422 protein-coding genes, 3 tRNA genes, 3 rRNA genes and 2 pseudogenes (2 of these 430 only partly in view) are annotated in these 461373 nt (G+C 73.2%); 150 read left to right on the plus strand and 280 right to left on the minus strand.

The features are described from left to right. Positions 1-130, minus strand: the start of a protein-coding gene (locus ABDB74_RS14075; protein WP_346619300.1) for an alanyl-tRNA editing protein. The gene continues 611 nt to the left of window position 1, outside the view; 130 of the gene's 741 nt are visible here — the first part of the coding sequence; it begins with the start codon at positions 128-130; its stop codon lies off the left edge, out of view. A 189-nt stretch (positions 131-319) separates the two neighbouring features. Here ABDB74_RS14075 and ABDB74_RS14080 point away from each other — a divergent pair, with 189 nt between their 5' ends. Further along, positions 320-940 (plus strand): hypothetical protein, encoded by a 621-nt coding sequence (locus ABDB74_RS14080; protein WP_346619301.1) that lies wholly within the window; start codon positions 320-322, stop codon positions 938-940. A 118-nt stretch (positions 941-1058) separates the two neighbouring features. On the opposite strand, the gene ABDB74_RS14085 is transcribed toward ABDB74_RS14080, so the two are convergent. Genes ABDB74_RS14085 through ABDB74_RS14100 form a run of 4 tightly spaced genes read right to left on the minus strand, consistent with a single transcriptional unit; the run spans position 1059 to position 4398 of the window. Further along, positions 1059-1832, minus strand: a complete 774-nt coding sequence (locus tag ABDB74_RS14085; RefSeq protein ID WP_346619302.1) for a fumarylacetoacetate hydrolase family protein — start codon at positions 1830-1832, stop codon at positions 1059-1061. After that, positions 1832-2620, minus strand: a complete 789-nt coding sequence (locus tag ABDB74_RS14090) for an SDR family oxidoreductase (protein WP_346619303.1) — start codon at positions 2618-2620, stop codon at positions 1832-1834. Before ABDB74_RS14090 ends, ABDB74_RS14085 begins: the two co-directional genes overlap by 1 nt. Before the next feature lie 3 nt (positions 2621-2623). Beyond that, positions 2624-3478: a fumarylacetoacetate hydrolase family protein gene (locus tag ABDB74_RS14095; RefSeq protein WP_346619305.1), complete on the minus strand. Its 855-nt coding sequence runs from the start codon at positions 3476-3478 to the stop codon at positions 2624-2626. 32 nt (positions 3479-3510) lie between these two features. Next, positions 3511-4398, minus strand: coding sequence for a dihydrodipicolinate synthase family protein (locus tag ABDB74_RS14100; RefSeq protein ID WP_346619306.1), 888 nt, complete (start codon positions 4396-4398; stop codon positions 3511-3513). 138 nt (positions 4399-4536) lie between these two features. Here ABDB74_RS14100 and lhgO point away from each other — a divergent pair, with 138 nt between their 5' ends. Both lhgO and ABDB74_RS14110 read left to right on the plus strand, forming a co-directional pair. Then, positions 4537-5760, plus strand: coding sequence for an L-2-hydroxyglutarate oxidase (lhgO, locus tag ABDB74_RS14105; RefSeq protein WP_346619307.1), 1224 nt, complete (start codon positions 4537-4539; stop codon positions 5758-5760). A gap of 67 nt (positions 5761-5827) precedes the next feature. After that, complete coding sequence (locus ABDB74_RS14110; RefSeq protein ID WP_346619308.1) at positions 5828-7057, plus strand: MFS transporter; 1230 nt, start codon at positions 5828-5830, stop codon at positions 7055-7057. A gap of 50 nt (positions 7058-7107) precedes the next feature. Here ABDB74_RS14110 and ABDB74_RS14115 read toward each other — a convergent pair whose 3' ends face one another. The 5 genes from ABDB74_RS14115 to ABDB74_RS14135 all read right to left on the minus strand — a co-directional run bounded on the left by ABDB74_RS14115 (position 7108) and on the right by ABDB74_RS14135 (position 14529). Continuing rightward, positions 7108-8280, minus strand: coding sequence for an MFS transporter (locus ABDB74_RS14115; protein WP_346619309.1), 1173 nt, complete (start codon positions 8278-8280; stop codon positions 7108-7110). A gap of 78 nt (positions 8281-8358) precedes the next feature. Further along, positions 8359-10539: an Ldh family oxidoreductase gene (locus ABDB74_RS14120; protein ID WP_346619310.1), complete on the minus strand. Its 2181-nt coding sequence runs from the start codon at positions 10537-10539 to the stop codon at positions 8359-8361. 107 nt (positions 10540-10646) lie between these two features. Continuing rightward, a complete protein-coding gene (locus tag ABDB74_RS14125) occupies positions 10647-12926 on the minus strand; it encodes a TRAP transporter fused permease subunit (protein ID WP_346619311.1) in 2280 nt (759 codons plus the stop codon). Then, complete coding sequence (locus ABDB74_RS14130; protein ID WP_346619312.1) at positions 12926-13435, minus strand: hypothetical protein; 510 nt, start codon at positions 13433-13435, stop codon at positions 12926-12928. The genes ABDB74_RS14125 and ABDB74_RS14130 overlap by 1 nt, the downstream gene beginning before the upstream one ends. 80 nt (positions 13436-13515) lie before the next feature. Further along, positions 13516-14529, minus strand: coding sequence for a TAXI family TRAP transporter solute-binding subunit (locus ABDB74_RS14135; protein WP_346619313.1), 1014 nt, complete (start codon positions 14527-14529; stop codon positions 13516-13518). A gap of 208 nt (positions 14530-14737) precedes the next feature. Between ABDB74_RS14135 and ABDB74_RS14140 the strand changes: the two genes are divergently transcribed. The 3 genes from ABDB74_RS14140 (at position 14738) to ABDB74_RS14150 (ending at position 17542) form a co-directional block, all read left to right on the plus strand. Beyond that, positions 14738-15457 carry a GntR family transcriptional regulator gene (locus ABDB74_RS14140; protein ID WP_346619314.1) on the plus strand — a complete coding sequence of 240 codons (720 nt, stop codon included), beginning with the start codon at positions 14738-14740 and terminating at the stop codon, positions 15455-15457. 35 nt (positions 15458-15492) lie between these two features. Continuing rightward, positions 15493-16251, plus strand: a complete 759-nt coding sequence (locus tag ABDB74_RS14145) for an SDR family NAD(P)-dependent oxidoreductase (protein WP_346619315.1) — start codon at positions 15493-15495, stop codon at positions 16249-16251. Positions 16252-16321: 70 nt separating this feature from the next. Then, positions 16322-17542 carry an MFS transporter gene (locus tag ABDB74_RS14150; protein ID WP_346619316.1) on the plus strand — a complete coding sequence of 407 codons (1221 nt, stop codon included), beginning with the start codon at positions 16322-16324 and terminating at the stop codon, positions 17540-17542. 21 nt (positions 17543-17563) lie between these two features. Here ABDB74_RS14150 and ABDB74_RS14155 read toward each other — a convergent pair whose 3' ends face one another. The 5 genes from ABDB74_RS14155 to ABDB74_RS14175 all read right to left on the minus strand — a co-directional run bounded on the left by ABDB74_RS14155 (position 17564) and on the right by ABDB74_RS14175 (position 23453). Then, complete coding sequence (locus ABDB74_RS14155) at positions 17564-18634, minus strand: acyl-CoA dehydrogenase family protein (RefSeq protein WP_346619317.1); 1071 nt, start codon at positions 18632-18634, stop codon at positions 17564-17566. 151 nt (positions 18635-18785) lie between these two features. Next, positions 18786-19946 carry an acyl-CoA dehydrogenase family protein gene (locus ABDB74_RS14160; protein ID WP_346619319.1) on the minus strand — a complete coding sequence of 387 codons (1161 nt, stop codon included), beginning with the start codon at positions 19944-19946 and terminating at the stop codon, positions 18786-18788. An 84-nt stretch (positions 19947-20030) separates the two neighbouring features. After that, complete coding sequence (locus ABDB74_RS14165) at positions 20031-20324, minus strand: hypothetical protein (protein ID WP_346619320.1); 294 nt, start codon at positions 20322-20324, stop codon at positions 20031-20033. A gap of 58 nt (positions 20325-20382) precedes the next feature. After that, positions 20383-22656, minus strand: a complete 2274-nt coding sequence (locus ABDB74_RS14170; protein WP_346619321.1) for a SpoIIE family protein phosphatase — start codon at positions 22654-22656, stop codon at positions 20383-20385. Continuing rightward, complete coding sequence (locus ABDB74_RS14175) at positions 22653-23453, minus strand: alpha/beta hydrolase (RefSeq protein ID WP_346619322.1); 801 nt, start codon at positions 23451-23453, stop codon at positions 22653-22655. Before ABDB74_RS14175 ends, ABDB74_RS14170 begins: the two co-directional genes overlap by 4 nt. A gap of 244 nt (positions 23454-23697) precedes the next feature. Here ABDB74_RS14175 and ABDB74_RS14180 point away from each other — a divergent pair, with 244 nt between their 5' ends. Beyond that, entirely contained in the window at positions 23698-24453 is a 756-nt protein-coding gene (locus ABDB74_RS14180) for a hemerythrin domain-containing protein (RefSeq protein WP_346619323.1), read from the plus strand. Between the two features lie 255 nt (positions 24454-24708). On the opposite strand, the gene ABDB74_RS20730 is transcribed toward ABDB74_RS14180, so the two are convergent. After that, entirely contained in the window at positions 24709-24816 is a 108-nt protein-coding gene (locus tag ABDB74_RS20730) for a DUF6191 domain-containing protein (protein WP_407062174.1), read from the minus strand. 335 nt (positions 24817-25151) lie between these two features. Here ABDB74_RS20730 and ABDB74_RS14185 point away from each other — a divergent pair, with 335 nt between their 5' ends. After that, positions 25152-27473: a helicase gene (locus ABDB74_RS14185; RefSeq protein WP_346619324.1), complete on the plus strand. Its 2322-nt coding sequence runs from the start codon at positions 25152-25154 to the stop codon at positions 27471-27473. A 67-nt stretch (positions 27474-27540) separates the two neighbouring features. Here ABDB74_RS14185 and ABDB74_RS14190 read toward each other — a convergent pair whose 3' ends face one another. Genes ABDB74_RS14190 through ABDB74_RS14200 form a run of 3 tightly spaced genes read right to left on the minus strand, consistent with a single transcriptional unit; the run spans position 27541 to position 31139 of the window. Continuing rightward, a complete protein-coding gene (locus tag ABDB74_RS14190; protein WP_346619325.1) occupies positions 27541-28770 on the minus strand; it encodes a cytochrome P450 in 1230 nt (409 codons plus the stop codon). Between the two features lie 40 nt (positions 28771-28810). Beyond that, positions 28811-30418: an SIR2 family protein gene (locus tag ABDB74_RS14195; protein ID WP_346619326.1), complete on the minus strand. Its 1608-nt coding sequence runs from the start codon at positions 30416-30418 to the stop codon at positions 28811-28813. Between the two features lie 58 nt (positions 30419-30476). Next, the gene (locus ABDB74_RS14200) at positions 30477-31139 is read right to left on the minus strand and encodes a hypothetical protein (protein ID WP_346619328.1); all 663 of its coding nucleotides are present in this window, start codon (positions 31137-31139) and stop codon (positions 30477-30479) included. 114 nt (positions 31140-31253) lie between these two features. On the opposite strand from ABDB74_RS14200, the gene ABDB74_RS14205 reads away from it, so the two are divergent. Next, positions 31254-32108 (plus strand): DUF1206 domain-containing protein, encoded by an 855-nt coding sequence (locus ABDB74_RS14205; protein ID WP_346619329.1) that lies wholly within the window; start codon positions 31254-31256, stop codon positions 32106-32108. A gap of 8 nt (positions 32109-32116) precedes the next feature. Next, a complete protein-coding gene (locus ABDB74_RS14210; RefSeq protein WP_346619331.1) occupies positions 32117-32983 on the plus strand; it encodes a DUF1206 domain-containing protein in 867 nt (288 codons plus the stop codon). Here the strand turns inward: ABDB74_RS14210 and ABDB74_RS14215 are convergent. The 3 genes from ABDB74_RS14215 to ABDB74_RS14225 all read right to left on the minus strand — a co-directional run bounded on the left by ABDB74_RS14215 (position 32980) and on the right by ABDB74_RS14225 (position 35513). Beyond that, a complete protein-coding gene (locus ABDB74_RS14215; RefSeq protein WP_346619332.1) occupies positions 32980-33747 on the minus strand; it encodes an SDR family oxidoreductase in 768 nt (255 codons plus the stop codon). The two genes, ABDB74_RS14210 and ABDB74_RS14215, sit on opposite strands and share 4 nt — an antisense overlap. 90 nt (positions 33748-33837) lie before the next feature. Continuing rightward, positions 33838-35073 (minus strand): acetyl-CoA C-acetyltransferase, encoded by a 1236-nt coding sequence (locus ABDB74_RS14220; protein WP_346619333.1) that lies wholly within the window; start codon positions 35071-35073, stop codon positions 33838-33840. A gap of 92 nt (positions 35074-35165) precedes the next feature. Next, complete coding sequence (locus tag ABDB74_RS14225; RefSeq protein ID WP_346619335.1) at positions 35166-35513, minus strand: STAS domain-containing protein; 348 nt, start codon at positions 35511-35513, stop codon at positions 35166-35168. A gap of 256 nt (positions 35514-35769) precedes the next feature. Here ABDB74_RS14225 and ABDB74_RS14230 point away from each other — a divergent pair, with 256 nt between their 5' ends. Both ABDB74_RS14230 and ABDB74_RS14235 read left to right on the plus strand, forming a co-directional pair. Next, complete coding sequence (locus tag ABDB74_RS14230; protein ID WP_346619337.1) at positions 35770-36159, plus strand: hypothetical protein; 390 nt, start codon at positions 35770-35772, stop codon at positions 36157-36159. A gap of 230 nt (positions 36160-36389) precedes the next feature. After that, a complete protein-coding gene (locus ABDB74_RS14235; protein ID WP_346619338.1) occupies positions 36390-36752 on the plus strand; it encodes a hypothetical protein in 363 nt (120 codons plus the stop codon). Positions 36753-36766: 14 nt separating this feature from the next. On the opposite strand, the gene ABDB74_RS14240 is transcribed toward ABDB74_RS14235, so the two are convergent. Beyond that, positions 36767-39751, minus strand: a complete 2985-nt coding sequence (locus ABDB74_RS14240) for a sacsin N-terminal ATP-binding-like domain-containing protein (RefSeq protein ID WP_346619339.1) — start codon at positions 39749-39751, stop codon at positions 36767-36769. Positions 39752-39885: 134 nt separating this feature from the next. Between ABDB74_RS14240 and ABDB74_RS14245 the strand changes: the two genes are divergently transcribed. After that, a complete protein-coding gene (locus tag ABDB74_RS14245; protein ID WP_346619340.1) occupies positions 39886-40314 on the plus strand; it encodes an ATP-binding protein in 429 nt (142 codons plus the stop codon). A 9-nt stretch (positions 40315-40323) separates the two neighbouring features. On the opposite strand, the gene ABDB74_RS14250 is transcribed toward ABDB74_RS14245, so the two are convergent. Further along, complete coding sequence (locus tag ABDB74_RS14250; protein ID WP_346619341.1) at positions 40324-40863, minus strand: hypothetical protein; 540 nt, start codon at positions 40861-40863, stop codon at positions 40324-40326. A 93-nt stretch (positions 40864-40956) separates the two neighbouring features. Here ABDB74_RS14250 and ABDB74_RS14255 point away from each other — a divergent pair, with 93 nt between their 5' ends. From ABDB74_RS14255 to ABDB74_RS14265, 3 genes are all read left to right on the plus strand, one after another. Next, positions 40957-42504 (plus strand): aldehyde dehydrogenase family protein, encoded by a 1548-nt coding sequence (locus ABDB74_RS14255; protein WP_346619342.1) that lies wholly within the window; start codon positions 40957-40959, stop codon positions 42502-42504. After that, on the plus strand, positions 42501-44126 hold the full coding sequence (locus tag ABDB74_RS14260) for a GMC family oxidoreductase N-terminal domain-containing protein (RefSeq protein WP_346619343.1): 1626 nt from the start codon (positions 42501-42503) through the stop codon (positions 44124-44126). The genes ABDB74_RS14255 and ABDB74_RS14260 overlap by 4 nt, the downstream gene beginning before the upstream one ends. A 361-nt stretch (positions 44127-44487) precedes the next feature. After that, positions 44488-46080 carry a DEAD/DEAH box helicase gene (locus ABDB74_RS14265; protein WP_346619344.1) on the plus strand — a complete coding sequence of 531 codons (1593 nt, stop codon included), beginning with the start codon at positions 44488-44490 and terminating at the stop codon, positions 46078-46080. A gap of 122 nt (positions 46081-46202) precedes the next feature. Here ABDB74_RS14265 and ABDB74_RS14270 read toward each other — a convergent pair whose 3' ends face one another. The 6 genes from ABDB74_RS14270 to ABDB74_RS14295 all read right to left on the minus strand — a co-directional run bounded on the left by ABDB74_RS14270 (position 46203) and on the right by ABDB74_RS14295 (position 53991). Beyond that, the gene (locus tag ABDB74_RS14270) at positions 46203-47210 is read right to left on the minus strand and encodes a sugar phosphate isomerase/epimerase family protein (RefSeq protein WP_346619345.1); all 1008 of its coding nucleotides are present in this window, start codon (positions 47208-47210) and stop codon (positions 46203-46205) included. Between the two features lie 25 nt (positions 47211-47235). Beyond that, entirely contained in the window at positions 47236-48405 is a 1170-nt protein-coding gene (locus ABDB74_RS14275) for a Gfo/Idh/MocA family oxidoreductase (RefSeq protein ID WP_346619346.1), read from the minus strand. Positions 48406-48469: 64 nt separating this feature from the next. Then, entirely contained in the window at positions 48470-49498 is a 1029-nt protein-coding gene (locus ABDB74_RS14280) for a substrate-binding domain-containing protein (RefSeq protein ID WP_346619348.1), read from the minus strand. A gap of 109 nt (positions 49499-49607) precedes the next feature. After that, positions 49608-50801, minus strand: coding sequence for an ABC transporter permease (locus ABDB74_RS14285; RefSeq protein WP_346619349.1), 1194 nt, complete (start codon positions 50799-50801; stop codon positions 49608-49610). Beyond that, positions 50798-52396: a sugar ABC transporter ATP-binding protein gene (locus tag ABDB74_RS14290; protein WP_346619351.1), complete on the minus strand. Its 1599-nt coding sequence runs from the start codon at positions 52394-52396 to the stop codon at positions 50798-50800. The genes ABDB74_RS14285 and ABDB74_RS14290 overlap by 4 nt, the downstream gene beginning before the upstream one ends. A gap of 431 nt (positions 52397-52827) precedes the next feature. After that, complete coding sequence (locus tag ABDB74_RS14295) at positions 52828-53991, minus strand: ROK family protein (RefSeq protein ID WP_346619352.1); 1164 nt, start codon at positions 53989-53991, stop codon at positions 52828-52830. A 151-nt stretch (positions 53992-54142) separates the two neighbouring features. Between ABDB74_RS14295 and ABDB74_RS14300 the strand changes: the two genes are divergently transcribed. From ABDB74_RS14300 to ABDB74_RS14310, 3 genes are all read left to right on the plus strand, one after another. Beyond that, positions 54143-54646, plus strand: coding sequence for a hypothetical protein (locus ABDB74_RS14300; protein ID WP_346619354.1), 504 nt, complete (start codon positions 54143-54145; stop codon positions 54644-54646). A 243-nt stretch (positions 54647-54889) separates the two neighbouring features. Beyond that, positions 54890-55390: a cupredoxin domain-containing protein gene (locus ABDB74_RS14305; RefSeq protein ID WP_346619355.1), complete on the plus strand. Its 501-nt coding sequence runs from the start codon at positions 54890-54892 to the stop codon at positions 55388-55390. Beyond that, positions 55390-55803: a hypothetical protein gene (locus ABDB74_RS14310; protein WP_346619357.1), complete on the plus strand. Its 414-nt coding sequence runs from the start codon at positions 55390-55392 to the stop codon at positions 55801-55803. Before ABDB74_RS14305 ends, ABDB74_RS14310 begins: the two co-directional genes overlap by 1 nt. Before the next feature lie 49 nt (positions 55804-55852). Here ABDB74_RS14310 and xylA read toward each other — a convergent pair whose 3' ends face one another. Next, entirely contained in the window at positions 55853-57016 is a 1164-nt protein-coding gene (xylA, locus tag ABDB74_RS14315) for a xylose isomerase (RefSeq protein ID WP_346619358.1), read from the minus strand. A gap of 91 nt (positions 57017-57107) precedes the next feature. Then, a complete protein-coding gene (locus ABDB74_RS14320; protein ID WP_346619359.1) occupies positions 57108-58385 on the minus strand; it encodes an ROK family transcriptional regulator in 1278 nt (425 codons plus the stop codon). A gap of 259 nt (positions 58386-58644) precedes the next feature. On the opposite strand from ABDB74_RS14320, the gene ABDB74_RS14325 reads away from it, so the two are divergent. After that, positions 58645-60063 (plus strand): FGGY-family carbohydrate kinase, encoded by a 1419-nt coding sequence (locus ABDB74_RS14325; protein ID WP_346619360.1) that lies wholly within the window; start codon positions 58645-58647, stop codon positions 60061-60063. Between the two features lie 23 nt (positions 60064-60086). Here ABDB74_RS14325 and ABDB74_RS14330 read toward each other — a convergent pair whose 3' ends face one another. Continuing rightward, on the minus strand, positions 60087-60791 hold the full coding sequence (locus ABDB74_RS14330; RefSeq protein WP_346619361.1) for an alpha/beta fold hydrolase: 705 nt from the start codon (positions 60789-60791) through the stop codon (positions 60087-60089). Between the two features lie 54 nt (positions 60792-60845). Between ABDB74_RS14330 and ABDB74_RS14335 the strand changes: the two genes are divergently transcribed. Together ABDB74_RS14335 and ABDB74_RS14340 are read left to right on the plus strand one after the other, a co-directional pair. Continuing rightward, on the plus strand, positions 60846-62273 hold the full coding sequence (locus ABDB74_RS14335) for an NAD(P)/FAD-dependent oxidoreductase (protein ID WP_346619362.1): 1428 nt from the start codon (positions 60846-60848) through the stop codon (positions 62271-62273). A 73-nt stretch (positions 62274-62346) separates the two neighbouring features. Beyond that, positions 62347-63669 (plus strand): DUF2254 domain-containing protein, encoded by a 1323-nt coding sequence (locus tag ABDB74_RS14340; RefSeq protein WP_346619363.1) that lies wholly within the window; start codon positions 62347-62349, stop codon positions 63667-63669. Between the two features lie 9 nt (positions 63670-63678). On the opposite strand, the gene ABDB74_RS14345 is transcribed toward ABDB74_RS14340, so the two are convergent. Genes ABDB74_RS14345 through ABDB74_RS14355 form a run of 3 tightly spaced genes read right to left on the minus strand, consistent with a single transcriptional unit; the run spans position 63679 to position 66771 of the window. Then, positions 63679-64350, minus strand: coding sequence for a phospholipase (locus tag ABDB74_RS14345; protein WP_346619365.1), 672 nt, complete (start codon positions 64348-64350; stop codon positions 63679-63681). Positions 64351-64352: 2 nt separating this feature from the next. Beyond that, positions 64353-65648 carry an erythromycin esterase family protein gene (locus ABDB74_RS14350; RefSeq protein WP_346619366.1) on the minus strand — a complete coding sequence of 432 codons (1296 nt, stop codon included), beginning with the start codon at positions 65646-65648 and terminating at the stop codon, positions 64353-64355. Then, entirely contained in the window at positions 65641-66771 is a 1131-nt protein-coding gene (locus ABDB74_RS14355; protein WP_346619368.1) for a glutamate--cysteine ligase, read from the minus strand. The genes ABDB74_RS14350 and ABDB74_RS14355 overlap by 8 nt, the downstream gene beginning before the upstream one ends. A 232-nt stretch (positions 66772-67003) precedes the next feature. On the opposite strand from ABDB74_RS14355, the gene ABDB74_RS14360 reads away from it, so the two are divergent. Further along, positions 67004-67930 (plus strand): GGDEF domain-containing protein, encoded by a 927-nt coding sequence (locus ABDB74_RS14360; protein ID WP_346619369.1) that lies wholly within the window; start codon positions 67004-67006, stop codon positions 67928-67930. 22 nt (positions 67931-67952) lie between these two features. On the opposite strand, the gene ABDB74_RS14365 is transcribed toward ABDB74_RS14360, so the two are convergent. Next, the gene (locus ABDB74_RS14365) at positions 67953-68756 is read right to left on the minus strand and encodes an SDR family oxidoreductase (protein ID WP_346619370.1); all 804 of its coding nucleotides are present in this window, start codon (positions 68754-68756) and stop codon (positions 67953-67955) included. An 86-nt stretch (positions 68757-68842) separates the two neighbouring features. Here ABDB74_RS14365 and ABDB74_RS14370 point away from each other — a divergent pair, with 86 nt between their 5' ends. Next, the gene (locus ABDB74_RS14370; protein ID WP_346619372.1) at positions 68843-69475 is read left to right on the plus strand and encodes a CAP domain-containing protein; all 633 of its coding nucleotides are present in this window, start codon (positions 68843-68845) and stop codon (positions 69473-69475) included. 10 nt (positions 69476-69485) lie between these two features. Continuing rightward, on the plus strand, positions 69486-70400 hold the full coding sequence (locus ABDB74_RS14375; RefSeq protein WP_346619374.1) for a YhjD/YihY/BrkB family envelope integrity protein: 915 nt from the start codon (positions 69486-69488) through the stop codon (positions 70398-70400). On the opposite strand, the gene ABDB74_RS14380 is transcribed toward ABDB74_RS14375, so the two are convergent. Beyond that, entirely contained in the window at positions 70345-71334 is a 990-nt protein-coding gene (locus ABDB74_RS14380; RefSeq protein WP_346619375.1) for a YafY family protein, read from the minus strand. The genes ABDB74_RS14375 and ABDB74_RS14380 overlap by 56 nt on opposite strands. Positions 71335-71426: 92 nt before the next feature. Between ABDB74_RS14380 and ABDB74_RS14385 the strand changes: the two genes are divergently transcribed. Then, positions 71427-71948, plus strand: coding sequence for a DinB family protein (locus ABDB74_RS14385; protein ID WP_346619377.1), 522 nt, complete (start codon positions 71427-71429; stop codon positions 71946-71948). A 1-nt stretch (position 71949) separates the two neighbouring features. Here the strand turns inward: ABDB74_RS14385 and ABDB74_RS14390 are convergent, their stop codons facing one another. Both ABDB74_RS14390 and ABDB74_RS14395 read right to left on the minus strand, forming a co-directional pair. Next, positions 71950-72873 (minus strand): hypothetical protein, encoded by a 924-nt coding sequence (locus ABDB74_RS14390; protein WP_346619378.1) that lies wholly within the window; start codon positions 72871-72873, stop codon positions 71950-71952. A gap of 79 nt (positions 72874-72952) precedes the next feature. Further along, positions 72953-73420 (minus strand): ArsI/CadI family heavy metal resistance metalloenzyme, encoded by a 468-nt coding sequence (locus tag ABDB74_RS14395; RefSeq protein ID WP_346619379.1) that lies wholly within the window; start codon positions 73418-73420, stop codon positions 72953-72955. A gap of 134 nt (positions 73421-73554) precedes the next feature. Here ABDB74_RS14395 and ABDB74_RS14400 point away from each other — a divergent pair, with 134 nt between their 5' ends. From ABDB74_RS14400 to ABDB74_RS14410, 3 genes are read left to right on the plus strand one after another with little or no spacing between them, the layout of a single operon-like run. Then, positions 73555-73893 (plus strand): metalloregulator ArsR/SmtB family transcription factor, encoded by a 339-nt coding sequence (locus tag ABDB74_RS14400; protein WP_346619381.1) that lies wholly within the window; start codon positions 73555-73557, stop codon positions 73891-73893. Then, positions 73890-75014: an ACR3 family arsenite efflux transporter gene (gene arsB, locus ABDB74_RS14405; RefSeq protein WP_346619383.1), complete on the plus strand. Its 1125-nt coding sequence runs from the start codon at positions 73890-73892 to the stop codon at positions 75012-75014. The genes ABDB74_RS14400 and arsB overlap by 4 nt, the downstream gene beginning before the upstream one ends. After that, positions 75011-75418, plus strand: coding sequence for an arsenate reductase ArsC (locus ABDB74_RS14410; protein WP_346619385.1), 408 nt, complete (start codon positions 75011-75013; stop codon positions 75416-75418). The genes arsB and ABDB74_RS14410 overlap by 4 nt, the downstream gene beginning before the upstream one ends. Here ABDB74_RS14410 and ABDB74_RS14415 read toward each other — a convergent pair. The 4 genes from ABDB74_RS14415 to ABDB74_RS14430 all read right to left on the minus strand — a co-directional run bounded on the left by ABDB74_RS14415 (position 75402) and on the right by ABDB74_RS14430 (position 78372). Further along, on the minus strand, positions 75402-75953 hold the full coding sequence (locus ABDB74_RS14415) for a DUF4334 domain-containing protein (protein ID WP_346619387.1): 552 nt from the start codon (positions 75951-75953) through the stop codon (positions 75402-75404). The genes ABDB74_RS14410 and ABDB74_RS14415 overlap by 17 nt on opposite strands. Further along, a complete protein-coding gene (locus ABDB74_RS14420) occupies positions 75950-76159 on the minus strand; it encodes a DUF4177 domain-containing protein (RefSeq protein ID WP_346619388.1) in 210 nt (69 codons plus the stop codon). The genes ABDB74_RS14415 and ABDB74_RS14420 overlap by 4 nt, the downstream gene beginning before the upstream one ends. A gap of 96 nt (positions 76160-76255) precedes the next feature. Further along, positions 76256-77188 carry a cyclase family protein gene (locus tag ABDB74_RS14425; protein WP_346619389.1) on the minus strand — a complete coding sequence of 311 codons (933 nt, stop codon included), beginning with the start codon at positions 77186-77188 and terminating at the stop codon, positions 76256-76258. Further along, complete coding sequence (locus ABDB74_RS14430; RefSeq protein WP_346619390.1) at positions 77185-78372, minus strand: glycerate kinase; 1188 nt, start codon at positions 78370-78372, stop codon at positions 77185-77187. Before ABDB74_RS14430 ends, ABDB74_RS14425 begins: the two co-directional genes overlap by 4 nt. 81 nt (positions 78373-78453) lie before the next feature. On the opposite strand from ABDB74_RS14430, the gene ABDB74_RS14435 reads away from it, so the two are divergent. The 13 genes from ABDB74_RS14435 (at position 78454) to ABDB74_RS14495 (ending at position 89865) form a co-directional block, all read left to right on the plus strand. Beyond that, positions 78454-79380 (plus strand): 3-keto-5-aminohexanoate cleavage protein, encoded by a 927-nt coding sequence (locus tag ABDB74_RS14435; RefSeq protein WP_346619391.1) that lies wholly within the window; start codon positions 78454-78456, stop codon positions 79378-79380. Positions 79381-79414: 34 nt separating this feature from the next. Continuing rightward, positions 79415-80125 (plus strand): GntR family transcriptional regulator, encoded by a 711-nt coding sequence (locus ABDB74_RS14440; protein WP_346619393.1) that lies wholly within the window; start codon positions 79415-79417, stop codon positions 80123-80125. Between the two features lie 178 nt (positions 80126-80303). Continuing rightward, positions 80304-81359, plus strand: a complete 1056-nt coding sequence (locus ABDB74_RS14445; RefSeq protein WP_346619395.1) for an alcohol dehydrogenase catalytic domain-containing protein — start codon at positions 80304-80306, stop codon at positions 81357-81359. Positions 81360-81387: 28 nt separating this feature from the next. After that, entirely contained in the window at positions 81388-82242 is an 855-nt protein-coding gene (locus ABDB74_RS14450; protein ID WP_346619397.1) for a xanthine dehydrogenase family protein subunit M, read from the plus strand. Then, positions 82239-82739: a (2Fe-2S)-binding protein gene (locus ABDB74_RS14455; RefSeq protein ID WP_346619399.1), complete on the plus strand. Its 501-nt coding sequence runs from the start codon at positions 82239-82241 to the stop codon at positions 82737-82739. Before ABDB74_RS14450 ends, ABDB74_RS14455 begins: the two co-directional genes overlap by 4 nt. Beyond that, positions 82736-85060 (plus strand): xanthine dehydrogenase family protein molybdopterin-binding subunit, encoded by a 2325-nt coding sequence (locus ABDB74_RS14460; RefSeq protein ID WP_346619401.1) that lies wholly within the window; start codon positions 82736-82738, stop codon positions 85058-85060. Before ABDB74_RS14455 ends, ABDB74_RS14460 begins: the two co-directional genes overlap by 4 nt. Positions 85061-85150: 90 nt before the next feature. Next, on the plus strand, positions 85151-86431 hold the full coding sequence (locus ABDB74_RS14465; RefSeq protein WP_346619402.1) for a Tm-1-like ATP-binding domain-containing protein: 1281 nt from the start codon (positions 85151-85153) through the stop codon (positions 86429-86431). Between the two features lie 80 nt (positions 86432-86511). Further along, the gene (locus ABDB74_RS14470; protein ID WP_346619404.1) at positions 86512-87168 is read left to right on the plus strand and encodes a histidine phosphatase family protein; all 657 of its coding nucleotides are present in this window, start codon (positions 86512-86514) and stop codon (positions 87166-87168) included. A 236-nt stretch (positions 87169-87404) separates the two neighbouring features. Beyond that, entirely contained in the window at positions 87405-88277 is an 873-nt protein-coding gene (locus ABDB74_RS14475; RefSeq protein WP_346619406.1) for an MBL fold metallo-hydrolase, read from the plus strand. 63 nt (positions 88278-88340) lie between these two features. Continuing rightward, positions 88341-89141, plus strand: coding sequence for an SDR family oxidoreductase (locus ABDB74_RS14480; protein ID WP_346619408.1), 801 nt, complete (start codon positions 88341-88343; stop codon positions 89139-89141). 121 nt (positions 89142-89262) lie between these two features. Then, a complete protein-coding gene (locus ABDB74_RS14485; protein WP_346619409.1) occupies positions 89263-89400 on the plus strand; it encodes an alcohol dehydrogenase catalytic domain-containing protein in 138 nt (45 codons plus the stop codon). A gap of 64 nt (positions 89401-89464) precedes the next feature. Then, the gene (locus ABDB74_RS14490) at positions 89465-89635 is read left to right on the plus strand and encodes a hypothetical protein (protein ID WP_346619410.1); all 171 of its coding nucleotides are present in this window, start codon (positions 89465-89467) and stop codon (positions 89633-89635) included. Further along, complete coding sequence (locus tag ABDB74_RS14495) at positions 89632-89865, plus strand: hypothetical protein (protein WP_346619411.1); 234 nt, start codon at positions 89632-89634, stop codon at positions 89863-89865. The genes ABDB74_RS14490 and ABDB74_RS14495 overlap by 4 nt, the downstream gene beginning before the upstream one ends. A gap of 19 nt (positions 89866-89884) precedes the next feature. On the opposite strand, the gene ABDB74_RS14500 is transcribed toward ABDB74_RS14495, so the two are convergent. The 3 genes from ABDB74_RS14500 to ABDB74_RS14510 form a co-directional block, all read right to left on the minus strand. Beyond that, on the minus strand, positions 89885-91009 hold the full coding sequence (locus tag ABDB74_RS14500; protein WP_346619412.1) for a transaldolase family protein: 1125 nt from the start codon (positions 91007-91009) through the stop codon (positions 89885-89887). Positions 91010-91032: 23 nt separating this feature from the next. Further along, positions 91033-92523 (minus strand): CoA-acylating methylmalonate-semialdehyde dehydrogenase, encoded by a 1491-nt coding sequence (locus ABDB74_RS14505; RefSeq protein ID WP_346619414.1) that lies wholly within the window; start codon positions 92521-92523, stop codon positions 91033-91035. 72 nt (positions 92524-92595) lie between these two features. Continuing rightward, positions 92596-93354, minus strand: coding sequence for a GntR family transcriptional regulator (locus tag ABDB74_RS14510; protein WP_346619415.1), 759 nt, complete (start codon positions 93352-93354; stop codon positions 92596-92598). A 401-nt stretch (positions 93355-93755) separates the two neighbouring features. Here ABDB74_RS14510 and ABDB74_RS14515 point away from each other — a divergent pair, with 401 nt between their 5' ends. Genes ABDB74_RS14515 through ABDB74_RS14535 form a run of 5 tightly spaced genes read left to right on the plus strand, consistent with a single transcriptional unit; the run spans position 93756 to position 98435 of the window. After that, the gene (locus tag ABDB74_RS14515) at positions 93756-94625 is read left to right on the plus strand and encodes a branched-chain amino acid ABC transporter permease (protein WP_346619416.1); all 870 of its coding nucleotides are present in this window, start codon (positions 93756-93758) and stop codon (positions 94623-94625) included. Between the two features lie 3 nt (positions 94626-94628). Continuing rightward, a complete protein-coding gene (locus tag ABDB74_RS14520) occupies positions 94629-95558 on the plus strand; it encodes a branched-chain amino acid ABC transporter permease (protein ID WP_346619417.1) in 930 nt (309 codons plus the stop codon). Further along, positions 95555-96364, plus strand: a complete 810-nt coding sequence (locus tag ABDB74_RS14525; protein WP_346619419.1) for an ATP-binding cassette domain-containing protein — start codon at positions 95555-95557, stop codon at positions 96362-96364. The genes ABDB74_RS14520 and ABDB74_RS14525 overlap by 4 nt, the downstream gene beginning before the upstream one ends. After that, entirely contained in the window at positions 96357-97049 is a 693-nt protein-coding gene (locus ABDB74_RS14530; protein WP_346619420.1) for an ABC transporter ATP-binding protein, read from the plus strand. Before ABDB74_RS14525 ends, ABDB74_RS14530 begins: the two co-directional genes overlap by 8 nt. 51 nt (positions 97050-97100) lie before the next feature. Beyond that, positions 97101-98435, plus strand: a complete 1335-nt coding sequence (locus ABDB74_RS14535) for an ABC transporter substrate-binding protein (RefSeq protein WP_346619421.1) — start codon at positions 97101-97103, stop codon at positions 98433-98435. A gap of 126 nt (positions 98436-98561) precedes the next feature. Here ABDB74_RS14535 and ABDB74_RS14540 read toward each other — a convergent pair whose 3' ends face one another. Continuing rightward, positions 98562-99224 (minus strand): GntR family transcriptional regulator, encoded by a 663-nt coding sequence (locus ABDB74_RS14540; RefSeq protein ID WP_346619422.1) that lies wholly within the window; start codon positions 99222-99224, stop codon positions 98562-98564. A 313-nt stretch (positions 99225-99537) separates the two neighbouring features. Between ABDB74_RS14540 and ABDB74_RS14545 the strand changes: the two genes are divergently transcribed. The 6 genes from ABDB74_RS14545 to ABDB74_RS14570 all read left to right on the plus strand — a co-directional run bounded on the left by ABDB74_RS14545 (position 99538) and on the right by ABDB74_RS14570 (position 105998). Beyond that, the gene (locus tag ABDB74_RS14545; RefSeq protein ID WP_346619424.1) at positions 99538-101301 is read left to right on the plus strand and encodes a PEP-utilizing enzyme; all 1764 of its coding nucleotides are present in this window, start codon (positions 99538-99540) and stop codon (positions 101299-101301) included. 8 nt (positions 101302-101309) lie between these two features. Then, positions 101310-102182, plus strand: coding sequence for a PEP/pyruvate-binding domain-containing protein (locus ABDB74_RS14550; protein ID WP_346619425.1), 873 nt, complete (start codon positions 101310-101312; stop codon positions 102180-102182). A gap of 8 nt (positions 102183-102190) precedes the next feature. Continuing rightward, positions 102191-103048 carry a fumarylacetoacetate hydrolase family protein gene (locus ABDB74_RS14555; RefSeq protein WP_346619427.1) on the plus strand — a complete coding sequence of 286 codons (858 nt, stop codon included), beginning with the start codon at positions 102191-102193 and terminating at the stop codon, positions 103046-103048. 1 nt (position 103049) lies between these two features. Further along, positions 103050-103343: a putative quinol monooxygenase gene (locus ABDB74_RS14560; protein ID WP_346619428.1), complete on the plus strand. Its 294-nt coding sequence runs from the start codon at positions 103050-103052 to the stop codon at positions 103341-103343. Beyond that, a complete protein-coding gene (locus ABDB74_RS14565) occupies positions 103336-104745 on the plus strand; it encodes an NAD-dependent succinate-semialdehyde dehydrogenase (protein WP_346619430.1) in 1410 nt (469 codons plus the stop codon). The genes ABDB74_RS14560 and ABDB74_RS14565 overlap by 8 nt, the downstream gene beginning before the upstream one ends. A gap of 425 nt (positions 104746-105170) precedes the next feature. After that, positions 105171-105998, plus strand: coding sequence for a phosphoenolpyruvate hydrolase family protein (locus ABDB74_RS14570; RefSeq protein ID WP_346619432.1), 828 nt, complete (start codon positions 105171-105173; stop codon positions 105996-105998). 258 nt (positions 105999-106256) lie between these two features. On the opposite strand, the gene ABDB74_RS14575 is transcribed toward ABDB74_RS14570, so the two are convergent. Continuing rightward, entirely contained in the window at positions 106257-108383 is a 2127-nt protein-coding gene (locus tag ABDB74_RS14575; protein WP_346619433.1) for a glycosyltransferase, read from the minus strand. Between the two features lie 96 nt (positions 108384-108479). Then, positions 108480-109511 (minus strand): L-glyceraldehyde 3-phosphate reductase, encoded by a 1032-nt coding sequence (gene mgrA, locus ABDB74_RS14580; RefSeq protein WP_346619434.1) that lies wholly within the window; start codon positions 109509-109511, stop codon positions 108480-108482. 122 nt (positions 109512-109633) lie between these two features. Here mgrA and ABDB74_RS14585 point away from each other — a divergent pair, with 122 nt between their 5' ends. After that, positions 109634-109792 carry a hypothetical protein gene (locus ABDB74_RS14585; protein WP_346619436.1) on the plus strand — a complete coding sequence of 53 codons (159 nt, stop codon included), beginning with the start codon at positions 109634-109636 and terminating at the stop codon, positions 109790-109792. A 9-nt stretch (positions 109793-109801) separates the two neighbouring features. On the opposite strand, the gene ABDB74_RS14590 is transcribed toward ABDB74_RS14585, so the two are convergent. Then, entirely contained in the window at positions 109802-110035 is a 234-nt protein-coding gene (locus ABDB74_RS14590; RefSeq protein ID WP_346619438.1) for a hypothetical protein, read from the minus strand. Between the two features lie 186 nt (positions 110036-110221). Then, on the minus strand, positions 110222-111004 hold the full coding sequence (gene nagB, locus ABDB74_RS14595; RefSeq protein WP_346619439.1) for a glucosamine-6-phosphate deaminase: 783 nt from the start codon (positions 111002-111004) through the stop codon (positions 110222-110224). Between the two features lie 86 nt (positions 111005-111090). Between nagB and ABDB74_RS14600 the strand changes: the two genes are divergently transcribed. Beyond that, positions 111091-112263 carry a glycosyl hydrolase gene (locus ABDB74_RS14600; protein ID WP_346619441.1) on the plus strand — a complete coding sequence of 391 codons (1173 nt, stop codon included), beginning with the start codon at positions 111091-111093 and terminating at the stop codon, positions 112261-112263. 55 nt (positions 112264-112318) lie between these two features. Here ABDB74_RS14600 and ABDB74_RS14605 read toward each other — a convergent pair whose 3' ends face one another. From ABDB74_RS14605 to aztB, 4 genes are all read right to left on the minus strand, one after another. Continuing rightward, on the minus strand, positions 112319-113014 hold the full coding sequence (locus ABDB74_RS14605; protein WP_346619442.1) for a hypothetical protein: 696 nt from the start codon (positions 113012-113014) through the stop codon (positions 112319-112321). A gap of 582 nt (positions 113015-113596) precedes the next feature. Continuing rightward, a complete protein-coding gene (aztC, locus tag ABDB74_RS14610; RefSeq protein WP_346619443.1) occupies positions 113597-114505 on the minus strand; it encodes a zinc ABC transporter substrate-binding protein AztC in 909 nt (302 codons plus the stop codon). Further along, positions 114502-115728: a hypothetical protein gene (locus tag ABDB74_RS14615; protein ID WP_346619445.1), complete on the minus strand. Its 1227-nt coding sequence runs from the start codon at positions 115726-115728 to the stop codon at positions 114502-114504. The genes aztC and ABDB74_RS14615 overlap by 4 nt, the downstream gene beginning before the upstream one ends. Then, positions 115671-116588 carry a zinc ABC transporter permease AztB gene (gene aztB, locus ABDB74_RS14620; protein WP_346619446.1) on the minus strand — a complete coding sequence of 306 codons (918 nt, stop codon included), beginning with the start codon at positions 116586-116588 and terminating at the stop codon, positions 115671-115673. The genes ABDB74_RS14615 and aztB overlap by 58 nt, the downstream gene beginning before the upstream one ends. A gap of 50 nt (positions 116589-116638) precedes the next feature. On the opposite strand from aztB, the gene aztA reads away from it, so the two are divergent. Beyond that, positions 116639-117298, plus strand: coding sequence for a zinc ABC transporter ATP-binding protein AztA (gene aztA, locus ABDB74_RS14625; RefSeq protein WP_346619447.1), 660 nt, complete (start codon positions 116639-116641; stop codon positions 117296-117298). A 78-nt stretch (positions 117299-117376) separates the two neighbouring features. Here aztA and ABDB74_RS14630 read toward each other — a convergent pair whose 3' ends face one another. The 6 genes from ABDB74_RS14630 to ABDB74_RS14655 all read right to left on the minus strand — a co-directional run bounded on the left by ABDB74_RS14630 (position 117377) and on the right by ABDB74_RS14655 (position 124269). Beyond that, positions 117377-118237 carry a DUF817 domain-containing protein gene (locus ABDB74_RS14630; RefSeq protein WP_346619448.1) on the minus strand — a complete coding sequence of 287 codons (861 nt, stop codon included), beginning with the start codon at positions 118235-118237 and terminating at the stop codon, positions 117377-117379. Positions 118238-118355: 118 nt separating this feature from the next. Then, complete coding sequence (locus tag ABDB74_RS14635; protein ID WP_346619449.1) at positions 118356-118934, minus strand: MBL fold metallo-hydrolase; 579 nt, start codon at positions 118932-118934, stop codon at positions 118356-118358. 223 nt (positions 118935-119157) lie between these two features. Further along, positions 119158-122037, minus strand: a complete 2880-nt coding sequence (locus ABDB74_RS14640) for a vitamin B12-dependent ribonucleotide reductase (RefSeq protein ID WP_346619450.1) — start codon at positions 122035-122037, stop codon at positions 119158-119160. Positions 122038-122181: 144 nt separating this feature from the next. Further along, a complete protein-coding gene (gene nrdR / locus ABDB74_RS14645) occupies positions 122182-122736 on the minus strand; it encodes a transcriptional regulator NrdR (RefSeq protein ID WP_346619452.1) in 555 nt (184 codons plus the stop codon). A 389-nt stretch (positions 122737-123125) separates the two neighbouring features. Beyond that, positions 123126-123890: a hypothetical protein gene (locus tag ABDB74_RS14650; protein WP_346619453.1), complete on the minus strand. Its 765-nt coding sequence runs from the start codon at positions 123888-123890 to the stop codon at positions 123126-123128. 130 nt (positions 123891-124020) lie between these two features. Next, entirely contained in the window at positions 124021-124269 is a 249-nt protein-coding gene (locus ABDB74_RS14655; RefSeq protein ID WP_346619454.1) for a LysM peptidoglycan-binding domain-containing protein, read from the minus strand. Positions 124270-124735: 466 nt separating this feature from the next. On the opposite strand from ABDB74_RS14655, the gene lexA reads away from it, so the two are divergent. Beyond that, a complete protein-coding gene (gene lexA / locus ABDB74_RS14660) occupies positions 124736-125500 on the plus strand; it encodes a transcriptional repressor LexA (RefSeq protein WP_346619456.1) in 765 nt (254 codons plus the stop codon). An 82-nt stretch (positions 125501-125582) separates the two neighbouring features. Here lexA and ABDB74_RS14665 read toward each other — a convergent pair whose 3' ends face one another. The 5 genes from ABDB74_RS14665 to ABDB74_RS14685 are packed head-to-tail and all read right to left on the minus strand — an operon-like array spanning position 125583 to position 131829. Then, the gene (locus ABDB74_RS14665; RefSeq protein ID WP_346619457.1) at positions 125583-126371 is read right to left on the minus strand and encodes an enoyl-CoA hydratase/isomerase family protein; all 789 of its coding nucleotides are present in this window, start codon (positions 126369-126371) and stop codon (positions 125583-125585) included. Next, entirely contained in the window at positions 126368-128194 is a 1827-nt protein-coding gene (locus ABDB74_RS14670; protein WP_346619458.1) for an iron ABC transporter permease, read from the minus strand. The genes ABDB74_RS14665 and ABDB74_RS14670 overlap by 4 nt, the downstream gene beginning before the upstream one ends. Positions 128195-128240: 46 nt before the next feature. Beyond that, positions 128241-129404: an extracellular solute-binding protein gene (locus ABDB74_RS14675; protein ID WP_346619460.1), complete on the minus strand. Its 1164-nt coding sequence runs from the start codon at positions 129402-129404 to the stop codon at positions 128241-128243. Next, positions 129401-130552, minus strand: coding sequence for an ABC transporter ATP-binding protein (locus tag ABDB74_RS14680; RefSeq protein ID WP_346619461.1), 1152 nt, complete (start codon positions 130550-130552; stop codon positions 129401-129403). The genes ABDB74_RS14675 and ABDB74_RS14680 overlap by 4 nt, the downstream gene beginning before the upstream one ends. After that, positions 130549-131829 (minus strand): CoA transferase, encoded by a 1281-nt coding sequence (locus ABDB74_RS14685; RefSeq protein ID WP_346619462.1) that lies wholly within the window; start codon positions 131827-131829, stop codon positions 130549-130551. Before ABDB74_RS14685 ends, ABDB74_RS14680 begins: the two co-directional genes overlap by 4 nt. Before the next feature lie 114 nt (positions 131830-131943). Between ABDB74_RS14685 and ABDB74_RS14690 the strand changes: the two genes are divergently transcribed. Then, on the plus strand, positions 131944-132699 hold the full coding sequence (locus ABDB74_RS14690) for an IclR family transcriptional regulator (protein ID WP_346619463.1): 756 nt from the start codon (positions 131944-131946) through the stop codon (positions 132697-132699). 14 nt (positions 132700-132713) lie between these two features. On the opposite strand, the gene ABDB74_RS14695 is transcribed toward ABDB74_RS14690, so the two are convergent. The 3 genes from ABDB74_RS14695 to hflX are packed head-to-tail and all read right to left on the minus strand — an operon-like array spanning position 132714 to position 135988. Next, positions 132714-133772 carry a hypothetical protein gene (locus tag ABDB74_RS14695; RefSeq protein ID WP_346619464.1) on the minus strand — a complete coding sequence of 353 codons (1059 nt, stop codon included), beginning with the start codon at positions 133770-133772 and terminating at the stop codon, positions 132714-132716. Beyond that, positions 133744-134466, minus strand: a complete 723-nt coding sequence (locus ABDB74_RS14700) for a phosphatase PAP2 family protein (protein WP_346619466.1) — start codon at positions 134464-134466, stop codon at positions 133744-133746. The genes ABDB74_RS14695 and ABDB74_RS14700 overlap by 29 nt, the downstream gene beginning before the upstream one ends. 58 nt (positions 134467-134524) lie before the next feature. Beyond that, on the minus strand, positions 134525-135988 hold the full coding sequence (gene hflX / locus ABDB74_RS14705; protein ID WP_346619468.1) for a GTPase HflX: 1464 nt from the start codon (positions 135986-135988) through the stop codon (positions 134525-134527). Positions 135989-136132: 144 nt separating this feature from the next. Here hflX and ABDB74_RS14710 point away from each other — a divergent pair, with 144 nt between their 5' ends. Then, on the plus strand, positions 136133-136339 hold the full coding sequence (locus ABDB74_RS14710) for a hypothetical protein (protein WP_346619469.1): 207 nt from the start codon (positions 136133-136135) through the stop codon (positions 136337-136339). Positions 136340-136343: 4 nt separating this feature from the next. On the opposite strand, the gene dapF is transcribed toward ABDB74_RS14710, so the two are convergent. From dapF to ABDB74_RS14725, 3 genes are all read right to left on the minus strand, one after another. Then, entirely contained in the window at positions 136344-137216 is an 873-nt protein-coding gene (gene dapF / locus ABDB74_RS14715) for a diaminopimelate epimerase (protein ID WP_346619471.1), read from the minus strand. Beyond that, positions 137213-138136: a tRNA (adenosine(37)-N6)-dimethylallyltransferase MiaA gene (miaA, locus tag ABDB74_RS14720; protein WP_407062175.1), complete on the minus strand. Its 924-nt coding sequence runs from the start codon at positions 138134-138136 to the stop codon at positions 137213-137215. Before miaA ends, dapF begins: the two co-directional genes overlap by 4 nt. A gap of 152 nt (positions 138137-138288) precedes the next feature. Continuing rightward, the gene (locus ABDB74_RS14725) at positions 138289-139014 is read right to left on the minus strand and encodes a hypothetical protein (protein WP_346619475.1); all 726 of its coding nucleotides are present in this window, start codon (positions 139012-139014) and stop codon (positions 138289-138291) included. Positions 139015-139054: 40 nt separating this feature from the next. On the opposite strand from ABDB74_RS14725, the gene ABDB74_RS14730 reads away from it, so the two are divergent. Further along, entirely contained in the window at positions 139055-140641 is a 1587-nt protein-coding gene (locus tag ABDB74_RS14730) for a DUF349 domain-containing protein (protein ID WP_346619477.1), read from the plus strand. Positions 140642-140716: 75 nt separating this feature from the next. Here the strand turns inward: ABDB74_RS14730 and miaB are convergent, their stop codons facing one another. Then, a complete protein-coding gene (miaB, locus tag ABDB74_RS14735; RefSeq protein WP_346619478.1) occupies positions 140717-142198 on the minus strand; it encodes a tRNA (N6-isopentenyl adenosine(37)-C2)-methylthiotransferase MiaB in 1482 nt (493 codons plus the stop codon). A gap of 90 nt (positions 142199-142288) precedes the next feature. On the opposite strand from miaB, the gene ABDB74_RS14740 reads away from it, so the two are divergent. The 5 genes from ABDB74_RS14740 (at position 142289) to ABDB74_RS14760 (ending at position 146296) form a co-directional block, all read left to right on the plus strand. Then, positions 142289-143044: an amino acid ABC transporter ATP-binding protein gene (locus ABDB74_RS14740; protein WP_346619479.1), complete on the plus strand. Its 756-nt coding sequence runs from the start codon at positions 142289-142291 to the stop codon at positions 143042-143044. Between the two features lie 34 nt (positions 143045-143078). After that, positions 143079-143975: a glutamate ABC transporter substrate-binding protein gene (locus tag ABDB74_RS14745; protein WP_346619480.1), complete on the plus strand. Its 897-nt coding sequence runs from the start codon at positions 143079-143081 to the stop codon at positions 143973-143975. A 100-nt stretch (positions 143976-144075) separates the two neighbouring features. After that, the gene (locus tag ABDB74_RS14750; protein WP_346619481.1) at positions 144076-144726 is read left to right on the plus strand and encodes an amino acid ABC transporter permease; all 651 of its coding nucleotides are present in this window, start codon (positions 144076-144078) and stop codon (positions 144724-144726) included. Continuing rightward, a complete protein-coding gene (locus ABDB74_RS14755) occupies positions 144723-145622 on the plus strand; it encodes an amino acid ABC transporter permease (RefSeq protein WP_346619483.1) in 900 nt (299 codons plus the stop codon). Before ABDB74_RS14750 ends, ABDB74_RS14755 begins: the two co-directional genes overlap by 4 nt. A gap of 71 nt (positions 145623-145693) precedes the next feature. Beyond that, positions 145694-146296 carry a hypothetical protein gene (locus ABDB74_RS14760; RefSeq protein WP_346619484.1) on the plus strand — a complete coding sequence of 201 codons (603 nt, stop codon included), beginning with the start codon at positions 145694-145696 and terminating at the stop codon, positions 146294-146296. A 77-nt stretch (positions 146297-146373) separates the two neighbouring features. On the opposite strand, the gene ABDB74_RS14765 is transcribed toward ABDB74_RS14760, so the two are convergent. The 4 genes from ABDB74_RS14765 to ABDB74_RS14780 all read right to left on the minus strand — a co-directional run bounded on the left by ABDB74_RS14765 (position 146374) and on the right by ABDB74_RS14780 (position 149870). After that, positions 146374-146880: a regulatory protein RecX gene (locus ABDB74_RS14765; RefSeq protein WP_346619485.1), complete on the minus strand. Its 507-nt coding sequence runs from the start codon at positions 146878-146880 to the stop codon at positions 146374-146376. A 151-nt stretch (positions 146881-147031) separates the two neighbouring features. Further along, positions 147032-148069 (minus strand): recombinase RecA, encoded by a 1038-nt coding sequence (gene recA / locus ABDB74_RS14770; protein WP_346619486.1) that lies wholly within the window; start codon positions 148067-148069, stop codon positions 147032-147034. A 176-nt stretch (positions 148070-148245) separates the two neighbouring features. Further along, a complete protein-coding gene (locus tag ABDB74_RS14775) occupies positions 148246-148440 on the minus strand; it encodes a DUF3046 domain-containing protein (protein ID WP_346619488.1) in 195 nt (64 codons plus the stop codon). A gap of 146 nt (positions 148441-148586) precedes the next feature. Next, entirely contained in the window at positions 148587-149870 is a 1284-nt protein-coding gene (locus tag ABDB74_RS14780; protein WP_346623891.1) for an MFS transporter, read from the minus strand. Positions 149871-149968: 98 nt separating this feature from the next. Here ABDB74_RS14780 and ABDB74_RS14785 point away from each other — a divergent pair, with 98 nt between their 5' ends. Next, entirely contained in the window at positions 149969-154576 is a 4608-nt protein-coding gene (locus ABDB74_RS14785) for an ATP-dependent helicase (RefSeq protein WP_346619489.1), read from the plus strand. A gap of 25 nt (positions 154577-154601) precedes the next feature. On the opposite strand, the gene ABDB74_RS14790 is transcribed toward ABDB74_RS14785, so the two are convergent. Beyond that, on the minus strand, positions 154602-155186 hold the full coding sequence (locus ABDB74_RS14790) for an antibiotic biosynthesis monooxygenase (protein WP_346619490.1): 585 nt from the start codon (positions 155184-155186) through the stop codon (positions 154602-154604). Between the two features lie 103 nt (positions 155187-155289). Here ABDB74_RS14790 and ABDB74_RS14795 point away from each other — a divergent pair, with 103 nt between their 5' ends. Further along, positions 155290-156147, plus strand: a complete 858-nt coding sequence (locus tag ABDB74_RS14795) for a DNA-formamidopyrimidine glycosylase family protein (protein ID WP_346619492.1) — start codon at positions 155290-155292, stop codon at positions 156145-156147. 3 nt (positions 156148-156150) lie between these two features. Here the strand turns inward: ABDB74_RS14795 and ABDB74_RS14800 are convergent, their stop codons facing one another. Further along, complete coding sequence (locus tag ABDB74_RS14800) at positions 156151-156987, minus strand: PspA/IM30 family protein (RefSeq protein WP_346619493.1); 837 nt, start codon at positions 156985-156987, stop codon at positions 156151-156153. 118 nt (positions 156988-157105) lie between these two features. Here ABDB74_RS14800 and ABDB74_RS14805 point away from each other — a divergent pair, with 118 nt between their 5' ends. Together ABDB74_RS14805 and ABDB74_RS14810 are read left to right on the plus strand one after the other, a co-directional pair. Next, complete coding sequence (locus ABDB74_RS14805; RefSeq protein WP_346619495.1) at positions 157106-158119, plus strand: PfkB family carbohydrate kinase; 1014 nt, start codon at positions 157106-157108, stop codon at positions 158117-158119. After that, on the plus strand, positions 158116-158601 hold the full coding sequence (locus tag ABDB74_RS14810; protein WP_346619497.1) for a GNAT family N-acetyltransferase: 486 nt from the start codon (positions 158116-158118) through the stop codon (positions 158599-158601). The genes ABDB74_RS14805 and ABDB74_RS14810 overlap by 4 nt, the downstream gene beginning before the upstream one ends. Here ABDB74_RS14810 and ABDB74_RS14815 read toward each other — a convergent pair. The 5 genes from ABDB74_RS14815 to ABDB74_RS14835 all read right to left on the minus strand — a co-directional run bounded on the left by ABDB74_RS14815 (position 158576) and on the right by ABDB74_RS14835 (position 164428). Then, complete coding sequence (locus tag ABDB74_RS14815) at positions 158576-159085, minus strand: helix-turn-helix domain-containing protein (protein WP_346619499.1); 510 nt, start codon at positions 159083-159085, stop codon at positions 158576-158578. The two genes, ABDB74_RS14810 and ABDB74_RS14815, sit on opposite strands and share 26 nt — an antisense overlap. Before the next feature lie 22 nt (positions 159086-159107). Then, complete coding sequence (locus ABDB74_RS14820; RefSeq protein ID WP_346619500.1) at positions 159108-159506, minus strand: helix-turn-helix transcriptional regulator; 399 nt, start codon at positions 159504-159506, stop codon at positions 159108-159110. A gap of 210 nt (positions 159507-159716) precedes the next feature. Then, positions 159717-160382, minus strand: coding sequence for a CDP-diacylglycerol--glycerol-3-phosphate 3-phosphatidyltransferase (gene pgsA / locus ABDB74_RS14825; RefSeq protein WP_346619501.1), 666 nt, complete (start codon positions 160380-160382; stop codon positions 159717-159719). A gap of 5 nt (positions 160383-160387) precedes the next feature. Then, the gene (rimO, locus tag ABDB74_RS14830) at positions 160388-161836 is read right to left on the minus strand and encodes a 30S ribosomal protein S12 methylthiotransferase RimO (RefSeq protein WP_346619502.1); all 1449 of its coding nucleotides are present in this window, start codon (positions 161834-161836) and stop codon (positions 160388-160390) included. A 75-nt stretch (positions 161837-161911) separates the two neighbouring features. Continuing rightward, complete coding sequence (locus ABDB74_RS14835) at positions 161912-164428, minus strand: DNA translocase FtsK 4TM domain-containing protein (protein ID WP_346619503.1); 2517 nt, start codon at positions 164426-164428, stop codon at positions 161912-161914. A 92-nt stretch (positions 164429-164520) separates the two neighbouring features. On the opposite strand from ABDB74_RS14835, the gene ABDB74_RS14840 reads away from it, so the two are divergent. Beyond that, a complete protein-coding gene (locus tag ABDB74_RS14840; protein WP_346619505.1) occupies positions 164521-166461 on the plus strand; it encodes a S9 family peptidase in 1941 nt (646 codons plus the stop codon). Next, positions 166458-166991, plus strand: coding sequence for a GNAT family N-acetyltransferase (locus tag ABDB74_RS14845; RefSeq protein WP_346619507.1), 534 nt, complete (start codon positions 166458-166460; stop codon positions 166989-166991). Before ABDB74_RS14840 ends, ABDB74_RS14845 begins: the two co-directional genes overlap by 4 nt. Here ABDB74_RS14845 and ABDB74_RS14850 read toward each other — a convergent pair. From ABDB74_RS14850 to thyX, 5 genes are all read right to left on the minus strand, one after another. Further along, the gene (locus tag ABDB74_RS14850; RefSeq protein WP_346619508.1) at positions 166966-168666 is read right to left on the minus strand and encodes a ribonuclease J; all 1701 of its coding nucleotides are present in this window, start codon (positions 168664-168666) and stop codon (positions 166966-166968) included. The two genes, ABDB74_RS14845 and ABDB74_RS14850, sit on opposite strands and share 26 nt — an antisense overlap. Continuing rightward, positions 168663-169559 carry a 4-hydroxy-tetrahydrodipicolinate synthase gene (gene dapA, locus ABDB74_RS14855; RefSeq protein ID WP_346619509.1) on the minus strand — a complete coding sequence of 299 codons (897 nt, stop codon included), beginning with the start codon at positions 169557-169559 and terminating at the stop codon, positions 168663-168665. Before dapA ends, ABDB74_RS14850 begins: the two co-directional genes overlap by 4 nt. Positions 169560-169569: 10 nt before the next feature. Further along, positions 169570-170127, minus strand: coding sequence for a dihydrofolate reductase (locus tag ABDB74_RS14860; RefSeq protein ID WP_346619511.1), 558 nt, complete (start codon positions 170125-170127; stop codon positions 169570-169572). Beyond that, on the minus strand, positions 170124-170930 hold the full coding sequence (locus ABDB74_RS14865) for a thymidylate synthase (protein ID WP_346619512.1): 807 nt from the start codon (positions 170928-170930) through the stop codon (positions 170124-170126). The genes ABDB74_RS14860 and ABDB74_RS14865 overlap by 4 nt, the downstream gene beginning before the upstream one ends. Positions 170931-171007: 77 nt before the next feature. Then, a complete protein-coding gene (gene thyX / locus ABDB74_RS14870; RefSeq protein WP_346619514.1) occupies positions 171008-171760 on the minus strand; it encodes an FAD-dependent thymidylate synthase in 753 nt (250 codons plus the stop codon). A 40-nt stretch (positions 171761-171800) separates the two neighbouring features. Here thyX and ABDB74_RS14875 point away from each other — a divergent pair, with 40 nt between their 5' ends. Further along, complete coding sequence (locus tag ABDB74_RS14875) at positions 171801-172232, plus strand: DUF1232 domain-containing protein (RefSeq protein WP_346619515.1); 432 nt, start codon at positions 171801-171803, stop codon at positions 172230-172232. On the opposite strand, the gene ABDB74_RS14880 is transcribed toward ABDB74_RS14875, so the two are convergent. Further along, positions 172195-173418, minus strand: coding sequence for a DNA glycosylase AlkZ-like family protein (locus tag ABDB74_RS14880; protein ID WP_346619516.1), 1224 nt, complete (start codon positions 173416-173418; stop codon positions 172195-172197). The genes ABDB74_RS14875 and ABDB74_RS14880 overlap by 38 nt on opposite strands. 58 nt (positions 173419-173476) lie before the next feature. Between ABDB74_RS14880 and ABDB74_RS14885 the strand changes: the two genes are divergently transcribed. Together ABDB74_RS14885 and ABDB74_RS14890 are read left to right on the plus strand one after the other, a co-directional pair. After that, on the plus strand, positions 173477-174049 hold the full coding sequence (locus ABDB74_RS14885; RefSeq protein WP_346619518.1) for a GNAT family N-acetyltransferase: 573 nt from the start codon (positions 173477-173479) through the stop codon (positions 174047-174049). After that, positions 174046-174711, plus strand: a complete 666-nt coding sequence (locus ABDB74_RS14890; RefSeq protein WP_346619519.1) for a DUF2461 domain-containing protein — start codon at positions 174046-174048, stop codon at positions 174709-174711. Before ABDB74_RS14885 ends, ABDB74_RS14890 begins: the two co-directional genes overlap by 4 nt. 211 nt (positions 174712-174922) lie before the next feature. Here the strand turns inward: ABDB74_RS14890 and rrf are convergent. From rrf to ABDB74_RS14945, 11 genes are all read right to left on the minus strand, one after another. Next, a 5S ribosomal RNA gene (gene rrf / locus ABDB74_RS14895) occupies positions 174923-175039 on the minus strand. A 108-nt stretch (positions 175040-175147) separates the two neighbouring features. Beyond that, a 23S ribosomal RNA gene (locus ABDB74_RS14900) occupies positions 175148-178275 on the minus strand. 460 nt (positions 178276-178735) lie between these two features. Further along, positions 178736-180256: ribosomal RNA gene (locus ABDB74_RS14905) — 16S ribosomal RNA — on the minus strand. Together the 16S, 23S and 5S rRNA genes form the textbook arrangement of a ribosomal RNA operon. A 399-nt stretch (positions 180257-180655) precedes the next feature. Next, the gene (gene dapB / locus ABDB74_RS14910; RefSeq protein ID WP_346619520.1) at positions 180656-181450 is read right to left on the minus strand and encodes a 4-hydroxy-tetrahydrodipicolinate reductase; all 795 of its coding nucleotides are present in this window, start codon (positions 181448-181450) and stop codon (positions 180656-180658) included. A gap of 48 nt (positions 181451-181498) precedes the next feature. Beyond that, entirely contained in the window at positions 181499-181846 is a 348-nt protein-coding gene (locus ABDB74_RS14915) for a VanZ family protein (RefSeq protein ID WP_346619521.1), read from the minus strand. A 7-nt stretch (positions 181847-181853) separates the two neighbouring features. Further along, positions 181854-183215: a pitrilysin family protein gene (locus tag ABDB74_RS14920; RefSeq protein WP_346619522.1), complete on the minus strand. Its 1362-nt coding sequence runs from the start codon at positions 183213-183215 to the stop codon at positions 181854-181856. Further along, on the minus strand, positions 183212-185491 hold the full coding sequence (locus ABDB74_RS14925) for a polyribonucleotide nucleotidyltransferase (RefSeq protein ID WP_346619524.1): 2280 nt from the start codon (positions 185489-185491) through the stop codon (positions 183212-183214). The genes ABDB74_RS14920 and ABDB74_RS14925 overlap by 4 nt, the downstream gene beginning before the upstream one ends. 279 nt (positions 185492-185770) lie before the next feature. Next, entirely contained in the window at positions 185771-186040 is a 270-nt protein-coding gene (gene rpsO / locus ABDB74_RS14930) for a 30S ribosomal protein S15 (protein ID WP_346619525.1), read from the minus strand. Positions 186041-186300: 260 nt separating this feature from the next. Beyond that, on the minus strand, positions 186301-187263 hold the full coding sequence (locus ABDB74_RS14935; protein ID WP_346619526.1) for a bifunctional riboflavin kinase/FAD synthetase: 963 nt from the start codon (positions 187261-187263) through the stop codon (positions 186301-186303). Between the two features lie 20 nt (positions 187264-187283). Then, positions 187284-188423, minus strand: a complete 1140-nt coding sequence (locus tag ABDB74_RS14940; protein WP_346619527.1) for a branched-chain amino acid aminotransferase — start codon at positions 188421-188423, stop codon at positions 187284-187286. A 104-nt stretch (positions 188424-188527) separates the two neighbouring features. Next, positions 188528-188866: an antibiotic biosynthesis monooxygenase gene (locus ABDB74_RS14945; protein ID WP_346619528.1), complete on the minus strand. Its 339-nt coding sequence runs from the start codon at positions 188864-188866 to the stop codon at positions 188528-188530. A 57-nt stretch (positions 188867-188923) separates the two neighbouring features. Between ABDB74_RS14945 and larB the strand changes: the two genes are divergently transcribed. Beyond that, positions 188924-189598 carry a nickel pincer cofactor biosynthesis protein LarB gene (gene larB, locus ABDB74_RS14950; protein WP_346619529.1) on the plus strand — a complete coding sequence of 225 codons (675 nt, stop codon included), beginning with the start codon at positions 188924-188926 and terminating at the stop codon, positions 189596-189598. An 11-nt stretch (positions 189599-189609) separates the two neighbouring features. Here the strand turns inward: larB and truB are convergent, their stop codons facing one another. The 11 genes and pseudogenes from truB to rimP all read right to left on the minus strand — a co-directional run bounded on the left by truB (position 189610) and on the right by rimP (position 199320). Continuing rightward, positions 189610-190527, minus strand: coding sequence for a tRNA pseudouridine(55) synthase TruB (gene truB, locus ABDB74_RS14955; RefSeq protein ID WP_346619530.1), 918 nt, complete (start codon positions 190525-190527; stop codon positions 189610-189612). Then, positions 190524-191807: an MATE family efflux transporter gene (locus ABDB74_RS14960; protein ID WP_346619531.1), complete on the minus strand. Its 1284-nt coding sequence runs from the start codon at positions 191805-191807 to the stop codon at positions 190524-190526. The genes truB and ABDB74_RS14960 overlap by 4 nt, the downstream gene beginning before the upstream one ends. Positions 191808-191852: 45 nt before the next feature. Continuing rightward, positions 191853-192875 carry a bifunctional oligoribonuclease/PAP phosphatase NrnA gene (locus ABDB74_RS14965; RefSeq protein ID WP_346619532.1) on the minus strand — a complete coding sequence of 341 codons (1023 nt, stop codon included), beginning with the start codon at positions 192873-192875 and terminating at the stop codon, positions 191853-191855. Then, entirely contained in the window at positions 192872-193114 is a 243-nt protein-coding gene (locus ABDB74_RS14970) for a hypothetical protein (protein ID WP_346619533.1), read from the minus strand. The genes ABDB74_RS14965 and ABDB74_RS14970 overlap by 4 nt, the downstream gene beginning before the upstream one ends. Next, on the minus strand, positions 193111-193641 hold the full coding sequence (gene rbfA, locus ABDB74_RS14975; RefSeq protein ID WP_346619534.1) for a 30S ribosome-binding factor RbfA: 531 nt from the start codon (positions 193639-193641) through the stop codon (positions 193111-193113). The genes ABDB74_RS14970 and rbfA overlap by 4 nt, the downstream gene beginning before the upstream one ends. Positions 193642-193727: 86 nt before the next feature. Beyond that, positions 193728-194024 (minus strand): DUF503 domain-containing protein, encoded by a 297-nt coding sequence (locus ABDB74_RS14980; RefSeq protein WP_346619536.1) that lies wholly within the window; start codon positions 194022-194024, stop codon positions 193728-193730. 88 nt (positions 194025-194112) lie between these two features. Beyond that, positions 194113-195948, minus strand: a complete 1836-nt coding sequence (infB, locus tag ABDB74_RS14985) for a translation initiation factor IF-2 (RefSeq protein WP_346623893.1) — start codon at positions 195946-195948, stop codon at positions 194113-194115. A 948-nt stretch (positions 195949-196896) separates the two neighbouring features. Next, a pseudogene (locus tag ABDB74_RS14990) lies at positions 196897-197043 on the minus strand (translation initiation factor IF-2 N-terminal domain-containing protein); the annotation flags it as partial. Positions 197044-197129: 86 nt separating this feature from the next. Continuing rightward, on the minus strand, positions 197130-197492 hold the full coding sequence (locus ABDB74_RS14995) for a YlxR family protein (RefSeq protein ID WP_346619537.1): 363 nt from the start codon (positions 197490-197492) through the stop codon (positions 197130-197132). 8 nt (positions 197493-197500) lie between these two features. Then, entirely contained in the window at positions 197501-198652 is a 1152-nt protein-coding gene (gene nusA, locus ABDB74_RS15000) for a transcription termination factor NusA (RefSeq protein ID WP_346619538.1), read from the minus strand. Next, positions 198649-199320 (minus strand): ribosome maturation factor RimP, encoded by a 672-nt coding sequence (gene rimP / locus ABDB74_RS15005; RefSeq protein WP_346619539.1) that lies wholly within the window; start codon positions 199318-199320, stop codon positions 198649-198651. Before rimP ends, nusA begins: the two co-directional genes overlap by 4 nt. 278 nt (positions 199321-199598) lie before the next feature. On the opposite strand from rimP, the gene ABDB74_RS15010 reads away from it, so the two are divergent. Both ABDB74_RS15010 and ABDB74_RS15015 read left to right on the plus strand, forming a co-directional pair. After that, positions 199599-200087 (plus strand): hypothetical protein, encoded by a 489-nt coding sequence (locus ABDB74_RS15010; protein WP_346619540.1) that lies wholly within the window; start codon positions 199599-199601, stop codon positions 200085-200087. A 12-nt stretch (positions 200088-200099) separates the two neighbouring features. Next, on the plus strand, positions 200100-200549 hold the full coding sequence (locus ABDB74_RS15015; RefSeq protein ID WP_346619541.1) for a ferritin-like domain-containing protein: 450 nt from the start codon (positions 200100-200102) through the stop codon (positions 200547-200549). Between the two features lie 12 nt (positions 200550-200561). On the opposite strand, the gene ABDB74_RS15020 is transcribed toward ABDB74_RS15015, so the two are convergent. The 4 genes from ABDB74_RS15020 to ABDB74_RS15035 form a co-directional block, all read right to left on the minus strand. Next, a complete protein-coding gene (locus ABDB74_RS15020; protein ID WP_346619542.1) occupies positions 200562-202454 on the minus strand; it encodes a penicillin-binding transpeptidase domain-containing protein in 1893 nt (630 codons plus the stop codon). A gap of 30 nt (positions 202455-202484) precedes the next feature. Then, complete coding sequence (locus tag ABDB74_RS15025; protein WP_346619543.1) at positions 202485-203336, minus strand: GNAT family N-acetyltransferase; 852 nt, start codon at positions 203334-203336, stop codon at positions 202485-202487. Positions 203337-203352: 16 nt separating this feature from the next. Beyond that, complete coding sequence (gene ispG / locus ABDB74_RS15030) at positions 203353-204513, minus strand: flavodoxin-dependent (E)-4-hydroxy-3-methylbut-2-enyl-diphosphate synthase (RefSeq protein WP_346619544.1); 1161 nt, start codon at positions 204511-204513, stop codon at positions 203353-203355. Between the two features lie 74 nt (positions 204514-204587). Next, on the minus strand, positions 204588-205526 hold the full coding sequence (locus ABDB74_RS15035; protein ID WP_346619545.1) for a LysR family transcriptional regulator: 939 nt from the start codon (positions 205524-205526) through the stop codon (positions 204588-204590). 36 nt (positions 205527-205562) lie between these two features. Here ABDB74_RS15035 and ABDB74_RS15040 point away from each other — a divergent pair, with 36 nt between their 5' ends. Continuing rightward, positions 205563-206507 (plus strand): EamA family transporter, encoded by a 945-nt coding sequence (locus ABDB74_RS15040; RefSeq protein WP_346619546.1) that lies wholly within the window; start codon positions 205563-205565, stop codon positions 206505-206507. On the opposite strand, the gene ABDB74_RS15045 is transcribed toward ABDB74_RS15040, so the two are convergent. After that, positions 206491-207861, minus strand: coding sequence for a site-2 protease family protein (locus ABDB74_RS15045; RefSeq protein WP_346623895.1), 1371 nt, complete (start codon positions 207859-207861; stop codon positions 206491-206493). The two genes, ABDB74_RS15040 and ABDB74_RS15045, sit on opposite strands and share 17 nt — an antisense overlap. Before the next feature lies 1 nt (position 207862). Then, on the minus strand, positions 207863-209059 hold the full coding sequence (gene dxr, locus ABDB74_RS15050; protein WP_346619547.1) for a 1-deoxy-D-xylulose-5-phosphate reductoisomerase: 1197 nt from the start codon (positions 209057-209059) through the stop codon (positions 207863-207865). Between the two features lie 151 nt (positions 209060-209210). Between dxr and ABDB74_RS15055 the strand changes: the two genes are divergently transcribed. After that, complete coding sequence (locus tag ABDB74_RS15055) at positions 209211-209540, plus strand: DUF2631 domain-containing protein (RefSeq protein ID WP_346619549.1); 330 nt, start codon at positions 209211-209213, stop codon at positions 209538-209540. Positions 209541-209604: 64 nt separating this feature from the next. On the opposite strand, the gene ABDB74_RS15060 is transcribed toward ABDB74_RS15055, so the two are convergent. Both ABDB74_RS15060 and rlmN read right to left on the minus strand, forming a co-directional pair. Then, positions 209605-210324, minus strand: a complete 720-nt coding sequence (locus ABDB74_RS15060) for a VIT1/CCC1 transporter family protein (RefSeq protein WP_346619550.1) — start codon at positions 210322-210324, stop codon at positions 209605-209607. Continuing rightward, complete coding sequence (rlmN, locus tag ABDB74_RS15065) at positions 210321-211499, minus strand: 23S rRNA (adenine(2503)-C(2))-methyltransferase RlmN (protein WP_346619551.1); 1179 nt, start codon at positions 211497-211499, stop codon at positions 210321-210323. Before rlmN ends, ABDB74_RS15060 begins: the two co-directional genes overlap by 4 nt. Positions 211500-211531: 32 nt before the next feature. On the opposite strand from rlmN, the gene ABDB74_RS15070 reads away from it, so the two are divergent. Next, positions 211532-212185 (plus strand): RNA methyltransferase, encoded by a 654-nt coding sequence (locus ABDB74_RS15070; protein ID WP_346619553.1) that lies wholly within the window; start codon positions 211532-211534, stop codon positions 212183-212185. On the opposite strand, the gene ABDB74_RS15075 is transcribed toward ABDB74_RS15070, so the two are convergent. Further along, on the minus strand, positions 212154-212558 hold the full coding sequence (locus ABDB74_RS15075; RefSeq protein WP_346619554.1) for a hypothetical protein: 405 nt from the start codon (positions 212556-212558) through the stop codon (positions 212154-212156). The genes ABDB74_RS15070 and ABDB74_RS15075 overlap by 32 nt on opposite strands. A gap of 138 nt (positions 212559-212696) precedes the next feature. Here ABDB74_RS15075 and ABDB74_RS15080 point away from each other — a divergent pair, with 138 nt between their 5' ends. From ABDB74_RS15080 to ABDB74_RS15095, 4 genes are read left to right on the plus strand one after another with little or no spacing between them, the layout of a single operon-like run. Further along, a complete protein-coding gene (locus tag ABDB74_RS15080) occupies positions 212697-213851 on the plus strand; it encodes a sensor histidine kinase (protein ID WP_346619555.1) in 1155 nt (384 codons plus the stop codon). Beyond that, a complete protein-coding gene (locus tag ABDB74_RS15085; protein WP_346619557.1) occupies positions 213848-214507 on the plus strand; it encodes a response regulator transcription factor in 660 nt (219 codons plus the stop codon). Before ABDB74_RS15080 ends, ABDB74_RS15085 begins: the two co-directional genes overlap by 4 nt. A 23-nt stretch (positions 214508-214530) precedes the next feature. Beyond that, entirely contained in the window at positions 214531-215301 is a 771-nt protein-coding gene (locus tag ABDB74_RS15090) for a UDP-galactose-lipid carrier transferase (protein WP_346619558.1), read from the plus strand. 48 nt (positions 215302-215349) lie between these two features. Next, complete coding sequence (locus tag ABDB74_RS15095) at positions 215350-216447, plus strand: GNAT family N-acetyltransferase (protein ID WP_346619559.1); 1098 nt, start codon at positions 215350-215352, stop codon at positions 216445-216447. Position 216448: 1 nt separating this feature from the next. On the opposite strand, the gene ABDB74_RS15100 is transcribed toward ABDB74_RS15095, so the two are convergent. The 5 genes from ABDB74_RS15100 to rpsB form a co-directional block, all read right to left on the minus strand. After that, positions 216449-217606 carry a phosphatidate cytidylyltransferase gene (locus ABDB74_RS15100; RefSeq protein ID WP_346619560.1) on the minus strand — a complete coding sequence of 386 codons (1158 nt, stop codon included), beginning with the start codon at positions 217604-217606 and terminating at the stop codon, positions 216449-216451. A gap of 22 nt (positions 217607-217628) precedes the next feature. Continuing rightward, positions 217629-218186 (minus strand): ribosome recycling factor, encoded by a 558-nt coding sequence (gene frr / locus ABDB74_RS15105; protein WP_346619562.1) that lies wholly within the window; start codon positions 218184-218186, stop codon positions 217629-217631. 84 nt (positions 218187-218270) lie between these two features. Then, positions 218271-219032, minus strand: a complete 762-nt coding sequence (gene pyrH, locus ABDB74_RS15110; RefSeq protein ID WP_346623897.1) for a UMP kinase — start codon at positions 219030-219032, stop codon at positions 218271-218273. Between the two features lie 163 nt (positions 219033-219195). Further along, positions 219196-220011 (minus strand): translation elongation factor Ts, encoded by an 816-nt coding sequence (gene tsf, locus ABDB74_RS15115; RefSeq protein ID WP_346619563.1) that lies wholly within the window; start codon positions 220009-220011, stop codon positions 219196-219198. 93 nt (positions 220012-220104) lie between these two features. Then, positions 220105-221097, minus strand: a complete 993-nt coding sequence (gene rpsB / locus ABDB74_RS15120) for a 30S ribosomal protein S2 (RefSeq protein WP_346619564.1) — start codon at positions 221095-221097, stop codon at positions 220105-220107. 298 nt (positions 221098-221395) lie between these two features. Here rpsB and ABDB74_RS15125 point away from each other — a divergent pair, with 298 nt between their 5' ends. Continuing rightward, positions 221396-221926 (plus strand): M23 family metallopeptidase, encoded by a 531-nt coding sequence (locus ABDB74_RS15125; RefSeq protein ID WP_346619565.1) that lies wholly within the window; start codon positions 221396-221398, stop codon positions 221924-221926. A gap of 51 nt (positions 221927-221977) precedes the next feature. Here the strand turns inward: ABDB74_RS15125 and ABDB74_RS15130 are convergent, their stop codons facing one another. From ABDB74_RS15130 to ABDB74_RS15155, 6 genes are all read right to left on the minus strand, one after another. Continuing rightward, positions 221978-222391 carry a hypothetical protein gene (locus ABDB74_RS15130; RefSeq protein ID WP_346619567.1) on the minus strand — a complete coding sequence of 138 codons (414 nt, stop codon included), beginning with the start codon at positions 222389-222391 and terminating at the stop codon, positions 221978-221980. A 355-nt stretch (positions 222392-222746) separates the two neighbouring features. Beyond that, entirely contained in the window at positions 222747-223313 is a 567-nt protein-coding gene (locus ABDB74_RS15135; RefSeq protein WP_346619568.1) for a DUF1643 domain-containing protein, read from the minus strand. A gap of 272 nt (positions 223314-223585) precedes the next feature. Then, positions 223586-224386 (minus strand): RNA polymerase sigma factor WhiG, encoded by an 801-nt coding sequence (gene whiG / locus ABDB74_RS15140; RefSeq protein ID WP_346619570.1) that lies wholly within the window; start codon positions 224384-224386, stop codon positions 223586-223588. A gap of 92 nt (positions 224387-224478) precedes the next feature. Beyond that, positions 224479-225417, minus strand: a complete 939-nt coding sequence (locus ABDB74_RS15145) for a tyrosine recombinase XerC (RefSeq protein ID WP_346619572.1) — start codon at positions 225415-225417, stop codon at positions 224479-224481. A gap of 31 nt (positions 225418-225448) precedes the next feature. Continuing rightward, a complete protein-coding gene (gene dprA / locus ABDB74_RS15150; protein WP_346619573.1) occupies positions 225449-226696 on the minus strand; it encodes a DNA-processing protein DprA in 1248 nt (415 codons plus the stop codon). Next, positions 226693-227451, minus strand: a complete 759-nt coding sequence (locus tag ABDB74_RS15155; RefSeq protein ID WP_346619575.1) for an ATP-binding protein — start codon at positions 227449-227451, stop codon at positions 226693-226695. Before ABDB74_RS15155 ends, dprA begins: the two co-directional genes overlap by 4 nt. Positions 227452-227464: 13 nt before the next feature. Between ABDB74_RS15155 and ABDB74_RS15160 the strand changes: the two genes are divergently transcribed. The 4 genes from ABDB74_RS15160 (at position 227465) to ABDB74_RS15175 (ending at position 235566) form a co-directional block, all read left to right on the plus strand. Beyond that, positions 227465-227806, plus strand: coding sequence for a CU044_2847 family protein (locus ABDB74_RS15160; RefSeq protein WP_346619576.1), 342 nt, complete (start codon positions 227465-227467; stop codon positions 227804-227806). A gap of 58 nt (positions 227807-227864) precedes the next feature. Beyond that, a complete protein-coding gene (locus tag ABDB74_RS15165) occupies positions 227865-232163 on the plus strand; it encodes a tetratricopeptide repeat protein (protein WP_346619577.1) in 4299 nt (1432 codons plus the stop codon). A gap of 138 nt (positions 232164-232301) precedes the next feature. Then, a complete protein-coding gene (locus tag ABDB74_RS15170) occupies positions 232302-232592 on the plus strand; it encodes a trypco2 family protein (protein WP_346619579.1) in 291 nt (96 codons plus the stop codon). 43 nt (positions 232593-232635) lie between these two features. Then, positions 232636-235566, plus strand: coding sequence for a tetratricopeptide repeat-containing serine protease family protein (locus ABDB74_RS15175; protein ID WP_346619580.1), 2931 nt, complete (start codon positions 232636-232638; stop codon positions 235564-235566). A 163-nt stretch (positions 235567-235729) separates the two neighbouring features. Here the strand turns inward: ABDB74_RS15175 and ABDB74_RS15180 are convergent, their stop codons facing one another. Next, the gene (locus tag ABDB74_RS15180) at positions 235730-236062 is read right to left on the minus strand and encodes a hypothetical protein (RefSeq protein ID WP_346619581.1); all 333 of its coding nucleotides are present in this window, start codon (positions 236060-236062) and stop codon (positions 235730-235732) included. 454 nt (positions 236063-236516) lie between these two features. Here ABDB74_RS15180 and ABDB74_RS15185 point away from each other — a divergent pair, with 454 nt between their 5' ends. The 8 genes from ABDB74_RS15185 (at position 236517) to ABDB74_RS15220 (ending at position 251900) form a co-directional block, all read left to right on the plus strand. Then, positions 236517-236828 carry a trypco2 family protein gene (locus ABDB74_RS15185; RefSeq protein ID WP_346619582.1) on the plus strand — a complete coding sequence of 104 codons (312 nt, stop codon included), beginning with the start codon at positions 236517-236519 and terminating at the stop codon, positions 236826-236828. A gap of 44 nt (positions 236829-236872) precedes the next feature. Further along, positions 236873-241480 (plus strand): tetratricopeptide repeat protein, encoded by a 4608-nt coding sequence (locus ABDB74_RS15190; protein WP_346619583.1) that lies wholly within the window; start codon positions 236873-236875, stop codon positions 241478-241480. A gap of 140 nt (positions 241481-241620) precedes the next feature. After that, complete coding sequence (locus tag ABDB74_RS15195) at positions 241621-241911, plus strand: trypco2 family protein (RefSeq protein ID WP_346619584.1); 291 nt, start codon at positions 241621-241623, stop codon at positions 241909-241911. Positions 241912-241955: 44 nt separating this feature from the next. Beyond that, positions 241956-244940, plus strand: coding sequence for a tetratricopeptide repeat protein (locus ABDB74_RS15200; RefSeq protein WP_346619585.1), 2985 nt, complete (start codon positions 241956-241958; stop codon positions 244938-244940). A gap of 17 nt (positions 244941-244957) precedes the next feature. Beyond that, positions 244958-245854 carry a tetratricopeptide repeat protein gene (locus tag ABDB74_RS20735; protein ID WP_407062176.1) on the plus strand — a complete coding sequence of 299 codons (897 nt, stop codon included), beginning with the start codon at positions 244958-244960 and terminating at the stop codon, positions 245852-245854. 312 nt (positions 245855-246166) lie between these two features. Then, positions 246167-250483 carry an AAA family ATPase gene (locus ABDB74_RS15210; protein WP_346619588.1) on the plus strand — a complete coding sequence of 1439 codons (4317 nt, stop codon included), beginning with the start codon at positions 246167-246169 and terminating at the stop codon, positions 250481-250483. Next, a complete protein-coding gene (locus ABDB74_RS15215; RefSeq protein WP_346619589.1) occupies positions 250473-251018 on the plus strand; it encodes a hypothetical protein in 546 nt (181 codons plus the stop codon). Before ABDB74_RS15210 ends, ABDB74_RS15215 begins: the two co-directional genes overlap by 11 nt. A gap of 300 nt (positions 251019-251318) precedes the next feature. Beyond that, positions 251319-251900 carry an NADase-type glycan-binding domain-containing protein gene (locus ABDB74_RS15220; RefSeq protein WP_346619590.1) on the plus strand — a complete coding sequence of 194 codons (582 nt, stop codon included), beginning with the start codon at positions 251319-251321 and terminating at the stop codon, positions 251898-251900. A 127-nt stretch (positions 251901-252027) separates the two neighbouring features. On the opposite strand, the gene ABDB74_RS15225 is transcribed toward ABDB74_RS15220, so the two are convergent. The 5 genes and pseudogenes from ABDB74_RS15225 to ABDB74_RS15240 all read right to left on the minus strand — a co-directional run bounded on the left by ABDB74_RS15225 (position 252028) and on the right by ABDB74_RS15240 (position 257601). Continuing rightward, positions 252028-252636, minus strand: coding sequence for a hypothetical protein (locus ABDB74_RS15225; RefSeq protein ID WP_346619591.1), 609 nt, complete (start codon positions 252634-252636; stop codon positions 252028-252030). 117 nt (positions 252637-252753) lie between these two features. Further along, positions 252754-252969, minus strand: a pseudogene (locus tag ABDB74_RS20740) (J domain-containing protein); the annotation flags it as partial. A 564-nt stretch (positions 252970-253533) separates the two neighbouring features. Beyond that, positions 253534-254490 (minus strand): hypothetical protein, encoded by a 957-nt coding sequence (locus tag ABDB74_RS15230; protein WP_346619593.1) that lies wholly within the window; start codon positions 254488-254490, stop codon positions 253534-253536. 5 nt (positions 254491-254495) lie between these two features. Then, complete coding sequence (locus ABDB74_RS15235; protein WP_346619594.1) at positions 254496-255251, minus strand: hypothetical protein; 756 nt, start codon at positions 255249-255251, stop codon at positions 254496-254498. Between the two features lie 214 nt (positions 255252-255465). Beyond that, complete coding sequence (locus ABDB74_RS15240) at positions 255466-257601, minus strand: hypothetical protein (RefSeq protein WP_346619596.1); 2136 nt, start codon at positions 257599-257601, stop codon at positions 255466-255468. Positions 257602-258123: 522 nt separating this feature from the next. On the opposite strand from ABDB74_RS15240, the gene ABDB74_RS15245 reads away from it, so the two are divergent. Continuing rightward, positions 258124-258375 carry a hypothetical protein gene (locus tag ABDB74_RS15245; protein WP_346619597.1) on the plus strand — a complete coding sequence of 84 codons (252 nt, stop codon included), beginning with the start codon at positions 258124-258126 and terminating at the stop codon, positions 258373-258375. A 72-nt stretch (positions 258376-258447) separates the two neighbouring features. Here ABDB74_RS15245 and ABDB74_RS15250 read toward each other — a convergent pair whose 3' ends face one another. The 3 genes from ABDB74_RS15250 to ABDB74_RS15260 all read right to left on the minus strand — a co-directional run bounded on the left by ABDB74_RS15250 (position 258448) and on the right by ABDB74_RS15260 (position 260911). Continuing rightward, on the minus strand, positions 258448-258879 hold the full coding sequence (locus ABDB74_RS15250; RefSeq protein WP_346619599.1) for a hypothetical protein: 432 nt from the start codon (positions 258877-258879) through the stop codon (positions 258448-258450). A 316-nt stretch (positions 258880-259195) separates the two neighbouring features. Beyond that, positions 259196-259726 (minus strand): hypothetical protein, encoded by a 531-nt coding sequence (locus tag ABDB74_RS15255; RefSeq protein WP_346619600.1) that lies wholly within the window; start codon positions 259724-259726, stop codon positions 259196-259198. A gap of 228 nt (positions 259727-259954) precedes the next feature. After that, positions 259955-260911 (minus strand): hypothetical protein, encoded by a 957-nt coding sequence (locus tag ABDB74_RS15260; protein ID WP_346619602.1) that lies wholly within the window; start codon positions 260909-260911, stop codon positions 259955-259957. Positions 260912-261011: 100 nt separating this feature from the next. Here ABDB74_RS15260 and ABDB74_RS15265 point away from each other — a divergent pair, with 100 nt between their 5' ends. Beyond that, complete coding sequence (locus ABDB74_RS15265) at positions 261012-261371, plus strand: Yae1 family protein (RefSeq protein ID WP_346619604.1); 360 nt, start codon at positions 261012-261014, stop codon at positions 261369-261371. Positions 261372-261834: 463 nt separating this feature from the next. Here ABDB74_RS15265 and ABDB74_RS15270 read toward each other — a convergent pair whose 3' ends face one another. The 10 genes from ABDB74_RS15270 to ABDB74_RS15315 form a co-directional block, all read right to left on the minus strand. Beyond that, positions 261835-262461 carry a hypothetical protein gene (locus tag ABDB74_RS15270; protein ID WP_346619606.1) on the minus strand — a complete coding sequence of 209 codons (627 nt, stop codon included), beginning with the start codon at positions 262459-262461 and terminating at the stop codon, positions 261835-261837. Between the two features lie 327 nt (positions 262462-262788). After that, positions 262789-263316 carry a hypothetical protein gene (locus tag ABDB74_RS15275; RefSeq protein WP_346619608.1) on the minus strand — a complete coding sequence of 176 codons (528 nt, stop codon included), beginning with the start codon at positions 263314-263316 and terminating at the stop codon, positions 262789-262791. Between the two features lie 270 nt (positions 263317-263586). Further along, positions 263587-264321 carry a hypothetical protein gene (locus tag ABDB74_RS15280; protein ID WP_346619610.1) on the minus strand — a complete coding sequence of 245 codons (735 nt, stop codon included), beginning with the start codon at positions 264319-264321 and terminating at the stop codon, positions 263587-263589. A gap of 193 nt (positions 264322-264514) precedes the next feature. Then, the gene (locus tag ABDB74_RS15285) at positions 264515-264757 is read right to left on the minus strand and encodes a hypothetical protein (protein WP_346619611.1); all 243 of its coding nucleotides are present in this window, start codon (positions 264755-264757) and stop codon (positions 264515-264517) included. Then, positions 264754-264963, minus strand: a complete 210-nt coding sequence (locus tag ABDB74_RS15290; RefSeq protein WP_346619613.1) for a hypothetical protein — start codon at positions 264961-264963, stop codon at positions 264754-264756. The genes ABDB74_RS15285 and ABDB74_RS15290 overlap by 4 nt, the downstream gene beginning before the upstream one ends. 427 nt (positions 264964-265390) lie before the next feature. Continuing rightward, entirely contained in the window at positions 265391-266266 is an 876-nt protein-coding gene (locus ABDB74_RS15295; RefSeq protein WP_346619614.1) for a hypothetical protein, read from the minus strand. Positions 266267-267266: 1000 nt separating this feature from the next. Continuing rightward, positions 267267-268757 (minus strand): DUF1524 domain-containing protein, encoded by a 1491-nt coding sequence (locus ABDB74_RS15300; protein ID WP_346619616.1) that lies wholly within the window; start codon positions 268755-268757, stop codon positions 267267-267269. A gap of 223 nt (positions 268758-268980) precedes the next feature. Continuing rightward, a complete protein-coding gene (locus ABDB74_RS15305) occupies positions 268981-269142 on the minus strand; it encodes a helix-turn-helix domain-containing protein (RefSeq protein WP_346619618.1) in 162 nt (53 codons plus the stop codon). Positions 269143-269346: 204 nt separating this feature from the next. Then, on the minus strand, positions 269347-269556 hold the full coding sequence (locus ABDB74_RS15310) for a hypothetical protein (RefSeq protein ID WP_346619620.1): 210 nt from the start codon (positions 269554-269556) through the stop codon (positions 269347-269349). A 639-nt stretch (positions 269557-270195) separates the two neighbouring features. After that, positions 270196-272058 (minus strand): recombinase family protein, encoded by a 1863-nt coding sequence (locus ABDB74_RS15315; protein ID WP_346619622.1) that lies wholly within the window; start codon positions 272056-272058, stop codon positions 270196-270198. 207 nt (positions 272059-272265) lie between these two features. Here ABDB74_RS15315 and ABDB74_RS15320 point away from each other — a divergent pair, with 207 nt between their 5' ends. Beyond that, on the plus strand, positions 272266-272391 hold the full coding sequence (locus ABDB74_RS15320) for a hypothetical protein (protein ID WP_346619623.1): 126 nt from the start codon (positions 272266-272268) through the stop codon (positions 272389-272391). 78 nt (positions 272392-272469) lie between these two features. Here ABDB74_RS15320 and ABDB74_RS15325 read toward each other — a convergent pair whose 3' ends face one another. The 10 genes from ABDB74_RS15325 to ABDB74_RS15370 form a co-directional block, all read right to left on the minus strand. Then, positions 272470-272880 (minus strand): hypothetical protein, encoded by a 411-nt coding sequence (locus ABDB74_RS15325; protein ID WP_346619624.1) that lies wholly within the window; start codon positions 272878-272880, stop codon positions 272470-272472. Beyond that, entirely contained in the window at positions 272877-273353 is a 477-nt protein-coding gene (locus ABDB74_RS15330) for a hypothetical protein (protein WP_346619625.1), read from the minus strand. The genes ABDB74_RS15325 and ABDB74_RS15330 overlap by 4 nt, the downstream gene beginning before the upstream one ends. A gap of 611 nt (positions 273354-273964) precedes the next feature. Then, positions 273965-276046 (minus strand): recombinase family protein, encoded by a 2082-nt coding sequence (locus tag ABDB74_RS15335; RefSeq protein WP_346619626.1) that lies wholly within the window; start codon positions 276044-276046, stop codon positions 273965-273967. After that, complete coding sequence (locus ABDB74_RS15340; RefSeq protein ID WP_346619627.1) at positions 276043-276774, minus strand: recombinase family protein; 732 nt, start codon at positions 276772-276774, stop codon at positions 276043-276045. Before ABDB74_RS15340 ends, ABDB74_RS15335 begins: the two co-directional genes overlap by 4 nt. Before the next feature lie 226 nt (positions 276775-277000). Further along, on the minus strand, positions 277001-278662 hold the full coding sequence (locus tag ABDB74_RS15345; RefSeq protein WP_346619628.1) for a hypothetical protein: 1662 nt from the start codon (positions 278660-278662) through the stop codon (positions 277001-277003). Between the two features lie 122 nt (positions 278663-278784). Further along, positions 278785-279039 carry a helix-turn-helix domain containing protein gene (locus ABDB74_RS15350; protein ID WP_346619629.1) on the minus strand — a complete coding sequence of 85 codons (255 nt, stop codon included), beginning with the start codon at positions 279037-279039 and terminating at the stop codon, positions 278785-278787. A gap of 34 nt (positions 279040-279073) precedes the next feature. Next, a complete protein-coding gene (locus tag ABDB74_RS15355; RefSeq protein ID WP_346619630.1) occupies positions 279074-279982 on the minus strand; it encodes a DUF732 domain-containing protein in 909 nt (302 codons plus the stop codon). Between the two features lie 281 nt (positions 279983-280263). Continuing rightward, a complete protein-coding gene (locus ABDB74_RS15360; protein ID WP_346619631.1) occupies positions 280264-280527 on the minus strand; it encodes a hypothetical protein in 264 nt (87 codons plus the stop codon). Positions 280528-280714: 187 nt separating this feature from the next. Further along, positions 280715-281254 carry a hypothetical protein gene (locus ABDB74_RS15365; protein ID WP_346619632.1) on the minus strand — a complete coding sequence of 180 codons (540 nt, stop codon included), beginning with the start codon at positions 281252-281254 and terminating at the stop codon, positions 280715-280717. Further along, complete coding sequence (locus tag ABDB74_RS15370; RefSeq protein ID WP_346619633.1) at positions 281251-282669, minus strand: hypothetical protein; 1419 nt, start codon at positions 282667-282669, stop codon at positions 281251-281253. The genes ABDB74_RS15365 and ABDB74_RS15370 overlap by 4 nt, the downstream gene beginning before the upstream one ends. A gap of 515 nt (positions 282670-283184) precedes the next feature. Between ABDB74_RS15370 and ABDB74_RS15375 the strand changes: the two genes are divergently transcribed. After that, on the plus strand, positions 283185-283631 hold the full coding sequence (locus tag ABDB74_RS15375) for a hypothetical protein (RefSeq protein WP_346619634.1): 447 nt from the start codon (positions 283185-283187) through the stop codon (positions 283629-283631). Between the two features lie 104 nt (positions 283632-283735). On the opposite strand, the gene ABDB74_RS15380 is transcribed toward ABDB74_RS15375, so the two are convergent. The 4 genes from ABDB74_RS15380 to ABDB74_RS15395 all read right to left on the minus strand — a co-directional run bounded on the left by ABDB74_RS15380 (position 283736) and on the right by ABDB74_RS15395 (position 285490). Then, a complete protein-coding gene (locus ABDB74_RS15380; RefSeq protein WP_346619635.1) occupies positions 283736-283945 on the minus strand; it encodes a hypothetical protein in 210 nt (69 codons plus the stop codon). 141 nt (positions 283946-284086) lie between these two features. Beyond that, positions 284087-284422, minus strand: coding sequence for a MucR family transcriptional regulator (locus ABDB74_RS15385; RefSeq protein ID WP_346619636.1), 336 nt, complete (start codon positions 284420-284422; stop codon positions 284087-284089). 127 nt (positions 284423-284549) lie between these two features. After that, positions 284550-285149, minus strand: a complete 600-nt coding sequence (locus ABDB74_RS15390; protein WP_346619637.1) for a hypothetical protein — start codon at positions 285147-285149, stop codon at positions 284550-284552. A 143-nt stretch (positions 285150-285292) separates the two neighbouring features. After that, a complete protein-coding gene (locus ABDB74_RS15395; RefSeq protein ID WP_346619638.1) occupies positions 285293-285490 on the minus strand; it encodes a hypothetical protein in 198 nt (65 codons plus the stop codon). A 374-nt stretch (positions 285491-285864) separates the two neighbouring features. On the opposite strand from ABDB74_RS15395, the gene ABDB74_RS15400 reads away from it, so the two are divergent. Together ABDB74_RS15400 and ABDB74_RS15405 are read left to right on the plus strand one after the other, a co-directional pair. Beyond that, entirely contained in the window at positions 285865-286680 is an 816-nt protein-coding gene (locus ABDB74_RS15400; RefSeq protein ID WP_346619639.1) for a hypothetical protein, read from the plus strand. A gap of 837 nt (positions 286681-287517) precedes the next feature. Then, positions 287518-288432: a hypothetical protein gene (locus tag ABDB74_RS15405; RefSeq protein WP_346619640.1), complete on the plus strand. Its 915-nt coding sequence runs from the start codon at positions 287518-287520 to the stop codon at positions 288430-288432. Between the two features lie 105 nt (positions 288433-288537). Here the strand turns inward: ABDB74_RS15405 and ABDB74_RS15410 are convergent, their stop codons facing one another. From ABDB74_RS15410 to ABDB74_RS15420, 3 genes are all read right to left on the minus strand, one after another. Beyond that, positions 288538-289302 (minus strand): hypothetical protein, encoded by a 765-nt coding sequence (locus ABDB74_RS15410; RefSeq protein WP_346619641.1) that lies wholly within the window; start codon positions 289300-289302, stop codon positions 288538-288540. A gap of 310 nt (positions 289303-289612) precedes the next feature. Beyond that, positions 289613-290491 (minus strand): PIN domain-containing protein, encoded by an 879-nt coding sequence (locus ABDB74_RS15415; RefSeq protein WP_346619642.1) that lies wholly within the window; start codon positions 290489-290491, stop codon positions 289613-289615. Between the two features lie 147 nt (positions 290492-290638). Further along, positions 290639-291628 (minus strand): hypothetical protein, encoded by a 990-nt coding sequence (locus ABDB74_RS15420; RefSeq protein ID WP_346619643.1) that lies wholly within the window; start codon positions 291626-291628, stop codon positions 290639-290641. 590 nt (positions 291629-292218) lie between these two features. Between ABDB74_RS15420 and ABDB74_RS15425 the strand changes: the two genes are divergently transcribed. Next, positions 292219-294096: a hypothetical protein gene (locus ABDB74_RS15425; RefSeq protein WP_346619644.1), complete on the plus strand. Its 1878-nt coding sequence runs from the start codon at positions 292219-292221 to the stop codon at positions 294094-294096. 168 nt (positions 294097-294264) lie between these two features. Here the strand turns inward: ABDB74_RS15425 and ABDB74_RS15430 are convergent, their stop codons facing one another. The 4 genes from ABDB74_RS15430 to ABDB74_RS15445 form a co-directional block, all read right to left on the minus strand. Further along, positions 294265-294840, minus strand: a complete 576-nt coding sequence (locus ABDB74_RS15430) for a hypothetical protein (RefSeq protein WP_346619645.1) — start codon at positions 294838-294840, stop codon at positions 294265-294267. A 286-nt stretch (positions 294841-295126) separates the two neighbouring features. Further along, complete coding sequence (locus tag ABDB74_RS15435; RefSeq protein WP_346619646.1) at positions 295127-298054, minus strand: DUF499 domain-containing protein; 2928 nt, start codon at positions 298052-298054, stop codon at positions 295127-295129. Next, positions 298051-300828: a hypothetical protein gene (locus ABDB74_RS15440; protein ID WP_346619647.1), complete on the minus strand. Its 2778-nt coding sequence runs from the start codon at positions 300826-300828 to the stop codon at positions 298051-298053. The genes ABDB74_RS15435 and ABDB74_RS15440 overlap by 4 nt, the downstream gene beginning before the upstream one ends. Next, on the minus strand, positions 300825-304046 hold the full coding sequence (locus ABDB74_RS15445) for a helicase-related protein (protein ID WP_346623899.1): 3222 nt from the start codon (positions 304044-304046) through the stop codon (positions 300825-300827). The genes ABDB74_RS15440 and ABDB74_RS15445 overlap by 4 nt, the downstream gene beginning before the upstream one ends. Positions 304047-304557: 511 nt before the next feature. Here ABDB74_RS15445 and ABDB74_RS15450 point away from each other — a divergent pair. Both ABDB74_RS15450 and ABDB74_RS15455 read left to right on the plus strand, forming a co-directional pair. Next, entirely contained in the window at positions 304558-305856 is a 1299-nt protein-coding gene (locus ABDB74_RS15450; RefSeq protein ID WP_346619648.1) for a hypothetical protein, read from the plus strand. A gap of 369 nt (positions 305857-306225) precedes the next feature. Continuing rightward, positions 306226-306789, plus strand: a complete 564-nt coding sequence (locus ABDB74_RS15455; protein ID WP_346619649.1) for a hypothetical protein — start codon at positions 306226-306228, stop codon at positions 306787-306789. A 208-nt stretch (positions 306790-306997) separates the two neighbouring features. On the opposite strand, the gene ABDB74_RS15460 is transcribed toward ABDB74_RS15455, so the two are convergent. The 16 genes from ABDB74_RS15460 to ABDB74_RS15535 all read right to left on the minus strand — a co-directional run bounded on the left by ABDB74_RS15460 (position 306998) and on the right by ABDB74_RS15535 (position 319525). Beyond that, a complete protein-coding gene (locus ABDB74_RS15460) occupies positions 306998-308527 on the minus strand; it encodes an alpha/beta fold hydrolase (protein ID WP_346619650.1) in 1530 nt (509 codons plus the stop codon). Positions 308528-308559: 32 nt separating this feature from the next. Beyond that, on the minus strand, positions 308560-308898 hold the full coding sequence (locus ABDB74_RS15465; RefSeq protein WP_346619651.1) for a hypothetical protein: 339 nt from the start codon (positions 308896-308898) through the stop codon (positions 308560-308562). 737 nt (positions 308899-309635) lie between these two features. Beyond that, positions 309636-310556: an ATP-binding protein gene (locus ABDB74_RS15470; RefSeq protein ID WP_346619652.1), complete on the minus strand. Its 921-nt coding sequence runs from the start codon at positions 310554-310556 to the stop codon at positions 309636-309638. Next, positions 310553-310921, minus strand: coding sequence for a YraN family protein (locus ABDB74_RS15475; protein WP_346619653.1), 369 nt, complete (start codon positions 310919-310921; stop codon positions 310553-310555). The genes ABDB74_RS15470 and ABDB74_RS15475 overlap by 4 nt, the downstream gene beginning before the upstream one ends. Positions 310922-311005: 84 nt before the next feature. Then, positions 311006-311326 (minus strand): DUF2469 domain-containing protein, encoded by a 321-nt coding sequence (locus ABDB74_RS15480; protein WP_029432918.1) that lies wholly within the window; start codon positions 311324-311326, stop codon positions 311006-311008. Beyond that, on the minus strand, positions 311323-312111 hold the full coding sequence (locus tag ABDB74_RS15485; RefSeq protein ID WP_346619654.1) for a ribonuclease HII: 789 nt from the start codon (positions 312109-312111) through the stop codon (positions 311323-311325). The genes ABDB74_RS15480 and ABDB74_RS15485 overlap by 4 nt, the downstream gene beginning before the upstream one ends. Positions 312112-312231: 120 nt before the next feature. Then, positions 312232-312942 (minus strand): response regulator transcription factor, encoded by a 711-nt coding sequence (locus ABDB74_RS15490; protein WP_346619655.1) that lies wholly within the window; start codon positions 312940-312942, stop codon positions 312232-312234. A gap of 159 nt (positions 312943-313101) precedes the next feature. Then, on the minus strand, positions 313102-314055 hold the full coding sequence (gene lepB / locus ABDB74_RS15495) for a signal peptidase I (RefSeq protein WP_346619656.1): 954 nt from the start codon (positions 314053-314055) through the stop codon (positions 313102-313104). Between the two features lie 79 nt (positions 314056-314134). After that, entirely contained in the window at positions 314135-314491 is a 357-nt protein-coding gene (gene rplS / locus ABDB74_RS15500) for a 50S ribosomal protein L19 (protein WP_346619657.1), read from the minus strand. Between the two features lie 175 nt (positions 314492-314666). Next, complete coding sequence (locus tag ABDB74_RS15505) at positions 314667-315167, minus strand: NUDIX domain-containing protein (protein ID WP_346619658.1); 501 nt, start codon at positions 315165-315167, stop codon at positions 314667-314669. Then, on the minus strand, positions 315160-315903 hold the full coding sequence (gene trmD, locus ABDB74_RS15510) for a tRNA (guanosine(37)-N1)-methyltransferase TrmD (protein ID WP_346619659.1): 744 nt from the start codon (positions 315901-315903) through the stop codon (positions 315160-315162). The genes ABDB74_RS15505 and trmD overlap by 8 nt, the downstream gene beginning before the upstream one ends. Beyond that, positions 315900-316442 carry a ribosome maturation factor RimM gene (gene rimM, locus ABDB74_RS15515; RefSeq protein ID WP_346619660.1) on the minus strand — a complete coding sequence of 181 codons (543 nt, stop codon included), beginning with the start codon at positions 316440-316442 and terminating at the stop codon, positions 315900-315902. The genes trmD and rimM overlap by 4 nt, the downstream gene beginning before the upstream one ends. Before the next feature lie 25 nt (positions 316443-316467). Then, complete coding sequence (locus ABDB74_RS15520; protein ID WP_113799223.1) at positions 316468-316704, minus strand: RNA-binding protein; 237 nt, start codon at positions 316702-316704, stop codon at positions 316468-316470. 3 nt (positions 316705-316707) lie between these two features. After that, positions 316708-317190: a 30S ribosomal protein S16 gene (gene rpsP, locus ABDB74_RS15525; protein ID WP_346619661.1), complete on the minus strand. Its 483-nt coding sequence runs from the start codon at positions 317188-317190 to the stop codon at positions 316708-316710. Between the two features lie 222 nt (positions 317191-317412). Beyond that, positions 317413-317772: a ribonuclease E inhibitor RraB gene (locus ABDB74_RS15530; protein WP_346619662.1), complete on the minus strand. Its 360-nt coding sequence runs from the start codon at positions 317770-317772 to the stop codon at positions 317413-317415. A 4-nt stretch (positions 317773-317776) separates the two neighbouring features. Then, positions 317777-319525 (minus strand): proline--tRNA ligase, encoded by a 1749-nt coding sequence (locus ABDB74_RS15535; protein ID WP_346619663.1) that lies wholly within the window; start codon positions 319523-319525, stop codon positions 317777-317779. A gap of 202 nt (positions 319526-319727) precedes the next feature. Here ABDB74_RS15535 and ABDB74_RS15540 point away from each other — a divergent pair, with 202 nt between their 5' ends. Continuing rightward, the gene (locus ABDB74_RS15540) at positions 319728-321260 is read left to right on the plus strand and encodes an LCP family protein (protein WP_346619664.1); all 1533 of its coding nucleotides are present in this window, start codon (positions 319728-319730) and stop codon (positions 321258-321260) included. A gap of 28 nt (positions 321261-321288) precedes the next feature. On the opposite strand, the gene ABDB74_RS15545 is transcribed toward ABDB74_RS15540, so the two are convergent. From ABDB74_RS15545 to ABDB74_RS15570, 6 genes are all read right to left on the minus strand, one after another. After that, the gene (locus ABDB74_RS15545; protein ID WP_346619665.1) at positions 321289-322377 is read right to left on the minus strand and encodes an amidohydrolase family protein; all 1089 of its coding nucleotides are present in this window, start codon (positions 322375-322377) and stop codon (positions 321289-321291) included. Then, positions 322374-323948 carry a signal recognition particle protein gene (ffh, locus tag ABDB74_RS15550; RefSeq protein WP_346619666.1) on the minus strand — a complete coding sequence of 525 codons (1575 nt, stop codon included), beginning with the start codon at positions 323946-323948 and terminating at the stop codon, positions 322374-322376. The genes ABDB74_RS15545 and ffh overlap by 4 nt, the downstream gene beginning before the upstream one ends. Positions 323949-324025: 77 nt before the next feature. Beyond that, the gene (locus ABDB74_RS15555; RefSeq protein WP_346619667.1) at positions 324026-324217 is read right to left on the minus strand and encodes a hypothetical protein; all 192 of its coding nucleotides are present in this window, start codon (positions 324215-324217) and stop codon (positions 324026-324028) included. Positions 324218-324300: 83 nt separating this feature from the next. Beyond that, positions 324301-326667, minus strand: coding sequence for a [protein-PII] uridylyltransferase (locus tag ABDB74_RS15560; protein WP_346619668.1), 2367 nt, complete (start codon positions 326665-326667; stop codon positions 324301-324303). Positions 326668-326778: 111 nt separating this feature from the next. Continuing rightward, the gene (locus tag ABDB74_RS15565; protein ID WP_346619669.1) at positions 326779-327117 is read right to left on the minus strand and encodes a P-II family nitrogen regulator; all 339 of its coding nucleotides are present in this window, start codon (positions 327115-327117) and stop codon (positions 326779-326781) included. Beyond that, complete coding sequence (locus tag ABDB74_RS15570) at positions 327114-328448, minus strand: ammonium transporter (protein ID WP_346619670.1); 1335 nt, start codon at positions 328446-328448, stop codon at positions 327114-327116. The genes ABDB74_RS15565 and ABDB74_RS15570 overlap by 4 nt, the downstream gene beginning before the upstream one ends. Positions 328449-328711: 263 nt before the next feature. On the opposite strand from ABDB74_RS15570, the gene ABDB74_RS15575 reads away from it, so the two are divergent. Genes ABDB74_RS15575 through ABDB74_RS15590 form a run of 4 tightly spaced genes read left to right on the plus strand, consistent with a single transcriptional unit; the run spans position 328712 to position 331251 of the window. Further along, positions 328712-329416, plus strand: a complete 705-nt coding sequence (locus ABDB74_RS15575) for an energy-coupling factor ABC transporter permease (protein WP_346619671.1) — start codon at positions 328712-328714, stop codon at positions 329414-329416. Then, the gene (locus tag ABDB74_RS15580) at positions 329413-329724 is read left to right on the plus strand and encodes a PDGLE domain-containing protein (RefSeq protein WP_346619672.1); all 312 of its coding nucleotides are present in this window, start codon (positions 329413-329415) and stop codon (positions 329722-329724) included. The genes ABDB74_RS15575 and ABDB74_RS15580 overlap by 4 nt, the downstream gene beginning before the upstream one ends. Position 329725: 1 nt before the next feature. Further along, a complete protein-coding gene (gene cbiQ, locus ABDB74_RS15585) occupies positions 329726-330508 on the plus strand; it encodes a cobalt ECF transporter T component CbiQ (RefSeq protein ID WP_346619673.1) in 783 nt (260 codons plus the stop codon). Next, entirely contained in the window at positions 330505-331251 is a 747-nt protein-coding gene (locus tag ABDB74_RS15590; RefSeq protein ID WP_346619674.1) for an ABC transporter ATP-binding protein, read from the plus strand. The genes cbiQ and ABDB74_RS15590 overlap by 4 nt, the downstream gene beginning before the upstream one ends. A 22-nt stretch (positions 331252-331273) precedes the next feature. Here the strand turns inward: ABDB74_RS15590 and ftsY are convergent, their stop codons facing one another. After that, entirely contained in the window at positions 331274-332473 is a 1200-nt protein-coding gene (gene ftsY / locus ABDB74_RS15595) for a signal recognition particle-docking protein FtsY (protein ID WP_346619675.1), read from the minus strand. 83 nt (positions 332474-332556) lie between these two features. On the opposite strand from ftsY, the gene ABDB74_RS15600 reads away from it, so the two are divergent. Both ABDB74_RS15600 and ABDB74_RS15605 read left to right on the plus strand, forming a co-directional pair. Beyond that, positions 332557-334236: an alkaline phosphatase D family protein gene (locus ABDB74_RS15600; RefSeq protein WP_346619676.1), complete on the plus strand. Its 1680-nt coding sequence runs from the start codon at positions 332557-332559 to the stop codon at positions 334234-334236. A 12-nt stretch (positions 334237-334248) separates the two neighbouring features. Continuing rightward, positions 334249-335049: an endonuclease/exonuclease/phosphatase family protein gene (locus ABDB74_RS15605; RefSeq protein WP_346619677.1), complete on the plus strand. Its 801-nt coding sequence runs from the start codon at positions 334249-334251 to the stop codon at positions 335047-335049. Positions 335050-335121: 72 nt separating this feature from the next. Here the strand turns inward: ABDB74_RS15605 and smc are convergent, their stop codons facing one another. From smc to ABDB74_RS15665, 12 genes are all read right to left on the minus strand, one after another. Continuing rightward, complete coding sequence (smc, locus tag ABDB74_RS15610) at positions 335122-338688, minus strand: chromosome segregation protein SMC (RefSeq protein ID WP_346619678.1); 3567 nt, start codon at positions 338686-338688, stop codon at positions 335122-335124. Between the two features lie 76 nt (positions 338689-338764). Then, positions 338765-338956, minus strand: a complete 192-nt coding sequence (locus ABDB74_RS15615) for a hypothetical protein (RefSeq protein ID WP_346619679.1) — start codon at positions 338954-338956, stop codon at positions 338765-338767. Positions 338957-339105: 149 nt separating this feature from the next. Continuing rightward, positions 339106-339375 carry an acylphosphatase gene (locus tag ABDB74_RS15620; RefSeq protein WP_346619680.1) on the minus strand — a complete coding sequence of 90 codons (270 nt, stop codon included), beginning with the start codon at positions 339373-339375 and terminating at the stop codon, positions 339106-339108. Then, positions 339372-340247, minus strand: a complete 876-nt coding sequence (mutM, locus tag ABDB74_RS15625) for a bifunctional DNA-formamidopyrimidine glycosylase/DNA-(apurinic or apyrimidinic site) lyase (RefSeq protein ID WP_346619681.1) — start codon at positions 340245-340247, stop codon at positions 339372-339374. The genes ABDB74_RS15620 and mutM overlap by 4 nt, the downstream gene beginning before the upstream one ends. Positions 340248-340250: 3 nt before the next feature. Then, a complete protein-coding gene (gene rnc / locus ABDB74_RS15630; protein WP_346619682.1) occupies positions 340251-341036 on the minus strand; it encodes a ribonuclease III in 786 nt (261 codons plus the stop codon). A 20-nt stretch (positions 341037-341056) separates the two neighbouring features. Beyond that, positions 341057-341236 carry a 50S ribosomal protein L32 gene (gene rpmF / locus ABDB74_RS15635; RefSeq protein ID WP_014377519.1) on the minus strand — a complete coding sequence of 60 codons (180 nt, stop codon included), beginning with the start codon at positions 341234-341236 and terminating at the stop codon, positions 341057-341059. A 2-nt stretch (positions 341237-341238) separates the two neighbouring features. Continuing rightward, complete coding sequence (locus ABDB74_RS15640) at positions 341239-341865, minus strand: DUF177 domain-containing protein (RefSeq protein ID WP_346619683.1); 627 nt, start codon at positions 341863-341865, stop codon at positions 341239-341241. A 116-nt stretch (positions 341866-341981) separates the two neighbouring features. Next, positions 341982-342662 (minus strand): hypothetical protein, encoded by a 681-nt coding sequence (locus ABDB74_RS15645; protein ID WP_346619684.1) that lies wholly within the window; start codon positions 342660-342662, stop codon positions 341982-341984. Continuing rightward, positions 342659-343144, minus strand: coding sequence for a pantetheine-phosphate adenylyltransferase (gene coaD, locus ABDB74_RS15650; RefSeq protein ID WP_346619685.1), 486 nt, complete (start codon positions 343142-343144; stop codon positions 342659-342661). Before coaD ends, ABDB74_RS15645 begins: the two co-directional genes overlap by 4 nt. Then, positions 343141-343695, minus strand: coding sequence for a 16S rRNA (guanine(966)-N(2))-methyltransferase RsmD (gene rsmD / locus ABDB74_RS15655; RefSeq protein ID WP_346619686.1), 555 nt, complete (start codon positions 343693-343695; stop codon positions 343141-343143). Before rsmD ends, coaD begins: the two co-directional genes overlap by 4 nt. Continuing rightward, positions 343692-345896 carry an ATP-dependent DNA helicase RecG gene (recG, locus tag ABDB74_RS15660; protein WP_346619687.1) on the minus strand — a complete coding sequence of 735 codons (2205 nt, stop codon included), beginning with the start codon at positions 345894-345896 and terminating at the stop codon, positions 343692-343694. The genes rsmD and recG overlap by 4 nt, the downstream gene beginning before the upstream one ends. Before the next feature lie 2 nt (positions 345897-345898). Beyond that, complete coding sequence (locus ABDB74_RS15665) at positions 345899-347503, minus strand: DAK2 domain-containing protein (RefSeq protein ID WP_346619688.1); 1605 nt, start codon at positions 347501-347503, stop codon at positions 345899-345901. 186 nt (positions 347504-347689) lie between these two features. Here ABDB74_RS15665 and rpmB point away from each other — a divergent pair, with 186 nt between their 5' ends. Together rpmB and ABDB74_RS15675 are read left to right on the plus strand one after the other, a co-directional pair. Continuing rightward, positions 347690-347881 carry a 50S ribosomal protein L28 gene (gene rpmB, locus ABDB74_RS15670; RefSeq protein ID WP_346619689.1) on the plus strand — a complete coding sequence of 64 codons (192 nt, stop codon included), beginning with the start codon at positions 347690-347692 and terminating at the stop codon, positions 347879-347881. 419 nt (positions 347882-348300) lie between these two features. Next, positions 348301-349632, plus strand: a complete 1332-nt coding sequence (locus tag ABDB74_RS15675; protein ID WP_346619690.1) for a trypsin-like serine protease — start codon at positions 348301-348303, stop codon at positions 349630-349632. A gap of 819 nt (positions 349633-350451) precedes the next feature. Here ABDB74_RS15675 and ABDB74_RS15680 read toward each other — a convergent pair. From ABDB74_RS15680 to ABDB74_RS15695, 4 genes are read right to left on the minus strand one after another with little or no spacing between them, the layout of a single operon-like run. After that, complete coding sequence (locus ABDB74_RS15680) at positions 350452-350682, minus strand: hypothetical protein (protein ID WP_346619691.1); 231 nt, start codon at positions 350680-350682, stop codon at positions 350452-350454. Positions 350683-350711: 29 nt separating this feature from the next. Beyond that, positions 350712-351332 carry a cytidylate kinase-like family protein gene (locus ABDB74_RS15685; protein WP_346619692.1) on the minus strand — a complete coding sequence of 207 codons (621 nt, stop codon included), beginning with the start codon at positions 351330-351332 and terminating at the stop codon, positions 350712-350714. Beyond that, entirely contained in the window at positions 351329-351859 is a 531-nt protein-coding gene (locus ABDB74_RS15690) for a GNAT family N-acetyltransferase (RefSeq protein WP_346619693.1), read from the minus strand. Before ABDB74_RS15690 ends, ABDB74_RS15685 begins: the two co-directional genes overlap by 4 nt. After that, positions 351843-352883, minus strand: a complete 1041-nt coding sequence (locus tag ABDB74_RS15695) for a thiamine-phosphate kinase (RefSeq protein WP_346619694.1) — start codon at positions 352881-352883, stop codon at positions 351843-351845. The genes ABDB74_RS15690 and ABDB74_RS15695 overlap by 17 nt, the downstream gene beginning before the upstream one ends. 92 nt (positions 352884-352975) lie before the next feature. On the opposite strand from ABDB74_RS15695, the gene ABDB74_RS15700 reads away from it, so the two are divergent. Both ABDB74_RS15700 and ABDB74_RS15705 read left to right on the plus strand, forming a co-directional pair. Beyond that, positions 352976-353209, plus strand: coding sequence for an Lrp/AsnC ligand binding domain-containing protein (locus ABDB74_RS15700; protein ID WP_113834507.1), 234 nt, complete (start codon positions 352976-352978; stop codon positions 353207-353209). Positions 353210-353220: 11 nt separating this feature from the next. After that, positions 353221-353781: a DUF3515 domain-containing protein gene (locus ABDB74_RS15705; RefSeq protein WP_346619695.1), complete on the plus strand. Its 561-nt coding sequence runs from the start codon at positions 353221-353223 to the stop codon at positions 353779-353781. 26 nt (positions 353782-353807) lie between these two features. Here the strand turns inward: ABDB74_RS15705 and ABDB74_RS15710 are convergent, their stop codons facing one another. Beyond that, positions 353808-354488, minus strand: a complete 681-nt coding sequence (locus ABDB74_RS15710) for a hypothetical protein (RefSeq protein ID WP_346619696.1) — start codon at positions 354486-354488, stop codon at positions 353808-353810. Next, positions 354485-355621 (minus strand): D-alanine--D-alanine ligase family protein, encoded by a 1137-nt coding sequence (locus ABDB74_RS15715; protein WP_346619697.1) that lies wholly within the window; start codon positions 355619-355621, stop codon positions 354485-354487. Before ABDB74_RS15715 ends, ABDB74_RS15710 begins: the two co-directional genes overlap by 4 nt. Positions 355622-355718: 97 nt before the next feature. Between ABDB74_RS15715 and ABDB74_RS15720 the strand changes: the two genes are divergently transcribed. After that, entirely contained in the window at positions 355719-356519 is an 801-nt protein-coding gene (locus ABDB74_RS15720) for a CDP-alcohol phosphatidyltransferase family protein (RefSeq protein ID WP_346619698.1), read from the plus strand. On the opposite strand, the gene ABDB74_RS15725 is transcribed toward ABDB74_RS15720, so the two are convergent. The 3 genes from ABDB74_RS15725 to ABDB74_RS15735 form a co-directional block, all read right to left on the minus strand. Next, entirely contained in the window at positions 356490-357626 is a 1137-nt protein-coding gene (locus tag ABDB74_RS15725; RefSeq protein WP_346619699.1) for a cystathionine gamma-lyase, read from the minus strand. The genes ABDB74_RS15720 and ABDB74_RS15725 overlap by 30 nt on opposite strands. Positions 357627-357775: 149 nt before the next feature. After that, positions 357776-358771 carry an NAD(P)H-dependent glycerol-3-phosphate dehydrogenase gene (locus tag ABDB74_RS15730; protein WP_346619700.1) on the minus strand — a complete coding sequence of 332 codons (996 nt, stop codon included), beginning with the start codon at positions 358769-358771 and terminating at the stop codon, positions 357776-357778. Then, positions 358768-359604 (minus strand): lysophospholipid acyltransferase family protein, encoded by an 837-nt coding sequence (locus ABDB74_RS15735; RefSeq protein WP_346619701.1) that lies wholly within the window; start codon positions 359602-359604, stop codon positions 358768-358770. The genes ABDB74_RS15730 and ABDB74_RS15735 overlap by 4 nt, the downstream gene beginning before the upstream one ends. 113 nt (positions 359605-359717) lie before the next feature. Between ABDB74_RS15735 and cofC the strand changes: the two genes are divergently transcribed. Genes cofC through ABDB74_RS15750 form a run of 3 tightly spaced genes read left to right on the plus strand, consistent with a single transcriptional unit; the run spans position 359718 to position 363355 of the window. Beyond that, a complete protein-coding gene (cofC, locus tag ABDB74_RS15740) occupies positions 359718-360362 on the plus strand; it encodes a 2-phospho-L-lactate guanylyltransferase (protein WP_346619702.1) in 645 nt (214 codons plus the stop codon). A gap of 4 nt (positions 360363-360366) precedes the next feature. Continuing rightward, a complete protein-coding gene (locus tag ABDB74_RS15745; protein WP_346619703.1) occupies positions 360367-362442 on the plus strand; it encodes an RNA degradosome polyphosphate kinase in 2076 nt (691 codons plus the stop codon). Next, entirely contained in the window at positions 362426-363355 is a 930-nt protein-coding gene (locus ABDB74_RS15750) for an NUDIX hydrolase (protein WP_346619704.1), read from the plus strand. Before ABDB74_RS15745 ends, ABDB74_RS15750 begins: the two co-directional genes overlap by 17 nt. Positions 363356-363375: 20 nt before the next feature. On the opposite strand, the gene leuD is transcribed toward ABDB74_RS15750, so the two are convergent. Both leuD and leuC read right to left on the minus strand, forming a co-directional pair. Further along, positions 363376-363999, minus strand: coding sequence for a 3-isopropylmalate dehydratase small subunit (leuD, locus tag ABDB74_RS15755; protein ID WP_346619705.1), 624 nt, complete (start codon positions 363997-363999; stop codon positions 363376-363378). Positions 364000-364002: 3 nt separating this feature from the next. Continuing rightward, positions 364003-365409 (minus strand): 3-isopropylmalate dehydratase large subunit, encoded by a 1407-nt coding sequence (leuC, locus tag ABDB74_RS15760; RefSeq protein ID WP_346619706.1) that lies wholly within the window; start codon positions 365407-365409, stop codon positions 364003-364005. A gap of 73 nt (positions 365410-365482) precedes the next feature. On the opposite strand from leuC, the gene ABDB74_RS15765 reads away from it, so the two are divergent. Next, the gene (locus tag ABDB74_RS15765) at positions 365483-366184 is read left to right on the plus strand and encodes an IclR family transcriptional regulator (RefSeq protein ID WP_346619707.1); all 702 of its coding nucleotides are present in this window, start codon (positions 365483-365485) and stop codon (positions 366182-366184) included. Positions 366185-366232: 48 nt separating this feature from the next. Further along, positions 366233-367333 (plus strand): sulfite oxidase, encoded by a 1101-nt coding sequence (locus ABDB74_RS15770; RefSeq protein ID WP_346619708.1) that lies wholly within the window; start codon positions 366233-366235, stop codon positions 367331-367333. Between the two features lie 49 nt (positions 367334-367382). Here ABDB74_RS15770 and ABDB74_RS15775 read toward each other — a convergent pair. The 6 genes from ABDB74_RS15775 to ABDB74_RS15800 all read right to left on the minus strand — a co-directional run bounded on the left by ABDB74_RS15775 (position 367383) and on the right by ABDB74_RS15800 (position 371310). Next, positions 367383-367455: transfer RNA gene (locus ABDB74_RS15775), tRNA-Glu, on the minus strand. Positions 367456-367566: 111 nt separating this feature from the next. Further along, a tRNA-Glu gene (locus ABDB74_RS15780) sits at positions 367567-367639 on the minus strand. A 44-nt stretch (positions 367640-367683) separates the two neighbouring features. Next, positions 367684-367755 (minus strand) — tRNA-Gln (locus ABDB74_RS15785). Positions 367756-367832: 77 nt separating this feature from the next. Then, on the minus strand, positions 367833-369005 hold the full coding sequence (locus tag ABDB74_RS15790; RefSeq protein WP_346619709.1) for a type II CAAX prenyl endopeptidase Rce1 family protein: 1173 nt from the start codon (positions 369003-369005) through the stop codon (positions 367833-367835). Continuing rightward, entirely contained in the window at positions 369002-370501 is a 1500-nt protein-coding gene (gltX, locus tag ABDB74_RS15795) for a glutamate--tRNA ligase (protein WP_346619710.1), read from the minus strand. Before gltX ends, ABDB74_RS15790 begins: the two co-directional genes overlap by 4 nt. Continuing rightward, the gene (locus ABDB74_RS15800) at positions 370498-371310 is read right to left on the minus strand and encodes a fumarylacetoacetate hydrolase family protein (RefSeq protein WP_346619711.1); all 813 of its coding nucleotides are present in this window, start codon (positions 371308-371310) and stop codon (positions 370498-370500) included. Before ABDB74_RS15800 ends, gltX begins: the two co-directional genes overlap by 4 nt. A 54-nt stretch (positions 371311-371364) precedes the next feature. Here ABDB74_RS15800 and ABDB74_RS15805 point away from each other — a divergent pair, with 54 nt between their 5' ends. From ABDB74_RS15805 to ABDB74_RS15815, 3 genes are all read left to right on the plus strand, one after another. Next, positions 371365-371745 carry a VOC family protein gene (locus ABDB74_RS15805; protein ID WP_346619712.1) on the plus strand — a complete coding sequence of 127 codons (381 nt, stop codon included), beginning with the start codon at positions 371365-371367 and terminating at the stop codon, positions 371743-371745. Between the two features lie 224 nt (positions 371746-371969). Continuing rightward, the gene (locus ABDB74_RS15810) at positions 371970-372296 is read left to right on the plus strand and encodes a putative quinol monooxygenase (protein WP_346619713.1); all 327 of its coding nucleotides are present in this window, start codon (positions 371970-371972) and stop codon (positions 372294-372296) included. Positions 372297-372300: 4 nt separating this feature from the next. After that, positions 372301-373038 (plus strand): glutamine amidotransferase, encoded by a 738-nt coding sequence (locus ABDB74_RS15815; protein ID WP_346619714.1) that lies wholly within the window; start codon positions 372301-372303, stop codon positions 373036-373038. 10 nt (positions 373039-373048) lie between these two features. Here the strand turns inward: ABDB74_RS15815 and ABDB74_RS15820 are convergent, their stop codons facing one another. From ABDB74_RS15820 to serA, 4 genes are all read right to left on the minus strand, one after another. Then, complete coding sequence (locus ABDB74_RS15820; protein ID WP_346619715.1) at positions 373049-373570, minus strand: hypothetical protein; 522 nt, start codon at positions 373568-373570, stop codon at positions 373049-373051. Between the two features lie 42 nt (positions 373571-373612). After that, positions 373613-375199, minus strand: coding sequence for a citramalate synthase (gene cimA / locus ABDB74_RS15825; protein ID WP_346619716.1), 1587 nt, complete (start codon positions 375197-375199; stop codon positions 373613-373615). A gap of 240 nt (positions 375200-375439) precedes the next feature. Then, positions 375440-376462, minus strand: coding sequence for a 3-isopropylmalate dehydrogenase (locus ABDB74_RS15830; protein WP_346619717.1), 1023 nt, complete (start codon positions 376460-376462; stop codon positions 375440-375442). 16 nt (positions 376463-376478) lie between these two features. Continuing rightward, positions 376479-378080 (minus strand): phosphoglycerate dehydrogenase, encoded by a 1602-nt coding sequence (serA, locus tag ABDB74_RS15835; RefSeq protein WP_346619718.1) that lies wholly within the window; start codon positions 378078-378080, stop codon positions 376479-376481. 156 nt (positions 378081-378236) lie between these two features. Here serA and ABDB74_RS15840 point away from each other — a divergent pair, with 156 nt between their 5' ends. Both ABDB74_RS15840 and ABDB74_RS15845 read left to right on the plus strand, forming a co-directional pair. Beyond that, a complete protein-coding gene (locus ABDB74_RS15840; protein WP_346619719.1) occupies positions 378237-378920 on the plus strand; it encodes a hypothetical protein in 684 nt (227 codons plus the stop codon). Positions 378921-379046: 126 nt separating this feature from the next. Beyond that, positions 379047-379748 carry a hypothetical protein gene (locus ABDB74_RS15845; protein WP_346619720.1) on the plus strand — a complete coding sequence of 234 codons (702 nt, stop codon included), beginning with the start codon at positions 379047-379049 and terminating at the stop codon, positions 379746-379748. A 63-nt stretch (positions 379749-379811) separates the two neighbouring features. Here ABDB74_RS15845 and ilvC read toward each other — a convergent pair whose 3' ends face one another. The 4 genes from ilvC to ilvD form a co-directional block, all read right to left on the minus strand. After that, the gene (ilvC, locus tag ABDB74_RS15850) at positions 379812-380840 is read right to left on the minus strand and encodes a ketol-acid reductoisomerase (RefSeq protein WP_346619721.1); all 1029 of its coding nucleotides are present in this window, start codon (positions 380838-380840) and stop codon (positions 379812-379814) included. A 44-nt stretch (positions 380841-380884) separates the two neighbouring features. Next, positions 380885-381415 carry an acetolactate synthase small subunit gene (ilvN, locus tag ABDB74_RS15855; protein WP_346619722.1) on the minus strand — a complete coding sequence of 177 codons (531 nt, stop codon included), beginning with the start codon at positions 381413-381415 and terminating at the stop codon, positions 380885-380887. 13 nt (positions 381416-381428) lie between these two features. Continuing rightward, positions 381429-383312 (minus strand): acetolactate synthase large subunit, encoded by a 1884-nt coding sequence (locus ABDB74_RS15860; protein ID WP_346619723.1) that lies wholly within the window; start codon positions 383310-383312, stop codon positions 381429-381431. A gap of 305 nt (positions 383313-383617) precedes the next feature. Beyond that, the gene (ilvD, locus tag ABDB74_RS15865; RefSeq protein ID WP_346619724.1) at positions 383618-385342 is read right to left on the minus strand and encodes a dihydroxy-acid dehydratase; all 1725 of its coding nucleotides are present in this window, start codon (positions 385340-385342) and stop codon (positions 383618-383620) included. Between the two features lie 65 nt (positions 385343-385407). On the opposite strand from ilvD, the gene ABDB74_RS15870 reads away from it, so the two are divergent. Next, complete coding sequence (locus tag ABDB74_RS15870; protein ID WP_346619725.1) at positions 385408-385821, plus strand: PH domain-containing protein; 414 nt, start codon at positions 385408-385410, stop codon at positions 385819-385821. Here ABDB74_RS15870 and ABDB74_RS15875 read toward each other — a convergent pair. Further along, positions 385799-386746 (minus strand): 2-hydroxyacid dehydrogenase, encoded by a 948-nt coding sequence (locus tag ABDB74_RS15875; RefSeq protein WP_346619726.1) that lies wholly within the window; start codon positions 386744-386746, stop codon positions 385799-385801. The genes ABDB74_RS15870 and ABDB74_RS15875 overlap by 23 nt on opposite strands. A 74-nt stretch (positions 386747-386820) precedes the next feature. Here ABDB74_RS15875 and ABDB74_RS15880 point away from each other — a divergent pair, with 74 nt between their 5' ends. After that, positions 386821-387951, plus strand: a complete 1131-nt coding sequence (locus tag ABDB74_RS15880; RefSeq protein ID WP_346619727.1) for a PQQ-dependent sugar dehydrogenase — start codon at positions 386821-386823, stop codon at positions 387949-387951. Between the two features lie 14 nt (positions 387952-387965). Here ABDB74_RS15880 and ABDB74_RS15885 read toward each other — a convergent pair whose 3' ends face one another. From ABDB74_RS15885 to gatC, 5 genes are read right to left on the minus strand one after another with little or no spacing between them, the layout of a single operon-like run. Continuing rightward, positions 387966-388508: a GNAT family N-acetyltransferase gene (locus ABDB74_RS15885; RefSeq protein ID WP_346619728.1), complete on the minus strand. Its 543-nt coding sequence runs from the start codon at positions 388506-388508 to the stop codon at positions 387966-387968. A gap of 10 nt (positions 388509-388518) precedes the next feature. After that, positions 388519-390021 (minus strand): Asp-tRNA(Asn)/Glu-tRNA(Gln) amidotransferase subunit GatB, encoded by a 1503-nt coding sequence (gatB, locus tag ABDB74_RS15890; RefSeq protein WP_346619729.1) that lies wholly within the window; start codon positions 390019-390021, stop codon positions 388519-388521. Further along, positions 390018-390215, minus strand: a complete 198-nt coding sequence (locus tag ABDB74_RS15895) for a hypothetical protein (RefSeq protein ID WP_346619730.1) — start codon at positions 390213-390215, stop codon at positions 390018-390020. Before ABDB74_RS15895 ends, gatB begins: the two co-directional genes overlap by 4 nt. Beyond that, a complete protein-coding gene (gatA, locus tag ABDB74_RS15900) occupies positions 390212-391738 on the minus strand; it encodes an Asp-tRNA(Asn)/Glu-tRNA(Gln) amidotransferase subunit GatA (protein ID WP_346619731.1) in 1527 nt (508 codons plus the stop codon). Before gatA ends, ABDB74_RS15895 begins: the two co-directional genes overlap by 4 nt. Next, positions 391735-392052, minus strand: a complete 318-nt coding sequence (gene gatC / locus ABDB74_RS15905; protein WP_346619732.1) for an Asp-tRNA(Asn)/Glu-tRNA(Gln) amidotransferase subunit GatC — start codon at positions 392050-392052, stop codon at positions 391735-391737. Before gatC ends, gatA begins: the two co-directional genes overlap by 4 nt. 167 nt (positions 392053-392219) lie before the next feature. Here gatC and ABDB74_RS15910 point away from each other — a divergent pair, with 167 nt between their 5' ends. Continuing rightward, positions 392220-392900 (plus strand): ACT domain-containing protein, encoded by a 681-nt coding sequence (locus ABDB74_RS15910; protein ID WP_346619733.1) that lies wholly within the window; start codon positions 392220-392222, stop codon positions 392898-392900. A 91-nt stretch (positions 392901-392991) separates the two neighbouring features. Here ABDB74_RS15910 and ligA read toward each other — a convergent pair whose 3' ends face one another. The 8 genes from ligA to ABDB74_RS15950 form a co-directional block, all read right to left on the minus strand. After that, positions 392992-395151 (minus strand): NAD-dependent DNA ligase LigA, encoded by a 2160-nt coding sequence (ligA, locus tag ABDB74_RS15915; RefSeq protein WP_346619734.1) that lies wholly within the window; start codon positions 395149-395151, stop codon positions 392992-392994. Positions 395152-395251: 100 nt separating this feature from the next. Beyond that, positions 395252-396298, minus strand: coding sequence for a methionine synthase (locus ABDB74_RS15920; protein WP_346619735.1), 1047 nt, complete (start codon positions 396296-396298; stop codon positions 395252-395254). Between the two features lie 35 nt (positions 396299-396333). Beyond that, a complete protein-coding gene (locus ABDB74_RS15925) occupies positions 396334-398199 on the minus strand; it encodes a bifunctional metallophosphatase/5'-nucleotidase (protein ID WP_346619736.1) in 1866 nt (621 codons plus the stop codon). 86 nt (positions 398200-398285) lie between these two features. Then, entirely contained in the window at positions 398286-399359 is a 1074-nt protein-coding gene (gene mnmA, locus ABDB74_RS15930) for a tRNA 2-thiouridine(34) synthase MnmA (protein ID WP_346619737.1), read from the minus strand. A gap of 76 nt (positions 399360-399435) precedes the next feature. Next, positions 399436-400641, minus strand: coding sequence for a cysteine desulfurase family protein (locus ABDB74_RS15935; RefSeq protein WP_346619738.1), 1206 nt, complete (start codon positions 400639-400641; stop codon positions 399436-399438). Then, a complete protein-coding gene (locus ABDB74_RS15940) occupies positions 400638-401207 on the minus strand; it encodes a hypothetical protein (protein WP_346619739.1) in 570 nt (189 codons plus the stop codon). Before ABDB74_RS15940 ends, ABDB74_RS15935 begins: the two co-directional genes overlap by 4 nt. After that, on the minus strand, positions 401180-402037 hold the full coding sequence (locus ABDB74_RS15945; protein ID WP_346619740.1) for an MFS transporter: 858 nt from the start codon (positions 402035-402037) through the stop codon (positions 401180-401182). Before ABDB74_RS15945 ends, ABDB74_RS15940 begins: the two co-directional genes overlap by 28 nt. Before the next feature lie 56 nt (positions 402038-402093). Beyond that, positions 402094-402786, minus strand: coding sequence for a hypothetical protein (locus ABDB74_RS15950; RefSeq protein ID WP_346619741.1), 693 nt, complete (start codon positions 402784-402786; stop codon positions 402094-402096). 160 nt (positions 402787-402946) lie between these two features. Between ABDB74_RS15950 and ABDB74_RS15955 the strand changes: the two genes are divergently transcribed. Both ABDB74_RS15955 and ABDB74_RS15960 read left to right on the plus strand, forming a co-directional pair. Then, entirely contained in the window at positions 402947-404305 is a 1359-nt protein-coding gene (locus ABDB74_RS15955) for a histidine kinase (RefSeq protein WP_346619742.1), read from the plus strand. Continuing rightward, on the plus strand, positions 404302-404976 hold the full coding sequence (locus tag ABDB74_RS15960; protein WP_346619743.1) for a response regulator transcription factor: 675 nt from the start codon (positions 404302-404304) through the stop codon (positions 404974-404976). Before ABDB74_RS15955 ends, ABDB74_RS15960 begins: the two co-directional genes overlap by 4 nt. A gap of 60 nt (positions 404977-405036) precedes the next feature. On the opposite strand, the gene ABDB74_RS15965 is transcribed toward ABDB74_RS15960, so the two are convergent. From ABDB74_RS15965 to ABDB74_RS16015, 11 genes are all read right to left on the minus strand, one after another. Continuing rightward, the gene (locus tag ABDB74_RS15965) at positions 405037-405999 is read right to left on the minus strand and encodes an electron transfer flavoprotein subunit alpha/FixB family protein (RefSeq protein WP_346619744.1); all 963 of its coding nucleotides are present in this window, start codon (positions 405997-405999) and stop codon (positions 405037-405039) included. Positions 406000-406033: 34 nt separating this feature from the next. Next, positions 406034-406813, minus strand: coding sequence for an electron transfer flavoprotein subunit beta/FixA family protein (locus ABDB74_RS15970; protein ID WP_346619745.1), 780 nt, complete (start codon positions 406811-406813; stop codon positions 406034-406036). Between the two features lie 117 nt (positions 406814-406930). Further along, complete coding sequence (locus ABDB74_RS15975) at positions 406931-408055, minus strand: PLP-dependent cysteine synthase family protein (RefSeq protein WP_346619746.1); 1125 nt, start codon at positions 408053-408055, stop codon at positions 406931-406933. A gap of 58 nt (positions 408056-408113) precedes the next feature. Further along, positions 408114-408281 carry an RGCVC family protein gene (locus ABDB74_RS15980; RefSeq protein WP_346619747.1) on the minus strand — a complete coding sequence of 56 codons (168 nt, stop codon included), beginning with the start codon at positions 408279-408281 and terminating at the stop codon, positions 408114-408116. A 104-nt stretch (positions 408282-408385) separates the two neighbouring features. Then, positions 408386-409501 (minus strand): ABC transporter ATP-binding protein, encoded by a 1116-nt coding sequence (locus tag ABDB74_RS15985; RefSeq protein ID WP_346619748.1) that lies wholly within the window; start codon positions 409499-409501, stop codon positions 408386-408388. Continuing rightward, positions 409498-410391 (minus strand): ABC transporter permease, encoded by an 894-nt coding sequence (locus ABDB74_RS15990; protein WP_346623901.1) that lies wholly within the window; start codon positions 410389-410391, stop codon positions 409498-409500. The genes ABDB74_RS15985 and ABDB74_RS15990 overlap by 4 nt, the downstream gene beginning before the upstream one ends. Continuing rightward, the gene (locus ABDB74_RS15995) at positions 410388-411239 is read right to left on the minus strand and encodes an ABC transporter permease subunit (RefSeq protein WP_346619749.1); all 852 of its coding nucleotides are present in this window, start codon (positions 411237-411239) and stop codon (positions 410388-410390) included. Before ABDB74_RS15995 ends, ABDB74_RS15990 begins: the two co-directional genes overlap by 4 nt. 59 nt (positions 411240-411298) lie before the next feature. After that, positions 411299-412450, minus strand: a complete 1152-nt coding sequence (locus ABDB74_RS16000) for an extracellular solute-binding protein (RefSeq protein WP_346619750.1) — start codon at positions 412448-412450, stop codon at positions 411299-411301. Positions 412451-412596: 146 nt separating this feature from the next. Then, positions 412597-413382, minus strand: a complete 786-nt coding sequence (locus ABDB74_RS16005; RefSeq protein ID WP_346619751.1) for an enoyl-CoA hydratase-related protein — start codon at positions 413380-413382, stop codon at positions 412597-412599. An 83-nt stretch (positions 413383-413465) separates the two neighbouring features. Further along, positions 413466-413816 (minus strand): VOC family protein, encoded by a 351-nt coding sequence (locus tag ABDB74_RS16010; RefSeq protein WP_346619752.1) that lies wholly within the window; start codon positions 413814-413816, stop codon positions 413466-413468. Between the two features lie 28 nt (positions 413817-413844). Then, positions 413845-414651, minus strand: coding sequence for an ABC transporter ATP-binding protein (locus ABDB74_RS16015; protein ID WP_346619753.1), 807 nt, complete (start codon positions 414649-414651; stop codon positions 413845-413847). Positions 414652-414721: 70 nt separating this feature from the next. Here ABDB74_RS16015 and glgX point away from each other — a divergent pair, with 70 nt between their 5' ends. Beyond that, positions 414722-416872 carry a glycogen debranching protein GlgX gene (gene glgX / locus ABDB74_RS16020; RefSeq protein ID WP_346619754.1) on the plus strand — a complete coding sequence of 717 codons (2151 nt, stop codon included), beginning with the start codon at positions 414722-414724 and terminating at the stop codon, positions 416870-416872. Positions 416873-417137: 265 nt separating this feature from the next. Then, positions 417138-417659: a hypothetical protein gene (locus tag ABDB74_RS16025; RefSeq protein ID WP_346619755.1), complete on the plus strand. Its 522-nt coding sequence runs from the start codon at positions 417138-417140 to the stop codon at positions 417657-417659. Positions 417660-417981: 322 nt separating this feature from the next. Here ABDB74_RS16025 and ABDB74_RS16030 read toward each other — a convergent pair whose 3' ends face one another. Both ABDB74_RS16030 and glgP read right to left on the minus strand, forming a co-directional pair. Then, on the minus strand, positions 417982-418932 hold the full coding sequence (locus ABDB74_RS16030; RefSeq protein ID WP_346619756.1) for an FHA domain-containing protein: 951 nt from the start codon (positions 418930-418932) through the stop codon (positions 417982-417984). Between the two features lie 229 nt (positions 418933-419161). Next, the gene (gene glgP / locus ABDB74_RS16035; protein ID WP_346619757.1) at positions 419162-421711 is read right to left on the minus strand and encodes an alpha-glucan family phosphorylase; all 2550 of its coding nucleotides are present in this window, start codon (positions 421709-421711) and stop codon (positions 419162-419164) included. A 160-nt stretch (positions 421712-421871) separates the two neighbouring features. Between glgP and ABDB74_RS16040 the strand changes: the two genes are divergently transcribed. The 5 genes from ABDB74_RS16040 to ABDB74_RS16060 all read left to right on the plus strand — a co-directional run bounded on the left by ABDB74_RS16040 (position 421872) and on the right by ABDB74_RS16060 (position 431608). Further along, the gene (locus ABDB74_RS16040) at positions 421872-423905 is read left to right on the plus strand and encodes an alpha-1,4-glucan--maltose-1-phosphate maltosyltransferase (RefSeq protein WP_346619758.1); all 2034 of its coding nucleotides are present in this window, start codon (positions 421872-421874) and stop codon (positions 423903-423905) included. Between the two features lie 50 nt (positions 423906-423955). Continuing rightward, the gene (treS, locus tag ABDB74_RS16045; protein ID WP_346619759.1) at positions 423956-425776 is read left to right on the plus strand and encodes a maltose alpha-D-glucosyltransferase; all 1821 of its coding nucleotides are present in this window, start codon (positions 423956-423958) and stop codon (positions 425774-425776) included. Next, entirely contained in the window at positions 425773-427155 is a 1383-nt protein-coding gene (locus ABDB74_RS16050) for a maltokinase N-terminal cap-like domain-containing protein (protein WP_346619760.1), read from the plus strand. The genes treS and ABDB74_RS16050 overlap by 4 nt, the downstream gene beginning before the upstream one ends. A gap of 64 nt (positions 427156-427219) precedes the next feature. Then, the gene (glgB, locus tag ABDB74_RS16055; RefSeq protein ID WP_346619761.1) at positions 427220-430084 is read left to right on the plus strand and encodes a 1,4-alpha-glucan branching protein GlgB; all 2865 of its coding nucleotides are present in this window, start codon (positions 427220-427222) and stop codon (positions 430082-430084) included. Between the two features lie 129 nt (positions 430085-430213). Further along, complete coding sequence (locus tag ABDB74_RS16060) at positions 430214-431608, plus strand: neutral zinc metallopeptidase (protein WP_346619762.1); 1395 nt, start codon at positions 430214-430216, stop codon at positions 431606-431608. Between the two features lie 7 nt (positions 431609-431615). On the opposite strand, the gene ABDB74_RS16065 is transcribed toward ABDB74_RS16060, so the two are convergent. From ABDB74_RS16065 to ABDB74_RS16080, 4 genes are all read right to left on the minus strand, one after another. Further along, positions 431616-432581: a tetratricopeptide repeat protein gene (locus ABDB74_RS16065; protein WP_346619763.1), complete on the minus strand. Its 966-nt coding sequence runs from the start codon at positions 432579-432581 to the stop codon at positions 431616-431618. A 43-nt stretch (positions 432582-432624) separates the two neighbouring features. Beyond that, positions 432625-432810: a hypothetical protein gene (locus ABDB74_RS16070; protein WP_346619764.1), complete on the minus strand. Its 186-nt coding sequence runs from the start codon at positions 432808-432810 to the stop codon at positions 432625-432627. A gap of 61 nt (positions 432811-432871) precedes the next feature. Beyond that, positions 432872-434551, minus strand: coding sequence for a methylmalonyl-CoA mutase family protein (locus ABDB74_RS16075; protein WP_346619765.1), 1680 nt, complete (start codon positions 434549-434551; stop codon positions 432872-432874). Positions 434552-434590: 39 nt separating this feature from the next. Further along, positions 434591-435109, minus strand: a complete 519-nt coding sequence (locus ABDB74_RS16080) for a MarR family transcriptional regulator (RefSeq protein WP_346619766.1) — start codon at positions 435107-435109, stop codon at positions 434591-434593. 146 nt (positions 435110-435255) lie between these two features. On the opposite strand from ABDB74_RS16080, the gene ABDB74_RS16085 reads away from it, so the two are divergent. Further along, entirely contained in the window at positions 435256-436131 is an 876-nt protein-coding gene (locus ABDB74_RS16085) for a hypothetical protein (protein ID WP_346619767.1), read from the plus strand. A 76-nt stretch (positions 436132-436207) separates the two neighbouring features. On the opposite strand, the gene ABDB74_RS16090 is transcribed toward ABDB74_RS16085, so the two are convergent. The 3 genes from ABDB74_RS16090 to ABDB74_RS16100 form a co-directional block, all read right to left on the minus strand. Next, positions 436208-437665, minus strand: coding sequence for an NAD(P)/FAD-dependent oxidoreductase (locus ABDB74_RS16090; RefSeq protein WP_346619768.1), 1458 nt, complete (start codon positions 437663-437665; stop codon positions 436208-436210). Positions 437666-437726: 61 nt separating this feature from the next. Beyond that, on the minus strand, positions 437727-438674 hold the full coding sequence (gene meaB / locus ABDB74_RS16095; RefSeq protein ID WP_346619769.1) for a methylmalonyl Co-A mutase-associated GTPase MeaB: 948 nt from the start codon (positions 438672-438674) through the stop codon (positions 437727-437729). 80 nt (positions 438675-438754) lie between these two features. Further along, positions 438755-439945: an acetyl-CoA C-acetyltransferase gene (locus tag ABDB74_RS16100; RefSeq protein WP_346619770.1), complete on the minus strand. Its 1191-nt coding sequence runs from the start codon at positions 439943-439945 to the stop codon at positions 438755-438757. A 201-nt stretch (positions 439946-440146) separates the two neighbouring features. On the opposite strand from ABDB74_RS16100, the gene mce reads away from it, so the two are divergent. The 4 genes from mce to ABDB74_RS16120 all read left to right on the plus strand — a co-directional run bounded on the left by mce (position 440147) and on the right by ABDB74_RS16120 (position 444751). After that, a complete protein-coding gene (gene mce, locus ABDB74_RS16105; RefSeq protein ID WP_346619771.1) occupies positions 440147-440632 on the plus strand; it encodes a methylmalonyl-CoA epimerase in 486 nt (161 codons plus the stop codon). 117 nt (positions 440633-440749) lie between these two features. After that, the gene (gene ccrA, locus ABDB74_RS16110) at positions 440750-442081 is read left to right on the plus strand and encodes a crotonyl-CoA carboxylase/reductase (RefSeq protein ID WP_346619772.1); all 1332 of its coding nucleotides are present in this window, start codon (positions 440750-440752) and stop codon (positions 442079-442081) included. 166 nt (positions 442082-442247) lie between these two features. Continuing rightward, complete coding sequence (locus tag ABDB74_RS16115) at positions 442248-443429, plus strand: hypothetical protein (protein WP_346619773.1); 1182 nt, start codon at positions 442248-442250, stop codon at positions 443427-443429. Between the two features lie 83 nt (positions 443430-443512). Continuing rightward, positions 443513-444751 (plus strand): DUF4397 domain-containing protein, encoded by a 1239-nt coding sequence (locus tag ABDB74_RS16120; RefSeq protein WP_346619774.1) that lies wholly within the window; start codon positions 443513-443515, stop codon positions 444749-444751. An 18-nt stretch (positions 444752-444769) separates the two neighbouring features. Here ABDB74_RS16120 and ABDB74_RS16125 read toward each other — a convergent pair whose 3' ends face one another. The 3 genes from ABDB74_RS16125 to nucS all read right to left on the minus strand — a co-directional run bounded on the left by ABDB74_RS16125 (position 444770) and on the right by nucS (position 447618). Beyond that, entirely contained in the window at positions 444770-445075 is a 306-nt protein-coding gene (locus tag ABDB74_RS16125) for a hypothetical protein (protein ID WP_346619775.1), read from the minus strand. Between the two features lie 3 nt (positions 445076-445078). Next, positions 445079-446860 (minus strand): 3-hydroxybutyryl-CoA dehydrogenase, encoded by a 1782-nt coding sequence (locus ABDB74_RS16130; protein WP_346619776.1) that lies wholly within the window; start codon positions 446858-446860, stop codon positions 445079-445081. 86 nt (positions 446861-446946) lie between these two features. Continuing rightward, positions 446947-447618: an endonuclease NucS gene (gene nucS / locus ABDB74_RS16135; RefSeq protein ID WP_346619777.1), complete on the minus strand. Its 672-nt coding sequence runs from the start codon at positions 447616-447618 to the stop codon at positions 446947-446949. Between the two features lie 110 nt (positions 447619-447728). On the opposite strand from nucS, the gene ABDB74_RS16140 reads away from it, so the two are divergent. Further along, the gene (locus ABDB74_RS16140; RefSeq protein ID WP_346619778.1) at positions 447729-448949 is read left to right on the plus strand and encodes an EAL domain-containing protein; all 1221 of its coding nucleotides are present in this window, start codon (positions 447729-447731) and stop codon (positions 448947-448949) included. A 42-nt stretch (positions 448950-448991) separates the two neighbouring features. After that, on the plus strand, positions 448992-449912 hold the full coding sequence (locus tag ABDB74_RS16145) for a hypothetical protein (RefSeq protein ID WP_346619779.1): 921 nt from the start codon (positions 448992-448994) through the stop codon (positions 449910-449912). 41 nt (positions 449913-449953) lie between these two features. Here ABDB74_RS16145 and ABDB74_RS16150 read toward each other — a convergent pair whose 3' ends face one another. Together ABDB74_RS16150 and ABDB74_RS16155 are read right to left on the minus strand one after the other, a co-directional pair. Next, positions 449954-451300, minus strand: coding sequence for a dicarboxylate/amino acid:cation symporter (locus tag ABDB74_RS16150; protein WP_346619780.1), 1347 nt, complete (start codon positions 451298-451300; stop codon positions 449954-449956). Positions 451301-451488: 188 nt separating this feature from the next. Beyond that, a complete protein-coding gene (locus ABDB74_RS16155) occupies positions 451489-452262 on the minus strand; it encodes an enoyl-CoA hydratase-related protein (RefSeq protein WP_346619781.1) in 774 nt (257 codons plus the stop codon). A 71-nt stretch (positions 452263-452333) separates the two neighbouring features. Here ABDB74_RS16155 and ABDB74_RS16160 point away from each other — a divergent pair, with 71 nt between their 5' ends. Beyond that, positions 452334-453128, plus strand: coding sequence for a DUF2071 domain-containing protein (locus tag ABDB74_RS16160; protein ID WP_346619782.1), 795 nt, complete (start codon positions 452334-452336; stop codon positions 453126-453128). On the opposite strand, the gene ABDB74_RS16165 is transcribed toward ABDB74_RS16160, so the two are convergent. Beyond that, the gene (locus ABDB74_RS16165; protein ID WP_346619783.1) at positions 453058-455076 is read right to left on the minus strand and encodes a protein meaA; all 2019 of its coding nucleotides are present in this window, start codon (positions 455074-455076) and stop codon (positions 453058-453060) included. The two genes, ABDB74_RS16160 and ABDB74_RS16165, sit on opposite strands and share 71 nt — an antisense overlap. Before the next feature lie 94 nt (positions 455077-455170). Between ABDB74_RS16165 and ABDB74_RS16170 the strand changes: the two genes are divergently transcribed. Then, on the plus strand, positions 455171-455497 hold the full coding sequence (locus tag ABDB74_RS16170) for a hypothetical protein (protein WP_346619784.1): 327 nt from the start codon (positions 455171-455173) through the stop codon (positions 455495-455497). Between the two features lies 1 nt (position 455498). Here the strand turns inward: ABDB74_RS16170 and murA are convergent, their stop codons facing one another. Beyond that, positions 455499-456779, minus strand: a complete 1281-nt coding sequence (gene murA / locus ABDB74_RS16175; RefSeq protein ID WP_346619785.1) for a UDP-N-acetylglucosamine 1-carboxyvinyltransferase — start codon at positions 456777-456779, stop codon at positions 455499-455501. Positions 456780-456849: 70 nt separating this feature from the next. On the opposite strand from murA, the gene ABDB74_RS16180 reads away from it, so the two are divergent. After that, complete coding sequence (locus tag ABDB74_RS16180; protein WP_346619786.1) at positions 456850-457461, plus strand: cob(I)yrinic acid a,c-diamide adenosyltransferase; 612 nt, start codon at positions 456850-456852, stop codon at positions 457459-457461. Positions 457462-457485: 24 nt separating this feature from the next. Here the strand turns inward: ABDB74_RS16180 and ABDB74_RS16185 are convergent, their stop codons facing one another. From ABDB74_RS16185 to atpA, 6 genes are all read right to left on the minus strand, one after another. Beyond that, positions 457486-457887 (minus strand): DUF2550 domain-containing protein, encoded by a 402-nt coding sequence (locus ABDB74_RS16185; protein ID WP_346619787.1) that lies wholly within the window; start codon positions 457885-457887, stop codon positions 457486-457488. Positions 457888-457918: 31 nt separating this feature from the next. After that, complete coding sequence (locus ABDB74_RS16190; RefSeq protein WP_346619788.1) at positions 457919-458305, minus strand: F0F1 ATP synthase subunit epsilon; 387 nt, start codon at positions 458303-458305, stop codon at positions 457919-457921. Between the two features lie 166 nt (positions 458306-458471). Beyond that, entirely contained in the window at positions 458472-458747 is a 276-nt protein-coding gene (locus tag ABDB74_RS16195) for a hypothetical protein (protein ID WP_346619789.1), read from the minus strand. Between the two features lie 99 nt (positions 458748-458846). Further along, positions 458847-460289: a F0F1 ATP synthase subunit beta gene (atpD, locus tag ABDB74_RS16200; protein ID WP_346619790.1), complete on the minus strand. Its 1443-nt coding sequence runs from the start codon at positions 460287-460289 to the stop codon at positions 458847-458849. A gap of 49 nt (positions 460290-460338) precedes the next feature. After that, complete coding sequence (locus ABDB74_RS16205) at positions 460339-461310, minus strand: F0F1 ATP synthase subunit gamma (protein WP_346619791.1); 972 nt, start codon at positions 461308-461310, stop codon at positions 460339-460341. A gap of 3 nt (positions 461311-461313) precedes the next feature. After that, positions 461314-461373 carry the 3' portion of a F0F1 ATP synthase subunit alpha gene (gene atpA, locus ABDB74_RS16210; protein WP_346619792.1) on the minus strand. It continues 1578 nt past the right edge of the window, so only the last 60 of its 1638 coding nucleotides appear in the window; its start codon lies beyond the right edge, outside the window; the stop codon is at positions 461314-461316.

The following is a 461373-nucleotide window of genomic DNA, read 5'->3' on the forward strand; positions in this document are numbered from 1 at the left end:
AGGCCGACCTGTCGAGCACGATGCCCTGCTCCGGCTCGACGGCCAGCACGGTCGCGTTCCATTCCCGGACGGTGGGGTCGGCGAGATCGAGGCGGTGGGTGTGCCCGTGATGGCCGGTCGCGGTGGTCACGTCCGCATGGTGCCGCCCGGACCCGTTCCCGTGACAGGGCCTCTGCGCGGAAGTGGACCGAGATCGGCTGCGCTGCGACCAGACGGAACGGGCACGTCCGGAACTGTTCCCAAGTGCCGTCGACGGGAGGACAGTGGGCAGGACGGCGACGCCGTCCGGTGCTCGCCTGCTCGCGAGAGGAACGGTCGCATGTACGCGCGCTCCACCACCATCGCCGGCACCCCGGCCAACGTCGAGCGGGGCATCCTCTACGTCCGCGACCGGGTGCTCCCCGCCGTCCTCGGCATGGACGGGTTCGTCGGGCTGTCCATGCTCGCCGACCGGCACTCGGGCCGGTGCATCGTCACCAGCGCCTGGGAGGACACCGCCGCCCTGCACCGCAGCGCCCGCGAGGTGAAGGCGATGCGTGCCCGCACGTCCGACATCCTCGGTGGGCCGGCGGTGGTCGACGAGTGGTCGATCGCCGTCCTGCACCGGTTCCGCCCCACGGGCGACGGAGCCTGCGCCCGGGTCACCTGGACCCAGGGCCGCCCCGAACGGCTGGACCGGATGATCGACGCCTTCGGGGTCAGCATCGTGCCGCGGCTGGTCGACCTCCCGGGCTTCTGCTCGGTCAGCATGCTCGTCGACCCCGCCGACGGCCGCGCCACGACCGCCGTCACCTACGCCAGCCGGGACCAGATGCACGAGGCCCTGGACCGCGCCTCCGAGCTCCGGCACGAGTTCACCCGGCACATGGGCACCCGCGTCGTCGAGGTGGCGACCTTCGACCTGGTGGTCGCCCAGCTGCGCGTCCCCGAGACCGTCTGACCGCGGGTTCGGCCAGCCTCCCTCGCAGCGGGCGCCGACCCGAGCGGCAGCACCGACACGGTCACGGGCGGTGATCGATGCCGACCCGGCCGGGCCGCCGGGTCCCGCCGCGTCCGCGTCAGCCGGCGATGCGGGTGCGCAGCGTGCCGATGCCCTCGATGGTCACCGCGATCTCGTCGCCGCGCTGCAGCGAGCCCACCCCGGCCGGGGTGCCGGTCAGCACGACGTCGCCGGGCAACAGGGTCATCGCCTGGCTGACCCAGGAGACGCACGCCGCGACGTCGCGCAGCATGTCGGCGGTCGTGCCGTCCTGGCGCAGCTCGCCGTTGACCGTCGACCGCAGCGACAGCCCCGAGGGGTCGAGCTCGGTCTCCACCCACGGGCCCAGCGGGCAGGAGCCGTCGAAGCCCTTGCCGCGGGTCCACTGCCCCTCGGACTTCTGGATGTCGCGCATGGTGAGGTCGTTGGCCACCGTGTAGCCGAGGACGACGCCGGCGACGTCCTCGGCCGGGACGGCCACGCACCGCCGCCCGATGACGACGGCGAGCTCCCCCTCGTAGTGCAGGTCCGAGGTGAGCGCCGGGTACGGGACCTCGGCGTCCGGCCCGACCACCGCGGTGGAGGGCTTGAGGAACACGATCGGGATCGCGGGAACCTCGTTGCCGAGCTCCTTGGCGTGCTCGGCGTAGTTGCGCCCGAGCGCGACCACCTTGCTCGGCTCGACCGGAGCCAGCAGCGTGACCCTGGCCAGCGGGGTGCGCTCCTCGGTCCGCCGGACGCCGTCGAACGGCGGGCCTTCGAGCCGGACGACGACGGCGTCCTCGCCGTCGCCCTCGACGAGGCCGTAGGAGGGCGTGCTGCTGCCGGCGTCGGTGTAGCGGACCAGGCGCATCAGATGGCCTTGACCATGCCGCCGTCGACCAGCAGGTGCTGCCCGGTCAGGTAGGTGTTGGCGCCCGAGGCGACGAAGGCGACGACCTTGCCGAACTCCTCCGCGGTGCCGTAGCGACCCAGCGGGATCGTCTTCTCGCTCAGCTTCCGGGCCTCCTCCACCGAGATGCCCGACTTCTCCGCACGCGCGGCGTCCAGCCCGGCCACGCGGTCGGTGGCGATCCGGCCGGGGCCGACCACGTTGATCAGCACGCCCTCGGGGGCGAACTCGGTCGCCAGGCTCTTCGACAGCCCGAGCAGAGCCACCCGGTAGGTGTTGGAGAGCAGCAGGTTGTCGATCGGCTGCTTGATCGACGACGACGCGATCGTGACGATCCGGCCCCACTGCTGCTGCCGCATGTGCGGCAGCACGCCGCGGAACAACCGCACGGTGCTCATCAGGTTGAGCTCGAAGGCCTCTGCCCACGCGGCGTCGTCGAGGGCGTCGAAGCCCCCGGGGCGCGGGCCGCCCGCGTTGTTGACCAGCACGTCGACCCCACCGAGCTTCTGCTCGGTCTCCGCCAGCAGCCGGGCCAGGCCGCCGGCGTCGGAGACGTCGGCCGGGCAGTGCTCCACCTGGGCGCCGGTGGCGTCGGCGATCTCCGCGGCGGTCCGGGCCAGCTGCTCCGCACCGCGGCTGGAGATCATCACGCGGGCACCCTCGGCGGCCAGCTGGGTGGCGGTCGCCCGGCCCAGACCCTTGCTGGCCGCGGTGACGAGCGCGACCTTGCCGGTCAGATCCAGGTCCATCAATCACTCCACGGGGTTCGAGAGGTCACGGAAGCCGACGATCGAGCAGCCGGCGGTGTCGCCCGGCCGGATGTGCACGGCGCCGGGGGTGCCGGTCGAGATGATGTCGCCCGGCAGCAGGGTCATGACCCGCGAGTGGAAGGCCACCAGCCACCACGGGCGGAAGGTCATGTTCGAGACGACGTTGCGCCGGTGCACCGCGCCGTTGTGTATCGTCGAGACCTCGAGCGCGTCGACGTCGGGCACCTCGTCCACGGTGACCAGCTCGGGACCGAAGCTGAAGAACGTGTCGAAGCTCTTCGACCGGGTGAGGTACCGCGGGTTCTTCTCGAGGATGTCCTCGGCGGTCATGTCGACGACCGTGGTGAACCCGGCGACGACCGAGGCGGCGTCGGCCTCGTCGACGTCCTTGCACTCCGTGCCGATGACGAGCCCGAGCTCGCCCTCGGCCGTGGTCCGCTGCGACTGGGGCGGGATCCGGATCGCGTCACCGGGGCCGATGATCGCGGTGTCGGGCTTCAGGAAGCTGGCCGGCTCGGTCGACGGCGCCTTCTCCGACAGGTCGGCCGCGTGCTCGACGTAGTTCAGCCCGATCCCCCAGATCTTGCGGGGACGCCGGTAGAGCGGCGCGTGCACCAGCCGGTCCTGCGGGATGGCGAGGTCGTCGAGCAGCCCGGCCGGGGCGCCGCCCACCCACTGGCGCAGCGCCTCCACCTCCCCCTTCTCCAGCAGCTCCTGCACCGTGCCCGACCAGGTGGTGCCCAGCGCCTCGTTCACCGCCGTGAGCAGTACGGCGCCGGATGGGCGGACCAGCGCCGCCGGTTCGGCACCGTCGATCCGCAGGGACGTCAGTCGCACAGGGGGCTCCTAGCTCTCGGGGGAACGGCCGCTCAGAGTCCGACGGCGGTGATCAGGTCGTCGAGCTCGGCGAGGGTGAGGTCGTCGACCGGCGGGGCCGGGAAACGGGCGTGCGGCGAGCTGATGGCTCCCCGCCGGGCGAACACCTGCTTGCGGATCGTGACACCACCGACGCCGAGCTGCGCCTCGTAGCGGATCAGCGGCAGGTGCCGGAAGAAGTAGGCCTGCGCCTCCGCCCGCTGCCCGGCGACGAACTTCTCGTAGGTGCCCACCAGGACCTGCGGAAACCCGAACCCGGTCATGATCCCGTCGGCTCCGCGCAGCAGCTCCTCGTAGAGGTACACGCCGCCGAGCCCGCCGAAGATGCCCACCGGCGAGCGCACCGCGTTCCGCACCGCGGTGATCTTCGGCAGGGTCGGCGTCTCCTCGAGCTTGAGGTACCGGCAGCCCTCGATCTCGTCGAGCAGCCGGACCAGGAAGGGGGCGGGCATGGTCACGCCGGTGTTGACCGGCTCGTCCTGCACGACCACCGGCACCGACACCGCCTCGGCCACCCGGCGGAAGTGCTCGAAGACCAGGTCGAGGTTCCTGGTGTTCTCGGGCGGGGCCAGCATCACCGCGGCGGCTCCGGCGTCCTCCGCCCGGCGCGCGTAGTCCAGCGCCATGCGGGTCGCGCGGGCCGAGACCCCGGCCACGACCGGCGCCCGCCCTGCGGTCGCCTGCACATAGCGCCGCAGCACCCGCTCCCGCTCGTCGTCGAGGAGCTTGGCGGCCTCGCCCATGATGCCGAGGATGGTGAGGCCGTGCGCCCCCGCGCCCAGGTAGTCCTCGACGAGGGTGTCGATGCTGCCCTCGTCGACCTCCCCGTCGTCGGTGAACGGCGTCAGCGTGATGGGCAGCACACCCCGGAGGGTGCTCACCGCCGGACACCCCGTGCGAACGTCCGGACGACCCGGCTGCGACACTCGGTGACTGGGATCACAAGCACACCGTAGCGGCTGCCGTCACCGTCTCCCCGGTCCGGCCCGGACCGTCGCGGGGAGCACGATCGGAGGACGATGACCGCCTCGCGCTTCGCCGTCGTCGGCGGCGGCATCATCGGTGCCGCGGTGGCGCGCCGGCTGCTCCAGCTGCGGCCCGACGCCCGGGTGACGCTGCTGGAGAAGGAGGACCGGCTGGCCGCCCACCAGACCGGCCGCAACAGCGGCGTGGTGCACGCCGGCCTGTACTACGAACCCGGCTCGCTCAAGGCCCTGCTCTGCCGCCGTGGGGTCGGCCTGCTGCGGGAGTTCTGCGCCGAGAAGGGCCTGGGCTACCAGGAGATCGGCAAGGTGCTGGTCGCCCTCGACGCCGCCGAGCGGTCCCGGCTGGACGCCATCGCCGAGCGGGCCCGCGCCAACGGCGTCCCCGGCATCCGAATCATCGACCGGGCCGAGCTGCACGAGCTCGAGCCGCACGTCACCGGGATCGCTGGCCTGCACTCCCCCACCACCGCGATCGTCGACTACGCCGGGATCACCCGGGCGCTGGCCGGCGACGCCGAGGCGTCCGGGGCCACGATCCGCACCGGGTTCGCCGTCTCCGGGCTGCGGCACACCACCGGCGGGCCGGCCGAGGAGGTCGTCGTGCAGGGGGCCACCGGCGAGGAGCTCGTCGTCGACCAGGTGGTGCTCTGCGCCGGCCTGCAGGTCGACCGGCTGGCCGAGCTCGCCGGCGACGTCCCGGCCCCCCGCATCGTGCCCTTCCGCGGTGAGTACTTCGCCCTGGTCCCGGAGAAGCGAGCCCTGGTCAACGGCCTCGTGTACCCGGTCCCCGACCCGCGCTACCCGTTCCTCGGCGTGCACCTGACTCCGCGGTTCGACGGCGAGGTGCTCGTCGGACCGAACGCCGTGCTGGCCCTGGCGCGGGAGGGCTACCGCAAGCGCGACGTCAGCCCCCGGGAGCTGGCCGAGATCGTCCGCTACGCCGGCTTCCGGAGATTCGCCGCCCAGCACTGGAGGACCGGCATCGCCGAGATGCGCGGGTCGCTGAGCAAGCGCACCTTCACCGCCGCCGCCCAGCGCTACGTCCCCGAGCTCACCGTCGCCGACCTGGTCCCCGCCACGGCCGGGATCCGGGCGCAGGCCCTGGGGTCCGACGGCAGCCTGGTCGACGACTTCCGCATCACCCGCACCGGGGCCGTCGTCGCGGTCCGCAACGCCCCCTCCCCCGCCGCGACGTCCTCCCTGGCGATCGCCGAGCGCATCGTCGACGACCTCCTCGACCGCGGCCGGGAGCCGTGACCGGAGCCGCTGCCCGCCGGGCGCGCCCCGGGCGCCGTTCTGCCGATCCGCCGCGGGACTGACAGCCGTGCGCCCGCCTCCGGGGGCCCGGCGCCCGGCGACCTCCCGCGCCGCCGCCACCGCGGCCGTCAGCGTCACGACGGTCGGGGTGCTGCCGCCGTACATGGTCGGCGTGCTGTGGGTGCAGGTGCGCGAGGACCTGGGCTTCGGCCCCTCGCTGCTCGGCGTCCTGGTGGCCTGCTTCTTCCTCGTCTCCGGGCTGGCGTCGCTGACCGCCGGCATGGTGGTGCGGCGTTTCGGCACCTCACCGGTGGTGCGGCTGTCCGCGCTCCTGGCCGCCGCCGCCATGCTGCTCATCGCCGTGGCCGCCCAACACACCCCGGTGCTCGTCGGGGCGCTGCTGGTCGCCGGCTGGGGCAACGGCGTCGGGCAGCCGGCGAGCAACGACCTGATCGCCCGGGCGGTGACACCGGACCGCCACGGGCTGGCCTACGGCACGAAGCAGGCGGCGATCCCGCTGGCGACCATGCTCGCCGGCGCCGCCGTCCCGCTGGTGGCCATCCCGCTGGGCTGGCGGCCGGCGTTCGTCATCGGGGCTGGCCTGGCCCTGCTGGTGATGCTGACCGTCCCCGCCGGCAACCGGCTGCCACCCCGGGGGGCCGCCGCCGCGTCGGAGGCCGCCGGCCCCTTCCGCCGCGCCGCGCTCGTCGTGCTCGCCTGCGGGCTGATGCTCGGTGCGGCCACCGGCAACTCGCTCGGCGCGTTCTTCGTCGCCACCGCCGTGGACTCCGGCATCTCCCCCGGCACGGCCGGGCTGCTCGCCGCGGTGGCCAGCGCCACCGGCGCGACGGCCCGGATCGCGCTGGGCTGGCTGGCCGACCGGGTGCGCACCCGCTGGCTGCTGGTCGTCGCCGCCCAGATGGCCATCGGGGGCCTCTCCTACGCGCTGCTGGGCACGGGGGTCGAGGTCCTCGTCGCCGTCGGCGCGGTGATCGGCTACTGCACCGGCTGGGCGTGGGCCGGGCTGTCCACCTACTCCGTGGCCCGGATGCACCCCGGCATGGCGGCCCGCGCCACCTCGATCACCCAGGGCGGGATGGGCGCCGGGGCGGCGCTGGGGCCCCTGCTCTTCGGCGTCCTCGTCGCCGCGACGTCGTACGCGGTCGCCTGGTACGCCACGGCGGCGGTCTCGGTGGTCGCGGGAGCGGTGATCGTCCAGGGCCGCCGGATGCTGATGCGGGACCGGCCCGGTCTGGTGGCCGCGCAGGAGCTGCGGCGGCGGTCCCGGCACGCCTGATCGCGTCCACGGCGGCAGCGGTCGCCCCGGTTCCCGGTCAGACGCCGGTGTCAGGTGGGCGCCTGCAGGCCCTCGTCCTGCGCCGGCGCACGGCGGCGGAGGCCGGCCACCGGCAGCCCGCGCGAGCGGCGGACCATGCGGCGGCTGAGCCGGATCGTGACGGCGGCGAGCAGGCTGAGCACCGCGGCGGTCAGCCAGGCGGCGGTGTAGGAGGACGTCTGCGCGACCACGCCGAAGAGCAGCGGTCCGCCGGCTGCGCCCAGGGACAGGCCGGTCTGCACGAACCCGGTCACCGAGGCGGCGGCGGCCCGGTTGTCGCGGATCACGGCGAAGTGGAACAGGCCCGTCCAGGCCCAGCCCAGGCCGTAGGCCATCGCCGCCCCGAGGACGAACAGCACCGTCTGCCCGGTGGCCAGGAAGCCGTAGCCGAGGGCGCCGCCGGTGAGTAGGTTGGCGATGAACAGGTAGCGGCTCCGGTCGGGGTGCCGGTCGGCCAGCCACCCGAAGCCGATCCGGTTTCCCAGCCCCAGCACCGAGCAGGCGGCGACCAGCAGTCCGGCACGGCCGGGCGTTACGCCCGCCGCCACCGCGGAGTCGACGAGGAAGACCCCGGTGGACGTCGCGGAGGCCGCGCCGAGGAACCCGCCGAGGGTCAGGACCAGCAGCCCGCCGCGCGGCAGGCCCTTGTCCGGCGCGCCGGTCTCCGCGGTCCGGGGCCCGGGCCGCGCGTCCCGCCCGCCGACTGCCGCCGCGACGAGCAGCAGCACCGCGAGCGCGACCGCCGCGGCGACCGCCCAGCGCCATCCGAGGACCAGCGCGACGCCGGGCACCGCCAGCCCGCCGAGCAGGGTGGCCGCCGGGATCGCCGACTGCTTGATGCCGAAGGCCAGCCCGAGCCGGTGCTCGGTCACCAGCTCGGAGATGCCCAGGTTGGCCGAGGGCTGGGCGACCGCGTTGCCCAGCCCGCCGATCGCCAGGCCGGCCATCAACCAGCCGGCCGACGAGGCGGTGCCGATGGTGACCAGCGCGCCGATCGCCAGCACCGCGGCCAGCACCGCGCCCCTGCGCGCCCCGAGCCGCTGCACCAGCCGGCCGCCCGCCCGCGCGCACGCGCCGGAGACGGCGAACAGCGTCGCCGCCGCCAGGCCGAACAGCCCTAGGCCCACCTCGAGGTCGGCGCGGATCTGCACCGCCAGTGCGCCGACGAGGAAGGCCGGCAGCACCCCCAGGACGGAGACGGCGCCGGCCTGCAGGATCGGGCGGGCCGACGCCGGGGCTCCGGCTCCGGGGGGGCGGTCCGGTCACCGAGCGGGCGCATCCAGCGGCCGGCCGACCCGCTCCCCCAGCTGCCGCAGGGCCGCGTGGGTCTCGGCGTCCAGCGGCACGCCCTCCACCCGTCGGAGGGCCCGCTCGGCCGCCGCCCGCTGGCCGGGTGTCCGTACCGGCAGCCCGGGGTCGACCGGGGTGAGCGCACGCAGTTCGCCGAGCAGCCGCTGGGTCTCGGCCTGCATGCGCGCCGGGTCTCCGAGCCGTGCCGGGTCCAGGACGACGACCAGGTGGCTGGTCCGGGGCGGGCCGGACGCGGCGCGGGCGGTCAGGTTGCCGACACCCGGACCGAACGGCCCTCCGGCGAGCACGGCCGTGAGGAGCTCGACCAGCAGCGCCAGGCCGTAGCCCTTGTGGCTGGAGTGCTCCCGGTCGCTGCCCAGGGGCAGGAGCGGACCCTTGCCCGGATAGACCGCGCCCGGGTCGGTGGTCGGTCGCCCCTCGGCCGTCAGCCCCCAGCCCAGCGGGATCCGCGTGCCCAGGCGCAGCGCGATCTCGAACTTGCCGCCGGCGACCGCCGACGTCGCCATGTCGAAGACCATGGGTTCCTCGCCGGTCACCGGCATGCCCAGCGCCAACGGGTTCGTTCCGAAGTAGGGGCGGGCCGATCCGGTGGGCGCGACGATCGGCCCGGTGTTGGTCGCGGCGATGGCCACCAGGCCCTGTCGTGCCGCGTCGTGGACGTAGGAGCCGCTCGCCCCGTGGTGGCTGCTGTCCCGCACGTTCACCCAGCCCAGACCGAGCCGTCGCGCCCGCTCCACCGCCTCCCGCAGCGCCACCGCGGTGACCGGGTGGCCGAGCAGGCCGTGCCCGTCGACCAGCGCGACCGCGCCACCGTCGGAGTGCACCGTCGGTTCCGCGTCGGCGGTGATCGCCCCACTGCCGATCATCGCGACGTAGGCGGGCAGGCGGGCGATGCCGTGCGAGTCGATGCCGGACAGGTCGGCGTAGGCGAGCACGTGGGCGACCTCCCGGGCGTGGGTCTGCCGCACGCCCACCGCCTCGAGCACGTCCACCGTCCACACGCGCAGGTCGTCGGCCGGCACGCGGACGGCCGGCTCCGCGACCGCGTCGACGGCCCCGACGCCGGCCGGCTCGGCGCCGAAGGCAGCGAGGACGGCGTCGGCGACGTCGCGTGTCCCGGCGGCGGCCACACCATCGGGCGCGAGGTCGTAGGTCCACGGCCCGTGGCGGAGCACCGTCGCCGTGGCCGTCCGCAGCCGGTCCCCGAGCGCTCGGGTCTCGGCGAAGTGCTGCAGCAGCGCGACCAGCGCGAGGTAGCCGCCGAGCGGATTCACCTGGTCGCGACCCGTGCGCCGCGGGGCCGAACCGTGGGCCGGCTCGAACAGGCCCCGGCAGCGCCCCCGCACCGGTTCCCCTGGATGGATGGCGGCGGATCCGCACAGCGCCGGGGAGCCGGCACGGCCGGCCGCGAGATCGCTGAGGATGTCACCGAGCAGCCCCTCGGTGACGATCACGTCCGGCACGGCACCGCCCGCTGCGAGCTCGAAGGCCGCGCGGTCGACGAAGCGGTGCTCGACCGGCACGCCGCGCCGGCCGGCGACCTCGGTGGCGACCTCCCGCCACAACCGCCCGGTCGCGTACAGGTTGGCCTTGTCCACCGAGACCAGGCGGCCACCGCCGCGTCGCTGCAGCCGGTCGATGCCCAGCCCGACCACCTCGGCGATCCGCTCACGGGTCAGCCGGAGGACGTCGGCCGCCTCGCCGCCGTCCTCGGCGTAGGTCCGGTCGCCCGGCCCGGTGCCGTAGGAACCGCCGAGCAGGTTGCGGACGACGGTGAGGTCGGCACCCTCCCCCATCGGGATGTCCCGGACCGAGATCCGCAGGTCGTACCGCTCGCGCAGCCGGTGCAGCGCCACCTCCGGCCGGAGGCAGACCTCGGCCGGCACCCCGGGGTCCTCGCCGACCGCGCCGAGGAGGATCGCGTCGGCCGCGTCGCAGGCGGCGAGGGTCTCCTCGGGGAGGACCTCCCCCGTGGCGGCCGCGGCGCGCGCGCCGACCGGCCAGGGGCCGGTCACCTCGAGGACCCCCCGCTCGGCGAGCTGCCGGAGCAGTCGCGAGGGACCGTCGAGCACCTCCTCCCCGATACCGTCGCCGGGGAGGAGCGCGACGCGGATCACCGCTGCACCGGCCACCGGCCGACCGTGGTCGTGACCACCCCGGCGTCCGGCTCCCCCACCGACCGTCCGCGATCGGCGACCCCGGGAATCACGACGGTCACCGCGGGAGGGCTCGGCTCATGTCAGCGCTCCCCCGGGGTGTCCGTGCCGGTCGTGCTCGTGGGTGCGGCGGTGGTCGCTCCCGACGCGGCCGGTGCGTCGGGCGCCTGCGGAGCCTGCTCGGCATCGCCCTCACCGCCGGGCAGCACCGCGCCGAGCGGGCCGCCCACGGAGTGGCCGGCGCGCCTGCGCATCAGCAGGTGCACCACGGTCCCGGCGAGGGCGAGGGCGAGGCCGATGCCGATCCACAGCGGCTCCATGACCAGCAGCGCGACAGCCGCGCCCAGGAACAGCACCCGCTCGGCCCAGCCGGCCGGGCCGATCAGCCACTTGCCGGTGACCACGGCGAGCGCGCCCACCGCGAGCGAGGAGGCGACGAACGCGATGGCGACCGTGGCGGCACCGCCCTCGAAGAGCAGGCCGACCCCGTTCGGCGACAGCACGAAGATGAACGGCACCAGGAAGGCCGGCAGCGTGTACTTCCAGGTGAGCCACATGGTGGGCACCGGCTTGCCGCCGGTGATCGCGGCCGCGGCGAACGGCGAGAGCGCCGTCGGCGGCGACACCTCGCTGAGCACGGCGTAGTAGAAGATGAACATCGCCGCGGCGAAGGGCTCGACGCCCACCTGCTGGAGAGCCGGCGAGATGATCACGAACGAGATGATGAAGCTCGCCGTGACCGGTACGGCCAGGCCGAGCAGGACGACGACGATGGCCGAGAACAGCGCGGTCAGCACCAGGCTGCCGCCGGAGAAGTCGACGATGATGCCCGCGAGCCGCAGCGCCAGACCGGTGAGGGTCATGACGCCGACGATGATCCCGGCGACCGCCATGACGGGGATGACCGAGAGAGCACCGACCGCGCCCTGGCCCAGCGCGTGCCAGATCCGCTTCGGCGTCATCCAGTGCTCGCGGTCCAGCCAGCTCAGCAGGAAGGCCAGCGCGGTCGCGTACACGACGGCGCGGAAGGGCGTGTAGCCCAGGGCCAGGAAGAAGACGATGGCGGCCAGCGAGCTGAAGTGGTACCCGAACCGGAGGAGCAGCCGCCACGCCGACTTGTCCTCCACCTCCACCTGGTGCGTGCCGTGCCGGCGGGCGTCGAACTCGATCGCCAGGATGATCCCGAGGTAGTACAGGATCGTCGGGATGGTCGCCCAGATCAGCACCTCCAGGTAGGAGACGTTGAGCAGCTCGGCGATGATGAACGCCGCGGCGCCGAGGGTGGGCGGCGACATGATGGCGCCGATACCGGCTGCGGCGAGCACACCGCCGCCGGCCTCCGACGAGTAGCCGGCCTTGCGCAGCAGCGGCCAGCCGAAGCCACCGAGGGTCACCGTCGTGGCCACGCCGGAGCCCGACACCGTGCCGAGCAGGAAGCCTGACAGCGTCACCGTGCGGCCGGGACCGGCCGCCGACTGGCCGAAGGCGGCGAACGACAGGTCGATGAAGAACTTCGTCGCGCCGGAGGCCGCCAGCACCGCCCCGTAGATGGTGAACAGGATGATGTAGGTCGCGGCGACGTCGAGCGGGACGCCGAAGATGCCCTGGGTCCCCATGACGTTGTGCCCGATCAGCCGCGTCCACTGGAAGTCCGCGGTGGTGAACGGGCTCGGCATCGACGATCCGAAGTACGCCATGGCCAGGAACCCGAGCACCACGAGCGGGACCAGCAGCCCCACCGTGCGCCGGGCCGCCTCCAGCACCAGCAGCACGAGCAGGGTGCCCATGATGAGGTCGGTGTCGGTCGGGACGATGGCCCGGCGGAAGAAGCCCTGCCAGTCCCAGACCATGTAGAGGCCCGGCACGAGCGAGGCCAGGGCGAGGACCCAGTCGAGGATGTTCGGGTGGTCGGCCTTGCCCTGGAGCTTCTCCTTGTCCGACCGGCCCCAGCCGCGGTAGGTCAGGAAGGTCAGGAACAACCCGACGCTGAGGAACAGCGGGAGGTACACCTGCCGGGGCATGGGGTTGAACACCCAGTAGAGGGCGAAGAGGGACAGCCCGACGCCCACGACCGCGACGACGTGGCCGGGGATGCCGGTGAGGTGCCGGGCCGGCTTCTCCGCCTCGAACTCGGCGAGCAGGGCCTCCTCGTCGATGCGGTCGGGATCCACGTCCCGGTCCCCGCCGGGGCCCTTGTCGATGGTCGAGGCGTCCTCGACCCCCGACCGCGCGCCCCGGCTGGCCGGCGCGGCCCCCGGGACGTCGTCCGGAGCCGTGCCGGGTTCGCCGGCCACCTTGGTCGCGCCCCCGCCGTGGGCCGGTTCCGGCCCGGACTGCCGGTGGGTGAGCCGTCGGAGCTTCATCAGCTCTCCTCGATGTCGAGTATCACGGAGGGGTCTTCGGTGACGACGCGCTGCCAGATCGGGACCGGGTCGGCTCCGGGCACGAACAGTGTGCGCTCGCCGAGGTCGGTAGCGGCGATGTGGAGATCGGTGAACACGGCCGGTCGGCTCGGGTCGGGGTCGACCACGAACGGGAGCCGGTCGCCCGGTGGTGACGGCCGCGGCGCGCCCGGGACGGCGTAGTACTCCTCGAGGACGGCGACCTGCTCCGCGGCCAGCTCCACCAGCTCGAAGCGGCCGTCCGGGAGAACCCGGTACCGCTCCTCGGCGAGCGTCCGGTAGATGCTGTTGCGGTACCCGACGGCGAACGTGTCGCCGTCGAGCGGGACCCGCGCGATCAGGTCACCCTCCGGCCCGCGCACGGTGACGAACTGCTCGCCCTCCCCCTGCGTGGCCACCGCCACGACGCCGCCCGCCACAGCGACCCCCGCCAGCACGGCGAGGACCGCGATCAGCAGGCGGCGGCGCACGATCAGCGGGCGGGACGCCCCGCGGCTGCCGGGGCCGGACGACGGTCCGGCGCCCGGCAGCACGAGGGCTCGGGAGGGGGTCAGTCGACCGAGTCGAAGTACGTCTGCGCGCCCGGGCACGTCTCGATGAACTCGATCTCGTCGGCGGTCTCCGCGTCCAGCTCCTCGGCCGCGGGGTGCACGGTGAGCAGCTGCTCCTCGTTCTCGAAGATGGTGCGCGTGATGGTCTCCTGGAGGGCCTCGTCCATGTCGGTCCGGACCACGAGGATGTTCGGCGACACGACGGTGGACACCGCTTCGTCCTGGCCCTCGTACGTGCCGGCCGGGATCTCCTCGGCGAAGTAGTAGTCGCCGTACTGCTCGGCGAGCTCCTCGGCGTACTGGCCGGTCGGGATGAGCACCAGGTCACTGGTGCTCGCGAGGTCGACGATCGCACCGGTCGGCAGACCGCCGGACCAGGCGCCCGCGTCCACCGTGCCGTCCTGGATGGCGGCGACCGTCTCGGCGACACCCAGCTGGACCCGCTCGATGTCGGCCTGCGGGTCGACACCGGCGGCCTCCATGGTCCGGTCGGCGATGACCTCGGAGGCCGAGCCGACGGCGCCGGGCGAGACGCGCTTGCCCGCCAGGTCCTCGATCGAGGTGATGCCGGTGTCGGCCGTCGTGAAGAAGTGGGTGAAGTTGTTGTACGTGTTGCCCAGCGAGCAGACGGCCAGCGGCTCGCTGAACGTGTTCTCCCCGTTCGCGGCGTCGGACACGACGTCGCCGACGGCCAGGGCCATCTGCGCCTGATCGGTGTCGAGCAGCTGCATGTTGTCGACCGATGCGTTGGTCTCCTGGACGGTGACCGTGAGGCCGGGGATCTCGGAGCTCAGGAGGTTGGCCATGCCACCGCCGTAGGGGTAGTAGACCCCGCCGGTCCCACCGGTGGCGAACGTCAGCTGCTCGTTGAACTCCTGGGCGGCGTCGCCACCGGCGGCCGGCTCCTCGGCGTCGTCGCCACCGCAGGCGGTGAGCACGAGGGTCGAGGCGACTCCCAGGGAGAGCAGCAGGCGGGAGCGCTTGCCGGGGTTCGTGCCGAGGGTGGTGGACATCAGTGGCCTTCCTGTGGAGTGCCGACACGGCCGGGCCGGAGAGCCGGCGGCGGGAACGCCGCGGGACGGCCGACCCGCAGCCGGTGAGGCGTGTGCCTGGGCTGTAGGGCAGGTCACAGAAGTGAACCAGGCCACAAAAACGCCTGTCTACTGTTTACAGTGTCACGGGACGGTGACGTTTTCCCACGTGCGCGGGAGGTGCGGTCCGGTGCTGGAGGAACGACCCATCGCGACGCTGCCACTGCGCGAGCACGTGTACGAGCGGCTGCAGGAACTGCTGATCAGCCGCAGCCTGGCGCCCGGCGACCACCTGGTCGAGGAGCGGCTGGCCTCGCAGCTCGGGGTGAGCCGGGGACCGGTCCGGGAAGCGCTGCAGCGCCTGCACCGGGACGGCTGGATCACGATCCGCCCGCGGCACGGGGCCTTCGTGAACCGCCCCACGGTGCAGGAGGTGCACGAGTTCTTCGAGGCCCGGGAGCTCGTGGAGCGCGAGGCGACGCACCTGGCCGCCGAGCGCTGCACCCCCGCGGACGCCGCGCGGCTGCTGGAGATCTGCGACCAGGCCGATGCCGACTGGGCGCGCGGCGTCCCGGCCCAGCAGATGGCCGCCCACACCTCCCGCTTCCACCGCGCCGTCCTGGAGAGCGCCCGCAACCACATCCTGCTGGAGTTCGGCGAGCGGCTCTCCCACCGCAGCCGCTGGTTCTTCGCTCCCCTGGTGTCCGTGAACGCGCCGCGCGCCTGGACGGAGCACCGCCGCGTGGCCGAGCTCATCGCCGCCGGGGAGGCCGACCGCGCCGCCGAGGCGATGCACAGCCACATCGCGCTGTCCCGCGACTCCTACCTCGACATCCATCCCGACGGCGACACCTACGAGGGCTCCGGTCCGGCCCCTCCGTCCGCCCGGGCACTGGGCTCCGGCCGGTGACCACCCCCGGCAGCCCCGAGCGGAGGCAGCGACCCATGGCCCCATGCCCCGTCGTCCTGGTCACCGGCGCATCGAGCGGAATCGGCCGCGCCTGCGTCGATGCCTTCCTCGCGCAGGGGGCGCGCGTCGTCGCCGCCGCCCGCCGCACCGACCGGCTGGAGGAGCTGGCGGCGCGGCACGACGGCGCCGTGCTCCCCCTGGCGCTCGACGTCCGCGACCGGGACGCGGTGAACACCGCGCTCGGGTCGCTGCCCGAGGAGTTCTCGCCGATCGACGTGCTGGTCAACAACGCCGGGCTCGCCCGTGGCCGGACCCCCCTGCACGAGGACGACCCGGACGACTGGGACCAGATGCTCGACACCAACGTGCGTGGCCTGCTCAACGTGTCGGGAGCGGTGCTCCCCGGCATGGTCGAGCGCGGCTCGGGGCACGTCATCAACGTCGGGTCGAACGCCGGCCGCGAGGTCTACCCCGGCGGCACGGTCTACTGCGCGACCAAGGCCGCGGTCGAGCGGATCACCCGCGGCATGCGGATGGACGTCCTCGGCAGCGGCGTCAAGGTCAGCGAGGTCGACCCGGGGATGGTCGAGACCGAGTTCTCCGTCGTCCGCTTCCACGGCGACCGGCAGGCGGCCGACGCCGTCTACGAGGGCGTGACCCCGCTGGCGGCCCAGGACATCGCGAACGTCGTCACCTGGATCGCCGGGCAGCCGCCGCACGTGGTGATCGCCGACGTCCTCGTCTACCCGCTGGACCAGGCGGGCTCGGGGAAGATCGCCCGCAGGAAGGGATGACCGTCCGCTGACGGCCGGGACAGGCACCGGCACGGGAACCGGGCGACGGCGGGACTTCCCGGGCTGGCGCATGGTCTGGGCGCTCTCGGTCACCGAGACCGTCTCCTACGGCGTCCTGTACTACTCCTTCGCCGTCTTCCTCGTGCCGATGCGCGAGGAACTCGGCGCCTCGACCGCGCAGCTCTCCGGTGCGCTCACCCTCGCCCTCGCCCTGACCGGCATCGGCGGGGTGGTGGTGGGCCGGTGGCTGGACCGCTCCGGGCCCCGGTGGATCATGACCGCCGGCAGTCTGCTCGGCGCGGCATCGGTCCTGGCGTGGTCGCGGGCCGACGACCTCGTCGAGCTCTACCTGGCCTTCGCGGGCATCGGGCTGGCCAGCGCCGCGGTGCTCTACGAGCCGGCGTACGCGGTGATCAACACCTGGTTCCGCCGCGACCGGCCGAAGGCGCTGCTGACGCTGACGGTGGTGGCGGGGTTCGCCTCGACGGTCTTCCTGCCCACGTCCCAGTTCCTCATCGACGTGCTCGGCTGGCGGCCGGCACTGGTGGTGCTCGCCGCGGTCGTCGCGGCGTGCGCCGTGCCGCACGCGCTGCTGCTGCGCCGCTCACCGGCCGACCTGGGCCTGGAGCCCGACGGCCGTCCGGACCCCGCGCCGCCGACGTCCGGGACCGGCGTCGGTGCACCGGTCCCCGGGGCCGTCCCCGGCCACGCCCCCTACCGGGGTGCCGGCGCGGCCTGGCGACTGCCCGCGGTGCGCTGGCTGACCCTGGCGACGGCGTTGCAGATGGTGGCGAACGCCGTGGTCGCGGTCTTCCTGGTGGCCTATCTGCTCGAGGCCGGGGCGCCACCCGGGCTCGCCGCGCTGGCGGCCGGAGCGCTCGGAGCGCTCTCGGTGACCGGTCGGGTGCTGCTCACGGTTCTCGCGACGCGGCTCCGCATCGGGACCGTCACCGCCGCGATGGTCGCCGGGCAGGGCCTCGCGGTGGGGCTGCTGTTCCTGCTCCCCCAGCCTGCGGCCACCGTCGTGTTCGTGCTCCTGTTCGGTGTGGGCTTCGGCGTCCTCAACATCGCGCGTCCGGCGCTGCTCGGGCAGTACGTGCCGGGGGCGGTGTTCGCGACGGTGTCCGGGCAGCAGGCCCTGGCCGGCCAGTTCGGCCGGGTCGTGGCACGGCTCGCCGGTGGCGCGTTGATCACCACCTCCGGCTACGGCGCCGGGTTCGCCGCGGTCGCCGGCTGCGCGCTCGCCGCCGCGGTCCTCCTGGTGCTCTCCGAACGGGCCGCCCGCAGCTGACGCGCCCGGGCCGACCGGCGCTCAGACCACCCGGGTGAGCGCCGGCCAGAGCCCGTCCGGGCCGTCGGCGAGCAGACCGGAGGCCAGCACCCGCGACCACACCAGCTCGCTGCCCGCCTCGTCCCGCCACGACCACAGCCGGCGGGTGAGGTGGTGCAGCTTGTGCTCCTGCGTGAAGCCGATCGCGCCGTGCACCTGGTGCGCCAGCCTGGCGACGACCTCCACCGCGGCGCCCGCCCGCACCTTCGCCGCCGCGGCAGCGAGAACGACGTTCCCGCCCCGGTCCAGGGCCTGGACGGCGGCGTCGGTCAGCGCCGTCACGGCGGTCACCTCGCCGGCCATCTCGGCCAGCTCCATCTGGATCGCCTGGAACTTGCCGAGCGGACGGCCGAACTGCTGCCGCTCCCCCGCGTACTGCACCGTCCACGCCAGCACCTGCTCCAGCGCCGCGGCCAGCTGCACCGCCCGCGCCAGCGCGTACCGCGCCCGTAGCTCGCCCGCACGGGTCTCGCTCAACAGCGCCCCGCTGGCCGCGGCCTGCTCCAGCACCAGCGAGCCGCGCGGCTCGCCGGCCAGGTTGTAGGCGTCGGACGCCGGGAGCGACGAGACGTCGACCAGCGCCAGGACCGCACCCTCGATCCCGCCCGGGGCGGGCGCCAGGACGACGACGCGCGAGGCCACCCCCGCCCACGCGACGTCGGGGACGGTGCCGGTCAGCGTGAACCGCCCCGGGCCGTCGCCGTCGTCGACCGGGTGGACGGTCACCGCGTCGGCGATCGCGAACGTCGTCGGCTCCTCCGGCGAGGGCAGGTCGAGGTCCGCGGCCAGGAGAGCCGGCCCGGCCACCAGCAGCTGCTCGGCCACCGGCACCGCGCCGGCGCCCGCGGCGAGCGTCCGGACGATCGCCACCGCGTCGGCCAGCTCACCGCCGGAGCCGCCGGCCTCCTCGGGCAGCCCGACACCGGTCAGCCCGGCGTCGGCCAGGGCCGACCACAGGCCCGCGTCCCAGCGCCGGTCGGCGGTCAGCGCGAACGGCTCGAATCCGGTGAGGATGTCCCGGACGGTCTCGACCACCAGGTCCTGGTCGGACATCAGCCCTGTCCCCCGCTCGACTCCACGCTCGTTCCGCTCCTCGCTCGTACGTCAAGGCCGCCTCCGCGGTCGGTCCGCTCCTCGCTCGTTCCTCGCTGCGATGCTCCTGCCCTGTCGGCGGCCGCCTCGCTGCGATGCTCGCTCGCTGTCGTCATCGCAGCCCCAGTCCACGAGCGACGATCCCGCGCAGGATCTCGTTGGTACCGCCCCGCAACGTGTAGCCCGGCGCGTGCAGCTGCGCCTCGGCCAGCGCCCGCGCAAGCGGATCGGGCGAGTCGAGCGAAGGCGTCACGTCGACCACCTTCCGGATCTCCTCGATGACGTCGCCCTCGAACGACGTCCCGACGTCCTTGACCAGCGCGGCCGGGATGTTCGGCAGCTCACCGCGGTCCAGCGCGGCGGCGATCCGCAGCGACATCTGCCGCAGCGCCAGCACCCGCGCCGAGATCCGCCCGAGCACCGCCAGCTGCGCCGGGTCGCCCGAGTCGGCGACTCGACGTCCGAACTCGGCGACGAGCGGATACGTCGACAGGAACCGCTCCGGCCCCGACCGCTCGAAGGCCAGCTCCGCGGTCACCTGGTGCCAGCCGTTGCCCTCCTCGCCCAGCAGCATGTCGCCCGGGACGACGACGTCCTCGAACACCACCTCGTTGAAGTGGTGCCCGCCGTCGAGGATGCGGATCGGGTTGATCGTGATACCCGGCAGCGACAGGTCGATCAGCAGCTGCGACATGCCGGCGTGCCGGTGCGCAGGGTCCGACGGCGCGGTGCGCACCAGCACGATCCCGTAGTGGGAGTGGTGCGCGTTCGACGTCCACACCTTCGCGCCGTTGACCACCCAGTCGCCGTCGGCGTTGCGGACGGCCTTCGTGCGGATCGAGGCGAGGTCCGAGCCCGAGTCGGGCTCGCTCATCCCGATGACGAAGAAGCACTCCCCCGCGACGATGCGCGGCAGGATCTCCTGCCGCTGCTTCTCGGTGCCGTAGGTGAGGAGGTTCGGCCCGGACTGCCGGTCGGCGATCCAGTGCGCGGCCACCGGGGCGCCGGCGGCGAGCAGCTCCTCGGTGACGGCGTAGCGCTCCATCGCCGAGCGCTCGTGGCCGCCGTACTTCTTGGGCCACGTCATCCCGAGCCAGCCGCGCTCGCCCAGCTTCCTGGAGAACACGGGGTCGACGCCGGACAGCCAGGTGTCCACGTGCGTCTCGAAGGTGCCGGCGGCGAGCTCGGCGGCGAGGAACTCGCGGACCTCCGCCCGCACCTGCTCGGCTGCTTCCGACCGCGGCGCGGGCGCCAGCGTCAACGCGTTGCTCATGCGACTCCCCTGTGTGGCGGTGCTCACCGCCGTTGTACAGGGCGTCCGGGGAGCCCGTGCCGCCGGGCTCCCGGACGGCCGAGCTCAGCTGTCCGCGTCGTTCTCCTCCGACGGGCCGCGGGTGAGCTGGCGCAGCTCGTCGGCGACCGTCCCCAGCGACGTCAGCGCTCCGGACACCAGCCGGCGCACCCCGTGGATGTCCAGGCCCAGCGTCGCACCCATCCCGGACCCGCCCTCCAGCCCGCTGAGCTCGCCGTCGGCGGGCGCCCGCCGGGCCAGGTCCGGCGACCAGCGCATCGCGTCGCCCGACATCGACCAGTCACCCGTGGCGCCGTCGATCGCCTCGGTGATCGGGTTCCCGCGAGCCGATGTGTCCATGACCGCCTCCCAACCGGAGTTCCTCCCATGGTGACCCCTCGCGGCGCCATCCGGAAGGTCAGACCCGGCTGAGCACCAGCAGCGCAATGTCGTCGGCCCGGTGCTCCCCGGTCAGCTCGGCCAGCAGCCGGTCGCACAGCTCCTCGGGCCCGGCGGGCAGTGCACGGGCCGCCACTTCCCGCAGCCGGTCCAGCCCCGTGTCGATGTCGGCCCCCCGGCTCTCCACCAGCCCGTCGGTGAACAGGACCAGCGTCGACCCCGCCGGCAGCACACCGGCCCACTCCTGCGCCGGCGCCGGTGGTGCGCCCAGCATCCGCGTCGGCCGCACCGGCAGGTACTCCGCCGACCCCTCGGAGCACAGCAGCGGCGGCAGGTGCCCGGCCGACGCGATCCGCAGCTCCCCCGATGCCGGGTCCAGCGTGGCGAACAGCGCCGTCGCCATCCGCTGCAGCTCGTACAGCGCCCAGCTGCGGTGCAGCCGGTCGACCAGCGCCCCCGGTCGCTGCTGGTCGACCAGCAGCGCCCGGTAGACGCTTCGCAGCTGGCCCATCGTCGCCGCGGCCGTGATGTCGTGGCCGACCACGTCACCGACCGCGAGCGCCACCCGGTCGTCCGGCAGCCGGACGACGTCGTAGAAGTCCCCGCCGACGTCGACCCCCTGCGTCGCCGCCGCGTACCGCACCGCCATCACCAGCCCCGGAACCTCCGGGGGCGAGGGCGGCAGCAGGCTCGCCTGGAGGGTGTGCGACGTCCGTTCCTCGAACTCGAACCGCTGCGCCTTGTCCACCACCTGCGACAGCTGCAGCGCGAGCTGCTCGGCCATCTCGACGTCGGCCGCGGTCAGCGGCGGGCGGCGCCGGTCGGCACCGAAGGTCACCACGCCCAGCCGCCGGCCCTCCACGATCAGCGGCACGCTGACCAGCCCGACGAGCTCCAGCCGGCGGGCGGCCTCCCGGTGCTCCTCGTCGAGGGTGATCGCGTCGAGCACCGCCTGGCCCCCGTCGGCCTCCCGGATCCACTGCGTCCGCCCCTCGCGCAGCGCCCGCAGGCCGACGTGCACCGGTGAGCGCTCGGGCGCCTGCTCCTCGCGCAACCGGTCGATCAACGGCTGCCGGGACGGGTCCCGGTGCCGTGCCACCGGGCGGGCCATCCCGTGCTCGGTCACCAGGTCGATCACGCACACGTCGGCCAGCCTCGACACCGCCAGCCCGGCCAGCCGCTCCACCGTGTCGGTCACGTCGGCCGCATCGGCCATCAGCCGGGCGGCCTCCAGCAGGAACGCCGCCCGCTCCCCCTGCAGCCGGGTCTGCTCGTACAGCCGGACCCGCTCGAGCGCCTGCCCGGCCTGTCGGCCCAGCGTCCAGAGCAGGTCGACCTCCGCCGGCGTCAGCGGCCGGTGCTCACCGGGCTCCTCGAGGCTGATCAGGTCACCGCGCTTGGGGCCGCCCCGCGCGAGCACGAGCACGCCCAGCCGCTTGCTGTCGGCCGACACCGGCACGATCACCAGGTCGGAGAGCTCGTCGGCGGACATCGCCGCCGCGAGTTCTGGCTGGTCGGCCCGCAGCCGGGCGTCGTGCACGATCGAGCGCAGCCCCTGGGCCAGCTCCAGCGCCAGGCGGCTGCCGGCCGCCTCCCGCAGGCGGCGCAGGAGGCGCACCGACAACCCGTCGGAGCGCACCGGGCGCAGGGCAGGCAGCCCGTGCGGGTCGCCGGCCTCGCCCTCGACCAGCACGAGCGCCGCGCCGCGGGCCTTCAGCGCCGCCCGCCCGCGCTGCACGATCACCGTTGCCACGTCCTCGGGCGTCATCGCGGCGGCCAGGTCGAACACGACCTTCTGCACCGTGCGCGACCGGGCCTCCGAGTCCTCGGCCAGCCGCTGCGCGGCGAGCAGCTCCCGCTCGTAGCGGCGGCGCGCGGTCGCCTCGAACAGCGTCGCGCGCACCAGCAGCGGCGACCCGTCGTCGTCGCGGACCTCGACGGCGTTGAGCAGGCAGGGCAGCAGCGAGCCGTCGACCCGCGTGATGTCGATGGCGATCTCCCGCACCGCGCCCTGCATCCGCAGCAACGGCACCAGATGGGTCTCGTAGAAGACCCGGCCGCCGACGGTGAGCAGGTCCTGGAACCGGGTGCCCAGGAGGTCGGCGGGCGGCCGGCCGGTCCAGGCGGAGAACGTCCGGTTGGCCTTGACCAGCCGGCCGTCGGGCAGCGTCGACAGGTAGCCCATCGGCGCGTTCTCGTACAGGTCGGCCGGGTCCTCCTCCAGCAGCCGGTCCAGTTGCGTCGCCGGGTCCCGGCCGCCCCCGGGGTCGGTTCCGCCGCCCCCGCCGGTCACGGCGTCAGGAACGCACGGATGGCGGCGATCGTCTCCTCCGGCGCGGACAGTTGCGGCACGTGCCCGGTCGCCCGCATGCGCACCAGCACGCTCCCGGCGATCTGCTCGTGCACGAACTGACCGACCGAGTCGGGGGCGATGGCGTCGGTGCTGCACTGCAGCACCAGGGTGGGCACCTCGACGCCGGCGAGGTCGGCCCGGTTGTCCGACAGGAAGGTCACCCGCGCGAACTGCCGGGCGATGTGCGGCGCGGTCCGGCAGAAGCTGTTGGTGAGCTCGTCGGCCAGCTCCGGCCGCTCGGGATTGCCCATGATCACCGGGGCCATCTGCGCCGACCAGCCCAGGTGGTTGCTGTCCAGCGCGTCCAGCAGGCCGATGATGTCCCCGCGGCTGAACCCGCCCACGTAGTCGACGTCGTCGATGTACCGCGGGTTGGGCCCGATCATCACCAGCGCGCCGAACAGCTCGGGAGCCCGGTGGTAGGCCAGCAGCCCGATCATCGCGCTCACCGAGTGGCCCACCAGCACGACGTCGGTCAGCGCCAGTTCCCGGAGGATCTCCACGAGGTCGGACGCGTACCCGTCGAGGGAGTCGTACTTGTCGGGGTCGTAGGCCGACAGGTCCGACTGCCCCGACCCGACGTGGTCGAACAGCACCACGCGGTGGTCGACGGCGAACTCGGGGACGACCAGACGCCACAGCGTCTGGTCGCAGCCGAAGCCGTGCACGAAGACCATCGGCCGCCCGTCCGGCACACCGATGACGCTGACCCGATTGCGCGCCACGACGCTGCCCACGGAGCCGACCGTAGTGGACCCCGCGCCCGCTGTCGCCGCCCCCCGTGATGCCGTCGGGCCCGCTCCGCACCACGGCTCACCGTGGGTCACGCAGGCGCGACGGACCGCCGCGCGTCGCCGGACCGCGCTCGCGCACGCCGGGGAGCGGCCCGGAAACCACTGTCGCGCCGTCCGCGGCCGCCCCTACCCTGCGACGCGTCCGGACCCCGGACCACCGGCCGAACCACCGAACGAGGCGCGCGCCATGACCACCGCCACGGCCCTCCCCACCATCCGCGCCGTCCCGCTGTCCGTGCGCACGGACAGCCCGCCGGCCCCCACCTCGGCGCCGCCCGGCCGCGCGGCGACCTACCAGCGAGTGCTGCACCAGCTGGCCCGCCGCGAGCTCGGCACCCTGGCCGACGTCGCCACCTGGGCGCCCGACGGCGAGTGCGCCCGCACCGGCACGCTCACCTGCCACGCCGCGCTGCTGGCCCGGGTGCTGCTGCACCACCACGCCGTCGAGCGGGAGTCGGTGTGGCCGGCGCTGCTCCGGGCGGTACCCGCCGGCTCCCGGCCCGCCGCCGAGGCCGCCGTCGCCAGCTGGACCGTCTCCTGCACCCGCATCGACGCCGCGCTCCGCGACCTCGACACGCTCGCCCGCCAGTGGTCGGTGAGCGGCACCGCCCGTGCCCGGGACGGCTTCGCCCGTGCCTGCCGCAGGCTCGCCGACGACGTCGACGCGCAGACCGCCGAGGAGGAGGCCACGCTGCTCCCCCTGCTCGACGCGCACCTCACCGACGCCGACTGGGCGGCGATCATCCGCACCGCCCGGTGCGGTCTCTCCGGCCGCCAGCAGCTGCTCGTGCTGGGCCTGGCACTGGAGGACTGCTGCGCCGGTGACCGCGCCCGGTTGCTGCGCGGGACCCGCCGCTCCACCCGGCTGGCCTGGTGGCTCCACGGCCGGCGGCGGTACCGCGCGTCGGTGGTGCGGTTGCGCGGCGCCCCGCCGGCGCGCTGAGGAGCTCCTCGCGCCCGGCGGTCACCAGCCGGCGGTCAGTAGCGGGACGTCCCGCAGTCGCGGCAGCGCTTGCGCGCGGCCGTCACCATCACGTGGCAGTTGTCGCAGACCCAGGTGGTCCGTTCCTTCGTCGCGGTGCTCATGGCCGCCTCCCCTCGTCAGACACGTCCACGACGGTAGGAAACCGCTGTGACGAGGAGGTGTCCGGAGAGTTGCGCTTGGACGCCAACTAATTCGCCCCGCGGCGCCCGCGGGCTACGGCCGGTCGATCCGGACGGTGCCGCGCCCGAGGTCCACCCCGAAGGGCGGATCGCCGTCCTGCACGTCGTCGCGCACGATGTCCCGCGCGCGCTGCTGCTCCAGACGCCGCGAACGGGCCCCGCAGCGCGGCCCACGGCAGCAGCACGATCGTGCTCGCGGCGTACGTCGTCCGGCGCAGGACGTGCCAGGCGCTGGCGACCAGCCCGACGTCGGTGACCCGCACGCGGGGGTTGCCGGTCAGGCCCCAACCCACCCGGTCCAGCCCGGTCCGGTCGCGGGCGTCGGCAGGTCGATGCCCGGGGTCTGCGTCACAGGGCCGGACCACAGTGCGCGCGGCACGGTGCGCGGACACCCCCGACGTGCGCAGAATGGGCAGTTGCCGCGAAGGCGCCGGCCGAGGCGCTGTGCACCACCATTCCAGTAGAGAGCGATGTGCGTTGTCGACAGCTCGACCGGCGGAGTCCCTCGACGCCGAGATCACGGCGGAACAGACCTACGTCACCGGCCTCCACCAGCGGCTCGACGAGGTGCGGGCGCGCACCGTGATGCGGCTCGAGGAGGCGCTGGCCACCGTCCCGCACAACCCGCAGGCGATCGGTGAGCGGGAGGCCGCCGTCGAGCTGCACTCCCAGCGGATCGTCGCGCTCGACGCCGCCGACAGCGGGCTGTGCTTCGGCCGGCTCGACCGGCACGACAGCGAGGTGGCGCGCTACGTCGGCCGGATCGGCCTCAACGCCGACGACGGCCGCGAGGAGCCGCTGCTCGTCGACTGGCGTGCCCCGGCCGCGCAGCCGTTCTACACCGCCACCCCGCTGCACGACCTGGGCGTCCGGCGCCGCCGGCACATCCGCACCCGCGGCCGCACCGTCGTGGGCGTCACCGACGAGACCCTCGACCTCACCGATCCGGACCTGGCCCAGCGCTCCGGGCTGGCCGGCGAGTCGGTCCTGCTGGCGGCGCTCAACGCCACCCGCACCGGCCGGATGAACGACATCGTCCGCACCATCCAGGCCGAGCAGGACCGCATCATCCGCGCCGACCACCGCGGCGTCCTCGTCGTCCAGGGCGGCCCGGGGACCGGGAAGACCGCCGTCGCGCTGCACCGCGCCGCCTACCTGCTCTACACGCACCGGGAGCGGCTGGCCCGCAGCGGCCTGCTCATCGTCGGCCCCTCCCCCACGTTCCTCTCCTACATCGCCGACGTGCTGCCCTCCCTCGGCGAGACCGGGGTGGTGCTCGCCGACCTCGGCGGCCTCCGCCCCGGCCTGCAGGCGCACGCGCCCGAGCGCCCCGAGGTGGCCGTGGTCAAGGGTCGGGCGGCGATGGTCGACGTCGTCACCGCGGCGGTCCGCGACCGGCAGGCCGTCCTCGACAAGCCGGCCGTGCTCACCATCGACGGCACCGCGCTGCGCGTCACCAAGGCCGACGCCGCCCGCGCCCGCTCCCGTGCCCGGTCCGTCTCCCGGGTGCACAACGAGGCCCGGCCGGCCTTCGCCCGCGCCCTCGTCGACGTGGTCGCCCGCAAGTACGCCGACAAGCTCGGCGAGAACGTCCTCGGCGTGGCCAACCTCCTCGGCGAGGGCGACGTCGCCGCGCTGCGCCGTGAGGTGACGGCCGAGCCCGCCGTCCACGCGCTGATCGACCGGCTCTGGCCCCGGCTCACCGCCGAGCGGCTGCTGCGCGACCTGTTCTCGTCGCCGCGGCGGCTCGAGGCGGCGACCCGCGGCTGGGCCGACGCCGACCGCGCACTCCTCCTCCGCCCGGCCGACGCCCCCTGGACCCCCGCCGACGTGCCGCTGCTCGAGGAGGCCGACGAGCTGCTCGGCGTCGACGACAGCGCCGAGCGCACCGCCGCGCGCCGCGAACGGCAGCGCCGGCTGCGGCACGCCCAGGAGACCCTCGACCTGCTGCACGGGTCGCGCTCCACCGACTGGGAGACCGAGGAGGATTCCGAGGAGCTGTCGGCCGGGGACCTGCTCGACGCCGAGGGCCTGGCCGAGCGGCAGGAGGTCACCGACCACCGGTCGACGTCGCAGCGCGCGGCCGCCGACCGCACCTGGACCTACGGGCACGTGATCGTCGACGAGGCGCAGGAGCTGTCGGCCATGGCCTGGCGGGTGCTGCTCCGCCGCTGCCCCACCCGTTCGATGACGCTGGTCGGGGACGTCGCCCAGACCGGCTCGGCCGCCGGCGCCTCGAGCTGGGCCGAGGTGCTCGAACCGCTCCTGGGCCCCCGGGGCGGCTCCTCCTGGCGCATGGAGCAGCTGACCGTCAACTACCGCACCCCGGCCGAGATCATGGAGGTCGCCGCCGACGTGCTCCTCGCCGGCGGGGCGGGCACGTCGGCCGCCCGGTCGGTGCGCTCCACCGGCGACGAGCCGTGGGCCAGGCAGGTGACCGAGGAGCAGCTGATCGCCGCCGTCGCCGATGCGGCCGCGGACCTGGATGCGGCCGAGGGCACCCTCGCCGTCGTCGTCCCGCGCAGCCGGGTCGACGCGGTCACCGCGGCCGTGCGGGCGGCCGTCCCGTCGGCGTCGGCCGACGGCGACCTCACCGCCGGCCCCGTGGTGCTCACCCCCGAGGGCAGCAAGGGCCTGGAGTTCGACTCCGTGCTCGTCGCCGACCCCGCCGGGATCCTGGTCGAGGGGGTGCGCGGCCACAACGACCTCTACGTCGCCCTCACCCGCGCCACCCAGCGGCTGGGCGTCGTCCACCCCGGTGAGCTGCCGGACGAGCTCAAGCGGCTCGACCGGCGCTGAGGGGTTCCCGGGAGGTCTGTCTCCGCCCACCGGGGGTGGGCAGAGACAGACCTCCGGCGGATCGCCGTCAGGCGCTGTCGCGCACCCGGAGGACGACGCCGCTCCTCGGCCTCGCCGGGATGCGGTGCAGGGCGATCGTCAGGTCCTGCTCCGGCACCTCGTAGTCCAGCCGGGCGAGCTTCCCGGCCAGTGCCGACAGCAGCGCGACGGTGATCTGCTCGCCGGGACAACGGTGGTTGGTGCGCGGGTCACCGCCGCCCTGGGGCACCAGCTCGAACTCGCCGATCTTCCGGTCGAGGAACCGCTCCGGGCGGAAGGCGTACGGCTCCTCCCACAGAACGGGGTCGTGGTTCTGCCCGTAGAGATCGAGCAGCACCATGGCGTTCTCCGGGATCCGCCGCCCGTCGAACTCGACCTCCCGCGGCGCCCGCCCGCCGATGAACGGGGCGAACGGGTAGAACCGCCGCACCTCGTGCGCCCACGCCTCGGCGAACGCCGGCTCGCCGGAGGCCAGCCGGTCGCGGTGGCCCGGCCACCGGATCAGCGCGTGCCCCGAGAACGCCAGGAACCAGGCGACCGCCGTGGTCGGCCGGATGATGTTGAGCAGCTCGACGGCCGCCACGTGCGGGGCCAGCTGCGTCCCGTCGGCGTCCCGGTGCCGGGCGACGACGTCGACCGCCGAGCCCGGCGGCACCGAGGCCACCCCGCTGCGCACGTCGCGGACGAGCTGCGCCAGCCACCTCTCGCGGCGGCCCCGTGCCCGCCGCGCCCGGAAGTGCCGCGGCCCGCCGGTGGCGAACCCGTCGACCATGGCGACCAGGTCACGCGCCAGGTCGGCCACCTCGTCGTCGCGCACCGGGATCCCCGCCCAGCGCGTGACCGAGCCGGCGATCACCCGGCTCGCCTCGTCGAAGACGACGATCCGCGGCCGGCGGGCCCACCCCGCGGCCGCGTCGTCCCAGGCCGCGGCCGCCTGCTCCACCAGGGAGGCGATGCCGTCCTCCCGCATGAGCAGCGCCACGAACATGGCCTTGCGCACCCGGTGCATCTCGCCGTCGAGGGTGTGCACCGCGCCCTTGCCGAACAACGTGCCCTGCACCGGCTCGGGGATGGCGTGCGACCGGCGCACGTGGTCCTCGTCGTAGAGGAACCGGGCGGCGTCCGGGCCCTCGAGGCCGTACGCCGGCATGCCGCCGAGCCGGGTCGCCACCGACCGCCCGCCGGCTCTCCGCCGCTCGTCGGGCAGCCAGGCATAACCCTTTCCGAGCAACTTCAGGCCGTTCTCGAGTCGAGGCATGGGCACCTGCCTGCCCAGCGCCCCGGCCCGGCAATCACGCTCACCCGGGCCGCTGCTCCTGCGTCCGGTCGTCGCGCTCCGCGGTGGCGGCGTCGGGCGGCGGGGCGTCGATGTCGGCGGCCGAGGTGCCGTGGCCGAGCCGGCGCAGCAGCCCCGCCACCTCCAGGGCGGCGGCCGAGGACGCGTCGTCGGAGAGCGCGTCGGCCACGGTGCGCAGCGCCTCGGCCAGCGCCCGCTCCTCGTCGTTGAGCATCCCGCGGTAGGCCGGGTCCAGCAAGTAGCCGGTGGGCGGGGTGGAGAGGCAGCCGATCAGGTCCAGCAGCACCTCCAGCCGGCGTGCGGCCTCGGCCGGCGAGTCGTCCGCCGCGCTCATCGCCACCGTCTCGACGTCCTGCTCCCACAGCCGCGCCCGGGCCCGGTCCTCCCGCAGCGTCAGCACCGTCCCGGTGCGCCGGGCCGTGCCGGAGCCCTGGGTCTGCAGCGCCATGCGCACCTGGTGGGCGATGCGGACCAGGTCGTCGTCGAGCATCGAGGTGCCCACGAACAGCACGTGCCGGGTGAGCAGCAGCGAGTGCAGCACCCCGGCCAGCGCGGCACCGGTGCTGCCGAAGCGCAGGTACTCCTCCCGCGTCAGCACCACGCTCTCCGGATGGGCGGCGTCGCCGTGCAGCTTGAGCAGCCAGGGCCGCCCCGGCTCGGCCTCCTCGTAGGGCAGCACCGTCACGCGACGGCCGATGTCGCCGGCGGCCAGCTCCACCAGCGGGTCGTAGTTCGTGGTCACGAACTCCTGCACGGGGAGGTCGGCGATCAGCGCGTGCGCCAGCGCGTAGGACCCGGGGCCGAACCGCTCGGTGACGAACGCCTCCAGCTGCTCGGGCCCCAGCTCGCGGGCCAGCAGCGCGGCGGAGTCCAGCGGTGGCAGCCGCGCGAGCCCCGCCCGCAGGTCGCCGTCCAGCCCGGAACGGGTGGCCAGCTCCTCGACGAGCTGCTCCCAGGTGGGCAGCCCCGCCGCCGCGCTCACCCCCGCGCCGATGAACAGGGCCAGCTGCCCGCGGCGGGCCCGCTCGCCCAACTGCCCGGCCAGCTCCCCCAGGCGCGCCGGCAGGTCCCAGCCGCCCTCCTGCCCGCGCCGCACCCGCTGGGCGGCGGCCAGGTCGCTCGGCCCACGCAGCACCAGGGCGACGTCGAAGCCGTGCTCCCCGGCGGCCTCCCGCAGCACCGGCAGCAGCTCCCGCAGCAGGGCCCCGCGCTCGCCCGCCGCCCCGCCCCAGCCGGTGCCCAGCGCCGGCAGCCCGACCAGCCGGCGCGCGCGCCCGTGCACCGGATCGGGGACGTCGCGGCGGGCGACGGCGGCCAGCGCCTCCCGCGCGCCGTCGAGCAGCCAGGGCAGCCCCCGCCCGCCGTCGTCGACGGTGTCGACCAGCCAGGTCCGCCGGGGGCCGTGGCCGGGCACCTCGAGCACCCGCTCGTCCCCGGCCCACGACATCCCGACGCAGTCGCCGTCGGGCTGGCGGTCGGTGATCAGCTCCTCGGGCAGCAGCGGACGCCAGCTGCGGGTCACCCGCAGCGAGCGGTCGGTGGGTACCAGGACGTCGTCACAGGCCAGCCGGGTCAGGTCGGCGCCGACGACGAACACGTGACCGCTCACCCACCGCCCTTACCCGGAGTCGGGCGGGTATGCCCGGGGCGCGGCCGGGGAAGGCGGCTCAGGAGCCGCAGCCCCCCGCACCGCAGGCGCAGCCGCCGCATCCGGCAGGCGCCGCGGGCACCGGAGCGGAGGCGGCGGCGCGCAGGCTCACCGCCCCGATCAGCAGCGGCACCGCCAGGCCGGCGACGCCGATGGCGGCCACCACGGTCGCCAGCTCGGCGGCACGGTCCCAGTCCTGGGCGATCCCGGTGACGACGAGCAGTCCGGTGACCAGCACCGACCACACCAGCAGCGCCAGGCCGATGCGCCGGGTGGGGCCGCCGCGGGACAGCAGCGCCGCGGAGACCGCGAGCAGCACGACCGGCGCGCCGACCAGCAGCACCGTGGCCGACAGCGCCGCCGACGCGACCGCCACCACGAGCCCCACCGCGCCGACCGCCACGGCGACCGTGCCCAGGGTGCGGGCGCGCCGGGCCAGTTCACCGTCGACGACGCCCGTGCGGGCGCCGCTCAGGAGCACCGCGCCGCGGAGCGCCAGGAACAGCCCCAGCGACCCGAGCAGCAGCCGGGCGCCGATGCCGGTCCACACGACCGCGACCACGGCGACCACGATCATCACGATGCCCAGGGCCAGCCAGCGGGGCCACGTCCGCCGGGCCACCTCCGGGCTCGCCGTACCCGCAGTGCCGGCCGTCAGGATTCCGGTTCCACCGTTCGCCACGGCACCAGTCTCCCTCACCGGCGCCACCGCCCGGGGAGGCACCGGACCGGCGGTCGTGCCACGCTGATCATCTCCGCGCTCCACGCGGCGGGAACGAGTCAGGAGGGCACCGGGATGAGCATGCGGAACAACGCCCGGTCGGCCGAGGGAACGGCACGACGGGCCGCCGACAGCGACGGTCTGGAGCACCTGGCCCGGGTCGGGTTGATCGCCTACGGGCTGGTCCACGTGCTCATCGCCTGGCTGGCGCTCCAGCTGGCGTGGGGTGTCGGCGGAGCCCAGCAGGCCGACCAGACCGGGGCGCTGGCGACCCTCGCCCAGCAGCCGCTGGGCGAGCCGCTGCTCTGGGTGCTCGCGGTGGGGCTGCTCGCGCTGGCGTTGTGGCAGGCCGCCGAGATCCTCCGCTGGCGGCACGGCTGGACGGCGTCGGGGAAGGCCCGCACCACGGCCCTGGAGCGGTCGGGCAAGGCCGTCGCCAAGACCGTCGTCTACCTGGCGCTGGCCGTCCTGGCGTTCCGCTTCGCCAGCGGCGGTGGGCAGAGCGGCGGTTCCAGCAGCCCGCAGCAGACCACCGCCGGTGTCTTCGGCTGGCCGGGCGGGCGGTGGCTGGTCGGCGCCATCGGGCTGGTCGTCGTCGGGGTCGGCGCCTACCACGTCTACAAGGGCGTCTCGAAGCGGTTCCTCAAGGAGATCGACCTCACCGACTGCTCCCCCGCCGCCACGAAGACGGTGACCCGGCTGGGTCAGGTCGGGTTCCCCGCCAAGGGCGTCTCCCTCGCGCTGGTCGGCGGGCTGCTGGTCTGGGCCGCGATCACGTTCGACGCGGCCAGGGCCGACGGCCTCGACGGCGCGCTCCACTTGGTGCTCGACGCCCCAGCCGGCCGGCTGCTGCTGACGCTGATCGCCGTCGGCATCGCGGCGTTCGGCGTCTTCTGCTTCGTCCGCGCCCGCTACCCCGAGCGGACCTGACGCCGCCGGTGCCGCCCGCCCGCTCCCTGACCGGCCGGGTCCACGACCTCGTCGACCGGATCCGCCGGGTCACCGACCACCCGGTCCTCACCCACCTGGCGCGCGCCGGCCTGGTCGCCTACGGGGCGATGCACCTGCTCATCGCCGTCCTCGCCGGGCGCATCGCCCTCGGGCTGCGCGGCGCGGACGCCGACCAGACCGGCGCGCTCCTCACCGTCGGGGCCGGGCCAGGCGGCCGGGTGCTGCTGTGGGCGATCGGGCTGGGCATGCTGTCGCTGGCCGTCTGGCAGGCCGCCGAGGTGCTGCTCTGGTGGCACGGCCTGCTCGACGGCGAGCACCGGATCCGCACCGCCGTCGTCTGCGCCAAGTGCCTGGCCAAGGGCGCGGTGTACGGCTTCCTGGGCATCACGGCGCTGCTGTTCGCCGTCGGCCTGGAGTACCAGGCCGACGAGCGGCTGCGCGAGCTCACCGAGGAGACGCTGCTGATCCCCGGTGGAGCGGCCTTCGTGGGGGCGGCCGCGGCGGGGGTGATGGCGGTCGGGATCTACACGTTCGTGCGCGGCTGCACCGGCGGGTTCATGCGGGACATCGACCTGCCCGCGGCCCCGGACAGGTGGGAGCCGGTCATCGAGGGGCTGGGACGGGTCGGCTACCTGGCGAAGGGCATCGCGTTCGGGCTGGTCGGCGTCCTGCTGGGGCGGGCCGCCACCTCCGCGGACGTCGCCACCGCCACCGGTCTGGACGGCGCGATGCGGGCGATCGCCGGGGTGGCGGCCGGGCCGTGGCTGCTCGCCGGGACCGCGGCCGGGTTCGGCGCGTTCGGGGTCTACGCCCTCGCCCGCGCGCGGTACCCGGACCGCGACCCGTCGAGCTAGTTCCGGGGACCGCCGGCGACGTAGACGACCTGGCCGGAGACGAAGCCCGCACCCTCGCTGCAGAAGAAGGAGACCGTGTGCGCGATGTCCTCCGGCACCCCGGCGCGCGCCACCGGGATCGCCGCCGCACGCTTCGCCACGTACGGCTCCCACTCCTCGCCGATCCGCGCCGCCGTCGCCTTGGTCATGTCGGTGACGATGAACCCCGGCGCGATGGCGTTGGCGGTGACGCCGAACTTGCCCAGCTCGACGGCGACGGTCTTGGTGAAGCCCTGCAGACCGGCCTTCGCGGTGGCGTAGTTCGCCTGGCCGCGGTTGCCCAGCGCGGAGGTGCTCGACAGGTTGACGATCCGGCCCCACTTGGCGTCGATCATGTGCTTCTGGGCGGCGCGGGTCATGAGGAACGAGCCGCGCAGGTGCACGTGCATGACGATGTCCCAGTCGGCGTCGCTCATCTTGAACAGCATGTTGTCGCGGGTGACGCCGGCGTTGTTCACCAGCACCACCGGGGGGCCCAGCTCCGCGGCGATCCGGTCGACCGCCGTCTGCACCTGCTCGGCGTCGCCGACGTCGGCCCCGACGGCCAGCGCCCGGCCGCCGGCGGCCTCGATCGCCTCGACGGTGCCGCGGGCGTCGTCCTCCTTCAGGTCGATCACCGCGACGGCGAAGCCGTCGGCGGCCAGCCGCTGCGCGGTGGCGGCACCGATGCCGCGGGCGGCACCCGTGACGATCGCGACGCGGGGGTTACCAGTGGGCTCGGACATGCAGAACTCCTCTGAGTGGTGGGGACGGCTCCGGCCCCGACCGGACGATCATCGCGAGCGTGCGCGCGGGACGCGGGACGGGGTCCTCCGTCAGACCCGCTCGAACAGCGCGGCGAGGCCCTGGCCGCCGCCGATGCACATCGTCTCCAGCCCGTAGCGGGCACCGCGGCGGTCCATCTCGCGCAGCAGCGTGGCGAGGATGCGGCCACCGGTCGCGCCCACCGGGTGGCCCAGCGAGATGCCCGAGCCGTTGACGTTGGTGCGCTCCCAGTCGGAGTCGGTGAAGCCCCACTCCTTGGCGACGGCGAGCACCTGGCTGGCGAAGGCCTCGTTGAGCTCGATGAGGTCGACGTCGGCGAGCTCCACGCCGGCCAGCGCCAGCGCCTTCGCCGTCGCGGGCACCGGGCCGATCCCCATCGTCTTCGGCGGCACGCCGCCCACGCCGAAGGACACCAGCCGGGCCAGCGGGCGCAGTCCCAGCTCGGCGGCCTTCTCCGGGTGGGTGACGATCGCGACGGCGGCGCCGTCGTTCTGGCCGGAGGCGTTGCCGGCGGTGACCGTCGCGTCGGGGTCGTTCTTGCCCAGGATGGGGCGCAGCTTGGCGAGGGTCTCGACCGAGGAGTCGGGGCGGATGTGCTCGTCGCGGTCGACGACGGTCTCGCCCTTCCGGTGCTTCACCGTCACCGGGACGATCTCGTCGGCGAACCTGCCCGCGTCGGTGGCGGCGGCGGCGCGCTGGTGGCTGCGGACGGCGTACTCGTCCTGCTCCTCGCGGCCGATCCCGTACTCCCGCCGGACGTTCTCCGCGGTCTCCAGCATCCCGCCGGGCACCGGGTGGTTCTGGCCGCCGGCGGTGACCCGGCCGCGGGCCAGCCCGTCCTCCAGCAGCACGCCGGGCCCGGGCTTGACGCCCCAGCGCATGGCGGTCGAGTAGAAGGGCGCGTTGCTCATCGACTCGGCGCCACCGGCCAGGACGACGTCGGAGGCGCCGGACTGCACCTGCATCGCCGCGTAGATGACCGCCTGCAGGCCGGAGCCGCACCGCCGGTCGACCTGCAGACCGGAGGCGGTGACCGGCAGGCCGGCGTCGAGGGCGGCGACCCGGCCGAGGGCCGGGGCGTCCATCGTCGGGTAGCAGTGGCCGAGCAGCACGTCGTCCACCGACTCCGGCGGCAGGCCGGTGCGCTCCATCAGCGCCCGGATCACCGTGGCCGCGAGCTCCTGGACGGGGACGTCGCGCAGCGAGCCCCCGAATCCGCCGACCGGCGTCCGCAGGGGCTCGCAGATGACCGCATCCCGCACGTGGTCCTCCTCGTTGGTCCGCATCCGGCGCGCGTCGGGCCGGCTCGACGCCCCGAGTCTGCCCGGCGGGCGCTCGTCGCGCGCCCCCGGCCCCGTCCGGCGGTGCGCGGCACGGGTCAGGAGGCGGCGGTCTCGACCCGCTCGGCGCCGAGCATGTGCCACAGCCCGGTGATCTCCAGGGGCCGGATGACCGCGCGGGTGGCGGCCAGGACGCGCAGCTTCACGTCGGCCGCCGCCGCGCGGCGGTGGACGGCGGCCAGGGCGCAGAGCCCGGCCGAGTCCAGGAACGTCACGGCGGTCAGGTCGACGACGATCTCCCGCGGCCCGGCCTCGAGCAGCCCCTCGAGCGCGGCGCGCACCTGCGGCGCGGAGGTGGAGTCGATCTCGCCGGTCGCGGCGAGCCGCGGCCCGGCCGGCGGACCGAGGACCTGCAGCGTGACCAACGAGTCGGAAGAGGGTTCCACGGAAGCGCCGGAGCGGTCGAGGGAGGATGCGGTCACGGGGTGCCTCTCGGGCGGGTACCGGACCAGTGAGCCTGAGCCGCGTGCGACGCGACGACCATCACTGGGATGGCGGCTGCTGTTGAACCGCACGTCCGACGGTAGGCACCGGCGCGCCCGAATGCAAGGGACCGCTGGTCACGGGCGAGCCAGGGGCGGACCGGTCGGGCTGTGAACGAGCTCTCCCCGGCGATGTCCCGGGGCCACGGATACTGGGCGGGTGACCGAGTCGCGCCCGTCGTCCCGCCGCCTGTCCCCGCTGCTGCTCGTGGTGGTCCTGGCGGGGGTGGCCGTCACCGTGGGGGCCTTCGCGGTGCTCGACTGGGTGGCCGCGACCGGCGTCGCCGCCGTCGTCCTCACCGCCGTGGCCATGGTGGTGGCGGGCTGGAACTGGGAGTCGCACGCGACCTTCGAGGAGCGCGAGCTCGCCCGCGCCCGCCGGCGCGCCCGGAAGTGGGACCGCAACGCCGGCGCGCGCGCCCGGGACCGCGCGCGGTGGGAGGCCCACCAGGCGCGCAAGGCCGCGCAGGCACGCGCCACCGGCTCGCCGGGCAGCACCTCGGGCAGCACCGCGTCGGGGACGGCCGGCGCGCCGGACGCCGGCCGGTAAACCGCTCGACGCCTCGGGGCGGCGTCCCTACGGTGACCGGCATGCGGAACTTCGTGCGGCTGCGCTCCCTCTGAGCCCCCGCTCCCCCTCGAGCTGAACCGCCGCGGCGCGGCCCGTGCTGCCGCCCGCCGTCCGCGCCCGACCCGGGCGCCGCTCCCCCTCCGTCCGGCCGATCCGGTGCCGCGCGCACCCCCCGGACGCTCCGTGCCGACCTCCCGTGGAGGTACCTCGTGTCACGTCCTGCCCTGCCCGCTCCTGCCACCGAGGCGCGCACCGCCCTGCCCGACCCCGAGCGCGCCGCGTTCGACCGGCTGGCCGCCGCCGTCCTGGCCCGTCCGTCGGCGCCGCTCGGTGCGGTCCTGCGCGCCCAGCTGCCCGGCCCGGCCGGGGTCCGCTGGCTGCGCCAGGAGGCCCTGCCCCCCACCACCCGGGCCGGTGCCCTCACCGCGGCGCAGTGGGGATCGCTGTACCACTGCTGGGCGGCGACGGCCCCCGTGCCGGCCCCCGGCCCGGCGGGCGGCCGGGCCGGCGGCCGCACCTCGCCGCACGGGCACGCGCCGGGGGCCATGGCCGCACCCCGCTGGGGTTCGTGACCGCCCCGGCCCGGTCAGTCCCCGACCGCGTCCTCCGCCGCCAGGTCGTCGACGCGGTCGGGGTCGGCGAACGCCTCCGCGAGCGCCTGGCGCATCGACCACCGCTGCGCCCGCCACGCCAGGGCGCGGCCGAGCGCGGCCGGTGTGCCGTCGACGTGGTCGACGTCGTCCGCCGGCCACCACGCCACCCGCCGGCCGGCGACGGTCAGCGCGTCGTGCACCGCCACCTCGCCGGTCAGCGCCGCACGGCCCAGCCGGGCGGCGGCCAGCCGCGCGCCGGGCAGCTCGGCCCAGCGCACCCGGCGGGCGGGCGAGCTGGTGACCTCCCCCCGCACCAGCTCGCCGGCCAGCGGGAGGTCCAGCAGATCGGCCACCGGCCCCGGTGCGCCACCGGCCGGCACGACCGGCAGGTCCAGCAGCGGGAGCAGGTGCGGGGCGTCCAGGACCACCGCCCGGTCCACCACCCGGTCCGGCGCCACCCGCACCCGCGCCGGCGGGTCGGCGTCCACCCCGTCCAGGGCGACGGCCAGCCGGGCGTGGACGCGGGACAGCACGTCCGGCCGCACCGTCCGGGCCGGGTCGCCCAGCCGGTCGAGGAGGTCGAGGGCGGCATCGGGGTCGGCGAGGACGTCGTCGATCGTGGCCGGCGGGCGCAGCAGGCCCAGCAGCGGCTCCCCCACGTCGGCGGGGTCGTAGAGCCCGGCCAGCTCGGTGCTGCCCGGGTGCGCCAGCCGGCCGGGCCGGCGGCCCCCCAGCACCGGGTGGGTCAGCAGCCACCAGCGCAGGTGCCCCGGTACCCGGACCCCGTCGACGACGACGTCGGCCCACGCCTCCGCCGGCGCGAGGGCCAGCAGGCGCAGCGCTCCCGGCCAGTCGGCGACCAGGTCGAGGTCACGGACGGCGACCAGCGGCGGCCACCGCGACGGCGGTCCGGGTGGCAGCCGGTCCAGGACGGCGTCGGCCCACTCCTCGGCGCCGTCGACGTCGAGGTCGTCCGGGTCCTCGGCCCGCACCAGCGCGAACCCGTCGAGCACCCCGACGGCGCGCAGCGCGTCGGCGTCGGCGTGGGCGGCGAACTCCGGGTCGAGCGTGCCCAGGGCCCCGTCCTCCAGCACCGCGGCCAGCGGCGACCCCGGCAGCACCAGCTCCCCCGCCGGCGCGAATCCGCCGTCGGCGTCGGGGAGGGCGAGCTCGGCCAGCCACGGCAGCTCCCCGGCGGTGTCCGGCGCGGACGCCGCCAGCGCGAGCACGGCGTCGGCCAGGTCGCGGGGGTCCGGTGCGCCGGCGAAGCCGTCCTCGGCCGCGTCCAGGGACTCCTCGACCGCGGCCCGCACCGCCGGGTCGGCCAGGACCGCCGCCGCGGTCGCCGGCCGCGCCCCGAGCCGCTCCAGCAGCCGGCGCGCCGCAGGCGGCTCCACCGCCGCCGGATCGGCCAGCCGCAGCGGCAGCGCACCCAGCCGGCCCACCGGCAGTCCGGGCTCGGGCAGCAGCACCCCGGCCGGACCGTGCGCCGTCCGGCCGTCGGCGAGCGGCACCGGCAGCGCGGCCAGCTCCTCCCGGTCGGCGTCGGCGAAGGCGGCGTAGAGCCGCGCCCACCAGCCGGCCGGGCGGGCCACACCGCGCACCGCCTCCACGGCCTCCCCCAGCCCGGCCCGCCGGACACCGAGGGCGGTCAGCGCCGCGACGTCCCCGCGCCGGGACCACTCCGCCGGCAGCAGCCCCGGCAGCACCCCGGTCAGCGCCGCCACCCGCTCCTCGGTGGCGTCCTCGAGCGCCACCGCGCGCGCAGGCGGCTGCACGGCCCCGGGCTCCCCGGCGACGGGCAGCCAGGCGGCCTCCCGCAGCCGGTCCAGCGCCGCGGCCGAGAGCGCGGCGTCCAGCTCGGCGCCGGCCAGGCCGACCCGGGGCACCAGGCCCAGCAGCGCCGGATCGGCCGGCAGCTGCCCGACGAGGTCGGCGAGGGCGCCGGCGGCGGCGGCCACCAGGAGGTCGGTGACCGGCCCGGGCAGCACGTGCCGGCGGTCGGGGCCGAGCGGGAACGGTGCGACGAGCCGCACCGGGACCGAGAGCGGCTCGTCGCTCGGCGTCGGTGCGTGCACGACCTGGCGGCCGGTCAGCGGCACGGGGCGGCCGGCCTCGTCCAGCGACACCGCCCAGGTGAGCCTCCACGCCCGGCGGTCGCGCTCCTCCACGGGGCGGTCCGCCAGCAGCTCGGTGGCCAGCTCCCCGGCCCGCTGCGCCACCGCCCACCGGGTGACGGCGCCGTCCTCGGCCAGCGACACCTCCGGCGGCGCGCCCTCGCGTCCCAGCGCACGCCGCTGCCCGTCGACGACCACCTCGACGGACGCGAGTCCCGGCAGCGCCAGCAGCAGCTCGGCCGACAGCACCCGCAGCGCCGACGCGACCGACTCCCGGGCGCCCGGACGCAGCGGCAGCACCACCTCGGTGTCGAATCCCGCGGGCGGGGCACCGTCGGCCGGCCACGGCAGCCGCAGCACCGGCACGGCGCCGTCCCGGCGGGCGAGCTCGTCGGCGAGGGCGGCCACCGCGGCCACCTCCGTCCGGGTGGCGGTCGCACCGAACCGCACGCCCCCGGTGCGGGAGAGCACCGCCGGGTCGTCGGACACGGCGAGGACGGCGGCGAAGCCGACCCCGAACCGGCCGACCGAACCGGCCTCGTCCCGCTTGGCCGACGCCCGCAGCGTGGCCAGCCCGACCACCCCCGCGGCGTCGAGCGGCGCACCGGTGTTGGCCGCGCGCAGCGTGTCCCCGGCCAGCTCCAGCCGCAGCCGGCCGGGCACGCCGGCGCGGGTGGCGGCGTCGGCGGCGTTCTGCGCGAGCTCCACCAGCACCCGGTCGCGGTAGCCCCCGCGGACCAGGTCCTCCTCGGCGTTGGCGTCCTCCCGGAACCGGGCCGGGGAGGCGGTCCAGGCCTCGAGCACCCGGCGCCGCAGCGCGGCGGTGGCGAAGGGATCCCCTCCGGCGGTGCGGTCGGCCATGCGCCCGGACCCTAGGGCGCCGGCGGGGCGACGCCCCTTCCGGGTGAGGGCGAGGATTCGGCCCCGCACGGAACGGGCAGGGTGCCGCCAGGAACGGGCCGGCCTCCAGCCGGCGACGAGAGGCGGTAGCGGTGGTGGCGCTCTGGCAGTCCGCGCGCCCGCCCTCCAGCTACACCCGGGTGTGGCGCCAGGAGCTGACCTCGCTGGCCGAGCTCGCCGCCCTGCGCGCCCGGCTGCGCGCCTCCATGACCGGCAGCCCGACCGTCGCGCAGCCCGAGCGCGACCACTGGTCCGAGCGGCTGGTGCTCATCGCCGACGAGCTCACCTCCAACGCGCTGCGCCACGGCGGTGCGCCCGTCGAAACGGTCCTCGGCCGCGACGGCGACGCGTGGGTGTTCGCCGTCCGCGACTCGGCGCCCGACGTGCCACCCGTGCCGGCGCAGGGCCGGGATCCGAGCCACGGCGGCTTCGGGCTCTACCTCGTGGCCGACCTCTCCGTGGCGCACGGCTGGTACGCCGAGCCGGGCGCGAAGACCGCCTGGGCCGTGGTGGGCGGCGCCTGACCCGGCGGGTCAGCCCCCGCCCTCGGTGCAGAGCTCACCGGAGATGCAGACCGGCGGGTCGTACGGCGGTTCCTCGACGTCGTCGGAGCGGCCGTCCAGGTCGGTCGTGACCTCGTCCACGTGGCCGTCGGACCACATGGCCGACCCGAAGTCGGTGCCGGCGGGGCACTGCACGGGTTCGCTGGTCACGCTGCCGCGGTCGCCGCCGCCCTCGCCGGTCTCGACGGTGACCCGCACGCAGGCGCCCACGGAGGCGTCCTCGTACTCGGGGATGAACCCGCTGGTGCGGTGGACCGACACCCCGATCGCCTCGACGAGCACGATCCGGCCGCCCTCGGCCGTCGACTCGACCGCGTAGCCGTACGGGTCGAGGCGGTCCAGGGCATCCCGGCCGGTGCTGTACGGATCGAGGGAACGGGTGTGCAGGTAGTGCTCGTGGCGCGAGACGAGGCGCTCCTGGAGACGGTCGTGGGCGTCCTCCTGCACCGACTGCGAGCAGCCGGTGAGCACCACGGCCGCCAGCGCCGCACCCCCGAGCCGCCGTCGCACCGCGGCAGCATGGCAGACGCCGGACCGGACCGTCTCGGATCAGCCCCGACCGCGCCTGGCCCGGGGGGGTTACCAGTGGGTAACCTCCGTCACATGTCGCTCAGCGAAGAGGTGGACAGCGCCACCGGGGTCACCGCCGGCACGGTCGACCGGCACGCCACCACGGAGACCTTCGAGTCGACGGCCCCGGCCACCGGCGCGGTCGTCGGCGTGTTCCCCGTGCACGACGCGACCGCCGTCGGCGAGACCGTCGCGCGGGCGCGCGCCGCCGCCGGGCAGTGGGCCGCCCTGGGCTTCGACGGTCGCAAGCAGCGGCTCGCGGCCTACCGGGGCTACCTCGCCCGCCGCATGCACGAGCTGGCCGACCTCGTGCACCGGGAGAACGGCAAGCCGCACGCCGACGCGATCCTCGAGATCACCCTCGCCGTCGACCACCTGGCGTGGGCGGCCGGGCACGCGCGCAAGACCCTCGGCCCCCGCCGCGTCGCCGCCGGCATGCTCGCGGCCAACCACGCCGCCTACCTCGAGTACCAGCCCATGGGCGTCGTCGGCGTCATCGGGCCGTGGAACTACCCGGTGTTCACGCCGATGGGCTCGATCGCCTACGCGCTGGCCGCGGGCAACGCCGTCGTCTTCAAGCCCTCGGAGTTCACCCCTGCGGTCGGGGCGTGGCTGGCCGCCGCCTGGCGGGCCGCCGTCCCCGACGCCGCGGACGCCTTCCAGGTGGTCACCGGCTTCGGCGAGACCGGCGCCGCGCTGTGCCGCGTGCCCGTGGACAAGCTCGCCTTCACCGGATCGGCCGCCACCGGCAGGAAGGTGATGGCCGCGTGCGCCGAGACCCTCACCCCCGTGCTCATGGAGCTCGGCGGCAAGGACGCGATGATCGTCGACGACGACGCCGACGTGGTCGCCGCCGCCGACGCCGCCGTCTGGGGCGCGATGAGCAACGGCGGCCAGACGTGCATCGGGATCGAGCGGGTGTACGCGACCGCGCCGGTGTACGACCGGTTCGTCGCCGAGGTCACCGCGCAGGTGCAGCGGCTGCGCCCCGGCTCCGACGACGCGGCCACCTACGGCCCGATGACCATGCCGTCGCAGATCGACGTCGTCCGGCGGCACGTGTCCGACGCCGCGGGCGCGGGCGCCCGCGTGGTCACCGGCGGCCCGGACACGTCCCCCGGCGAGCGCTACGTGGCACCGACCGTGCTGCTCGACGTCCCCGAGTCCTCTGCGGCGGTGCGGGAGGAGACGTTCGGCCCGACGCTCACCATCACGAAGGTGCGCGACGCCGAGGAGGCGCTCGAGCGGGCCAACGACACCACGTACGGCCTGGCCGGGGCGGTGTTCTCGAAGTCCAGGGACCGCGCCATGGACCTCGCGCGACGGATGCGCAGCGGCATGACGTCGGTGAACTCGGTGCTCACCTTCGCGTCGGTGCCGGCCCTGCCCTTCGGCGGCGTCGGGGACAGCGGCTTCGGCCGCATCCACGGCGAGGACGGGCTCAAGGAGTTCACCCGCTCCAAGGCCATCACCCGCCAGCGCGTGCCGCTGCCGGTCAACCTGATGAGCTTCGGCCGGCCGGCCGGCGCCGCCGACGCGCTCGCCCGCGTCATGGGCATGGTCCACGGCCGACACCGGTGAGCGGGCGCCCCGAGGTACAGGAGGAGCACGACGTCGTCGTCGTCGGCGCGGGGTCGGCCGGCTGCGCGCTGGCCGGCCGGCTGAGCGAGGACCCGTCGCTGCGCGTGCTGCTGCTGGAGGCCGGCGGCTCGGACAAGCTGCTCGAGGTCCAGGTGCCGGCCGGGATGTACAAGGTCTGGCGCACCCGGCGCGACTGGAACTACACGACCGAGGAGCAGCCCGGGCTCGGCGGACGGAAGCTGTTCTGGCCGCGCGGGAAGCTGCTCGGCGGCTCGTCGTCGATCAACGCGATGATCTACATCCGCGGTGCGCGCGCCGACTACGACGAGTGGGCCGGGCTGACCGGCGACCCGTCCTGGTCCTACGACCAGGTCCTCCCGCTGTTCAAGCGAATGGAGGACAACTCCCGCGGCGCCGACGAGTGGCACGGCGTGGGCGGTCCGCTGCGGGTCGAGGACCTGCGCTCCGCGCACCCGTGGACGACGGCGGTCGTCGAGGCGGCGGTCGCCACCGGCCACCCGCGCAACGACGACTTCAACGGCGCCGCGCAGGAAGGCGTCGGGCCGTACCAGGTGACGCAGAAGCGGGGCCGCCGCTGGTCGTCGGCCGACGCCTACCTGCACCCGGCGATGCGGCGGCCCAACCTGACCGTGCGCACCGGCGCCCTGACCACCCGGGTGCTCGTCGAGGGCGGCCGGGCCACCGGCGTGGAGTTCCGCTGCGCCGGGACGCTGCACACCGTCCGCGCGACCCGCGAGGTGGTGCTCTCCGGCGGCGCGGTCAACTCCCCGCAACTGCTGATGCTCTCGGGCATCGGGCCGGCCGACCACCTGCGCGAGGTGGGCGTCGACGTCGTCCACGACCTGCCCGGGGTGGGCGGCGGCCTGCAGGACCACCCGCTGGTGCCGGTGGTCTGGAACGTCCGCTCGGGGAAGTCGCTGCTGCGCGGGGAGTCCCCGTCGGGCTACGCGCGCTGGTTCGGCGCCCGCCGCGGCCCCCTCACCTCCTCCATGGCCGAGGCGGGGCTGTTCACCCGGTCGAGCCCGGAGCTCGCCGAGCCGGACCTGCAACTGCACTTCCTGCCGGTGAAGTTCTGGAAGCAGGCGGAGGTCGACCCCGACGTCGACGCGTTCACCGCCGCCGTCGTGCTGGTGGACGTGCACTCGCGCGGCACGGTCCGGCTGCGGTCGGCCGATCCGGCCTGGGCGCCGGCGATCGACGCCGGCTACCTCACCGACGACCGCGACCTCGAGGCGCTGGTGTCCGGGGTGCAGCAGGCCCGCGAGATCGCCGGGGCCGCGCCGCTGGCGGACGTGCTGGCCGAGGAGTGGTCTCCGGGCGGGACCGTGCACGGCCGGGATGCCCTGCGCCGGTCGGTCCGGGACACCCTCGAGTCGCTCTACCACCCGGTGTCCTCGTGCCGGATGGGCACCGACGAGCACGCCGTCGTCGACCCGCAGCTGCGGGTGCGCGGCATCGAGGGCCTGCGGGTGGTCGACGCCTCGGTGATGCCGACGCTGGTGCGCGGCAACACCAACGCGCCGACGATCATGATCGCCGAGCGGGCCGCCGACCTGATCCTCGGCCGCTCCCCCGCGGCCCAGCTCACCGCCGCCGGCTGACGCTCACCTCACAGGCATAGGAGGCTTTGCCTACGGATCGAGGCCCCGAACCGTAGGTAGAGCCTCCTATGCCTGGGGTGCGCGGCGATCTCCCGTTCACCCGATGTGACCTGACACTCCCTCCCGGTGGGACCACGCGGCGGCCATCTCTGGTTGAGTGGTGTGTACCGGCGCCGCCCTCGCTCATCCGGAGCGGCAGGAATCGACGTCGGGCTGAGGCTGCGCCACCTTGGTGCGCCCGGCTGACCGACGTCTCGCCGACGATGCGAGCCCGCCCTGCCCCCGTGCAGACTCGCCGGCGCTCGCGCTCGCCGAGGTGGTCGTGCGGCCACTCGAGCGTCGAAGGACTCCATTGACCTCCATGCAGAACACCCCCGCCCCCTCCGGTAGCTCCCCCACCCCCCCGGGCCCCCGCCGTCGTCGTGGTGGCCGCGGCCGCGGCACCCGCCCGGCCGGCGAGCAGCAGAACCAGAGCCGTCCGGCGCCCGCGGTGCCGGCCCCGGTCGTCGTCCCGGTCGGCGCGGACGCCACCGTGCTCCCCACCGACACGACCTTCGCCGCCCTCGGCGTCCCCGCACCGATGGTCGAGGTGCTGGAGACCAGCGGCATCACCGCGCCGTTCCCCATCCAGGTCGCGACTCTGCCCGACAGCCTCGCCGGCCGTGACGTGCTCGGCCGCGGGCGTACCGGCTCGGGCAAGACGCTGGCCTTCAGCATCCCGCTCGTCGCCCGGCTCGCCGCCTCCGACACCCGCCGCCAGCCCCGCCGTCCCCGTGCGCTCGTGCTGGTCCCGACCCGCGAGCTGGCCAACCAGGTCTTCGCCGTCGTCGACCCGCTGGCCCGCGCGCTGGGCATGTCCGCCACCACGATCTTCGGCGGGGTCGGCCAGAACCCGCAGGTGCAGGCGCTGGCCAAGGGCGTCGACATCGTCATCGCCTGCCCCGGCCGGCTCGAGGACCTGATCCAGCAGGGTCACTGCGACCTCGGCTCGATCGAGGTGACGATCCTCGACGAGGCCGACCACATGGCCGACCTGGGCTTCCTGCCCGGCGTGAAGCGGATCATGGACCGGACGCCGAAGGTCGGTCAGCGGATGCTCTTCTCCGCCACCCTGGACAACGGCGTCGACGTGCTGGTCAAGCGGTACCTTAGCAACCCGACCACGCACTCGGTCGACCCCGCGGTGGCGCCGGTCAGCACCATGACCCACCACGTCTTCCACGTGCAGACCGCGGACAAGGGCGAGGTCGTGCGGCAGCTGGCCTCCGGCCTGGGCCGCAGCGTGCTGTTCACCCGCACCAAGCACCAGGCCAAGAAGCTCGCCAAGCAGCTCACCGCCCAGGGCATCCCCGCGGTGGACCTGCACGGCAACCTGAGCCAGAACGCCCGCGAGCGCAACCTCGAGGCGTTCAGCAACGGCTCCACCCGGGTGCTGTGCGCCACCGACATCGCCGCGCGTGGCATCCACGTCGACGACGTCGCGCTGGTCGTGCACGTCGACCCGCCGACCGAGCACAAGGCCTACCTGCACCGCTCCGGCCGCACCGCGCGCGCCGGCGCCGGCGGCATCGTCGTCACCATCACCACGCCGGACATGGTCGGCGAGGTGCGCACGCTCACCCGCCAGGCCGGCATCAGCCCGACGGTCAGCCAGGTCCGCCCCGGCTCCGCCGAGATCGCGGAGCTCGCCGGTCCGGCGGCGCCGTTCGTCGAGCCGGCGCCGGCCCCCGAGCCGCAGCCGCAGGGGCAGGGCGGCGGTCGTCGTCGCGGAGGCTCCGGTCGCGGGTCGGCGGGCGCGGGCTCCCCCAAGGCCGCGTCCTCGGGCGGGTCCCGCGGGGCTTCCGGCTCCGGGCGTCCGTCCGGCCCGGCGCGCACCCGGGCCGAGCTGGCGGCCCGCGCGGGCTCGTCGTCGGCGGCCTCGTTCAGCGCCCGGTCGCGCCGCGGCGGCCGCTGACCAGTACCACCCGCACCGGGAGGCTTCCTCCCGCACCGTCGAGCGTCCTCCTCACCGCACACCGTGAGGGAGGACGCTCGACGATCAGGTGACCTGATCCCGGCGTCGGGGCCGGGGATCGGTCAGTTGCCGCTGGCGAAGGCCGAGTCGAACGCGCCGGCCGGCGGGTCGAAGGCCAGCCGGCGGACGAAGGCCAGCGCATCGGGCGCGCCGAGGAGCCGGTCCATCCCGGCGTCCTCCCACTCCACCGAGATCGGCCCGTCGTAGCCGATGGTGTTGAGCATCCGGAAGCAGGCCTCCCACGGGACGTCGCCGTGGCCGGTGGAGACGAAGTCCCAGCCGCGCCGCGGATCGGCCCACGGCAGGTGCGAGCCCATCCGGCCGTTGCGGCCGTTGCCCACCTGCTTCTTCGCGTCCTTGCAGTCGACGTGGTAGATCCGGTCCTTGAAGTCCCAGAGGAAGCCGACCGGGTCCAGGTCCTGCCACACGAAGTGCGACGGGTCCCAGTTCAGCCCGAACGCCTCGCGGTGCCCGATCGCCTCCAGGGCGCGCACCGTCGTCCAGTAGTCGTAGGCGATCTCCGACGGGTGCACCTCGTGCGCGAACCGCACACCCACCTCGTCGAAGACGTCCAGGATCGGGTTCCACCGGTCGGCGAAGTCGCGGTACCCGTCCTCGATCATCGACTCGGGCACCGGCGGGAACATCGCCACCGTCTTCCAGATCTTGGACCCGGTGAACCCGACGACGACGTCGACGCCGAGCTTGGCCGCCGCGCGGGCGGTCAGCTTCATCTCCTCCGCGGCCCGCTGCCGCACGCCCTCGGGGTCGCCGTCGCCCCAGACGCGCGGGTGCACCATGCCGCGGTGCCGCTCGTCGATCGGGTCGTCGCAGACGGCCTGGCCGTTGAGGTGGTTGGAGATCGCGAAGACCTTCAGGCCGTGCTTCTCCAGCAGGGCCAGGCGGTCCTGCACGTAGGAGTCGTCGTTCGCGGCGCGCTCGACGTCGAGGTGGTCGCCCCAGCAGGCGATCTCCAGGCCGTCGTAGCCCCACCCGGAGGCCAGCCGGCACATCTCCTCGAAGGGCAGGTCGGCCCACTGGCCGGTGAACAGCGTGACGGGACGGGGCATCAGGCGTCTCCTCGCAGGTGAGTGGTCATGAGGGGATCTCGGTCCAGGTGGAGCGGCCCGCGGCGCTGCGCTCGACGGCGTCGAGCACCCGCTGGACCTGCAGGCCGTCGGCGAACGACGGCTCCGGGTCCTGGGCCTTCCCGATCGCGGTCACCAGGTCGACGACCTGGTGGGTGAAGCCGTGCTCGTAGCCCAGGCCGTGCCCGGCCGGCCACCACGCGGCGACGTAGGGGTGCTCGGGCTCGGTGACGATGATCCGCCGGAAGCCGGCGGTCTCGGCCGGCTCGGTGCCGTCGAAGAACTGCAGGACGTTCATGTCCTCGAAGTCGAAGGCCAGGCTGCCGGCCGAGCCGTTGATCTCGATGCGGATGCCGTTCTTGCGGCCGAGGGCGAACCGGGTCGCCTCGAACACGCCGAGCGCTCCCCCGGCGAACCGGCCGAGGAAGACCGCGGCGTCGTCCACGGTGACCTGCCCGGTCTCCGAGCCGCCGACCCCGCCCAGCTTCCCGGTCTCGGTCGCCAGCGGGCGCTCGGTCACGAACGTCTCCAGCGTCGCGCTGACCCCGGTGAGCGCCTGGCCGGTGATGAACTGGGTCAGGTCGACGACGTGCGCGCCGATGTCGCCGAGCGCGCCGGAGCCGGCCTTCTCCTTCTCCAGCCGCCACGACATGGGCGCGGCCGGGTCGGCGATCCAGTCCTGCAGGTACTGGGCGCGCACGTGCCGGATCTCCCCGAGCCGGCCGTCGGCGACGAGCTTCCGGGCCAGCCCGATGGCGGGCACCCGCCGGTAGGTGAAGCCGACCATCGACCGCACCCCGCGGGTGGCGGCCTTCGCGGCGGCCTCGGCCATCGCCTCGGCCTCGGCCACGGTGTTGGCCAGCGGCTTCTCGCAGAGCACGTGCTTGCCGGCCTCGAGCGCGGCGATCGCGATCTCGGCGTGGGTGTTGCCGGGAGTGCAGACGTCGACCAGGTCGACGTCGTCGCGCTCGACGACCCGTCGCCAGTCGGTCTCGGTGCTCGACCAGCCGAGCCGGTCGGCGGCGTCGGCGACCTTGGCGGCGTCCCGTCCGGCCAGCACGGTCAGTTCGGGCCGCAGCGGGAGGTCGAAGAAGTGGGGGGCGGTGCGCCACGCGTGCGAGTGCGCGGCGCCCATGAAGGCGTAGCCGATCAGGCCGACGCCGAGGGTGCGGGTCATCTGCTTCTCCCAGCGGGGGTGGAGCAGCGGGGGAACGTGCTCGCTCCCCCGCTGCCCCGTCGGATCAGGACTCGAACGCGCGGTCGATGTACTCGTCGACGTTCTCCGCCGTGACGACCGGCGCGTTGAGCACGATCTCGCGCGGGACCTCGGGCGAGACCAGGTCCGACATCGACTTGCCCTGCGCGACCAGGCGGGCCAGGCGGATGCCGTCGGCGGCCTGGGTGTGCGGGTAGATGACGGTCGCCTGCAGCACGGAGTCACCGGACTGGATCTCGCGCATGGCGTTCGCCGAGCCGGCGCCACCGACCATGACGAACTCGTCGCGGCCGGCGTTCTCGATCGCGGCCAGGACGCCGACACCCTGGTCGTCGTCGTGGTTCCAGAGGGCGTCGATCTGGGGCGCGGCCTGCAGCAGGTTGGCCGCGGCCTCCTCGCCGCCCTCGACGGTGAAGTCCGCCGCGACCCGGTTGTCGACGTCGAGGCCGCAGTCGGACAGCGCGTCCGCGAAGCCCTGGCTGCGGTCCTGGGTCAGGGGCAGCGAGTCGATGCCGGCGATCTCGGCGACGACCGCGTCGGGGTTGTCGCCGACCTGCTCGCAGATGTACGTGCCGGCGGAGACGCCCATGCCGTAGTTGTCGCCCAGCACGGTGGCGCGGGCCGCGAACGGGCTGTTGAACTCCCGGTCCACGTTGATGACCGGGATGCCGGCCTCCATCGCCTGCAGCGCGACCGGCGTCATCGCGGCGCCGTCGAAGGGCAGCAGCACGATCGCGTCGACGCCCTCGTTGATGAAGGTCTCGACCTGGCTGATCTGGGTGCTGACGTCGTTGGTGCCCTCGGCGACGATCAGGTCGATGTCCTCGTAGTTCTCGGCCTCGGCCCGGGCGGCCTCGGTGATGCCGGCCATCCAGCCGTGGTCGGCGGCCGGGGCCGAGAAGCCGATCCGGACGGTCTCGCCGGTCTCGTCGTTGGAGCTGGCCGCGTTGGCGCCGGCGCCACCGCCGCCGCCCGAGCCCGAGCCCTCCGGCTCGTTGCTGGTGCAGCCGGCGACGAGCACGCCGGCGCCGGCCAGTGCGACCGCGGTGGACATCAGGCGACGGTAGGGGCGCTGCCTCGCTGCAGACATGTTTCTCTCCTCGGGGTGCCTTCTCCGGCGGGTCGCCGGCAGGTGAAGGTGGGTGGGACGGGTGGTGGGCTGGTCAGGGGGTGGGGCCGGCGCCGGGCCGGTCTCCGCCAGGGGCGCCGGGCACGCTCGAGCCGCCGGACACCGCGCCCGCCGGGGTGCCCCCGGCGACCGGTCCGCCGGATGACGACTCGCCGGATCTGGAACGGGTCAGCCAGCCGAAACCGCCACCTCGCCCCTCGGCCAGCCGCGACTGCAGCAGGACGGCGAGCACGATGATCAGGCCCTGGGCGACGGCCTGGGCGGAGCTGGACAGGTTGTTGAGCACGAAGACGTTGCCCAGCGTGATGAGGATCAGCACGCCGAGGACGGTGCCGACGATCGTGCCCCGGCCACCGACGAGCAGGGTGCCGCCGATGACGACGGCGGCGATCGCCTGGAGCTCCATCAACGTGCCGTGGGTCGAGCTGCCGGTCGTCGTCCGCGCCATGAGCATCACCGCGGCGATGCCGCAGGTGACGCCGGAGAGCACGTACAGCTTCAGGGTGTGCCACTGCACGCGGATGCCGGCCAGGCGGGCCGCCTCGGCGTTGCCGCCGACGGCGAAGGTGTGCCGGCCGAAGGTGGTGCGGTTCAGCAGGATCCAGCCGCCGACCGACACCAGCGCCCAGATGATCACCAGCCCCGGGACGCCGAAGACGTCGCCGCCGAAGAACTCGCGGAAGCCGCGGTCCTGCACGATCTGGGTCCGGCGGTTGGCGATGATCTCGGCCAGGCCGCGGGCGGAGACGAGCATGGCGAGGGTGGCGATGAAGGCCACCAGTCGTCCGTAGGCGATGACGATGCCGTTGATCAGTCCCGCCCCGGCGCCCACGGCGATCGCGGTGAACACCATGACGATCCAGTGGAAGTCCTCGGCCATCTGCTGGGTGGCCAGCGTGGTCGCCCAGATCGACGACAGGGCGACCAGCGCGCCCACCGACAGGTCGATGCCGCCGCCGATGATCACGAACGTCATGCCGATGCTGACCACGCCGACGACGGCGGCCAGCCGCAGGATCGTGAGGACGTTGTCGATGTCGACGAAGCGGTCAGGGGCGGTGACAGCCCCGACGATGCAGAGGAGGCCCAGGGCCACGACCAGGCCCAGGAGACGCCCGGCCGGTCCGGCCATGAAGCCGGGCCCCTTGCCGGTCGCGCCCTCCGGCGCGCGGTCCTTCGCCGGCGCGGGCGCGCCCGCTCCCCCGGTAGTCGCGGTGCTGCCGGTCATGCCACGTCCCCTTCGTGCTGCTGTGCGGTGGGCTGCTGCCGGTCGCCGCGGTGACACGGGCCGACCGTTCCCTCCATGACGAGGTCGAGCACGGCGTGCTCGTCGAGCGTGTCGGCCGGTTGCTCGGCGACGACGGATCCGTCGGAGATCACCAGCACCCGGTCGGCGAGGCCGAGGACCTCCGGGATCTCGCTGGAGACCACGACGACGGCGACGCCGCGATCGGCCAGCTCGCGGATCAGCGCGTAGATCTCCGAGCGGGCGCCGACGTCCACGCCGCGGGTCGGCTCGTCGAGGAGCAGCACCCGGCAGTCGCGCAGCAGCCAGCGGGCGAGCACGACCTTCTGCTGGTTGCCGCCCGACAGCGTCCGCACCTCTCGGTCCACGTCGGCCGGACGGACGTCGAGGGCCTGGACCTGCTCGCGCGCGGCGTCCTTCTCGGCGCTGCCGGAGAGGAAGCCGCCGCGGGCGAAGCGGGCCAGGCTCGCGATGCTGATGTTGCGGTAGACGGCGTCGCCGAGGAGCAGCGCCTGGCTCTTGCGCTCCTCCGGGGCCAGCCCCACCCCGGCGGACACGGCGGCGGCGACGCTGCCCGGGCGCAGCCGCTGCCCGTCCACGGAGACGGTCCCGCTGGTGGCGCGGCGCGCGCCGTAGATGGTCTCCAGGATCTCCGACCGCCCGGAGCCGACGAGGCCGGCGAGGCCGACCACCTCGCCCGGCGCCACGTCGAACGAGACGCCGCGGAACTTCCCGCGCAGTCCCAGGCCCCGCACCGACAGCAGCGGCTCCGCCGCCTCGATCGCGCGGCGATCGGGGAAGACGTACTCGATGTCGCGGCCGGTCATCAGCTCGATCACCTGGCGGGTGGAGGTGTCCTGCACCGGCAGCCCGGTGGCCACCGTGCGCCCGTCCTTGAGCACGGTGATCCGGTCGCCGACCTCGCGGATCTCCTCCAGCCGGTGCGAGATGTAGACGACCGCGACACCGTCGCGGGTGAGGTCCCGGATGACCTCGAACAGGTGCTGGACCTCTTCGTTGTCCAGGACGGCCGAGGGCTCGTCCATGACGATCAGCTTCGCGTCCTGGGACAGCGCGCGCGCGATGCTGACCATCTGCTGCGCCGCCGCGGGCAGCGAGCCCACCTCGGCGGTGGGCCGGATCTCCGGGTGGCCCAGGCGGGTGAGCAGCTCCCCGGCGGCCTCGTTCGCCGGCGCCGGGCGGGCCAGCCCGAACCGCGTGCGCTCGCGCCCGAGGAAGATGTTGTCGGCCACGGTGAGGCCGGCGACCAGGTCGAGCTCCTGGTAGATGGTGGCGATCCCCTGCTTCATCGCCGCCTGCGGGTTGGTCAGCGCGACCGGCTCGCCCCGCCACTCGATCCGGCCGGCGTCGGGCTGGTGCGCCCCGGCCAGGACCTTGATCAGCGTCGACTTGCCGGCGCCGTTCTGGCCGAGGAGGCAGTGCACCTCGCCCGCGCGGACGTCGAGGTCGACGCCGTCCAGGGCCCGCACGCCGGGGAACGTCTTGACGATGCCGTGCATCTCGAGCAGCGGACCACCACTGCCCGCCCCGCCCTGCCCCACCGGCGCACCGGCCACCGCGCCCACCTCCGGAACTTTCGCTCACCGTTGACCATTAGTCCGCTGAGGCAGCAACATATGGGGGCCGTCACACTCGGGTCAAGGGAGGGCGCGGCAGTTACCGAACCGCAACCAAGCCGCCCGAGCCGGCGCGATCCCCACATCGGGGAAACGGGGCCCTGGCCGTGCCGCCAGACATCCACGTCCCCGGAGCAGGGGTCGCAGCGGGCCGTCGTCGGCCCGGTCGCGCGCATCCCGCGCGGGACGCCGTCAGGTGCGCCGGAACGGGTGGGTCACACCGCTCGGGCCGGGCCCGACGTCGCGGTGGAAGCGGTCGTGCAGCTCGTCGGGTGACGCGCACCCGGAAGGGTCCGCGCAGGGGCGACCGACCCGCTCCTCGCGAGCGGGGAACGGCTCCTGGTCGCGGTGCGGTCCGGAGGACCGCAGAGTCATCTCGCGAGGGCCTGGACCGAGTCCTCGTCCAGGAACTCCTCGATGGCCATGAGGGCGGCGCCGACCCGGCCGGAGAGATCGGGGGCCTCGCTGACCGTGATCTCCAGCGTCCGGGCGGCCAGCGGCATGGAGCGCCGGTAGACGGCCTCGCGGATCCCCGCGAGCAGCGGGACGCCGGCCTGCGCGACGCCACCGGTCATGACGATGCGGTGCGGGTTGAAGAAGTTGACCAGCGCCGCGAGCACCGTGCCGATGGTCCGGCCCGCCGCGCGCACCAGCTCCAGCGCGACGCCGTTGCCCTCCGCGGCCAGCCGCACCACCTCGCGGACGGTGTCGACCGGCAGCCCCGCGGCGACGGCGTCGCGGAGCAGGGCCCCCCCGCCCGCGACCGCCTCCAGGCAGTTCTCCTGCCCGCACCGGCACACCACGGTCCGCCCGTCGGGCTGGGCGACGTGGATGTGCCCGATGTCGCCGGCGCTGCCCTGCGCCCCGCGGTAGACCCGGCCGTCGACGATGACCCCGCAGCCGATGCCCGTGCCGACCTTCACCACGAGCACGTCCTGCACCGAGCCGGCGACGCCCATCTCCCCCAGCGCCATCACGTTCACGTCGTTGTCGACGTACACGGGGCAGTCGTAGCGACCGAACGCACTGGGAACCGGGTAGTCGTGCCAGCCCGGCATGATCGGCGGGTGGGACGGGCGGCCGGTCGAGAACTCCACCGGCCCCGGCACGCCGACGCCCACGGCGCACACGTCGGCCGGGGTGAGCCCGACCTCGGCCAGCACCTGCTGGGCCAGCCGGTCGACCTCGGCCAGCACCTGGCCGGGGCCGTCGGCGATGTCGATCGGGTGGCCGACGGTGCCCAGGATCTGCGCCGAGAGGTCGGTGACCGCGACGTCGACGCTGGTGACCCCGAGGTCGACGGCGAGCACGCACCCGGCCCGGCTGTTGAACTGCAGCAGCGTCGGCGGGCGACCGCCGGTGCTCCAGCCGCGGCCCCCCTCCTCCAGGAGGTTCGCGGCGATCAGCTGGTCGACCCGCGCGCTGATCGTGTTGCGCGACGCCCCGGTCAGCGCCACGAGGTCGGCGCGGCTGCGCGCACGGCCGGTCCGCACGTGGCGCAGCAGCACGCCGGCCGAGGCTGAGGTGGACGGCACGCCGTCATAGTGACACGGGTGGGACGCCGCCCCGGGTGCCGGCGACCAGGTACCGCCTTGCTCATGCGGTTGGCCGCCCGCGCACGGGGCACTGCTGCGGAACACGCTGGTTGAGCACTGCACCAGCCCCGACGACCAGAGAGGTGCTCCCATGGGCCTGCCCATCACCCTGTCCGAGATCGCGCCCCGGATCTCCGCCGGCGCATTCATCCTCAACAGCGGCCTCGGCAAGCGCGCGGCCGACGAGGAGGCGGCGGCCGGCATGCACGGCTTCGCCGCCGGCACCTATCCCTTCCTCGGCAAGATGCAGCCGCAGCAGTTCGCCAAGGCGCTGTCCACGTCGGAGATCGTCATCGGCGCCGCGCTGCTGACGCCGTTCGTCCCGACCGCCGTGGCCGGCGCCGCGCTGACCGCGTTCTCCGGCGGGCTGCTGGGCCTCTACCTGAAGACGCCGGGCATGCGGAAGGAAGGCAGCCTCGCGCCCACCGAGCAGGGGCTGTCCATCGCGAAGGACAGCTGGCTGCTCGGCATCGGCATCGGTCTGCTCGTGCGCGGCACGGTCGACCGTGAGCCGCGCCGGGTGCGCAAGGCGGCGAAGACCCTGGACAAGGCGAACAAGCGGGCGGCGAAGGCGCGCAAGCGCCTCGACGGCTGACCGGGACGGGGCCCGCCCTCGCCCGGCGCCCACGAGAAGGAACTCCTCTCCCGGTGGATGCCGAGGCGCTCGACACGGTCGTGCCGTGGTGCGCACGGCGGACCGGTGGGGGCGGGACCCATCCGGAAGGCCGCACGGGGACGAACGTCTGACGTACCGGGGTGGCGGCGCACGGCCGGCTCCCCGTGCGAGCGGGCGCCGTGTGCAACCGAGCGGACGGCTCCGCCGATCCGAGGAGAGCCCATGTCCCGCCTGCTCCGCACACCGGGCGCCAGTCGCCGGGCCGCCGCCGCCCTGCTCTTCGCCGGCACCCTCGCCGCCGTCTCGGCGTGCGGGGGCGGCACGGACCCCGGCACGAACGGGGCCGCCCCCACGGCGACCGAGGAACCGACCACCGAGGCTCCGGCCACCAGGGCGCCGTCGACGGGCTCGCCCTCCGCCGCGCCGACCGACTCCGAACGGGCCGTCCGCACGATCTCCGCGACGGAGGAGGAGTTCAGCATCTCCGTCGACGAGCGGAGCGTGCCCGCCGGCAGCTACGAGATCGAGGTCGTGAACGCCGGCAGCGCCAGCCACGACCTGGTCGTCGAGCGCGACGGCGAGGACGTCGCCGCCACCGAGATCCTGAGCCCGGGCGACTCCGCCACCCTGACGGTCGATCTCGAGCCCGGTGAGTACGTCTTCTACTGCAGCGTCGGCACCCACCGCTCCCTGGGCATGGAGATCACCATCGAGGTGACCTGATGACCGAGGTGACGACGCCGGCACGGTCCCGGCCCGCCCTCACCTGGGGGCTGCGGGTCACCGGTGCGGTGCTGCTCGCGGCGATGGGCTGGCTGCACCTGGACCTGTGGGGCGACGGCTACCGGACCATCGACGTCATCGGTCCGGCGTTCCTGCTCAACGGCATCGCCGGGCTCGGCCTGGCGGTCCTCCTGCTGGCGGCGCCCCGGCGGCTGCTCACCTGGGCCGCAGCCCTCGGGGCACTGGTCGCGGCCGGCACCCTGGCGGCGCTGCTGCTCGCCACCACGGTGGGGCTGTTCGGCTTCGTCGAGACGACGGCGGCGCCGCTGTGGTGGGAGACGTTCTGGATCGAGGCCGGTGCGGTCGTCGTCCTCGTCGTGCTGGCCGTCGTCGCGCGCCGCCGGTCGGTCTGAGCGGGGTGGGAGGGCCTGTGGAACCGGCCCTCCCACCCCGCCCGGCGGCTCAGCGGACGCCGAGCAGGTGCTCCATGGCCAGCTGGTCGAGCCGCTCGAACTGCAGCCCGCGCGCCCCGAGGGCCACCGGGTCGTGCGCCTCACCGCGAAGGGCGTCGAGGCTCTCGCCCTCGGCCAGCGTCGGCACGGCCAGCTCGCCGACCCGGGCGGCCTCCAGCGCCTCGGCGACCTCGGGGTCGGCCCGGAACGCCTGCACCTTCTCCCGGAGGATCAGGTAGTTCCGCATGCAGGCGCGCGCGGTCTCCCACACGCCGTCCATGTCCTCGGTCCGCGGCGGCTTGTAGTCGAAGTGCAGGTAGCCGTCGTAGGCCTTCCCCGACCCCGACCCGAGCAGCGTGTCGACGGTCCAGAACGCCCCGCGCAGGTTGCCGGCGCCGAAGCGCAGGTCCTGGTCGAAGCGCGGGCCGTGCTGGCCGTTGAGGTCGACGTGGAAGAGCTTGTCGTGCCACAGCGCCTGGCCGATGCCCATGGCGAAGTTCAGCCCGGCCATCTCCTCGTGCCCGACCTCGGGGTTGAGGCCGACGCGGTCGGGCTCCTCGAGCTCGTTGATGAAGGCGATGGCGTGCCCGATGGTCGGCAGCAGGATGTCGCCGCGCGGCTCGTTCGGCTTGGGCTCGAGGGCGAACCGGATGTCGTAGCCCTTCTCCCGCACGTAGGAGCAGAGCAGGTCCAGGCCCTCCTTGTACCGGTCGAGCGCGGCCGCGACGTCCTTGGTGCCGCCGGACTCCGCACCCTCGCGGCCGCCCCACAGCACGTAGGTCTTCGCGCCCAGCTCGGCGGCCAGGTCGATGTTGCGCAGCACCTTGGCGATCGCGTACCGGCGGACGGCGCGGTCGTTGGCGGTGAAGCCGCCGTCCTTGAACACCGGGGCGCCGAAGAGGTTGGTGGTCGCCATCTCGACGCCCATGCCGGTCTCGGCGAGCGCCTTCTTGAACCGCTCGAGGGTGGACTCGCGGGTGGCCTCGTCGGGCACCAGGTCGTCGTCGTGGAAGGTCACGGCCGCGGCGCCGAGCTCGGCGAGCCGGTGCACGGCCTCCACCGGGTCCAGCACCGGCCGGACGGGGCCGCCGAAGACGTCGACGCCCTGCCAGCCCACGGTCCAGAGCCCGAAGCTGAACTTGTCGTCCCTGGTGGGGGTGAAGCGATCGGTCATGAGGGGATCTCCGTCCGGGTGGATCGATGGCGGGCAGTGCGTACGGCGGTGGTGCGGGAGGTGCGGGCCCGGCCGGCGACCGGCAGGCCGGTCACCGGGCGCCCGCGGGCGTGAGCTCCGGGACGGGCACCAGGGTCGGGTCGTCGAAGACCGACTCGAGCGCCTCGTGGGCGCCGCCGCGGACGGCGGCGGTGAAGCCGAGCGTGGAGAGCGCGACGCGGGCCCCGGCGACGTCGGGCCCCAGGACCCGGGCCTCGAGCTCGGCGAGCAGCGGCTCCATGAGGAACCGGCCCAGCACGGCGAAATAGCCGCCCAGGAGGACCACCCGCGGGTTGAACAGGTTGATGAGCACGGCGGCGCCCGTCCCGAGCCCGGTGCCGACCTGCCGCAGCGCGGCGAGGGTCCGCTCGTCGCCGGCCTCGGCTCGGCGGGCCACCTCGGCCAGGCGGTCCTCCAGGTCGCGCGCCGGGTCGTGCACCGGGTCGCCGGGGTCCGCGGCGGCGCGCAGCAGCGCGGCCAGGCCGACGAGGGTCTCCCAGCAGCCGCGCCGCCCGCAGCCGCACACGAGGTCGGGGTCGCCCAGCGAGGTGTGGCCCACCTCGCCGGAGAGCCCACCGGCCCCCCGGAGCAGCCGGCCGGCGACGATCACGCCACCGCCGACGCCGACCTCACCGGTGAGGTAGACCAGGTCGGGGGTGCGCGCCTCGGCACCCATGGCCCACTCGGCGATCGCGGAGAGGTTGGCATCGTTCTCGACCCGGATCGGGAAGTCGGCGTCGAGCCGGGCGTGCAGCCCGTCGAGGACCGCGACATCGCGCCAGCCGATGTTGGGAGCCAGCGTGACGACGCCGTCGACGCTGCGGACCAGGCCGGCGACCGCCACGGTCAGCCCGATCACGCGCGCCCCCCGGGCCGCGGACGCGGCGACGGCGTCGCGCACGAGCCCGGCGACGGCGTCGAGGGTCCGCTCGGCGCCCAGGGCGGGGATGTCGAGGCCGAGCCGCTGCTCGAAGAGCACCTCCCCGCGCAGGTCGAGCACGAGCGCGGCGGCGTAGTCGACGTTCAGCTCGACACCGATGCCGCAGACGCAGGCCCCGTCGAGGTGCACGGTCAGCCCGGGCCGCCCGACCGAACCGGCCCGGTCGACGTCCCCGGTGCTGACCAGGCGCCGCTCGGAGAGCTCGGCCACGAGGCTGGAGACGGTCGCCTTGTTGAGGCCGGTCTCCTGGGCGATCCGCGCTCGGGAGCGGGGTCCGTGGTCGCGGAGATGGCGCAGCACGAGGCCGAGATTGGTCCGGCGCACCGTGGCCTGGTCGGCCGGGGCGCGGCGATCCGAGGATCCGTCGTACACCGGCGGCTGCTCGCCCATCCCCACCTCCCCGGACACGTCCTCGGTATTCGTCGGTTGCACAAACAAATTAGGGGTGGGAGTCGCACAGGTCAAGCCGGCACGTCGCGGCGTCGTGAGCGCGTCACCGGCCGCCCCGCACGGCCCCTCGCCCGGCGTGCGCCCCCGGGGCCGCCTAAGGTGCCGTTCCCATGAGGTCCCTGTCGCCGCGGCCCCGTCCGCGCATCCTCGCCGCCACCCCCGCCGGCACCGGCACCGGCACGCGCCGGGGGCCGGTCCGATGACGCTCGTCGCGGGCGTCGACACCTCGACGCAGGCGTGCAAGGTCGTGGTCCGGGACGCCGACACTGGTGAGCTGGTCCGGTCCGGCCGGGCACCGCACCCGCCGGGGACCGAGGTGGCCCCGCAGGCTTGGGAGGAGGCGTTCCGCGCGGCAGCCGCCGAGGCAGGAGGGCTCGACGACGTGGCGGCACTGGCCGTCGGGGGCCAGCAGCACGGGATGGTCTGCCTCGACGACCGCGGCGAGGTCGTCCGCGACGCGCTGCTGTGGAACGACGTCCGGTCGGCCCCGGCGGCCGAGGATCTGATCGGTGAGCTCGGCGACGGCGACGCGGCGGCCGGCCGCCGGGCATGGGCCGAGGCGGTGGGCCTGGTGCCGGTCGCGTCCTTCACCGCGACGAAGCTGCGCTGGCTGGCCGACGCCGAGCCGCGCAACGCCGACCGCACCGCCGCCGTCTGCCTGCCGCACGACTGGCTGACCTGGCGGATCTCCGCCGATCGCGACCTCGGCACGCTCGTGACCGACCGCGGCGACGCCAGCGGCACCGCCTACTGGTCGGCGCGTACCGGCGAGTACCGGCTCGACCTGCTCGAACGAGCCATGCGCGGCCGCCGGCCCGCCGTTCCGCGCGTGGCCGGCCCCGCCGAGCGGGTCGGCGCGCTCGCCGGGTCCGGCGCCGCCCTGGGCCCGGGGACCGGCGACAACGCCGCGGCGGCCCTCGGCCTGGCCGCCCGGCCGGGCGACGTCGTCGTCTCCATCGGCACGTCCGGGGTCGTCTCCGCGGTGACGCCCACGGCCGTCGCCGACGTCAGCGGCACCGTCGCCGGCTTCGCCGACGCCACCGGCAACCACCTCCCGCTGGTCGCCACGCTGAACGCCGCCCGGGTGCTCGACGCCGCCGCCGCACTGCTGGGCGTGGACCACGCGACGCTGTCGGAGCTCGCCCTGTCGGCGCCCTCGGGCGCGGACGGGCTGGTCCTCGTGCCCTACCTGGAGGGTGAGCGGACGCCGAACCTGCCCGACGCCACCGGCTCGGTGCACGGGCTGACGCTGCGCACCTCGACGCCCGCGCACTGGGCGCGCGCCGCCGTGGAGGGCCTGCTCTGCGGGCTCGCCGACGGGATCGAGGCCGTCGTCGCCCAGGGCGTGACCGTCGAGCGGGTGCTGCTGGTGGGCGGTGCCGCCCGCTCCCCTGCCGTGCAGCAGCTGGCTCCGGGCATCTTCGGCCGCCCCGTCCTCGTGCCGCCGCCGGGCGAGTACGTGGCCGACGGCGCGGCCCGGCAGGCGGCCTGGGTGCTCTCCGGCGCCGGCGCCCCGCCGGAGTGGCCGCAGCCGGGCCTGGCGGAGTTCGACGGATCTCCGGCCCTCTCCGTGCGGGAGCGCTACGCGGAGGTGCGCGGCCGCACCGACGGCCAGTAGCGGGACCGCCTGCGCCTCCCTGCTCAGAGCGAGCGGACCACGGCGGCGACCGCGGCGGGGTGCGTCTGCACGGTCATGTGCGCCGCACCGGCTAGCGTCACCAGCCGGCCCTGCGGCGCGGCCGCCACGACCCGCTCCGCCCAGTCCGCCGGGCACAGGGCGTCGCGGGTGCCGCGGAGCACGACCACGGGCGCCGGCACGCCGGCCAGCCGGCGGTCGATCCGGTCCGGCGAGGCGGTCCGCCAGAGCGCGGCCATGGCCCGTGGCCCGGTGTGCAGCCACTGCCGCACGATCAGCGGCACCTGCCACCAGGGCTCGGCGAGCGCCGTCCGGAGCCACCGCCAGGCCAGCACCCGGAACCGGCGCATGCGGGGGTCGGTCGTCGGCCCGCACAGCACCAGGCCGGCCACCCGCGGGTCCGCGGCGGCCGCGGTCACCACCTGGCAGCTCTGCGAGTGCCCGACCAGCACCACCGGGCCCTCGGGCAGGGCGGCCCGCAGCCGCCCGGCGAGCTCGTCGACCGACGGGACCGCCGCCGCCTGCCCCATCCCGGGCAGCACGACCACCGCGCCCGGAAGTTCCTCGCGCAACCTGCGCGACGAACGTTCATCCAGCCCCAGACCGGGAACGAGAACGACCGAGACCGAAGGCGACACCCCGACGGGTCTACCGGCCCGGCCGCGGCTCCGCGAACGCAGCCGGGAGCAGGCACGCAGCGTGTCCTGCATCTCACAGGGGGCACCCCGGAGCGGCACGGGCCGAAGTGGGAGGATGGAAACATCATGACGACATCACCAGCGCAGGCGCCCGCCCAGACAGACCCTTCCAGCGGGCGGCCGCGCGTCGTCATCGTCGGCTCCGGCTTCGGCGGCCTGTTCGCCGCGCGTGCGCTGGGCAAGGCGCCGGTGGACATCACCCTGATCGCCAAGACGGGCCAGCACCTGTTCCAGCCGCTGCTCTACCAGGTGGCCACCGGCATCCTGTCCGAGGGCGAGATCGCCCCGGCCACCCGCGAGATCCTGCGCCGACAGAAGAACGCCCGGGTGATCCTCGGCGAGGTCACCGAGATCGACGTGGCCGCCCGCACGGTCAGCTCCGAGATCCTCGGCCGGAAGACGGTGCACCCGTACGACGAGCTGATCGTGGCGGCGGGCGCCGGCCAGTCGTACTTCGGCAACGACCAGTTCGCCGAGTTCGCACCCGGCATGAAGAGCATCGACGACGCCCTCGAGCTGCGCGGCCGGATCTTCGGCGCCTTCGAGCTGGCCGAGATCGCCACGGACCCTGCCGAGGTCGACCGGCTGCTCACCTTCGTCGTCGTCGGGGCGGGCCCGACCGGCGTGGAGATGGCCGGCCAGATCGCCGAGCTGGCCCGCCGCACGCTGCGCCGCGACTTCCGCAACATCAACCCGACCGGCGCGCGCGTGATCCTGCTGGACGCGGCTCCCGCGGTGCTGCCCTCGTTCGGCAAGAAGCTCGGCGAGCGGGCCCGGCGGCAGCTCAACGACATCGGCGTCGAGGTGCAGCTGGGCGCCATGGTCACCGGCGTCGACGCCGACGGCCTCGAGGTGAAGGACACCGACGGCCAGGTCCGCCGGATCCAGGCCGCCACGAAGATCTGGGCCGCCGGCGTGCAGGCCAGCGAGCTGGGCCGGATCCTGGGCGAGCAGACCGGCGCCGAGGTCGACCGCGCCGGGCGCATCTCGGTCGAGCCCGACCTGACCCTTCCCGGGCACCCCGAGATCCACGTGGTCGGCGACATGATGGCGCTGGGCAAGCTCCCCGGCGTCGCCCAGGTGGCCATCCAGGGCGGGCGCTACGCCGCGAAGGCGATCGAGCGGCGGGCCGCCGGCAAGCCGGTGCAGGAGCCGTTCGAGTACCACGACAAGGGCTCGATGGCGACCATCTCTCGCTTCTCGGCCGTCGCCGACATCGGGAAGTTCAAGTTCAGCGGGTTCATCGCCTGGGTGCTGTGGCTGGTCGTGCACCTCATGTACATCGTGGGCTTCAAGAGCCGCGTCACCACGGTGCTGCACTGGATGGTCAGCTTCCTCGGCCGTGGCCGGTCGGAGCGGGTGGCCACCCAGCAGCAGGTCTACGGCCGGCTGGCCCTCGAGCAGCTCGGCCCGAACTGGGAGGTCTCCAAGACCGGCGGGCCGAAGAACACCGACCCCGAGAACGAGGACATCACCCAGCGGGACTCCGCCTGATCGACCCGCGCCCGGCCGGGTGAAATTCCGCCCGGCCGGTGCCTATCCGCCCAGGGACGGGTAGGCGGCTCCTGTGGCAGGGCGACGGGGTCAGGAAAGTGCAGCGCGCTCGCAGGCGCCCCTCTGGCTGTGGCCGGCGGTGGCCGCCGCGGTCGCGGCCGCGGCGGGCTGGGCCCTCGGCATGGTGGAACCCCGCGGCGGATTCCTCGCGGCCCTGTGGCCGGCCGACACCAGCGCTGCCGCCACGCTCCTGCAACTGGTGGCCACGGCCGCGGTCACCATCACGACCCTGACGTTCAGCATCACCATCGTGGCGCTGCAACTGGCCTCCCAGCAGTTCTCGCCCCGGCTGCTGCGCGACTTCGTCCGCGACGGGGTCACCAAGCAGGTCCTGTCCGTCCTGACCGCGACCTTCGTCTTCGCCATCTCCGGTCTGCGCGGGGTGAACAGCTCTCAGCCGGTGCCCACGCTGGTGTGCCTGGTCGCCGCGCTGCTCGGCGTCACCTCCGTCGGCGCGCTGCTGTCCTTCATCAGCCACATGGTGCGCATGCTGCGGGTCGACACCATGATGACCCGGGTCCACGACGACGCCCGGCGGGCCATCGAGACGTTCTACGGTCCGCACACCGGCCACGGGCAGCGGTCCCCCGACGAGCTGGACCTGGACACGGTCGCCGGGCGGCTGGTGACGGCATCCCGCAGCGGGTTCGTCGAGGTGGTCGACACCGACACCCTCGTGGACGCCGCCCGCAGCCACGACGCCGTCGTCCGCGTCGAGGTCCGCCCCGGTGACCTGGTGACCGTGGGAACCCCGGTCGCCACCGTCTGGTCGGCGGGCGAGGAGATCGACGACGCCGTCCGGACAGCGGTGGTGCTGAACAACGAGCGCACGATCGACCAGGACGCAGGCTTCGGGTTCCGACAGCTCGAGGACATCGCGGTGAAGGCCATGTCCCCGAGCATCAACGACCCGGTCACCGCCGCGACGGCCATCGGCCACATGGGCGATCTGCTCGTCCGGCTCACCAGCCGGCACCTCGGACCCACCCTGCACGACGACGAGGACGGCGTCGGGCGGGCGATCGTCCCCGATCGGGACATGCGGTACTACCTCGACCTGTCCTGCGGGCAGGTCGCCCGCTTCGGCGGGAGCGAACCCACGCTGGTCACCGCGCTGCTCCGGATGCTCCGGGACGTGGGGGTCGCCTGCCGGGACGACGAGCAGCGGGCCGAGGTCGCCCGGGCCGCCGAGCTGGTCGCCGGGGAGCACTCCCCGGAGTGGAGCCCGACGGACACCGTGACCGTCCGGCTCCATCGCGACCAGGTCACCGCGGCTCTCGAGGGTCGGCTCGTCGACGCGTTCGCCGACCGCGCCGGCGAGACCCGCTCCATGTGAGGGGCCCGATCACTCTCGGCCCAGCCACCACTCCAGGGCCGTCACCACACCCTCGGGGCGCACGACGTGGCCGCCGTCGAACTCGTCGTAGGTGACGTCGTAGCGGGAGCTCGCGAAGGCTGCCGCCAGCCGTCGACCGCACCGCTCGACCGGCAGCACCCGGTCACCGATCCCGTGGGTGATCCAGATCCGCGGCTGCCCCACCCGCGCCGGCGGGTCGGCGAAGCCCGGGGAGAAGGCGAGCACGGCGTCGAACAGGTCGCCGTTGGCCGGGCCGAGCGACAGGGCGTAGGAGGCGCCGTCGGAGAACCCGCCGACGGCACAGCGGCCGACCGGTGCCCGCTCGGCGACCTGCGCGAGGGCGGCGTCGAGGACGGCGACGTCCCGGCCGAGCCGCCCGGCGAGCAGGTCCCAGGTCGCCGAGCCGGACTGCGGAGCCAGCACCAGCACCCCCCGGTCGACGACCGTGCGCCCCAGCGCCGCCAGGCTCTGTGCCGGGTTCCCGCCCGCACCGTGGAAGAAGACCAGCAGGGGCCGCGGCACGGGCTCGCCCGGGGGGACGGCGAGCAGGACCTCCGCTCCCCCGCCCAGATCGAGTTCGTGGATCCCCGCCGGCCACGGCTCCCCCGGGGCCGCCTGCACCGGCCGGCTGTCGAGGCGGCCGTCGGCGTGCGCCGGCACGGTCACTCCCCGTATGCGGCGACGGGCACGTGCTCGTCGGCACGTTCGAGGTGCAGCGGCTGCAACGGCCTGGTGTCGTCCAGGTACAGGAACGCGTCGTAGCGCTCCCCCAGCACGGTCGGCACGTAGTTGCCCCACTTCTCCCGCGACGGCCGGTAGACCACGCCGATCGCCCGGTGGTCCAGCCGGGTCCGCAGCCACCCCGGCTGCCGGACGCGGGGGAAGACGAGGAGCGCGTCCTCGCCCAGTGCCTCGTGCAGCCGGGCCTCGAGGCTGCCCGGCCGGGCCGGGGGCACGGCCATGCGCTCCATCTGCGCGCCCCACTCGCGGCCGGCGACCACGCCGCCGCGGTATCCCCCGAAGCCGACGAGGACGACGTGGTCGGTGCCGTGGCGCTCGCGCAGCAGCTGACCGACGTTGGTCATGCCGTGGGCGGCCATGTCGGTGGCGCGGGCATCGCCGATGTGGGTGTTGTGCTCCCACACGACCGCCTTGGGTCCGGCATGGTCGAGCAACCGGTCGAGGGTGTCGACCATGTGCTCGTCGCGGACGTTCCACGACTCGGCGGAGCCCCGCACCATGGCGCGGTAGTAGCGCTCGGCGTCGACGACCACCGCGGCGTTCTGCTCGGCGGCGAAGCGCCCCTCCGCGTCGAGGTCCGACTCCCCGTCCCCGCGCCGCTCGCACAGCGAGCGCAGCAGGTCCACGGCTTCCTGCTCGCAGGAGTCCGGGGCGAAGCGGCTGGCGAAGGCGTACTCCGCGCCGTCCTCACCGAACGGCTCGAAGCAGGCCAGCGCCTGCTTGGCCTGCTCGACGTGCCCGGGCTCGTGCTCGGCCAGCCAGTCCACCAGTGCGTGCATCGAGTCCCACAGGCTGTAGACGTCGATGCCGTAGAAGCCGACCCGGTCGTCCTCCGGGCGGGCGGTGTTGTGGTCCCGCAGCCAGCGGCAGAACTCGACGACCTCGTCGTTGGCCCACATCCAGGTCGGCCAGCGGGTGAAGGCGTCGAGTGCGTCGCGCGGGTCCTCGGCGGCGCCGGGCCGCAGCTGCACGCTGCGGCCGACCCGGTAGCAGTCGGGCCAGTCGCCCTCGACCGCGACGAACCCGAACCCCTTCTCCTCGATCAGCCGCCGGGTGAGGGCCGCCCGCCAGGCGTAGTACTCGTGCGTTCCGTGGCTGGCCTCCCCGATCGCCACGATCCGGGCGTCGCCGATCCGGTCCAGCAGCGGGTCGAGGTCCTCCGGGGTGCGCAGCGGTGTCGCCAGGGCCTGGATCTGGTCGTGCATCGGGTCAGGCATCGGGGCTCCCCTCTCTCACGATCGCGGCGGTCACCTGCCGCAGATCACCGGTCCGCCGCCAGACGGCACGCTGGCGCACGGCCGAGGTACCCCGGCCGAGCAGCCGGTGCACAAGACTCCGCACCTCGTCCTCCTCGTCCCGGTCGGCGAGGTCGTCCGCGAGCTCGTCGAGCAGGCCGTCGACGGCGGTGCGCGCGTCGACGACCGCTCCGGCCACGGGGTCGACCAGCTGCCCGGTGAGGCCGTCGCGGGCGGCCCGCCACCGGGCCGCCCGCAGCAGCTCGGGGCGGACGACCGGGACCGGCTCGTCGCGCCCGGCGCGGGCGGCGAGCACCCGCACCAGCGAGCGGACCAGCGCGGCGTGCAGGACGGCGTCGTCGAGGTCGGTGCAGACGTCGGCCAGCCGGAACTCCACGGTCGGCAGGTGCGACGAGGGCCGCAGGTCCCAGTACAGGTGGGAGGCGTCGGCGACGACGCCGCAGGCGACCAGGCCGTCGACGAGCTCCCGGAACCGGGCCGCCGAGCCGAGCGGTTCGGGCGCCCCCGTGTTCGGCCAGCGCCCCCACCACAGCGTCCGGTAGCTCTCGTAGCCGGTGTCGGCGCGGTCGTGGAACGGCGAGCTTCCGGTCATCGCGAGGAGCAGCGGCAGGTAGGGGCGGGCGCGGTCGAGCACGGCGACGGCGGTGTCGAGATCCGGGACGCCGACGTGCACGTGGCAGCCGGTGATGTCCTGCCGGGCCGCCAGGCCGGCCCACCGCTGCACCATCGCCTCGTACCGCGGCGCCGGGGTGAGCACCTGCTGCCGCCACCCGGCCGAGGGGTGGGTCGACGCCGCGAGGAGGGCGACGCCCGCGCCGGCGGCGGCGGCGTGCGCCTGGGCCCGGGTGGCCGCCAGCTCCGCCCGCAGCTCGCCCAGCGTGCGGCAGATGCCGGTGGCCGTCTCCAGCTGGGTCGTGCTGATCTCGGGGTGGACCCGTTCACCGAACTCGTGCCGGAGCACGGCGTCGGCGAGGCCCGGGCTGGGGGTGAGCTCGAAGGTCTCCGGGTCGACGAGGTGGAACTCCTCCTCCACGCCGACGGTGGCACCCGCGGCGGCCGGGGGACGACCGGTGGTGGACTGCACGCGCGCTCCTGTCCAGGACGCGGCGCCGAGACGTGCGGCGCTGCGCGAGGCCCCGGGCACCGGAGGTCGGCTGCGATCCAGCCGCACCGGGCACGGTACGGCCGGGACACCACGCCCGCACCCGGGCCGGGGGCCCCATGCGCGACCCACCCCGACCGGGCCGCACGGGTCCCCGGTGTCCCGGCCGAGGTGTGCGACGAGCAGGATGGGCGGCGACAGGAGGTGGGCCACGGTGTACTCGGGGCAGCGGACGCCCACGTCGCTCCTGGCGGCGCTCTACGCCATCTGCGGGGTGCTGTGCTGGATCGGCGCTGCCCTGCCCATGCACCCGGAGACCCCGGTCCGTCTGCTGTGGGCGCTCGGTGCCGTCGGACTCGGCGCCGGCGCGGGGCTGTGGTGGGGCGCAGCCCGACTGCGCCCCTGGGTGCTGCACGTCGCGCTCGCGCTCGTCTCGGTCCTCGTCGGCGTGCTCGCCTGGCGCTCGGCCACGGCCGTGGGCGTGATCGGGCTGGGCCCGGTGCAGATCTCCGTCGGGCTGTACGCCGCGCACTTCTTCTCCCTTCCCGCAGCCCGGCTGCACGCCGCCTTCGCGGTGCTGTGCGCGGGCCTCGGCGCCTGGGCCGCCGCACCGTCGGGCTTCCTGGCACCCTGGATCGCCCTCGCGGTGTCGGTCGCCGCGCTGACCGAGGCGCAGGGCCGGCTGGCGCGACGGCTGCGGACGGCGGCCGGCACCGATCCGCTCACCGGCATCGCCAACCGGAGGGCGTGGGAGGAGCAGGCCGCCCGGCACCTGGCCCGCGCCGCCCGCAGCGGCGAGCCGCTGAGCTTCGCGATCCTCGACCTCGACGACTTCAAGGAGGTCAACGACCGCGACGGCCACAGCGCCGGCGACGACCTCCTCCGCGAACTCACGGCGACCTGGAGCCGCCGGCTGCGGAAGGCCGACCTGCTCGGCCGCTACGGCGGCGACGAGTTCGTCCTGCTGCTGCCGGCGACCGACGACGACGGCGCACGTCAGGTGATGGACCAGCTCGACGCCACGCACCCGTTCACCTGGACCGTCGGGCTGGCCACGGCCCGTCCCGGCGACACGCTCGACACGGTGCTGGCCCGCGCCGACGCGCAGCTGTACCGGAGGAAGCGCGGCCGCATCTCCTGAGCGCCGGTTCCACCGCGACCGTTCAGCCGCGCCGCCAGTCGTCGCTGTCGAGGTGGGAGCCGGCCATGGGCCCCATCCGCAGCATCCCGCCGTCGACGGCCCAGGACGCACCGGTGACGTAGCCGGCGGCCGGCGAGGCCAGGAAGGCGACGACGGCCGCGACCTCGCGGGCGTCGCCCGGCCGGCGCAGCGGGACGCCGGGCCGGTCGTGCCTCGGCGCCGTCGGGTCCTCGTCCTCCTGCCCGGTCATGGGGGTGGCGATCTCGCCCGGCGCGACCGCGTTGACGGTGATCCCGTGCTCGGCCAGCTCCAGGGCGGCGACCTGGGTGAGGAGCCCGAGGCCACCCTTGGCTGCGCAGTAGCCGGCCGCGCCCACCCGCGGAGCGTGCTCGTGCACGCTGGTGATGTTCACGATCCGCCCGCCGGTCCCGGCGGCGACCATGCGCCGGGCGGCGCGCTGGAGGCACAGGAACGCCCCGTCGAGGTCGGTGGCCAGCACCTCGCGCCAGGTGTCGTAGTCCAGTTCCAGCAGCGGGGTCATGTGCCCGGTGCCCGCGTCGTTGACCAGCACGTCGACGCGACCGAGCGACTCGGCCAGCTCGTCGACCACGTCGGCGGCGCCGGGCAGCCGGGTCAGGTCGAGGTGGCGGACCTCGGCGCGACGGCCCAGGGCGCGCACCTGCTCGGCGGTGGCCTCCCCGGCGTGGGCGTCGCGGTACCAGGTGATCCCCACGTCACAGCCCTGCTCGGCGAGGGCCACGGCGACGGCCCGCCCGATGCCGGACTCGGAGCCGGTGACGATCGCGACGCGTGGAGGGCCGGCCATGGCCCCACGCTAGGTCGGTGGGCCGGCGTGCGCAGCGCCACGCGAAAGCTCGTCTGCCCGGCCGGAACCTGGGTACCCGGACGATCATGACCGGCTCCAGGAAGACGTCCCGCGCACTCGTCGGCATGCTCTCCGCCCTCTTCCTCACCACGACCGGCTGCGTGGTCATGGACACCTCGGGCGGGCCGGTCGGCTCGGCGACCGGCCCCGCGCCCCAGTCCCCGCCCGGTGACGCCCCGGACGCGGGTGCCGAGGAACGGATGGCCCGCGCGATCTTCGACCGGGTCAACGACGAGCGGCGCGAGCGCGGCATCGAGCCCGTGGAGTGGAACGACCAGCTGGCCGAGGTGGCCCGAGAGTGGAGCACCGCCATGGCCGAGAACGAGCAGCTGGAGCACCAGGACGTCCGCGAGGTGCTCGGCCGGGACGAGCTCGAGGGCTTCGCGGGCCTGGGCGAGAACATCTTCACCTCCTCCGGCCCGGTACCCATCGGTGTCGCGCACGTGGGGTGGATGCGCTCGGACGGCCACCGGGTGAACGTGCTCAACCCTGGCTGGAACCGCCTCGGGGTCGGGGTGCACTGCGCGCCGGACGGATCGGTGTGGGCGGTGCAGGAGTTCGGGCGGACGGTGGATGCCGACCGACCGCCGCTGAGCGAGGAGCCACCGCCGGCCGAGCCGATCGCCCGCCCGGAGGAGGACGGTCCCTCCTGCGAATGACGGGCCGCCCGTGACCACGTCGGGGAACGACCGCGAGGATGCGCCGGCCCTCGCCCGGCGCCTCGCGGCCGCGCAGGAGCGGGTCCGGTACCTCAGGCGCCGGCTGGCGCAGCGGTACGACCGGGTACCCCGCCCGGTGCGCCGGTTCGTCGGTTGGCTGCGCAGCCCGGAGTTCGTGACGACCAGTTCCAGCCTGGCGTTCTACGCGATGGTGTCGCTGCCGCCGATGGTGCTGCTCGGCTTCTGGATCGCCGGATTGTTCGTGGATCGGGCGAGCCTCGCCGACCTCGGCGCCGAGGTGGGCAGCCAGGCCCCGGAGAGCCTGCCCGTCGCCGACATCCTGAATGCCCTCATCGACGTCGCCGCCCGGACCGGGCCCGTCGCGGCGGTGGCGGCGATCTGGCCCGCCACCACCTACGGGGCCGCGCTCGCCCGCGGGTTCAGCGCGATCGCGCCGCAGTCCGAGCGGCGCATCCGCGGGTGGCGGGGGCGGCTGCTGGCGCTGGCGATCGTGGCGGCGCTCCCCTTCGCCATCTTCTCCGGACTGGCCGCCGTGTACTTCGTGCCGCGGCTGCTCGGAGGCGGGATCTGGCTACGACTGGCCCTGGGCCTGGGCACGTTCCTGGTGCTCGGCCTGGCCATCGCGCTGATCTACGAGCTGTACCAGTTGCGGGACACCCGCTGGACCGACGTCGCGGTGGGCGCGGCGACCGCGACCGGGCTGGTCGCGCTCACGACGGCCGGGTACCTCGTCTACCTCGAGTTCGCCGATTTCACCGAGCGCTACGGCGCCACCGCGCTGGCCACCGCCGTGCTGCTCGGCCTCTGGCTGCTGCTGGGCAACGCCGCGCTGCTCACCGGCTACCGGGTCATGTCGCGGCGGGCATACCGGCGGTCGGGGCGGCGTCCTCCGCAGCCCGGCTGAACCGCCGCCCCCACTCCCCCAGCAGGTCGCGCAGCTCCGGTCGGGAGACGACGGTGCACTCCGCGCCGACGACGCCGATCGCCAGGGCGGGCCAGCTCAGGTCGTCGGCCGCCATCCGGATCCGGCAGGCATGCTCCCCGTCGTCCTCCACGGTGGCCCACGCCCCGATCCGCTCCCGCACCGGCCCGGCCGGGGCGGCGATCCGGACCTCGACGGCGTACCAGCGGCCCCGGGGACCCATGCCCGCCCGCACGAAGGCCTCGGCGTCCTCGGCCGGTAGCTGCCGGGGGGCGAAGCGCACTCCGGTCGTCGTCGGATCGGCCAGCCGATCGAGGCGGAAGCTGCGCCAGGCCCCCCGCGCGGTGTCGTAGGCGACCAGGTACCAGCGACGGCCCAGCGCCACCAGGGCGACGGGCTCGACCAGGCGGTCGCTGTGCACGCCCGCGCTGTCGGTGTATCCGAAGGTGAGCCGCTCGGTGTCGCGGCAGGCGTGGGCAACGGTGGTCAGCACGCCGGGATCGACCGTCGGGCCCGTGGCCCAGGCCGCCGTGGTGGTCACGGCCCGGAGCGCATCCGCCCGGCGCCGCAGCCTCGCCGGGAGCACCTGCACGACCTTGGTGAGGGCGCGCAGCGACGCCTCGCCCATGCCGGCGACCGCCGACTGGGCGGCCGACTGCAGGCCGACGGTGAGGGCGACCGCCTCGTCGTCGTCGAGCACGAGCGGGGGGAGCACGGCCCCCCGGGCGAGGCGGTAGCCGCCGTCGACGCCCGGCTGCGCCTCGACGGGGTAACCGATCTCCCGCAGCCGTTCGACGTCGCGGCGCAGCGTGCGGACCGACACCCCGAGGCGGGCCGCCAGCTCGGCCCCCGACCAGTGCCGGCGGCTCTGCATCAGCGAGAGCAGGCGCAGCGTCCGGCTCCCGGTGTCGGCCACGCGGACAAATCCTTCCCTATCGCGGCCAGAACCTGGCACCGATGGTGCCTAGCGTCGGTACCGACCGGATCGGCACGACGGAAGGCAGCACGATGACCGACACGACCACCCTCACCGCGGAGCGCGCCGACCTGCTGGAGACCCTGGCGGTCCACCGGAGCTTCCTGCGGCACACCGTCCAGGGCCTCACCGACGAGCAGGCGCGGCAGCGGACGACCGCGAGCGAGCTGACCCTCGGCGGGCTGATCAAGCACGTCGCCGGTACCGAGGAGGCGTGGGCCCACTTCGTCGTGGGCGGCCCGCAGGCGATGGCGGGGCCGGACGACGCGGCGCAGGCCGAGGCGTGGGGCGAGGGGTTCCGCATGGGCCCGGACGAGACGCTCGCGGGCGTGCTGGCGCGCTACGAGGAGGTCGCGCGGCGGACCGACGAGCTGGTGCGGACGCTGCCCGACCTCGACGCCGCCCACCCGCTGCCCGCGGCGCCGTGGTTCGAGCCGGGCGCGGTCCGGTCCGCCCGGCGGGTGTTCCTGCACATCGTGGCCGAGACCGCCCAGCACGCCGGGCACGCGGACATCCTGCGGGAGTCCCTGGACGGGCAGAAGACGATGGGCTGAGTCACCCGCCGGCCGCGAGCGCATCGACGCGCGCCACGGCCGCGTCGCGGGCGGCAGCCGCATCGGCCGCCTCGCGCTCGGCCGTCCGGCGCCGGCGCTGCGCGCGCGACAGGTCGTCGGCGACCCCGCCCGCCTCCTCCTCCACCCGGGCGAGCTCCGCCGCCAGCTCGTCGACCCGGGCCTGGAGCTCGGCGCGGCGGGCGTCGAGCCGGTCGGCCGTACCGCGCGCCTGCTCGGCCGCGGCGGCCGCCTCCTCCGCGACCGCCGCCGCCTCCTCGGCAGCGCTGCGGGCCTCGGCGAGCTCCCGGAGCCGGCGCTCCTCGGCCTCCCGCCGTCGTCGCTCCTCCTCCCGCCGCCGGCGCTCGGCGGCCGACTCGCCGCGGGGGCGGGCGGGGCGGGCCGGCGCCGGCTCGGCTGCCGGAGGGCGCACCAGGCGGAGGTCCGCCCGGGCCGGGGTGCCCATGCCGCTGTAGGACATCGCAGACGTGAGCCGGCCGGTGAGCAGCGCCTCCCCCGCCCCTGGGTCGGTCATCGCCGCGCGGAGGGTCTCCTCCACCTGCGCGGCGATCGTCGAGCTGACCGCGTGCCCGCGTTCGCGGGCCAGGGCCGACGCCTGGCGGGTGAGCGCGGTGAGCAGCTGGGCGCGCTGCCGGTTGAGCGCCTTGAGCTCGTCGCCGGCGAGGTTCTGCTGGGCGTCGCGGAGCAGGCCGCCGAGCTCGACCAGGCCCTCGATCTCCTCGCGGTGGCCGTGGACCAGCAGGTTGCACACCCAGGCGGGGGTCGACGGCTTGGGCAGCGCGCCGATCGCCTTGGCCAGCGCCTTGTCGCCGTCCGCCTTCGCCTCGTTCTGCCGGGCGGTGCGGACGGCGACGAACTCCTCCGGCGCGACCTCGTAGAGTTCGTCGGCCACCTCGTCGAGTTCCACCACACCTCCTCGAGTGCTACGGACTCGTGGTCATCAGCCCCTGATCACCACGAGTTCGTAGCACTCGGCGTTCCGCTGGTCAGCAGCAGGCGGCGGCCGGCTGCTCCTCGGTGCGGCAGCAACTGCGGTCACCGGCGACGGCGGAGAGCTCGGCGTCGGTCTGCCCCTCGAGGTCGGGACGGGCGTCGGCCTTGACGGTGTAGACCTCCCACGGCTCGCCGCCGGGTCCGGTCACCCAGACCTTGTCCTGGACGGCGTAGCAGCAGGTGGTGTCCTCCTCCGGCCGGGTCGCCAGGCCGGCGTCGGCCAGCCGGCCGGTGGCCGCGGTGACCTCGTCGGTGCACGACACCTCCACGCCGAGGTGGTCCATCCGGGTCGGCTCGCCGGCCGAGCCCTCGAGCAGGACCAGCTTCAGCGGGGGCTCGGCGATGGCGAAGTTGGCGTAGCCCGGCCGGCGCTTGCCCGGGGTGGCGTCGAACAGCCGGGAGTAGAAGTCGACGGCGGCGTCGAGGTCGGCGACGCGGAGGGCGAGCTGGACACGGGACACGAGGGCCTCCTGAGAGATCGAGACATCGACGGTCATCGATGTGCAAAGCAGAATGAACACCTGACATCGATGCTTGTCAATACGATGCTCGTCGTTATGATCGACGCCGAAGTCCTACGGCGAGGAGAGACCGCATGAGCGACCCCGGCCTGGCGTGCTGCACGCCGCTGTCCGGCACGGCGATGAGCACCGAGCAGGCCGAGCAGATCGCGCCCCTGCTCAAGGCGCTGGCCGATCCCGTCCGGCTGCGGCTGATCAGCCTGATCGCGTCGAGCCAGGGCGGGGAGGCCTGCGTCTGCGACCTGAACGACGCCTTCGACCTCACCCAGGCCACGATCAGCCACCACCTGAAGGTGCTGCACTCGGCTGGGTTGCTCGACCGCGAGAAGCGGGGGGTGTGGGTCTACTACGCCGTCCGCCCGGCCGCGCTCGCCGCCGTCGCCACGCTCTTCACCCAGGCGGTCCCGGCGTGAGCGACGCGATCCGCGAGACCGCCCGGCCCGACGTCCCGGCCGATGCCCCGGTCCTGCAGAAGCTCTCCACCCTCGACCGGTTCCTGCCGGTCTGGATCGTCGCGGCGATGGCCCTCGGCCTGGGGCTGGGCCGGCTCGTCCCCGGCCTGGACGACGCGCTGGACGCGGTGCGGGTCGGCGACGTCAGCCTGCCGATCGCGATCGGGCTGCTGCTGATGATGTACCCGGTCCTGGCCAAGGTCCGGTACTCCGAGATCGACCGGGTCACCGGCGACCGGAAGCTCCTGGCCGCCAGCCTGGTGCTCAACTGGGTGCTCGGCCCGGCGCTGATGTTCGCGCTGGCCTGGCTGCTGCTGCCCGACCTGCCCGAGTACCGCACCGGCCTGATCATCGTCGGCCTGGCCCGCTGCATCGCGATGGTCCTGATCTGGAACGACCTGTCCTGCGGCGACCGCGAGGCCGCCGCCGTCCTGGTCGCGATCAACTCGGTCTTCCAGATCATCGCCTTCGCCGCGCTGGGCTGGTTCTACCTGCAGGTGCTGCCCGGATGGCTCGGCCTGTCGACGACGTCGGCGGAGTTCAGTGTCTGGGCGATCGTCGTCTCGGTCCTGGTGTTCCTGGGCATCCCGCTCGTCGCCGGCTTCCTCACCCGCACGCTGGGCGAGCGCCGCAAGGGCCGCGCCTGGTACGAGGAGCGGTTCCTCCCGCGCATCGGCCCGGTCGCCCTCTACGGGCTGCTGTTCACCATCGTGATGCTCTTCGCCCTGCAGGGTGACGCGATCACCTCCCAGCCCTGGGACGTCGCCCGCATCGCACTGCCGCTCCTGGCCTACTTCTTCCTGATGTTTGGCGGCTCCTTCCTGCTCGGCATGCAGCTGGGCCTCGGCTACGCGAAGACGGCGACGCTCGCGTTCACCGCGGCCGGCAACAACTTCGAGCTCGCCATCGCCGTGGCCATCGGCACCTTCGGCGTCACCAGCGGGCAGGCCCTCGCCGGCGTCGTCGGCCCGCTGATCGAGGTCCCCGTCCTCGTGGCGCTGGTCTACGTCTCGCTGTGGGCCGCCCGCCGCTGGTTCCCCGGCGACCCCACCGTCCCCGCCTCGATCCGGAGCGCCCGATGATCCCCAGTGTCCTGTTCGTCTGCGTGCACAACGCCGGCCGGTCCCAGATGGCCGCCGGCTGGCTGCGGCACCTCGGCGGCGACGGGGTCGAGGTCCGCTCGGCCGGCTCGATGCCGGGTGACCAGGTGAACCCGGCCGCCGTCGAGGCGATGGCCGAGGTCGGCATCGACATCTCCGACCAGCGGCCGAAGGTGCTCACGACCGATGCGGTGGAGGCCTCCGACGTGGTCATCACCATGGGGTGCGGCGACGCCTGCCCGATCTTCCCCGGCAAGCGCTACCTGGACTGGCAGCTGGAGGACCCGGCCGGCAAGGGCGTCGAGTCGGTGCGGCCGATCCGCGACGAGATCGAGCGCCGCATCCGCGGGCTGCTCGACGAGCTGGGGGTCAGCTCTCCCGCCTGAGCAGGAAGAGGAACGGGTCGGGCAGGCCGCGCAGGTCCATGAGGCCGAGCACGGTGCGGCCGTCCACCCGCCGGAAGACGTCGATGATCGGCAGCGCGTCGTAGACCATCGCGGCCGTGACGACGCCGCGGTGCTCGACCGCCCGCAGCCGGGCCTTCGGCCTGGTCGTGGTGAGCAGCGGGCGGACGGCGCGGAACGCCGCCCGCGCCGCCCGGGAGTGCGCGAGGCCGGGGAGGTCGCGCAGCACCCGGACCGGGATCGGCGCCGGGTCGACCGGGCGCGGGCCCGACCGGGTGCCGAACAGCAGCGGGTGCGCCGTCTCGGCGTCGACGAACTCCTTGCCGTACCAGCCGTAGGACTCCAGCAGCCCGTCCAGCGGTGAGCCGGTGGGCACCCCGCTCCCCCGCCAGCGGCCGGTCATCTCGTCGACGGCCACCGGCCGGGCATCGTCGAACAGCCCGAGCGCCTCGTCGCGGGAGATGCCCCCGGCGGCCCGCGCCAGCACCTGGTCGCTGCTCGTCGATCCCGGGTTCATGCCACCGGGCGCTCGAAGGTGACCAGCACGCCCTCGACCCCGCCCGGACCGATGCGGCCCCTGACCTCGACGGAGGTGATCGCCTTGAGCTGCCAGCCCTTGCGGGCGTGGTCGTTGAGCACCTTCTCCAGCTTGCCGCCGGACATCTTGCCGCCGATCAGCCCCTCCCGGAGCTCCTCGACCTTGTACTCATAACGCGCTGCCATCCCGCTGCTCCGTCCGTCGTCGCCGGTGGTGCAGATCAGCCTGCCAAGGTCGAGGACTGCCGTCGACCCCGGCGGCTGACCCACGCACCGGAGCTCTCAGACGATGGCGACGGGATCGAGCATCGACCCGGTGGTGCCCTCGATCTTCAGCGGCAGGGCGACGAAGAGGAACTCGTACACCCGCTCGCGGGAGATCTCCTCGAGGTAGAGGGACTCGAAGAGGTAGATGGCGTTCTCGATGAGCAGCAGCGTGTGCACCGGCTGCGGATTGGCCGGCGTGCCCGGGTCGGGGGCAGGCTGGACCTCGAAGGTCTCCGTGTCGCTGCCCGCCGCGACCACCCCTTGCTCCAGCAGCCAGCGCGCAGCGCTGATGTCGGGGCCGGCCGTGACGTGACGGGCCAGGCCCTCCGGGTCGGGCCACTGGCTCAGGTAGCCGGACCGGATGAGGACGACGTCCCCCGCACGGACGGTCACGCCCTGGTGCTCGGCCACGGCCCGCAGCTCGTCGGCACCCACGGGGTCGTGCGCCGGGAGGGCCTCGATGCCTCGGAACGCCGGCACGTCGAGGAGCACGCCACGGGTGATGAACGGTGGCAGCTTGGCGCCGTCACCGAGCTTCGGCCCGCGGTCCCCGAGGTGCTCCCGCGCGTTGCCCCCGCCGTACCAGTGATCGTCGTCACCGATGGTCATGTGGGCGAGCGCGTCGACGTGCGCGCCACTGTGGGACGTACCGCTCACCGTCTCGGCCATGTAGCCGAGGCTGACCTCGTTCCGCGGCCCCCACGGCTGCTCGCCGTCGCCGCGCAGGCCGACGGGGGTGCGATACATGCTGACCTGGAAGGGCGGGTGGGAGCCGAACAGCGGCATACCGGTGTAGCGGGGCAGCGCCAGGGAGTAGGTGGTCCCGCGGGTCGGCAGGGCCAGCGCCGCGAGCAGGTCCTCCGGCCGCTGTCGCGCGGCGGGGCCGCGCTCCGGGTCGACGGGTGCGGTCGGGTGGACGGGTGCGGTGGGGTCGGCCTCGGGCGTCACGGGATCGGGGTCCTCTCAGGTCGGTCGCGCAGCCAGGCGGCTGCGATCCGTTCGGCGGTGGTCTCGAGCAGGTCGGCCGCGTGCCGCATGCTCCGCTGGGGGTCTGGTTCGAGCTCGGTCAGGGTGTGGACGTCGTCGATGCCGAGCTCGCGCAGCCGGTCGAGCCTGACGGTGCTGCGGCCGGCGACGGCGACGACACGGGCACCGGCCCTCGCTGCGGCGGCGGCCACGCCGATCGGCCCCTTGCCGTACAGGCTCTGCTCGTCCAGCGAGCCCTCGCCCACGATCACCAGGTCGGCGCCGGCGACCGCGCGGGCGAAGCCGCTCAAGTCCAGCAGCGTGTCGATGCCCGATCGCACCTCGGCGCCCAACAGCGACGCGGCCCCGAAACCGAGGCCGCCGGCGGCGCCCGCCCCCGGAAGGTGCCGCACGTCGCGGCCGGTGGCGGCGGCCACCACGTCCGCCCACCGGGCCAACGCCCGGTCCAGCAGCGCGACGGTCTCCGCGGTCGCACCCTTCTGCGGGCCGTACACCGCGGCCGCGCCGGAGGGACCGAGCAGGGGGTTGTCGACGTCGCAGGCCACCACGACGGTCGCGTCCACCAGGCGCCGGTCCAGGTCGTCGAGGTCGAGCCGCACGACGTCCAGCAGGGCGGCCCCACCCCTGGGCGGCGCCTGCCCGGACGCCGTCCAGGCCCGTGCACCGAGCGCCGCCACCATGCCCGCTCCGCCGTCGCTCGTGGCGCTGCCACCGACGGCGAGCACGATGCGGCGGGCTCCCCGGTCCAGCGCGTCCCGGACGAGCTCCCCGACGCCGTAGGTGGAGGCCGTCCGGGCGGTGCGGTCGTCCGGCGCCCCACCGGGCAGCCGGCCGAGACCCGCGACCGCGGCCATCTCGACGAGAGCGGTGCCCCCGCGCAGTGCATACGTCGCCGTGACGAGCCGCCCCGTGGGGCCGCTCACCTCTCGGGACACCGGCCGGAACCCGTGCGGGAGGACCATCTCGACCGAGCCCTCCCCGCCGTCGGCGATCGGGTGCTCGGCCACTCGGGCGCCCGGAAGTCGCCGGCGGAGACCCCGAGCGAGGGCAGCAGCGGCGCCGGCGGCGGTCAGCGAGCCCTTGAACTTGTCGGGAGCCACCACGATCAGCGGGGAGTCCGGGACCACGGGACAGGTGGCGGACACGTTCTGCTCCCTCCGTGTTCCCAAGCGACGCCGGGTGACGCTACGCTCGATAATCGAGAACCATCCTAGGGGGAGGGCCCCATGGCGACACAAGCAACATCGGCGATCATCACCTGCGCCCCGACGGGCGCGATCCACACGCCGACCATGTCCCCGGCCCTGCCGGTGACGCCGGAGCAGATCGCCGAAGCGGCGCTCGGTGCCGCGTCGGCCGGCGCGGCGATCGTGCACCTGCACGTGCGCGATCCGCAGGACGGCCATCCGGTGCAGGACCCGGGACTGTTCAAGGAGGTCCTGGCGATCGTCAAGGACCGCTCCGACGTGGTCATCAACCTCACCACCGGCGGCAGCCCGCAGATGACGGTCGACGAGCGCATCGCACCCGCCGTCGAACTGGCCCCCGAGCTGGCCTCGCTGAACATGGGCTCGATGAACTTCGGCCTCTTCCCGATGCTGGACCGTTACCCCTCCTTCCAGCACGAGTGGGAGCGCCGGCACCTGGCGAACAAGGACGTCGTCTTCAAGAACACCTACGCCGACATCGAGCGGATCCTGAAGCTCTGCGGCGACCAGGGCACCCGGTTCGAGTTCGAGTGCTACGACACCGCACACCTGTATAACCTCGCGAACATGCTCGATCGCGGGCTGGTGCGACCACCGCTGTTCGTCCAGACTGTCTTCGGCCTCCTCGGCGGCACGGGCAACGACTTCGAGGACCTCGCGCACATGCGGCGGACGGCCCAGCGGCTGTTCGGGACCGAATGGGAGTGGTCGGTCCTCGGTGCCGGATCCGGGCAGATGCGCCTCGGCACGATCGCCCTGTCCCTCGGCGGGAACGCCAGGGTCGGGCTCGAGGACTCCCTGTGGGACGGTCCCGGCACGCTGGCCGAGTCCAACGCCGCCCAGGTGGAGCGGATCACCGCCATCGCACGTCTGCTCCATCGCGACGTCGCCTCTCCGAATGAGGCGCGGCGACGCCTCGACCTGCGAGACTCGACGGCCCGATGAGGGTCGTCCGAGAACAGCGGGACAGGATGGTGGGATGAGCCAGAGCGAAACGAGCTCCGACTTCGGTGGCGAGCTGCTCTCGGCGACCGTGAAGCGCCTGGTCCTGGATCGCATCGTCCAGGGGCACTACCAGCCCGGCGAGCGGATCGTGGAGTTCAAGCTGGCCAAGGAGCTGGGACTGAGCCAGTCCCCCGTACGCGAAGGGCTCCGCGAGCTCGCCGCCGTCGGCATCGTCACCATCCACCCGCGCCGCGGCGCCCGCGTGCGCCTCCCCAGCGCCAAGGAACTGGCCGACGTCAGCCTGGTGCGCGCCGAGATCGACGCGCTGGCCGCCCGCCTGGCGGCCGACCGCATCTCCGACGGCAGACTCGACGTCCTCCAGGGGCTGATCGAGGACATGCTCACGCGACTGGACGCCGGGGACTTCTCCGGCGTCACCGATGCCGACGTCCGCTTCCACCACCTCATCGCCGAGGCATCGGAGAACCACGCCCTCGTGCGGGCCTTCGAGCAGCTGGCTCCGTTCGCCCGGACCTTCATCACCCTGACCCTGCCCGACGTGGACGTCCGGGAGATCGTGCTGCAGCACCGTCCGATCCTGGACGCGCTGCGGGCGCGGGACGCCGGGCGCGCGGCGGAGTCCGCCCGGGCCCACCAGCTCTCGGTCAGTGACCTCCTGCAGACCCACTTCCCCGCCGCGCTCGGCGACCCGGCCCAGTCACAGGAGAGCACCGTCCGCACCTGATCGCCCTCCGCCCGGCGGAGGCGCAGACGCGTCCAGTGCCACTGTCGATTATCGAGAGACCTTGACGGCACACCACCGTAGCCCCTAGTTTCGATAATCGGTGATGTACCTCACGCCATCGCGCTGCGTGCACCGACCGACCGCCGGGGCCACCCACGATGCACCTGGAGAACCACGAATGACCGAGACGATGCAAGCCCTGGTGGTCCTGGAGCCCGACGTCCTGGAGATCCAGCAAAAGCCCGTTCCCGAACCAGGGCCCAACGAGGTCCTCGCCCGGGTACGGGCGACCTCGATCTGCGGCACCGACGCGCACCTGATCCGTGGCGACTACCCCGGTTTCTGGCCGCCGGCATTCCCCTTCACCCCGGGCCACGAGTGGGCCGGCGAGATCGTGGCGCTCGGTCCGGGAGCCGAGGCCTTCGGCTGGCAGGTCGGCGACCGCGTCGCCGGCACCAGCCACAACGCCTGCGGCGCCTGCCAGAAGTGCGTCGAAGGCCAGTACAACCTCTGCGAGAACTACGGGAAGCCCGGGCTGCACGCGCAGTACGGGCACAACGTCCAGGGCGTCGATGCCACCTACGCCGTCCACAACGTGAAGTGCATCTTCCGGCTCCCCGACGAGGTCTCCTTCGACGAGGGCGCGGTCGTCGACCCGGCGAGCATCGCCCTGCACGTGGCCCGCCGCGGCAACATCAAGCCCGGGGACACTGTCGTGGTCACCGGCGCCGGGGCGATCGGCCTGCTGGCCGGCGACGCGGCCTTCATCTGCGGCGCCGCCCGGGTGGTCGTGGCCGGCCGCGGCCAGCGCCTGGAGAAGGCGGCGGCAATGGGCTTCGAGACGGTCGACACCAATGCCGGGGACCCGGTGGCCGCGGTTCGGGAGCTGACCGGCGGACTGGGCGCCGACGTCGTCCTCGAGTGCGCCGGCGTGCCGGACACCCTCACCTGGGCCATGGCGATGCTGCGGCGGGGCGGCCGCTGCGCCATGGTCGGCATCCCGACCGAGGACGTCGCGCTGCGCATGCAGGCCCTCGTGCTCGATGAGCTGGAACTGGTCGGCTCGCGCGCCTCGGCCGGCGAGATGCGCCGGGTGATGCCCTTCGTGGCCAACGGCCGGATGCGGGTCGGGGAGCTGATCACGCACAGCTTCCCGCTCGCGGAGTACGAGCAGGCGCTCACCGTCTTCAACGACCGATCCAGCGGAGCCATCAAGATCATCATCCACCCCTGACCGGTCGACCCCGGAAAGGACGGCGACGATGCCGAAGTACTACCGGCCGACCACCCGAGCCGACGCGCTCGCCGCGCTCGCCGAGGGCGGTGAGCGCGCACGGCCCCTCGTGGGCGGCACCGACCTCCTGGTCGGGCTGCGGCACCACACCGTCGAGCCGGACCTGCTCGTCGACCTCAAGGCCGTGACCGACCTGCCCGGACCGGTCGTCGTCACCGACGACGGGGTGCAGTTCGGCGCTACCTGCACCCTCGGCGAGCTGGTCGCCCATCCCGTGGTGCGGGAGTGGTATCCGGCGCTGGTCGAGGCGTCGGTCACCGTCGGCTCCGTGGCCATCCGCAACCGGGCCAGTCTCGTCGCGAACTCGTGCAACGCCTCGCCCGCGGCCGACACCGCTCCCCCGCTGCTCGTGCACGGGGCACGCGTGACGATCGCCTCGCTGGACGGGGACCGCAGCGCCTCGCTGGACGAATTCTTCCTCGGCCCGCGGCGGACGCTCTGCGGACCCGGCGAGCTGGTGACCCGGATCGAGCTGCCCCGGCCCGGACCAGGTGCGGGATCGGCCTTCCGCCGACTCACCCGGCGGCGGGGCGTCGACCTCGCCACGGTCAGCGTGGCCGCCGGGGTCGGCCCGGACGGCGGGCTGGTGCTGGGAATGGGCGCGGTCGGACCGCGGCCGCTGCGCACCGAGGTGCCGGGCCCGGTCGACCTGGCCGACGACGCCGCCCTCGAGGAAGCCGTCGACCGGCTGGTGTCGGTCGCCACCCCGATCTCCGACGTCCGGGGCAGCCGCGAGTACCGGCTCGCGACGCTCCGCGTCCTCACCCGGCGCGCGATCCTCGCCGCGGCGGCCCGACGCAACCCCAGGGAGATGGCGTCATGACCACCAACGACCACGTCGTCGATGACGAGCTGCAGACCGTCACGCTGACCCTGAACGGCAAGGCGCGGACGGTCGCCGTCCCCGCGCACCGCACACTGCTCGACGGACTCCGCGAGGAGGCCGGGCTGCCGGGCACCAAGAGCTGCTGCGCCGAGGGAGAGTGCGGTGCGTGCACCGTGCTGCTCGACGGCAAGGCGGTGAACTCCTGCCTCGTCCTGTGCGTCGAGGCCGAGGGGCACGAGGTCACCACCGTCGAGGGGCTCTCCGCCGACGGGCTGACCGACCTGCAGGAGGAGTTCCTCAACGCCGGCGCCGTGCAGTGCGGCTTCTGCATCCCGGGACAGGTCGTCTCCGCGGAGTACCTGCTGCGGAACAACCCGTCCCCCGACGAGGCGGAGATCCGCGAGGCGCTGTCGGGCAACCTGTGCCGCTGCGCCGGCTACCAGCGCATCGTGGCCGCGGTACAGGCCACCGCCGTCCGGAGGGCGGCGCAGTGACCACGGCCCCGGAGCGAGCCATCCAGCAGCGGGACGAGCTCGGCCTGCCGTCGGATCTCCACCCGCACGGGCAGGTCGGCCGGCCGGTCCTCCGGTACGGCGGCGGCGACCGGACGTCCGGCGCCCAGCAGTTCGTCGCCGACCTGCGGTTCCCCGGCGCGCTCCAGGTCGCCCTGGTGACGGTGCCGGTCGGCTGCGCCGACGTGCTCGGCATCGACACCACGGCCGCCCGGTCCGTCCCCGGCGTCGTCGACGTGGTGACCGCGGCGGAGCTGCCCTCCCCCGTGCCGCGGTTCGGCGTCTCGCACACCGACCGCCCGCTGCTCGCGGACGGCCGGGTCAATTACCACGGCGAACCCGTCGCGGCGGTGCTCGCCGAGACCCTCGACGCCGCCCAGGCAGCCGCGCGCGCCGTGGTCGTCGACTACCGGGAGCTGCCGGGCGCCTACTCGCTCGACGCCGCTCTGGCTCCCGACGCGCACCTCGTCCAGGCCCCCGCAATCCGCCCGGGGGATGCCCTCGCCGACACCAACGTGCTCGAGGAGGCGCACTACGCCTGGGGCGACATCGCGGCGGAAGAGGCGCGCGCCGACGTCGTCGTCGAGAACACCTACACGTTCCCCATGGTCACGCACTTCCCGATCGAGCCGGGCGGCACCGTCGTCGTCCCGACCGACCAGGGCGGCCTGGACGTCTACTCCCCCGTGCAGCACCCCTACCTGCTGCAGCGCACCATCGCCTCGGTCATGGGGTTGCCACTGAACCAGGTGCGCGTCTTCGCGCCCGACCCCGGTGGCGGCTTCGGCGGCAAGCAGAACCCCAAGCTCGAGCCGCTGATCGCCTTCCTCGCGCTGCGCACCCGGCGGACCTGCCGGATCGTGCTGTCGCTGGAGGAGACCTTCCAGAGCATGCGGCGCGCCGGCTGCCGGATGACCGCCCGCACCGGCTTCACCTCCGACGGTGAGCTCACCTTCCACCGCGTGGAGGCCGACTTCCAGATCGGCGCCTACGCCGACGTGGCCCCGCGCGTCATGGGCAAGGGCAGCTACGTCGCGGCCGGGCCCTACCGCATCCCGGGGGTGCGGATCGACGCCCGCGCCGTCATGACCAACACGACGCCGAGTACCGCCTTCCGCGGCTTCGGCAGCCCGCAGGTCTCCTGGGCGTTGGAGTCGCAACTCGACGCCGGCGCCCGGGAGCTGGGCCTCGACGGCCTGGAGATCCGGCGACGCAACCTGGTCGCCAAGGGTGAGGCGTTCGTGCGCGGCGAATCCGCCGCCGCGGCCGACGGCGAGTGGCACCAGAGCCTGGAGAAGGCCGCCGAGCTGATCGGCTGGGGGACGCCGCTGCCGCCGAACCGCGGCCGTGGCATCGCGGTGGGCATCAAGCCCGGCGCGACCTCAGGTCTGTCGCAGAGCCTCGTGCGCCTGCTGTGCGACGGCAGCGCGATCGTCTACGCGGGCACCTCCGACATGGGCCAGGGCGCGCGCACGCTGTGGCAGCAGATCGTCGCGGACGAGCTCGGCGCGCGGCTGGACCAGGTGACCGTGGTCAGTGGCGACACCGGCACGGTGCCGTTCGACCTGCAGACGTCAGCGAGCCGGTCGACGGTTTTCATGGGCTCGGCCGTGCTCGAGGCCTGCCAGGACGTGCGTCGGCGGGTGCTGGAGCTGTACGCCGATTCGACGGGCGTGGCCGCCGGCGAGCTCGAGGAGAAGCCGGGCGTGCTCGTCACCCCCGACGGCGAGGTGAGCCTGCCCGAGGCGGCCCGCCAGGCACTCGGGTCGCTGCGCGGCGAGTTCATCGGCCAGGGAACCCGGCGGCTGCGCGGCAAGAGCACGCACCCGCTCGGCGGCGACGCGGCCTTCTACGAGTTCAACGCCACCGCGATCGAGGTGGAGGTCGACCGCGAGACCGGCGAGCTGCTGCTCACCCGGCACGTCACGGTCAGCGACGTCGGCACCGAGCTCAACCCGCTGCAGGTGGTCTCCCAGGACGAGGGCGCGGCGATCATGGGGCTGGGCCACAGCCAGATGGAGCAGCTGCTGCTCGACGAGCACGGCCGGATCCGCAACCTCGGGGCACTGGACTACCGGATCCCCACGTTCAAGGACGTCCCGCTCGAGCTGACCAGCGCCGCCGTGGAGAACCACGACGGCCCGGGCCCGTACGGCTCGAAGGGCATCAGCGAAGGCGCCCTGCTGTGCACCGCCGGCGCGCTCGGCGCCGCGGTCACCGACGCCACCGGCGTCGTCATCCGCGACCTCCCGCTCACCCCCGAGCGGGTGTGGACGGCGCTCCAGGACGCCGCCACCGACTGACCCCGTCGCCCGGAGGGGCGAGGACGGCGGACCCCGAGGGGTGACCGCCGACGGCACCACCGACCTGTTCCCCGTCACAAAGGAGTGGCCATGTCCCGCAAGCCCGTCGTCTGTCTCGCCGGCACCCTTGACACCAAGGGAACCGAGTACTCCTTCGTGCGAGACGAACTGCTCGCCAGCGACGTCGACGTCCTCGTCGTCGACTGCGGCGTCCTCGGTGACCCCTATTTCTCCCCGGACATCCCCGCCTCCGAGGTGGCGTCCCGCGCCGGCGTGGACCTGGACACCTTCGCCGCCGGCGTCGAAGGCGGCGCCGGTGGCCGCAGCGTGGCCGTCGGGAAGATGAGCGAGGGCCTGCGTGCCGTCCTGACCGACCTGTGCGCCGAAGGGAGGATCGACGCGGTCCTCGGGCTCGGTGGCACGGGGGGCACCGATCTGCTCGGCGGTGCGCTGCAGCACCTGGGCATCGGCGTGCCGAAGCTCATCGTGAGCACGATGGCGTCCAACAACACCCGGCCCTACGTCGGGCACTCCGACATGATGATGATGAACGCCGTCACCGACATCGCCGGGCTGAACCGCATCTCCAAGCTGGTGCTCAGCAACGCCGCGCACGCCGCCGCCGGGATGGCCCGCGGGTACGAGGCCACCAAGGCACAGGCCGATGCCAGCAAGCCGCTCATCGCCATCTCGATGTTCGGCGTCACCACCCCGGGCGTCATGCGCATCCGGGAGCAGCTGGAGGAGAACGGCTTCGAGGTCGTGACCTTCCACGCGGTCGGCGAGGGCGCCGGCATGGAGCACCTGATCGACACCGGTGCCATCGACGGCCTGATCGACTACACGCTGCCCGAGATCATCAACCACTGGAACAAGGGCATCTTCGACCCGGGCTGCGAGCGGATGGAGGCGGCCGTCCGCACCGGGATCCCGCTGGTGGTCGTGCCAGGCGCGGCCGAGTGCTTCAACTTCGGCGCGCGGAACACGATCCCGGCCGAGTTCGACACCGAAGAGCGCAACATCATCATCCACAACCCCAACATCACGTCCCTGCTGGCGACCCCGGACGAGATGCGCCGGCTCGGCGAGTACATCGCCGACCACGTCAACCAGGCACCCGGTCCGAAGGCGGTCGCGCTGCCGCTGAACGGCCTGGACAACTACTTCAAGGAGGGCAGCCAGTGGCACGGCGTGGACGTCTCGCCGCTGCTGGACGCCATCCGCGCCACTCTGGACCCCTCCGTCGAACTGATCGAGATGGAGAACAACGTCAACGACACGGCGTTCGCCGACGCGGTCTTCCAGCTGTTCACCAAGCAGTGGGAGTCCCGCCGGGGCATCCCGGTCGCCACCGCGACGACCGCCGGCTGAGCCCACGCCCGTCCCGCGCCGGGACGCCGCCCCGGAGGGGTGGCGTCCCGGCGTGCCCGTTCCCCGACCCGGAGGCATCCATGACCCAGCGCCTGTTCCTGCTCCGCCACGGTGAGGTCACCTCGCACCGCGGTGACGTCCCCGTGACCGAGGAAGGGCTGCAGACCGCCACCGAGGTGGGCCGGCGGCTCGCCCGCGGTGCCGAGGGGCCGATCCGGGTGATCAGCGGCGAGACCCGCCGCACCCGCGACACGGCGGCCGCGGTGGCGCGGGGTGCACGGGAGGCGGGCGCCGAGGTGCTCGAGGACGGCGTCGCCTTCGCGCTGCGCAACCCCGACCTCTACCTCGCCGGCGTCCGCGTCGACATGGTGAGCAGCGAGGAGGCGTTCGCAGCCCAGATCCCTGGCTTCACCGAAGCCGACGTCGCCAAGGTGACGTTCTTCGCCGAATGGCTCACCGCCCCCGACCGCGTGGGCTGGTGGGTGCGGCACCCCGAGCCGCCCGGGGACGACGCGGCGGCGGTCGCCGCCCGGATCCGCACCTTCGCCGGGAGCCTCGCCGACCGCGCGGACGATACGGCCTTCACCGTGGCCGTCACCCACTCCCCCGTCCTGCGCGCCTGCGGGCTCGAGGTCGCCGGCTCCGACATCGGTGAGCCGGCCTGGCTCGCCGGTCTCGAGGCGGAGATCGCCGCCGACCGCTCGGTGACGCTGCGGGTGCTGACCGAAGCGCCCTGAGCGGCCTGCTCGGACCCCTACGAGAGCCCGGCGCGCGGAGCGGACGACTGCCGCACGCCGGGCCCTCGCGCGTCGCGTGGGACCACGGGGCGACACTCCGGAGCCCATTGACAGACCACGGATCGAGAATCGATTATAGGTACTACCGGTCAGCGCCGACCAGGCGGCAGCTCCTGCTGCACCGGTGAGGTGGCGCCGGGGACGGCCCGGTCGCCGGTGCTCAGGGAGGTTCCGTCGTGCAGCGCGTGACGCCCCATGTCTTCACGTCCACCGAGATCCGTGGCTGCAACCCCAGCTACGTCGTGACGTCGGCGGGTGTGGTGGTCGTCGACACCCCGCAGCTGCCGACGAAGGCCCTGGCGATGCGCCGGGCCGCCGAGGAGCACGGCCCCATCCGGTTCGTGGTCAACACCGAGCACCACGTCGACCACATCTTCGGCAACTACTGGTTCAAGGGTGCTGGCGAGGTCGTCCACCACCAGGGCGTCGCCGACAACTTCATGGTGGTCACGCCCGACCTGGACCCGTTCGCCTACGCGCTCGAGGCCATCCCGACCGACGACCCCGACGCAGCCGGCATCGTCCCCGACCGCGACACCTACTACGAGGACCCGAATGCCGGCGACCTCGTCTTCACCGGCGACCTCGAGATGAGGGTCGGTTCCACGACGTTCCACCTGATCCACACTCCCGGTCACACCCCCGGGCAGGTCGCCGTCTACGTCCCCGACGAGCGGGTCGTGTTCACCGGCGACACGGTGTTCTCCGAGTGCCAGACCTGGCTCATGACGTCGGACGTCGACCAGTGGGTCGGCGCGCTGGACGTGATCGCCTCCCTCGACGTCGACACCGTGGTTCCCGGCCACGGCCCGGTGACCACGCCGGCCTACCTGGCCACCCAGCGCTCGGTACTGCTCGAGTGGACCAGCGCCGTCGCCGAGGCGGTGGCCAAGGGCTGGTCGCGCGAGGAGACGATCCAGCGGATCGACTTCCGGGAGAAGTTCGGCCCGGTCGACGTCGGGCAGGGCTACATGATGGACCACATCCAGACGCTGAACGCGGCCTCGCTCTGGGACAAGTTCACCGCCAAGCGCGCCCCCGTCCGCTGACGGGCCCCCACCCGCCCGATCGCTGCCCGCACCCCACCCGCCCCACCGGAGGCCCCGCACGCCATGAACCAGGTCAGCATCGACGAACTGCAGCGCTTCACCCTCGCCGACCGCGTCGCTGTCGTGGCCGGCGGTTCCGGCGGGGTGGGGGTCCGGACGTGCGGCGCCCTGGCGGCCGTCGGCGCGAAGGTCGCCATCATCGGCCGCTCCCAGGAGCGGCTGGCCGAGGCCCGCGAGGCCGTCGAGAAGGCCGGCGGCGAGGCGCTGGTCGTGACCGGCGACATGGCGGACAAGGCGGCCGCCGACGACGCGATCCAGCAGACCCTCGACGCCTTCGGGCGCGTCGACATCCTGGTGAACGGCATCGGTGGCGGGGCCGGGACCGCGCTCTACGCCGCCGAGGAATACCCGAAGGCGGAGTGGGACCGGATCCTCGACCTCAACCTCACGACTGCGCTGCTGGTCTCGCAGGCGGCGGCGCGGGCGATGATCGCCGGTGGCCGCGGCGGCTCCGTGCTCAACATCAGCTCGGTACGCGGCCAGCTCGGCATCGACGCCGGCTACTCCGCCTACGTCGCCGCGAAGGGCGCGATGGACGCCGTCACGCGCCAGCACGCCACCGAGTGGGCCAAGCACGGCATCCGGGTGAACGCGATCTCGCCGACGTTCGTCCGCACCGAGCAGGCGGCCACGCTCCTCGCCGCCCCCGGCTTCTACGACAACCTGGTCAGTCGTATCCCGCTGCGGCGGATCGCCGAGACCGACGACCTCGTCGGCGCGCTGCTGTTCTTCTGCTCCGACGCCTCGTCGTTCGTCACCGGGCAGATCCTGACCCTGGACGGCGGACTCACGGCCACCCAGTGACCGCCGGCCACCGTGCGACCTGAGCATTCGCGCGGGAGCCGGGCGGGTCGTTCTCCGTCGAGACGGTCGAGCTCGCCACCCTCCGGTCGGACGAGATCCTCGTCGACGTCATCGCGGCGGCATGTGCCACACCGATCTGCTCGTGCGGAACTCCCGGCCGGAGTCGCTGCCGGCCGTCCTGGGCCACGAGAGCGCCGGGATCGTCCGGGAGGCCGGCAGCGAGTCCGCGACCTCTCCCCCGGCGACGAGGCGGTCCTGAGCTTCCCGTCCACCGTCGGGCGTCCCGTCTTGCCCTGGGCGCCGACGTCGGCGCGACCCACCTGGTGAATCCCACGGACGTGGACCCGGTCGAGGCCGTCCGCGACGCCACCGGCGGCCGCGGGGCGGACATCGGGTTCGAGACGACCGGTGTGCCGCAGGTCCTGACGACGGCGGTGCGTCGCGGGACCCGCTGGGCACCTGCGCCCACGTCGGCACGGCTGCGCCCGGCGTGACCGGTGGCATCCCCCTGCTCGAGGCCGTGACGAAGGGCCTGACCGTGCGGTGGGTGCTGCGGAGCGACGGCCCCCCGAGTCGGACCATTCCCCGCCTCCGGGAGCTGCACCGACACGGGCTGCGGCCCTTCGACCCGCTCATCACCACCTACCCGTTGGCGGAGAGCGACCGGGCGACCGCCGACACGGGGACGGGCGAGGTGGTGGAGCCGGTCCTGCTCGTGCAGTAGGGGTCGAGAGCGCCGGCTCCTACTTCCCCGGATCCGGCAGCAGGACATCGCGGACGACGGCCTCCAGGTCGGTGCAGGCGACCAGGAACTGGCGCAGCGTCTTGCGGGTGGCCCCGAAGTCCTGGAATTCGCCGACCGCCATGCCGTCGGGGTCGTAGGCCCGCCGGAACTCGGGGAACCGCCCGTACAGGGCGTCCAGGACCTCGTCCGCGACCGGCTCGTCGATGCGCGGCACGGGATCGATCCCGCTGGCGTTGAGCCGGACCTGCCACTCGAACGGTGGCGAGATGACGACGTCGCCGCCGACGAGCTGGCTCCAGTGCATGTGGTTGCGGAAGGCGGCCGACAGCAGCCGGGTCCGGAAGCCCCGCTCGGTGAAGATCTCGTAGGCGCGCTTGAACACCGCGACGCCGGCCCACTCGAGCACGCCCGGGTCGACCGTGACGACGTCGCGGGCCGCGACCGTCTTCATCCAGTCGTCGAGCCGGCCGACCATGAGCGTGCAGACCGGGCCCATCGCGCTGACGTCGTGCCCCTCGGCCTCCCGTCGCTGCAGGCCGCGGTCGATCGCCTCGGCGACGGCGACCGCCTGCGGCACGGTGAAGGACACCGTCGCGTTGATGCTCACGCCGCGGTAGGTGGCCTCCTCCATCGCGCGGATGCCCACCTCGGTGGCCGGGATCTTCACGATGACGTTGGGGGCGAGCGCGTCGAAGTCGACCGCCTGCGCCGCCAGCGCCGTGCTGTCCCGGTACAGCCGTGGATCGGTCTGGACCGACAGCCGGCCGTTGCGGCCGCGGTGCTCGGTGAAGGCATCGGTCAGCAGGGCCGCGGCCTCGACCGAGAGCTCCTTCACCATGGCCCAGCCGATCTCGGACTCCGACGCGGAGGGGTGCTCGTCGGCGTACGCGCGGATGCGCTGCTGCCAGCGGGGCAGGTCGCCCTTCAGGGCGGCGAGCGCGATGACCGGGTTGCAGGTGGCACCCACCGCCCCCCAGCCGATCGCCGCCGACAGCTCGGCCGGGGTCGCCGAGTCGTTCCACAACCGGGTCGGGGTCTCCCGCGCCATCCGCAGGAGGGGCGGCACTGTTGCGGCTGCCCCCTCTCCCGGGGTCGTCGTCGCCAGGGTTGCCACGTTCGTCATTCCCGTTCCTCGTCTCAGCCGGCTCAGCGGGCGGTGGGCATGTCGAACGAGGCGTCCCGTTCGAGTTCGGGCCACCGCTGGGTGACGACCTTGGCCCGCGTGTAGAACCGGACACCGTCGGGGCCGTGCACGTGGTGCTCGCCGAAGAGGCTGTTCTTCCACCCGCCGAAGGAGTGGTAGGCCATGGGCACCGGCACCGGCACGTTGACGCCGATCATCCCTACCGTGACCCCGCGGACGAACTTCCGCGCCGCTCCGCCGTGCGAGGTGAAGACCGCCGTCCCGTTCCCGTAGGGGTTGGCGTTGATGAGGTCGATCGCGTCGTCGACGGAATCCGCCCGGAGCACCGACAGCACCGGCCCGAAGATCTCCTCCCGGTAGACCGCCATGTCCGGCTGCACGTGGTCGACCAGCGTGGGGCCGACGAAAAAGCCGTTCTCGTGCCCGGGCACGACCAGGTCGCGGCCGTCCACGACGACCTTCGCGCCATCCTTCTCGCCGGCGGTGATCAGCGAGACGATCCGCTCCTTGGACGCCTCAGTGACGATCGGCCCCATGTCGCTGCCCGGCTCCCGGCCGGGGCCGACCCGCACGGCCCGGCTACGCCGGTCGAGGACGTCGATGAGCTCGTCGCCGACCGAGCCGACGGCGATGGTCGCCGAGATCGCCATGCACCGCTCCCCCGCCGAGCCGTACGCCGCCGCGGCGAGGTGGTCGGAGGCGAACTCCAGATCGGCGTCGGGCAGCACGATCGCGTGGTTCTTCGCGCCGCCGAGCGCTTGCACACGCTTGCCGGCGCGGGTGCCGCGCTCGTGCACGTACTGCGCGATCGGAGTGGAGCCGACGAACGAGACCGCGGCGACGCCGGGGTGGTCCAGCAGCGCGTCGACGGCGACCTTGTCGCCCTGCACGACGTTGAAGACCCCCGGTGGCAACCCGGCCTCCGCCCACATCTCCGCGAGGAGCAGCGACGCGGAGGGGTCGCGCTCGCTGGGCTTGAGGACGAAGGTGTTCCCGCAGGCGATCGCCACGGGGAACATCCACATGGGCACCATCGCCGGGAAGTTGAACGGCGTGATGCCGGCGACGACGCCCAGCGGCTGCCGGAAGCTGTAGCTGTCCACGCCGGTGGAGACCTGGTCGGAGTACTCACCCTTGAGCAACTGCGGGATGCCGCAGGCGAATTCCACGACCTCCAGGCCCCGCTGCACCTCCCCCGCTGCGTCGGAGAGGACCTTGCCGTGCTCGTCGGTGATGGCCGCCGCCACCTCGTCCCGCCGGCGACGCACGATCTCGCGGAAGGCGAAGAGGATCCCCGTGCGTCGCGAGAGCGACGACTCCGACCATTCCTCGAAGGCGGCCGAGGCCGCGGCGACCGCGCGGTCGACGTCACCCTGCCCGGCCAGAAGTACCTCGGCCCGCTGCTCGCCCGTCGCCGGGTCGAACACGGGGGCGACGCGGGTGGACCCGCCTCGGGTCTGCGTGCCGTCGATCCAGTGCTGGATGGTCCTCACGGGGTCTCCCTCGTCATCGGGGTGTGCCGGGCAGGAGCTGCCCGCCGCCGACCGTCGGCCGGTGGGGTGGAGTCAGGACGTCCCGGTCGCCCGGGATTCCGCACCGTGGACCTGCTGCTCGGCGACCTCGGCCAGGTGCCCGGCCAGCCGCTCGCGGACCTGGTCGAAGTGGATCTCGATCGTGCGCACGACGCCCTCGGCGTCACGGCGGCCGATCGCCTCGAGGATCGGGTCGTGCAACGAGCACGTCCAGCGCGGATCCGAGTGGGGGCCGAGCAGGGTGATGTAGGTGCGCGACAGCGGCTCCAGCGAGCGCCAGACGCGCAGCAGGGTGCGATTGCCGGAGATCTGCATGATCTTCTCGTGCAGGCTGGCGTCCATGATCGCCAGCGCCCGCCCGTCGCCGGCATCTGCCGCCCGGTGCATGTCCTCCCCGATGGAGAGCAGGGCGGCGACATCGGCGTCGGTCAAGTTCGCCATGGCCAGCCGGGCGCCGAGCACCTCGATCGTCGAGCGGACGACGTAGGCCTCGAGCAGCTCCTCCGTGTCCAGCCGCCGCACGCGGGCACCGCGGAACGGGGTGATCTCGATCAGCCCGAGCGCTTCCAGCCCGCGCAGGGCCTCGCGCACCGGCGCCTGGCTCGTACCGAACTCCTTGGCAACCGCGGTCTCCACGATCCGTGAATCGGGCGGGTAGGAGCCGTCGAGGATGCCCTCGAGCAGGCGTTCCTTGACCTGATCGGCGAGGACGCTGCGCGTGAGGGCGTCGGGGCCGGACATGGCCACCTCCAGTGTTCGGATCGAGATGAGCGCGGCCGGTGCCGGCTCCACCTCTCCGTGATCTCGGCACGCCGACCGGTCCCGGCCGCCCAGGACCTCGCTCGACATGCCACAGCGCGGGCTGACGGACGCCCGACACCATGCCAGGAGTTCTCCGATAATCGATCACACCGTAGGAGGGTGCTGCCGGGCGAGTCAAGCGGCCGACGACGGCGAGAGGGTCGGATCCCGACCGGGCGGCCCAGGCGACCGCCCGTCCACGACCGTGCCGGTCCGGCGACCGTGTCCTTACCGAAACATCCGGCCCTTGTGGCGCCCCTCACACGCCAGCTATGGTCCCGCACTATCGATTATCGAACGCAGTTCGATCGGACGAGGAGCGCGATGCGACCGGACGGAAGCCAGCCACGTCCCCTGCGCCGGGGGCGCGTCGGACGAAGGGCGGGCTGAACATGGACACCCTGGTGATCGGCCTGATCGAGGCCGCACCGCTGATCCTCGCGGCGATCGGCTTCACGTTGATCTACTACCTCAACGGCTTCATCAACGTGGCCTACGCCGAGACGGTCACCTCGGGCGCCTACTTCGCGATCCTGCTGAACAGGATCCTGGGGCTGAACTTCTACGCCGCGATCGTCCCGGCCGCACTGCTGGCCGGCGCGCTCAGCGCGCTGACGTACGTGCTGGTCTTCCGCCCCGCCCTCCGGCGCGGTGTGGGCAGGATCGAGATGATCGTCCTCTCGGTCGGGCTGTCCTTCCTCCTGCGGCATGCCGTGCGGCTGGTCTTCGGGGTCGACCTCTACCTGTTCGACATCACCGACCCGGCCTACCTCTCGGTGTTCGGGACCGGCATCACGAGCGTGCAGATCTGGGCGATGGCCCTGGCCGTCCTCGTCGCCGTCGGGGCCTACCTGCTCACGTACAAGACCACCTACGGCCAGCAGATCCGCGGGCTGGCCAGCAACGCCGACCTGGCAGCCGCCAGCGGGATCGACCCGACCAAGACCTCGGTCCTGGTCTGGTTCGTCTCCGGCGTCGCCGGCGGGCTGGCCGGGATCTTCATCGGCGTCTTCTCGTTCGTCGACTACACGCTCGGCTGGAACCTCATCCTGATCATCATCATGGTCACGATCATCGGCGGGATCGGCAGCGTCCGCGGGGCCCTGATCGCCGGAGCGGCCACGGGGATCATCACCGCCGTCCTCACCACCCTGTCCGACCCGCTCTACGCACAGGTGCTCCTCCTGCTGCTGTTCATCGCGGTGCTGCGATTCCGAGGGTTCGCCGCCCAATCCGCCAAGACGCTGATGGCGAGGAGCTGACCCGTGAATGCACTCGTCTTCCCCCTCCAGGGGCTGACCATCGTCGTCTGCCTTGCCGCGCTGCTGCACCTGCAGTTCGGACGCACCGGCATCGTCAACTTCGGTGTGGTCGGCTTCTCCGGCCTCGGGATGTACACGACCGGGATCCTGGTGGTGAACTACGCGGTCCCCTTCGGCCTGGCCCTGCTGATCGCCACCGCGCTCACCGGAGTCGTCGCGTTCCTGCTCGGTCTCCTCATCCTCAACCTGGACAACGAGGCGGTCCTGGTAGCGACCCTGGCCTTCTCGACCATCGTGCTGTACCTGGTGACGACCGAGTCCTGGCTGACCCAGGGCGTCGTGGGGCTGGGCACGGTGCCGCGCCCGTTCGAGGTGGGCGACACGGCCACCAGCCAGCTGGTCTTCCTGCTCGTGCTCGTAGCACTGGCGGCCGCCCTGCTGCTCTACGCCGCCCGGCTGCAGCACGCGCCGTACGGCCGGCTGCTGTTCAGCATCCAGGACAACGAGACCCTCAGCCGGAGCCTCGGCAAGCCGACCTTCCGGCACAAGCTCGTGTTCTTCACGGTGACCTGCGCGGCGATGGGCGCGATCGGCGCCCTCGACGCGTCGGTCAACCAGTTCCTGGTCCCCCGGCTGCTGACGGCGGACCTGACGTTCGTCGTGTGGATCGCGCTGGTCCTGGGCGGCCGCAAGCGGGTCCTCGGCCCGGTCCTGGGGACACTGCTCACCGTTGGCCTCTTCGACATCGTGATCGAGCAGTACGTCGACGTCCCGCGCGAGTTCGCGCAGCAGCTGCCGAACGTCCAGCTGATGCTCTTCGGCCTCACGCTGATGCTCGTGATCTTGTTCCGCCCCCAAGGGCTCCTGGGCGAGAGACGAAGGAAGGCCCAGGGCAACCCCCAGGTCGAAAGCCGAAAGAAGGTCAAGGCATGACCGGCGCGACTTCTACGACGAGGGCCGCCGGCACCCCCACCGGCGGACAGAAGAGCCTGCACCTGCACGACGTGCACAAGCACTACGGCGGACGGACGGTCGTCGACATCGCCGACCTCGTGCTCGGCGCCCACGGCATCGAGGGGCTGATCGGACCCAACGGTGCCGGCAAGACCACCCTCATGAAGCTGATCACCAACGTGGTCTCCCCCGACCGCGGGCACATCGAGTACCACCACCCCGGCGGCACGGTGGTGCTCACGAAGCACAGCCCCGACGCAATCGCCCGCATGGGCGTGGTCAAGACCAACCAGGTCATCCAGGACTTCGAGAGCCTCACGATCCGCGAATCGTTGCTGCTGTCCCTCGCGGGGGCGGAGCAGGAGAAGTTCTGGAAGATCGGCCGGGACAAGGGCTTCCTGCGGCGCGCCGACGAGGAGATCGACGAGTACCTCGACCTCTTCCATTTCCAGGACCCGGACGGCAAGGCGGGATCGGCCGGCGAGAAGAAGCTGCTCGACATTCTTCGCTGCCTGCTGCTCAAGCCCCGTTACCTCCTGATGGACGAGCCGACCGCCGGGCTGCCCCAGGAAGAGACGGACAAGGTCATGGAGATCATGCGGAAGAAGACCCGGGAGACGGACCTGTCGATCCTGATCATCGAGCACGACCTGGACCTCATCTGGGAGACGTGCCAATTCGTGCACTTCATGGCAGAGGGAGAGATCCTCCTGCAGGGAACACCGAGCGAAGTGCGTAGCAATGCCACCGTGGCGGAGAAGTACCTCGGGGCCAGCCATGCTTGAGTGCTCCGAGCTGCAGAGCGGATACGGCGACGTCACCGTCCTCAAGGGCATCAGCTTCTCCCTGGAACACGAGATCTTCGCCGTGCTCGGCGCGAACGGCGCCGGCAAGAGCACGCTGCTGAAGACCCTGGCGCGGCTGCTGCCCATCACGGGAGGCTCCCTGCGGTTCGACGGCACGGACGTGACCTCCCGCCAGCCGCACCGCCTCGCGGCGGCGGGTCTGGCCTACGTGCCGCAAGAGGCCAACGTGTTCCCGGACCTCACCGTCGCCGAGAACCTCTCGATCGGCGGGCTGATCGGCAAGCGGACGAAGGCGGAGCGGCTCGAGGAGCTGTTCGACCTCTTCCCGGCTCTGTCCGCCCGGATGCGTCAGCGCGCCGGGACGCTCAGCGGCGGCGAGGCCCAGATGGTGGCCGTCGGACGAGCGCTCATGCAGGACCCGAAGCTGATCCTGCTGGACGAGCCGACCGCGGGGCTGTCCCCCAAGTACGCCGACGCCCTCTTCTCGATGATCGAGAAAGTGCACCGCGACAAGGGCCTCAGCGTGGTGCTCGCCGAGCAGAACGCCTCGAAGACGTTGGCCATAGCCGGCCGGGCGATGGTCCTCAATCTCGGGGAGGTGTTCGCCATCGACCGCGCCGCCAATCTCGACACCGATTCGCTCCGCGAGGGATACCGCCTGTAGCGGTTCTCCCGTCAGCAGGACATCCCTATCCCGCCCCACCTGGAGGCAGTCATGAAGAACACCGCACGATTCCGCGGCGCCAAGGCGCTGACCGTCGGCATGTCGATCCTGCTCGCGTCCGCGTGCGCCTCCGGCTCCGCGGGCTCCGACAACGAAGCCGGCGCCGGTGCCGGCGGCGGCGGCGGCGGCGAGTGCGCCGAGGGGGACGGCCCCATCACCGTCGGCCACCTGAACTACTACACCGGCCCCTTCTCCGACGTCGGCCCCTTCTTCGAGGCCGCCGTCGATCTCGCGGTCGAGAACATCAACGAGAACCCGCCGCTGGACCGGGAGCTCGAGGTGATCCACGACGACATCGGCACGGTCGGCGAGGCGCAGGTGGCCCGCAACTTCCTGCAGCGGGAGGACGTCGACATCCTGCTCGACCCGGCGCACGAGTACTCGTCGTACCGAGAGTTCGCCCGGGACTACGTCGCCGAGAACGACCAGCCGCTCATGCCGTCGCTCCACGGGGGGTCGATCCCGGCCGACATCGGCGGTACCGCGGAGGAGCCGATCTTCCGCGGGCAGGCGATGGACACCGCTCAGGCGATCGCCGGCGTGCTCCAGGCCCGGGAGGCCGGCGCGGAGACCGTGGCGGTCGTGGCGACCCAGATCGCCGGCAGCCAGCTGCAGAAGGATGCGGCGGTGGCCGCGGCCGAGGAGATCGGCCTCGAGGTGGTCCAGGTCATCGACGTGCAGCCCGAGCAGCCGAACTACCGCAGCACGATCAGCACGATCGCCAGTGCCGACCCCGACGCGCTCCTGCTGTTCAGCCAGGCGGAGGACGGCGGGACGATGGTGAAGCAGGCGGCGGAGGCCGGCCTGTCCCTGACCATCATCGGCTCGACCGAGTGGCTGCAGGAGGCGTTCGCCCAGGCCGCCACCCAGAGCGCCCTGGACCAGCACGAGGCGGTCTGGATCGCGGGCCTCGGCACTACGGACTCCCCGGCTTGGGACGCCTGGCAGGAGATGTGGGAGAGCTCCGACGCCACGGAGTTCGCCGATGCGTCCAACTCCTACGCCTACGGCTACTACGACCTGCTGAACGTGACGGCACTGGCCATCGAGGCGGCCGGCAGCGTGTGCGCCAGCGACTGGGTCGAGGCGATGCCGGAGGTGACGGAGGGCGGCACCGAGGTGCACACCTACGAGGAGGGCATCCAGGCGCTGCGCGACGGCGAGGACATCGACTACAACGGCGTGAGCGGTGAGTACGAGTACACCGACACCGGGGTCGTCGGCAGCCTCTTCGGCGTCTACGAATGGGCAGGCGACTCCCTGGAGCAGGTGACCACGGTGGACGAGTCCGAGGTCCTCGAGCTCGACACGACGGTCAGCCAGTAAGGCGGCTGCGGGGTGCCCACCGACCTGCCGGGCCGGTGAGCATTCCGCGCCACGACAGCGGTACCGGGCGCCGTTCCCTGGGGACGGCGCCCGGTACCGTCGTCGGCCGGGAAGCCGGGCGGCGGCTCAGGTGCCGGCGCGGCCCAGGTGACCGACCACCGAGGCGCCGAAGAACTCAATGTGGGCGCGCATCTCCTTGCCGAGCAGCTCGGGATCCCGGAACTCGACGGCCTGCAGGACCGGCCGGTGCAGCTCGGCGATCGCGTGCAGGTCGGAGCGTCCTGTGAGCGCACTGACCAGGCTGCGGGCCTCCACGCGCAGCGAGCGCCAGACGTCGAGCAGCACCTGGTTGCCCGACGCCTCGACGATGATCTCGTGGAATCGGGTGTCGTGGACCATCAGCGCGTGCAGGTCGCCGGCCGCCGCGGCGCGGCGCATCCCGGCGAGCTCCTCGCCGAGCAGCGCGAGCCCCTCCTCGGTGATCCGCGGCGCAGCCTCGCGCCCGGCCACCTCCTCGAGTGCCGCCCGCACCGGGTAGATCTGGACGAGCTCCTCGCTGCTCACCTCGCGGACCCGCGCCCCGCGGTGCGGCTGCGACTCGACGAATCGCATGGCCTCGAGATCCCGCAGCGCCTCGCGGACGGGGGCCTGGCTCACCCCGAACTCCGCGGCGACGGCGCTCTCGACGATGCGCTCCCCCGGTCCGTAGGTCCCGTCGAGGATGCGCTCGACGATGCGTTCCTTGATGGCGTCACGAAGCAGCGCGGTGCGTCGAGGCGCCCGAGGCATGCGTTCACCCCTCATCGATGAGCAGCTCTGCAACTGCTCTGCTATCGATAGTTAGCGACGCCGATCTGCGGGATGTCAAGCGGGGAGCCGAGGCCTACGGGCACCACAACCCCCGCGGTGGTGCCCGGCGGAGATCTCCGGAGCCGGAGGGGTTGACGGGTCTCACATCACTCTGCTTGATTATCGATTGTTTCAGGTGAGGCACGCCACACGTTCCGGAGAACGGATCCCCGGATCGGCACGACGGCGGCCGACCGCCGACGTCCGACACACGACATCCGACATCGCACCAGCAACTCACGACGGAGTGGGCATGAGTGACGAGCAGGTCCTGGCGACCTTCTACGGGGACGACGACTTCCCGGTGCAGTGGGAGGAGGGCCAGCGGGAGCTCTTCTGGGTGCACGACGACCTGCACATCCCGAACCCGATCTCCCCCATGTACGCCGACATCGGCGGCTGGTGGCTCAAGTGCGACTACATGTTCCGCCGCTTCGGGACTCCGTTCGCCGCCGACTGGATCGCCAAGATCGTCAACGGCTACGTCTACACCGCGGCCATCCCCGCCACGCCGGGCCTGTCGGCGGAGGCGTCCGAGTACGGCACCCGGTACACCCCGCGCGTTCCGCTGGACCCGCAGGACCCCGCGGAGCTGGGCGCCTACATGGGGTGGACGCTCCCCTACTACGCGGAGAACTTCCTGGACTGGTGGCGCGACCGGCTGCGGCCGGAGATGGAGCAGAACTTCGTCCGGTTCGACGAGTACGACTACGACGGCGCTAGCCTGGTCGAGCTGGCGATCCTGCTCGAGGACGCCATCGACATGCACGACCGGCACTGGTCGATCCACTGGGTGCTCAACTTCGCCCAGTTCTCCTCGACCATGGCGCTCAACGCTGCAGTCGCCGCGGCCAGGGGCGAGGGTGACCACTCCTCGCTCATGGGCCGGCTGCAGAGCTCGACGGAGAACCGCAACTGGGACTCCATCGAGGAGCTGTGGAAGATCAAGGAGGGGGTGAAGAAGGAGCAGGGTGAGGTCGCCCGTGCCTTCGAGCGCCCCACGGCCGGTGACGTCCTCCGCGCCCTGCAGGGCACCGACGCCGGCCGCGCCTTCATCGCCGAGCACATCGAGCCGTACCAGAGGACGTTCGGCTTCAAGTCGATGTACGCCCACGAGTTCTCGTTCAGGACCTGGCGGGAGGACCCCACTCCGATCGTCGAGGCGATCCGGGGCTACCTCGAGAGCGACTACGACTACCCGGCCGAGCTGCAGGCCGTCGCCGACGACCTGGAGAAGGCCAAGGCCGAGGTGCTCGACGGCGTCGAGGAGGGACCGGCGCGCGAGGAGCTGGAGCGGGCGCTCGAGCTCAGCCTGCGGATGAACCCGCTGACGCCCGACCACCACTTCTACATCGACCAGGGCACCAACGCCCGGGTGCGGCTGGTGCTCGTCGCGATCGGCCGCAAGCTCGCCGCCGAAGACCGGCTCGACGATGCCGAGGACGTCATGTACCTCAAGTACAACGAGCTGCGCCGCCTCATGGCCGGCAGCAACTCCTTCGACGCCAAGGAGCTCGTCGGCGACCGCCGCGACGCCCGCGAGGACGCCTACGAGGTCCGGCCGCGCGACTGGATCGGCACCGCCACCGAGGAGTCGGTCGGCTTCCCGTACTGGTCGCTGTGGGCCTTCCCCGACAAGCTCAACCGGCCCGCCCCGTCGCACGAGGGCGAGATCCCCGGCCTGCCCGCGTCGGCCGGCGTGGTCGAGGGCACCGCACGCGTCGTCCTCTCCGCCGAGCAGTTCGGCGAGGTGGAGTCCGACGAGATCGTGGTGTGCCGCATGACCAGCCCCTCCTGGGTCGTGCTCTTCACCAAGATCGCCGGCCTGGTGACCGACGCCGGTGGCATGGCCTCGCACCCCGCCGTCGTCTCCCGCGAGTTCGGGATCCCGGCCGTCGTCGGCACCTCCGACGCCACGCGCCGGATCAAGACCGGCGACCGCGTCCGAGTCAACGGCTCCACCGGCCGCGTCGAGATCGTCGGCGACGTCCGGATCACGCCGGCGCAGGCGCTCTGACGGAACCGATGACCGCCACTCTCAACACCCCGACCGAGGAGACCGCCGTGCCGACGCCCGACGCTCCGCTGGTGCTGCCGTTCAGCGACGCCCGTTGCCAAGTGGTCGAGCTGACCGGCGGCAAGGGCGCCAGCCTCGCGACCATGACCGCCGAGGAGCTGCCCGTCCCGCCGGGCTTCGTCATCACGTCAGCGGCCTTCGCCGCTGCGGTCGACGAGGACTCCCTGCGGGATGCCATGCGCAGCAAGGACGTGGAGGCCGCCCGTGCGCTCGTCGCCGCGGCGCAGCCGCCCCGCGAGCTGATCGAGCAGGCCTTCGCGGAGCTCGAGGGGCTGGTCGCCGTCCGCTCGTCGGCGTGCGCCGAGGACTCCGACGGCGCCAGCTACGCCGGGCAGCAGGAGACCTTCCTCAACACCGACGGCCTCGATGCGGTGCTGCACAACGTCGTCGAGTGCTGGCTGTCGTTCTTCACCGACCGGGCGGTCTTCTACCGCAAGGAGAAGGGGTCCCTGGAGGACGTCGCCATGGCGGTCGTCGTCCAGCAGATGGTGGACAGCCAGAAGTCCGGCGTCATGTTCACCGTCGACCCGGTGCACGGCCGCAAGGACCGCATGGTCGTCGAGGCCGCGCGCGGCCTCGGCGAGGCCGTGGTCTCCGGGGAGACCACCCCCGACAACTACACGCTCTCCCGTGACGGGGTCGTGAAGAAGTCGAAAGTCGTGGACGCCGAACCGGTTCTCACCGACGACGAGTGCGCCGCGCTGGCCCGGATGGGGCAGCAGTTGGCACAGCTACACGGTTGTCCGCAGGACATCGAGTGGGCGTTCGACGCCGGCGGTGATCTCTACCTCCTGCAGTCCCGTCCGATCACGACGATCTAGTGAGGTTCGTGACCTACACGTCGGCCGGCGTCGCCTCCCGGGTGGGCCGGCTCGACGGCGACACGGTGCTCGACGTCGGGTTCGACGGCGACATGGTGGCGTTCATCGAGGCCGGTGCCCCGCTCGCGGACGGGCGGGCGGTCCCGGGCGCACGGCTGCTCGCGCCGCTGGTCCCCCGCTCCTTCCGCGACTTCCTCGCCTTCGAGGGGCACCTGACCAACGCCTACCGGAACCTGGGCCGCGAGGTGCCGCCCGAGTGGTACGAGGTGCCGGTCTTCTACCGGAGCATGGGGACGACGGTCACCGGGCCGGACACCGTGCTGCCGTGGCCGTCCTACAGCCGGCAGCTCGACCACGAGCTGGAGCTCGCCGCGGTGATCGGCCGCCCGTGCCGGGACGTGGCGCCTGCGGACGCGCTCGACTGCGTCTTCGGGTACACGATCTGGAACGACATGTCCGCCAGGGACGTCCAGCGCCGCGAGCTGCCGGTCGGCATGGGCCCGGCCAAGGCCAAGGAGTGGGACGGGTCCAACGTCCTCGGCCCCTGCATCGTGACCCCGGACGAGATCGACCTCGCCACCCTCGAGCTCGAGGTCCGGGTCAACGGCGAGCGGTGGGGCGGGGACCGGGTCTCGGCCATGCACCACTCGTTCGGTGACCTCATCGCCTACGCCGCCCAGGACCAGACCCTGCTCCCCGGAGAGGTGCTCGGCTCGGGCACCGCGACCGGTGGCTCCGGTCTCGAGCTGGACCGCTGGATCCAGCCGGGGGACGTGATCGAGATGGAGGCCGGCCCGATCGGCATCCTGCGCAACACCGTCGGACCACCCAATGCCGTCCCAACCAACGAACGGAAGGACAACTGACATGGCGTTCGTCGTCGCGGCCACCTGGAAGGCCAAGCCCGGGGAGGGCGAGCGGGTCACCGAGGTGATCAAGAAGATGACCCCGCTGTCCCGAGCCGAGCCGGGCAACGTCTTCTACCAGGCCCAGGTCGACCCGGAGGAGCCGGAGACGTTCTTCCTTTACGAGCAGTACACCGACGCCCAGGCCTACGAGGACCACAAGAACACGCCGCACTTCCAGGAGAACGTCTTCGGCTACATCCTCGAGTACCTGGTCGAGCGCAGCGTGAAGACCTACGAAACCATCGATGCCTGAGGTCACCACGGTCGACCCGGCCACCGGGCAGCCGCTCGCCACGTACCCGGCTGCGGACGTGGGTGCGGCGCTCGCGGTCCTCGCCTCCGTGCACGCCGCCCAGCCGGCGTGGGCCGCGCGGTCGGTCGAGGAGCGTGCCGGCCTGGTGCGGGCCATCGGCGCGCAGCTGCGTACGCAGGCCGACGACCTCGCCGTGCTCATGACCGCCGAGATGGGCAAGCCGATCGGGGAGGCCAGAGCGGAGGTCGAGAAGTCCGCCACCGCCTGCGACTACTACGCCGACCACGGGCCGGGCTTCCTCGCCGACCGGCCCGTGGACACCGGCGCACAGCGCAGTTGGGTGGCGCACGAGCCGCTCGGCGTCGTGCTGGCTGTGATGCCGTGGAACTTCCCGTTGTGGCAGGTGCTGCGCTTCGCCGCCCCGACGCTGCTGGCCGGCAACACGGCGATCCTCAAGCACTCCCCCAACGTGACCGGCTGCGCGCTGGCGGCCGAGCGGTTGTTCCGCGACGCCGGTCTGCCCGAACAGGTCTTCCGCAGCATCGTGGTCGCGGAGCCCGACGTCCCGAAGGTCACCCGGGCCCTGATCGAGGACGACCGGATCGGGGCGGTGAGCCTCACCGGCAGCGAGCGGGCCGGAGCGGCGGTGGCCGCCACGGCCGGCGGGGCCATCAAGAAGACCCTGCTGGAGCTGGGTGGCTCGGATCCCTTCGTGGTGCTGGCCGACGCCGACCTCGACCTGGCCGTCGCCGGGGCGGTGCGGAGCCGGTTCCTCAACAGCGGGCAGAGCTGTCTCGCGGCCAAGCGCTTCGTGGTGCACCGGGACGTCGCCGGCGAGTTCAGCCGGCGCTTCGCCGCCGCCGTGGCGGAGCTCCGGGTCGGCGATCCGCGCGACGAGGCGACGACCATCGGGCCCGTGGCGCGGGCCGACCTGCGCGACGGCCTGGAGCAGCAGGTGCGCGCGTCGGTGTCGGCGGGCGCGACCGTGCTCACCGGTGGCCGCCCGATCGAGGGCCCGGGTACCTTCTTCGCACCCACCGTGCTCGGCGACGTCACCTGCGACATGCCGGTCATGGCCGAGGAGACGTTCGGCCCGGTCGCGGCCGTGATGCCGGTGGGTGACGACGACGCGGCGGTCCGGGTCGCGAACGCCACCAGGTACGGGCTCGGCGCCAGCGTCTGGAGCCGCGACCCGGAGTACGCGCTCGCCGTAGGCAGGCGGATCACCTCCGGCGCGCTCTTCGTCAACACCGTGGTCGCCTCCGACCCCCGGCTGCCGTTCGGGGGGACGAAGCGCAGCGGCTACGGCCGGGAACTCGGCGAGGCGGGAGCGCTGGAGTTCACCAACAGCAGGACGTACGTCGTCGACGGTGGTGTGCCGCAGGGGCCGGCCACCGAGTGACTCACCGACCTCGGTTCCGGGATCCTGCGAGGCCCGGGGAGCCGGAACCAGGGCGAGGAGCGCCGGACGGGACGGTGCGCAGAGCGCTCACCCGTCGGCGGCGACGGCCGACGTGCGCACGAGCTCCCGGGTCAGCAGCACCGGCAGCGACAGCGGTTCCGCGGCGATCTCGCCCGCGTCCATCCCTCCTGCCGCGGGGCCGGAGCTCCGCGGCAGGAGAGATGGATGCATCAGCGCGTGACCCCGGGCAGATCAACCGTGCGCGAGGATGGCAGCCGCCTCATGGCGCAGCCTTGCCGTACGTTGTCCATGCCGGTCGTGGCCCGGCACGGGATCGACGTGCGCCCCCATCGACGGCCCCGGCCTCGACGCCGCGATGGCTGCAGGCCGCCATGACCCCATCGCCAACCGTAAGGAGAGCTGACGTGGACCGCAGCACCGCACTCGCCCGTTTCGCCGCCCAGATCGCTGCCGGCCGGCCGATCATCGGCGGCGGAGCCGGAACCGGGATCTCGGCGAAGTCCGCAGAGGCCGGCGGTATCGACCTGCTGATCATCTACAACTCGGGGCGGTTCCGGATGGCCGGCCGCGGGTCGCTGGCCGGCCTCATGGCCTACGGCGACGCCAACGCCATCGTCGTGGAGATGGCCGGCGAGGTACTGCCGATCGTCCAGGACACCCCTGTCCTGGCCGGGGTCAACGGCACCGATCCGTTCCGGCTGATGGGGCCGTTCCTCGACGACCTCAAGCGCCTGGGGTTCACCGGTGTGCAGAACTTCCCGACCGTGGGCCTCATCGACGGAGTCTTCCGGGCCAACCTCGAGGAGACCGGCATGAGCTTCGACCTGGAGGTCGACATGATCCGCCTCGCCCACGAGAAGGACTTGCTCACCGCGCCGTACGTGTTCGACGAGGAGCAGGCCCGGGACATGGCGGCCGCCGGCGCCGACATCCTCGTCCCCCACCTGGGATTGACGACCAAGGGTTCGATCGGCGCAGCCACCGCACTCACCCTCGACGAATCCGTCGCGCGGGTACAGGCGATGGCCGACGCCGCCAAACGGGTCAACCCCGACGTCTTGTGCCTCTGTCACGGTGGCCCCATCGCCGAGCCCGACGACGCCGCCTACATCCTGCAGCGCACCGAGGGCGTGGTCGGCTTCTTCGGTGCGTCCTCGATAGAACGGCTGCCTACGGAGATCGCCATCCGTAACCAGGCCGAGGCATTCAAAGCCATTGACATCGCCCTCTGATCCCGAGGAGCGCTCCTCGTGGACGCGTTGAACGGACGGTGCGCACACGGCCTTCTGTCCGCACCGGCGGGTGGCTGAAGTGTCGCCGCCGCCTGTGCGTCAGTTGACGTGAAGCTCGTCCTGTAGTCGGACCTCCCGCTGCACGGGGCGAGACCGGGTGATCACGATGACGCTGACCACGGCAGGCCTCCCGCTGCGCCGGTGACCGGCGATGGAAGGTGAGCCTCGTCGCCGGGTTCCGGACGGCGAACCGTGTGCTCAGCCCTCCGCACCGGCGAGCGTGGGCTCGAGCTCCGGCGTCAGGCGCGGGATCGGCCGGGTGTCCTGGAGGCCGGGAGCGCGGCCGGCGGAGGAGACGAACGGGCTGCGCACGGCGGCCGCGACCGCATCCGGGTGGACCTGCGCGGCCAGGGTCCGGCCCCCGGCGGCGACGGGCTCGGGCACGGCCAGCGGGGTGACCTCGACGGCGGCCCACCGGGCGGCACCGGCGCCGAACGCGGTCGCCGACAGCGCGGCCAGGGCGGCCCACTGCCGGCCGACGAACTGCACCCGGTGGACGTCGTCCTTCCGGGACCGGACGGTGGCCCGGAAGACGACGTGGGCCGCGCGGTCGGGGACCCGGATGGCGAGCTCCACCTCCGCGCCGATGGCGGCGCCGGTCCCCCGGACCCGCACCTGCGCGCCGCCGAGGGAGACGTCGATCAGCCGCGCCGGGGCGCCGTCGACCATCGCCGGCAGCATGGCCGGGAACCGGTGTCCGTCGCGGCGCTCGGCCGAGAAGCGGGGGTCGCGGATCCGCCGGATGCCGGCCAGCACGAAGCCGAGGGTGATCCCGACCCAGAAGACGGGGACCAGCGTGGTGCCGCCGGCCCGGTGCTGCGTCGGCGTCCAGCCGGCGACGCTCGCCGCCGTGTACAGCAGGCTGCCGGCCAGGACGGCGGCGAGCACGATCAGCAGGGCAGGCACCCGGGCGCGGGTGCGGGCGTCGCCGGTGCGGCCCTTCGCGGTGACCGCGAACCGGCCGGTGCCGCGCAGGACCAGTGACAGGGTGGCCGCCAGGTTCGACGGCAGCCGGACGACCTCGAACAGCAGGGAGAACCACGCCGGGGCGAAGCCGCGGGACAGCAGCGTCAGGGCGACCTGCTGCAGCAGGAACGGGATGCCGGCCATGAGCGCGAACTGCAGCGGCCGCGCCTCCACCGGGAACAGCCCGGTGACCAGCACCAGGACCGGCACCAGCGCCAGCCCCAGCGTGCGCCAGGAGTCGAACCACGCCGAGAGCGAGTAGAGGTAGCCGAGCCGCTGGCGCAGCGTGAGGCCGGTGGCGGTGAGCGGGTTGTCGTGCCGCAGCACCTGCATGGCACCCCGGCCCCACCGCCGGCGCTGGGCGTAGAAGGCGTCCGGACTGCCGGCCGCCAGGCCCCGGGCGAGCACCTCGTTGTGGTACGCGCTGCGCCAGCCGGCGCGGTGCAGCTTCATGGTGGTGTGGAAGTCCTCGGTGAGCGACTCGGTCGCCACTCCGCCCACCGCCCGCAGCGCATCGGCGCGCAGGACGGCGTTGGTGCCGCACCAGAAGGCCGCCCCCGCGTGGTGCTTCCCCGCCTGGATGACCCGGTAGAACAGCGACTCCTCGTGCAGGTCCACGCCCGGGCGGAGGTGCTCGAAGGAGGTGGTGTTGTAGAAGTGCTGCGGCGTCTGGACCAGCGCCAGCCGCTCGTCGGCGAAGTAGGGCACCGTGCGGGTGAGGAACTCCGGGTCGGGCACGTGGTCGGCGTCGAACACCGCCACCAGGTCGGTGCGCACGAGCGCCAGCGCGTGGTTGAGGTTGCCCGCCTTGGCGTGGTCGTGCTCCGGGCGGCTGACGTAGCGCGCCCCCAGCGCGGTCACCATCTCCTCGACCTCTAGCCGGTCGCCGTCGTCGAGCACCCACGTCTCGTGCTCGCCCTCCATGGCCAGGCAGGCGGCGACCGTGGGCAGCAGCACGTCGAGGTGCTCGTTGTAGGTGGCGACGAGCACGGTCACCGACGGCGGCGGGCCCGGGCGCGGGGGTGGCACGGTGGCCGGGGCGACGTTCCACGTCGTCATCACGAAGAGGACCAGCGCGACCCCGCCGTACAGCTCGAGGGCGAGGAACGGCAGCCCGATCCACAGCGCCGACCCGTCCGGCAGCGTCGCGAGCACCCGCCAGCCGAGGTAGCCGGCGGTGGCCAGGACCGCGGTGATCGCCACCGTCCGCACCACCGCGAGCCGGACGGGGCCGTCGGGCGCGGGGACGGCGTCCCGCGAGCCGGTGGGCCGGCCCAGCCCCGCCGTGGCGTAGCCCGCGTCGGCACGCCCCGCCGCAGGCAGGACGCCGCCGGGACGGGAGGCGCGATCGGTGCTCACCCCCGAGGCATCGACAGCCGGGGCCGGGCGGCACATCCCCCCTCGGGGTGAGACGCCTGCTGCTCACCCCCGGACCGCGGGCGCCCCGGGACCGGGTCAGGCGGTGCGCGGGCCCTCCCACAGGTCGATGCCGCTGTCGACGGCGTGCTGGTCGATCGCCGCCAGCTCGTCGTCGGTGAACTCCAGGTTCGCCAGCGCCCCGACGTTCTGCTCCAGCTGCCCGACGCTGCTGGCCCCCACGAGCACGGTGGTCACGCGCTCGTCCCGCAGCGCCCAGGCCAGCGCCATCTGCGCCAGGCTCTGGCCGCGCCCCCGCGCGATGTCGTCCAGCGCGCGGACGTGCCCGAGCGCCTCGTCGGTGAGGAAGTCCGGCGACAGCGACTTGCCCTGGCTGGCCCGAGACCCCTCGGGGACGCCGCCGAGGTACTTGTCGGTGAGCATGCCCTGGGCCAGCGGCGAGAAGGCGATGCAGCCGGCGCCGACGTCGGTGAGGGTGTCCAGCAACCCGTCCCGCTCGATCCAGCGGTTGAGCATCGAGTACGACGGCTGGTGGATCAGCAGCGGCGTCCCGAGGTCGGCGAGGATCCGCGCCGCCTCCGCGGTGTCCTCCGGCGAGTAGGAGGAGATGCCGGCGTAGAGGGCCTTGCCGGAGCGGACGGCGCTGTCGAGAGCGCCCATCGTCTCCTCGAGCGGCGTCGTCGGGTCGGGGCGGTGGGAGTAGAAGATGTCGACGTGGTCGAGCCGCATCCGGCGCAGCGACTGGTCCAGGCTCGAGAGCAGGTACTTCCGCGAGCCGCCGCCCTGGCCGTACGGACCGGGCCACATGTCGTAGCCGGCCTTGGTGGAGAGGACGAGCTCGTCCCGGTACGGCCGGAAGTCGTCGTCGAGGTGCCGGCCGAAGTTGGTCTCCGCCGAGCCGTAGGGCGGGCCGTAGTTGTTGGCCAGGTCGATGTGCGTGATGCCCAGGTCGAAGGCCCGGCGGAGGATGTCGCGCTGCCGGTCGAACGGGACGTCGTCACCGAAGTTGTGCCAGAGCCCGAGGCTGATCACCGGCAGGTCCAGGCCGCTGCGGCCGGTGCGCCGGTAGGCCATCGAGTCGTAGCGGTCGTCGGCAGCGGAGTAGGGCATCACTGCATCCTGTCCGACCGCCCGCTCCCCCGCTCACCGGTTCCCACGTCGAGGGGTCTGCCCGGCGGGGCCGGGGCCCCTAGGCTGGGCGGGTCGATGCCACCTCACCCCAGGAGTGCCCCGTGCTGCTGCGCCTGATCGGACTCCTGCTCGTCGTCTGGCTGGCGCTGGCGGTCATCGGGGCGCTGATCGAGGGGTTGTTCTGGCTCCTGGTCCTCGGCGTCCTGCTCTTCCTGGGCACCGCCGCCTACGGCTGGCTGAAGGGCAACAGCAAGGTCTGACCAGGCCGGTCAGTCCCCGTCGACGTCGCCGCCCGCCCCGTCGGCGTAGGGCTGCGGATCCGGGCGCCAGTCCGCCGGGGGTGGATCCGGCACCGGCTGCGCCGCCACCTGGTCGGCCGGCCCGACGCGGACGCCGGCCTCCAGGGCGTCCAGCCCCATCGCGTAGCGGTTCTCCGTCATGGCCTGACCCTGCACCCCGGCGGCCGGGCCGTCCAGACCGGCCCGCGCCGCGTGGTCAGTCACCGCCCCGACGCCCCTGGGCGTCGGGGCACCGTCAGTCCGGTGTGCTCGCCAGGACCAGCGCCGGCTCCGCGCCGGACGGGTGCACACCGGCGGCTACCCGGCACCCGGGCACGGGCCCCAGGGAGTCCAGCGTCCGGATCCCGGCCGGGTCGCCGACCACCCGCGACGGCTCCTACGCCCGAGAGCCTAGGGCGCCGGGCCCGCCGGCCGGTGGGCGTGCATGTAGCGGTAGTAGTCGGCCAGGCGCAACCGGCCGGCCGCCGCCTCATCGACGAGGACCGTGGCCCGCGGGTGCAGTTGCAGCACCGAGGCCGGGCACATGCTGGTCAGGGGTCCCTCCACCGCTGCGGCCACGGCGACGGCCTTGACCACGCCCTGGGCCACCAGGAGCAGGCGCCGCGCCTCCAGGATGGTCGCCAGCCCCTGCGTCAGGCAGTGCACGGGCACCTCGTCCGGCGTCCCGAAGAACCGGGCGTTGTCCGCGCGCGTGCGGGGCGCCAGCGTGGTGACCCGGGTCCGGGACGCGAACGACGACGTCGGCTCGTTGAACCCGATGTGGCCGTTCGCCCCGATGCCGAGGACCTGCACGTCGATGCCGCCGGCCGCGCCGATCGCCCGTTCGTAGGCGTCTGCGGCGGCGTGCAGGTCTGGTGCCCGCCCGTCCGGGACGTGCACGCGCCCGGGAGCCAGCCCCAGCGGCTCGGTGACGGTCCGCCGGATGACCGACGCGTAGCTCTCCGGGTGCTCCGGCGGGATGCCGACGTACTCGTCCAGCGCGAACCCGCTGACGCCCGAGAGGTCCAGCTCCCCCTCGGCCACCCGCCGGGCGAGCTCCGCGTAGAGCCCCAGCGGCGACGAGCCGGTCGCCAGTCCGATGACGGCGTCCCGGCGCCGGCGCACGACGTCGGCGACCCGCTGCGCCGCGACCCGGGCGACCTCGTCGGGGCCGGGGAGGATGACGATCTCCACGGGGCAGGGTCCCACGCACTGGCCCTCCCGGGTGAGCCGCCGGGCGGTCGGCTGCAGCCGGCCGCCCGGGAGCCGATGGAGCAGGAGTGCGACGACGACTGCTCGCCCTGACGCTGGGCACACTGCTGGGCACCCTGCTCGGCGCCACGGCCTGCGGCACCGACGGCGGTCGGACCGACCCCGCGGCCGACGCCGCGTGCCCGGCCGCGCAGGTCACCCGTCCCGGCGCCGGCGACGGGATCTACCTGGGCGTGAACCTCGACTGGGGCGCCCAGACCCTCGCCGAGTACGGCACCGCTCTCGGCTCCCGCCCGGCCGTCGCCGTCTCCTTCACCGACTTCCCGCTGTCGGCGACCGACGTGCGCAACCTCGACGGCGCGGTCGAGCAGGTGGGCGCCGACGGCGGCCTGCTGCTGCTTACCCTCGAGCCGCGGGGCGGCCTGGCCGCGGTCACCGACGAGGCGGCCGGCGAGCTCGCCGCACGACTGGCCGGCTACAACGCCCGCGGCGTGCCCGTCGTCGTCCGCTTCGCCCACGAGATGAACGGCTCCTGGTACGCCTGGGGCCAGCAGCCGGCCGCCTACGTCGAGGCGTTCCGCCGGATCGCCGCCGCCGTCCACGCCGGCGCGCCCGGCTCGGCCACCATGTGGGCGCCCAACTACGGGGGCGGCTATCCGTTCACCGGCGGTGCGCACGCCGCCGCCGGGGCGGACGTCGCGGCGCTGGACACCGACGGCGACGGCGCGCTGACCGGGACCGACGACCCCTACGCGCCCTACTGGCCGGGCGAGGACGCCGTCGACTGGGTCGGGATGTCGCTCTACCACTGGGGCGACGCCCACCCGTGGGGCGACAACGAGGTGCCCGAGCCGGGCAAGTTCGTCGCCCAGCTGACCGGCACCTACGCCGGCCGGGGCGGCGACGACCGCGCCATCCCCGACTTCTACGCCGGGTACGCGGAGCGGTACGGCAGACCGCCGGCCATCCCGGAGACGGCGGCGTTCTTCGCGCCCGGGGCCGGCGGCGCCGACGAGCTGGCCGTCAAGCAGGCGTGGTGGCAGCAGCTGCTCGCCCCGGACCTGCACGACCGGCTGCCCCGCCTGGCGATGGTCAACTGGTTCGAGTGGTCGAAGCTCGAGCCGGAGGTCGGCGGCGTCGTGGACTGGCGGGCCGCCGGGTCACCGGAGGTGCGGACCGCGTTCCGGGCCGATCTGCCCGACTGGGCGCTCTGGGCCGGCGGCGCTCCCGCCTGCGCATGACGTCGCAGTGGCCCCCACCGCGCCGCGGAGGGGGCCACTGCCGTGCCCGGAGAGGTCAGCCGGTGACCACGGCGATCTCGTTGGGGGTGGCGTCGAGCCGGCCGGTCGCCAGCACCGCCCCGCTGGCCAGGTCGAGCGCGTGGACGGCGTTCGCGGCGGGCTCGGTCACGTAGGCGACCCCGTCCAGGACCGTGATCGCCGGGTGCGGGTCCTGCCACTCGGCCGGCCCCTCCCACGGGTCGATCACCGGGTGGCTGGCCAGCAGCTCACCGCTCTGCTCGTCGACGACGTGCACGGCGCCGTCGCTGCCCAGCAGGACCGCCTCGTCGCCCGGCCCGCGAGCCAGGTCGCGGAAGGTGTACCCGACGCCCTCGGGCAGGGAGACGACCTCCAGCGTGCCGGCCGCGGTGTCGACCAGCACGAACTGCGACAGGAGGTAGCCCTCGGAGTCGGGGTCGGCGTTGTAGTCGCCGAGCGCGACGGGCGAGGTCCCGGTGGTGAAGACGTTGCCGGTGCGGCCGTACTCGTCGGGGGCCTCGAGCTTGGTGAAGGCCCCGTCGTGGACCAGGACGCCGTCGGTGCACCCGAAGACCGCCACCTCCCCGGCGACGGTGCCCTCCCCGTGCACGCCCGGGCAGTTCTCGGCGCGAGCCACCTCGGCGCCCTCGGGGTCGAGCACGCGCACGCCGGTGCGGCTCTCGGAGTCCCCGAGGGTGGAGAGCAGGCTGCCGTCCTCGAGCTCGATGGCCACGCCGTGATGCGCGGCCCCGGACTCCCAGACTCGGTCTCCGGGAGCCCGTCGGCGTCCAGGAGCGCCGCCGTCTCGAAGGAGGTGATGTCGCCGGTGCCGTCGTCGAAGAGCACGGTGCGGTCACCGTGGACGACGACGTGGCCCGCGGCGTCGGCCGCGACGACGTCGTCGGTCAGGACCGGCTCGGCGGCGTAGGACTCTCCCCCGTCGGTCCACACACCGGTGTCGAGCACCCGGAAGCCCTCGTCGGTGGTCACGAGCACGTGCCGGCCGTCACCGGCGGCGTTGACCCGGGTGAAGCCGTCGATGGGGAGGTCGCCCACCACCTCGAGCATCGTGGCGCCCAGGACGAGCAGGCCGCCGTCGTAGGTGAGGGTCAGCCGCGGCTGGGCGTCGGCGACGGTGCGGGCCGACGCGGCTGCGGGGTCGACCTCCGGGTCGGCCCCGGCCGACGAGCCGGCGGAGCACCCGCTGAGGAGGAGGACGGCGGCACCCAGACCGGCGGTGCCGACCGAGAGGGGCGTGCGGGAGTGGTCATGCCAAGAAGACTAGTGGGAATGATTCTCATTCCGATCCGCGGGGTCACCGCAGCCCCCGCGCGATGTCCTCGGTGTTGGCGCGCATCATCGCCAGGTAGGAGTCGGCGCCCTCGCCGGCCGGGCTGAGCGACTCGGTGAACAGCGGCGTCACGGAGACGTCGACGCCGGCCTGCTCGGCCAGGACCCGGGCAAGCCGGTCGGGCTGCGCGGAGTCGACGAAGATCGTCCGCACCCCGGCCTCCCGGATGCTCGACGCCAGCTCGTCCAGGTCGCCGGCGCTGGGGGCGGCCAGGGTCGTGCCGCTGGGGATCACCGCGCCCACCACGGTGAAGCCGAAGCGGTCGGCCAGGTAGCCGAACACGTGGTGGTTGGTCACCAGGTTGCGCCGCTCCTCGGGGACCAGGGCGAACTGCTCGGCCATCCAGCCGTCGAGCTCCCGGAGCTCGTCCTGGTACCGCGCGACGTCCGCCGCCAGCTCGTCCGCGTCCACGCCGCGGACGTGCTCGGCCAGCGCCTGGCCCAGGGCATCGGTCACCGCCAGCATCCGCGTCGGATCGGTCCAGAAGTGCGGATCGACCCCGGAGGCGTCCTCGCCGACCCAGTCGAGGACCTCCACCGCCTCCCCCGCCTCGACGACGGGGACGCCGTCGGCGCGGGCCGCCTCGACCTGCGTGGCCAGCCCCTCCTCCAGGCCGAGTCCGTTGGCGACCAGCAGGTCCGCGGTGCGCATGCGGGCCACCTCCTGGGCGGAGACCTGGAACGAGTGCGGGTCGGCGCCGGTCGGCATCAGGACCATCACCTCCGCCTGGTCCCCGACCAGCTCCCCCACGACGTCGCCCAGGATGTCGGTGGTGACGACGACCAGCGGCTGGTCCGAGGCGTCGGCGCGGCAGCCGGCCAGCGAACCCGCGGCGACCACGAGGGCGGCGAGCCACCCCGCGACCCGCCTCATCGCCCGGTCTCCGCGAGGAAGGCCGGGGGCACGGCGGTGTCGAAGGTCCGGGCGATGCGGGCACCGTCGGCGTAGTCCACCTCGTGCACGACACCGGCCGAGGGCACGTTGACGTAGGCCCGGTCGGCGTCCACCTCGAGGGTCACGGCGGCCGGTTCGTCGGGAGCCGCGACCAGCACGTCGGTCGTCGCCGTGCCGCCGGTGGCCGGTTCGATCACGACCAGCCGCCCGGTGACGTCCAGGCCGAGGACACGGTCGCGCTCGTCGTCGGCGGCGACGGCCCGGACCAGCGGCGTCGGCGTCCCGACCAGCTGCCAGCTGCGGGCGCGGGTGTCCAGCAGCCACACCCCGCGCTCCCCGGCGACCGCGGCGAGGACCGGCCGCCCGGGCCGCTGGGCGAACGCCGTCGCCCGGTCACCGGCCGCCACCGGCTCCGGGTACGGGATGCGCTCGAAGGCGACGGCACCGTCCGCCTCGGTCGCCAGGACCGCGCCGTCGGCACAGGAGACGACGACGCCGACGAGGGTGGCGGCCCCGCCGCGCACGTCCTCGCAGGGAGCCTCCACGCCGTCCACCGGCTCTCCCGCGGCGTCCAGGACGGCCACCCGGTCGGGGCCGGTGGCGATCAGCGAGTCGCCCAGCGGCAGCAGGACCCCGTCGTGCGGCGTCACCTCGGTGGTGGCGAGCCGGTCGATCCGCCCCTGCCCGAGCGCCGCCCGGTCGAGCACGACCCCGGCGCCGGTGTCGGCCGAGAACAGCGTGGTGACGCGCTCCGAGGAGGCGACCCGGACGGCGCCGTCCCAGTCGAGGGCGCCCACGACACGCGGCTGCGCCCGGTAGTAGTGCGCGTGGTCGCCGTGGTCGACGGTCCAGGTGCCGGTGTCGACGACGGTCAGCTCGCCGGCGGGGTCGGAGGCCACGAAGAGGAACCGTCCGTCGCCGGCCACCGCCGCCGCGGGGCCCACCGACCCGACGGCGATCGTCTCCCCGGTCAGGAGGTCGAGGGCGTGCACCTGCCCGGAGGTGTCCAGATAGCTCAGCCGCAGCTGTGGCTCGGCCAGCTCCTCGGCACCGGCGACGTCGCCGTGCCCGCCGGTCTGCGCCGCGGCCGGCGACGTCTCCGTCGCGCAGGCGGGAAGGAGGAGAGCGGGGCCGGCGAGCGCGGTCAGTGCTGCTCGGCGCGCGCGCCGACGCGATGGACGGGCGCGGGTGGTGCGGGGCACGAGGTCCTCCAGAGGTGGGTGCGGACGGATGCGGACCGGACGGCCAGCGGGGTGGCGATCGCGCGCGCGGCCGCCGAGACGGCGACCAGGGCGACGGCACAGCCGGCGATCGAGGCACCGCCGGCGGTGCCGGCGTGCCACGAGAGGAGGGACCCGGCCAGGACGGCGGCGACCCCGAAGGCCGCGCCGAGGGCCATGGTCGGCGGAACCCGGTGGGTCCACTGGCGGGCGGCCGCGGCGGGCGCCAGCAGCAGCGCGACCACGAGCAGCGTGCCCAGGGCCTGGAAGGACGCCACGACGGCGGCGGTCACGAGCAGCACCATGAGCGCGTGCGCCGCCCGCGGCCGGAGGCCGAGCGTGGCGGCGGTGCGGGCATCGAACGCCAGGGCGACGAAGGCCCGGTGCAGCACGGCGCAGGCCGCGACGATGACCACCAGGGCCGCGGCCAGCAGCACGAGCTCGGCCTGCCGGATCGCGAGGACGTCGCCGAAGAGGATCGAGGTGACGTCGGTGGCGAACGATCGCGAGCGGGAGACGATGACGACGCCGAGCGACAGCATGTCCACGAACAGCAGGCCGGTGGCGGTGTCGTGCGACAGCCGGGCCCGCCGGGCGACGACGCCGACGCCGACGCTCATGGCCCCGGCGCTCACCGCGGCACCCAGGACGATCGGCCATCCCGCGAGGGCCGCGATCGCCACCCCGGGCAGCATCCCGTGCGCCACCGTCTCGCCGAGGAACGCCAGCCCGCGGATCACCACCCAGGTGCCGACGACCGCGCAGATGACCGCCGCGAGGCTCCCGCCGAGCACTGCCCGCTGCATGAACGCGACCGACATCGGGTCGGTGAACCAGGCCATGGACCCGGACCCTACATGGGAATGATTATCGGTACCGCTACGGTGGAGGGGTGGCCGTCCGCACCGTGCACCTCCAGTCGCTGACCGTGCGGCGGGAGGCGGCGCTCGTCCTGGACGGCGTCGACGCCGTCCTCCCGGCGGGGTCGACCACCGCCCTCGTCGGCGCGAACGGATCGGGGAAGTCGACCCTGCTCGACGCGCTGGCCGGAGTGCTGGCACCGGCCGGTGGATCGATCACCGGGCTCGAGCAGGCCACGGTCGCCTACATCCCCCAGCACAGCACCGTTCCCGACGACCTCCCCGTCACCGTGGGCGAGACCGTGGCCATGGGGCGGTGGCGGGAGCGCGGACTGCTCGGCCGGCTGCGCGCGAGCGACCGGGCGGTCGTGGACGAGTGCGTGCAGCGGATGGGCCTGGGCGACCTGGTTCGGGTGCCACTGGCCAGGCTCTCCGGCGGTCAGCGTCAGCGCGCCCTCGTCGCCCAGGGGCTGGCCTGCCGCGCGGACGTGCTGCTCGTCGACGAGCCCACCGCGAACGTGGACGGGACGACCCGCGGGGCCCTGCTCGACGCCCTCGCCGCGGAAGCAGCCCGCGGCGCCGTCGTCCTGCACGCCACGCACGACGCCGTCGCCGTCGAGCGCGCCGACCAGGTCCTGGCGCTGCGGGCCGGTCGGCTGCACCGTCGACCCGGGACGGCGACCGTCCGATAGCCGCCCGGACAGCTCACCCGGCGCACTCCCCGGTCGCCGCTGCCACCGGCAGTCCCCGCAGGCGACGCGGATTCCGCGTCAGCGCAGCGCGGAACTCGCGCCTGGAACGCCGACCGCCGCATCGCGCGGTGGCGAGGGTGGCTCGGCCGGCGCCTCGTAGGCGCGGAAGACCGTGCGGTCGCCGGGCCGGCCGTACAGCTGCCCCTCCCGCGCCTTGACCGCAGCGACCAGCACGATGCTGACCACGACGAGCAGCGACCACGACCCCAGCTTGGCCGCGTGGACCAGCGTCCAGACCGACTCCTGCGACGGGTACTGCCAGGCGCGCAGCAGCGTGGCGAGATTCTCGGCCAGCCAGAGGAAGAAGCCGATGAGGACGAAGGAGAGCGCGAGCGGCATCGCGTAGCGGCGCCGGCCGACGGTGAAGTGCACCCCCGTGCGCCAGGTGACGGCCAGCAGCAGCAGGGCCAGCGGCAGCCGCACGTCCCGGATCACGTGCGAGGTGAAGAAGTTCAGGTAGATCAGCGCGGCGACGCCGGCAGTCGACCAGGTTCGGTAGTTGGTGATCCGCAGGTCGAACCGGCGCCAGGCCTGGCAGACGTAGCTGCCGACCGCGGCGTACATGAATCCGCTGTAGAGCGGTACGCCGCCGATCGTCGCGAGACCGGTGTCCGGATAGGACCAGGAGCCCTGGGCGACCTTGAACAGCTCCAGCACCAGGCCGACGAGGTGGAAGCCGAAGATGACCGCGACCTCGCGGCCGGTCTCCCAGCGGACCAGCCAGAGCACCAGCGTGACGCCGAGCGACCAGATCAGCAGGGCGTCCGCGGGGTCGATCGGCAGCGACACGACCCGGACCAGCGCCAGCCCGACGAAGAAGAGGACGGCGAACAGGCAGCACTGCGCCTCGATCCAGGCGAACCGCAGCAGCTGCCTCACCGGGTGGAGGCTAGGTCGTGGCGGCGGCCGGTGGGGTTCTCCGCCCCGCGCGCGTGTCCGGGCGGCCGCCCGCTCGAGCCGGGCGGACGCGGCCGGCCCCGGTCGTCGACGCCGTCGTTCAGCGAGGCGTGGCGGGGCCCGGACGGAACGGGGCGCCATGGGCGCAGACCACCAGGGTGGCCAGGTCCAGCACCCGCTCGCGTTGCTGCCTCAGCTCGTCCCGGTCGTGGCTGTAGGGGTCGTCGGCCGGCCCCTCCTCGGTCCACCAGAGGTGCGTGAGGGCCACGACGTCGTCGGGGGTGCCGACGAGCGTGGTGATGTCCTGCGGGGTGTGCCCGGGCGTGGCGAGCAGCCGGATGCTCGGGGTGAGCTGCGTGCCCTCGGCGGCCCGACGGGTGAACCTGTCCCCCTCGATGACCGACTGGAAGTCGTGCACCGGCACCACCGGGAAGAGGGCGACGTTGAGCGTGTGGTCCAGGTGGTGGTGGCTGACCACGACGTCGGTCACGTCCTCGGGACGGACGCCGAGCTCGCGCAGCGGGGCAAGGATGAGGTCCCGGTCGGCCACCATGCCCGGATCGACGACGACCACCCGGTCCGCGTCCCGGACGAGGCTGACCGTGCCGGCCACGTGCGGCATGCGCACGTAGCCCTCGACGAGGACGTCCAGGCGGGCGGTGCGCGACAGCTCGACCATGCGGCGGACGGTAACAACCGGAGCGGCCGAGATGCGCGCCGCTGATGTCCGTTCCGAGCGCGCTGCTCGGAACGCCCGCCGCTCGACCCGTCGGGCTCCTGCGCCGCCACGGACGTCAATGCGAGAGTTCCGCTTCGACGACACAGGGGTGCGGGACCAGCACGTGGTCCCGCACCCCTGTCGTCCGTCCGCGGGTCTCCTGTCGCCTACAGGAGATCCGACCTCAGCTGCAGCCGCTGGTGGAGCCGCAGCCCTCGCAGACGTAGCAGCTGCCGGCCGGGCGCATCTTCGTGCCGCAGGTCATGCACAGCGGCGCGTCGGTGGCGGTGCCGGTGACCAGCTCGAGCAGCTCGGCCGAGGAGTGGGCCTCCTTGACCGACTTCGGGCCCTCCGGGGTGACCTTCTCCTCCACCTTGGCGGTCTCGATCGGTGCGGAGCCGCGCAGCTGCTCCAGGTCGACCTCCTCCTCCTGCACGGCCGGGGTCGAGGCCGACGAGCCGTAGCCCGACACCTGCGCCGCCCGCTCCTCGGCGGTGAAGATGCCGAGGCTGGCCCGCTTCTCCACCGGCAGGTGGTCCAGCGCCAGCCGCCGGAAGATGTAGTCCATCACCGACTGGGCGATCCGGATGTCCGGGTCGTCGGTCATGCCGGCCGGCTCGAAGCGCATGTTGGTGAACTTCTGGATGTAGGTCTCCAGCGGCACACCGTGCTGCAGCGCCAGGGAGATGCCGATCGAGAAGGCATCCATCACACCGGCCAGGGTCGAGCCCTGCTTGCCCAGCTTGAGGAAGACCTCACCGAGGCTGCCGTCCTCGTACATCCCGGCGGTCATGTAGCCCTCGGCGCCGGCGACGCTGAACGAGGTGGTGACGCTCGTCCGCTTCTTCGGCAGCCGCTTGCGCACCGGGTGCGACAGGGCGGTGGGAGCGGCGGCCTCGGCCGGCGTCTCCGCCTTGGTGCCGTCGTTCTTGCCCTTGCCCCCGGACAGCGGCTGGCCGACCTTGCAATTGTCGCGGTAGATGGCCAGCGCCTTGAGGCCCATCTTCCAGCCCTGGAAGTAGATGGTCTCGACGTCCTCGACGGTCGCCGTCTCCGGCATGTTGACCGTCTTGCTGATCGCGCCGGAGATGAACGGCTGCACCGCGGCCATCATCCGCACGTGGCCCATCGGGGAGATGGCCCGCTCGCCCATGGCGCAGTCGAAGACCTCGTAGTGCTCCGGCCGCAGGCTCGGGGCGTCGACGACGTGGCCGTGCTCGGCGATGTACTCGACGATCGCCTCGATCTGCTCCTCCTGGTAGCCCAGGCTGCGCAGCGCCCGCGGCACCGTCTGGTTGACGATCTGCATGGAGCCGCCGCCGACCAGCTTCTTGAACTTGACCAGCGAGAAGTCCGGCTCGATGCCGGTCGTGTCGCAGTCCATCATGAAGCCGATGGTGCCGGTGGGCGCGAGCACCGAGGCCTGGGCGTTGCGCCAGCCGTTGTCGGCGCCGATGTCCAGGCACTCCTGCCACTGCGCGGTGGCGGCCTTCAGCACGTCGGCGTCGTCGGCGCCGACCGGGCGGATGGCGTCGTTCGCGGCGGCGTGCTTGCGCATCACGCGGGCGTGGGCGTCGGCGTTGCGTGCGAAGCCGTCGTACGGGCCCACGGTGCCGGCGAGCTCGGCCGAGCGACGGTAGGCGGTGCCGGTCATCAGCGAGGTGATCGCCGCGGCGAGGCTCTGGCCACCGCGCGAGTCGTAGGCGTGGCCGGTGGCCATGAGCAGCGCGCCGAGGTTGGCGTAGCCGATGCCCAGCTGGCGGTAGGCGCGGGTCGTCTCACCGATCGGGTCGGTCGGGAAGTCGGCGAAGCAGATCGAGATGTCCATCGCGGTGATGACCAGCTCGACGGCCTTCACGAAGTTCTTCGAGTCGAAGGTGCCGTCGTCCTTCAGGAACTTCATGAGGTTCAGCGACGCCAGGTTGCACGAGCTGTTGTCCAGGCTCATGTACTCCGAGCACGGGTTGGACGCGTTGATGCGGCCGGTCTCGGGGTTGGTGTGCCAGTCGTTGATCGTGTCGTCGTACTGGATGCCCGGGTCGGCACACTCCCAGGCGGCCTTGGTGACCTTGCGGAACAGCGCCTTGGCGTCGACAGTCTCGATGACCGACCCGTCGAGCCGCGCCCGGAGGCCGAACTCGTCGCCCTCCTCCACCGCACGCATGAACTCGTCCGAGACGCGGACGGAGTTGTTGGCGTTCTGGTACTGGACGCTGGTGATGTCCTTGCCGCCGAGGTCCATGTCGTAGCCGGCGTCGCGCAGCGCGCGGATCTTGTCCTCCTCGCGCGCCTTGGTCTCGATGAACTCCTCGATGTCGGGGTGGTCGATGTCGAGGACGACCATCTTCGCGGCGCGACGGGTGGCGCCACCGGACTTGATGGTGCCGGCGGAGGCGTCGGCGCCGCGCATGAAGCTGACCGGGCCGGAGGCGGTGCCGCCGGAGGAGAGCAGCTCCTTGGAGGAGCGGATGCGGGAGAGGTTGAGGCCGGCACCGGAGCCGCCCTTGAAGATCAGGCCCTCCTCGCGGTACCAGTTCAGGATCGAGTCCATCTCGTCGTCGACGGCGAGGATGAAGCAGGCGCTGACCTGCTGCGGCGCGCTGGTGCCGACGTTGAACCAGACGGGGCTGTTGAAGCTGAAGTACTGGTGCAGCAGCATCCAGGCGAGCTCGTGCTCGAAGATCTCCGCGTCACCCTCGGTGGCGAAGTAGCCGTGCTCCCGGCCGGCCGCGCCGTAGGTGAGGACCACCCGGTCGATGAGCTGGCGCAGGCTGGTCTCCCGCTGCGGGGTGCCGACCGCCCCTCGGAAGTACTTCGTGGTGACGATGTTGGTGGCGTTGACGCTCCACTCCGCGGGGAACTCCACACCGCGCTGCTCGAAGTTGATCGAACCGTCGCGCCAGTTGGTCATGACGACGTCGCGGCGCTCCCAGGTCACCTCGTCGTACGGGTGCACACCGGCGGTGGTGAAGACGCGCTTGATCTTGAGGCCCTTGCCCCGGCTGGGCGCCTTCGCGCTGCGGCGGGTGCGGGCGCCGGCCAGGCGGTCGTCGGTCTCGGTCATGGTGTGGAGCTCTCCCTGGTCGTGTGTCGCATGGTGCTTCGCGGGGCTGCGCGGTGGTGCTGCGCGGTGGCGGATCGGGGGCTGGGGAAGAGCCGCGATCGGTAGCTGCTCGAACTGCTGTCTATCGGGCGGCACTGACAGTTCTCAGGTGCCGCCGGCACCGGTGTCCGGTGCGGGTTGACCCCTGCCGCCACCCCGCCGGCGAGCCGGCGGGTCGGGCTGCATGCCCGGCAGTGGTGGGGTTCCCGCGACCAGGTGCCGGGCGCGGAGCTCGGTGATCTCTTTCTCGAAGTCCTCGAGGGAGGTGAAGGCCCGGTACACGCTGGCGAACCGCAGGTACGCGACCTCGTCGAGCTCGCGCAGCGGCCGCAGGATGGCCAGGCCGACCTCGTGGCTGGGCACCTCCGCCGCCCCGGTGGCGCGGACGGCGTCCTCCACCTGCTGGGCGAGCAGCTTGAGCTGGTCCTCGTCGACCGGCCGACCCTGGCAGGCCCGCCGGACACCGGCGACCACCTTGCTGCGGTTGAACGGCTCGCTGACGCCGTTCCTCTTGACGACGGCGAGCACGGCCTCCTCGACGGTGGTGAACCGCCGCCCGCACGTCGGGCAGGAACGACGACGCCGGGTGGTGGCGCCCTCATCGGCCTCGCGGGAGTCGATGACCCGGCTGTCGGGGTTGTGGCAGAACGGGCAGCGCACGGTGGTTCACCTCCCTCCCGATCGGACCGCGTCCGGGCGTCGTCCGCCGGCCACCTGTGGACCTCCCTGGGGACATCCGGTGGATGCCACGGGGAGAACCTGAGGATCGGCCTGTGGACGGGCTTACAACTCTGTAACTACTAGATGTAGGGGAACCCTAGGCCGGGCTCCACAAGATGTGCAAGTGATCGTTTCCTCGGCGTGTTCCGCCCCGACACTGCCGTGCGCACGCGGAACAGCGGCCCCCACCAGTCACACGACACGCCGCGGGACGCGCCGATGCGCGCGCACCCGCCCGTCCGCCGGACCCGCGGATCCGGCGGGCGGCGACGGACGCCGACGCCGCCGGGCACCTGGCGCGTCCGGCGGCCGAGGGGGCGACGCGACGGTCAGACGCCGCGCAGGGAGCCGTCCAGCCGGGGCCGGCGGGAGTGCGGGATGCGGTCGCCGAGCCGCATCGGCCGGGTGAGCAGGTGGGCGTCCAGGCCGGCCGGGGGTGCCCACCGGCGAACGTCCGACGACACCTCGTCCGCCGGCGCCCGCCGCGCAGCGGGAACGGAGCACGCCACCGTCTGCGGGGACCCGGAGACCTGATCGGGCATCGCCCCGGGAGCCGCGTCGACGACAGCGGGCAGCATCCCCGTGTCCGCCGCCCGGTGCCGCCCGGCGTCCACCACGGGCGCGCGGTGCCGCCCCGGCGCCGGGACGGGGACCGAAGCCGCGGACGCGGCCTGCACGTCGACATCCTCCGGCGCTCTCCGGCGCCCGCCGGAGCGGGTGCGAGCGGACGACCCGCCGTGGTCGCGGATCATCGAAGAGCCCGTCGTCGTCTCGGCGCCGACCACGACCTCGCCGGCCCGGAGCGCGGACACCGCCTGCGCCGCCGCCATCTCCTGGGTCACGCGCCGCCGCGCCGACCGGGTGGCCGCCGGCGCCGGGGACTGCGGCTCGGGCAGCCGGAGGGTCGTCAGGTCGGTCCACGCCGCCTCCTCGACACCGCCCACGACGACCCGCACCCACATCTGGCAGGCCCCGGCGCCGTCGTGCCGCCACCCCAGCAGCTCGCCGGCCCACCAGGTACCGGCCTGGAAGACCTCCACGGCCTGGGGCCGACTGGTGAAGACCGCGGCGCGGTTGTCCATGACGCTCGACACCGCACGACCGTATGCGGCCGCCGAGCACGCACCGTGAACGTGCCCACACGGAGGGTTGACGAAGTCGCCGGCCGGCCCTTGTGAACCTCGTGCCGTGGCGAGCCGCCGCCCGACCGCCGCGCTGGACGCCTCAGGGCAGTGCCAGCACCTGACCGGGCACGAGGTCCGCGCTGCGCAGACCGTTCAGCGTCTGGATCTCGTCCACGACCTCACGGACGTCACGGTCGCCCGCCACACCTCCGGCGATGGACCACAGCGTGTCACCGGACTCGACGACCACGCTGGCCGTGCCCATCAGCTCGAGCCCGTCCCCTCCGCCGCCCATGACCGCCTCGCCGAGCGCGACCAGCCCCACCACGAGCGCGACGGCCAGGACCACGACCAGCCGGCGACCCCGCGCGGTCAGCCGGAGCGGCGGCGGCGCGATGCCCGGCCGGCCATCGTGGCGGCTCGGGCCTCTCGGCGCGACGGCCGGGGCGGCGGCACCATCCCGGACGGGGGCCCGCCGCCCGGGCGCCACGGCGTACGCCTCCGGCACGGGTGGCAGCACCCGGAGGTGACGCGCCGGTGGCGCCTCGACCGCAACCCGCCCCTCGGACACTCCGCCCACCGACCGCACCGCACTGCCCGTCATCGCACTTCCGCCTCTCACCTGGCCGGCGCCCGCCCACCCGAACGTGTGTTCGATTCGAACGCCTGTCCGATGTCTACCCGATGCCACCGACAGATGGGGGGCGACACGACATGGCTTCGAACACCTGTTTGAACTGGGCGGGGATCGGCGCTACGGTCGACGTCGAGGACGAGGTCGGAACGGCTGCGCGAGCAGCCGGCGAGGAGGAGACGTGACGGAGTCGAGCGGGACGTCCGGCGGCCGGCGGGCGCGCGGCGGCACCCAGGACGGGGCCGAGGCCTCGGCGACTGTCCGGACCTTTCCCGACCGGAGCGCGGACGGTGACGGCCTGACCCAGCGTCAGCGGCGCGTCCTGGAGGTCATCCGCGACTCGATCGAGCGCCGCGGCTACCCACCTTCGGTCCGGGAGATCGGCGAGGCGGTCGGCCTCTCCTCGGCCTCGTCGGTCGCCCACCAGCTGTCGGTGCTGCAGAAGAAGGGCTGGCTGCGGCGGGATCCGAACCGGCCGCGCGCTCTCGACGTGCGCCTGCCGGGCGATGCCGGCCGCACCGCCTCGGCCGTCGCCGAGCCTCCGATGGTCAGCGAGGGCGAGCGGGCCGCCGCCCCGGCCTACGTCCCGCTGGTCGGTCGCATCGCCGCGGGTGGCCCGGTGCTGGCCGAGCAGGCGGTCGAGGACGTCTTCCCGCTCCCCCGCGAGCTGGTCGGCGAGGGCACCGTGTTCATGCTGAAGGTCGCCGGTGACTCGATGGTGGAGGCGGCCATCTGCGACGGCGACTGGGTCGTCGTGCGGCAGCAGCCGACCGCCGAGAACGGCGAGATCGTGGCCGCGATGATCGACGGCGAGGCCACGGTGAAGACCTACAAGCGCCGTGACGGCCACGTGTGGCTGCTCCCGCACAACCCGGCCTACGAGCCGATCCCCGGTGACGAGGCGACGATCCTCGGCCGCGTGGTCTCGGTCCTGCGCCGGGTCTGACACGGAACCCACGTCGGGGCCCGGCCTCCGGTGGCCGGGCCCCGACGTGGGCGGTGAAGCGGACGGCTCAGCCGGCGCCCCCTCAGCGTCGCTGGTAGTCGCCGTCGCGCTTCTCGAAGAAGGCCTGCAACGCCTCCTGGTGGTCCTCGGTCCGGAACATCTCCAGGAACCGCTTGGTCTGGAGCGCCTGTCCCTGGGTGAAGTCCATCTCGAACGCTCCGGTGACCGCTTCCTTCGTGGCCTCCACCGACAGCGGCGCACGGGTGGCGATCCGCTGCGCTTTCGCCAGCGCGGCGGTCATGAGGTCGCCCGGCTCGTGGACCTCCGTCACCAGGCCCCAGTTGAGCGCCTGCTGGGCGGAGTAGCGGGCCCCGGTCAGCAGGATCTCCTTTGCCGGGCCGAGTCCGATCACACGGGGCAGGCGCCAGAAGCTGACGATGAGGCCGACGTTCACGCCCGCCGCGACGAAGAAGGCCTCGGTGGACGCGATCCGGATGTCGCAGCAGAGCGAGAACTCCAGCCCACCGCCGATCGTGGCCCCGTTGATGGCCGCGATCACCGGGGCTCGGAAGTTCTGCACCCCATTGAGGACCCGGCTGAACTCGGCCAGGTAGTCGCTGAGTTGCTCGTCGCTCATGGACTGGTCCTCGCCCAGGTGCGCACCGGCGGTGAAGGCCCGGCCTTCTCCGGTGATCACCAGGCAACGGACCTGCTCGTCGGCGTCCAGGATGTCCAGCGCCTTCATGAAGGACCGCCGGCTCTCCCAGCTGAAGGTGTTGGACGGGGGGCTGTCCAGGGTGAGGACAGCGATGTGCGGGGTCTCGTAGCGAAGGTGGACGCCGGTGCCGACATCGGTCGTGGTCACTGTCATGCTGCTTCCTCCGGTGGGGTGTTGAGTGCGACGGACGGGGACCGGCGGGACCGCCGGGTGGACGTGCCGGGCTTGCGGTCGAGCAGTCGCATCGCGATCACGGTCACCACGATGTTGATCAGCAGGATCACCACGGAGAGCGCACCCACGCGCTGGTAGAGCGACTCACTGGCCAGGTTGTAGAGCACCGTGGCCACCGTGGGATTCGCGCCGGTGTAGAGGAACACCGACATCTCCAGCTCCCGGAAGAGCAGGACGAAGTTGAGCATGCCCGCGGCCAGCAGGGAGGGCCGCAGCAACGGCACCGTGATCCGCCGCCAGGTGCGCGCCCAGGACGCTCCCAGGCTCCGGGACGCCTCTTCGACCTCCGCGCCGATCTGGCCCATCCCGGCGTGCACGTAAGCGAAGGTCAACGGCAGGGCGCTGCCGGCATAGGCGATCAACAGGATGGTGAGCGTCCCACCCAGTCCGAACGGCTGACCCGCGTAGGCGATGATCAGACCGATGCCGAGCACCGCCCCGGGGAAGGCCAGGGGCGCGGCCATGGCTCCGATGATGGCTGCGTTGCTCCGGGCCTTGGTGCGGTGCACCAGCCACGAGGCCAGCAGCGCGACGGCGAGTGCGAGGACCGTCCCGCCGAGCGCCAGGACGAAGCTGTTGCCCATCGCGGCAGCGATCAGCGGCCGGCTGAACACCGCCTCGTAGTTGCCGGTGAGGGTGAAGTTGTCCCACCCCAGGGGCCGGCCGAGGGCTTCGCGGAAGGAGGTGACCAGCAGGACGCCGAAGGGCAGCACGAGGCTCAGGAGCACCACCAGCGAGCAGAACCCCAGGGCGAGGAAGCGGGCGCCGCCCAGGTGCGTCACGTCCTGCCGCCCCGGCTTGCCTCCGATGACGGTGAACTTCTTCCCCCCGAGCAGCTTGCGCTGGAGGATCAAGAGCACGGCGATGATCACCAGGATCGGGACGGAGATGACCGCGGCGGCCTCGATCCGGGGCGGGAACTGCATGAGGCTCAGCAGCACCGTCGGGATGGTCTGGAAGCCGGTGGGAGCGCCGAGGATGGCGACCGGCCCGAAGATCACCGCGGCGCTGACGAACACCAGGATCGATCCGGCGATCAGCGACGGGAGGATGACCGGGAAGGTCACCGTGCGCAGTACCCGGGCACGGGACGCCCCCAGGCTCGCCGCAGCCTGCTCGAGCGCCGGGTCGATGCCGTCCAGCGCGGCCGATACCGGCAGGAACACCAGGGGGTAGAGGAAGAGCGAGAGAACGAAGATGATCCCCCACGGCGTGAAGATGTCGAAGGGCGCTTCCTCGAGGCCGAAGAGCGACATCAACGCGGTGTTCAGCATCCCGTTGCGCGGCCCGAGCAGCAGAACCCAGCCCAGCGCAGCGATGAAGCTCGGTGCGGCGAAGGTGAGGACCGCGCTGCCTCGGAAGAACCGACGGAACGGCATGTCGGTGCGCACGGCCAGCCAGGCCACCGGCAGGCCCAGCAGCAGGCTCCCGAACACGGTTCCGACCGCGATCCACAGCGAGTTGAAGACGCCCTCCATCAGGCGCGGCTCGCTGCCCAGGAGGCCGTAGTTCTCCAGGGTGAGCCCGCCGTCGTCGGCGATGAAGCTCTGCCCGAACACCTGGGCGATCGGGTAGCCGACCAGGGCCAGGATGGCGGCGACCCAGACCAGCCGCATCGCCCGCTCGAAACCGGTACCCCTCCGGCGGTTCGCGCCGCCGCCGGCCGGGGGCCCGGGGGTCGCCCCCTCCGCCTCCGTGTCGGGTGTCGACACGGAGGCGGAGGACGAACTGGTCAACGCCACGGGGAGATCTCCTCAGTGCGTTCGCGCGCCGTCAGGGTCGCGGTGGTCACCGACCGAACAGCTCGGCGAAGCGGGCCACCACCTCGTCCCCCCGGGAAGCGATCTCCTCGAGGTCGGCCGGGAGCAGAGTGACGTCCGACAGGTCGGCGCCCTCGGCAGGCTGCGGCCCGTTCTCGAGGACGCTGCGGCCGCCGAGCTCGGTCAGCGCGGTCTGGAAGTCCTCGCTCAGGTGGTACTGCACCAGCAGCTCGGCCGCGTTGGGGTGCGGAGCATCGGCAAGCATGGCGACTTCGCTGGTGAACGTCGGGACACCGTCCTCCATGAAGGCGATGGCCAGTGGCTCCCCCTCGGCCGCCGTGCTGATGACCGCGGACTCGATGGCCGGGATGCCGAGGTCCGCCTCCCCGGTCAGCACCAGCTGCGCCAGCGCCAGGCTGCTGTCGGTGACTATCACGTTCCGCTGAGAGAGCTGTTCCATCCACTCGTCACCGAGCTCTCCGGAGAGAGTCGTGTAGAAGGACAGCGCAGTGCCCGACGCCCCCGGGTCGGCGCTGACGATGGTCCCGTAGTCCCCGCTCGCCAGTTCTTCCCACGTCGTAGGCAGGTCCGCGGCGTCGGTGTTGGCGGAGTTGTACATCAACCCGAGGGGCACCAGGCTGTAGGGGACCTGCGGAGTCTCCGGATCGTCGAGGCCGTCGATGATCTCGTCCGCATTCGGCACGTTGGCGTCGGCGATGACACCTTCCTCGGCCCACTGCATCATCGTCTCGGGGTCGGTCAGACTGACGACGTCGGCGTTCAGCGATCCGCTGGCGAGCTCGGCCGCGATCGAGTTCGCGACCGCGCCGGAGTCCTCGCGGGTGAAGGTCAGCTGGATGCCGAAAAGTTCCTGCATCCGCTCCTGGAGGAGTTCGACGCCCGGCCGGGTGTGGCCGCCGCCGTAGAGGACCACGCCGCCCTCTTCCTGCGCCGCGGTGATCAGTTCCTGGCTGATGCCCTCGATCTCCGCGGTCGTGGAGTCACTACCCGATCCGGAGGTGGCCTCCGATCCGTTGCCGCAGGCCGCGACGAGGAGGGCGACGGCCGGGACGGCGAGACAGGTGCTCAGGGGACGGCGGGGAGAGCGGGATGCGAACACGGTGCCTTCTTCCGGGGTGAGGTGGAACGAGTGGTCGAGGGGATCGGCGGACGCGGGAACGGGTGAGGTCATGCCGCGGACCGTCCGACCGGCGTAGCACCGGCCGACGTGACCGGTGCCCCGCGCGGGCCGTCGTCCGGGACGTCGTCGAGCAGCGCCACTGCCGCGCCGTCGACCTCCAGGGCGACGTCCTGCCCGACCTCGAAGCGGCCGGCGCCGGGACCGGTCGCCTTCACGGGCGCGGCGTGACCCGGCACCTGGAGCGTGTACGACACGTGGTCACCGAAGAAGAGAGCCTCCGTGACACGGGCGGTCGGAGAGCGCCCGTCGGCCGGGAGCAGCCGGATGTCCACCGGGCGGACGGAGGCGGCGACCTGAGCGCCCGCCTGCAGCGACAGGCCGGAGGGGCGCCCGACGTCCACCGTCCCGCCGGTGGGCAGCTCCAGCCGCAGGATGTCAGCGGTCGGGGCCGCGCACACCGTCGCGGTCACCACGTTCGTGGCACCCAGGGCCCGGGCCACGAAGCTGTTGCGCGGCCGGCTGTACACCTCTTCCGGTGGGCCGCTCTGGACGATGCGACCCGCGTTCATCACGACCAGGCGATCGGCGAGGGACAACGCCTCGGCCTGGTCGTGGGTGACGTACACCATCGTCACGCCCAGGGAACGCTGGATGCGCTTGATCTCCGAGCGCATCTCCTCGCGCAGCCGGGTGTCCAGGTTGGACAGCGGCTCGTCCAGCAGGAGGAGCGCGGGGTCGTTGACCAGTGCCCGGGCGAGGGCGACCCGCTGCTGCTGGCCGCCGGACAGCTGGTGGGCGTAGCGGTCACCCATCCCGTCCAGCTGCACCATGGCCAGGGCCTCGTCGACCCGGCGACGAACGTCCTCGCGCCCCGCCTTCGCCGTCGTGGGGCCGTAGGCCACGTTCTCGTGCACGCTGAGGTGCGGCCAAAGGGCGTAGCTCTGGAAGACCACCGACATCTTGCGGCGCTCCGGCGGGACGAACACCTTGGGCCCGACCAGCGTGCGCTCCCGCAGCCGGATCTCCCCGGCGTCGGGGCGTTCAAAGCCGGCGATCATGCGCAGGCACGTGGTCTTGCCGCAGCCGCTGGGGCCGAGCAGGACGACCGCCTCACCCTCCACGATCGAGAGGTCGACGCCGTCGACGACCGGGGCCGCTCCGAAGCTCTTGGTGAGCCCGGACAACACGAGGTGGGTCACGCCGGGACCTCCGTCGGCTCGAAGGGCTGCGGGCCGTCCCCTGGCATCGGCCCGGGACGGTCGTCGGACGTGGTCAGGAGCACCCCCGCGGCGAAGAGTTCGTCGATCTCCTCAGGCGTCATGCCTGCTTCCGCGAGCACCTCGTGCGTGTGCTGCCCGAGAAGGGGGGCGGGCCGGCGGATGGCGGAGGGGGTGCCCGAGAGCTTCACCGGTGCACCGATGTGCCGGACCGTGCCCATGCGGGGATGCACCGTCTCGACGACCATGTCGCGGGCCTGCACGTGCGGATCGGCGTAGACCTGCTCGATGTCGTGGAGCGGTCCGCTGGGCACGCCTGCGGCGTGCAGGATTTCTAGCCACTCGCCGGTGGAGCGGCGCCGCAACCGCGACGCCAGCTCCCCGGCCAGTTCGATCCGGTGCTTCATCCGGCCGGGGTTGTCGGTGAACCGCGGATCGTCGACCAGCGCCGAGGCGTCGAGCGCCGCGCACAACCGCTCCCAGTTCCGCTGGTTGGCCGCTCCGATGGCGACCCACCCGTCCGCGGTCGGCAGCGCCTCGTAAGGAGCCGAGAGCCGGTGTGCCGAGCCCATGGGCCGGGCCACCTCGCCCAACCCGAAGAACATCGCCGTCTCCCAGACGGTGTAGGCGATGCCCGCCTCCAGGAGTGACGTGTCGACGAACTGCCCCTCCCCCGTCCTGAGCCGGTGGATGTAGGCGGAGAGCACTCCGTAGGCGCCGAAGACGCCGGCGTTGAGGTCGCAGATCGGCACGCCGACCTTCACCGGTGGGCGTCCGGACTCGCCCGTCATGCTCATCAGCCCGCTCATCGCCTGTGCCACGAGGTCGTAGCCACCCCGGCCGGCGTAGGGCCCGGTGGCGCCGAAGCCGGAGATCGAGCAGTAGACGAGCGCCGGGTTCTCCGCCCGCAGGGCCTCGTGCCCGAGACCGAGCCGCTCGAGCAGCCCAGGGCGGAAGTTCTCCACGAGGACGTCGGCATCCCTGGCGAGCCGTCGCACGACCGCGGCCCCTCGGGGGTCCTTGAGGTCGACGGCGAGGCCGCGCTTGTTCCGGTTCATCGCGTTGAAGGCCGGGGAGTGCTCCACGTCCGGGCCCCGTGACATCCGGCGGGTGTCGTCCCCGCCGTCCGGGCGCTCGATCTTGATGACGTCGGCCCCCATGTCCGCCAGCAGCATCGAGCAGTACGCCCCCGCCATGACCTGCGTGAGATCGAGGACCCGTACGCCCGACAGGGCGCTCGGCCGGACCGGATGTGTCACGTGGCGGTCTCCAAGTCTGTTGACGCTTCGTGCCACTCTGTGGCACGCTTTGCCGCAAGATGGCACGCTGTGGTGGCGGCCACACTAGGGCCGCGAGAAAGTGACGTCAACCACATGAGATCCGTCTCCGTCGCCCTGGCCGTGCTCGAGGCGGTGTCGGAGCACCAGCCCGTCGGGGTCAGCGAACTCTCCCGCGCCATGCAGCTGCCGAAGTCCACGACCCAGCGGATGCTGCTGACGCTCGGCGAGCTGGGCTGGATCCGGGCCAGCGCGGAAGAACCGACCCGGTGGTCGCTCACCGCCAAGGCGCAGGCCATCGGGTCGCGACACCGGAACGACCAGGAGATCCGGCGCGTGGCGCTACCGGCCATGCACAGGCTCGCCGCGGCGACCGGGGAGACCGTGCACCTGTCGGTGCCGGAGGAGCGGCGGATAGTGCTGGTGGACAAGATCGAGGGGGCTCACCCGGTGCGGACGCACACCTCGATCGGGAACGGCGCCCCCATCCACACGACGGCTTCGGGCAAAGCCGTGCTCGCCGCCATGCCGGAGTCGCAGGCGGCGGCGCTGCTGCGCGCAGCCCCCCTGGAGGCACTGACCCCCCACACCGACACCGACGCCGACACACTGCTCCGCGAGCTCTCGCGGGTGCGCCGCCAGGGCTACGCGGTGTCCGTGGGGACCCGCCATCCCGAGATCGCAGCGGTGGGCGCGGCGATCCTCGACCGTGGGGGGAAGCCGGTGGCGACGCTCAGCCTCTCGCTGCCCGTCCACCGGCTCCCTCGGCGCCTGTGGCCCGTGTTCGGCGAACAGGTGACCCACGCCGCGGAGGAGTGCAGCCGGCAGCTCGGCTGGCAACCCGGTCCGTGACCGCCGTCGTCAGGTCAGGATCGCCGGCGCAGCAGCCCCCCGACCCCGACCACGACGGTGGCGATGACGGCGGCCAGGAGCGCGGCTGCGATCGGCGACGCCTGCGACTCGACCAGATCGGCGAAGGCCGGAGCCGGCTCCCCGGAGGGCGTGGCCGTCGGAGCCGCCGCTGACGCCGGCAGCGGGACCACCGTGACGTCGCTGGGGAGCCCTTCACTGGCCACCACGAGTCCCCCGCCGTCCTCGGTGAAGCTGATCGCCTCACCCTGCGGCGACTCCGGAAGGGCGACGCGAACCGGTTCGCCGGCCAGCGCGCCGGGCACGTCCGACCCCGCCAGCGACCACACGTACGCGTCGGTGTAGGTGCGCAACGCGATCGCGCTGCCGTCGCCCGCGACCGCCCCGCCGGTGATCATCAGCTGTCCGGCCCGCCCCACTGGGCCGCCCGGCGTACCGGTGAGCGTCACGTTCACGGTGCCGACCCGTTCGGTACCGACCGTGCCGCCGTCGACGAGCGGACCGGCGGGCCGGTACACCCCGCTGGATCCCAGCACCTCCTTGGTGACCAGGTACGGGGTCCCGTCCGGCGCCATGAGCAGGGCCTCGGCGTCGTGGGCCCCGTCGGGATAGGTCAGCCGGTACAGCGCCGATCCCCCGCCGGGACGCAGCACGTGCAGTGCGACGGTGCTGCGCTCACCGTTGTTGTCGCCGGTGTCGGCGATCCACACGGCTCCGTGCGGGCCGACGGCCAGGTCCTCGGGGTCGAAGGGATCGACCGGGGTTGTCTGGACGTCCACCACGGCGCATCCGCCGTCCAGCCCGTGGACGGTGACCTGGTCGCCGCCGTCGTTGAGGGCGAGCATCTGCTCCCCGACCACGACGAGCCCGGACAGCTCGGCCAGACGCGGATCGGTGATCGAGCAGCGGACCGTGGGCGCGGCCGCAGCCGGCGCCGTCTCCTCGGCCGTCGCGGGCACCGGCGCGGCGGCGACGACGGCGCCGCAGAGCACGGCCACCACGGTGAGCCGGCGCGCGCGGGCGCGGCTATGCGACCGGTCGATCAGCGCGCGCACGTACGTAGCGTGACAGAACAGCTGCGTCCAGTGCATGAACCACGCCCAGCAGCAGGATGCCGACGGCTCCTCCGACGACGGCGTCGGTGACCCAGTGGAAGTCAAGCGACACCATCGCCACGCCGGTGGCGACCGGCCCGGCGACGCTCAGCCACCAGAAGGTGCGCTGCACCGCCGGGGGCAGGCCGTACTCGACCGCCTGCCACCGGGCGACCCCCCACATCAGGACCGCGTTCGCCACGTGCCCCGAGGGGAACGATGCGCCGTCGGCGTGGAACAGGTAGGACCCGGGGAACGCCGGCGCGGTCCGGCCGATGCCGTGCTTGATCGCGTACACGCCCGCCGTCAGGAGGGCGACGGCGAGCGCGACGCGGGCCACGGGGAGCCAGGTCCCACGCCGCCAGAGCAGGTAGCCGACCAGCACGGTCAGCACGACGAGGATCGTGACCCGCCCGCCCAACTGGGTGATCACCCAGACCACCGGGTAGGCCGGCGACTCCTTCAGGCCCCAGTCGCTGACGATCTCGGAGACCCGCAGGTCCATCCGCTCCAGCCGCCCGCGGCTCAGCAGGTCGGCGGTGACCAGGCAGCCGAGCACCAGGGCGGCGACGATCAGCCACCACGGAGGCCGGCCGACGGAGACGACGGGCGGGGAACCGGGCAGACCGGTCTCCCGCACCGCGCCCCTCGTCACGCTGCCACCGTACCGGGCCGTGACCGGACCGTGATCTACCCGCGCGGTGGACGGCCGGTCAGGCGGCGCCGACGGCGAACTCCTCCAGTGCCGCGGCGAGCGCGCCGTCCACCCGCGCGGTCAGGCGCGTGCCGTCACCCTCGTGCTGCTCGCTGAGGACCTCGCCGTCGCGATGCACCCGGGCCACCAGGTCACCGCGGTCGTAGGGCACCAGCACGTCGACGTCGACGTCCGGGTGCGGCAGCCGCTCGGCGACCAGCCGGCGCAGGGCATCCATCCCGGCCCCGGTCCGGGCGGACACCCAGAGCGCACCGGGCAGGGCCTGGCGGAGCGTGAGGATGTCCTCCTCGCTCATCGCGTCGACCTTGTTGACGACGATGACCTCGGGGACCGCCGATGCGTCGATCTCGTTCAGGACGACGTGGACGGCGTCGATCTGGCCCAGCGGGTCGGGGTCGGAGCCGTCGACGACGTGCAGCAGCAGGTCGGCCGCGGCGACCTCCTCCAGCGTGGACCGGAACGCGTCCACGAGCTGGTGCGGCAGGTGGCGCACGAAGCCGACGGTGTCCGTCAGCGTGTACTCCCGGCCGTCCGGCGACTCCGCCCGGCGGACCGTCGGGTCCAGGGTGGCGAACAGCGCGTTCTCCACGAGCACGCCGGCGCCGGTGAGCTGGTTGAGCAGGCTGGACTTGCCCGCGTTGGTGTACCCGGCGATGGCGACGCTGGGCACCGCGTTGCGGCCGCGGCTGGACCGCTGGGTGGCGCGCGCGGTGGCCATGCCGGCGATCTCGCGGCGCAGCTTGCTGACCCGGGCGCGGATGCGGCGGCGGTCGGTCTCGATCTTCGTCTCACCGGGACCACGGGTACCGATACCGCCACCGCCGGCGACCCGGCCACCGGCCTGCCGGGACAGCGACTCACCCCAGCCGCGCAGGCGCGGCAGCATGTACTGCATCTGCGCCAGCTCGACCTGGGCCTTGCCCTCCCGGCTGGTGGCGTGCTGGGCGAAGATGTCGAGGATCAGGGCCGTCCGGTCGACGACCTTGACCTTGAGCACCTTCTCCAACTGGTTGAGCTGGCCCGGGGTCAGTTCACCGTCGCAGATCACGGTGTCGGCGCCGGTGGCGGCGACGACGTCGCGGATCTCGTTGGCCTTGCCCGAGCCCACGTAGGTGGCCGCGTCGGGCTTGTCCCGCCGCTGGCTGACGGCTTCGAGCACCTGCGAACCGGCCGTCTCGGCGAGCGCGGCCAGCTCGGCCAGTGAGCGGTCGGCGTCGGCCTGGGTGCCCTCGGTCCAGACACCGACGAGCACCACGCGCTCGAGGCGCAGCTGCCGGTACTCGACCTCGGTGATGTCGGCGAGCTCGGTGGACAGCCCCGCGACGCGACGGAGGGCGCCACGCGCCTCGAGCGCGTACGAACCGGTGGTGTCGTCGGCCTCGTCCCACTGCCCGGCGGGCGCGGGGCGGGTGTCGAGGTCGGGCTGCTCGTCGAGCGGCATGGCGTCGGGGGCGGTCGTCATCGGGTCCAGCGTGGCACGGTCGTGCGTGGAAGGCACCTGAGTTGTCATCACCGGGTACAACGCATCCACCGTCCGGATGCATCCCGGTCGCCGGCAGGGGTAGGGGCTCGACGACGAGCCCCCTAGCGCGACGAGGAGAAGCCGATGACCGAGAACGGATCGACCCGCCTGGGTGCCGACAGTGAACTGGACGATCCCGGCCGGGACCCGAAGGGCATCGCCGGCCCGCCGCGGAACCCGATGGGCGGGGGTGCGGACCAGGACAGCGGACGGGGCGAGCCACCCACGCCTCCGGCCACCGGCGACGACGACGCGATGGTCCCCATGCCGCCCGACGACGACCGCCGCTGACGTCTCAGGCCGGGAGCCACTCCGGGCACAGGGTGCCGGCGGAGACCAGCACCGCCGGACCGCTGAGCACGGTCGTCCCGGAGGTCACCTGCACCGACAGACGACCCCCGGGGACGTCGACGACGACGGTGCCCTCCGTCGCGCCCGTGGCCTCCAGAGCCGTGTACGCCGCGGCGCACGCGCCGGTGCCGCAGGACCGGGTCTCCCCCACGCCGCGCTCGGAGACGCGCAGCCGCACGTGCGCCCCCGGCCGCACCACGTTGATCAGCTCGACGTTGACGCCGTCCGGGAACAGGTCCACGTCGAACTCCGGGGCTCCCCCGAGGTCGAGGGAGTCGACCGGTACGTCGGTGAGGCAGGCCAGGTGCGGGTTGCCCATCGAGACGGCGCGCCCGCCGAACACCGCACCGGCCAGCCGCGCCTCGCCCGTGCCGAACGGGCGGGCCGGGCCCATGTCCACCCAGTAGCCGCCGTCGGCGTCGGCCCCGACGCGACGGGGCCCGCCACGGGTGCCCACGAGGACGCCGTCGGCGCAGGCCGAGCGGTCGACCAGCCCCTCGCTGACCAGCGCGTGCAGGAACAGCCGGATGCCGTTGCCGCACATCTCCGCGTAGGAGCCGTCGGCGTTGCGGTGGTCCATGAACCACTCGCAGCGGTCGAGGTACTCCCCGAGCACCGCCGGCGCATCCTCGACGTGCCGGCTCCGCACCAGCCGGAGGACGCCGTCCCCGCCCAGGCCGGCCCGGCGCTCGCAGAGCCGCCGCACCATGGCCTCGTCCAGGCGGTCCCCGGGCCAGACGGTGCCGTCGGGGTCGGGCAACACCACGAAGTCGTTCTCGGTGCCGTGCCCGATCAGCACGCGGGGCGAGGAGGTCACCGCCCGATCGTACGGCCGGTGATCAGCGCCGCGGCGGCGTCCGCGAGGTCGGGACGGGCGGCGTCCAGCCACGTCGTCGCGGCGTCCCGGCGGAACCACGAGCGCTGCCGGCGGACGAACCGGCGCGTGATGGTGACGGTCCGCTCGCGGGCCTCGTCGGCCGAGAGCACCCCGTCGAACTGGGCGAGCACCTGGGCGTAGCCGAGTGCGCGCGAGGCGGTCGGGCCCTCGCGGAGGCCGTCGGCCGCCAGCGCCGCCACCTCGTCGACGAAGCCGGCGGCCCACATCCGGTCGACGCGGACGGCGACCCGCTGGTCGAGTTCGGCCGGGTCCCGGTCCAGCCCGACGGTGACCGCCGGGTAGTGCGGCCGCGGTTCGGGCAGCTGGGCCCGGAACGGGCCACCGGTCAGCTCGATGACCTCCAGCGCACGCACGATCCGGCGTCCGTTGCTGGGCAGGACGGCCGCGGCCGCGGCCGGGTCGAGCGCCGCCAGGCGGGCGTGCAGCTGCGCCGCGCCGACCGCGGCGAGCTCCTCCTCGAGCCGGCTGCGGATGGCCGGATCGGTGCCGGGGAAGTCCAGCTCGTCGAGGACCGCCCGGACGTAGAGGCCCGAGCCGCCGACGAGCAGCGGCACCACCCCGGCGGCCCGCAGCCGGTCGATCTCGGCCCGCGCCCGCAGGCGGTACTCGGCGACCGACGCCGGTTCCCGCACGTGCCACAGGTCCAGCAGGTGGTGCGGCACTCCCCCGCGCTCGGCCGCATCGGGCTTGGCCGTGCCGATGTCCATGCCCCGGTACAGCTGCATGGAGTCGGCGTTGACCACCTCGCCGCCCAGCCGCTGGGCGAGCGTCACGGCCAGCGCCGTCTTCCCGGTGGCCGTCGGCCCGACGACGGCGACCACGGGCGGCGGCCCGCTCAGGTCCACCGGCCCGCTCCCGCGGGGCCCTCCGCTCCTCGCTCGTTCCTCGCTGCGATGCTCACGCCCCTGTCCGCTCAGGTCCACCGGTTCGCTCCCGCGGGGCCCTCCGCTCCTCGCTCGTTCCTCGCTGCGATGCTCACGCCCCTGTCCGCTCACGCGACCACCCAGTCGGCCACCGGGTACCCGACCCCGAACGGTGCGGCGTCGTGGTGCAGCCGCGCGGTCACGTGCCGGCCCGCGAAGGCGGCGCCCAGCGCCCGCCAGACCGGGACGCCGGCGGCCAGCAGCCGCTCGCCCTCCACGGCATCGAGCGCGGCCAGCGCCGCGGCGTCCCCGGTGGCCAGCGCGGCGCTGACGGCGGCGTCGAAGGGTCCGGCCGCCTCGTCCAGGTACCCGGGGGCCTTGACGGTCCGCCGGGCGGACCCGTCCCCCATCGCCAGGACGCCCACCGGCGCGGGCAGGTCGCGCAGCAGCTGCCCGAGGTCGTCGGGTCCCACGCCCACCCGGGCGCCGGGGAAGGACGCCTCCTCGAGCAGCCAGGCGCCCACCGCGTGCGCCGCCGGGAGCCGACGGCCACCGGGCCGCAGCCGGCCGTCGAACGGCAGGTCCACGTCCACGCCGAACCCGCGCAGGTCCCCGCCGTCGCCGGGCCCGAACCGCTCACCCGGAGCGGCTCCGGGACCGACGACGACCACCACCTCCGGGGCCGCTCCCAGCAGCGCGGTCACCGCATCGGCGCAGGCCGAGCGCAGGGTCAGCGTCTCCGGCGCCGGCCGGCCCTCGACCGCCGGCAGGAGCAGCGGCGGGCACGGGCAGAAGGCGACGGCGGCGGACGGACGGGAGGTCCGGGCCGGAAGGTCACCGGGCGGGATGGTCACAGCAGCAGTGTCGCCGATCCGACGTGGAAGACTGCCGGTCGTGTCGAGCACGGACAACCCCGGCAACGGGGTGCAGCAGGCCGCTCCGCCGATTGCGGAGACCCCCGAGACGACCGCCCCGGAGGCGGCGCAGGAGACCGGCAGCCCCGACGCGGTGACTCCCGCGGCGGGCACGCCGGAGGCGCCGACCCCTGCGGATGCGGCCCTGCCCGACCCCACGGGCGCCGCGCCGGAGCCCGCGCCCGCGGAGGAACCGGCGCCCCCCGCGAAGCCGGCGGCCGCGGGGGAACCGGCGGCCACCCCGGAGTCGTCGACCGCGGCGGCACCGGCGGCCACCCCGGAGTCGTCGACCGTGTCCGAGCCGGCACCGGCTCCGGCCCCGGTGCCGGCGGCCCCGCCGGTCGAGCGGGTGGTCAGCGACCCCGCGCAGTGGGGTCGGGTCGACGAGGACGGCACCGTCTACGTGCGCACCGCCGAGGGCGAGCGGGTCGTGGGCTCCTGGCAGGCCGGCGACGCCGAGGCGGGCCTGGCCCACTACGGCCGCCGGTACGACGACCTGGCCACCGAGGTGTCGCTGCTCGAAGCGCGGCTGAAGGCGCACACCGGCAACCCGGGCGAGATCAAGGCCAAGGCCCAGGAGCTGGCCGGGTCGATCCCCGACGCGGCGGCCGTCGGTGACCTGGCGGGGCTCGCCGCCCGGGCCCGGGCCATGGTGGAGGTCGCCGAGACCGCGGCCGCCGCCTACCGCGCCGAGAAGGCCGCCGCACGGGCGGCACAGGTCGCCCGCAAGGAGGCGCTGGCCGCCGAGGCCGAGCAGATCGCCGCCGAGTCGACGTCCTGGAAGGCCGCCGGCGAGCGCCTCAAGACGATCGTCGAGGAGTGGAAGACGATCCGCGGCATCGACCGGAAGACCGACGACGCGCTGTGGACCCGGTTCGCCGCGGCCCGGGATGCCTTCGGCCGCCGCCGCGGCGCCCACTTCGCCCAGCTGGACGCCCAGCGCGGCGAGGCCCGGGCGGCCAAGCAGGAGCTGATCAAGGAGGCGCAGCGGCTCTCGACGTCGACCGAGTGGGGCCCGACCAGCGCAGCCATGCGCTCGCTGATGGACCGCTGGAAGGCGGTCCCGCGCACCGGCCGGGACGGCGACGACGACCTGTGGAAGGAGTTCCGCGCCGCCCAGGACGTCTTCTTCAACGCGCGGGCCGAGCAGGACAAGGCGCGGGACGCCGAGCAGGCGGCCAATCAGCGCGCCAAGGAGGAGCTGCTCGCCGAGGCCGAGCAGCTGGACCCGTCCAAGGACCTGCGCGGCGCGCAGAACGCGCTCCGCAAGATCCAGGAGCGCTACGACGCCATCGGGCACGTGCCTCGTGCGGTGATGCGCTCCCTCGAGGACCGCATGCAGGCGGTGGAGCAGAAGGTCCGCGGGGCGGCCGACTCCGGCCGGGCCCGCACCGCGCCGGAGAACCCGATGGTGACCTCGATGCGCGCCGCCGTCACCAAGGCCGAGGAGCAGCTGGCCAAGGCCGAGGCCGCGGGCGACCAGCGCCGCATCGCCGAGGCGCAGGCCAACCTCGCCACCCGGCGCGAGTGGCTCGCCGAGGCAGAGAAGAGTGCCGGCCGCCGCTAGCCCCGCACCGGGCATAGGAGGCTATGCCTACGGTCTGCTGCGCAGATCCGTAGGCATAGCTTCCTATGCCGTGGCTCAGCAGCCGGTGGAGAGCACCGGGAGCGGGTCGGGGACGCCGATCCTCGGCATCCCGAGCGAGACGCCGGGCGTGACCGGCCGGGTGCCCGCTTCGGACGCATCGCCGGCGCGGGTCCGCCGGTGCGACAGCAGCGCCCCGTCGGCGACCAGGTGGTGTGGCGCGGCCTCGGTGACCACCGTCTCGACGACATCGCCGGGCCGGACGCCGTCGGCCGCCGTGAAGTGCACGAGCCGGCCGTCGCGGGCCCGGCCGGAGAGCCGGCCGCGCGCGGCGTCCTTGCTGCCCTCCCCCGCTGCGACCAGCAGCTCGACCCGCCGGCCGATCAGCTTCCGGTTCTCGTCCCAGCTGATCTGGTCCTGCAGCGCGGTCAGCCGCAGGTACCGCTCCTGGACGACGTCCTTGGGCAGCTGGCCGTCCATCTCCGCCGCCGGGGTGCCCGGGCGCTTGGAGTACTGGAAGGTGAAGGCGCTGGCGAAGCGGGCCTGCCGGACGACCTCCAGCGTCTGCTGGAAGTCCTCCTCCGTCTCGCCCGGGAAACCGACGATGATGTCGGTGGTGATCGCGGCGTCGGGCATGGCGGCGCGAACCCGCTCGATGATGCCCAGGTAGCGGTCCTGGCGGTAGCCGCGGCGCATCCGGCGCAGCACGTCGTCCGACCCGCTCTGCAGCGGCATGTGCAGCTGGTGGCAGACCGCCGGCGTCTCGGCCATCGCCTCGATGACGTCGTCGGTGAACTCCCGCGGGTGCGGGCTGGTGAACCGGATCCGCTCCAGGCCGTCGATGCGGCCGGCGGCCCGGAGCAGGTCGGCGAAGGCGCCGCGGTCGCGGAACTCCACCCCGTAGGCGTTGACGTTCTGCCCGAGCAGGGTCACCTCGAGCACGCCCTGGTCGACCAGCGCCTGCACCTCGGCCAGGATCTCGCCCGGCCGGCGGTCCTTCTCCTTGCCGCGCAGCGCCGGGACGATGCAGAACGTGCACGTGTTGTTGCAGCCGACGCTGATCGAGACCCAGCCGGAGTAGGCGGAGTCGCGCTTGGCCGGCAGCGTGGACGGGAAGACCTCGAGGGACTCGACGATCTCGACCTGGGCCTCGGCGTTGTGCCGGGCCCGGTCGAGCAGGGCCGGCAGCGACCCGACGTTGTGCGTGCCGAAGACGACGTCGACCCAGGGCGCGCGCTTGACGATCTCACCGCGGTCCTTCTGCGCCAGGCAGCCACCGACGGCGATCTGCATGCCGGGGTGGGCGTCCTTCACCGGGCGCAGGTGGCCGAGGTTGCCGTAGAGGCGGTTGTCGGCGTTCTCCCGCACCGCGCACGTGTTGAGGACGACGACGTCGGCGTCGCCGTCCTCGGCCGCGGCGGTGTAGCCGGCCGCTTCCAGCAGGCCGGAGAGGCGCTCGGAGTCGTGCACGTTCATCTGGCAGCCGTACGTGCGCACGCGGTACGTGCGCGGAGCGGGGCCCTGGGTTGCGCTGTTCATGACAGTTCAGAGGGTACGGCCCGCGTTCGTTACGGATCCGTGATCGCCGCGATCACTCCACGTGTCCCCGGCGCCCTTAGGGTCCCCAGGGTGACCAGCCGTCCGAACGGAGAGCCTCTCGTCCGCCTGTCCGGCGTCAACAAGTGGTTCGGCGAACTGCACGTCCTGCAGGACATCGATCTGGACATCGCCCGCGGCGAGGTGCTCGTCGTCATCGGCCCGTCCGGGTCGGGCAAGTCGACGCTGTGCCGCGCGATCAACCGACTCGAGCCGATCGAGAAGGGCGAGATCATGATCGACGGCGAGCGGCTGCCCGAGGAGGGCAAGCAGCTCGCCCGCCTGCGCGCGGACGTCGGCATGGTGTTCCAGAGCTTCAACCTGTTCGCGCACAAGACGATCCTCGAGAACGTCACCCTCGGCCCGGTCAAGGTCCGCAAGAAGTCCAAGGCCGACGCCGAGAAGCGTGCCCGCGAGCTGCTCGAGCGGGTGGGCGTCAGCGCCCAGGCCGACAAGTACCCGGCGCAGCTCTCCGGTGGTCAGCAGCAGCGGGTCGCGATCGCTCGAGCGCTGGCCATGGACCCGAAGGTCATGCTCTTCGACGAGCCGACCTCGGCGCTGGACCCCGAGATGATCAACGAGGTTCTCGACGTCATGATCGGCCTCGCCCGGGACGGGATGACGATGGTCGTCGTCACCCACGAGATGGGTTTCGCCCGCAAGGCGGGCAACCGGGTCGTCTTCATGGACGGCGGCCGGATCGTCGAGACGGCGGAGCCCGAGACCTTCTTCACCGCCCCGAAGTCGGAGCGGGCCAAGGACTTCCTGTCCAAGATCCTCACCCACTGACCGCACCCAGCACCCCCCGCGAGAGGACCCAGCTATGAGCTTTCGACGCACAGCCCTGGTCGCCGGCGTGACCATCGCCTCCCTGACCCTCGCCGCCTGCGGCGGTGACGGCGGCGACGACACCGCCGCCCCTGCGCCCGATGTCGCCGAGTCTCCCGAGTTCGAGCCCGGCACGGCCATGGCCGAGATCGCGGAGGCCGGGACGATCCGCGTGGGCACGAAGTTCGACCAGCCGGGCTTCGGGCTGGAGAACCTCCAGGGCGAGCTCGAGGGCTTCGACGTCGAGGTCGCCAAGATCATCGCGGCGGAGCTGGGCATCGCCCCCGAGGACATCGAGTGGGTGGAGACCCCCTCCGCGGTGCGCGAGGAGGTGCTCGAGGGCGACGAGGTGGACATGGTCGTGGCCACCTACACGATCAACGAACAGCGCGACGAGCGGATCGACTTCGCCGGCCCCTACTACGAGGCCGGCCAGCAGATCATGGTGGCCGCGGACAACGACACCATCACCGGGCCGGAGTCCTTCACCGAGAACCCTGACGCCACGGTGTGCACCGTGACGGGCTCGACGCCGTCGGAGCAGATCCGGCCCTACCTGGCCGACCCCGGCAGCCAGCTGGTGCTCTTCGACGAGTACTCGCAGTGCGCCGACGCACTGCGCACCGGACAGGTCGACGCGGTGACCACCGACAACGTCATCCTGCTGGGCTTCGTCTCCGAGTCCGACGGCGCCTTCAAGCTCGTCGGCGAGCAGTTCACCGAGGAGCCGTACGGCATCGGCATCCAGCAGGGCGAGACCGCCTTCTGCGAGTTCATCCACGAGACGCTGCGCGAGAACGAGGACGCCTACGTGGCGGCGTGGGAGGCGACGGCGGGTCAGGTCGAGGGCACCGAGACGCCCGAGCTGCCCGAGTTCGACGAGTGCGACTGACCGGCTGAGCACCTGAGCCTCCGCGACCGGCCGGCCCGCTGGCCGGCCGGTCGCGGCCTGCAGTGTCCGAGTCATCCGCACCGACAGCGAGGGAGCACACGTGGACCCGGTCCTAGAGAATCTCGACTCCTACGTCGCCGGGTTCCTGGTCTCGCTGAGCATCATCCTGTGGTCCCTGCTCGGCTCACTGCTGCTGGGCCTGCTGATCGCGGCGTGCCGCGTCTCCCCCGTGCCGCCGTTGCGCGCCTTCGGATCGTTCTGGGTGACGACGTTCCGCAACACGCCCTTGTCGGTCGTCCTCTTCGCCTGCGCCTTCGGGCTGCCCGAGATCGGCATCAACCGTTCGTTCTTCTTCTTCGGTGTGCTCGGGCTGGTGCTGTACACCTCGGCCTTCGTCAGCGAGGCGGTGCGCTCGGGCATCAACTCCGTCTCGGCGGGCCAGGCGGAGGCGGCCCGGTCGATCGGTCTCAGCTTCGGCCAGGGGCTGCGGTACGTCGTCCTCCCCCAGGCCCTCCGCACCGTGGTCCCGCCCCTGGGCAGCGTGATCATCGCCATGTTCAAGAACTCTGCCGTGGTCGGCGCCTTCGGCGTCGGCGGGGACCTGTGGAGCACCGGCCAGACCCTGGTCAGCGCCCGCGGCTACGAGACCCTCCCCATCTTCATCGGTGTCGCGATCGGCTTCCTCCTCATCACGCTCCCCGCGGGAGCCGTCCTGCAGGTCATCGAGCGGAAGGTGGCGATCGCCCGATGAGCCAGCAGGACACGGTCCTCTACGACGCCCAGGGCCCCAAGGCCCGCCGGCGGACGGCGATCGGTACGGCGGTGGCCGTGCTGGCGCTCATCGGCCTCGCCGTGGTCGTCATCCTGCGGCTCGCCGAGCAGAACCAGTTCTCCATGGAGAGGTGGGGTCCGCTCATCAACCCCGCCGACGAGAACTTCGCGACCGTGTGGGGCCTCTTCGGTGAGGGGATCAGGAACACCCTCATCGCGGCGGTCATCGCGATGACCCTGTCGATCGTGCTGGGGACGTTGATCGCCGTCGCGCGGCTGTCGCTGGGCCGGGCCGGGCGCATCCCGCTCGTCGGGTTCGTCGAGCTGTTCCGCGGGCTGCCGGTCATCATCCTGGTGTACTTCGGCGTCCGTGTGCTGCCCGACGTGGGCGTGGACCTGCGCGACTGGCCGGGCGGGCAGGTGCTCTGGGGGCTGGTCATCGGCCTGACGGCCTACAACATGGTCATCTTCGCCGAGGTGCTGCGCGCCGGGGTGGCCTCGCTGCCCCGCGGCCAGCGCGAAGGTGCCCTGGCGACCGGGCTGACCAACGGCCAGACGATGCGGATCATCCTCCTGCCGCAGGCGTTCCGGGTCATGCTGCCGGCGATCATCAGCCAGCTCGTGGTCGTCCTCAAGGACACCTCGCTGGTCACGTTCATCGCCAACTACGACGAGCTGCTCAGCCAGGGCGAGAGTATCCGCCGCAACCTCGACAACCCGATCCAGACGTTCGTCGTCGTCGCGCTGATCTACATAGCGATCAACTACGCGCTCGGCCGGCTGGCTCAGTACGTCCAGGCGCGGCAGGCGCGAGCGGCTCGACCGGCGGAGAAGGCGACCGAGGGCGCCCCGGTCCCCGTCCGCGACGGCGCCTGATCTCTTCGCGGGGCATCCCGCCTGACCCACTCGTCCCACCTGGGCGCGTTGCATCGTCACGGCGCGAATCAATGGCGAGACTCATCGTCACGATGGAGACGATGCACGCGGTGGGGCGCCGCAACCTGCCCCCGGTCCCCCGGGCGGCCGTCGAGACGATCACGCCCGCTGCGGTCGAGGTCGAGGTCCCCGTCGCCGCGCAGCAGGCCGCACCGGATGCAGTCGAGACCGCCGCTGCCACCGAGCCCGATGCGGAGATCGAGGCCGCTGTCATCCCTGACGCGGGCGCTGATGAGGCCGTTCCGGTCGCGGTCGACGCCACGGCGCGGATCGACGCCGGCCAGGCCTTCGTCGCCCGCCTGCGCGCCGCCGCGCCGGCCTTCGCCGAGGCGGCGGGAGCCGTGAGCGCCGTCGTCCGCGAGGCCGTCCCGCCTGCCCGGCACCGCCGCTCGTGCTGCCGGGTGGTGTTCCGCTACGCCGACGGCAGCGAGGCCGACCTGACGTTCGTCGGGGAGCGCCGCCGCCCCGGCGCATCCGCGGAGGAGAGCCTCGACGCGGAGATCACCCGGTGGCTGTCCGACGGCCAGCTGCGGGACCCGGCCTGGTTGGTCCCCGACCCCGAGGCGCCCGACGGCACCGCGGTCGACGTGACCGCCTGGCTCGCCACCGGCTGACGCCCTGACGACGACAGGGGCCCGATCCGGATCTCCGGACCGGGCCCCTGTCGTCGTGGCCGAGAGCGCCGCGGCGCTCAGGGCAGCATGCTCTCCTCGTCGAACTCCGGGAGGTCGTCGGCATCCCCGGCGAGGTCCGCCTCGTCCAGGACCTCCCGCACGACCGCCGCGGCCAGCCCCCCGTTGTAGCCCTTCCGGGCCAGCATGCCGATCAGCCGGCGGGTGGCGGTGGCCCGATCCAGCCGCCGCATGGCACCGACGCGCCGGGCCACGAGCCGGCGGGCCGCCTCGCGCTCGTCGTCGTCGTCCACCGTCTCCACCGCCGCGGCGGCGACCTCGGGGTCGACGCCCTTGGCCCGCAGCTCGGCGCTGAGCGCCCGCCGGGCCAGCCCGCGGCCGGCCTGCCGGCTGCTCACCCAGGCCCGGGCGAAGGACGCGTCGTCGATCAGCCCGACCTCGGTGAACCGGTCGAGGACGGCCTCGGCCGCCGCCTCCGGGACATCCCGCGAGGCGAGGAGGTCAGCCAACTGCTGCCGCGTCTTGGGCGTGCCGGTCAGCGCCCGCAGGCAGATTGAGCGGGCCACCTGTTCGGGGTCGGCCTGCTCGTCCTCGGAGGATCCGGGGGCGACGTCCGGGGTCAGGGAATCGTCGCCACCCGGAGTTCGGGACCGCCGGCCGCCCCGGAACCCTCCCGGGGCGCGCCGTCGGTTCGGTGACCGGTCGTCCACCGGCTGATCAGAAGTCGGGGGCGTCGACCGGCGCCGGGGCGTCCAGCGTCGGGCCGATGCCCAGCTTCTCCTTGACCTTCTTCTCGATCTCGTCGGCGAGGTCGGGGTTGTCCTTCAGGAAGTTGCGGACGTTCTCCTTGCCCTGGCCGAGCTGGTCGCCCTCGTAGGTGTACCAAGCTCCGGACTTCTTCACGATGCCCTGCTCGACACCGGCGTCGACGATGCCGCCCTCGCGGCTGAAGCCCTGACCCCAGAGGATGTCGAGCTCCGCCTGCTTGAACGGCGCGGCGACCTTGTTCTTGACGACCTTGATGCGGGTTCGGCTGCCGATCGCGTCGGTGCCCTGCTTGAGGGTCTCGATACGGCGGACGTCGAGGCGCACCGACGAGTAGAACTTCAGCGCCCGGCCACCGGTGGTGACCTCGGGCGAGCCGTAGACGACGCCGACCTTCTCGCGCAGCTGGTTGATGAAGATCGCCGTCGTGCCCGAGTTGCTCAGCGCACCGGTGATCTTCCGCAGCGCCTGGCTCATCAGGCGGGCCTGCAGACCCACGTGGCTGTCACCCATCTCGCCCTCGATCTCGGCACGGGGCACGAGGGCCGCGACGGAGTCGATGACGATGATGTCGAGCGCGCCGGAGCGGATCAGCATGTCCGCGATCTCCAGCGCCTGCTCACCGGTGTCGGGCTGGCTGACCAGGAGGGCGTCGGTGTCCACACCGATCGCGCGGGCGTACTCCGGGTCGAGCGCGTGCTCGGCGTCGATGAAGGCGGCGATGCCGCCGTTGGCCTGGGCGTTGGCCACCGCGTGCAGCGCGACCGTGGTCTTACCGGAGGACTCCGGCCCGTAGACCTCGATGACGCGGCCGCGGGGAAGGCCACCGATGCCCAGCGCGATGTCCAGCGCGATCGAGCCGGTCGGGATGACCTTGATGGCCACCTCGGGGCTGTCACCCAGCCGCATGACCGAGCCCTTGCCGAACTGCTTGTCGATCTGGGCGAGGGCCATGTCGAGGGCCTTGTCGCGGTCAAGTGTTGCTGGCATGGTGCGTCACCTTCGGTTCGCGAGAAGCGGGTCGGGACCGACGCTAGGGCGAGGCACCGACAGTTTTCGGGTTCCGGGGCGGACTGTGGAGGACCGACCGCCCTGTGGACGCCACACTAGGCCGAACAGGTGTTCGACTGCCAGGCCGACACGCCGACCCGGCCGTGGGCGTCGTCTCAGCGTTCCTTGACCGGCACGTCGAAGTCCTCGCAGATCGCGAGCCACACCTTGCGCACCGGCACTCCCGCGTCGATGGCCTCGACGGCGCTGCGGCCGCCCAGGGCCGAGAAGACGTGGTCGCGCGCCACGCTCTGGGCGCGCATGGACCCGAACTGACCGTCGAGCCGGGACCAGAACTCCTGCAGGCGCACGCCCCGACGCTAACCCGGCGACGGTCCGCGGCGCCGCCGACCGCCCTAGGCTGGGGGCATGATTCCCGGCACGGGCTCGCAGACCCTCGACGTGGTCCTGGAGATCGGCATCGTGCTCGCGCTCATCGTGACCATCGTGCTGCTGATCAGGAACTACCGGGGCCGCTGACCCGGGCCGTCGACCGCGCGACGGAGAACCACACCACAGCGAGCGGGACCAGCAGCACCGCCGAGACCGCCGCGACCAGACCGAAGCCGCCCCAGGCCAGCAGCGGCCCACCGACCACCCCGGCCAGCGCCGCGCCGAGCCCCATGAGCAGGTCGGTGCCGCCCTGCGCCGTCGGCCGGAGGTCCGCCCCGACCGACTCGGTGACCAGGCTGGATCCGGCGATCAGGCCGCAGGACCAGCCCAGGCCGAGCAGCAGCAGCCCGGCGCCGAGCTGCATCGAGTCGGCCGGCGCCGCCGTCCCGGCCACCGCCGCCGCGGCCAGGAGGAGCAGGCCACCGAGGGCGACGACGGCCGGGGCGCCGACGCGGTCGGCGAGCATCCCCACCAGGGGCGAGAAGAGGTACATGCCCGCCACGTGGACGCTGATGACCAGGCCGACGAGCCGCAGCACGGTGCCCTCGGCCCCACCGGCGTGCCCCATGTGCACCGGGGTCATCACCATGACGCCGACCATGACCGAGTGGGCGACCACCACCGCGGTGAGGCCCAGGCGCCCGCCGGGGGTGGCCCACACGACCCGCAGCGCCGCCCACGCGGCCCGGCGCGCCCGTGGCCGCCGCTCAACGCCCCCGAGCCGGCGGGCGAGCAGAAGCGGATCCGGTCGCAGCAGGAGCAGGAAGCCCACCGCGACGACGGCGAACACCACCGCCGACAGGACGAACACCCCGCCCAGCGCGGGCAGGCCGAGCGCCGTGCCCAGCCGGGCCCCCACAGGGGCCAGGTTGGGCCCGGCCACGGAGCCGATCGTGGTGGCCCACACGACCAGCGAGAGCGCCCGGCCGCGGTGCTGCGGCTCCGCGAGGTCGGCGGCGGCGTACCGGGACTGCAGGCCGCAGGCGGTGGAGGCGCCGAACAGGAACAGCCCCACCAGCAGCAGCGTGAGGGAGGAGACCGTGGCCGCGCCGACGGTGATCGCCGCCCCGGCGACGCTGATCCCGTATCCGATGCTCAGCCCGGTACGCCGGCCGGCGGAGTCGCTGATCCGGGCCAGGGGCACGGCGAGGACGGCGGCACCGAGGACGCCGGCGGTCTGACCCAGCCCCGAGGCGCTGTCGGTGCCGGCGACGTCGCGGGCGAGCAGCCCACCGGCGGTGATGCCGACGGTGACCCCCAGCCCGGCGAGCGCCACGCCGCCGCTGAGGACGCCCACCGTCCGGCGCTGCACCCGTCCGACGTCGACCCCGGCCGTGGCCTGCTGCATCGACGCCACGTGCGCTCCCGTCTCCCGGGCGGGTGGTCCCCGCGTGCCGGCGCTCCGCCGGCCAGCGAAGTGTCGTACACCGCGGGGACACTGTGGTCGTGCCCGACCACCCGTTCGCCGACCGTACGGAGGATCACGGCGCGCTGGGCCGGTTCTCCGAGCCCACCCGGGCCTGGTTCACCGGCGCGTTCGAACAGCCCACCGCCGCCCAGGACGGCGCCTGGCGGGCGATCAGCAGCGGGGAGCACGCCCTCGTCGTCGCGCCCACCGGTTCCGGCAAGACCCTCGCCGCCTTCCTCTGGTCGCTCGACCGGCTGGCCGCCACTCCCCCGGCCGACGAGCGCACCCGCTGCCGCGTCCTCTACGTCTCGCCGCTGAAGGCGCTGGCCGTCGACGTCGAGCGCAACCTGCGCGCCCCGCTGGCCGGCATCGGCCAGGCCGCTGCCCGGCTGGGGTCGGCCCGCCCGGAGATCCGCGTGGGCATCCGCTCGGGCGACACCCCGGCCGACGAGCGGCGCACCTTCGCCCGCCGCCCGCCCGACATCCTCATCACCACACCGGAGTCGCTGTTCCTCCTGCTGACCAGCGCCCCGCGGGAGGCGCTGCGCGGGGTCGAGACGGTCATCGTCGACGAGGTGCACGCGGTCACCGACTCCAAGCGCGGCGCACACCTGGCCGTCTCCCTCGACCGGCTCGACGAACTGCTCGACCGGCCCGCCCAGCGGATCGGCCTGTCGGCCACGGTCTGCCCGATCGAGGAGGTCGCCACCTTCCTGGCCGGCGGCCGGCCCGTGCAGGTGGTCGCCCCCGGGTCGACCAAGCAGTGGGACCTCTCGGTGGTCGTCCCGATCGAGGACATGAGCGAGCTGGGGCAGCCGACCGGCGAGCTGGAGGGGTCCGCGGCCGGGAGCCAGCCGCGGAACTCCATCTGGCCGGCGGTCGAGGAACGGGTGCTCGACCTGGTGCAGGCGCACCGCAGCACGATCGTCTTCGCCAACTCCCGCCGGCTGGCCGAGCGGCTGACCAGCCGGCTCAACGAGCTCGCGTACGAGCGGGCCACCGGCGAGACCGTCCCGCCGGGCACGAACGCCGCCGCACTGATGGCCCAGGCCGGCTCGGGCGGCGGCGTCCCCGAGGGGGTGCAGCCGGTGGCGGCCGCCCACCACGGGTCGGTCTCCCGCGAGCAGCGGGCGATCGTCGAGGAGGCGCTGAAGTCCGGCCGGCTGCCCGCCGTGGTCGCGACCTCCAGCCTGGAGCTCGGCATCGACATGGGCGCGGTCGACCTCGTCGTCCAGGTCGAGGCCCCACCCACGGTCGCCAGCGGCCTGCAGCGGGTCGGCCGGGCCGGGCACCAGGTGGGCGCGGTCAGCCGCGGGGTGCTCTTCCCGAAGTACCGCGGCGACCTGGTCCAGTGCGCGCTGGTCGCCGAGCGGATGAAGGCCGGCGCCATCGAGTCCATCCGCTACCTGCGCAACCCGCTCGACGTGCTCGCCCAGCAGATCGTCGCGATCGTCTCCGAGCGCCCGCGCACCGTGGACGAGGTCGGTGCGCTGGTGCGGCGGTCGGCGACGTTCTCCTCGCTGCCCGAATCGGCGCTGCACGCCGTCCTCGACATGCTGGCCGGGCGCTACCCCTCCGACGCGTTCGCCGAGCTGCGCCCGCGGCTGACCTGGGACCGGGTCACCGACACCCTGACCGCCCGCGCCGGCGCGCAGCGGCTGGCGGTCACCAGCGGCGGCACCATCCCCGACCGCGGGCTGTTCGGCGTCTTCATCGTCGGCGCCGAGGGCACCGGCGGGCGGCGGGTCGGCGAGCTCGACGAGGAGATGGTCTACGAGTCGCGGACGGGCGACGTCTTCCTGCTCGGCTCCTCATCCTGGCGGATCGAGGAGATCACCCACGACCGGGTGCTGGTCACCCCGGCGCCGGGCCAGCCGGGGAAGATGCCGTTCTGGCACGGCGACGCCCCCGGCCGGCCGCTCGAGCTCGGCCGGGCGCTGGGCGCCTTCCTCCGCGAGGTGGGCTCCGCGACGCCGGAGGCCGGCCTGGAGCGCGCCCGCGCCGCCGGCCTGGACGAGTGGGGCGCGGCCAACCTCGCCGCCTACCTGGCCGAGCAGAAGGCGGCCACCGGCCACCTCCCCGACGACCGCACGCTGCTGGTCGAGCGCTTCCGCGACGAGCTCGGCGACTGGCGGCTGGTGGTCCACTCCCCCTTCGGCGCGCAGGTCAACGCGCCCTGGGCGCTGGTGCTCGCCGCCCGGCTGCGCGAGCGCCACGGCGTCGACGTCTCGGCCATGCACTCCGACGACGGCATCGTGCTGCGGCTGCCCGACACCACCGGCGAGCCGCCCGAGGCCGACCTCGCCGTCCTCGACCCCGACGACGTCGAGCGCGAGGTGACGACGGAGGTCGGCAGCTCCGCGCTGTTCGCCAGCCGGTTCCGCGAGTGCGCGGCCCGCGCGCTGCTGCTCCCCCGGCGCGATCCCCGCCGCCGCACCCCGCTGTGGCAGCAGCGCCAGCGGGCCGCCCAGCTGCTGTCGGTCGCGAGCGAGTTCTCCTCGTTCCCCGTCACGCTCGAGGCCGCCCGCGAGGTGCTGCAGGACGTCTACGACGTGCCGGGCCTGATCGAGCTGATGCGGGACGTCCGCGCCCGCCGGGTGCGCCTGGTGGACGTGCAGACCGAGACGGCGTCGCCGTTCGCGCAGTCGCTGCTGTTCGGCTACGTCGGGCAGTTCCTCTACGAGGGCGACGCCCCGCTGGCCGAGCGGCGGGCGCAGGCGCTGGCCCTCGACACCGGGCTCCTGGCCGAGCTGCTCGGGCGGTCCGAGCTGCGGGAGCTGCTCGACGCCGACGCGATGACCGAGATCGAGGCGGAGCTGCAGCGGCTGCCCGAGCAACGCCATCCACGGGACGTCGACGGCGCCGGCGACCTGCTGCGCGTCGTCGGCGACCTCACCGCCGCCGAGGCCGCCCGGCGCGGGGTCGCGCAGCCGTGGCTCGACCAGCTGGTCGCCGCCCGGCGTGCGCTGGTCGTGCGCATCGCCGGCGAGGAGCGGTACGTCGCCATCGAGGACGCCGGCCGGCTGCGCGACGCACTCGGCACGGCGCTGCCGGTGGGGGTGCCGGAGGTCTTCACCGAGCCCGTGGCCGACCCGCTGGGCGACCTGGTCGGCCGGTACGCCCGCACCCACGGCCCGTTCCAGCCCGCGGAGGCCGCCACCCGGCTGGGGCTGGGCGTCGCGGTCGTCACCGCGACGGTGCAGCGCCTCACCGCGATCGGCCGGCTGGTCAGCGGCGAGTTCCGCCCCGGTGGCAGCGGCCAGGAGTGGTGCGACGCCGACGTGCTGCGCTCGATCCGGCGTCGGAGCCTGGCGAAGCTGCGCCAGGAGGTCGAGCCGGTCCCGATCGGCACGCTGGCCCGGTTCACGCCCTCCTGGCAGTCGGTCGGCAGCCGGCTGCGCGGGGCCGACGGCGTCCTCGCCGTCGTCGAGCAGCTGGCCGGTGCGCTGGTGCCCGCCAGCGCGCTGGAGTCCCTGGTGCTGCCGGCCCGGGTCCGCGACTACTCGCCCGCGATGCTCGACGAGCTGACCAGCGCCGGGGAGGTGCTGTGGGCCGGCGCCGGCGGCCTGCCCGGCGGGGACGGCTGGCTCAGCCTGGTGCCCGCCGACCTGGCCCCGCTGCTGCTGCCCGAGCAACTGGAGATCGCCGGCGAGGGTCAGCCGCTGCTTGACCTGCTCGCCGGTGGGCAGGCCATGTTCTTCCGCGGGCTCTCCGACGCCGTCGGCGCCACCGACGACGCCGCGCTGGCCGACCTCGTGTGGGACCTGGTGTGGGCGGGCGCTCTCACCAACGACACCCTCGCCCCGCTGCGCACCCGCCTGGGCGGGGGTGGCACGCACAAGCGGGCCGCCGCGCCGCGGATGACCCGAAGCCGGTACGGGCGCCCGCGCGTGGGCCGGGCCGCCATGCCCACCCGCACCGGGCCGCTCACCGTCGCCGGGCGCTGGTCGCGGTTGCCCGGCCGGGAGGCCAACGCCACCCGGCGCGGCACCGCCCGCGCCGAGGCGCTGCTGGAGCGGCACGGGGTCCTGACCCGCGGGGCGGTGCAGGCCGAGCAGGTCACCGGCGGCTTCTCCGCCGTCTACCCGGTGCTGCGCGCGTTCGAGGAGAACGGGCGGGCGCGGCGCGGCTACTTCGTCGAGACCCTCGGCGCGGCGCAGTTCGGCACCCCGGGCTCGGTCGACCGGCTGCGCAGCTTCGCCTCCCCCGACCGGGTGCCGGCGGGCGCGGTCGTCCTCGCGGCGACCGATCCGGCCAACGTCTACGGCGCCGCCCTGCCGTGGCCGGAGCGCACGGTGGCGGCCGACGGCGATGCGGTCGATCTCGGCGAGGGCACCGGCAGCGCGCGGAAGGCGGCCGGGCACCGCGCGGGCCGCAAGGCCGGCGCGCTCGTCGTCCTGGTCGACGGCGAGCTCGTCCTCTACGTGGAGCGCGGCGGGAAGACCCTGCTGTCCTGGACCGAGGACGAGCAACTGCTCAAGGAGGCGGCGACCGCGCTGTCGGGCGCGGTCTCCGCGGGGGCGCTGGGCCGGATGGTGGTGCAGAAGGCCGACGGCGCGTCGGTGCACGAGTCGACACCGCTGTCGGAGGCGTTGCAGGCCGCCGGGTTCACCGCCACCCCGCGTGGCCTGCGGCTGCGCGGTTGAGCGCCCGCGCACAGCGCTCCGCCGGTCAGTCCCGGGAGGGGTGCAGCCAGCGGGCGAACAGCCGCGTGAGCGTCGGCATGACCACGTGGCCGAGCAGCAGCACGACGACGCAGGCCGACAGCAGCAACCGCAGCCCGACCGGCCACCCCGACAGGTGCGGCGCCACGAGCAGCTGGAACAGCGAGGTGATCGCGAGGACGGCGGCGATGGTCAGCACCGTCGAACGCCAGCGCGGGCCGGGCTTCCCCGGACGGGTGAAGAAGCTGTCGAGCCCCGAGACGCGCGCGTAGCGCTCCTCGTCGACCATCTCCTCGAGCTGCGCCAGCGCCCGGGAGCGCTCCGTCGACCGCTCCCAGCGGGCCAGCGAGTCGGCGTCGCTGAAGCGGTAGACCAGGTGGTACTCGGCGCTTCCGGGGCCGGGACGCAGGAGGGTGGCGCCGAGGTTGCCGGGGAACCGGGCAGCGACCTGCAGGACGTCGGCCGCCCACTGCTCGAACGCGGCCCGCCGATCGGCGCGGACGACGCGGGCCACCGTCACGGTGACCGGTTCGGAAGTCGGCTCGACCGTGACGCTCTGGCCGGCCAGCCGGGCACGGATCCGATCGGTCACCTGCACGTCCGGTGCAGCACGTCGAGGCCCGGGCAGCTTCCCGCCTGTCGGTGGTCTCACACCATCGGAGCAGGGCCGGCCGCCGGCGGGGATCATGGGGGCCGTGCCCGAGGGAGACACCGTCTGGCTGGCGGCCGAACGCATGCGGACGGCGCTGGCCGGGGCGACGCTGCGCCGAGGCGAGTTCCGGCTGCCCCAGCTCGCCGCGCTGGACCTGACCGGCGCCACGGTCACCGAGGTGGTCCCCCGCGGCAAGCACCTGCTGGTCCGCCTCGCCGACGGGCACACGCTGCGCACCCACTTCCGGATGGACGGCAGCTGGCACATCTACCGGCCCGGGACCCGCTGGCGCGGTGGGGCCGCCCACGACGTCCGGATCGTCCTGGCCACCGACGAGTGGGAGTGCGTCGGCTACCGGCTGCACGACGTCGAGTTCGTGCCGACGTCGGAGGAGGAGCGGCTCGTCGGTCACCTGGGTCCGGACGTCCTCGGACCGGACTGGGACCTCGACGAGGCGCTGCGGCGGCTGCGCGCGCAGCCGGACGAGCAGGTGGGGGTGGCGATCCTCGACCAGCGGAATCTCGCGGGGATCGGCAATCTCTACAAGGTCGAGTCGCTCTTCCTGGCCGGGGTGCACCCCTGGGCGCGCGTGGCCGACGTCGACGACCGGCTGCAGCCCCTCGTGGAGCGGGCACGCACCCTCATGCTGGCCAACCGCCACCACCCCGAGCAGAGCACCACCGGCGATCTGCGCCGCGGCCACGACCACTGGGTCGCCGGCCGGAAGGGACGCCCGTGCCGGCGTTGCGGGACGGCGATCCTGCTCGGCGAGCAGGGCCCACCGACGCAGGAGCGGGTCACCTGGTGGTGCCCGCGCTGCCAGGCGGCCCGCTCCCCCATCGACCCGCAGGCCCGCACCGGGGAGCCGGGCCGCCCGCAGCCGGTGACCCTCTACCGGTAGCGGTCAGGCCTGCTCGGGCCGCTCGGCCGGCTGCGCCTGTGGCTGCTCCGCGCCCTCGGGCTGCGGCGCGCCCTGCTCGATCGCACCCGCGGCGGTCGTGCCCTCGACGGCCGGTGCGCCACCGCCCATCGAGGCGCGGATCTGGTCCAGGCGCGAGGCGCCGGCGACGTCGAGCGTAGCCTTCTGCACCTCGAGCATCCGCCCCTCCACGGAGCTCTGCGCCAGCTCCGCCTGACCCAGCGCGTTGGCGTAGCGGGCCTCGATCTTGTCCCGCACCTCGCCCAGCGAGGGCGTGTTGCCCGGCGCGGAGAGCTCGTTGACCTGCTTCATCGAGGCGGCGACGTGCTCCTGCATCTTGGCCTGCTCGAGCTGGCTCATCAGCTTGGTGCGCTCGGCGAGGGTCGTCTGCAGCCGCATCCGCGACTGCTCCACCGCGCCGCGCGCCTGCTCGGCGGCCTGCAGGGCCTCGTCGTGGCTGCGCTTGAGGTCCTCCATCGACTGCTCGGCGGCCACGAGCTGGGTGGCGAACGCCTGCGCGGCCTGCTCGTACTCGGTGGCCTTGGCCGCGTCCCCCTTGCCCCGCGTCTGGTCGGCCAGCATGAGTGCCTGACGGGCGGAGGCCTGCAGCTTCTCGACCTCGCCCATCTGCCGGCTCAGCCGCATCTCCAGCTGCCGCTGGTTGCCCAGCACCGCGGCGGCCTGGTTGGCCAGCGACTGGTGCCGCGTCTGCTCGGCCTCGATCGCCTGTGCGATCTGGATCTTGGGATCGGCCCGCTGGTCGATCTGGGCGTTGGCCGATGCGGTGAGGTACTTCCACAGCTTCACGAACGGATTGGGCATGGGGTCCTCCTGCTCCGGCGTGGCCGCCGGCCCGGTGATGCTCGTCGGAGCCATCGTCCCAGGTGATCACCGTCCGGAGCCAACGCGGGCCGCGCGGCCCGCGGCTAGGGTTCCCCGCGTGCCGCCCGCCAACCCCGTCCTCTGCGTCCTCGGCGAGCTGGTCGTCGACCTCCTGCCGGTGCCCGAGGCCGGCGCAGGCCCCGAGGGGACGGCGCCGCAGTACGTCGCCCGCCCCGGGGGCAACGCCCTGAACGTCGCCGTGGCCGCCGGTCGGCTGGGCGCGCCGGTCCACCTGCTCGCCCGCCTGGGCACCGGGCCGCTGGCCCCCCACCTGCGCCGGCACGCCGAGCTCGCCGGCGTGGACACCACCGGCTTCGTGGCGGCCGCCGAGCCGGTCAGCCTCGCCGTCGTCGGCCTGGACGCCGACGGCTCGCCCCAGTACGGCTTCCACGTCCTGGGCGCCGCGGACTGGCAGTGGACCGACGACGAGCTGGCCGCTGCCCTGCCCGCCGCGGTGGGCGCCCTGCACGTCGGCTCCATCTCCAGCTGGACCGAGCCGGGCAGCGCCGCCATCGCCCACCTCGTGGCGCGGCTCTCCGGCACCGCGCTCATCAGCGTCGACCCAAACATCCGCCCGATGCTGGCCGACGGGCCCGTCGGGGCCTCCCTCGGCAACGACCGCGCGGGGGTCACCCGGCGCCTGGTCGAGCTGGTCGCGCACGCCGACCTGGTCAAGCTCAGCGCCGAGGACCTCGCCTGGCTCGAACCGGAGACCACCGACCTGGACGAGGCCGCCCGCCGCTGGGCCGCGCGCGGGCCCGCGCTGGTCGTGCTCACCGACGGCGGTGCGCCGCTGCGGATCGCCCGTCCCGGCCGGCCGGTGCTGCACCGGGAGAGCCCGCGGGTCGACGTCGTCGACACCGTGGGCGCCGGTGACTCGCTCGCCGCGGGTCTGCTGACCGGGCTGCTCGACGCCGGCATCACCACCCGGGCGTCGCTGGAGGCCGCATCGGACGAGGAGCTGCTGGCCCTGGCCGACGACGCGGCCCTCGTCGCGGCGCTGAACTGCACGCGGGTCGGCGCCGATCCGCCGACCCGGGACGAGCTCGCCGCCGCCCGGGAACGCCGGTGAGCGACGGGCTCCGGCTGGTCGGCTTCGAGGAGCTCTCGGCCGGTGCGCTGCGCGGCCGGCTGCTCGCCCGCCGGGCGGAGTTCTGGGCCGGCTCCCCGCTCGCCGACGACGACGTGCTGGCCCTGCACGACCCGGTGTTCTTCCACCAGCTCGGCGGGTTCGGCGCCCTCGCGCTCACGCCGGACGACGAGGACGCCGGTTACCTGCTCGGGGTGGTCAGCGCCGACCGGCTCGCCGTGGTGCAGGCCGTCGCGGTGCGCCCGGACCGGCGTGGCGCCGGCGTCGCGACCCAGCTGCTCGAGCGCTTCGCCGGCCTGGCCGCCGGGGTGGGCGCGCGGGTGGTCCAGGCGGTGGCCCGCCCCGATGACGCGGCCGCCGCCGCGCTGGCCGCGCGCCTCGGGGCGCACGCCGCCCCCTCACCCGGGCACGCCGGGCCGGGCGCCGACCGGGTCGTCTTCACGCGGGGCCTGCCGCTGCGCTGACCGGCCGGGCTCCCGGAGCCAGGGCGGCGGCCAGCAGCTCGGCCTGGCGACGGCGCGCGGTCGTGCGACCGGGCTGCAGGACCAACCCGAGCAGCCAGCGAGCGGTCAGCTCCGCGCCGTCCTCGTCGAGGTCGAGGACGTCCGCCAGCCGGCCGGTCGCTCCCGCCCAGCGGTCGGGGTCCAGGGTCAGCCGCCCGGGCTCGTCCTCGGCCAGCCGCCGCAGCACCGGATGGGTGGCCAGCTCGTCGGCGAGCGCGGCCAGGGCATCCGCCCGGGGACGGTCCCCGGCGAGGCCGATCAGCCGCTCGGTCTCGGCGACCAGCAGCGCCCACGCGACGTCGTCCTTGGTGCGGAAGTAGTTGTACAGCGTCCCCTTGGCGACGCCGGCCTCGGCGGCGATCGAGGCCATCGTGCTGCGCCGCAGCCCCTGCGCCGCGAACGCGCGGGCGGCAGCCCCCACCAGCTCGGCACGGGTGCGGTTCACGGCTCGACGCGGGCCGGGGACCTCAGGCGGCGAGCGAGACCGCGTCGCTGCGCCGGGACCCGCGCTCCTGCTGCCCGGCGCCCACGAGGGCCAGGGCCGGCTCCGCGGCCGCGTCGGTCTGGGCGGCCGCCGCGGCGCTCTCCAGCGCCGGCGCCTCGCCGGTGGCGCCGAGCGGGCGGACGCCGGCGGTCGCACCACGCAGTTCGAGGCTCACCTCGGCGAGCAGGTCGGCCAGCTCCACCTCGAGGGCGTCGCAGATGGAGGCCAGCAGCTCGGAGGAGGCCTCCTTCTGCCCGCGCTCGACCTCGGAGAGGTAACCGAGGCTGACCCGGGCGGCACCGGAGACGTCGCGCAACGTGCGGTGCTGACGCAGCCGGTGGCCGCGCAGGGTGTTCCCGAGCTGGGTCCGCAGCAGCGTCATGGCCGTCTCCTGTCCTGCGAGCGGGGAAGCGGCGGTGCCGTCCGGCACCGTGCGCTCACGGTACGCGGCGAGTGCGCCGCCAGCCCGCCGACGGGCCCGAGTCCGCTCATGGCGTAACGCAGGCAGCGGGGCCGGCGTTCCCGTGACCGGTGGTCCCGAGCCCGGACCGCCGGAGCCCGAGCAACCCGTCCCGCTCCACCATCGCCGGGATCAGGCGGCGGTGTCGGTGCGGGTGCCGGTGCTCGGCCCGGCCGTGCGGCGGGCCGCGGCGGCTCGCATGGCGCGGGCGCTGGTCTGCCGGAGCGTGATGGCCCGGTAGACGTAGTCCAGCCCGCTGAGCACCGTGAGCACCACCGCCGCGGCCATGACCCACCAGCGGGTCGTGGCCAGCGCACCGGTCAGCGGGAGGATGTAGAGCCCGATGGCCAGGGACTGGACGACGGTCTTGGCCTTGCCGCCCCGGCTGGCCGCGATGACCCCGTGCCGGATCACCCAGAACCGCAGCAGGGTGACGCCGACCTCCCGCACGAGGATCACCGCCGTCACCCACCACGGCAGCAGCGCGAGCACCGAGAGCCCGATGAGCGCGGTGCCGGTGAGCGCCTTGTCCGCGATCGGGTCGGCGAGCTTGCCGAACTCGGTGACCTGGCCGGTGCGCCGCGCGATGAGGCCGTCGTAGCGATCGGTGATGATGGCCAGGCCGAAGACGAGCGTGGCCCAGTAGCGGTTCGCGTGGTCCTGCGCGCCGTCCTGCACGAGCAGCACGGCGAAGACCGGGACGAGGGCCAGCCGCAGCACGGTGAGCGCGTTGGGCAGGTTGACCACCTTGACCGACTGCGGCGGTGTCGCTGCCGGGTCCGGGGCCACGTCGGTCACCGAGGTCACCGCCCGGCCGGGAGGAGGACGCGGGCCACCAGGTCGATGCCCTCGGTGCCGACCACCTCGGCGTGCACGAGCCGGCCGGCGACCGCGTCGGCCGGCACCCCGGTGACGGTCGTGGTGCCGTCGGCATCGGGATCCTGGTGCGCGGCATGACCGAGCCACGTCCCGGGCCCGTCCTCGCCGGAGAGGTCCTCGCTGAGCAGCACCTCGACCCGTTCGCCGATCCGGTCCTCGGCGCGCTGGGCGGTGAGCTCCTCGACCAGGTCGGTGATCCGCCGGACGCGGGCGTCGATCTCGGGCTGGTCGAGCTTGCCGGGCAGCCGCATCGCCTCGGTGCCCTCCTCGTCGGAGTAGCCGAACACACCGACCGCGTCCAGGCGGCCCTCGGTGAGGAAACGTTCGAGCTCGGCGACGTCCGCCTCCGTCTCCCCCGGGAAGCCGAGGATGACGTTGGTGCGGAATCCCGCGCCCGGAGCCAGGCTACGGGCCCGCTCGATGGTCCGCAGGAAGTCCTCCGTGCCGCCGAACCGGCGCATGCGGCGCAGCAGCGTCGGCGACGAGTGCTGGAAGGACAGGTCGAAGTACGGAGCCACCCCGTCGGTACCCGCGATGATCTCCAGCAGGCCGGGCCGCAGCTCCGCCGGCTGGAGGTAGGCCACCCGCACCCGGACGATGCCCTCGACGGCCGCCAGCCGGGGCAGCAGCTTCTCCAGGGACCGGAGGTCGCCGAGGTCCTTGCCGTAGGAGGTGGAGTTCTCGCTGACCAGCACCAGTTCGGTGACGCCCTGGGCGGCCAGCCAGGTGGCCTCGGACAGAACCTCCTCCGGCGGCCGCGAGACGAAGGCACCGCGGAAGGTGGGGATCGCGCAGAAGGCGCAGCGCCGGTCGCAGCCCGACGCCAGCTTCAGCGCCGCCGACGGGCCCGACGCGAGCCGACGACGGCGCAGCCAGTCGTGGCCGGGGATCGCCGGTGCGGCGCCGTCCTCCCGCACCCTCCCCCCGGCGCCGGCCAGCACGGCCGAGCGCTCGACGGGGCTGATCGGGAGCAGCGTCCGCCGGTCCCGCGGGGTGTGCGGCACCAGGGGGCGGCCGGTCAGGACGTCGTCGAGCCGGCCCCCGATCTCGGCGTAGTCGTCGAAGCCGAGCACGGTGGCCTCCGGCAGCGCACCGGCCAGCTCGGCCCCGTACCGCTCCGCCATGCAACCGACGGCGACGACCGAGGCCCCGGAGTCGGTGGCCGCGAGGATCGCGTCCACCGAGTCCTTCTTCGCGCTCTCGATGAAGCCGCAGGTGTTGACCAGGACGGCGTCGGCACCCTCGGCGTCCTCGACGAGTTCGTAGCCCTCGGCGGCCAGCCGGCCGGCCAGCTCCTCCGAGTCGACCTCGTTGCGGGCGCATCCGAGGGTCACCACGGCCACGGTCCGGGCAGGGCTGGGCGCGGCTGTCACCCGGCCATCGTAGTCGCCTGAGCGGCCACGCCCACCTCGGACGGGGGTGATCCCGCACGTATCCCGTACCGCCGGCTAGCCCTCACCACCGCGCAGGGTGAACAGCGTCGCCTCGAGCTCGTCGGGCTTGACGAGCACGTCGCGGGCCTTGGAGCCCTCCGACGGCCCGACGATCCCGCGGCTCTCCATCAGGTCCATGAGGCGGCCGGCCTTGGCGAACCCGACGCGCAGCTTGCGCTGCAGCATCGACGTCGACCCGAACTGGCTGGTGACGATGAGCTCGACCGCCTGCACCAGCAGGTCGAGGTCGCCGCCGATGTCCTCGTCGATCTCCTTCTTCTCGCCGGCCCCGCCCGCGGAGAAGACCTCCTCGCGGTACTCCGGCTCGGCCTGCCGCTTGGTGAACTCGACGACCGCCTCGATCTCGGCGTCGGTGACGAACGCGCCCTGGACGCGGATCGGCTTGCCCGCGCCGATGGGCATGAACAGGGCGTCACCCATGCCGATGAGCTTCTCGGCGCCCGGCTGGTCGAGGATGACCCGGCTGTCGGTGAGGCTGGAGGTCGAGAAGGCCAGCCGCGAGGGCACGTTGGCCTTGATCAGGCCGGTGACGACGTCGACCGACGGGCGCTGCGTCGCCAGGATCAGGTGGATCCCGGCGGCGCGGGCCTTCTGGGTGATCCGGACGATGTGCTCCTCGACGTCGCGGGGAGCCACCATCATCAGGTCGGCGAGCTCGTCGACGATCGCCAGGATGTACGGGTAGGGCCGGTACACCCGCTCGCTGCCGGGCGGCGCGGTGATCTCGCCCTTCTCGACCTTCTTGTTGAAGTCGTCGATGTGCCGGACGCCGGTGGACTTCATGTCCTGGTAGCGCTGCTCCATCTCCTCGACCAGCCAGGCCAGCGCGGTGGCGGCCTTCTTGGGGTCGGTGATGATCGGCGTGATCAGGTGCGGGATGCCGTCGTAGGGCGTCAGCTCGACCATCTTCGGGTCGACCAGGATCATCCGCAGCTGGTCCGGCGTCGCCCGCAGCAGCAGCGAGGTCAGGATCGAGTTGACGCAGCTGGACTTACCGGCACCGGTGGCACCGGCCACCAGCAGGTGCGGCATCTTGGCCAGGTTCGCGCAGACGAACCCGCCCTCGATGTCCTTACCGAGGCCGACCAGCATCGGGTGCGGGTCCTGCTTGGCCGCCTGCGAGCGCAGCACGTCGCCGAGGCTGACCTTCTCGCGGTCGGTGTTCGGCACCTCGATGCCGACGGCGGACTTGCCGGGGATCGGCGCCAGGATGCGGATGTTGTCGTTGGCCACCGCGTAGGCCATGTTGCGGGTCAGCGCGGTGATCTTCTCGACCTTCACGCCCTGGCCGAGCTCGACCTCGTAGCGGGTGACCGTCGGTCCCCGGGTGAAACCGGTGACGGCGGCGTCGATGCTGAACTGGTCCAGGACCCCGCTGATCGCGGCGATCGCGACGTCGTTGGCCTTGGACCGCGCCCGCGGCGGGTCGCCCGGCCGCAGCGTGGACAGCGAGGGAAGCACGTAGTCGCCCTCGACCGGCTGGATGGACAGCTGCTCCGGCTCGGTGATGGGCGGGAGGTCCTCCGGCGGGGAGGTGCGGTCCTCGACCGGCCGCCGCACCGTCGGCACCGGCGGCACCGGCGGCAACGGCGCCAGCTCGGTGTGCTCCGGCTCGGTGGTGCGGGTGGCCTCGGGCGCATCGGCGTACGCGCCGTGGTCGATCGGGCCGGTGGTGAGCAGGTCCTCCGACAGGGAGCGGCGGCGGGAGCGCCGGCCGACCGGGGCCTCCTCCGGCTCCTCGTCGTCCTCGTCGTCGTACCCGTCGTCGTAGTCGTCGCGGCCGAGCAACCGGTCGGTGAACTCGCGCAGCCGCTCGGGGATCTGGTGCACCGGCGTCGCGGTGATCACCAGGAGGCCGAAGAAGGCCAGCAGGCCCAGGAGGACCACCGCGACGACCACACCGATGCCGGCGGCCAGCGGCGTGCCGACGGCCCAGCCGACGAGCCCCCCCGAGCCGGGCCGCCCCTGCTGCGGATCGGCCGGCGTGCCGAGGAGGTGCGCGATGCCCAGCACGGAGGCGACCGCGCACAGCCAGCCGATGGCCAGCCGGCCGCGGGCCTCCGGGCGGGGGCCGCGCCGCAGCAGCCGCAGGGCGGCGAAGAAGAGGACGACGGGCAGCACCATCACCAGCGAGCCGACGATCCAGCGGACGCCCTCGGTGAGCGCCGCCCCGACCGGGCCGATCCCGTTGCTCCAGGCGGCGGCGCCCAGCACGATCGCCAGGCCGAGGACGGCGAGACCGACCCCGTCCCTGCGGTGCTCGGGCGCGAGCGGCTCGGCCTGCTCCGGCTTCGCGACCGACCGGGCGAGCCCTCCCGCGCCGCGGGCGAGCAGGTTCCAGCCGCCGCTGGCGATGCGCCAGAAACCGGGGCCGGCGGGAGCCTTCTTCTTGGCCGGCGGACGGCGGTTCGGGGCCCCCTTGGCGGCGGGCCGCTTCTTGCTCGCCGCCGTCGAACCCGATCGGCTGCGGGTCGGGGCCGGCCGGCGGGTCGACGTGCTGCGGGCAGGCATGCGTCAGACGGTAAGCCCGGAGAGGGCCGCGGACGGGCAGGCCGGGCGTCGTGTCCCCCCGCGCGGCCCCCGCATCTCATAACGTCACACGCATGAGGACCCCGCTCCCCCACGGCAGCTGGCCCACCCCGATCACCTCCGAGCTGGTCGTCCGCACGGCCGCGCGGCTCGGCGAGGTCATGGTGGACGGCGACGAGGTCTGGTGGTCCGAGGCCCGCCCCGACGAGGGCGGGCGCTCGGTGATCGTGCGCCGCTCCGCCGACGGCACCGTGGCCGACGCGCTGCCCGCACCGTGGAACGCGCGGACCCGCGTGCACGAGTACGGCGGCGGCGCGTGGACGGTCTCCGACGGCACGCTGTGGTTCACCGAGTTCTCCGACCAGCGGCTGTACCGGCTGGATCCCGGCGCCGGCTCCCCGGTCCCGGTCACGCCCGAACCGGAGCTCCCGTCCGGTGTCCGGTACGCCGACCTGACGGTGGTCCCGGAGGGCGTGCTGGCCGTGCGGGAGACCCACACCGCGTCGGGCGCCGCGGCGGACGTGGTGAACGAGACCGTGCGCGTGGGCCCCGACGGCGCGACCGAGGTGCTCGTCTCCGGACCGGATTTCGTCTCCGACCCCCGGCCGGCGCCGGACGGCGTCACGCTCGCGTGGCTGCAGTGGGACCACCCGGAGATGCCGTGGGACGCCGCCCAGCTCCTCGTCCGCGCCGCCGACGGGTCGCACCACGTGCTGGCCGGGGGTCCCGGCGAGGCCGTCGTCCAGCCCGAGTGGGGTGCCGACCTCGCGCTGTGGTGGCTGAGCGACCGGACCGACGTCTGGTCGCTGTACCGCAAGCGGCCGCACGCCGAGCCCGAGCTGGTGCTCGACGTGGGCACCGACATCGCCGGCCCGCAGTGGCAGTTCGGGCAGAGCCGGTACGCGCTGCTCGGCGACGGACGGGCCGTGGTGGCCTACCCCCGGGACGGGCTCGACCGGCTCGCGGTGCTCGAGGCCGACGGTGCGGTCCGCGAGCTCGACCTGCCCTACGCCGCCTACGCCCAGCTGCGGGCGCACGGCACCGCGGTGGTGTGCGTGGCCGGCGGTCCGGACGCCGAGCCGGTGGTGCTCCAGGTGGACGTCGACGGCGGGGAGGCGCAGGTCCTGCGCCCGGCGCGGGACCTCGGCCTGGACCCCGCCTGGTTCTCCCGTCCCGAGCAGGTCACGTTCCCCACCGAGGACCGCGGCACCGGCATCGGCGTCGCGCACGCGCTCGTGTACCCGCCGACGAACCCGGAGGCGACCGCCCCGGAGGGCTCCCTCCCGCCGCTCCTGGTCGTGGTGCACGGCGGGCCGACGTCGGCCGCGACGCCGGTGCTCGCCCTCGGCGTCCAGTACTGGACCTCGCGCGGCTTCTGCGTCGCCGACGTCGACTACCGCGGCTCCACCGGGTACGGCCGCCGCTACCGGGAGGCGCTGCAGGGCCGGTGGGGCGTGGTCGACCTCGACGACGTCGTCGCCTGCGCCCGGTTCCTCGCCGACGCCGGGCGGGTTGACCCCGACCGGTTGGCCATCCGCGGTGGCTCGGCCGGCGGCTACACGACGCTGGCGACGCTGGCCATGCGCCCGGGCGTGTTCACCGCCGGCGCCAGCCACTACGGCGTCGCCGACCTCGCGGCGCTGGCCGCCGAGACGCACAAGTTCGAGTCGCGCTACCTCGACGGGCTCGTCGCCCCGTGGCCGGAGGGCGCCGACGTCTACGCCGACCGCTCCCCGATCACCCACGTCGACACCCTCGACACCCCGCTGGCGGTGTTCCAGGGCGAGGAGGACGCCGTCGTCCCGCCGTCGCAGGCGGAGGCGATCGTCGCGGCGCTGCGCGACAAGGGCGTGCCGCACGCCTACCTGCTGTTCCCCGGCGAGCAGCACGGCTTCCGCAAGGCGGCGAACATCCGCGCGGCGCTGGACGGCGAGCTGTCCTTCTACGCCCAGGTGTGGGGCTTCGACCTGCCGTCCGAGGAGGGCATCGCGCCGATCGCGGTGGTGCGGGGATGACCGGCGTCGTCCGGGAGGCCCGGCACGACGACCTGAGCGCCCTCCGGGACGTCGAGCGCGCCGCCGGACACCTGTTCGCCCGGCTCGGGATGGACCTGGTGGCCGACGACGAACCGCCCTCGCTGGAGACGCTGCGGGAGTACGCCGACGGCGGTCGGGCCTGGGTCCGCACCGACGACTTGGACCGGCCGGTGGCCTACCTCCTCGCGGCCGAGGTCGACGGCTGCGCCCACCTGGAACAGGTCAGCGTGCACCCGGACCACGCCGGCCGCCGTCTGGGCCAGGAACTCCTGTCGCGCCTGGAGCAGTGGGCGAGGGGGCGGCACCTGCCGGCGATCACGCTCACCACGTACACCGACGTCCCCTGGAACGGCCCGTACTACCAGCGGCTGGGCTTCCGCGTCCTGACCGACGCCGAGCTGTCTCCCGGCCTGCGGCGGGTCCGCCGCGCGGAGGCCGACCACGGCCTGGACCGCTGGCCACGCGCGGCCATGCGACGAGAGGTCAGACCTCCAGCACCGTCGGGATGATCATCGGGCGACGGCGGTGCTTGTCCGACACCCACTTGCCGACCGTGCGCCGGATGATCTGGGAGAGCCGGTGGGCGTCGGCGCCGTCGTCGGACAACGCCCGCTTGAGGTTCTCCTCGACCAGCGCGAGGACCTCGTCGAACGCCGCCGGGTCGTCGGAGAACCCCCGGGTGGACAGGTGCACCGGCCGCACGATCGTCCGGGTCGACGGCTCGACCACCACGGTGAGCGCCACGAAGCCCTCGTCGCCGAGGATCCGCCGTGCCTGCAGCGACTCCTCGCCGACGTCACCGACGTTGAGCCCGTCGACGTAGACGTCGCCGATGGGCACGCTGCCCACGATCGAGGCCTTGCCGTCGACCAGGTCCACGACGACGCCGTCCTCGGCCAGGAGGATCCGGTCGGTGGCCATGCCCGTCTCCTCGGCGAGCTTGGCGTGCGCCCGCAGGTGCCGCCACTCCCCGTGCACCGGCATGAGGTACTTCGGCTTCGCCACGTTGAGCAGCGTGCGCAGCTCACCGGCCGGGGCGTGCCCGGAGACGTGCACCCGCGCGGTCTCCTTGTGCACCACGGTGGCCCCGCGCCGGGCCAGCCCGTTGATCACCTTGTAGACGGCGGTCTCGTTGCCCGGCACCAGCGACGACGCGAGGACGACGGTGTCGCCGGCCTCGATGGTGACGTGGTGGTGGTCGCCGCGGGCCATGCGACCGAGCGCCGAGAGCGGCTCGCCCTGCGAACCGGTGCTCACCAGCACCACCTGCTCCGGCGGCATCGCGGCGGCGTCGTCGAGCGAGACCATGAGGCCCGGCGCCACCCGGAGCAGCCCGAGGTCGCGGGCCACCCCCATGTTGCGGATCATCGAACGGCCGACCAACGCGACCTTGCGGCCGTGCTTCTCGGCGCAGTCGAGCACCTGCTGGATCCGGTGGACGTGGCTGGCGAAGCTGGAGACGATCAGCCGCTGCGAGGCGCGGGCGAACACGTCGTCCAGCACCGGCCCGATGCTCCGCTCCGGGGTGACGAAGCCGGGCACCTCGGCGTTGGTCGAGTCCGACAGCAGCAGGTCGATGCCCTCGACACCCAGCCGGGCGAACGCCCCCAGGTCGGTGAGCACGCCGTCGAGCGGCAGCTGGTCCATCTTGAAGTCGCCGGTGTGCACCAGCACGCCGGCCGGGGTGTGCACGGCGACGGCGAGCGCGTCCGGGATCGAGTGGTTCACCGAGATGAACTCGCAGTGGAACGGCCCGGCGAGGTGGTCGTCGCCGGCGGCGACCTCGACCAGCGTCGGGTCCAGCCGGTGCTCGCGCAGCTTGGCGGCCACCAGGGCGAGGGTGAACCGCGAGCCGACCAGCGGGATGTCCCCGCGGAGCCGGAGCAGGTACGGGAGGGCACCGATGTGGTCCTCGTGCCCGTGCGTGAGGACGACGGCGGCGATGTCGTCGAGGCGGTGCTCGATCACGCCGAAGTCGGGGAGGATCAGGTCGACGCCGGGCTGCTCGGCCTCCGGGAAGAGGACGCCGCAGTCGATGACCAGCAGCGATCCGTCGAACTCCAGGACGGCCATGTTGCGGCCGATCTCGCCGAGCCCACCGAGCGCCATCACCCGCAGGCCGCCCTCGGCCAGCGGCGGGGGCGCCTTCAGGTCGAGGTGGGGTTGGGTGACCTGACCACTCACAGGGAAACGCCTCCAGCGGCGAGGTCGGCGCGCAGCTGCGCGATCTGTTCGGGGGTGGCGTCGACCAGTGGTGGCCGGACGGGTCCGGCCGGCAGGCCGAGCGCGTTGAGCGCAGCCTTCACCGTGATGACGCCCTGGGTGCGGAAGATGCCGGTGTAAACCGGGAGCAGGCTCTGGTTGATCGCCCGGGCGGTGGCGAGGTCGCCGGCCTCGACGGCCGCGATCAGCTCGGCCAGCCGGTGGCCGACGAGGTGGCCGACGACGCTGACCACGCCCACGCCACCCAACGCCAGGATCGGCAGGTTCAGCATGTCCTCGCCGCTGTAGTAGACGAGGTCGGTGCGGGCCAGCGTCCAGGCGATCGCGCCCAGGTCGGCCTTGGCGTCCTTGACCGCGACGATCCGCGGGTGCTCGGCCGCCCGCACGAGGGTCTCGACCTCGATGGGCATCCCGGTGCGCACGGGGATGTCGTAGAGCATCACCGGCAGGTCGGTGCTGTCGGCGATCGAGGTGAAGTGCCGGAGCAGCCCGGCCTGCGGTGGCCGGTTGTAGTACGGGGTCACGACCAGCAGCCCGTCGACCCCGAGGCGCTCGGCCGCGCGGGCCTTGTCGATGGAGTGCGCGGTGTCGTAGGTGCCGACGCCGGCGAGGATCGTGGCCCGGTCGCCCACGGCGTCGAGCACGACCTCGAGCACGGCGTGCTGCTCGGCGTCGCTGATGGTGGGCGACTCCCCCGTCGTGCCGAAGACGACCAGGCCGTCGTTGCCGCCCCGGTCGACCAGGTGCGCGGCCAGCTGCTGCGCGCCGGAGAGGTCGATCGAGCCGTCCTCGGCCAGCGGGGTGACCATGGCCGTCAGGACGCGCCCGAACGGCCGGGCGGGGTCGGTGGTCATGACGCCGAATCTACCGAGCCGTGCCAGCGGACCCGGTCCCGCCCACGGCAGGGCGCCGGTATTCCGACAGCGCGTAGCGCAGCCCCGCCGGCGCCGACTCCGACCAGCCCTCGGCCGGGGTGCGTGCCGTCCGGGTCCAGCCGTCCAGCGACGGGGCCCAGGTGTCCCCCGGGACGGCGGTGTCGACGTCGGTGACCACGAGCCGGTCGGCGTGCGGCAGGAATGCCGCGTACACCGCTCCCCCGCCGATCACCCAGCAGGAGCCGTGCTCGGCGAGCACCTGCTCGACGGAGCCGGCCCGCCGCGCCCCCTCGGCCGACCAGGTCGGGTCCGACGTGAGGACGACGTTGACCCGGCCCGGCAGCGGGCGGAAGCGCTCGGGCAGCGACTCCCAGGTGCGCCGGCCCATCACCACCGTGGCCCCGGTGGTGAGCCGGCGGAAGAGCGCCAGGTCCTCGGGCAGGTGCCAGGGCAGGCCGCCTCCGGCGCCGATCACGCCGTTCCGGGCCTGGGCCCAGATGAGCGCGATCCCGCTGTGGCCGTCCGGCGAGCTCGACGGCTGCGTCACACCGCCACGGCTGCCCGGATCGCGGGGTGGTGGCGGTAGTCCCGGAGGGCGAAGTCCTCGTAGGCGTGGTCGAACAGCGACGGCGCCGGCGCCAGTTCCAGCGTCGGGAAGGGCAGCACCTCACGGGAGAGCTGTTCGGTCACCTGCGCGACGTGGTTGCTGTAGATGTGGCAGTCGCCGCCCACCCAGATGAAGTCGCCGGGCTCGAGACCGACCTGCGCGGCCACCATGCGGGTCAGCAGCGCGTAGCTGGCGATGTTGAACGGCACCCCGAGGAACATGTCGGCGCTGCGCTGGTACAGCTGGCAGGAGAGCCTGCCGTCGGCGACGTAGAACTGGAACAGCGCGTGGCAGGGTGCCAGGGCCATCTCCGGCAGGGCGCCGACGTTCCACGCCGAGACGATCATGCGGCGGGAGTCCGGGTCCGACCGCAGCGTGTCCAGCAGGGCGGAGATCTGGTCGATCTGCTGCCCGTCGGGCGTCGGCCACGAACGCCACTGCACCCCGTACACCGGGCCCAGCTCGCCGTCGGCGGAGGCCCACTCGTCCCAGATCGTGACGCCGTGCTCGCGCAGCCAGCCGACGTTGCTGTCGCCGCGCAGGAACCACAGCAGCTCGACGGCGACCGACTTGAAGTGCACCTTCTTGGTCGTCACCAGCGGGAAGCTCTCCGACAGGTCGTACCGGAGCCGCTCGCCGAACAGGCTGACCGTGCCCGTCCCGGTGCGGTCCTGCTTCGGCGTCCCCTGCTCGAGGATGCGTCGCAGGAGGTCCTCGTACTGGGTGTCGATCGGTGCTGCCACGCGCCCGAGGGTACGACGGCCCGGGGACGGTTCCGGAGGCCCTGCGGCCACCGGGACCAGAGGTGCGCGCGAGGCGCTCAGCCCTCGGCGACGAACGGGCTGGCCGCGACCTCCGTGCCGTCGGCCAGGGCGCTGATCCGGAAGTCGCCGAACACGTTGCCGGCCACGCGCTGCAGCTCGCGCAGGCAGGCGATCGCCACTTCCCGGATCTCCACGTCGGCGTGCTCGCTCGCCCGCATGGCGACGAAGTGCCGCCAGGCGCGGTAGTTCCCGGTGACGACGATGCGGGTCTCGGTGGCGTTGGGCAGCACCGAGCGCGCCGCCTGCCGGGCCTGCTTGCGCCGCAGGGTGGCGTTCGGCACGTCGGCGAGGCGCTCCTCCAGCCCGTCGAGGAGCTCGTCGTAGGCGGCCCGGGCGGCGTCGGTCGCGGCGAGGAACCGCCGGTGCAGCTCCGGGTCCGCGGCGATGACCGCCGGCTCGACGACGGCGGCGTCCCGCTCGGGCACGTAGCGCTGGGACAGCTGGCTGTAGGAGAAGTGCCGGTGGCGGACCAGCTCGTGGGTGAGCGACCGGGAGACGCCGGCGAGGTACATGCTCACCGTGCCGTGCTCGAGCACCGCGAGGTGGCCGACCTCGAGGATGTGCCGCAGGTAGCCGGCGTTGGTCGCCGTGGCCGGGACCGTCCTGCCCCACGACTCGTAGCAGGCGCGACCGGCGAACTCGGCCAGCGCCTGACCGCCGTCGGCGTCGGTCTCCCAGGGCACGTCCGCCGGAGGGGTGAACTGCGTCTGCGCGATGACCTGGACCCGCAGCGGCGCGATCGGTGGCACGGGTCGAGCCTACGGCCGGCGGCCCGGCAGACTGGGCGGCGTGGAGTGGCTGCGCGTGCTGATCGCCGTCGCCGGCGGCCTCCTGCTGCTCTGGCTGCTGATGCTGGCGGTCCTGTGGCGGGCCCGCCCCGACGGGCTGACGGCGCGGGACGCGCTGCGGTTGCTGCCCGACCTGGTGCGCCTGGTGCGCCGGCTGGCCGCCGACCGGTCGCTCCCGCGCGGGGTGCGGGTGCGGTTGTGGCTCCTGCTGGCGTACCTGCTCTCCCCGGTGGACCTGGTGCCCGACGTCGTGCCGGTGCTGGGCTACGCCGACGACGTGGTCGTCGCCGCCTGGGCGCTGCGCGCGGTGGTCCGCCGCGCCGGCGACGAGGCCCTCGTCCGGCACTGGCCCGGGGAGGCGGCCGGGCTGGCCGTGGTGCGCCGCCTGGCCGGGCTCAGCCCGCGAACGGAGGGCCTCCCACCGCACGGCTGAGCTCGGGGGCGAGGTCGCCCCGCTCGACGACGACGACGTCGTCGAGCGCCATCCAGCGGGCCATGTCCCGCAGCTCCGCGGACAGTGCCGCGGCCACCTCGGGGCGCTCGATCCCCTCCTCGCCGTGCGCGGCCTGCACGCGAAGCACACCGGCCCGGCGGTCGGCCTTGAGGTCGACGCGGGCGACCAGCCGGTCACCGAGGAGGAAGGGCAGCACGTAGTAGCCGTGCACCCGCCTGACCGCCGGGGTGTAGATCTCCAGCCGGTAGCGGAAGCCGAAGATCCGCTCCACCCGCGGGCGCTCCCAGATCAGGGAGTCGAAGGGGCTGAGCAGCGCACGGGCCCGGATCCACCGGGGACGGCGGGCCTCGGGGTCGAGCCAGCCGGGACGGTTCCAGCCGACGACCTCGACGGGCAGCAGCTCACCGGCGTCCGCCAGCTCGGTGATCGCCGTCCGCGCGTCGGCGGGGCTCAGCCGGAAGTAGTCGCGCAGGTCGGTCTCGGTGGCCACCCCCAGCGCCCGGGCGGCGGTGCGGACCAGCTCCCGGACGGCGTCGCCCCGGGCGGGGGTGGGGGCGTGCAGGACGTCGGCCGGCAGCACCCGCTCGGGCAGGTCGTACACGCGCTCGAAGCCGGCCGTGCGCGCGGTGGCGGTGAGCGCGCCGGTGAAGAACAGGTACTCCAGCGCCGCCTTGCCGGCGTGCCAGTTCCACATGCTCCCCGGCCGGTTGGGCCGCTCCTCCTGGAGCTGGCTGGCCTTGAGCGGGCCGTCGGTGCGCACCCGTTCCAGCAGCGCCGCCACGAACTCCGGCCGCTCCCGCTGCACCCGGGTCATCGAGCCCCATGCCTCCTGCTCGGCCGCGGCCATGCGCCAGCGCAGGAACGGGTGCAGGCGCACCGGCAGGAACGAGGCCTCGTGCGCCCAGTACTCGAACAGGTCGTGCCGCCGGTTGGACAGGTCGTCGAGCGCCGCCCGTGGATAGGGGCCGAGCCGGCTGAACGCCGGCAGGTAGTGCGAGCGGGACAGCACGTTGACCGAGTCGATCTGCACGACGGCCAGCCGGTCGGTGAGCCGGCGCAGCTGCCGGGTGCCGACGGCGGTGTCCGGCCGCGGCTCGGCGAAACCCTGGGCGGCCAGGGCGATGCGCCTGGCCAGCGCGGCCGGCAACCGTTCGACGCTGCTCACGTCGGCAGATACTGCCCGCCGGGTACGACGCCCGCGGGCGCGGCCCTACGCTGCCCCGGTGACGTCGGATCTCCCATTCCCCCGCCTCACGGGCTCGGCCGAGGTGTCGGTCCGCCCGGCGCGCCCGGACGATGCCGTCGCCGTCGCGCGCGTCCAGGGGACGACGTGGCGGACGGCGTACCGCGCCGTCCTGCCCGCCGCCGTGCTCGACGCCTGGGACGACGAACAGGTGCAGAGCACCTGGCGCGCGGCGATCTCCGCACCTCCCTCACCCGCTCACCGGGTGCTGGTGGCCGTCGAGGCCGACACGGTCGTCGGCTTCGCCGCCGTCGTCCCCACGGGCGAGGACGCGGGCACCGCCGAGCTGGCAACGCTGCTGGTCGAGCCGCGCTGGGGGCGCCGCGGGCACGGCAGTCGGTTGCTGGCGGCGGTCACCGACCTCGCGGCCATCGACGCGACCCGCCGGCTGGAGGTCTGGCTGCCGGAATCGGACCAGGCGTCCGCGGCCTTCTTCGAGTCTGCGGGGTGGGTGCCCGACGGCTGGGCGCGCACGCTCGACACCGGCGACGCACCGCTGCGCGAGCTCCGATGGCACACGCTGCTGGAGGACGAGGAGGACCCGACACCGTGACCTTCACCGGCTTCCCGGACGACGGGCTGGTCTTCTACGAGGGGCTCGAGGCCGACAACAGCAAGACCTACTGGACCGCCCACCGGGACGCGTACGACATCTGCGTCCGAACCCCCATGCTCGCCCTGCTGGACGAGCTGGCCGCCGAGTTCGGCCCGGGCAAGGTCTTCCGCCCGTACCGCGACGTGCGGTTCAGCCACGACAAGACGCCGTACAAGACCCACCAGGGCGCCGTGGTGAACCCCGAGGGCCGCGGGGCGGGCGCCTGGTACGTGCAGATCTCCGCCGACGGCCTGCTGATCTCCGGTGGCACCTGGCGGCTCGAGTCGGACCAGATCGGGCGGTACCGCCGCGCCGTGGCCGACCCCGTGCAGGGTCCCCGGCTGGAGGCAGAGGTCGAGCGCCTGCGCGCGACCGGCTGGGAGATCCAGGGCGACCGTCTCGTACGGGTGCCGGCCGGCTACTCCGCGGACGACGACCGGCTCGAGCTCCTGAAGCACAAGGCGCTGCACGCCACCCGCCACTGGGAGCCCGACGACTGGCTGCACACGCGGGAGACCCTGGACCGCGTCCGCGCCGGGTGGCGCGACCTGCAGCAGCTCAACGCGTGGTTCGCCGACAACGTCGGGGCGACGACGAAGGAACCACGCCCCCGCCGCTGACCACGGCACTCACCACCCCGCACTCGGACGGCGCCGTGCGCTCATGACGCCGCCGGGAACGGCGGACGACAATGCTCCGCCGCGCTCACCGGTCCCGGGCGCACGCCGACGGACGCGCACGGCGGAGCGCGGGCATGGCGCTGGTGCGACCGGGTCCGGGCATGCCGCAAGGGGCCCCAGCACGGATGCTGGGGCCCCTTCGGGAATGGTTGTCCGGCGGCGTCCTACTCTCCCACCCCGTCTCCAGGGCAGTACCATCGGCGCTGAAAGGCTTAGCTTCCGGGTTCGGAATGTGACCGGGCGTTTCCCTCTCGCCATGGCCGCCGTAACTCTGTGAACATGTACGAACCGGCTGGTTCGTGCGTTCAGAACCGCACAGTGGACGCGTGACATCTTGTTATCCGAGCTCGTTCACAGCACCAGAAGGTAGGTGTGTGTGGTCAAGCCCTCGGCCTATTAGTACCGGTCAGCTCCACACCTTGCGGTGCTTCCACTTCCGGCCTATCAACCCGCTGGTCTGGGCGGGGGCCTTACCCGGTTGACCCGGTGAGAGACCTCATCTTGAAGCGAGCTTCCCGCTTAGATGCTTTCAGCGGTTATCCCTGCCGAACGTAGCTAACCAGCAGTGCACCTGGCGGTACAACTGGCACACCAGAGGTTCGTCCGTCCCGGTCCTCTCGTACTAGGGACAGCTCTTCTCAAGTCTCTTACGCGCACGGCGGATAGGGACCGAACTGTCTCACGACGTTCTAAACCCAGCTCGCGTACCGCTTTAATGGGCGAACAGCCCAACCCTTGGGACCTACTCCAGCCCCAGGATGCGACGAGCCGACATCGAGGTGCCAAACCATCCCGTCGATATGGACTCTTGGGGAAGATCAGCCTGTTATCCCCGGGGTACCTTTTATCCGTTGAGCGACACCGCTTCCACATGCCGGTGCCGGGTCACTAGTCCCAGCTTTCGCTCCTGCTCGACCCGTCGGTCTCGCAGTCAAGCTCCCTTGTGCACTTGCACTCGACACCTGATTGCCAACCAGGCTGAGGGAACCTTTGGGCGCCTCCGTTACATTTTGGGAGGCAACCGCCCCAGTTAAACTACCCACCTGACACTGTCCCTGATCCGGATCACGGACCGAGGTTAGACATCCAATTCGACCAGAGTGGTATTTCAACGGCGACTCCACGAACACTGGCGTGCCCGCTTCGCAGTCTCCCACCTATCCTACACAAGCCGAACCGAACACCAATATCAAGCTATAGTAAAGGTCCCGGGGTCTTTCCGTCCTGCCGCGCGTAACGAGCATCTTTACTCGTAGTGCAATTTCGCCGAGCCTGTGGTTGAGACAGCTGAGAAGTCGTTACGCCATTCGTGCAGGTCGGAACTTACCCGACAAGGAATTTCGCTACCTTAGGATGGTTATAGTTACCACCGCCGTTTACTGGCGCTTGAGTTCTGAGCTTCGCGCCCGAAGGCACTAACCCGTCCCCTTAACGTTCCAGCACCGGGCAGGCGTCAGTCCGTATACATCGTCTTACGACTTCGCACGGACCTGTGTTTTTAGTAAACAGTCGCTTCTCACTGGTCTCTGCGGCCACCCACCGCTGCCCACCGCAAGGGTGTTGACAGTAGATGGCCCCCCTTCTCCCGAAGTTACGGGGGCATTTTGCCGAGTTCCTTAACCACAGTTCGCTCGATCGCCTCGGTATTCTCTACCTGACCACCTGAGTTGGTTTGGGGTACGGGCCGCTCGGAACTCGCTAGAGGCTTTTCTCGGCAGCATAGGATCATCCAATTCGCCTCATTCGGCTATGCGTCGGGCCTCACCCTGTATGTCCGACGGATTTACCTATCGGACGGGCCACACCCTTGCCCCGGTACTACCACTCACCGGTAGGACTACCTTCCTGCGTCACCCCATCGCTTGCCTACTACCAGTCCGGGTCCCCAGCTAGTCCGGATTGCCCACAAGTGGGCGCACCGGCGTCGGTGGGTTAGCATCGCTGGGTTCAGCATGGGCGTTCCTTCGCGGGTACGGGAATATCAACCCGTTGTCCATCGACTACGCCTGTCGGCCTCGCCTTAGGTCCCGACTCACCCTGGGCGGATTAGCCTGGCCCAGGAACCCTTGGTCTTCCGGCGGGGGAGGTTCTCACTCCCCTCTCGCTACTCATGCCTGCATTCTCACTCGTGTGGCGTCCACGGCTGGATCACTCCGCCGCTTCCACCGCCACACGACGCTCCCCTACCCATCCACACACCTGGCCGGCACCCCAAAAGGTGTCGGCGGGCTAACGTGTGAATGCCACGGCTTCGGCGGTGTGCTTGAGCCCCGCTACATTGTCGGCGCGGAACCACTTGACCAGTGAGCTATTACGCACTCTTTCAAGGGTGGCTGCTTCTAAGCCAACCTCCTGGTTGTCTCTGCGATCCCACATCCTTTTCCACTTAGCACACGCTTAGGGGCCTTAGCCGATGATCTGGGCTGTTTCCCTCTCGACTACGAACCTTATCGCCCGCAGTCTCACTGCCACGCTCTCACTTACCGGCATTCGGAGTTTGGTTGACGTCAGTAACCTTGTGGGGCCCATCGGCCATCCAGTGCTCTACCTCCGGCAAGAAACACGTGACGCTGCACCTAAATGCATTTCGGGGAGAACCAGCTATCACCGAGTTTGATTGGCCTTTCACCCCTACCCACAGCTCATCCCCCAGGTTTTCAACCCTGGTGGGTTCGGTCCTCCACGCGGTCTTACCCGCGCTTCAACCTGGCCATGGGTAGATCACTCGGCTTCGGGTCTAGGGCACGCGACTCAATCGCCCTGTTCGGACTCGCTTTCGCTACGGCTACCCCACACGGGTTAACCTCGCCACGTACCGCTAACTCGCAGGCTCATTCTTCAAAAGGCACGCAATCACCCCTCCACCGAAGTGGATAAGGCTCTCACGGCTTGTAGGCACACGGTTTCAGGTACTATTTCACTCCCCTCCCGGGGTACTTTTCACCTTTCCCTCACGGTACTAGTCCGCTATCGGTCACCAGGGAGTATTCAGGCTTAGCGGGTGGTCCCGCCAGATTCACACCGAATTTCACGGGCTCGGTGCTACTTGGGAGCAAGCTCGGGAGAGACTGAGTTTTCGTGTACGGGGCTCTCACCCTCTACGGCGACCCCTTCCAGAGGCCTTCCACTAACACAAGTCTTTTATGACTCCCTGCACCCCCGGCAGGAGGTGCTGAACTGTCCCACGACCCCGACCACACAACGCCTGCCGGCTATCACATGCGATCGGTTTAGCCTCATCCGCTTTCGCTCGCCACTACTCACGGAATCACTGTTGTTTTCTCTTCCTGTGGGTACTGAGATGTTTCACTTCCCCACGTTCCCTCCACACGCCCTATGTGTTCAGGCGCGGGTCACACCACATGACTGGTGCGGGGTTCCCCCATTCGGAAATCCTCGGATCAACGCTCGGTTGACAGCTCCCCGAGGCTTATCGCAGCCTCCTACGTCCTTCATCGGCTCCTGGTGCCCAGGCATCCACCGTGTGCCCTTAACAACTTGGCCACACAAAAATCCCGCTCCTCGCCCCCGGAAGGAAACAAGAAACGGGCCTACAAACTGAAACTCTGCTTCAGAGTCAGAAGATGCTCGCGTCCACTGTGCAGTTCTCAACGTACGACCAGCCACCCCCCACACCGTCCCGCCAGACCCGCCACCCCCACAGGGGCGACGACGGTACGAGAACCAGGAGGCCCTGACACAAGAGACCGGTTCCCCGCTCCCTCAGGACCCAACAGCGTGCCTACGAACCGACCAACCCCCACCACCCCGTTCCCCACCACACACCCCCCAAGAGGAGCGCGCGGCCGTACTAGGAGCAGCACCAGGCTGCCGGCCGAACTGGTCAGCGTTCCACCCTCGAGCACCACCCCGAACACCCGTGACCCACCAGGACTGGTGAACCATCACGGTCCGAGCGCGGCTCTGGACCACACCCACGAGGGGCGCGGCCAGTGCTCCTTAGAAAGGAGGTGATCCAGCCGCACCTTCCGGTACGGCTACCTTGTTACGACTTCGTCCCAATCGCCGATCCCGCCTTCGACGGCTCCCTCCCACAAGGGGTTGGGCCACCGGCTTCGGGCGTTACCGACTTTCGTGACGTGACGGGCGGTGTGTACAAGGCCCGGGAACGTATTCACCGCAGCGTTGCTGATCTGCGATTACTAGCGACTCCAACTTCATGGGGTCGAGTTGCAGACCCCAATCCGAACTGAGACCGGCTTTTTGGGATTCGCTCCACCTCGCGGTATCGCAGCCCTTTGTACCGGCCATTGTAGCATGTTTGCAGCCCTAGACATAAGGGGCATGATGATTTGACGTCATCCCCACCTTCCTCCGAGTTGACCCCGGCAGTCTCCTATGAGTCCCCGACATTACTCGCTGGCAACATAGGACGAGGGTTGCGCTCGTTGCGGGACTTAACCCAACATCTCACGACACGAGCTGACGACAACCATGCACCACCTGTGCACGGCCCTTACGGACCCCCCATCTCTGGAGGATTTCCGTGCATGTCAAGCCTAGGTAAGGTTCTTCGCGTTGCATCGAATTAAGCAACATGCTCCGCCGCTTGTGCGGGCCCCCGTCAATTCCTTTGAGTTTTAGCCTTGCGGCCGTACTCCCCAGGCGGGGCGCTTAATGCGTTAGCTGCGGCACGGAGACCGTGGAATGGCCCCCACACCTAGCGCCCAACGTTTACGGCGTGGACTACCAGGGTATCTAATCCTGTTCGCTCCCCACGCTTTCGCTCCTCAGCGTCAGTAGTTGCCCAGAGACCCGCCTTCGCCACCGGTGTTCCTCCTGATATCTGCGCATTTCACCGCTACACCAGGAATTCCAGTCTCCCCTGCAACACTCAAGTCCGCCCGTATCGACTGCAGGCCCGAGGTTGAGCCTCGGGATTTCACAGCCGACGCGACGAACCGCCTACGAGCTCTTTACGCCCAATAATTCCGGACAACGCTTGCACCCTACGTATTACCGCGGCTGCTGGCACGTAGTTGGCCGGTGCTTCTTCTGCAGGTACCGTCACTCTCGCTTCGTCCCTGCTGAAAGAGGTTTACAACCCGAAGGCCGTCATCCCCCACGCGGCGTCGCTGCGTCAGGCTTTCGCCCATTGCGCAATATTCCCCACTGCTGCCTCCCGTAGGAGTCTGGGCCGTGTCTCAGTCCCAGTGTGGCCGGTCACCCTCTCAGGCCGGCTACCCGTCGTCGCCTTGGTAGGCCACTACCCCACCAACAAGCTGATAGGCCGCGGGCCCATCCCTGGCCGATAAATCTTTCCACCACCAGACCATGCGGTCAGCGGTCACATCCGGTATTAGCCCCAATTTCTTGGAGTTATCCCAGAGCCAGGGGCAGGTTGCCCACGTGTTACTCACCCGTTCGCCACTGATCCCCCCGCAAGCGAGGTTCACCGTTCGACTTGCATGTGTTAAGCACGCCGCCAGCGTTCGTCCTGAGCCAGGATCAAACTCTCCGTAGATGATTTGATCACAGCTGAGAACCGCGAGCTGACACTCGCGATATCAATCAACCAAAGGAATCCCTGCCACAACCACAAGAGCCATGGCACGGGGTATTACTTGGCACTGACTTTCGGCACGCTGTTGAGTTCTCAAGGAGCGGACGCGCAGGAAGTAGACCCTCGCGGGCTTCGTCCCTGGCTGGATGTCCAACTCTACGCCGGTTTCCAGAGGCCCGCTAGAGGGGCCATCCGGTCCGGCGGCCCTCCCGGGCCGCGCGGCGCAAAGAGAAAGTTACGCGGCGGTGAAGACCGTGTCAAACCCGGGGGTCGTGACGCGCGCCACGCGGCCCGCGTCCGGGGTGGACCTCTCGGGAGACCCGTGCTGGACCTGCGGGTGCTGCTCGGCGCGGGATCCGCTCACAGCCCCAGGAAGCTCTCGATCCCCACCGTGAGACCCGGGCGGCGTCCGATCTCCCGGACGGCCAGGAGGACGCCGGGCATGAAGGAGGCCCGGTCGAACGAGTCGTGCCGCAGGGTGAGGCTCTCCCCCGCCGCACCGAGGAGCACCTCCTGGTGGGCGACCAGCCCGGTCAGCCGCACGGCGTGCACGGGCACCCCTTCGACGTCGGCGCCCCGGGCCCCCGGCAGCTGGTCGGAGGTGGCGTCGGGCGCGGGCGGCAGGCCGGCGGCGCGACGGGCGGCTGCGACCAGGCGGGCGGTACGCAACGCGGTCCCCGAGGGAGCGTCGACCTTGTTGGGGTGGTGCAGCTCCACGATCTCCACCGAGGGGAAGAAGCGGGCCGCCTCCCGGGCGAAGCGCATGAGCAGGATCGCGCCGATGCCGAAGTTGGGCGCGATCACGACGCCCAGGTCGGGCTTCGGCTCCAACCACTCCGCGACGGTGGCCAGCCGGGCCTCGTCGAAGCCGGTGGTCCCGACCACGCAGTGGATGTTGTTGTCGATGCAGAACCGGATGTTGTCCATGACCACGTCGGGCCGGGTGAAGTCGACGACCACCTGGGCCCCGGCGTCGGCCACGTTGAACAGCCAGTCGCCGTCGTCGACCATCGCCACCAGCTCGAGGTCCTCGGCGTCGTTGACCGCCTTGACCACCTCCGTGCCCATGCGGCCACGGGCGCCGAGCACCCCCACGGGGATCAGGGCGGGGTCGCGGTCGGCAGTGGGCTGCTGGTCGGCGTCGCTGGTGGTCACCCGGTCAGGTTTCCCGGCCCGCGTCGCGGACGCAAGACAGCGGACGGGTCACCGCTTCCGTCGGGTGGCCCAGGCCCACGCCAGCGAGCCGACGAGGACCCCCACGACGTCGGCGATCAGGTCGGCCGGCGACGCCGATCGCGCCAGCGGGGTCAGGCCCTGCACCAGTTCACTGGCGACGGCGTAGAGCACCAGCCCCGCCGCCACCGGCGTACCGCGCCCCCCGGCCCACCGGGCGCTGATCGCCAGACCGGCGAACAGGAGCAGGTGCACGACCTTGTCGACCCCCGCCGGGGCGGACGGCACGTCGGACGCGGGAGCGAAGAGCACCACCACCGACACGAGCAGGACCAGCGCCAGGACGACGCGGGACAAGGTCCCGCCGACGGCGCCCACGGTCCCCTCAGAGACGATCGAGGTCGGACTCGCGGTAGGGGCCGACCACCGCCAGGCACATCTCCTGGCCGAACAGCCCGCCCGCGACGGAGCGCACCTGCGACTCCTCCACGGCGTCGATCCGGGCCAGCACGTCGCGCACCGGCACGTACTCGCCGTAGGAGAGTTCGCTCTTGCCCAGCCGGCTCATCCGGGAGCCGGTGTCCTCGAGGCCGAGGACGAGCCCGCCCCGGAGCTGGCCACGGGCCCGCGCCACCTCCTCGGCGGTCAGCCCGTCGGCGGCGACCCGGTCGAGCTCCTCCCGGACCAGCCGCAGCACCTCGGGGACCCGCTTCTTCGAGCAGCCGGCGTAGACGGAGAAGGCCCCCGCACCCGCGTAGTGGCTCAGCGCCGAGCCGACGCTGTAGACCAGCCCGCGCTTCTCGCGGATCTCCTGGAACAGCCGTGAGCTCATCCCTCCACCCACGGCGGTGTCGAGGACGGCGGCCACGTACCGGCGGTCGTCCAGCCGGCCCATCGCCGGCGTGCCGAGCAGCAGGTGCGTCTGCTCGGTGCGCCGGGAGATCAAGCCGGCCGGGCTCGCCGGGCGGGTCAGCTCGACGTCCCCGGTGCGCAGCGGGGCAGGGCGCGCCGATCCGGTGAGCCGGTCCCCGAACGCGGCGGTGACCAGGTCGAGCACCTGCTGGTGGTCCACCCGCCCGGCCGCCGTCACCACGATGGACGGCACCGCATAGCGGGACCGGTACCAGCCGTCGACGTCGTCGCGGGTGAGCCCCTCGATCGACTCGACGGTGCCCAGCACCGAGCGCCCCAGCGGGGTGTCGCCGAAGAGGGTCTCGGCGAACAGGTCGTGGACGGCGTCGGCGGGCTCGTCGTCGCGCATGGCGATCTCCTCCAGCACCACCGTGCGCTCGGACTCGAGATCGGCCGCGGTGTTCGTCGCGTCGGTGACCAGGTCCGCCAGCAGCGTCACGGCCAGGGGCAGGTCGCTGGCGAGCACGTTCGCGTAGTAGCAGGTGTGCTCCTTCGCGGTGAACGCGTTCATCTCACCGCCGACCGCGTCCATGGCCGTCGCGATCTCCAGCGCACCGCGGGAGGAGGTCCCCTTGAACAGGAGGTGCTCGAGGAAGTGCGACGACCCGGCAACCGCCGGCGTCTCGTCCCGCGAGCCCACGCCCACCCAGATGCCGAGCGTCGCCGACAGCACGCCCGGCATCGTCTCGGTCAGGACCCGCAGGCCCCCCGGCAGCTCGGTGCGTTCCACCCGGCCGCCGACCTCGTCGAGGTCGAGCAGCGCGGTCGTCCCTACGGGAACCGGGGCGGGTGCCTGCGCACCCGCCCCGGCCCGGATCAGATCAGTCGTGATCACTCACCTGCAGGAGCGGCCTCGGCCGGAGCCTCGGCGTCGGCGCCCTCGGCGGCGGAGTCCCCGCCGTCGGCGGCGACCGGCGCGAGGCTGATCTTGCCGCGGGCGTCGATGTCGGTGATCTCGACCTGCATCTTGTCGCCGACGTTCGCGACGTCCTCGACCTTGTTGATCCGCTTCCCGCCACCGAGCTTGCTGATGTGCACGAGGCCGTCCTTGCCCGGGAGCAGGGACACGAAGGCGCCGAACGGCGTGGTCTTGACGACCGTGCCGAGGAAGCGCTCGCCGACCTTGGGCATCTGCGGGTTGGCGATGGCGTTGATCCGGTCCACCGCGGCCTGCGCCGAGGGGCCGTCGGAGGCGCCGACGTAGATGGTGCCGTCGTCCTCGATGGTGATGTCCGCGCCGGTCTCGTCCTGGATCGCGTTGATCATCTGGCCCTTGGGGCCGATGACCGCGCCGATCTTGTCGACCGGGATGCGCACCGTGGTCACCCGCGGGGCGTAGGGGCTCATCTCGTCGGGGCCGTCGATGGCCTCGCCCATGACGTCGAGGATGTGCAGCCGGGCCGCGCGGGCCTGGGTCAGCGCACCGGCGAGGACGTCGGAGGGGATCCCGTCGAGCTTCGTGTCCAGCTGGAGGGCCGTGACGAAGTCCTTCGTGCCGGCGACCTTGAAGTCCATGTCACCGAAGGCGTCCTCGGCCCCGAGGATGTCGGTCAGCGCGACGTACTCGGTCTTGCCGTCGACCTCGTCGGAGACCAGGCCCATGGCGATGCCGGCCACCGGGGCGCGCAGCGGCACACCGGCGTTGAGCAGCGCCAGCGTGGAGGCGCAGACCGAGCCCATGGACGTCGAGCCGTTGGAGCCCAGCGCCTCGGACACCTGCCGGATCGCGTAGGGGAACTCCTCGCGGTCGGGGAGCACCGGCAGCAGCGCCCGCTCGGCGAGCGCACCGTGGCCGATCTCGCGCCGCTTGGGCGAGCCCACGCGGCCGGTCTCGCCGGTCGAGTACGGCGGGAAGTTGTAGTTGTGCATGTAGCGCTTGCGGTTGTCCGGCGACAGCGTGTCCAGCTGCTGCTCCATCCGGAGCATGTTCAGCGTGGTGATCCCCAGGATCTGGGTCTCGCCCCGCTCGAACAGCGCCGAGCCGTGCACGCGGGGCACGACCTCGACCTCGGCCGAGAGCGGCCGGATGTCGGTGAGGCCACGACCGTCGATGCGGACCTTGTCGCGCAGGATCCGCTGCCGGACGACCTTCTTCGTCAGCGCGCGGAAGGCACCGGAGATCTCCTTCTCGCGGCCCTCGAACTGGCCCGCGAGCGCGGCCTTGACCTCGTCCTTGAGCGCGTCGGTGGCGTCCTCGCGCTCCTGCTTGCCGGCGATCTGCTGCGCCTGGGCGAGCTTGTCGCCGACCTGCGCCTCGACCGCGGCGTAGACGTCGTCCTGGTAGTCCAGGAACCGCGGGAACTCGGCCACCGGCTTGGCGGCCTTCTCGGCGAGCGCCGACTGCGCGTCGCACAGCGCCTTGATGAACGGCTTGGCGGCCTCGAGGCCCTGGGCCACGACCTCCTCGGTCGGCGCGGGGGCGCCGCCGGCGACCAGCGCGATCGTCTTCTCGGTGGCCTCGGCCTCGACCATCATGATTGCGACGTCGCCGTCGGGCAGCACCCGGCCGGCCACGACCATGTCGAAGACGGCGTCCTCGAGCTCGGCGTGCGTCGGGAAACCGATCCACTGACCGTCGATGAGCGCGACGCGGCAGCCGCCGACCGGGCCGGAGAACGGCAGGCCCGACAGCTGGGTGGACGCGGACGCCCCGTTGATCGCGAGGACGTCGTACAGGTGGGCCGGGTCCAGCGACATGACGGTGATGACGACCTGGACCTCGTTGCGCAGCCCCTTGGCGAAGGTCGGGCGCAGCGGGCGATCGATCAGCCGGCAGGTGAGGATGGCGTCCTCGGACGGCCGGCCCTCGCGACGGAAGAACGAGCCGGGGATGCGCCCGGCGGCGTACATCCGCTCCTCGACGTCGACGGTCAGCGGGAAGAAGTCGAACTGCTCCTTGGGCTGGCGGCCGGCCGTGGTGGCCGACAGCAGCATGGTGTCGCCCATGGTGACGACGACGGAGCCGGCGGCCTGGCGCGCGAGCCGGCCGGTCTCGAAGGTGATGCTGCGGCTGCCGTGGGTGCCGTTGTCGATGACGGCGGTGGCGGTGGTGACCCCGTCCTCGGGGTCGAACTCGGCGGCGATGGGGCCGCTGGTGGTGGGTGCGGACACGTTGTCCTTCTCTCGTCTGGTCGCGCCCGGCCCCTTGCCGGGTGCGACTTCCTCTTGCGGCGATGCACGCCGTCGTACGTCCGGGGCGACCGGTCTTCGATCGAAGCCCTCGGGCTCTCCGGTTCCCCGATGAAGGGGAACCGATGCGTCCCGGAGGCCACTACCGAGGACCGGCCCTCTCGCGGAGTGCGCCGGGCGGGCAGGCCGTGGCCCGTGCGGCGGGTGCCGCACGAGAGAGGGGACCGTCCCGGTGTGACCCGGGATGGTCCCCTCGACGTGCTATCGGCGCAGGCCGAGCCGCTCGATCAGCGAGCGGTACCGGTTGATGTCGGTCTTCGCCAGGTAGTTCAGCAGCCGGCGGCGCCGGCCGACCAGCAGCAGCAGCCCGCGGCGGCTGTGGTGGTCGTGCTTGTGCATCTTCAGGTGCTCGGTCAGGTCGCTGATCCGGCGGGTCAGCATCGCGACCTGCACCTCGGGCGAACCGGTGTCCCTCTCGACCGTCGCGTAGTCGGTCATGATCTGCTGCTTGAGCGCGCTGTCGAGCGCCATGGTTCGCCTCCTGGGCGGATCTCGTGTGGCCCCCGGTCTGACTCACGAGGGCAGGTCTCACACACGTCGGTCGCCCGACGTCGGGTATCACACTACCTGCCCTCCGGGCAGGACCGCGGCCAGGTGCCGTCCCGGCCCGCGCTGAGCGCGCCCCGTCTCGCGTCGGGGAGCATCCGGCCCCCGCTCTTCGAGACCCGCTTCGCGGGGCTGGCCCCCGCCGTTCCCGGGGGGGACCTCCGGTCCCCCGCTCGGCACGGCGCTCAGGCGATCCCGAGCACCTGGCGGGTGTCGGCGACGTCCTGGGCCATCGCGGCGAGCAGGCCGTCGACGTCGGCGAAGGCGGCCATCGGCCGCAGCCGACGGGCGAACTCCACGCCGACGTGCTCCCCGTAGAGATCGCCGTCGTAGTCGAGGACGAAGGCCTCCACCGTGCGCCGGCTGCCCTGGAAGGTCGGGTTCGTGCCGACCGAGATCGCGGCCGGCAACCGTTCCCGGCTGGCGCCGCTGCGCGGGTCGCGGGTGACCAGGTGCCCGGCGTAGACACCGTCGGCGGGGATCGCGGTGTAGGCCGGGGTCTCCACGTTGGCGGTCGGGTACCCGAGTTCCCGGCCGCGGCGGTCGCCACGGACGACGACGCCGTCGACCCGGTGCGGGCGTCCCAGCGCCCGGGCGGCGGGGACCATGTCACCGGCGGCGACGCAGGCCCGGATGTAGGTCGAGGAGATGGTGACTTCGCCGTCCTCCGACGAGTCCTGTGCCAGGGGGACGCCCTCGACGGCGAAACCGAACCGGCGGCCCTCCTCGGTGAGGCTGGCGACCGTCCCGGCGGCGCGGTGGCCGTAGGTGAAGTTCTCCCCCACCACCACCTGCGCCGCGTGCAGCCGCTCCACCAGCACGGTGTGGGTGAAGGTCTCGGGCGGCAGCTTCATGAACTCGGCGGTGAACGGCAGCACGCACATCGCGTCCACCCCGAGGTCGGCGACCAGCTCGGCCTTCCGGTCCAGCGAGGTGAGGATCGCCGGGTGGGAGCCCGGCCGCACCACCTCGGCCGGGTGCGGGTCGAAGGTGAGCAGCAGGCACGGACGGCGCATCGCCCGCGCCCGCGCCACGGCCGCCCCGATCAGTGTCTGGTGACCGCGGTGGACGCCGTCGTACATCCCGACGGTGACCACCGTCCGGCCGAGATCACCGGGGGTGGCCTCCAACCCCCGCCAGCGCAGCACGCGACCCGCTCCCGCCCCGGTCAGGAGACCCGGTGCAGCCAGCCGTGGGTGTCGGCCACCCGCCCGTGCTGGATGTCGAGCAGGGCCTCGCGCAGCCGCATCGTCAGCGGCCCCGGCGTCCCGTCGCCCACGGTGAAGTCCCCGGTGCGGGCCTTGACCTCGCCGACGGGGGTGATGACGGCCGCGGTTCCGCAGGCGAACGTCTCGCTGACCGAGCCGTCGGCCACCCCGCTGCGCCACTCCTCGACGCTGACCTTCCGTTCGCTCACCCGGTGGCCCAGGTCGCGCGCCAGGGCGATCAGCGAGTCGCGGGTGATGCCCGGCAGCAGCGTGCCGGTGAGCTCGGGGGTGACCAGCTCGGCGTCGTCGCCGGAGCCGAGGACGAAGAACAGGTTCATCCCGCCCATCTCCTCGACGTACTTCTTCTCCACCGCGTCGAGCCAGACGACCTGGTCGCAGCCGGCGTCGATCGCCTGCTCCTGGGCCAGCAGGCTGGCGGCGTAGTTGCCGGCGCACTTCACGTCGCCGGTGCCGCCGGGCGCGGCCCGGATGTAGTCCTCGGAGAGGTAGACCGAGACCGGCTGGACCCCGCGCGGGAAGTAGGCGCCGGCCGGGCTGGCGATGACGAGGAAGAGGTACTCGTGGGCCGGCCGGACACCGAGGAAGGCCTCGCTGGCCAGTTGGTACGGGCGCAGGTACAGCGTCTGGTCGGGACCGGTGGGCACCCAGTCGCGGTCGGCGTCGACCAGGGCGTCGACGGCGGAGAGGAAGGCCGACTCGGGCACCGGCGGCATCGCCAGCCGCTTGGCGCCGCGCACGAAGCGGGCGGCGTTGGCCTCGGGCCGGAACGTGGCCACGCTGCCGTCGGGCTGGGCGTAGGCCTTGAGCCCCTCGAAGATCGACTGCGCGTAGTGCAGCGCGGCGGTACCCGGGTCCATCTGCAGTGGCCCGTACTGGGTCAGCCGGGCGTCGTACCAGCCTTCGCCGACCCGGTAGCGGGCCACGAACATGTGGTCGGTGAAGTAGCGGCCGAAGCCCGGGTCGGCCAGCAGCTCCTCGCGCTCCGTGGTGGAGCGGCGGCGCACGTCCTCCACGACCACCGGCACGCCCTCGGTGAAGAACCGGGAGGAGGTACGGCTGTCGGCGAGCGTGTCGGTCATGGCTCCCACCTGGGCGTGCTGCGTCATGGCGCCGGTTCGGCGGCGCACCGGACCGGCACCGGCCCCACGGGGGTGTGGGACCGGCGCCGTCACAGTAGCCCCGGTCAGGCCTGGTGCTCCTGGTTGGCCTTCGGCCCGGCGTACTCGAGCACCTCGTAGGTCCAGACGTGAGCCGAGTGCGGAGCGGCGGAGGCCAGGGTGTCACCGCCCCCGTCGTGGGCGCGGTCGAAGTCCTGGCTCGACTGCCATGCCTCGTAGGCCTCGACGTTGCTCCACCGGGTGTAGACCAGGTACTGGTCGGTGCCCTCCACCGGGCGGAGCAGCTCGAACCACTCGAACCCCGGCGTGCTCTCGACGGCTCCGGCCCGCCCGCGGAAGCGCTCCTCGAAGCGTTCCTGCTTGTCCTGCGGCACGGTGATCGCGTTGATCTTGACGACGCTCATGGCCCTCACCTTCCCGGGGCGCGCGGCGGTCAACCGCGGGTGCGGCACCCTGGGGGCGTGACGTCCGACCGCACCGTCGACCTCGGCTTCGCCCGCCTCGACGTCGACCGCGCCGCCCGCACCGGCACACCGGAGGTGGTGTACGCCGCCGGCAAGACCCCGGCGCAGACGGTGGCCTGCCTGGCCGGCCTGCTCGAGGGCGGGGCGGGTAGCGCCTGGGCCACCCGGGTGGACGGCGACACGGCCACGGCCATCCGCGACAGGTGGCCCGACGCGGTGATCGACGAGGAGGCGCGCTGCGCCGTCGTGGGGGCGTTGCCAGAGCCGGTCGGCGAGGTCCTCGTGCTCACCGCCGGGACGTCGGACGGGCCGGTGGCCGCCGAGGTCGCCGCCACGCTGGCCGCCTGCGGGGTCGGTTGCCGGCGGGTGGACGACGTCGGCGTGGCCGGCGTCCACCGGGTCCTCGCCGTCGCCCCCGACCTGGCCGCGGCCGACGCGGTCGTGGTCGTCGCGGGGATGGACGGCGCCCTGCCGAGCGTGGTGGCGGGGCTGACCGACCGGCTGGTCGTCGCCGTGCCCACCTCGGTCGGCTACGGCGCCGCGTTCGGGGGGCTGGCCGCGCTGCTCACCATGCTCACCGCCTGCGCCCCCGGCGTCCTCGTGGTCAACATCGATAACGGCTTCGGCGCCGGCGTGGCGGCCGCGCGGATCGCACGCTCCGCCCAGCGGTAGCCGGCGCCGGCTCAGCCGGGCGGGAAGCCCACCGCGACCCGCGCCGTCCTCCCGGCGTCCTCGACGAGGGCCGCGAGGCGGCCGTCGGGGCCGATGGCGGCGTGCAGGCCGTCGGCGCCCGTCGCCGGGATCCGCTGGCCGTAGCCGAGCGCCCGCGTCTCCTCGGCGGTGAGGACCCGCTCGGGGAAGACCAGCCGCGCCGCCTCGGTGAGCCCCAGAAATCCTGGTCCGCCGCCGGCGACGAGGGAGGCCGCGGCGTCCTCGACCACGCCGGCCTGCGCCACGGTGAACGGCCCGGAGGCGGTCCGGCGCAGCGCGGTGAGGTGCCCGCCGACGCCGAGCGCGGCGCCGGCGTCGCGCGCGATCGCGCGGATGTAGGTACCGGCGGTGCAGTCGACGGTGACGTCGACGTCGACCAGCTCGGGGGTCGGTCGGGTGATCCGGTGCACCTCGAGCCGGTGCACGGTGACCGAGCGGGCGGCGAGCTCCACCGTCTCGCCGGCACGCACCCGGTCGTAGGAGCGGCGGCCGTCGACCTTCACCGCGCTGACCGCGGAGGGGACCTGCTGCAGCGGACCGGTCTGCGCGGCCAGCGCCGACCGGACGGCGTCGTCACCGACGTGCGTGGCCGACGTCGTGGCCAGCACCTCGCCCTCGCGGTCGTCGGTCACGGTGGACTGGCCGAGGCGGATCGTGGCCTCGTAGGTCTTGTCGTGCCCGCCGACGTGGCCGAGCAGCCGGGTGGCCGCCCCGACGCCCAGGACCAGCAGCCCGGTGGCCATCGGGTCGAGCGTGCCGGCGTGGCCGACCTTGCGGACCGACAGCGCGCGGCGGGCGCGGGCGACGACGTCGTGCGAGGTCATGCCCCCCGCCTTGTCCACCAGGAGCAGACCGGGCGGGACGTCGGCGTCGGGGCGCTTGGGGCTCACGCGTCTACCGTCTCAGGCGCGCCGAGCCAGCGGTCCCCCGCCACCCGGACCAGCACCCCGACCAGGCGCAGCACGATGAACAGCGTCAGCCCGGTCCAGATCCCGGCGAGGCCCCAGCCCAGCGGCGCCGACAGCAAGGACAGCGGCAGGAACCCCACCAGGGCGGCGCCGATGGTGAGCGTCCGCAGGTACCCGACGTCACCGGCGCCCATGAGCACGCCGTCGAGCGCGAAGACGACGCCCGCCAGCGGCTGGAACCCGGCCAGGAACCACCAGACGACTCCGGCCTGGGCGAGCACCGCCGGGTCGTCGGTGAACAGCGGTGGCAGCACGTCCCGCAGCGTTAGGAGGACGAGGGCGACGAGGCAGCCGGTGCCCAGTCCCCAGAGCGTCACCCGGCGGGCGGTCGCCCGGGCGTGGCCGGGTCGGCGCGCGCCGAGCGCGTGGCCGACCAGGGTCTGCGCGGCGATGGCGTAGGCGTCGAGCACCAGGGCCAGGAAGAAGAACAGCTGCAGGGCGATCTGGTGGGCGCCCAGGGCCGCCGTCCCGGCGCGCGCGGCGACCCCGGCGGCGACCAGGAACGACAGCTGCAGGACCGCCGCCCGCAGCAGCAGGTCCCGGCCGATGACCAGCTGGCGGACGATCGCCACCGGGCGCGCCCGCCAGGCGGCCCCCTCGCGCAGCAGCGCGCGCACGAACAGCGCCGCGGTGAGCCCCTGCCCGGCCACGTTGGCCACGGCCGAGCCGACCAGCCCGAGCCCGACCGGGTGCACCAGCACCGGGCACAGGACGAGGCTGAGGGCGCTGCCGGCGAGGACGTAGCGGACCGGGCGGCGCAGCTCCTGGACCCCGCGCAGCCAGCCGTTGCCGGCCAGGGAGATCAGCAGGAGCGGAGCGCCCAGGGAGGCGACCCGGAGCCACCGCTCCCCCGCCTCGGCGACGGGCCCGGCGCCGCCCGCGAGCACGCGCGTGAGCGGCCCGGCCAGCAGCTGGAACAGGACCAGCACGAGCAGGCCCAGCGCGACCGCCAACCACGTCGCCTGCACGCCCTCGGTGACCGCGCCCTGCCGGTCGCCCGCCCCTGCCCGGCGGGCGGCCCGCGCGGTGGTGCCGTAGGCCAGGAAGTTCAGCAGGGCCGCGGCCCACGCCAGGAGGCCGCCGCCGACGGCGAGCCCGCCGAGCGCGACCGTGCCGAGGTTGCCGATGACCGCGGTGTCCACCAGGAGGTACAGCGGCTCGGCCGCCAGCACCACGAGCGCCGGCAGCGCCAGGGACAGCACGGACGGACCGCGCCGAGGGGCAGGAACGGCCATCTCTCCCCCGGGTCAGCGGAGGGCGAGCTGTGCCCGGAGCGCCGCGATCGTCTTCTCGCGGTCGAGGCAGGAGGTGTAGCCGGCGGCGGCACGGTGGCCGCCGCCACCGAGGGCCATGGCCACCTGGGCGACGTCGGTCGCCCCGCGGGAGCGCAACGACACCGACCACGAGCCGTCGTCCTGGCCCTTCAGCACGCAGGCGACGTCGGCCTCCTGGGTCGACCGGACGACGTCGACCAGCGCCTCGAGCTGCTCACCGGGCAGGCCGTGCTCGCCGGCCTCGGCGGTGCTCGACCAGGTCCAGACCAGACCGGCGCCCACCTCGGCCTCCAGCACGGCCCGCCCGGTGACGACCGAGAGCAGGCCGAGCCAGCCGAACGGGGCGGTGTCGAACAGCCGCCGGCTGATCGCGGCGTGGTCGATGCCGGTGCTGAGGAGGCGCGCTGCCAGCGCGTGCGTCTCGGGCCGGGTGCTGCCGAAGCGGAAGGACCCGGTGTCGGCCGCGAGGCCGGCGTAGAGGCAGGTGGCCAGCGTGGGGTCCAGCGGGACGCCGAGCCCGTCGAGCAGGTCGGCGACGAGGGTCACCGTCGCGGGCGCGACGGGGTCGATCAGCCGCACCCGGCCGAAGCCGGGATTGCTGGCGTGGTGGTCGACGACCACCGACGTGCGCGCGCGGTCGAGCAGCGGGGCCAGCTCGCCGAGCCGCCCCGGCGAGGCCGCGTCCAGGCTCACGAACACGTCCGGCGAGGACGGCACGGCGCCCGAGGGGACCAGCCCCACGGCGCCGGGGATCCAGCCGAGCGACGCCGGCAGCGTAAACGGGCCGGGGAAGGTGGCCAGCACCCGCGCCCCGCGCCGGCGCAGCCCCTCGGCGAGCGCCAGCGTGCTGCCGAGCGCGTCGGCGTCGGGCTGCACGTGGCCGGACAGGACGACGGTGGCCCGGGCGTCGGCGGCCTCGGCCAGCACCGCGGCCGCCGACCGGGACGCGACGGCGAGGTCCTCGCCCGCGCGCCCGGACGGGGTCGCGGCGCTCACTCGCCCGGGTCGGGGTCGGCGACCCGGCCGCCCTGGTGCTCGCGGATGTCGCCGCCGCCCACCGGGTAGCCAGGGCCACCGTCGTCGGGCTCGTCGGCGGCGATGCTCGGCACGTCGCCGATCTCCCCGTGCTTCCCACCGGCGGTCGGGTCACCGGCGTCGGGCACGGGCCTGCCACCCAGGACGGACCTGCCGTACCCCTGGTCGGCCTCGTACGGATCGGGGTCGTTCTCGGTCACGGCAGGCTCCTGGTCTGGACGGACATGTCGTCGGAGGGCTCGTCGGCAGGTCCGGCGGCGTCCCGCGCTGCGGGCGCAGCGGAGTCGTCGTCGTCCTCGTCGTCGTCCTCCGCCGGCTTGCGGTAGGGATCTGCGTCACCGGCGTAGCGCGCGCCCTCACGGGCACGGGCGAGCTCCGCGTCGGCGTGCCGGGCGCGCTCGAGCGCCTCCTCCAGCTCACGGGCGGTGTCGGGCACGATGTCGGCCACGAAGGTCAGCGTCGGCACGAACTTGATGCCGGTCTGCCGCCCCACCGTGCTGCGCAGCACGCCGGTCGCGCTCGTGAGCGCCCTGGCCGAGTCGGCGATCTGGGTGTCGTCGCCGTAGACGGTGTAGAAGACCGTGGCCTCTCGGAGGTCACTGGTCACGCGGGCATCGGTGACGGTCACCATGCCCAGGCGGGGGTCCTTGATCTGGGACTCGATCGCCGCGGAGACGATCTGACGGATGCGCACCGCGAGCTTGCGGGCGCGGGCCGGGTCGGCCATCGGAGGACCTCCTGGTGCCTAGATGCAACGGCCCACTCGCCGGGCCCCGCCGCGAGCCTGCGCGCGGCGGGGGGCGAGGGGGTGCTTCAACAATCGGTGTCGCTGAACAACTGCCGGTGCGTGGACAGCAGCGTCACCTCCGGGCGCTCGGCCAGCAACCGCTCGCAGGCGTCGAGGACGTCGTTCACCTGACCGGCCTCTCCGGCCACGGCCGCGACACCGACCTGCACCCGGCGGTGCAGGTCCTGGTCGCCCACCTCGGCGGCGGCGACGGCGAACCGGCGCCGGAGCTCGGCGACGATCGGCCGGACGACGGCCCGTTTGCCCTTGAGCGAGTGCACGTCGCCGAGCAGCAGGTCCGCGGTCAGCGAGCCGGTGAACACCGGAGCACCTCCCGAGGACCTGCTGCTGGCGACGTGATCATCGTGCCACCCCTGCCGCCTGCCGGACGGCGGGCGGCAGGGGGTCTCGTCACTCGCGCGGCTTCTCGCGCAGTTCGAAGGTCTCGATCACGTCGTCGACCTTGATGTCGTTGAACGACCCCAGGCCGATACCGCACTCGTAGCCCTCACGGACCTCGGTCGCGTCGTCCTTGAACCGGCGCAGCGAGTCGACCGTCAGGTTGTCGGCCACCACGGCGCCGTCCCGCATCAGACGCGCCTTCGAGTTGCGGACGATCGTGCCGCTGCGGACCAGCGAACCGGCGACGTTGCCGATCTTGGGCACCCGGAAGACCTCGCGGACCTCCGCCGTGCCGAGCTGGACCTCCTCGTAGACGGGCTTGAGCATGCCCTTGAGCGCGGCCTCGATCTCGTCGATCGCCTGGTAGATGACCGTGTAGTACCGGACGTCCACCCCTTCGCGGTTGGCGAGCTCGGTGGCCTGGCCCTCGGCCCGGACGTTGAAGCCCAGGACGATGACGTCGTCGGCCAGCGCCAGGTCGATGTCGCTCTTGGTGATCCCACCGACGCCGCGGTGGATGACCCGCAGCGAGATCTCGTCGTCGACCTCGATCTTCATCAGCGCCTCTTCGAGCGCCTCGACGGTGCCCGAGTTGTCGCCCTTGATGATCAGGTTGAGCTGACGGTTCTCCTTGAGCGCCGCGTCGAGGTCCTCCAGGCTGATCCGCTTGCGCATCGAGGCGTTCTGCGCGTTGCGGATGCGGGCCTGGCGGCGGTCGGCGATCTGCCGGGCGACGCGGTCCTCGTCGACGACGAGGAAGGTGTCACCGGCACGCGGCACCGAGGTGAGACCCACGACCTGCACGGGGCGGGCCGGCAGGGCCTCCTTCAGCTTGTTGCCGTGCTCGTCGAGCAGCGACCGGACGCGACCGTAGGCGTCGCCGGCCACGATCGAGTCGCCCTGGCGCAGCGTGCCGCGCTGGACCAGCACCGTGGCGACGGGACCCCGGCCCTTGTCCAGCTTGCCCTCGATGACGACACCCTGCGGGTCCTGCTCGGTGTTCGCGCGCAGGTCCAGCGAGGCGTCCGCGGTCAGGAGGACCGCGGCGAGCAGGTCGTCGATGCCCTGGCGGGTGATCGCCGAGACGTCGACGAACATCGTCTCGCCGCCGTACTCCTCGGCGACCAGGCCGTACTCGGTGAGCTGCTGGCGGATCTTGGCGGGGTTGGCCCCCTCCTTGTCCACCTTGTTCACCGCGACCACGATCGGGACCTCGGCGGCCTGGGCGTGGTTAAGCGCCTCGACCGTCTGCGGCATGACGCCGTCGTCGGCCGCGACGACCAGGATGACGATGTCGGTGACCTTCGCGCCGCGGGCACGCATCGCGGTGAACGACTCGTGACCCGGGGTGTCGATGAAGGTGACCGGACGCTCGTTGCCGTCCAGTTCGGTGACGACCTGGTAGGCGCCGATGTGCTGGGTGATGCCGCCGGCCTCGCGCGCCACGACGTTGGCGTCGCGGATCGCGTCCAGCAGCTTGGTCTTCCCGTGGTCGACGTGACCCATGACGGTCACGACCGGCGGGCGGGCCGACCAGTCCTCCTCGTCGCCCTCCTCGTCACCGAAGGTGAGGTCGAAGGTCTCGAGGAGCTCGCGGTCCTCGTCCTCGGGGCTGACGACCTGGATGTTCCAGCCGATCTCGGCGCCGAGCAGCTGCAGCGTCTCGTCGTTGACCGACTGCGTCGCGGTGACCATCTCGCCCAGGTGGAACAGGGCGGTCACCAGCGCGGCCGGCTGGGCGTTGATGCGCTCGGCCAGGTCGGTCAGCGAGGCGCCGCGGGGCAGCCGGACGGTCTGCCCGTTGCCGCGCGGCAGGCTGACGCCGCCCATGCTCGGCGCCGCCATGGAGTCGAACTCCTGACGCCGCTGCTTCTTGCTCTTGCGCCCGCGGACCGGACCCCGGCCGCCGGGACGGCCGAAGGCACCGGCGGTGCCGGCACCCGAGCCACCGCGGCCACGGCCACGGCCACCGCCGCCACCACGGAAGCCACCACCGGCCGGCGCGCCGGCACCAGGGGCACCGCCGCCGCCACCGGGACGGAAGCCACCGCCACCGCCGCCGCCGGGACCACCCGGACGGCCACGACCGGCACCGCCGGGGCCACCACCGGGACGGCCGCCACCGGCCGGCCGCGGCGGCATCATGCCGGGCGACGGGCGCTGCGGCATCATGCCCGGGTTGGGACGCGGACCGCCGGGACCGGCCGCGGGACGGGGACCGCCCGGACCGGCACCGGGACGCGGGCCACCGGGCCCGGCCGGACGGGGGCCGCCGGCACCGGGCGCCGGACGGGGGCCACCGGCGCCGGGCGCGGGACGGGGGCCGCCCGCAGCCGGGCCGGGACGCGGACCACCGGCCGCGGGGGCCGGACGAGGTGCGCTGCTGAAGGGGTTGTTGCCCGGCCGCGGAGCCGGCCGGGGGCCGGGGCGCGGACCACCGGGCGCGGCCCCCCCGGCCGGAGCCGGACGGGCGGGCGCGGGACGCGGAGCGGCCGGCTGCTGCGGCGGAGCCGCCGGAGCCGGGGCCTGCGCGGCGGGAGCCTGCGGAGCGGGAGCCTGCGCAGCGGGGGCCTGCGCGGGCGGAGCCGCGGCGGCCGGAGCCTGCGGAGCGGGCGCGGCCGGACGGGGACCCGGTCGCGGTCCGGGCGCCGCCGGGCGGGCCGGAGCGGACGCGGCCGGAGCCGAGGGGCCGGCGGGAGCCGCCGGAGCCACCGGACCCGGAGTGGGCGCACCGGGGCGCGGGGCAGCGGGGGCGGCCGAACCGTTCCCACCGCCGGTCTTGGCGCCGAGCGCCTCACGGAGCCGCCGGGCCACGGGGGCCTCGACGGTGGAGGACGCGGACTTCACGAACTCGCCCTGCTCCTTGAGCGTGGCGAGCACGGTCTTGCTGTCGACACCGAACTCCTTGGCGAGTTCGTGTACGCGGGCTTTGCCTGGCACGGGTCTCCTCTTGGTGAGGCCGGCGGCTTGCCCGCTCGACCTCGTCGTTAGTGGCGCATGGTCATCGTGAGAACTTCACGGCTGAGTCATCCGACGGTGTCCTGTCGACGTGCGGATCGGCCTGGCGCCGATCCGACTGGGACCTGCTGGTGCTGCCCGACCCGGTCCGGCGTCTCCGGCACCTCCGGGGAGGCACCGAGCACGACGGCCCGGAGCGGACCGACCTCCACGGGGGCGCTGGTGCGCAGCGCCCGCGGGAAGGCCCGGCGTCGCTCCGCTGCGCGCAGGCACTCCGCGGTCGGGTGCAGCGAGGCACCGCGACCGGGAAGGCGCCGTCGAGGATCGGGAACCAGTGCCCCGGCCACGACGACGACGCGCAGCAGATCGTTGACCGAGGCTCGCTTCCGGCACCCCACGCAGGTGCGGACCGGATTCGACGTGTCGGCCACCTGCAATCCTAGCGCGTGGCCGGGCCGCGGTGTTCCGCGCGGCGCGGCCCGGACCGGGAACCCCCGCCCGGGCCCTGCCCGCGGGCCCCCGGGGCGCCCCCACGTCCCCCGCCCGGGTGAACGGACGGCGCGGAGCGCAGCGGCGGACGGCCCACCCCCGGCGAGGGGGTTGCGTCGGCGTCATCGGCCTGTGCGTCGCTGCGGATGTCGATCCGGCAGCCGGTCAGCCGGGCGGCCAGCCGGGCGTTCTGCCCTTCCTTCCCGATCGCCAGCGACAGCTGGTAGTCGGGGACGACGACGCGCACCGCCTTGGCCTGGGGGTCGACGAGCTGGGCGCTGCTGACGCGCGCCGGGCTCAGCGCGGACGCCACGAAGGACGCCGGGTCGTCGGTCCAGTCGACGATGTCGATCTTCTCGCCGTGCAGCTCGCTCATGACGTTGCGCACCCGCTGGCCCATCGGGCCGATGCAGGACCCCTTGGCGTTGAGCCCGGGCACCTTGGTGCGGACGGCGATCTTCGACCGGTGCCCGGCCTCGCGGGCGACCGCGACGATCTCCACGCTGCCGTCGGCGATCTCGGGCACCTCCAGGGCGAAGAGCTTGCGGACCAGGTGCGGGTGGGTGCGCGACACGGTGACCTGCGGCCCGCGGAAGGTGCGGGACACGGAGACCACGTAGGCCTTGATCCGGCTGCCGTGCTGGTAGCTCTCCCCCGGCACCTGCTCGGCGGCCGGGAGCACCGCCTCGACCTTGCCGATGTCGATCATCACCACGCCGCTGGCGTTGCGCCGCTGGTCGGCCTGGACGATGCCGCTGACGATGTCGCCTTCCTTGCCGGCGTACTCGCCGAAGGTCTGCTCGTGCTCCGCGTCGCGCAGCCGCTGGACGATGACCTGCTTGGCGGTGCTCGCCGCGATGCGGCCGAAGTCCGAGGGAGTGTCGTCCCACTCACGCACGACCTCGCCGTCGGGGCCGAGCTCCTGCGCCAGCACGGCGACCTCGCCGCTCTTGCGGTCCACGTGCACCCGCACGTGCTTGGCCGCCCCGTCGGCATGCCGGTAGGCGGTCACCAGGGCGGTCTCGAGCGCCTCGATCACCGTGTCGACCGGGATGCCCTTCTCCCGTTCGACCGCCTTGAGCGCGGTGACGTCGATGTTCACGTGTCTCCTCCGTCGTCGTCCGCGAGCTCGGCCCGGTCCGGGCCGTCGTGCTCAGCGGCGTCGTCCTGCGCGGTGTCGTGCTCCGCGATGTCGTCTTCCGTGGCGCTGTCCGTGGCGTCGTCCGCGAGGTCGTCGGTGGCGCCGGCTCGGCCAAACTCCACCTGGACCCGCCCGTCCCCGAGCTCGCCCCACGGGATCTGGCGCGGCTGCGGCGGGCGCTTCTTCGCCCCCGGCTTGCCCTTCGCCTCCACGGCCAGGGTCACCCCGGCGTCGTCGACCGCCGCGATCCGGCCGGTGAGCTGCTCGCTCGCTCCCGCCGGCCCGACGGCCACGACCACCAGCCGACCGGTGTTGCGCCGCCAGTGGCGCGGCTCGGTGAGCGGCCGGTCGACGCCCGGGCTGGTCACCTCGAGCACGTACGGCGTGCGACCCATGCCGTCGTCGTTGTGGTCGAGCGCCTCGGAGACCGCCCGGCTGACCTCGGCGATGTCGTCCAGGGTCACGCCCTCGTCGTGGTCGACCACCACCCGGACGACGCTCCGCCGGCCGGCGGGGGTGACCACGAGCTCCTCCAGGTCGAAGCCGGCCTCGGTGACGACCGGCTGGATCCAGCCGGTCAGCCGCGCGGTGGCGGGGTCGCTCCGCTGGTTTCCGCGAGAGGCGGACACGCTTGCCTCCTCAGGCTCGGTCGGCCGCACGATGCCGTGCGCGCACCCCTGCGCCCCGGTGCCGCGCGCCGGCACCGCCGGCGGGTCCCGGGGTCGAGGGGAAGGGCCCAGGTTACCGCCCGGCGGGGAACACCGGCCCGGGCAGCATCCCGGGCGGCCCGGCCACGCCCCTGGGACGGGAGGGGCCGACGGGCCGGACGGGAACCGGGGACCGATTCGGCGGGGCGACCCGGCGGCAGGCGCGGCCGGCGACGCCCCCGGCTGCGAGGATGGAGGCGATGTCTCCTCCCCGCCCCCTCGGCCCGCGGACGTTCACCCGGCGGACCCTCCTCGCGGTCTCCGCGGCCGGCCTGGCGGTCGTCGCCACCGGCTGCACCTCGTCGCCTCCTGTCGACGAGCGGAACGCCGTGACCAGCGAGCAGGCCGACGAGCTGGCCGCTCAGGTGGCGGTGCAGGAGACGCTCGTACGGGCCTACCAGCTGGCCTTCGACGCGGATCCCGCCCTCGCCGCCGTGATCGACGACCTCGCCGGTCAGGCCCGGGAGCAGCTGGACCGCCTGCGCGCCGCGGCACCGGGCAGCACGCCGACGGCTCCCGCGCCGCCGGACACCCCGCCGCCCGGCCAGGGCCAGGACTGGCTGCGCGCACAGGTGGCCGTCGCGGCGACGTCGCACGCCACCGCCGCCCTGGACCAGTCCGGTGCGCGGGCCGCCCTGCTCGGGTCCGTCGCCGCAGGACTGCGTGGCCACGAGGCACGACTGGCATGACGGGACACCACCATGGCTGAGGACATCGCGGGCACCACCGCCGAGAACGAGGCGCTCGACGCCGCGCTCGCCGCCGAGCACGCCGCCGTCTGGGGGTACGGCGTGGTCGGCGCCGCGCTGGGACCGGACGCGCGGGAGGGGGCCGTCGCCGCGGAGATCACCCACCGCGCCGCTCGCGACGGGCTCCTCGCCCTGCTCGCCGAGCGGCGGGTCGAGCCCGTGCAGCCCGAGGCCGGGTACGCGCTCCCGTTCCCGGTGCTGTCCGCCGTCGACGCCGCGGCCCTCGCCGCCGTCCTCGAGGAGGGCGTCACGCGGGCATGGGTCCGGGTCATGGCCGAGGCCGCCGGACGGCCCACCCGGGAGCTGGCGATGGAGGTCCTGAGCGGCGCCGAGGTGCGGGCCGTCGGCTGGCGCGCCGCCGCCGGTCAGGGTTCGGTCACCCGCGCGCTCCCCGGGCTGTAGCGCCGGGTCGGCTCAGCCCAGGGCTCCCAGGAAGGCATCGGTGACGGCGACGGCGGCGCTGCTGGACTGGCCGCCCTCGACGAGCACGGCGAAGGCGACGTCGCCGGCGGGCCCGCCGAGCTGGTACCCCATGAACCAGCCGTGGGAGTCCGGCGGGGTGCCCGTGCCGTACTCGGCCGTGCCGGTCTTGCCGTAGACCTCGCCCCGGTCGGCGAGCGCCGTGGCCGTTCCGGAGAGCACGACCTGCCGCATCATCGGGCGCAGCGCCTCGAGCACCTGCGCTCCCGGCCCCGCCGGCGCCGGCCCGGCCGGCTCGGCCCCGACCACCTCCACGGGGACGGCCGGGGTGCCGCCGGCGATGCCCGCGGCGACGAGCGCCATCTGCGCAGGGCTCATCAGCACCCGGCCCTGCCCGATCGCGTCGGCCGCCTTGCCGGTTCCGACGCTGTCACGGGGCACGCTCCCGCTGAAGACGTCGACCGGCAGCTGCCAGTCGGTGCCCACGCCGTAGGCAGCCGCGGCCTCGGCCAGGGCGGCGTCGGGCAGCTCGAGCGCCTGGCGGATGAACGTGGTGTTGCACGAGTGGGCGAAGGCCTCGGTGAACGGCACCGTGCCGAGGTCGAACTGGTCCTCGTTCTCGAACTCGCGTCCCTCGACCGTCGTCGTCCCGGGGCAGGGCAGCGGCGTGGCCGCCGTGACCGTGCCGGCGGACAGCAGGGCGGTGGCCGTCATCGTCTTCATGCTCGAGCCCGGTGGGAACTGGCCGCGCAGGGCGTTGCTCGCGTCGGCGGCCTCGTTGGAGGAGACAGCGAGGATCTCCCCGGTGCCCGGGCGCACGGCGACCAGGTGCGTAGGCCGCGACTCGGTGGCGACGGCGGCGTCCGCGGCGGTCTGGATCTCCGGCACCAGCGGGGTCTGCACCGGCTCGCCCGGCACCGGCTCCACCGCGGCGATCTCGAGCCCCGTGTCCGCCGTCGCCTCGTCGGAGCTGACCACGGAGACGGTGAAGCCGGCGGTGCCGGCCAGCTGCTCCTGGTACGCCCGCTGGAGCCCCGAGAGCCCCAGCTGGTCGCCGGCGGCGTAGCGGGGCACGCCGTCCTCGGCCGACTCGTCGATGACCTCTGCCGTGGCGGCGCCGACCCGCCCGAGGAGGGCGGACGCGAACCGCGCGGTGGGCGCCAGCAGCCGGGTCTCGGTGGGGAAGACCGCGCCGGGGAGGTCGTAGACCTGGGCCCGGATGCGCTCGAAGTCGGGGCGGCGCAGCGTGATGACCGGGACGAACTGGCCCTCCGGCGCAGCGGCCACGTCGGCGGCGATCTCCTCCGCCGCGATGCCCGTGGCCGCCGAGAGGCTCGCGGCCAGCGCGGGCAGGTCGGTGACCTGTGCCGGGTCCACGCCGACGTTCACGACCTCCGTCGGCGTGAAGATCGGGGCGCCGGCGGCGTCGGTGACGGGCGCGCGCTCCGGCAGCCGTCGCTCGAGCGCCAGGTGCTGCCCCTCCCCCAGCTCGGGGTGCACGAGCGCGGGCTCGGCGACGACCTCCCACGCCTCCTCGCCCTCGCGCAGCCGCAGCGTGCCGTCGTACGTCCACTCCGGCGCGGCGGCGAGGTCCCAGGTGGCGGTCCAGCCGACGGTGGCCGTGTCGTCCTCGACAGTCACCTCGCCCAGCTGCGCCTCCAGGGTGGCGCCGGGGAGGTCGGCGGCGGTCTGCTCGAGCAGCGCCGCGGCGGCGTCGACGTCGGTGGTGGACCGCGCCGCGGCCGCGGTGTCCCCGGCCGCCCAGTCCTCCAGGAACGCCTCCGCGGCCGCGCGGACGTCCTCCTCGCTGTCGCCGGAGCAGCCGGCCAGCACGGGGACGGCGAGCACGAGCGAGGTCAGGAGGACCGGAGCGGGACGGCTGCGCACGGGCACAGGCTGCCAGACGGACCGACGGTCTCAGAACAGCACGCTGGCGTACTCGCCGACCTCGCGGAATCCCACGCGGCGGTAGGCCGCCCGGGCCCGGGTGTTGTAGTCGTTGACGTACAGGCTGACGACGGGGGCGATCACGGCGCGGGCGTAGTCGACGACGGCGGCGGTGCAGGTGGTGCCGATGCCCCGGCCGCGCAGCGCCGGGGCCACCCACACGCCCTGGATCTGGCAGGCCCCGCGGCAGACGGCGCCGATCTCGGCCTTGAACAGCACGGCGCCGTCCTCGATCCAGGCCAGGGACTGCCCGGCGCGCACGAGCTCGTCGACCCGCGCCCGGTAGCCGGCGCCGCCGTCGGTGCGCAGGGGGCTGACCCCGACCTCCTCGGTGAACATCGCCACCGCGGCGGGCATCAGCAGGTCGATCTGCTCGGCCCGTACGGGGCGGACCCGGGGCTCGGGACGCACGGCGGGCGGCCCGTCGATCGCCATGAGCGGCTGCCGGGGGCGGTGGTCGCGGGCGGGGCCCCACTGCGGGGCGAGCAGCTCCCACAGGGGCTCGACGACGGCCGACGGCCCCACGATGGTGGAGCACCGGCGGCCGGCCCGCCGGGCCCGCTCGGCGAACGCGTCCGCGGCGGCACGCTCGGCGCCGGGCAGCGCGAACGGGATGAGGTTGGCCCCGGCCAGGCAGACCGCGTCGAGCTCCCCGTCGGTGCCGATGCCCCACAGCGGCGCGCCGACCGAGACCGCCGCGGTGCCCGCGACCTCGACCCGCCCGGCGATCACGCAGCCGGCGACCGGGTCGGTGGCCAGCAGGCGCTGCACGGCCGGCTCGTCGGCCTCGTCGAGGACGCGGGCGGCGGGCGTTCGGAGCACGGGTGCGGGAGGTCGGTCAGCTGACGCTGACGACGGGCGGACCCGACGGCGTGCCGTCGTCCATCGCCTGGCCGGCCAGGCGCATGGCCTCCTCGATGAGGGTCTCGACGATCTGGGACTCCGGCACGGTCTTGATGACCTCGCCCTTGACGAAGATCTGGCCCTTCCCGTTGCCGGAGGCGACGCCGAGGTCGGCCTCCCGGGCCTCGCCCGGGCCGTTGACGACGCAGCCCATGACCGCCACGCGCAGCGGCACCTCCATGCCCTCCAGCCCGGCGGTGACCTCGTCGGCGAGCTTGTACACGTCGACCTGGGCTCGCCCGCAGGACGGACAGCTGACGATCTCCAGGCCGCGCTGGCGCAGGTTCAGCGACTCGAGGATCTGGTTGCCGACCTTGACCTCCTCGGCCGGCGGCGCCGAGAGGGAGACCCGGATGGTGTCGCCGATGCCCTGGCTCAGCAGCGCGCCGAAGGCGACCGCGGACTTGATCGTGCCCTGGAAGGCGGGGCCGGCCTCGGTCACGCCCAGGTGCAGCGGGTAGTCGCACTGCGCGGCGAGCAGCTCGTAGGCGCGCACCATGATCACCGGGTCGTTGTGCTTGACCGAGATCTTGATGTCGCGGAAGTCGTGCTCCTCGAACAGCGAGCACTCCCACAGCGCCGACTCGACCAGCGCCTCGGGGGTGGCCTTGCCGTACTTGGCCAGCAGGCGCCTGTCGAGCGAGCCGGCGTTGACGCCGATGCGGATGGGGGTGCCGGCGGCCTTGGCCGCCCTGGCGATCTCGCCGACCTTGTCGTCGAACTTCTTGATGTTCCCCGGGTTCACCCGGACCGCGGCACAGCCGGCGTCGATCGCGGCGAAGACGTACCGCGGCTGGAAGTGGATGTCGGCGATGACCGGGATCTGCGACTTCTTCGCGATGATCGGCAGCGCCTCGGCGTCGTCGGTGTCGGGGACGGCGACCCGCACGATCTGGCAGCCGGACGCGGTCAGCTCGGCGATCTGCTGCAGCGTCGCGTTGATGTCGGCGGTCTTGGTGGTGCACATCGACTGGACGCTGACCGGGGAGTCGCTGCCGACGCCGACGCCACCGACGTCCAGCTGCCGGGTCTTGCGGCGGGGCGCGAGGACGGGCGGGGGCGCAGCGGGCATGCCGAGGCCGACGGGGATCGCCATACGGTCAGTATCCCCCGACGCGCGATCGCCGCCGGTGGAGACGCTGTGACGTGCGCACCTCGGCCGGGCAGGCCTCAGGGCGCGTAGGCGGCGGCCTCCGCCACGAGCTCGCCGAGAACCGTCCGCACGGCGCGCCGGGCGGCCTTGTCCGGGCGCGCGAGCGCCTCGACGATCCGCCCGGCGCGGAGGTCGGCCAGGGGTACCAGCGCCAGCCGCCCCTCGGTGCGCTCCCTGGTGGTGTGCCGCGGCAGCAGGGCGATGCCGTGCCCCCGGGCGACCAGCTTCTCCATCAGCGGCAGGTGCGTGGTCCGGCGGACGACGCGCACCGGGGAGCCGGCCCGGGCCGCGATCGCCGTGAGCACCCGGTCGATGGGGAACTCCGCCGGCGGGGCGATCCACGCCTCGCCGATCACGTCCAGCGGGCTCACCCGGTCACGCCCGGCCAGCGGGTGGTCCAGCGGCAGCGCGACGTCCAGCGGCTCGCGCAGCAGCAGCCGGACGTCGATCCGCGGCCGGGCCGGGGGCACCACGTCGTCGGACCGGTGCGCGACCACGATGTCGTAGTCGGCGGTGAGCGCCGCGAAGTCGTCCTGGGAGACGTCCTCGTCGTGGGTCTCGACGGTGATCGCCGGGACGGCGGCCAGCCGGTCGAGCAGGCCGGGCACCAGCAGCTCACCGGCCGAGTGGAACAGCGCGAGCCGCACCGTCCCGCCGGCGCCGCCCCGGTAGCCCTCCCAGTCCGCCTCCGCGACGGCGAGCGCGGTGGCGACACCGTCGGCGATCCCGGCGAGCGCCCGGCCCGCATCGGTCAGGCGCACGCCGCGACCCACCCGCTCCACCAGGGGCATGCCCACCCGCCGCTGCAGCACCTTCAGCTGCTGGGAGACCGCGGAGGGCGTCCGCGCCGTGGCCCCGGCGACCGCGGTCACCGACCCGTGCTCGGCCAGCTCGCGCAGCAGGAGCAGCTGAGCCGGATCCACCCTCTCCCAGAGGCCCGACCCGGAGACGACCATGAAGGCAACCTACATCGATGGTTCTTGGATTCGCGCTTGTCCTTCACCGACGGGGGGATCCAGGCTGCCGGGGTGCCGATCCGCGACCGCCTCCTCGCCTGCTTCGTCGCTGTGTGCTGGGGGATCAACTTCCCGGCGACCGCCCTCGCGCTCGAGCACTTCCCTCCGCTGTTCATGGTCGCCCTGCGGTTCGCGCTGGTGGCGATCCCGGCGCTGCTGCTGGTGCCCCGCCCGCGGGTCCCGCTGCGCTGGCTGATCGGCGTCGGGCTCGGCATCGGGATCCTGCAGTTCGCCTTCCTGTACCTCGGCATGGCGACGGGGATGCCCAGCGGTCTCGCCTCGCTCGTCCTGCAGGCATCGGCCCCGTTCACCGTGCTCATCGCCGGGGTATGGCTGCGGGAACGGCTGTCCGCACGGCAGTTCGCCGGGGTGGCGCTGGCCGTCCTGGGGCTCGCCGCGATCGCCGTGCACCGGGCCCAGACCGCCGCGTGGATGCCCGTGGTCCTGACGCTCTGCGGCGCGCTGGGCTGGGCGATCGGCAACGTCTGCAGCCGGCGGGCGGAGGCCCCGAACGCGCTGCACCTCACGCTGTGGTCCGCGACGATCCCGCCCCTGCCGATGCTGGCGCTGGCGCTGGTCGTCGAGGGCCCCGCCCGCATCGGGCGCTCCCTGACGACGGCGTTCACGGCGCAGGCGCTGCCGGCGGTGCTCGGGCTGCTCTACGTCGTGGTCGTCGCGACGCTCGTCGGCTACGGCATCTGGAACACGTTGCTGTCCCGCCACCCCTCGAACGTGGTGGCTCCGTTCTCCATGCTCGTGCCGGTCGTCGGCGTCCTGGCCTCGTGGCTGGCCTTCGGCGAGGTGCTCGACCCCGTGGAGCTGGTCGCCGGCGGTGTGGTCGTGCTCGGCGTGCTGTTCGCCTCGCGGCCGGCCCGCCCGCGGAGTTCCGTGCCGGCCGCGCCGATCACCCAGCCAGCGTGATCGGGTTGACGATGTCGGCGACGAGCAGGAGCAGCGAGAGCCCCAGGAACAGCCCGGCGACCGCGTAGGCGACCGGCATCAGCCGGGCGATGTCGAAGGGGCCCGGGTCGGGACGGCCGCGCACCCGGGCGACGGTGGCGCGAGCCTTCTCGTACAGCGCCCCGGCGATGTGCCCGCCGTCGAGGGGGTAGATCGGCAGCAGGTTGAACAGGAACAGCACCAGGTTCATCCCGGCCAGCAGCTGGATGAAGTAGCCGATCTTCTGGGTCGCCGAGAAGTCCTCGAACGCGAACACCTCACCGGAGATGCGGCTGACGCCGACCACGCCCACCGGCCCCAGCGGATCGCGCTCCTCGCCGAGGAAGGCGGCGCGGAACAGCTGCGGGATCCGCTCGGGGATCTCCACCAGCCGGTCCACCGAGCGGACGACGATGGTCCCGATGTGGCCCGGCACCTCGGCCGGCGTCTGCCGCACCTCGCGCAGCGCGGGGCTGATGCCCACGAAACCGACCCGCTGCGTGGTCTCGCCGTCCTCGTCGGCGTAGACGAGGTTCTCGATCGGGGTGACGGTCAGGTCCACCCGCTCGCCGTCGCGCTCGACGGTGAAGACGACGGGCTCGCCGGCGCTGGTGCGGATGGCCTCCTGCACCTGCTCCCAGCCGACGTCGGTCTCCCGCGGCACCGGGTCGCCGTCCAGGGCGACCACCGTGTCGCCGGGCTGCAGTCCGGCCCGCGCGGCGGGGCTGCGCGGCGGCAGGGAACAACCGGGGGCTCCCGCCTCGCAGCGCTCCCCCTCCGGCGTGATCGGGATCGAGCACGGGTCGTCCGCCCGTGCCGTCGCCGCGCCGGCGGGCAGCACGCACTCGGGCACGTCGCGGATCGTCGCGGTGATCTCCGGGATGCCGAACCCGACGAGGACCACGGTGAAGAAGACGACGGCCAGCACCAGGTTGTGGAACGGCCCGGCGAACATGACGATGACCCGCTGCCACCAGGGCTTCTTGTAGAAGACCCGGTCGCGGTCGGAGGGCCGGACGTCGTTGAGCGCCTGGCCGCGGACCTCGGCGATGAAGCTGCGCATCCGGGTGGCGCGCTTGCTCTCGCCCTCCTCGGCCGGCGGGATCATCCCGACGATCCGGATGTAGCCGCCCAGCGGCACTGCCTTGACGCCGTACTCGGTCTCCCCGCGCCGCCGCGACCACACGGTGGGGCCGAACCCGACCATGAACTGGGGGACGCGCATCCCGAACTTCCGGGCCCACCAGAAGTGGCCGGCCTCGTGGAAGGCGATGGAGAACATCAGGCCCAGGGCGAAGAGGACGATGCCCAGGACCGTCAGCAGGATCCCGCTCAGCTCAGCCTCCGGCGATGACTCCCCGGGCGTGTTCCCGGGCCCACTTCTCCGCCGCCAGCACGTCGTCGACGCAGGTGGGGGCGCCGAGATCCGGCGCGGCGTCGAGGGTACGCGCGACGAGCTGGACGATTCCTGGGAACGAGAGCCGACCCGCCGTGAACGCCGCGACGGCCTCCTCGTTGGCGGCGTTGTACATGGCCGGGGCGACGCCGCCGGTCTCCCCCGCCGTCCGGGCCAGCCGGACGGCGGGGAACGCGTCGGAGTCCAGCGGCAGGAACTCCCAGGTGCTCGCGGTCGACCAGTCCAGCGCCGGCTGCACGTCGGGCAGCCGGTCGGGCCAGGCCAGGCCGAGCGCGATGGGCAGCCGCATGTCCGGCGGGCTGGCCTGGGCGATGGTGGCGCCGTCGGCGAAGGTGACCATCGAGTGCACGATCGACTGCGGGTGCACGACGACGTCGATGTCGGCGTAGGGGACGCCGAAGAGCAGGTGCGCCTCGATCAGCTCCAGGCCCTTGTTCACCAGGGTGGCGGAGTTGATCGTGACCACGGGCCCCATCGCCCAGGTCGGGTGGGCCAGCGCCTGCTCGACGGTGACGCCGGCGAGCTCCTCGGCCGAACACCCGCGGAAGGGCCCGCCGCTGGCGGTGAGGACCAGGCGGGAGACCTCCGCGCGCGACCCGCCGCGCAGGCACTGCGCCAGGGCCGAGTGCTCGGAGTCCACGGGCACCAGCTGACCCGGGGCGGCGGCGGCCAGGACCAGGTCTCCCCCGGCGACCAGCGACTCCTTGTTGGCCAGCGCGACGGTGCGGCCGGCCTCCAGCGCCGACAGGGTGGGCCGCAGGCCGATCGAGCCCGTGATCCCGTTGAGCACGACGTCGGCGGGGCGGGCGGCCAGCTCCTCGGCCGCCCGCGGCCCGGCCAGGATCTCCGGCAGCGCGTACCCGCCGGTGGCCCAGCCGCGCTGGGAGGCCGCGGCGTAGAAGGCCAGCTGGAGGTCCTGCGCGGCGGTGGCCCGGGCCACGGCGACGGTGCGCACCCCCAGCGCCAGCGCCTGCTCGGCCAGCCGGGCGACGTTCCCGCCGCCGGCGGCCAGACCGGTGATGCGCAGCCGGTCGGGGTTCTGCCGGGCGACCTCGATCGCCTGCCGGCCGATGGAGCCGGTCGAGCCGAGGACGGTCACCTCGCGCGGAGCGCTCACGCCGCCCCCGCTCCGCGGCTTGGTCGCCTGCTCGCTCGTTCCCCGCCGTGGTCGTCCCGCGCCCGTCCGCTCACCCCCGCATCCTCCCCGACCCGCCGGGCGGGACCCACCTCGGAGGGTGTCGCCGACCGGCTGCTGCCAGAATGGTCGGGTGACCGAGGGAACCCACCACAGCCGCGTCGCGCACGACAACCCCGCCACTGCCCGGGTGAACCAGCCCGGCCGCGAGGAGGGCGTCGTCCGCGCCGGCTCGCACCCCGTCGAGCACGAGCGCCCGGAGGACTGGGGCTGGCACGGGGAGACCGGCAAGTGGGGCCGGATCGGCGCCGTGGTCGCGCTCGGGTTCCTCCTGCTCATGCTGGCCGGCAACGAGCCGCTGATCAGCACCGGGCACGTCTGGGCCATCACCATCACCGCCCTTGGCGCGCTGGTCCTGTTCATGGACTGGCGCCGTCGGAAGAACTCCTGGCGCAGCCGGTAGAGGATCCCTCCCCTCCCGTCGCGCGCTCGGGGCCGCCTGCAGCGGCCGCGACGGAGCCTGGGACTCAGGTGATGCTGACGCCGATCGCCGAGCCGATCAGGTAGGTCACCCCGGCCGCCGCCGCGCCGAACAGCAGCTGCCGCAGCCCGGCGTACCACCAGGAACGGGGGGTGAACCGGGAGGAGAGCGCCCCGGCCAGCAGCAGACCCGCGCCCCCGCAGAGCAGGGCCACCCAGAGCACGGGGACCCCGAGGAAGTACGGCAGCAGCGGCAGCACGGCCCCGGTGCCGAAGGTCAGGAACGACGACACGGCCGCCACCCGCGGGGAGGGCCGGTCCTCGGGGTTGATCCCCAGCTCGGCCAGGACGTGCAGGCGCAGCGCGGACTCCGGGTCGGCCGAGAGCTGGACGGCGACCTTCCGGGCCAGGCGGGCGTCGACGCCGCGGGCCTGGAGCATCGCGGTCAGCTCGGCGAGCTCCCCGGCCGGGTTGTGCTCGAGCTCCCGCCGCTCCTTCTCCACCTCGAGGTCGAGCTGCTCGTTCTGGGTCTTCACCGACGTGTACTCGCCCAGCGCCATGGAGACGGCGCCGGCGACCAGGCTCGCCACACCGGCCAGGACGATGGCCCGGGGCCCGGCACCGCCACCGCCGACACCGGCGACCAGCGCGGTGTTGGTGACCAGCCCGTCCATGGCGCCGAAGACGGCGGCCCGCAGCCAGCCGCCGGAGACGTCGGCGTGCGAGTGCTCGTGCGCCTCGGCGCCGGGGAGGGCGGGAGAACTCACCCCTCGTCCACCTCGGCACCCAGGGGCACCGGCGTCTCGACGCTGGGGGCGGGCAGGGCGACGGCCGGCACGCCGTCGACCCGGTCGCTGGCGGCCAACTGCCCGCAGGCGCCGTCGATGTCCTGGCCGCGGGTGTCGCGCACCGTCGTCGCCACGCCGGCGGCCCGCAGCCGCGCGACGAACTCGCGCTGGGCCGGCAGCGGGCTGGCGTCCCAGGGGCTGCCCGGCGTCGGGTTGAGCGGGATCAGGTTGACGTGCGCGAGCTTGCCGGCGAGCAGCTTGCCGAGCAGGTCGGCGCGGAAGGGCTGGTCGTTGACGTCGCGGATCAGCGCGTACTCCACCGAGTACCGACGTCCGGTGCGCGCGGCGTAGGCGTCGGCGGCCTCGACCACCTCGCCGACCTTCCAGCGGGTGTTGATCGGCACGAGCGTGTCGCGCAGCTCGTCGTCCGGGGCGTGCAGGCTCACCGCGAGGGTGACGTTGCGCCCCTCCTCGGTGAGCCGGCGGATCGCCGGCACCAGGCCGACGGTGGAGACGGTCACCGAGCGCTGCGAGAGCCCGAGGCCGTACGGGGCGTCGCCCAGCAGGGCGTCGAGGGTCTTGCGCACGCGGGCGTAGTTGGCCAGCGGCTCGCCCATGCCCATGAAGACGACGTTGGACAGCCGGCCCGGCCCGCCGGCGACCTCACCGCTCGCCATGGCCGCGGCGGCCGCGACCGCCTGGCCGATGATCTCCGCGGCCGACAGGTTGCGGGTGAGCCCGGCCTGGCCGGTGGCGCAGAAGGGGCACGCCATGCCGCAGCCGGCCTGGCTGGAGATGCACACCGTGGCCCGGTCGGGGTAGCGCATGAGGACGCTCTCGACCAGCGCGCCGTCGTGCAGCCGCCAGAGGGTCTTGCGGGTGCGGCCGTTGTCGGCGGTCTGGTGCCGCACGACCGTGAGCAGCCCCGGCAGCAGCGCCTCGCGCAGGCTCTCGCGGGCGGCGACCGGGATGTCGGTCATCTGCGCCGGATCGGTGACGCCGCGGTAGAAGTGCCGGGCCAGCTGATCGGCCCGGAACGCCGGCTGGCCGAGCTCGCTCACGGCCGCGCGGGCCTCCTCGCGGGTGAGGTCGGCGAGATGGCGGGGCGGCGTGCCGCGGCGGGGGGCGTCGAAGACCAGGGGGAGGGCAGTCATGGCACGTCCATGCTCCCACTAGCCTGCGCCCGGTGGCGGACCGCGAGACAGACCTCACCCCTCCGGAGACCGTCCTCGACTCCGTCGGGGTGGGCCCGTGGACCGGCCCGTGGCCGACCGACCCCCGGCTCGACCCCGAACTGCTCGAGCACGGTGACCGGCGCAACGTCGTGGACCGCTACCGGTACTGGACCGTGGAGGCGATCGTCGCCGACCTCGACACCCGCCGGCACCCCTTCCACGTGGCCATCGAGAACTGGCGGCACGACCTGAACATCGGCACGGTCGTCCGGACGGCGAACGCCTTCCTGGCCCAGGGCGTGCACATCGTCGGCAAGCGACGGTGGAACCGGCGGGGCGCCATGGTCACCGACCGGTACCAGCACGTACGCCACCACGCCGAGGTGGCCGACCTGATCACGTGGGCCCGCGCGGAGGGCCTGCCCGTGCTGGCGGTGGACAACCTGCCCGGAGCCGAGGCCCTGGAGACCGCGGCTCTCCCCCGTGCCTGCGTGCTGCTCTTCGGCCAGGAGGGGACCGGGCTCTCCGCAGAGGCGCGGGCAGCGGCCGACGGGCTGCTGTCGATCGCCCAGTTCGGCTCGACCCGGTCGATCAACGCCGGGGTGGCCGCGGGCATCGCGATGCATGCCTGGATCAGGCAGCACGCCCGCCGGAACGGCGGCTGAGGAGCCCCAGCAGGACGAGGACGACGAGGTCGACGGCCAGGAATCCCACCGCCTCGTTCTCGCCGTAGACCGTCAGCTTCACCAGGCTGAACGCGAGGTCGAGCAGCAGAACCGTGCCGAGGACGGGCAGGACCCAGCGGTCCCGGCCGAGCCGGACCGCGGTGAGCAGGAAGGCGATCGCCAGGGCGGCCGACCAGCCGGCGACGACCCAGTCGCCAGGGGTCTGCACCCCGCCCTGCTCCGTGGTGGCGAAGAAGGTGAAGTAGGCGGTCCCGTAGAGCTTGAACGCGCCGAACAGGGCGAGCACCCCGCGGGTGACGGTGAGCAGCCACGGACGGCGGGTCGTCGGGCGGTCGGGCGTGGTGGTGGACATGTGGGGCCTCCGGTCGGATCGCGCGGACGGCGGGAACGGTAGGAGCGCCGACCGGCCGGCACATCGATCCACGGGCGGCCTGCGACGTCAGCCCACGGGCTGATGGCAGACGGGCAGGACCGGCCTACGCTGCCGCCCGTGGACCCGTCGAGGCTCCGTCCGGCACTGCCACCGTGGTCCGACGTCGTCCTCGCCGGCGCGTTCCTCGCCGTGTCGCTGGCCCAGGTGCTCGTCGAGCCGATCGCCGGCCCGGTGACCTCGGTCGTCGTCGCGGCCGGTTCCACGCTGCCGCTGGCGTGGCGTCGGACCGCACCCACGGCCGCCGCGTTCGCCGGCACCGCCATCTGGCTGGTCCCCACGCCACGGGGATTCCTCTTCCTGGGGTTCGTCGTGGCCGTGGTGCTCTTTTTCTCCGTCGGCGCGCACGCCCGGAGCCTCGGGCGGATCCTGCTCGTCACCGCCTTCGGTGCCACCGTCGGTGTCGCGGCGGTCCTGAGCGGCCCGCAGGACCCGCCGGTGGCGATCGGCGCGGTGCTGGCCGTGACGGCACCCGCCGCAGCCGGCCGGCTGGTCGCGCACGTCCGGGAGCAGAACGCCCGGCTCCACGAGCTGACGACCGAGCTGCTGCGGGAGCGCGCGGCCGCCGAGCGGGCGGCGATCGGCGAGGAGCGCTCGCGCATCGCCCGTGAGCTGCACGACGTCATCGGTCACGAGGTGACCGTCATCGCCCTGCAGGCCGACGCGGCCGCAGCGGCACTGGCGAAGGCCCCCGAGCGGGCGGGCGCCCCGGTCGAGGCGATCCGGCGGTCGGCCGCCGAGGCCCTGGCGGAGATGCGCCGCGTCGTCGTCATGCTCCGCACCGCAGAGGAGCAGGACCTGCACCCGCAACCCGGCCTGGACGACGTCCCTGCGCTCGTCGAACAGTCGCGCAACGCGGGGACCCGTGTGCACCTGACCCTCGAGCCCCCCGCACGGCCGGCGCACGCCAGCGTCGAGCTCGCCGCCTACCGGCTGGTCCAGGAGGCGCTGACCAACGCCCGCCGCCACGCACCGGGCGCACCGGTCGACGTGCGGGTCACCGGGGACGGCACCGCGGTGCTCGTGGAGGTGTCCAGCCGGCCCGCCACCGCCGTGCCCTGCCCGCGGGAGAGCGTCGAGGGAACCGGCTTCGGACTGGTCGGGATGCGGGAACGGGTCCGGATGCTCGGCGGCCGGCTGGATGCCGGCCCGACGGAGGCAGGCGGCTACCTGCTCAGTGCCCGGCTGCCGCTCGAGCTGCCGGCACCACGGTGACCACCGTCGTGCTGGTCGACGACCAGCGGCTGGTGCGAGACGGCCTGCGGCTCATCCTGGAGTTGGCCGGCGTCCAGGTCCTCGGGGAGGCGGCCGACGGGGCGGCGGGCGTCCGCCTGGTCCTGGACCTGCGGCCGGACGTCGCGCTCATGGACCTGCGCATGCCGTCGATGGACGGCATCGAGGCCACCAGGCGCATCGTCGAGGCCGGCAGCCGCACGCGGGTGCTGGCCCTCACCACCTTCGAGGGCGAGGAGCTCACCTTCCGCGCTCTCCAGGCGGGTGCCGCCGGCTACCTGCTCAAGGACGCCGGAGGTGCCCGGCTCGTCGCCGCCGTGGAGGCCGCGGCCGCGGGCGAGCGGCCCATGGCTCCCGAGGTGGTGGCGCGCCTCGTCGCATCCTACGTCCGGCGCCCCCCGGGGCCGATCGCGGACGCAGGGCGGTTGGACGCGCTCAGCGGGCGGGAACGCGACGTGCTGGCCCTCGTCGGGGCCGGCCGGTCCAACGCGGAGATCGCCGCGGAGCTGTTCATCTCGCCGGCGACGGTGAAGAGCCACGTGCGGCACATCCTCGCCAAGCTGGACCTGCGGGACCGGGCGCGCGCCATCGTGCTCGCCCACGAGTGCGGCCTGGTGGCCGACGGCGCGCCGCGCTGACCGGCGCCTGACAGGCTGGCCTCATGAGTCGCCTCGCGGACGTCGACCTGAGCCGATCCCTCTCCAAGAAGGAGGGCAAGACGCAGCTGAAGGAGGCCCAGGAGCGGCTGGTCCACCTGCGCCTGCTGCTGGGCGGGCAGATCGGTCCCGGCGAGCTGGGCCCGCCGCTCCTGGTCCTGTTCGAGGGGTGGGACGCCTCGGGGAAGGGGGGTGCGATCCAGCGGCTGGTCGGCGAGCTCGACCCCCGGCACGTGCGGGTCGCCCAGTTCGCCGCCCCCACCCGCGACGAGAAGCGGCACCACTTCCTGTGGCGCTTCTGGCCGGTGCTGCCCGGCTGGGGCGGCATGGCGGTGCTCGACCGGTCCTGGTACGGCCGCGTGCTGGTCGAACGGGTCGAGGGTTTCGCCGAGGAGCACGCGTGGCGGCGGGCGTACCAGGAGATCGTCGACCTCGAGACGTCCCTGGCCGCCGAGGGCACCGTGCTGGTGAAGTTCTGGCTGCACGTCTCCCCCGAGGAGCAGCTGCACCGCTTCGAGAGCCGCCGCGCCGATCCGTACAAGGCCTGGAAGCTCACCGACGAGGACTGGCGGAACCGGGAGAAGCGCCCCGAGTACGAGGCGGCGGTCGAGGAGATGCTCGAGCGCACCGACACCTCCGTCGCGCCGTGGCACGTGATCCCCGCCGACGACAAGCGGTGGGCCCGGGTGGCCGTCGTCCGGACGGTCTGCGAGGCGGTCGAAGCGGCGCTGCACGCCCGGGGCATCGACCCCGACCCGCCGCTCTCCGGCGACTGACCTCGGATCCGCACGGACCCCTGGGCGCCCGCCCGGCAGGATCGCAGGGTGAGCGCCGACGTCCTCGTGCACCTGGTCGAGCCGGCGCGGTGGCGCGCCGCCCTGGGGCAGGGAGCGATCCGGCCGGGCCCGGACGGGTTCGTCCACCTCTCGACGCCGGAGCAGGTGCACCTGCCCGCCCGGCGGCTGTTCCCCGGCCGGCGCGACCTCGCGCTGCTCGTCGTCGACCCGACCCGGCTGGCCGATCCCGTGCGGTTCGAGCCCGGGCACCCCGACGACCCCGCCGGTCTCCTCTTCCCCCACCTCTACGGCCCGCTGCCGACCACCGCTGTCGTCGCGGTCGTCCCGTACCGCCCACCGGCGCCCGTCGTGCTGCCCGCGCCCGGGGACGTCCTGGGCCGGGCGCTGGCCTTCTCCGCGTCTCTGCCGGTCCGGCGGGCGGTGGGCGTGGTCGACGTGCCGGGCGGCGTGGCCGTTCTGGATCCCGACTTCCCGGACTCCCGCGACAACAACCGGCTGCTGCTGACCGAGCCCGTGGACGCCGCCACGGTCGACGCAGCCACCGCCGAGGTGGCCCGCGACGCCCGGTGGCCGCACCGGACGGCGTCGCTGCTCTGGCCGGGCGCGGCCTCGGTCGCCGGGGAGCTGGCCGCCCAGGGGTGGGAGGTCGAGGAACTGCTGGTCATGGTGCGGCCGGCCGGCCGGCTGACCGGTGGCGAGCGCGCCGAGGTGGTGGGGCAGCGCGAGGTGCACGTTCTGTGGGAGCGCTCGTGGCGGGCGGGGCTGCCGGAGACCGGGCCGCAGCTGGACCGGGTGGTGGCCCAGCTGATCGGCCGGGAACGGCTCAACGACCGGGTGGTGGCGGTGACCGACGTCGTGGTCCGGGAGGAGGGGCGGGTGGTGGCGGGCGGTCAGCTGCGCGTCGACGGCGCGACCGCAGCCGTGGAGTCGGTGATGACCGATCCCGGCGTACGCGGCCGCGGGTACGCCGACGCCGTCCTCGCCCGGTGCCTGGACCTGGCCACCGACGCCGGTTGCGACCTCGTCGTCCTGGAAGCGGCTGCCGACGACTGGCCGCGGCACTGGTACGCCCGGCGGGGATTCGAGACGGTGGGCACGACGTGGCTGGTGGACCGCCCGGCGTGAGTCAGACGGGCGCGAACACCGTCAGCAGCAGGTAGGCCGCGGCAGCCGAGGGCAGCAGGGAGTCCAGCCGGTCCATGATCCCGCCGTGGCCGGGCAGCAGGTCGCCCATGTCCTTGATGCCCAGGTCGCGCTTGATGAGCGATTCGGCGAGATCGCCCACCGTCGAGGAGACCGCGATGGCCGCGCCGAAGATCAGCCCACCCCACCAGGGCGCGTCCAGGGCGAGGACCAGGATCGGGGTCGCCACGAGCACGCAGGCCAGCACCGACCCCGCCATCCCCTCCCACGACTTCTTGGGGCTGATGGACGGCGCCATCGCGTGCTTGCCGAACATGACCCCGGCCGCGTAACCGCCGACGTCGCTGGCGATGACGGTGGCGATGAACGCCAGCACCCGCGCCGCGCCGTCGTCGGGGACGAGCAGCAGGACGGCGAAGCCGGCCAGCAGCGGCACGTAGAGGGCCACGAGGACACCGGCGGCGGCGTCCCTGCGGTAGCCGACCGGGCCGCCGGCCAGCCGCCACACCAGGACGGCGAGCGCGGTCAGCAGGAAGCCGGTGACCAGGCCGGTGGGGCCCCGCGTCCACGCGAGGACCTCCATGGCCAGCGCCCCGACGAGCAGCGGCACCAGCGGCGCGGAGAAGCCCCCGGCACGCAGCGCCCGGGTCAGCTCGACGACCGCCACCAGGATCGCGGCCACGAGCACGCCGAGGAAGGCCGGGCGCCACACCAGGAGCGACGCCACGATCACCGCCACGAGGCTCACGCCCACACCGATGGCGGCGCGCAGGTTCCGCCCCGCGCGGCTCACCGGCTGCTCGGTCGTGGGGAGCTGGTCCATCTCCTCGGGCGCCGACATCGCCGTCGAGGTGGCGGCGTCGTCGGGCACGGGGAAGGCAGCCGTGTCGTCCGGCGCGGGGCTGTCGTCCGGCGCGGGGCTGTCGTCCGGCGCGGGGCTGTCGTCCGGCGCGGGGCTGTCGTCCGGCACGGGCACCGGCGGGCGCGGCGGGAACGGTGGGACCGGGCGGGATGCCGTGACGGGCACCGGCCCCGTGTCGCCGTCGCGCCGCGGGGCGGCGGGCCCGCGATCGCCGACCCGCGGGAACGGCTCGGCACCCGGGCGCAGCGAGCCCGGGCGGTCGGCGGAGGGAGGGGTCATGGACGTGGCGGCGGCGCGGAGGTCAGACCTCGAGCAGCTCGCTCTCCTTGTTCTTCACCGCGTCATCGATGGCCTGGGTGTGCTTGGCGGTGAGGTCGTCGAGCTCCTTCTCCGCGCGGCGCACGTCGTCCTCACCGGCCTCGCCGTCCTTGACGATGCGGTCGAGCTCTTCCTTCGACCGCCGCCGGATGTTGCGGATGGCGACCTTGGCGTCCTCGCCCTTGGACCGCGCCATCTTCACCAGGTCGCGGCGGCGCTCCTCGGTGAGCTGCGGGAACACCACCCGCAGGAGCTGGCCGTCGTTGGTCGGGTTCACACCCAGGTCGCTGTCGCGGATGGCCTTCTCGATGGCGGACATCTGACTGGTGTCGTAGGGCTTGATGACCGCCATGCGCGCCTCGGGCACCGTGATCGACGCCATCTGCGGCACCGGGGTGGGCGCCCCGTAGTAGTCCACGACGATCTTGTTGAACATCGAGGGGGCGGCCCGCCCGGTGCGGACCGAGCCCAGGTCCTCGCGCGCGACCGAGAGTGCCTTGTCCATCCGGTCCTCGGCGTCGAGCAGGGTGTCGTCGATCACGGGGTGTCCCTCCTGCGGCCTCGCTCCCCACGCTGGGGAGCTCGTCGGGCCGTCGTCCTCGTCGTTGCGCCGCCAGCCGGTCGGTCAGGCCGGCTGACTGATCAGCGTGCCGATCCTCTCACCTGCGGTGGCGCGGGCGATGTTGCCGTCGCGGAGCAGGTTGAACACGACGATCGGCATGCGGTTGTCCATGCAGAGGCTGATCGCGGTCGCGTCGGCCACCTTCAGCTGCTTGGCCAGCACGGTGCCGTAGTCCAGGTCCTCGTACATGACGGCCGAGGCGTTGGTGCGCGGGTCGTCGTCGTAGACGCCGTCGACACCGTTCTTGCCCATGAGCAGCACCTGGCACTCGATCTCCAGCGCGCGCTGGGCGGCCACGGTGTCGGTGGAGAAGTACGGCATGCCGGCGCCGGCGCCGAAGATGACCAGCCGCCCCTTCTCGAGGTGCCGGATGGCCTTGCGCGGGATGTAGGGCTCGGCCACCTGGCCCATGGTGATCGCCGACTGCACGCGGGTCTCCAGACCCGCCTTCTCGCAGAAGTCCTGCAGCGCCAGGCAGTTCATGACCGTGCCCAGCATGCCCATGTAGTCGGCCTTGGTGCGGTCCATGCCGGCCTGGGAGAGCTCCGCGCCGCGGAAGAAGTTGCCACCGCCCATGACGACGGCGATCTGCGTGCCCTTCGCGACGACCTCGGCGAGCTGCTCGGCGATACCCTTGACGATGCCGGCGTCGACGCCGACCTTGCCACCGCCGAAGGACTCACCCGAGAGCTTGAGCAGCACGCGCTGGTAGCCGTTGCCGTCGGCGGGCTGGAAGGCGGTGGGGGCGGAGAGCGGCGCGGTGATGTCGGTCAACGAGTCATCCCTGGAGTCGTGGGTCGATGGAGTGTGATCCTGCCGCATCGCGGGGCCCGGCTCCTGCCGAGCGCCGCTCCGCGCGCAGGCGCGGACAGACGACCGGCCCCGTCCCACGAGGGGAACGGGGCCGGTCATCGGTACCGGATGCGGCTCAGGCCTGGCCGACCTCGAAGCGCGCGAAGCGCTCCACGGTCAGGCCGGCCTCGTCGACGATCTGCTTGACCGTGCGCTTGGGCTCGGTGATCGACGGCTGCTCGAGGAGGACGAAGTCCTTGTAGTAGGCGTTGACCCGACCCTCGACGATCTTGCTGATCGCCTGCTCGGGCTTGCCCTCCTCCTTGGCGGTCTGCTCCGCGACGCGGCGCTCGGTCTCGACCGCCTCGGCCGGGACCTCCTCGCGGGTGAGGTAGCGCGGCCGCGCGGCGGCGATGTGCATCGCCAGGCTGCGGGCGGCGTCCTCGCTGCCACCGGAGTACTGCACGGCGACGCCGATGGCCGGCGGCAGGTCGGTGGCCCGCTTGTGCAGGTAGACCGCGGTGGTGCCGTCGAAGGCGACGAACCGCGAGAGGACCAGCTTCTCGCCGATGCGGGCGGACTCGCCCTCGACGAGCTTCTCGACGGTCTGCCCGTCGACCTCGGTGCTCAGCAGCGCGGCGGCGTCGGCCGCCTTGTGCTCCAGGCCGATGGCGAGCAGCCGCTCGGCGAGGGCGACGAAGTCGGCGTTCTTGGCGACGAAGTCGGTCTCGCAGTCGAGCTCGAGCAGTGCGCCGTCCCTGCTGACGACGATGCCGTTGGTCGTCGAGCGCTCCAGGCGCTTGCCGACGTCCTTGGCGCCCTTGACCCGGAGCAGCTCGACGGCCTTGTCGTACTCGCCGTCGGCCTCGGTCAGGGCCTTCTTGGCGTCCATCATGCCGGCGCCGGTGGCGTCCCGGAGACGCTTGACGTCGGCTGCGGTGAAGGCAGGCATGTCTCTTCCCTCTGGTCGGGTGGTGCTTGCTGTGGAACGGCCGCGCGGCGGCGCCGTCCTCCCGCCGGTCAGCGGGAGGACGGCGCCGATCCGTCAGACGACGTTGTTCTCCTTGCCACCGGTGGTGGCGGGGACGTCCTCGACCGGGGCGACCTCGCCGACGGTGACCTCGGCCGGCTGCGCCGGGGTCTCCGGCAGCGGGGTGGCCTCGGCGGCCGGTGCGGCGGCGTCGGCGGCCGGCGCGGCAGCGTCGGCGGCCGGCGCGGCAGCGTCGGCGGCCGGCGCGGCAGCGGCGTCGGCACCACCGGTGAGCAGCTCGCGCTCCCAGTCGGCCAGCGGCTCACCGGCACCGACGGCGGGCTCGGCGCCGTCCTCGCGGCCGGCGTTGGCCTGCGCGGCCGAACGGGCCATGAGGCCCTCGGCGACGGCGTCGGCGATGACCCGGGTCAGCACGGTGATGCTGCGGATCGCGTCGTCGTTGCCCGGGATCTTGTAGTCGACCTCGTCCGGGTCGCAGTTGGTGTCGAGGATCGCGACGACCGGGATCTTGAGCTTGCGCGCCTCGCCGACGGCGATGTGCTCCTTCTTGGTGTCCACGATCCAGATGGCGCTGGGCACCTTCTTCATGTCGCGGATACCGCCGAGGCTGCGCTCGAGCTTGCCCTTCTCGCGGCTGAGGACCAGCTGCTCCTTCTTGGAGAGGCTGACCAGCACGCCGGTCTGCTCCATGTCCTCGAGCTCCTTGAGCCGCTCGAGGCGCTTGAAGACGGTCTGGAAGTTGGTGAGCATGCCGCCCAGCCAGCGCTGGTTGACGTAGGGCATGCCGACCCGGGTGGCCTGCTCGGCCACGACCTCCTGCGCCTGGCGCTTGGTGCCGACGAACAGGATCGAGCCGCCGTGGGCCACGGTCTGCTTGACGAACTCGTAGGCGTTGTCGATGTACCCGAGCGTCTGCTGCAGGTCGATGATGTAGATGCCGTTGCGCTCGGTGAAGATGAAGCGCTTCATCTTCGGGTTCCAGCGACGGGTCTGGTGCCCGAAGTGGACGCCGCTGTCGAGCAGCTGCTTCATGCTGACGACTGCCATATCGCAGCCTCTCTGCTTTCGCGCGCGGCCGAGGGCCGCGCGGATTCCGGTTGTCGCGGGCACCGGGTGGCGCCCGCCCTGGCGTCCTGCGGCACCACTCCCCCGGCGCTGGGCCGGGACCGAGGTGGCGACTGCCCCGCCGATCGGCGGGAGAAGGACGCGCGAAGTCGACCCGTCGGACGGGCCGCACCGGACAGCATACGCGACGCTCGCTGCGGCTTTTCCCCAGCCAGCGGGCTCTTCCACACTTCCGGTCCGCCCCTCGCCCGGTCGCTCCTCCCCCGCTCAGGGTGGCCGCATGAGGTCCGGGGTCGCAGTCGTGCTCGCAGTGGTCACCGTCGGTGTGCTGGCGCCGGCCGCGGCCACCGCGGAACCGGCTCCGCCGGCCGCGTCGCCGGTCGCAGCGCCGGCTGCCCGGGCCGCCTGGGTGGCGCCGCTGCCCGGGGAGCCGGTGGTCGGCCGGCCGTTCGAGCCGCCGCCGCACCCGTACGGGCCCGGCCACCGTGGGGCCGACCTCGTCGGGGCGCCCGGCTCGCCCGTCCTCGCGGCCGGCGACGGCGTCGTCGTCTTCGCCGGGATGGTGGCCGGTCGGCCCGTGGTCAGCGTCGACCACGCCGGTGGCCTGCGGACGACGTACGAGCCGGTCGGCCCCGTCGTCGGCGCGGGCCAGGCGGTGGCCCGTGGCTCGCCGATCGGGGTGCTGGCGTCCGGGCACGACGGCTGCCCCGCCGCCGCGTGCCTGCACTGGGGGCTGCGCCGCGGCGAGGACTACCTCGATCCCCTGCTGCTCCTGCGTCCGCCGCGCCTCCGGCTGCTGCCCCTCGGATGAACGTGCGCGCCGACGGTTCCGCCCCCGGCAGGGCGGAGCGCACCGTCCGGGCTACCGGACGACGAACGCCCCCTGCATCGCGAGCCACGCATTGAGCTCGGCGGCCTCGGCGCGCCCGACGGAGTCGGAGTCGATCGGGCCCTTGTTGAAAGCCGTCCCGGACAACACGCGACCGTCCCGCAGGACGACCCGGAGGCCCGTCTGGCGGAACGACCCGTAGGTCCGCGGAGGCTCGAAGCGGTCGACCTCGGACGCCGGGACGCGATGCGTCCAGAGCGCTCTGCGGACGGTGACCCAGCCAGGTTCTACGAGGATCGCCGCCCAGTAGACACCGCACACCGCAACCGCCGTAGCGGTCAGAAGCACGGAGACGAAGACCGTGGCCGTCAGCGCGTCGTCGTAGACCTCGAACTCCGCACCTGGGCCCACCAACCCGATCACAGCGACGAACAGAGTCAGCGCCATGAGAAACCAGCGGCGTCCCACCCTGGTGTAGATCTGCCTGCTGCCGTCAGCGTTGGACCAGGCCGCCGCGGGACACGGCCCCTGGATGTTGCCACCCGGAGGGCGACGTCCATCCGGGCGGCGGGACCGGCCAGCGAGGTGGAGGTGCCCATTCCGAGCTGACATCCCGCCTCCTCTCCCGATCGCGTTCGTCACCCGTCGCATCACTCATCGGCACAGCGGGCACCGCCATGAAGCCGAGTCCCATCCATCAGTTCGACGGAGTCGAGGCGAGGCGTCTGGGGGCTGCGCCGCGACGAGGACTACCTCGACCCGCTGGCGCTGCTGGCCCCGCCGCGGATCCGGCTACTGCCGTTCAGGCCCCGGGACCCACGGGTGCGGTCCAGGGACGAAGTTCGGCGTCGGAGGGCACGTACAACGGGTGCCTCGGCTCGCCCCCGGCTGTCGTGCCCAGGCAGAGCGGCTGGTCCAGAAGGGGCGCGACGACACGCGACCTGGCATGGAATGCTCCTCCCGCACCCCAGGCGGCGATGGTCCTCGGCGCAGCGGCCGTGAAGAGCCGCAGGGCGTCGTCGTTCGCCGATCCGACCGGATCCCCTGCCCGCCGCAGGACCTTCGGATCCGTGTGCCGCAGGGCGAAGATGTTCACGACCACGACCCCGGTCCTGCCCACGGTGCGGCTGTGGGCGATGCAGCGGTCCAGCGTCGGGCGGCGGCGCCGCTCGGTGTCACCCGTCGCGGGGTTGAGCAGGACCCACACGTCGGTGGTCGCGACGTCCGGGTGCCCCCACCACCGACCGAATCCGTACCGGTAGCCCATGTCGGCCGAGTAGAGGTACCGCTCCGACAGTCCATCGGAAGACGTGCCCGCCCGATCCTCCAGGCCGTGCCGCTCCGCGAGCACGGCGAACACGTCGTCCACCAGCAGGACGGTATCCACCGACGGACGCCGATCGGCGCGCGCCCGCTGCGATCAGGCCATGGGTTTGACGAAGCGCACGTCGGCCTGGCCGGTGAGAGCACGCCTCGGTGCGGCCGGTCCCCATGACACCCTGCCGCCGGTAGAGCCAGGTGTCGAGGTCGGCGTCCCATGTCTCGACCCGGGCCGTGCGGGTTACGCGGTGCTCGTGTCGCGATTCTGCGCCCCGGTCCACTCCTCGCGCGTTCCTCGCTGCGACACTCCCGGGCCCGTCGTCATGCGATGTCGGCGAGCTTGGTGCGCAGGTGGAGGACGGCCTTCGTGTGCAGCTGGCAGATCCGGCTCTCGGTCACCCCGAGGACGCGGCCGATGTCGGCGAGCGTGAGGCCCTCGAAGTAGTAGAGCGAGACGACGACCTTCTCCCGCTCGGGCAGCTGCTCGACGGCGCGGGCGAGGAGCTGGCGGGCCTCACCGTGCTCGGCCATGGCCTGCGGGTCGAGGGCGCTCGGGTCCCTGAGGGTGTCGCCCAGCCGCGGCGAACCGCCGTCGTCGTCGGTGAGCAGCTCGTCCAGGGCCACGACGTTGACCAGGGAGAGCTGGCCGAGGAACTTGCGGATGTCCTCGACGTCCATGTCCATGGCGTCGGCGACCTCTTCGTCGGTCGGCGTCCGGTGCAGCTTGCTCTCCAGCTCCGCCACCGTGCGCTCGAACGCGCGCGCCTTCACGCGGACCGAGCGGGGGATCCAGTCGGTGTTGCGCAGCTCGTCGATGATCGCCCCGCGGATGCGCGCCATCGCGTAGCTCTCGAACTTCACCTCGCGGGTGGGCTCGTAGCGGGTGATCGCGTCGATCAGCCCGAAGGTGCCGTAGGAGATGAGGTCGGCCTGCTCCACGTGCGCGGGCAGGCCGCTGCCCACCCGGCCGGCGACGTACTTGACCAGCGGCGCGTAGTGCAGGATCAGCCGGTCCCGCAGCGCGGAGTCCCGGCCCGCGACGTAGCGGGACCACAGATCGGTCAGCAGGGCGTCGGCGTCCTCACCCGACTCGTCGATGCGGCGGATGGTTGCCTCAGACACGGTCGCGCTCCTCGGTCGTGCTGCGCGGGCACCGTCCGTGGTCCCGCGTGGTCATGACTGCCGCCGTCCAGCCCGCTCCCCGGCCGTCCGCCTCAGGCACGGGGATGCGCCTGGGCATGGACCGCACGGAGCCGTTCGACCGTCACGTGCGTGTAGATCTGCGTCGTCGCGAGGCTAGCGTGGCCGAGCAACTCCTGGACGGAGCGCAGGTCCGCGCCGCCCTCCAGCACGTGCGTCGCGGCGGAGTGCCGGAGGCCGTGCGGGCCGATGTCGGGCGCACCCGGGACGCCGGAGGTCGCGGCGTGCACCGTGCGGCGGGCCTCGCGGGCGTCCAGTCGCCGTCCGCGCAGCCCGAGCAGGAGGGCGGGGCCCGAGCCGGGTGCCGCCAGCGCGGGGCGGCCCCGGGTGAGCCAGGCGTCCAGCGCGCGCTCCGCCGGCAGCCCGTAGGGCACGCTGCGCTCCTTGTTGCCCTTGCCCAGCACCCGGAGCAGCCGGCGCCCCCGGTCGACGTCGTCGACGTCGAGGCCGACGAGCTCGCTCACCCGGATGCCGCTGGCGTACAGCAGCTCCAGGACGACGGCGTCGCGGAGCTGCACCGGCTCCTCGGCCCCGGCGGCGGTCTCCACCAGCGCCCGCGCCTGCTCGGGCGCGAGCACGTCGGGCAGGGTCGGGTGCGCCTTGGGGCTGACCAGCCGCTGGCCGACGTCCTCGGGCGTGAGCCCCGACCGGCGCAGCCAGGCGGTGAACGACCGGGCGGCCGAGGCGTGCCGGGCGGTGGTCGACCGGCTGTGCCCCCGCGTGCGGCCCTGCGCGAGCCAGCTGCGGAGGGTGGCGAGGTCCAGGTCGTGGGGCTGGCTTCCGCTGCGCCGGGCCAGGTGGTCCAGTAGCCGGGCGACGTCACCGACGTAGCTGCGCACCGTGTTGGCGGAGAGGTCGCGCTGCCCGATCAGGTGCTCCTCGTAGCCGGCCAGCGCCTCGGCCAGCGCGGGCGGCAGCCCGGCGCGGACGTCGGCGGTACTGGTCGTGGCCACGAAACCACGGTCCGTCCGCGCCCGGCGCGGGTCAAGGCGCCGCGCCGGGGCGCTTCGGTGGTGGCGCGAGCCGCCAGCCGGTGCCGGTCCACTGCACGAGGTCGGCCAGCTCGAGCGACGGCAGCACCTTCAGCACGTCGAGGACATCGCACCCGGCGATGCTCGCCAGCCGCTCGGGGCCGACGCCGATGCGCACCGGGCAGGCATCGAGCACCCGCGCGGCGAGGTCGGAGAGGCCGTCGCGCGGGGATCCCGGCCGTTCGACGGGTGGGGCGAGGTCGGTGCCGATGCCGCCCGCCGCCTCGATGACGTGGGTCGCCGAGGTGACGAGCACGGCCCCTGCCTCCTCGTCGCGGAGCAGCTCGTGGCAGCCGACCGACAGCGCCGAGGTGACCGGCCCCGGCACCACCATCAGCGGCCGGCCGAGTCTCCGGGCACGCATGGCCGTCGCCTGCGCCCCCGAGCGGGCCGCGGCCTCCACGACCACCGTGCCGCGGGTCAGCGCGGCGATCAGCCGGTTGCGCACGAGGAACCGGTGCCGCAGGGGTGCGCAGCCGGGCGGCCATTCGCTCACCAACAGGCCCGACTCGGCGATCCGCGCGAACAGCGCACCGTGCGCCGCGGGGTAGACGCGGTCGACGCCGCAGGCGAGCACCGCGACCGTCGGCGCCTCCGCGGCGAGCGCTCCGCGGTGGGCGGCGGCGTCGATGCCGTAGGCCCCGCCGGAGACCACCGTCCAGCCGCGCTCGCCCAGCTGGTGGCCGAGCTCGGCGGCGACGTGCTCGCCGTACGCGGAGGAGGCGCGGGAGCCGACGACCGCGATCGAACGGTCGGTCACGACGTCCAGGCGGGCCGGGCCTCGGACCCACAGCCCCAGCGGCGGCACCGGGGCCCGTGTGCGGTCGGACTGGTCCTTGTGCGAGAGCGGCTCCCCCGCCACGGCGACGGTGAGTGCGTGCAGCGGGTAGGCCGGCCACTCGTCGTCCTCGGGGACGACCAACCGGGCCTCGCAGCGCTCGGCGCGACGCAGGTCGGCCAGGCTGGCGTCCTCGTGCACCCGCGCGCCCACCAGCGACCGGATCCGTTCGGGGGCTGTGCCGGCCCGCAGGCGGCGCACGGCCTCGACGGGCCCCACGTCCTCGACGTAGCGCCAGAGATCGACGGTGCCCGGCTCGACCGCCCGGCTGAGCCACGCCCGCGCCCGGCGCACCCCCGGATGCGCCGTCCCCGGAACGGCGGTGCCTGCCGCCGCCTCCTCGAGGTCCTCGTCGAGGCTCATGCCGCACCCCGCTGCAGGCGCATGCCCAGGGCCTCGGCCACCTCGTCGGTGCCGGGCACGGTCCGTCCGGCCAGGTCTGCCAGCGTCCACGCGACGCGGACCACCCGGTCGAAACCCCGGACCGAGAGCGAGCCGCGCTCCAGGGCCCGCTCGGCCAGCCGCAGCGACCCCCGCGGGACGGCGAACCGCTCGCGCAGCAGCCGACCGGGGACCTGGCTGTTCAGGCCGAGCCCGGTACCGGCCAGCCGCTCCCCCGCCGCCGCCCGTGCCCGGCGGACCCGCTCGGCGACGACGGCCGTCGACTCCGGCTCACCGAGGCCGTCGAGCCAGGCGGCGCGGGTGACCGGCGGGAGGTCCACCCGGAGGTCGACGCGGTCGAGCAGCGGGCCGGAGAGCCGCGACTGGTAGCGCCGCCGCTCCAGCGGGCTGCAGGTGCAGGCCGTGTCGCCCGCGGCGCTCGCGCAGGGGCACGGGTTCGCCGCGAGGACCAGCTGCGCCCGGCAGGGGAAGGTGGCCGCCCCGGAGGCGCGCAGGATGGTGACCTGCCCGCGTTCGAGCGGCTGACGCAGCGTGTCGAGGACCGAACGCGGGAACTCCGGGGCCTCGTCGTGAGATCGGTGAGTCCCCCGGCTGTAGGCCGGGAGGCGGAGCTTCGCGTGGGCGGGGGTCTGGCCATTGCCGTGGTAGCGGGGAGGAGATGGTGGGCGTGTCGGCGCGGAAGTATTTACGGTGCCGAGGACGAGCGGGTCGGTCACAGGTGAGCGGGGGATGGTCGTGGTGGAGAAGCGGCGGGTGGTCTCGGCGGTGCTGCCCAACGGGGTGCAGATCGGCGTGGAAGCGGTCGACGCCGGCGGGTCGCAGGACGTCTCCCGCGGCCGGGCCCTGGACCTCGGTGAGCTAGGGGCGGCGCTGGAGGGCATGGCGACCCTGGTCAAGGACGCGCTGGTGAAGGTGGCGCCGGACTCTGCGGAGGTGGAGTTCGGCATGGACGTCAAGGTGGAGTCCGGCAAGCTGACCGCGCTGCTGGTCGGCGGGTCGGCCGGGGCCAGCCTGAAGATTACCCTCGGCTGGGGCGGGGACATCCGCGACCAGAACCAGGACCGGGACTGAAACAGAGACCGGCGCGCCCGCGGAGGCAACGGTGGCCCACAGGGATCTACCAAGCCTGGTGGCTGACTGTGCGGTGCGCATCAACACCGCCGAGGACTTCGCCGGCTCCGGGGTCCTGGTCGCCCCCGGGCAGGTGCTGACCTGCGCCCATGTCCTCGCCGCGGCCGCGCAGGAAGGCGCCGCGATCAGCGTCGTCTACGGCGGCAGAACCTGGGCGGCCCAACTCAGGGCCATGCAGCCTGCCCCGCCGACTGGCGGGACCCTGCCGTCGCCCTACGGCTGGCCGGACCTGGCCTGGCTGGATGTGCCGGGCCTAACCGACCACCCCTGGGCCGAACTCGACACCGCCACCCCGGGGCGCGGGGAGGAGTTGGTCGGGTACGGATTCAGCGAGGCCTTCCAGGCCGGGGTGCCGGCCGGGCAGTGGGGCAGCTATCGGGTCGACGGCCCGGTCGACACCGGAGTCGGCCAGCGCTGGCAGCTCTCGGCCGCCCAGGCCGCCCCGGGCATGTCCGGCACCGGACTGATCAACCCCGCCACCGGCCGGCTCTTCGGCTTGCTCACCCGCACCCGTGACGCCGACACCGACGCCGGGGGCTGGGCCGTCCACGCCCACCCGGCACTCACCGCCCTGCCCGGCTTCAACGACCTGCTGGATCTTGCCCGTCCACACCCCTCTGCCTGGAAGGCACGGAGGCAGGCGTGGGAGGAAAACGCTGAAGATTGGCTGGCCGCCGCCGGGCTGCGCGACCTGCTCACCGCTCCTTACGAGCCGTTGCCCGACCGGCGCACTCCGGCCACCCTGCTGCTGCCCCGCCACGGCGTGGTGCCCTTCCACCCCGCCCGCCGGCCCGACCTCGACGACCTGCTCACCTGGTGCACCAACCCGGCCGCTCCGCAGGTGCGGCTGCTGACCGGCCCGGCCGGCACCGGCAAGACCCGACTGGCCGCCGAACTCGCACAGAGGGCCGCAGACGCCGGGTGGCTCACCGGATTTCTGGCGCCGAGCGATGACCCGGCGGCGGTCTGCGACCGCCTAGCCCGCCGCGCAGATTCCCTGCTCCTGGTCGTCGACTACGCCGAAACCCAGACCGACTTACCCGACCTGCTCGCCGCAGTCGCCGCCCTTGACGAGGACGTCGCGGGGGTGCGCGTGCTGCTGCTCGCCCGCGCCGCCGGGGACTGGTGGCGGGATTTACCCGCCAGCGGCGACGACCCCCACCGGACTGCCCAGGCATTGGTCGGAGCGCGCCCATTTGCTCTCAGCCAACTTGACGAGCTGGTTTCGGACCCCACCCCCGCTTACCAGGATGCTGCCGCGGCTCTTGCCAAGCGGCAGAACTTGACTTCCCCCGCCAAGCTGCCGCTTCTCGCTACCGCGGAGACATGGTCGTACCTGTCCGCGCACCTGGCCGCCCTCGACGCCGTGGGCACCCCCGACGAACCCGGCCGCCCCAATCCCGACGGTAGGCCCCGTTCCCCCGCCGACGTCCTGGACCACGTCCTCACCCGAGAACGCCGGCACTGGCGGCGCACCGCCACCATCGACCACCTCGCCCCCGTCGACGACACCATTCTGTCCCGCACCGTCGCCGCACTCACACTGCTGGGCGCCGGCACTGAGACCGATGCCTCCACCACGCTGGCCCGCGTACCCGACCTCGCAGGCGCCGAGGGACATAGGCGTGCGCTGGCCCGGTGGATGCGCCGCCACTACCCGCCTGATCGCAGCGACGACTGGCTCCGCGGACTGCAGCCGGACCTACTCGCGGAAAGCCACATCACCACCGTGCTGGCCGCAGATCCGGATGTCGCGAGCAGCCTGTTGGGCGGGCTGCCCGAACCCCAAGCCCGCCGGGCGTTGACCGTGCTCACCCGCGCCGCCCGCTACCAACCGGCCGCCCACCAACTGCTGTGCACCGCGCTGCGCTCCGACCTGGCAAACCTCGGCCGGCCGGCGATCACCGTTGCCGGCGAGACCGGCTCCCCGCTCGACCGAGTTCTCACCGACACCCTCGCCGAGCCGGACCTGGCCGTCGAGCCGGACCTGCTGATGCGCCTCGCCGCAGCGCTGCCCGAGCACACCATCGCGCTGCGTGAGGCCGCCATGGTGCTCACCGCCCGCAGGGTCCAGCACCTCCGCCGCAGTGGCCCGCAGGACGAACTCGCCGGATGGCTGAACAATCTGTCGATCCGGCTGGACCACGTCGGCCGCCGCGAGGACGCCCTGACCGCCATCGAGGAGGCCAGCGGCCTCTACCGGGCGCTGGCCGCCGCCCGGCCCGACGCCTTCACCCCCGCCCTCGCCACGGCGCTGAACAACCTGTCGAATCGGCTGGCCGGCCTGGGCCGGCGCGAGGACGCCCTGACCGCCGTCGAGGAGGCCGTGGCCCTGCACCGAGCGCTGGCCGCCGCCCGGCCCGACGCCTTCACCCCCGACCTGGCCATGTCGCTGAACAGTTTGTCGCTCTGGCTGGCCGGCCTGGGCCGACGCGAGGACGCCCTGGCCGCCGTCGAGGAGGCCAGCGGGCTCTACCGCACGCTGGCCGCCGACCGCCCCGACGCCTTCACCCCCGACCTGGCCACCTCGCTGACCAACGCGTCGAACCGGCTGGCCGACCTGGGCCGGCGCGAGGACGCCCTGGCCGCCATCGAGGAGGCCAGCGGCCTCTACCGCACGCTGGCCGCCGACCGCCCCGATGCCTTCACCCCCCACCTGGCCACCTCGCTGAACAACGCGTCGCTCCGGCTGGCAGGCCTGGGCCGGCGCGAGGACGCCCTCACCGCCATCGAGGAGGCCAGCGGGCTCTACCGCACGTTGGCCGCCGACCGCCCCGACGCCTTCACCCCCGACCTGGCCATGTCGCTGAACAACCTGTCGAATCGGCTGGCAGGCCTGGGCCGGCGCGAGGACGCCCTCACCGCCATCGAGGAGGCCGTCGGCCTGCGCCGCACGCTGGCCGCCGCCCGGCCCAACGCCTTCACCCCCGACCTGGCCACCTCGCTGAACAATGCGTCGAATCGGCTGGCCGACCTGGGCCGGCGCGAGGACGCCCTCACCGCCATCGAGGAGGCTAGCGGGCTCTACCGCACACTGGCCGCCGCCCGCCCCGACGCCTTCACCCCAGACCTGGCCATGTCGCTGAACAACCTGTCGAACCAGCTCGGCAGCCTGGGCCGGCGCGAGGACGCCCTGGCCGCCATCGAGGAGGCCGTCACCCTGCGCCGCACGCTGGCCGCCCACCGCCCCGACGCCTACATCCCCGACCTCGCCATGTCGCTGAACAACCTGTCGATCCGGCTGGCAGGCCTGGGCCGGCGCGAGGACGCCCTGGCCGCCATCGAGGAGGCCGTCACCCTGCGCCGCACGCTGGCCGCCCACCGCCCCGACGCCTTCACCCCCGACCTGGCCATGTCGCTGAACAACGCGTCGAATCGGCTCGCCGGCCTGGGCCGGCGCGAGGACGCCCTGGCCGCCATCGAGGAGGCTAGCGGGCTCTACCGCACGCTGGCCGCCGCCCGGCCCGACGCCTTCACCCCCGACCTGGCCATGTCGCTGAACAGCCTGTCGATCCGGCTGGCCGGCCTGGGCCGGCGCGAGGACGCTCTCACCGCCATCGAGGAGGCCGCCGGCCTCTACCGCGCGCTGGCCGCCGCCCGGCCCGACGCCTTCACCCCCGACCTCGCCATGTCGCTGAACAGCCTGTCCATCCGGCTGGGTGACCTGGGCCGGCGAGAGGACGCCCTGGCCGCCATCGAGGAGGCCGTCGGCCTCTACCGCGCGCTGGCCGCCGCCCGGCCCGACGCCTTCACCCCCGACCTGGCCATGTCGCTGAACAACGCGTCGACCGCACTGGGCGACCTGGGCCGGCCCCAGGACGCCCTGGCCGCCATCGAGGAGGCCAGCGGCCTCTACCGCACGCTGGCCGCCGCCCGGCCCGACACCTTCACCCCCCACCTCGCCGGCTCGCTGAACAACCTGTCGCTCTGGCTATTCGACCTGGGCCGGCCCGAGGACGCCCTGACCGCCATCGACGAGGCCACCGGCCTCTACCGCACGCTGGCCGCCACCCGGCCCGACGCCTTCACCCCCGACCTCGCCACCTCGCTGAACAACCAGTCGAACCAGCTCGGCAGCCTCGGCCGCCGCGAGGACGCCCTCACCGCCATCGAGGAGGCCGCCGGCCTCTACCGGGCGCTGTACAACTGTCATCCCGATCTGTACCGCCACGCCCTCGTGAAGGCCCTCGCCAACCTGGCGACCGCCCAGCGGACGCTGGGCAGCGAAGCGGAGGCAGCGCACGTCGAGCGCGAGCGTGCAGCGCTGGAAGACGGAGCACCCAAGCGCGCCGAGTAGGGGACCCACGGAACTCGTGCGCCTCGTCGTGAGAACGGTAGGTCCCCCACCGAGGCCGTGCGGTCGGCGCGCCGCTGAAGGTGTCCGGCCAGCGGTGGTTGTGCCAGGGTGCGGCGTATGGGGGATGCGGATGGCCGGGTGCCGATCGCGGAGTTCGTGGCGGGGCTGCGGGCCGAGCTGAAGGAGGCTCAGGCGGCCCGGGATCCAGGGCTGCAGTTCGCGGTCGGGCCGGTGCAGGTGGAGTTCACCTTGGTCACCGGCCGCGAAGGCGGCCCGGAGGGCAAGGTGCGGTTCTGGGTCGTCGAGGCCGGCGGATCGGCCAAGTGGTCCAAGGCCGAGACGCAGACGGTGACCTTGACCCTGACCCCGGTCAACGAACGCGGCGAGGACGTGCGCGTCGGAGACTGGGTGCCCGGGCCACCCCCGTGACTGGTCGCCTTCCAGCAGCGGTAGCGGCCAGTAGGGGGTGGGCGTGGACGTCGGACGGGTGGTCGAGCTCTACGCGACCGGTGCGGGCGGCGAAGCTGGGCAGGTGGGGTCGGGCTATCGGCTGACCGAGCAGCTGGTGCTGACCGCCGCCCACGTGGTCGCTGACATCCGGATCATGACCCCGGGTGCGCCGGTGCCCGACGACGTCGACGCTCCCGGGATGTGCCGGGCCCGGCCGCTCGGATCGACGGACTGGGTGCCGGCCGCAGTGGTCTGGCGCAACACCGACGCCGACGTGGCGGTGCTGCGCCTGGCCGCGTCTGCATCGCCGCCACCGGGCAGCCCCGCCCCGCGCTGGGGCCGCGTCGAGGGGACCGAGCCGATCGCGGTCGACGCGGTCGGCTTCCCCTGGGCCCAGGAGGGCATCGACCGCAGACGGGACACCGAGCATCTGCATGGCTTCCTCACCCCGGGCACCGCCGTCAGAGCCGGTCAACTGGCCATCACAGTGCTCACCTCCCCGCCGTCCGCCCGGGATGGCGGCTCGCCGTGGGCAGGCATGTCCGGCGCCGCGCTGTTCGCCGGCCCGTTCCTGGTCGGGGTGGTGATCGTCGACCCGGCTCGGTTCGGCACCGACCGGGTGGTCGCCGCCCCGACGGCGCCACTGAAGGCCGACCCTGCGCTAACCGCGCTGCTCGGCCCTCCAGCTGTGGTCACGCGGGTCGGGCCGCGGTTGCGGCTGGCCATCACCGCCGACACCTCCGTGGCCGTGACACCGCCGTACCGGGCGGCCTCGGCCCGGCTGGGCCGGGAACCGTCCCGGCTGCTGCTCCCCGAGCACGGCATCGTGCCCTTCCTCGGCCGCGGCACCGAGCTTCAGACGCTCCAGGCTTGGTGCCTGAACGGCGGCGGGGCGGCGCTTCGGCTTCTGCTCGGCGCCGGTGGAGCGGGCAAGACCCGGCTCGCCGCCGAGGCGTGTGTACGGCTGGCCGGGCACGGCTGGCAGGCCGGCTTCGCCGACGCCGACGCCCCCGGCGGAAATCCGGTGCTGGCCTTTGACCGGCCCACCCTGCTCGCCGTTGATGACGCCGACCTGTACGTCGACCTGCTCACCGGACTGGTGCGCGCGCTGGGCTACTGGCCGCCCGACGCCCCCCCGGTGCGGCTGCTGCTGCTCACCCGCCACACCACCGGCTGGTGGCACACGCTGAATCAGCGCACCGACCACCTCGCCGCCGAACTGGGCGACCTCCCGCTGACCCTGCACACCGGCGACCTGGTCTCGGCTAACCGGCCTGCCCATCACGCCGCGGCCCGCGCCGCTTTCACCCACCACCTGCGGCCGGCCACCAGGCCTGCAGCCCCGGACAGCGACCAGGTCCCCGATCTCGCCGACGACGCCTTCGCCAACCCACTGCTGGTGCACATGCACGCGCTGCTCGCCGCCCATGGCGTGGCCGTGCCCACCGGCGGCAGCGCCGTGCGCGAACGGCTCCTGGACGCAGTCCTCGACCGGGAACGCCGCCGCTGGGCCGACACCTTCCCCGCCACGGTGACCACCAGCAGCCCCACCACCCACCAACGAGCCGTCGCCACGGCCACCCTGTTCGCTCCCGCCGACCAATCCGCCAGCGCCGCGCTGCTCGCGATTATCGACGACTTCGCCGACGCCACCGCGGCCGCGCGCGGCGCCGTCGCCGACTGGCTACACCAGCGCTATCCCGGCGCCCAGCCGCCCTGGATCGCCCCGCTGCGCCCTGACCTGCTCACCGAACAACTGCTGGCCAGCTGCCCCGACCTGACCGGCCTAGTACTCACCGGCCATGCCCGGCTCACCGATCACCACGGGTCTCCTGCGGGCACCCAGGTCGAGCAACTACTCGTCGAGCTCGTCCGCGCTGCCGGCCGCGACCCGGTCCGCCAGGCGCTGGAGCGGCTGCTCGCCGCCCGGCTGCCCGACCTGCTCGACGCGGCACTCGCCGCCCCCGCCGGCCCGCTGCCTGATTTGCTCGACACCGCGCTCACGCTCTGCCCGCAGCGATCGGCTGCCGTGGCCTTGCTCGACCGGCTGCCCGAGCACAGCACCGGTCTGGCTGCGCTCGCCGCCACCCTCACCGCCCAGGCCGTGGACCACCACCGCATCGTCACCGCCGACAACCCCGAGACGCACACACCCCGGCTCGCCGGCGCGCTGAACAACCTGTCGGTCCGGCTGACCGACCTCGGCCGCCGCGAGGACGCCCTGACCGCCGTCGAGGAGGCCACCGGCCTCTACCGGGCGCTGGCCGACGCCCGCCCCGACGCCTTCACCCCCCACCTCGCCACGGCGCTGAACAACCTGTCGGTCCAGCTGGCCGACCTCGGCCGCCGCGAGGACGCCCTCACCGCGATCGAGGAGGCCACCGGCCTCTACCGCGCGCTGGCCGACGCCCGCCCCGACGCCTTCACCCCCCACCTCGCCACGGCGCTGAACAACCTGTCGAACCAGCTGGCCCACCTCGGCCGCCGCGAGGACGCCCTCACCGCCGCCCACGAGGCCGTCACCCTGCGCCGCGCCCTGGCCGACGCCCGCCCCGACGCCTTCACCCCCCACCTCGCCACGGCGCTGAACAACCTGTCGATCCAGCTGGCCGGCCTCGGCCGCCACGAGGACGCCCTCACCGCCGTCCAGGAGGCCACCGGCCTCTACCGCGCGCTGGCCGACGCCCACCCCGACGCCTTCACCCCACACCTCGCCGGTAGCCTGCAGTCCTATGGTGTGGTCCTCACCGATCTGGGCCACCACGAGGACGCGCTCGCCCTCGACCAGGAAGCGGTCAATCTGCTGCGAGCTCTGTGCCAGCGTCATCCGGACTTGTACCGCGAGGCCCTCGCGAAGGCCCTACGGAACGTTGCGATCGATCTGCGGAACCTGGACCGAGGGCAGGAAGCGGCGCAGGCCGACGACGAGGCCGCGAAGCTGGCAGACAACTGACGCACCGGCGAGCCAAGGAACGGCCACAGTCCAGGGACTTGAGCAACTCGTGCGCCTCGTCGTGAGAACGGCAAGTCCCGGTCAAGAAGCCGCCCGCCGGTCGCGAGGAGATGCCCGCACCTGGCCCGCGCATAAATCCAAAGCCTCCGGCTACCCGCGTCTCCTACCCGTCGACGTCGGCAAGCACGCCGGCGGTCACCGTGGCGACATCGGGCACGCTGAGGTCGCGGCGGTCGGCCCACAGCCGAAGCGCCAGCTGGCGCTCCGCCAGAGACGCATCCGCAAGGAAGGCACAGATGTCGGCCTGCCTGCTGACCAACTGCACAGTCTCGTCGAAGCGCGTGTGCGCGACGCCATTGGCACGCAGTGCTGTGGCTCGATCCGTCAAGGTCGCGGCCAGCGCCGCCCAACTCGTCGGTGCTGCAGCCACCGCGTGGGCCCGGGTGCAGCCAAGACCTAGCGGGACGAAGTCGCCAAACAGTGGCACCTCAACCATGCCGTGCCACATCCTGCCCCGGCGGCCGCAGACCCCACACCGCCCGAGGCCCGTGCTGATGTCCGCGACTGTGACGACAGCCCCCGCCTCTCGGAGATCTCCGGCTGGCGGCAGGGCTTCCCACTCAGGCACGCCGGGCACGCCGACTCGCCTCCACCGCCAGCGAGGCTCCTCCACCCGGTCGGTCCCCATGGCGCGGACCGTAGCGCCGACCACCGACGACTACATGGCAACGATCGGTTCCGCTCCTTCTCGACCGTGGAGGACAACTCCACCGCCGAGCAAGCCGATGGCGGCGCTATCCCCACAGCATCCGGTCAGCTGCGGAAGTGTGCAGGGACCTTCGGAACTCGTGCGCCTCGTCGTGTGACCGGTAGGTCCCCCCACGCGAGCTGTATGGCGGGCGCGCCGCTCTGGGTTTCCGGCGGGTGCCGGTTGTGCCAGGGTGCGGCGCATGGGGGACGCAGATGGCCGGGTGCCGATTGGGGATTTCGTCGCGGGACTGCGCGCCGAGCTGAAGGAAGCGCAGGCAGCCCGGGATCCGGGGCTGCAGTTCGCCGTCGGGCCGGTGACAGTGGAGTTCACCGTGGTCACCGGCCGCGAGGGCGGCCCGGAGGGCAAGGTGCGGTTCTGGGTGATCGAGGCTGGCGGATCGGCCAAGTGGTCGAAGGCCGAGACCCAGAAGGTCGTCTTATCTCTGACCCCGGTCGACGAGCACGGTGAACCCACGTTCATCAGCGACCGGGCGCCCGGGCCACCTCCCTGACCGCCATCTGACGGCAGGGCGGGCGCGGGGAACCGGAGGCAGGCGTGGACGTAGCACGAGTGGTCGAGCTCTACGCGCCGGACCGAACCGGGTCATCCGGCACGGTCGGGTCGGGCTACCGGCTGAGCGAGCAGCTGGTGCTCACCGCTGCGCACGTGGTCGCCGACCTGCCGGCCGCCGCGCCGGGGTCGCCGGTGCCCGACAACGTGGACGCGCCCGGGGTATGCCAGGCCCGCCCCCTAGGGACGGCGGATTGGGCCCCGGCCGTGGTGGCGTGGCGGGGCCCGGATGCTGATGTGGCCGTGCTGCGGCTCGCCGACTCCGCGCCACCGCTGCCACCGGCCAGCCCCAACCCACGCTGGGGCCGCATTCAGAGCACCGAGCCGATCGCGGTCGATGCGGTCGGGTTCCCCTGGGCGCAAGAACGCACCGACCGGATCCGGGACACTGAGCACCTGCACGGCTTCCTCACCCCGGGCACGACCGTCAGGGCCGGCCAGCTGGCGGTCACGGTGCTCAGCGCGGCTCCGACGGAGTGCCGCGGCGGGTCGCCGTGGGCGGGCATGTCCGGCGCCGGCCTATTCGCCGGGCCGTTTCTGGTCGGTGTGGTGTTCGTGGACCCGGCCCGGTTCGGCACCGACCGGGTGGCCGCCGCCCCGATCGGCCCGCTTCTGGCCGACCCGGACCTGGCTGGGCTGCTCGGCGCCCCTACCGCGCCGGTCACGGCGGTGGGGCCGCGGCTGCGGCTGGCCGTCACCGCCGACACCTCCGTGGCGATCGCCCCGCCGTACCAGCGCGCTCCCGCGCGACTGGGGCGGAGACAGCCGGCCGGGCTGCTGCTACCGGAGTACGGCATCGTCCCCTTCCTCGGCCGGGAGGCCGAGTTGCAGACGTTGCAGGACTGGTGCCTCGGTGGGGACAGGGCCGCGCTACGGCTGATCCTCGGCGCCGGCGGGGCAGGCAAGACCCGGCTGGCTGCCGAAACCTGCCTGCGTATGGCCGGGCGCGGCTGGCAGGCCGGCCTAGCCGACCCCGACGCCCCCGGCGGAGATCCAGTCCTAGCCTTCGACCGGCCCACCCTGCTCGTCGTCGACGACGCCGACCTCAAGGTCGACCGACTCGTGGAGCTAATCGGCCACCTCTACCACTGGCCGCCCGACGCCCCACCCGTACGACTGTTGCTGCTGGCCCGGCACACCACCGGCTGGTGGGACACGCTCACTCGGCTTACCCAAGACCGCGCCGATGACCTCGCCGATGACCTGCTGACTCTGCACAACGGCGAGTTGCACCCCGGTGAACGGGCCGCCCACCACGCCGCGGCGATCGCCGCCTTCGCCCCCTACGGTCCGCAGCCACCGGCCGCGATCGGGCCTCCCCCGGACCTGCGGAATGTGGCCTTCGGCAATCCGCTGCTGGTGCAGATGCGTGCACTGCTCACCGTCGCCGGCGCCGACGTACCCACCACCGGTGCGGCTCTGCGCGAGAAGATCCTGCAAGGTGTCCTCGATCAAGAACGGAACGGCTGGGCGAGGAGCTTCCCCCGCCACGTACGCCTCAGCAGCGACGCCACCCCGCAGCAGACCGTCACCACCGCCACCCTGCTCGCCCCACCCGATCAGCCGGCCACCACCACGCTGCTCACCCTGGTCGATGACCTCGCCGACGCCGACGCCGTGGACCGACGCTCGGTCGCCAACTGGCTACACGAGCGCTATCCCGGCACCGAACCGCCGTGGGCGGCCCCACTTCGCCCAGACCTGCTCACCGAGCAGCTGCTGGCTACCTGCGATGGGCTGACCGGCCTGGTGCTAACCGGCTACCAGTGGATCACCGACGGCGGCGCTGTCGGCGGAGCACAGGTCGAGCAGCTACTCACCGAGCTCACCCGCGCCGCCAGTCGCGATCGCGTCCGCCAGACGCTAGATCGACTGCTCGCCGACCGACTGCCCGACCTGCTCGACGGCGCGGTCGCCGACCCCGCCGGCCGACTGCCCGACCTGCTCGACCGGGCCCTCGCTGCCTGCCCGCAGCCTCGAATCGCCACCGCCCTAATGGACCGGCTGCCCGAGCAGAGCACGGGTCTGGCCGGACTCGCCGCCACCCTCAGCGCCCAAGCCGTCGACAGCCACCGCCAGCTCGTTGCCAGCGACCCCGACACCTTCACCCCCGACCTGGCCACGTCGTTGAACAACCTGTCGGTCCGGTTGGTCGAGCTGGGCCGGCGCGAGGACGCCCTCACCGCCATCGAGGAGGCCACCGGCCTCTACCGCACCCTGGCCACCGCCCACCCCGACGCCTTCACCCCCGCCCTCGCCGGCTCGCTGAACAACCTGTCGACCGCACTGGCCAACCTGGGCCGCCGCGAAGACGCCCTGACCGCCGTCGAGGAGGCCACCGGCCTCTACCGCACCCTGGCCACCGCCCACCCCGACGCCTTCACCCCCGCCCTGGCCATGTCGCTGAACAACCTGTCGATCCGGCTGGCCGACCTGGGCCGCCGCGAGGACGCCCTGACCGCCATCGACGAGGCCACCGGCCTGCGCCGCACCCTGGCCACCGCCCACCCCGACGCCTTCACCCCCGCCCTCGCCGGCTCGCTGAACAACCTGTCGACCGCACTGGGCGACCTGGGCCGGCGCGAGGACGCCCTGACCGTCATCGAGGAGGCCACCGGCCTCTACCGCACGCTGGCCGCTGCCCGGCCTGACGCCTTCACCCCCGCCCTCGCCGGCTCGCTGAACAACCTGTCGGTCCGGCTGGCCGACCTGGGCCGGCGCGAGGACGCCCTGACCGCCATCGAGGAGGCCACCGGCCTCTACCGCACGCTGGCCGCTGCCCGGCCTGACGCCTTCACCCCCGCCCTCGCCGGCTCGCTGAACAGCCTGTCGACCGCACTGGGCGAGCTGGGCCGCCGCGAGGACGCCCTGACCGCCATCGAGGAGGCCACCGGCCTCTACCGCACCCTGGCCGCCGCCCGGCCTGACGCCTTCACCCCCGACCTGGCCACCTCGCTGAACAACCTGTCGAACGAGCTCGGCGGCCTGGGCCGGCGCGAGGACGCCCTGGCCGCCATCGAGGAGGCCGTCGGCCTGCGCCGCACGCTGGCCGCCGCCCGGCCTGACGCCTTCACCCCCGACCTGGCCATGTCGCTGAACAACCTGTCGAATCGGCTGGCCGGCCTGGGCCGCCGCGAAGACGCCCTGACCGCCATCGAGGAGGCCACCGGCCTGCGCCGCACGCTGGCCGCCGCCCGGCCTGACGCCTTCACCCCCGACCTGGCCACCTCGCTGAACAACCTGTCGACCGCGCTGGCCAACCTGGGCCGCCGCGAAGACGCCCTGACCGCCATCGAGGAGGCCACCGGCCTGCGCCGCACGCTGGCCACCGCCCACCCCGACGCCTTCACCCCCGCCCTCGCCGGCTCGCTGAACAACCTGTCGAATCGGCTGGCCGACCTGGGCCGCCGCGAAGACGCCCTGACCGCCATCGAGGAGGCCACCGGCCTGCGCCGCACCCTGGCCGCCGCCCACCCCGACGCCTTCACCCCCGCCCTCGCCGGCTCGCTGAACAACCTGTCGAATCGGCTGGCCGACCTGGGCCGGCGCGAAGACGCCCTGACCGCCATCGAGGAGGCCACCGGCCTGCGCCGCACCCTGGCCACCGCCCACCCCGACGCCTTCACCCCCGCCCTCGCCGGCTCGCTGAACAACCTGTCGATCCGGCTGGCCAACCTGGGCCGCCGCGAAGACGCCCTGACCGCCATCGAGGAGGCCACCGGCCTGCGCCGCACGCTGGCCGCCGCCCGCCCCGACGCCTTCACCCCCGCCCTCGCCGGCTCGCTGAACAACCTGTCGACCGCACTGGGCGACCTGGGCCGCCGCGAGGACGCCCTGACCGCCATCGAGGAGGCCACCGGCCTGCGCCGCACGCTGGCCGCCGCCCACCCCGACGCCTTCACCCCCGACCTGGCCATGTCGCTGAACAACCTGTCGATCCGGCTGGCCGACCTGGGCCGCCGCGAGGACGCCCTGACCGCCATCGAGGAGGCCGTCGGCCTCTACCGCACGCTGGCCGCTGCCCGGCCTGACGCCTTCACCCCCGCCCTCGCCGGCTCGCTGAACAACCTGTCGACCGCACTGGGCGAGCTGGGCGAGCTGGGCCGGCGCGAGGACGCCCTGACCGCCATCGAGGAGGCCACCGGCCTCTACCGCACCCTGGCCACCGCCCACCCCGACGCCTTCACCCCCGACCTGGCCACCTCGCTGAACAACCTGTCGACCGCACTGGGCGACCTGGGCCGGCGCGAGGACGCCCTCACCGCCATCGAGCAGGCCGTCGGCCTCTACCGCACGCTGGCCGCCGCCCGCCCCGACGCCTTCACCCCCGACCTCGCCACCTCGCTGACCAACCAGTCGAACCAGCTCGACAGCCTCGGCCGCCGCGAGGACGCCCTGGCCGCCATCGACGAGGCCACCGGCCTCTACCGGGCGCTGTACAACTGTCATCCCGATCTGTACCGCCACGCCCTCGTGAATGCCCTCGCCAACCTGGCGACCGCCCTGCGGACGCTGGGCAGCGAGGCGGAGGCTGCGCACGTCGAGCGAGAGCGTGCAGCACTGGAAGACGGAGCGCCCAAGCGCGCCGAGTAGGGGACCTACGGAACTCGCGCGCCTCGTCGTGAGATCGGTAGGTCCCCTGCCCGGGTCGAGTGGCGAGAGGATGTCCGCTCGGGTTTCCGGTGGGTGAGGGTTGTGTCAGGGTTCGGCGTATGGGGGATACGGACGGTCGGGTGCCGATCGCTGAGTTCGTGGCGGGGCTGCGCGCCGAGCTGAAGGAGGCTCAGGCCACCCGGGATCCGGGGTTGCAGTTCGCGGTCGGGCCGGTGCAGGTGGAGTTCACCGTTGTCACCGGCCGGGAGGGCGGGCCGGAGGGCAAGGTGCGGTTCTGGGTGGTCGAGGCGGGCGGGTCGGCCAAGTGGTCGACGGCCGAGACCCAGAAGGTCGTCTTGTCTCTGACCCCGGTCGACAAGCACGGTGACCCCACGTTCATCAGCGACCAGGTGTCTGGGCCGCCTCCCTGACCGCTGTCTGACGGTGGGTCGGGCGCGGAGAACCGGAGGTGGGCGTGGACCTCGCACGGGTGGTCGAGCTCTACACCCCCGGTGGGGACCGAGACGGCGGGCGAGTGGGGTCGGGCTACCGGCTGACCGAGCAACTGGTGCTCACCGCCGCGCACGTGGTCACCGGGCTGCCGACTGCCGCGCCGGGGTCGCCGGTGCCCGACAGCGTGGACGCGCCCGGGGTATGCCAGGCCCGTCCCCTCGGGACGACGGACTGGGCCCCGTTCGTGGTGGTCTGGCGCAACGCCGGCGCCGACGTCGCAGTGCTTCGGCTGGGCGATGGCGCACCGCCGCCGCCAACGGGGAGCCCTAACCCACGTTGGGGCCGCATTCAGGGCACCGAGCCGATCGCGGTCGACGCGGTCGGCTTCCCCTGGGCGCAGGAACGTACCGACCGGAGGCGGGACACCGAGCACCTGCACGGCTTCCTGGCCCCCGCCACCACCAGCAGGACCGGGCAGCTGGCGATCACGGTGCTCACCTCCCCACCAGGTGACCGGACGAGCGGCTCGCCGTGGGCGGGCATGTCGGGTGCCGCCCTCTTCGCCGGGCCCTTCTTGATCGGCGTCGTGGTCGTCGACCCGGCACGGTTCGGCACCGCCCGTGTGGTCTCCACCCCTGTCGCCCCACTGTTGGCCGACCCCGACCTAGCCGGGCTCCTGGGTGGTTCCGCCGACACCGTCACGCAAGTCGGGCCGCGACTGCGGCTAGCCATCACCGCCGGCACCTCAGTGGCAGTGGCCCCGCCCTACCGGGCGGCCTCGGGCCGGCTGGGCCGGGAACCATCCCGGCTGCTGCTGCCCGAGCACGGCATCGTCCCCTTCCTCGGCCGCGGAACCGAACTACAGACGTTGCAGGACTGGTGCCTGGGCGGCGGTGGGGCCGGGCTGCGGCTGCTGCTCGGCGCCGGCGGCGCGGGCAAGACCCGGCTCGCAGCGGAGGTCTGCCTGCGGATGGCCGGGCACGGCTGGCAAACCGGCCTGGCCGACCCCGACGCCCCCGGCGGGGACCCCGTGCTGGCCTTCGACCGGCCCACCCTGCTCGCCATCGACGACGCCGAGTTGCACGTCGACCTGCTCGCCGGACTGGTGCACACCCTGGGCTACTGGCCACCCGACGCGCCGCCGATACGGCTGCTGCTGCTCACCCGCCACACCACCGGCTGGTGGCACACCCTCAACCAGCGCACCGACCAGCTCGCTGCCGAACTGGCCGACCCCCCGCTCACCCTGCACACCGGCGACCTCGCCTCGGGCGACCGGCCCGCCCACCACGCCGCGGCCCGCGCCGCGTTCACCCACCACCTGCCGCCGGCCACCGGACCTGCGACTCCGAACAGCGACCAGGTGCCCGACCTGGCCGACGATGCCTTCGCCAACCCGCTGCTGATACACATGCACGCGCTACTCGCCGCCAGCGGCGTTTCCGCGCCCACCAGCGGCAGCGCCGTGCGCGAACGGCTGGTGAACGCAGTCCTCGATCGCGAACGTCGCCGTTGGGCCGACACCTTCCCCGCCACGGTGACAACCAGCAGCCCCGCCACCCACCAACAAGCCGTCGCCACCGCCACCCTGCTCGCCCCCACCGACCAACCCGCCACCGCAGCCCTGCTCACCGTCATCGACGACTTCGCCGACGCCGCCGCCGCCACACGCGGCGCCGTCGCCGACTGGCTGCGGCAGCGCTACCCCGGCGCCCAGCCGCCCTGGGTCGCCCCGCTGCGCCCGGACCTGCTCACGGAACAACTCCTGGCCAGCTGCCCCGACCTGACCGGCCTGGTGCTCACCGGCCACGCCCGGCTCACCAACCACCACGACTCTCCGGCGGGCATCCAAGTTGAGCAGCTACTCGCCGAACTGGTCCGCGCCGCCGGCCGCCACCCGGTGCGTACCGCCCTGGACCGGCTGCTGGCCGCCCGGCTGCCCGAACTCTTCGACGCTGCACTCGCCGCCCCCACCGGCCCGCTGCCCGACCTGCTCGATACTGCGCTGGCCATCTGCCCGCAGCGATCGGCGGCCGTGGCAGTGCTCAACCGGTTGCCCGAGCACAGCACCGGACTGGCCCCCCTGGCCGCCACCCTCACCGCCCAAGCCGTCGCCCACCACCGCCAGCTTGTCGCGACCAATCCTGACGCGCACACCCCCGACCTCGCCGGCGCGCTGAACAACCTGTCGAACCGGCTGGCCGACCTCGGCCGCCGCGAGGACGCCCTAGCCGCCATCGACGAGGCGGTCACCCTGCGCCGAGCGCTGGCCGCCGCCCGCCCCGACGCCTTCACCCCCGACCTCGCCATGGCGCTGAACAACCTGTCGCTCCGGCTGGGCGACCTCGGCCGCCACGAGGACGCCCTGACCGCCATCGACGAAGCGGTCACCCTGCGCCGAGCGCTGGCCGCCGCCCGCCCCGACGCCTTCACCCCCGCCCTCGCCACCTCGCTGAACAACCTGTCGAACCGGCTGGCCAATCTCGGCCGCCGCGAAGACGCCCTGACCGCCATCGACGAAGCGGTCACCCTGCGCCGAGCGCTGGCCGCCGCCCGCCCCGACGCCTTCACCCCCGCCCTCGCCACCTCGCTGAACAACCTGTCGGGCCGGCTGGCCGACCTCGGCCGCCGCGAGGACGCCCTGACCGCCATCGACGAGGCGGTCACCCTGCGCCGGGCGCTGACTGCCGCCCGCCCCGACGCCTTCACCCCCGACCTCGCCGGCGCGCTGAACAACCTGTCGAACCGGCTGGCCAATCTCGGCCGCCACGAGGACGCCCTCGCCGCCATCGACGAGGCCGTCGCCGCCTACCGGGCGCTGGCCGCCGCCCGCCCCGACGCCTTCACCCCCGACCTGGCCACCGCGCTGAACAACCTGTCGAACCGGCTGGGCGACCTCGGCCGCCACGAGGACGCCCTCGCCGCCATCGACGAGGCCGTCGCCGCCTACCGGGCGCTGGCCGCCGCCCGCCCCGACGCCTTCACCCCGACCTCGCCACCGCGCTGAACAACCTGTCGAACGCGCTGGGCGACCTCGGCCGCCACGAGGACGCCCTCGCCGCCATCGACGAGGCGGTCACCCTGCGCCGGGCGCTGGCTGCCGCCCGCCCCGACGCCTTCACCCCCGACCTCGCCACCTCGCTGAACAACCTGTCGAACCGGCTGGCCAATCTCGGCCGCCACGAGGACGCCCTCGCCGCCATCGACGAGGCCGTCGCCGCCTACCGGGCGCTGGCCGCCGCCCGCCCCGACGCCTTCACCCCCGACCTGGCCACCGCGCTGAACAACCTGTCGAACCGGCTGGGCGACCTCGGCCGCCACGAGGACGCCCTCGCCGCCATCGACGAGGCCGTCGCCGCCTACCGGGCGCTGGCCGCCGCCCGCCCCGACGCCTTCACCCCCGCCCTGGCCACCGCGCTGAACAACCTGTCGAACGCGCTGGCCGATCTCGGCCGCCACGAGGACGCCCTCGCCGCCATCGACGAGGCCGTCGCCGCCTACCGGGCGCTGGCCGCCGCCCGCCCCGACGCCTTCACCCCCGACCTCGCCGGCGCGCTGAACAACCTGTCGAACGCGCTGGCCGATCTCGGCCGCCACGAGGACGCCCTGACCGCCATCGACGAGGCCGTCACCCTGCGCCGGGCGCTGGCTGCCGCCCGCCCCGACGCCTTCACCCCCGACCTCGCCACCTCGCTGAACAACCTGTCGCTCCGGCTGGGCGACCTCGGCCGCCGCGAAGACGCCCTCGCCGCCATCGACGAGGCCACCGACCTCTACCGGCAACTATCGAGCAGCTATCCGGACCGGTACCGGGACGCGCTGGCGTTCGCCCTCCGCAACCTCGCGATCGGCCTTCGGAAGCTGGACCGCGACGCGGAAGCCGAGCTGGTCGAGCGCGAGGCCGAAGAGCTGGCCGGCTGAAGGACGGAGCTTGCCGGTGAGGGACCTACGGAAGTCAGGCGCCTCGTCGTGAGAACGGTAGGTCCCCCAGGACAAGGCCGGGCCGTAGCGACCGCACTGTCGGGTCGGCGTCTCATGGTTCCGCGAGGCTGGAGTGGCGCGCCGGACCGCGCGGCGTACCTCCCTTATGCGGGAGGGTCGGGTCTCCTACTGTGGGCGGACGCTCGGACCCCCTGCGAGGCCGCGCGTGAGCCTGGCCTGGGGGAGGTCGTGATGGCGAGGTTGGTGCTTGAGCCGGTCGAGGTTGACGGCGCCGGTCGGTGGCGGTGGCTGTTGCGTACCGAGGACGGTGAGCCGCTGGCCTCCCATCAGGTTGTTGTGCCGGAGGGCGACTACGAGTACGGCGGATTCGTCGATCTGTACCGGTGGCTGCGGTGGGAGGCCGACCCGGACCGGCGAGTCGTTTCGGAGGCGGAGCTGACCGCCCGGGTGGGCGCGTGGATGGGTGAGCATCTGCTGGGGCCGGAGGTGATGGCGGCGCTGCTGGACGAGGCGCCGGTGACCGTCCGCGTGCTGGTGCCCGAGCCGCTGGGTTTCTTGCCCTACCGGCCGTGGGAGATCGCCGCCTGGCAGCAGGCGATGCTGGGTCGGGAGCAGGTGGGGTTCGTCTTCGACCTGCCCGACACCCGCCGGCCCCCCCGCACCGCCCTGAACGACAAAGATGCGCGACCTGTGCGGGTGCTGGCGTTGTTCAGCCTGCCCACCGGCGGCACGCCGTTGGGCCTGCGTCGGGAACGCCACGCCCTGCAGGAACTCGTGCGCCAGCTCGGGCAGGGGCAGTCGGCGCGGGCGGTGCAGCTGCGGGTGCTGCAGTACGGCGTCACCCGCGACGCGCTGACCGCCGCCGTGGACGACGCCGACGGCTGGGACGTGCTGCACGTCTCCGGGCACGGCGGCGCCGGGGTGCTGGTCCTCGAACGGGAGGACGGCTCGTCCGACCCGCTCGAGTCCGGTGAACTGGTCGAGCTGCTGTATCCAATGCGCCGCCGGCTGCGGCTGGCGGTGCTCTCGGCGTGTGAGTCCGGCGCGGCCACCGCCGCGGAGATGCTGCGCCTGCTCAACCAGACCCGGCCGGCCGAGCAGCTGGCGCAGCAGGCCGATCAGGAAGCCAGCGGCGATGCTGCCGATGCGGGCTGGCCCGGACTGGGCCGGGCCCTGGTCCAGCGGCTGGGCTGTGCGGTGCTGGCGATGCGCTATCCGGTGATCGACGACTTCGCCATAACCCTCACCGGACACTTCTACCGTGGGCTGTTCCAGCACGAGCAGAGCGTGGACGTGGCGCTGGCCCGGGCGCTGCCCCGCGCCGCACCTGGCCTTCCCTCGCTGGGGGCCCCCGCGGTGTCGCTGGCCACCCCGGCGCTGCTCGGCCCGGCCACCGGCCTGACGCTGCAGCCCCCGCCCGGCAGTGCGGAGCAGATCAGCCTGGTCATGGCGGGCTTTCCGGACGAGCCGGAGCGGTTCGTCGGCCGCACCGCCATCCTCACCCAGGCCCGGCACGCCTTGCTGGCCGGCTCCGGTCGGGCGGGGGTGCTGCTGCACGGTATGGCCGGCGCCGGCAAGACCACCGCCGCCCTGGAACTGGCCTATCAGACTGCCGCCACCTTCACCGCCGCTGCCTGGTGGAGCGCGAAGGACACGCAGTGGCAGGCAGCGCTGGCCGACCTCGCCGGAGAGCTGGAGAGGCAGCTGAACCCGGCGCTCAACCCCGATGGGCTGCCGAACGTGCCACACGTCCAGCTGGTGGGCAACACCGCCACCGACACCCGGCTGGATGCCTACCTGCCGCGGCTGACCGAGCTGATCAAGCAGGCCCGGCTGCTGATCGTGCTGGACAACCTGGAGACCCTGCTCACCGCCCAGGGCAGCTGGCTCGACCCGCGCTTCGGCCGGCTCGTGACCGCGCTGACCGGGCATCGCGGCGCGTCCCGGGTGGTGCTGACCAGCCGCACCATCCCCGCCGACCTCGACCGCGACCGCGTCATCGAGCGTCCCGTTCACGCGCTGGCCCGCGACGAGTCGCTGCTGCTGGCCCGCGAACTGCCCCACCTGCACGCCCTGGCCCACGACACCGAACCGGCCACCCGCACCACCGACCCGCAGGTGGCCGCCGACCGCGCCCTGCTGGCCCGCACCCTCACCGTCGTCCAAGGCCACCCCAAGCTGCTCGAGCTCGCCGACGCCACCGCCGCCAACCCCGGGCTGCTCAAGGAACGGGTGACCGCCGCCGAAGCCGCCGCCGCCGACCGCGGCACCCCGCTGGCCGCCTTCCTCGACACCGGCCACAGCCAGGCCGACCCCGACCAGCTACTCGACGCCCTGGAAAGCTGGACCCGCAACACCACCGCCGCACTGCCCGAGGCCGCCCGACTGCTGCTGCAACTGCTCGCGGGGGCCGAGCCCGCCGACCGCACCAGCGCCGTCCTCGACGGCAACTGGGCCGACCTGTGGCGACGGCTGAACCGCCCCGGCGACCCACCCCCCATCCCGGACACCCTCGCCCCGCTGACCACCGCCGCCCTCATCGACCCCCAGCCGATTGGTGGGTCCGACGAACGCGACCGGCCGGTGCGCTACCACCTGCACCCCGGCGTCGCCGACACCATCCGCGCCGACACCCCCGCCGAGACCAGAACCGCCATCGACACCGAACTCGCCGCCTACTGGGGGGCGGCGTTCCGCTTTGCACTTGAGCAGGAGCCACACCAGGCGACCGGAGGGCTCGTTGTGCACGCCGCGCTCGCCGCCGCCCCCTATTTGCTCCGCCTCCACGACTGGGCAACCGCCAGCGAGCTTCTCGAATCGGCCCTGCACCGCGATGAAACCCTCGGCGCGGTCGCCGCCGCCCTGCCCCATCTTCAGACCGTCGCCGACGCCACCACCGGCACCGACCGTGAACTCATCGACCGCGGCGTCCTCGCCACTGCCGTCGCCTACTTCGACCCCCTCGAGGGCGAACGACGGATACGCGCCAACCTCGCGGAGGCCGACGACCGCGGTGAGTACAGGGTGGCATACGCGGCTGCCGGCGACCTGATCAACCTTCTGGCAGCTCGGGGACGTCTGTCCGAGGCTCTCGCGATCACCGACCAGAAGGCGGACCTGACCCACCGCGCCGGGCTCGGCCCGTGGACCCAACTGGCCGACGACGCTGGACGCCTACAGCTCCTTGTCGTGACCGGCGACGCCCAGACGACCTTCGACGAAGTGCAACGACTCCGTGAGCGCATGCGCGACCTGCCCGACCAGCCTGGCGACAATGAAGCCGTCAACCCGTGGAACGTCCGCGAGACGATCCTCGACACCGGGCGTATGGCAGCCTTGGCGTTGGGCCGCTGGCAGGACGCGCTCGACCTCAACGCCGAAATCCTCGACAGCCAACGGCGACGCGGCGCCGGCCCGCACGGCCTTGCCCGTACCCGGTTTAGCGACTATGGGCCGCTGCTGCGCCTCGACCGGCTGGCCCAGGCCGACCAGCTGCTGCGCGCCTGCCAGAACCAGTACGAACAGGCCGGGGACACCGCTAGGGTCGGCATGGTTTTGGGTGCCCGCGCCGACCTCGCCGACCGGCAGGGACACCGCGAGGCGGCCCAGGGCCACACACAGGTCGCCCTGCGCTACCTCTATGTCTCCGGGCGCCCCCGGGAAATCGCGACCGGTCACCATAACCTGGCCATCGGGCAGCAGCGGGCCGCCCACACGCCCGCAATGTGGCTGCCCCACCTGCTCGCCGCCGCCCTGCTGCGCCACCTCATCGGCGACAGACGCCTGCCCGAGACCCTGCGCATCCTCACCCGGAAGCTCACCGACCCGGCCACCGCGGCGGTTCTTTCCGCCACCATCGCGCAGGTCCAGAACACCGTCGAACAGGTCGACGGCGTCCACTTCGGCACCCTCCTTGGCGCCCTAGAGCCAGACCCCGGGCGCCAGCAGGCCGCCCTCGACGAGATCCTCTACACCGCCCGCACCATGCCCTCCGACCAAGCATTCGACGTCCAGAAGCACCTCGACCGCTGGGAGCCGCGGCTGGCCGCGATCGTGGCGGCCGCCGGCGGCGACCAGGCCGCCCGCGACCAGGTCGAGCAACTACTCGATCGACTGGCCGACACCGAGGACTGGGCCGCGCTGACCGGGGCACTGCGCCGCATCCTGGCCGGCGAGCGCGACCCCGAGACGCTGTTGGCCGGCCTGGACGCGGTCGACACCGCTATCACCACCCGGCTGCTCGACGCTCTAGCCGGCCGCATCCAACTCATTACCAGCTCCCAGCCCGCGCCCAGCACCGAGGAACTCATCTCCCGGTGGAAGCCGGTGCTCGCCGGCATCGTCGCCGCCACCAGCGGCGACCAGGCCGCCCGCGACCAGGTGGAGCAACTGCTCGACCAGCTGGCCGACACCGAGGCCTGGGCGGCGCTGACCGGGGTGCTGCGCCGCATCCTGGCCGGTGAACGCAACCCCGAGGCGCTGTTGGTCGGCCTGGACCCGACCGACACCGCCATCACCACCCGGCTGCTCGACGCCCTCGCCGGCCGTATCCGGCTGCAGCCCCCGTCCGACATCTCCGAGGAAGCGGCCGAACACGATGACCAGTGACCCCCAGACATCCGTGCAGTCCATTCCCGATGAGCAGGTCATCCCGGTGCTGGCCCTGGTGCTCGACGCCCGCCGCAGGCTGCCCGACGCCGCCACCGCCAAGCAGACCTGCGAACGCCTCTCCGCCGCCGCCGCCGACCCGGCGCCCCTGGAGATCGTCGACGAGCAGACCGGCCCCGCCGACGCCAGTCCCAGCGACCTGAACACCGGCTCGACCGCCCCGTCGGACACCGCACTGGCGCGCACCGCCCTGGGCTATCTGGTCACCACCGACCCCGAAGCCGCCCGGGTCCTGCCCCGCGCCCTCCGCCTGGCCAACGAACCCGACACCGGCACCACCCGCTTCGACCCGATGACCCTGCTCATCGGCGGCCTGGTCCTCGCCGTCCTGCAGACCGAGGTCGACTGGACCCGCACCGACACCGGCCGCTGGAAACTCCGCGTCCACAAACGGGCCATGCGCGACAGCACCATCGCCACCCTCATCCGCGGCGTCCTCACCGGAAACGGCCCCGGCACCGGCGCCCCGCAGTAGCCCGCCGACGGTCAGCCACCCGGCGGCGCGGGACCTACGGAACTCGCGCGCCTCGTCGTGAGAACCGTAGGTCCCCGCTCCTGACGGCGCGTCGGGCGGCACGTCTTGAAGTGCGTGCCGGACAGGGTTTCCCTGGGCGGGCGCGGATGCCACCTTGTCCAGAATGAGCGTCCCGCACGACCGTTGGAGGTCCCACGGTGGCCACCGCATCCTCTGCGACGGGCGCAGTGCCAGGGGGGGCAGGCTCCGGCCGGGTCCGGACAGAGCCGACAGTTCTGGAGCGGTCTGGTCACAGGGCTCGTGACTGGCGTACTCAGCACCGTGCTGGGCTCTCTTCTGTTGCTGGTGCTCGCACCACGCGTAGAAGAAGCACTGCGCGAACCGACCTGCGATGACCCGCGGGGCCTGGAACTGGTTCGCCCGCTCGAGGTCACGAGCACTCATCCAGAACTCGCGCCCCAGGGTCAGCAATCATACGAACTCGCGCGAATGCTCGATGGCGACTCGGGGACCGCATGGGTTGAGGGCGTCCTGGACGAGGACAATCCATACGGCCGAGGGGTGTCATTGGAGTTCCGGTTTCCCGATGAAACAGACCTGCGCCTCGCCTGCGTAGTGAACGGCTACGGACGTTCATGGGAGACCTACCAGGAGAATGCCCGACTGCGCCTGTTGGATGTCGAGACTCAACAGGGTGACAGCGAGGAAGTCGGGCTCCCAGAAAAGACGCCCGATACCTTCGCCGTTCACCAGGAGCTGGCGGTACCCGAGGGGACGACCACCTTCCTTCGTCTGACGATCGTGGAGGCACGCGCCGGCCAAGGAGCCGATCGGGCGACCGATCTGGCAGTCAGCGAAATCGAGTTCTGGGAGACCGATTAGCGAGCTGTCGCGCCTGGTCCCGTAGCAGCACGCTCGCGTCCTGTCCGGTCATCGGCGAACTCATGCGCCACGTGGGGAGAACGCTAGGTCCCCTGAATCAGACGGCTAACCGGGCGGCCGGGCGACCTCATGACGGTACGACGTCGACCTCGCACTGGCCCATCAAGCTTGCATCTGGCGCGCGCAGTTGTGCGTTGAGGTGGACTCCCAAGATCTCCTCGCCTCGAGTCAGACCGAGGTAGTCACCCGTCCTCTGCCCTAGCTCGACCGTTCCTGTGCCGCCCAAAGGAACGTCGAGATCGTGGTTTGCCCACATGGCCATCTGCGGGAAGTCGGGAACGATGGAGTTGCTGGCCTTGGCCCAGCCGTTGACGGTGACCTCCACTGGGTGAGCAGTACCGTTGACGACCGTCACGCGCGGCCGGTACTGCTCGATGCCGTAGTCGGTCTCCGAGACCATCTGATAGGTCACCTGCACCGACGTGAAGTCGGCGCAGGTCGGCCTCGCCACACTGGGCGACGCCGATGTCGGGATCTCGGCGCGTGCCGGGGTCGGCTCGGCCGGGGCCACCATGACCGAGTTGCCGCTACTTGCTTCACCGCCCGATGTAGCAAGGGCTTCCTCGGCCGATTCGTTGATGGCCAGGCGCCACAGGGCAATGACGGCTAGGGCCGCCAACGAGACCGCGAGCAGAACCCGCCGCCGTGGAGGGATTGGTGGCTCTGCAGTCGGCATCGGCGGAGGAGATGGTGGTGGCGAAGTCCGCGGGGCTCTCGCGTGCTCAGCGGGCGGTGGTGGTTCGGAGGCGGCCCGGCCTCTTTCTCCTGCCGAAGCCGATCTTGTGCGGCGGGATGGGTCCCGCAGCTCCTCGTACGCCTCCCGGACCAGGTCGAACACGGCCGCGGAGCCGCCCGCGTCGGGGTGGAGCTGCCGGGCGAGCTTGCGGTAAGCGCTCCGGATTTCGTCGGGCGTCGCCGATTCTGCGACACCGAGGATCTCGTGAGGGGTGCGGTCAGCGCGCATGCCGATCTCCATCCAGCGACGCCCTGAGCCTGCGCCGTGTCTCATTCGTGCAGCGGCTGCCTTCTCGGCTGAAGAGCTGGCACAGACTGAGCGGCGCGCTAGGCGACGGCCCCCCGTACGCGAACGTCATCGGGACCTCCATGTGCGTTGCTGCAATGTTCCTGCGAGAGCAGTCGGCAGGTTGAGGCTGCAGCTGAAGGCGATCGGCTGTTCTGCTCGAAACAGGCCCTGCCCGAGGGCCTTCGACGTCGGCGAGGCAGTGGCCGAGACGGGCCGGCCGGAAGGCCCGTCCGCCACGCTTCCACGAGCCCTCCCCCAGCGCCCCAGTGGCTGTCGATTCGGCGGGCCCTGACCCGCTCGCTCCTGCATCGACTGGTTTCCGCCGAGAGCCGTGTGCTGGCGAACTCACGGGCCTCGTCGTGGGAACGATAGGTCCCCCGCCGGTAGACGCCGGCTGGGACCGGATGTCAGAGCGCCGCGCAGCTGCCGGTGGCACGCCCGAGGCTCTCGCCAGTCGGGGCAGTCAGCGCTGCGCCGTTCCGGCCGCCGCGCGCGACACGGGCTCGGCGGCCAGTGCGCATGCTGACCCGGATGTCCCCGGTGGGACGCTCAGTCAGCCAGCGGCGCGGGGACGAAGCGGGCGCCTGCCGGCAGCCAGGAGTCGTCGCCTGCCTGCAGTGCCGCGCACAGCTCACCGGCGCCGATGAGCACGATGCCCTGCTCGGCGAAGACGTCATGCCATGCCGCAGGCACTGGCCGGACCCGGTCCACGGCCAGCACCGGCACGATCCGGGTAATGCCCGCCACGTGGAACCACGGTTCCTCGGCGGCGTCGGCCTGCTGCGTGTGCACGTAGCGCAGCACCTGCTCGGCGCCCTTGCGCAGCTGCGGATCCGGCGACCGGCCCGCCGGCAGGGTCTTCACTTCGACGGTGACTAAGTCAGGGCCCAGGACGAAACCGGCGTCCTGCAAGACGTACCAAACTCGCACATCGAGCCCCCGCACTACGGCGGCGCCGCGAATGTCCCGTGTGAGCTGCTGGTGGATGGCGATGCGCCCGTCACGGGTGAACAACGCGCCGGGGGTGTCGTCAGCGAGTTCGCGCGCGGCGGCATCCTGCACGGTGAGCGAGCGCAGCGCCCCGTCGTCGGGCCCACGAGTCAGGCTTCGCTGCGCCGACCTTGGCAGGTGCCCGAACGGGTCGGCGGCGCGCAGCTGCTCGAACATTCGCAGACCCTCGGGATGCCGGGCGCCCAGGACGATCAACTGCTTGCAGCGCCCACAGACCAGGCCCAGCGGCCGCAGACGTAGCCGGCCGGGCACGGTCTCGGTCGGGTGTTTCCACAGGAAGGTTCGCGCGCGGCCGGTCTTCTCCCGCAATCGCGGTAGATCGCCGCCGCACGCGGCGCAGCGGCAGCGCTGGACGTCGAGGAGCGTCGCACGCAACTCCAGTTCGGTGCGGGTCAGCTGCCCGACGGTCAGGTAGGGCGCGACAACCTCGAGCAGGTCGGCGGCGGGGGTCAACGCGGTGAACGGGAGCGCCGAGGTGGTTGCCGGGGTGGTCACCCGGGTCAGTGTGCCCGCCGGCACCGACACGGCCCGCCGGGCGCGGACAGGCCGGCACATCCACCTGGCCGGCGTGCACCCACGCGTATCGGCGCTGCTCGTCCAGGATGCGGTACCAGGTCTGGCTTGCCGTCCAGATCGACCCCGTCGCGGGAGTAGCCGTCAAATCGGTACACCTTGGCTGCGGTCAAGTCGGTCCGCGACCGTCCACTCGACAGCTGTGTTGAGGTCTTGACGGGGGATCGCGGGGTCCATCCGGGCGGTGATCGAGAAGGGCGCCCCGCCGCGGACGCGGCGGCGACCACGTCCCGGTTGTAGAAGGCGCTGTCGGCGCGCACTGTCACCGCGCCTGTGGCGCCGGCCTTGCGGGCGGTGGTCAGCGCGTCGGCGATCATCCGCGGCGCGCCCCGGCAGGAATGAACCGACCCCTTGCGCAGCCGGGTCGCCACGATCAACGGCGCCGCCCGCGCAGTGGAGACCACCGCCAGCAGCGCGTTGAGGCCCTTGACCTTCGAGTAGCCGTAGCCCACGCCCTGCTTGGCGTAGCCGTGGGTCTCCCGGATCGTGTCGTCCAAATCCAGGAAGGCGCCGAAGTCGGCGCCGGGCAGCAGCGGCGTCCGCTGCGCCAGCGCGACCAGCAGCCGGGGCGATCGCCTCCAGCTGGCGGACGTGGCCGATCGACCGGGCGACGTCCGCCGTCTTCCGCCCCAGTTCCGGCCCCAAGCAGGGGGCCAGCGACACCCCACGGGGACGTCGGTCACGCTCCAGGGGCGAGTCACCGACACAACGTCGAGCGCCGCCGCCGAATCAGGGTCGACGGCCGCACCGGGGGCCGTACCCGGCGGCCGGCCACTCCGCCAGGAGTACATGCACCACCGTAGATGCGGCTGTAGTCCTAAAGGACCTCCTGCGCGCCCCTGAACCGGTGCACCCTGCACGGGGGGCAACGGTTCAGGAGCGTCGTCCGCAGAACCCTCAGCTGCACGACGCGTGCTGGCCGTCCGCCGCGCCCGCGAAGGCCGACACCTGGTCCCAAGTCCGCGCGTCGGCCACCCAGTACTTCTGGGCGAGGCAGATGTACGTCGGCTCGTCCTGGATCCACCGCCGCTCGCCGTTGGCATCGAGCAGCCAGGCGGTGCCGTCAGGCTGGCGCAAGATCCAGTTCCGCGAACCCTGCGGGAGCGTGAAGACGGGATCGGCCCGGTTGCACGTGGCCGGGCTCTGGCTCACCTGCGGGACGACGAGCAAGATCTGGTTGTCGGGCAGCCAGTCTCGGACCGGGTATCGCTGGGCCAGGCAGGTGTACGTGGACGTGTCGAGGATCGCGTAGCCGATGCCGTCCCCGCGGAACGTGGCCTGGGCGTGATAGCCGGGGATCTTCACGATGGCATTGGTGATCTGCCGGCCCGGAGCGGGAAGGGAGCCGTCCACCCCCTGGCCGGAGCCTCCGCTGCCACCGCCTCCACCGACAGGGGGGAGCACGACCGCCTGGTGATACGTCAGGTACGCGTGCTGTGCGCCGCTCACGGCGGTGCCGAACACGTCACCTGCCACCAGGGCCCCCTCGGCCACGAAGAGCAGGTTGCTGAGCGCCTTCACCGTCACCACGTCGTCGGCGTGCTCCATCGCGCAGTTGAGCCACCCGACGAGACGCTGAGGGTTGAGTCCGAGTGCATACCCGCATGTGTTGAGGATCTTCGTGTAGACGGTCCTCACCTCGGAGTCGGGCAGGATCTTGTCGATCCTCCGCACGACGAACGACGACAGCGACAGAAAGGTCGACTGGGTGATCTCCACGTCGTCGGCGCGACTTCCTTCGGGCAGATCCACCCAGACCGTCCCGCCCGGGGGCACATCGACGCGCACGCGGCTGGAGTCCTCCGGAACCCCCGTCATGTCGTTCCACACGTCGTAAGAGATGTCGGTCAGAAGGTCGCCGGTCGGGTACAGGTTCACCTGACGCGCCTCACCCTGGGTGTTGACATGCAGCACCGCACCGCTGTTGTTGGCCAGCTTCCAGCGCCCTTCGGCCGAGCCCTCGCCCTGCGTGACGCAGAAGCGCATCGTCGCCCGCCCCAGGAGCTCGTTCTTCTCGAAGACGTCGCCCGCCGTGTGCACCCGGGTGTGGTTGGTCAGATCGGGTGCGCAGGACGGCTGGTCGGCCCTGATCCCGGTGAACTCCCGCACCAGCTCGTTCAGCAGGCTCTTGCGTGGGTTCACGACGGTCGGCCTGGTCAACGGGACGAGCAGGCTCCGGTGGAGCAACGAGCTGGTCTTCTTCGACAGGCCGGCGACCGAGACCGTCTGCACTCGTCCGTCCGCGGAGAGACGGGTCAGCGCGGGCGGGTAGACCTCCAGGTCGTCCCTCGCGTGGTTGATGGTGACCGGCTCGAACCCGTCGTCGGCGAGCGACGCGAGCTCCGGATCGACCGGAAGCGTCACGTCGACCGTCTGCTGGCCGTCGGCCCACGGCCCGTGGATGGTGAAGTCCGCCGTGGGCCCCTCCAGCGGGATGCCCGAGCTGGCGAGCGGCGTCACCGAGCCCCACGCGCCGGCCTGGTCGAGGACGCCCGGGGGCACGGTGAGCCGGTAGTCGCCTCGGGAGATCACCGTCGTGTGGCTCTGGTAGGCCCAGCGCCATGACGTCTCGGCCGTCCGCACGGGCATGGGTGTCAGGCACGACGCCTCCACCAGAGCGGCCAGCTGTCCCTTTCCGATCCCGGGCACGCGCTCAGGCGTCACGTGGGCCGGTGAGGCGAACGGTCGGGCGTCGACGATCCGCTGCGCGTTCGGGCGGGACAACCGCAGGCTCTCGGACAGTTCCTGGACGGTTGCGGACTGGAGATCAACCCGCCCGTCCGTGCACGGCCGGATGGCCGGTGGTGGCGTCGTCGTCGGCGTCGCGCACGCCGTCCGCGCACTCAGGATGCGGTTCAGCGCGCCCGCGCCGATCCCCTCGACCACGAGCACGTCCGACGGTTGGAGATAGGGTCGGGCGCTAACCACCCGCTCCGCGACGGGCCGGCTCACGCGGAGCGCAGACATCAGCTGGCCGATGGAGGCGTGGTTGATGTCAACCTGGCCGGACGAGCACACCATCGCCACGTCCACCAGCGACCCGGCCCGCGGTGCCACCACGGGGCTCGCGGAGGCCCCTCCGGCACCCGGGCCGCCGAGCAGCCCCGCCAGCAAGAGTACGGAAACGAACGCACGAAGAAACGCGGCTCGGCCTTGGAAGCTCATGGTCCCCCGATTCCGACGGCGAGCACCCACGAGCTCCCCGAGGCCGCGGAACGTATCAGCGGAAAACCCCCCGGAGAACTACTTCCCACACGACTGCATACAGATGTGGGCTGGGACTTAGTCACCCCAGGCAGGTGAGGACCCGTCGACGTAGGTGACCGCGTCCTCGTCCTTATCGACCCAGACGCGGCGGCCTTCAGGTCGGATGGTGAGGAAGGACTCGATCAGCTCGGCCGCGGGGTCGGCTCCCAGCAGTTCTCCGAGCGAGGGGCGCCGACGTCGATGTCGAGGCCGCGTCGGCCACCGCCCGCGCCGCGGGGCTCGACGCGCTCGTCCACCGCGACTGGACCACCCGCGTGTGGATCACTCCGGCCAAGGCTCTGCGACCGCGTGGACCGCGAGGCGCTGACCGCTACCTGGCACGCCCTCATCGCCGCCGATGCCAAACGCGCACGGGGCCACCTGCCGCGCCCCGTCATCGACCGCGGCCTGGAACGGGCCTTCTCCCTCAACCTGGCGCAGCAGCCGGTCCAGCGCGGGGAGATGCTGCAGCTGCCGTGGTGGGACGAGCACAGCGGCGAGGGCTGGGTGGTGCTCGGCTATCCCCCGGCGTCCACCTACGCCCGGCTGATCGGCTGCTGACCCGCACGCCAGGAGCCGCCGAGCCCCGCACCCGATGACCAGGTGCGGGGTCGACGGCGCACTGCACCACGCCTACGCGTCCGCGGAGTCCTCCGCCTGACGTGGCCAGAGGGCACGGTTCACGCGCTGTTGGTCCGCGGACAGCACCAGGCGGATCTCACCGCGGGTCACCTCGAGAGTGTCATCGGTGCGGACGGCGGCCGCCTCACCCGCGCCGAGCTCGGCGAGGAAGGCGCGCCGCGCGGCCTCGACCTCGTCATCGGTCCGGTCGCACAGCCCGGCTCGGAATGCGAAGTCCCGCAGGGCGCGGCGGGCGATTCCCACCGCCGCCGGGTCGCAGCACAGCGGCCGCCATTCGGCCGGCTCCTTCAGCAGCCGCCCCTTGGCCTCGTTCATGCCGCCGGGGAAGCGGGAGGCCACACCGGCCTGGCACTGCGCCCACGTCCGTTCCCGGTGCATCGTGAGGTAGCCGGTCAGGACGTCGAGGTCGGCGGTGAGCATCACGGGAAACGCGTGAAACGTACCACCGCGCGTCCTCTGGCCCCCAGGAGTCCAACGCAGCCACGCCCCGAAGGAGCAGGAAGTTGCACATGAAGCGCCAGTTCATCCTCGACTCCTCAAGGACCTCCGGTTCATCGCCGACGCTGCCGAGCAGATGGCCCCAGACGTCCGTCGGCTGGCGGCAGCGATTAGGGAGATGGCAGATCACCTCAAGGGCATCTACGGGTGTCTTCAGTCCTCCAGCGGCTCAAGGTGACGCTGGCCGCCCTCCGCCAACGGCCAGGTGCTGGGATGGCGCACCGGCCCACGGCAGACGCCGTCAGGCCTCTCCCGGAGCCGGGCCGATCGGACGAACGAGCGGCTGAGCCCGCGGAAGGTCTGCCAGGGTGAACAGCTGCAGCTCCGGGGCCCGGCGATCGCGCACGAGCAGGACCGGCACGACGCCGGATGGCTGCCCGCTCAGCGCTTTGACGAGCAGATCGACGGCCGCCTGCGTGGGCCTGGTGGGTTTTACCTCGGCCGCCGGGGTGGCCGGCCCGAAGGCGGCCAGCTCGGCAACGGTCACGCTGCCGAGGTCCACCGGCCCGTCCTGCAGCGCGAGCCAGCGCGCCACCTGCTCGGACGTGAACAACAGCCACTCGCCGCTGGCCGTCCGGTAGGGCGCTTGGCTGAAGTCCCGCTCGTAGAGGTCCTGCAGCACGGCGTGCACCGGCATCTCGCCGGCCACTTGGTGCGCCGGGACAGCGACATCACCAATCAGCGGCGGCTGGTGGCTCAGTCGGCTGCCGACGATCTGCAGCAGTTCGGCTAGCGCGAATCTGGCGGGCGCCGTGCAGCTGACTGCGCTCACGCTCACTTATTTCACCGCGGCGGGCTAACTGGTCGATCGCGCCGTCGATGCCTTTGGCGCCGGTGATCCCTCCAGCAAGGCTTTCCATGAAGCGCCACGCCCCGTTGAAGGCGTCCAGGTCGCCGCCGTCGGCCATGCCCGGACTGTAGGTGGGCCGGTCACCTCGTCCGCGACCACGACCCTGGCCGGTCGAGTCGGATCTCGCCTTGGGACAGCGGCTGCGGTCGGTCATGCAGTCGAGTCGGGGACGAGGAGGACGTCGACGAGGGCGCGTGGATCGAGTCCTCGCCGGATGCCCTCCACCAGGTCGATTGCCTCAGCCGGTCCGGCGGACGTCCAGAGCTTCCGCCGCCGATTGGCGTAGACGTTCACCAGTGCCAGCAGTCCGAAGCCCTGGGCGTTCATCACGGGTTCGTGCTGGACGAGCCGGCCGGTGAGCCAGCACCCGAAGAGCGCCTCTCCGGTAGCGATGTGCCCGGCGAATCGCTGCAGCGCTACCGGGTCGCCGAGCAGCCTGAGCGGGGAGAACGGGTCGATCCCCCCGTCCTCGGGCTCGCTGATGCCCGAAGCCCGCAGTGCCTTCTGGCGGTTCTCCGGGGAGAGCTCGTTGCCGGCGACCGCCTGGAGAAAGGCGACGTAGGTGTCGTGGACCTCGCTGTCCAGCTCCTCCCCCACCAGGCGAGGGTCCGCACGCTGAACGAACGTTCGCAACCCGGTCGCGGCGCCCGCCTCCCGGAGCGTCATGTGCGCCACAGCGTCGGCGACGGCGATGAGGAGGTCGTGGAGGGAACCCGACTCCTCGCCAGCGAGCGCCTCCTTCACGACGGCAGTGATCGTCGGCGCACGCCGGAGGTACTCCTCGCGGTAGCGCTCGGCGACCCAGATCAGGGCGTCATGCGCTGCCCGGTCGCTGAGCCAGCACCCCGCCTGCGCGGCCTCCAGAGCCACCAGCTGCCAGGGCTTGCCGCGCCGGACGCGGCGGGCGAGGAAGAGCGCTTGGTCGAGGGTTCCCTCCGGCAAAGAGGCGACCGATCCGCCGTTCCCGGGGAAGGTGATCTGGGCGCGCGGCAACAGTCCGAATGCGCGCCACCGTTCCAGCTGTTCTGGGCTCACCACGACGTCGTGGTGTTGCGCCAGGGTCGCGATCAGCGCCGCATCGGCCACAGACGGCCCCGAGCGCACCACCCGCCCACCATCGCAGACCCCCGCGTTGTGACGCCAGACGCCGCGCCCGCAGAGCCGTACCGTTCCGGCTCCCAACACGCTGCGCATCGAGGAGGCACAAATGACCCGGATGGACTACCCCAAGCGCAACCGCGAAGCGCGGGCTCGCCGGTACCCGCCGACAATCCAAGGCCCGCGGCCCGACCCGACCGACGCCTACCTGATCGGGCACCGGGACGGCTACGAGGCCGGCCAACGCGAGGGATTCACCCGCGGGCGCGTCCAGGGACTGGAAGAAGGCATTCAGATCGGCACGTCCGCCGGCTTCGACGGAGCACTGACCTTCGTCACCGAAGTCGCGGCCACGGTGCGCCTGGACGGCGGGAAGGAGCTCAAGGAAGCGATCTCCCAGATGGCGGTGAAGACGGCGAAGCAGAAGTACCTCGCCGAGCACGACGTCGCCGATCCTCAGCCGCGGTGACCGAAGCGGACAGCCATCGCGGCCGCCTTGAACACGCCGCGTCGCTTGCCGGGGTAGATCACCGGGTCGAACCCAAGAACGGCTCCAGCCCGACCGAACTTCGACACAGCGGCACAGCGGCTCCGGACCGCGTAGCCGCCTGCACACCCCGAGGGTGCCGCGCCCGATGAGAGGCGACCCGAACCCCGGATCTCGTCTCCCACGAGATCCGGGGCTCGCCCCATGCAGCTCGCCCCGGCCGATCGCTGGCCGGTGAGCATCGTGAGCCGGCTGCGCACGTCTCCGGAGGCCACCACCCCGGCTTGCGGTGGGACTCCACGCGGGCACGCTGGACACCTGCGGCCTCGGCGGTCAGGCCGCGGTGGGGCTTGCCGACGCTCGGCCGTCCACGTTCAACCGCAGCAGCGTTGGTGGGGACGCCGCGCAAGCGATCCGCGCGACGTCCCCACAGCTGATTGAGTGGTCAGTCCTGGTCTTCCATGGCCAGGAGATCGGAGGCCAGCGTCACCTGCGCCAGAGCGGTCGCCGGCAGTCCGGACTCGTACAACCGCTGGTAGGGCACTCCGAGGTGGCCGTAGAAGTTCTTCCGCCGCTGCGAGGCGGCCATGTGCTCGAGCGTCAGCGGGACGCCCACGTAGCCGCAGGAGTCCGCGTCGTCCCATGTCGGGTCGATAACCCGTCCGTCCCGGTCGACGAGCCAGGCGTGCTCGACGACGATGCCGAGGGCGAACGGCATGGCGAAGCCCTCGCAGTAGGTCAGCGGGTTGTCCCTTCCCACGCTACGGAAGGCGGCCGTAAGCGCGTTGCGGTAGCACTGCTTCTGCGGACCGAGCCGACGGCCATCCGGGATGAGCGCGCGGTCGAAGAGCCGTCCGTAGGTCAGCACCGCCTCTTCGAAGCTGTAGAACGGCGGTTCGCCGAACTGGAACCGCACTCTGCGGTCGGTGTCCTCGCCGAACCGGCAGCGCAGCGCGTTCTCCGCGCGCAGGAGAAGCTCGCCCCCCAGGGCCGCGGAGAAGTGGCCGATGTAGTGGACGGTGCCCTGGAGGGAGGCAGTGGACGGGCGGTTGATCGAGGTGCTCTTGGTCATGCCGGGACTGGTCCCGCGTCCCGGGACTTCGTCAATCGACCGCCTCGACGCCGCTCCTGGAAACGGTCTCGGGCTCGGGACACCTCGACGTCGAGATGGGCACCCCGCCGCTCGGCATCCCCCCTCGGTAGGCATCGACCTGACCTGAGCTTGGCCAGTGAGGACGGCACTCGTTGCGCCACTGCGAAACCACCACCGAGCGGTTGTCATCTGGGTCGCAGGGATCCCGGCCGCCTAGGTCGGCCTCCGCATCGCGCTGATCGAGTGGATCCGCAGCTCGAAGACCTCCTGGTAGCCGGTTCCGGCCCCGGCGGTGACTGGTAGGCGCTAGCCGGCCGGGTGCTGGGAGCTGTAGCCGGGCGGTGTGTGGTCGGGGAGTTCGGTGCTGCCGCCGGCGAGCTTCAGGCCGCAGGTCTTACAACGCACGTACCACTCGTCGGAGCCTGGGATCTCATCCATGGCCCCGTGGCGGCCGCTGTCGCGGCAGAGCCCGTCCTCTCGAAGCATGACTTGAAACTGTGCCTGCCGGGCTGCGTTCGCCTCGTCCTCCAGTGCCTGTTGCCGGTCCCGTTCCCCTTGCTGACGGTCCTCGGCCTCATCGTTGAGGTCGCGCAGGTGCTGGGCCCACCAGGGCAGCTCTTCGTCTGGCACCTCGTAGAAGCCGCCCACCGCGTAGAGCATGTGATTGAAGTGCATCGCCGCGAACAGGTCGATCGGCGGGCGCTTGTCGACCCTGGCTCGCAACTCGATGCGCAGGGCGTCCGGGTGCAAGTCCAGCGCGTCGAACGCTGCTGCCTCGGCCGGGGTCAGCCCGGCCTTGGCGTAGTCGAGTCCGTTTGGCGATGACAGCTCCACCCAGTCGCGGGCTGTGCTGGCCCAGTCGTCGGTTCGTGTGTGATCGGCCAGCAGCGTGAGTGCCGCAAGGTCGAAGGGCGACCATCCCTGGTTCTCCAGGGATACGGCCAGCCGAAGGTCAGCCTCGCCGCAGTAGACGCCGGGTCGGAGCCAGCGCCCGGCGGTGTCAGCATCGAAGCCGGCCGTGGGCCAGCCTGGTTCACATCACCGACTGACCCTGCGGACAGCGGCCACCGTCCGGCCGCTGTCGCGGGGCCGAGACGATTCCCCTCACTCGATCCGCGGCCACGCGCGCCGGAAGTCCAGGGCGGTGCGGATCTTCGGGCGCGAAACCCCGGCATTCCTCTCGACCACGGTCAGCAGTTCGTCGTCGGACACGTCCGGCTCCGCCGCCCGGGCCTCATCTACGGCACGGACGATCTCCCGGACGTCGGGCCCGCCGATGACGGCGGCCCGCCGACCGGTCGGCCCGTCCCGGAACTCGATCCCCCGGAACTGCGGCTCCAGACCATCGGTGGGCAACCAGGCCGGCACCGGCAGCTCCGGAGCGCAGTTCGAAGCCCACGGCGTGCCGCAACTGCCCCACATGGCCAACGACCACCGACGAGCCTCCTCGGTGCTCTCGATGGCCACCTCGACGATCTGCCGCTGCCGCACAACCGACTCCTCCGCGATCCGCAGCGACGTCCTGGCCTCCTCACGTTGCCGCTCCAGCTCAGCCAGGGCCGCGAACGCTCGGCTGAGCAACGACTCAGGTGCGTTGCCGGCCAGCTGGTAGAGAGCGCCGATGAGGAACACGCCGGGGTCCGCCACAGGCCGCGAGCCGGCGGTGGTGTCGCCGACGTCGGCGGGTTGCACCGCGTCGCCGTACTCGGCGAGAAACTCCTCGTGGGCGGCCAGCCGCCGCTCGTGCGCGACGGCCAGCTGCGCTTCGACGAGACCGTCGCGCAAACAGCCGGCGCAGCGGTGCACGTGCTCCCCGGCAGCTCCCTCCAGGCGGTACACCGGCCGCTCACGGCGGCACCAGCCACACACATCCGGCGACAGCGAGGGCTCCGGGAGACGCGGCATGGGCGGATAGTGCCCGGTAGGTGTGACGGGACATCCGAGCTCTCGCCGCGGTGCCGCCCCAGGCTGCCAGCGCTGAGCCTGGCGAACCCCGGTGCTGTCGCCGACGGCAGCGATGTGGTCGACCGCTTCAGCCGCGGCGCTCCTCCCCGGCGGCCAACCGCACCCGTTCCGGCGGCACGCACTGCACGTGCTTCCCTGTGCCCCAGCCGTACCGGACACTGAACTCGACGTCGGCGACCCAGCGATCGCGGTCCGACGTGAGCCGCCAGGCATGCTGCAGGCCCGGCCACCAGCACCCGCCCAGCTCGACCTCCACCTGGCGCGCCGGGTCATAGCGGCGCTGATCGACGAGCCGGACCGGCTCGGTCATCCGACCTCCGACCCGTGCCGCAGCCGAAGGCCCAGCCAACCGTCCTTGCCGACGGCTTCCACCCGTACCTGGGACCAGGCGGTGAGTGTGCTGGCGGCGAGGACCGTGCCGACAGTCGAAACGCATCCAGCGGGGACGCGGGCAAGGAGCACGCCCGCCCCGTCACCCTCGAAGTTCAGGTCGGCGACGACGTCGATGTGCGGCACGGTGCCCTCCTCTCGGCTCCCTTCTCGGCAGACCGGAGGGGTTGCTCGTACCCGAAGAAGTGGGGCGGTGCACGTCACGCAGGCGTTCTGACCAAACACCCGTGGCCGTGCCCGAGCGCCCAAGGCTCCGGCTCGCTCCCGACCCCCACGACGGCCTCCGCCTCCCTTCGGCGGGCATGGCGGCGGCGGTACGCCCTGAACAGCCGGCGGCCCGCAGCAGTTCGAGGCCATGGTCCGCACTCTGCCTGCATGCCTGCAGTCGGGGATCACCGCCTACGGACGCCACGGTGGCCGCCGCCACGGTGCCCATGCGCACCCACCTGCGGGCCGCCGACATGCGTTGCGGTGGAGGAGATTCGGCCCGACGACGTACAGCAGCGGGGCCAGCACCGGGTCGGTGCGGGCCCCGCTGCGCGGCGGCTCAAGCTCAGTCGAACGCCACGTAGCTGTCGCGCACTGCTGCCCAGTCCGGGCCGCAGGACGGGCAGTTGTCGATCTCGCCGGGGTGGGCGCCGACGTGCGCGTCGAGCAGGAGCCGGCGGCTGATAGAGGCGAGCTGCAGGGTGCGCTGCCGCTCCCGGGCCAGGTCCTCCTGCGACTGACGTGCGTCCTCGATCAGTCGCAGCACCGCCGCAGGCACGTCATCCGTGTCCTGCATCCGGCGGGCTTCCATCAGCAGCTCGCGCGCCCGCTCGGCTTGGGCCGCGCTGACGACCACGTCCTGGACCACCTCGACCACCGGGTCGCCGCCGCTCCACACCTGGTGCTCGTAGAGCTGCTCGAGAACCCGCTCATGCTCACCCATCACCGCGACCGCCTGGTGCAGCGCCTCGGCAATGTCGTCATCGTCGAACAGAGCTTCGTTCCCGGCGATGATGTCGCCAGCGTGCTGCGCCTGGGCCGCGTCGGCGAGCGCAACCTGCAGTGCCTCGAGATCATTCACGGCCAACTGTGCATAGCCCGCCGCGTCCAGCTCCTTCCCGATCTCCGCCAGCTGGGCCTCGAGATCGGTGACCTGGTCGGCCAACAGCCACACCAGGCGACCCCGGTGCCGAGCCAGCTCTTCCGGGCCCTCCACCGCCCGCGGCCGGGTCTCCTGCTCCGATCGATAGCCCACGCCGGCCTCGACGAGGAGGGCGGCGTCGGTCAGCGCCCAGGACCCACTGGGCAGGTTCTCGGCGGCCAGCGCCGCATGAACCCGCTGCACGGCAGCTGACTGACACCGCGTGCACACCGCGAGCGCGGGGCTCAGCTCGACGTACGAGCCGCAGGACAGGCAAGCGAGATCCTCAATGGCAGTCACGGGAGTCTCCTCCGGTTCCGGGAGCAGACGGTTGCCGCTCCTCTGCCCCCGGACCGTCCGCCGCCTCTGCGGATACGCAATCGCCTGCAGGAAGCGGGGTTGACGCCTATGCCGCGAGCCGGTCCAGTCACCGCGTGCCGCCGCGACAACCGGTCAACGATCCGGCCGGCCCGGCTGGGCACCGATGATTTCCGCTGTGCCCAACCGCGGTGATCTGATGATCGGAGACCGGACGGTCTCCATCGACCAGGCCGACACCTGGATCCGACGTACACGGATGCGGCCAGGAACGGGGAAGCGACGAAGCAGTGGTACGCCTACCCGGCCTGCGACCGCCCCGCGGATGGGTCCGCAGAACCAGACCGGCTCTCCAACGAGGACCTGCTGGCGCCCGTCCTGCTGAACGTAGAGATCGCGGCGCGCGGTCGGCTGGTGGACTGACCAGCGCATTCGCGACGACTGACGCTCGGTACGGAAGGCAGCGACGCAAACGGGGGATGCACGATGTGGCGCAGGACGGTCTTGGCGACGGTGGCACTAATGGGGGCGGCCCTGCTGGCGTGAGGACACCGACCGCCAGCGCGCTGCTCATGGCCGCCGATCCCGACCGGTTCACGGTGATCGACTACCGCTCGGTCGAGGCCCTACAGGCCCACGGGAGCTCAACGCAGGCTGGCCGGACGACGTCGGCTACCTGCAGCGCTGCCGCGCCGTCGCACAAGAGGTCGGCACCGACCTACGCCGGCTCGACCGTGCACTTTGGTGCTGGCACAAGTATCGGCCCGACCCCGCGCCTGCCGCACCGACGGGCGGCTAGGTGTACCCGGCCATCAGGTTGGTGCCGGCCAGTCGCCCCGGCTCGCCAACCGCCCGTCACAGCGTGCAGGCCACCAGCTGCTAGCTGTCCCGTTGCGGGAGCGGCGGGACCTCCTTTGGCCTGCCGGCCGGAGGGCCCACAGGACGGTCACCCCTCCGTTGCACACTGCGGTCCGCCTGTGGGTCAGGGATCGCAGCCCATCCCGTCCTTGTCCCGGTCGAACTTGTCCTGCCAGCCCGCATCCCCCGGGAAGATCGGCGCGGCTCCAGCCGCCCGGACGGCGTCGCAGTTCTGGTAGTAGACCCCCGGTGCCGGTGCCGGTGCCGGTGCCGGTGGCGGCGGCGGAGGCGGCGGCGGCGGCGGAGGTGGCGGCGGCGGAGGCGGCGGCGGTGGCGGCGGTGGAGGGGGCGGCGGCGGCGGTGGAGGGGGCGGAGCGGACGGAGCGGGCGCGGGCACCGGAACGGGGACCGGCACGGGCGCCGGGGCGCGCTCTTCCGCGGCCGGCGCGGGCGCGGGTGGCGGCGGCGGTGGGGCCATCGTCCGCTGCGGCAACTGCACGGTCATCCCGCTCGGCAGGGGCTCGTCCGGGCAGGCGTTCAGCAGCGTGGCGATCGCGTTCTTCTCCGCCTGCGTCATCCACAGGCCGTAGGTCGCCTTGACCGCCACCTGCCGCGCCACGTACGGGCAGCGGTAGCTCTTGTTCGGTGGCAGCCAGGAGGCGGCATCCCCGTCACCCTTCTGCATGTTCAGCGGCCCGTCGACCGCAAGCAGGTTCAGCGGGTCATTGGCGAACTGCCGCCGCTGCGCCTCGCTCATCTGCTGGGCGCCCTTCTGCCAGGCGTCCGACAGCGCGACGACGTGGTCGATGTGCACGTCGTCGCTCGTCTCCTGTCCGCGCTGGAACAGGATCGTGGTCCCCGAGTAGGGGTCGGCGAGGGTGCCGGTGAGCACCACGCAGTTGCGGGTGCCGGGCTTGAACGTCTCCCCGGTCAGGTCGCGTTCGAGGATGTCGTTGCGGGTGTCGCAGCCGTTGCGGTCGACGTCGATCCAGCCGGAGCCGAACAGGTCCCGGTCGTAGCCGGTGCGCGGCGCCCGGCCCTTCACCTCAATCACGGCCAGCGCCGCCAGCGCCGAGGTCGGCGCTGCGGCGGTGACGGCCTCGTCCGTGGCGGCGTCCGTCAGCCCGCCGGAGATCGCGCTCTGGCCGCTGGCGGGCTGCTCGTCGGCCGCGGCGAGGGCCTCCTCGGCTGCCGTGATTGCGGCTTCTTCCGCCTCCGCCGCCTCTGCCTCTACGGCGGCCGCCGCCTCAGCGTCCGCGGCAGCCTGGGCCTCGGCTTCCCTCGCGGTCTGCGCCGCGGTGGCAGCCTCGCGGGCGGCCTCGGATGCCGCGCTGGTCGTGTCGGTGTCCGTGGCAGTGGGCGGCGCGGTCGCCACCCCGGCCATGATCGTCACGACCGCGAGGACGGCGACCCCGCCGGCGACCTTCCGGCTACGGATGCCGGGCAGCCTGCCGCGGATCGCGGCGACCACTGCGACGACGAGCCCGACGAGGCCAAGCATGGCCAGCCCGGCAGAGACCCCGACTGCGAACCCCGCGACCACGAGCAACAGCCCTACGCCGGCGGCGGCGACCGCGACGATCTGCAACGCCTGTCTTGTCCTGCCGCGCGCCATGCTTGCCCCGCCCCGTCGGTGGAGCTGAACGTAGCGGTTCCCTCGGGCCTCGAAAAGAGGCGCGTGGTCACCGCCCGGCGGCGACCGCGACCGCCGGCGGCCCGCCCCGCGACCAACGCTGAGGACTGAGCTGGCGCCGCACCGATCCGGTACGACGCCACCGAGCGGTGCTCGGAGCCGGGCACCCGGGGCCGGCGTCAGGCCTAATGTCGAAGCCGACGCGTCAGGCGCCCGGCTCCCTGAGCACCACAGCCCCGGCAGCCCGGCGCTGCACACCGTGCCGATCGAGAATGTTGCGGACTGAGCTGAACGACCGATCGGTCAACTCAGCCAGCTCACGCAGCGACCGGCCCAACCGGTACTGCGCGACGATGTACTCCTCCACCCGGGCCTGCACCACCGGGTCCGGACGTGGGCTGGCAGCGCCCGCGTACTCAGGCAACGGTCGTCGCTGCGGCCGGGGCGGGTAAGGCACCGGCGCACGGTAGCGGCAGGACGCGGCGACGAACCTCCCCCGACAGGGGGGCGTTCAGCAGCTCACCGCCCTGAACCTGCGGCACCGAAGCATGCCCACGCGGCCCCGTGGCCCTCAGCCGACGCCGGCCGTGACCTCGGCGGAGTACTCGTACCAGAATCGTCCCTGCCGGCCGACGACCTCGACCGGCCCGGAGATCGCAAGAGTGGACCAGTCCGCCACCTCGCCCGAGGCGAACTGCCATCGCAGCTGCGCCCGCAGACCCGCGCCCGCCCGCTCCCGGTGCGGATACGGCAGAGCGGTCCGGGCCGAGTAGATGGGCACACTGTCATCGTGGCCGGGTGCCCACAGCCCGGACGCGCACACGACCGTGGCGATCCCCCCACCGGGTGACCAACACGACCAGGGTCGAGCGACCAACCGCGGCAGCGCCTCCGACGTTCAAGACCGGAGACCGGCCACTGAAGCAGGCAGGTGGCTCCGACGTCCCGTCACCGCCGAGTCGGCACATCCCGTCCGTCCAGAGCCTGGGCGACCATGACCTCGGACGGATCAACCGACCCCCCCAGGGAGTGACATCGTCGGCGCCCACTCAAGGTCTACGCCGGCACGGCCGATGGACCTTGTAGCGGCGAAACGGTCCGGACCGTGGAGCCGCCGCACCTCCCAAGGGTGCCGCGCCGAATGAGAGCGCCACAGGCCCCGGGCCCGTCCTGGTGACGGACCCGGGGCCTGCCGCTGCGATGCCAGCGCGACCAGCGCAAGCCCGCCTCGAGCGGCGCCGTCCTCACGCTCCCACCGGATTGCCGGGCCTGCTGGAACGAGCAGCCGCCTACGCACGTGCCCGTATCCCCGCTCCGTGAGCCGAAGCGGCCCACGCCCCCGGCGGCCTACGCAGCGCTGGCACACGGAGTCGATAGTGGACGTCCTCGCCTTGAACGCACCGGTAGCTGACCTCATGGATCAGAAGCGCAGCTGAGCCTGCAGCCGTCCACTGTCGAAGGCGTTCACGCCCGGCTTCGCCGGCAGCACCACGATCTTGTCGATCACCTGGTCGTACACCGCCCGCCGTCGCGCGTCGTCGAAACCGGCCCACAGCCGCCGCAGCTCCTCGTTCGACCCCGCCTCCACCACCGGGCCTGCTGTTCCGGTGCTCGCCGCCAGCTCGGCCGTCAGCGCCTCGATGCGCTCGTTGACCGCATCCATGTCCACCCGGTAGTCCTTCACGCCCTCGGTCCCCTTGTAGCTGAACCCGGACTCCTTCATCGCCCGGATACCGTCCTTCTCCCGGCGGGCCTCGGCCAGACGCGTCTGCACCGACGAGACGCCGGTCCGCCGGGTCGTCTCCTCATCGACCAGCCGCCTGGCCTCGGCGAGCTTGTCATCGTCGAGGTAAGTGAGCACGAACTCCTCCACCCACAGCTCCGCGCCCTCCCCGCCCAGCGTCATGCCCGGACAGACGCTCTTGCCCCGGTTCTGCCGCGTCTTGCACCGGAAGCGGACCCCCGCCCGGCCACCGGCCAGCTTGCGGGGCTGTGCGGTCATCTTGTGGTCGCAGTGACCGCAGTACAGCAGCCCGGACAGCGGACGGACCTTGCTGCCGTACTTGGCCTTCGTCCGGCGCACGCCCACCGAATCGCGGGCCTTCAGCGCCGCCTGCAGCGCCAGGAAAGTCGCCAGGTCACACGCTGGCCTCATCGCCACCAGGGGATCGCCGACCTTGTGGAACACCTCCCCCACTGCCACCCTGGGCTTCGTCGGGTCATCCGTGCAGAGCGCGCAGCGGCACATACCGACCACGTCCTGCTCGTGGCGCACCACCCACTGCATCAGGTCCCCGCGGTTGACCTCCGGCACGCTCCTCATGCGATAGCCGAGCAGCCTCGGCGAGGTCAGCGTCCGGTGCACCGTCCCCTGGTACATGGGCTCGCCGTCGTTGCCGACGATGCCGTAGCGGTCCCGCCAGTGCTCGGCGATGTCGGCCGTCGACTTCCCCTCGAACGCCGCCAGCCGCACCGCGTCCACCACCGCGGGAAACTCCAGCGGGTGCGGAACCAGTGGCCGCCCCCGCCGGCCGTCGGCCAGCTCCACCCGCGGCCCCGGCATCCACCCGAACGGCCGCTGCCCACCGTGGTAGAAGCCGTTCTCGGCCAGGTGCGATTTCGACCCGAGCTGCCGATCGGACATGGTGTCAGCCTCCATCTCGCCGAACACCGCCTTGATCGCGCGCATCGCCTTGCCCACACCGCGGGCTGCGTTCAGCTCCTCAGTGGAATCCTGGTGGCTGCGCAGATCGACCCCCTTGGCGATGCACTCACCCACGAACGCGATGTTCTGGTCCGCGGTCCGATCCAGCCGATCGAGCTTCCAGAAGGCCAGGGCCCGCACACGGCCCGCCGCCACGTCGGCCTTCAGCCGGGTATAGCCCTTCCGATCCCGGGCGGCGTACGGCGACGCCGAGTCGTTGTCCACGTACTCCCCCACGATCGTCCAGCAGCCCTCAGCCCCCAGCCGCCGGGTGAGGTCGACCCGCTGGCGGTCGATCGCGTCCGACCCGTCCCTGTGGTACTTGCTCAGCCGCAGGTACAGGTAGATCGGCTTCGTGCCCTCGCACACCGTCACCCCGGCGTACTCGGTGAAGTTCGCCCAGGTCTTGCCCTGCCGGCAGCGGCCCGGCCGCCTGTAGATCGTCCTCACCTCCCCCGACGCCTCGTCGAAGATCAGCTCCTCGGTGTAGCCCGGCACCGGCTTCGGTGCAGAACGTTCGGCCGCCGTCGCGCCGGCCTCGACCCCCGCAACCGTCTCAGTCGCCATCTGCATGTCCATCGGTTCCTCCTCGTCTCGGACACCGGCGACCGTGACGCCGTCCCGACGAACGGCAATCACCGCCGCCCCTGTCACCGATCGCGAAGAGTTGATCTTTGATCGCCCGCCGGACACCGCCCCCGAACGATCTTTCTCAGCCGATTGCCGACCCGTCCCGGCTACCGACCGTGCTCCCGCGTCCGAACACCCAGACGCGGGAGCAACCACATGTCCAAGCCCAGCCGGAACGAACAGATCCGCGCACACGCGCAGGCGGCGGCCCGGTCCGCCGCCGCTACCCAGCCGCTCACCATGGAGGTGGCACTGGGGGTCGCCCGCATCCTGCACACCTGACCGAACACGACGAAGGGCGCCCAGCCGGCATGGCTGGGCGCCCTTCGTCGTGTTCGAATGCGAGAGAGAGATCGTTCGCTACTCCCGGGTGCGGCGCTCGCGCTTCATCTCGAGGACCCGCGGCCACTCGGCCAGCTCGGCGTCCCCCACCTCGGCGAGCCGCCGGTCCAGCGCCCCGGCGTCGGCGCCGTAGGTCACCCCCAACCGGAAGGACTTGGTGCGGTCACACCGGTGACCCGCCCTGCTCGGGGTGCCGATCGTGATGATCGGCGCGGACTGGTCCTGAAAGGCGGAGGGGCAGACCGGGCAGTGGAACTTGCGGCCGCCGGTCCGACCCGCGCGCAGGTCCTCCGGGGAGGGACCGTGCACCCAGTGGAAGCCGCACGCCGAACACCGGATCTCGGTGCGGGCATCATCGGTGAAACCGACGACCTCAGCCGCCTGCGCATCACACTCCTCGCACCGCATCGCGGCGCCGCCGGCCGTCACTGGCCGAGCCAGGTGAGCAGCGCCGCGCGCCCCTTCTCCTCCAGCCACTGCTGACCGGCCGGGCTGATCCGGCGGTTCGTGACCGCGCCGTGCTCGTCCTTCTCGGAGGTCAGCCACCCGTGGGTGAAGAAGATGTTGGCGCCGCGGCCGCTGCTGTAGCCGGCGCGCCTGGCGATCTCGGCAGCCTCCTGCTGTGTCGCAGGACGGCCCAGGTTCACGTAGCTCTGCAGCACATAGGCCGCCCGCACGTCATCGAGCTCCTTCGGGACGGTGTAGGCCGGCAAGCTCACCTCCGCCAGATCCGCCAGGCGCGCATCGGCAGCGCCGATCAGCTCGCTGCGCTTGTCCGACTGCTCCTGCGCATACAGCGCCTCCAGCCTGCTGAGGTCGCTCGCGAGGTCGCGGAGAGCCTCCTCGAGGCTCCCGGTCTTCTGCTGCGCGGCCTGCAGGACGGCCGTGAAGTGCTTGCTCATCAGACTCTCCTCCCGCCAGCAAGTGACTGTCGCTGACGCCAACAAGATTGCCATACGGTGATCGCTGCGTCAACAAGCGATTCTCGCTGACGTAGCTAAGTCGTCAACGTTCACGGTCTGCGCCACGCCGTCACACACCGCGGGCGAATGCCGCCGGGGTGGCCGGCGGCATCGTCGCCTGGTGAAGAGCGAATCCCTGAGCACCGAAAGCGACCCCCTGGGCCGCGCGGTCCGCGCGGCGCTACAGGACCTGCCGGTCGAGCGTGGTGCCGCGGTGGCCGCCAGGCGCCTCGCCGCACTCGACAACCACCCGGAACCCGCCACCGGCGCCGCGACCGCTCGGGCGACGCGTCCTCACCCGTCGGCCGGTAGGGACCGCGCGTCCCTGCGTGCGGAGACGTCGGCCGGCCCGGTCGGCACGGACCCCGCTGCTGCCATGAGATCACCGAACAGCCGCTCGAGCTCACGCCACACAGCCACTGCCAGCCCGTCCTCGGTGTGCTGATCCACCACCGTCCCCTTTCCTCGCCGCCGACCGTGGGCGCGAACCGGCAATGCAGAAGGCCCCGTCCGTGGCGGACGGGGCCTCCTGCATTCCGGGTGAAAGGACTTCACACAGCTGGGTGCGCACGCCCCCGGTGGACGCGCACGCCGTGCGCACCGTGCAGCACCTTCCCGCAGTCCGGGCACGCGACCGGTGCGTCGTCGGCGTCCCGACCGTGCGCCTGGCGGACGTGGGAAGCCAGGTCCTGCGGCGCGGCGAACACCTTCGTGCAGCCGTAGTCGCACAGCAGTGTGCCCGCACGGCCGTGCGCGACCGCCACATGACGCTTCAGCCCCCCGGCGCTGGTGGTGCGCCGGTCGCAGCCGGGCTCCGGGCACTCGTACGCCGTCACCCGGCCCGGCGGCCGCCTCGACGTGGCCCCCACGACGCCGTGCTTGTGCCGCCGGTGCACGCCGAGCGCCGCCGGCGTCGGAAAGGTCGCGGTGCATTCAGGGCACGCCCGAACCTGCCCGGCGGCCAGGTCGACCGGCTCGCGGATGTGCAGGACACCGACGTTGCGCAGGTGGATCCGTACCCGGGACGGGTCGAACCCGCGCCCGCGCCCCCCGGCCGGCCCCACCTCGATCCGCTCGACCAGATCGGTGAGCAGCGCCCGGCGTTCCGGAACAGTCATCGCCTCCCACCTCCCGGCGAAGTCCACGTCGACCTCGGCGACTGCGGCCGGTACCTCTCGGAGCTGCTCGAGCTCGGCGACGCGCCCGTCCAGCTCGTCGATCTCCCGCTCCAGCTCGGCGCGGCGGGTCGCCGACTTGGCCCGCTTCCGCTCCCCGCGCAGATCCGACATCTCCCGTTGCAGCTGCGCCAGCTCCTGACCGAGATCGGTCGTGTTCGCCGCCGCGGCCGCACGAGCACGGCGGTACGACTCCTGCAGCGCCGCCTGCCAGCGCCGATTCCCGGCGATTCCCAGGACCGTCAGCTCGACCAGCCGGTGCAGCATTCGGGCGCTGATGGCGTTGCCCGAACAGCGATGTGGATGCTCCTCGGGCAGGTTGTTGCTCGTCCGGCACGCGTACGACGCGGAGTTCGAAGTGATCGTTCCCGGGCCGTACAACCGCCGGCCGCACGGCTCCCCGTCCCCGCGGCTCGCCCGGCACACCACCAGACCGGCCAGCAGCGCCTCGCTCGCCGGGCGGCGACCCCCGGCCGGATTGGCCAGACGGACTTGCAGCCGATGCCAGCGCTCGTCGGCGACCACCGGTGGATGCGGGCGGTGCGGGCGGCCACCGACCTCCAGGATCTTGAACCGCTCCTCGTCGGTCCCGACCACGTCGAAGCCCATCAGCATCGGGTTGGTCAGGATCCGCTTCAACCCGGTCACCTCCCAGGCGATCCGCTCGGTGCCGCCGTCGGGCAGCCGGCGGAACGCGCGCGGCGAGGGAATCTCCTGAGCGTTGAGCCAGCGGACCGCCGCGGCCACCGACCAGCCGGAGTCGATGATCCGGTCGATCACCGCCAGCAGATGCGGCACCTCCTCCGGGTCGTGCTCGAGGGTCTTGTAGCCATGGGCGTCGCGCACCGGCACCAGCTCCCCATCCGGCCCGGGCCGCATCGCCTTCTGGAAGCCGTAGGTGATGGCCCCGCCCCGCCAGCCGCCCCGCTGCCTGGCCAGCGCCTTGTTCTCCTTGATGCGGGCGCTGGAGAGATCCGAGGACTGCTGCGCGAGCATCGCGAACAGGTGGGTGCTGAACTGCTGGGACGGGTCGGCAGTGTCGATACCAGGGTCGACCACGTACAGCCGCACGCCGGCCTCCCGCATGTCTTGCAGAGCGGTCAGGATGGCCAGCAGGTTCCGCCCGAAGCGGTCCATCCGGTGGACGACGACGATGTCGTAGCGGGACAGCTCCGACAGGATGCGACGAAGCAGCTTGTGCTTGCCGTCCCCGCTCCAGGCAGAGACCACCTGCTCGTAGACGTCCCCCCCGTGCTCGGCCAGCCGGCGGTCGCAGACCCAGCTACCCGCTGGCAGTCCGTCGAGGAACCCGAAGCTCGCCTTCTCCTGCACCTCGAACGACTTCGTGTCGTCGTCCCACTTGCTGCGCCGCTTCAGCACGGCAGCACGCAGCGGCCGCCCGAGCTGGACCGACCACTCCCCGAGCGGGTAGTACCTCGACAGCGAAGCGGTGCTCACTGCTGCGCCTCCCGCCGTGCCTTCGCCGCCGCGATGCCCCACCGCGTCCGCTCCGCGTGCGCTGCCCGGTCGAGCCGACGCAGCTCCTCGGTCAGCCACGCCACCTGCCCGTGGACGGCGGCGGAGGGCTCCTCCTGCGGCGTCGATCGGCGCGGCTGAACGATGCGCCGCCGGCCCCCAGCCCGCGCCGACGTGATGTCCTGCCGGCTCGACTCGGCGTGGTCGCCACGGCGGGGGCCGGCGGCCGACCCGGGGCGCAGCAGCATCATCACGTCCAGGTGCTGCTGCGCCATGTCCGGCGACTCCAGCCGGTCAGGCATGGCCAGGACCACCCCCCGGCCGATCAGTGACCGGCGGATCTCGATCAGGCGATCGACGTCGCGCGCGAGCCGGGTGATGTCACGGACGAGCACGACATCGCAGGAGAGGACGGTGCGCAGCGCTTCATCGGTGATTCCGCGCTCACCGATCTCGGTGAGGACGTGGGGATCGGTCCAGCCGTACCGTGCGGCGACCGCCCTCAGTTGGGTGATCTGGGTTTCCAGCGCGCGGCGGCCGTCGGCCGCCGTCCGTGCGTAGATGACGACGTGGTGGGACTTCGCCTCGCTGTTGTCCAACATGCCGTGCTCCTTCTCTCGGGTGACCTGGCATGTCGCACCGTGCGCGCGCACAGACGCGCGGCAATCACCGAGCGCGGATTCCGGCGGAAGCGTCCTAGCTCCGGGCAAGGACACTCCCCGAGGCGTGCATCTCCGCCGAAGGACACTTCGTTTTCGGCAAGGACACTCCCAGCACCGGCGCATCCGGCCGTCGCGGGTTCGGCGTAGAAGCCCTTGAGGCGGGTTCCCGTTGTCCGGAGCACCGCTGGTTCGACTGGCCGCTCGATGGCCGCTGAGCCGGTGTGGGGTGCGGTGTCAGGCGGGACCTGTAGCACGGCCGGCCGCGACGCGCGGGTCAGGTCATCTCGACGACGCGCCGGTACGCCGGCCCAGGGTCGTCGACTGCGCGGATCAAGAAGATGCCGGTGTCCTCCGGGCTGGAGAAGGTGGCCACCGCCTCAGCTCTCGCGTCGGCCGAGAGGACCTCGAGCTCTGCGCGGTTCTGGAGCACCACGTTCGGCGCCCACAGAGCCAGCCCGGGAACGTCGTAGCGTCGGCCGTCCAGGGTGATGTCGATGCTGTGCTGGGTGCCGTAGAGGGCCCCCGGTTCCTCCGGCACCTTGGTGAGGAACTCGCCGATGGCTCCGGGCTGTAGGTCCATGCTCAGCCCGGTGTGGGGCAGGCGCGCTCGCCGGCCGGACAGCGCGCGGGCGATGGCCAGCAGTTCGCGGAAGTCTTCGTCGGGCACCGGTCCCGCCGGGACAGGGATCAGGGTGCCGAGATGGTCTTGCAGCACCTCGAGGGCGGCGACGAGGTGGTGCAACCCCGGCAGGCCCTCGGGTGCTGGAGCGTCGGCGTTGAAGGATGCGATCGTCACCGGGCCGCGGCGGAAGTGCAGGCTGTCCCCGGCTGTGCAGACCCCCAGGAGCCGGACGGCCGGGAGTACGTCGTGCGGATAAGAACCGGCCAGGGGCTTGAGGTTGAGTTCCATGCGGCCCCGCACCGGATCCCCGGCCTCGATCTCGAGCCGCGCCTCCAGCAGCCCGCTGGGGTCGGTGCCGGTCAGCGTCCGGCCGTGGGTCCCAGCCACACCATCGGTGAAGGTGAACGGTACGGACAGCCCTGACTGCCCGCCGCCTCGTTCGAGGACGAGGAAGCCGCGCAGGGGCAGCCCGGTGTTGTCCGGGATGCTGATCAGGCGGAGTTGGGCGACCTGCTGGCGGGGCTCGCCCAAGAGCCGCTGGGTCGCCTCCGACGCGGCGGTGACACGGAAGTCCTCGACGTATCGCCCGGGGATGTCGACGTCGCCGCCAAGCCGCAGGGCCCGGTCGAGGCGCTCGGCGGTCGCCTGCGCCTCGGGGTCGTCCGGAGGGAATGAGAAGTACGGCGTGAGCTGCACCGGGTCGTCGTCGGCGGCCTCGGGACGCTGCGCGGTGAGGATTCGGCCCGGCCCCCAAGGCGTATCACCGAAGTGCCACTTCCAGTACGGGGAGATGGTCGCCCCGAGTTCCACCAGGTCCTGCATGCGCTGCGTCAGATCGGCGCCGGAGGTGAGCGCGGCCCGCTCCATGTTGTACTGCTGGGCCCGCCGCAGCAGCTTGGAGTCAGCGCCTTCGACGTAGCTGAGCAGCCCATCACGGCCAGCAATCTGCCCGTCGAGCCAGTCGAGGCCGTACCAGTCGAGTTCGACGTCGGGGAACTTCCCGCGGAGCCCGTCGAACCACGCCAGCTCGGCCGGGGTGGGGTTGAGCGGGATGACCAGCACCCACCGTCGCGGGGCGTGAAGCTCCACGGCACGAGCGAGCGACTTGGTGATCTGCCGCTGTCGGCTGTTGTTCAGGCGCTTGGTGAAGGACTTGACCTCGTAGATCGTCAGTCCGTCGGGGCCGTCGTGGCGCAGGTCCTGGGCGAGGTCCCCGCCCTTGCCGTCGACGCTGGTCGCACCGCACGCCTCGCGCACGAGCAGTTGCGCGACCCGCTCCAGCTTCTCCGGATCCAACTCCGCCCAGTCCAGCACGCACCCAGTGTCCGAGCAGGTGCGGACACATTCGGTCTGGTGCCGACGGTGTCGTCGCCGCCGCGGGCGGCCCGCGCCCGGCGACCTACGGAGGCGGTGAGGGGTTGCGCGGGAGCGCCCCGTCAGGAGGCGGGTTCGAGCCGCAGCGCTGCGGCTCCCGCATCTCTACGGCGCACGCCGTGCTTGTCGAGGATGTTGCGGACCGCGGAGAACAGACCTGTCGGCCAGTTCGGAGAGTTCGCGCAGGCTTCGCCCGGCTGCGTACTGCTCGACGTGAACCCTTCGACCCGCGCCTGCACCGCCTGGTCCGGCCGCGGGCTGGCGGTGCCGGCGAACTCCGGCAGCGGGCGCAGCTGCGGGCGCGGTGGGTACGGCACTGATGTCTCCTGGTGGGTGCGGCCGTCAGCTCGGCTACTGGAGCGTCACCTGGCACGTGACGGGCAGCCAGGTGGCGACGCGGTAGGCGGCGGACTGCCACGCGTACACGCCGGAGATGTTGCCGGTGCCGGTCGCCGTGCCGCGGGCCGGCACGTAGAAGGGCGCATGTGGGCTGGGGCCGAGGTCGCCCTCGGGGGCACGCCACTCGGTGGTGTACCGGGGGGAGGCGACCTGTTCCTCCAGCATCACGAGCACGTCGTAGTCGGAGGTGTTGGTGATCGTGTAGGTCCAGTCGCCGTCGTACATGCCGTCGGTGTCGCCGTAGACCAGGTCGTTGTCCTCGCCGAGGTCGCCGTACAGCTCGGTGTTCGACTCCCCGGTGAGCGTGATGGGGCTGGCGGTGACGGTGACCGGCAGTTCGGTGGGGCACCGCGGGGTCACCGGCTGAACTTCGACGCCGTCCGTCATCGAGGCCCCTTGGGCGAGGTCGACGAGCTTCTGCGGGCAGTAGACGCCGACCGCGGCGACGACGAAGGCGGTGACGTCGATCGGGTCTAGCGTCATCGGGTCGATGGTGTTGTCGACCTCGTAGGTGGTCAACAGCTTCCCGGCGACCGAGTCGATGTTGGCGCCGGTGTAGGAGGAGCAGACGCCGCGGCCGAGCCGGGCGATGCCGGCCGACGCGGCGGTCAGGTCGGTGGGGAGGATGAACGGGTCGCGCGTCAGAAACGCCCGGACGCCGTCGAGGGCGGCGACCTCGCTGACGAACGCGGTGTCCGCATCGGCCGGTGTCGGGTAGCCAGGCGCCAGGTAGGGGTCGGCCGGCTCGGAGGTGGGCGCAGTCGCGGAGGTGCGGTCTGCCGCCTTGGGGTCGGCCGAGGACGTGCCGGCGCAGCCGGCGGTGAGCAGCGTGACCAGAAGCGCACCAGTAGCAGCGGCCATGCGAGGCACGGGTCCTCCAGACGGATCAAGCCGCGGACCCACCCTGCGGCGGTGCGGCGGTGCGGCGGTGGGGCGGTGTGGCGAGGTAGCGAGCACTGGCGACCTGACATGTCGCACTGAGGCGGTGAGGGACCGGAAGGTCGGGGCTGAGTCTGCCCCGCGGCGTGTTCAGCCGGTGGGCCTCGCGACGATCAGCTCACCCTCACGGGTAGTCGCATCCCGCGGCACTCGGGCCGGTTGCGCAGCCAGGGGCACCGTTGGTCACCCACATTCCCTGGGGCTCACGTGCGGGCTTCGTCCCGCTCCTGCCGCAGCCGATCGCCTTCCCCGGCCGCGAGGGCGAGCACCTCGCACGGCCGCTCTATGAGCTCGCCGGCGACGGTTTCCCGAAGGCAGTCGATGCAGCGGTGCACATGGTCGCCATCGGCTCCCTCGAGCAGGTGCAGCGGCCGGGCCTGGTCGCAGGCGCCGCAGCAGTCCGGCAGCGAGGGCTCCGGGAGGCGGAACACAGACGGAATCATCCCGATGGGGTACGACAACCGCATGCGGCTTCCTGGTGCGTGCTCAAGGGCGTCCTGGCCGGTGGCCAGTCGCACCTACAGCCAGCGCCGCGGGGTCAGTACGGCCCGGCTGGCCGAGGAACCTCGAGAGGGCCTGCCCGGTAGGTCCACGCCGATCGTCCGGGGATGACGAGCCGATGGATCCGTTGAAGCTCCGGCCCCGGCGGACGGGTCAGGGTGCGGGGTGACCGGCGGCCGCCGCACCAGCTCCGGTGCACTCCTCCTGCCTTCTGCCAGGCAGGTCCAACGGCGCACCGGTGGCGAGGTCGATGACGGTGATGCCCGCGGCGGTGTACCGCGCCCACCCGAACTTGTTCTGCTGGGCGGTGAGCAGCTCGTGCTCTGCGCGCGTCACCACGCAGGCGTCCGCGCCGGTCAGGATGGCGGCGACGTCGGCGCCCGGCGCGAGCAGCCGGGCGACGAGCTCCTTGCGCGGATGAACGTGCTCATGGTGAAGCAGCTTCGCCGCGGCGGTCGCGCTCATCCGCCCCTGGATCTCCAGCGCCGCCTCGCTGCGGTACCGCAGCAGGTACTTGCGGGTCACGCTGCCGCGTTCGGTGACGAACCAGATCGCCTCGTTGAGCAGCCGCTTCCGCTGGTCGGAGTGCACCCGGGGGTCGGTCAGTGCGAACTCGGCAAGCGCAACCGCGCTCCGCACGCGGGCGGCCTCCTCCTCGGGCTCTTCCTGCCACACCGGCGTACTGCCGCTCACGCGACCGTCCCTCCCGCGTCATCGTCTTGCCAGCGGTCACGCAGCCAGCCGGTCACCGCCGGGTGAGGGACCTCCGGCAGCGCGGCCCGGTACCGCTTCTCGAAGATCGTGACCGTGAGGCTGAAGATGGGGTCGTCGAACAGCCGCGCGGCCGCCTGCATGGTCGGGTACGTGTCCCCGCGGCCGGCTAGTGGCGAAAACCGGCCCCCGGCGGCGCTTGCGGTGAGCTCCTCCCAGGACCGGGTTCGCGGATCGGCCGCCTCGATGCCGTCCAGCAACGCCCGCGCCAGCGGTGCGCACGCCCGGCTGCCCCGGCGCGGAGCCTCCAACTCGGCGCAGCGCACGACCTCCGCGGCGAGCGCCGCGGTGTCCGGCGTGGCTATCGAGGACGTGTGCCGGGTCAGCACCACCGCCGCCGCCTGCAGCGCCGGGCTGTTGAAGGCCGCACCCGCCAGGGCCAGCGCCGGGACCGCCTGGTCCAGCGGCGCAGCCTCCGCATCGCCGAGCTGCTGCAGCCTGTGCTCCAGCCACCATCCTTCGGTGCTGGCGGAATCCCGCGCGGCGGCCTCCAGCGCCCACGCCGTCAGGGGTGCCGGCGGCTGCACCCGGCACGCGAGAAGAACGCAGATGCGCGCCGGCCCGCCACCCACGAGCTCGCTCAGCGCGGACAGGTCCTCCCCGGGCGCATCTCCTGGTGGCAGGTCCGCGGGGTCGGATTCCTCACCGGTCAGCGCGTCGACGACGGTGAGCCCGGCGGCGGCGAAGCGCTCCCAGCCGTACAGCTCCGGGGATACCCGCGCCAGGCGGCGGCACTCGCTGCCGGTCACCGCACAGGTCACCGCCGCGGACAGGACAAGCGGTGCCAGCCTCGGTCCGCCGCGCAGCAGCTCCTCCACGGTGCCGCGCAGCGGGACGAGGGGCTCCCGGTGCCGATCCAACGGATCGGCAGCTGCGGCGGCGGGCGTCGTCCAGCGGGCGCCGCGGGCGGCCTGACACTGCCGCACCGCCGCGGCCAGGAGCGCCATGCGGTGCTCGGGCAGCGCGTCTCGGGCGGCCAGCACTGCCTGTGTCAGGCGGATGGCCGACAACTCGGCCGCATCCGGATCCTCCCGCGGCGCGGTGAGCTCATCGACGACCGGCGGGGTGCTGGCTGCCGGCGGCGCTACGGACGTCGGCGTACCTGTCCGCGGGCCGTTCCCGTCGCGGGCCGCTCGGATGATCTGGAACTGCGGTCCGTCGGTGGCCCACCGCTCGGCCAGCGGCACGTACGGATGCCGGCGCAGCCACGGCCCGAGCTCGCGCTCGAGGCCGGTGGCAGCTTCGTCGAGCCGTGTGGCCTCGACGGCGCCGTGGCGCTGCAACCACGACCGGATGATCTGCCGTGCCGTGGCCGGCGTCACGTCGTCCTCGGACATCGGGACATCCTGACCCGCTCTCGTCCACCCGACCAGGGGGAGCTACCGCGATGAGCCATCCTCCCTAGCGCGCAGCACAGCTCGCCCAACTCTGCCGCTGTCTACCCGCAGCGGTACCGCAGCTGCGCGAAGGGGCGCAGCTGTTCTGCGCGCAGCGCCCGACGGCCTGGTACATCACCGCGAGCTAGGCCCCGGACATCGGATGATCGCGGAAGTAGCAGTGGGCGACGACGGGCTCGCGCTCCGCATGCCGTGGAGGTCACCGACCCGGCCATCGTTGAAATCGCGGTGCAGTATCAGGCGCAGGCCTCGATGGTGCGCATCTAACCTTCCGGGCCATCGCCACGGACTGCTGCGTCGAGTACATCCTGCGACCCGATGCTGGAGCCTGTTGCGCAGGGTCGGGTGAGAACAGCCGGCCGGCGCTGCTGGTCGGCCGGATCTATCGGCGCGCTCATCCACGCGCCGACTGCCTGCGGGCCCTGCGAGTGATGTAGCCGCCTACCCACAATGGGTTGGCGCTCTCGACGGCAGCCGCGGCAACATCGGAGCATGTCGACGTGAAGAAAAGCGTGCTCGTCCTCGTCGTCGGCGCCGCAGCTGCTGTTCTCACCGCCTGCGGTGGGAGCGCCGCCGACAAGGCCGACACCGCCGCGGCGGCGGTCGTCACCGCCGAGCAGCCCGACCCCGAAACCCTCATGTTCGAGGCGTGCGTGGAGGACGTGACACCGCTGTTGAAGGCACCGCTGACTGCCGTGTTCCCTGATCCGCCCACGGCTCGCTACGAGACGCCGGACCCCAGCGGATACCACGACGTGCGGGTGTACAGCTACGTCGACTCCCAGAATGGATTCGGCGCGCTCATCCGTTCGGAGTGGAGCTGCTCGGTGTCGATGTCCGCAGATGGAACCCAAGTGACCGACTTGGGTCGCATCGTCGTCGGCGGTCGGCAGTTCTTCTGACCGGGTTCAACAGTCTTTCAGGACGACCACAACGACCGCCCGACGGCGCGCTCAGTGCGCCACAGGCCAGCCCTCCTTGACTCTCAGGGCACCGACCGGTGCCCTCAGCCGGCGAAAGTCGTTATCTCGGCGACGTACTCGAACCAAGTGTGCCCGCAGGCGTCGGGCACCTCGGTCGGCCCGGAGACGGTGAACGTGGCCCAGTCCGCCGTCTCACCCGGCGGCAGCAGGTACCGCAGCTGCGCGCGCAGTGCAACCGCGCGCTCGCGGTGCTGGGGGTACGGCAGCGCAGTGCGGACTGCGTAGGTCGACACGTCGGCATCTTCACCGGGGACAGCGCCACATGCGCCCTCCTTCCGGATGTCGTCCTCCGCGCGGGTGAGCTGCGTCGACGGACCGGCGGACCGGGGGCGACGTCGACATCTTCCCGGCGTCCACCGTCTCGAGCGCGGCCGCTACCTGGTCAGCGAGACTGCCGGTCGCGCAGGCAGCCGGTCACGTCGCCGAGGAAGCCAGCTGGGCGGCGTGGGCGTCGTTGGCGGTGCGTGCCCGACGCCCGGGGCGGTCAGCGACGGGCCGGGCGGGAGCCCGTAGCGGCGGCGGTAGCTGCCCGGGGTGAGCCCGTGGCGGGTCAGGTGGTCGGCGGAGACGTGCGCCAGCAGTGCCCCGCAGATGTGGCAGCGCACGCGCCGCTGGCCGTCGACGGCGGTCAGCCGGCCCGGTGGTCCGTACACCGGCGTGCCGTCGTCCAGGCGGCCGATCGGGATGTGCGGCTCGGCGTGTGCGGGCACTGCTCACCTCCGGCCGATGATCATGCCGCCGGGGTCCGACATGCAGGGCTAGGGCGAGGGGTGAGCGAGCCCTCAGCGGTGAAGCGGATCGAGGCGCGACGGGCGGGAACGTGACCGCCGCCGAGGCTCAATGGGTGTCGTCCCAGCGGGCCAGGAGCCGTCGCGCCGCCCCCAACTCTTCCTCGAGCTTGGCGCGGGCGTGTGGACGCAGGACGTCCTCGCGCAGCCGTCGCTCGATGCTGCGGACACGCGCCCGAAGACGCGGGACGCCGGACCGCTTGTCCTTTTCGCTCAGCCGGCGCGAGCCACGCGCCCCCGGCCCCTGCGCGGCGGTCGACGTTCTCGGCTGCTTCGCCGCGGGGGTCACCTCCGTGCTGGTCCGGCGGCGGCTGTCGAGTCGCGCCTTCGCCTGCAGACCACGGATTCGGAGCTTGTGCAGGGTGCCCCCGGCCGGCACGGATGCGCTCAGCGGCGGCTGGCCGGCGGCCTTGAGCGCGGCGGCGACGTCGGCCACGATCCGCCCGTCCGGGAGGCACACCTCGCACAGCTTGAGCTTGCCACTCTCGGGCACGGGCGCCCGCCGGTCACAGACCCGGCACCGCATACCGGGGCGGGTCGTGTAGTTGATGTCGTCTTCTGGCCGGCGTAGCCGCTCGCTCGCGCCGGACGGCTTGAGTCGCACCTGTCCGGGGCTGACGCCGCCCGCGGTGAGCCTGACTCGCCCCATGACCGCCATCCTGCCGCCTCGCAGGCCAGCGGCACCCCAACTTCCCCCGGAGGGGCGAGGAGGCAGTGCGCCGGTACCGCAGCGATGTCGGCCGGGGAAGCGGATGCGCCGACGTCGGCGGGGTGCGGCGCGAAAGCGTCGGGTCAGCGACGGGTGGGTACCTGCGTCCCGGTCTCCGGCAGGTCAGGAGCCGGGTCGATAAGGGCCTTGATCCGCCAGGGAAGGTCCCACTCGAAGAACCTCCGGCCCTGTTCGAAGTCGGTCAGCCGCGTCCGGCTGATCCGCAGCCGACGGGCGGCGGTCTCGTCGGTGAGGCTCCTGGGTTCCGGTAGTGCAGCCACTGCTGGGTCAGCGGGTCGTCGCCGGGAGTGTCCCTCGGCGGAGCGATGTGTCCGTGAGCGGAATCGATCGGCCCAACAGTGTCCGTCGTCGGACGAGGCCGACAGTGTCCGTCGCCGGAGAGCCCAGGTCAGGCCGGGACACTCTCACCGGAATCTGCGCCGAGAACGGCTCTCCCCGTAAGGACTCACCAGTTGGTCTTTCTCTTGGCACATACGCGGCCTGACCTGCGCTAATGCGACTCCGGACGTGTGCCGGGGATCCTGGCGTGGAGACACCGAAGCAGCGGGTGCTGGAATCGACCGCGAAGCCTGACGGCGGTCACCACCATCGAGGACCGATGTGCCATGCGCGATGAAGAAGCGGGGCACCCGACGTGAACCCATCGGTGAACCGGCGCCCGGCGGACGCGTTCGCGGAGTTGGCCCGCCGGTCCGTCGAGCCGACCCTGCGGATGCTGGCCGCCGATGAGCGCCAACGGGAGCCGACCCCCCGAGCGCTCGCCGCCTACGAGCGACAGGCGAAGCCCGTCCGGCGGCTGGTCGCGATGCAGGAGCGGCAGACGGCGGGGGTCGAGGCGGCGCTGAGAACCGCCGGCTGGGCGGCGGCGCAGTACGACGCCGCGGTCAGGCACCTCAAGCTGCCGGCCGTCCAGACTGCGAGCCGAGCCCGCGCCAAGGAGAACGACCGGATCCTGGAGTTCCTCGCTGTGCCCGCCCTCCGGGGCACCAGCCGGGTGATGGCCGAGCAGTACCCCGACATCATCGGGCACCTGGATTCCGCGGTGCCCTCCGCCCTGCTCGCCCACATCGAGGAGGCGGGCCGCGCGCTGGCCGACTCCGAACAGGTAGCCGAGCCGGCCCAGTGGCCGGCCGCCGCAGAGGACGACGACGGTGACCTCCGCAGGGACGACCTCGGGGGTACCCTCGACGCCTTCATCGCCGCCGCCCTAGCGGGCAAGGACATCGCGACGGCTGCCTGGCTGCTGACCGTCCGGCAGATCCGCCGCGTCTACGGACACAAGGCGGCCCGGGAAACGCTCGCCATGTTCATCGCGCTGGCGGCGACGTTCGTCCTCGCGGCGTGGCTGGTCAACGACGCCGACAAGCCCGTCTCCGAGGCCTTCAACATGGCGGCGCCGATCCCGATCGCCGTACTCGGCATCTTGCGGATGGGCAGCCGAGGGAAGTAGCCGCCGGGCCGCTGCCGACAGTCACCGCCGCGCGTCATCGTCCCCAGCGGCTCGCCGTCCTGCCACGGTGGCCACTCCCCGCGAGCCATCAGCTCCTCGGCCCACGCTGCGCCCTCCTCCTCCAGGCGGTCAGTGGTCGTGGTGATGGCCAGCGCCCGCTGCTCCACCTCATCGGAGTCGATGAGGTCGAACAGCCGCCGGGCGTCCCCCGTCGTGCCGATGGACAGCTGTCCGCCCGGCAGGTTCCGCAAGGAGCGATTACGCCTCGGATGGTCACCCGCTGAGGCGGTGAAGTCGTCGAGCTTGGCCTCGTCGAGGTGCTCCAACGCGTTGCGCAGATCCGCGAGGACGGCGTCGGGCTCCGGTTCCGGCACACCGCGCTCCCGGGCTACGCGGCGCACCCACCACTCCAGCTGGTGGGCCGCCCACACCAGGTGATGCTGCGCGGCCCACAGCCGCTGCCACCGCTCGTAGACGTCGTGCTCGGTGATGGCGTAGTTCCAGCCGCGCTCGTAAGCCCGGTCAAGGTCGTCGCGACGCTGCCGCGCCGCCCGGACCTCGGGGACTAGCCGACGCACCTCGCCGGCCCACACATCGACGAAGGCCTGCGCGGTTTCCTCCGCTGCACTCACCACCCGTTCCTACCTCGGAGTACTGGCCGCCGCTGCCGAGCAGACCCGGCTATCGCTTGTCGAACGTCGCCACAGGCTGACTGCAGCCTCGGAGACCCCTCACCGCAGTGCTCCACGCCGCCAGCGCGACCCAATGATCTATCGCTGTCGGCGACTCCCCTCACGATCTTGATCGGCCCGCCGCCCGGCGCGGTCACGACACATCGTGCTGGTCCCGCTCGCGGGACCAGGAAGGAAGCGAACTGTGAGGCAAGGCCACCGCACCATCCGTCTGCCCGGCGGCATCACCGTGACGGTCGTCCCTCTGACAGGCACCACACCGGTCAAGGTGCTCCGCGCGGCCGCCTACCACGCCGACCTCTACCTGTTGTGGGGTGAAACCTTCGCACCGCCGATCAACAAGTGGGAGTTCCGCACACCCACCGGCAGCGGTTTCTACGTCGGCATGTCCGCCGCCCTGCGCGAAGAGCTGCGCGCCGGCGTCTCCCTGCAGCAGTGGAGCAACCGCCAGGAACGTCTCGACCCAAGGCTCGCCATCCTCATCCGGCGCGCCGGACGGCCCCTCGACCCCGAACTGCTCCGCTGGTGCGAGACCTTCCTGATCCGTCAGCTATGGCTGCGCTGGACCATGCTGAACACCGTCTCGAGCTGCCCGACCGCAGGTAGCCGTCTCACCCGGCACCAGCTCACCTACGGCCTGTGGCTCACCGAGCGACTGCTCCACCTCATCACCGGCCGCATCCTGCCCGCCGGCGCCGAAGGCACCCCCACCGGCGGACCGATCCGGGAACAGCTGCTGCGGCTGGTCCGCACCGGCGGCCCCATGCTCACGACCGAGATCGTCGCCGTGGCACTCAAGCGTGGGGTGCCAATCCACAACCATGGCGACCCCCACGCGACGGTCCGCCGAGACCTCGCCACCCGCGAGCGGGACTCCCGGGGCCCGACCCGTGTCCGGCACACGCACATCCAAGGGCCGTCCGGACGCAGTACCTCGTTGTTCTACCCGGCGTGGATGAGCCGATCCGAAGCCGTGCGCGCCTGGCGTGTACGCAACAACCTGCCGGTGCCCCCGCCCCGCAGGTCGCGCCGGTCGCGCCGGTCCCGCCGACGCGGCTAGGCACCGTGGCCTCATCCCGGGTCCACACGAGGACCGCATAGCCGGGTCACACCCGACGCCCCCCGGGTACGGCGCCAGGACGTCCGGCCATCGAGGGATGCCTGCTCACTCGATGCCGCGCGCCAGGCGCAGCGCCTCCTCCAGGGACGGGCCGGAGTCCACCGCCTCCTCGAAAACGGCCAGCGCTTCGTCGTCGAGCGCGGCGACCATCTCATACATCCGGCACGTGGCCGTCAGGTTCTCCGCGGCCTCCCGGGCCGCCGCCGCAGACTGTCGCTTCTTCTCCGCCTGGTCCAGCGCGGCGGCCGCCTCCCGCATCCTGGAGTCCTCCGCCCACACCTCGAACTGAAGGTCCCTGCGAACCTCCCCCAGCACCCCGGCCCACCGCCGACGGCGGCACCACCGCGCCCACGGCGCCACGTCGATCGGCGGCTCGTCCAGAACTGTCGCCTGAGCCACCATGAACAGCTCCCCGACTGTCCCAGCCCAGGAACGCCGATTCGCCGCCACCACGGCCCATTGCTGCGGACCCAGGGGCGGCAGTTCCTCCATGTCGGTGACCTCGTCTACACGGCACGGATGCCCCGGTAGGCGCCAGCCGAGCTCATCACGCAGCCCCCCGCACAGAGCCAGATCAGCATTGGCCCGCGCACGCAGCGCCCCGTTCCCCCGTCGGCCGGGATGAGCCAGCACCTCGGCCCAAACCTGATCGCTAACAGCTTCGAGGACGGCGCCAGCGGCGTCGAGCAGCAGCGTGGGAACGACGTCGGCCACCGACGCCAGCAGGCGTGCGGTCTGGACCGACATGATCAGCGGCGGGTTCTGCGCTCGCGCCACGATCGTGGCCGGCGACCCGGGATTGTTCGTCATGCCCTCCACCGTGCGGACTGCACCGCCCCCGTCAGTCACCCGGTTGAGCAGGTACCAGGCTGAGCGGAGTCGGCGCCGCAAGCGACAACGCGGCGCCCTTCGGCCCGGTCAGCATGTTCCGGAATGTTCCGGTGTGCCGGCCCCTACACAAACCTCGGGCAAGAGAGCCGGACGAACCGTAGCGGTCACTGATTCACCGGAACTACGGAACACCGTGGAACACCGATGAGAAGTTGCGTCCGGTCAGAGCGGACGCGCGTTGCCGACTGCGCGTCCGCCGCAGCGGCTCGTCAGCGGCCGCGGCAGCTGGTCAGTCCGGCAGTTCGACGAACGGCAGCCGCACGGCGGTCAACTTGGTCTGAAGGTTCAGGTCGCCGGTGGCTACGAACACCGCCGAGCCGGGGTGTGCGCTCTGCAGCAGCAGAGCCGAGGCCACGAGGCGGTCGTCGGGCACGTTCAGGTCCAGCCAGCCGGGCAGCTTCTCGCCGCGGGGCTCGACGTGCTCGAAGACCGCGGAGATGTCGCCAGCGACTCGAACGCCGGACCGCACGTCGCCACTCTGGCGGAGAGCCTTGAGGCGCCGGACGGCGGAGCGTGCGGCTTCGCGCATCTCGGGTGTGCGGCCAGACCGCTTGAGGTCGTCCAACTCGCCGAGCACCACCGGCAGCAGGTGCACTCGGTACCGCTTCCCCAGCTGCCCGGCATAGGCGGTCAGGTCGGGGCAGTCGATGAGGGCGTTGGTGTCGGCGACGACGCGCACCGCCAGAACGTCTGCGGGCAGAAGCCGGCGGGAGTCGCGCAGCACCTGCACCGCAGCTCGGAGCTGCACGACGGCGGAGTCGATGCTGCCCGGAGCGCTGAGGTCCCCGCCGGCGCGCACGAGCCAGCCTTCCAGCAGTTCGAAGGCGTCGGTGTGCCGCTGCGCCACCTCGGGCGTCGGATAGCGGAACAGCAGCTGGAAGCGGGGCCGGAAGTCCCGCACCTGCGCCAGCAGCCTCATCCGTGCCGCCTCCAGCGGCGCCTCGCTGGCCGCCCAGGCCCAGGGAGGGAGTCCGATAACGCCCGGCACAGGGTCGTAGCGCTCAATCGCCGACGTCTCGAGTACCGCCAGGTAGGCCCTCTCGGTGGCGTCGAGTTCGCCCATCAGCCCATCGGCGTACGCCACCGGTGCGGTGTGCGAGCTGGACATGCTCCGATACTCGGCGACTGGGCGCTCGGGCCGCCGCCGACACCCCGACGATCGTTGTGCTGCAGGCTGCTGCACAACGTCCGCGGACCTGGCCAACGAGGGCCCGCCGGGTCACGTGTCAGCTCGCCTGTAGTCGGGCCTCAGTGGTCAGCAGTTGATGCTGGACTCAATCTCGGTATGGCTCCCGAAGCCCACTGACGCCATGCGCACCGTGCCGTCGAACGGCGCGCTGGCTCCCTCATCGGTCTGACGATCGGAGTACAGGACTGCGCTGGCCGCGTTCTCGTCGTCGAAGTTCGTGCTGAGCCGGGCGACGGCGGCACCAATGGTCGGCGAGGACCAGGCGACGCTCAGGCAGCTGCCCCGGATCGGGCTCCATGACGGGTTCTCGCCGGGGCGGGTGTCCGGCTGCCCGATGTCATCCGGGAGGAGCGCCTCGATGGCCGGAAGCGCCTGGTCCACCGGAACGGGCTGAGGGAAGACGACGTCGAATCCGATCAAGTGCCGGTCCCACGTGTCGTTCACTGAGCCGCACACCAGCTGCCCGCCGGGCAGCGTGTACGCGCGGGGCTCGCCGTAGGGTTCACCGGTCGCCGCCGCGCACTCGGTGAGGGAACCGGCGGGCAGGGTCGCGTCCAGGTAGTCCACGGGGCTCATCAACCCGCGGGTGCCATCAGCGGGCGGCGTCGCCGAGCCAGCACCCGGACCCGGGAGTGCGCTGTCCTCTGGAGACCTGACGGCGGGGCAGTACGTGCTGCTGAGGAAGTCCGCCATGGCCTGTGCGTCCGCGCGGGACGCGCCGTCCGCGACGTCCCGGGCGACGACCTCCTCGAGGGTGCGGAACCCAGAGGCAAGTTCCCTGCACGTGTCCAGCTGCACGACGGCGAAGCGGATCGCGTCATCGCCGGTCAGTGGCATGTCGGGCTGCAACCCGTAGCCACTGGCGCCAGCAACCCTGCCGAGGTCAGCCACAAGAGCGTCGTTGACGCCTGCAACGCTCAGGGCATCCTGCAGAGAGGTGTCCGCGCTCGGCTCGGCCGGCGCCGGGGAATCCGAAGCGGCCGGCTCGGCGGAACCGGAACCCGGGTCGGAACCGGAATCAGTGCTGCAGCCGGCTGTGAGGACGGCAGCGGACATCGCTATGACAGACAGTCGCAGACGCATTCGGATTGGCTCCCCAGCAATGCGCCGAACCCCCGTGGATGGCGCCACGGCGCATTCTGGCAGGCGTCTGTCGGACGCGAGACGCTTCGGGCCCGCGACGGCCGTCCCGGGCGCCAGCCGCCTTCGTATCCCCTGGAACTGTAGCCGTCATCGCGTCGGTGAGGTGACGAGGGTGGTGACCAACGTCTACTACTCCTGGACGCTGCCTGAGCGCCCTCGGACCGCCCGCACGCCGGCGCGCGGCCGCACACGCCGCCGGTCGAGCAGCTGGCGCGGGCGGCGTCCTGGGTGGCGGCGCCGAGGCCGCCGGTACCGGCTGCACGTTCGACGCCGGCCGGCTCCCGGTGCGCCGGCACGTAGGCATTTGGGACCTGCACGCTGCGCTGTCGGCGGTGACGGTCGACTGGGCCGGCCGCGACGGGCCCGGGACCTCATTGCGCATCTCCGGAGCCTCGACACCGATTGCTCCGCGCTGCCGACCGGCGGCGCCCCGGGCCGCAACCGCGGCCCGGGACTCACCGGCGCCGCGCAGCCCCGCGCGGCGGTAGGAGCAAGGACTCCCTGTGGCAACGACCAAGAATGTGCCGCGCAGCGCCGAGCGCGCAACCAACCGGCACACCACCAAGCTGACCGCCAACATCAGCGTCGCGGAGCGGACCTACACCGCCCACGGCGCGAAGTGCACCGGTAGAGCGATGTTCTGGCGGTTCCGGAGCAAGGACGGAGAGTCCAGGCGCGAACTGCTCGCTCCCTTCGAGATCACCGACGTGCAGCACCGCCGGCACCTCGACGTCGACGGCGCCCCGCTCGACCTCTACTCGGTGACGACCGACGACGGCCGGAACAGCAAGCAGCTACGGGTCCACGGCACCGCCCTCGCCGACCTCGCCGACCTACGGCAGGCGTTCGCCGCCGCTGGCCCCATCGCGACCTGGCCGGGCGGAACAACCACCGAAGGTGGCGTACTGACCCAGCTCGGAGCGCTCATCAACAGCCCCCGCTGGGCCCCGACCGTCGTCACCGTCGAAACGCTGGGCCGAATCCGGCACGCCGGGCAGACCTTCTTCGCCCTGCCCGACGTCACGCTCGGCGCAGCCGGACCTGTTCCCGAACCCAGCTACCTGCCCGAGAGGCCCAACACCAACGCCAGCCGAGTCAGCGCGTCCCCAGTCCGGGGCGCGAACCTCGACCAGCCGATCACCGGGCACCTGCAGGCGGCCCTCGCGGCCGACCCCAGCCCGAGCACCGTCCAGACCGCGGCACTGCTCGGGTGGGGTGCGGCCACCTGCTTCGCGTCCGTGTCGATCAAGTCAGACCTGATCGGCGGGCACCCGCTGCTCTGGAATGCCGGCCCGCCCGAGAGCGGCAAGACCGAGCGCGGCTCCCGGATCCTCACACCCTTCGGGGTCGATCCGTTCAACCTCGCCGGATCATTCGCTACGACCACACAACTCCGCGACTGCCTCAGCGCCACGATCGACGTGCCCCAGATGCGCGACGAAGTGAAGCTCGCCTACCTACCGCCGCCTGTGAAGCAGGACCTGCCGCGGATGCTGAAGATCGCCTACAACGGGCAGGCCGTCGAAGTCGGGGGCCGCAACGCCGGACCGATGTTCCGCCAACGCCTCGTGCCGCTCTGCCCCACCGTCGCCTTCAACTCCGAGGGCTCCCCGCCACAGGACCAGGCCGTCCTCGACCGACTCGTCGTCGTGCCGTGGCAGCGGCTCAAGACCTACCCCACCGAGGTCCAACGCCGGATCCAGGATGGCTTCAACGGGCTGAAGCTCGCGACAGCCGACCAACGGATGGCACCGGTCGCCGCCGCCTGGTTCACCTTCGCCGCCGGAACGGACCTGAGCAGCCCCCTGCGGCGAGCCCGAGAGCGGCTCGCCGGCGGCGACCTCAAGCTGGGCTCACGGCAGCGATCCAACTTCGAGGTCGTCCTCGCCGGCCTCTACGCCTACGCCGAGTTCTGCACGGTCGCCGCACCCACAGCAGCGCCAGTCGTTCTCGAGCTCGCCGAGGAGTTCGCCGCCCGCGGCATCGCGCTCCTCGCCGACGAGCTCGTGTCCCGCCAGACCGTCACCGGTGCTCTCGGGGTGCTGCAATGGCTGGCGGTGCTGTCGACCGGAGACGGGCCGCATACCCCTCGGGACGGCTCCGAGTACCGCCTCGCACCCACCGGGCTGGCGGTCAATGCGATGAAGGTGCTCAGCTGCCTACGCCGGCATACGCAAGCCATCGGAACACCGCTGCCCGACGACCACGACTTCACCCAGGAGCTCAAGGGCTGGACCGGCGTCCACATGATCGGCAAGAAGCGCGACAGACACGCCACGGGGACCAGCAACCCGATCGCGTACTGGGAGATCCCCTGGGACACGCTCCGGGAACTCGGCGGACCCGAGCACAGCGACTTCACCACCGACGTCCCGTTCTGACCGCCTGCAGTTCCAGGCCGGCCCCCATCTGCTGGGGGCCGGCCCTGGCCCTCCGCTTCGGCGTCCCACCACAGGTCAGGCACCGGCTCCCCCGGCCGCCACGCGGCCATTCCGGGGACTTGCTACACCGAACTGCCGACCGACGCTCTGAATCTGCGCGACCACTGCTCAAAGCAGCTCGACGCGGCCCGCAGGCTGAACACAGTCGTTCTCCAGCCGTGGACGAGCGGATTCGCGGGGCCGCCCAGCGGAACGACTTCCGCGCTGCACGCGCCCGCTGCCGTGCTCGATCAGCAGCCGCTCGAAGGCGAGAGCGGACTGCCCGTCGTCGACGGGCGACCCGATCCGCTCCCCGATCCGCTGCCGCACGATGGGTAGCCCGGCCTGCCATTCGACCAAGTGCCACTGCAGCAAATCGTCCAGATACCGCACCGCACGCGGCCTGCCGAGCCGGCCCAGCCCACTCAACAAGCACACACGGCCCGCGCGAATCCGCTCAAAGCACCACAGGAGGGTGAAGTACGCGGTCAACGACGCCGCGGGATCGATCTGCGCTCGAGCCGCCTCGTTGCCGTAGCGCAGCGTGCCCAGCAGCTCCCGCGCCATCGCCACCTCACCGCTGGTCAAGTCGAGATGCAGCAACCGGGCGATCTCCATGTGCGACTGGTATCGCTGTCCCCAGTACACGATTGCCGCCACACCAAGCGCCAGCACTGCGGCAATCGCAGAAACCGACTCAGTCATTAGCCCCAACCCCTGCCTTGCGCGGCGGCCTGACGTAAGGGAGCCAGCCGCCCTGCGGCCCCGCCTTCTGTCATCGGCGGCGTTCGGACAGAACCGCACCGTCCGAAACCGTGACCGAATCTCGTGACCTACGGAGTGACCTGATGTACTCGGCGAGAATCCAGTCGTCACTGCCGTGGCCGCTGAGACGCCTCAAGGAATGGGAGCGTGGGCGCTCGATCAGCCGCAACGCAGCACGGCCGGCCCCCGAAAGGGAGTTGGCCGTGCTGCAGCGGAGGTCTGTCCGTCAGAAGTCGTCGTCCTCCACGGTGACCTGCGCGCCGAGCGCCTGCGCCTTGGCCTCAATCGCGCCCTGCTGCCCCTCGGCGGTGACGAGAGTCAGGTTGAGGGTAAGCAGCTGGTGGTCGGCCTGGGTGGCCGGGTCGATGACCTTGCGCAGCTCCTGGAGCAGCTGCCACGCCTGCTCCCTGGCGTCGCCACTGGTGATGCTCTTGTTGGTGAGCTGCACCTGGTACCGCTTGTAGACCGCTGGCCCGGGGGCGGGCGGAGGAGAAGGCGGCGTCGGCCCATCGCCACCAGGCTGCTGCCCACCGCCACCGGGCAGCTGCGGCTGCTCGCCGTCGCCACCGGGCTGGTCGCCACCGCCGGGCTGGTCGCTGCCGCCCGGCGGGGGAACTGGGGGTGCCGGGTCGCGCTGACGGCGGCGCAGCGTCTGGTTGATGGAGTTGATGGACAACTGCGCCGGGCTGGCTACGGCCAGGCGGTTGCCGTCGGCGTCGACGAGCTCCCAATCGCCGGTGATGAGCGCGTAGAGCACGCGGCGGATCTCGTCGGTGGACGTGAGCAGGGGGAACGCCGGGTTCTTGTAGAAGGCCTGCACGATCTCGCGCGGGGTGAGTGCCCGGTCGAAGTCGTCGAGCAGCGCCGCCAGGTACTCGGCGCCCAGCCCGGCCGGCTGGATCGCGCGACCGGCAGCGACCAGAGCAGTCCAGACGTGACCACCGTTGAGCGAGGTGCGGCTGTCCTCGTCGAACCGCTTGTACTCGACGTGCAGCTCACCGGCGCGCACCAGGTAGGCGTAGTGCTGGTAAGCCCGCTCGATGTCGCGGCGGAGCTTCTTCAGCGCCTCGTCGTGTTTGGCGGTGGCGTCCTTCAGTTCGTCCTCGGTGTCCGTGGTCAGCTGCTTGATCACCTCGCGCCAGGCCAACACCTCCGCGGCGCGCTTGAATGTGACGTCCCGGCGTTGGGTGTTGACGCAGGCGACGACGCAGCTGGCGGCGTTGTCCACGCGCATTGCCTTGTCTCCGAGGCCGAGGAGGGCGGTGATGTCCTCCCGGCTCGCGGAATCCTTGCCGTTGAGCAGCGTCCAGCGGCGCGGGTCGAGCAGCACCAGCCGCGTCTCGTTGCTGTCAACGGCGTCGAAGGTCTTCTCCAGCGGCTCCTCGCCGCTGGGCTTGTCGACCGGCACGAGGTTGTCGAAGACGCCCTTGGACGCCAGCTTCTGCGCCTGCTCCCACACCAGTTCACCGCGCGCCTCCGCGGGCACGACGGCCATCGCCGCGGTGAAGTACATGCGCAGCGTCTGCTTGATCGACAGGTGGAAGCGGGCCGGCGCGTTGGTGGGGGTGGTCGTCTCGAGCGCGCCAAGGCCTTCGTCGCCGGTGAGCTTGTTGAAGACCTCCTCGGCCGCCGGGTAGGGCGCCTGGGAGCCTGCGGGCCCGAAGATGGCGAGCATCAGCTCTGCCTTGGTTGCGCCGCGGCGGGCCTGCGCGCGGCTCACGATGGAGTAGCACAGCAACGCGGTGGCCATCCGGACCGCGGGTGCCGGTTGGCCGACGGTGACGCCGGCGCGGCGCAGCACCTCATCGACGTTCACCGCGCGGCCGCTCTGCCCGTCGGTGCTGGTGATGTCGGTGTTGGCCACGGCCCGGTAGCCCTGGATGGCGCGGTCGTTGCCGAGCAGCAGGCCGGAGGAAAGCAGCTGCTCGAGTGCGACGGTGAGCGGGATGTCGCCGACGCCGATCAGCGGAGGTGCCCAGCGGTCGGCCTTGTGCTCGGTGACCCAGTGCAGCGTGGTGCGGGCGAAAATGGCCACGGTCGAGCGGACCCGCTGAAAGCCGGCGACCTGGGACCACTCCTCGCGGACCAGGCGCATCAGCTCCGGGTGGAACGGGTAGCTGGACGTCACCCTTTCCTCGAATCCGGGCAGGCTGCGGTTGGCGCCGAGCTTGTCCAGTACCTGGTTCTTCCAGGCGTCGTCGGCCGCCGCGGTGTACCGACGGGTGAGATCCCGCAGGGGCAGCTCTGTGTCGGGGAGCTCGAACAACCGTCGGCGGATGATCGCGGAGAAGTCCTGCGCCTCGGTGACGGCGACGGTCTGGCCGTTTCGGACAAGTCGGGCGCCGACGTAGTCGCGGAAGTCGACGGCCGCCGGCGAGTAGCCGCGCTCGTCGAGTTCCGACCGGATCATCACGACGACGAACGCGACGCGCGGGACGTCGTCGCAGGCGTCCATCAGGGCGTTGAGGAATGCCTTTTCGCTGGGCATGGTGGCGATGTGGGCGGCGTCGGCGAGCGCCATGACGTAGTCCATGAGCTCGTCGAGCAAGATAAGCACTGGCCGGCCGGTCTCGGTGAGGGCCTGCTGGAGTGTCCCCTTGTTGGCGCCGGCGGCGACGTACCGCTTGTAGCGGTCCATGTCGCCGCCGACGAGCGCCCAGATAAACCGCTCAAACAGGTTGGTCGCCGGGCCGAACACCTCGTTGGTGGCCCCAGGGCTGAAGTAGTCCGCGGTGAGCGTGACGGTGACCGCGCCGGTGAGGTCAACCTCGCCGGTGCCGCGGGCCGCGTCGGCGTACACCTGCTGGCCGAGGTCGGTGGCGAAGAACGCTTCGGGACTGGCGGCCATGTGGTGGAGCCCGACCAGAGCGTGGCTCTTACCGCCACCCATCCCCTGGTCGAGGTGGAACAGCGCGGGTGCGTCAGCGGTGGTGCCCAGCCGACGGGCGACCCGGGCGAAGAAGCCCACGAGGTTGGGGGTGGGTTCAGTAATGTCGCCGTAGTACTCGACCTTGCGGTAGGGCACGTCGACCGTCTGGTAGACGGCCTTGTGCAGGCTCATCTGCAGCTCGCCGACCGACCCGTCGGAGGCGCGGACCTCGGGCCGCAGCTCAAGAATGTCCGCCCAGTGCTGGGCGGTGCCGTTGATGGTCACGCCTGGTCCTCCCCGAAGGACATCGTGAGCTGTGCCCGCGCGTCCGCGTCTGCCACGGCCGTAGCGGCCGCGTACTCGATCATGGTTCCGATGGTTCCGGCGTTGCGCTGAACCGCCGTAAGGGCCCTGGCGACCGGATCGCTGGCCGGCAGCTGCCGGACGATCTCGGCGACGATGGCCCACAGGTGTGCGTCATTGGCCTGTCGGTCCGCGGTGGCCATGACACCGGCGACCGCCTCAGTGCCACCGTCGTCCCAGGCCTTCGCCATGGCGCGGGCGACCTCGAAGTTCGAGGACCGCTCACTAACCGCTGCAGGAGCGTCCAGCCGCAGCTTGAAGCCGCTCTTGCTCTCGGTCAGCAGCGCCCCCCGCAGGTCCTCCAGGCGGAGATTGTCGGCCTGGGCGAGGAACCGCGCCTCACCCTTCGGGACGTCCGTGCGGCCGTAGAGCCGCTGCCAGAACACAGCGAAGCGGGTCGGGGCATCGAACGTCTCCAGCGGCAACTGGTCGAGCTTGAGTGCGGTTGCGTCGCGAACCGCGGTGCGGGCGAGAGTGAGGTAGCGCTCTAGGCCAGCCTGATCCCCAGTCGGCAACAGCACGCTGCTGTACCGGCCGTAGACCTCCATGGCCGGACCGTAGGCGGCCATCAACTGGTCCGTCAGCGCCAGGCCGTCGGCGTCCCACTCCCGCACGGCTGCCTTGACCGCGGTAGTCACCTCGCGGTCCACCTGGGCGGCGGTGGCGACCGGCCGCTGCACCGCGGCAACCCGACAGCCGATCGTCACGGTCACCTTGATGCTTGCGACGCCGGTCACTGCCCGTTCGCTGCGAGAGGGCCACGAGCTCGTGACGACGAAGCCGGCGTCGCGCAGCGCGCCGAGCAGCCGCAGCCAGGCGTCGGGGTCGGAGTGCCCGAACACAACCACGAGGTGACCGTCCGGCCGGAGGACCCGCTTCGCTTCGGCGAAGGCGCGGCTCAGCATGCGCTCGTAAAACTCGACAGTGCGGTGTTCACCGCCATCTCGTCGGTCCTTGCCCTTGACGACGATCTCGTCGGTCTTGTCCTGAAGGCCGCCCACTCCGAAAAGGTCCGGGTGTACGTCATGAAGGGCGCGGACGAACCACACGTGGAACAGGTCGGACGCGTCGGCGTACGGGATCATGTCGTAGTACGGCGGATCGGTGATCACGGCGTTCACGCTGCCGTCCCGGAACGGGAGGGCGACCGCGGAGGCGCGGCGGAACGTGCCCGGCGTGGGTGTGGGCTGGGTAGCCAGGATTTTCCCGAGCGCGTTCAGACCCGACTTGGCGACACTGCTCCAGGTGCCTGGCCCCTCCCCGGGCCCTGCCTCCAGGTAGTCGAGGCTGAAGCGGAGCTGCGCCTCGCCGGCGAAGATGTCGTGCGTGTCGACCCGGTTCTGCTCCGCACCGGTGGGCTTGCCATGCTTGTTGAGACGACTGCCTCGGGTCGCCCGCCGCAACCGGCGCTGCAGGTTGGCAGCGGCGTACGAGGTCAGGGCGACGCTGTAGGCCTGTGACAGACCAGCGGCAACCAGGTCCTCGTGCACTGCTCGGATGCTGCTGACGAGACTCGCGAAGTACACCTGCTGGCGCGGATTCATGAGGTCGCCGAAGCGGCGGTAGCCATAACTGAGGGCTTCCACCGTGTTGACGTTGTTGGGCGGGATCGCCTCGTCGGGAACTGCGGAGAACGCTCCGGTCCGCGGCAGCGCGGACGGGTCCGCGGTGTTGATCGCCCGCAGCTCGTCCGCGCGGGGTGCCCGGAACGTCTTCCTCGGGGTGTCGTCCCCATCAGCGACGGCTACCAGCGCGTCGCCGAACTGTCCGTTGTTGCCCTTGGCCTTGATCACGTCGAGGGAGTGGGTGTGCTGACAGAACGGGCAGCGCGCCGTCTTCCCCTTGCGCCCCGGCACAGCCGCCAACGGCGGCTGCTGATCGGGCTGCCCCTCCATCACCTCGGTCGACCATGACTCGCCGTCGACGACGAGTCGGAGCGCCTGCCCCGGATCCTCAGTTCGCGTGTACGGGTGCCGCAACACGAGAGAGCCGAGAAGGGGAAAAGTCCGACGGCACTGATCACAAGGAATCGTCACCGCCCACAGGTAGGCCCAGGGAAAACGCCCGTCGGCATTCCGAGGGAAAAGCGGCTCGACGGCCGCCGCGGTCCGCCGACCGACCTCGGCGAGCACGCTACGGACATCACGCAACAGCTTGGGCTCGTCGGAGCTGAATAACCCTTCGTCGCCACGATCGCCAAAGGGCAAGTCGGGCTCACCGGACCAGTCGCGGAACGGGTAGTCCGCAAGAAGGCGCCCGCCCAGAGTTGCGACAGGGCTGAGGTCGGTTCCGACAGCCCGGGCGCCACAACGGGTCGCCTCCAACGGGATGATTCCGCGTCCGGAGAACAGGTCCAGGACGACCGGAGGCTTACCGCCGAACTCGCTGGCGATCACGGTCTGGAGCCGCCGCAGGGCGTCTGCGGATCCGGCAAGCGCGGAGACAACGTCCTCTTGCACCGCCTGGCTGCTCGGCAGAAGTGTTGTGAGCACGGCGGCACGGGCCTGGGCGGTAGGTCGGGACGCGAACCACGTGAACAGCGCCTTCTCCGCGAGACCAGATCCGGCCGGGGACCGGACCGCATCATCAACGGCGGCGACTGGAAACCAGTGGTCGATCAGGCGCTCCTGCATGCCGGGGACAGTGCCGACGTCGCTCGTTGTGTCAGTCGTCCGCGCGAGTTCGTCGATACTCACTGTTCGCCCTTCATCAGTCGCTTCAGGTCGGTGACCTTGATCTGGAACCGTTCGATTCGACGCGGCCCGGCGACCAGCTGCCCGGCCGGATCCTGCGCGCGGAGGACGACCGTCGGCGCGGTGGCGCAGTTCGTCACCACGTACAGCCAGTAGTCCTCGCCCCGCTGCTGCGCCTGGGCCCACTCGTGCTGCTCCAGCCAGACCGGCGCCAGGTCGGCCTGGAAGCCCTTGACCTCCACCAGCCGCTGCTCGCCGGTGTGCTTGTGGCGGGCGAACAGGTCGTACCCGACACCGGCCGTCTGCCGGTCGTCGACGACGTAGCCCAGCCGCTCGAGCTCCTCCAGCACGGTCGCGATGGCGACCGTCTCACTGTCGGGGTCGTAGCCGAGCTCGGTGCTGCGGGCGCCGGCGGCTACCTGCGCCCAGCCGATCAGCCGCGGCGCGGTGCTGGTGACCTTGCCGATGTCCTCCAGCTGCCGCAGGCGGTCGGCCTTGAGCGCGGCGAAGGCTTCGCGTCGCTCGCGGCGGACGTCGGCGGGCAGTTCGTCGAGCTCGTCGAGGTAGCGGTACTCGACCTGGTCCAGTTGCTCGCGGGCCTTCACCACCCAGGCGGTGCGCTCGGTGCGGACGCGCTCGACCTCACGGGTCAGTGCGACCTGCGCCTGCGCCATGCCCTCGGTGCGCATCGCTGGCGGCAGGGTCGGCGACGCCGGCGTCCCGGTGGTGTCCGGGCGCAGCGTCATCAGCGACTCCCACGCGATCTCGAACGCGCCTGCGCCGGAGAATCGGACCAGTAGCGGCGCCTTGCGGCGGTGTCGGCGGACACCGTCGTGCGCCTCAACGTCAGCGTCGTAGAGCAGCAGCGTGTAGCCGGTCAGCGCGGCGGTGTCGACCAGCTGGGTGCCGCGGATGAGCTCGGTCGCGCCCTCGGCCAGGGCCAGGTCGACCAGCTCGGCGAACGGCTCCTCGGTCGGCCCGAGCACGACGACGTCGTCGAGCCCCTGGGCGCCATCGTTGATCGCCTGCCGCACCGAGGCGCCGTCGGCGGCCACCAGTCGCTCAAGGCCACCGCCGAGCGCGGGCGGCAGGGGCACCGGCGCGGTGACCTCCCGGATGCCCTTGGCCGGCCCCGGGCCCAGCGCCCAGGTGCGGGCGCGGGCCAGCTGGTCGACGAATGCGTCGACGATGACCGGGTTGATCGCCTCTAACCGGTCGGCGCGGAACCGGGCCATCGCCTCGGCGGTGTTGGCCGGGGTGTGCAGCCGGTCCTCGTCGGCGACGAGCTCGCGGGCGACGTCGAGGAGTTCCTGCGCGCCGGGCACCGGCACGTGCGTCGCTCCGCCGCCGCGCTGGGCCTCGACCAGGGCGCGGCCGTAGTCGAAGCCGGCGCGGGCAGCGGTGGCGTCGAGCAGATCGAAGATCCGTCCACCCAGCGACTGCCCGGCCGCCTCAAGGTTGGACAGCATGACCTCCTGGACCCGCCCTTCGCGGGTGGCTGGGGCGACCAGATGGTAGATGTGCACCGGGTTCTTCTGGCCGATGCGGTGCAGTCGGCCCATGCGCTGCTCGAGGCGGACCAGTGACCAGGGGATGTCCCAGTCGAGCATCACGTGAGCGGACTGCAGGTCGATGCCCTCACCGCCGGCGTCGGTGCTGACGAGCACCTGGAACTGGTTGTCGAGGAACCGCTGCTGCAGCTGGTCGCGTTCCCGGTGGCCGACGGCGCCCTCGAGGGTGTCGACGGTGAACCCAGCGTCGGCGAACATGCCGGTCAGCCAGCGGGCGGTGTCGGCGAACTCGGTGAATACCAGCAGCTGGCCCTCGCCGGGTCGGATGCCGTGCCGCTCCATCAGCTCGCAGGCGCGGTCCCACTTCGTCGGCGATGCGACGGCGGCCTTCTCCAGGGTGTCCAGGACCCCGGTGATCCGCTCGAGTTCCTTGCCCTTGTCCTTGCTGCGGGCACCGACGACCGTCTCCTCGGCGCGCTGCCAGGCGTCGTCGTCGGCGACCTCGAACTGCCAGTCGCCGCCGGTGCCGTCGACGAACTCCTCGGGGACCGGGGCGTCGGTGCGGCCGCTGGCCGGACCACGCAGCGCCGCCTCCCGGCGGCGGATGGTGGAGGCGGCCGCGACGATGGAGGACGCGGCGCGCTTGCCGTAGATGGACCGGGCCAGGGTGGCGTTCTCGCCGTAGAAGCTGTCGACGTAGTCCATGACCGCGACATACGCGGCCTCCTCCGGCCCGGTGAGGTCAATCTCGATGGTCTCGGCGTAGCGCGGCGGGAACAGCGGCCGGCCCTCGAGGTCCTTGAGCTCCTCCTTCATCCGCCGCAGGAATGACAGGGTGCTCGGCCGCAGCGCGGTGTCGTACTCGGTCTGCCGTGGATCCCAGGGGTACAGCGTCGGGTCCAGCAGGTTCAGCAGCCCGCGGAAGAAGTGTTCCTTCCCCCGGTGCGGTGTGGCGGTCAGCAGCAGGAGGTGGTGGGTGCGCACCGACAGCTCACGCGCGGCGGTGAGGTACTGCGAGGTCGGGGTGAGCCGGTGCGCCTCGTCGAACACCGCCAGCGACCAGGAGGCGCGGGCGCCGGCGACCTTGCGGCGGACGTCATTGTTGTAGGTAAACAGGTCCACCGACACCACCCACACGCTGACCCGCGGGTCGAGCTCCTTCGGATCGCGAGCCAGTTCCGGGGTGAGCCGGTCGGCCTCGATGGCGAAGTAGCGGCGCAGGTCCCGCCGCCACTTCTCGACCAGGTGCGCGGGCACGACGATGACCGTCCGCCCGGGGATGAGGCCGCGCCGAGTGCCCTCGGCGAGGTACATGCCGGTCATGATCGTCTTGCCTGTGCCCGGTTCGTCGGCCAGCAGGAACCGCAGCCGGGGCTGGGCCAGCATGTGGGTGAAGACGGCCTCGTCCTGATGGGCGAAGGGCTTCAGCGGCCGGGTGGCCAGCACCGCAGACCGGATCCGCGGCACGGCGTGCTGCATCCACCGGCCCCACAGACCGGTCAGCGCCCGCTCGGGATGCCCGCCGGCGTCGTTGATCGGCACGTGCGCGCGGGCCAGGTCGGCGGCGTCCAACGACGCCCGGTCCAGCGACCCGTCGCTGCGGGTGAAGATCAGCTCTGCCCCGGACGGGGTGGGCGTTGCCGCGATTACCGTGACGAGCTCACCGTCGACGGTCACCTGCGCACCCGCCTCGGGCAGCGCGCTGGGCATGCTCGTCACAGGTTCCTCCCCGTAGTCACCGGCGGTACCGTGCCGTTCGCCGGACGCCGCCGCACCGATCCTGCTGGGGGCAGCGTGTCGACGGTAGGGGACGCAGCACTCAGGGCATCCGATCGGGGACCGCGCGTCAGCCGCGGCGCCTCACAGGTCGCGCCGACCCCACCGGTGCCAGGCCCTGGTGGGGCGCATCCACCGGGCACCACCACCGTCGGGAGCATCGCTCACCTATCTGGTGGGCCGGACTCCAGACCAGCTCCGACGCGCGCGGTAGGGGCTCCGGCAGCGAGCGGATGGACACCCAGCTACCACCCGTGCCGAGCCTCTAACGTTCCGTCCCGACTCGCACCCCGCTAGGCGGTCGGGGATGAAGTTATTGACGGCCGCTGTTCTGGCCCCGAATGGTGGCGCCCGAAGGCTGGCGCCGGGCCGGCCCTTCAGCTCGCGGGGGTTCCTGGTGCCGATTGCGCAGCATCTCCGACGGCCACCGCGCCGAGCAGGGGACGTGCGGCCCAGCCGCGCCGCGGCCGAACGTAAAACCTCGCTCGGTGTAGGCATGGTCGTCGCGCTACTGATCTCCGGCTGCCAGGACACCGCGCCGGCAACGCGGGAGGACGAAGCTGCGGGACCAAGCACGGAGTCTTCGGTGGTCACTTCGCCAGCGGTCCCGGCGGACGATGAGCAGGGCCACGCGCAGTCCCCCATGGCTGACGCCGGTGCCGGTGACTACGTCACAGTGCTGTGCGCCGGGCTGGGTGAACTGACCGCCACCACCGAACGCATGGAGGGTATGGATCTCTCCAATGTGGAGCATGTGGACCCGGCGGACGCGGTGGCCCTGCAGACGTTCTCCGACGAGGTGACCACGGTGTTGTCGACGCTCCGGGACTCCGTGGACGGCACGTCCCCAGATTTCGAAGGTGGGGATGAGCTAGCCCAGCGGACCGCTGGGCTGTTGGCAGACGCCGAGCAGCTCGCCCGCCAGATCAGCGCAACCATCCGCTCCCTTGATCCGGCCGCTCCCGACTACGGGTTCCGGCTCACCGGGCAGGCCATCGGCTTCTTGGGGGTGGCGCTGCCGCTCCTGCAGATCATCGCGGCCAAAGAGGTCATCGTCGACGGCGCCGCCCCCGGGAACGGATTGACCGAGGAGGTCATCGCGAGTCCTGGGTCGTTGGCCTTCTACCGCGAGGCGCGGGATAAGCCCGGCTGCGCTTGGATGTTCACGACAGTCGATCGCGCCACCCTCGACGCGCTCGTCGACGGCGGCGGCCCTGCAGGATCGGGCACCACCGGTGAGCTGGACGGTAGCGCCGCGGTCGGAGCGAACATCGCAGAGGTGGACATCGCGCAGCTGGCCATCGCCGAGGTTCCGAGTCTGTGCGATCACGAGCCCGGACAGCTGGCCAACGGCAGACTGCCGGTGGACGACCCGTCGGCCGGGTTCGTCTCTCTGGTGCTGCAGCCGGCTGGAGGCGTGCCGGGGCCGCTGCTGGCCGATGTCACCGGAGACGGGCGCACGGATGCTGTTGTGGTTGCCGAGTGCAGCGCCGGTGGAGTGTCGTGGCCGATGCACTTGCTGCTCTACGGCCCAGGCCCGGAGTTCCTCGGCGCGGTCGACCTCGGCCCGCACACCGCCGGCTTCGAGCACGCCGACGTATCCGGTCTGACGGCTGACGGTTCCGATGTGGCGGTCACATGGGCCGGATACGACGGCGCCGGCGGCAATCCGTTGCTCTTCGCCGGGACTCTGCGCTACGACGGCACCCAGCTGCAGCTGGTCGACTCCTTCGCCGTCGGCTGACGTTGCACGCGTTGGAGTCTTTCCGAGGTGCCACTAGTGCCTCCGGTTCGCCGGCTCGTCCGTCGACCCGGAAGACGTGCCCCGCGGCCGCGGCTGTCTTCGGCACCGAATCCTCGACCGGGAAACCCGGTAGAACCCTCGATCGTCCCTGATTGCCAACTCGGCACCGACACTCAGATGGGCGTTGACATGACCCGAACCCTCCGGTCGGCCGTGGTAGCCTCGATCGCCTCCGTCCTCGTGGCCTGCGGCGGAGAAGGTTCAGAGCCGGCCGAGCCGGAGGCTGCTGCGCCAGCCGAGTCGAGCTCGGCGGAGCCCTCGCCACCGGCGGCACAGGAGCCGTCACCGACCCCGGCAGCAACCGGTGCGGTGAGCTACCACAACACCTTCGCGATCGAGGACGCCGCCGGCTACACCTACGACGTCCGGCTCGACTTGGACATGCTCGAGCCGGCGACCAGCATCGAGAACTCACCGCCTGGCGAGGCCGAGATCATTTGGAACGGCACCGAAACGGTCAACGTCTCCAACACCACCCCGGGACGCAACGCACCCGGACCCGGCGTCGGATTCGGGGTGGGGGCGCTGTACCGCGCCGACGGCCCGTTCTGCACCTACGCCTACGGGCTGGGATACACCACGCAAGTCACACTCGAGGCGCCGACCGCCGGTGAACACTGCTACTTCTCGCTGGCCAACAAGATCACTGATCGAACCAGCTTCCATAGCGTTCCTGAGCAGGACGTGCCGGCGATCATGGCCGACCTCGCCGCGCCGGCGTTCGTGGTCGCGATCGTCGATGGCGTTCCGCGAGACGTGCAGATCGACGGTGCGGGACCGACCTGCAACCTGGACCGCCCCGAGCTCAGCGGCAGTGTGCCGCGCATCTTTCACTCCGAGCCGGCCGGGGTCGCCTGCCCGCCGTCGACGTAGCCGATACCGGTCACCACCGTGGTGGGGGCGCGGCCGGGATGAGCGATACGCCGCTGCCCGGCAGCGCTCCGCGCAGTGGCTCACCGGCTTTGGGAGACCTGCACGGGTCTTGCCGAGTTGACCCGAACCTCGGCCGGCTGCCGGGCCGTCCGAGGATGATCGCCCTGGCCCGTGGTTGCGGTCGGCTCGTGCGGCCGGCAGCCGTCAATCAGACGCAGGGGGCCTCGCCGACCGATCCCGACCGGCCGAACTGCATAGCGTCGACGGTCTGGCCGTCGGAACTGAAGAACTGGGCCTGCATGCCATCGCGGATCTCGGTGAAGCGGGTGGTCATCGCGTCGATGGGGTCGGCGTCCGCGGCCACCGCCGGGTAGTCGGCCAGCAGCCGGGTCACCGGATCACCCAGTCGAAGGCCAGTGTCTGTGGCCGGGGTGGGCCCAGAGGCGCTACCGCCCAGCGCCGCGCCGACGGTGACCTCGCCGCCCAGGATGCCGAAGGTGACCGCCGGCAACCCCGGCAGGGTCGCCTGCAGGCATCCGCCGCCCATGTCGACGGTGGTGAACTGCTGCCCAAGTGCGGCCTCGGCGACCGCGCGGGTGTCGCCCCAGTCGAACTTGCCCGCGAATCCGGTCAGCGACAGGGTCGACGGGCCGGTGTACCCGGCGTCTAGGCGGGTGTCCGCGACGCGGACGGCTGCGACCACCTCGTCCAAGGCCGGGCCATGCTCGACGATCTTCACATGGCCGCAGCTGGCCGCGACGGTGGCCAGCAGGTAGGGAGCCACGCCGGTTGGCGAGATCGTTCCGGTGCCCACGTCGTCCAGGCCAGCGTTGTCCAGCCAGGGCACAACCAGTGCCCCCAGGCCCAGCTGGTACCAGGTGTCGGTTGTCACCCGGCAGGGCGTGATGCCATTGGTGAGGTCGGTCTGGCCTGCTGGCGGGCGGCGGTCAGGGCCGCTGAACAGGTATCCCTGCGCGGAGGACCGATCGACGATGCCGTCACCGCCGAGCGGCAGCGTGTACAAGGTGTGCCCGAACGCGGTGCGCTCGACAGTGACGTCCCCGGCTATGGAGGTCAGCTGTACTCCGGCGGGGAAGTACGCGGGCACGGAGCCGCAGCCGCCCTCGTCCCCGTCGGCCAGCTTCTGGGTCTCGAGGTGAACACCGAGACAGAAGCCGCCGTCACCAGTGCCGGTGAAGATGTTGGGTAAGTCCGCCCCGCCGGACAAGAACGCCTCCTTCGCCTTCGCCCAGTTGGTCCCGCCGAACGGTGATCCGGTCCACGGTGTGGCGAGGGTGACCACGGCCCCCACATGCGCGGCGGTCAACGGCGGCGAGGCGTATCGGCTCATGAACGCGTATCGGGTGGCGATGCCGCCCATCGAGTGCGCCACAACGATCACTCGCTGACCACCGGAGACCTGCGACACCGCGCGGACGAACTCAGCGAGGCAGGCGGCGATGTGCCCGTTGTTCGCCCAGTAAGAGGAGTACTTGCCGTAGTCGAACAGGTAGGTGGCGATGTGCCCGTCGAGGCGTCCTTCGATGCGGCCGGCCAGCTCGGTCAACGGCTTCCCCGTCCAGCCGTGCACGAGCACGACCGGCCGGGCATCGGAGACCTGTGGTGCTGCCGGCGTCGGCGTGCGTGGGTCCAAGCACGCCGAGCCTGGCGCGGCCGTGGCCAGCCCGGCGGAACCGGTGAGGACCAGCATGGCGCTGAGCGCCGCGGTGACCAGCACCGCCCACCGGCGGCGGGAGGCCACCCGCCGTCTCATGCCGGCTCCGTCTGGGCCAAGTACCACTGACCGTCCTTCATGACGAGGAGGAGCGACCAGGTTGCCGGCGGCGTTCCGGTGATGGCGGTGACCGTGGCCACCCCATCCCCGAGGCTCTCGAAGGAGCCGATGTCGATGTCTAAAGACCCAAGATCGGCCAACGCATCGACCGCGGCAGGATCAAGCGGCTGAGAAGAAGCCACGTCGAGGACCGCCCGCAGCCCGGCCTCGGTGCCCGAAGTCACCCCTGCGGAAATCTCCTCAGCGCGGGCGGCATCCAGCGCCCCCGCAGAGCGGCTTTTCCCACCCCCGAGCGCCTGATCGTCCACGGCCATCGCGTCCTCGTCATGCGCGACGGTGTTGCGGCCCGGGGGGCTGCTCGGGGAGCTGGTGGGCGACGACGTACCCGCGCCCGAGGAGCTTGGCGCCGAATCCGCCGTGGCACCGTCAGAGTCGCCAAGCTCGCCAGTGGGGAGAAACACCGCCAAGCCGATAGCGACGGCCACAGCCACGGCCACAGCCACAGCGACAGCGGGTCGGCGCCTCCTGTTCAACGGCACGGGCGCCCCCTCCCGCAAGGATCCGGATGGTGCCGGAGCCGTCAAGCTAGCAGCCACACGCCTGGCCGGAGTGAAAATGTTCCACGGCGCCGGCGCAGGAAACGGTGCTCCGCCGAGGGACACTCCCGGCCGCCGTCGGCGGCGGCCGCCAAGCCCAACGCGGTCCGGGGCTCCGATGTCGGAGGGTCGGCGGCCCATCGGCAAGACCGGCTCCTCGTCTGGGCGGCTGGTAGTTCGACGCGCCGTTTGCTCCAGACCGAGCTAGGCCGGCGGTGCGGCGGCGCACAAGACTTCGGGGCGACGGACGGCGGAATCCGCTCCTGTTTCACGCGGCGGTGCCGCGTCTAGTCGGCCGCGATGAGCTGGTGGTACAGGGTCCGCTCGCCCTCGGTCAGCTGCGGCACCGGTCGCGCCGGACGCGGGCCGAGCGGCGTGCCGTTCTTGTCGGCGTTGGCGCCGAAGGTCTCCCAGATGACTCTGCGTGACGCCCCTTCCCGGGGGACCTACCGTTCTCATGCCTCGTCCATGAAGAGGACCCCGCGATGCGCGCGGCAGATCGCACCCGGCCGGATCTGGCCCGAGCCACCCCCGATGAGCGCCGCCATCGTGGCGGAGTGGTGCGGGGCCTCGAACGTCGGCCGGGTGACCAGGGGCGCGTCCGGCGGCAGCGTCCCGGCGATCGAGTGAATGGCGGTGACCTCCAGGGCCGCCTGCTCGTCCAGCGCCGGCAGCAGCCCGGGCAGCCGCTCGGCGAGCATCGTCTTCCCGGCCCCCGGTGGGCCGGTGAGGAAGAGGTGGTGACCACCGGCGGCGGCCACCTCGACCGCACGACGTCCCGCCGCCTGCCCCACCACGTCGGCGAGGTCGGGCACCGGCGGCTGCGCGGGCAGCGGGCCGCGCTCGTAGGGCTGCAGCACCGAGGCGCCCCGCAGGTGTTCGACCAGCTGGGTCAGGCTCTCCACGGCCAGCACCTCGATGTGGTCGACGAGCGCCGCCTCGGCCGCGTTGGCCGTCGGGACGACGACCTGCGAGTGCCCGGCCCGTGCGGCGGCGAGCACGGCCGGGAGGACGCCGCGGATCGCCCGCACCGACCCGTCGAGCCCGAGTTCCCCGAGCAGCACCAGCCGGTCGACCGCCCGGCGGCGCACCGCGCCCGCGGCGGCCAGCACCGCCGCGGCCAGGGCGAGGTCGAAGCCGCTGCCCTGCTTCGGCATGGACGCGGGGGAGAGCCCGATGGTGATCCGGCGGGCCGGGAACTCGCCGCCGGCGTTGACCACGGCCGCGCGGACCCGGTCCACCGACTGCCGCACCACCGCGTCGGGCAGGCCGACGAGGACCACCCCGGGCAACCCGGCCGCGATGTCGACCTCCACCTCCACCATCGCGCCCTGGACCCCGGCGAGGCCGACCGACCAGGTGCGCGCGAGCGTCACGAGAACGCCGCCGGCAGGTGCGTCACCAGGGCCGGGCGCTCCGGGCGCTCCGGGCGCACCAGGACGCCGACGACGTCGAACCGCACCTCGGGGGCGTGCTCGTCGTGCGCGGCCAGCCAGCGCTGGGCCAGCACCCGCAGCCGCCGCTGCTTGGCCGGCGTCACCGCCTCGGCGGGCTGGCCGTAGCCGGTGCCCCGCCGGGTCTTGACCTCGCAGAAGACGAGGGCGTCCCGGTCGCGGGCGACGACGTCGAGCTCACCCTCCCGGCAGCGCCAGTTGCGGTCGAGGACGCGCAGCCCGCGATCGGTCAGGTAGGCGACGGCGATCCGCTCACCGCGGGCACCGAGATCAGTGGTGGGAGGCACTCCCCGACCGTGCCGCGCGGACGCGCCCGGACCCAGGGCCGGCGCTCGTCTGTGGACGACGCCGGCGCCTGTGGACGGATGCCGCTACGGCAGGCGGGGGCCGTCCGGCAGCTCGAGGTCGGGCTTGTCGAGCTCCTCGACGTTGACGTCCTTGAACGTCAGCACGCGGACGTTCCGGACGAACCGGGCCGGCCGGTACATGTCCCACACCCAGGCGTCGGAGAGCTTCAGCTCGAAGAAGACCTCTCCCCCGGCCTCCCGCACCTGCAGGTCGACGGAGTTGGCCAGGTAGAACCGGCGTTCGGTCTCCACCACGTAGGTGAACTGCCGGACGATGTCCCGGTACTCGCGATAGAGCTGGAGCTCCATCTCGGTCTCGTACTTCTCGAGGTCTTCGGTGCTCATCGGTCCTCGGTGCTCAGCAGGGCTCGGGACACAGGGCGCATGGCCCCATCATCGACCATGGCACCCGAACCGGTCAGCCGGGCCGTCCGCGCGGCGTGCGCGGCGTGCGCCCTGGCGACGTTGACGTAGCGCATCCGGTGCTCGGGACACGGGCCGTGGCGCTCCAGGGCGGCGGTGTGCACGTCGGTGATGTAGCCCTTGTGACCGGCGAAGTCGTACTCGGGCCAGCGCTCGTGCAGGTCGAGCATGATGCGGTCGCGGGTAACCTTGGCCAGCACGGAGGCGGCGGCGATGCACGCCGCGACCCGGTCGCCCTTCCAGACGGCCAGCCCCGGCCGGGCGAGCCCGGACACCGGGAAGCCGTCGGTCAGCACGTAGTCCGGGCCGGGGTCCAGGGTGCTGACGGCGCGGCGCAGCGCCTCCATGTTGGTGACGTGCATGCCACGGGCGTCGAGGTCCTCGACCGGCAGGACGACCACCGACCAGGACACCGCGCGCTCGACGACCTCGGCGTAGACCCGCTCCCGGGTGGCCGGGCTGAGCAGCTTGGAGTCGGCCAGACCGGGAACGCGGCCCCGGCGCCCGGCCGGCAGGATGCAGGCGGCCGCGACCAGGGGGCCGGCGCAGGCGCCCCGCCCGGCCTCGTCGGCCCCGGCGATCACCTCGAAGCCGCGCCGGCGCAGCGTGCGCTCCATGTCCCAGAGCGCGTCGGGCCGCTCGTCGGCGAGCACCCGCCGGGCACTGGCCGCGGGGGCGGAGCGGAGGTGGGTGGGACGAGCAGCCATCGCTGCACGACAGTACGACGCGGCGGGGACACGTCGCGGTCGGACACCCGCGCCGAACGCACCGCAGGCCGGCCCCGTGACGGGGCCGGCCCGCGGTGCGGTGCCGAGGGAGCCGACGGATCAGACGTCGGCGGCCATGTCGGGTTCGGCGGCCTGCAGCGAGTGCGCACCGCAGGTGCAGCCCGGCGAGCGGGACGAGAGCACGAGGGAGACCGCGTGCGCCCGGTCGCGGGCCCCCAGCTTGCGCAGGATGGCCTTGACGTGGGACTTGACGGTGTCCTCGCTGATGAAGAGGTTGCGCCCGATCTGCCGGTTGGACTGCCCCTGCAGCAGCTCGTCGAGGACGTCCTGCTCCCGTCGGGTCAGCGGCACCTCGGGGGTGAAGGGCTTCGCGGCCGGCACGGCCGACGGCTCCACCCGGCGGATCTGCGGGTCGACCACGACCCGGCCGGCACGGGCGGCCAGGATGGCCCAGCCGAGCAGCGTCGGCGAGGTGTTGATCATCAGGTAACCGCGGATACCGGCGGCGAGGGCCTCGTTGACCACGGCCGGGTCCTCGGAGGTCGCCAGGGCGACGATCGTGACCCGGGGGAAGCGGCGGCGCAGGTCGCGGCAGGCGTTCAGCGTCGCCGCCCGGCCGGAGCCCAGCTCCACCACGACGGCGTCGGGGCGGGCGGTCTCGACGAGGGTGAGCGCGCGGCGCAGCTCGCCGGGGGTGCCGACCGACTGCATGCCGGCGGTCTCGTTGATCATGCTGACCAGCCCCCGACGCAGGACGGGCGCGTCGGCGAGGAGGAGCACGCGGGTGACTCCGCGGGCGGTGCTCGCCATAGGTGCAGACACAACTGACTCCGTTTCACTCCGGGAAGATGCAATGTCTCCATCGGAAGGGTGAAACGGTTGCTTGAATGCTTTTCCAGCTATTTTTGCGACTGGTAGCGCGCATCACTCGCGACTACGCGCGAGTCACACGAGTAACCATGTCGACCATTACGCCTCGGCGGGAATGGTGCGCGACCGGCGGCGCCGGCGCCATGCGCCCACCGGGACCGCGCCGGCCAGGCCCACCGCGTACGGCAGGACGGCGACCGCGCCGGCCGCGGACACCCCGCCCTCGGCGGGCAGCACGGGGACAGGACCGGCGGCCTCGGTGTTCTGGATGTCCGGGGAATCGAGGAACCCGAACCGGTCCAGCGGCCAGACGATGACCGCGGCCTTCCCGATGACGTCGTCGACGCCGATCGTCCCGGCGTATTCGTCGGTCACGTGCTCGCGCGAATCCGCCGACGCGGCGCGGTGGTCACCCATCACCCACAGCCGCCCGTCGGGCACGGTCACCGGGCCGAACGCGCGGCGCTCGATCGGGCTGTCCTCGAAGATGTAGGGCTCCTCGAGCGGCTCGCCGTCCACGGTGACCCGGCCCTCGGTGTCGCAGCACGCCACCGTCTGGCCCTCGGTGGCGATGACCCGCTTGACGAAGTCATCCTCGCGCGGCGGGGCGACACCGATCGCCCGCCCCAGCCACAGCAGCGCCCCGCTGACCCAGTTGTCGGGTTCGTCGACCGCGATCTCCGGCGTCCAGGTGTCGGGCCCGCGGAAGACGACGATGTCGCCGGGTTCGGGCTCACCGAACCAGTAGGGCACCTTGTTGACGAGCACGCGGTCGCCGGTGCAGCCGGTGCAGCCGTGCAGCGTCTGCTCCATCGAGCCGGACGGGATGAAGAACGCCTGCACGAAGAAGGTCTTGACCACCAGCGCCAGCACGAAGGCGATCAGCAGCAGGATCGGGAGCTCGCGCAGCAGCGAGCCCTTCCCGGCGGCCCGGTCACGGCGGCGGCCCGTGGCGGGCACGGCGCCCCCGGCGGTGGACGTCTCGTCGGGGTCCGGTTCGCCCGGTTGTCCCGGAACGACGTCGGCGGGCCCCCCGGGCCGGTCGCTGCTCATCGATAGCCAGCGTACGACGCGGGTGGCCCGCCGAGATCCAGCCGGTGGAGCCGGCTGTCAGGCGTGTCCTCGCGGGAGGTCAGCGCGCGACGGTCTCGCGCTTCTCCTTGATCTTGGCGGCCTTGCCGCGCAGCTCGCGGAGGTAGTACAGCTTGGCGCGACGCACGTCACCGCGGGTGAGCACCTCGATCTTCTCGACGACCGGGGTGTGCACCGGGAAGGTCCGCTCGACGCCGACACCGAAGCTCACCTTGCGGACGGTGAAGGTCTCGCGGATGCCACCGCCCTGGCGGCGGATGACGACGCCCTGGAAGACCTGGATGCGGGAGCGGTTGCCCTCGATGACGCGGACGTGCACCTTGACGGTGTCACCCGCGCGGAACGGGGGGACGTCGTCGCGCAACGAGTCGGCGTCGAGTGCGTCCAGCGTGTTCATCTCGGCAGTCCTCATGTTCTGGCTACGTACTCAGCAGCGGGTACTCAGCAGCGGGTCGATCTCGGTCCGGACAGCGAAACGCCCCGGCTGTCCGTTCCCGGGGAGCTGCGGCTCCGCGAGGAGCTATCGACGACGGAGCCGTCGGTCAGCAGCGACTCTCTACTGTGCCACACCTTCAGGTCACGATGCGCGGCGGGCCCGTCCACGGGCCGTCCAGGACCTCCGGCAGCACGGCGGCGAGCTCGAGGGGCGCGAAGGCCTCGGCGCTCGCGGCGATCTCGTCGGGCGTCCACCACCGGTGCGGCTCGTCGGCCAGCACCTCGAGGTCGGTGCGCGCCCCGGGTGCGACCTCGTGGACGACGTCCCGGAGGACGAAGAACGTCTCTCTGGAGTCGAACACCTGGCTGCCGAACGCGCCGACGTGCCGGCGGAACCAGACCGGCCCCTCCAGCGCCGCGGCGTCGACGCGGAGTCCGATCTCCTCGGCCAGCTCCCGGACGGCGGCCGTCCGCGGCGTCTCGCCGTTCTCCACTCCCCCACCGGGCGTGTACCAGAACAGGACGTCACCGGGTGGCCGCTCGGGGTCGGTCAGGCGCGCACCCAGCAGCAGCACCCGGCCGGCCGGGTCGAGGACGACGACGCGGGCGGTGGGCCGGACGATCGCCCGGTCAGTCACCGGCCAGCGCCGCGCGCTCGGCGTCGGTCAGCGCGTCGTCGGGGAGCGCCGCCAGCAGGTCGGGCCTGCGGGCCGCGGTGCGGCGCAGCGACTCCGCGCGCCGCCAGCGGTCGATGGCCGCGTGGTCGCCGGACAGCAGGACGGGAGGCACCTCGTGCCCGCGCCAGGTGGCCGGGCGGGTGTAGGACGGGCCCTCGAGCAGGCCGTCGGCGTGCGAGTCGAACTCGACCGATTCCCGGTTGCCCACGACGCCGGGGATGAGCCGGGTGACCGCCTCGGTCATGACCAGGACGGCGGACTCCCCGCCGGCGAGCACGTAGTCGCCGATGGAGACCTCCGAGACCGGCCCGGCGTCGGCGGCCCAGTCGGGGACCCGCTGGTCGATGCCCTCGTAGCGGCCGCAGGCGAAGACCAGCCCGGGCTCGGTGGCCCATTCGGCGGCCATGCGCTGGGTGAAGGGCCGGCCGGCAGGCGTGGGCACGACGAGACGGGTTCCGGGTGGCCGGACCGCCTCCAGCGCCAGGGCCCACGGCTCGGGCTTCATCACCATGCCGGGGCCACCGCCGTAGGGGGCGTCGTCGACGGTGCGGTGCACGTCGTCGGTCCACTGCCGCAGGTCGTGCACGCCGACGCTGAGCAGCCCGCGCTCGATGGCCTTGCCCAGGAGCGACTGGCGCAGCGGCGCCAGGTACTCGGGGAAGATCGTGACGACGTCGATGCGGAAGGCGCCGCTCACAGGTCGAGCAGCCCCTCGGGCGGGTCCACCACCAGGAACCCGCCGGCGACGTCGACGGTCGGGACGATCGCGGAGACGAACGGGATCAGCGTCTCCCCGCCCTCGGCGCGGCGGACGACCAGCAGGTCCTGCGCCTCGTGGCGGACCGCGGTGACCTCGCCGAGGACCGAGTCGTCGGTCAGCCGCGCGGTGAGGCCGACCAGCTGGTGGTCGTAGTAGGAGTCGGGCTCCTCGATCTCCGGCAGGTCCGCGATGGGGACGAGCAGGAGGGTGTTGCGCAGCTCGTCCACGGCCTCGCGGATGTCGTAGACCGCGCCGGAGGCGTCGGCCAGCTGCAGCAGCAGGGTGCCGCTGTGCCACCGCTTGTCGACGACGGTGAGCGGCCCGCGCTCGGGCGGGTCGGTGGCCAGCACCGACCCGGGGGCGAAGCGGAGGTCGGGGTCGTCGGTGCGGACCTCGACGGTGGCCAGACCACGGACACCGTGGGGCCGGCCGATGCGGCCGACCACCACGGTGTCGGTGGGTTCGCTCTGTGTCACGTGCTGGCGCTCGAAGAGCTCGTGCTCAGCGCCCGTCGGTGTCGACGACGTCGACCCGCAGGCCCCGTCCACCGACCCCGGTCATCACCTGGCGCAGCGCCTTGGCGGTGCGCCCACCGCGGCCGATGACCTTGCCGAGATCGTCCGGGTGCACCCGGATCTCGAGGGTCTTGCCGCGGCGGTTGGTGAGCAGGTCGACCGTGACGTCGTCGGGGTTGTCGACGATGCCCTTGACCAGGTGCTCGAGCGCTTCTTCGAGCACGTCTTACTCGGCCGGCGTCTCGGCCGGGGCAGCCTCGGCCGCGGGGGCCTCGGCGGCGGGGGCCTCGGCAGCGTCGGCCTTGGGGGCCTCGGCCTTGGGGGCGGCCTTCTTCTTCGGGGTGGTGGCGCCGGCAGCCGGCTCCTCGCCCATGGAGTTGCGGACGGCCTCCTCGTAGAGGGCCTTCTTGTCCGGCTTCGGGGCGGCGACCTTCATGGGCGGCGGCGCGGCCTCACCCTTGAACTTCTGCCAGTCGCCGGTGACCCGGAAGATGGCGGCGACGGCCTCGGTCGGCTGCGCGCCGACACCCAGCCAGTACTGCGCGCGCTCGCTGTCGACCTCGATGAAGGACGGGTCCTCCTTCGGGTGGTACTTGCCGATCGTCTCGATCGAGCGGCCGTCCCGCTTGGTGCGGGCGTCGGCGACGACGATGCGGTAGTACGGCGCGCGCATCTTGCCCAGGCGCATGAGCTTGATCTTGGTGGCCACGGTGTGTGGTGTTCTCCTCGAACGCTGTGTGGTTGCTCGCCGGGCGGCGTGTGGGGGTACGCCGGGGCGGAGCGATGGACACGCGCGGGCATGGTGAGAGGGCCGCACCCGACGTGTTCGACCATCCATTGTGCCAGATGCGGGGTCCCGCCGGATCAGGCCCTGGAGCAGCGCACCCGGTCCCGCGCCGGTAGCGGCAGCGGGTGGTCGTCGACGGCGGGATCACCCGTCCGCGTCGGCCCCGTCCTCCGCCGCTACCAGGAAGCCGCCCCAGCCGTCGTAGGTGCCGCCGTGCCGGTTCACGATGCCCACCACCTCACGGGTGAAGGCGGCGGCGGTGTCGTGGTCGACGGCGGTCATCGCGCTGAACTCCAGCCACACGGTGAGGAACCGGCGGCGCAGCCCGTCGATCCGGTAGCCGGCGGCGACCAGCTCGCCCCCCGCCGCCTCGGCTGCCTTCCGCGACCGGAACCCGGCGAGGTGGTCGATCGGGCGGGGCTCGTGCGCTTGATCCCCCAGGCTCAGGCGCTCCTCGACCAGCTGGGCACCGAGCGCCACCTGTTCCTCGACGTCCCGCGGCACGTCCTCAGCTCCGGACGGCGGCCAGCACGCGGGTCGCGGCGCCGTCGACCGGGATCTCCTCGCGCTCGCCGGTGGCCCGGTCGCGCAGCTCCAGGACGCCGTCGACCAGGCCGCGGCCGACGGTGACGATCGTCGGCATGCCGAGCAGCTCGGCGTCCTTGAACTTGACCCCGGGCGAGACCTTCGGGCGGTCGTCGTAGAGCACGGTCAGCCCCGCGGCCACCAGCTCGGCGGCCAGCCCCTCGGCGGCCTCGAAGATCGCCGGGTCCTTGCCGGTGGCGACGACGTGCACGTCGGCCGGGGCGACCTCGCGGGGCCAGACCAGGCCGAGTTCGTCGTGGGTGGACTCGGCGATCGCCGCGACTGCGCGGGAGACACCGATGCCGTAGGAGCCCATCGTGACGGTGACGAGCTTGCCGTTCTCGTCGAGCACCTTGAGGTCGAGCGCCTCGGCGTACTTGCGGCCCAGCTGGAAGATGTGGCCCATCTCCACGCCGCGGGCGAGCTCCAGCGGGCCGGAGCCGTCGGGCGCGGGGTCGCCGGCGAGCACCTCGGCGGCCTCGATGACGCCGTCCCAGGTGAAGTCGCGGCCGGCCACCAGGTCGAACACGTGCTTGCCGGGCTGGTTGGCGCCGGTGATCCAGCGGCTGCCGGTCACGACCCGCGGGTCGACCAGGTAGCGGATCCTCGACTCGCTCTCGCTGCCGAGCACCTGGGGGCCGATGTAGCCCTTGACCAGCGCCGGGTGCTTGTCGAACTCGGTGAACGGCTCGACCTCGGCCGGGGCGACCTGCGCCTCCAGGCGCTTGGCGTCGACGTCGCGGTTGCCGGGGATGCCGATGACCAGCGGCTCCCGCGTGCCGTCGGGGTGCACGAGGGTGACGACGACGTTCTTCAGCGTCGAGGCGGCGGTGTAGCCGGCGTCGGGGAACAGTTGCTGGGCGACGGCGACCAGCGTCTCGATGGTCGGGGTGTCGGGGGTGTCCTCGACGTGCGCCTCGGGCAGCCCCTCGAGCGGGATCTCGTCGGGGACGACGGTGGTGACCGCCTCGACGTTGGCCGCGTACCCGCCGGGCGAGCGGACGAAGGTGTCCTCACCGATCGCCGTCGGGTGCAGGAACTCCTCGCTCTTGGAGCCGCCCATGGCCCCGGACATCGCCGAGACGATGGCGTACTCCAGGCCGAGCCGGTCGAAGATCCGGATGTAGGCGTCGCGGTGCGCGGCGTAGGACTTGTCCAGCCCGGCGTCGTCGACGTCGAAGGAGTAGCTGTCCTTCATCGTGAACTCGCGGCCGCGCAGCAGGCCGGCCCGGGGTCGCGCCTCGTCCCGGAACTTGGTCTGGATCTGGTACAGCGACAGCGGCAGGTCCTTGTACGACGAGTACAGGTCCTTCACCAGGAGCGTGAACATCTCCTCGTGGGTGGGGCCGAGCAGGTGGTCCACGCCGCGGCGGTCCTTGAGCCGGAAGAGGTTGTCGCCGTACTCGGTCCAGCGGCCGGTGGCCTCGTAGGGCTCCTTGGGCAGCAGCGAGGGGAAGTGCACCTCCTGCGCGCCCATCGCGTCCATCTCCTCGCGGACGATGCGCTCGACGTTGCGGAAGACGCGGAAGCCCAGCGGCAGCCAGGTGAACCCGCCGGGGGCGGCCCGCCGGATGTAGCCGGCACGGGCCAGGAGGCGGTGACTGGCGACCTCGGCGTCGGCCGGGTCGTCCCGAAGGGTCCGCAGGAACAGGGAGGACATCCGCAACAGCACGCCAGGAGTCTCCCAGGCCCGTCGAAGCGGTTTCCCGACACGTCCACCGGCCGGGCCCCGGACCGGGCACGACCTCGTGGGCGGCGGTCGCCCCCTCGGGCCACGGGCCCCGGCGGGGAGCGTCGAGTGGCTACGATCGGGCAGGTCGGAGGCGCATCGACACACCCCCGCCGCGGGGCCGATCCCGGGAGCGAGGAAGTCCGTGGGCCGAGACCGTCAGCACGACGATCGCGCCGGCCGGCCGCTGCCCCCGCGGCTCGACCCGCGCGCCGGTGCGCAGCCGCGGTCCCGTGCCGGCGCGAGCGCCGCCGGGCTGCGACCGCCGGACCGCCGCCGACGCCTCGTGCTCGGGAGCCGGGTCCTGGCCGGCGTCCTCTCGGTGCTGCTCCTCGCCGGCTCGGGCTGGGGCTGGTACCTCGGCCAGGTCGCCGACGCGACGGTGAACCGGACCGACGCCATTCCCGCCGACGGCAACGAGGACAGCGGGGACGTCGGCGAGGCGATGAACCTGCTGCTGGTCGGCAACGACAGCCGCAGCGCCCTCACCGACGAGCAGCTGGCCGAGCTCAACGCCGGCACCGACTCCGGCACCAACACCGACACGATGATCCTGGTGCACGTCCCCGCCGACGGGTCGCGTGCGTCGTTCGTCTCCTTCCCCCGCGACTCGTGGGTCGAGATCCCCGGCCACGGCGAGGACAAGCTGAACGCCGCCTACGCCTACGGCTACGCCGCCGCCGACGACGCCGCGGACGAGGCGGCCCGCCAGGCGGCCGGCGCCCAGCTGCTGGTGCGGACGATCAGCCGGCTCACCGGGCTGCAGATCGACCACTACGCCGAGGTGGACCTGCTCGGGTTCTTCGAGCTCAGCTCGGTCGTGGGCGGCGTCGAGGTCAACCTCTGCGAGGCCGTCGACGACCGCGAGTGGTCGGGCGCGGTCTTCCCGGCCGGCCCGCAGACGATCAGCGGCGCCGACGCGCTGAGGTTCGTCCGCCAGCGGCACGGCCTGCCCGGGGGCGATTTCGACCGCATCGTCCGCCAGCAGGTCTTCATCGCCGGGGTCCTGCGCAAGATGCTCTCCGAGGACGTGCTGCTGGACCTCAGCAAGCAGCGGGAGCTCGTGCAGGCCGCCGCCGAGTCGCTCACCGTGGACGAGGACCTGAACCTGCTCCAGCTCGCCGAGCAGATGCAGTCGGTCACCACGGGCAGCATCGAGTTCCAAACCGTGCCCAACCTCGGGATCGACCGGGAGGGCAGCGCCTCCATCGTCCGGCTGGAGGACGAGGCGACCCTGCGGCAGTTCTTCGCGCAGCTGTCGGCCGAACCCGAGGACGCCGCACCGGAGGACGCCGCCCCGGCGGACCCCGTGGACCCCTCCGAGGTGGCGGTCGCCGTCTTCAACGGCTCGGGGACGAGCGGGCTGGCAGCCGAGGCCCAGGCCGACCTCGAGGCCGCCGGCTTCACGGTGGCGTCCACGGGCAACGCCGACTCCGCCGACTACGAGCAGACCGAGATCCGGCACGCCGCCGGCGACGAGGCCCTCGCCGCCACGGTCGCCGCCGCCGTCCCCGGCGCTGTCACGCGGCTCGTCGACGACGCCACGCCGGGCACCGTGCAGCTCGTCCTCGGCGCGGACTTCAACGGCATCGGGGAGGCCACCGACGCCCAGCCGCCGGCGGAACCGGTGGAGGGTGAGGACGCCCGCACCGCCGCCGACACCGGCTGCATCAACTGACCCGCCGGCCGCTCCCGGCCGCGGGCGCTCAGCCGACGAGGCGGCCGCGGAGGATGGTTCGTTGCGGGCGCCGCAACGAGTCGAGGTCGGCGCGCGGATCGGTCTCGTAGACGACGACGTCGGCCGTCGCCCCCTCCTCGATCCCCCGCAGCCCGAGCCACTCGCGCGCCCGCCAGGACCCCGCGGCCAGCGCCGCCTCGGCGGGGATCCCGGCGTCGCACAGCGCCCGGATCTCGTCGGCGATCACGCCGTGGTCGATGCCGCCGCCGGCGTCGGTGCCGGCGAACACCGGCACCCCGGCCTCGTAGGCGGCCCGCACGACGGCGCCGGAGTTCGCGTACAGCCGCCGCATCGTGCTGGCGTAGCTCGGGAACTTCTTCTCCCCCGCCGCCGCGAAACCCGGGAAGTTCTCCACGTTGACCAGCGTCGGGACGACGGCGGTGCCGCGGCGGGCCATCTCGCCGATGAGCTCCTCGGTCAGCCCGGTGCCGTGCTCGATGCAGTCGATCCCGGCCTCGATGAGCCCCGGGAGCGCGTCGGTGCCGAAGGTGTGCGCGGTGACCCGGGCACCCTCCTCGTGGGCCGCCGCGATCGCCGCCGCGAGGACGTCGGCCGGCCACTCGGGCGCGAGGTCACCGACCGACCGGTCGATCCAGTCCCCCACCAGCTTCACCCAGCCGTCACCCCGGCGGGCCTGGATCCGCGTCTGCTCGACGAGGTCGTCGGGCTCGATCTCGATGCCCAGCCCCGGGATGTACCGGCGGGGGCGGGCGATGTGCCGCCCGGCCCGTATGATCGTCGGCAGCTCCGGGTCGTCGTCCAGGGCCCGGGTGTCGACCGGCGACCCGCAGTCCCGCAGCGCCAGCACCCCGGCGTCCCGCTCGGTCAGGGCCTGCTGCCGTGCGTGGGCGAGGTCCTCGACGTGCCCGCCGCCGCGCGCGATGCCCACGTGGCAGTGCGCGTCGACCAGCCCCGGGAGCAGCCAGCCGCCCCTGATGACCGTCTCCGCGCCCGGCACCGGCTCGAAGGTGAACCGCCCGTCGCGCACCCAGACGTCGCGGTGCTCCCCCTCGGGCAGCACCACCCCGGACAGGTGCAGCGACGGCAGCGTGCTCACCGGCCGCGCTCGTCCTTCAGCTGGTCGAAGTTGAGCTTGGTGAGGTCGGGCAGGCCCTGCCCCGGCGGCAGACCCGGCATCCCGGCGCCGCCGAAGGGGTTGGCACCGCCCGGGAAGCCGGCGCCGGGCGGCAGGCCGGGCGCGCCCACGGGACGCCGGGCCGGGCCGCCCTTCCCCTTGCCCTTCTTCCCCTTGCCCTTCTTGGACTGCGCCTGCATCTGCCGGCCGCGGGCCTTTTTCGACATCGGGCCCATGCCGGGCAGGCCCATGCTGCCGGCCATCTGGCCCATCATCTTCTGGGCCTGGGCGAACCGCTCGAGCAGCGAGTTCACCTCGGTCACCGTCACGCCGGAACCGTTGGCGATGCGCACCCGCCGCGAGGCGTTGATGATCTTCGAGTCGACCCGCTCCTGCGGCGTCATCGACCGGATGATCGCCGCGGTGCGGTCGAGGTCGCGGTCGTTGACCTGCGCGAGCTGCTCCTTCATCTGGCCGGCGCCCGGCAGCATGCCCAGCAGGTTCGCGATCGGGCCCATCTTGCGGATCGCCATCATCTGCTCGAGGAAGTCCTCGAGCGTGAAGCCCTCGCGGGAGGCGAACTTGCCGGCCATCTTCTCGGCCTGGTCGGCGTCGAAAGCCTGCTCGGCCTGCTCGATGAGGGTCAGCACGTCACCCATGCCGAGGATGCGCGAGGCCATCCGCTCGGGGTGGAAGACGTCGAAGTCGGTGAGCTTCTCACCGGTCGAGGCGAACATGATCGGCTGGCCGGTCACGTACCGCACCGAGAGCGCCGCACCACCGCGCGCGTCGCCGTCGAGCTTGGTCAGGACGACGCCGGAGAAGCCGACGCCCTCCTGGAAGGCCTGCGCCGTGGTGACGGCGTCCTGGCCGATCATCGCGTCGACGACGAACAGGGTCTCGTCGGGCTGCACGGCGTCGCGGATCGAGGCGGCCTGGGCCATCAGGTCGGCGTCGATGCCCAGCCGGCCGGCGGTGTCGACGACGACGACGTCGTGCATCGTGCGGCGGGCGTGGTCGATCGAGTCGCGGGCCACCTGCACCGGGTCGCCGACGCCGTTGCCCGGCTCCGGCGCGTAGACGTCGACCCCGGCCTGCCCGGCCACGATCGAGAGCTGGTTGACCGCGTTGGGCCGCTGGAGGTCGGCGGCGACCAGCATCGGGGTGTGGCCCTGACCCTTCAGCCACCGGCCGAGCTTGCCGGCGAGCGTGGTCTTACCGGCGCCCTGCAGACCGGCGAGCATGATCACCGTCGGCGACTGCTTGGCCAGCCGGATGCGGCGGGTCTCGCCACCGAGGATCTCGATGAGCTCCTCGTTGACGATCTTGATGACCTGCTGCGCGGGGTTCAGCGCCTGGGAGACCTCCGCACCACGGGCGCGCTCCTTGACGGCGGTGATGAAGGCCCGCACCGCCGGCAGGGCGACATCGGCCTCCAGCAGTGCGATCCGGATCTCGCGCGCGGTCGCGTCGATGTCGGCGTCGGAGAGCCGACCCTTGCCTCGCAGGCCGGTGAAGACCTTGTCGAGGCGGTCGGAGAGGGTCTCGAACACAGCACGTCCTCAGAAGTCACGGGCACGGGCTCGCCGCGCCACCTGGCTCCCAGCGTATCGAGGGAAGTCGAGCCCGGTCAGGCCGCGCGGTCGAGGCGGGGGGCGACCGCCGTCACGGCGGCCTCCCCGGTGACCACGGCGGAGCCGCAGTCGGCGCAGATCCACTCGGGGCACTCGCCGCCGTCCTCGGTGTGCCCGTCGACGCACGGCGGCTGCACGAACTCCCGGTCGTCCCCGCAGCTGGGGCAGGGCCACTGGCGGCTGTCCACGGCAGGCTCCTCTCGGAAAGCGGGACCGGTCCGTCCCGAACTGCCCACGACCGTCGCACGCACCACCGACAGAACCCGGGAGATCAGGGCGGCGTGTCGCCCGCGGTCAGCACGCCGGCGCCCCGCGTGGCGGCCACCAGCGCCGCATCGACCCGCGCGCGCTGGTCTGGGTCCACCGGCGAGCCGGACGGGTTGGCGACGTAGAAGCAGTCGACCGCGTCCCCGCCCAGGGTCTCGATGAGGGCCGACGTCACGTCCAGCCCCTCACCGGCGATGGCGGCGGTGAGCCGGTACAGCAGCCCCGCGCGGTCGCCGGCCCGGACCTCCACGATCCCGGTCGCCCGGCCGCTCACCTCGTGGTTGTGCCAGGAGATGCGGGGCGGCGCCGACCGCGTGTCCTGGTGGTAGTCGGCCTCCCGCTGCCGCAGCCGCTCGGCCAGCGAGAGCGTCCCCTCCAGCGCCGCGCGCACGGCGTCGGCCAGGATCTCCGGCACCGGCGCCCGGCCGAACCGGGGGCGCACCGCGAACACCCCGGTGCCGTAGCCGTCGACCACGGTCAGCTTCGCCGCCCGCACGTCGAGCTGGTTGAGCGCCAGCACCCCGGCGCAGGTGCTGAGCAGGCCGGGACGGTCCGGGGCCCCGATGGTCACCTGCTGGCCGTCGGCGACGTCCTCGATCCCCACCGTGACCGACCGGGTGGCCCCGGGGATGTCCGGGGCGGGTGCGGTGACCTGGGGCCGGGTCGGGTGCAGCACCGGCTGCGGCTCGGACAGCTGGGTCCCGCCCATCTCGGCCTGCACGCGGGCGACCAGCGCGGCGACGAGGTGCGCCTTCCACGGCGACCACGCCGAGGCGCTGGTCGCGGCGCCGTCGGCCTGGGCGAGGGCGTGCAGCAGGTGCAGCACGCTCGCGTCGCCGTCGATGGTCGCCGCCACCCGCTCGACCGTCGCGGGGTCGTCGATGTCCCGCCGGGTCGCCGTGGCCGGGAGCAGCAGGTGGTGGCGGACGAGGGTCCCCAGGACGGCGACGTCGGGCTCGGAGAACCCCATCCGGGTGCCGATCGCGGCGGCGATCGGCTCCCCCACCACGCTGTGGTCCCCCGGCCAGCCCTTGCCGATGTCGTGCAGCAGGGCCGCCACGAGCAGCAGGTCCGGCCGGTCGACGTCCCGGGTCAGCTCCGACGCCGCGGCCGCCGCCTCGATCAGGTGCCGGTCGACGGTGTACCGGTGCCACGGGTGGCGCTGCGGCAGCGACCGGACGCGGTCCCACTCGGGAAGGAGCCGGGAGAGCAGGCCCTCCTGGTCCAGCTGCTCCAGGACCGGCACGGCCGACCGGCCGCTGGCGAGCACCCGGAGGAACGACCAGCGGGCCTCCGGGGGCCAGGGTTCGGGCATCGGCGGGCCGTGCACCGCGAGCACCTTCAACGTGTAGGGCGACAGCAGCAGGTCGGCCCGCGCGGCGGCCGCGGCGGCGCGCAGCAGCAGCCCCGGGTCGGCGGCCGGGCGGGCGTCGCGGGCGAGGACCACCTCGTCGCCCTGCCGGACGACACCCTCGGCCAGCGGCTCGCGGCGGATCCGGCGGTACCGGCCACGGGGACGCCGCACCAGGGCGGCCTCCACGCGACGCCACGTCTCGTCGGCGACGAACGCCAGGCGACGCCCGGCGAGGCTGACCTCGCGGAGCAGGACGTCCTCGTCGGCGAGGCCGAGCGCCACGGCGATCGGGCGCTGCTCCTGGCGGACCAGGACGTCGGTGGCGCGGCCGGAGCGGCGGCGGAGCTCGTCGCGCACGTCGAGCAGGAAGGCGTAGGCCCGCTCGACCTCGGCCGCCGGCTCGTCGACGAGCTGGGCGGCGGCCGCCGCCCGGAGCACCTGCCCCTCCCGGAGCCCGCCGTAGGCCTCCTTGAGGTCGGGTTCCAGCAGGAAGGCGAGCTCCCCCAGCCGGGCGGCCCGCTCCCGGCGCAGGTCGCGCAGCTGCGGCAGCAACCGCGAGGCGTGCTGGCGCCAGCTGGCCAGGGTGGCCGCCCGCAGCCGGGCGGCGAGCTCGGCGTCCCCGGCCACCAGCCGGGCGTCGAGCAGCCCGAGACCGGCCTTGGCGTCGGTCGAGGCGACGGCGACGGCCTCGGCGACCGACCGCACCGAGTGGTCCAGCCGCAGGCCGGTGTCCCAGACGGGGTACCAGAGCGCGTCGGCGACCGCGGCGATCTCCGGCCGCCCGTCGTGCACCAGGACGAGGTCGAGGTCGCCGTAGGGCGGCAGCTCCCGGCGGCCGAGGCTGCCGACCGCCACCAGGGCCACCCCGTCGGTGCCCGTGCGGGGCGGCCCGCCGCGCGCGGCGCGGGCCGGCGGCGTCCCGGCGACGGCGTCGTCGAGCAGGCGGCCGAGCCACGCCTCGAGGGCCGCTCCGCGCTCGACCCGGCCCAGCCCCGGCAGCGCCTCGGTGTCCAGCACGCGTCCCCCTCCGTCGGGCGTCCTCGCCCAGTGCGGTTCCGAAAGTGCAGTCGGCCGGGGCGGCGGGCGATCCCACCACCCCGGCCGACGGGTGCGCTCAGCGCGGACGGCTCAGACCGCGTCCTCCCCGCGCTCGCCGGTGCGGACCCGGACGACCTCGTCGATCGTGGTCACCCAGACCTTCCCGTCACCGATCTGGCCGGTGGAGGCGGCCTCGACGACGGCGTCCACGACACGGGCGGCGTCGAGCTCGCCGACGACGACCTCGATGCGGACCTTCGGCACGAAGTCCACCTGGTACTCCGCACCGCGGTAGACCTCGGTGTGCCCCCGCTGACGGCCGAAGCCCTGGACCTCGCTGACGGTGAGCCCGGCGATGCCGATCAGCTCGAGGGCGTTCTTGACGTCGTCGAGCTTGAACGGCTTGACGATCGCGGTGACCAGCTTCATGCCCGGATCCCTTCCGTGTTTCGGGCCTCGGCGCGTGCCTGGCCGCTCAGTGGTGCGGTGGAACCGCTGCTACCGAGGGAGGCGAGGTCGTAGCCCGACTCGGCGTGCACGACGGTGTCGATACCGGCGACCTCGTCCTCCTCCGTGATGCGGAAGCCCATCGTCTTCTGGATGACGATGCCGATGACCAGCGTAAGGACGAAGGAGAAGACGAGGACGGCGACCGCCCCGACGACCTGGCGCCACAGCTGGTCGACGCTGCCGCCGTAGAAGAGGCTCTCCACGCCGGCCGGGGCGGCCGGGTCGGCCAGGAAGCCGATGGCGATGGTGCCCCAGAGGCCACCGACGAGGTGCACGCCGACGACGTCGAGCGAGTCGTCGTAGCCGAGCTTGTACTTGAGGCCGACGGCGAGGGCGCACAGCGCGCCGGCGATCACGCCGATGATGATCGCGCCGATCGGCGAGACCGACGAGCAGGCCGGCGTGATGGCGACCAGGCCGGCGACGACGCCGGACGCGGCGCCCAGCGACGTCGAGTGGCCGTCGCGGAGCTTCTCCACCAGGAGCCAGCCGAGGATGGCCGCGCCGGTGGCCACCAGGGTGTTCACCCAGGCGACGGCGGCGGTGTTGTTCGCGGCGAGGGCGGAGCCGGCGTTGAAGCCGAACCAGCCGAACCACAGCAGCCCGGCGCCGAGCATGACCAGCGGCAGGTTGTGCGGCCGCATGGCGTCGCGACCGAAGCCGCGCCGCTTGCCCAGCACCAGGGCGAGGGCGAGGCCCGCCGCACCGGCGTTGATGTGGACGGCGGTGCCACCGGCGAAGTCGATCGCGGCGAGGTCGTTGGCGATCCAGCCGCCGATCACGTCGTCGACGTCGAAGGCGAACACCCAGTGCGCCACCGGGAAGTAGACGAGCGTCGCCCAGATGCCGACGAAGACCATCCACGCGCCGAACTTCGCGCGGTCGGCGATGGCGCCGGAGATGAGCGCGACGGTGATGATGGCGAAGACGGCCTGGAAGCCGACGAAGGCCATGACGGGCAGGCCACCGCCCTCGCTGGTCGCGTCCTCCATCAGACCCGCGAGGCCGAAGAACTCGGCGGGGTTGCCGAGCAGGCCGCCGCCGCCGACGCTGTCGCCGAAGGCGATCGAGTAGCCGTAGAGCACCCAGAGCACGCTGACCAGGGCCAGGGCGCCGAAGCTCATCATCATCATGTTCAGCACGCTCTTCGCGCGGACCATGCCGCCGTAGAAGAGTGCGAGGCCGGGGGTCATCAGCAGCACGAGCGCGGCGCTGGTGAGGATCCAGGCGGTGTCGCCGGTGTTGACCACGGCAACCTCCTGTGTCGGGTCGTCGGCCGGGCGGCCGTATCGGTGAAGCCCCGTCCTCCGTGCGGGAGGGGCGACTCGGCGTTCACCGTGCCCGCCGCGTGTTTCCGGGGGCGGCCGTGCCACGTTTCGGAGCCGTGAACTCCCCGCCGCGTTTCCCGTCCCCGCGTTGCGGGCATGTTGCGCCGCCCTCCGAGGGGGCATCCCCGCTCCACGGGCGGAGCACGGCGCGCCAGTTGCGAACGATGTGCAATAAGGTCGTCGGCGTGCACGTGCCCGATGGATTCCTCGACCCGGCCACCTCGGTGGCGACCGCAGCGGTGGCCGCCGGCACGGTGGCGCTCGCCCTCCGCAAGGCCCGCACCGAGCTCGACGACCGCACCGCGCCCCTCGCCGGGCTCGCCGCCGCGTTCGTCTTCGCCGGTCAGATGATGAACTTCCCGCTGCCCGGCCTGCCGGTGAGCGGGCACCTGATCGGGGCGGTGCTCACCGCCGTCCTGGTCGGCCCCTGGACAGCGGTGCTCTGCATGACCGTGGTCCTGCTCGTGCAGGCCGTCCTCTTCGCCGACGGCGGGATCACCGCCCTGGGCACGAACGTCACGCTGATGGCGCTGCTGGCGGTGGTGCTGGGCTACGGCGCCTTCCGGGGCCTGGCCGCCGTCCTGCCCCGGACCCGGGCCGGGATCCTGACCGCCACCGGGATCGCCGCCTATCTCTCCGTGCCGGCCGCCGCGCTGACCTTCGTCGGCCTGTTCGCCCTCGGCGGCAGCGTCGACATCCCGATCGGCACGGTCGCCGCGGCGATGACCGGCGTCCACCTGCTCATCGGCCTCGGCGAGGCGGCGATCACCGTCGCCGTCGTGGGCGCCGTGCTCGCCGTCCGCCCCGACCTGGTGCACGGCGCGGCGCGGCTGCGGAGCACCGCACCGCTGGCCGGCCGGCCCACCGCGGCCACGGGCGTGGCCCGATGACCCGCCGCGGCCGCACCCTCTGGATCGCCGGCCTGCTCGCCGCCCTCGTCGTGGCCGGCGTGCTCAGCTGGTACGCGAGCTCCTCCCCCGACGGCCTGGAGCACGCCGCCGAGCAGGCGGGGTTCGCCCAGAGCGCGGAGGACAGCGCCACCGCCGGCTCCCCGCTGGCCGACTACCTGGTCGACGGTGAGGAGAACCGGCTCTCCGCCGGGGCCGCCGGGGTGATCGGCGTGGTCGTCACCCTGGCGCTGGCCGGCGGCCTGACGATGGTGATCCGCCGCCGCGGCAGCACCGCCGACGTGGGCTGACGTGGGCGCCGGTCACGGCGGCTCGCTGCTCGCCCGGTACGCGCCGGGCAGCACCGCCGTCCACCGGCTGGAGCCGCACACCAAGCTGGTGTCGGTCCTGGCGTTCGCGGTGGTCGTCGTCTCGACGCCGGTGCACGCCCCCTGGGCGCCGGCCGCCTACGGCGGGTACCTGCTCGCCGTGCTCACCGCCGCGGCCGTCGCCGGGGTCGGGCCCGGGCGGCTGGCACGGGGGCTGGTGGTGGAGGTGCCGTTCGTGGCCTTCGCCGTCCTCCTGCCGTTCGTGGCCCAAGGCCCGCGGGTGGAGGTGGTGGGGCTCTCGCTGTCGCAGACCGGCCTGGCCGCCGGGGGCGGTCTGCTGGCCAAGGCGACGCTGTCGATCCTCGCGGCGACCGTGCTGGCGGCGACGACGGAGCCGCGGGCGCTGCTGCGCGGGCTGGAGCGGCTCCGGCTGCCGCAGGTGCTCGTCCAGATCCTCATGTTCATGATCCGGTACGCCGACGTCGTCGGCGGCGAGCTGCACCGCATGCGGATCGCCCGGGAGTCCCGGGGGTTCAGCGGCGGCGGCCTGCGCGGGCTCCGCGTGCTGGGCGCCACCGCGGGCGCGCTGTTCATCCGGTCCTACGAGCGCGGCGAGCGGGTGCACCTGGCGATGCTCAGCCGCGGGTACACCGGCAGCCTGCCCACCGGCCCGGCGGCCGCGGCCGATCCGCGCGCGTGGGCGCAGGCGCTGACCCTCCCCCTGGCGGCGGCCGCCGTGCTGGCGGCCGGGATGCTGCTGGGGTGAGTTCTCCCCCGCCGTCCCTGCTGGTCGAGGACCTCGCCTACGCCTATCCCGACGGGCACCAGGCGCTGTTCGGCGTCGACCTGCGGGTCGAGCGGGGTGAGCGGGTGGCGCTGCTGGGCCCCAACGGTGCGGGGAAGACGACGCTCGTGCTGCACCTCAACGGCATCCTGCGCGCCGGCCGCGGCCGGGTGGACGTGGCCGGGCTGCCGGTGGAGAAGCGCACCCTGCAGGAGATCCGCCGCCGGGTCGGCGTGGTGTTCCAGGACCCCGACGACCAGCTGTTCATGCCGACCGTCGGCGAGGACGTCGCCTTCGGCCCGCGCAACCTCGGGCTGCCCGAGCCCGAGGTCGCCGAGCGGGTGGCGGCCGCCCTCGAGCAGGTCCGGATGGCCGACGCCGCCGACCGCCCGCCGCACCACCTGTCGTTCGGCCAGCGCCGCCGGGTCGCCGTCGCCACGGTCCTGGCCATGCAGCCGGAGATCGTCGTCCTCGACGAGCCGTCGTCGAACCTGGACCCGGCCGGCCGACGGGAGCTGGCCGAGGTGCTGGCCGAGCTGCCGGTGACCCTGCTGATGGTCACCCACGACCTGCCCTACGCCGCCCAGCTGTGCCCCCGGTCGGTGATCCTGGACGGCGGGGTGGTGGTCGCCGACGGCCCGACGCCGGAGGTGCTGACCGACGCCGGCCTGCTCGCCGCACACCGGCTCGAGCTGCCCTACGGGTTCGACCCCACGCGGCTCTAGGCGCGGCCCGCCGACGGGCGGGCTACGCCTCGCCGCCCACCAGCGCCTCGGCGAAGGCGCGCGGCTCGAACGGCGCCAGGTCGTCGGGGCCCTCACCGAGGCCGATCAGCTTCACCGGGATGCCGAGCTCGCGCTGCACGGAGATGACGATGCCGCCCTTGGCCGTCCCGTCGAGCTTGGTGAGGACGACGCCGGTCACGTCGACGGCCTGGGTGAACACCCGCGCCTGCACGACCCCGTTCTGGCCGGTGGTGGCGTCGAGCACCAGCAGCACCTCGGTGACCGGCGACTGCTTCTCCACGACGCGCTTGACCTTGCCCAACTCGTCCATGAGCCCCGACTTGGTGTGCAGCCGCCCGGCGGTGTCGACGACGACGGTGTCCGCCTCCGACTCGACGCCGGTGCGCACCGCGTCGAAGGCGACCGCCGCGGGGTCGGCGCCCTCGCGGCCGCGAACGGTGAGCACGCCGACCCGCTCGCCCCAGGTCTCGAGCTGGTCGGCGGCGGCCGCCCGGAAGGTGTCGGCGGCGCCGAGGATCACGCTCTTGCCGTCACCGACGAGGACGCGGGCGATCTTGCCGACGGTGGTGGTCTTGCCGGCGCCGTTCACGCCGACGACCAGCACCACACCGGGCCGCCCCTCGTGCCGGCCGGTCCCGAGGGTGCGGTCGAGGTCGGGCCCCAGGACGGCGGTCAGCTCGCGGACCAGCAGCTCCCGCAGCTCGGCGCCGGAGGCGGTCGCCAGGACCATCGTCTGGGTGCGCAGCCGGTCGACGATCTCGGTGGTGGCCGCCACCCCGACGTCGGCGGCCAGCAGGGTCTCCTCGATCTCCTCCCAGTCGTCCTCGGTGAGCTTCTCCCGGGCGAGGACGGTGAGCAGCCCTCGCCCGAGCGAGGACTGCGACCGGGCCAGCCGCGAGCGGAGGCGGATCAGCCGGCCGGCCGAGGGCGGCGGCGTCTCGAACACCAGCCCCGGCTCGGGCTCGGCCGGGGGCAGCTCGACCGGCGCCTCGGTCTCCGGCGGGAGCCCCAGCCCCGACGCGGTGGCGCCCGTGGGGCGCGGCTCCTCGACGGGCGCGGGCGGCCGCGGGCGGGTGAGGGTCGTGCCTGCGGTGGCGTCGTCGTCGAGCCGGAAGGTCCGCCGGCCGCGCCCCACCAGCAGGCCCACTCCGAGGATCACCGCGACCACCAGGATCGCGATCGCGATCAGCACGAATTCCATGACCCGAGTCTCCCAGCACTCCTCCGGGAAGCTCCGCGGGGACACCGTTCCCCTCCGGCCCCGGCGTAGGACAGGCTGTGCCCATGCCGCACCCCAGCTCCAGCGACCCCGCCCTCGTGCTGGGCCCGCTCCTGCGGCACGTCGACCCCGTCTCCGCCACCGTCTGGGTGGAGACCGACCGGCCGTGCGAGGTCGACGTGCTGGGCCGGCGCGCCCGGACGTTCACCGTGGGCGGCCACCACTACGCGCTGGTCCTGGTGGAGGACCTCGCCCCGGGGAGCACCACGCCGTACGAGGTGCGCCTCGACGGCACGCGGGTGTGGCCGCCGCGGGACTCGGAGTTCCCGCCCAGCCGGATCCGCACGCCCGGCCGGCCCGGCCCCTTCCGGCTGGCATTCGGATCGTGCCGGTACGCCAGCCCGCAGACCGTCGAGGACTCCGAGGGCATCCCGCCGGACGCACTGGACCTCTACGCCAAGCGGCTGGTGGCGCAGCCAGAGGACCGCTGGCCCGACGCGCTGGTCCTCCTGGGCGACCAGGTGTACGCCGACGAGCTGACCGAGCACACCCGCGGGTGGCTGTCCCGCCGCCGGAGCGGAGCCGCGGAGGAGACGGCCCCGGCCGCCCAGGTCGCCGACTTCGAGGAGTACACCCAGCTCTACGTCGAGTCCTGGCAGGACCCCCAGGTCCGGTGGCTGCTCTCGACCGTCCCGTCCTCGATGATCTTCGACGACCACGAGATGATCGACGACTGGAACAGCTCGGCCGCCTGGCGCGAGAAGATCATCCGCAACGACTGGTGGACCGGCCGGATCTGCGGCGGCCTGGTCAGCTACTGGGTCTACCAGCACCTGGGCAACCTCAGCCCCCAGGAACTGGCCGACAACAAGATCTGGCGGGCGATCCAGGACCTCTCGGACGCCTCCCCGTCGGGCCCCGTGGACGCCGAACCGCTCCTGCGCGAGATGGCCGCGCGGGCCGACGAGGACCCGGCCAGCGTGCGCTGGAGCTACGTGCGGCACTGGGGGGACGTCCGGCTGGTCATGATCGACAGCCGGGCCGGCCGGGTGCTGGAGGAGACCGGCCGCCGGATGCTCGACGACGCGGAGTTCGAGTGGGTCGAGGCCGCGATGCGGCGGGCCGCCGACGAGGAGGTGCAGCACCTCGTCCTCGGCACCTCGCTGCCGTGGCTGCTCCCCCACGCCGTCGACTCGCTGGAGCGGTGGAACGCGACGCTGAACCTGACGCACCACGGCCGGTGGCGCGGACGCCTGGCCGAGGCGCTCCGGCAGATGGCCGATCTCGAGCACTGGGCGGCCTTCGGGCACTCCTTCGACCGGCTCGGCCGCGCGATCACCGGCGTCGCCCGTGGCGAGCACGGCCGGGCACCGGCGACCACGCTGGTGATCTCCGGCGACGTCCACCACGCCTACTCCGCCCAGGTGGTCGAGCCGGGCGACCTGCAGGGGCGGGTGCACCAGCTCACCGTGTCGCCGCTGCACAACCAGGCGCCGCACCCGATCAAGGTCGCCTTCCGGATCGGGTGGAGCCAGCGGGCCCGGCGGCTCTCCGAGCGGCTGGCCCGCCTGGTCGGCGCCGCACCGCGGAGCATCGAGTGGGAGAAGCAGGTCGGCCCCTACTTCGGCAACCAGATCGGTGAGCTGGTCCTGACCGGGCGGGAGGCGCGCTTCGTGCTGTCGGTGAGCGAGCGGGGATCGCAGGAGCTGACCGAGGTCGTGGACATGCCGCTGTCGGACGCCTGAGAGGGTGGAGCGGTGACGAAGCCGGCCCCCGGTCCCGACCAGCCGCCCATCCCGGTGCGGCTGGTCACCTTCAACACCCACCACGGTGTGGGCGACGACGCGCGGCACGACCTCCCCCGGCTGGCCACCCTGCTGGCGTCGGTGGACGCCGACGTCATCTGCCTGCAGGAGGTGGACCGCTACTTCGGCGAGCGGAGCGAGGACGTCGACCAGGCGCTGCTGCTCTCCCGCGCGCTGGACATGCAGCTGGCCTGGGGGCCGGCCATCGACGAGCCCCGCCCCGGCGACGAGCCGCGGCGCCAGTACGGCAACGCGCTGCTGTCGCGGCTGCCCATCCTGATCAGCGACGTCCACCGGCTGCCCGGCAGCGGGGAGCCGCGCAGCGCGCTCCGCACCATGATCGAGCTCGACGGCGGGGCGCTGTGGATCACCGCCACCCACCTGACCACCCGGTCGGCGGAGGTGCGCGGGACGCAGGTGGCGGCGCTGGCCGATCTGCACACCGAGCCGATGGACACCGGCGTCCTGGTCGGCGACTTCAACACCGGGCCCGACGCCCCCGAGCTCGACGTCCTGCGGCAGCGGTTCACCGACGCCTGGCGGCTGGCGCGGGCCCGGGACGACCAGGCGGGCTGGAAGTTCTGGCAGAAGGACGAAGGGCTGACCCACCCGGCCCACTCACCGAGCAAGCGGATCGACCACGTCTGGGTGTCCGCCGGGGTCGCCGTCGCCGGCGCATACGTGCTCGACGCCGAGGGTGCGTCGGACCACCTCCCGGTCGTCGTCGACCTCGAGGTCCGCAGCGGCGTCTGAGGCATAGGAAGCCATGCCTGCGGTTCCCGCCCCGAATGCGTAGGCATGGCTTCCTATGCCTACGCGCGGGGATCAGGCGGGTTCCGCCTCGCGGAGCCGCTGGCTGATCACCCCGGTGATGCCGTCGCCCCGCATGCTCACGCCGTAGAGGGCGTCGGCGATCTCCATCGTCCGCTTCTGGTGGGTGATGATGATCAGCTGCGACGTCGACCGCAGCTGCTCGACCAGGACGAGCAGCCGGCCGAGGTTGACGTCGTCGAGCGCGGCCTCGACCTCGTCGAGCACGTAGAACGGCGAGGGCCGGGCGCGGAAGATCGCCACCAGCAGCGCGACCGCCGTCAGCGACCGCTCGCCGCCGGAGAGGAGCGAGAGCCGCTTCACCTTCTTGCCCGGAGGGCGGGCCTCGACCTCGATGCCGGTCGTGAGCATGCTGTCGGGCTCGGTGAGCACCAGCCGTCCGGAGCCACCGGGGAAGAGCGTCGCGAACACCTGCTCGAACTCGCGGGCGACGTCGGCGAAGGCCGCGGCGAAGACGTCGTGGATGCGGTTGTCGACCTCACGGACGACGGTCAGCAGGTCCTTGCGGGTGCTCTTGAGGTCCTCCAGCTGGGTGGCGAGGAAGGTGTGCCGCTCCTCCAGCGCCGCGAACTCCTCCAGCGCCAGCGGGTTGACCTTGCCCAGGGTGGCGAGGTCGCGCTCGGCACGGGCGACCCGGCGCTCCTGCACCGCCCGGTCGTAGGGCCGGGCGTCGGGGGCGGGCTGCCCGGCCGCCTCGGCCTCGGCGACCAGCTGGGGTGACGGCGGCACCGGCGTCGCGGGCCCGTACTCGGCGAGCAGGGTCGGCAGGTCGACGCCGTACTCCTCGGCGGCCCGGTTCTCCAGCGACTCGATGCGGTAGCGCTGCTCGGTGCGCGCCACCTCGTCGCGGTGCACCTCGTCGGTGAGCCGGTCGAGCTCGGCGGTGGCCGCGCGCACCCGGCCGCGCACCTCCAGCAGCTCCGCCTCGTACGTGCTCCGGGACGACGCGAGGGCGTCCCGCTCGGCGGCGGCGCGGGCCAGCGACGCACCCAGCGCGGTCAGCGCGGACTCGGCGTCCCGGCGCACGGCGGCGGCCACGGCCGCGCCGCGTTCCCGTGCGACCCGCGCCGCGGCGGCCCGCTCCCGGGCCGCCCGCTCCTGCCGGGCCTGCCGGCGCAGCGACTCCGCCCGCCCCTGCAGGGCCCGCGCCCGCTCCTCCGCGGTGCGGACGGCGAGGCGCGCCTCCGTCTCGGCCCGCCGGGCCGTGGCGACCTCGGCGCGCAGCCGGTCCCGGTCCTCGGTGGGCGGCTCGTCGGCCACCGGCGCCGCCTGCGCCCCGGCCAGCCGCGCCTCCAGCGTCGCCAAGGCGGCGCCCGCCCGCTCCAGCGACTCCTCGGCGCGCACGCGGGCGGCCGCGTGGCGGTCGGCCTCCGCGGACGCCGAACGGGCGGCGGCGCCCAGCTCGGCCAACGCGGTCGCCTCGGCCGAGCGGGTGCGGTCGGCGGCCTGCCGGGCGGCGAGCGCCGCCTCGACGTCGGCGGAGCGGGCCTGCGCGGTACGGCGGGCCTCGGCCAGCTCGTCGGCGAGCCGCGCCGCGGCGGCGCTGGCGGTGGCGAGCTCGGCCTCGGCCTCGTCGACGCGGGCCCGGACCTCCAGGTTCGACGGCGCATCGGTCTGCCCGCCGAGCGCCCAGTCGGCGCCGAGCAGGTCGCCGGTCGCGGTGACCGCCCGCACGCGGGGGTGGGTGCGCACCAGGGTGACGGCGGCGGCGAGGTCGGGGACGAGCGCGACCCGCTCGAGGGCCCGGGCCAGCGCGGGGCGCAGCGGCTCGGGCGCCCGCACCGCGTCCAGCGCCCAGCGGATGCCCTCGGGCAGCTCCGGCCAGCCGTCACGGGGCACGGGGGGCAGTCCGCCGGTGACCAGGAGGCCGGCCCGCCCACCGCCGGTGCTGGTCAGGTGGGTCAGCGCGGCGGCGGCCTCGGCGACCCCGGAGACGACGACGGCGTCGGCCATGCCCCCGAGCGCGGCGGCGACCGCCACCTCGTCGCCCGGCGCCACGGTCAGCTGCTCGGTCAGCGGGCCGAGCACGCCGGCGAGGTCGGCGCCGAGCACGGCGGCGGCGCCGTCGGCCGGGGCGAGCCCCATCGCGAGGGCGTCCCGGCGGGCCTGCCAGGAGGCGCGGTCGCGCTCGGCGGCGCGCTCGGCCTCGGCCAGCTCGGTGACCCGGCGGGCCGCGGCGGCGTGCAGGGCGACGGCGTCCTCGTGCGCGGCGACGAGGGCGACGTCGGTGTCCTCCTGCTCGGTGACCCGGCCGCGGCGGTCGGCCAGCCGCTCGGCGGCGACCTCGGCGCGGTCGGCGGCCTCGGCGGCGGCGAGCGTCAGCCGGTCGATCTCGGCCTGACCGGCCCCGACCCGGGACCGCGCCGCGGCGACCTCGCCCGACAGCCGGGCCAGGCTCTCGCGCCGGTCGGCGAGCGCGCGGGCCGCGGCGACCCACGCCGTCTCCGCGTCGGCGAGCGACCGCTCCAGCTCCGCGCGGCCGGCCACGACCCTGCCGAGCCGCTCCCGCTCGGCAGCCAGACCGGCGGCGAGCTCGGCCTCGGTCGCGGCGACCCTGTCGGCCTCGGCCTCCAGCTGGTCGGGATCACGCCCGGCCGCGGCGGCCGGCGCGGCCGCGGACAGGTGCCGGTGCCGCTCGGCGGCCAGCTGCGCCACGCTGCGGAAGCGCTCGCCGAGCGCGGAGAGCCGGTACCAGGTGTCGGAGGCGACCTGCAGCTGCGGGGCCGTCTCCGCCAGCGTGCTCTCCAGCGCCCCCTCCCGGCGGGAGACCTCGGCCAGCTCGCGCTCGACGAGCGTGCGCCGGGCCCGGGCGGCGGTCTCGTCGGCGACGTCCCGGTCGAGGGCGTCGCGCAGCTGCACGAGGTCGTCGGCGAGCAGCCGGAGGCGGGCGTCGCGCAGGTCGGCCTGGACGCCTGCGGCGCGGCGGGCCACCTCCGCCTGCCGGCCGAGCGGCTTGAGCTGACGACGCAGCTCGGCGGTGAGGTCGGCGAGCCGGTCGAGGTTGGCCTGCATCCCGTCGAGCTTGCGGAGCGCCTTCTCCTTGCGCTTGCGGTGCTTGAGGACGCCGGCCGCCTCCTCGATGAACGCGCGGCGGTCCTCGGGACGGCCGGACAGGACGGCGTCGAGCTGGCCCTGACCGACGATGACGTGCATCTCGCGGCCGATGCCGGAGTCGCTGAGCAGTTCCTGGACGTCGAGCAGCCGCACCTTGTCGCCGTTGATCTCGTACTCGCTCTCACCGGAGCGGTACATGCGGCGGGTGATCGACACCTCGGTGTACTCGATCGGCAGGGCGCCGTCGGCGTTGTCGATCGTGAGCGTCACCTCGGCCCGGCCCAGCGCGGGGCGGCCGGCGGTGCCGGCGAAGATGACGTCCTCCATCTTGCCGCCGCGCAGGCTCTTGGCGCCCTGCTCGCCGAGCACCCAGGCGATGGCGTCGACGACGTTGGACTTGCCCGACCCGTTGGGGCCGACGACGGCGGTGATCCCCGGCTCGAGCCGCAGTGTGGTCGCGGACGCGAAGGACTTGAAGCCCTTCAGCGTGAGGCTCGACAGGTGCACGGGAAGAGGACTCTAGCCGCGATCCTCCCCGGTCAGGGGAACGGCGAGGCCGGTGGTGCCGGTGGGACGGGGCCGGTCAGGCCAGCGCGGGCTCGGCGTTGTCGCCGGCCAGGGAGAGCAGCTCGTGGGCGATGGCGTGGTCGCGCTGCGCCCGCATCTCGGCGAGCTCCTCCTCGAGCCGGCGCACCTTGGCCCGGAGAGCGGCGTTCTCCTCCACCATCCGGAGTTCCGCGAGGGTGACGACCGAACCGAACAGGGCCTTGGCCATGGCTGTGACGGCCTTTCACGAGCGAGAGGGGGTGACTGGCGCCCCGGGAACCGGTCGGCGCGGTGCTGGTCCTCCCAGGGTGACAGTCACCGCCTGCCTTGGCAACGGCGCCACAGCGAGGCTCACGTGTCCGGGTGATGTCGCGTTCGTCACTCCGTGGTGAACGTCCGCACCCCGCGCGGCTGCTCGTCGCGGACGTCGACCCGCGTCACGGTGCCGGGTGCGTCCGGGCCGTCCAGTGCGCCCAGGACCCGGGCCACGGCGTCGTCGTCGCCCTCGAGGACGACCTCGACCCGGCCGTCGGGGAGGTTGGTGGCCGAGCCGGACACCCCCGCGCGCTCGGCGCGGCCGCGCACGAACCACCGGTACCCGACGCCCTGGACGTGCCCCGAGACGACGGCGACCGCGCGGCGGCTCATGACCGCCGGGTCCGCGGGCGGGGCTGGCAGGCCGGGCAGCTGTAGCTCGACCGGTTCATGAACGACTCGCGGCGGATCGCCGTCCCGCACCGCGGGCACGGCCGGTCGCCCTGCCCGTAGACGGCCAGGAACCGGGAGAAGTAGCCGCTCTGGCCGTTGACGTCGACGTACAGCGAGTCGAACGAGGTCCCGCCCTGGGCGAGCGCCTCGCCCAGCACGTCGCGGACGCCGTCGAGCAGGTCGGCGACCTGGGCGCGGGTGAGCTTGTCGGTCGGGCGGGCGCCGTGCAGGCGGGCCCGCCACAGCGCCTCGTCGGCGTAGATGTTGCCGACGCCGCCGATGAGGGTCTGGTCGAGCAGCGCCCGCTTGACCTCGGTGCGGCGGCGGCGGAGCGCGGCCGAGAAGGCGTCGACGTCGAAGGAGGGGTCGAGCGGGTCGATCGCGATGTGCGCGAGGCGGGCCGGGATCCTCTCCCCCTCGCTCTCCTCCACGGCCAGGCCCCCGAACGTGCGCTGGTCGACGAAGCGCAGCTCCCGGCCGCCGTCGGTGAAGGTGAACCGGGCCCGCAGGTGGGTCTCGTCCGGCGCCGAGGGCTTCTCGACCAGGAGCTGACCGCTCATGCCGAGGTGGGCGACGAGCGACCGCCCCGACGGGGCGCCGTCGGGCTCGGCGAGGGGCAGCCAGAGGTACTTGCCGCGCCGGTGGGCCGCGGCGAGCGTGCGCCCGGTGAGCACCTGCACGAAGTGGTCGGGGCCCTCGAGGTGCCGGCGGACGGCGCGCGGGTGGTGCACCTCGACGGCGGCCACGGTGCGGCCGGCCACCCACTGCTCCAGGCCCCGGCGCACCACCTCGACCTCGGGCAGCTCCGGCATGGCTCAGTCCTCCGACAACGAGCGATAGGCGGCCTCGGCGGCCTCCTGCTCGGCGGCCTTCTTCGTGCGACCGTGGCCGGTGCCGCGGACCAGGCCGGCCAGCAGCACCGCCGCGGTGAACGTCTTGGCGTGGTCGGGGCCCTCGTCGTCCACCCGGTAGACGGGCGCACCGAGGCCCTGGGCGGCGCCGAGCTCCTGGAGGCTGGTCTTCCAGTCCAGGCCGGCCCCGCGGGTGGCCGCCTCGACCAGCAGCGGGTCGAACAGCCGGTGCACGATCGCCGCGGCGGTGTCCAGCCCGCAGCCGAGGTGGATCGCGCCGATCAGCGCCTCGAGCGCGTCGGCGAGGATCGAGTCCTTCTCCCGGCCGCCGGTGGTCTCCTCGCCGCGCCCGAGCAGCAGGTGCGGGCCGAGGCCGCCGTCGCCGAGCCGGCGGGCGACCTTCGCCAGCGAGGTCATGTTGACCACCGAGGCACGCAGCTTGGCCAGCTGACCCTCGGGGAGGTCGGGCTGGCTGCGGTAGAGCTCGTCGGTGACGACCAGCCCGAGCACCGAGTCGCCCAGGAACTCCAGGCGCTCGTTGGTCGGCAGGCCGCCGTTCTCGTACGCGAACGACCGGTGGGTCAGCGTCAGCCCGAGCAGGTCACCCGGCAGTGCGACGCCCAGGGCGTCGTCCAGCCAGGCGGCGGCCCGCTCGGTGTGCGCCGCTCCCCCGGGGTCGGGGACCGTGCCGGGGGCGCGGCCGCCTCCGGCATCCTCGGCAGGATGCGTGGCGGCGGCCGTCGTCCCCATGGCGGTGGTGGTGCGAGAGGTCAGACGGAGAGGACCTGGCGGCCGTCGTACTGGCCGCAGGTGGGGCAGGCCTGGTGCGGGGGCTTGAGCTCGCCGCAGGCGCGGTTGGGGCACGGCGACAGGGTCGGCGCGGTGGCCTTCCACTGCGACCGGCGCATGCGGGTGTTGGCCCGCGACATCTTCCGCTTCGGAACGGCCACGATCAGTTCTCCTCTGGGGTGGTGGATTCGCCGGGGGTGTCCGGCGAGGAAGCGAAACGGTCCGCGAGGGCGGCCCAGCGCGGGTCGGTGACCTCGTGGGTGTGGTCGGCCGGCAGGTCGTCGACCCGCTGACCGCAGCCGACGCAGAGGCCGCCGCAGTCGTCGGTGCAGACGGGCGCCAGCGGGAGGCTCAGGACGACGGTGTCCCGCGCCAGCGGCTCGAGGTCGAGGAAGTCGCCCTCGACCCGGCGCACCTCGTCCTCCTCGCTCGTCGCCTCCGTGGTGCTGCCCGAGTAGGCGTACAGCTCCTGGACGTCGAGGGAGAGCGTGTCCTCGATCGGCTCGAGGCAGCGGGCGCAGGAGCCGACGACGGGGACGTCGAGCTCGCCGGTGACGAGCACGCCCTCCATGACCGACTCGAGCCGCAGCCGGACGCGGACCTCGGCGGACTCGGGGACCCCGATGAGCTCGACCCGCCAGTCACCCGGCGCGGGCGCGGTCCGCTCGATCTCGTGCAGCGAGCCCGCGCGCCGGCCCAGTTCCCGGAGGTCGACCTTCCAGGGGTTGGCGGCGGGACGCCGGTCCTCGGAGGACGCGGCGCCGGGGCGGTTCGGCTGAGCGCTAGGCATGTCGGTACTCGCGGTCGGTAGCGGGGGGATGGCCGGCCGGGGCGGAGAGCCACCGATGGCCGGACCAGGGATCGAGACTACCCGATCGCCCTGCGGGTCGGTCCGTGCGGAAGGTCTCAGGGCTCGCGCAGGGTGGTGCGGGCCTTGTCGACGGAGCGGAGCATCCGCTCCAGCGTCGCCCCGAACTCGGCGAGCCGGGTGTCGACGTACTCGTCGACCTCGCTCCGCATCCGGGCCGCGTCGGCGTGCGACTGCGCCCCGAGCTCGTCGGCGCGGTCGACCGCCGTGCGGTACACCTCGGTCTCGGTGATCAGCCGCTCGTGCTCGGCGTGGGCCTCGGCGATGAGGGCGGCGCGGTGCCGGCGGCCCTCGGCGACCAGCGCCTCGGCCTCGGCCTCGGCATCGAGGACGATCTGATCGGCGTCGGCCTGCGCCGCGGCGAGCAGGTCGTCGCGCTGACGGCGAGCGGTGCCGAGGATCTCGTCGCGCTGGCGGCGGGCCTGCGCGATCAGCTGCTCGGCCTCCGCCCGGGTGCTGCCGGTCAGCCGCTCCGCCTCGGCCTGCGCCGCGGACAGGATCTCGGTGCGCTGCTCGACGATGGCGCCGGCGGCCTGGACGTCCTCGGGCAGCGACTCCCGCAGGTCGTCGAGCAGGTCCAGCACGTGGTCGCGCGGCACCATGCAGGAACTCGACATGGGCATGCTGCGGGCGTTCTCGATGACCGTCGTCAGCTCGTCGACCGTCTCGTAGAGCCGGTAGACGACCTCGGTCGTGGAGCTGCGCGGCGGGCGGGTCATCGGCCGGCCCGCCGGGCGTGCTCGGCCAGCCGGTCGTGCACCGCCTTGGGCACCAGCCGCGAGACGTCACCGCCGAAGGTGGCGATCTGCTTGACCAGGCTGGAGGACAGGTGGCCCACCTGCGGTGCGGTGGGCACGAAGAGGGTCTCGACGGCGGCCAGCTCACGGTTCATCTGGGCCATCTGCAGCTCGTACTCGAAGTCGCTGACCGCGCGCAGCCCCTTGACGATCACCGGGATGTCGTGGCTGCGGCAGTAGTCGACCAGCAGGCCGGAGAAGCTGTCGACGGTGACGTTGGGCAGCTCGGAGACGGCGTCGCGCAGCAGCTCCATGCGCTCCTCGACCGGGAAGAGCCCGGCCTTGCCCGGGTTGACCAGCACGGCCACGACCAGCTCGTCGTAGAGCCCGGCGGCCCGGTTGATGACGTCGACGTGCCCGTTGGTGACCGGATCGAAGGAACCTGGGCAGACGGCACGCCTCACGGACGCCGACCGTACCGGAGCACGGCCTCGCCGTAGCGGCGATCGCGCAGACCTTCCAGGGGTGTCGGCCATTCCCAGGGCTGTTCGCGGCTGGACCGCTCGACCACGACGACGCCGCCGGGCAGCAGCCACCCGCCGGTGACCAGGGTGCGGAGCACGTCCTGCACCTCGTCCGCGGCGACGTCGTAGGGCGGGTCGGCGAGCACGACGTCGAAGGCAGCCGGCGGCGCGCCGGCGAGGACCGCGGGCACCGAACCGGCGATCACACGGCCCCCGGGCAGCCCGACGGCGGCCAGGTTGGCCCGCAGGACGGGCAGCACGCGGGGGCCGGACTCCACGAAGACGACGGACGCCGCCCCGCGGGAGAGCGCCTCGAGGCCCAGCGCTCCCGAGCCGGCGTACAGGTCGAGCACCGCCGCGCCGTCGAGGTCCACCAGCGAGCCGAGCGAGTTGAACAGCGCCCCGCGGGCCTTGTCACCGGTCGGCCGCACGCCGGCCGGCGGCACCGCGAGCCGCCGCCCGCGGGCGAGCCCCGAGATCACCCGTGTCACGCCTTCTCCAACCACTCGGCGCGCTCGTCGCTGGCGAGGGCCGCGACCTCCGCGGCCAGGCCGGGGTGGTCGGCGAGCCCGCGGTCGGTGGACAGCAGCGCGGTCGCCTCGGCGCGGGCCCCGGCGATCAGCTCCTCGTCCGCCAGCAGCGACAGCAGCTTGATGCCCGAGCGCCGGCCGGACTGCGCGGCGCCGAGGACGTCGCCCTCCCGCCGGGTCTCGAGGTCCAGCCGGGCGAGCTCGAAGCCGTCGGAGGTGGACGCGACGGCGGCCAGCCGCTGCCCGGTGGGCGACGACGACGGCGCCTCGGTGACCAGCAGGCAGAGACCGGCGTGCGCGCCGCGGGCGACCCGGCCGCGCAGCTGGTGCAGCTGGCTGACGCCGAACCGGTCGGCGTCCATGACGACCATGACCGTGGCGTTCGGGACGTCCACCCCGACCTCGACGACCGTGGTGGCGACGAGCACGTCGATCTCCCCCGCGGCGAAGGCGCGCATGACGGCGTCCTTCTCCTCGGGGGTCATCCGGCCGTGCAGGACGTCGAGCCGCAGGCCGGCCAGCGGGCCGCTGCGCAGGATCTCGGCGACGTCGAGGACGGCCAGCGGTGGCCGCCGGTCGCTGCGGCCCTCCTCCTCGGCGGGGGCGCCGTCGGCGTCCTCGGGCTCGTCGTCGGGGCCGGCCTTGTCGTCCGGGCTGTCGCCGATGCGCGGGCACACCACGTAGGCCTGGCGGCCGGCGGCGATCTCCTCCCGGAGCCGCACCCACGCGCGGTCCAGCCAGGCCGGCTTCTCGACGACCGGCACCACCGAGCTCGTGACGCCCCCGCGGCCGCTCGGGAGCTGCCGGAGGGTGGAGATCTCCAGGTCGCCGTAGACGGTCATCGCCACCGTGCGGGGGATCGGCGTGGCCGTCATCACGAGGACGTGCGGCGGCCGGCTGCCCTTGGCGCGCAGCGCGTCGCGCTGCTCCACGCCGAAGCGGTGCTGCTCGTCGACGACGACGAGGCCGAGGTCGGCGAACTCGACGCCCTCCTGCAGCAGGGCGTGGGTGCCGACGACGATGCCCGCCCGCCCCTCCGCGACCTCGGCGCGCGCCTCGCGTCGGGCGGCGGTCCTGAGCGAGCCCGTGAGCAGGGTGACCCGGGTGCCGGCGGGGTCGCCGTCGAGCTCCCCGGCACGGCCGAGCGGGCCGAGCAGCGCGCGGATGCCGCGGGCGTGCTGGGCGGCGAGGACCTCGGTGGGAGCGAGCAGCGCGGCCTGTCCCCCGGCGTCGACGACCTGGGCCATGGCGCGCAGGGCGACGACGGTCTTGCCCGACCCCACCTCGCCCTGGAGCAGCCGGTGCATCGGCTGGTCCCGGTCGAGCTCGGCGGCCAGCTCCTCCCCCACGGCCCGCTGGCCGTCGGTGAGGGCGAAGGGCAGGGCGGCGTCGACGGCGTCGAGCAGGCCGCCGGCCTTCCGGGGGCGGGCGGTGCCCGGCTCCAGCGCGGCGGCCCGCCGGCGGGCGGCGAGGGTGAGCTGGAGGGTGAGCGCCTCGTCCCACTTCAGCCGGTGCTCGGCGCGCTCGACGTCTTCCGTGGTGGTGGGCCGGTGGATGTCGAGGAGGGCCGCGGCGAGCGGGAGCAGGCCGTGCCGCACGCGGATCTCCTCGGGCAGCGGGTCCTCGACGAGGTCGCCGAACCCCCCGCCGCCGCCCACCAGCAGCCGGATCGACTTCTGGATGACCCAGCTGGAGACGTCCTTGCTCGCCGGGTAGATCGGTACGAGCGCGCGCGCCCAGTCGGTGTCGTCGTCCGAGGCGTCGATCAGGTGCATGTCGGGGTGGGCGAACTGCTTCTCCCCCCGGTACTCGCCGACGGTGCCGGCGAACATGCCCCAGGCGTTCACCTTCAGGTGTGCGTGGCGGTGGTTGAAGAAGACCAGCTTCATCCGGCCGCTGCCGTCGCCGACGACGACCTCGGTGAGGCTGCCCCGGCGGTTGCGCATGGGGCGCGTCGTGACGCTCCTGACCTGCGCCAGGACCGTGACGCGGTCACCCACCTGGACGTCGGCGAGGTCGGCCTGCTCGCCCCGCCGGGCGTAGCGGCGGGGGTAGTGCCGGAGCAGGTGGCGGACGGTGTGCAGGCCGAGCTGCTCGGCCATGCCGGTGGCGGTCTTCGGGCCGAGCACCTTGGCCAGCGGCGTCTCCAGCGTCACCGCCACGGTCACTCCACCCCGATCTGCAGCGGGAGCGAGCTGGGACCGCCGTCGTAGCGGACGACCTCGATGGTGGGGTGGGCCGAGGAGAGGTGGCCGCACACGGTGTCACCGAGGCCGGTGTCCGTGCCGACGACGAGGGTCGCCATCTCCCCGCCCGCGGAGAGCAGCCGGTCGAGCAGGTCGCAGGCGACGGCGGACGGCTCCGCCCCGATCACCACGACGTCGCCCTCCGCCGAGCCCAGGACGTCGCCCGGGTGGCAGCGGCCGGCGGAGGTCAGCGCCTCCTGGTCGGCGACGGTGACCTCGGCCCAGCGGGTGGCCGCGGCGGCCTCGGCCATGGCGATGACGTCGTCGCCGAAGCGCCGTCCGGGGTCGGTGACCGCCACGGCGGCGAGCCCCTGCACCGGGGACCGGGTGGGCACCACCCCGATCTCGCGACCGGCCTCGCGGGCCCGCGTGGCCGCCCGGGATGCGTCCGGGAGGAGGCCGACGTCGTTGGGCAGCACGACGACCTCCTGCGCACCCGAGGCGACGATCTCGTCGACGAAGTCGTCCTCGGTGATGCCGCCCGGGCCGCAGACGAGGACGCGGGCGCCCTCGGCGCGGAACAACTCGGCCAGGCCGTCGCTGTGCACGGCCGCGACGACGGCGCGCAGCCCCGCCACGGGTGCCGGCGGGGGCACCGGCGCGAGCGGGGTGACGGAGATGCGGTGCGGCCGGCCGGCCTCGATGCCGGCCTCGATGGCGGCGCCGACGTCGGAGACGTGCACGTGGACGTTCCACTCCCGGCCGGTGGGCGTGTCGACCCCGACGACGACGAGGCTGTCACCGAGCGCGGCGAGCCGCTGGTGCAGGCGGGCCACGGCGGCCTCGTCGGTGTCGGCCAGCAGGTACTGCACCTCGCTGCCCGGGCCGGGCGGCGGTTGGTGCGGTGCGTGCTCGTGGCCGTGCCGCCGGCGGTGCCGGTCGGGACCGTCCAGGGCCGGCCGGACCGGCTGGACGCCGGTGACGGTGCGCACGAGGGCGTCGAGGACGAGGCACAGCCCGGCACCGCCGGCGTCGACCACTCCGGCCTCGCGGAGGACGGCGAGCTGCCCGGGGGTGCGGTCGAGGGCCGCGCGGGCGCCGTCGGCGGCGGCCCGGACGACGTCGGCGAGCGTGGTGCGCCTCTCGTCGACGGCGGTGACGGCACCCTCCCCGGCGGCCCGGGCGACGGTGAGGAAGGTGCCCTCCTCCGGATCGGCGACCGCCGCGTAGGAGCCCTCGGCGGCCTTCCGCAGCGCGCCCGCGAGGGCCGGGCCGTCGGCCGGTGGCTGGTCGGCTAGCTGGTCGGCCAGCCCGCGCAGGAGCTGGGCGAGGATCGTGCCGGAGTTGCCGCGTGCGGCGAGGACCGCGCCGCGGGCCATGACGGCCCAGGCGGGCTCGTGGGCCTCCGCCGACTCCAGGGCGGCCAGGGCGCCTTCCGCGGTGTGCAGCAGGTTGGTGCCGGTGTCGCCGTCGGGGACCGGGAAGACGTTGAGGTCGTCGAGCCGGCTCCGGGAGTCGGACAGCGCCTCGACCGCGGCGCGGCACCACTGACCGACCGCGGCGTCGTCCAGCGCCGGCAGCACGGGTGGGAGGCTACCCACCCGGGGCGACAGGTCCCGGCGCCGCGGGGCGCTCGGCACCCGGATCGGGGCGCGTCCGGAGGCCACCGCGACGCCCCGTCCGGGAAGCGGTTAGACTCGACGACGGTCTTGATGCGGGTGCTGCCTTGCCCCGCCGTCTGTGAACGATTCTTCTGGGAGTGATCAACCGTGGCTGCCAACTGCGATGTGTGTGGCAAGGGCCCCGGTTTCGGTATGTCGGTGTCGCACTCGCACCGCCGCACGCCGCGCCGTTGGAACCCGAACATCCAGTCCGTGCGGGCGCTGATCGCCCCCGGCAACCGTCGCCGGATCAACGCGTGCACCTCGTGCATCCGCGCCGGCAAGGTCGTCCGCGGCTGAGCCGAGGGGCCTGACCCTCGAACTGAGCACGACGAACCCCGGAGGTCACCGGCCTCCGGGGTTCCTCGCGTGCTCGGCGCCCACCTAGCTGTAGTGCCACGAGCGTTGTCGACGGCATGGCGGGATGCGACAGCAGGAGGACCTCCGGGCGAAGGTGTGGGTGCCGACGCCTCACCGACGACCCGGAGGTCCCGCGTCTCACGCCCAGGCCTGGCTGACCGTTCACGGCCGGGCGGAACTGGTTCGCTCCTAGCGGTCGCGGTGGCCAAGGAGAGCGCCTCCAGGTCCTCGGTCCGTGTTAACCCGGTGTTTGCCGACTCGATTACCGGCGTTCCGATCACGTAGCGGAACCGCCCCGCTCCCGTGCGGTAGGAATTGCAGGCCACAAGGGGTGGCAAGGTCCTCACGGGTCGGAGTGGATGAATGCGCGCTCGCACAAGCTTTCCTCGATCTCACTGCTGACCATCGGCGCTCTCGTCCTGGGAGCACCCCACGCCTCGGCCGATCCGACGAAGCCGCCCGTGCCCGTAGAAGCAGGTGTTCCGGCTCGGCCAGGTGAGTCCCCTCCCGGCGGCGACACAGAAATCGGTCTCACCCCCGAGGAGACATCGACGATCGGCGCCATCCCACTGGTGTCGCCGGAGATGGATGACCTGGCCGACGAGATAACCGCAACGTTCAGCGAGGACCCCAGGTTCTCGGCCGCCGAGATCGGCAAGAACAACGAGAAGATCATCGTTCACTGGCATGGAGAGATCGACTCTGCTCTGAGGAAGATGGTCAAGCGGCATCCCAAGGTGCCCGTCATCTACCACCAGACGGCGCATCTCCCAGGAGATCTGCGGAGTGCCGCCGACACGCTCATGGACTCGGTGCCGGAGGTGACCGGCGTCGCCGTCAACTTCGACGGGTCGGGGATCGAAGTGTCCATCGGCCAAGCCGCTGGAGCCAGCCGCCTGGAGGTGGTCGAGCGCTTCATCGAGACGACCGTCGACTTCCCGGTGGAGGTCACGCATGAGGACGAGGCGCTCGCCGCAGCGGATCGCGGTTTCGACGAGTACCACTTGGGCGGCGGTCTGCTGCACGACTACGTAGCCGGATACTCGTTCCATTCCTGCACCGCTGGCTTCGCGGTCGAGAAGGACGGCGTGGATGGAATGATGTTCGCTGCCCATTGCGGCCCCGAATCCATGCAATGGATAATCTCGGACCGCGTGAACAACCCCGGCGTGGCGCAGTACTACGGGAAGACGATCCTGCGGAACACCAGCTACGACGGTGCCATCATCAGCTCCACATACTCTTATCCATATGTGCATGTAGGTGGAGTGCGCAGCACCACGATCTCCCCCATCTCAGGGCAGGCGTACGCCAATCCGGGTGACCGCGTCTGTTACAGCGGCGCCTTCACCGGAACCAGGTGCGACAGCATCGTCCAGAACACCTACCGGCGGATCGCGCTGAGCGGGCAGCCCGACCTGCAGGATGTCCGCGTCTTCGAAACGGTGTCGGCGGATGGCAACGCCGCAGCGGGAAATGGGGACAGCGGCGGACCGGTCTACACCATCCGTAACGACGGCACCCGGACCGCCGTGGGAATCATCTCGGCGATGCCCATGACGGCCACGGCGGAAGCCTGCGCGACCACCGCAACGCCTGGGGGCGCCGGTCGCCTGTGCAGCGCCACGGTCTATGCCGGCGCCGTCTCGTCCATCGCGATCCAAACCGGCTGGAACGTGAAGGTCAGGTGAGCGCGGAGGCGGCAGGGTGCACCGGATGTCCCCGCCGCCTCCTGCTCCACCGGGTCGAGCACCCCGCTGCACTCGGGCCAAGGGGAGAGACTGAGGCTCGTCGAGGAGGAATCGTGCGTGAAGCGTCCGTCGTGAGGCAGTTCATCGGCTTCCCTCCCGCTGTGGGAGCGCTCCGGCCGGTGCTTCCCCCAGGCGTCGGCCCGGAGGCCGCACCCCCGTTCCCGCTGCCGCCGTACCCGGGGCAGGAGCACTGGGTCGATACGTGGATCGGATGGCTGGATGACGGTGCACTCCTGGCCCTGGTGACCTGGGGCAGCCCATCTCTGCTCCCGACGATCGCTCTCGATGCCGACGAGCAGGGCACCCTCGAGCTCCAGATCGGATACGACACATCCCTTCCACCTGGCCACGCCATAGCTGGAAGCCTGTCTGCCATCACGTCCGTCGTCGCGCCGGGGGCTGCGGCGACAGGTGGCAGAACCCTGCGGGTGGTCGTGAAAGGTGTCGGAACGGCGCAGCTCGACTAGGGGTCCCGCCTCCCCGCCCCGGTGTCACAGGTGGGAGCAGGTACCCGCCGTCAGCTGTACTGACGGCGGGCATGGCGGGGGGCTGCAGCAGCAGGACGACCGGGTCCCACCCGTGTCGAGGATCCGGCGGCCCACCTCCGCGAACCCGTGATCCCGGTAGTAGCCGCGCAGTCGGTCATCGGTCTCCACACACTCCAACCGGAGGTGTGCCCGGCCGGCCCCGACCGCCTCGCCGGCAACCCAGTCCAGCAGTCGCGCACCGTGCCCACCACCGGCGTGGGCCGAGAGACCATCAGGCCGTGCACGTGGGCGGCGTCGTCCGGACGCGCCGCCCAGACGTCGGGATCGGACCACAGGAGGCGCAGCGCACCACCGCGGCACCGGCGCGGAGCACGTGCCATTCCCCCGCCACCACCTGCGCGGCCATCTCCGCCAGCCGCACCTCACCCGGGAGCCACTGCCGGATGCCCGTCCCGACCATCCACCAGGCGCGGGACTCGCGCAGCTCAGACAGCGCCGCCACGTCCTCGGTGGTCACCGGCCGGGGCGCCGTCATCGACCGCCGAGGCCGCGCCCGCGTGCGGCGGCGACGACCAGCTCGACGCAGGTCTCCAGCGGCAGCGCCGTGGTGTCCACGACGAGGTGGTAGTTCCCGGCCGCCGCGGGGTCGCAGCGGTAGAAGTGCCGCACGTATGCCTCCCGCCCCCGGTCGACCGCCGCCATCTCCCGTGCGACCTCGTCGCGGGGGCGGCCCGACCGCGCCACCGCCGCGGCCAGGCGCCGGTCGCGCGGGCCGTCGAGCCGCACGTGGAGGGCATCGGCCCGGCCCCGCAGCACCATCGCCGCAGCCCGCCCCAGCACCACACCGCCGTCCCCCGTGGCGATCTCGGTGAGGATCCGCTCGGTCTGCTCCCGGTAGGCCCGGGCGTCGGGAAGCGGTGCGCCCGGCACGACGCCACCCACCGGGTCGGGCATCGTCCCCAGCGAGGCGACCAGCCGCCACAGCCCGCGGACGACGGTCTCGTCGTTGGCCTCCGCCTCGGCCACCGGCACGCCCAGCCGCCCGGCCACCTGGGCGGGGATCGCCCGGTCGTGGAACGGCAGCCGCAGCCGCTCGGCGACCGCCGGGGCGATCTCCGCGCCCGCCGCACCGTAAGGGGCCGAGATCGTCACGACACCCACGTCGCCTCCCCCTCGTCCGCCGCGGCGGACAGCTCCTTGCCGAGGAACACGGCATCCGGGGAGCACGCGTAGACGCCGTACCCCGGCACCGGCCGGTAGCCCAGCTGCGCGTACAGCGCGACGGCCTCGAGCTGCTTCCGGCCGGTGTTGAGCACCACCGACCGGTGGCCCGCCCGGGCGGCCGTCGACTCCAGCTCCGCCATCAGCACCTGCGCGAGCCCCCGCCGCCGGAAGCCCGGCGCCACGTAGACCCGCTTGATCTCCACACCCCCGGGCGGGTAGACCCGCCAGGCCCCGCACCCCGCGGCGACGCCGTCGACCTCCGCGGCCAGGAACAGCCCGTCCGGCGGGGAGAACTCCGCCGGGTCCACCACGGCGGAGTCCCGGCCGCCGTACCGGGTGACGTACTCCTGCTGCACCGCCTCGACCAGGGTCTGCGCCAGGGGGTCGTCGTAGGGAACCGGCCGCAGCCGTACCGCGGCGCCGTCCCCGAGCACCCGCTCAGCCGAAGTGGACATGACCCGCCGTCCTCGCCCCGACGCCGTGCAGCGCCGTCTCCGCGTCCTCGCCGCTCACCCGCACCCCGGGCTTCCCGTTCCCGGCCCGGACGGTGCCGACCACCGTCCACCCGTCCGGCAGGGACGCCGATGCCGGGAACGTCGCCAGCAGGGCGTGATCCTCCCCACCGCTGAGCACCCAGGCCATCGGATCGGTGCCCAGCGCCGAGGCGACCTGCTGCAGCGGGCCCACCGGCTCCAGGCAGGCCCGCTCCAGCGCGGCGCGGTCCAGGTCGATCACCACGCCGCTGTCGGTCGCGATGTGCCGGGCGTCGGCGACCAGGCCGTCGCTCACGTCGCACATCGCGGTCGCGCCCGCGTCCGCGGCTGCCGGCCCCGCCGCGTACGGCGGGGTGGGCCGGCGGTGCGCCGACACCACGGCCAGCGGGCTGGAGAATCCGCGGCGCAGCACGGCGAACCCCGCCGCCGACCAGCCCAGGCGCCCGGCGAGCGCGACGACGTCGCCCGGCCGCGCACCGGAGCGCAGCACCGGCGCCCGCCCGTCCAGGTCGCCCAGCGCCGTGACCGACAGGACGACGCCGGCGCTGTCGGGCGCGGCCGCCACGGTGTCCCCGCCGACGACGGCGGCCCCCAGCGGGGCGCACTCGGCGGCCAGCCCGGCAGCCACCCCTTCCAGCCAGCTCGTGAGCGTGTCGGGCGGGCAGGCCAGCCCGACCACGAGCGCGGTCGTCGTGGCGCCCATCGCCGCGACGTCGGCCAGGTTCGCCGCCGCCGCCTTGTGCCCGACGTCCTCCGCGGACGACCAGTCCCGCCGGAAGTGCCGGCCCTCCACCAGCACGTCGACGGTCACGACGACCCGCCGGTCCGGGGTCCGGAGGACGGCGGCGTCGTCGCCGGGGCCCACCTCCGCCGCGGTCGCCGTGCCCGAGCGGGCGAGCACCCGGGCGATCACGCCGAACTCGCCGACGACCCGGACGCTGTCGGCCGGATCACCACGCGGGACCAGCGGGCGGGGTCGGCTCATCGGTGCACTCCAGTCGCTGGGGTAGGTTGCCGACGAGTCCGCCACCCGGCGGGGACGACGTCTCGGCACTGCTTCCGGAGGAAGGATCTCCCGTGGTCCACGCCTACATCCTCATCCAGACCGAAGTCGGCAAGGCCGCCCAGGTCGCCTCGACCATCAGCGAGATCAGCGGCGTCACCAGGGCCGAGGACGTCACCGGCCCGTACGACGTGATCGTCCGCGCCGAGGCCGAGACCGTCGACGAGCTCGGCCGGCTGGTCGTGGCGCGCGTGCAGTCGGTCGACGGCATCACCCGCACGCTGACCTGCCCGGTCGTCAACATCTGAGCGGTCGCCCCGTGGACCCGCTCCGCCGGGCCGCGCTGCTGGTGACGGTCCTCACCGTTCCGGTGGTGATCGCGCTCGTCGTCATGGTCAACGTGCTCGGCGACCGGGCCGCCGACCGGTCGGCCGCTCCCGCCGTCGTCGACGGCGCCGAACCCGTCCGCCCCGAGGACCTGCCCGTGCTGGAGCTGGCCACCCCGCCGGTCACCGCGGAGGCGGAGGCGCACTGCCCGGCCCTCATGGCGAACCTCCCGCTGGAGCTGGCCGGGGAGACCTCCCGGCGGGTGCAGTCCGACACCCCGTACGTGTACGCGTGGGGCGACCCACCCGTCGTGCTGACCTGCGGCGTCGAGCGCCCCGCCGGCTGGACCGTCGGTGCGTCGGCGATCCAGATCAACGGCGTGCAGTGGCACGTCGACACCAGCGATCCCGAGGCCACGGTGTGGACGGCGGTGGACCGCCCCGTCTACGTCGAGATGCGCCTCCCGGCGGGGGTCGACAGCGCTCCGGTCACCGCCCTCACCGTGCCGCTGGCCGAGGCCCTGCCGTACCGGGAGCCCGACCCCGGCCCCTGAGGCCCGCTGCGCGCCGCCGGACGGCTTCACGCCGGCGGCAGCAGCGCCAACTGCTCCTCGAGGACGGCGCCGACCTCCCGGACGGCGTCGGCCTTCGTCTCCGCCACCGCGGTCACCGAGACGCTGAAGACGCCGTGCCAGCACCAGGCGAAGGCGGCCGGGTCGACCAGACCGGCCTCGGGCACGGGCGCGTCCACGGTCAGCAGGCGGCAGTTGGCGGGCAGCTCCGGCGGGTCCTCGCTCAGCACCCCCGGGTAGAGCTCGGCGTCGTTGCGGGCCAGGTCCTGGGCGTAGGACCGGGCGCCGGACCGCCGGTCGAACTGGTCGACGAAGACCCCGGTGATGGGGCCGTCCCCGTGCCCCCAGAACCGCTCCCAGCCGTAGCGGTAGCCGTAGCTCTCGAGCACCTCGCGCTCGCGCGCCGGGTCGGTGGAGTAGCCGGCGACGTCCTCCAGGCGTTTCTCCCCCGCCGGCGGCTCGAGGTCCTCGTCGGGCAGCCGGGGCCGGCCCGAGGGCACGTCGGTGACGATCAGCCGCTCGAGCTCGGCGGGGTCCGTCGGCCGGTTGGAGGGCGCCACGGCCGTCGGCACGCCGTCGACCGCGCGCCCGCAGCCCGGCAGCACGGCGACGGCCACGGCCACGGCGGCCAGGGCGCCCGCGGCGAGCGGGGACCGGGCGGCGCGCCGGGCCCGCCGCCCGAGGATCACCGGGCCGGCCGCGGACCGCCGGTGAGGGCGCCGGTCACCAGCCGGTCCACCAGCGCGGCGAAGTCGACGCCCGTGGACGCCCACATGCGCGCGAACATCGAGATCGGGGTGAACCCCGGCATGGTGTTCACCTCGTTGATCACCAGCCGGTCCGACCCGTCCGGGCCGGTGCCGAGGAAGAAGTCGACCCGGGCGAGCCCGCGGCAGTCCAGCGCCAGGTAGGCCCGGCGGGCGGCGTCCTGGACGGCGGCCACCTGCTCCGGGGAGAGCTCGGCGGGGATGTCGAACTCCGCGGCGTCGTCGAGGTACTTGGCCGCGAAGTCGTACCAGTCGACGCCGGGCCGCAGCCGGATCTCGGCGGGCAGGCTCGCCTCCGGGAGACCGGACCCGCGGGCGGCCAGGACACCGCACTCGATCTCCCGGCCGGGGACGGCCGCCTCCACGATCACCTTCGGATCGACCGCGGCGGCCGCGGCGACGGCCGCGGGGAACTGCGCCCAGTCGGTGACCTTGCTGATGCCGATGCTGGAGCCGGCACGCGCCGGCTTGACGAAGACCGGCAGCCCGAGGCGGTCCCGCCCGGCCTCGTCGAGGACCGACGGCTCGGCGCACACCGCGCCGTGCGAGTCGCGCAGGACGACGTGCTCCCCCTGCGGCAGGCCCGCGGCGGCCAGCAGCTTCTTGGTGAACTCCTTGTCCATGGACGCCGCGCTGGCGAACACGCCCGACCCCACGTAGGGCAGCCCGGTCATCTCCAGCAGCCCCTGGACCGTGCCGTCCTCGCCGAACGTGCCGTGCAGCACGGGGAAGACGACGTCGACCTCGGTGAGCGCCCGCCCGACCGCCGCGCCCGGCTCCAGGACGGCCAGCCCGCGGGCCTCGGGATCGCCGACCAGCGAGACCGCCGTGCCACCGGTCACCTCGGGCAGGACGCCGTCGGTGATCGTCAGCCGCTGATCGGCCGCGGGCAGCACCCAGCGGCCGTCGCGGGCGATGCCGACGGGCACCACCTCGTACCGCTCGGGATCGAGCGCGGCCATCACGCTGCTCGCGGAGACGCAGGAGATCGCGTGCTCCTCGCTGCGGCCCCCGAACACGACCGCCACACGCACCTTGCCGCCCACGCCGCTCATCCCCGCGACCCTAACCGAGCCCGGTTCCGCCGCCCTGACGCGTCGTCGAACACGGCGTCGAGCCGCCGAGGGGCCCGTGGTGTGGCAGCCTCGTCGCGTGCACGACGACCCAGCCCACCAGACCGCACCCGGGACGGCGCGCACCACGGACGGGCCCGGGCACTCCCGAGGACTGCGCCTGGCCGGAGCGGCGGTGCACCTGTACACGGCCAGCGGCTCGGTGCTCGGCCTGCTCCTCGTCCTCGCGGCCTTCGACGGCGCCGTCGAGACCGCCCTGTGGCTCATCCTCGCGACGCTGTTCATCGACGGCACCGACGGGATGCTGGCCCGGCGGTTCCGGGTCAAGGAGACGATCCCCTGGTTCGACGGCGCCCGGATGGACGACATCGTCGACTACCTGACCTACGTCTTCGCCCCGATCGTGCTGCTCTGGACGACCGACCGGATCCCCGGCGGCGCCCTCGGCTGGGTCCTGGCCGCGCTCCCCCTGCTGGCGTCCTGCTACCAGTTCTGCCGGATCGACGCGAAGACCGAGGACCACTACTTCCTCGGCTTCCCGAGCTACTGGAACGTCGTGGCCTTCTACGCGATCGTCCTGGACGTCGGCACCACCGGCGTCGGCATCGCGCTCGCCGTCCTGACCGTGCTGGTGTTCATCCCGGTCAAGTACGTCTACCCGTCGCGCACCAAGCTGCTGCGCGGCCTGAACCTCGGGCTGGCCACCGTGTGGCTGGTCACCTTCGCGGTGCTGATCGTCCAGTACCCCGACCCGCACCCGCTGGTCGTCGCGCTGAGCCTGGTGTACCTCGTCTACTACTTCGGCGTGAGCATCTGGCTGACCGTGGCCGGCAGCCGCCGCCGGTCCGCGTCAGCCGAGGGCGTCGAGCGCGCGGGATAGGTCGGCGACGAGGTCGGCGGTGTCCTCGATGCCGCAGGACAGCCGGACGAAGCCGGCCGGGACGTCGTCCCCGCCCCACTGCGCCCGCCGGTCGATCGTGCTGTGCACGCCGCCGAAGCTGGTCGCCGCCGCCCACAGCCGGCTCGCCCCCAGCAACCGGGAGACGGCGGCCTCGCCGGGCAGCTCGGCGGACAGGACCCCGTTCGGCCGGAGCATCTGCCGGGTGGCCAGCGCCGACGACGGGTCGCCGGCGCGCCACGGCCACCGCAGGTTCGTGACGGCGGGGTGGCCGGCGAGCACCTCGGCGACCGCCGCCGCGTTCGCCGCCTGACGGGCCAGCCGGAGATCCAGGGTGCTCATGGATCGGTGCCCCAGCCAGGCCTCGAACGGCCCCGGCGTGCTGCCGGTGCGGTCCCGGAAGCCCTTCACCCGGGCGTGCAGCTCGTCGTCGGTCATGGACACGTGGCCGAGCAGCAGATCGCTGTGCCCCGTCAGCGCCTTCGTGTCGCTGCCCACGGTGAGGTCAGCCCCCAGCGCGAGCGGCCGCTGGCCCAGCGGGGTCGCGGTGGTGTTGTCGACGGCCACGAGGGCGCCGGCCGCGTGCGCGGCCTCGGCCACGGCCGCGATGTCGCAGACGTCCAGCTGCGGGTTGCTCGGCGTCTCCAGCAGGACCATGCGCGCCCCGGCCAGCCCGCCGCCGGCGGCCACCCGCCCGATCTCCGGCGTGGGCACGTACTCAACGTCGATCCCGAAGCGGGCCAGCTCCTCGGCGGCCAGCAGCCGGGTCGTGTAGTAGCCGTCCGAGGGCAAGACGACGCGGTCACCGGTCCGGGTGCAAGCGAGGACGGCGGCGGTGAGCGCGGCCATCCCGGTGGCGAAGGACAGGCAGCGCCCGCCGTCGAGCTCGCCGACGGCGTCCTCGAAGGCCCGGAGCGTGGGCTGCTCGGTGCGCGCGTAGGCATCGGCGCCACCGGCTCGCGGCGGCTGGTCGGCGAGGTGGAACGGCGCGGCGAACACCGGCGAGGGACGCAGCGGGGACCCCGGCACCGCGGGGCCCTCCCCCGCCCGCACCGACCGGGTCCCGTCGCCCCACCCGTTCTCGCTCACTGCACCCTGTTCGCTCCCGCGGGGCGCTCCGCTCCTCGCTCGGAGGTCCAGGCCGGTTCCGCGGTCGGTCCGCTCCTCGCTCGTCCCTCGCTGCGATGCTCCCTCCCTGTCACCGGCCGCCTCGCTGCGATGCTCACGCCCCTGTCCGCTCACTCCGGCTTCGCCTCCCGCGACATGATCTCCCGCACCATCTGCCCGGGCGCCTCCCCCTCGTGGCACACGCGCACGACCGCCTCGGTGATCGGCACGTCGACGCCGTGCGCCCGGGCCAGGTCGAGCACCGAGCGGCAGCTCTTCACGCCCTCGGCGGTCTGCCGCGTGCTCCGCTGCACCTCCTCGACGGTCATCCCGCGGCCGAGCTTCTCCCCGAAGGTGCGGTTGCGCGACAGCGGCGAGCTGCAGGTGGCGACGAGGTCGCCCAGCCCGGCCAGCCCGGCGAACGTGGTCAGCTCCGCACCCAGCACCAGTCCCAGGCGGGCGGTCTCGGCGAGCCCGCGGGTCATCAGCGAGGCCCGTGTGTTGTCACCGAACCCGAGCCCCTCGGCGATGCCACAGGCCAGCGCGATGACGTTCTTCACCGCCCCGCTCAGCTCGCAGCCGACGACGTCGGGGTTGGTGTACGGCCGGAAGTAGCGGGTGTGGCAGGCCTCCTGGAGCACCGCCGCCCGGCCGGCGTCGGAGCAGGCGATCACCGTGGCGGCCGGCTGCTCCTCGGCGATCTCCCGCGCCAGGTTGGGGCCGCTCAGCGCCGCCACCCGCTCCGGGCCGGCACCGGTGACCTCGCAGATCACCTCGCTCATCCGCTTGGTGGTGCCGAGCTCGATGCCCTTCATCAAAGACAGCAGCGTCGCGTCCGGCGGCAGCAGCTCCCGCCACTCGCCCAGGTTCCCCCGCAGCGACTGCGAGGGCACCGCCAGCACGACGACGTCGGCGTCGAGCAGCGCCTCGGCGGGGTCGGCGGTGGCCCGCAGCCGCTCCGGCAGCCGCACGCCGGGGAGGTACTCGAGGTTCTCCCGGCGCTCGGCGATGGCGGTGGCCAGCTCCGGACGCCGGGCGTGCAGCATCACCTGGCAGCCGGCGTCGGCCAGCACCTTGGCGAACGTCGTGCCCCACGAACCGGCACCGAGGACCGCGGCCCGCGTCATGCCGCACTCCCCGCGGGGCCGTCGGAACGCCGGCGCCCCGGGCCCGGGTGGACGGCGAGCGGAGGACGCTCGCCCCGCAGCTCGGCCAGCTGGTCGCGCACCCTCGACATCATCAGATCGGTCGTCTCCCGCAGCAGCTCGGCGTTCAGCGGGCGCCCGGCCCGCACCTCCGCGCGCACGGCGGAGAGGTCGATCGGCTCGCCGACGAAGGAGTCGACGGGCACGCGGAGGGCCGGGCGCAGCTTCTTGTCGTGGTAGTCGTGCACCCGCTGCGGCCCCCACTGGGCCACCGGGACGACGACGGCGTCGGTGGTCAGCGCCAGGTGCGCGGCACCCGTGCGCGCCCGCATCGGCCACCAGTCCGGGTCCCGGGTGACCGAGCCCTCGGGGTAGATGACGACGAGGTTGCCCGCCCGCAGGTCGGCCCGCGCGGCGTCCAGGGAGCCGCGGGCGGCCGTGGTGTACCGGGCCACCGGGATCTGCCCCGCCGACCGGAGGATCGTGCCGGCCACCCCCGCGAAGACCGCCTCCTTGGCGAGGAAGTGCGGGATGCGGCCGTGGTCGAACACCAGCCGCGCGCACGCCAGGGGGTCGAGCACCGAGACGTGGTTGGCGACCAGGAGCACCGACCCGCGGACCGGGATGCGGTCGCCGTGGCGGTAGCGCAGCCGGAACAGCAGGGACGACACCGGGTAGATGACCAGGATGCACAGCAGCAGGGAGACCGAGAGCCGGCCGCGGGTGCGCCACCGGGCCGGCCGGTGGCCGACGGCCCCCTCGCCCGGGGTGGACCCGCCCGTGACCGGGCCGTGCGAGGACCTCTCCTCCGTCACCGTCCCGCCTCCCTCTCTGCCGGCCAGCCCATGATCGACCCGCGCCGGCGATCGCGGGCCACCGGGGTCCGCACCGGCACCGCGCCCGGGGGCGGTGTGCTCACATTGTGGTCGTGGGCAGCTGGTCGGTCGTGATCCCGGCGAAGCGGCTCGCCGTGGCCAAGACGCGCCTGCGGCCCCTCACGGCACCCGGGAGCGACCACGACGGGCTGGTCCTGGCCCTGCTCGCCGACACGGTCGCGGCCGCCCTCGCCTGCCCGGAGGTGGGCTCGGTCGTCGTCGTCACCGACGAGCCGGCCGCCGCGGACCTCGTGCGCGGGCTCGGGGCCCGCCCCGTCCCCGACCGACCGGACCGGGGGCTCAACCCGGCGCTCGAGCACGGCGCCCGGCACGCGGGCGGCGCGGCGGTCGCGGCGCTCTCCTCCGACCTGCCCGCTCTGCGACCGGCCGAGCTCGCCGCCGCGCTGCGGGCGGCCGAGGGGGCGCCGCGCTGCTTCGTCGCGGACGCGCAGGGCACCGGCACCACGCTGCTCACCGCCACCGGCGCCGACCTGCTCCCGCGGTTCGGGCGCGGCTCGGCGCAGGCCCACCGCGGCGACGGGGCGGTGCCCCTGACCGGCGACTGGCCGGGGCTGCTGCGCGACGTGGACACGGCCGGGGACCTGCGCGCCGCGGTCGCGCTCGGGCTCGGCGAGCACACGGCCGACCTGCTCAGGCGCTCGCCGGGTCTCGCCGTTCACCTGCGTGCGGCACGATGACCGGGTGCCCCTTCCCCCCGATGACACCACGGACGCTCTGCCCGCCGACCGCTTCCTGAACCGCGAGCTGTCCTGGCTGGACTTCAACGCCCGCGTGCTGGAACTGGCCGAGGACGACTCGCTGCCGCTGCTGGAGCGGGTGAAGTTCCTCGCGATCTTCGCCAGCAACCTGGACGAGTTCTACATGGTGCGGATCGCCGGGCTGAAGCGCCGGCAGAGCACCGGGCTCACCGTCCGCTCCCCCGACGGGCTGACGATCCGGGAGCAGCTGGAGCGGGTCACCGCGCGCACCCAGGAACTCGTGCAGCGGCACTCCGACGTCTTCAACAAGGACGTGCTCCCCCGGCTCGAGGACGCCGGCATCCGGATCATCCACTGGGAGGACCTGGAGGACGAGGCGGCGGTGCGCCTGCGCGAGTACTTCCGCGACCAGGTGTTCCCCGTGCTCACCCCGCTGGCGGTCGACCCGGCGCACCCGTTCCCGTACATCAGCGGGCTCTCCCTGAACCTCGCCGTGTCGGTGCGCGACCCCGACTCCGGCGCCCCCCGCTTCGCGCGGCTGAAGGTGCCCAACAACGTCCCCCGCTTCGTGCCCGTGCCCCCCGGCAGCGCGACCACCGCCACGTTCCTCCCGCTCGAGGACCTCATCGCCGCGCACCTGGCGCAGCTGTTCCCCGGCCTCGACGTGCTGGACCACCACTTCTTCCGCGTCACCCGCAACGCCGACCTGGAGGTGGAGGAGGACCGGGACGAGGACCTGCTCCAGGCGCTCGAGCGCGAGCTCGCCCGGCGGCGGTTCGGTCCGGCGGTGCGCCTGGAGGTGGCCGAGCCGATGGACCCGCGGATCCTCGAGGTGCTCATGTCCGAGCTCGAGGTCTCACCGGACGACGTCGTCCACGTGCCCGGACTGCTGGACCAGGCCGCGCTGATGGCGCTCTACGACCTGGACCGGCCCGAGCTCAAGGACGAGCCGTTCGTCCCGGCCACCCACCCGCGCCTCTCCGAGGGCGAGACCCCCAAGAGCGTCTTCGCCACCCTGCGCGAGGGCGACGTCCTGGTCCACCACCCGTACCACTCGTTCGCCACCAGCGTGCAGCGGTTCATCGAGCAGGCCGCCGCCGACCCGGACGTGCTGGCGATCAAGCAGACGCTCTACCGCACCTCGGGCGACTCACCCATCGTGCATGCGCTGATCGAGGCCGCCCAGGCCGGTAAGCAGGTCGTCGTCCTGGTCGAGATCAAGGCCCGGTTCGACGAGGAGGCCAACATCACCTGGGCCCGCTCGCTGGAGCGCGCCGGCTGCCACGTCGTCTACGGGCTGGTGGGCCTGAAGACCCACTGCAAGACCGCCCTGGTGGTCCGCCGCGAGCAGGGCCTGATCCGGCGGTACTGCCACATCGGCACCGGCAACTACAACCCGAAGACCGCCCGCATCTACGAGGACCTCGGCATCCTGACCGCCGACCCGCGCGTGGGCGCGGACCTCACGGACCTGTTCAACACGCTCACCGGCTACTCCCGGCAGACCAACTACCGCACGCTGATGGTGGCGCCGCACGGCATCCGCAACGGGCTGCTCGAGAAGATCCGGCGCGAGGCGCGGCACGCGGCGGAGGGTCAGCCGTCCGGTATCCGGATCAAGGCGAACTCGGTGGTCGACGAGCGGATCATCGACGCGCTGTACGAGGCCTCGCGGGCCGGCGTCCCGGTCGAGCTGTTCGTCCGGGGCATCTGCGCGCTGCGCCCCGGCGTCCCCGGCCTGTCCGAGACCATCCGGGTGCGTTCGATCGTCGGCCGCTTCCTGGAGCACTCGCGGGTCATCTCGTTCGAGAACGCCGGCGACCAGGAGTGGTGGATCGGCAGCTCCGACCTGATGCACCGCAACCTCGACCGCCGGGTCGAGGTGCTGCTGCGGGTCTGCGACGAGTCGGCCCGCGCCCAGCTGCAGGAGTCGCTCACGCCGGCGATGGCCCCCGGGGTGCGGTCCTGGGAGCTGCGCAGCGACGGGCAGTGGGAACGCCTGGCGGGACGGGACTACCAGGCCGAGCTGATGCGCCGCATCCATGCTGCCGCCGGCTGAGCCCGCGGGGGCGATCGCGGCCGCCGGCGGGGTCGTCTGGCGCCCGGCCGGGGACGACGGCATCGAGATCGCGATCGTCCACCGTCCGCGCTACGACGACTGGTCGCTGCCCAAGGGGAAGCTCGACGCCGGTGAGCACGCCCTGGCCGCCGCGTGCCGCGAGGTCGTCGAGGAGACCGGGCTCGGCGTCGTCGCCGGACGCCGCGGGCCGACCACGCAGTACGCGGTCGACGGCGTGCCCAAGCACGTCGACTACTGGCTCATGCGCTGGGTGGGGGGCTCCTTCCTCCCCAACGACGAGGTGGACGAGCTGCGCTGGCTCGCCCCCGAGGAGGCCGCCGCATGCTGCACCCACGAGCACGACCGGCTGGTGATCACCGACGCGGCACGCACCGACGTCCCGCGTGAGGTGAGCCTGCTGCTGGTCCGGCACGGCCGGGCCGGGAGCAAGCACGAGTTCGAGGGGCCCGACGAGCTGCGGCCGCTGGACGAGAAGGGACGGCGGCAGGCGCAGCAACTGGCCGAGGCGCTGGCGTGGTTCGCCCCGGACGACGTGCTCAGCGCCCCGAAGGTGCGCTGCACGCAGACGGTGGAGCCGCTGGCCGAGCGCCTCGGCGTGGACGTGCGCCCGTCACCCCGGATGGGCGAGGAGGCGTTCGCCGACGACCCCGACGCCGGCCTGGCCGTGGTGGAGGAGCTGCTCGCGCCCCGGGCCGACCCGGGGGTCACCGTGCTGTGCAGCCAGGGCGCGGTGATCCCGTCGGTGCTGCAGGCGCTCGGGGTGCACGGCCACGGCGTCCGGGGGCTGCTGCCGCCGGCCGCCAAGGGCAGCGTGTGGGCCCTCGGCGGCCGGCCGGGGGCTCTGGTCGCGGACTACTACCGCGACTTCGAGGCCGACCCCGACGCCCCCTGAGGGCGCCGGGGGCCGGCAGGTCAGGCGGGGAGGGCCGGGAGGGCCTTCGGCAGCCAGGACGGGCGCGCCGCCTCGTAGGTCTCGATGTCGTCGAGGTGCCGCTCGGTGAGGCCGACGTCGTCGAGCCCCTCCAGGAGCCGCCAGCGGGTGTAGTCGTCGACCTCGAACGGCACGGTCCGTTCCTCACCCGCCCGCGCCGACCCCCAGGTGACCTGCTTGGCCTGCAGGTCCACCGTCACCGGCGTCGCCGGGTCGGCCTCGATCGCCGTCCACAGCGCCTCGACGTCGGCCTGCGGCAGGACGACCGTCAGCAGCCCGGACTTGGTCGAGTTGTTGCGGAAGATGTCGGCGAACCGGGAACTGATGACGACCCGGAAGCCGCCGTCCAGCAGCGCCCAGTTGGCGTGCTCGCGGGAGGAACCGGTGCCGAAGTCAGGGCCGGCCACCAGGATGGAGGCGTCGGCGTACTCCGGGCGGTTGAGCACGAAGTCCGGCTCGTTGGTCCGCCAGGCGATGAACAGGCCGTCCTCGAAGCCGGTGCGGGTGATCCGCTTGAGGTACTCGGCCGGGATGATCTGGTCGGTGTCGACCGCGCTGCGGCGCAGGGGCGCGGCGGTGCCGGTGTGCGTGGTGAAGGCGTCCATGGCTCAGGCTCCGATCAGGTCGGCGGGGGCGGTGAGGCGGCCGGTCAGCGCGGTGGCGGCGGCCACCGACGGCGACACCAGGTGGGTGCGCCCGCCCTTGCCCTGGCGACCCTGGAAGTTGCGGTTGCTGGTCGAGGCCGACCGCTCGCCGGGCTTGAGCTGGTCGGGGTTCATGCCCAGGCACATCGAGCACCCGGCCCCCCGCCACTCGGCGCCGGCCTCGGTGAAGACCTTGTCCAGGCCCTCCGCCTCGGCCTGCAGCTTCACGCCGACCGAGCCGGGGACGACGAGCATGCGGGTGTCCGGGTCGATCTTCTTGCCCTGGAGGAAGGCCGCGGCGGTGCGCAGGTCCTCGATCCGGCCGTTGGTGCAGGAGCCCAGGAACACGGTGTCGACCTGGATCTCGCGCAGCGGGGTGCCCGGGGTCAGACCCATGTAGGCCAGCGCCTGCTCGGCGGCCCGCCGCTCGCCCTCGTCGTCGAACTGGGCCGGGTCGGGCACCACGCCGTCGATGGGCAGACCCTGACCGGGGTTGGTGCCCCAGGTGACGAACGGCGTCAGCGTCGAGGCGTCCAGCGTCACCTCGCGGTCGAAGAGCGCGCCGTCGTCGGTGCGCAGCGTGCGCCAGTGCTCGACGGCGGCGTCCCAGTCGGCGCCCTGCGGGGCGTGCGGGCGGCCCTGCAGGAAGTCGAAGGTGGTCTGGTCGGGTGCGATGAGCCCCGCCTTCGCGCCGGCCTCGATCGACATGTTGCAGATCGTCATGCGGGCCTCCATCGACAGGGCCTCGATGGCGCTGCCCCGGTACTCGATGACGTGCCCCTGGGCGCCGTTGGTGCCGATCTGGGCGATGACGGCCAGGATGATGTCCTTCGCCGAGACGCCGGGAGCCAGCTCGCCCTCGACGGTCACCGACATCTGCTTCGGGCGGTACTGCGGCAGTGTCTGGGTGGCCAGCACGTGCTCCACCTCGCTGGTGCCGATGCCGAAGGCCAGCGCCCCGAACGCCCCGTGCGTGGAGGTGTGGCTGTCGCCGCAGACGATCGTCAGGCCGGGCTGGGTCAGGCCGAGCTGCGGGCCGATGACGTGCACGATGCCCTGGTCGCGGTCGCCCATCGGGGCGAGCCGGATGCCGAACTCGGCGGTGTTCTTCCGCAGCGCCTCCACCTGCGCCCGGCTCACCGGGTCGGCGATCGGGGCGAGGATGTCCAGCGTGGGGACGTTGTGGTCCTCGGTCGCCATCGTGAGCTCGGGACGGCGGACGGTGCGACCGGCCGCCCGGAGGCCGTCGAACGCCTGCGGGCTCGTCACCTCGTGCACGAGGTGCAGGTCGATGTAGAGGAGGTCGGGCTCGCCCGCGGTGCTGCGCACCACGTGGGCGTCGTAGACCTTCTCGGCCAGGGTCTTCGGCACGGTGGCGTCCCCTTCGGGTGACTGGTCGCTCCCGAGGTAGCCGTCTCATTCCGCGGGATGCGAGTATTGCTGTGTGGGACAGCCTAACCCGGTCGCGGTTCTGGACAAAGCGGTCTCGATCCTGCACGCCGTGGCGCAGGAGCCGGCGAGCCTCGCCGAGCTGGTCGCGCGCACCGGACTGCCGCGGGCGACGGCGCACCGGCTGGCCGTCGCGCTGGAGGGCCACCGCCTCGTGCGCCGCACCGACACCGGGAGCTGGGCCCCCGGTCCGGCGCTCGCCGAGCTCGGCCGCGCCACCGCCGACATCGGCGAGATCGCCGGGCGCCACCTGGTCACCCTGCGCGACGCCACCGGCGAGAGCGCGCAGTTCTACGTCAGGGACGGCGCCACCCGGGTCTGCGTCGCCGCGGCGGAGCGCACCAGCGGGCTGCGCGACACCGTCCCGGTCGGCGCCCGCCTGCCCATGACGGCCGGATCCGCGGCGCACGCCCTGCTGGCCTTCATGCCCGCAGACGAGGTCACCCGACTGCTCCCGTCGGCCAGCTTCACCGCCCGCACGCTGCTCGACGTCCGCCGCCGGGGCTGGGCGCACAGCGTCGCCGAGCGCGAGGCGGGCGTCGCCTCGCTCTCCGCACCGGTCCGCGACGCGACCGGCGCGGTGCTGGGTGCGGTCTCCATCTCCGGGCCGGTGGAGCGGCTCGGCCGGCGACCCGGCGCCGAGGTCATCGGCGCGGTGCTCGACGCGTCGGCCGCCATCTCCCGCGCGGCGCGCTAGAACCGCTAAGCACTGGACGCCGCCGCCCGACCGGCCGGACACTGACCCATGACCGCTACCGACAGCCGCGGGTCGGCCCGCGTCGCCGAGGCCGGCGAGGGCATCGGCCTCGACGAACTCGCCCTGGCCACCCGCAACCACGGCCTGCCGCTCGAGGCGCTCCGGTACGACGTGACCCCGCCGGGCCTGCATTACGTGCTCACGCACTTCGACATCCCCGCAGCCGACCCCGGCTCCTGGGAGCTCCGGATCGGCGGCGCCGTCGACCGGCCGCTCACCCTGGGCCTGGACGACCTGGTGCGCCGCCCCGCCGTCACCTCCCGCGTGCTGCTCGAGTGCGCCGGCAACGGCCGGGCCCGGCTCGACCCTCGACCGGTCAGCCAGCCCTGGCTCCTCGAGGCCGTCGGGACGGCGGAGTGGACCGGCACTCCGCTGGCGCCGCTGCTGGAGGAGGCCGGGCTCTCCCCCGCCGCCGTCGACGTCGTCTTCACCGGCGCGGACCACGGCGTGGAGCGCGGCGTCGAGCAGGACTACGCCCGCGGGCTGCCGGTGGCCGAGGCGCTGCGCGCGGAGGCGCTGCTGGTCTGGGCGATGAACGGGCAGCCGTTGCCCCCGCAGCACGGCGCCCCGCTCCGGCTGGTGGTCCCCGGCTGGTACGGCATGGCCCACGTGAAGTGGCTGACCCGGATCGACGTCCTGACCGAGCCGTTCACCGGCTACCAGAACGCCACCGCCTACCGGCTCAAGGTGGAGGCGGACGACCAGGGCGAGCCGGTCACCCGGATCCGGCCGCGCGCCCTCGTCGCCCCGCCGGGCTGGCCGGACTTCATGACGCGGGAGCGGTTCGTCCGCGCCGGCGCCGTGCCGCTGTCCGGTCGGGCGTGGTCCGGTCGTGCGCCGGTCACGCGGGTCGAGGTCAGCACCGACGGCGGGCGGACCTGGGACGACGCCGTCCTCGCGCCGGCCGACCCCGCCCACCCGTTCGCGTGGCGGGCCTGGACCTACGACTGGACCGCGACCGCTGGAGCGCACGAGCTGCTCGTGCGCGCGACCGACGAGCAGGGCGCCCAACCGGTCGAGCAGGAGTGGAACCGCCAGGGCATGGCCAACAACCTCGTGCAGCGGGTCCCGGTCACGGTCCTCGCCTGACCGAGACGGCGAGAGCCCCCGACCGGGTGGTCGGGGGCTCTCGATCGCGTAGCCCCGAAGGGATTCGAACCCTCGCTACCGCCGTGAGAGGGCGGCGTCCTAGGCCGCTAGACGACGGGGCCGTGCAGGAACCATTTTGCCATGGCCGGATCGGCCCCCGGCAGCGGGGTCGGGAGGACGACGCCCGAGACGGCGAGAGCCCCCGACCGGGTGGTCGGGGGCTCTCGGTCGCGTAGCCCCGAAGGGATTCGAACCCTCGCTACCGCCGTGAGAGGGCGGCGTCCTGGGCCGCTAGACGACGGGGCCGTGCTGTGTCACTGCTGTACTGCGAGAGGAACCAGGCTTCCTCGCTGGGGTACCAGGACTCGAACCTAGACTAACGGAACCAGAAACCGTCGGGCTGCCAATTACCCCATACCCCATGGGTAGCACCTCGCGGCGCCGGAGAAGACGATACCTGACTCCGCCGGCCCGGGTCGCACCACCCCCCCTGGCCGGGTCAGCGCGCCGGCACCGGCGCCCCCACCGCCGGACCACGCAGGTCCTGGGCCGCCGTGCACGTCTCCGCTCCCCCGCGCCGCCGCCACCACGCCACGAGCGCCACGTAGGCGCCCGTGCCCGCCAGCGTCAGCGCGAGCGAGGCCAGGCCGACACCGGCCGGCACCGGTCCCGCGGCGGCCAGGTCGTCGTCCAGGAGGCCGGCGAGCAGGAAGATCAGCACGTTGTTCACGGCGTGCAGCACGATCGCCGCCTCGATGCCCCCGGTCAGCCAGACCACCGCCGACGCGGCCAGCGCGAAGGCGAGGTAGTCGAGGAAGGCCACGGGAGTCGGTGGCAGGTGCGCCAGCGCGAACAGCGTCGCGGTGACGAGGGCGGCCACCACCGCCCCGGCGGCCGGGCGGCCGATCCAGCCGGCGATCGCCTGGCTCAGGTAGCCGCGGAAGAGGTACTCCTCCGCCGCCGACTGCAACGGGGTGGTCAGCAGGACGACGGCGAGCAGCCAGCCCCACGACGCCACCGGCCCCTCCAGCTGGGCGTCGCCGACGGTGAACGCCAGGAGGGCCGACAGGCCCACCGCGACGCCGAGGGAGCACAGGGCGAGCAGGGTCAGCCGGGGCAGCAGCCGCCATCGCAGCCTGGCCAGCACCGACGACGACCACCCCGGGCGCATGCCGTGCGCCACCGCCCACGCCAGCCAGACCACCGGGATGGCCACGATCAGCGTGGCGTTGGTGACCAGCAGCACGCCCGGGTCGGTGAGATCGAGCAGGGCGAGGTCCGGGCTCACGCCGGTGAGGATCCCGATCACCCCGACGACGGCGCCCGCCACCAGGAAGACCACGCCGATCAGCAGCAGCCCGAGCACCGGGCGCCACCACGCCCAGTCCCGGGAGCGCATCGCGAGCAGGAACGGCTGCGGCACGTCGTGCGGCGGCGTCCCCGGGGGCAGGGCCCAGGCCACCGGCGGCGGGCCCGGGTAGGGCCCCCACTGCGGCGGCGGCGCCGGGTAGGGCCCCCACTGCGGCGGCGGGGCCGGGTAGGGCCCCCACTGGGGCGGCGGTGGGGGCGACCAAGGAACGGGCGGTGGCTGTCCCGGCCCCGGCCGGTGCGTCGGCGGCGGCCCGCCGTACCACTCGTCGGCCGGCCCGCCACCGGCGCCGGGACGGGTCATCCCTCGCTGGCGACCGTGCGCGCAGCGGCGAGCCGCGCCAGCGTCCGATCCCGCCCGAGCAACTCCATCGACTCGTACAGCGGCGGGGAGACCGTGCGCCCGCTGACCGCCACCCGGACCGGGCCGAAAGCCTGCCGCGGCTTGCGGCCGAGCCCCTCGACCAGCGCCTCCTTGAGGGCCTGCTCGATGGCTGGAGTGGTCCACTCGTCCAGCGCCCGCAGGGCCGCCGTGGCGGCGTCCAGCACCTCGACGGCGCTCTCACCGGCCAACTGCTTCTCCGCCGCCGCGGGGTCGATCTCCACCTCGTCGACGAAGAGGAAGCCCAGCAGCCCGACGGCCTCCGACAGCACGATCATGCGCTCCTGCGCCAACGGGGCGATGGCCCGCAGGACGGCGTCCTGCTCCGCGGTGGGCGGGTCGCCGACCAGGCCGGCGTCGGCCAGATGAGGGACGACGCGCGCGGTGAACTCCTCGACGGGCAGCCCGCGCAGGTGCGTGGCGTTGATCGCCTCCGCCTTCTTCAGGTCGAAGCGCGCCGGGTTGGCGCTCACCCGCGTGACGTCGAAGGCCTCGACCAGCTCGGCCGTGGAGAAGATGTCCCGGTCGTCGGCGATCGACCAGCCCAGCAGCGCCAGGTAGTTCACCAGGCCCTCGGGCAGGAAGCCGCGCTCCCGGTACACGTCGAGGTTGGACGTGGGGTCGCGCTTCGAGAGCTTCTTGGTCCCTTCACCGGTCACCAGCGGCAGGTGCCCGAAACGCGGGGTGCCGGTGGCCACGCCGATGTCGCTCAGGGCGGAGTACAGCGCCAGCTGCCGCGGGGTCGAGGGCAGCAGGTCCTCGCCCCGGAGCACGTCGGTGATGCCCATCAGGGCGTCGTCCACCGGGTTCACGAACGGGTACAGCGGCGCGCCGTTGCCGCGGACCAGCACGAAGTCGGGCACGGCTCCGGCGGCGAAGCGGACCTCACCGCGGACGAGGTCGGTCCAGACGAGGTCCTCGTCGGGCATCTTCAGCCGCAGGACCGGCATCCGGCCCTCGTCCCGGAAGGCCGCCTTCTGGGCCTCGGTGAGGAACCGGTCGTGGTTGTCGTAGCCGAGCTTCGGGTCCTCCCCCGCGGCCCGCCGACGGGCGTCGACCTCCTCGTTGGTGGAGAACGACTCGTACGCGTGCCCGGACGCCAGCAGCTTGGCGGCCACCTCGCGGTAGATCTCGTGCCGCTCCGACTGGCGGTACGGCCCGTTCGGTCCGCCGACCTCCGGCCCCTCGTCCCAGTCCAGCCCGAGCCAGCGCAGGCTGTCGAGCAGGTGCCGGTAGGACTCCTCCGAGTCGCGGGCGGCGTCGGTGTCCTCGATGCGGAAGACGAACGTGCCGCCGTGGTGCCGCGCGTGCGCCCAGTTGAACAGCGCCGTCCGGATCAGGCCGACGTGGACGAGGCCCGTCGGGGAGGGGCAGAAGCGCGTGCGCACGGCGCCGGGCGGGGCGGGGACCTCCGTCATCGGGCGCCGCCCGCGGTCGACACGGCGTCGGCAGCGGAGACCGAGTTGGTCAGGGTGCCCAGCCCCTGGATGCTGCAGGACACCGTCTGACCGGGCCGGATCGGCCCGACACCGGACGGGGTGCCGGTGAGCACCACGTCGCCGGGGAGCAGGGTCATCACCTGGGAGATGTGGGAGATCAGCGTCGGGACGCCGAAGAGCAGCTGGCTGGTGCGGCCGGACTGCCGGCGCTCGCCGTCGACGTCGCAGGTGACCTCGAGATCGGTCGCGTCCAGGCCGATGCCGGACAGGTCGGTCTCGATCCACGGGCCCAGGGGGCAGAACGAGTCGAAGCCCTTGGCGCGGGTCCACTGCCCGTCGCCGGCCTGCATGTCCCGCTCGGTGACGTCGTTGCCGATGGTGTAGCCGAAGACGCTGCCCAGCGCCTGCTCCGGCGTCACGTTGCGCGCTCCCCGGGCACCGATCACGACGGCCAGCTCGACCTCGTGGTGCACGTTGGTGCTGCCCGGCGGGATGCGGATGGCGTCACCGGGGCCGATGACCGACGTCGAGGGCTTGAGGAACAGCAGCGGCTCCTTCGGCGCCTCGCCGGTGTTCATCTCCTTGACGTGCTCGGCGTAGTTCTTGCCGATGCAGACCACCTTGCTGGGCAGGATCGGCGAGAGCAGCCGGATGTCGGCCTGCGCGAAGCGCGTGCCGGTGAAGGAGATCTGGCCGAAGGGGTGGCCCTCGATCTGGGCGACCTGGCCGTCCCCGTCGAGGACGCCGAAGGACATGCCCTGAGGAGAGGCGAAACGGACGATGCGCACATCGCGAGGTTAGTCGTCGGCGGGCGACCGCCTCCCGACCTACCGTCTGCGCCCATGGCCTGCCGCTTCTCCGAGCTCGTCGTCGACAGTCGTGATCCCGAGTCGCTGGCCGCTTTCTGGGCCGCCGTGCTCGACTACCGGGTGCTCGGCCGCGAGGAGGATGGCAGCGTCGAGATCGGCCCGGAGGCCGGCTTCGGCGGCCCGGCGCCCACGCTGGTCTTCGGGAAGGTCGCCGATCCCACGCCGGGCAAGGTGCGGCTGCACATCGATCTCAACCCCACCGACCGCGACCAGGACGCCGAGCTGCAGCGGCTGCTCGACCTGGGCGCGACGCCGGCCGACGTCGGCCAGTCCGGCGACGAGGGGTGGCACGTCCTGGCCGATCCGGAGGGCAACGAGTTCTGCCTGCTGAGGACCCGGCTGGATTCCGTGTGACGGGCGCGCGCCGGCGCACCACCTGTTCCGCGGGCAGTCTGTCTCTGCCCAGCTGAGGTGGGCAGAGACAGACTGCCCGCAGGAACCTCACCGCGGGTCGGCGACCGGCCGCGGTGTCGCGGCGGGTGGGGCCCGGAGGGTCCCGGGCAGCCGTGCCACGTCGCTCCGCGCAGCAGGGGGACGGCAACTGGCCGCGGTGCCGGCCGGAGGCCGACAATGTCGTCGTGATCCTCATCGTCGTGAAGTTCCCCGTCCGTCCCGAGCGCGCCGACGAGTGGACCGGGCTGGCCGCCGACTACGCCCGTGCGGTGAACGCCGAGGAGGGCTCGCTGTTCTTCGAGTGGTCCCGGAGCCTCGAGGAGCCGAACACCTACGTCTGCGTCGAGGGCTTCCGGGACGCCGACGCGGGCGCCGCCCACGTCGCCACTGACGCCTTCAAGCGCTTCGTCGAGCAGGCGCCGGACCTGGTGTCCGCGCAGCCGCAGATCATCTACGTGGACGCGCCCGACGTCGCCGGCTGGGGCCCGATGGGTGAGATCCAGCCGCGCTGACCCGGTGCAGCCGTTCCTGCTGCTGTCCTCCCGGCCCGAGGACGACGCGGCCGACGCGGCCGACGCCGAGTACCGGTCGTTCCTGAGCTGCACCGCACTGCCGGCCGGGCGGCTGCACCGCATCCGGCTGGAGGCCGCACCGCTGCCGGCGCTGGACCTCGACGACTACGCCGGGGTCTTCCTCGGCGGTGGCCCGTTCAACTCCAGCGACGCGCCGGACGAGAAGTCCGCCGTCCAGGTCCGGGTGGAGCGCGACGTCGGCCGCCTGCTCGACGAGATCGTCGACCGGGACCTGCCCTTCTTCGGCGCCTGCTACGGGATCGGCACCCTCGGCACCCACCGCGGCGGGGTGGTCGACCGCACCTACGCGGAGCCGGTGTCAGCGGTAGAGATCAGCCTGACGCCCGAGGGCCGCGACGACGCCCTGCTGGCCGGCGTCACCGACCGGTTCGAGGCGTTCGTCGGGCACAAGGAGGCCTGCCGCGTGCTCCCGCCCGGCGCAGTGCTGCTGGCCTCGTCGGCGACCTGCCCGGTGCAGATGTTCAAGGTCGGCCGCAACGTCTACGCCACCCAGTTCCACCCGGAGCTCGACCTCGCCGCCATCGTGCAGCGGGTGCGCATCTACCAGCACGCCGGCTACTTCCCCGCCACCGAGGTCGAGGCGGTCATCGGCAGGCTGGGCAGCGCGGCGGTGACCGCACCGGGCCGGCTACTGGCCAACTTCGTCGCCCGCTACGGCTGAGCCGCGCCGCTCAGCGCGACCACGGGCCCCAACGGCGCCGTCGCCGTGCCGGTGGCGCGGCCGGAGTCGCTGCGGCGAGTGCCTCGTAACGGCGCAGCAGCTCGCCGAGCAGGCCCTCGTACTGCCGCCGGTCGAAGGAGTACGTGGGTAGCGGTCCGTACTCGTCCGGCGCAGGGACGAACTCCGCGAAGTCGCACTGCCAGCCGACGTCGCGCCACTGGACGGTGTCGTTGTCGATCACCAACCGCGTGCCGAGCGCGCGGCAGTTGATGTCCTGGTCGACCGAACAGACCAGCAGGGCGACACGGCCGTCGTCGAAGTCCGGAGCCCCTTCGCCGAGCAACGCACGCAGACCGGCCACAGCCGCTCCAGGATCCTCCGGCCACAGCCGGGTGAGCTCGGACGGCAGGTCCGGCACCCCCCAGCGGTCGGCCACCAGCCGACGCAGCGGGACACCGTCGACGGTCCAGTCCTCGAACGCGGAGTCCCGCTCCGTCGGTCGCCGCTCCGACAGGTCGACTGTCCGGGTCACCGCGGCGACGGTTCCCAGCTCGTGTACCGGTGACATCGCCCGCTACGGCGCCGGACGGCGCAGGACGGCGTAGGTGAGCGCGTCGACCAGCGCGTGCCACGACGCCTCGACGATGTTGGCGTGCACCCCGACGGTGGTCCACTCCCCCACCCCGTCGGTCGTGTCGATGAGCACGCGCGTGGTGGCGCTCGTGCCGCCCTTCCAGCCGAGGATGCGCACCTTGTAGTCGGCGAGGGCGACGTCGGCCAGCTGCGGGTAGCGGCTCACCAGCGCCTGCCGCAGCGCGTTGTCCAGCGCGTTCACCGGGCCGTTGCCCTCGCCGGTGCTGATGATCCGCTCGCCGTCGACGTGCACCTTCACCGTCGCCTCGCTGATCACCACGCCGTTGCCCCAGTGCTCGACGGAGGTCTTGTAGCTCTCCAGCTCGAACAGGGGCGCCGGGGCCCCGGGCAGCTGCGACCGGAGCAGCAGCTCGAACGAGGCGTCGGCGGCCTCGAACGACCAGCCGTCGGCCTCGAGCACCTTCACCTGGTCGACCACCCGGCCGATGGCGTCGGCCTGGCCGGTGAGGTCCACGCCGAGCTCGCGGCCCTTGAGCTCGACCGACGCCCGGCCGGCCATCTCGGTGACCAGGATGCGCATGTCGTTGCCCACGACCGCCGGGTCGAGGTGGTTGTACAGCTCGGGGCTCACCTTGATCGCGCTGGCGTGCAGCCCGGCCTTGTGCGCGAACGCCGAGGCACCGACGAACGGCTGGTGCTCGTCGGGCGCGATGTTGGCCAGCTCGGCGATCGCGTGGCTGACCCGCTGCAGCTCCGGCAGGCACTCGGCCGGGACGGCGGGGATGCCCATCTTGGTGACGAGGTTCCCGATCAGCGCGAAAGTGTCGGCGTTCCCGGCCCGCTCCCCGTACCCGTTCGCCGTCCCCTGCACGTGGGTGACGCCGGCCTCGACCGCCGCGAGCGTGTTGGCCACGGCGCAGCCGGTGTCGTCCTGGCAGTGGATGCCGAGCATGCCCGTGGTGCGAGCCCGCACGTCGGCGACCACGCGGCCCACGCCCATCGGCAGCATGCCGCCGTTGGTGTCGCACAGGACACCGACCTCGGCGCCGGCGTCGAACGCCGCCTGCAGCACGCGCACCCCGTAGTCGGGGTCGGCGGCGTAGCCGTCGAAGAAGTGCTCGCAGTCGAGGAACACCCGCCGGCCGTGGGCGACGAAGAAGGCGACGGTGTCGGCCACCATCGCCAGGTTCTCCTCCAGCGTCGTGCGCAGCGCCTCGCGCACGTGCCGGACGTCGGACTTCGCGACCAGGCACACGACCGGCGTCTGCGCGTCCAGCAGGGCGCGCACCTGGGCATCGTCCTCCACCGCCACGCCGGCCTTGCGGGTGGCGCCGAACGCCACCAGCTGGGCGTGCTTGAGCTGCAGCTCGGTGCGTGCCCGCGAGAAGAACTCGGTGTCCTTGGGCAGCGCTCCGGGCCACCCGCCCTCGATGAAGCCGACCCCGATCTCGTCCAGCAGCCGGGCGACGGCGAGCTTGTCGGCGACCGAGTAGCTGACGCCCTCCCGCTGGGCGCCGTCGCGCAACGTGGTGTCGAAGACGTGGAAGTCGGTCTCGGTGGTGGTCACGGTGTCTCCCGGGGATGGCGGCCGACCCGAACACGAAAAAGACCCCCCGGGTACGGGAGGTCTGCGCGCAGTCGGGGAGGTGACTGCGCGCTAGGCGATGATGATCGTGCCGCTGCTGTGCATCGCCGACCATGAAAGCACGGGAGGCGCGGTGCGCGGCAACCCCGGTCCCGGAAACCCGGCTCGGCCCCGCCCTGGCGGCCGGCGGTCTGCTGCGGGAGCAGCCGCCGGCCGGGGGGCTCAGCCGCCGGCGAGCGCCGCGAGCCGGTCGCCGACGTCGGACGTGCGGATCGGCGCCCGCGGGTCGCGGGTGGACAGGTCGAAGGCGACGGCGGCGTCGACCTTCTTCGCCTGCTCGGTGCGGCCGAGGTGCTCCAGCAGCAGTGCGACGGACAGGACCGTGGCCGTCGGGTCGGCGACGCCCCGGCCGGCGATGTCGGGCGCGGAACCGTGCACCGGCTCGAACATGCTCGGGTTGGTGCCGGACGCGTCCAGGTTCCCGCTGGCCGCCAGCCCGATGCCGCCGGTGACGGCGGCCGCGACGTCGGTGACGATGTCACCGAAGAGGTTGTCGGTGACGATGACGTCGTAGCGGCCCGGGTCGGTGATGAAGAACATCGAGGCGGCGTCGACGTGCTGGTAGGCGACGGTCACCTCGGGGAACTCGACCGACACCTCCTCCACCGTGCGCGACCACAGACCACCGGCGTGGGTGAGCACGTTGGTCTTGTGGATGAGGGTCAGGTGCTTGCGCGGGCGGGCGGCGGCCCGCTCGAACGCGTAGCGGGCCACGCGCTCCACCCCGAAGGCGGTGTTGAGGCTGACCTCGGTCGCGACCTCGTGCGGGGTGTCCTTGCGGAGCACGCCACCGTTGCCGACGTAGGGGCCCTCGGTGCCCTCGCGGACGCAGAGCATGTCGATCGGGCCCGGATCGGCCAGCGGGCTGCGCACCCCGTCGAACAGCTTCGCCGGCCGCAGGTTGACGTGGTGGTCGAGCTCGAACCGCAGGCGCAGCAGCAGGCCGCGCTCGAGGATCCCCGGCGGCACGCTCGGGTCGCCGATGGCGCCGAGCAGGATCGCGTCGTGCTGACGCAGCTCGTCGAGCACCGTGTCCGGGAGCAGCTCGCCGGTGCGCTGCCACCGCGCCGCCCCCAGGTCGTACGGGGTGGTCTCCAGGTCCGGCGCGACCGCGTGGAGGACCTTGAGGCCCTCCGCCACGACCTCGGGACCGATGCCGTCTCCAGGGATCACTGCCAGGCGCATGGGAAGCGACCCTAGGTCAGAGGCTCGTGAGGTCGGCGGCCTGGGCGGCGCGCGCCCCGATGCGCCCGGCGATCTGCTGCAGCAGCTCCGGCCCCACCGGGCTGTCCACGGTCACGGCCATGAGGGCCTCACCACCCTCGGTGGCCCGGCTGACCTGGGCACCGGCGATGTTGACGGCGGCCTCCCCGAGCGCCGCGCCCACCGTGCCGACCACCCCGGGCCGGTCGGCGTAGACGAAGAAGAGCAGGTAGCCCGATGCCGCCAGGTCGATCTCGAACCCGTCGACCTCGGTCAGCCGCGGCACCTGGTTCTTCCCGAACAGCGTGCCGGCGACGGTCACCTGGGTGCCGTCGGCCATCGCTCCGCACACCCGGACGTAGTTGCGGTAGGTCGGGCTCTCCGGGTCGCTGGTCAGGGCGACGTCCAGACCGCGCTGCTCGGCGAACAGCGGCGCGTTCACGTACGTGACCTGCTCCTCGACGACGTCGGAGAAGACGCCCTTCAGCACGGCGAGGGAGAGCACGGAGACGTCGAACTCGGCGAGCTTGCCGCGTACGTCCACCGTGACCGACTGGGCCAGGCCGCCGGCCACGGCCGTGAACACCCGGCCCAGCTTCTCGGCCAGCGGCAGACCGGGACGCACGTCCTCCGCCACCACGCCGCCTGCCTGCACGTTCACCGCGTCGGGCACGAACTCGCCCCGCAGCGCCAGGCGCACCGAGCGGGCCACCGCGGCGCCGGCCTTGTCCTGCGCCTCGGTCGTCGAGGCGCCCAGGTGGGGGGTGACGACCGTGTTCGGCAGGCCGAACAGCGGGCTGTCGGTGCAGGGCTCGGTGGCGTAGACGTCGATGCCGGCCGCACCGACCTGACCGGACCGGAGGGCGTCGGCCAGGGCCGCCTCGTCGACCAGCCCGCCGCGGGCGGCGTTGACGATGATCACGCCCCGCTTCGTGGTCGCCAGCTCGGCAGCGCCGATGAGCCCCAGGGTCTCCGGCGTCTTGGGCAGGTGGATGGTGATGAAGTCCGACTCGGCGAGCAGCTCCTCCAGCGTGACCAGCCGGACGCCGAGCTGCGCCGCGCGACCGGGCTGGATGTAGGGGTCGTAGGCGATCAGCTCGACACCGAACGCCGCGAGCCGCTGGGCGACCAGCACGCCGATGCGGCCGAGACCGATGACGCCCACGGTCTTCTCGGTGACCTCGACGCCGGTGAACGCCGAGCGCTTCCAGGTGCCCTCGCGCAGGGAGGCGTCGGCCGCGGGGATGTGCCGGGCGGCGGAGAGCAGGAGAGCGACGGCGTGCTCGGCGGCGCTCACGATGTTCGAGGTCGGGGCGTTGACCACCATCACGCCGCGCTCGGTGGCGGCGGCGACGTCGACGTTGTCCAGGCCGATCCCCGCGCGGGCGACCACCTCGAGCTTCGGGGCCGCGGCGAGGGCCTCGGCGTCGATCTGCGTCGCGCTGCGGATCATCACCGCCGCCGCATCCGCGAGCGCGGGCAGCAGGGCCGACCGGTCGGCGCCGTCGACATGACGGATCTCGACGTCGGTCCCGAGGACCTCCAGCACGCTCGGTGCGAGCTCCTCGGCGATCAGGACGACGGGCGCGGTCGTGGTCACGGGAACACAGCGTAGGAGCGCTCCTCCGTGTCCACTGCGGGCCCCCGCCGACCGGTCCACCCGCGAGCCCGGCCCGTGGGCTTGCCCGGGCGCGCCGGACGCGGACATGCTGGTGATCGACTGCGCCGGCCCCAGCGGCGCCCACCGGAGGGAAGCATGAGCCAGTCCGACGATCCCGGCCGTCCCGAGACCACTCCGCACGGCCCGACCGGCGGCCCGCCGGCGCACGGCCAGCAGCCCTGGGACCAGCAGGGGTACGGGCAGCAGCCCTGGGGCCAGCAGGGGTACGGGCAACAGCCCTACGGCCAGCAGGGGTACGGCCAGCAGGGGTACGGGCAGCCCTACCCGGGCCACGGCCCCTACGGCGCGCCCGGCCGGCCGGCACGACCGGCTCCCGTCGTCGTCGCCGCGGTGCTCGGCTTCCTCTTCGCCGCGTTCGGCCTGCTGGCCGTCCTGGGCGTCGTCGTCGGCGGCGCGGCGTTCCTGCAGCTCGCCGAGTCCGACCCGGCGTTCGCCGACCTCGGGGCCGAAGCGGAGACGGCGGTCGGATTCGGGCTCGTCGTCGCCGGCCTGCTGTTCCTCGGCTACACGGCGCTGATGATCTGGGGATCGGTCTGGGCCCTGACCGGGCGCAGCCGGGTGCCGCTGATCGTCGGGGGCTCGCTCACGATCGGTTTCGCCGGCCTGATCTTCATCGGCGCCCTCGCGGAGGGTGAGCCGGCCAGCATGCTCGTCCTCCTGCTGGTGCTCGCCGCCGCGATCGCCATGGTCGTGCTGCTCACCCTCCGCAGTTCGGCCCAGTTCTACGCCGCCCACCGGTTCCGCCGCGCCGGTCGCTGAACCGGGTGATCCACCGACGGCGCGCATCCACAGCCGGCCGCGGAGAACCCACTCGCGGGTGATCGTCCCTACGATCGGTCGTCAGGTGGCCACCACGGGCCGCCACACCACCAGGAGGACGCTGCGATGTCCAGCCCCACCGGTTCCGACCCCGACTACCCGCAGGGGGGTGCGCCGCAGGGACAGCCCGGCTGGGGTCCGCCGGCGGGCCAGCAGCCCGGCCAGGGGCCCGACCAGGGCTACGGCCAGCAGCCCGGCCAGGGTTACGGCCAGGGTCCCGCCCAGCAGCCCGGCCAGGGTTACGGCCAGGGTCCCGCCCAGCAGCCCGGCCAGGGCTACGGCCAGCAGCCCGGCCAGGGCTACGGCCAGGGTCCCGGCGGATACCCCGCCGCCCCGGCCGGCTACGGCCAGGCCCCCCAGAGCCAGCGCCCGGGGCAGGTGACCGCCGCAGGGGTCATCGGCCTCGTGTGGGGCGGCCTCGGCGCCCTGCTGGGCCTGCTCGGGCTGGTGGGGGCCTCGATGGTCGACGACCTCGGGATCGAGATCACCGGTATCGACATCCTCCTGGGCATCCTCGGGATCGCCGTCTCCATCGCGATGGTCGTCGGCGGCGTGCGGGTCCTCCAGGGGAAGTCGCCCACGCTGCTGCTGTACGCCGCCTACGCCACGGTGGCCCTGTGGCTGCTCGGGGTCATCTCCCTGCTCGTGCAGGGCTTCGAGTTCAGCCCCGCAGGCATCCTGAGCCTGGTCATCGCCGGCCTCATCGTGTTCCTGCTCCGGCAGGAGAGCTCCAAGCAGTACTTCGCCTCCCGGGGCATCAGCTACTGAGCGCCCCGCAGACGACGAACGGCCCCCGCTGCCTCGGGCAGCGGGGGCCGTTCTCGTCCGTCGTCAGCTACGCGCGGCGGTCCCGGTGTAGTCGTCCGACGCCGACACCCAGCTCATCAGCCCGCGCAGCTTGCGCCCGGTCTCCTCGATCGGGTGCGCCTCGGCCGCGGCGCGCTTGGCCTTGAAGTCCGGCGCACCGGCGTCCTGGTCGGCGATGAAGGCCGCGGCCCAGGAGCCGTCCTTGATCGCGCCGAGGACCTCCTTCATGGACTCCTTGACGCGGGCGTCGATCACCTTCGGGCCCGAGGTGTAGTCGCCGTACTCGGCGGTGTCGGACACCGACCAGCGCTGCTTGGCGATGCCGCCCTCGTACATGAGGTCGACGATCAGCTTGAGCTCGTGCAGGCACTCGAAGTACGCCACCTCCGGCTGGTAGCCGGCTTCGGTGAGGGTCTCGAACCCGGCGGTGATCAGCGCGCTGGCGCCACCGCAGAGCACGGCCTGCTCGCCGAAGAGGTCGGTCTCGGTCTCCTCGGCGAACGTCGTCCTGATGACGCCGGCCCGCGACCCGCCGATGGCCTTGGCGTAGGAGAGCGCGAGCTGCAGCGCGTTGCCGCTGGCGTCCTGCTCGACGGCGACCAGGCAGGGCACGCCCTTGCCGTTCTCGAACTCGCGGCGCACCAGGTGGCCCGGGCCCTTGGGGGCGACCATCGCCACGTCCACGCCGGCCGGGGGCTTGATGTAGCCGAACCGGATGTTGAAGCCGTGGCCGAAGAACAGCGCGTCACCGTCCTGCAGGTTCGGCTCCACCGACTCCGCGTAGAGCGTGCGCTGCACGTGGTCCGGCGCCAGGATCATGATCAGGTCGGCCTCGGCGGCTGCCTCGGCCGGCGTCACCACGCGCAGACCCTCGGCCTCGGCCTTGGGGCGGCTCTTGCTGCCCTCCGGGAGGCCGACGCGGACGTCGACGCCCGAGTCGCGCAGAGACAGCGCGTGGGCGTGCCCCTGGCTGCCGTAGCCCAGGACGGCGACGGTGCGCCCCTGGATGATCGAGAGGTCGGCGTCGTCGTCGTAGAAGATCTCGGCGGCCATGCTGGTTGCGGTTTCCCTTCGGGTTGTTCTACGGGTGGAGCGGTTCACGCGGAGCGCTGGTCGACCGGGCGCAAGGTACCGGCGCCGGACATCGACCGCGGGCCCCGGCCCAGGGCGACGGTGCCCGACTGGGCCATCTCCTTGATCCCGAGCGGCGCGAGCACCGCCAGGAGCGCCTGGAGCTTGTCCGGTGTCCCGGTGGCCTCGAGGGTCACCGTGTCGGGGTTGACGTCGATGACGCGGGCCCGGAACAGTTCCGCGGTCTGCAGCACCTGGGTCCGCTCGGCCATGGGCGCACGGACCTTGACCAGCAGCAGCTCCCGCTGGACCGCGGCCTCGCCGTCCAGCTCGACGATCTTGATGATCTCGATGAGCTTGTTCAGCTGCTTGGTGATCTGCTCCAGCGGCTGGCTCTCCGCGTCGACGACGATCGTCATGCGGGACAGGTCCGCGTTCTCGGTGGGCCCGACGGCGAGGGACTCGATGTTGAACCCCCGGCGGCTGAACAGCGCCGAGACGCGGGCCAGCACGCCGGACTTGTTCTCGACGAGGACCGACAGGGTGTGGCGGGTCATCTGCGTCGTCCTCTCAGACCTGGTTGTCGCCGAAGACCGGGCGCACGTCGCGCGCGGCCAGGATCGCGTCGTTGCTCGCGCCCGCGGCGACCATCGGCCACACCTGGGCGTCGGAGCCGACGACGAAGTCGATCACCACCGGGGCGTCGTTGATCGCCATGGCCTTCTCGATGACCGCGTCGACGTCGTCCGCGCTCTCGCACCGCAGCCCCACGCAGCCCAGTGCCTCGGCCAGGGCCACGAAGTCGGGGATGCGCACGGGCTTTGGGGTGCCGTCGGGGTTGCGCGCGTGCAGCTTGGTGTTGGAGTAGCGGCCTTCGTAGAAGAGGGTCTGCCACTGCCGGACCATGCCCAGGTTGCCGTTGTTGATGACGGCGACCTTCACCGGGATGCCCTCGATGGCGCAGGTGGCCAGCTCCTGGTTCGTCATCTGGAAGCAGCCGTCGCCGTCGATGGCCCACACGGTGGTCTCCGGGCAGCCGTACTTGGCACCCATGGCGGCGGGGACGGCGTAACCCATCGTCCCGAGGCCGCCGCTGTTGAGCCACGTGCCCGGCTTCTCGTAGCGGATGAACTGCGCAGCCCACATCTGGTGCTGGCCCACGCCGGAGGTGTAGATCGCCTCGGGGCCGGCGATCGCGCCCAGCCGCTCGATCACGTACTGCGGCGACAGCGCGCCGTCCTCGGGCCAGTCGTAACCGAGCGGGTAGCGCGTCCGCCAGTCGTCGAGCTGGGCCCACCAGGCCGCGAGATCCGGGACGCGACCGGCCGCGTGCTCGGCGCGCAGGGCGTCGGTCAGCTGGGTGATCGTCTCCCTGGCGTCGCCCACGATCGGGACGTCGGCCTTGCGGTTCTTGCCGATCTCGGCCGGGTCGATGTCGGCGTGGACGACCAGCGCCTCCGGGGCGAAGCTCGACAGCTCACCGGTCACGCGGTCGTCGAAGCGCGCCCCCAGGGCGACGATCACGTCGGCCTTCTGCAGCGCGGTCACCGCCGCGACCGTCCCGTGCATGCCCGGCATGCCCAGGTGCTGGGGGCTGCTGTCGGGGAACGCCCCGCGGGCCATGAGAGTGGTGACCACCGGCGCCCCGGTCAGCTCGGCCAGCTCGGCCAGCTCCTCGCTGGCCTGCGCCTTGAGCACCCCGCCGCCGACGTAGAGCACCGGCCGGCGGGCGGCGGCGATCAGCGCGGCCGCCTCGCGCACCTGCTTGCCGTGCGGACGGGTGGTGGGCTTGTACCCGGGCAGGTCCAGCCGCGGCGGCCAGGCGAAGTCCGTCGTCGCCTGGAGCACGTCCTTGGGGATGTCGACCAGGACGGGGCCGGGCCGGCCGGTGGCGGCCAGGTGGAAGGCCTCGGCGATCCGCTGCGGGATCTCCGCCGCCGTCGTCACCAGGAAGTTGTGCTTGGTGACCGGCATCGTGATGCCCCGGATGTCCGCCTCCTGGAAGGCGTCGGTGCCGATGGCCGCACTCGGCACCTGGCCGGTGATCGCCACGATGGGCACCGAGTCCATGTAGGCGTCGGCCAGCGGGGTGACCAGGTTGGTGGCCCCGGGGCCGGACGTGGCCATGCAGACCCCGACCCGACCGGTGGCCTGCGCGTAGCCGGTCGCCGCGTGCCCGGCGCCCTGCTCGTGGCGGACCAGGACGTGGCGGACCTGGGAGTCGAACAGCGGGTCGTAGGCGGGCAGGATCGCCCCGCCCGGGATACCGAAGATGACGTCCACGCCGACGGCCTCGAGCGAGCGGACGAGGCTCTGCGCCCCGGTGATGCCGGTGGCCGGCTCGGCGGCGCTCTCGGCCACCGATCGGGCGGTCGTCTCGACGCCGGTCAGCGACGCGGCGGCCTCGCGGGTGGCGGCCTCGGAGCCCGGGGCCTCGTTCGGGGTGCTGGTCATCTCGCGGATCTCCTGTGCCTTGCGGCGTGGTACGGGCTGGTGCGACGGGCGGCGTGCTCACCCGGCGTCGGGTCACGGCCAACAAAAAACCCCTCGTGCCACGGGCACGAAGGGTCAGCGCGTCGGTCGGTGACCGGACGCGCTACGCGAGTACGAGGACGCCGCGGGTGCGGGCGTCGGCGAGCATGCTGGTGCGAGGCACCCCGTCACTGTGCGCCCCCTCGCGGCCCGGCGTCAACCACCTCGTCCCACTAGGTGGACACCGGCGTCCAGATCTGACATCCGGACGCCGGCGTCCCCCGCGGTCACCCGCAGATGGCACCCTGCGCGGCGGAGCCGACCAGCTTCGCGTACTTGCCGAGCACCCCGGTGGTGTAGCGCGGCGGCAGGGGCTCCCAGCTCTCGCGGCGGGCGGCGAGCTCCGCGTCGTCGACCAGGAGGTCGAGGGTGCGGGTCGTCAGGTCCAGCCGGATCCGGTCGCCGTCGCGGACGAGCGCGATCGGGCCGCCGTCGGCCGCCTCGGGGGCCACGTGCCCGATGCACAGCCCCGTGGTGCCGCCGGAGAACCGGCCGTCGGTGAGCAGGAGGACGTCCTTGCCCAGGCCCGCGCCCTTGATCGCCCCGGTGACGGCGAGCATCTCCCGCATGCCCGGACCACCCCGCGGGCCCTCGTAGCGGATGACGACGACGTCGCCGGCGTTCAGCGTGCCGTCGGTGACGGCGTCCATGGCGCCCTGCTCGCCGTCGAAGACGCGGGCGGTGCCCTCGAAGACCTCGGCGTCGAAGCCGGCCGACTTCACGACCGCCCCCTCGGGCGAGAGTGATCCGCGGAGGACGACGATGCCGCCGGTCCGGTGGATGGGCTCGTTCATCGCGTGGATGATCGTGCCGTCCGGGTCCGGCGGGGCGATCTCGGCCAGGTTCTCCGCCATCGTCTTCCCGGTCACGGTGAGCGTGTCCCCGTGCAGCAGCCCGGCGTCGAGCAGCGCCCGCAGCACGACCGGGACACCGCCGATCCGGTCGACGTCGGTCATGACGAAGCGGCCGAAGGGCTTGACGTCGGCCAGGTGCGGGGTGCGGTCGCCGATCCGGTTGAAGTCCTCGAGCGTGAGGTCGACCTGCGCCTCGTGCGCGATCGCCATCAGGTGCAGGACGGCGTTGGTCGAGCCGCCGAGCGCCATGACGACGGTGATCGCGTTCTCGAAGGCCTCCCTGGTCATGATCTGGCGCGCGGTGATGCCCTTGCGCAGGAGGTTCACGACCGCCTCGCCGGAGGCGACGGCGAACGCGTCGCGCCGGCTGTCGGGAGCCGGCGGGGCCGCGCTGCCGGGCAGCGCCATGCCCAGCGCCTCGGCGACGCTGGCCATGGTGTTGGCCGTGTACATGCCGCCGCAGGAGCCCTGCCCGGGGCAGGCCGCCTTCTCGATCTCGGCCAGCTCGTCGCGGGTGATGAGGCCGCGGGCGCAGGCCCCCACGCCCTCGAAGACGTCGATGATCGTCAGATCGCGGTCGCCGAGCTTGCCCGGCATCGTCGAGCCCGAGTAGAGGAACACGCTGGCGAGGTCCAGCCGCGCGGCGGCCATCAGCATGCCGGGCAGCGACTTGTCGCACCCGGCCAGCAGCACCGAGCCGTCCAGCCGCTCGGCGAACATGACGGTCTCGACGGAGTCGGCGATGACCTCGCGGGAGACCAGCGAGGCGCGCATCCCCTCGTGGCCCATCGAGATGCCGTCGGACACCGAGATGGTGCCGAACTCCAGCGGGTAGCCGCCGGCGGCGTGCACGCCCTCCTTGGCCCGCTTGGCCAGCCGGTCCAGCGAGAGGTTGCACGGGGTGATCTCGTTCCACGACGAGGCGACGCCGATCTGCGGCTTCTCCCAGTCGTCGTCGCCCATGCCCACCGCGCGCAGCATGGCCCGGGCCGGCGCCTTCGCCAGGCCGTCGGTCACCTCGTAGCTGCGCGGCTTGAGCGGGCTGTGCGTCTCGCTGGCCGGTTCGTTGCCGGGGATGAGGTCCTCGCCGATCGTCACGAGCGGCGATGGTAGGCCGGTGCCCGTCCCCGGGGGCGCGGCCGGGGGTGGCAGCATCGTTCCGCGTGCCCCCTCCCGCCCGGTTCCGGATGGGCCGGACCGCGCTGCTGCCCGTGGTCGTGCTCGCGGTCTGCGTCGTCCCGACGGCCGCCGCGTCGCCGTGGCTGCTGCTCCTGCTGCTCGTCCCGGTCGCCGTCGCCGCATGGGTGCTGCGGGCCGGGGTCGACGTCGGCGAGGACGGGGTCACCGCCCGCTCCCTGGTCGGTTCCCGCACGGTGCCCTGGTCCGAGACGGCCGGCCTGCGGGTGGGCGAGCGCGGAGCGCTCTGGCTGGTCACCACCCGGGGCACCGAGATCCGCCTGCCGGTGCTGCGGTCGCGCGACCTGCCCCGGCTGGCGGCGGCCTCGGGCGGCCGGCTGGAGGTCCCCCTCCCCCGGCCCGGTAGCGCCCGGCCCCTCAGTACTCGCCGACGACGTTGATCAGCGGCTGCCCGGCGAGGACCCGGCGGAGCTGCTCGGTGACCGCCGCGGTCGCCCGCGCGTCGGTCTGGGGCACCGCGCCGCCGACGTGCGGGGTGAGGAGCAGCCCGGGGGCCGACCACAGCGGGTGGCCCGCGGGCAGCGGCTCGGGGTCGGTCACGTCCAGCGCCGCGCGCAGCCGCCCCGTGGTCAGCTCGGCGACGAGGGCGTCGGTGTCGACGACGACGCCCCGGGCGGCGTTGACCAGCAGCGCTCCGTCCGGCATCGCGGCGAGGAACTCCACGTCGACCATGCCGGTGGTCGCCGGTGTCACCGGCACGATGAGGATCACGACGTCGGCCTGCGGGAGCAGATCGGGGAGCTCGCTGATGGCCCGCACACCGTCGCGGGCGGTGCGCGCGACGTAGGTCAGCTCGACGTCGAACCCGGCGAGCATCCGGCCGATGGCCCGGCCGATGTCGCCCGCGCCGACCACGAGCACGCGGGCCCCGACCAGCGACCGGTGGGTGCTGAACGACCACCGGCCGGCGTCCTGCTCCCGGACGAAGAACGGCAGCCCGCGCTGGGCCGCGAGCGTCGCAGCGACCGCCCACTCCGCCGTCGACGGCGTGTGCGCCCCCCGGGCGTTGCACAGGACGACCCCCGCTGGCAGCCGTCCGGCGAACTTCTCGGCGCCCGCGGTGAGCAGCTGCACGAGGCGCAGGCCGGGCAGCGCGGCGAAGAACTCATCATCCGGCACCGGGGCGCCACCGGAGCGCGGCACCCAGACCTGCGCGAGCGCGGCGTCACCGGCCGGCGCGCCCTCCGCGGGGTCGACGCGGTGTGCGCGCACGCGGGGGGACAACGCCTCCACGGCGGCTCCGAGGGCGCGGGAGGGCACCAGGACGTGCAGCGCCTCGTCGGCCGGCAGTTCCAGGGTCGTCACGGCCTCACGCTAGCCAGCGGCACAGGGCTCGCGCACACGGCGTCCGGCTCCCCGGCGCACGTACTGTGGGCCGGGTGAGGCCGACGAGGGCGCGGAGCGCACCGCGGGTGCTCGCCACCCTGCTGGCCGGCGTGCTGCTCTCCGGCTGCGGGGGCGGCGGGTACGAGCCCGCCGGCCCGTTCCGCCCCCTGCCCGAGGGCGCACCGCCGGAGGTCGGGCCGCCCCCGGCCCCCGTGCCGGCCCCCGCCGAGCCGGCCCAGCCGGGATCGGGCGAGGAGGCCGGCGACCCCAACGTCGTCGCCTCCGGGCTGAGCGTCCCCACCGGCCTGGTGATCCTCCCCGACGGATCGGCGATCGTCGGCGAGCGGGACACCGGGCGGCTGCTCCAGGTGTTCCCCGACCGCTCCCCGGTGCGGGAGCTCATGACCCTGCCCGGCCTGGACACGACGGGCGACGGCGGACTGCTGGGGCTGACGCTGTCCCCGACGTTCCCCGAGGACGGCCTGCTGTTCGCCTACGTCTCCACCGCCGCCGACAACCGGGTGGTCCGCTTCCCCATCGGTGGCACCCCCAACCCGGTCCTCACCGGGATCCCCCGCGGCGAGGTCGGCAACGGAGGCGGGCTGCTCACGGGTGCCGACGGGTACCTCTACGTCGGCACCGGGGACGCCGGCGACCCCGCGCTGGCGGCCGACCCGGCGTCGCTGGCCGGCAAGGTGCTGAGGATCGACGTCTTCGGCCACCCCGCCGGGCCCGGCGGCCCGGTGTTCAGCCGGGGCCACCGCGACGTCACGGCGCTGTGCCAGGACCAGCAGCGGATGTACGCCACGGACGAGGCCCGCGAGGGCCCCGACGAGTTCGACGTCGTCCAGGAGGGCGGCGACGGCGCACCGCTGTTCGAGGTCCCCGCCGAGCAGGGCGGGCTCGGCGGCTGCGCCGTGGCCAACGGCACGGTCTTCCTCGGGGCGCTGGACGGCGAGCGCGTGCACGTCATGACCCTCGACCGCAGCGGCGCGCCGCTCGAGGACACCACCGGCGAGGTGCTGGCCGACCGGTACGGCCGGCTGCGCAGCGTCGTCCTCGACACCGAGGGCGCGCTGTGGATCACCACCTCGAACCGCGACGGCATCGGCACCCCCGCCGAGGACGACGACAAGGTGCTGCGCATCCGCCCGCCCGGCGGCCAGCCCGACTCCCCGCTGTAGACCGGTCCCCGCCGTCACCGCCGGAAGCGGTGGACGACGTGGTCGGGCGGGTCCACCGGATTGTCCGGCTCGAGGTCGCCCTCGGCGTACCAGGTGGCGCCCGCGCGGCGCAGCGCCCGCCAGGACGCCTCGTTGCCCAGCGCCACGGGCACCAGGACGTCCCGCGCGTCGGGGTGGCCGGCGAACCCGCGCGCGACGGCGGCCGCGATGAGCGCCGCCCCCAGGCCCCGGCCGCGGGCGTCCGCGGTGCCGACCAGGTAGTCGATGCTCAACGCGCCCGGCGGCACCGGGCACACCGCGCTCAGCTCCGCGAGCGAGCCCGGCTCGTCGGCCAGCCGGTACACCTGCACCAGCCCGAACGGCTCGCCCGCGTGCACCCCGACGTACACCGCGGTGGGATCGGTGCCGTCGACGCTGGAGCCGTACTGCGCCTCGACGGCCGCCGCGCCGGGGTCGTCGGCCCACCAGCGGGCCACGAGCGGCTCCGCGAGCCAGCGCGCGATCAGCGGGAAGTCCGCACGCCGGAGGGGCCGCAGCGCGACCTCGGGCAGGTCCACGCCGGACAGGCTAGGAGCTGACCAGCCGCTCCTCCAGCATCCGCTTGACCGTGGCCGCGTCGGCCTTGCCGCGGGTCGTCTTCATGACCGCGCCGACCAGCGCCCCGATCGCCTGCACCTTCCCACCGCGCACCTTGTCGGCGACGTCGGGGTTGCTCTCGATCGCCGCGTCGACGGCGGCGACCAGCTCGTCGGACTCCCCCATGACCGCCAGGCCGCGGGCCTCGACGACGGCGGCCGGATCGCCCTCACCGGCGAGGACCCCGTCGAGCGCCTGCCGGGCCAGCTGGTCGTTGATCGTGCCGGCGGAGATGAGGCCGATCAGCTCGGCGACCTGCGCCGGGGTCACGGCCAGCTCGCCCAGGTCGGTGCCGGCGTCGTTGGCCCGGCGGGCCAGCTCGCCGAGCCACCACTTGCGGGCGTCGCCGGGCGAGGCGCCGGCGGCCACCGTCTCGCTGACCAGCTCGACGGCGCCCGCGTTGACCAGCCACGCCATCTCCGTCGGCGAGATCCCCCACTCGTCGGAGAGGCGGGCCCGGCGGGCGGCGGGCAGCTCGGGCAGCCCGGCCCGCAACTTCTCCACCCACTCCTCGTCGGGGGCGATGGGCACCAGGTCGGGCTCGGGGAAGTACCGGTAGTCGGTGGCCTCCTCCTTGCTGCGACCCGAGGAGGTGGTGCCGGTGTCCTCGTGGAAGTGGCGCGTCTCCTGGACGACGCGCTCACCGGCGTCCAGGACGGCGGCCTGGCGGCGCATCTCGAAGCGCACCGAGCGCTCCACCGAACGCAGCGAGTTCACGTTCTTGGTCTCGGTGCGGGTGCCCCACTCGAGGCTGCCGATCGGCGCGAGCGAGGTGTTGACGTCGCAGCGCAGGTTGCCCTGCTCCATGCGCACCTCGGAGACGCCGAGGGCGAGCAGGATCTCGCGCAGCTCGGTGACGTAGGCCTTGGCCACCTCGGGGGCCTTGGCCCCGGCGCCCGGGATCGGCCGGGTGACGATCTCCACCAGCGGGATGCCGGCGCGGTTGTAGTCGACCAGCGAGTGGTCGGCGCCGTGGATGCGTCCGGTCGAGCCGCCGACGTGCAGGTTCTTGCCGGTGTCCTCCTCGAGGTGCACCCGCTCGATCTCGACGCGGTAGCTCTCGCCGTCGACCTCGACGTCGAGGTGCCCGGCGGTGCACAGCGGCTCGTCGTACTGGCTGGTCTGGAAGCCCTTGGGGATGTCCGGGTAGAAGTAGTTCTTCCGCGCGAAGCGCGACCAGGTGGCGATCCGGCAGCCCAGTGCGAGGCCGATGCGGATGGTGGCCTCGATCGCGGCGGCGTTCGCCGCCGGCAGCGAGCCGGGCAGGCCCAGGCAGACCGGGCAGGTCTGGGTGTTCGGCTCGGCGCCGAAGGTGGTCGAGCAGCCGCAGAACATCTTCGACGCGGTGCCCAGCTCGACGTGGGTCTCCAGCCCGATCACCGGCTCGTAGCGGGTGAGGACCTCGTCGTAGTCGACCAGGGTGTCGGTGCTCATGAGGGGGTGTTCTCCTTGGGGCCGGGGCGGCCGGGAGGCTGCGTGCGCCCGGTCAGCCACGCGCCGATCCCGGTCAGCACGCCGAGGACGATGAACGCGGCGAAGATCACCTCGCCGGTGGTCAGCCAGAGCACGAGCCCGGCGACGACGACGAACGCGGTGAGCGCCCAGGCCGCTTTCAGGGCACCGTTCACGCCGCACCACCCGCCGCGGTGCGGCCGAGCTCGTCGAGCAGCCGGTGCCCGCGCGCGGCGTCCTGTGCGGCCTCGAGGGCGGCGGCGACCCGGTAGCAGCGGTCGTCGGCCAGCGCCGGCGCCATGATCTGGAAGCCGACCGGCAGGCCCTCGGACAGCCCGCAGGGCACCGAGATGGCCGGCACGCCGGCCAGGCTCGCCGGCAGGGTGCACAGGTCGGCGGCGTACATGGCGATCGGGTCGTCGACGCGGGCGCCGACCGACCAGGCCACCGTCGGGCTCGTCGGGCTGACCAGCACGTCGACGTCGTCCCAGGAGCTGGTGAAGTCGCGGGTGATCAGCGTGCGGACCTTCTGCGCCTGGCCGTAGTAGGCGTCGTAGTAGCCGGCCGACAGCGCGTAGGTGCCGAGGATGATCCGGCGCTTCACCTCGGGGCCGAAGCCCTGCTCGCGGGTGAGCGCCATGACCTCGTCGAGGTCGCGGGCGCCGTCGTCGCCCACGCGGACGCCGTAGCGGACCCCGTCGAAGCGGGCCAGGTTCGACGACGCCTCGCTCGGCGCGATCAGGTAGTACGCCGGCAGGGCCAGGTCGAAGGCCGGGCAGGAGACCTCGCGGACCTCGGCTCCCATGCTCTCCAGCAGCGCCACCGCCTCCTGGAAGCGGGCGAGCACGCCGTCCTCGTAGCCGTCGGCGTGCCCCTCGCCGCCGAGCTCCCGGACGACGCCCACCGTCAGACCGGCGAGCTCGCCCGCGGCCCCCCGGCGCGCGGCCTCGGCGAGCACCGGGACGGGCGCGTCGATGCTCGTGGAGTCGTACGCGTCGTGCCCGGCGATCGCCTCGTGCAGCAGCGCCGCGTCGAGGACCGTGCGGGTCATCGGGCCGGCCTGGTCGAGGCTGGAGGAGAACGCGATCATCCCGTACCGGGAGACCGAGCCATAGGTCGGCTTGTGCCCGACCAGGCCGGTCAGCGCCGCCGGCTGGCGGATGGAGCCACCCGTGTCCGTGCCCAGCGCCCACGGCGCGAGCCCACCGGCGACGGCCGCGGAGGAGCCGCCCGAGGAGCCGCCGGGGATCCGGCTGCGGTCCCACGGGTTGCGGGTCACCTGGTAGGCCGAGTTCTCCGTGGACGAACCCATGGCGAACTCGTCCATGTTCGTCTTGCCGAGCAGCACGGTGCCCGCGGACTTCAGCCGCGCGGTGACCGTGGCATCGTACGGCGGGCGCCAGCCCTCGAGGATCTTCGACCCGCTGGTGGTGGGGACGCCCTCGGTGACGAAGACGTCCTTCAGCGCCACCGGGACGCCGGCCAGGGGGCCGAGCTCGCTCCCGGCCGCGCGCGCGGCGTCGACGGCCTCGGCGGCCCCGATCGCGGCGTCGGCGTCCACGTGCAGGAAGGCACCCAGCTCGCCGTCCACCGCGGCGATGCGCTCGAGGTAGGCGCGGGTGACCTCGGCGGAGCTGACCTCACCGGCCGAGAGCGCGCGGGACAGCTCGGCGACGTCGGTCGTCGTCACGTCGCTCACGACTCCTCCCCGAGGATGCGCGGCACGCGGAAGCGGTCGTCCTCCGCGGCGGGGGCGCCGGCGAGGACGACGTCGCGGGGCAGGCTCGGCCGGGCGACGTCGGGCCGCATCACGTTGGTCATCGGGACCGCGTGCGTGGTGGGCGCGACGTCGGTGACGTCGGCCTTGCCGACCTGCGCCACCGCGTCCAGCACGGCGGCGAGCTGGCCGGCGAAGAGATCGAGCTCCTCGTCGCTGCACGCCAGCCGGGACAGGTGCGCCAGGTGCGCCACCTCGTCGCGGGTCAGTTGGCCCTTCGGGGAGGGGGTGCTCATGCTGCGGTGGAACTCCACTTCGGCAGTGCCCGTCGGCCCGCTCTCGGCCCGGGACGTGACCGGGTCACTGTACGTGGGGGCCTCCGTCGCTGGTCAGCGTGAGAGGCTGACCCCGATCGCGATCGACGGAGATCGGCCCGCACCGGCGAGGACTTCCCGGAGGAACCGTGTCCTATCTCCTGCGCTTGGTCCTGCCCGACCGCCCCGGCGCCCTCGGTGCCGTGGCGACCGCTCTGGGCACCGCCGGCGTCGACATCGTGTCCCTGGACGTGCTGGAACGGGGCAACGGCATCGCCGTGGACGACGTCGTCGTCGACCTGCCCGACGACCGGTTGCCCGACGGCCTGATCACCGCCGCGCAGTCGGTGCCCGGGGTGCAGGTGGAGTCGCTGCGACCCTTCGCCGGCCCGCTGGACACCCACCGCGAGCTGGAGCTCCTCGACGCGCTGGCGCGCGGCGGGGACGGGGCGGCGGCCCGGCTGCTCGCCGCCGAGCTGCCCCGGGTCTTCCACAGCGGCTGGGCGGTCATCCTCGACGGCGACGGGCAGCCGGCCCCCCTCCCCGAGGAGTCGGTGCTGGCCGCCTCGGAGGCGGCCCCGTCCTTCCTCGGCCTCACCCTGCCCTGGCTGCCGCTGACCGGGCCGCGGCTGCTCCCGAGCGACGACTCGTGGCTGCCCGAACGCTGGCAGGAGATGGCCATCGAGATGATGACGGCGCCCTACGGCAGCGGGACCCGCGCCGTCGTGATCGGCCGCTCGGGCGGCCCGGCGTTCCGGCGCTCGGAGCTGCTGCGGCTGGCGCACCTGACCGGGATCGCCGCCACGGTCACCCACCTGCCGCCGGACTGAGCAACTCCCCACCGCGCCGGCACGCTCACCACCACCACACCCACCGGCCCGGTCGCCCGGACCATCCCGCCACCGTTCCGACGCCGGGCGGTCAGGAGTCGCTGCCGTCGCCGATCGTCGCCACCTCGCGTGCCGCGTCCGGGCCCTGGTCGAGCAGCACCCGGAATCCGTCGTCGTCGAGGATCGGCGCCTTCACCTGCACGGCCTTGTCGTACTTGCTGCCCGGGTCGGCGCCGACGACGACGAAGCCGGTCTTCTTCGACACCGAGCCGGTCACCTTGCCGCCGCGCTCCTGGATCGCCGCGATCGCCTGATCGCGGCTGTGGTCTCGCAGCGAGCCGGTGACGACGACGGTCACGCCGGTGAGCGGCCCCGGCGGGGCGTCCTCGGCGGCGTCGGCCATGCGCACGCCGGCCTGCCGCCACTTCTCCACGACGTCCCGGTGCCAGTCGACGGCGAACCAGTCCTGCACCGACCGGGCGATCGTGGGGCCGACGCCGTCCGCGGCCGCCAGCTCCTCCTCGCTCGCGGCCATGATCCGGTCCATCGAGCGGAAGTCCCGGGCCAGGGCCTGGGCGGCGGTCGGCCCGACGTGCCGGATCGACAGGGCGACCAGCACCCGCCACAGCGGGACGTCCTTGCGGGTCTGCAGGTTGGTCAGCAGCTTGGCGCCGTTGGCCGACAGGGTGCCGTTCTTCCGGGTGAAGAAGGCCGAGCGCCGCAACTGCTCCTCGTCGAGGAAGAACAGGTCGCCCTCGTCCTGCAGCAGGTGGCTCTGCAGCAGCGCGACCGCCGCCTCGTAGCCCAGGTTCTCGATGTCGAAGGCGCCCCGGCCCGCGACGTGGAAGACCCGCTCCCGCAGCTGCGCCGGGCAGGACCGCGCGTTCGGGCAGCGGATGTCGGCGTCGCCCTCCTTCTCCGGCCGCAGCTCGGTGCCGCACTCCGGGCAGTGCGTCGGCATCACGAACTCGCGCTCGTCGCCGGTGCGGGCCGCCGCCACCGGTCCGAGCACCTCGGGGATGACGTCACCGGCCTTGCGGATGACGACGGTGTCGCCGATCAGCACGCCCTTGCGCTTCACCTCGCTGGCGTTGTGCAGCGTGGCCAGCTGGACGGTGGAGCCGGCGACCTTGACGGGCTCCATGAACGCGAAGGGGGTGACCCGGCCGGTGCGCCCGACGTTGACCCGGATGTCGAGGAGCGTCGTCGTCGCCTCCTCCGGGGGGTACTTGAAGGCGATCGCCCAGCGCGGGGCGCGGGAGGTGGAGCCCAGCCGCCGCTGCAGCGCCACCTGGTCGACCTTCACCACGACGCCGTCGATCTCGTGCGCGACGGAGTGCCGCTGCTCGCGGTAGCGCTCGATGTAGGCCCACACGCCCTCGAGGTCGTCGACCACCTCGAACCGGTCGCTGACCGGCAGGCCGAGCGCGCGCAGCCCGTCGTAGGCCGCCGACTGCCGGTCCGGCTCGAACCCGGTCCGGGCGCCCAGGCCGTGCACGACCAGCCGCAGCGGCCGGGACGCGGTGACCTTCGGGTCCTTCTGCCGCAGCGAGCCGGCGGCGGCGTTGCGCGGGTTGGCGAACGGCGGCTTGCCCTGCTCCACCATCGTCGCGTTGACCTCGGCGAAGGCGGCCACCGGGAAGTAGATCTCACCCCGCACCTCGAGCAGCTCCGGCACGTCGACGCCGACCAGCTGCAGCGGGACGTCGTCCATGGTGACGACGTTGGCGGTGACGTCCTCACCCGTGACGCCGTCCCCACGGGTGGCGGCCCGGACCAGGCGGCCGGACTCGTAGACCAGGTCGACGGCGACGCCGTCGACCTTCAACTCGCAGAGGTAGCTCGCCCCGGCGGCGCCCTCGCGCTCGACCCGTGCCGCCCAGGCCGAGAGCTCGTCGCCGTTGAACGCGTTGTCCAGGCTCTGCATCCGCTCCAGGTGCTGGACCGGCGAGAAGGTGGCGGCGAACCCGCCGTTGACCTTCTGGCTGGGCGAGTCGGGGCTGATCAGCGCCGGGTGGGCCGCCTCGAGCGCCTTCAGCTCGCCCATCAGCTCGTCGTACTGGCCGTCGCTGACCAGCGGCTCGTCCCGCACGTAGTACGCGAAGGCGTAGCGGTCGAGCTCCTCGGCGAGGTCGCGGTGCCGCGTGCGCGCGTCGTCGGGGACCTCCGTGAGGTCCTCCCGGTCGGTCACGACGACGACCGACGGCTCGTCCAGGACGGCGGGCTCCTGCTCCGGCGATGGCGCGGTCACGGCGAGAACGGTATCCGGCGGGTACGACGGCCAACCGGCGCTCACCCCGTCGTGGCACGGAACCGCGGCGACCACGACGTGGGCGAGCCGCGCTGGACGGTCAGTCCGGGCGGAGGTACTTCGCCGCCTCGCGGACGTGACCCATGGCCTCCCGCGCGTACCCCGGCGTGGCACCGGCCAGGCCGCACGACGGGGTGAGCGTGACGGCCCCCGGAAGCTGGTCGAGGGGGAAGCCCAGCTCGCGCCACCAGGCCTGCACCCGGGACGCGGTGGCCTTCGGCGCCGGCAGTGCCGAGTCCGTCCCGGGTACCACGCCGGCCAGCAGGTGCACCCCCGCGTCGACGGCGCCCCCGACCGCGTCGAGGTCCTGCACGAGCCCCAGGTCGAAGGAGAGCCCGGCCGCCCCGGCAGCGCGGAACAGGTCCAGCGGCATGCGGGGGGCGCAGCAGTGCACCACCACCGGGACCCCGACGGCGTCGATCATCGCCGCGAGCTCCCGCTCGACGACGGAGGGCTCGACGGCGGCCAGCTTGCCGAACCCGCTGACGGTGGGCAGGCCCCCCTGGAGGACCGCGGGCACCGAGGGCTCGTCGAGCTGGACGACGACGCGGGCGCCGGGGACCCGTGCCGAGACGGCGGCGACGTGCGCGGACAGCCCCTCCGCGAGGGACTGGGCGAGGTCGCGACGGGCGCCGGCGTCGACGACGGCCCGGTCGCCCCGGGTGCGCTCCAGCCCGGCGGCCAGCGTCCAGGGCCCGGCGGCCTGCACCTTGAACGGCCCGGTCCACCCCTCGGCGACGTCGTGCAGCGCGTCGAGGTCGCGGGCGAGGAACTCCTCGGCCCGGCGCTGGTCGACGCCCGGGCGGGGCACGAGCCGCCAGCCCGCAGGGGTCAGGTCCACGGCGAGGTCGACCAGGAGGGCTGCGCTGCGGCCGAGCATGTCGGCGCCCGCGCCGCGGCCGGGCAGCTCGGGCAGGTGGGCGAAGTCCGGCAGCTCCCCCACCACCGTGCGCAGCGCCTCGGCCGGGTCGCTGCCGGGCAGCGACCCGATGCCGGAGGCCGGCCCCCACCCCGTCCCGGCCGGCCGGCCGTCGTCGGGGCGGGCAGGCGCCGGCTCGCGGTCGGCACGGTCGAAGGGTGAGGCCACGACAGCGACGGTATCCCGCCGCCCGGTGCGTCAGGTCAGCACGCAGACCGCTGGTCCGTCGGCACGGCGGCACCCAGCGCCGGCGGGGTCACGGGCGAGTTGGCCTCGAGATAGCCGAGCAGGGCCTTCCTGTCCGACGCCCCTCTGACGACGTCCTCACCACCGGCGAAGGAGGTGTAGCCCTCGCCGCCCTGCCGGAGATAGGCCGTCATCGCCACCCGGTACCTGCCCTCCGGCTCGATCCGCGTGCCGTGGAGGCGCACCGAGCAGGGGTCGACGCGGTCGCCCGCCGGCAGCGCCGGGTCGTACCGGTAGGTCAGCCCACCGGAGGTGCTCAGGCCGACGGCGTCACCGCGGGTGAACTGGTGTTCCAGCGCCTCGTGGATGGCGGCGCCGGTGACGGTGAGGGTCTCGACGCGGAACCCGAACGGCAGCGCGCGGAAGACGTCCCGGTAGGTCACGACTCCGGCCGCTCCCGGCGGATCGCCGTCGTCGGTGAGCAGGCCGGCCCGCAGCATGGGCACGGTCGTGAAGGCGAGGACGGGACGCCCGTGGCGCTCGTCCTGCACGGCCGCGAGAAGGGCATCGGCCACGAGCACGCCCATGGGGGACTCCGGCTCGGGCCCGGGCCGGATGTCCTCGAGCACCTCGCCCACCACCCGGTCACCCTCGGGCTGGGCTCGGGCCACCCAGTGGTCGACGATGCTCTCCACCCGCGGGTCGGCGTCGGTCCGCAGGACCGGTACCGCGGTCGCCCTGGTGCGCTCCCGGTCCACGTCCCCGTCGACGCCGACGACCAGGCGGAGGTCGGTGACCGACCGCCCGTACGTGGCCGCCTGCGTCACCGGTCGCGGGCGCCCCGCGGGATCGGCGAGCGTGCAGGTGTACGGCGCGTGCGTGTGGCCGCCCACGATCGCATCGACGGCCGGCGAGACATCGGCGTTCAGCCGGCCGGCCGGGGTTCCGGCGAGGTCCCCGGCGCACGTGTCCGGCCGCACGCCCTCCGACTGCACGCCGCCCTCGTGCGCGAGGAGGACGATGGCCTCCACCCCGCGGTCCTGCAGCTCGGCGGCGTACCGGTTCGCCGCCGCTGCCGGGGGTTCGATCGTCAGGCCGTCGACCGCGGAGGCACGGACGTAGTCGAGCGTCTCCCGGGTGACGACGCCGATGATCCCGATCCTCGTGCCGCCGGTGGTGGACACCACCGCGTACGGGGGGAGCACCGGGTCCCCCGTGGCCGTGTCCCGGACGTTGGCCGCGAGGTACCCGAAGCTCGAGCCGGAGAAGGTCGTGCCCTCGCTGTCGCGGAAGCAGCCGTCCGTCCCCGGGTCGACGCCGTCGCAGGCCTCGACGTCGTCGGAGAACTGCCCGTCCGTCGCACCGGACAGGCGGAACAACTCGTCCTTGCCGAAGTCGAACTCGTGGTTGCCGACGGCGGAGAAGTCCAGGCCGAGAGCATCGAGGACCTCGATGGTCGGCTCGTCCTGGTAGTGCGCGGAGGCGAACGTGGAGGCGCCCACCAGGTCGCCCGCGGCGAGCGTGAGGGAATCCTGCTCGTTCCCGCCGAAGTCCGCGCGCCGGTCCGCCAACGCCCTCGCCAGGTGCGCGGCTCCCCCGGCGAGCTGGGGACCGTCGTCCGGCGTGCCCGGGACCCCGTCCTCCCCCGGCCCCGGCTCCCCCGTCTCGAGGAGACCGTCCCGTCCCACGGGTGCGTCCAGGCGACCGTGGAAGTCGTTGATGGCCAGCACCTGGACCTCGGTCTCGGTGACCGGGAGGTCGATCCCGCCCCGTTCCCCGGTGGCGGCGTCGGCCGACGGAGCCGTCGAGCCCTCGCACGCCGTCAGTGCCAGCGACAGCGACAGCGCGACGACGATCGCCGCGTCTCGACGGCACGGCAGCACACGGCCTCCTCGGTGACGCGGAACGGTTGATCAACATCACCAGCCCGACGGGACATCCGCCACTCGAGCCGCCCGCGCGACCGTCGTCAGCCGGCGTGCACCACCCGGCCCTGGCCCAGCACCCGATCACCGCGCTCGGCGTCGGGCGCGTACAGCACCGCCGACTGACCCGCGGCGACGCCGCGCTCCTCGGCCGCGAGCACGATCCGCAACCCGCCGTCCCCGGCTCCGGACACCGTGCAGGCCACCGGCCTCCCGTGCGCCCGCAACTGGACCTCGGCGTCGATCGGCAGCGCCGGCGGCGCACCGGTCCACGTCGGCGGTCCGGTGCGCACCTCGGCGATCCCCGCCTGGTCCGCGGTGCCGATCGTCACCGTGCGGCTGACCGGCTCGATGCTCAGGACGTACCGCGGCCGCTGGTCGCCGACGCTGACGCCCAGCCCGCGCCGCTGACCGACCGTGAAGCCGTAGGTGCCGTCGTGCTCGCCGACGGTGGCCCCGGTGGCCGCGTCGACCAGCGGCCCGGGCCGGCTGCCCAGCGTGCGGGCCAGGAAGCCGCGGGTGTCGCCGTCGGGGATGAAGCAGATGTCGTGGGAGTCGGCCTTGGTGGCCACCGCGAACCCGCGCTGGGCCGCGATCTCGCGGACGCGGTCCTTGGTCATGCCGCCGAGCGGGAACCGGGCCGCCGCGAGCTGCTCGGGGGTCAGCACCCCGAGCACGTAGGACTGGTCCTTGGCGGCGTCCACCGACCGGCGCAGCTCGCCGTCGGCGAGCCGGGCGTGGTGCCCGGTGACCACGGCGTCGAAGCCCAGGGCCCGGGCCCGGTCGAGCACCGCGGTGAACTTGATCTTCTCGTTGCAGCGCAGGCACGGGTTCGGCGTCCGCCCCGCGGCGTACTCGGCCACGAAGTCGTCGACGACGTCCTCGCGGAAGCGGTCGGCGAGGTCCCAGACGTAGAAGGGGATGCCGAGCTCGTCGGCCACCCGCCGGGCGTCGTGGGCGTCCTCGACGCTGCAGCACCCCCGGGCGCCGCTGCGCAGGGTCTGCCGGTCCGGCGACAGCGCCAGGTGCACGCCGGTGACGTCGTGCCCCGCGTCCACCGCGAGCGCCGCGGCGACGGCGGAGTCCACTCCCCCGCTCATCGCGGCCAGCACCTTCATCGCGCTCCTCGCTCGGCTCCGCGGTCGCGCCGCTCCTCGCTCGCAGACCTCGCTGCGAGGCTCGCTCCCTGTCGCCTCACCGACGTCCCATCCCGGCCCGGCGGGCACGCTCCACCACGGGTGCGATCACCGTGAGCAGGGCGTCGACGTCGGCGTCGGTGCTCGTGTGCCCGAGGCTGAACCGCAGCGAGCTGCGCGCCCGGTCGGGGTCGGCGCCGACCGCCAGCAGCACGTGGCTCGGCCGGGCCACCCCGGCGCTGCACGCCGATCCGGTCGAGCACTCGATCCCGCGGGCGTCGAGCAGCATGAGCAGGGCATCACCCTCGGCGCCGGGGAAGGACAGGTGCGCGTTGCCGGGCAGCCGGCCCGGGCCGGAGCGCACCACGTCGTCCAGGGGCGCGCCGTTGAGCTGCGCGTCGGGCACCTGCCCGACGACGCCCGCGACCAGCCGGTTGCGCAGCCGGGTCAGCTCGGCCGCCCGCTCCACCCGGCCCTCGACCGCGGTGGCCGCCGCGACGGCCAACCCGACGATCGCGGCGACGTCGAGGGTGCCGGACCGGACGTCGCGCTCCTGTCCGCCGCCGTGCAGCAACGGGGTGCACTCGGCGTCCCGGCGCAGCAGCAGCACGCCGGCGCCCATGGGTCCACCGAGCTTGTGCCCGGTCATGGTCAGGGCGTCGGCGCCGGTGGCGCCGAAGTCGACCAGGACGTGCCCCACCGCCTGCACCGCGTCGGTGTGCAGGGGCACGCCCACGTCGTGCGCGGTGGCGGCGAGGGCGGCGATGTCGCTGACCGTGCCGATCTCGTTGTTGGCCCACATGACGCTCGCGACCGCGACGTCGGTGCCGTCGCCGAGCGCCTCCGCGAGCGCGCGGGGTGTGACCCGGCCGGAGGGCTCGACCGGCAGCCAGGTGACCTCGGCGCCCTCGTGCTTGGCCAGCCACTCCACGCTGTCGAGGACTGCGTGGTGCTCGGCCGGGCTCACCACGATCCGGCGACGGCGGGAGTCGGCCGCGCGCCGGGCCCAGAACAGCCCCTTGACGGCGAGGTTGTCGCTCTCGGTACCGCCGCCGGTGAACAGCACCTCCGACGGCCGGGCACCCAGCGCCTCGGCCACCCGCTCGCGGGCCTGCTCGGCGGCGCGGCGGGCGGCCCGGCCGCTGGCGTGCAGCGACGAGGCGTTGCCGACCCGGCCGAGCTGCTCGGTCATCGCGGCCAGCACCTCGGGCAGCATCGGCGTGGTCGCCGCGTGGTCGAGGTAGACCGGTTCCGAGTCGCTCATGACGGGCTCAGGGTAGTCGCGCGGCCGGCGGGGGCCGCCGTCACCGGGACACCGGCACCCGCACGGGGGGCGATCGCGGCCCCGGCCAGCGCCACGACGGTGAGCACGGCCACCCCGGCCAGCACCGCGCCCGACAGCGGCAGTGCGCCGGCCACCGAGACGGCCACGAGCACCCCGACGACGCCGACGAGCAGCGCGGACCCGGTCACGTCGGCGATCTGGAAGGCCGCCGAGTCCGCGCCGCGGCGGTGCTCCGGCGACTGGTCGAGCAGCAGCACGCCGAGGCTCGGCATCCCGAGCCCCATGCCGAGACCGGCCACCGCCCAGGTGAGGTAGGCCGGCCAGCCGCCGATGCCGGGCACCGCGATCAGCGCCGTCCCCGCCAGCCCGGCGGCGAGCAGCAGGAAGCCCGTGCGCAGCACCGCCACCCGCGGCCACCCGGGGCGGCGGCCCTGCAGCTGGGAGGCGATCGCCCAGCCCAGCGCCGCGGTGGTGAGCGGCACCCCGGCCGCGGCCGCCGGATACCCGTGCAGGGCGGTCAGGGCCAGCGGCAGCAGCGCGTCCATGCCGAAGAAGGCGCCGGCGAGCAGCCCCGGGCACCCACGACCGCCGGCAGCCCGCGGCGCGCCGTCGCCACCCCCGGCGGCAGCAGGGGCCGCAGCCCGGTGACCAGTGCGGCCACCCCCACCACGGCGAGCCCGGCCGCCAGTAGGTCCAGCCGTTGACCGGCGTACTGCAGCAGCACGATGCCCGCGCCGGCGAGCAGCGCCCACCAGCGCCGCCCCGGGGCGGGCGCCACCCCGGCCTCGGGGACGGCGAGGCCCCGGACCGCGGGCAGCACGAGGGCGAGACCGACGAGGATGAGCGGGAGGAGCCCGAGGAACACCAACCGCCAGGTCAGGTGCGTGGTGAGCAGCCCGGCGACGACCGGACCGATCAGGGCCGGCAGCACCCAGGCGGCCGAGATGGCACCGAACAGCCGGGGACGCAGCGCGGCCGCGTAGGCCTGCCCGGCCACCACGTAGAGCGAGACGGCGATGATCCCGCCGCCCACGCCCTGCACCGCCCGCGCGGCCACGAACACCGCCATGGACGTCGCGAGGCCGGCGGCGAGGAGCCCGGCGGCGAAGACCGCGACGCCGGCGAGCAGGGCGGTGCGCGGGCCCCGGCGGTCGCCCAGGTCGCCGCCGAGGACCATGCCGACGACGGAGGCGACGAGATAGGCGCTGAACGGCCACGCGTACCAGGCCAGGCCGTCCAGCTCGGTGACGGCGGTGGGCATGGCCGTCGCCACCGCCATCGCCTCGAACGCCACGAAAGTGACCAGCATCAGCAGGCCGGCAGTGGTGAGCCGGTGCGCGCGGTCGAAGACCGACGGCGCCGCGCGGGTGTCCACGAACCCCCCAACAGTCGTCGCCGGCCACGGCTTCCCGCGGCCGGCGACGACGGTGCTCACACCCGGCCGGCGGGCACGTGCCCGGTGGCGGCGAGCGGGGTGCCGGCCGGCGCCCCGGCGCCCGGGACGGCCGCGCGGGACACGGCGACGGCGACGAGGACCAACCCGACCGAGGCCACGAGGAGGCCCGCCACCTCACCGGCCTTGACCGAGAACTCGCTGGCCATGAACCCGCCGATGCCGAGTACCCAGGCGGCCAGCGCGAGCACCGGCAGCCGGCCGGCGGCCCCGCTCCGCCAGGCACCGGCCGCCAGGACCACGGGCGCCACCAGCAGTGCGGGCAGTGCGAGGACCAGTGGCACGAAGCCCGGGCCGATGTCCGCCGCGAGGACATCGGCCGCCGGCGCCGCCGGGACGGCAGGATCGGTCAGCCGGTACATCTGCAGGTTGAACGCCCCCCGGCCGGCCGCCAGCCAGATCCCACCGAGAGCCAGCAGGACCAGACCGGTGCGGACGGTGCCGGCCCCCCGGCCGGGCAGCGGCCGGCGCGCCGCCACGACCGCCGCGGTCACCAGCAGGGCACCCGCGACGACGAACAAGCCGGCCGACAGCGCCTGCGCCGGGCGGGCTCCGGCGACCGCGGCCAGCCGCGGCCCCCACTCCATCCCCATGTCGGGGAGCACGGCTTGGCCGGCGGTCCAGGCGGCGCCGGCGAGGAAGAGCAGGACGGGCAGCGGGGAACGCTTCATGGCGGATGTCCTCCGGGTCGTGCGGATCGGTGCGGCGATCGTCGGCGCCGCGACCGGTCCCCGCCCTGGAGCCGGCTGCCCGATCGGCTGCAGCGCACTGCAGCCCCCGACGGCAGCCCGCGCCCTCCCGGGAGACCGTGCCGGGTGCCACAGTGAGCCGGTGCCCGGCGTCGGCCTCCTGATCGGTGGCGTCCTCGTCACCTGGGTGGCGTCCGGCCTGGCCGCCGTCTGCCTGACCCCACGCAACGCCGCCGCCCGCTCGCTGCTGGCCGCAGGGCTGCTGCTGGCTGCGAGCACCGGCGCCGAGTCGGTCGCCCGCGAGGTGGCCACCCCGGTCGGCTTCGCCCTCTGGCGCACGGCCGGCTGGATCACCTTCCTGGGAGCGGTGGCCGCCATCGTGCTGACCCTGACCCGGTTGCCCGACGGCGTCGCCGACTCGGTGTGGCACGTCCGGCTCGGCCGGACGCTGGCCGTCCTCGCCGTCGCGGCGCCGGTGCTCGAACTCGTCGGCGCCGCGACGCTGGCCGTCGATGCCGACTCCCCCGCCCGGGAGAACCCGGTCGCCCTGGCCGGGCTCGAGCCCCTCGGGACCGCCGGGACCGTCGTCCGCGCCACCGAACCGGCCTGGGTGCTCCTCGGGATCGTGCTGCTGCTCCTGCGGTGGCGCAACGGCAGCGCCCAGCGGCGCCGGGAGCTCAGCTGGGCGCTGGGCAGCATCGGCCTGCTCGCGGTCCTGCTGGCGCTGATCGTCGTGGTGGAGGTGGCCGGGGCGCCCGTCCCACCGGAACCGGTGTTCGTGCCGCTGTTCCTGCTCGCCCTGGCCCTCTTCCCGGTGGCCCTGCTCATCGGCATCACCCGGCGGGTGCGAAGCCTGGAGGCCCGGCTGGTCGAGTCGCGCGAGCGACTGGTCACCGCGGAGGACGCCGCACGTCGCGCGCTGGAGCGCGACCTCCACGACGGCGTGCAGCAGCAACTGGTCGCCGCGCTGTCCCTCACGGCGCTGGCCGCACGGCACCTGGAACGCAGCCCCGAGGTGGCCGGGGCCACCGTCAGCGAGGTCGGCGAACGGGTGCGCGGGGCGATGACGGAGCTGCGCGAGCTGGTCCGCGGCATCCGTCCCCCCGTGCTCCAGGATGCCGGGCTGGTACCCGCGATCGAGAGCCGGCTGAGCTCGCTGCCGGCTGCGGTGGAGCTGCACACCGACCCCGACGCCGCCGCACGCCGGCCGGCCGCGGTGGAGGCGGCCGCGTACTTCGTCGTCACCGAGGCCGTGACCAACGCCCTGAAGCACGCGCCGGGAAGCCGGGTCGCCGTCCGGATCACCGGGGTCGGCGGCCGCCTGGAGACGGTCGTGGCCGACGACGGTCCGGGGCCGGGACCCGGTACGTCCGCCGGTGGCGGCCTGCGTGGCCTGCAGGACCGGGTCGAGTCGCTCCGCGGCAGCTTCTCGGTGACCGGCGCCCCGGGCACGGGCACCGTCGTCCGGGCGACGTTCCCCGACTCCGGGGGGCCGCGGTGAGCCTGCGGCTCGTCCTCGCCGACGACAACTACCTGGTGCGGGAGGGCGTGCGGCGGCTGCTCGACGAGGGGGACGAGGTCACGACGGTCGGCACGGCCGCCAGCGCGCCCGAGCTGCTGCTGCGTGTCCGGGAGCTGCTCCCCGACGTCGTGCTGACCGACATCCGCATGCCCCCGACGTTCACGACCGACGGCATCACCGCCGCGCTGCGGCTGCGCGCCGAGCACCCGGGCGTAGGGGTGGTCGTGCTCTCCCAGCACGCCGATGCCTCGTACGCGTCCGCGCTGTTCGGGCAGGGCACCGCTGGGCTGGCCTACCTGCTCAAGGACCGGGTCGGCGACCGGGACGAGCTCATCCGGGCCCTGGAGGCCGTCCACACCGGCGGCTCCGTGGTGGACCCGCAGGTCGTCGATGCCCTGCTGGCCGCGGGCCGGCGGACCGCCCGCTCCCCCGTGCGGGACCTCTCCGCCCGTGAGATCGACGTCCTGCGCGGCATGGCGGAGGGACGCACGAACGGCGCCATCGCCGCGGCCCTCCACGTGTCGGAATCCGCCGTGAGCAAGCACGTGGCATCGATCTTCGCCAAGCTCGGGCTGCACGGCTCACCCGACACCGACCGGCGGGTCCGCGCGGTGCTCACCTGGGTGGAGCACCGGGCGGATCCCCCCTGAGATGCGTCGAGCGCCGGCCCCCGGAGGGGCCGGCGCTCGACGGCTGGGTGGTGCGGCCCGCTACTTGCGGGCGTTGATCTGCTCGGTGGCAGCAGGGACGACCGTGTTCAGGTCGCCGATGACACCGAAGTCGGCCAGCTCGAAGATCGGCGCCTCGGGGTCCTTGTTGATGGCCACGATCGTCTTCGAGGTCTGCATGCCGGCGCGGTGCTGGATCGCGCCGGAGATGCCGACGGCGACGTACAGCTGCGGCGAGACGGTCTTGCCGGTCTGCCCCACCTGGAAGCTGTGCGGGTAGAAGCCGGAGTCGACCGCGGCGCGCGAGGCACCCACGGCGGCGCCGAGCGAGTCGGCCAGGCCCTCGATGACCGAGAAGTTCTCGGCGCTGGCGACGCCGCGACCGCCGGAGACGACGATCGAGGCCTCGGTCAGCTCGGGGCGGTTGCTCTTCTGCTCGACGACCCGCTCGACGACCCGGACCTGCTTGGCCTGGTCGCTGACCGAGACGGCGACGGCCTGCTCGGCGCCCGCGGCCGGGGCCGGCTCGGGGGCGACCGAGTTGCCGCGCAGGGTGTAGATCGGGGTGCCGACGGTGACCTGCGAGTGCACGATCGTCGCCCCGGCGAACGCGACCTGGGTCGCGGTGCCGTCGGCGGCGATCTCGGTGACGTCGGTGAGGAAGCCGCTGCCGGTCTTGATGGCCAGGCGGGCGGCGATCTCCTTGCCCTCCGGCGAGGAGGGGATGACGACGGCGGCGGGCGACTTCTCGCTCACCAGCTGCGCCAGCACCTCGGCCTTGGGGGCCACCAGGTAGGCGTCGACGTCCTCGGACTCGGCGACGTAGACGGTCGCGGCGCCGTACTCCGCGAGGGTGTCCTTCACGCCGGCGGCCGTGCCGGGCGCGCCGAGGACGACGGCCGACGGCTCACCGAGCGCACGCGCCGCGGTCAGGGCTTCCAGGGTGGTCTTGCGGACTCCGCCGCCGGCCGGGTCGAGCTCGGCCAGGACCAGGACCTCTGCCATGGGGTGTTCTCCTCTTCCTTCGATCCGGGCCGGGTCAGACGATCTTCTGGCTGGCGAGGAAGTCGACGAACTTCTGCGCGCCGTCGCCCTCGTCGGTCACCTTGACGCCCTCGCCCTTCGGCGGGCGGCCGGCGAAGTCGAGCACCTTGCTGGTGGCGCTCGCCAGACCCACGCTGCCGGCGTCGACGCCGAGGTCGGCCAGCGACTTGGTCTCGACCGGCTTCTTCTTCGCGGCCATGATCCCCTTGAACGAGGGGTAGCGCGGCTCGTTGATCGTGTCCCAGGTCGAGATGATCGCCGGCAGCGGCGCCTCGAGGGCCCAGAAGCCGCCGTCGGTCTGCCGCTCGACCTTCGCCGTGCCGCCCTCGATGGTGACCTTGCGGGCACCGGACAGCTGCGGGAGGCCGAGGCGCTCGGCGATCAGGGCGGGCATGACCGACAGCTGCGCGTCGGTGGCCTCCGCGCCGCAGAGCACGAGGTCGTACTCCATCTGGCCCAGCGCCGCGGCGATGACCGCCGAGGTCTGCACCGCGCACGAGCCGTGGATGGCGTCGTCGACGACGTGCACGGCCTTGTCGGCGCCCATGGACAGCGCCTTGCGGATGGCGTCGGTGGCGGAGTCGGGGCCCACGGTCAGGACGGTGACCTCGCCGCCCTGCGCCTCCTTGATGGTGAGCGCCTCCTCGATGGCGTACTCGTCCATCTCGTTGATCACGTTGTCGGCGGACGCACGGGCGACGGTGTTGTCGGCCGGGTCCAGCTTGCGCTCACTTCCCGAGTCCGGGACCTGCTTGACAAGAACGACGATGTTCATCGCGCTGAACCTTCCTCAGGACGCGTTCAGGATGCGGGCACGAAGACCCGCCTGGCTCCGATCATGGAGGCTACTGGGCGGTAACGCCGATGCGAGCCGAGGGGCAGGTGAGGCACGTCACGCCCGGCTCCAGCGGGACGCCGTCCACTCCCCCGCCGCGGCGAAGTGCCGCAGCGTCTCGGTGTGCGGGGCCAGGTCGAGCCCCTGCGCCGCCACCCACTCGTCGGAGTAGTACGTGCGGGCGTACCGCTCGCCGCCGTCGCACAGCAGCGTGACCACGCTGCCGCGCCGGCCCGCGGCGAGCATCTCGGCCACCAGGCCGAAGGCCCCCCACAGGTTCGTGCCCGTCGATCCGCCGGCCCGGCGGCCGGTCACCCGCTCGAGGTGCCGCATCGCGGCCAGCGAGGCGGCGTCGGGCACCCCGATCATCCGGTCGACGATCGTGGGCACGAACGACGGCTCCACCCGCGGGCGGCCGATGCCCTCGATCCGCGACGGCGTCCCGGTCGTCCGGCCGGCGTCCCCGGACGCGTAGCCGGGGAGAAAGGCCGAGTTCTCCGGATCCACGACCGCCAGCCGGGTGGGGTGCCGGCGGTAGCGGATGTAGCGGCCGATGGTGGCGCTCGTGCCGCCCGTGCCGGCACCCACGACGACCCACTCCGGGACCGGGTGCCGCTCCGCCGCGAGCTGCTCGAAGACGGACTCGGCGATGTTGTTGTTCCCGCGCCAGTCGGTGGCCCGCTCGGCGTAGGTGAACTGGTCGAGGTAGTGCCCGCCGCACTCGGCCGCCAGCCGGCGGGCCTCCTCGTACATGTCCGGCGCGTGGTCCACGAAGTGGCACACGCCCCCGTGGAACTCGATCAGCGCGATCTTCTCCGGGCTGGTCGACCGCGGCATGACCGCGACGAACGGCAGGCCGAGCATCCGCGCGAAGTAGGCCTCGCTGACCGCCGTCGACCCGCTGGAGGACTCGACGACCGTGCTGCCCTCGGTGATCTGCCCGGAGCACAACCCGTAGAGGAACAGCGACCGGGCCAGCCGGTGCTTGAGGCTGCCGGTCGGATGCGTCGACTCGTCCTTGAGGTAGAGGTCGATGCCCCACTCCGGCGGGAGCGGGTAGACCAGCAGGTGGGTGTCGGCGCTGCGCCGGGCGTCGGCCTCGACCGCGGCCACGGCCCGGTCGACCCACGCCCGTCCGGCCGGGTCCGAGCGGTCGACGTCGGCGGGGTCGGAGGGAGTCACCCGCGCATGATCGCGCACCGGGGAACCGGCGCCCCCCGGTGCGCCGTGCCCCACGCCGTCATGCCCGTGGGCAGACGCACCCTCGGGTGGTGGCGTGCCCCGCGCTGGCCCGGCAGTACCGCAGCGAGATCCGGTCGTGCGCGTCCAGCGCGTGCGGGCAGGCCGGGCAGGCGCCCTCCGCGACGCTCTGCACGTGGCGGGCGGGGCGGGGCGGGGCGGAGATCATGGGACGACCTGACTGAGCCGGGGTGACCGGCGCGCGGTGACGTGCTCCCGGTCCCGGCACCGGCAGAGAGCCGGTGCGCGAGGTGGACCAGGACGACCCCGACGCTACGCCCCGGCCCGCCCGGCGCCCTCCGGCTCGACCGGGGCGACCAGCACCGGGCGGTCGGCAGGGGTCACCGTGACGGTGGCCCCGGGGGTCAGCGACTGGCTCTCGGCGCTGGCGACGTCGACGCGCGCCTCCACCGCGCCGGGCAGCGCGACCAGCACGCGGGTGACGGCACCGGAGAACGTGCGGGTCACCACCCGCCCGTCACCTGCCGGGTCGGCCCGCACGACCAGGGACTCGGGCCGCACCAGCGCCACCACCGGGCCGGGGGACGGCGCCGCGCCGGCGAGGGGCCGGCGGGTGCCGAGCAGGTGCACCTCTCCCCCCGCGAGCGTGGCCGGCAGCCGGTTCATCGTGCCCACGAACTCGGCGACGAAGGCGGTGGCCGGGCGCTCGTACAACTCGTCGGGCGAGGCCACCTGCTCGAGCCGGCCGGACCGCATGACCCCCACCCGGTCGGCGACCGACAGCGCCTCCGCCTGGTCGTGCGTGACGAACACGGTCGTGATGCCCAGCTCCAGCTGGATGCGGCGGATCTCCTCGCGCAGCTGCACCCGCACCTGCGCGTCGAGCGCGGAGAGCGGCTCGTCGAGGAGGAGCACCTGCGGCGACACGGCCAGCGCCCGGGCCAGCGCGACCCGCTGCTGCTGCCCCCCGGAGAGCTGGTGGGGGTAGCGGGTGGCGCGGTCGGCGAGCCCCACCAGCTCCAGCAGCTCCGCCGCCCGGGCGGTCTGCTCCGACTTCGCGCGCCGCCGGACCCGCAGCCCGAACGCGACGTTCTCGGCCACCGTCAGGTTGGGGAACAGGCTGTAGGCCTGGAACACCATGCCCATGTCGCGCTTGCTGGCCGGCACCCCGGTGACGTCCCGGCCCCCGACGAGCACCCGCCCGGAGTCGGGCTGGGCGAAGCCGGCGATCGCCCGCAGCGCCGTCGTCTTGCCGCAGCCCGAGGGCCCCAGCAGGGCGAGGAACTCGCCCCCGACGATGTCGAGGTCCAGGCCGTCGAGCGCGACGACGGAGCCGTAACGACGGGTCAGCCCGTCCAGCCGGATGGGCACCCCGGGGCGCTCCCGGAGGCCGGTCGGCCCGGGCACCCGCGCGGAGACGGCGGTCATGAGCTCTCCTTCGTGCCGCGCCGGCGGTCCAGCGCGGAGATCATCAGCAGCAGCACCCAGGTGACGACCAGCGACAGCACGGAGACCGCCACCGACAGCTGGGGCTGGGAGCCCGAGATGCGGACGATCCACGTCGGGAAGGTCTCGAAGCCCAGGATCGCGGCGATCGTGTACTCGCCGAGGACCAGGGCGAGGGTCAGGAACGAGGCGTTGAGCACCGAGGTGCGCAACGCCGGCAGCACCACCGAGACCAGCACCCGCGGCCACGAGGCCCCGAGGTTGCGAGCGGCCTCGGTGAGCGTGCGCAACCCGGCCCCGCGCACGCCGGCGTCGAGGGCCCGGTAGACGAACGGCAGGGCGAGGACGACGTAGACGAAGACGAGGATCCACGGCAGCGCGGGCTCCTGGAGCGCGAAGAACGCCTCGGCCAGCGCCGTCCCGTAGAAGTGCTCCGGCGCCCAGGCCAGCACGCTGCGCACCCCGACGACGAGGGCGATCGGGGGCAGCACGAGCGGCATGAGGGTGAGCAGCTCGACCGTCGTGCGCAGCCGTGGCAGCCGCAGCTCGACCAGCACGACGGTCGGCACCATGAGCAGCAGGACCAGGACGACGGTGAGGGCGCCGAGGGCCAGCGACCGCGTGAACGCCTCCGCGAAGCCCTCGGCGCCGGGGATGCCGGCGTAGACCCGGCCGCTGAACCCGCCGCGCCCGCGGTCGCGCACGGTGAACCACACCGACGCCGCGATCGGCACCAGGAAGTACAGGCCCAGGACGGCGAGGACGGCGTACCGCCAGGCCCCCGCCCCGCGGCGGCCGCGGCGACCGCGGCGCTGCGGCGTCTCCGGTTCGACGCCGCCGGCACCGGCGACGTTCTCGGCGAGCAGGGTCATGTCAGCCACCGCTGGGTCCGGCGCTGCACCCAGGCGTAGAAGACCATCACCAGGCCGATGAGCACGACCATGCCCAGCGCCAGGGCCTTGCCCACGTTCTCCGACCCGACGACGACGTTGCTCGACAGGGCGTCGGCGATCTGCAGGGTGACCAGCGGGATGCTGCTGCCGACGAGCGCCCGGGCCGTGGCGTACGCCGCGAAGGCCGACGCGAACAGCAGCATCGTGGCGCCGAGGACCGGCGGCAGGAGCACCGGGCCGCCCACGTAGCGCCAGTACTGCCAGCCGGTGGCGCCCAGGTTGTCCGCCGCCTCGCGCCACTGCGGCCGCAGCGCCTCCAGTGCCGGGATGATCGTCAGCACCATGAGCGGGATCAGGAAGTACAGGTAGACCAGCGCCAGGCCGGTCATGGAGTACAGCGAGAAGCCGCCCAGCCCGAGGCCGAGGGTGTCGGTGAGCAGCGCGGTCACCACCCCGGCGTTGCCACCGATCGTGGCGATGAAGGCGAAGGCGAGCGGGATGCCGCCGAAGTTGGCCAGGACGCCGGAGGCGGTGAGCACCAGCCGGCGCAGCAGCCGGCCGCGGCGGGCCCGGAGCACGGCGATCGCCAGGGCCAGGCCCAGCGCCGCGCCGATGACCGCGGTGATCAGCGACAGCTGCAGGCTCCCGACGTAGGCCCGCCGGTAGGCGCCGTCGGTGATCGCCTCGACCGAGGCCGTGGACCAGGTCTCCTCGAAGGTGACCGGGTCGGTCGCCCGGAACGCCTCCACGGCGAGCACGCCGATCGGGAGGACCAGGAACACGGCGATGTAGAGCAGGAAGGGCAGCGCCCCCAGGACGACGAGCACGCGGCCGCGCCGGCCCCTGCGACGAGGGACCGGCGCGACTCCGTGGGTTGGTGCGGTACTCAGCCGGACATCTCCGCGTTCCAGCGCTCGGCGACGACCGCCTGCGCCGCGGTCTGTTGCTCCTCGGTCGGGAACTTCGCCGTCCCCTGGACCTCGGGCAGCGCGGCCAGCGCGTCGGCGTCGGCCGTGCCGGCCTCCTCCATCGCAGGCAGCCGGACCGGCCGGGCGCCGCCGTTCAGCCAGATGTTCTGTCCCTCATCGCTGTAGAGGAACTCCTGCCACAGCCGGGCCGCGGCCGGGTGCGGCGCGAACTTGCTGATCGCCTGGCTGTAGTAGCTGCCGAACAGGCCGTCGGAGGGCACGGCCACCTCCCACTCGACGCCCTGGTCGGCGAGGGTCTCGGTGAGCCCGGCGTTGAGGTAGTCCCAGTCGATCGAGATCGGCGTCTCGCCGCTCTGGATGGTGGCCGGGGTGATCTCGACGGGATTGAAGTTGCCGACGTCCTTGATCCGGCCGAAGAAGTCGATCCCCGGGCCGATCTCGTCCAGGCTGCCGCCGTTGGCCAGGGACGCCGCCCAGACCCCGCTGAAGGCCGCCGCCGCCTGGGTCGGGTTGCCGTTGAGGGCCACCTGACCGGCGTACTGCGGGTCGAGCAGATCGGCGAACGTCGTCGGGCACTCGTCGACGACCGAGGCGTTGCAGCCGATGGAGATGTAGCCGCCGTAGTCGTTGTACCAGTGGCCCTCGGGGTCCTTCTGGTCCTCGGGGATCTCACCCCAGGTCTGCACCTGGTACGGCGCCGTGAGGCCCTGCGCCTGCGCCTGGCGGGCGAACGCGGTGCCGAGGTCCAGCACGTCGGGCGCGCGGTCCTGGCCCTTCTGGCTCTCGACGGCGTTGAGCTCGTCCTGGCTGGAACCGTCGGGGCTGGCGCTGTTGATCTCGATGTCGTACTTCTCGCTGAAGGTCTCGAGCATCTCGCCGTAGTTGGCCCAGTCCGGGGGCAGCGCGATCACGTTGAGCTCGCCCTCGGCCTGCGCGGCCTCGACGAGGGCGTCCATGCCGCCGAAGTCCTCCACCGAGGTCGCGGTCGCGGCGTCGCTGCCGTCGCCCCCGCCCGAGCCGGAGCCGGCGTCGCCGCCGGAGCCGCAGGCGGTCAGGGTCAGCCCAGCGGTGACCACCGCGATCGTGGTCCGCAGGGTGCTTCGTCGCACGTGTCCTCCTGGTGTGGTGCCGCGCCGCGACCGGTGCCCCGTTGGCACCGGTCGGGCGGCCTCCGGGATTGTCGCCGATGCGGTACCGCTTTGTGCAGTACTGCCAGGTGACCGTTACGTGACCGTTGGACCACGGACCGTTCGGTTCAGCGGCCGGTGAACGTGGCCTTGCCGGGGCCGCTCTCCAGGAACGAGCGCATGCCGGTGGCCTGGTCCTCGGTGTCGAAGAGCCCGGCGAACAGCTCGGTCTCGAGCGCCAGGCCCTCGTCGAGGCTGCGGTCCAGCCCCCCGTCGATCGCCCGCTTCGCGGCCGCGAGCGCCAGGGGCGGGCCCGCGGCGAGCTTCCGGGCCATCGCCAGCGCCGTCTCGTAGACCTCGGCGTCGGGGACGACGGCGTCGGCGAGCCCCATCTCCCGGGCCTCCTCCGCGCCGACGTGCCGGCCGGTGAAGACCAGGTCCTTGGCCCGGGCCGGGCCGACCAGGCGGGCCAGCCGCTGGGTGCCGCCCGCGCCGGGGATGATGCCGAGCAGGATCTCGGGCTGGCCGATCTTCGCGGAGGCGCCGAGCACCCGGAAGTCGGCGCACAGCGCCAGCTCGTAGCCGCCGCCCAGGGCGTAGCCGGTGATCGCGGCGATGACCGGCTTCGGGATGTGGGCGACCGTCCGGAACGACTCCTGCAGCTCCCGGCCCCACGCGGTCATGCCCCCGGCATCCAGCTGGGACATGGCCTTGATGTCGGCGCCGGCGGCGAACACCCGCTCCCCGCCGTAGATCACCACGGCCCGGACGTCGTCGCGCTCGCCAGCCTCCAGCGCGGCGGCCCGCACCTCCAGGTGCAGCTGCTCGTCGATCGCGTTCATCTTCGGGCGGTCGAGCCGGATGGTGCCGACTCCGTCCTCGACCTGCAGGGTCACGAACTCGGGCTCGGCCATGGTGCGGTTCCTCCAGGTGCGGACGACGTCGTCCAGGGCACCCTAGCCAGGGGCCGGTCCCCGGCAGCCCGGATCCGTCCCCGTCAGGGGTGGCCCAGGACGTTGAGCACGTTGCCGTCGGGATCGCGGACGAAGAAGCGGCGCACCCCCCAGGGCTCGTCCGTCAGGGGGTGCACGATCTCCGCGCCGGAGGCGACGGCGGCGGCATGGGCGGCGTCGACGTCGTCGACCTCCACGGACACCACCGGGACGACCGGGGCTGTCGCGTCGTGGGACACGAGGCTGATCTGGCGGCTCCCCGTGGCCGGGTCGGCGAGGGTCACGATCCACCCGTGGTCCATCACCGGTTCCAGCCCGAGCACGTCGCCGTAGAACCGGCGCGCCGCGTCGAGGTCGGCGCTCGTGAGATCGGGGACCACCCGGAGGACTGCCATGCCGGCATGCTCGCAGCCCCGGGAAGGGTCAGCCGGCCCGGCGGGCGGTGAACCGACCGTCGGTCCGCGTCAGCGACAGCGACAGCCCGAAGGTCTCCGAGAGCACCTCGGCGGTGAGCACGTCGTCGGCCGCCCCGGCCGCGACGATCCCGCCCTCACGCAGGAGCAGGGCGTGGGTGTAGCCGGGCGGGATCTCCTCGACGTGGTGGGTGACCAGCACCTGGGCGGGCGCGTAGTGGTACCTCGCGAGATCCGACAGCCGGGCGACCAGGTCCTCGCGGCCGGCCAGGTCCAGGCCCGCGCCGGGCTCGTCGAGCAGCAGCAGCTCCGGGTCGGGCATCAGCGCGCGGGCGATCTGCGTCCGCTTCCGCTCGCCCTCGCTGAGAGTGCCGAACGGCCGGTTGGCGAACGGGGCAACCCCCCACTGCTCCATGAGCACCGCCGCCCGCGTCAGGTCGTGGACGTCGTACTGCTCCCGCCACCGGCCGACCACGGCGTAGCCGGCGGACACGACGATGTCGCCGGTGCGCTCGGCCGGCTCGATGCGCTGGGCCAGCGAGGCGCTGGTGAGGCCGATCCGCGGCCGCAGCTCGAAGACGTCGACGGCGCCGAGTGTCTCGCCGAGCAGCCGCACCTCGCCGCGGGTGGGGTGCAGCTGCGCCGCGGCGAGCTGCAGCAGCGTGGTCTTGCCCGCCCCGTTCGGACCGAGCACCACCCAGCGCTGGTCCTCCTCGACCACCCAGTCGACGCCCTTGAGCAGGTGGTTCTGCCCCCGGACGACGTCGACTCCGGCCATCCGTACGACCGCCCCCTCGGGGGCGTCAGGGTTCGACACGCCCCCATCCAACCAACCCCGCCGGTCGTCGGTGCGCCCCCTCCGGTCGCGGAGACGGCACGATCACCGGGTGATCGATTCCTCCGCAGCCGGATCCCCGGTCCCCGGCGTGCTGCCCGGCACGCCCGCTCCGCTCGGCGCCACCTGGGACGGGCGCGGGACGAACTTCGCGCTGTGGTCGGCCGGGGCCTCCGCCGTCGACCTGTGCCTGTTCACCCCCGACGGGACCGAGCACCGCCACCGGCTCGAGGAGACCACCCACCAGGTGTGGCACGGCCGGCTGCCCGGCGTCGGCCCCGGCCAGCGCTACGGCTACCGGGTGCACGGCGGCTACGACCCGTTCTCCGGTCTGCGCTGCAACCCGGCCAAGCTGCTGCTCGACCCCTACGCCCGGGCCGTCGACGGCGAGCTGCGGCTGGACGGCGCGCTGTTCGGCCACCCGTCCGACGCCCCGGACTCCCCCGTCCCCGACGCCCGGGACTCCGCGCCGTTCGTCCCTCGCGGGGTCGTCGTGCACGACCCGTTCCCGTGGGACGGCGACCGGCCGCTGCGCCGCTCCTGGTCGGACACCGTCATCTACGAGGTCCACGTCAAGGGCGCCACCGCCCGGCACCCCGGTGTGCCGGCGCACCTGCGCGGTACCTACGCCGGTCTGGCCCACCCGGCGTTCGTGGAGCACCTGCTCGCGCTCGGCGTCACCGCGGTCGAGCTGCTGCCGGTGCACCACTTCGTCAGCGAGCCGCACCTCCTCCGGCGCGGGCTGACCAACTACTGGGGCTACAACACCCTCGGCTACTTCGCCCCGCACGCGGCCTACAGCGCCTCCGGCAGCGCGGGGGGGCAGGTGACCGAGTTCAAGACGATGGTCAAGGAGCTGCACGCCGCCGGCATCGAGGTGATCCTCGACGTCGTCTACAACCACACCGCCGAGGGCGACCACACCGGGCCGACGCTGTCGTTCAAGGGCATCGACAACCCCGGCTACTACCGCCTCGACGGCGAGAACCCCGGCCGCTACACCGACTACACCGGTTGCGGGAACACCCTGGACGTCCGGCGGCCGGCGGTGCTGGGCCTGCTCATGGACTCGCTGCGGTACTGGGTCACCGAGATGCACGTCGACGGTTTCCGGTTCGACCTCGCCTCCGCGCTGGCCCGCTCGATGCACGACGTCGACCGGCTCTCGGCCTTCTTCGACGTCGTCCACCAGGACCCGGTGGTCAGCCATGTCAAGCTGATCGCCGAGCCCTGGGACGTCGGGCCGGGCGGGTACCAGGTGGGCAACTTCCCGCCGCCGTGGACGGAGTGGAACGGCAAGTACCGCGACACCGTCCGGGACGTCTGGTCGGGCGCGCACGTGGGGGTCCGCGACCTCGCCTACCGGCTGACCGGCTCCTCCGACCTCTACCGCTCCGACGGCCGCCGGCCCTTCGCCAGCATCAACTTCGTCACCGCCCACGACGGGTTCACGATGCGGGACCTGGTCACCTACGAGCGCAAGCGCAACGAGGCCAACGGCGAGGACAACCGCGACGGCGAGGGCCACAACCGGAACTGGAACTGCGGCGTCGAGGGCCCGACCGACGACCCGGCGGTGACCGCGCTGCGGGCCCGCCAGGTGCGCAACCTCCTGACCACGCTGCTGCTGTCGACCGGCGTCCCGATGCTCACGGCCGGCGACGAGCTGGGCCGCACGCAGCAGGGCAACAACAACGCCTACTGCCAGGACAACGAGTTGTCGTGGCTGGACTGGACGTCGGTCGACGCGGACCTGCTCGCCTTCGTCACCCGCCTGGTGCGGCTGCGGCGCGGCGCCCCGGTGCTGCGTCAGGAGGCGTTCTTCGAGGGCCACGAGCTGCCGGGCAGCGACGGCACCCGGGACCTCGCGTGGTTCGCCCCGGCCGGCGGCCAGCTCACGACCGGCGACTGGTTCGACACCGGCCTGCAGACCCTCGGCATGTACCTCGACGGCCGCGGCATCCGGCACCGCGACCAGCACGGCCACCCGGTGCTCGACGACTCCTACCTCGTGCAGCTGCACGCCGGCCCCGAGCCGGTGACCGTGACGCTGCCCGGGCCGCCGTGGGCCGACGGCTACGAGCTGGTGCTGTCCACCGAGTACCCGGCCGGCGCCCCGCCGGAGCCGACCTTCGTGGCTCCGGGGCCGCTGGTGATGCCCGGCCGCTGCATCTGGCTGCTCCGCGTCGAACGCCGCCCCTGAGGCATCTGCTGTCCCCTCGGAAGATCATCGTCATGGGTGGCAGGAACCTCACCAACCGTCCGGACCCGCCATCCGACTCCGACAAGGAGTTGAGGAGCGAGAACGCGGGCCTGCTCGCACATGGCGTAGCGGACCAGCTACGAGCCGTACCGACATGTCCGACTCAGGTGAGCCCGTACGGACACGAGGAACGCAGGGCTCGATTCGTGGCCGATGCAGTAGAAGCCTCTTCAGCCTCGATGGGCGAGGACGTCAGGACGGCCCCATGCTGAATGAGCAACTTCAGAGCCCCCCTGCACCTCAGGGTGGCCGGCGGTTCACATTGCGCAGCCTGACGGCGGTCGCCGCCTCGATAGGGGGAGCATGGGTCGCCTTCGTAGCAATGGTGGCCAGCCTCAATACGATCACGAGCTCGCCAGAAGCCTTCCGCAACGGTGAAGTCATCGAGTTCGCCAACCACTATTTCGACACGGCGGTAGGGGAACCAGGTCGCGCTCGCGCCGAGCTGACCACGCGGGGGTTTCAAGACCTACGCCAGACCCAGGAACCGGGCTACACCGAACATTGGGCAAGCATTTCAGACGTGGACCTCCTCTCCGTGGGCCCAGCAGAGGTCGGCAACAACTGGTTCGACATGCACTACGAGATCATCTACCGAAGCGGTCTTCGCGAGGACATACGAAGCAGATGGCACATGACTTGCGCTGACCTCTTCAGGACCTATGCCCCATATTACGAGTGCGCGCGCGACGATCTGCGCCTGGACGACTTGGCGCGAGTTGATTAGCCGCTGAGGCCTAGCGACCGATCAGTCGTCAGGTCGGGATCTGCACCCCGGCCCTGGAGAGTCGAGTCGGGCGGCGACGATCCGCGGCGACAGGGCGCCTGCCCTCGTTCTCGAGGGAGTATGAGTCGGCCACGACACGTTCACTCGTCGTGCCGTTGGCTATCGGTACAGCCCATGCATGACGCCACGTCGGCCGAAGGACGGACACAGGTGCAACGACATCTTGCCCGCACCCCGCCCATCGCGTCCGACCCTCACGGCGAAGTGCGCTGAGGCCGAGTCCGCACGCTCTGACGGGGCCTCGGCGCTTCACCTGCGGCGCCTACTCCTGCGGCTGCTCGAAGGTGATGACCGTCCAGCCGAGCAGCAGGCGGTCGCCGTCGGAGAGCGGGTGGGCCACGCCCGGCTCCAGCTGGGTCCACTCGGTGGCCTCGGGGCCGGCGACGTGGGTGCCGTTGAGCGAGCCCAGGTCGACCAGCGAGACCTCGCGGCCCGAGCGGGTCAGCGCGGCGTGCGCCGAGGAGAGCACGTTCTGGGTGTCGGCGATCGGCACGGCGCGGGCGGAGCCGCTGCTCACCATCTCGTGGTTGTCGGGGCGCCGGCCGAGCACGAGGTCCTCGTCCACGGTGACGACCATGCCGTCGTCGAACCGCAGGATCGGCGCAGCCGCGTCCGAGTCCGGCCGCCAGAACGCCGTCTGCTCGCCGGAGTCCGGTCGTGCCGCGGCGGCCGCGCCACGACTCCCGCCGAAGCCGGCGTCGGTGCCGGCCGAGAACGGCGACTGCACGGGGGCGGCCGCCACCGCGGTCGCGGGAGCGGTACCGGCCAGGTGCAGCGTCGCGCCGGCCCCGGGGACGGTGCCCTCGACGAGGTCGTAGCTGATCCCCGGCGGGGTGCCCGGCGCCGACTGGCCGGGGCCGACGTAGAGGGACTGCCCCAGGGAGAAGCCGGCGGCCAGCGTGCCGCCCTCCACCGACGAGCCGGAGACCGGTACGCCGTCGACGGCCGGCTGCCCCTTGCCCGCCCACAGCGCGACGCCGTTGCCGGCGTCACCGGTGAGCACGAGGGCGAAGGAGGCGCTGCCGGAGGCGAGGGAGCTCACCTGGCCGGCCACGGCGGCCAGGACGTGGTCGGCACCGGGACCCGACACACCCAGGCAGGCGTGCAGGGCCGACACGAGGGCGGGCGAGCCGGGTGCGTCGACCCACAGCAGGCCGCCGCCACGGCGGGCGACGACGGCATCTCCGGGGAGGACTTCACAACGGTCGGGCATGGCGTCCAGCCTAGTGATGCGCGACGGGTCTGGCTGGGCGCGGCCCACCGCCACGCCGGGGCGTCACGAGGTCACAGGAGGTCACTGGGACCGGCGTGGCCCGAGTGGCCCCTGAGTTGCGCTCGCACCGCCCTCGACACGCTCCTCAGGCCGAGCTCATGGGCCTGCCTCCGCGCCCCGGTCCGCTCCTCGCTCGCTGGCGCTCGCTGCGATGCTCCCGCGGCTGTCGTCAGGCCGAGCTCACCACGCCGAGCTCCGCCGGGTCGGCCAGGTACTCCGAGTACGGCAGGACGCGCACCGTGTAGCCGAAGGCACCCGTCCGCTCCAGGGGCACGGTGGCCGTGAACCAGTGCCGCGACCCGTCGGTGTGCTCGTGGCTCATCGGCACGGTGGTCACCTCGTGCAGCCCGTCGGCGTCGTCGACCCGGCCGTAGGCGGCCTGGACCTCGACGTCGGAGGGCTCGAGCCCGGGCAGCTCGACCTCGGCGCGCAGGGCGAGGGTCGAGCCGATCTCCGGGGTGTCCTTCGCGCCGGTCGCCTCGACGTGCGCGACGCGGACGTCGTGCCAGTGGTGCAGCAGGTGCGACCGCCACGAGGCCTCGCTGCGCGCCGGGGCGTAGCCGTCGGCCGCCATGGCCCGGGCCGATCCGGCGGCCGGCACGTACAGGGCGCGCACGTAGTCGCGGACCATCCGGGTGGCCAGCACCTTGGGGCCGGTCTCCCGCAGGGTGTGCCGCACCATCTCGACCCAGCGGGTGGGGAGGCCCTCGTGGTCGGTCCCGTAGAACCGGGGCACCACCTGGGTCTCGAGCAGTTCGTAGATCGCCCGCGCCTCGACCTCGTCGCGACGGTCGGGGTCGGCCACGCCGTCGGCGGTGGGGATGGCCCAGCCGTTCTGGCCGTCGAACCACTCGTCCCACCAGCCGTCGCGGATGGAGAGGTTCAGCCCGCCGTTGAGCGCCGCCTTCATGCCGGAGGTGCCGCAGGCCTCGAGCGGCCGCAGCGGGTTGTTCAGCCAGACGTCGCAGCCCCAGTAGAGGTAGCGGGCCATGCCGATGTCGTAGCCGGGCAGGAACGCGATCCGGTGGCGGATCTCCGGGTCGTCGGCGAACTCGACCATCTGCTGGATCAGCCCCTTGCCGCCGTCGTCGGCCGGGTGGCTCTTGCCCGCGATGATCAGCTGGACCGGCCGCTCCGGGTCCAGCAGCAGCGCCTTGAGCCGCGCCGGGTCGCGCAGCATGAGCGTCAGCCGCTTGTAGGAGGGCACCCGGCGGGCGAAGCCGATGGTGAGCACGTCGGGGTCGAAGGCGGTGTCGGTCCAGCCCACCTCCGCCTCGGCGGCCCCGCGGGAGAGGGCGGTCTCCCGGATCCGGCGCCGCACCTCGTCGACCAGGCGGGCGCGCAGCATGCGGCGGGTGCTCCAGAGGTCCGCCGCCGGGATCCGGTCCACGCCGTCGAAGTGGACCGGGCCGTCGACCGCGACCGGGTCACCCTGGCTCGACGTCTGGGTGCCCATCTCGACCAGCTCGCGCGCGGTCCAGGTGGGTGCGTGCACCCCGTTGGTGATCGAGCCGATGGGCACGTCGCCCTCGTCGAAGCCCGGCCACAGGTCGTTGAACATGCCGCGGCTGACGTGCCCGTGGAGCTCGCTGACGCCGTTGGCCCGCTGGCCCAGGCGCAGGCCCATGTGCGCCATGTTGAACTTCGCCGGGTCGTCCTCGGCGCCGAGCGGCAGCAGCTGGTCCAGCGGGACGCCGAAGCCGGCGAAGTAGCGCTCGATGAGTGCCTTCGGGAACCGGTCGATGCCCGCGGGCACGGGCGTGTGCGTGGTGAAGACCGTGCCGGCGCGGACGGCCTGCAGCGCCTCCGGGAACGTCAGCCCGTGGGCCTCGGTCAGCTCCCGGATGCGCTCCACGCCCTGGAACCCGGCGTGGCCCTCGTTGGCGTGGAAGACCTCCGGCTGGGGCGTGCCGGTGCGCGAGCAGTAGGCCCGCAGCGCCCGCACGCCGCCGATGCCCAGCAGCATCTCCTGACGGAGGCGGTGGTCCTCGTCGCCGCCGTAGAGCCGGTCGGTGACCCCGCGTTCGGCCGGGGCGTTCTCCTCGATGTCGCTGTCGAGCAGCAGGAGCGAGACCCGACCCACCTGGGCGCGCCAGACGTGCGCGTGCAGGGTGCGCCCCTCGGGCAGCGGCACGGTGATGACGACGGCGGAGCCGTCGGCCTCGCGCAGCAACTTGATCGGCAGGCCGTGCGGGTCCAGCGACGGGTAGTGCTCCAGCTGCCAGCCGTCGGCCGACAGCCCCTGGCTGAAGTACCCTGCCCGGTACAGCAGGCCGACCCCCACGAGCGGCACCCCGAGGTCCGAGGCGGCTTTCAGGTGGTCGCCGGCCAGGATGCCGAGCCCACCGGAGTACTGCGGCAGCACCTCGGTGATGCCGAACTCGGCGGAGAAGTAGGCGATCGTCGCCGGCGCCTCGGCGCCCAGCGACTGGTACCAGCGAGGGGTCGCCAGGTACTCGTTCAGGTCGTCGACCGCGTCGGTCAGCTGGCGGACGAACCGGCGGTCCTTGGCCAGCGCGGCCAGCCGCTCGGCCGACACCTCCCCGAGCGCGCGGACGGGGTCACCGCCGCAGCGCTGCCAGAGGTCGGGGTCGAGGGCCTCGAAGAGGTCCCGGGTCTCCGCGTGCCAGGACCAGCGGAGGTTCATCACCAACTGGGACAGGGGCAGGAGCGGCTCCGGCAGAGCCGCACGGACGGTGAACCGACGGAGAGCACGCATCGGTCGAGACTAACCAGAGCCGGGCCCGGCGGCAGGCTCGTGCGCGCCCGCCGCCGCGGGTCTCGCCGCGTCGCCCCGGGGCAGCCCCAACGGGTGAGGCGGCCGGGGTCGGACGGCAGCCGAGATGCTCGTGGGGCGGCACCTCGATAGCGTGGCCGGGATGAATGGCCGCGCTGACCTCCGCCTCGGCATCACCGATGTCGCCCCTGTCGTGTCCTGCGGGTCCTTCTCGGCCCGCGCCGTGATCGGCGAGCACCTGCCGATCACCGCCACCGTCTTCCGCGAGGGCCACGACGCCGTCGCGGCGAACGTCGTCTGGACCCCGCCCGGCGAGGACGACTCGACCGCCCCCTTCCTGCGCATGGCGAAGCTGCCCCCGGAGCCCGACCGCTGGATCGCCGGCGTCGTGCCCGACCGGGAGGGCCGCTGGACCTTCTGCGTCGAGGCGTGGAGCGACCCGCTGGCCACGTGGAAGCACGCCGTCGAGGTCAAGGTCGAGGCCGGCCAGGGGCCCGACGAGCTCGCCAACGACCTGGAGGATGGCGCGCGCCTGCTCGACCGCGTCGCCGCCGGGGCCGACGGCGAGTGGCGGGACCGCGTCGCCGCCGCCGCCGGTTCGCTGCGCGACACCTCGCAGGAGCTGACCGTGCGCATCGCCCCCGCGCTCGCGGCCGGCCTGCAGCGGTACCTGTACGAGCACCCGGTGCGCGAGCTGGTCACCCGGTCGCCGCACTACGAGGTGTGGGTCGACCGGCGCGAGGCGCTCTACGGCTCCTGGTACGAGTTCTTCCCGCGGTCCGAGGGCCCCGTCGTCGGCGGGCAGCCCACCCACGGCACCTTCACCACGGCCGCCGACCGGCTGCCGGCGATCGCGGACATGGGCTTCGACGTGGTCTACCTGCCGCCGATCCACCCGATCGGCAAGGTCAACCGCAAGGGCCCGAACTCCAGCCAGTTCCCCGGCGGCAACCCTTCCGACGTCGGGCCGGACGACGTGGGCTCCCCCTGGGCGATCGGCAGCGCCGAGGGCGGCCACGACGCGGTGCACCCGCAGCTGGGCACCATGGACGACTTCAAGGCCTTCGTCGCCCGCACCCGGGAGCTGGGCATGGAGGTGGCCCTCGACTTCGCGCTCCAGGCCGCCCCCGACCACCCGTGGGTCGAGGAGCACCCGGAGTGGTTCACCACCAAGCCCGACGGGACGATCGCCTACGCGGAGAACCCGCCGAAGAAGTACCAGGACATCTACCCGATCAACTTCGACAACGACCCCGAGGGCATCTACGCCGAGTGCCTGCGGGTCGTCCGGGTGTGGATGGAGGCCGGCGTCCGGATCTTCCGCGTCGACAACCCGCACACCAAGCCGCTGAACTTCTGGCACTGGCTGATCTGGGAGGTCAAGAAGACCGACCCCGACGTGCTGTTCCTCGCCGAGGCCTTCACCCGGCCGGCGATGATGCACCAGCTGGCGCGCATCGGCTTCACGCAGTCCTACACGTACTTCACGTGGCGCACCGGGCGCGAGGAGCTGGAGGAGTACGGCCGGGAACTGGCCGCCAACAGCCACTACATGCGGCCGAACTTCTTCGTGAACACCCCGGACATCCTGCACGAGTCGCTGCAGTTCGGCGGCCCGCCGATGTTCAAGATCCGCGCCGTGCTGGCCGCGATGATGAGCCCGACGTGGGGTGTCTACTCCGGGTTCGAGCTCTTCGAGCACGTGGCCGTGAAGCCGGGCAGCGAGGAGTACCTGGACAGCGAGAAGTACAAGCTGCGCCCGCGCGACTGGGCCGGAGCCGAGGCCTCGGGGCGGAGCCTGGCGCCGTACCTGCGCCGGCTCAACGAGGTGCGACGGGCCCACCCGGCGCTGCAGCAGCTGCGCACGCTGCGGTTCCACCAGGTGGACAACCCGAACCTGCTCTGCTTCACCAAGACCGACCCCGGCTCGAACGACGCCGTCCTCGTCGTCGTCAACCTGTCCAGCCGGGACACCCAGATCGGGACGACGGCGCTGGACCTGCCGTCCCTCGGTCTGGACTGGCACGAGCGCTTCGCGGTCACCGACGAGCTCACCGGCGCCCACTACGACTGGGGCCAGTTCAACTACGTGGAGCTCGATCCCTACCGGGAGCCGGCGCACGTCTTCGCGGTCACCTTCCCGCGGCCCGTGCAGTTCCCCCCGCCGGTCGACTGACCGGTCCTCCCCCGACCGCACCCTCCGACCCGAACGAGGCATTGGCGTCGATGAGCGTTCCCGTCCCCGACTCCCGCAGCAACCACACACCGCTCCCGCCACCGGGGACCGACCCCGAGTGGTACAAGCGCGCGGTCTTCTACGAGGTCCTCGTGCGGGGCTTCGCCGACAGCAACGCCGACGGCGTCGGTGACCTGCGCGGCATGATCGACAAGCTGGACTACCTGCAGTGGCTCGGCGTCGACTGCCTGTGGCTGCCGCCGTTCTTCGCCTCGCCGCTGCGCGACGGCGGCTACGACGTCAGCGACTACACCGCCGTCCTGCCGGAGTTCGGTGACATCGAGGACTTCCGCGAGTTCCTCACCGAGGCCCACGCGCGGGGCATGCGCGTGATCATCGACTTCGTCATGAACCACACCTCGGACCAGCACCCCTGGTTCCAGGCCAGCCGCAGCGACCCCGACGGGCCGTACGGCGACTTCTACGTCTGGGCCGACGACGACACCGGCTACGCCGACGCCCGGATCATCTTCGTCGACACCGAGAGCTCCAACTGGACGTTCGACCCGGTGCGCAAGCAGTACTTCTGGCACCGGTTCTTCTCCCACCAGCCGGATCTCAACTTCGAGAACCCGAAGGTGCAGGAGGCGATCATCGACGCCCTGCGCTTCTGGCTCGACCTCGGCATCGACGGCTTCCGGCTCGACGCCGTGCCCTACCTCTTCGAGGAGGAGGGCACCAACTGCGAGAACCTGCCGCGCACCCACGAGTTCCTCAAGCACGTGCGGAAGGTCGTCGACGCCGACTACCCCGACACCGTCCTGCTGTGCGAGGCCAACCAGTGGCCAGCCGACGTCGTCGAGTACTTCGGCGAGAACGGCGACGAGTGCCAGATGGCCTTCCACTTCCCGGTGATGCCGCGCCTGTTCATGGCCGTGCGCCGGGAGCAGCGCTTCCCGATCTCGGAGATCATGGCGCAGACGCCGGACATCCCCGACAACTGCCAGTGGGGCGTCTTCCTCCGCAACCACGACGAGCTGACGCTCGAGATGGTCACCGACGAGGAACGCGACTACATGTGGGACGAGTACGCCAAGGACCCCCGCATGAAGGCCAACATCGGCATCCGCCGCCGGCTGGCCCCGCTGCTGGACAACGACGTCAACACCCTCGAGCTGTTCAACGCCCTGCTCCTGTCGCTGCCGGGCTCGCCGGTCCTGTACTACGGCGACGAGATCGGCATGGGCGACAACATCTGGCTCGGTGACCGCGACGGCGTCCGCACCCCGATGCAGTGGACCCCCGACCGCAACGGCGGCTTCTCCACCGCCGACCCGCAGCGCATGTACCTGCCGCTGAACCAGGACCCGGTCTACGGCTACCAGGTCACCAACGTCGAGTCGCAGCTGCGCAACACCAACTCGCTGCTGCAGTGGGTCCGCCGGATGATCCAGGTGCGCAGCCAGCACCCGACGTTCGGCCTGGGCAGCTTCGAGGAGGTCGGCTCCCGGAACCCGACGGTCCTCTCGTTCGTCCGCCGGTTCGGCGACGACGTGGTGCTCTGCGTCAACAACCTGTCCCGGTTCCCGCAGCCGGTGGAGCTCGACCTGCGCGAGTTCGAGGGCTACACGCCGGTCGAGCTCACTGGCCGGGTGGAGTTCCCGCAGATCGGCGTCCTGCCGTACATGCTCACGCTCGCCGGGCACGGCTTCTACTGGTTCGAGCTCTCCAAGCCGATCGAGCCGGCGTCCGACGAGCACGAGGACTGGGCCAGCGCCACGTCGAGCGCCGTCGCCGACACCCTGCTGGCCGCCGGTGTCGTCAGCGACGCCGACGAGACACCGTCCGACGAGTCCGGAGGACCCCGATGAGCGCCGCACCGCGAAGTGCCCTGACCGACCTGTTCCGCGAGTGGATCCCCCAGCAGCGGTGGTTCGGCGGCAAGGGCAGGGAGTGGGCGGGCGTCACCGAAGAGGGGTTCTTCCTCGACCGCGGCAACCCGGTGCTCTCGGTGCACCGGGTGCGCATCGAGTACGCCGACGGCGCCCGCGAGACCTACCTCGTCCCGCTGTCCTGGCGCGACCACCCCGCCGAGGAGCTGGAGTCGGCGCTCGTCGGGGCGGTGGCCAACGACGGGCAGGAGACCTTCGCCTACGACGCGATGCGGGACCGCGACTCCACCACCCCCTGGCTGATCCACCTGGCCCAGGGCTCGTCGGTGGGCCCGATGCACTTCTCCCCCGCCGCCGAGGGCGACATCCCGGACGGCCTGCCCGGCGACATCGTCTCCACCGAGCAGAGCAACACCTCCCTGGTCTACGGCCAGGAAGCGATCTTCAAGCTGTTCCGCCGGCTGGAGCCGGGCCTGAACCCCGACGTCGAGATCCACGGCGCGCTGCGCAGCACGGACAATCCGCACATCGCCGGGCTGCTGGGTCACGTCGAGATCGACGACCGCGACGGGGGTGAGCCGGCCACCGTCGCCATGCTGCAGACCTTCGTGCCCAACGCCAGCGACGGCTGGCGCCTCGCCACGGCCAGCGTCCGCGACCTCTACGCCGAGGGCGACCTGCACGCCGACGAGGTCGGCGGCGACTTCGCCGCCGACAGCGAGCGGCTCGGCGCGGCGACGGCCTCCGTGCACGCCGACATGGCGCGGGTGCTGCCCACGGAGGAGGCGGCGCCGGAGTGGTTCGCCACCGTGGCGCGGCAGATGACCGAGCGGCTGCAGGCGGCGATCGAGGTCGTCCCGCAGCTGCAGGAGCACGCCGACGCCCTCCGCGAGGTGTACGCGGCCGTGGCCGGCAGCAGCGAGCAGGTCGTCCGCCAGCGGGTGCACGGTGACCTCCACCTGGGCCAGGTGCTCCGCACGGTCAGCGGCTGGATCATCCTCGACTTCGAGGGTGAGCCCGCCCGCCCGCTCGCCGCCCGCCGGGAGCTCGACAGCCCGCTGCGCGACGTCGCCGGGATGCTGCGCAGCTTCGACTACGCCGCCCGGCACATGCTCGTCGAGCAGCCGGAGGACTCGCAGCGCGAGTACCGCGCACAGGAGTGGGCGGCCCGCAACCGGGCGGCCTTCTGCGCCGGCTACTCCCACGCGAGCGGCCTCGACCCGTGCGGGGAGTCACCACTCCTTCGGGCGTTCGAGGCCGACAAGGCGGTTTACGAATGCGTCTACGAGGCGAGGAACCGTCCGAACTGGCTGATGATCCCGCTGCAGTCGCTCTCCCGGCTCGTCGGCCGGGACTGAGCACCGACCGAGGCCATCCAACCGAGCGCCCAGAGACCGAGAGACGGACGAGGACGGCGAGACGATGACGACCGACGACCGAGGCGAGAGCCCCGTGGCCGACAAGGACGATCTCCAGCGCGCCGTGGACGAGAAGGTGTCCCAGGCCGAAGCGGCCGCCGGCGGGCCGGTGGTGAACGCCGAACCGGCGAAGAAGACCACCCGCCGCACCGCCAAGAAGGCCCCCGCCAGCTCCGACGGCGAGGCCGCCGAGAAGCCGGCCAAGAAGGCCGCGGCTGCGAAGAAGGCCGCCCCGGCCAAGAAGGCGGCGCCGGCGAAGAAGGCTGCCGCACCGGGCACGAAGGCGACCGCGGCCAAGCGGTCGACGGCGAAGAAGGTGGCGGCCGAGCCGACGGCGACCGAGGCCACCCCCGAACCGGGGAGCGAGGAGACCGAGGTCACCGCCAACCCCGTCGTGGCCCCGGCACCGATCGCCGAGCCCGGCAACCCCTCCGGCGCGCCGGCGCCCCAGCCGGAGGCACCGAGCCCCGACCCGGCCCAGCCCAGCACGCCGCAGGCCCCGGACGGCGGCGCCGGTGACCGGTCGGCCGGTGCGGCCGAGCCGGCGGCCCCGGTCGCGGCCGGTGGCCTGGCGGCGTCCCCCGGCGAGGGCGACGCGGCCACCGGGCCGGAGGTCGAGGAGTTCAGCGAGGAGGACCTGCGGGCGATCGTCGAGGGCTGGTCCACCGACCCGCACCGCATCCTCGGCGCCCACCGCACCGCGGAGGGCTGGGCGGTCCGCACCCTGCGCCCGGACGCGATCGCCGTCGCCGTCATCGACGAGGACGGCAGCCGCTACGAGGCCACCCGGCTGCACGACGGCGGGATCCACGCCGCGAGCCTCCCCCGCCAGCCGGGGGACTACCGCATCGAGGTCGGGTACCCCGACGGCGAGGGCGGCACCACCACCTACACCGTCGACGACCCGTTCCGCTGGCTGCCCACGCTGGGCCCGGTGGACGAGCACCTCATCCGCGAGGGGCGTCACGAGCGGCTCTGGGAGGTCCTGGGCGCCCACGTCCGGCGGTACGAGACGCCCGGCGGGACGATCGAGGGCGTCTCCTTCGCCGTCTGGGCGCCGAGCGCCCGCGGCGTCAAGGTGACCGGCGACTTCGACTACTGGGAGGCCCGCGCCTACCCGATGCGGCTGCTGGGTTCCTCCGGCGTCTGGGAGATCTTCGTGCCCGGCGTGAAGGTCGGCACCCGCTACCGGTACCACGTGCTCGGCGCCGACGGCACCTGGCGCGAGAAGGCCGACCCGCTCGCCTTCGAGACCGAGGTGCCGCCGCTGAACGCCTCGGTCGTCACCGAGTCCACCTACGAGTGGCGAGACGACGACTGGCTGGCCACCCGCGCCGAGGCCGGCTGGCACCAGCGGCCGATGAGCGTCTACGAGGTGCACGCCGGCTCGTGGCGCCAGGGCCTGTCCTACCGCGAGATGGCCGACGAGCTGGTCGACTACGTCCGGGACGCCGGGTTCACCCACATCGAGTTCATGCCGCTGGCCGAGCACCCCTTCGGCGGCTCGTGGGGCTACCAGGTCACCTCGTACTACGCGCCCACGTCCCGCTTCGGCACCCCCGACGACCTCCGCTACCTGATCGACCGCGCCCACCAGGCCGGCATCGGCATCATCGTCGACTGGGTGCCCGCGCACTTCCCGAAGGACGAGTGGGCGCTGGCCCGGTTCGACGGCACCTCGCTCTACGAGCACGGCGACCCGCGCCGGGGCGAGCAGTTGGACTGGGGCACGTACGTGTTCGACTTCGGCCGCTCGGAGGTCCGCAACTTCCTGGTCGCGAACGCCCTGTACTGGGCCAAGGAGTTCCACATCGACGGCATCCGCGTGGACGCGGTCGCCTCGATGCTCTACCTGGACTACTCCCGCAGCGAGTGGCTGCCCAACAAGTACGGCGGCCGGGAGAACCTCGAGGCGGTCGCGTTCCTGCAGGAGTTCAACGCCACGGTCTACCGCGAGGTCCCCGGGATCATGACGATCGCCGAGGAGTCCACCGCCTGGCCGGGGGTGACCCGCCCGACGCACCTCGGCGGCCTGGGGTTCGGCTTCAAGTGGAACATGGGCTGGATGCACGACTCGCTGTCCTACGTGGAGCGGGAGCCGATCTACCGCAGCTACCACCACGGCCAGCTCACGTTCTCGATGCACTACGCGTACAGCGAGAACTACGTGCTGCCGATCAGCCACGACGAGGTCGTCTACGGCAAGGGCTCGATGCTCGGCAAGATGCCGGGCGACCGGTGGCAGCAGCTGGCCAACCTGCGGGCCTACCTCGGCTACATGTGGGCGCACCCCGGCAAGCAGCTGCTGTTCATGGGCTCGGAGTTCGCCCAGGACTCCGAGTGGGCGGAGAGCCGGTCGCTGGACTGGTGGCACCTGGACGACCCCGCCCACCGCGGCGTGCTCCAGCTGGTCAGCGACCTCAACGGCCGCTACAAGGAGCTCGACGCGCTCTGGTCGCTCGACGTCGACGCCGCCGGGTTCCAGTGGATCGACGCCAACGACGCGTCGGGCAACGTCCTCTCGTTCCTGCGGTTCGGCGCCGCGCCGGCGGCCGGGACCGCCCTCGAGGGCGTGGTCTCCGGTGCGGATGACGACGACGCCGCTGACGAGCCGGCCCCCGCGGAGGGCTCGGTGCTGGCCTGCGTCGTCAACTTCTCCGGCGCCCCGCACCACGAGTACCGCATCGGCCTGCCCCGAGGCGGGCAGTGGCGGGAGGTGCTCAACACCGACGCCGAGGGGTACGGCGGGTCCGGCGTCGGCAACTACGGCGGAGTCGAGGCCGTGGCCGAACCCTGGCACGGGCAGCCGTACTCGGCGACCATCTCCGCTCCCCCGCTCGGCACCGTCTGGTTCGAGCACCAGGGCTGATCGGACGGGAGACCCGGCGCGCCGCCGTCGCGGCGCGCCGGGTGCGGGGGCACCGCGCAGCACCGGGCATGCTGGACCGGCCCTCCGGCACGGGAGGGCGCCCGCCCGTGCACGTGGAGGACCACCGGGATGAGACAGCTGCCGCACCGCGCCGCCCCCGTGGCCGTCGCCGTACTGCTGCTCGCCGGCTGTGCCACCGACGTCGTCCGCGGGGAGGCGTCACCGCTCGCCGGCGCGCCGGTCGACGTCACGGCCGAGGAGTTCCCGATCACCGGGGTCGGCGACGCCCCGATCGACCAGTTCGCCCGCAACGCGCTGGCCGACCTCGAGCAGTTCTGGACGCAGGCCTATCCCGAGTACTTCGGCGAGCAGTACACCCCGCTGGCCGGTGGCTACTTCTCGGTCGACTCGTCCGACCTCGACGAGAGCCTCTACCCCGATAGCGGGATCGGGTGCGACGGGTCGTACACCGCACCCGAGGACGTGGCCGGCAACGCCTTCTACGACCCGGTCTGCGACGTCATCGCCTACGACCGGGAGATGCTGCAGGAGCTGTCCGACGACTACGGCCGGTTCCTGGTCCCGGTGGTCATGGCGCACGAGTTCGGCCACGCCATGCAGGGCCGCTTCGGGTTCGCCGAGTCCGGCCGCAGCATCCAGGACGAGACGCAGGCCGACTGCCTGGCCGGCGCCTGGACGCGCTGGGTCGCCGACGGCGGGGCCCAGCACCTGTCCTTGCGCGAGCCGGAGCTCGACGACGTGGTGCGCGGTTTCCTGCTGCTGCGTGACGACGTCGGCAGCGACCCGGACGACAGCGAGGCGCACGGGTCCTACTTCGACCGGGTGTCGGCGTTCTACGACGGGTTCGACACCGGGCTGGCCACCTGCCGGGACGCGTTCGGCGTGGACCGGCTGTTCACCGCCGCGGAGTTCACCGAGCCCGACTTCATCAACCAGGGCAACGCCGAGTTCGACGACATCGTCGAGTGGGTGGGCGCGACGTTGCCCGCCTTCTTCGGCGAGGTCTTCCCCGTCGCGTCCGGCGCGGAGTTCCGGGCACCGGCGATCGAGGGGTTCCAGGTCCGGGCCCCCGACTGCGACGGCCTCGACGACCGCGATCTCGGGTACTGCCCGGCCGAGCGCACCGTCTACATCGACGAGGCCGACCTCGCCGTCCCCGCCTACGACGAGATCGGCGATTTCGCGCTGGCCACGGCGATGGCGCTGCCCTACGCCCTGGCGGTCCGGGAGCAGGCGGGCCTGTCGGTGGACGACGGCGAGGCCACCCGATCGGCCGTGTGCCTGACCGGGTGGTACCAGGCCCAGTGGTACACCAACTCCTTCGCCGACCTGCTCCCCGCCGAGATCAGTCCCGGCGACATCGACGAGGCCGTGCAGTTCCTCCTGCAGTACGGCGTCGACGACCAGGTGTTCCCGAACGTCGACGCCTCCGGCTTCGAGCTGGTGGGCGCCTTCCGCACCGGCTTCCTCGACGGTGGCGAGGCCTGCGGGCTGGACCGCTGAGGCGGGGTCAGAAGAGCGCGGCGGTGAGCTGACGCCGGGCCTGGGCCACCCGCGGGTCCTGGTCGCCGACGACCGAGAACAGCTCGACGAGGTGCTTGCGGGCCGCGTCGCGCTCCTCCCCCGCCGTCCGCCGCACCACGTCGAGCAGCCGGTCGAAGGCCTCCTCGATGTTGCCGGTCCCCAGCAGGAAGTCGGCGGCGCGGGTCTGCGCGACCACGTCGCCAGGTGTGGCGTCGGCCGCGGCGAGGGCCTCGGGGCCGGCCTCCTCCGCGCGCCGGAACAGCTGCACCTGCCGCAGCGCGATGGCGGCGTCGGGGTGGTCGGGCTCCTCGGCCAGGATCGCCTGGTAGGCGGCCTCGGCGGCAGCCAGGTCACCGCGCTCGAGGGCGGCCTCCGCGGCGTCGAGCCGGGGGTCGTCGTCCTCGGCCTGCGGGGCCGCTCCCCCGGGAACCGCCCCGCCGGTGGTCGCGCTCACCAGCTCGGTGACGAACTGGCGGGCCTGCTCCTCGGGGATGGCACCGGTGAACTCGGCGACCAGCTGCCCCTGCCAGACGGCCTTGACCGCGGGGATGCCCTGCACCCGCAGGCCCTGGGCCAGGTTCGGGTTGGCCTCGACGTCGACCTTCGCCAGGACCCAGGAACCGGCACCCTCGACCGCCAGGGCCTCGAGCACCGGGGAGAGCTGCTTGCAGGGCCCGCACCACTCGGCCCACAGGTCCAGCACGACCGGGACCTGGAAGGAGCGGTCCAGCACCTCGGCCTGGAAGGTGGCCTCGGTGACGTCCACGACGGCGCTGCCGGGGGCACCGGCCGGGGCGGCGGCGCTCGGGGGCGGGGCGGCTGCGGCGCGAGCGGCGGCCTCGTTGCGCGCCTGGAGGGCGGCGAGGTCGACGGCACCGGCCATCGCAGCGGCTGCCTGGGCCTGCTGGGCCTGCGCGCGCGGGTCGGGGCGTCCGGGTCGGGTCGGCTGCATGCGGACATGATCCCAGAGGTGGCCCGCCCCGCGAGGGCGGGCCTCAGCCCTCCGCCCAGACCCCCAGCTCGTTGGCGCCGGGGTCGCGGAAGTCGAACCGCCGTCCGCGGGGGAGGTCCGCGGAGAAGAGCAGGACCAGCGCACCGCCCGTGCCGGCCGGCTCGCCGAGCGCGATGCCGCCCGGCTCGGGGCCGGTCCCGCCGCGGGGACGGCTCCCGGCCAGCCTCACAGCCAGCGCAGGACGGGAACGAGCCCTGGCCGCGGTCGGAGCGCGGAGCGCGACAGTGTGCTCAGAAACGGGCCTGCTCGGTGTAGCCGCCCCACTCGCCGCGCAGCGCGTCGCAGATCTCGCCGAGGGTGGCCTCCGCGCGGACGGCGTCGAGCATCGCCGGCACCATGTTCTCCTCGGTGCGCGCGACCTCGACCATCCGCTGCACGGCCGCCCGCGCGGCGTCGTCGTCCCGGGCCCGGCGGCGCTCGGCGAGCTCGGCGTTCTGATCGGTCTCCACCTGGTGGCTCACCCGCAGGATCTCCAGCTTGTCGTCGGCGTCGACCGAGCCGACCAGCGTGTTGACCCCGACGACCTTCTTGTCGCCCTTCTCCAGCGCCCGCTGGTAGACGAACGCCGCCTCGGCGATCTCGCCGGTGAAGTACCCGTCCTCGATGCCGCGGAGGATGCCGGAGGTCATCGTGCCGTCGGCGCTCATGTCCTTGATCCGGGCGAAGATCTCCTCGGCCTGGCGCTCGATCTCGTCGGTGAGCGCCTCCACGTACCAGGAGCCGCCCAGCGGGTCGGCCACGTTCAGCACCCCGGTCTCCTCGGCGATGACCTGCTGGGTGCGCAGCGCGATCTGCGCGGCCTTCGCACTGGGCAGCGCCAGGACCTCGTCGAGGGCGTTGGTGTGCAGGCTCTGCGTCCCGCCGAGCACCGCCGCCAGCGCCTCGACCGCCGTCCGGACGATGTTGTTGTCCGGCTGCTGCGCGGTGAGCGACACCCCCGCCGTCTGGGTGTGGAAGCGCAGCTGCTGGGCCTTCTCGGTGGTCGCGCCGTAGACGTCGCGCAGCCAGCGGGCCCAGATGCGGCGCGCGGCGCGGAACTTCGCGATCTCCTCGAAGAAGTCGACGTGCGCGTCGAAGAAGAACGACAGCCCGGGCGCGAACTGCTCGATGTCGAGCCCCCGGTCGAGGCCCAGCTCCACGTAGGCGAACCCGTCGGCCAGCGTGTACGCCAGCTCCTGCGCCGCGGTCGAGCCGGCCTCGCGGATGTGGTATCCGGAGACGCTGATCGGCTTGTAGGCGGGGATGTTCGCCGCGCAGTACTCCATGAGGTCGCCGATCAGGCGCAGGTGGGGCTCGGGCGGGAACAGCCACTCCTTCTGCGCGATGTACTCCTTGAAGATGTCGGTCTGCAGCGTGCCGTTGAGCTTCCCGATGTCGGCGCCCTGGCGCTCGGCGGCCACCAGGTACATGCAGAACACCGGGACGGCGGGGCCGCTAATCGTCATCGACGTCGTCGTCGCCTCGAGGTCGATGCCGTCGAAGAGCACGTCCATGTCGACGGCGGAGTCGACGGCCACGCCGCAGTGACCCACCTCGCCCAGCGCCCGCGGGTCGTCGGAGTCCCGGCCCATGAGCGTGGGCATGTCGAACGCGACGCTCAGCCCGCCGCCGCCCTCGGCCAGGATCATCTTGTAGCGCTCGTTGGTCTGCCTGGCGTTGCCGAAGCCCGCGAACTGGCGGATCGTCCAGGCCCGTCCGCGGTAACCGGTGGCGTGCAGGCCCCGGGTGAAGGGGAACTCGCCCGGGTAGCCGATCCGCTCGAAGTTCTCGACCGCCGACTCGTCGGCCGGGCCGTACACGGGGTCGACCTCCACGCCGGAGAGCGTGGTGAAGTCGGCGTCGCGCACCCGCCCCCCGGCGAGCGCCGTGTCGTACCGCTGCTGCCACCGCTGCCGGGCGTCCTGGGTCATGACCAGATGCTAGGACGTCCAACTATCCTGTGTCGACCGTCACCCGGACCTTTCCTCGGCGACGTCGCCGGCGCCCAGCCTGACCTTCCGCAGCGTGTCGAACACCTGGTCGCAGTCGGCCTCGGAGAGGTCGGCGAGACCGAAGTCCAGGGCCGTGAGCGCCGTCGTCGCCTGCTCCACCACGGCACGCCCGCGCTCGGTGATCGCCGCCAGCACCCCGCGGCCGTCGGCCGGGTTGGGCCGCCGGCCCACGTAACCGGCCGCGACCAGCCGGTCGATCGCGTTCGTGACGCTGGTCGGGTGCACCATCAGCCGGCTGCCGATGACCTTCAGCGGCAGTTCACCGCTCCGGCTGAAGGTGAGCAGCACGAGCACCTCGTACCGGGCGAAGGTGAGGCGGTGCGGCTTGAGCACCTCGTCGAAGCGGGCGAGCAGGATCTGCTGCACCCGGAAGACCGACGTCGCCGCGCGCATGGCCGACGCCGGCCCGAAGCGCTGCTCCCACGTCTCCCCTGCCCGCTCGATCGGGTCGTAGGGCAGCCCCAGCGGTCGGACCATGGGCGGCACGGTACCGGGGCGGCCCCGACCGGCCGCGGGTGTCGACGTGCCGTGGGGTGGCGGACCCGGACCCCACGGCAGGTCGACGGCCGCGCCGCCTGTGGACAGCCGCCCCGGGGGCTGCTGCCGTCGGCCACGCTGACGCCGTGGGTCCCCAGCCGCGCCGGCCTCCGGAGCTGCACCGGCGCGTCTTCCGGGGCAGCGCGGTCGTCCGGTCAGGCCGGCTCACCGAGAACGAACTCCGCAGCTCGGCCTGGCGCCGGCTGCACCGCGACGTCTACGTGTGCGCCACCGTGCCGGTCACGCACCGGGTACGCGCCATGGGCGCCGCCCTCGCGGTGCGCCGCTCGGCGATCAGTGGTCGCAGCGCCGCCGTGCTCTGGGGCGTGGATGCCGCCGGTGCGGGCGACGACGTCGAACTCACCGTCCCGCCCGGAGCCGGGGTCAGCACGTTGCCCGGTGTCCGCGTGCGGCGGCGTGCGCTCGACCCCGCACAGGTGCTGAGGCGCTCCGGAGTCCCGGTGACCAGCGCAGCGCTGACCGCGCTCGACCTGGCGGGGAGGCTCCCGGGATCCGACGGCACCGCACTGGTGGACCGACTGGTGCGCTCGGGCGCGACCGATCTCGCCGCGGTGCGTGCACTGGCGTCGACCGCGCGCGGCCCGTGGTCCGCGCGAGCCCGCCGAGCTGTCGCCCGGGCCGACGGCCTGGCCGAGTCACCGCAGGAGACGCGCCTGCGACTGCTGCTGCGGGACTCGGTGGTGCCCGACCCCGTCGCCCAGCACGTCGTCCGGGATGCCGACGGCCGGTTCGTGGCGCGCGTCGACTTCGCATGGCCCGACCACCGGATCGCGCTCGAGTACGAGGGCACGTGGCACGGCGAGCGTCAGCAGGTCGGGAAGGACCGGGCACGGCTCAACCGGCTGACCGGGTGCGGGTGGCGGGTCGTCTTCGTGACGGCGGCGGACCTGCGTGACCCCGCACGGCTACTGCTCCGGCTGGCAGCCGAACTGGGCAGCTGACTGTCGACTCGTCGTGGTGTCGAGGACCGGAACACCACGACAGGTCGACGACGGCGCGCACGACAGGCGGAGGGCGTCAGCGCAGGGGCGGGACCTCGCGGACGCCGAAGACCTCCCGCAGCGCCACCTGCGCGGCGTTGTCCCCGCAGGCGCCGTGCACCGCCGGCCCCGGCGGCGTGGCGGCCGACGCCAGGTACACGCCCTTCACCGGCGTCTTGTAGGTGTTCCAGCGCGGCACCGGCCGGGCCAGCATCTGCCGCAGGGTGGCCTGGCCGTTGGAGATGTCACCGCCGAGGTAGCTGGGGTTCCACTGCTCCATCGCGACGGCGTTCTTCGTGCACCGCTCGACGACCGTGTCCCGGAACCCGGGCGCGAACCGCTCGATCTGGTTCTCGATGGCCTCGGTCATGTCTACCTCCGACCCGTGCGGCACGTGGGCGTAGGCCCAGAGGATGTGGCCACCCTCCGGGGCCCGGGTGGGATCGGGCACGGTCGGCTGCACCGCGAGCACGTAGGGGCGGTCGGTGATCCGGCCGCGGTTGGGGGCGTGCTCCCCTGCGATCGTCTCCTCCAGGTCGCCGGCCACGTGGATGGTCCCGGCCCGCCGGACGTCGGGGTTCGCCCACGGCACCGGCTCGGACAGGATCCAGTCGATCTTGAACACGCCCGCGCCGTGCCGGTACCGGGAGACCCAGCGGCGGTAGCCCTCGTGCACCCGGTCCCCCGCCATCGCGACGAACGCCCGGGGCGTGGTGTCCAGCAGCACCGCCGGCACGCCGTCGAACTCCCGCAGGTCGGTGACCTCGTGCCCGGTCACCACCTCGCCCCCCTGCTCCTCCAGGGCGGCGACCATCGCGTCGGCGAGCTGCTGGGACCCGCCCTCGATCAGCGGCCACCCGACGTGGTGGGACAGCATCGCGAGGATCATCCCCAGGGCAGAGGTCAGGGGCTGGCTCAGGTCGAGCATCCCGTGGGCCGCGGCGCCGGCCAGCAGGGCGCGGGCCTCCTCGGTGTCGAAGCGCCGTCGCGCCAGCCAGCCCACGTTGGGCAGCCCGTTGAGCCCGAACTGGGCGATCTGCGGCACGCTGCGCGTCGGCAGGCGGCGCAGCCGGCTGGTCAGGAAGAAGTCGACGACGTCGGCGCCCCGGTCGGTCAGCGGCCCGAACAGCCGCCGGTAGGAGTCCGCGTCGCGCCCGAGGCCCACCGCCGTCTCCTCCAGCGACCGCAGCGAGAGCGCCGCCCGCCCGCCGTCGAGCGGATGGGCGAAATTGATCTCCGGGTGCACGAACCGCACACCGCGGCGCTCGGGGTCGAACTCGCGGAAGAACGGCGCCGCGGCCGCCATCGGCTGCACGATCGAGCACACGTCGTGGTGGTAGCCCGGGCGCATCAGCTCCTCGGTGCGCAGCCCGCCGCCGGCGCGGTCGGCCGCCTCCACCACCTGCACGCGCAGCCCGGCGGCGGACAGCCGCAGGGCGGCCGCCAGCCCGTTGGGCCCCGCTCCGACGACGACGGCGTCCGCCTTGCCGTTCACTGCCGTAGTCCGTTCACCGGTCCATCCTGGCCGGACGGCGCCCGACCTGCGCGTCCAACGACTACAGCCGGCCGAGCAGCTCGTCGGCGGCCCGGTAGGGGTCGGTCCCGCCGCTCACGACCTGGTCGGCGAGCGTCCCCAGTGCCGCGGAGCCGTGCACGTCGCCCATCCGCTCCCGCAGCGTGGCCAGTGCGATCGCCTCGATCTCCCGCGCGGCCCGCTCGCTGCGCCGACGGTGCCCCTCACCGGAGGACTCCAGCCACTGGCGGTGCTCCTCGATCTTCGCCAGCACCTCCTCGACGCCGTTGTCGGTGTCGCGCGCGGCGACGGTGCGGCAGATCGGCGGCCGCCAGTGCCCCGCCTCGGAGTGCCGGCCGCCGAGGGAGAGCATGTAGCGCAGGTCCCGGACGGTCTGGTCCGCGCCGTCCCGGTCGGCCTTGTTGACGACGAAGACGTCGGCGACCTCGAGGATGCCCGCCTTGGCGGCCTGGATCCCGTCACCCATGCCCGGGGCCACCAGCACCAGCGTGGTGTCGGCCAGGGAGGCGATCTCCAGCTCCGACTGGCCGACGCCGACGGTCTCGATCAGCACGACGTCGCACCCGGCGGCGTCCAGCACCCGCAGCGCCTGCGGCGTCGCCCAGGAGAGGCCCCCGAGGTGGCCGCGCGAGGCCATGGACCGGATGAAGACGCCGCTGTCGCCCGCGTGGTCCTGCATCCGCACCCGGTCACCGAGCAGGGCGCCGCCGGAGAACGGGGACGACGGGTCGACCGCGAGCACCCCGACCCGCTTGCCGGCCTGCCGCAGCGCGCGGACCAGCGCGGTGGTCGACGTGGACTTGCCCACCCCGGGCGAACCGGTCAGGCCGATCACCTGGGCCTGCCCGGTGTGCGGGGCCAGCGCGGCCGCCACCTCGCGCAGCGCGGGACTGGCGTCCTCGACCAGCGAGATCAGCCGCGCCACCGAACGGGCGTCTCCCTCACGGGCACCGGCCACGAGGGTGGGCACGTCGGTCGCACGCCGTCCCCGCCGCCCGGTCGGGGCGGCAGGGACGGGGCTCTGGACTGCGGTCCCCTCCGGGGACCCGGTCACGCCGGGGCGGGAACGTGCAGGATCAGCGCGTCACCCTGGCCACCGCCACCGCACAGCGCCGCGGCGCCGACGCCGCCACCCCGGCGGCGCAGCTCGAGCGCGACGTCGAGCACGACGCGGGCACCGCTCATGCCGATCGGGTGGCCCAGCGCGATGGCGCCGCCGTTCGGGTTGACCTTCTCCGGGTCGATACCGAGCTCGCGGGTGGAGACGATGCCGACGGCGGCGAAGGCCTCGTTGAGCTCGACGACGTCGAGGTCCTTGGGGTCGATGCCCTCGCGCGCGCAGGCCTTCTTGATGGCCCCCGACGGCTGGCTCTGCAGGGTGGCGTCCGGACCGGCCACGACGCCGTGCGCGCCGATCTCGGCGATCGGGGTGATGCCCAGCTCGGCCGCCTTCTCGGCGCTCATGACGACGACCGCGCAGGCGCCGTCGGAGATCTGCGAGGCGGTGCCCGCGGTGATCGTGCCGTCCTTGGCGAACGCCGGCTTCAGCTTGGCCAGGCTCGCCGCGGTGGTGTCGGGCCGGATGCCCTCGTCCTCGGTGAACTCGATCGGGTCGCCCTTGCGCTGCGGGATGAGCACCGGCGTCACCGCCTCGGCGAAGATGCCGTCCTTGGCGGCGCGCGCCGCCTTCTGGTGGCTGGCGGCGGCGAACTCGTCCTGCTCCTCGCGGGTCAGCTCGTAGCGGGAGTTGGCCTTCTCGGTCAGCTCGCCCATCGCCACCTGGTCGAAGGTGTCCGACAGACCGTCGTGCGCCATGGAGTCGACGAGCTTGGTGTCGCCGTACTTGGTGCCGGTGCGCGAGTTGGCGAGCAGGTGCGGCGCCTGGGTCATCGACTCCATGCCACCCGCGACGACGACGTCGTACTCCCCGGCGCGGATCAGCTGGTCGGCCATCGCGATCGCGCTGAGGCCGGAGAGGCAGACCTTGTTGATGGTCAGCGAGGGCACCGACATCGGGATGCCGCCGGCGACCGCGGCCGGGCGGGCCGGGTTCTGACCGGCCCCGGCCTGGATGACCTGGCCCATGATCACGTAGTCGACCTGGTCGCCCGAGATGCCGGCCCGCTCGAGGGCGGCCTTGATGGCCACGCCACCGAGGTCGGCCGCGGAGAAGTCCTTGAGCGAGCCGAGGAGCCGCCCCATCGGGGTACGGGCGCCGCTGACGATGACCGAGCGGGACATGCTGCCTCCAAGGGCGGGCCGCCGCCGTTGGCGGCCACGTTGTCGGGACGCACCGCGTCGGCGTTCCGGCGCGGCGTCGGGCCTTCCGGGAAGGATAGGACGGCACCCCGACGCGCGGCAGGGCCACAGCTGTGGCCGCCGTCACGCATGGGGGGTGAGGCGCACCACACACGCCTGTCGTCTCAGACGTCTTGCGGCATCATGCCCCGCGTGACCACCAACGACGCCGATCACGCCAGCGCTCCCGCAGGCCTGCCCGCGGGCCTGTTCACGACCATCGACCACGTGGGCATCGCGGTGCCCGACCTCGACGAGGCGATCGCCTTCTACGCGCAGGCGTTCGGCGTGCAGTCGGTGCACGAGGAGACCAACGAGGAGCAGGGCGTCCGGGAGGCGATGCTCGCCGTCGGCAACGGCGACACCCGCATCCAGCTACTCGCCCCGCTCACCCCCGAGTCGACGATCGCGAAGTTCATCGGGCGCTCCGGCCCCGGCCTTCAGCAGCTGGCCTTCCGGGTCGAGGACGTCGACGCGGTCAGCGCGACGCTGCGCGACCGGGGCCTGCGCCTGCTCTACGACGTGCCCAAGCGCGGCACCGCCGGCAGCCGGGTGAACTTCGTCCACCCGAAGGACGCCGGCGGCGTCCTCGTCGAGCTCGTCGAGCCCGCGGCGACCGCCACGCACTGACCGGCGCCACCCATCCGGTTACCCGTCGGTAACATCGCACCGCCAGCACCGCCCGCACCGCCCCGCACTGCCCTCCGAGCCTGGCCAACGACGGCCACCGATGACCCGGGAGTACGCGTGAACGAGATCAGGGATGCCATCCTCGCCGGCCAGCTGGACGCACTGGGAGGCCTGGCAGTGCCGGAGTCCTACCGCGCCGTGCTGGTGCGCAAGGACGAGCAGGACATGTTCGAGGGGCTGCCCACCAGGGAGAAGGACCCGCGCAAGTCGCTGCACGTCGAGGAGGTGGCGACGCCGGAGCTCGCCCCGGGCGAGGCGATCGTCGCCGTCATGGCGTCGTCGGTGAACTACAACACCGTCTGGACGTCGATCTTCGAGCCGGTCTCGACCTTCGGCTTCCTGGAGCGCTACGGCCGCGTCTCCGAGCTGACCAAGCGGCACGACCTCCCCTACCACGTGGTCGGCTCCGACCTCGCCGGCGTCGTCCTGCGGGTGGGCCCCGGCGTCAACAAGTGGAAGCCGGGCGACGAGGTCGTCGCGCACTGCCTCTCGGTGGAGCTCGAGGACCCGGCCGGCCACGACGACACGATGATGGACCCGCAGCAGCGGATCTGGGGCTTCGAGACCAACTTCGGCGGCCTCGCGGAGCTGGCCCTCGTCAAGAGCAACCAGCTCATGCCCAAGCCGGCCCACCTGTCCTGGGAGGAGGCGGCCAGCCCCGGGCTGGTCAACTCCACCGCCTACCGCCAGCTGGTGAGCCGCAACGGCGCCAACATGAAGCAGGGCGACACCGTGCTCATCTGGGGCGCCTCGGGCGGGCTGGGCTCCTACGCCACCCAGATGGCGCTCAACGGCGGCGCGATCCCGGTGTGCGTCGTGAGCAGCCCGGAGAAGGCCGAGATCGTGCGCCGGATGGGCGCCGAGCTGATCATCGACCGCTCCGCCGAGGGCTACAAGTTCTGGAAGGACGAGCACACCCAGGACCCCAAGGAGTGGCAGCGCCTGGGCAAGAAGATCCGTGAGCTGACCGGGGGCGAGGACGTCGACATCGTCTTCGAGCACCCGGGCCGGGAGACCTTCGGCGCCAGCGTGTACGTGGCCAAGAAGGGCGGCACGATCGTCACCTGCGCCTCGACCACCGGCTACATGCACCAGTACGACAACCGCTACCTCTGGATGAACCTGAAGAACATCCTCAGCTCCCACTTCGCCAACTACAAGGAGGCGTGGGAGGCCAACCGGCTCATCGACAAGGGGCTGATCCACCCGACGCTGTCCAAGGTGTACCCGATGGAGGAGGTCGGCCAGGCCGCGCTCGACGTCCACCGCAACGCGCACCAGGGCAAGGTCGGCGTGCTCACCCTCGCCCCCGAGGAGGGGCTCGGCGTCACCGACGCCGCGAAGCGCGAGAAGCACCTCGAGGCGATCAACCGCTTCCGCGGCGTCTGAGCGACGACCCGGTCCACGACGACCGGGTCACCGGGGGGCCGGACCGCGCCGCGGTCCGGCCCCCCGGGCACGCCGCCCGGCGTGTCGCCCGGTGCGTCCGGGACACCTGTGGTTCGACTCCCCCGGCAACGGTGACGAGCCCTTCCCCTTCTGCGAGGATGAACGCATGACCGACCCCCGCCGCGATCTGCCGATGCACGAGGCGCAGCACTCGTTCGACGTCGTCCTGCGGGGTTACGACCGCAGCCAGGTCGCCGACACGATCGAACGCCTCGAGGACGACTTCCGGATCGCCCTGGCCGACCGCGACGCCGCCGTCGCCCGCTCGGCCGACCTGGCCGGCCAGCTGTCCGCGCTGCACGGGGAGATCGAGTCGCTGCGCCGCAAGGCCGCCAACGCCTCGGCCCCCACGTTCGAGAACATCAGCGAGCGCATCCAGCACATGCTGCAGCTGGCCGAGGAGGAGGCCGGGGAGATCCGCCACGCCGCCGAGGCCGACGCCGTCGCCGTGCGCGAGCAGACGGCCGCCGAGGAGCGGGCGCTGCTCGAGCGGCACGCCGCGGGCCAGGCCGAGGTCGAGCGGATGATCGCCGAGGCGCGGCAGAGCGCCGAGCAGATCGCCCAGAAGGCGCAGATCCGCGCCGACGAACTGGTCGCCAAGGCCCAGGAGCGGGTCGCCCGCCTCGACGCCGAGTCCCAGGCCCGGCGCACGAAGGTCGAGGAGGACTTCGAGATCGCGCAGCGGGCACGCCGCGCCGAGGCCGCCCAGGCCGAGGAGGAGCGCGAGCGCGTCTCCACGCAGGCCGCCCGGCAGCGGATCGCCGCCGCCGAGCAGCACGCCGCCCAGCTGGTCGCCGAGGCGGAGGCCCGCGCCGAGGCGATCCGCGACGTCCGCGACGAGCTGACCAGCCGGCTCGTCCAGGCCCGCCGGCTGCTGGACAGCCTTCCCGACCTCAGCGACCAGGCCCAGCAGTCCCGGGACGACGCCGAGTCCGAGCGTCGCCGGCCGGCGGCCCAGGCCCCCGCGACGCAGGCTCCCGCGGCACAGACCCCCAGGCCTTCGGCCACCCAGTCCCCGGCTCCGGTCCCCGGGCCGCAGACCGGCCAGCAGCCGGCGGTCCAGGCTCCCCGGGGTCAGGGCGAGGGCGAGGCCGCCGCGGCCCGTCAGCCCCACCGCCCGGAGCCGGTGACCGCCACGTTCCCGGCCGCCGCCCCGCAGCGCACCGGCGAGCCCACCACGCGCCAGCTGCCGCTGCCGCCGAGGCCGACCGCCACGGGCCCGACCACAGGAACCCAGCCGGCCGCCGTCCCGGCGATCGAGGAGCCCGCGGGCCAGGGGCGCTCCTGACCTCCCCGCACCGCCCGGCGACAGCCCGCGTCCCCACGGACCCCCCGGTCCGCTCGGCACGCGGGCTGTCGGCTGTTCTGGCCGTGGTCCTGGCGCTGCTGATCGGCGGCCTGGCCGCACCCGCCCGGGCAGCCACCGACGACCCCGCGCCCGGGTCGCTGCGCGTGGCGCACCTCTCCCCCGACACCCCGGCGGTCGACGTCTCGCTGGCCCCGGCAGCGGCGCCCGGCACGGTGCTCACCGATCCCGGGCCCACCCTGGTCGCGGGGCTGCGCTACGGCGGTCTCAGCCACTACCGGGAGCTCCCCGCCGGCGCGTACGCGGTGAGCATCCGTGCGGCCGGTGCGCCGCCGGGCACACCGCCGGTGTTGTCGCGGCGCGTCGACGTCCCGCCCGGCCAGGCGCGCACGGTGCTGATCGGTGGCGCGTTCGCCGAGCTGTCCCTCGCCCCGGTGGACGACGACCTGGGCGCCCCGCCGCCCGGTGCCGCACGGGTGCGGGTGGTCGCCGCCACCACGGACGGCCTGGACGTCGCGCTGACCGGCGGCCCGGAGCTCGCCACCGACCTCGGCGCCCCCGGTGTCGGCCCCTACGTCACCGTGCCCGGCGGCCGGTACCTCGCGCGGGCCGACGGTGCCGGTGACACCGCGGTGGAGCTGCCGGCCGGCTCGGTGGTCACGCTGCTCGCCCTGGACCGGCCGGCAGGTGGCGTCGAGCTGCGCGCGGTCGTCGACGCGACCGGCCCGGCCGTGCGCCCCGTCGGCGGGGTGGCGGCCGGAGGCGGCTCCCGCCCGGCGGGCGGGTGGCTGCGGGGCGTCCGCTCCGCGCTGGGCACGGCGCCTGCCCACGTCGCCGAAGCGGCCACGTGGACGGAGCCGGTGGCGGTGCCGGTGCCGGTGCGGGTGCGGGTACCCGCCGCGGGGATCGACGCCGCGGTCACCGGCGCGGGCCTGGACGCCGCCGGCGCGCTCGTGCCCCCGGCGGATCCGGCGCTCGCCGGCTGGTTCACCGCCGGTCCCCGCCCGGGCGCGGCCGGCCCCGCGGTGCTCACCGGGCACGTGGACTGGGCCGGGCGCCCCGGCGCCCTGGCGGGGCTCGCCGACGCCGTACCCGGCGACGAGGTGCTCGTGGACCGGGCGGACGGCAGCGTGGCGCGGTTCCGGGTGACCGGGGTCGCGCAGCACCGCAAGGCGGCCTTCCCCGGCACCGCGGTCTACGCGCCGACGCCCGGAGCCGAGCTGCGGCTGATCACCTGCGGTGGGCCGTTCGACCGGGGCGACTACCGCGACAACGTCGTCGTCTCGGCGCGGCTCGTCGGCTGAGTCCGGTCCCCGCCGGCCCTACCGGCGCCGGGTGCGCGAGCGCCAGCAGGCGGTGTGCCAGTGCCGGCGCCGGTCGGCGGCCGACTCGACGTCCCAGGGATCGAGGTCGGAGTCCCGCACGTAGGCCGGCCAGGTGACCACGTGCGGCGTCCCCGGGCGGATCTCCTGGTCGCAGCCGGGGCAGCGGTAGGTCTTGGCGGTCGAGCTGCCGGTGACCGGCCGGACCACCCAGTCGCCGTCACCGGACTCCTCGACGGCGTCGACGGTCCGGGCCGGCTCCCGACGCGCAGGTCGGGAGCCGGCCCGGGGACGGCGACGGGGCACGCGTCAGCGGCTGGCGTAGTCCCGGAACCCGCGACCGGTCTTGCGGCCCAGGTAGCCGGCGGTCACCAGGTGCTCGAGCAGCGGCGCCGGGGCGAAACCGGGCTCCCGGAACTCGGTGTAGAGCTCCCGCTCGATGGCGAGCGAGACGTCCAGACCCACGACGTCCAGGAGCTCGAAGGGACCCATCGGGTAGCCGCAGCCGACCTTCATGGCGGCGTCGATGTCGTCGGCGGTGGCGTAGTGCGCCTCCAGCATCTTCACCGCGTCGTTCAGGTACGGGAAGAGCAGCGCGTTGACGATGAAGCCGGCACGGTCGGTGCAGGAGACCGCGTGCTTCTTCAGCTTCGCCGAGACCGCGTGCACCGTGGCGGCGACGTCGGGCGCCGTGGAGATGGTCGAGACGACCTCCACCAGCTTCATGACCTGCGCCGGGTTGAAGAAGTGCATGCCCACGACGTCGGCCGGGCGGCCGCTGGCCTTGGCGCACTCGATGACCGGGAGGCTGGAGGTGGTGGTGGCGAGCACCGCGCCGGCCTTGGCGATCTCGCCGAGGTTGGCGAACAGCGCCTCCTTGACCGGCAGCGACTCGATCACGGCCTCGATGATCAGGTCGCGGTCGGCGAGGTCGTCCAGCGAGTCGGTGCCGGTGACCCGGGCGAGGATCTCGTCGCGGGCGGCCTCCTCGAGCCGGCCGCGGACGACCTGCTTGTCGAGCGACTTGGCCAGCGCCTTGCGCACGGCCTCGACCTTCTCCGCCGACCGCGCGACGAAGACGACGTCGTAGCCGCCCTTGGCGACGACCTCGATGATGCCGGTGGCCATCGTCCCGGAGCCCACGACGCCCACGGTCTGCACCGGGCGGGCGCCCTCCGCGGCCCCACCCGGGACCGGGGTGCTCGCGTCGGGGACGACCTCGGCGGAGCCCGGCTCGGCGTAGGTGTAGAAGCCGCGGCCGACCTTCCGGCCGAGCAGCCCGGCGGTCATCATCTGCTTGATGACCGGGCTGGGCGCGTGCAGCCGGTTGCGCGACTGCTTGTACATCGTGTCGAGGATCTCGTAGGCGGTGTCGATGCCGATGAGGTCCATCAGGGCCAACGGGCCCATCGGGAGGCCGCAGCCGAGCCGCATGCCCGCGTCGATGTCCTCGCGGCTGGCGTAGCGGTTCTCGTACATGGAGACCGCGTGGTTGAGGTAGCCGAACAGCAGGGCGTTGGCGATGAAGCCGGCCTTGTCGCCGATCGTCACGTCGACCTTGCCCAGGCGGTCGGCGAGGGCCTCGACGTCCTCGACCACCGACGGCTCGGTGACGACGGTGCGCACCACCTCGACCAGCTTCATGACCGGCGCCGGGTTGAAGAAGTGCATCCCGATGACCTTGCTCGGCCGGCCGGTGACCACCGACAGCTCGGTGACCGACAGGCTCGAGGTGTTGGTCGCCAGGATGGTGTCCGGCGGGCAGATCTTGTCGAGCTTGGCGAAGACGTCGGCCTTGAGCTCCATCCGCTCCGGGATGGCCTCGATGACCAGCTCGGCGTCGCCCAGGTCCTCCAGCGAGGTGGAGAAGCGGACGCGCTCGAAGATCGCGTCCCGGTCGGCCGGGTCGAGCTTGCCGCGCGCCACGGCGCGGTCGGTGGACTGCTCCAGGTGCCCTCGCCCGCGGGCCAGCGCCTCGTCGTTCACCTCCACGGCGGTGACCGACAGGCCCGCCCGTGCGAGTACCTCGGTGATGCCCGCACCCATGGTGCCGAGCCCCACGACGCCGACCTCGTTCAGTTCTCTGGCCACGTTGCCATCTCCTCCCACCGCCGGTGATCGCGGGCAGTCTCTCACCCGCCGTTCCCGGGCCCGGGGGCTACCCAGGGGTAACGGAGCTAGAAGAGCCGCTGCGACGGGTCGTCGGTGCCCTTCAGGACGGCGTAGTCGACGGTGACGCAGTCGATGCCGCGGTCGGTGGCCAGCACGCGCGCCTGGGGCTTGATCTCCTGGGCGGCGAAGACCCCGCGCACCGGGGACAGCAGCGGATCGCGGTTGAGCAGCTCGAGGTACCGGGTCAGCTGCTCGACGCCGTCGATCTCGCCGCGACGCTTGATCTCCACGGCGACGACCCGGCCGTCGGCGTCGCGGCACAGGAGGTCCACCGGCCCGATCGCCGTCGGGTACTCCCGGCGGACCAGCGACCAGCCGGCGCCGAAGGTCTCCACGTGCAGGGCCAGCAGCCGCTGCAGCTCCGCCTCGACGCCGTCCTTCTGCAGCCCGGGGTCGACGCCGAGCTCCTGGGCGTGGTCGTGCAGCACCTCGTCGATCGTGATGATCAGCTGCTCGCCGGCCTTGTTGGTGACCGTCCAGGTGCCCGCGCCGTCGGTCAGCTCCTCGGCGAGGCTGCACGGCGGGCTCATCCAGTTCAGCGGCTTGTAGGCCCGGTCGTCGGCGTGCACGGACACCGAGCCGTCGGCCTTCACCAGCAGGAGGCGGGGCGCCATCGGCAGGTGGGCGGTGAGTCGACCGATGTAGTCGACGGAGCAGCGGGCGAGGACCAGGCGCACGGGCGACGACGGTACCGGTCCCGCCACGGAGCCGACCGCCCCGCCGGTTGCGGAAACGGCGGGACCGGAAATCGTGGTGCTGGTCCCCGGATCCGCCCAGAATGGACGGCGTGCCTGCTGCTGGGGGAACCACCACGGCGAGCGCCGGCGGGCTCGCCGGCGACTGGGTGCACTGGCTGCTCGACGCGGCCCGCACGCGGCTCGGCATGGAGATCGCCTGGGTGTCCCTCTTCACGGAGGGCAGCCAGCGGATCACCTCGGCCACCGGCGAGCTCGATGCCATGAACGTGCAGGAAGGGATGACCGCGCCCCTGGAGGGCTCCTACTGCGTGCGGGTGCTCAGCGGGCAGCTGCCGCCCGTGGTCACCGGCGCCCGTCGCGATCCGCGGACGCGGGACCTGCCGATCACCGGTGACCTGGGCATCGGCTCCTACGTCGGCGCCCCGCTCCGCGGCGTGGACCAGCGCCCGGTCGGGATGCTGTGCTGCGTGAGCCGGGACCCGGGCACGCACCTGGACGCCGACGCGGTGCGCACGGTCGAGCTGCTGGCCGACCTGATCAGCGACCACCTGCAGCACCCGCGCCCGGCATCCGCGCGGGACCTCGCCGCCCGCCGCGAGCGGGTGCGCACCTTCCTGGCGCAGGGCGCCGTCGAGGTCGTCCTGCAGCCGGTGGTCGACATGGTGACCGGCGCGGTCGCCGGCCACGAGGCCCTCAGCCGCTTTCCCGGGTGGGGTGGGGACGGGCCGGCGGAGCTGTTCGGCGAGGCGGCCGCCATCGGCATCGGCGTCGAGCTGGAGGAGGCGGCGGCCCGGGCCGCGCTCCGAGCCGCCGGCCGGCTGCCCGGCGGGCTGAGCCTGGCGGTGAACCTCTCGGCCGACGCGCTGCTCTGCCCCACCGTCGTCGACCTGCTGCTGGCGCACGCGGGCTGCCCGCTGTGCGTGGAGATCACCGAGCACAGCCCGGTCGACGACTACGAGGCCGTCGTCGCGGTCACGCGGCGGCTGCGCCGCGCCGGCGTCGCCGTCAGCGTGGACGACGCCGGCGCCGGCTACGCCAGCCTGCGGCACATCCTGCGGCTGAACCCCGACGTGATCAAACTCGACATCGGGCTGGTGATGGGGCTGCAGGCCGATCGCGCCCGCCAGGCGATGACGTCGGCGATGGTGGCGTTCGCCGGGGAGACCGGCGCCCGGCTGATCGCCGAGGGCGTGGAGGAGGCCGCGGAGCGGGACACCCTGGTCGCCCGCGGCGTCCGGTACGGGCAGGGATACCTGTTCGGCCGGCCCCGCCCCGCCGGCGACGTCCTGGCCGACCTCGTCATCCACTGACGGCACCGGAACCTTTCGCGCCGCCGGCACCGTCATACCCGTATGACGACCCTTCGACTGCGCGCCGTCGCCGCCGCGGTGCTGGCCCTGCTCCTGGGGGCCTGCGCCGCCCGTCCCGCGGACGACGCCTCCCCCGCCGGGCCCTCGCCGTCGACACCGCAGACCGCCGATCCGGCGACGGTCGTCCTCCAGGTGAGCGAGGTCGGTGGGTTCACCACCCCCGCCCTGCTGGCCGGCCGCGTGCCGACCGTGACCGTGTACGCCGACGGCCGGGTGCTCACCGACGGCCCGGTGGTGGCCATGTGGCCCGCCCCGGCGCTGCCCAACCTGCAGGTCCACCGGCTCGACGACGGAGGCGTGCGGGAGCTGGTGGACCGGGCGCTCGCCGCGGGGGTCGCGGAGGACACCGACCTCGGCAGCCCGCCGGTCGCCGACGCGACCAGCACCCGGTTCACCGTCCGCACGGGGGGCGAGACGGTCACCCGGGAGGTCTACGCCCTGGGCATCGCCGGCGCGGGCCCGGAGGAGCGTCCGGGAGAGGGTCCGGGGCCGGCCGACGGGCTGGGACTCACCGAGGAGCAGCTGGCCGCGCGGGAACGGTTGTCCGAGCTCGTCGACGCGCTGCGCGACCCGGCCCAGGTGCTGGGGGCCGACCGGGTCACCGGCCCCGAGCCCTACGTGGCCGACGCGGTGGCGGCGCTGGTCTCCCCCTACCCCGAGCCCGGGCCCGAGCCGGCCCAGCCCGAACAGCCGTGGCCCGGCCCGCCGCTGCCAGGGGAGCCGATCGGGCCGGGGATCACGTGCGTCACGGCCACCGGCGACGACGCGGCCGCCGTCCTCGAGGCCGCGGCGTCGGCCTCGTCCGCGACCCCGTGGACGTCGGACGACGGCACCCGGTGGTCGGTGGTGCTCCGGCCGCTGCTGCCGCACGAGTCCGGCTGCGCCGACCTGCTTCAGGGGTGACGGGCGGGCCCGGATCCCCGTGGGATCCGGGCCCGCCGCGCTCAGGCGGGGACGGACGCCTCGAGGTCGGCATCGACACCGCCGCGCTCGTCGGCCCGGGCCAGCGGCTCGGTGCCGGCGACCCCCCGGAACCGGTCCAGGTCGAGGATCCCCTCGCGCCGGGCCACGATGGTCGGCACGAGCGCCTGGCCGGCGACGTTGACCGCGGTACGGCCCATGTCGAGGATCGGGTCGACCGCCAGGAGCAGGCCGACGCCGGCCAGCGGCAGGCCCAGGGTGGACAGCGTCAGGGTCAGCATGACCACGGCGCCGGTGACCCCGGCGGTGGCCGCCGACCCGACCACGGAGACGAGCACGATCAGCAGGTAGTCGGTGATCGACAGGTCCACGTCGAAGAACCCGGCCACGAAGATCGCCGCCAGCGCCGGGTAGATCGCGGCGCAGCCGTCCATCTTCGTCGTCGCCCCGAGCGGGACGGCGAACGAGGCGTAGGACCGCGGGACGCCGAGGTTCTGCTCGGTGACCCGCTCGGTCACCGGCAGCGTGCCGATCGACGAGCGCGACACGAAGGCGAGCTGGATGGCCGGCCACGCGCCGGCGAACCAGCGCAGCGGCGACAGGCCGTGCAGCCGCAGGAGGACGGGGTAGACCACGAACAGCACGAGCGCCAGCCCCGCGTAGACGGCACCGGCGAAGATGCCCAGCGAGCCCAGGGACTCCCAGCCGTAGCTGGCGACGGCGTTGCCGATCAGGCCGACCGTGCCGATCGGCGCCAGGAGGATGACCCACCAGAGCACCTTCTGGACGATCGCCAGGGCCGAGCGGACGAAGCCCAGGAACGGCTCGGCCGCCTCCCCCACCTTGAGCGCGGCGATGCCGATGGCGGCCGAGATCACGATCAGCTGCAGCACGTTGAACGAGAGCGCGCCCTCCGCGGAGCCCTGGAGGCCGAGGATGTTGCCGGGCACCAGGCCGGTGAGGAAGTCCCACCACCCACCGGTCCGCTCGGGGGCCGCAGCGCTCGCGGCGTCGACCGAGCTGTTCCGGCCCGGGTCGGTGAGCAGGCCCAGGCCGATGCCGATCGAGACCGCGATCAGGGCGGTGATCGCGAACCAGAGCAGCGTCTGGCCGGCGAGCCGGGCGGCGTTGGCCACCTGCCCGAGGTTGGCGATGCTGACGATGACCGCCGTGACGATCAGCGGTGGCACCAGCGCCTTGAGCAGGGTGACGAAGGTGGAGCCGACGGTCTGCAGGGTGCTGGTCAGCCAGTTCGGCTCGTCCGGGCCGACGGGGCCCATGTCGAGGGCGACGAGCCCGAGGGCGACGCCGAGGACGAGGCCGATGAGGACCTGGGCCGCGAACGGGACGCGGCGGAGACGTGCGAGCACAGGAGTGCCTTTCGGGGGACGTGCGGAGAGGGACGGCGGGAGCGGCCGGCGTCAACAGCCGGCGGTCGTCAGCCGTCCGAAGTCCACGTCACGACGTCGCGTGAGCCCCCACAGGTTCTGCACGGCAGGTCTCAATGCCGCACGGGCGCCCCACCATCCCGCGTGTGCGCGGAGTCACCCGAAGGGGTTCAGTCCGGCCAGACCGGACGGCGCTTCTCGAGGAACGAGGCCATGCCCTCGCGGGCGCCGGGCAGCTGGCTGGCCGCGGCCATGACCTCGATCGCGGTCGTGTAGGCGTCGCGCTCGGGCCGGTCCAGCTGGGCGTACATCGTCTGCTTGCCCCACGCCTTGCTGGCCCGCGAGCCGCGGGTCGCCCGGCCCATCAGCTCGTCGACGGCGGTGTCCAGGTCGGCGTCGGGCACCACCCGGTTCACCAGCCCCCAGTCCAGCGCGGTCGCGGCGTCGATGACGTCGCCGGTCAGCGCCAGCTCCATCGCGCGCTTGCGGCCGACGTTGCGGGCGATCGCGACCATCGGCGTGTGGCAGAACCAGCCGCCCTTGCCGCCCGGGGCGGCGAACCCGGCCGACTCCGCCGCGACGGCCAGGTCGCAGGAGGCGACCAGCTGGCAGCCGGCGGCCGTGGCCAGCGCGTGCACGCGCGCCATGACGACCTGGGGCACGTCCTGGACGGTCTGCATCAGCTCGGTGCACAGCCGCAGCAGGCTGCGGACCTCGGGCAGGGCGGCGCCGGCCACGTCGGCGAAGTCGTGCCCGGCGCTGAACACCGGCCCCTCGGCCGCCAGCACGATGCCCGCGGCGTCGCTCTCCCCCGCCTCGGTCACGGCCGCGAGCAACTGGGTGAGGTGCTCGCGGGAGAGCGCATTGCGTCTCGCCGCGCGCGTCATCGTGATGCGGACGACGTCGCCGTCGCGCTCGACCCGGGGTGCGCCGTCGTCAGCCATGCCCCGACCCCACCATGCGCGGGCCGCGGTCGGCAACGACGAACGTGCCCGGAGAGGGGGACGCTGGGCCGGTGGCCGATCCCGAACCGCTCAGCCCGACCGCCCCGCGACCGGCGGGGCGCACCGTGTTCACCCAGGGCTGGCGCGACGTCGCGTTCCTGCACTGGGCGGTGGACCCGGCGCGCGTCGCCCCCCTGCTGCCGGCCGGCACCCGCCCGGACGTCGTCGACGGCGCCACGTACGTCGGGCTCATCCCGTTCCGCATGCAGCGGATCGGGCTGCTCGGGACGCCGGGGATCCCCTACCTCGGCTCGTTCGCCGAGACCAACGTCCGCCTCTACTCGGTCGACGCGCAGGGGCGCAGGGGCGTCGTCTTCCGGTCGCTGGACGCCGAACGCCTGGTTCCCGTGCTCGCCGCGCGCTGGGCGGCACGGCTGCCGTACGCCTGGTCGCGCATGCGGATCGAGCGCGCCGGCGACCGCTGGACCTACAGCTGCCGCCGGCGCTGGCCCGGCCCCGCGGGTGCCCGCAGCAGGCTGACCGTCCAGGTGGGCGGTCCGCTGGCCGAGCCCGACCCCCTGGCCCTGTTCCTGACCGCCCGGTGGGGGCTGCACCGGGCCGGACGTCGCGGTGCCGCCTACTGGCGCAACGAGCACCCGGCCTGGCCGCTGCACCGGGCGGAGCTGGTCGACCTGGACGACTCGCTCCTGCCCGCAGCCGGCCTGGGGGACCTCCCGGGCCCGCCCGACAGCGTCCTGTTCTCCCCGGGCGTCGACGTCCGCTTCGGCCCCGTGGTCAGGCCCGGGCGGGAACCTTCCCGTCCAGGTCGTGAGCCTCGCGGACCACGTCGACTACCTCGCCCATGATGTCGTTGAGCCCGAAGTCCTTGGGCGTGAACACCCGGGCGACCCCCTGGTCGCGCAGCCGCCGGGCGTCGCTGTCGGGGATGATGCCGCCGACGACGACCGGGACGTCGTCGAGGCCCGCCTCCTTCAGCCCCTGCAGGACCGCCGGGACCACCTGCAGGTGCGAGCCGGAGAGCACCGACAGGCCCACGACGTGCACGTCCTCCTCGACGGCGGCGGAGACGATCTGCGCCGGCGTGAGCCGGATGCCCTGGTAGACGACCTCGAACCCGGCGTCCCGGGCGCGCACCGCGATCTGCTCGGCGCCGTTCGAGTGCCCGTCCAGGCCGGGCTTGCCCACCAGGAACCGCAGCCGCCCGCCGATCTCCTCACCCGTGGCGCGCACCCGCTCCCGGACGTCGGTGAGCGACTGGTTCGCTTCGCCGCCACCGGCCGCCGCGGCGACGCCGGTCGGTGCCCGGTACTCGCCGAACACCTCACGCAGCACCCCGGCCCACTCCCCCGTCGTCACGCCGGCGCGGGCGCAGTCGAGGGTGGCGGCCATGAGGTTCTCGGTCGTGCCGGCGACCTCCCGCAGCCGCTGCAGCGCGCGCTCGACCGTCTCCGGGTCCCGCCCGGCCCGCCACTCGCGCACCGCGTCCTGCGCGGCGGCCTCCACGGCCGGGTCCACGACCATGATCGCGGTGTCGAGGTCGGCGGTCAGCGGGTTGGGCTCGGTGGTGTCGAACTTGTTGACGCCGACGACGACGTCCTCACCGCTCTCCATCCGGCGCCGGCGCTCGGCCAGGGAGCCGACCAGCTGGCCCTTCATGTAGCCGGACTCGACGGCGGTGACCGCGCCGCCCATCTCCTGCACCCGCGCGATCTCCGCGCGCGCGCCCTCGACGAGCTCGGCCACCTTCTGCTCGACGACCACCGAGCCGGTGAACAGGTCGTCGTACTCGAGCAGGTCGGTCTCGTAGGCGAGCACCTGCTGCAGGCGCAGCGACCACTGCTGGTCCCACGGCCGGGGCAGGCCGAGGGCCTCGTTCCAGGCCGGCAGCTGCACCGCCCGGGCCCGGGCGTCCTTGGAGAGGGTGACCGCGAGCATCTCCAGCACGATGCGCTGGACGTTGTTCTCCGGCTGGGCCTCGGTGAGCCCGAGGGAGTTGACCTGGACGCCGTAGCGGAAGCGCCGGTGCTTGGGGTCCTCGACGCCGTAGCGCTCCTTCGTCAGCTCGTCCCAGAGCTGGGTGAAGGCGCGCATCTTGCACATCTCCTCGACGAAGCGGACGCCCGCGTTGACGAAGAAGGAGATGCGGGCGACGACCTCGCCGAAGCGCTCCTCGGGCACCTGGCCGGAGTCGCGGACGGAGTCCAGGACGGCGATGGCGGTGCTCATCGCGTAGGCGATCTCCTGCACCGGCGTCGCGCCGGCCTCCTGCAGGTGGTAGCTGCAGATGTTGATCGGGTTCCACTTCGGCATGGTCGTCACCGTGTAGGCGACCATGTCGGTGATCAGCCGCATCGACGGGCCGGGCGGGAAGACGTAGGTCCCGCGCGACAGGTACTCCTTGATGATGTCGTTCTGCGTGGTCCCCGCGAGCTTCGTGACGTCGTGTCCGTGCTCCTCGGCGACCGCCTGGTAGAGCGCCAGCAGCCACATCGCCGTCGCGTTGATGGTCATCGACGTGTTCATCTCGTCCAGCGGGATGCCGTCGAAGAGCGCCCGCATGTCACCGATGTGCGTGACCGGGACGCCGACCTTCCCGACCTCGCCGACGGCGAGCTCGTCGTCGGGGTCGTAGCCGGTCTGCGTGGGCAGGTCGAAGGCGACCGAGAGACCGGTCTGGCCCTTCGCGAGGTTTCGCCGGTAGAGGGCGTTGGACTCGGCCGGCGAGGAGTGGCCGGCGTAGGTGCGCATGACCCAGGGGCGGTCGCGCTCCTTCGGCGCTGAAGGGAACGGCATACCGGCGGAGTGTAGGGCTGCTACCGGCCGGTAGCAGCCCCGCCCTGGCGACGTGAGCGGTGGCACACTCGATCGGGTCGGAGGGAGAGGTGGCATGCCGGTCGGCACGGGCAGCCTGAGCTACGTGGTGGGCCCGCTGGTCGCCGTCGTGGTGGTCGCGCTGCTGGTCCTGTTCACGCGGTGGGCCTTCGGCGGCGGCGGGGAGCGCCGGCCTCCGTCGCCCGCCGACGACGGGCTGCTGGTCCGGGTCGCCACCCTGACCCGGCGCGACTCGGCCCTGGCGCTGCGGGCGGTGCTCTCCGACGCCGGCATCCGGTCCACCGTGCGCTCGCCGGCGGCCCACCGGGCCGAGGTGCTCGTCTTCCCCGAGGACGCCCCGAGGGCCTCGGCGCTGGCGGCGTCGTTCACCGGCCGGGCTTGAGTCAGCCGGGCCGCTGGGTGCGCCGGACCTGCGCGCCCAGGCCGCACAGCTGGTCGACGAAGTCGGGGTAGCCGCGGTCGACGTGGTGGACGTCCTGCACCTCGGTCACCCCGTCGGAGCACAGCCCGGCGAGGACCAGCCCGGCACCGGCGCGGATGTCGGTGGCCACCACGGGCGCGCTGGAGAACCGTTCCCGCCCCCGCACGACGGCGTGGTGGCCGTCGATGCGGACGTCGGCGCCCAGCCGCACCAGCTCGTTGACGAACATGAACCGGCCCTCGAAGACGTTCTCGGTGATCAGGGCCGTGCCGGTGGAGACGGCGGCCAGCGCCACGGCCATCGGCTGCAGGTCGGTCGGGAAGCCGGGGAACGGCAGGGTGACGACGTCGACGCAGCGCGGCCGGTCCTCCATCGCCACGCGGATGCCCCCGGGCAGCGGCTCGACGGTGGCCCCGGCGTCGGCGAGCTTGTCCAGGGCGACGGTCAGGTGCTCGGCGACGCCGCGTTCGATGACGACGTCCCCGCGGGTCATGACCGCGCCGATCGCCCACGTCCCCGCCACGATCCGGTCGGGCACCGTCGTGTACGCCACCGGCTCCAGGGAGTCGACGCCCTCCACGGTGATCGTGGAGGTGCCGGCGCCGTCGATGCGGGCGCCCATCTCGCACAGCATCCGGCAGAGGTCGACGATCTCCGGCTCCCGGGCGGCGTTGTCGACCACGGTCGTGCCCTGCGCCAGCACCGCCGCCATGACCAGGTTCTCGGTCGCCCCGACGGACGGGAAGTCCAGCCAGATCGACGTCCCGGTGAGCCGGGGCGCGGTGGCCACGAGGAACCCGTGCTCGCTGATGATCGTGGCCCCGAGCCGCTCCAGGCCCGAGATGTGCATGTCCAGCCCGCGGGACCCGATCGCGTCACCGCCGGGCAGGGCGACCCGTGCGCTGCCGCAGCGGGCGACCAGCGGCCCCAGCACGCTGATCGACGCGCGCATCCGGCGCACGAGGTCGTAGTCGGTCTCCGTGGACGGGTTCTCCGGGACGTCGATGACCAGCCGGCCGCCGCCACCGCCACCGGGCGTGCGGTCGTAGGACACCGCGCAGCCCAGCCGGCGGAGCACCTCGCTCATGATCGCGACGTCGAGGATGTCGGGGACCTCGTCGATGGTCGTCCGTCCGGTGGCGAGCAGCGCCGCCGCCATGAGCTTCAGGGCACTGTTCTTCGCGCCGGTGACCCGCACCCGGCCCGAGAGCCTCGCTCCCCCGGTGACCTCGAAGCACTCCACCGGTCCACCCTACGGTGCCCGGCGGGCGCACCGGCGCCGCTGCGGCGGAGCGCCGCCTAGGCTTCGGCGCATGACCGTCCGGCTCACCCGCATCTACACCAAGACCGGCGACGCCGGCCAGACGCACCTGGGCGACATGAGCCGGGTGTCGAAGACCGATCCCCGGCTGGTCGCCTACGCCGACGTGGACGAGGCCAACACCGCGATCGGCGTCGCCCTGGCGGTGGGAACGGCCGGGACGGAGGTCGCCGAGCTGCTGCGCAGCATCCAGAACGACCTGTTCGACGTCGGCGCCGACCTCTGCACGCCGATCACCACGCACCCGGAGTTCCCGCCGCTGCGGGTGACCGCGGCCTACACCGAGCGGCTCGAGGCGGCCTGCGACGGCTTCAACGAGACGCTGCCCGCGCTGACCAGCTTCATCCTGCCCGGCGGCACCCCGCTGGCGGCCCTGCTGCACCAGGCCCGGGTGGTCGCCCGCCGGGCCGAGCGCAGCGTCTGGGCGCTGCTGGAGACCGACGCCGAGCGCACGAACCCGGAGACCGCGCGCTACCTCAACCGGCTCTCGGACCTGCTGTTCATCCTGTCCCGGGTCGCCAACCCCGACGGGGACATCCTGTGGGAGCCCGGTGCGCACAGCGGTGTGCACGCCCAGCGGGCGGCCCGGGGGCCGAAGGGCTGACGGCGGCCCCGCGGAGGGCCCTCGTCAGTGCACCGGCGGCGCCGACTCCACCCAGGAGAGGAAGCCGGTCAGCGTCGAGGGCTCCATCGCCAGCTCCCGGGGCCCCGCGGCGGTGCTGCAGGCCAGCACGACGACGTCCTCGGGCAGCGCGGGGTCCTCCCGCCCGGCGGGCCGCTGCGACAGGACGCGGAACTCCGACCGGGACAGCCGCTGCTGGGGGCGGACCGACAGCGACAGCGCGCGGTACCAGAGCAGCGCGTCGCCGCCGTACCAGCCGACGCCGACCGACCAGCGCGGCGCACCCTCGGTGCGCAGCCACATGGTGACCGCGCCGAGGCCGGAGAGCAGGAAACGGCGGCGGAGCAGGAAGACCACGACGACCAGGAGCAGCAGGACGCCGGCCAGGATCAGCAGGACGGTGGTCATCACGCGCGCTCGCCCGCCGGTCGTCGGTGGATCAGGCGGACTCGCCCGCCGCCCTCAACCGTGACTGCGCACGACGGGCGGCGGCCAGCGCCTCGGGGCTGTCCTCGTCCCCGGCGCGGCGGAGCGCCTCGCGGGCGCGCTCGACGTCGATCTCGGAGGCGATCTCGGCGGTCTCCGCGAGGATGGAGACCCCGCGCTCGGTGACCGACAGGAAGCCCCCGTGGGCGGCCACCACCAGGTCCTCGCCGGACTCGGTGCGGATGGTCACCACCCCGCCGTCGGCCAGCTGGCCCAGCAGTGGTGCGTGGCCGGGCAGGACACCGAGTTCACCCTCGGTGGTGCGGGCGATGACGCTCGTGGCCTCGCCGGACCAGATCTTGCGCTCGACGGCCACCAACTCGACCTGCAGGGTCGCCACGACACTCCTCGGGGTCCGCCCCTCCACCGGGTGGAGGGGTGCGGTGCGTACGGGTACGCCGGCCCGGGGCCGGCGACGGATGCGCCCACTCTAGCGGCGTGTCGCATCCGCCCTGCCCAGGGTTCCGCCCTGCGCCTCGCGGACGGTGGGGGGACCCGGGCCTGCGTCAGGCGGCGCGACGGTAGAGCAGGGTCCAGCGCCCGACCCGCACCCACGGGTGCCGGACGCAGGTGCGCGGCGCCCAGCCCTCGGTGTGGAAGGTCGCCTCGGGCGCCTCGACCGGCGCGTACGGCGGCCAGGTCCAGTCACCGGTCTCCCGGCCCGTGAACCGAACAACCGCGATGTCCTGCTCCACGACGCCCCTCGTCCCGGCGCCCGGTCCTCGGGCGCGCTCGTACACGATGGTCGGCAGATCACCCGCGACGGCGCAGGGCGTCGGCACGGAATTCACCCCGTCGGGCGACGCGCGGCGGCCGGGCCCCCGTACGGGGACCCGGCCGTCGTGAGGTGCCGGTGGCCCCCGCAGGGGGGCCTCCGCCTGCTACTTCTTCAGCTTGTTCGCGTTCTTCTCGAGGTCCTCGAGGCCACCGCACATGAAGAACGCCTGCTCCGGCACGTGGTCGTACGTGCCCTCGGTGAGGGCCTTGAACGACTCCAGGGTCTCCGACAGCGGCACGTAGGAGCCGGGCTGGCCGGTGAAGGCCTCGGCGACGAACATGTTCTGCGAGAGGAAGCGCTCGATCCGCCGGGCCCGGTTGACCGTGACCTTGTCCTCCTCGGAGAGCTCGTCGATGCCGAGGATGGCGATGATGTCCTGCAGCTCCTGGTAGCGCTGCAGGATCTGCTTCACCGTCTGGGCGATCTGGTAGTGCTCCTGGCCCACGTACTGCGGGTCGAGGATCCGGCTGGTGGAGTCCAGCGGGTCCACGGCCGGGTAGATGCCCTTCTCCGAGATCGGCCGCGAGAGCACGGTCGTCGCGTCGAGGTGGGCGAAGGTCGTGTGCGGCGCCGGGTCGGTGATGTCGTCGGCGGGCACGTAGATCGCCTGCAGCGAGGTGATCGAGCGACCCCGGGTCGAGGTGATCCGCTCCTGCAGCACGCCCATCTCGTCGGCCAGCGTCGGCTGGTATCCCACCGCCGACGGCATGCGGCCCAGCAGGGTCGACACCTCGGAGCCGGCCTGGGTGAACCGGAAGATGTTGTCGATGAACAGCAGCACGTCCTGGTTCATCTCGTCGCGGAAGTACTCCGCCATGGTGAGGGCCGACAGGGCCACCCGCAGACGGGTGCCCGGCGGCTCGTCCATCTGGCCGAACACCAGGGCGGTCGACTCGATGACGCCGGACTCGGTCATCTCCGTGATGAGGTCGTTGCCCTCGCGGGTGCGCTCGCCGACACCGGCGAACACCGACACACCACCGAACTCCTGGGCGACCCGGCGGATCATCTCCTGGATCAGCACAGTCTTGCCGACGCCGGCTCCACCGAACAGACCGATCTTCCCGCCGGCCACGTAGGGGGTCAGCAGGTCGATGACCTTGATGCCGGTCTCCAGCAGCTCGGTGCGGCCCTCGAGCTGGTCGAACCGCGGCGCGTGCCGGTGGATCGACCAGCGCAGGGCGTCCGCGGCATAGCCGGGGGTGTCGAGGCACTCACCGAGGGCGTTGAAGACGTGCCCGGTCACCACCTCGCCGACGGGAACCATGATCGGGTTCCCGGTGTCGGTGACCTCGGCGCCCCGGACGAGGCCGTCGGTCGGCGCCATCGAGATGGTGCGCACCACGTTCTCGCCGAGGTGCTGGGCGACCTCGAGGGTGAGGGTCTTGCTGAGGTCGGCCAGCGTGACATCGACCTTCAGGGCGTTGAACAGGTCGGGCATCGCGTCGCGCGGGAACTCGACGTCGACGACCGGCCCGGTGACCCGCACGACACGGCCGGCGGCCGTGGTCTGCGAGGTGGTCGGACGGTCCTCGGTGACGGTCATCTGTACTGCTCTCCTGCCCTGGGGCTTGGGTGTCTGCTGTTCGGTGTGGTCAGTCGTTCGAGCCGGACGAGACCAGCGCGTCGGCGCCACCGACGATCTCGCTGATCTCCTGCGTGATCTCCGCCTGGCGGGCCTGGTTGGCCTGCCGGGACAGGTTCTTCGCCAGCTCTTCGGCGTTGTCGGAGGCCGACTTCATGGCCCGTCGGCGGGAGGCCGACTCGGAGGCGGCCGCCTCGAGCATCGCCGCGTAGATGCGCGTGGTGATGTACTTCGGCAGCAGCGCGTCGAGCAGCCCTTCCGGCGACGGCTCGAACTCGTAGGAGGTCGGGATGCCGTTGTCGGCGGCGGTGCCGGCGGCCCGGTCCTCCCGCTCGTAGTCGAACTCCTCGACCTCCTCGACCTCCAGCGGTGCCATCCGCCGGGCGACCGGGACCTGCGCGAGCAGCGAGCGGAACTCGGTGTAGACGATGTGCAGCTCGTCGACGCCGGCGATGCCGTCGGTACCGCCGCCGGTCTCGTCGTCGTCCTCACCAGCGGTGAAGGCGTCGATGAGGACCCCGCCGACCTCCTGCGCGTCGGTGTACTTCGGCTGCTCGGAGAACCCGGTGAACGTCTCGGCCATCGCGCGGTCGCGGAAGGAGTAGTAGGTCTCCCCCTTCCGGCCGACCACGTACAGCACCGGCTCCTTGCCCTCCTGCCGCAGCAGCGAGAGCAGCTCCTCGGTGCGCCGGAGCACGTTGACGTTGTACGAGCCGGCGAACCCGCGGTCGGAGGTGATCACCAGCACCGCCGCCCGGCGGACGTCCTCCCGCTCGGTCAGCAGCGGGTGGTCCAGCGAGGCCGACGAGGCCAGCGCGGAGAGCACCCGCGTGATCTCCCGGGCGTAGGGCTTGGAGGCCTCCACCCGGGCCTGGGCGCGCACGATGCGGGCGCCGGCGATCAGCTCCTGGGCCGAGAAGATCTTCTTCGTCGACTGCGTGGAGCGGATGCGGCGCCGCAGCGCGCGGAGGGTACCGGCCATGGGTCAGCTGCCCCGCTTGACCTGGACGCGCTCCTGACCCCGCTCCGAGGCGTCCATGGCCTC

This window comes from Blastococcus sp. HT6-4, from assembly GCF_039679125.1.
Taxonomy (GTDB): Bacteria; Actinomycetota; Actinomycetes; order Mycobacteriales; family Geodermatophilaceae; genus Blastococcus; species Blastococcus montanus.

Bases quoted from the DNA above. Each gene is read 5' to 3' on its own strand.
- ABDB74_RS14080 (WP_346619301.1), top strand. From the start codon at position 320: ATGTACGCGCGCTCCACCACCATCGCCGGCACCCCGGCCAACGTCGAG.
- ABDB74_RS14085 (WP_346619302.1), bottom strand. From the start codon at position 1,832: ATGCGCCTGGTCCGCTACACCGACGCCGGCAGCAGCACGCCCTCCTAC.
- ABDB74_RS14090 (WP_346619303.1), bottom strand. From the start codon at position 2,620: ATGGACCTGGATCTGACCGGCAAGGTCGCGCTCGTCACCGCGGCCAGC.
- lhgO (WP_346619307.1), top strand. From the start codon at position 4,537: ATGACCGCCTCGCGCTTCGCCGTCGTCGGCGGCGGCATCATCGGTGCC.
- ABDB74_RS14125 (WP_346619311.1), bottom strand. From the start codon at position 12,926: ATGAAGCTCCGACGGCTCACCCACCGGCAGTCCGGGCCGGAACCGGCC.
- ABDB74_RS14135 (WP_346619313.1), bottom strand. From the start codon at position 14,529: ATGTCCACCACCCTCGGCACGAACCCCGGCAAGCGCTCCCGCCTGCTG.
- ABDB74_RS14145 (WP_346619315.1), top strand. From the start codon at position 15,493: ATGGCCCCATGCCCCGTCGTCCTGGTCACCGGCGCATCGAGCGGAATC.
- ABDB74_RS14150 (WP_346619316.1), top strand. From the start codon at position 16,322: ATGGTCTGGGCGCTCTCGGTCACCGAGACCGTCTCCTACGGCGTCCTG.
- ABDB74_RS14155 (WP_346619317.1), bottom strand. From the start codon at position 18,634: ATGTCCGACCAGGACCTGGTGGTCGAGACCGTCCGGGACATCCTCACC.
- ABDB74_RS14160 (WP_346619319.1), bottom strand. From the start codon at position 19,946: ATGAGCAACGCGTTGACGCTGGCGCCCGCGCCGCGGTCGGAAGCAGCC.
- ABDB74_RS14165 (WP_346619320.1), bottom strand. From the start codon at position 20,324: ATGGACACATCGGCTCGCGGGAACCCGATCACCGAGGCGATCGACGGC.
- ABDB74_RS14180 (WP_346619323.1), top strand. From the start codon at position 23,698: ATGACCACCGCCACGGCCCTCCCCACCATCCGCGCCGTCCCGCTGTCC.
- ABDB74_RS14190 (WP_346619325.1), bottom strand. From the start codon at position 28,770: ATGCCTCGACTCGAGAACGGCCTGAAGTTGCTCGGAAAGGGTTATGCC.
- ABDB74_RS14205 (WP_346619329.1), top strand. From the start codon at position 31,254: ATGAGCATGCGGAACAACGCCCGGTCGGCCGAGGGAACGGCACGACGG.
- ABDB74_RS14215 (WP_346619332.1), bottom strand. From the start codon at position 33,747: ATGTCCGAGCCCACTGGTAACCCCCGCGTCGCGATCGTCACGGGTGCC.
- ABDB74_RS14220 (WP_346619333.1), bottom strand. From the start codon at position 35,073: ATGCGGACCAACGAGGAGGACCACGTGCGGGATGCGGTCATCTGCGAG.
- ABDB74_RS14240 (WP_346619339.1), bottom strand. From the start codon at position 39,751: ATGGCCGACCGCACCGCCGGAGGGGATCCCTTCGCCACCGCCGCGCTG.
- ABDB74_RS14255 (WP_346619342.1), top strand. From the start codon at position 40,957: ATGTCGCTCAGCGAAGAGGTGGACAGCGCCACCGGGGTCACCGCCGGC.
- ABDB74_RS14265 (WP_346619344.1), top strand. From the start codon at position 44,488: ATGCAGAACACCCCCGCCCCCTCCGGTAGCTCCCCCACCCCCCCGGGC.
- ABDB74_RS14270 (WP_346619345.1), bottom strand. From the start codon at position 47,210: ATGCCCCGTCCCGTCACGCTGTTCACCGGCCAGTGGGCCGACCTGCCC.
- ABDB74_RS14275 (WP_346619346.1), bottom strand. From the start codon at position 48,405: ATGACCCGCACCCTCGGCGTCGGCCTGATCGGCTACGCCTTCATGGGC.
- ABDB74_RS14280 (WP_346619348.1), bottom strand. From the start codon at position 49,498: ATGTCCACCGCGGTCGCACTGGCCGGCGCCGGCGTGCTCGTCGCCGGC.
- ABDB74_RS14285 (WP_346619349.1), bottom strand. From the start codon at position 50,801: ATGACCGGCAGCACCGCGACTACCGGGGGAGCGGGCGCGCCCGCGCCG.
- ABDB74_RS14300 (WP_346619354.1), top strand. From the start codon at position 54,143: ATGGGCCTGCCCATCACCCTGTCCGAGATCGCGCCCCGGATCTCCGCC.
- ABDB74_RS14305 (WP_346619355.1), top strand. From the start codon at position 54,890: ATGTCCCGCCTGCTCCGCACACCGGGCGCCAGTCGCCGGGCCGCCGCC.
- ABDB74_RS14310 (WP_346619357.1), top strand. From the start codon at position 55,390: ATGACCGAGGTGACGACGCCGGCACGGTCCCGGCCCGCCCTCACCTGG.
- xylA (WP_346619358.1), bottom strand. From the start codon at position 57,016: ATGACCGATCGCTTCACCCCCACCAGGGACGACAAGTTCAGCTTCGGG.
- ABDB74_RS14320 (WP_346619359.1), bottom strand. From the start codon at position 58,385: ATGGGCGAGCAGCCGCCGGTGTACGACGGATCCTCGGATCGCCGCGCC.
- ABDB74_RS14325 (WP_346619360.1), top strand. From the start codon at position 58,645: ATGACGCTCGTCGCGGGCGTCGACACCTCGACGCAGGCGTGCAAGGTC.
- ABDB74_RS14330 (WP_346619361.1), bottom strand. From the start codon at position 60,791: ATGCAGGACACGCTGCGTGCCTGCTCCCGGCTGCGTTCGCGGAGCCGC.
- ABDB74_RS14335 (WP_346619362.1), top strand. From the start codon at position 60,846: ATGACGACATCACCAGCGCAGGCGCCCGCCCAGACAGACCCTTCCAGC.
- ABDB74_RS14350 (WP_346619366.1), bottom strand. From the start codon at position 65,648: ATGCCTGACCCGATGCACGACCAGATCCAGGCCCTGGCGACACCGCTG.
- ABDB74_RS14365 (WP_346619370.1), bottom strand. From the start codon at position 68,756: ATGGCCGGCCCTCCACGCGTCGCGATCGTCACCGGCTCCGAGTCCGGC.
- ABDB74_RS14370 (WP_346619372.1), top strand. From the start codon at position 68,843: ATGACCGGCTCCAGGAAGACGTCCCGCGCACTCGTCGGCATGCTCTCC.
- ABDB74_RS14385 (WP_346619377.1), top strand. From the start codon at position 71,427: ATGACCGACACGACCACCCTCACCGCGGAGCGCGCCGACCTGCTGGAG.
- ABDB74_RS14400 (WP_346619381.1), top strand. From the start codon at position 73,555: ATGAGCGACCCCGGCCTGGCGTGCTGCACGCCGCTGTCCGGCACGGCG.
- ABDB74_RS14410 (WP_346619385.1), top strand. From the start codon at position 75,011: ATGATCCCCAGTGTCCTGTTCGTCTGCGTGCACAACGCCGGCCGGTCC.
- ABDB74_RS14415 (WP_346619387.1), bottom strand. From the start codon at position 75,953: ATGAACCCGGGATCGACGAGCAGCGACCAGGTGCTGGCGCGGGCCGCC.
- ABDB74_RS14420 (WP_346619388.1), bottom strand. From the start codon at position 76,159: ATGGCAGCGCGTTATGAGTACAAGGTCGAGGAGCTCCGGGAGGGGCTG.
- ABDB74_RS14435 (WP_346619391.1), top strand. From the start codon at position 78,454: ATGGCGACACAAGCAACATCGGCGATCATCACCTGCGCCCCGACGGGC.
- ABDB74_RS14440 (WP_346619393.1), top strand. From the start codon at position 79,415: ATGAGCCAGAGCGAAACGAGCTCCGACTTCGGTGGCGAGCTGCTCTCG.
- ABDB74_RS14445 (WP_346619395.1), top strand. From the start codon at position 80,304: ATGACCGAGACGATGCAAGCCCTGGTGGTCCTGGAGCCCGACGTCCTG.
- ABDB74_RS14450 (WP_346619397.1), top strand. From the start codon at position 81,388: ATGCCGAAGTACTACCGGCCGACCACCCGAGCCGACGCGCTCGCCGCG.
- ABDB74_RS14455 (WP_346619399.1), top strand. From the start codon at position 82,239: ATGACCACCAACGACCACGTCGTCGATGACGAGCTGCAGACCGTCACG.
- ABDB74_RS14465 (WP_346619402.1), top strand. From the start codon at position 85,151: ATGTCCCGCAAGCCCGTCGTCTGTCTCGCCGGCACCCTTGACACCAAG.
- ABDB74_RS14470 (WP_346619404.1), top strand. From the start codon at position 86,512: ATGACCCAGCGCCTGTTCCTGCTCCGCCACGGTGAGGTCACCTCGCAC.
- ABDB74_RS14480 (WP_346619408.1), top strand. From the start codon at position 88,341: ATGAACCAGGTCAGCATCGACGAACTGCAGCGCTTCACCCTCGCCGAC.
- ABDB74_RS14485 (WP_346619409.1), top strand. From the start codon at position 89,263: ATGTGCCACACCGATCTGCTCGTGCGGAACTCCCGGCCGGAGTCGCTG.
- ABDB74_RS14500 (WP_346619412.1), bottom strand. From the start codon at position 91,009: ATGACGAACGTGGCAACCCTGGCGACGACGACCCCGGGAGAGGGGGCA.
- ABDB74_RS14515 (WP_346619416.1), top strand. From the start codon at position 93,756: ATGGACACCCTGGTGATCGGCCTGATCGAGGCCGCACCGCTGATCCTC.
- ABDB74_RS14525 (WP_346619419.1), top strand. From the start codon at position 95,555: ATGACCGGCGCGACTTCTACGACGAGGGCCGCCGGCACCCCCACCGGC.
- ABDB74_RS14530 (WP_346619420.1), top strand. From the start codon at position 96,357: ATGCTTGAGTGCTCCGAGCTGCAGAGCGGATACGGCGACGTCACCGTC.
- ABDB74_RS14535 (WP_346619421.1), top strand. From the start codon at position 97,101: ATGAAGAACACCGCACGATTCCGCGGCGCCAAGGCGCTGACCGTCGGC.
- ABDB74_RS14540 (WP_346619422.1), bottom strand. From the start codon at position 99,224: ATGCCTCGGGCGCCTCGACGCACCGCGCTGCTTCGTGACGCCATCAAG.
- ABDB74_RS14545 (WP_346619424.1), top strand. From the start codon at position 99,538: ATGAGTGACGAGCAGGTCCTGGCGACCTTCTACGGGGACGACGACTTC.
- ABDB74_RS14550 (WP_346619425.1), top strand. From the start codon at position 101,310: ATGACCGCCACTCTCAACACCCCGACCGAGGAGACCGCCGTGCCGACG.
- ABDB74_RS14560 (WP_346619428.1), top strand. From the start codon at position 103,050: ATGGCGTTCGTCGTCGCGGCCACCTGGAAGGCCAAGCCCGGGGAGGGC.
- ABDB74_RS14565 (WP_346619430.1), top strand. From the start codon at position 103,336: ATGCCTGAGGTCACCACGGTCGACCCGGCCACCGGGCAGCCGCTCGCC.
- mgrA (WP_346619434.1), bottom strand. From the start codon at position 109,511: ATGCCCTACTCCGCTGCCGACGACCGCTACGACTCGATGGCCTACCGG.
- aztC (WP_346619443.1), bottom strand. From the start codon at position 114,505: ATGAGGCGGGTCGCGGGGTGGCTCGCCGCCCTCGTGGTCGCCGCGGGT.
- aztB (WP_346619446.1), bottom strand. From the start codon at position 116,588: ATGGCCTGGTTCACCGACCCGATGTCGGTCGCGTTCATGCAGCGGGCA.
- ABDB74_RS14635 (WP_346619449.1), bottom strand. From the start codon at position 118,934: ATGGTCGAGCTGTCGCGCACCGCCCGCCTGGACGTCCTCGTCGAGGGC.
- ABDB74_RS14640 (WP_346619450.1), bottom strand. From the start codon at position 122,037: ATGACCGAGACCGACGACCGCCTGGCCGGCGCCCGCACCCGCCGCAGC.
- ABDB74_RS14665 (WP_346619457.1), bottom strand. From the start codon at position 126,371: ATGACAGTGACCACGACCGATGTCGGCACCGGCGTCCACCTTCGCTAC.
- ABDB74_RS14675 (WP_346619460.1), bottom strand. From the start codon at position 129,404: ATGACCTCACCCGTTCCCGCGTCCGCCGATCCCCTCGACCACTCGTTC.
- ABDB74_RS14690 (WP_346619463.1), top strand. From the start codon at position 131,944: ATGAGATCCGTCTCCGTCGCCCTGGCCGTGCTCGAGGCGGTGTCGGAG.
- hflX (WP_346619468.1), bottom strand. From the start codon at position 135,988: ATGACGACCGCCCCCGACGCCATGCCGCTCGACGAGCAGCCCGACCTC.
- ABDB74_RS14710 (WP_346619469.1), top strand. From the start codon at position 136,133: ATGACCGAGAACGGATCGACCCGCCTGGGTGCCGACAGTGAACTGGAC.
- miaB (WP_346619478.1), bottom strand. From the start codon at position 142,198: ATGAACAGCGCAACCCAGGGCCCCGCTCCGCGCACGTACCGCGTGCGC.
- ABDB74_RS14745 (WP_346619480.1), top strand. From the start codon at position 143,079: ATGAGCTTTCGACGCACAGCCCTGGTCGCCGGCGTGACCATCGCCTCC.
- ABDB74_RS14755 (WP_346619483.1), top strand. From the start codon at position 144,723: ATGAGCCAGCAGGACACGGTCCTCTACGACGCCCAGGGCCCCAAGGCC.
- ABDB74_RS14760 (WP_346619484.1), top strand. From the start codon at position 145,694: ATGGCGAGACTCATCGTCACGATGGAGACGATGCACGCGGTGGGGCGC.
- recA (WP_346619486.1), bottom strand. From the start codon at position 148,069: ATGCCAGCAACACTTGACCGCGACAAGGCCCTCGACATGGCCCTCGCC.
- ABDB74_RS14780 (WP_346623891.1), bottom strand. From the start codon at position 149,870: ATGCAGCAGGCCACGGCCGGGGTCGACGTCGGACGGGTGCAGCGCCGG.
- ABDB74_RS14800 (WP_346619493.1), bottom strand. From the start codon at position 156,987: ATGCCCAATCCGTTCGTGAAGCTGTGGAAGTACCTCACCGCATCGGCC.
- ABDB74_RS14820 (WP_346619500.1), bottom strand. From the start codon at position 159,506: ATGACGCTGCTGCGGACCCAGCTCGGGAACACCCTGCGCGGCCACCGG.
- ABDB74_RS14835 (WP_346619503.1), bottom strand. From the start codon at position 164,428: ATGCCTGCCCGCAGCACGTCGACCCGCCGGCCGGCCCCGACCCGCAGC.
- ABDB74_RS14840 (WP_346619505.1), top strand. From the start codon at position 164,521: ATGAGGACCCCGCTCCCCCACGGCAGCTGGCCCACCCCGATCACCTCC.
- ABDB74_RS14845 (WP_346619507.1), top strand. From the start codon at position 166,458: ATGACCGGCGTCGTCCGGGAGGCCCGGCACGACGACCTGAGCGCCCTC.
- dapA (WP_346619509.1), bottom strand. From the start codon at position 169,559: ATGACCACCGACCCCGCCCGGCCGTTCGGGCGCGTCCTGACGGCCATG.
- rpsO (WP_346619525.1), bottom strand. From the start codon at position 186,040: ATGGCGCTCGACAGCGCGCTCAAGCAGCAGATCATGACCGACTACGCG.
- ABDB74_RS14940 (WP_346619527.1), bottom strand. From the start codon at position 188,423: ATGACCGACACGCTCGCCGACAGCCGTACCTCCTCCCGGTTCTTCACC.
- ABDB74_RS14945 (WP_346619528.1), bottom strand. From the start codon at position 188,866: ATGAGCGTCGTCAAGATCAACGCGATCACCGTGCCGCAGGACAAGCAG.
- rbfA (WP_346619534.1), bottom strand. From the start codon at position 193,641: ATGGCCGACCCGGCCCGCGCCCGCAAGCTCGCGGTGCGCATCCGTCAG.
- infB (WP_346623893.1), bottom strand. From the start codon at position 195,948: ATGGCGGCGCCGAGCATGGGCGGCGTCAGCCTGCCGCGCGGCAACGGG.
- ABDB74_RS15010 (WP_346619540.1), top strand. From the start codon at position 199,599: ATGTCTCCTCCCCGCCCCCTCGGCCCGCGGACGTTCACCCGGCGGACC.
- ABDB74_RS15015 (WP_346619541.1), top strand. From the start codon at position 200,100: ATGGCTGAGGACATCGCGGGCACCACCGCCGAGAACGAGGCGCTCGAC.
- ispG (WP_346619544.1), bottom strand. From the start codon at position 204,513: ATGGCGATCCCCGTCGGCCTCGGCATGCCCGCTGCGCCCCCGCCCGTC.
- ABDB74_RS15035 (WP_346619545.1), bottom strand. From the start codon at position 205,526: ATGGTCGTCTCCGGGTCGGGCCTCTGGGAGAGGGTGGATCCGGCTCAG.
- rlmN (WP_346619551.1), bottom strand. From the start codon at position 211,499: ATGACTGCCCTCCCCCTGGTCTTCGACGCCCCCCGCCGCGGCACGCCG.
- ABDB74_RS15075 (WP_346619554.1), bottom strand. From the start codon at position 212,558: ATGTCCACCACCACGCCCGACCGCCCGACGACCCGCCGTCCGTGGCTG.
- ABDB74_RS15090 (WP_346619558.1), top strand. From the start codon at position 214,531: ATGAGTCGCCTCGCGGACGTCGACCTGAGCCGATCCCTCTCCAAGAAG.
- ABDB74_RS15100 (WP_346619560.1), bottom strand. From the start codon at position 217,606: ATGACCCCTCCCTCCGCCGACCGCCCGGGCTCGCTGCGCCCGGGTGCC.
- tsf (WP_346619563.1), bottom strand. From the start codon at position 220,011: ATGCCTGCCTTCACCGCAGCCGACGTCAAGCGTCTCCGGGACGCCACC.
- rpsB (WP_346619564.1), bottom strand. From the start codon at position 221,097: ATGGCAGTCGTCAGCATGAAGCAGCTGCTCGACAGCGGCGTCCACTTC.
- ABDB74_RS15125 (WP_346619565.1), top strand. From the start codon at position 221,396: ATGAGGTCCGGGGTCGCAGTCGTGCTCGCAGTGGTCACCGTCGGTGTG.
- ABDB74_RS15130 (WP_346619567.1), bottom strand. From the start codon at position 222,391: ATGGCGCTGACTCTGTTCGTCGCTGTGATCGGGTTGGTGGGCCCAGGT.
- dprA (WP_346619573.1), bottom strand. From the start codon at position 226,696: ATGAGCCTCGACGAGGACCTCGAGGAGGCGGCGGCAGGCACCGCCGTT.
- ABDB74_RS15160 (WP_346619576.1), top strand. From the start codon at position 227,465: ATGGTCGTGGTGGAGAAGCGGCGGGTGGTCTCGGCGGTGCTGCCCAAC.
- ABDB74_RS15180 (WP_346619581.1), bottom strand. From the start codon at position 236,062: ATGGTTGAGGTGCCACTGTTTGGCGACTTCGTCCCGCTAGGTCTTGGC.
- ABDB74_RS15185 (WP_346619582.1), top strand. From the start codon at position 236,517: ATGGGGGACGCAGATGGCCGGGTGCCGATTGGGGATTTCGTCGCGGGA.
- ABDB74_RS15215 (WP_346619589.1), top strand. From the start codon at position 250,473: ATGACCAGTGACCCCCAGACATCCGTGCAGTCCATTCCCGATGAGCAG.
- ABDB74_RS15225 (WP_346619591.1), bottom strand. From the start codon at position 252,636: ATGCCGACTGCAGAGCCACCAATCCCTCCACGGCGGCGGGTTCTGCTC.
- ABDB74_RS15265 (WP_346619604.1), top strand. From the start codon at position 261,012: ATGACCCGGATGGACTACCCCAAGCGCAACCGCGAAGCGCGGGCTCGC.
- ABDB74_RS15270 (WP_346619606.1), bottom strand. From the start codon at position 262,461: ATGACCAAGAGCACCTCGATCAACCGCCCGTCCACTGCCTCCCTCCAG.
- ABDB74_RS15285 (WP_346619611.1), bottom strand. From the start codon at position 264,757: ATGACCGAGCCGGTCCGGCTCGTCGATCAGCGCCGCTATGACCCGGCG.
- ABDB74_RS15300 (WP_346619616.1), bottom strand. From the start codon at position 268,757: ATGGCGCGCGGCAGGACAAGACAGGCGTTGCAGATCGTCGCGGTCGCC.
- ABDB74_RS15315 (WP_346619622.1), bottom strand. From the start codon at position 272,058: ATGGACATGCAGATGGCGACTGAGACGGTTGCGGGGGTCGAGGCCGGC.
- ABDB74_RS15320 (WP_346619623.1), top strand. From the start codon at position 272,266: ATGTCCAAGCCCAGCCGGAACGAACAGATCCGCGCACACGCGCAGGCG.
- ABDB74_RS15330 (WP_346619625.1), bottom strand. From the start codon at position 273,353: ATGAGCAAGCACTTCACGGCCGTCCTGCAGGCCGCGCAGCAGAAGACC.
- ABDB74_RS15355 (WP_346619630.1), bottom strand. From the start codon at position 279,982: ATGGCCGCTGCTACTGGTGCGCTTCTGGTCACGCTGCTCACCGCCGGC.
- ABDB74_RS15360 (WP_346619631.1), bottom strand. From the start codon at position 280,527: ATGCGGTTGTCGTACCCCATCGGGATGATTCCGTCTGTGTTCCGCCTC.
- ABDB74_RS15370 (WP_346619633.1), bottom strand. From the start codon at position 282,669: ATGTCCGAGGACGACGTGACGCCGGCCACGGCACGGCAGATCATCCGG.
- ABDB74_RS15390 (WP_346619637.1), bottom strand. From the start codon at position 285,149: ATGGGGCGAGTCAGGCTCACCGCGGGCGGCGTCAGCCCCGGACAGGTG.
- ABDB74_RS15410 (WP_346619641.1), bottom strand. From the start codon at position 289,302: ATGACGAACAATCCCGGGTCGCCGGCCACGATCGTGGCGCGAGCGCAG.
- ABDB74_RS15415 (WP_346619642.1), bottom strand. From the start codon at position 290,491: ATGTCCAGCTCGCACACCGCACCGGTGGCGTACGCCGATGGGCTGATG.
- ABDB74_RS15420 (WP_346619643.1), bottom strand. From the start codon at position 291,628: ATGTCCGCTGCCGTCCTCACAGCCGGCTGCAGCACTGATTCCGGTTCC.
- ABDB74_RS15430 (WP_346619645.1), bottom strand. From the start codon at position 294,840: ATGACTGAGTCGGTTTCTGCGATTGCCGCAGTGCTGGCGCTTGGTGTG.
- ABDB74_RS15445 (WP_346623899.1), bottom strand. From the start codon at position 304,046: ATGCCCAGCGCGCTGCCCGAGGCGGGTGCGCAGGTGACCGTCGACGGT.
- ABDB74_RS15465 (WP_346619651.1), bottom strand. From the start codon at position 308,898: ATGGCCGTGGACGATCAGGCGCTCGGGGGTGGGAAAAGCCGCTCTGCG.
- ABDB74_RS15480 (WP_029432918.1), bottom strand. From the start codon at position 311,326: ATGAGCACCGAAGACCTCGAGAAGTACGAGACCGAGATGGAGCTCCAG.
- ABDB74_RS15485 (WP_346619654.1), bottom strand. From the start codon at position 312,111: ATGGCTGCTCGTCCCACCCACCTCCGCTCCGCCCCCGCGGCCAGTGCC.
- ABDB74_RS15490 (WP_346619655.1), bottom strand. From the start codon at position 312,942: ATGGCGAGCACCGCCCGCGGAGTCACCCGCGTGCTCCTCCTCGCCGAC.
- lepB (WP_346619656.1), bottom strand. From the start codon at position 314,055: ATGAGCAGCGACCGGCCCGGGGGGCCCGCCGACGTCGTTCCGGGACAA.
- rplS (WP_346619657.1), bottom strand. From the start codon at position 314,491: ATGAACACGCTGGACGCACTCGACGCCGACTCGTTGCGCGACGACGTC.
- ABDB74_RS15565 (WP_346619669.1), bottom strand. From the start codon at position 327,117: ATGAAGCTGGTCACCGCGATCGTCAAGCCGTTCAAGCTCGACGACGTC.
- ABDB74_RS15580 (WP_346619672.1), top strand. From the start codon at position 329,413: ATGACCCGCCGCGGCCGCACCCTCTGGATCGCCGGCCTGCTCGCCGCC.
- ftsY (WP_346619675.1), bottom strand. From the start codon at position 332,473: ATGGAATTCGTGCTGATCGCGATCGCGATCCTGGTGGTCGCGGTGATC.
- ABDB74_RS15600 (WP_346619676.1), top strand. From the start codon at position 332,557: ATGCCGCACCCCAGCTCCAGCGACCCCGCCCTCGTGCTGGGCCCGCTC.
- ABDB74_RS15615 (WP_346619679.1), bottom strand. From the start codon at position 338,956: ATGGCCAAGGCCCTGTTCGGTTCGGTCGTCACCCTCGCGGAACTCCGG.
- ABDB74_RS15620 (WP_346619680.1), bottom strand. From the start codon at position 339,375: ATGAGCCGCCGCGCGGTCGCCGTCGTCTCGGGGCACGTCCAGGGCGTC.
- mutM (WP_346619681.1), bottom strand. From the start codon at position 340,247: ATGCCGGAGCTGCCCGAGGTCGAGGTGGTGCGCCGGGGCCTGGAGCAG.
- rnc (WP_346619682.1), bottom strand. From the start codon at position 341,036: ATGGGGACGACGGCCGCCGCCACGCATCCTGCCGAGGATGCCGGAGGC.
- ABDB74_RS15640 (WP_346619683.1), bottom strand. From the start codon at position 341,865: ATGCCTAGCGCTCAGCCGAACCGCCCCGGCGCCGCGTCCTCCGAGGAC.
- ABDB74_RS15645 (WP_346619684.1), bottom strand. From the start codon at position 342,662: ATGACCCGCCCGCCGCGCAGCTCCACGACCGAGGTCGTCTACCGGCTC.
- ABDB74_RS15675 (WP_346619690.1), top strand. From the start codon at position 348,301: ATGAATGCGCGCTCGCACAAGCTTTCCTCGATCTCACTGCTGACCATC.
- ABDB74_RS15690 (WP_346619693.1), bottom strand. From the start codon at position 351,859: ATGTCCACTTCGGCTGAGCGGGTGCTCGGGGACGGCGCCGCGGTACGG.
- ABDB74_RS15695 (WP_346619694.1), bottom strand. From the start codon at position 352,883: ATGAGCCGACCCCGCCCGCTGGTCCCGCGTGGTGATCCGGCCGACAGC.
- ABDB74_RS15715 (WP_346619697.1), bottom strand. From the start codon at position 355,621: ATGAGCGGCGTGGGCGGCAAGGTGCGTGTGGCGGTCGTGTTCGGGGGC.
- ABDB74_RS15730 (WP_346619700.1), bottom strand. From the start codon at position 358,771: ATGACGCGGGCCGCGGTCCTCGGTGCCGGTTCGTGGGGCACGACGTTC.
- ABDB74_RS15750 (WP_346619704.1), top strand. From the start codon at position 362,426: ATGCTGCCGCCGGCTGAGCCCGCGGGGGCGATCGCGGCCGCCGGCGGG.
- leuD (WP_346619705.1), bottom strand. From the start codon at position 363,999: ATGGACGCCTTCACCACGCACACCGGCACCGCCGCGCCCCTGCGCCGC.
- ABDB74_RS15770 (WP_346619708.1), top strand. From the start codon at position 366,233: ATGACCGCTACCGACAGCCGCGGGTCGGCCCGCGTCGCCGAGGCCGGC.
- ABDB74_RS15790 (WP_346619709.1), bottom strand. From the start codon at position 369,005: ATGACCCGTCCCGGCGCCGGTGGCGGGCCGGCCGACGAGTGGTACGGC.
- gltX (WP_346619710.1), bottom strand. From the start codon at position 370,501: ATGACGGAGGTCCCCGCCCCGCCCGGCGCCGTGCGCACGCGCTTCTGC.
- ABDB74_RS15805 (WP_346619712.1), top strand. From the start codon at position 371,365: ATGGCCTGCCGCTTCTCCGAGCTCGTCGTCGACAGTCGTGATCCCGAG.
- ABDB74_RS15830 (WP_346619717.1), bottom strand. From the start codon at position 376,462: ATGCGCCTGGCAGTGATCCCTGGAGACGGCATCGGTCCCGAGGTCGTG.
- ABDB74_RS15840 (WP_346619719.1), top strand. From the start codon at position 378,237: ATGAGCCAGTCCGACGATCCCGGCCGTCCCGAGACCACTCCGCACGGC.
- ABDB74_RS15845 (WP_346619720.1), top strand. From the start codon at position 379,047: ATGTCCAGCCCCACCGGTTCCGACCCCGACTACCCGCAGGGGGGTGCG.
- ilvC (WP_346619721.1), bottom strand. From the start codon at position 380,840: ATGGCCGCCGAGATCTTCTACGACGACGACGCCGACCTCTCGATCATC.
- ilvN (WP_346619722.1), bottom strand. From the start codon at position 381,415: ATGACCCGCCACACCCTGTCGGTCCTCGTCGAGAACAAGTCCGGCGTG.
- ABDB74_RS15860 (WP_346619723.1), bottom strand. From the start codon at position 383,312: ATGACCAGCACCCCGAACGAGGCCCCGGGCTCCGAGGCCGCCACCCGC.
- gatB (WP_346619729.1), bottom strand. From the start codon at position 390,021: ATGAGCACCGACACCCTGGTCGACTACGACGAGGTCCTCACCCGCTAC.
- gatC (WP_346619732.1), bottom strand. From the start codon at position 392,052: ATGAGCACCCCCTCCCCGAAGGGCCAACTGACCCGCGACGAGGTGGCG.
- mnmA (WP_346619737.1), bottom strand. From the start codon at position 399,359: ATGAAGGTGCTGGCCGCGATGAGCGGGGGAGTGGACTCCGCCGTCGCC.
- ABDB74_RS15935 (WP_346619738.1), bottom strand. From the start codon at position 400,641: ATGAGCGACTCGGAACCGGTCTACCTCGACCACGCGGCGACCACGCCG.
- ABDB74_RS15940 (WP_346619739.1), bottom strand. From the start codon at position 401,207: ATGGACGCGCTGCTGCCGCTGGCCCTGACCGCCCTGCACGGGTATCCG.
- ABDB74_RS15950 (WP_346619741.1), bottom strand. From the start codon at position 402,786: ATGAAGCGTTCCCCGCTGCCCGTCCTGCTCTTCCTCGCCGGCGCCGCC.
- ABDB74_RS15965 (WP_346619744.1), bottom strand. From the start codon at position 405,999: ATGGCAGAGGTCCTGGTCCTGGCCGAGCTCGACCCGGCCGGCGGCGGA.
- ABDB74_RS15970 (WP_346619745.1), bottom strand. From the start codon at position 406,813: ATGAACATCGTCGTTCTTGTCAAGCAGGTCCCGGACTCGGGAAGTGAG.
- ABDB74_RS15980 (WP_346619747.1), bottom strand. From the start codon at position 408,281: ATGATCTCCGCCCCGCCCCGCCCCGCCCGCCACGTGCAGAGCGTCGCG.
- ABDB74_RS15985 (WP_346619748.1), bottom strand. From the start codon at position 409,501: ATGACCGCCGTCTCCGCGCGGGTGCCCGGGCCGACCGGCCTCCGGGAG.
- ABDB74_RS15990 (WP_346623901.1), bottom strand. From the start codon at position 410,391: ATGACCCTGCTCGCCGAGAACGTCGCCGGTGCCGGCGGCGTCGAACCG.
- ABDB74_RS16005 (WP_346619751.1), bottom strand. From the start codon at position 413,382: ATGGCCGAGCCCGAGTTCGTGACCCTGCAGGTCGAGGACGGAGTCGGC.
- ABDB74_RS16010 (WP_346619752.1), bottom strand. From the start codon at position 413,816: ATGGCAGTCCTCCGGGTGGTCCCCGATCTCACGAGCGCCGACCTCGAC.
- ABDB74_RS16025 (WP_346619755.1), top strand. From the start codon at position 417,138: ATGCTGAATGAGCAACTTCAGAGCCCCCCTGCACCTCAGGGTGGCCGG.
- ABDB74_RS16030 (WP_346619756.1), bottom strand. From the start codon at position 418,932: ATGCCCGACCGTTGTGAAGTCCTCCCCGGAGATGCCGTCGTCGCCCGC.
- glgP (WP_346619757.1), bottom strand. From the start codon at position 421,711: ATGCGTGCTCTCCGTCGGTTCACCGTCCGTGCGGCTCTGCCGGAGCCG.
- ABDB74_RS16040 (WP_346619758.1), top strand. From the start codon at position 421,872: ATGAATGGCCGCGCTGACCTCCGCCTCGGCATCACCGATGTCGCCCCT.
- treS (WP_346619759.1), top strand. From the start codon at position 423,956: ATGAGCGTTCCCGTCCCCGACTCCCGCAGCAACCACACACCGCTCCCG.
- ABDB74_RS16050 (WP_346619760.1), top strand. From the start codon at position 425,773: ATGAGCGCCGCACCGCGAAGTGCCCTGACCGACCTGTTCCGCGAGTGG.
- glgB (WP_346619761.1), top strand. From the start codon at position 427,220: ATGACGACCGACGACCGAGGCGAGAGCCCCGTGGCCGACAAGGACGAT.
- ABDB74_RS16060 (WP_346619762.1), top strand. From the start codon at position 430,214: ATGAGACAGCTGCCGCACCGCGCCGCCCCCGTGGCCGTCGCCGTACTG.
- ABDB74_RS16065 (WP_346619763.1), bottom strand. From the start codon at position 432,581: ATGCAGCCGACCCGACCCGGACGCCCCGACCCGCGCGCGCAGGCCCAG.
- ABDB74_RS16075 (WP_346619765.1), bottom strand. From the start codon at position 434,551: ATGACCCAGGACGCCCGGCAGCGGTGGCAGCAGCGGTACGACACGGCG.
- ABDB74_RS16080 (WP_346619766.1), bottom strand. From the start codon at position 435,109: ATGGTCCGACCGCTGGGGCTGCCCTACGACCCGATCGAGCGGGCAGGG.
- ABDB74_RS16100 (WP_346619770.1), bottom strand. From the start codon at position 439,945: ATGTCCCGCTCGGTCATCGTCAGCGGCGCCCGTACCCCGATGGGGCGG.
- mce (WP_346619771.1), top strand. From the start codon at position 440,147: ATGCCCCGCGTGACCACCAACGACGCCGATCACGCCAGCGCTCCCGCA.
- ABDB74_RS16115 (WP_346619773.1), top strand. From the start codon at position 442,248: ATGACCGACCCCCGCCGCGATCTGCCGATGCACGAGGCGCAGCACTCG.
- ABDB74_RS16145 (WP_346619779.1), top strand. From the start codon at position 448,992: ATGACGACCCTTCGACTGCGCGCCGTCGCCGCCGCGGTGCTGGCCCTG.
- ABDB74_RS16155 (WP_346619781.1), bottom strand. From the start codon at position 452,262: ATGGCTGACGACGGCGCACCCCGGGTCGAGCGCGACGGCGACGTCGTC.
- ABDB74_RS16165 (WP_346619783.1), bottom strand. From the start codon at position 455,076: ATGCCGTTCCCTTCAGCGCCGAAGGAGCGCGACCGCCCCTGGGTCATG.
- ABDB74_RS16170 (WP_346619784.1), top strand. From the start codon at position 455,171: ATGCCGGTCGGCACGGGCAGCCTGAGCTACGTGGTGGGCCCGCTGGTC.
- ABDB74_RS16180 (WP_346619786.1), top strand. From the start codon at position 456,850: ATGACCGTCCGGCTCACCCGCATCTACACCAAGACCGGCGACGCCGGC.
- ABDB74_RS16185 (WP_346619787.1), bottom strand. From the start codon at position 457,887: ATGACCACCGTCCTGCTGATCCTGGCCGGCGTCCTGCTGCTCCTGGTC.
- atpD (WP_346619790.1), bottom strand. From the start codon at position 460,289: ATGACCGTCACCGAGGACCGTCCGACCACCTCGCAGACCACGGCCGCC.
- ABDB74_RS16205 (WP_346619791.1), bottom strand. From the start codon at position 461,310: ATGGCCGGTACCCTCCGCGCGCTGCGGCGCCGCATCCGCTCCACGCAG.